General features: G+C 60.3%; 415 protein-coding genes, 1 tRNA gene, 1 rRNA gene and 15 pseudogenes (1 of these 432 cut by a window edge). 215 read left to right on the top strand and 217 right to left on the bottom strand.

Features of this window, described 5'->3' with window-relative positions; translation table 11 throughout:
* From N2A41_RS26595 to N2A41_RS26575, 5 genes are all read right to left on the bottom strand, one after another.
* Nucleotides 1-57, bottom strand: the 5' end (the start) of a protein-coding gene (locus tag N2A41_RS26595) for a substrate-binding domain-containing protein (protein WP_260111240.1). The gene continues 873 nt to the left of window position 1, outside the view; 57 of the gene's 930 nt are visible here — the first part of the coding sequence; it begins with the start codon at nucleotides 55-57; its stop codon lies beyond the left edge, outside the window.
* Nucleotides 58-256: 199 nt separating this feature from the next.
* Entirely contained in the window at nucleotides 257-1141 is an 885-nt protein-coding gene (locus N2A41_RS26590) for a carbohydrate ABC transporter permease (RefSeq protein WP_260111239.1), read from the bottom strand.
* Nucleotides 1131-2105: a carbohydrate ABC transporter permease gene (locus N2A41_RS26585; protein WP_260111445.1), complete on the bottom strand. Its 975-nt coding sequence runs from the start codon at nucleotides 2103-2105 to the stop codon at nucleotides 1131-1133. Before N2A41_RS26585 ends, N2A41_RS26590 begins: the two co-directional genes overlap by 11 nt.
* Before the next feature lie 81 nt (nucleotides 2106-2186).
* A complete protein-coding gene (locus N2A41_RS26580; protein WP_170279640.1) occupies nucleotides 2187-3410 on the bottom strand; it encodes an ABC transporter substrate-binding protein in 1224 nt (407 codons plus the stop codon).
* A gap of 51 nt (nucleotides 3411-3461) precedes the next feature.
* Nucleotides 3462-4784: an alpha-L-fucosidase gene (locus tag N2A41_RS26575; RefSeq protein ID WP_260059362.1), complete on the bottom strand. Its 1323-nt coding sequence runs from the start codon at nucleotides 4782-4784 to the stop codon at nucleotides 3462-3464.
* A 205-nt stretch (nucleotides 4785-4989) separates the two neighbouring features.
* Here N2A41_RS26575 and N2A41_RS26570 point away from each other — a divergent pair, with 205 nt between their 5' ends.
* From N2A41_RS26570 to N2A41_RS26550, 5 genes are all read left to right on the top strand, one after another.
* The gene (locus N2A41_RS26570; RefSeq protein WP_260111238.1) at nucleotides 4990-5997 is read left to right on the top strand and encodes a LacI family DNA-binding transcriptional regulator; all 1008 of its coding nucleotides are present in this window, start codon (nucleotides 4990-4992) and stop codon (nucleotides 5995-5997) included.
* Between the two features lie 411 nt (nucleotides 5998-6408).
* Nucleotides 6409-7137 carry a FadR/GntR family transcriptional regulator gene (locus N2A41_RS26565; protein ID WP_260111444.1) on the top strand — a complete coding sequence of 243 codons (729 nt, stop codon included), beginning with the start codon at nucleotides 6409-6411 and terminating at the stop codon, nucleotides 7135-7137.
* A gap of 352 nt (nucleotides 7138-7489) precedes the next feature.
* Nucleotides 7490-8509 (top strand): ABC transporter substrate-binding protein, encoded by a 1020-nt coding sequence (locus N2A41_RS26560; protein WP_017967479.1) that lies wholly within the window; start codon nucleotides 7490-7492, stop codon nucleotides 8507-8509.
* A 78-nt stretch (nucleotides 8510-8587) separates the two neighbouring features.
* Complete coding sequence (locus N2A41_RS26555; protein ID WP_170256585.1) at nucleotides 8588-9403, top strand: ABC transporter ATP-binding protein; 816 nt, start codon at nucleotides 8588-8590, stop codon at nucleotides 9401-9403.
* Between the two features lie 11 nt (nucleotides 9404-9414).
* On the top strand, nucleotides 9415-10296 hold the full coding sequence (locus N2A41_RS26550; RefSeq protein WP_162116313.1) for an ABC transporter permease: 882 nt from the start codon (nucleotides 9415-9417) through the stop codon (nucleotides 10294-10296).
* Between the two features lie 213 nt (nucleotides 10297-10509).
* Here the strand turns inward: N2A41_RS26550 and N2A41_RS26545 are convergent, their stop codons facing one another.
* Nucleotides 10510-11910, bottom strand: a complete 1401-nt coding sequence (locus N2A41_RS26545) for a sensor histidine kinase (protein ID WP_260111237.1) — start codon at nucleotides 11908-11910, stop codon at nucleotides 10510-10512.
* Entirely contained in the window at nucleotides 11900-12568 is a 669-nt protein-coding gene (locus tag N2A41_RS26540) for a response regulator (RefSeq protein WP_170256587.1), read from the bottom strand. Before N2A41_RS26540 ends, N2A41_RS26545 begins: the two co-directional genes overlap by 11 nt.
* A 157-nt stretch (nucleotides 12569-12725) precedes the next feature.
* Between N2A41_RS26540 and N2A41_RS26535 the strand changes: the two genes are divergently transcribed.
* Complete coding sequence (locus N2A41_RS26535; RefSeq protein ID WP_260111236.1) at nucleotides 12726-13304, top strand: isochorismatase family protein; 579 nt, start codon at nucleotides 12726-12728, stop codon at nucleotides 13302-13304.
* Complete coding sequence (locus N2A41_RS26530) at nucleotides 13301-14311, top strand: GlxA family transcriptional regulator (protein ID WP_260111235.1); 1011 nt, start codon at nucleotides 13301-13303, stop codon at nucleotides 14309-14311. Before N2A41_RS26535 ends, N2A41_RS26530 begins: the two co-directional genes overlap by 4 nt.
* On the opposite strand, the gene N2A41_RS26525 is transcribed toward N2A41_RS26530, so the two are convergent.
* Together N2A41_RS26525 and N2A41_RS26520 are read right to left on the bottom strand one after the other, a co-directional pair.
* Nucleotides 14306-15133, bottom strand: a complete 828-nt coding sequence (locus N2A41_RS26525; RefSeq protein ID WP_260111234.1) for a carbohydrate-binding protein — start codon at nucleotides 15131-15133, stop codon at nucleotides 14306-14308. The two genes, N2A41_RS26530 and N2A41_RS26525, sit on opposite strands and share 6 nt — an antisense overlap.
* A gap of 124 nt (nucleotides 15134-15257) precedes the next feature.
* The gene (locus tag N2A41_RS26520) at nucleotides 15258-17051 is read right to left on the bottom strand and encodes a heparinase II/III-family protein (protein ID WP_260111233.1); all 1794 of its coding nucleotides are present in this window, start codon (nucleotides 17049-17051) and stop codon (nucleotides 15258-15260) included.
* A 131-nt stretch (nucleotides 17052-17182) separates the two neighbouring features.
* Between N2A41_RS26520 and N2A41_RS26515 the strand changes: the two genes are divergently transcribed.
* The 7 genes from N2A41_RS26515 (at nucleotide 17183) to N2A41_RS26485 (ending at nucleotide 25291) form a co-directional block, all read left to right on the top strand.
* The gene (locus N2A41_RS26515; RefSeq protein WP_017967488.1) at nucleotides 17183-18169 is read left to right on the top strand and encodes a carbohydrate ABC transporter permease; all 987 of its coding nucleotides are present in this window, start codon (nucleotides 17183-17185) and stop codon (nucleotides 18167-18169) included.
* Entirely contained in the window at nucleotides 18166-19002 is an 837-nt protein-coding gene (locus N2A41_RS26510; RefSeq protein WP_260111232.1) for a carbohydrate ABC transporter permease, read from the top strand. Before N2A41_RS26515 ends, N2A41_RS26510 begins: the two co-directional genes overlap by 4 nt.
* Before the next feature lie 3 nt (nucleotides 19003-19005).
* Nucleotides 19006-20178 (top strand): glycoside hydrolase family 88 protein, encoded by a 1173-nt coding sequence (locus tag N2A41_RS26505; RefSeq protein ID WP_260111231.1) that lies wholly within the window; start codon nucleotides 19006-19008, stop codon nucleotides 20176-20178.
* Between the two features lie 15 nt (nucleotides 20179-20193).
* A complete protein-coding gene (locus N2A41_RS26500; protein ID WP_260111230.1) occupies nucleotides 20194-21303 on the top strand; it encodes an ABC transporter ATP-binding protein in 1110 nt (369 codons plus the stop codon).
* 20 nt (nucleotides 21304-21323) lie between these two features.
* Nucleotides 21324-22049, top strand: a complete 726-nt coding sequence (locus N2A41_RS26495; RefSeq protein ID WP_260111229.1) for a YesL family protein — start codon at nucleotides 21324-21326, stop codon at nucleotides 22047-22049.
* Between the two features lie 40 nt (nucleotides 22050-22089).
* Nucleotides 22090-23364: an ABC transporter substrate-binding protein gene (locus tag N2A41_RS26490; RefSeq protein WP_260111228.1), complete on the top strand. Its 1275-nt coding sequence runs from the start codon at nucleotides 22090-22092 to the stop codon at nucleotides 23362-23364.
* Between the two features lie 76 nt (nucleotides 23365-23440).
* Entirely contained in the window at nucleotides 23441-25291 is a 1851-nt protein-coding gene (locus N2A41_RS26485) for a DUF2264 domain-containing protein (RefSeq protein ID WP_260111227.1), read from the top strand.
* Nucleotides 25292-25338: 47 nt separating this feature from the next.
* Here N2A41_RS26485 and N2A41_RS26480 read toward each other — a convergent pair whose 3' ends face one another.
* A complete protein-coding gene (locus N2A41_RS26480; protein WP_260111226.1) occupies nucleotides 25339-25845 on the bottom strand; it encodes an HIT family protein in 507 nt (168 codons plus the stop codon).
* A gap of 248 nt (nucleotides 25846-26093) precedes the next feature.
* Between N2A41_RS26480 and N2A41_RS26475 the strand changes: the two genes are divergently transcribed.
* Nucleotides 26094-26357 carry a hypothetical protein gene (locus N2A41_RS26475; RefSeq protein WP_170259615.1) on the top strand — a complete coding sequence of 88 codons (264 nt, stop codon included), beginning with the start codon at nucleotides 26094-26096 and terminating at the stop codon, nucleotides 26355-26357.
* Nucleotides 26358-26401: 44 nt separating this feature from the next.
* Nucleotides 26402-26671, top strand: a complete 270-nt coding sequence (locus tag N2A41_RS26470; protein WP_260111225.1) for a cyclase — start codon at nucleotides 26402-26404, stop codon at nucleotides 26669-26671.
* A 116-nt stretch (nucleotides 26672-26787) separates the two neighbouring features.
* Here the strand turns inward: N2A41_RS26470 and N2A41_RS26465 are convergent, their stop codons facing one another.
* From N2A41_RS26465 to N2A41_RS26450, 4 genes are all read right to left on the bottom strand, one after another.
* Entirely contained in the window at nucleotides 26788-27207 is a 420-nt protein-coding gene (locus N2A41_RS26465) for an HD domain-containing protein (protein WP_170259734.1), read from the bottom strand.
* 5 nt (nucleotides 27208-27212) lie between these two features.
* Nucleotides 27213-27539 (bottom strand): DUF2934 domain-containing protein, encoded by a 327-nt coding sequence (locus N2A41_RS26460; protein ID WP_260111224.1) that lies wholly within the window; start codon nucleotides 27537-27539, stop codon nucleotides 27213-27215.
* Between the two features lie 46 nt (nucleotides 27540-27585).
* Nucleotides 27586-27942 (bottom strand): hypothetical protein, encoded by a 357-nt coding sequence (locus N2A41_RS26455; RefSeq protein WP_260111223.1) that lies wholly within the window; start codon nucleotides 27940-27942, stop codon nucleotides 27586-27588.
* A gap of 109 nt (nucleotides 27943-28051) precedes the next feature.
* Entirely contained in the window at nucleotides 28052-28342 is a 291-nt protein-coding gene (locus N2A41_RS26450) for a hypothetical protein (RefSeq protein ID WP_260111222.1), read from the bottom strand.
* A gap of 324 nt (nucleotides 28343-28666) precedes the next feature.
* Between N2A41_RS26450 and N2A41_RS26445 the strand changes: the two genes are divergently transcribed.
* The 3 genes from N2A41_RS26445 to N2A41_RS26435 all read left to right on the top strand — a co-directional run bounded on the left by N2A41_RS26445 (nucleotide 28667) and on the right by N2A41_RS26435 (nucleotide 31048).
* Nucleotides 28667-28981 (top strand): co-chaperone GroES, encoded by a 315-nt coding sequence (locus N2A41_RS26445; RefSeq protein WP_170259611.1) that lies wholly within the window; start codon nucleotides 28667-28669, stop codon nucleotides 28979-28981.
* A gap of 144 nt (nucleotides 28982-29125) precedes the next feature.
* Nucleotides 29126-30757, top strand: a complete 1632-nt coding sequence (gene groL / locus N2A41_RS26440; RefSeq protein WP_222280743.1) for a chaperonin GroEL — start codon at nucleotides 29126-29128, stop codon at nucleotides 30755-30757.
* A 54-nt stretch (nucleotides 30758-30811) separates the two neighbouring features.
* Nucleotides 30812-31048 carry a hypothetical protein gene (locus tag N2A41_RS26435; protein WP_162116296.1) on the top strand — a complete coding sequence of 79 codons (237 nt, stop codon included), beginning with the start codon at nucleotides 30812-30814 and terminating at the stop codon, nucleotides 31046-31048.
* Between the two features lie 56 nt (nucleotides 31049-31104).
* On the opposite strand, the gene N2A41_RS26430 is transcribed toward N2A41_RS26435, so the two are convergent.
* From N2A41_RS26430 to N2A41_RS26415, 4 genes are read right to left on the bottom strand one after another with little or no spacing between them, the layout of a single operon-like run.
* Nucleotides 31105-31383, bottom strand: coding sequence for a DUF6522 family protein (locus tag N2A41_RS26430; protein WP_260111221.1), 279 nt, complete (start codon nucleotides 31381-31383; stop codon nucleotides 31105-31107).
* A gap of 41 nt (nucleotides 31384-31424) precedes the next feature.
* Entirely contained in the window at nucleotides 31425-32555 is a 1131-nt protein-coding gene (locus N2A41_RS26425; RefSeq protein WP_170275982.1) for an HPP family protein, read from the bottom strand.
* A 56-nt stretch (nucleotides 32556-32611) separates the two neighbouring features.
* On the bottom strand, nucleotides 32612-33517 hold the full coding sequence (locus tag N2A41_RS26420) for a LysR family transcriptional regulator (RefSeq protein ID WP_260111220.1): 906 nt from the start codon (nucleotides 33515-33517) through the stop codon (nucleotides 32612-32614).
* Between the two features lie 56 nt (nucleotides 33518-33573).
* Nucleotides 33574-33840, bottom strand: a complete 267-nt coding sequence (locus tag N2A41_RS26415; RefSeq protein ID WP_222385530.1) for a hypothetical protein — start codon at nucleotides 33838-33840, stop codon at nucleotides 33574-33576.
* On the opposite strand from N2A41_RS26415, the gene N2A41_RS26410 reads away from it, so the two are divergent.
* Complete coding sequence (locus N2A41_RS26410) at nucleotides 33785-34096, top strand: hypothetical protein (RefSeq protein ID WP_260111219.1); 312 nt, start codon at nucleotides 33785-33787, stop codon at nucleotides 34094-34096. The two genes, N2A41_RS26415 and N2A41_RS26410, sit on opposite strands and share 56 nt — an antisense overlap.
* Here N2A41_RS26410 and N2A41_RS26405 read toward each other — a convergent pair.
* The gene (locus N2A41_RS26405) at nucleotides 34069-34347 is read right to left on the bottom strand and encodes a hypothetical protein (RefSeq protein WP_260111218.1); all 279 of its coding nucleotides are present in this window, start codon (nucleotides 34345-34347) and stop codon (nucleotides 34069-34071) included. The two genes, N2A41_RS26410 and N2A41_RS26405, sit on opposite strands and share 28 nt — an antisense overlap.
* A 256-nt stretch (nucleotides 34348-34603) precedes the next feature.
* Here N2A41_RS26405 and N2A41_RS26400 point away from each other — a divergent pair, with 256 nt between their 5' ends.
* Nucleotides 34604-35308 carry a 5-formyltetrahydrofolate cyclo-ligase gene (locus tag N2A41_RS26400; protein ID WP_222385474.1) on the top strand — a complete coding sequence of 235 codons (705 nt, stop codon included), beginning with the start codon at nucleotides 34604-34606 and terminating at the stop codon, nucleotides 35306-35308.
* 159 nt (nucleotides 35309-35467) lie between these two features.
* Here the strand turns inward: N2A41_RS26400 and N2A41_RS26395 are convergent, their stop codons facing one another.
* Complete coding sequence (locus N2A41_RS26395; RefSeq protein ID WP_222385526.1) at nucleotides 35468-36388, bottom strand: GNAT family N-acetyltransferase; 921 nt, start codon at nucleotides 36386-36388, stop codon at nucleotides 35468-35470.
* A gap of 262 nt (nucleotides 36389-36650) precedes the next feature.
* Here N2A41_RS26395 and argE point away from each other — a divergent pair, with 262 nt between their 5' ends.
* The 9 genes from argE (at nucleotide 36651) to N2A41_RS26350 (ending at nucleotide 45732) form a co-directional block, all read left to right on the top strand.
* Nucleotides 36651-37772, top strand: coding sequence for an acetylornithine deacetylase (gene argE, locus N2A41_RS26390; protein WP_222385475.1), 1122 nt, complete (start codon nucleotides 36651-36653; stop codon nucleotides 37770-37772).
* Nucleotides 37773-37796: 24 nt separating this feature from the next.
* On the top strand, nucleotides 37797-38720 hold the full coding sequence (locus N2A41_RS26385; RefSeq protein ID WP_222385476.1) for a 2-hydroxyacid dehydrogenase: 924 nt from the start codon (nucleotides 37797-37799) through the stop codon (nucleotides 38718-38720).
* A 25-nt stretch (nucleotides 38721-38745) separates the two neighbouring features.
* Complete coding sequence (locus N2A41_RS26380) at nucleotides 38746-39099, top strand: cupin domain-containing protein (protein WP_222280749.1); 354 nt, start codon at nucleotides 38746-38748, stop codon at nucleotides 39097-39099.
* Between the two features lie 123 nt (nucleotides 39100-39222).
* Nucleotides 39223-40686, top strand: a complete 1464-nt coding sequence (locus N2A41_RS26375) for an aldehyde dehydrogenase family protein (RefSeq protein ID WP_260111217.1) — start codon at nucleotides 39223-39225, stop codon at nucleotides 40684-40686.
* Between the two features lie 9 nt (nucleotides 40687-40695).
* Entirely contained in the window at nucleotides 40696-41739 is a 1044-nt protein-coding gene (locus tag N2A41_RS26370) for a tartrate dehydrogenase (protein WP_260111216.1), read from the top strand.
* A 15-nt stretch (nucleotides 41740-41754) separates the two neighbouring features.
* Complete coding sequence (locus N2A41_RS26365) at nucleotides 41755-43212, top strand: NAD-dependent succinate-semialdehyde dehydrogenase (protein WP_260111215.1); 1458 nt, start codon at nucleotides 41755-41757, stop codon at nucleotides 43210-43212.
* Between the two features lie 213 nt (nucleotides 43213-43425).
* Complete coding sequence (locus N2A41_RS26360) at nucleotides 43426-43812, top strand: hypothetical protein (protein WP_260111214.1); 387 nt, start codon at nucleotides 43426-43428, stop codon at nucleotides 43810-43812.
* A 16-nt stretch (nucleotides 43813-43828) separates the two neighbouring features.
* Nucleotides 43829-44593 carry a DUF6065 family protein gene (locus tag N2A41_RS26355; RefSeq protein WP_260111213.1) on the top strand — a complete coding sequence of 255 codons (765 nt, stop codon included), beginning with the start codon at nucleotides 43829-43831 and terminating at the stop codon, nucleotides 44591-44593.
* Complete coding sequence (locus tag N2A41_RS26350; RefSeq protein ID WP_260111212.1) at nucleotides 44590-45732, top strand: MFS transporter; 1143 nt, start codon at nucleotides 44590-44592, stop codon at nucleotides 45730-45732. Before N2A41_RS26355 ends, N2A41_RS26350 begins: the two co-directional genes overlap by 4 nt.
* A 151-nt stretch (nucleotides 45733-45883) precedes the next feature.
* On the opposite strand, the gene N2A41_RS26345 is transcribed toward N2A41_RS26350, so the two are convergent.
* From N2A41_RS26345 to N2A41_RS26330, 4 genes are all read right to left on the bottom strand, one after another.
* Entirely contained in the window at nucleotides 45884-47158 is a 1275-nt protein-coding gene (locus tag N2A41_RS26345) for an NAD(P)/FAD-dependent oxidoreductase (RefSeq protein WP_260111211.1), read from the bottom strand.
* A 13-nt stretch (nucleotides 47159-47171) separates the two neighbouring features.
* Nucleotides 47172-47840, bottom strand: coding sequence for a haloacid dehalogenase type II (locus tag N2A41_RS26340; protein ID WP_222385482.1), 669 nt, complete (start codon nucleotides 47838-47840; stop codon nucleotides 47172-47174).
* A gap of 163 nt (nucleotides 47841-48003) precedes the next feature.
* Nucleotides 48004-48678 carry a 3-oxo-tetronate 4-phosphate decarboxylase gene (gene otnC / locus N2A41_RS26335; protein ID WP_222385483.1) on the bottom strand — a complete coding sequence of 225 codons (675 nt, stop codon included), beginning with the start codon at nucleotides 48676-48678 and terminating at the stop codon, nucleotides 48004-48006.
* A gap of 16 nt (nucleotides 48679-48694) precedes the next feature.
* Entirely contained in the window at nucleotides 48695-49693 is a 999-nt protein-coding gene (locus tag N2A41_RS26330; protein ID WP_017967521.1) for a LacI family DNA-binding transcriptional regulator, read from the bottom strand.
* Nucleotides 49694-49931: 238 nt separating this feature from the next.
* Between N2A41_RS26330 and N2A41_RS26325 the strand changes: the two genes are divergently transcribed.
* The 11 genes from N2A41_RS26325 (at nucleotide 49932) to N2A41_RS26275 (ending at nucleotide 62882) form a co-directional block, all read left to right on the top strand.
* Complete coding sequence (locus N2A41_RS26325) at nucleotides 49932-51248, top strand: MFS transporter (RefSeq protein ID WP_260111210.1); 1317 nt, start codon at nucleotides 49932-49934, stop codon at nucleotides 51246-51248.
* A 68-nt stretch (nucleotides 51249-51316) separates the two neighbouring features.
* Nucleotides 51317-52261: an L-threonate dehydrogenase gene (gene ltnD, locus N2A41_RS26320; protein WP_170259593.1), complete on the top strand. Its 945-nt coding sequence runs from the start codon at nucleotides 51317-51319 to the stop codon at nucleotides 52259-52261.
* Nucleotides 52262-52275: 14 nt separating this feature from the next.
* Nucleotides 52276-53052: a 2-oxo-tetronate isomerase gene (otnI, locus tag N2A41_RS26315; RefSeq protein ID WP_222350874.1), complete on the top strand. Its 777-nt coding sequence runs from the start codon at nucleotides 52276-52278 to the stop codon at nucleotides 53050-53052.
* Nucleotides 53053-53055: 3 nt separating this feature from the next.
* Entirely contained in the window at nucleotides 53056-54336 is a 1281-nt protein-coding gene (otnK, locus tag N2A41_RS26310; protein ID WP_222385486.1) for a 3-oxo-tetronate kinase, read from the top strand.
* Between the two features lie 155 nt (nucleotides 54337-54491).
* The gene (locus tag N2A41_RS26305; protein ID WP_222385487.1) at nucleotides 54492-55328 is read left to right on the top strand and encodes a GNAT family N-acetyltransferase; all 837 of its coding nucleotides are present in this window, start codon (nucleotides 54492-54494) and stop codon (nucleotides 55326-55328) included.
* Between the two features lie 13 nt (nucleotides 55329-55341).
* Nucleotides 55342-56718 (top strand): aspartate aminotransferase family protein, encoded by a 1377-nt coding sequence (locus N2A41_RS26300; RefSeq protein ID WP_222350871.1) that lies wholly within the window; start codon nucleotides 55342-55344, stop codon nucleotides 56716-56718.
* 221 nt (nucleotides 56719-56939) lie between these two features.
* Nucleotides 56940-57653, top strand: a complete 714-nt coding sequence (locus N2A41_RS26295; protein ID WP_222350870.1) for an HAD-IA family hydrolase — start codon at nucleotides 56940-56942, stop codon at nucleotides 57651-57653.
* A 63-nt stretch (nucleotides 57654-57716) separates the two neighbouring features.
* Complete coding sequence (locus N2A41_RS26290; RefSeq protein ID WP_260111209.1) at nucleotides 57717-59327, top strand: ABC transporter substrate-binding protein; 1611 nt, start codon at nucleotides 57717-57719, stop codon at nucleotides 59325-59327.
* 89 nt (nucleotides 59328-59416) lie between these two features.
* Nucleotides 59417-60367, top strand: coding sequence for an ABC transporter permease (locus N2A41_RS26285; protein ID WP_222350868.1), 951 nt, complete (start codon nucleotides 59417-59419; stop codon nucleotides 60365-60367).
* Nucleotides 60364-61230: an ABC transporter permease gene (locus N2A41_RS26280; protein WP_222350867.1), complete on the top strand. Its 867-nt coding sequence runs from the start codon at nucleotides 60364-60366 to the stop codon at nucleotides 61228-61230. Before N2A41_RS26285 ends, N2A41_RS26280 begins: the two co-directional genes overlap by 4 nt.
* Entirely contained in the window at nucleotides 61227-62882 is a 1656-nt protein-coding gene (locus tag N2A41_RS26275; RefSeq protein WP_260111208.1) for an ABC transporter ATP-binding protein, read from the top strand. Before N2A41_RS26280 ends, N2A41_RS26275 begins: the two co-directional genes overlap by 4 nt.
* A 272-nt stretch (nucleotides 62883-63154) precedes the next feature.
* On the opposite strand, the gene N2A41_RS26270 is transcribed toward N2A41_RS26275, so the two are convergent.
* The gene (locus N2A41_RS26270) at nucleotides 63155-63631 is read right to left on the bottom strand and encodes an Lrp/AsnC family transcriptional regulator (RefSeq protein ID WP_003562931.1); all 477 of its coding nucleotides are present in this window, start codon (nucleotides 63629-63631) and stop codon (nucleotides 63155-63157) included.
* Nucleotides 63632-63864: 233 nt separating this feature from the next.
* On the opposite strand from N2A41_RS26270, the gene N2A41_RS26265 reads away from it, so the two are divergent.
* The gene (locus N2A41_RS26265; RefSeq protein WP_260111207.1) at nucleotides 63865-65190 is read left to right on the top strand and encodes an NAD(P)/FAD-dependent oxidoreductase; all 1326 of its coding nucleotides are present in this window, start codon (nucleotides 63865-63867) and stop codon (nucleotides 65188-65190) included.
* A gap of 256 nt (nucleotides 65191-65446) precedes the next feature.
* Here N2A41_RS26265 and N2A41_RS26260 read toward each other — a convergent pair.
* Nucleotides 65447-65791 (bottom strand): annotated as a pseudogene (locus N2A41_RS26260) (methyl-accepting chemotaxis protein); the annotation flags it as partial.
* A 242-nt stretch (nucleotides 65792-66033) separates the two neighbouring features.
* Here N2A41_RS26260 and zwf point away from each other — a divergent pair.
* Nucleotides 66034-67500, top strand: a complete 1467-nt coding sequence (gene zwf, locus N2A41_RS26255; RefSeq protein ID WP_170256617.1) for a glucose-6-phosphate dehydrogenase — start codon at nucleotides 66034-66036, stop codon at nucleotides 67498-67500.
* A gap of 186 nt (nucleotides 67501-67686) precedes the next feature.
* Here the strand turns inward: zwf and N2A41_RS33505 are convergent.
* Both N2A41_RS33505 and N2A41_RS26250 read right to left on the bottom strand, forming a co-directional pair.
* Nucleotides 67687-67801, bottom strand: a pseudogene (locus tag N2A41_RS33505) (IS5/IS1182 family transposase); the annotation flags it as partial.
* Nucleotides 67802-67986: 185 nt separating this feature from the next.
* Nucleotides 67987-68233, bottom strand: a pseudogene (locus N2A41_RS26250) (hypothetical protein).
* Between the two features lie 60 nt (nucleotides 68234-68293).
* On the opposite strand from N2A41_RS26250, the gene N2A41_RS26245 reads away from it, so the two are divergent.
* From N2A41_RS26245 to N2A41_RS26235, 3 genes are all read left to right on the top strand, one after another.
* The gene (locus tag N2A41_RS26245; protein ID WP_260111206.1) at nucleotides 68294-69238 is read left to right on the top strand and encodes an IS481 family transposase; all 945 of its coding nucleotides are present in this window, start codon (nucleotides 68294-68296) and stop codon (nucleotides 69236-69238) included.
* Between the two features lie 350 nt (nucleotides 69239-69588).
* Entirely contained in the window at nucleotides 69589-70989 is a 1401-nt protein-coding gene (locus N2A41_RS26240; RefSeq protein WP_017967538.1) for a selenium-binding protein SBP56-related protein, read from the top strand.
* A 24-nt stretch (nucleotides 70990-71013) separates the two neighbouring features.
* The gene (locus N2A41_RS26235; RefSeq protein ID WP_222385490.1) at nucleotides 71014-71682 is read left to right on the top strand and encodes a hypothetical protein; all 669 of its coding nucleotides are present in this window, start codon (nucleotides 71014-71016) and stop codon (nucleotides 71680-71682) included.
* Nucleotides 71683-72179: 497 nt separating this feature from the next.
* On the opposite strand, the gene N2A41_RS26230 is transcribed toward N2A41_RS26235, so the two are convergent.
* The 13 genes from N2A41_RS26230 to N2A41_RS26170 form a co-directional block, all read right to left on the bottom strand.
* Nucleotides 72180-73886, bottom strand: a complete 1707-nt coding sequence (locus N2A41_RS26230; protein ID WP_260111205.1) for an adenylate/guanylate cyclase domain-containing protein — start codon at nucleotides 73884-73886, stop codon at nucleotides 72180-72182.
* A 401-nt stretch (nucleotides 73887-74287) separates the two neighbouring features.
* Complete coding sequence (locus N2A41_RS26225; protein ID WP_260111204.1) at nucleotides 74288-75334, bottom strand: ABC transporter ATP-binding protein; 1047 nt, start codon at nucleotides 75332-75334, stop codon at nucleotides 74288-74290.
* A gap of 13 nt (nucleotides 75335-75347) precedes the next feature.
* Complete coding sequence (locus N2A41_RS26220; protein WP_017967542.1) at nucleotides 75348-77048, bottom strand: beta-fructofuranosidase; 1701 nt, start codon at nucleotides 77046-77048, stop codon at nucleotides 75348-75350.
* 2 nt (nucleotides 77049-77050) lie between these two features.
* Nucleotides 77051-77944, bottom strand: a complete 894-nt coding sequence (locus N2A41_RS26215; RefSeq protein ID WP_260111203.1) for a carbohydrate ABC transporter permease — start codon at nucleotides 77942-77944, stop codon at nucleotides 77051-77053.
* Nucleotides 77937-78869 carry a carbohydrate ABC transporter permease gene (locus tag N2A41_RS26210; protein ID WP_017967544.1) on the bottom strand — a complete coding sequence of 311 codons (933 nt, stop codon included), beginning with the start codon at nucleotides 78867-78869 and terminating at the stop codon, nucleotides 77937-77939. The genes N2A41_RS26215 and N2A41_RS26210 overlap by 8 nt, the downstream gene beginning before the upstream one ends.
* Nucleotides 78870-78941: 72 nt before the next feature.
* Nucleotides 78942-80234, bottom strand: a complete 1293-nt coding sequence (locus tag N2A41_RS26205; RefSeq protein ID WP_017967545.1) for an ABC transporter substrate-binding protein — start codon at nucleotides 80232-80234, stop codon at nucleotides 78942-78944.
* 44 nt (nucleotides 80235-80278) lie between these two features.
* Nucleotides 80279-81289, bottom strand: coding sequence for a LacI family DNA-binding transcriptional regulator (locus tag N2A41_RS26200; RefSeq protein WP_260111202.1), 1011 nt, complete (start codon nucleotides 81287-81289; stop codon nucleotides 80279-80281).
* 182 nt (nucleotides 81290-81471) lie between these two features.
* Entirely contained in the window at nucleotides 81472-82221 is a 750-nt protein-coding gene (locus tag N2A41_RS26195) for a ribonuclease activity regulator RraA (RefSeq protein ID WP_260111201.1), read from the bottom strand.
* A gap of 20 nt (nucleotides 82222-82241) precedes the next feature.
* A complete protein-coding gene (locus tag N2A41_RS26190) occupies nucleotides 82242-83405 on the bottom strand; it encodes a mandelate racemase/muconate lactonizing enzyme family protein (RefSeq protein ID WP_260111443.1) in 1164 nt (387 codons plus the stop codon).
* A gap of 33 nt (nucleotides 83406-83438) precedes the next feature.
* Nucleotides 83439-84536, bottom strand: coding sequence for an ABC transporter ATP-binding protein (locus N2A41_RS26185; protein ID WP_260111200.1), 1098 nt, complete (start codon nucleotides 84534-84536; stop codon nucleotides 83439-83441).
* A gap of 11 nt (nucleotides 84537-84547) precedes the next feature.
* The gene (locus N2A41_RS26180) at nucleotides 84548-85438 is read right to left on the bottom strand and encodes a carbohydrate ABC transporter permease (protein WP_260111199.1); all 891 of its coding nucleotides are present in this window, start codon (nucleotides 85436-85438) and stop codon (nucleotides 84548-84550) included.
* A complete protein-coding gene (locus N2A41_RS26175; protein ID WP_260111198.1) occupies nucleotides 85435-86394 on the bottom strand; it encodes a carbohydrate ABC transporter permease in 960 nt (319 codons plus the stop codon). The genes N2A41_RS26180 and N2A41_RS26175 overlap by 4 nt, the downstream gene beginning before the upstream one ends.
* Nucleotides 86395-86467: 73 nt before the next feature.
* Complete coding sequence (locus tag N2A41_RS26170) at nucleotides 86468-87946, bottom strand: ABC transporter substrate-binding protein (RefSeq protein ID WP_260111197.1); 1479 nt, start codon at nucleotides 87944-87946, stop codon at nucleotides 86468-86470.
* A 207-nt stretch (nucleotides 87947-88153) separates the two neighbouring features.
* Here N2A41_RS26170 and N2A41_RS26165 point away from each other — a divergent pair, with 207 nt between their 5' ends.
* The 4 genes from N2A41_RS26165 to N2A41_RS26150 all read left to right on the top strand — a co-directional run bounded on the left by N2A41_RS26165 (nucleotide 88154) and on the right by N2A41_RS26150 (nucleotide 92731).
* Nucleotides 88154-88864, top strand: coding sequence for a GntR family transcriptional regulator (locus N2A41_RS26165; protein WP_260111196.1), 711 nt, complete (start codon nucleotides 88154-88156; stop codon nucleotides 88862-88864).
* Between the two features lie 53 nt (nucleotides 88865-88917).
* Entirely contained in the window at nucleotides 88918-90084 is a 1167-nt protein-coding gene (locus N2A41_RS26160; protein WP_260111195.1) for a mandelate racemase/muconate lactonizing enzyme family protein, read from the top strand.
* A gap of 69 nt (nucleotides 90085-90153) precedes the next feature.
* On the top strand, nucleotides 90154-91515 hold the full coding sequence (locus tag N2A41_RS26155; protein ID WP_260111194.1) for a mandelate racemase/muconate lactonizing enzyme family protein: 1362 nt from the start codon (nucleotides 90154-90156) through the stop codon (nucleotides 91513-91515).
* A 16-nt stretch (nucleotides 91516-91531) separates the two neighbouring features.
* A complete protein-coding gene (locus tag N2A41_RS26150) occupies nucleotides 91532-92731 on the top strand; it encodes a mandelate racemase/muconate lactonizing enzyme family protein (RefSeq protein WP_260111193.1) in 1200 nt (399 codons plus the stop codon).
* A gap of 154 nt (nucleotides 92732-92885) precedes the next feature.
* Here N2A41_RS26150 and putA read toward each other — a convergent pair whose 3' ends face one another.
* Both putA and N2A41_RS26140 read right to left on the bottom strand, forming a co-directional pair.
* A complete protein-coding gene (putA, locus tag N2A41_RS26145) occupies nucleotides 92886-96593 on the bottom strand; it encodes a trifunctional transcriptional regulator/proline dehydrogenase/L-glutamate gamma-semialdehyde dehydrogenase (RefSeq protein WP_260111192.1) in 3708 nt (1235 codons plus the stop codon).
* 27 nt (nucleotides 96594-96620) lie between these two features.
* Nucleotides 96621-96827, bottom strand: coding sequence for a hypothetical protein (locus N2A41_RS26140; protein WP_260111191.1), 207 nt, complete (start codon nucleotides 96825-96827; stop codon nucleotides 96621-96623).
* Nucleotides 96828-97000: 173 nt separating this feature from the next.
* On the opposite strand from N2A41_RS26140, the gene N2A41_RS26135 reads away from it, so the two are divergent.
* A complete protein-coding gene (locus N2A41_RS26135; RefSeq protein WP_260111190.1) occupies nucleotides 97001-97495 on the top strand; it encodes an Lrp/AsnC family transcriptional regulator in 495 nt (164 codons plus the stop codon).
* A gap of 150 nt (nucleotides 97496-97645) precedes the next feature.
* Here N2A41_RS26135 and N2A41_RS33500 read toward each other — a convergent pair.
* Both N2A41_RS33500 and N2A41_RS26130 read right to left on the bottom strand, forming a co-directional pair.
* Nucleotides 97646-97741, bottom strand: a pseudogene (locus N2A41_RS33500) (winged helix-turn-helix transcriptional regulator); the annotation flags it as partial.
* Nucleotides 97742-98638 (bottom strand): LysR family transcriptional regulator, encoded by an 897-nt coding sequence (locus tag N2A41_RS26130; RefSeq protein ID WP_260111189.1) that lies wholly within the window; start codon nucleotides 98636-98638, stop codon nucleotides 97742-97744.
* A 94-nt stretch (nucleotides 98639-98732) separates the two neighbouring features.
* Here N2A41_RS26130 and N2A41_RS26125 point away from each other — a divergent pair, with 94 nt between their 5' ends.
* From N2A41_RS26125 to N2A41_RS26115, 3 genes are read left to right on the top strand one after another with little or no spacing between them, the layout of a single operon-like run.
* Nucleotides 98733-99920, top strand: a complete 1188-nt coding sequence (locus N2A41_RS26125; RefSeq protein WP_260111188.1) for an MFS transporter — start codon at nucleotides 98733-98735, stop codon at nucleotides 99918-99920.
* Nucleotides 99921-99951: 31 nt separating this feature from the next.
* Nucleotides 99952-100698 (top strand): SDR family oxidoreductase, encoded by a 747-nt coding sequence (locus N2A41_RS26120; RefSeq protein WP_260111187.1) that lies wholly within the window; start codon nucleotides 99952-99954, stop codon nucleotides 100696-100698.
* Between the two features lie 13 nt (nucleotides 100699-100711).
* The gene (locus N2A41_RS26115; RefSeq protein WP_260111186.1) at nucleotides 100712-101182 is read left to right on the top strand and encodes a cyclophilin-like fold protein; all 471 of its coding nucleotides are present in this window, start codon (nucleotides 100712-100714) and stop codon (nucleotides 101180-101182) included.
* A gap of 41 nt (nucleotides 101183-101223) precedes the next feature.
* Here the strand turns inward: N2A41_RS26115 and N2A41_RS26110 are convergent, their stop codons facing one another.
* Nucleotides 101224-102261, bottom strand: coding sequence for a class I SAM-dependent methyltransferase (locus tag N2A41_RS26110; protein ID WP_260111185.1), 1038 nt, complete (start codon nucleotides 102259-102261; stop codon nucleotides 101224-101226).
* A gap of 174 nt (nucleotides 102262-102435) precedes the next feature.
* On the opposite strand from N2A41_RS26110, the gene N2A41_RS26105 reads away from it, so the two are divergent.
* Nucleotides 102436-104433: a putative bifunctional diguanylate cyclase/phosphodiesterase gene (locus N2A41_RS26105; RefSeq protein ID WP_260111184.1), complete on the top strand. Its 1998-nt coding sequence runs from the start codon at nucleotides 102436-102438 to the stop codon at nucleotides 104431-104433.
* A 329-nt stretch (nucleotides 104434-104762) separates the two neighbouring features.
* Nucleotides 104763-106415: an acyltransferase gene (locus N2A41_RS26100; protein WP_260111183.1), complete on the top strand. Its 1653-nt coding sequence runs from the start codon at nucleotides 104763-104765 to the stop codon at nucleotides 106413-106415.
* 11 nt (nucleotides 106416-106426) lie between these two features.
* Here the strand turns inward: N2A41_RS26100 and N2A41_RS26095 are convergent, their stop codons facing one another.
* Complete coding sequence (locus N2A41_RS26095; RefSeq protein ID WP_222281754.1) at nucleotides 106427-107314, bottom strand: LysR substrate-binding domain-containing protein; 888 nt, start codon at nucleotides 107312-107314, stop codon at nucleotides 106427-106429.
* Between the two features lie 110 nt (nucleotides 107315-107424).
* On the opposite strand from N2A41_RS26095, the gene N2A41_RS26090 reads away from it, so the two are divergent.
* Together N2A41_RS26090 and N2A41_RS26085 are read left to right on the top strand one after the other, a co-directional pair.
* Complete coding sequence (locus N2A41_RS26090; protein WP_222385510.1) at nucleotides 107425-108678, top strand: aromatic ring-hydroxylating oxygenase subunit alpha; 1254 nt, start codon at nucleotides 107425-107427, stop codon at nucleotides 108676-108678.
* A 10-nt stretch (nucleotides 108679-108688) separates the two neighbouring features.
* Nucleotides 108689-109759, top strand: coding sequence for an FAD-binding oxidoreductase (locus N2A41_RS26085; protein WP_170279579.1), 1071 nt, complete (start codon nucleotides 108689-108691; stop codon nucleotides 109757-109759).
* A 47-nt stretch (nucleotides 109760-109806) separates the two neighbouring features.
* Here N2A41_RS26085 and N2A41_RS26080 read toward each other — a convergent pair whose 3' ends face one another.
* The 10 genes and pseudogenes from N2A41_RS26080 to N2A41_RS26035 form a co-directional block, all read right to left on the bottom strand.
* Nucleotides 109807-110820, bottom strand: a complete 1014-nt coding sequence (locus N2A41_RS26080; RefSeq protein ID WP_260111182.1) for a GlxA family transcriptional regulator — start codon at nucleotides 110818-110820, stop codon at nucleotides 109807-109809.
* Nucleotides 110821-110830: 10 nt separating this feature from the next.
* Nucleotides 110831-110989: pseudogene (locus N2A41_RS26075) on the bottom strand (proline racemase family protein); the annotation flags it as partial.
* Between the two features lie 93 nt (nucleotides 110990-111082).
* Nucleotides 111083-111655 carry an S-(hydroxymethyl)glutathione synthase gene (gfa, locus tag N2A41_RS26070; protein WP_222350848.1) on the bottom strand — a complete coding sequence of 191 codons (573 nt, stop codon included), beginning with the start codon at nucleotides 111653-111655 and terminating at the stop codon, nucleotides 111083-111085.
* Between the two features lie 54 nt (nucleotides 111656-111709).
* Complete coding sequence (fghA, locus tag N2A41_RS26065) at nucleotides 111710-112546, bottom strand: S-formylglutathione hydrolase (RefSeq protein WP_260111181.1); 837 nt, start codon at nucleotides 112544-112546, stop codon at nucleotides 111710-111712.
* A 3-nt stretch (nucleotides 112547-112549) separates the two neighbouring features.
* The gene (locus tag N2A41_RS26060) at nucleotides 112550-113677 is read right to left on the bottom strand and encodes an S-(hydroxymethyl)glutathione dehydrogenase/class III alcohol dehydrogenase (RefSeq protein WP_222350846.1); all 1128 of its coding nucleotides are present in this window, start codon (nucleotides 113675-113677) and stop codon (nucleotides 112550-112552) included.
* A gap of 148 nt (nucleotides 113678-113825) precedes the next feature.
* Nucleotides 113826-114521: a dimethylsulfoniopropionate lyase gene (locus N2A41_RS26055; RefSeq protein ID WP_260111180.1), complete on the bottom strand. Its 696-nt coding sequence runs from the start codon at nucleotides 114519-114521 to the stop codon at nucleotides 113826-113828.
* 15 nt (nucleotides 114522-114536) lie between these two features.
* On the bottom strand, nucleotides 114537-115478 hold the full coding sequence (locus tag N2A41_RS26050; RefSeq protein ID WP_260111179.1) for an electron transfer flavoprotein subunit alpha/FixB family protein: 942 nt from the start codon (nucleotides 115476-115478) through the stop codon (nucleotides 114537-114539).
* A 25-nt stretch (nucleotides 115479-115503) separates the two neighbouring features.
* Nucleotides 115504-116253, bottom strand: coding sequence for an electron transfer flavoprotein subunit beta/FixA family protein (locus N2A41_RS26045; protein WP_260111178.1), 750 nt, complete (start codon nucleotides 116251-116253; stop codon nucleotides 115504-115506).
* A gap of 34 nt (nucleotides 116254-116287) precedes the next feature.
* Nucleotides 116288-116890: a dimethylsulfoniopropionate lyase gene (locus N2A41_RS26040; RefSeq protein ID WP_260111177.1), complete on the bottom strand. Its 603-nt coding sequence runs from the start codon at nucleotides 116888-116890 to the stop codon at nucleotides 116288-116290.
* A gap of 48 nt (nucleotides 116891-116938) precedes the next feature.
* On the bottom strand, nucleotides 116939-118975 hold the full coding sequence (locus N2A41_RS26035) for an NADH:flavin oxidoreductase (RefSeq protein WP_222281721.1): 2037 nt from the start codon (nucleotides 118973-118975) through the stop codon (nucleotides 116939-116941).
* Nucleotides 118976-119121: 146 nt separating this feature from the next.
* On the opposite strand from N2A41_RS26035, the gene N2A41_RS26030 reads away from it, so the two are divergent.
* The 6 genes from N2A41_RS26030 (at nucleotide 119122) to N2A41_RS26005 (ending at nucleotide 125905) form a co-directional block, all read left to right on the top strand.
* The gene (locus tag N2A41_RS26030; protein ID WP_011649280.1) at nucleotides 119122-119751 is read left to right on the top strand and encodes a TetR/AcrR family transcriptional regulator; all 630 of its coding nucleotides are present in this window, start codon (nucleotides 119122-119124) and stop codon (nucleotides 119749-119751) included.
* 11 nt (nucleotides 119752-119762) lie between these two features.
* Nucleotides 119763-120557, top strand: coding sequence for a pyrroline-5-carboxylate reductase family protein (locus N2A41_RS26025; protein ID WP_170276055.1), 795 nt, complete (start codon nucleotides 119763-119765; stop codon nucleotides 120555-120557).
* Between the two features lie 67 nt (nucleotides 120558-120624).
* Entirely contained in the window at nucleotides 120625-121626 is a 1002-nt protein-coding gene (locus N2A41_RS26020; RefSeq protein WP_260111176.1) for an ABC transporter substrate-binding protein, read from the top strand.
* 207 nt (nucleotides 121627-121833) lie between these two features.
* Nucleotides 121834-122721 carry an ABC transporter permease gene (locus tag N2A41_RS26015; protein WP_170256650.1) on the top strand — a complete coding sequence of 296 codons (888 nt, stop codon included), beginning with the start codon at nucleotides 121834-121836 and terminating at the stop codon, nucleotides 122719-122721.
* The gene (locus N2A41_RS26010) at nucleotides 122714-123793 is read left to right on the top strand and encodes a quaternary amine ABC transporter ATP-binding protein (RefSeq protein WP_170279565.1); all 1080 of its coding nucleotides are present in this window, start codon (nucleotides 122714-122716) and stop codon (nucleotides 123791-123793) included. The genes N2A41_RS26015 and N2A41_RS26010 overlap by 8 nt, the downstream gene beginning before the upstream one ends.
* A 1110-nt stretch (nucleotides 123794-124903) precedes the next feature.
* Nucleotides 124904-125905, top strand: coding sequence for an AraC family transcriptional regulator (locus N2A41_RS26005; protein WP_260111175.1), 1002 nt, complete (start codon nucleotides 124904-124906; stop codon nucleotides 125903-125905).
* A 51-nt stretch (nucleotides 125906-125956) separates the two neighbouring features.
* On the opposite strand, the gene N2A41_RS26000 is transcribed toward N2A41_RS26005, so the two are convergent.
* The 7 genes and pseudogenes from N2A41_RS26000 to N2A41_RS25970 form a co-directional block, all read right to left on the bottom strand.
* The gene (locus tag N2A41_RS26000) at nucleotides 125957-126241 is read right to left on the bottom strand and encodes a hypothetical protein (RefSeq protein WP_170279563.1); all 285 of its coding nucleotides are present in this window, start codon (nucleotides 126239-126241) and stop codon (nucleotides 125957-125959) included.
* Nucleotides 126238-128532: an FdhF/YdeP family oxidoreductase gene (locus tag N2A41_RS25995; protein ID WP_222350839.1), complete on the bottom strand. Its 2295-nt coding sequence runs from the start codon at nucleotides 128530-128532 to the stop codon at nucleotides 126238-126240. Before N2A41_RS25995 ends, N2A41_RS26000 begins: the two co-directional genes overlap by 4 nt.
* 80 nt (nucleotides 128533-128612) lie before the next feature.
* On the bottom strand, nucleotides 128613-130541 hold the full coding sequence (locus N2A41_RS25990) for a diguanylate cyclase (protein WP_260111174.1): 1929 nt from the start codon (nucleotides 130539-130541) through the stop codon (nucleotides 128613-128615).
* 237 nt (nucleotides 130542-130778) lie between these two features.
* Nucleotides 130779-132218 (bottom strand): coniferyl aldehyde dehydrogenase, encoded by a 1440-nt coding sequence (locus tag N2A41_RS25985; protein WP_260111173.1) that lies wholly within the window; start codon nucleotides 132216-132218, stop codon nucleotides 130779-130781.
* A gap of 21 nt (nucleotides 132219-132239) precedes the next feature.
* Nucleotides 132240-133345: pseudogene (locus N2A41_RS25980) on the bottom strand (NAD(P)-dependent alcohol dehydrogenase).
* A 56-nt stretch (nucleotides 133346-133401) separates the two neighbouring features.
* Nucleotides 133402-134226, bottom strand: a complete 825-nt coding sequence (locus tag N2A41_RS25975; protein WP_260111442.1) for a p-hydroxycinnamoyl CoA hydratase/lyase — start codon at nucleotides 134224-134226, stop codon at nucleotides 133402-133404.
* A gap of 56 nt (nucleotides 134227-134282) precedes the next feature.
* Nucleotides 134283-135869, bottom strand: a complete 1587-nt coding sequence (locus tag N2A41_RS25970; RefSeq protein ID WP_260111172.1) for an AMP-binding protein — start codon at nucleotides 135867-135869, stop codon at nucleotides 134283-134285.
* 200 nt (nucleotides 135870-136069) lie between these two features.
* Here N2A41_RS25970 and N2A41_RS25965 point away from each other — a divergent pair, with 200 nt between their 5' ends.
* Both N2A41_RS25965 and N2A41_RS25960 read left to right on the top strand, forming a co-directional pair.
* A complete protein-coding gene (locus N2A41_RS25965) occupies nucleotides 136070-136555 on the top strand; it encodes a MarR family winged helix-turn-helix transcriptional regulator (protein WP_260111171.1) in 486 nt (161 codons plus the stop codon).
* 123 nt (nucleotides 136556-136678) lie between these two features.
* Entirely contained in the window at nucleotides 136679-138085 is a 1407-nt protein-coding gene (locus N2A41_RS25960; RefSeq protein WP_222387470.1) for an adenylate/guanylate cyclase domain-containing protein, read from the top strand.
* A gap of 390 nt (nucleotides 138086-138475) precedes the next feature.
* On the opposite strand, the pseudogene N2A41_RS25955 reads toward N2A41_RS25960, so the two are convergent.
* The 4 genes and pseudogenes from N2A41_RS25955 to N2A41_RS25940 form a co-directional block, all read right to left on the bottom strand.
* A pseudogene (locus N2A41_RS25955) lies at nucleotides 138476-139292 on the bottom strand (GNAT family N-acetyltransferase).
* A 51-nt stretch (nucleotides 139293-139343) separates the two neighbouring features.
* A complete protein-coding gene (locus N2A41_RS33495) occupies nucleotides 139344-139571 on the bottom strand; it encodes a DUF1348 family protein (protein ID WP_441005723.1) in 228 nt (75 codons plus the stop codon).
* A gap of 34 nt (nucleotides 139572-139605) precedes the next feature.
* Entirely contained in the window at nucleotides 139606-140232 is a 627-nt protein-coding gene (locus N2A41_RS25945; RefSeq protein WP_260111170.1) for a pyridoxamine 5'-phosphate oxidase family protein, read from the bottom strand.
* A 98-nt stretch (nucleotides 140233-140330) separates the two neighbouring features.
* Nucleotides 140331-141305 carry an alpha/beta fold hydrolase gene (locus N2A41_RS25940; RefSeq protein ID WP_260111169.1) on the bottom strand — a complete coding sequence of 325 codons (975 nt, stop codon included), beginning with the start codon at nucleotides 141303-141305 and terminating at the stop codon, nucleotides 140331-140333.
* A 444-nt stretch (nucleotides 141306-141749) separates the two neighbouring features.
* On the opposite strand from N2A41_RS25940, the gene N2A41_RS25935 reads away from it, so the two are divergent.
* Both N2A41_RS25935 and N2A41_RS25930 read left to right on the top strand, forming a co-directional pair.
* Nucleotides 141750-143657, top strand: a complete 1908-nt coding sequence (locus N2A41_RS25935; protein WP_018486468.1) for a PAS domain-containing sensor histidine kinase — start codon at nucleotides 141750-141752, stop codon at nucleotides 143655-143657.
* Nucleotides 143647-144270, top strand: a complete 624-nt coding sequence (locus tag N2A41_RS25930) for a response regulator transcription factor (RefSeq protein WP_018486467.1) — start codon at nucleotides 143647-143649, stop codon at nucleotides 144268-144270. The genes N2A41_RS25935 and N2A41_RS25930 overlap by 11 nt, the downstream gene beginning before the upstream one ends.
* Nucleotides 144271-144591: 321 nt before the next feature.
* On the opposite strand, the gene N2A41_RS25925 is transcribed toward N2A41_RS25930, so the two are convergent.
* Nucleotides 144592-145491, bottom strand: coding sequence for a helix-turn-helix transcriptional regulator (locus N2A41_RS25925; RefSeq protein ID WP_260111168.1), 900 nt, complete (start codon nucleotides 145489-145491; stop codon nucleotides 144592-144594).
* A 262-nt stretch (nucleotides 145492-145753) separates the two neighbouring features.
* Between N2A41_RS25925 and N2A41_RS25920 the strand changes: the two genes are divergently transcribed.
* The 10 genes from N2A41_RS25920 to N2A41_RS25875 all read left to right on the top strand — a co-directional run bounded on the left by N2A41_RS25920 (nucleotide 145754) and on the right by N2A41_RS25875 (nucleotide 156182).
* Nucleotides 145754-147217, top strand: a complete 1464-nt coding sequence (locus N2A41_RS25920; protein ID WP_260111441.1) for an aldehyde dehydrogenase — start codon at nucleotides 145754-145756, stop codon at nucleotides 147215-147217.
* Nucleotides 147218-147285: 68 nt separating this feature from the next.
* Nucleotides 147286-148605, top strand: a complete 1320-nt coding sequence (locus N2A41_RS25915; protein ID WP_260111167.1) for an ABC transporter substrate-binding protein — start codon at nucleotides 147286-147288, stop codon at nucleotides 148603-148605.
* A gap of 6 nt (nucleotides 148606-148611) precedes the next feature.
* Nucleotides 148612-149367 carry an ABC transporter ATP-binding protein gene (locus N2A41_RS25910; RefSeq protein WP_260111166.1) on the top strand — a complete coding sequence of 252 codons (756 nt, stop codon included), beginning with the start codon at nucleotides 148612-148614 and terminating at the stop codon, nucleotides 149365-149367.
* A complete protein-coding gene (locus tag N2A41_RS25905) occupies nucleotides 149364-150092 on the top strand; it encodes an ABC transporter ATP-binding protein (protein ID WP_260111165.1) in 729 nt (242 codons plus the stop codon). Before N2A41_RS25910 ends, N2A41_RS25905 begins: the two co-directional genes overlap by 4 nt.
* The gene (locus tag N2A41_RS25900; RefSeq protein ID WP_260111164.1) at nucleotides 150089-151003 is read left to right on the top strand and encodes a branched-chain amino acid ABC transporter permease; all 915 of its coding nucleotides are present in this window, start codon (nucleotides 150089-150091) and stop codon (nucleotides 151001-151003) included. Before N2A41_RS25905 ends, N2A41_RS25900 begins: the two co-directional genes overlap by 4 nt.
* Entirely contained in the window at nucleotides 151000-152037 is a 1038-nt protein-coding gene (locus N2A41_RS25895; protein ID WP_260111163.1) for a branched-chain amino acid ABC transporter permease, read from the top strand. The genes N2A41_RS25900 and N2A41_RS25895 overlap by 4 nt, the downstream gene beginning before the upstream one ends.
* Before the next feature lie 40 nt (nucleotides 152038-152077).
* Nucleotides 152078-152863 (top strand): coniferyl-alcohol dehydrogenase, encoded by a 786-nt coding sequence (locus N2A41_RS25890; RefSeq protein WP_260111162.1) that lies wholly within the window; start codon nucleotides 152078-152080, stop codon nucleotides 152861-152863.
* 23 nt (nucleotides 152864-152886) lie between these two features.
* Nucleotides 152887-154332 carry an aldehyde dehydrogenase gene (locus N2A41_RS25885; protein ID WP_260111161.1) on the top strand — a complete coding sequence of 482 codons (1446 nt, stop codon included), beginning with the start codon at nucleotides 152887-152889 and terminating at the stop codon, nucleotides 154330-154332.
* Nucleotides 154333-154582: 250 nt separating this feature from the next.
* On the top strand, nucleotides 154583-154930 hold the full coding sequence (locus tag N2A41_RS25880; RefSeq protein WP_260111440.1) for a DUF488 domain-containing protein: 348 nt from the start codon (nucleotides 154583-154585) through the stop codon (nucleotides 154928-154930).
* 298 nt (nucleotides 154931-155228) lie between these two features.
* Nucleotides 155229-156182: a sulfonate ABC transporter substrate-binding protein gene (locus N2A41_RS25875; protein ID WP_017967611.1), complete on the top strand. Its 954-nt coding sequence runs from the start codon at nucleotides 155229-155231 to the stop codon at nucleotides 156180-156182.
* A 63-nt stretch (nucleotides 156183-156245) separates the two neighbouring features.
* On the opposite strand, the gene N2A41_RS25870 is transcribed toward N2A41_RS25875, so the two are convergent.
* The 6 genes and pseudogenes from N2A41_RS25870 to N2A41_RS25845 form a co-directional block, all read right to left on the bottom strand.
* Nucleotides 156246-156569, bottom strand: coding sequence for a YciI family protein (locus N2A41_RS25870; protein ID WP_222296191.1), 324 nt, complete (start codon nucleotides 156567-156569; stop codon nucleotides 156246-156248).
* Nucleotides 156566-157413 (bottom strand): annotated as a pseudogene (locus N2A41_RS25865) (dioxygenase family protein). Before N2A41_RS25865 ends, N2A41_RS25870 begins: the two are co-directional and overlap by 4 nt.
* A 19-nt stretch (nucleotides 157414-157432) precedes the next feature.
* Entirely contained in the window at nucleotides 157433-158491 is a 1059-nt protein-coding gene (locus N2A41_RS25860) for a maleylacetate reductase (protein ID WP_260111160.1), read from the bottom strand.
* Nucleotide 158492: 1 nt separating this feature from the next.
* Entirely contained in the window at nucleotides 158493-159473 is a 981-nt protein-coding gene (gene tsdA, locus N2A41_RS25855; protein ID WP_260111159.1) for a gamma-resorcylate decarboxylase, read from the bottom strand.
* Nucleotides 159474-159520: 47 nt separating this feature from the next.
* Nucleotides 159521-160753, bottom strand: a complete 1233-nt coding sequence (locus N2A41_RS25850; RefSeq protein WP_260111158.1) for a flavin-dependent monooxygenase — start codon at nucleotides 160751-160753, stop codon at nucleotides 159521-159523.
* A gap of 10 nt (nucleotides 160754-160763) precedes the next feature.
* On the bottom strand, nucleotides 160764-161303 hold the full coding sequence (locus tag N2A41_RS25845; RefSeq protein ID WP_017967617.1) for a flavin reductase family protein: 540 nt from the start codon (nucleotides 161301-161303) through the stop codon (nucleotides 160764-160766).
* A 200-nt stretch (nucleotides 161304-161503) separates the two neighbouring features.
* On the opposite strand from N2A41_RS25845, the gene N2A41_RS25840 reads away from it, so the two are divergent.
* Together N2A41_RS25840 and N2A41_RS25835 are read left to right on the top strand one after the other, a co-directional pair.
* Nucleotides 161504-161956 carry a MarR family winged helix-turn-helix transcriptional regulator gene (locus N2A41_RS25840; RefSeq protein ID WP_017967618.1) on the top strand — a complete coding sequence of 151 codons (453 nt, stop codon included), beginning with the start codon at nucleotides 161504-161506 and terminating at the stop codon, nucleotides 161954-161956.
* Between the two features lie 182 nt (nucleotides 161957-162138).
* A complete protein-coding gene (locus tag N2A41_RS25835) occupies nucleotides 162139-163440 on the top strand; it encodes an MFS transporter (RefSeq protein WP_260111157.1) in 1302 nt (433 codons plus the stop codon).
* A 192-nt stretch (nucleotides 163441-163632) separates the two neighbouring features.
* Here N2A41_RS25835 and N2A41_RS25830 read toward each other — a convergent pair whose 3' ends face one another.
* The 8 genes and pseudogenes from N2A41_RS25830 to N2A41_RS25795 all read right to left on the bottom strand — a co-directional run bounded on the left by N2A41_RS25830 (nucleotide 163633) and on the right by N2A41_RS25795 (nucleotide 173178).
* Nucleotides 163633-164532 (bottom strand): carbohydrate ABC transporter permease, encoded by a 900-nt coding sequence (locus tag N2A41_RS25830; RefSeq protein WP_020397497.1) that lies wholly within the window; start codon nucleotides 164530-164532, stop codon nucleotides 163633-163635.
* Nucleotides 164533-164543: 11 nt separating this feature from the next.
* A complete protein-coding gene (locus N2A41_RS25825; protein ID WP_260111156.1) occupies nucleotides 164544-165476 on the bottom strand; it encodes a carbohydrate ABC transporter permease in 933 nt (310 codons plus the stop codon).
* An 85-nt stretch (nucleotides 165477-165561) separates the two neighbouring features.
* Nucleotides 165562-166866 (bottom strand): ABC transporter substrate-binding protein, encoded by a 1305-nt coding sequence (locus N2A41_RS25820; protein ID WP_260111155.1) that lies wholly within the window; start codon nucleotides 166864-166866, stop codon nucleotides 165562-165564.
* A gap of 148 nt (nucleotides 166867-167014) precedes the next feature.
* Nucleotides 167015-168082, bottom strand: coding sequence for an ABC transporter ATP-binding protein (locus N2A41_RS25815; RefSeq protein ID WP_260111154.1), 1068 nt, complete (start codon nucleotides 168080-168082; stop codon nucleotides 167015-167017).
* A 166-nt stretch (nucleotides 168083-168248) separates the two neighbouring features.
* On the bottom strand, nucleotides 168249-169235 hold the full coding sequence (gene denD / locus N2A41_RS25810; protein WP_162115763.1) for a D-erythronate dehydrogenase: 987 nt from the start codon (nucleotides 169233-169235) through the stop codon (nucleotides 168249-168251).
* A gap of 21 nt (nucleotides 169236-169256) precedes the next feature.
* Nucleotides 169257-169985 (bottom strand): FadR/GntR family transcriptional regulator, encoded by a 729-nt coding sequence (locus N2A41_RS25805; RefSeq protein ID WP_162115904.1) that lies wholly within the window; start codon nucleotides 169983-169985, stop codon nucleotides 169257-169259.
* Nucleotides 169986-170107: 122 nt separating this feature from the next.
* A complete protein-coding gene (ligD, locus tag N2A41_RS25800; RefSeq protein ID WP_260111153.1) occupies nucleotides 170108-172753 on the bottom strand; it encodes a DNA ligase D in 2646 nt (881 codons plus the stop codon).
* Between the two features lie 114 nt (nucleotides 172754-172867).
* Nucleotides 172868-173178, bottom strand: a pseudogene (locus N2A41_RS25795) (DUF982 domain-containing protein).
* 258 nt (nucleotides 173179-173436) lie between these two features.
* Here N2A41_RS25795 and N2A41_RS25790 point away from each other — a divergent pair.
* Nucleotides 173437-175202, top strand: a pseudogene (locus tag N2A41_RS25790) (SLC13 family permease).
* Nucleotides 175203-175262: 60 nt separating this feature from the next.
* Here N2A41_RS25790 and N2A41_RS25785 read toward each other — a convergent pair.
* From N2A41_RS25785 to araD, 7 genes are all read right to left on the bottom strand, one after another.
* Entirely contained in the window at nucleotides 175263-176324 is a 1062-nt protein-coding gene (locus N2A41_RS25785; protein ID WP_260111152.1) for an Ldh family oxidoreductase, read from the bottom strand.
* A gap of 70 nt (nucleotides 176325-176394) precedes the next feature.
* On the bottom strand, nucleotides 176395-177915 hold the full coding sequence (locus N2A41_RS25780; RefSeq protein WP_260111151.1) for an ABC transporter substrate-binding protein: 1521 nt from the start codon (nucleotides 177913-177915) through the stop codon (nucleotides 176395-176397).
* A gap of 184 nt (nucleotides 177916-178099) precedes the next feature.
* Nucleotides 178100-179005 (bottom strand): 5-dehydro-4-deoxyglucarate dehydratase, encoded by a 906-nt coding sequence (locus N2A41_RS25775; protein WP_260111150.1) that lies wholly within the window; start codon nucleotides 179003-179005, stop codon nucleotides 178100-178102.
* Between the two features lie 16 nt (nucleotides 179006-179021).
* Entirely contained in the window at nucleotides 179022-180539 is a 1518-nt protein-coding gene (locus tag N2A41_RS25770) for an aldehyde dehydrogenase (NADP(+)) (RefSeq protein WP_260111149.1), read from the bottom strand.
* Nucleotides 180540-180603: 64 nt separating this feature from the next.
* On the bottom strand, nucleotides 180604-181314 hold the full coding sequence (locus N2A41_RS25765) for a ribonuclease activity regulator RraA (protein WP_260111148.1): 711 nt from the start codon (nucleotides 181312-181314) through the stop codon (nucleotides 180604-180606).
* A 22-nt stretch (nucleotides 181315-181336) separates the two neighbouring features.
* Complete coding sequence (locus N2A41_RS25760) at nucleotides 181337-182527, bottom strand: L-talarate/galactarate dehydratase (protein WP_222385931.1); 1191 nt, start codon at nucleotides 182525-182527, stop codon at nucleotides 181337-181339.
* A gap of 9 nt (nucleotides 182528-182536) precedes the next feature.
* Nucleotides 182537-184273: an L-arabinonate dehydratase gene (gene araD, locus N2A41_RS25755; RefSeq protein ID WP_260111147.1), complete on the bottom strand. Its 1737-nt coding sequence runs from the start codon at nucleotides 184271-184273 to the stop codon at nucleotides 182537-182539.
* A 143-nt stretch (nucleotides 184274-184416) separates the two neighbouring features.
* Between araD and N2A41_RS25750 the strand changes: the two genes are divergently transcribed.
* Nucleotides 184417-185136 (top strand): GntR family transcriptional regulator, encoded by a 720-nt coding sequence (locus tag N2A41_RS25750; protein WP_222385929.1) that lies wholly within the window; start codon nucleotides 184417-184419, stop codon nucleotides 185134-185136.
* Nucleotides 185137-185160: 24 nt separating this feature from the next.
* On the opposite strand, the gene N2A41_RS25745 is transcribed toward N2A41_RS25750, so the two are convergent.
* The 5 genes from N2A41_RS25745 to N2A41_RS25725 form a co-directional block, all read right to left on the bottom strand.
* Nucleotides 185161-186108 (bottom strand): 2-hydroxyacid dehydrogenase, encoded by a 948-nt coding sequence (locus N2A41_RS25745; RefSeq protein WP_260111146.1) that lies wholly within the window; start codon nucleotides 186106-186108, stop codon nucleotides 185161-185163.
* Nucleotides 186105-187739, bottom strand: a complete 1635-nt coding sequence (locus tag N2A41_RS25740; protein WP_260111145.1) for an ABC transporter ATP-binding protein — start codon at nucleotides 187737-187739, stop codon at nucleotides 186105-186107. The genes N2A41_RS25745 and N2A41_RS25740 overlap by 4 nt, the downstream gene beginning before the upstream one ends.
* Entirely contained in the window at nucleotides 187732-188658 is a 927-nt protein-coding gene (locus N2A41_RS25735; protein WP_260111144.1) for an ABC transporter permease, read from the bottom strand. Before N2A41_RS25735 ends, N2A41_RS25740 begins: the two co-directional genes overlap by 8 nt.
* Nucleotides 188659-188662: 4 nt before the next feature.
* The gene (locus N2A41_RS25730) at nucleotides 188663-189577 is read right to left on the bottom strand and encodes an ABC transporter permease (RefSeq protein ID WP_222385925.1); all 915 of its coding nucleotides are present in this window, start codon (nucleotides 189575-189577) and stop codon (nucleotides 188663-188665) included.
* Nucleotides 189578-189733: 156 nt separating this feature from the next.
* Nucleotides 189734-190600: a DMT family transporter gene (locus N2A41_RS25725; protein WP_222385969.1), complete on the bottom strand. Its 867-nt coding sequence runs from the start codon at nucleotides 190598-190600 to the stop codon at nucleotides 189734-189736.
* Nucleotides 190601-190678: 78 nt separating this feature from the next.
* Between N2A41_RS25725 and N2A41_RS25720 the strand changes: the two genes are divergently transcribed.
* Entirely contained in the window at nucleotides 190679-190942 is a 264-nt protein-coding gene (locus N2A41_RS25720) for a hypothetical protein (RefSeq protein WP_222385971.1), read from the top strand.
* 13 nt (nucleotides 190943-190955) lie between these two features.
* On the opposite strand, the gene N2A41_RS25715 is transcribed toward N2A41_RS25720, so the two are convergent.
* The 3 genes from N2A41_RS25715 to N2A41_RS25705 all read right to left on the bottom strand — a co-directional run bounded on the left by N2A41_RS25715 (nucleotide 190956) and on the right by N2A41_RS25705 (nucleotide 192080).
* Complete coding sequence (locus N2A41_RS25715) at nucleotides 190956-191237, bottom strand: hypothetical protein (RefSeq protein ID WP_222385924.1); 282 nt, start codon at nucleotides 191235-191237, stop codon at nucleotides 190956-190958.
* A gap of 168 nt (nucleotides 191238-191405) precedes the next feature.
* Complete coding sequence (locus N2A41_RS25710) at nucleotides 191406-191870, bottom strand: NUDIX domain-containing protein (RefSeq protein ID WP_260111143.1); 465 nt, start codon at nucleotides 191868-191870, stop codon at nucleotides 191406-191408.
* A 24-nt stretch (nucleotides 191871-191894) separates the two neighbouring features.
* Nucleotides 191895-192080 carry a hypothetical protein gene (locus N2A41_RS25705; RefSeq protein WP_222296209.1) on the bottom strand — a complete coding sequence of 62 codons (186 nt, stop codon included), beginning with the start codon at nucleotides 192078-192080 and terminating at the stop codon, nucleotides 191895-191897.
* Between the two features lie 192 nt (nucleotides 192081-192272).
* Here N2A41_RS25705 and N2A41_RS25700 point away from each other — a divergent pair, with 192 nt between their 5' ends.
* Complete coding sequence (locus N2A41_RS25700; protein WP_222385922.1) at nucleotides 192273-192953, top strand: redoxin domain-containing protein; 681 nt, start codon at nucleotides 192273-192275, stop codon at nucleotides 192951-192953.
* A gap of 323 nt (nucleotides 192954-193276) precedes the next feature.
* Nucleotides 193277-194223 (top strand): IS630 family transposase gene (locus N2A41_RS25695; RefSeq protein ID WP_222282285.1). Its coding sequence is split into 2 segments (ribosomal slippage): nucleotides 193277-193615 and nucleotides 193618-194223, totalling 945 coding nucleotides; the frame shifts between segments, so codons are not numbered across the junction.
* A 12-nt stretch (nucleotides 194224-194235) separates the two neighbouring features.
* Here the strand turns inward: N2A41_RS25695 and N2A41_RS25690 are convergent.
* Together N2A41_RS25690 and N2A41_RS25685 are read right to left on the bottom strand one after the other, a co-directional pair.
* Nucleotides 194236-195195, bottom strand: a complete 960-nt coding sequence (locus N2A41_RS25690; RefSeq protein ID WP_222385968.1) for an HD-GYP domain-containing protein — start codon at nucleotides 195193-195195, stop codon at nucleotides 194236-194238.
* A gap of 85 nt (nucleotides 195196-195280) precedes the next feature.
* Nucleotides 195281-197095, bottom strand: coding sequence for a putative bifunctional diguanylate cyclase/phosphodiesterase (locus N2A41_RS25685; RefSeq protein ID WP_260111142.1), 1815 nt, complete (start codon nucleotides 197093-197095; stop codon nucleotides 195281-195283).
* A 359-nt stretch (nucleotides 197096-197454) separates the two neighbouring features.
* Here N2A41_RS25685 and N2A41_RS25680 point away from each other — a divergent pair, with 359 nt between their 5' ends.
* From N2A41_RS25680 to N2A41_RS25635, 10 genes are all read left to right on the top strand, one after another.
* Nucleotides 197455-198990 carry a sensor histidine kinase gene (locus N2A41_RS25680; RefSeq protein ID WP_260111141.1) on the top strand — a complete coding sequence of 512 codons (1536 nt, stop codon included), beginning with the start codon at nucleotides 197455-197457 and terminating at the stop codon, nucleotides 198988-198990.
* Between the two features lie 150 nt (nucleotides 198991-199140).
* The gene (locus tag N2A41_RS25675) at nucleotides 199141-199464 is read left to right on the top strand and encodes an antibiotic biosynthesis monooxygenase family protein (RefSeq protein WP_170259509.1); all 324 of its coding nucleotides are present in this window, start codon (nucleotides 199141-199143) and stop codon (nucleotides 199462-199464) included.
* Nucleotides 199465-199610: 146 nt separating this feature from the next.
* Nucleotides 199611-200621 (top strand): LacI family DNA-binding transcriptional regulator, encoded by a 1011-nt coding sequence (locus tag N2A41_RS25670; protein WP_260111433.1) that lies wholly within the window; start codon nucleotides 199611-199613, stop codon nucleotides 200619-200621.
* Nucleotides 200622-200663: 42 nt separating this feature from the next.
* Entirely contained in the window at nucleotides 200664-201938 is a 1275-nt protein-coding gene (locus N2A41_RS25665; RefSeq protein ID WP_260111432.1) for an ABC transporter substrate-binding protein, read from the top strand.
* Nucleotides 201939-202007: 69 nt separating this feature from the next.
* Nucleotides 202008-202859 carry a carbohydrate ABC transporter permease gene (locus N2A41_RS25660; protein WP_260111431.1) on the top strand — a complete coding sequence of 284 codons (852 nt, stop codon included), beginning with the start codon at nucleotides 202008-202010 and terminating at the stop codon, nucleotides 202857-202859.
* Nucleotides 202856-203713: a carbohydrate ABC transporter permease gene (locus N2A41_RS25655; RefSeq protein WP_260111430.1), complete on the top strand. Its 858-nt coding sequence runs from the start codon at nucleotides 202856-202858 to the stop codon at nucleotides 203711-203713. The genes N2A41_RS25660 and N2A41_RS25655 overlap by 4 nt, the downstream gene beginning before the upstream one ends.
* 13 nt (nucleotides 203714-203726) lie before the next feature.
* Nucleotides 203727-204785, top strand: coding sequence for an ABC transporter ATP-binding protein (locus N2A41_RS25650; RefSeq protein WP_260111429.1), 1059 nt, complete (start codon nucleotides 203727-203729; stop codon nucleotides 204783-204785).
* A gap of 19 nt (nucleotides 204786-204804) precedes the next feature.
* Complete coding sequence (locus N2A41_RS25645) at nucleotides 204805-206076, top strand: MGH1-like glycoside hydrolase domain-containing protein (protein ID WP_260111428.1); 1272 nt, start codon at nucleotides 204805-204807, stop codon at nucleotides 206074-206076.
* 125 nt (nucleotides 206077-206201) lie between these two features.
* Complete coding sequence (locus tag N2A41_RS25640) at nucleotides 206202-206477, top strand: ribbon-helix-helix domain-containing protein (protein WP_260111427.1); 276 nt, start codon at nucleotides 206202-206204, stop codon at nucleotides 206475-206477.
* 122 nt (nucleotides 206478-206599) lie between these two features.
* Nucleotides 206600-206782, top strand: coding sequence for a type II toxin-antitoxin system RelE/ParE family toxin (locus N2A41_RS25635; RefSeq protein WP_260111426.1), 183 nt, complete (start codon nucleotides 206600-206602; stop codon nucleotides 206780-206782).
* A gap of 89 nt (nucleotides 206783-206871) precedes the next feature.
* Here N2A41_RS25635 and N2A41_RS25630 read toward each other — a convergent pair whose 3' ends face one another.
* The 5 genes from N2A41_RS25630 to N2A41_RS25610 all read right to left on the bottom strand — a co-directional run bounded on the left by N2A41_RS25630 (nucleotide 206872) and on the right by N2A41_RS25610 (nucleotide 214978).
* Nucleotides 206872-209499 (bottom strand): AAA family ATPase, encoded by a 2628-nt coding sequence (locus tag N2A41_RS25630; protein ID WP_260111425.1) that lies wholly within the window; start codon nucleotides 209497-209499, stop codon nucleotides 206872-206874.
* Nucleotides 209496-210620, bottom strand: coding sequence for a metallophosphoesterase family protein (locus N2A41_RS25625; protein ID WP_260111424.1), 1125 nt, complete (start codon nucleotides 210618-210620; stop codon nucleotides 209496-209498). The genes N2A41_RS25630 and N2A41_RS25625 overlap by 4 nt, the downstream gene beginning before the upstream one ends.
* A 308-nt stretch (nucleotides 210621-210928) precedes the next feature.
* Complete coding sequence (locus N2A41_RS25620; RefSeq protein WP_260111423.1) at nucleotides 210929-212320, bottom strand: aldehyde dehydrogenase family protein; 1392 nt, start codon at nucleotides 212318-212320, stop codon at nucleotides 210929-210931.
* A gap of 1 nt (nucleotide 212321) precedes the next feature.
* On the bottom strand, nucleotides 212322-213968 hold the full coding sequence (locus N2A41_RS25615) for an acetolactate synthase large subunit (protein ID WP_260111422.1): 1647 nt from the start codon (nucleotides 213966-213968) through the stop codon (nucleotides 212322-212324).
* 491 nt (nucleotides 213969-214459) lie between these two features.
* Complete coding sequence (locus tag N2A41_RS25610) at nucleotides 214460-214978, bottom strand: prepilin peptidase (protein WP_260111421.1); 519 nt, start codon at nucleotides 214976-214978, stop codon at nucleotides 214460-214462.
* Nucleotides 214979-215236: 258 nt separating this feature from the next.
* Here N2A41_RS25610 and N2A41_RS25605 point away from each other — a divergent pair, with 258 nt between their 5' ends.
* The 14 genes from N2A41_RS25605 to N2A41_RS25540 all read left to right on the top strand — a co-directional run bounded on the left by N2A41_RS25605 (nucleotide 215237) and on the right by N2A41_RS25540 (nucleotide 228121).
* The gene (locus N2A41_RS25605) at nucleotides 215237-215431 is read left to right on the top strand and encodes a Flp family type IVb pilin (RefSeq protein WP_260111420.1); all 195 of its coding nucleotides are present in this window, start codon (nucleotides 215237-215239) and stop codon (nucleotides 215429-215431) included.
* 99 nt (nucleotides 215432-215530) lie between these two features.
* Nucleotides 215531-216448: a Flp pilus assembly protein CpaB gene (gene cpaB / locus N2A41_RS25600; protein WP_222281332.1), complete on the top strand. Its 918-nt coding sequence runs from the start codon at nucleotides 215531-215533 to the stop codon at nucleotides 216446-216448.
* 55 nt (nucleotides 216449-216503) lie between these two features.
* The gene (locus tag N2A41_RS25595; protein WP_260111419.1) at nucleotides 216504-217991 is read left to right on the top strand and encodes a type II and III secretion system protein family protein; all 1488 of its coding nucleotides are present in this window, start codon (nucleotides 216504-216506) and stop codon (nucleotides 217989-217991) included.
* The gene (locus tag N2A41_RS25590) at nucleotides 217975-218280 is read left to right on the top strand and encodes a hypothetical protein (protein ID WP_260111418.1); all 306 of its coding nucleotides are present in this window, start codon (nucleotides 217975-217977) and stop codon (nucleotides 218278-218280) included. The genes N2A41_RS25595 and N2A41_RS25590 overlap by 17 nt, the downstream gene beginning before the upstream one ends.
* A gap of 90 nt (nucleotides 218281-218370) precedes the next feature.
* Nucleotides 218371-219972: a TadE/TadG family type IV pilus assembly protein gene (locus N2A41_RS25585; RefSeq protein ID WP_260111417.1), complete on the top strand. Its 1602-nt coding sequence runs from the start codon at nucleotides 218371-218373 to the stop codon at nucleotides 219970-219972.
* Nucleotides 219969-220448 carry a TadE/TadG family type IV pilus assembly protein gene (locus N2A41_RS25580; RefSeq protein WP_260111416.1) on the top strand — a complete coding sequence of 160 codons (480 nt, stop codon included), beginning with the start codon at nucleotides 219969-219971 and terminating at the stop codon, nucleotides 220446-220448. The genes N2A41_RS25585 and N2A41_RS25580 overlap by 4 nt, the downstream gene beginning before the upstream one ends.
* On the top strand, nucleotides 220442-221065 hold the full coding sequence (locus N2A41_RS25575; protein ID WP_260111415.1) for a TadE/TadG family type IV pilus assembly protein: 624 nt from the start codon (nucleotides 220442-220444) through the stop codon (nucleotides 221063-221065). Before N2A41_RS25580 ends, N2A41_RS25575 begins: the two co-directional genes overlap by 7 nt.
* A 29-nt stretch (nucleotides 221066-221094) precedes the next feature.
* Nucleotides 221095-222237, top strand: a complete 1143-nt coding sequence (locus N2A41_RS25570; protein WP_260111414.1) for a pilus assembly protein — start codon at nucleotides 221095-221097, stop codon at nucleotides 222235-222237.
* Nucleotides 222234-222794: a L,D-transpeptidase gene (locus N2A41_RS25565; RefSeq protein ID WP_260111413.1), complete on the top strand. Its 561-nt coding sequence runs from the start codon at nucleotides 222234-222236 to the stop codon at nucleotides 222792-222794. The genes N2A41_RS25570 and N2A41_RS25565 overlap by 4 nt, the downstream gene beginning before the upstream one ends.
* A 19-nt stretch (nucleotides 222795-222813) precedes the next feature.
* Complete coding sequence (locus N2A41_RS25560; protein ID WP_260111412.1) at nucleotides 222814-224259, top strand: CpaF family protein; 1446 nt, start codon at nucleotides 222814-222816, stop codon at nucleotides 224257-224259.
* Nucleotides 224256-225209 (top strand): type II secretion system F family protein, encoded by a 954-nt coding sequence (locus N2A41_RS25555; RefSeq protein ID WP_260111411.1) that lies wholly within the window; start codon nucleotides 224256-224258, stop codon nucleotides 225207-225209. The genes N2A41_RS25560 and N2A41_RS25555 overlap by 4 nt, the downstream gene beginning before the upstream one ends.
* A 7-nt stretch (nucleotides 225210-225216) precedes the next feature.
* Complete coding sequence (locus tag N2A41_RS25550; RefSeq protein WP_260111410.1) at nucleotides 225217-226161, top strand: type II secretion system F family protein; 945 nt, start codon at nucleotides 225217-225219, stop codon at nucleotides 226159-226161.
* 15 nt (nucleotides 226162-226176) lie between these two features.
* Nucleotides 226177-227481: an AAA family ATPase gene (locus tag N2A41_RS25545; protein ID WP_260111409.1), complete on the top strand. Its 1305-nt coding sequence runs from the start codon at nucleotides 226177-226179 to the stop codon at nucleotides 227479-227481.
* A 79-nt stretch (nucleotides 227482-227560) separates the two neighbouring features.
* On the top strand, nucleotides 227561-228121 hold the full coding sequence (locus N2A41_RS25540) for a hypothetical protein (protein ID WP_260111408.1): 561 nt from the start codon (nucleotides 227561-227563) through the stop codon (nucleotides 228119-228121).
* A gap of 114 nt (nucleotides 228122-228235) precedes the next feature.
* Here the strand turns inward: N2A41_RS25540 and N2A41_RS25535 are convergent, their stop codons facing one another.
* Complete coding sequence (locus tag N2A41_RS25535) at nucleotides 228236-228757, bottom strand: tetratricopeptide repeat protein (protein WP_026154513.1); 522 nt, start codon at nucleotides 228755-228757, stop codon at nucleotides 228236-228238.
* 258 nt (nucleotides 228758-229015) lie between these two features.
* Here N2A41_RS25535 and N2A41_RS33360 point away from each other — a divergent pair.
* Nucleotides 229016-229517 (top strand): annotated as a pseudogene (locus N2A41_RS33360) (hypothetical protein).
* 117 nt (nucleotides 229518-229634) lie between these two features.
* Here the strand turns inward: N2A41_RS33360 and N2A41_RS25530 are convergent.
* From N2A41_RS25530 to N2A41_RS25510, 5 genes are all read right to left on the bottom strand, one after another.
* Complete coding sequence (locus tag N2A41_RS25530; RefSeq protein WP_222385899.1) at nucleotides 229635-230162, bottom strand: GNAT family N-acetyltransferase; 528 nt, start codon at nucleotides 230160-230162, stop codon at nucleotides 229635-229637.
* Nucleotides 230159-230437, bottom strand: coding sequence for a type II toxin-antitoxin system TacA family antitoxin (locus N2A41_RS25525; protein ID WP_164577378.1), 279 nt, complete (start codon nucleotides 230435-230437; stop codon nucleotides 230159-230161). Before N2A41_RS25525 ends, N2A41_RS25530 begins: the two co-directional genes overlap by 4 nt.
* A 199-nt stretch (nucleotides 230438-230636) precedes the next feature.
* Nucleotides 230637-231467: a DUF6030 family protein gene (locus tag N2A41_RS25520; RefSeq protein ID WP_260111439.1), complete on the bottom strand. Its 831-nt coding sequence runs from the start codon at nucleotides 231465-231467 to the stop codon at nucleotides 230637-230639.
* A gap of 426 nt (nucleotides 231468-231893) precedes the next feature.
* Complete coding sequence (locus N2A41_RS25515; RefSeq protein WP_017967670.1) at nucleotides 231894-232616, bottom strand: ribonuclease activity regulator RraA; 723 nt, start codon at nucleotides 232614-232616, stop codon at nucleotides 231894-231896.
* Nucleotides 232617-232686: 70 nt separating this feature from the next.
* Nucleotides 232687-233472 carry an IclR family transcriptional regulator gene (locus N2A41_RS25510; protein ID WP_222385897.1) on the bottom strand — a complete coding sequence of 262 codons (786 nt, stop codon included), beginning with the start codon at nucleotides 233470-233472 and terminating at the stop codon, nucleotides 232687-232689.
* 213 nt (nucleotides 233473-233685) lie between these two features.
* Between N2A41_RS25510 and N2A41_RS25505 the strand changes: the two genes are divergently transcribed.
* Genes N2A41_RS25505 through N2A41_RS25485 form a run of 5 tightly spaced genes read left to right on the top strand, consistent with a single transcriptional unit; the run spans nucleotide 233686 to nucleotide 239007 of the window.
* Entirely contained in the window at nucleotides 233686-235206 is a 1521-nt protein-coding gene (locus N2A41_RS25505) for an ABC transporter substrate-binding protein (protein ID WP_170259487.1), read from the top strand.
* Nucleotides 235207-235242: 36 nt separating this feature from the next.
* Nucleotides 235243-236163: an ABC transporter permease gene (locus N2A41_RS25500; RefSeq protein ID WP_260111407.1), complete on the top strand. Its 921-nt coding sequence runs from the start codon at nucleotides 235243-235245 to the stop codon at nucleotides 236161-236163.
* The gene (locus tag N2A41_RS25495) at nucleotides 236160-237077 is read left to right on the top strand and encodes an ABC transporter permease (RefSeq protein ID WP_260111406.1); all 918 of its coding nucleotides are present in this window, start codon (nucleotides 236160-236162) and stop codon (nucleotides 237075-237077) included. The genes N2A41_RS25500 and N2A41_RS25495 overlap by 4 nt, the downstream gene beginning before the upstream one ends.
* On the top strand, nucleotides 237077-238048 hold the full coding sequence (locus tag N2A41_RS25490; RefSeq protein WP_222385895.1) for an ABC transporter ATP-binding protein: 972 nt from the start codon (nucleotides 237077-237079) through the stop codon (nucleotides 238046-238048). Before N2A41_RS25495 ends, N2A41_RS25490 begins: the two co-directional genes overlap by 1 nt.
* The gene (locus N2A41_RS25485; protein ID WP_222385894.1) at nucleotides 238045-239007 is read left to right on the top strand and encodes an ABC transporter ATP-binding protein; all 963 of its coding nucleotides are present in this window, start codon (nucleotides 238045-238047) and stop codon (nucleotides 239005-239007) included. Before N2A41_RS25490 ends, N2A41_RS25485 begins: the two co-directional genes overlap by 4 nt.
* Nucleotides 239008-239112: 105 nt before the next feature.
* On the opposite strand, the gene N2A41_RS25480 is transcribed toward N2A41_RS25485, so the two are convergent.
* The 7 genes from N2A41_RS25480 to N2A41_RS25450 all read right to left on the bottom strand — a co-directional run bounded on the left by N2A41_RS25480 (nucleotide 239113) and on the right by N2A41_RS25450 (nucleotide 246860).
* Nucleotides 239113-241227 carry a carboxy terminal-processing peptidase gene (locus tag N2A41_RS25480; RefSeq protein WP_222385893.1) on the bottom strand — a complete coding sequence of 705 codons (2115 nt, stop codon included), beginning with the start codon at nucleotides 241225-241227 and terminating at the stop codon, nucleotides 239113-239115.
* A 149-nt stretch (nucleotides 241228-241376) separates the two neighbouring features.
* Entirely contained in the window at nucleotides 241377-241856 is a 480-nt protein-coding gene (locus tag N2A41_RS25475) for an MEKHLA domain-containing protein (protein ID WP_260111405.1), read from the bottom strand.
* 116 nt (nucleotides 241857-241972) lie between these two features.
* Nucleotides 241973-243163 carry a M20 aminoacylase family protein gene (locus N2A41_RS25470; RefSeq protein WP_222385891.1) on the bottom strand — a complete coding sequence of 397 codons (1191 nt, stop codon included), beginning with the start codon at nucleotides 243161-243163 and terminating at the stop codon, nucleotides 241973-241975.
* Nucleotides 243164-243233: 70 nt separating this feature from the next.
* Complete coding sequence (locus N2A41_RS25465) at nucleotides 243234-244013, bottom strand: amino acid ABC transporter ATP-binding protein (RefSeq protein WP_222385890.1); 780 nt, start codon at nucleotides 244011-244013, stop codon at nucleotides 243234-243236.
* Nucleotides 244010-244939 (bottom strand): amino acid ABC transporter permease, encoded by a 930-nt coding sequence (locus tag N2A41_RS25460; RefSeq protein ID WP_222385889.1) that lies wholly within the window; start codon nucleotides 244937-244939, stop codon nucleotides 244010-244012. Before N2A41_RS25460 ends, N2A41_RS25465 begins: the two co-directional genes overlap by 4 nt.
* Nucleotides 244936-245826 carry an ABC transporter substrate-binding protein gene (locus tag N2A41_RS25455; RefSeq protein ID WP_222385888.1) on the bottom strand — a complete coding sequence of 297 codons (891 nt, stop codon included), beginning with the start codon at nucleotides 245824-245826 and terminating at the stop codon, nucleotides 244936-244938. Before N2A41_RS25455 ends, N2A41_RS25460 begins: the two co-directional genes overlap by 4 nt.
* A 71-nt stretch (nucleotides 245827-245897) precedes the next feature.
* Entirely contained in the window at nucleotides 245898-246860 is a 963-nt protein-coding gene (locus N2A41_RS25450; protein ID WP_222385887.1) for a nitrate ABC transporter substrate-binding protein, read from the bottom strand.
* A 102-nt stretch (nucleotides 246861-246962) separates the two neighbouring features.
* Between N2A41_RS25450 and N2A41_RS25445 the strand changes: the two genes are divergently transcribed.
* The gene (locus N2A41_RS25445; RefSeq protein ID WP_260111404.1) at nucleotides 246963-248288 is read left to right on the top strand and encodes an aminotransferase-like domain-containing protein; all 1326 of its coding nucleotides are present in this window, start codon (nucleotides 246963-246965) and stop codon (nucleotides 248286-248288) included.
* Nucleotides 248289-248345: 57 nt separating this feature from the next.
* Here N2A41_RS25445 and N2A41_RS25440 read toward each other — a convergent pair whose 3' ends face one another.
* Complete coding sequence (locus N2A41_RS25440) at nucleotides 248346-249068, bottom strand: response regulator transcription factor (RefSeq protein WP_260111438.1); 723 nt, start codon at nucleotides 249066-249068, stop codon at nucleotides 248346-248348.
* Nucleotides 249069-249081: 13 nt separating this feature from the next.
* The gene (locus tag N2A41_RS25435) at nucleotides 249082-250320 is read right to left on the bottom strand and encodes a GAF domain-containing sensor histidine kinase (protein ID WP_260111403.1); all 1239 of its coding nucleotides are present in this window, start codon (nucleotides 250318-250320) and stop codon (nucleotides 249082-249084) included.
* Between the two features lie 281 nt (nucleotides 250321-250601).
* Here N2A41_RS25435 and N2A41_RS25430 point away from each other — a divergent pair, with 281 nt between their 5' ends.
* The 5 genes from N2A41_RS25430 to N2A41_RS25410 all read left to right on the top strand — a co-directional run bounded on the left by N2A41_RS25430 (nucleotide 250602) and on the right by N2A41_RS25410 (nucleotide 255958).
* Entirely contained in the window at nucleotides 250602-251618 is a 1017-nt protein-coding gene (locus tag N2A41_RS25430) for an ABC transporter substrate-binding protein (RefSeq protein ID WP_260111402.1), read from the top strand.
* Nucleotides 251619-251689: 71 nt separating this feature from the next.
* Nucleotides 251690-253138 (top strand): sugar ABC transporter ATP-binding protein, encoded by a 1449-nt coding sequence (locus N2A41_RS25425; protein WP_260111401.1) that lies wholly within the window; start codon nucleotides 251690-251692, stop codon nucleotides 253136-253138.
* Complete coding sequence (locus tag N2A41_RS25420) at nucleotides 253135-254082, top strand: ABC transporter permease (protein WP_222281307.1); 948 nt, start codon at nucleotides 253135-253137, stop codon at nucleotides 254080-254082. Before N2A41_RS25425 ends, N2A41_RS25420 begins: the two co-directional genes overlap by 4 nt.
* Nucleotides 254079-255029 carry an ABC transporter permease gene (locus N2A41_RS25415; RefSeq protein ID WP_260111400.1) on the top strand — a complete coding sequence of 317 codons (951 nt, stop codon included), beginning with the start codon at nucleotides 254079-254081 and terminating at the stop codon, nucleotides 255027-255029. The genes N2A41_RS25420 and N2A41_RS25415 overlap by 4 nt, the downstream gene beginning before the upstream one ends.
* 14 nt (nucleotides 255030-255043) lie before the next feature.
* Entirely contained in the window at nucleotides 255044-255958 is a 915-nt protein-coding gene (locus N2A41_RS25410; protein WP_222313345.1) for an SMP-30/gluconolactonase/LRE family protein, read from the top strand.
* Between the two features lie 52 nt (nucleotides 255959-256010).
* Here the strand turns inward: N2A41_RS25410 and N2A41_RS25405 are convergent, their stop codons facing one another.
* The gene (locus tag N2A41_RS25405; RefSeq protein WP_260111399.1) at nucleotides 256011-257177 is read right to left on the bottom strand and encodes a helix-turn-helix transcriptional regulator; all 1167 of its coding nucleotides are present in this window, start codon (nucleotides 257175-257177) and stop codon (nucleotides 256011-256013) included.
* 293 nt (nucleotides 257178-257470) lie between these two features.
* Between N2A41_RS25405 and N2A41_RS25400 the strand changes: the two genes are divergently transcribed.
* Both N2A41_RS25400 and N2A41_RS25395 read left to right on the top strand, forming a co-directional pair.
* The gene (locus tag N2A41_RS25400) at nucleotides 257471-258319 is read left to right on the top strand and encodes an ADYC domain-containing protein (protein ID WP_260111398.1); all 849 of its coding nucleotides are present in this window, start codon (nucleotides 257471-257473) and stop codon (nucleotides 258317-258319) included.
* A gap of 88 nt (nucleotides 258320-258407) precedes the next feature.
* A complete protein-coding gene (locus tag N2A41_RS25395; RefSeq protein ID WP_260111397.1) occupies nucleotides 258408-258701 on the top strand; it encodes a hypothetical protein in 294 nt (97 codons plus the stop codon).
* 233 nt (nucleotides 258702-258934) lie between these two features.
* Here the strand turns inward: N2A41_RS25395 and N2A41_RS25390 are convergent, their stop codons facing one another.
* On the bottom strand, nucleotides 258935-260161 hold the full coding sequence (locus tag N2A41_RS25390) for an MFS transporter (RefSeq protein ID WP_260111396.1): 1227 nt from the start codon (nucleotides 260159-260161) through the stop codon (nucleotides 258935-258937).
* Between the two features lie 120 nt (nucleotides 260162-260281).
* Between N2A41_RS25390 and N2A41_RS25385 the strand changes: the two genes are divergently transcribed.
* From N2A41_RS25385 to N2A41_RS25370, 3 genes are all read left to right on the top strand, one after another.
* Nucleotides 260282-260881, top strand: coding sequence for a TetR/AcrR family transcriptional regulator (locus N2A41_RS25385; protein ID WP_162115825.1), 600 nt, complete (start codon nucleotides 260282-260284; stop codon nucleotides 260879-260881).
* Nucleotides 260882-261061: 180 nt separating this feature from the next.
* Complete coding sequence (locus N2A41_RS25380) at nucleotides 261062-262399, top strand: epoxide hydrolase family protein (protein ID WP_260111395.1); 1338 nt, start codon at nucleotides 261062-261064, stop codon at nucleotides 262397-262399.
* A 222-nt stretch (nucleotides 262400-262621) separates the two neighbouring features.
* Nucleotides 262622-263203 carry a nucleoside 2-deoxyribosyltransferase gene (locus tag N2A41_RS25370; protein WP_017967695.1) on the top strand — a complete coding sequence of 194 codons (582 nt, stop codon included), beginning with the start codon at nucleotides 262622-262624 and terminating at the stop codon, nucleotides 263201-263203.
* A 100-nt stretch (nucleotides 263204-263303) separates the two neighbouring features.
* Here N2A41_RS25370 and N2A41_RS25365 read toward each other — a convergent pair whose 3' ends face one another.
* The 6 genes from N2A41_RS25365 to paoA all read right to left on the bottom strand — a co-directional run bounded on the left by N2A41_RS25365 (nucleotide 263304) and on the right by paoA (nucleotide 269547).
* Nucleotides 263304-263789: a GFA family protein gene (locus tag N2A41_RS25365; protein WP_260111394.1), complete on the bottom strand. Its 486-nt coding sequence runs from the start codon at nucleotides 263787-263789 to the stop codon at nucleotides 263304-263306.
* Between the two features lie 372 nt (nucleotides 263790-264161).
* A complete protein-coding gene (locus N2A41_RS25360; RefSeq protein ID WP_260059674.1) occupies nucleotides 264162-264776 on the bottom strand; it encodes a nucleotidyltransferase family protein in 615 nt (204 codons plus the stop codon).
* Entirely contained in the window at nucleotides 264769-265695 is a 927-nt protein-coding gene (locus N2A41_RS25355; protein WP_260059673.1) for an XdhC family protein, read from the bottom strand. Before N2A41_RS25355 ends, N2A41_RS25360 begins: the two co-directional genes overlap by 8 nt.
* A 55-nt stretch (nucleotides 265696-265750) precedes the next feature.
* Entirely contained in the window at nucleotides 265751-267949 is a 2199-nt protein-coding gene (gene paoC / locus N2A41_RS25350) for an aldehyde oxidoreductase molybdenum-binding subunit PaoC (protein ID WP_260059672.1), read from the bottom strand.
* A gap of 3 nt (nucleotides 267950-267952) precedes the next feature.
* Entirely contained in the window at nucleotides 267953-268903 is a 951-nt protein-coding gene (locus N2A41_RS25345; RefSeq protein WP_260059670.1) for an FAD binding domain-containing protein, read from the bottom strand.
* Nucleotides 268900-269547, bottom strand: coding sequence for an aldehyde dehydrogenase iron-sulfur subunit PaoA (gene paoA / locus N2A41_RS25340; protein ID WP_260059669.1), 648 nt, complete (start codon nucleotides 269545-269547; stop codon nucleotides 268900-268902). Before paoA ends, N2A41_RS25345 begins: the two co-directional genes overlap by 4 nt.
* Before the next feature lie 234 nt (nucleotides 269548-269781).
* Between paoA and N2A41_RS25335 the strand changes: the two genes are divergently transcribed.
* A complete protein-coding gene (locus tag N2A41_RS25335; RefSeq protein ID WP_170259460.1) occupies nucleotides 269782-270648 on the top strand; it encodes a creatininase family protein in 867 nt (288 codons plus the stop codon).
* Here N2A41_RS25335 and N2A41_RS25330 read toward each other — a convergent pair.
* A complete protein-coding gene (locus N2A41_RS25330; RefSeq protein ID WP_260111393.1) occupies nucleotides 270611-271600 on the bottom strand; it encodes a LysR family transcriptional regulator in 990 nt (329 codons plus the stop codon). The two genes, N2A41_RS25335 and N2A41_RS25330, sit on opposite strands and share 38 nt — an antisense overlap.
* Nucleotides 271601-271783: 183 nt before the next feature.
* Here N2A41_RS25330 and N2A41_RS25325 point away from each other — a divergent pair, with 183 nt between their 5' ends.
* The 6 genes from N2A41_RS25325 (at nucleotide 271784) to N2A41_RS25300 (ending at nucleotide 277842) form a co-directional block, all read left to right on the top strand.
* On the top strand, nucleotides 271784-272800 hold the full coding sequence (locus N2A41_RS25325; RefSeq protein WP_260111392.1) for an ABC transporter substrate-binding protein: 1017 nt from the start codon (nucleotides 271784-271786) through the stop codon (nucleotides 272798-272800).
* A 73-nt stretch (nucleotides 272801-272873) separates the two neighbouring features.
* Entirely contained in the window at nucleotides 272874-273698 is an 825-nt protein-coding gene (locus tag N2A41_RS25320) for an ABC transporter ATP-binding protein (RefSeq protein WP_260111391.1), read from the top strand.
* A complete protein-coding gene (locus N2A41_RS25315; RefSeq protein ID WP_130818229.1) occupies nucleotides 273698-274540 on the top strand; it encodes an ABC transporter permease in 843 nt (280 codons plus the stop codon). Before N2A41_RS25320 ends, N2A41_RS25315 begins: the two co-directional genes overlap by 1 nt.
* A complete protein-coding gene (locus N2A41_RS25310) occupies nucleotides 274540-275853 on the top strand; it encodes a cytosine deaminase (protein ID WP_260111390.1) in 1314 nt (437 codons plus the stop codon). The genes N2A41_RS25315 and N2A41_RS25310 overlap by 1 nt, the downstream gene beginning before the upstream one ends.
* Nucleotide 275854: 1 nt before the next feature.
* Complete coding sequence (locus N2A41_RS25305) at nucleotides 275855-277264, top strand: FAD-binding oxidoreductase (protein ID WP_260111389.1); 1410 nt, start codon at nucleotides 275855-275857, stop codon at nucleotides 277262-277264.
* Complete coding sequence (locus N2A41_RS25300) at nucleotides 277261-277842, top strand: NAD(P)H-dependent oxidoreductase (protein WP_260111388.1); 582 nt, start codon at nucleotides 277261-277263, stop codon at nucleotides 277840-277842. Before N2A41_RS25305 ends, N2A41_RS25300 begins: the two co-directional genes overlap by 4 nt.
* Here N2A41_RS25300 and N2A41_RS25295 read toward each other — a convergent pair.
* From N2A41_RS25295 to N2A41_RS25230, 14 genes are all read right to left on the bottom strand, one after another.
* On the bottom strand, nucleotides 277839-278228 hold the full coding sequence (locus N2A41_RS25295) for a RidA family protein (protein WP_260111387.1): 390 nt from the start codon (nucleotides 278226-278228) through the stop codon (nucleotides 277839-277841). The genes N2A41_RS25300 and N2A41_RS25295 overlap by 4 nt on opposite strands.
* Nucleotides 278229-278812: 584 nt before the next feature.
* A complete protein-coding gene (locus tag N2A41_RS25290; RefSeq protein ID WP_260111386.1) occupies nucleotides 278813-279697 on the bottom strand; it encodes a sugar phosphate isomerase/epimerase family protein in 885 nt (294 codons plus the stop codon).
* A gap of 128 nt (nucleotides 279698-279825) precedes the next feature.
* Nucleotides 279826-280623 carry an SDR family NAD(P)-dependent oxidoreductase gene (locus N2A41_RS25285; RefSeq protein ID WP_260111385.1) on the bottom strand — a complete coding sequence of 266 codons (798 nt, stop codon included), beginning with the start codon at nucleotides 280621-280623 and terminating at the stop codon, nucleotides 279826-279828.
* Between the two features lie 40 nt (nucleotides 280624-280663).
* The gene (locus N2A41_RS25280) at nucleotides 280664-281455 is read right to left on the bottom strand and encodes an SDR family NAD(P)-dependent oxidoreductase (protein ID WP_260111384.1); all 792 of its coding nucleotides are present in this window, start codon (nucleotides 281453-281455) and stop codon (nucleotides 280664-280666) included.
* 2 nt (nucleotides 281456-281457) lie between these two features.
* Entirely contained in the window at nucleotides 281458-282372 is a 915-nt protein-coding gene (locus N2A41_RS25275; RefSeq protein ID WP_260111437.1) for an intradiol ring-cleavage dioxygenase, read from the bottom strand.
* Between the two features lie 41 nt (nucleotides 282373-282413).
* On the bottom strand, nucleotides 282414-283475 hold the full coding sequence (locus N2A41_RS25270) for a maleylacetate reductase (protein WP_260111383.1): 1062 nt from the start codon (nucleotides 283473-283475) through the stop codon (nucleotides 282414-282416).
* Nucleotides 283476-283524: 49 nt separating this feature from the next.
* Entirely contained in the window at nucleotides 283525-283824 is a 300-nt protein-coding gene (locus tag N2A41_RS25265) for a YciI family protein (RefSeq protein ID WP_261322773.1), read from the bottom strand.
* Between the two features lie 66 nt (nucleotides 283825-283890).
* The gene (locus tag N2A41_RS25260; protein ID WP_222281284.1) at nucleotides 283891-284052 is read right to left on the bottom strand and encodes a hypothetical protein; all 162 of its coding nucleotides are present in this window, start codon (nucleotides 284050-284052) and stop codon (nucleotides 283891-283893) included.
* 21 nt (nucleotides 284053-284073) lie between these two features.
* Nucleotides 284074-284406, bottom strand: a complete 333-nt coding sequence (locus tag N2A41_RS25255; protein WP_260111382.1) for a Dabb family protein — start codon at nucleotides 284404-284406, stop codon at nucleotides 284074-284076.
* Nucleotides 284407-285387: 981 nt separating this feature from the next.
* Nucleotides 285388-286479, bottom strand: coding sequence for a Gfo/Idh/MocA family protein (locus N2A41_RS25250; protein WP_260111381.1), 1092 nt, complete (start codon nucleotides 286477-286479; stop codon nucleotides 285388-285390).
* A 121-nt stretch (nucleotides 286480-286600) separates the two neighbouring features.
* A complete protein-coding gene (locus N2A41_RS25245) occupies nucleotides 286601-287380 on the bottom strand; it encodes an ATP-binding cassette domain-containing protein (protein WP_027664439.1) in 780 nt (259 codons plus the stop codon).
* Entirely contained in the window at nucleotides 287380-288492 is a 1113-nt protein-coding gene (locus tag N2A41_RS25240) for an ABC transporter permease (RefSeq protein WP_260111380.1), read from the bottom strand. The genes N2A41_RS25245 and N2A41_RS25240 overlap by 1 nt, the downstream gene beginning before the upstream one ends.
* A 73-nt stretch (nucleotides 288493-288565) precedes the next feature.
* On the bottom strand, nucleotides 288566-289519 hold the full coding sequence (locus N2A41_RS25235; protein ID WP_260111379.1) for a sugar ABC transporter substrate-binding protein: 954 nt from the start codon (nucleotides 289517-289519) through the stop codon (nucleotides 288566-288568).
* Between the two features lie 550 nt (nucleotides 289520-290069).
* The gene (locus N2A41_RS25230; RefSeq protein ID WP_222281279.1) at nucleotides 290070-290984 is read right to left on the bottom strand and encodes a LysR family transcriptional regulator; all 915 of its coding nucleotides are present in this window, start codon (nucleotides 290982-290984) and stop codon (nucleotides 290070-290072) included.
* Nucleotides 290985-291118: 134 nt separating this feature from the next.
* Here N2A41_RS25230 and N2A41_RS25225 point away from each other — a divergent pair, with 134 nt between their 5' ends.
* The 5 genes from N2A41_RS25225 (at nucleotide 291119) to N2A41_RS25205 (ending at nucleotide 296419) form a co-directional block, all read left to right on the top strand.
* Nucleotides 291119-292027, top strand: a complete 909-nt coding sequence (locus N2A41_RS25225) for a LysR family transcriptional regulator (protein WP_222281278.1) — start codon at nucleotides 291119-291121, stop codon at nucleotides 292025-292027.
* Between the two features lie 562 nt (nucleotides 292028-292589).
* The gene (locus tag N2A41_RS25220; protein WP_260111378.1) at nucleotides 292590-293663 is read left to right on the top strand and encodes a zinc-binding dehydrogenase; all 1074 of its coding nucleotides are present in this window, start codon (nucleotides 292590-292592) and stop codon (nucleotides 293661-293663) included.
* 166 nt (nucleotides 293664-293829) lie between these two features.
* The gene (locus N2A41_RS25215; RefSeq protein WP_260111377.1) at nucleotides 293830-294255 is read left to right on the top strand and encodes an RrF2 family transcriptional regulator; all 426 of its coding nucleotides are present in this window, start codon (nucleotides 293830-293832) and stop codon (nucleotides 294253-294255) included.
* A gap of 75 nt (nucleotides 294256-294330) precedes the next feature.
* A complete protein-coding gene (locus N2A41_RS25210; RefSeq protein ID WP_260111376.1) occupies nucleotides 294331-295200 on the top strand; it encodes an SDR family NAD(P)-dependent oxidoreductase in 870 nt (289 codons plus the stop codon).
* Between the two features lie 97 nt (nucleotides 295201-295297).
* Nucleotides 295298-296419: a metallophosphoesterase gene (locus N2A41_RS25205; protein ID WP_260111375.1), complete on the top strand. Its 1122-nt coding sequence runs from the start codon at nucleotides 295298-295300 to the stop codon at nucleotides 296417-296419.
* 221 nt (nucleotides 296420-296640) lie between these two features.
* Here N2A41_RS25205 and N2A41_RS25200 read toward each other — a convergent pair.
* Nucleotides 296641-296879, bottom strand: a pseudogene (locus N2A41_RS25200) (ATP-binding protein); the annotation flags it as partial.
* A gap of 472 nt (nucleotides 296880-297351) precedes the next feature.
* Nucleotides 297352-299226, bottom strand: a complete 1875-nt coding sequence (locus N2A41_RS25190) for a HAMP domain-containing methyl-accepting chemotaxis protein (RefSeq protein ID WP_260111436.1) — start codon at nucleotides 299224-299226, stop codon at nucleotides 297352-297354.
* A 414-nt stretch (nucleotides 299227-299640) separates the two neighbouring features.
* Between N2A41_RS25190 and N2A41_RS25185 the strand changes: the two are divergent.
* The 10 genes and pseudogenes from N2A41_RS25185 to N2A41_RS25140 all read left to right on the top strand — a co-directional run.
* Nucleotides 299641-299978, top strand: a pseudogene (locus N2A41_RS25185) (4'-phosphopantetheinyl transferase family protein); the annotation flags it as partial.
* A gap of 448 nt (nucleotides 299979-300426) precedes the next feature.
* Entirely contained in the window at nucleotides 300427-301713 is a 1287-nt protein-coding gene (locus tag N2A41_RS25180) for a GGDEF domain-containing protein (RefSeq protein WP_260111374.1), read from the top strand.
* A gap of 161 nt (nucleotides 301714-301874) precedes the next feature.
* Nucleotides 301875-302618 carry a FadR/GntR family transcriptional regulator gene (locus N2A41_RS25175; protein WP_260111373.1) on the top strand — a complete coding sequence of 248 codons (744 nt, stop codon included), beginning with the start codon at nucleotides 301875-301877 and terminating at the stop codon, nucleotides 302616-302618.
* Nucleotides 302602-304200, top strand: coding sequence for an ABC transporter substrate-binding protein (locus tag N2A41_RS25170; protein ID WP_260111372.1), 1599 nt, complete (start codon nucleotides 302602-302604; stop codon nucleotides 304198-304200). The genes N2A41_RS25175 and N2A41_RS25170 overlap by 17 nt, the downstream gene beginning before the upstream one ends.
* A gap of 69 nt (nucleotides 304201-304269) precedes the next feature.
* Nucleotides 304270-305229, top strand: a complete 960-nt coding sequence (locus tag N2A41_RS25165) for an ABC transporter permease (RefSeq protein ID WP_162115844.1) — start codon at nucleotides 304270-304272, stop codon at nucleotides 305227-305229.
* 2 nt (nucleotides 305230-305231) lie between these two features.
* On the top strand, nucleotides 305232-306110 hold the full coding sequence (locus N2A41_RS25160) for an ABC transporter permease (protein WP_222295206.1): 879 nt from the start codon (nucleotides 305232-305234) through the stop codon (nucleotides 306108-306110).
* Nucleotides 306111-306128: 18 nt separating this feature from the next.
* Nucleotides 306129-307046, top strand: coding sequence for a dihydrodipicolinate synthase family protein (locus tag N2A41_RS25155; RefSeq protein WP_222295205.1), 918 nt, complete (start codon nucleotides 306129-306131; stop codon nucleotides 307044-307046).
* Between the two features lie 8 nt (nucleotides 307047-307054).
* Nucleotides 307055-308071: an ABC transporter ATP-binding protein gene (locus tag N2A41_RS25150; protein ID WP_260111371.1), complete on the top strand. Its 1017-nt coding sequence runs from the start codon at nucleotides 307055-307057 to the stop codon at nucleotides 308069-308071.
* Nucleotides 308072-309025 carry an ABC transporter ATP-binding protein gene (locus tag N2A41_RS25145; RefSeq protein WP_222295204.1) on the top strand — a complete coding sequence of 318 codons (954 nt, stop codon included), beginning with the start codon at nucleotides 308072-308074 and terminating at the stop codon, nucleotides 309023-309025.
* Nucleotides 309026-309051: 26 nt separating this feature from the next.
* Nucleotides 309052-309987, top strand: a complete 936-nt coding sequence (locus N2A41_RS25140; protein WP_222295203.1) for a dihydrodipicolinate synthase family protein — start codon at nucleotides 309052-309054, stop codon at nucleotides 309985-309987.
* A gap of 47 nt (nucleotides 309988-310034) precedes the next feature.
* Here N2A41_RS25140 and N2A41_RS25135 read toward each other — a convergent pair whose 3' ends face one another.
* Nucleotides 310035-310799 (bottom strand): IclR family transcriptional regulator, encoded by a 765-nt coding sequence (locus N2A41_RS25135; protein ID WP_020047487.1) that lies wholly within the window; start codon nucleotides 310797-310799, stop codon nucleotides 310035-310037.
* A 193-nt stretch (nucleotides 310800-310992) separates the two neighbouring features.
* Here N2A41_RS25135 and N2A41_RS25130 point away from each other — a divergent pair, with 193 nt between their 5' ends.
* From N2A41_RS25130 to N2A41_RS25100, 7 genes are all read left to right on the top strand, one after another.
* Nucleotides 310993-312567 carry an ABC transporter substrate-binding protein gene (locus tag N2A41_RS25130; protein WP_260111370.1) on the top strand — a complete coding sequence of 525 codons (1575 nt, stop codon included), beginning with the start codon at nucleotides 310993-310995 and terminating at the stop codon, nucleotides 312565-312567.
* Between the two features lie 157 nt (nucleotides 312568-312724).
* The gene (locus tag N2A41_RS25125) at nucleotides 312725-313579 is read left to right on the top strand and encodes an alpha/beta hydrolase (RefSeq protein WP_260111369.1); all 855 of its coding nucleotides are present in this window, start codon (nucleotides 312725-312727) and stop codon (nucleotides 313577-313579) included.
* Nucleotides 313576-315186: a gamma-glutamyltransferase gene (gene ggt / locus N2A41_RS25120; protein WP_260111368.1), complete on the top strand. Its 1611-nt coding sequence runs from the start codon at nucleotides 313576-313578 to the stop codon at nucleotides 315184-315186. The genes N2A41_RS25125 and ggt overlap by 4 nt, the downstream gene beginning before the upstream one ends.
* A 64-nt stretch (nucleotides 315187-315250) precedes the next feature.
* Nucleotides 315251-316225, top strand: a complete 975-nt coding sequence (locus tag N2A41_RS25115) for an ABC transporter permease (protein ID WP_260111367.1) — start codon at nucleotides 315251-315253, stop codon at nucleotides 316223-316225.
* Nucleotides 316226-316229: 4 nt separating this feature from the next.
* The gene (locus N2A41_RS25110) at nucleotides 316230-317144 is read left to right on the top strand and encodes an ABC transporter permease (protein WP_138390398.1); all 915 of its coding nucleotides are present in this window, start codon (nucleotides 316230-316232) and stop codon (nucleotides 317142-317144) included.
* Entirely contained in the window at nucleotides 317141-318118 is a 978-nt protein-coding gene (locus N2A41_RS25105; RefSeq protein WP_260111366.1) for an ABC transporter ATP-binding protein, read from the top strand. Before N2A41_RS25110 ends, N2A41_RS25105 begins: the two co-directional genes overlap by 4 nt.
* Entirely contained in the window at nucleotides 318118-319122 is a 1005-nt protein-coding gene (locus N2A41_RS25100) for an ABC transporter ATP-binding protein (protein ID WP_162115906.1), read from the top strand. The genes N2A41_RS25105 and N2A41_RS25100 overlap by 1 nt, the downstream gene beginning before the upstream one ends.
* A gap of 39 nt (nucleotides 319123-319161) precedes the next feature.
* On the opposite strand, the gene N2A41_RS25095 is transcribed toward N2A41_RS25100, so the two are convergent.
* From N2A41_RS25095 to N2A41_RS25085, 3 genes are all read right to left on the bottom strand, one after another.
* Nucleotides 319162-319587: a CBS domain-containing protein gene (locus tag N2A41_RS25095; protein ID WP_162115857.1), complete on the bottom strand. Its 426-nt coding sequence runs from the start codon at nucleotides 319585-319587 to the stop codon at nucleotides 319162-319164.
* Between the two features lie 101 nt (nucleotides 319588-319688).
* Nucleotides 319689-320129 (bottom strand): DUF2267 domain-containing protein, encoded by a 441-nt coding sequence (locus N2A41_RS25090; RefSeq protein WP_064250491.1) that lies wholly within the window; start codon nucleotides 320127-320129, stop codon nucleotides 319689-319691.
* 92 nt (nucleotides 320130-320221) lie between these two features.
* Complete coding sequence (locus tag N2A41_RS25085; RefSeq protein ID WP_260111365.1) at nucleotides 320222-321271, bottom strand: AI-2E family transporter; 1050 nt, start codon at nucleotides 321269-321271, stop codon at nucleotides 320222-320224.
* 158 nt (nucleotides 321272-321429) lie between these two features.
* Here N2A41_RS25085 and N2A41_RS25080 point away from each other — a divergent pair, with 158 nt between their 5' ends.
* The 3 genes from N2A41_RS25080 (at nucleotide 321430) to N2A41_RS25070 (ending at nucleotide 323762) form a co-directional block, all read left to right on the top strand.
* Nucleotides 321430-322356, top strand: coding sequence for an alpha/beta fold hydrolase (locus N2A41_RS25080; protein ID WP_260111364.1), 927 nt, complete (start codon nucleotides 321430-321432; stop codon nucleotides 322354-322356).
* A 180-nt stretch (nucleotides 322357-322536) separates the two neighbouring features.
* The gene (locus N2A41_RS25075; protein WP_260111435.1) at nucleotides 322537-323211 is read left to right on the top strand and encodes a L,D-transpeptidase; all 675 of its coding nucleotides are present in this window, start codon (nucleotides 322537-322539) and stop codon (nucleotides 323209-323211) included.
* A gap of 14 nt (nucleotides 323212-323225) precedes the next feature.
* Nucleotides 323226-323762 carry an OmpA family protein gene (locus N2A41_RS25070; protein ID WP_260111434.1) on the top strand — a complete coding sequence of 179 codons (537 nt, stop codon included), beginning with the start codon at nucleotides 323226-323228 and terminating at the stop codon, nucleotides 323760-323762.
* A gap of 309 nt (nucleotides 323763-324071) precedes the next feature.
* Here the strand turns inward: N2A41_RS25070 and N2A41_RS25065 are convergent, their stop codons facing one another.
* Nucleotides 324072-324542, bottom strand: a complete 471-nt coding sequence (locus N2A41_RS25065) for an Hsp20 family protein (RefSeq protein ID WP_162115860.1) — start codon at nucleotides 324540-324542, stop codon at nucleotides 324072-324074.
* A 696-nt stretch (nucleotides 324543-325238) separates the two neighbouring features.
* The gene (locus tag N2A41_RS25060) at nucleotides 325239-327701 is read right to left on the bottom strand and encodes a beta-glucosidase (protein WP_260111363.1); all 2463 of its coding nucleotides are present in this window, start codon (nucleotides 327699-327701) and stop codon (nucleotides 325239-325241) included.
* Between the two features lie 202 nt (nucleotides 327702-327903).
* On the opposite strand from N2A41_RS25060, the gene N2A41_RS25055 reads away from it, so the two are divergent.
* Nucleotides 327904-328542 (top strand): TetR/AcrR family transcriptional regulator, encoded by a 639-nt coding sequence (locus N2A41_RS25055; protein WP_026154525.1) that lies wholly within the window; start codon nucleotides 327904-327906, stop codon nucleotides 328540-328542.
* Between the two features lie 62 nt (nucleotides 328543-328604).
* Here the strand turns inward: N2A41_RS25055 and N2A41_RS25050 are convergent, their stop codons facing one another.
* On the bottom strand, nucleotides 328605-329441 hold the full coding sequence (locus tag N2A41_RS25050; RefSeq protein WP_260111362.1) for an alpha/beta hydrolase: 837 nt from the start codon (nucleotides 329439-329441) through the stop codon (nucleotides 328605-328607).
* Nucleotides 329442-329565: 124 nt separating this feature from the next.
* Here N2A41_RS25050 and N2A41_RS25045 point away from each other — a divergent pair, with 124 nt between their 5' ends.
* Entirely contained in the window at nucleotides 329566-330507 is a 942-nt protein-coding gene (locus N2A41_RS25045) for a LysR family transcriptional regulator (RefSeq protein ID WP_170259436.1), read from the top strand.
* Between the two features lie 95 nt (nucleotides 330508-330602).
* Here N2A41_RS25045 and N2A41_RS25040 read toward each other — a convergent pair whose 3' ends face one another.
* Both N2A41_RS25040 and N2A41_RS25035 read right to left on the bottom strand, forming a co-directional pair.
* The gene (locus N2A41_RS25040) at nucleotides 330603-333629 is read right to left on the bottom strand and encodes an alpha-mannosidase (RefSeq protein ID WP_260111361.1); all 3027 of its coding nucleotides are present in this window, start codon (nucleotides 333627-333629) and stop codon (nucleotides 330603-330605) included.
* 275 nt (nucleotides 333630-333904) lie between these two features.
* Nucleotides 333905-334924, bottom strand: a complete 1020-nt coding sequence (locus tag N2A41_RS25035) for a LacI family DNA-binding transcriptional regulator (RefSeq protein ID WP_260111360.1) — start codon at nucleotides 334922-334924, stop codon at nucleotides 333905-333907.
* Between the two features lie 170 nt (nucleotides 334925-335094).
* Between N2A41_RS25035 and N2A41_RS25030 the strand changes: the two genes are divergently transcribed.
* The 7 genes from N2A41_RS25030 (at nucleotide 335095) to N2A41_RS25000 (ending at nucleotide 342908) form a co-directional block, all read left to right on the top strand.
* Nucleotides 335095-336354, top strand: a complete 1260-nt coding sequence (locus tag N2A41_RS25030) for an ABC transporter substrate-binding protein (protein WP_170255540.1) — start codon at nucleotides 335095-335097, stop codon at nucleotides 336352-336354.
* A gap of 63 nt (nucleotides 336355-336417) precedes the next feature.
* Nucleotides 336418-337299 carry a carbohydrate ABC transporter permease gene (locus N2A41_RS25025; protein ID WP_260111359.1) on the top strand — a complete coding sequence of 294 codons (882 nt, stop codon included), beginning with the start codon at nucleotides 336418-336420 and terminating at the stop codon, nucleotides 337297-337299.
* Nucleotides 337292-338128, top strand: coding sequence for a carbohydrate ABC transporter permease (locus tag N2A41_RS25020; protein WP_260111358.1), 837 nt, complete (start codon nucleotides 337292-337294; stop codon nucleotides 338126-338128). The genes N2A41_RS25025 and N2A41_RS25020 overlap by 8 nt, the downstream gene beginning before the upstream one ends.
* Before the next feature lie 13 nt (nucleotides 338129-338141).
* Nucleotides 338142-339284: an ABC transporter ATP-binding protein gene (locus tag N2A41_RS25015; RefSeq protein WP_260111357.1), complete on the top strand. Its 1143-nt coding sequence runs from the start codon at nucleotides 338142-338144 to the stop codon at nucleotides 339282-339284.
* Nucleotides 339285-339425: 141 nt separating this feature from the next.
* Nucleotides 339426-340811: a NosD domain-containing protein gene (locus tag N2A41_RS25010; protein ID WP_260111356.1), complete on the top strand. Its 1386-nt coding sequence runs from the start codon at nucleotides 339426-339428 to the stop codon at nucleotides 340809-340811.
* A 42-nt stretch (nucleotides 340812-340853) separates the two neighbouring features.
* Nucleotides 340854-342563: a glycoside hydrolase family 32 protein gene (locus N2A41_RS25005; protein ID WP_260111355.1), complete on the top strand. Its 1710-nt coding sequence runs from the start codon at nucleotides 340854-340856 to the stop codon at nucleotides 342561-342563.
* 162 nt (nucleotides 342564-342725) lie between these two features.
* Nucleotides 342726-342908, top strand: a complete 183-nt coding sequence (locus N2A41_RS25000) for a hypothetical protein (protein WP_246725894.1) — start codon at nucleotides 342726-342728, stop codon at nucleotides 342906-342908.
* 65 nt (nucleotides 342909-342973) lie between these two features.
* Here the strand turns inward: N2A41_RS25000 and N2A41_RS24995 are convergent, their stop codons facing one another.
* Nucleotides 342974-343516, bottom strand: coding sequence for a hypothetical protein (locus tag N2A41_RS24995; RefSeq protein WP_260111354.1), 543 nt, complete (start codon nucleotides 343514-343516; stop codon nucleotides 342974-342976).
* 145 nt (nucleotides 343517-343661) lie between these two features.
* On the opposite strand from N2A41_RS24995, the gene N2A41_RS24990 reads away from it, so the two are divergent.
* Complete coding sequence (locus N2A41_RS24990) at nucleotides 343662-344801, top strand: ROK family transcriptional regulator (protein ID WP_170255534.1); 1140 nt, start codon at nucleotides 343662-343664, stop codon at nucleotides 344799-344801.
* Between the two features lie 8 nt (nucleotides 344802-344809).
* On the opposite strand, the gene N2A41_RS24985 is transcribed toward N2A41_RS24990, so the two are convergent.
* The gene (locus tag N2A41_RS24985; protein WP_170255533.1) at nucleotides 344810-345856 is read right to left on the bottom strand and encodes a Gfo/Idh/MocA family protein; all 1047 of its coding nucleotides are present in this window, start codon (nucleotides 345854-345856) and stop codon (nucleotides 344810-344812) included.
* 366 nt (nucleotides 345857-346222) lie between these two features.
* Between N2A41_RS24985 and N2A41_RS24980 the strand changes: the two genes are divergently transcribed.
* From N2A41_RS24980 to N2A41_RS24955, 6 genes are all read left to right on the top strand, one after another.
* Entirely contained in the window at nucleotides 346223-347521 is a 1299-nt protein-coding gene (locus N2A41_RS24980; RefSeq protein WP_162115876.1) for an ABC transporter substrate-binding protein, read from the top strand.
* Nucleotides 347522-347691: 170 nt separating this feature from the next.
* Nucleotides 347692-348621: a carbohydrate ABC transporter permease gene (locus tag N2A41_RS24975; RefSeq protein ID WP_162115877.1), complete on the top strand. Its 930-nt coding sequence runs from the start codon at nucleotides 347692-347694 to the stop codon at nucleotides 348619-348621.
* Entirely contained in the window at nucleotides 348618-349460 is an 843-nt protein-coding gene (locus N2A41_RS24970) for a carbohydrate ABC transporter permease (protein ID WP_012755199.1), read from the top strand. The genes N2A41_RS24975 and N2A41_RS24970 overlap by 4 nt, the downstream gene beginning before the upstream one ends.
* 38 nt (nucleotides 349461-349498) lie before the next feature.
* Nucleotides 349499-350737 (top strand): ROK family transcriptional regulator, encoded by a 1239-nt coding sequence (locus N2A41_RS24965; RefSeq protein ID WP_026154528.1) that lies wholly within the window; start codon nucleotides 349499-349501, stop codon nucleotides 350735-350737.
* Between the two features lie 65 nt (nucleotides 350738-350802).
* Entirely contained in the window at nucleotides 350803-351657 is an 855-nt protein-coding gene (locus tag N2A41_RS24960) for a sugar phosphate isomerase/epimerase family protein (protein WP_260111353.1), read from the top strand.
* Nucleotides 351658-351679: 22 nt separating this feature from the next.
* On the top strand, nucleotides 351680-352741 hold the full coding sequence (locus N2A41_RS24955; protein ID WP_017967753.1) for an ABC transporter ATP-binding protein: 1062 nt from the start codon (nucleotides 351680-351682) through the stop codon (nucleotides 352739-352741).
* Between the two features lie 171 nt (nucleotides 352742-352912).
* On the opposite strand, the gene N2A41_RS24950 is transcribed toward N2A41_RS24955, so the two are convergent.
* From N2A41_RS24950 to N2A41_RS24930, 5 genes are all read right to left on the bottom strand, one after another.
* A complete protein-coding gene (locus tag N2A41_RS24950) occupies nucleotides 352913-353386 on the bottom strand; it encodes a ProQ/FinO family protein (protein ID WP_260111352.1) in 474 nt (157 codons plus the stop codon).
* A 276-nt stretch (nucleotides 353387-353662) separates the two neighbouring features.
* On the bottom strand, nucleotides 353663-354196 hold the full coding sequence (locus tag N2A41_RS24945; protein ID WP_260059629.1) for a TetR/AcrR family transcriptional regulator: 534 nt from the start codon (nucleotides 354194-354196) through the stop codon (nucleotides 353663-353665).
* 184 nt (nucleotides 354197-354380) lie between these two features.
* Nucleotides 354381-355325, bottom strand: coding sequence for an aldo/keto reductase (locus N2A41_RS24940; protein ID WP_260111351.1), 945 nt, complete (start codon nucleotides 355323-355325; stop codon nucleotides 354381-354383).
* A 194-nt stretch (nucleotides 355326-355519) separates the two neighbouring features.
* The gene (locus N2A41_RS24935; protein ID WP_260111350.1) at nucleotides 355520-357049 is read right to left on the bottom strand and encodes an MFS transporter; all 1530 of its coding nucleotides are present in this window, start codon (nucleotides 357047-357049) and stop codon (nucleotides 355520-355522) included.
* Nucleotides 357042-358190: an HlyD family secretion protein gene (locus N2A41_RS24930; RefSeq protein ID WP_260111349.1), complete on the bottom strand. Its 1149-nt coding sequence runs from the start codon at nucleotides 358188-358190 to the stop codon at nucleotides 357042-357044. Before N2A41_RS24930 ends, N2A41_RS24935 begins: the two co-directional genes overlap by 8 nt.
* A 506-nt stretch (nucleotides 358191-358696) precedes the next feature.
* Between N2A41_RS24930 and panC the strand changes: the two are divergent.
* Nucleotides 358697-359607: pseudogene (gene panC, locus N2A41_RS24925) on the top strand (pantoate--beta-alanine ligase).
* Nucleotides 359604-360425, top strand: coding sequence for a 3-methyl-2-oxobutanoate hydroxymethyltransferase (panB, locus tag N2A41_RS24920; RefSeq protein WP_260111348.1), 822 nt, complete (start codon nucleotides 359604-359606; stop codon nucleotides 360423-360425). The pseudogene panC and the gene panB overlap by 4 nt, the downstream one beginning before the upstream one ends.
* Nucleotides 360426-360446: 21 nt before the next feature.
* Here panB and N2A41_RS24915 read toward each other — a convergent pair whose 3' ends face one another.
* Nucleotides 360447-361361 carry a hydrogen peroxide-inducible genes activator gene (locus N2A41_RS24915; RefSeq protein ID WP_260111347.1) on the bottom strand — a complete coding sequence of 305 codons (915 nt, stop codon included), beginning with the start codon at nucleotides 361359-361361 and terminating at the stop codon, nucleotides 360447-360449.
* Between the two features lie 143 nt (nucleotides 361362-361504).
* On the opposite strand from N2A41_RS24915, the gene katG reads away from it, so the two are divergent.
* Nucleotides 361505-363685, top strand: coding sequence for a catalase/peroxidase HPI (gene katG, locus N2A41_RS24910; RefSeq protein WP_260111346.1), 2181 nt, complete (start codon nucleotides 361505-361507; stop codon nucleotides 363683-363685).
* Nucleotides 363686-363747: 62 nt separating this feature from the next.
* Here the strand turns inward: katG and N2A41_RS24905 are convergent, their stop codons facing one another.
* Both N2A41_RS24905 and N2A41_RS24900 read right to left on the bottom strand, forming a co-directional pair.
* Nucleotides 363748-364158, bottom strand: coding sequence for a type II toxin-antitoxin system VapC family toxin (locus tag N2A41_RS24905; RefSeq protein WP_260111345.1), 411 nt, complete (start codon nucleotides 364156-364158; stop codon nucleotides 363748-363750).
* 165 nt (nucleotides 364159-364323) lie between these two features.
* Entirely contained in the window at nucleotides 364324-365298 is a 975-nt protein-coding gene (locus tag N2A41_RS24900; protein WP_260111344.1) for a zinc-dependent alcohol dehydrogenase family protein, read from the bottom strand.
* Between the two features lie 50 nt (nucleotides 365299-365348).
* Between N2A41_RS24900 and N2A41_RS24895 the strand changes: the two genes are divergently transcribed.
* Genes N2A41_RS24895 through N2A41_RS24885 form a run of 3 tightly spaced genes read left to right on the top strand, consistent with a single transcriptional unit; the run spans nucleotide 365349 to nucleotide 368507 of the window.
* Nucleotides 365349-365765 (top strand): acyl-CoA thioesterase, encoded by a 417-nt coding sequence (locus tag N2A41_RS24895; protein WP_260111343.1) that lies wholly within the window; start codon nucleotides 365349-365351, stop codon nucleotides 365763-365765.
* 29 nt (nucleotides 365766-365794) lie between these two features.
* Entirely contained in the window at nucleotides 365795-367324 is a 1530-nt protein-coding gene (locus N2A41_RS24890) for a class I adenylate-forming enzyme family protein (RefSeq protein WP_260111342.1), read from the top strand.
* Complete coding sequence (locus tag N2A41_RS24885) at nucleotides 367302-368507, top strand: thiolase family protein (RefSeq protein WP_260111341.1); 1206 nt, start codon at nucleotides 367302-367304, stop codon at nucleotides 368505-368507. The genes N2A41_RS24890 and N2A41_RS24885 overlap by 23 nt, the downstream gene beginning before the upstream one ends.
* 20 nt (nucleotides 368508-368527) lie before the next feature.
* Here the strand turns inward: N2A41_RS24885 and N2A41_RS24880 are convergent, their stop codons facing one another.
* Nucleotides 368528-368986: a carboxymuconolactone decarboxylase family protein gene (locus N2A41_RS24880; RefSeq protein WP_170281015.1), complete on the bottom strand. Its 459-nt coding sequence runs from the start codon at nucleotides 368984-368986 to the stop codon at nucleotides 368528-368530.
* Between the two features lie 398 nt (nucleotides 368987-369384).
* On the opposite strand from N2A41_RS24880, the gene N2A41_RS24875 reads away from it, so the two are divergent.
* Nucleotides 369385-370149, top strand: coding sequence for an SDR family oxidoreductase (locus tag N2A41_RS24875; RefSeq protein ID WP_260111340.1), 765 nt, complete (start codon nucleotides 369385-369387; stop codon nucleotides 370147-370149).
* Nucleotides 370150-370192: 43 nt separating this feature from the next.
* Nucleotides 370193-370606 (top strand): cupin domain-containing protein, encoded by a 414-nt coding sequence (locus tag N2A41_RS24870; RefSeq protein ID WP_017967765.1) that lies wholly within the window; start codon nucleotides 370193-370195, stop codon nucleotides 370604-370606.
* A 65-nt stretch (nucleotides 370607-370671) separates the two neighbouring features.
* Here the strand turns inward: N2A41_RS24870 and N2A41_RS24865 are convergent, their stop codons facing one another.
* From N2A41_RS24865 to N2A41_RS24855, 3 genes and pseudogenes are all read right to left on the bottom strand, one after another.
* Nucleotides 370672-371955, bottom strand: a complete 1284-nt coding sequence (locus N2A41_RS24865) for a cystathionine gamma-synthase family protein (RefSeq protein ID WP_260059619.1) — start codon at nucleotides 371953-371955, stop codon at nucleotides 370672-370674.
* Nucleotides 371956-372027: 72 nt separating this feature from the next.
* Nucleotides 372028-373107: a YihY/virulence factor BrkB family protein gene (locus tag N2A41_RS24860; protein ID WP_260111339.1), complete on the bottom strand. Its 1080-nt coding sequence runs from the start codon at nucleotides 373105-373107 to the stop codon at nucleotides 372028-372030.
* Nucleotides 373108-376273: 3166 nt separating this feature from the next.
* A pseudogene (locus N2A41_RS24855) lies at nucleotides 376274-377038 on the bottom strand (protein-L-isoaspartate O-methyltransferase family protein).
* A gap of 483 nt (nucleotides 377039-377521) precedes the next feature.
* Between N2A41_RS24855 and N2A41_RS33490 the strand changes: the two are divergent.
* From N2A41_RS33490 to N2A41_RS24825, 7 genes are all read left to right on the top strand, one after another.
* Entirely contained in the window at nucleotides 377522-377641 is a 120-nt protein-coding gene (locus tag N2A41_RS33490; protein ID WP_407768558.1) for a DUF2934 domain-containing protein, read from the top strand.
* Nucleotides 377642-378010: 369 nt separating this feature from the next.
* On the top strand, nucleotides 378011-378943 hold the full coding sequence (locus tag N2A41_RS24850; protein ID WP_260111338.1) for an L-lactate dehydrogenase: 933 nt from the start codon (nucleotides 378011-378013) through the stop codon (nucleotides 378941-378943).
* The gene (locus N2A41_RS24845) at nucleotides 378885-380168 is read left to right on the top strand and encodes a glucoamylase family protein (protein WP_260111337.1); all 1284 of its coding nucleotides are present in this window, start codon (nucleotides 378885-378887) and stop codon (nucleotides 380166-380168) included. The genes N2A41_RS24850 and N2A41_RS24845 overlap by 59 nt, the downstream gene beginning before the upstream one ends.
* A gap of 636 nt (nucleotides 380169-380804) precedes the next feature.
* Nucleotides 380805-382061 carry a DUF2092 domain-containing protein gene (locus N2A41_RS24840; RefSeq protein WP_260111336.1) on the top strand — a complete coding sequence of 419 codons (1257 nt, stop codon included), beginning with the start codon at nucleotides 380805-380807 and terminating at the stop codon, nucleotides 382059-382061.
* Nucleotides 382058-382267: a hypothetical protein gene (locus N2A41_RS24835; RefSeq protein WP_260111335.1), complete on the top strand. Its 210-nt coding sequence runs from the start codon at nucleotides 382058-382060 to the stop codon at nucleotides 382265-382267. Before N2A41_RS24840 ends, N2A41_RS24835 begins: the two co-directional genes overlap by 4 nt.
* Nucleotides 382268-382371: 104 nt before the next feature.
* Complete coding sequence (locus tag N2A41_RS24830) at nucleotides 382372-385128, top strand: MGH1-like glycoside hydrolase domain-containing protein (RefSeq protein WP_260111334.1); 2757 nt, start codon at nucleotides 382372-382374, stop codon at nucleotides 385126-385128.
* Complete coding sequence (locus tag N2A41_RS24825) at nucleotides 385125-386615, top strand: alpha-amylase family glycosyl hydrolase (protein ID WP_260111333.1); 1491 nt, start codon at nucleotides 385125-385127, stop codon at nucleotides 386613-386615. The genes N2A41_RS24830 and N2A41_RS24825 overlap by 4 nt, the downstream gene beginning before the upstream one ends.
* A gap of 171 nt (nucleotides 386616-386786) precedes the next feature.
* On the opposite strand, the gene N2A41_RS24820 is transcribed toward N2A41_RS24825, so the two are convergent.
* The 14 genes from N2A41_RS24820 to oiaX form a co-directional block, all read right to left on the bottom strand.
* Nucleotides 386787-386862 (bottom strand) — tRNA-Leu (locus tag N2A41_RS24820).
* A 189-nt stretch (nucleotides 386863-387051) separates the two neighbouring features.
* Nucleotides 387052-387166: ribosomal RNA gene (rrf, locus tag N2A41_RS24815) — 5S ribosomal RNA — on the bottom strand.
* Between the two features lie 363 nt (nucleotides 387167-387529).
* Complete coding sequence (locus N2A41_RS24810; RefSeq protein WP_260111332.1) at nucleotides 387530-388039, bottom strand: GNAT family N-acetyltransferase; 510 nt, start codon at nucleotides 388037-388039, stop codon at nucleotides 387530-387532.
* A gap of 64 nt (nucleotides 388040-388103) precedes the next feature.
* Complete coding sequence (dhaL, locus tag N2A41_RS24805) at nucleotides 388104-388745, bottom strand: dihydroxyacetone kinase subunit DhaL (protein ID WP_260111331.1); 642 nt, start codon at nucleotides 388743-388745, stop codon at nucleotides 388104-388106.
* Nucleotides 388746-388748: 3 nt separating this feature from the next.
* Nucleotides 388749-389753, bottom strand: a complete 1005-nt coding sequence (locus tag N2A41_RS24800; RefSeq protein WP_222295826.1) for a dihydroxyacetone kinase subunit DhaK — start codon at nucleotides 389751-389753, stop codon at nucleotides 388749-388751.
* Nucleotides 389754-389808: 55 nt separating this feature from the next.
* Nucleotides 389809-391671 carry a D-apionate lactonase gene (gene apnL, locus N2A41_RS24795; RefSeq protein ID WP_222351008.1) on the bottom strand — a complete coding sequence of 621 codons (1863 nt, stop codon included), beginning with the start codon at nucleotides 391669-391671 and terminating at the stop codon, nucleotides 389809-389811.
* Nucleotides 391668-392702, bottom strand: coding sequence for a Gfo/Idh/MocA family protein (locus tag N2A41_RS24790; RefSeq protein WP_260111330.1), 1035 nt, complete (start codon nucleotides 392700-392702; stop codon nucleotides 391668-391670). Before N2A41_RS24790 ends, apnL begins: the two co-directional genes overlap by 4 nt.
* 1 nt (nucleotide 392703) lies before the next feature.
* Nucleotides 392704-393768: an ABC transporter permease gene (locus N2A41_RS24785; RefSeq protein ID WP_017957302.1), complete on the bottom strand. Its 1065-nt coding sequence runs from the start codon at nucleotides 393766-393768 to the stop codon at nucleotides 392704-392706.
* Nucleotides 393765-395315 (bottom strand): sugar ABC transporter ATP-binding protein, encoded by a 1551-nt coding sequence (locus N2A41_RS24780; protein WP_260111329.1) that lies wholly within the window; start codon nucleotides 395313-395315, stop codon nucleotides 393765-393767. Before N2A41_RS24780 ends, N2A41_RS24785 begins: the two co-directional genes overlap by 4 nt.
* Nucleotides 395312-395956, bottom strand: coding sequence for a DUF2291 family protein (locus N2A41_RS24775; protein WP_222387217.1), 645 nt, complete (start codon nucleotides 395954-395956; stop codon nucleotides 395312-395314). The genes N2A41_RS24780 and N2A41_RS24775 overlap by 4 nt, the downstream gene beginning before the upstream one ends.
* A 72-nt stretch (nucleotides 395957-396028) precedes the next feature.
* Entirely contained in the window at nucleotides 396029-396970 is a 942-nt protein-coding gene (locus N2A41_RS24770) for a D-ribose ABC transporter substrate-binding protein (protein ID WP_170255515.1), read from the bottom strand.
* A gap of 75 nt (nucleotides 396971-397045) precedes the next feature.
* Nucleotides 397046-397873, bottom strand: a complete 828-nt coding sequence (locus N2A41_RS24765; RefSeq protein WP_260111328.1) for a phosphogluconate dehydrogenase C-terminal domain-containing protein — start codon at nucleotides 397871-397873, stop codon at nucleotides 397046-397048.
* A 110-nt stretch (nucleotides 397874-397983) separates the two neighbouring features.
* A complete protein-coding gene (locus N2A41_RS24760; RefSeq protein WP_222295876.1) occupies nucleotides 397984-399321 on the bottom strand; it encodes a four-carbon acid sugar kinase family protein in 1338 nt (445 codons plus the stop codon).
* Between the two features lie 5 nt (nucleotides 399322-399326).
* On the bottom strand, nucleotides 399327-400622 hold the full coding sequence (gene oiaX, locus N2A41_RS24755) for a 3-oxo-isoapionate-4-phosphate decarboxylase OiaX (RefSeq protein ID WP_246709907.1): 1296 nt from the start codon (nucleotides 400620-400622) through the stop codon (nucleotides 399327-399329).
* A gap of 138 nt (nucleotides 400623-400760) precedes the next feature.
* Here oiaX and N2A41_RS24750 point away from each other — a divergent pair, with 138 nt between their 5' ends.
* Nucleotides 400761-401465 (top strand): transcriptional regulator NanR, encoded by a 705-nt coding sequence (locus tag N2A41_RS24750; RefSeq protein ID WP_260111327.1) that lies wholly within the window; start codon nucleotides 400761-400763, stop codon nucleotides 401463-401465.
* Nucleotides 401466-401672: 207 nt separating this feature from the next.
* Here N2A41_RS24750 and N2A41_RS24745 read toward each other — a convergent pair whose 3' ends face one another.
* From N2A41_RS24745 to N2A41_RS33480, 4 genes are all read right to left on the bottom strand, one after another.
* The gene (locus N2A41_RS24745) at nucleotides 401673-402104 is read right to left on the bottom strand and encodes a type II toxin-antitoxin system MqsA family antitoxin (protein ID WP_222387214.1); all 432 of its coding nucleotides are present in this window, start codon (nucleotides 402102-402104) and stop codon (nucleotides 401673-401675) included.
* Nucleotide 402105: 1 nt separating this feature from the next.
* Nucleotides 402106-402324 (bottom strand): type II toxin-antitoxin system MqsR family toxin, encoded by a 219-nt coding sequence (locus tag N2A41_RS24740; RefSeq protein WP_260111326.1) that lies wholly within the window; start codon nucleotides 402322-402324, stop codon nucleotides 402106-402108.
* Between the two features lie 111 nt (nucleotides 402325-402435).
* Nucleotides 402436-402600, bottom strand: coding sequence for a poly-gamma-glutamate hydrolase family protein (locus N2A41_RS33485; RefSeq protein ID WP_441005724.1), 165 nt, complete (start codon nucleotides 402598-402600; stop codon nucleotides 402436-402438).
* A 13-nt stretch (nucleotides 402601-402613) separates the two neighbouring features.
* Nucleotides 402614-402724, bottom strand: a complete 111-nt coding sequence (locus N2A41_RS33480; protein WP_441005725.1) for a hypothetical protein — start codon at nucleotides 402722-402724, stop codon at nucleotides 402614-402616.
* A gap of 225 nt (nucleotides 402725-402949) precedes the next feature.
* Between N2A41_RS33480 and N2A41_RS24735 the strand changes: the two genes are divergently transcribed.
* Nucleotides 402950-403270 (top strand): hypothetical protein, encoded by a 321-nt coding sequence (locus N2A41_RS24735; RefSeq protein WP_017967783.1) that lies wholly within the window; start codon nucleotides 402950-402952, stop codon nucleotides 403268-403270.
* Between the two features lie 275 nt (nucleotides 403271-403545).
* The gene (locus tag N2A41_RS24730; RefSeq protein ID WP_017967784.1) at nucleotides 403546-404073 is read left to right on the top strand and encodes a sigma-70 family RNA polymerase sigma factor; all 528 of its coding nucleotides are present in this window, start codon (nucleotides 403546-403548) and stop codon (nucleotides 404071-404073) included.
* A 710-nt stretch (nucleotides 404074-404783) separates the two neighbouring features.
* On the opposite strand, the gene N2A41_RS24725 is transcribed toward N2A41_RS24730, so the two are convergent.
* Nucleotides 404784-406169: a sensor histidine kinase gene (locus tag N2A41_RS24725; protein ID WP_260111325.1), complete on the bottom strand. Its 1386-nt coding sequence runs from the start codon at nucleotides 406167-406169 to the stop codon at nucleotides 404784-404786.
* Between the two features lie 655 nt (nucleotides 406170-406824).
* Complete coding sequence (locus N2A41_RS24720) at nucleotides 406825-407337, bottom strand: ferritin-like domain-containing protein (RefSeq protein ID WP_162118918.1); 513 nt, start codon at nucleotides 407335-407337, stop codon at nucleotides 406825-406827.
* A 195-nt stretch (nucleotides 407338-407532) separates the two neighbouring features.
* On the opposite strand from N2A41_RS24720, the gene N2A41_RS24715 reads away from it, so the two are divergent.
* The 8 genes from N2A41_RS24715 to N2A41_RS24680 all read left to right on the top strand — a co-directional run bounded on the left by N2A41_RS24715 (nucleotide 407533) and on the right by N2A41_RS24680 (nucleotide 415244).
* On the top strand, nucleotides 407533-408357 hold the full coding sequence (locus N2A41_RS24715) for a manganese catalase family protein (protein ID WP_017967789.1): 825 nt from the start codon (nucleotides 407533-407535) through the stop codon (nucleotides 408355-408357).
* A 64-nt stretch (nucleotides 408358-408421) separates the two neighbouring features.
* Nucleotides 408422-408919: a DUF4142 domain-containing protein gene (locus N2A41_RS24710; RefSeq protein WP_017967790.1), complete on the top strand. Its 498-nt coding sequence runs from the start codon at nucleotides 408422-408424 to the stop codon at nucleotides 408917-408919.
* Between the two features lie 74 nt (nucleotides 408920-408993).
* Complete coding sequence (locus N2A41_RS24705) at nucleotides 408994-409914, top strand: alpha/beta hydrolase (protein WP_050561859.1); 921 nt, start codon at nucleotides 408994-408996, stop codon at nucleotides 409912-409914.
* 272 nt (nucleotides 409915-410186) lie between these two features.
* A complete protein-coding gene (locus tag N2A41_RS24700) occupies nucleotides 410187-410945 on the top strand; it encodes a FadR/GntR family transcriptional regulator (protein WP_017967792.1) in 759 nt (252 codons plus the stop codon).
* A gap of 23 nt (nucleotides 410946-410968) precedes the next feature.
* Entirely contained in the window at nucleotides 410969-411943 is a 975-nt protein-coding gene (locus N2A41_RS24695) for a sialic acid TRAP transporter substrate-binding protein SiaP (RefSeq protein WP_017967793.1), read from the top strand.
* A gap of 272 nt (nucleotides 411944-412215) precedes the next feature.
* A complete protein-coding gene (locus N2A41_RS24690) occupies nucleotides 412216-412788 on the top strand; it encodes a TRAP transporter small permease (RefSeq protein WP_017967794.1) in 573 nt (190 codons plus the stop codon).
* Between the two features lie 4 nt (nucleotides 412789-412792).
* Nucleotides 412793-414199, top strand: coding sequence for a TRAP transporter large permease (locus tag N2A41_RS24685; protein WP_017967795.1), 1407 nt, complete (start codon nucleotides 412793-412795; stop codon nucleotides 414197-414199).
* 10 nt (nucleotides 414200-414209) lie between these two features.
* Entirely contained in the window at nucleotides 414210-415244 is a 1035-nt protein-coding gene (locus N2A41_RS24680) for an L-idonate 5-dehydrogenase (RefSeq protein ID WP_026154530.1), read from the top strand.
* 87 nt (nucleotides 415245-415331) lie between these two features.
* On the opposite strand, the gene N2A41_RS24675 is transcribed toward N2A41_RS24680, so the two are convergent.
* Complete coding sequence (locus N2A41_RS24675; RefSeq protein WP_170255508.1) at nucleotides 415332-415796, bottom strand: Lrp/AsnC family transcriptional regulator; 465 nt, start codon at nucleotides 415794-415796, stop codon at nucleotides 415332-415334.
* A 126-nt stretch (nucleotides 415797-415922) separates the two neighbouring features.
* Here N2A41_RS24675 and alr point away from each other — a divergent pair, with 126 nt between their 5' ends.
* The 3 genes from alr to N2A41_RS24660 all read left to right on the top strand — a co-directional run bounded on the left by alr (nucleotide 415923) and on the right by N2A41_RS24660 (nucleotide 419434).
* Nucleotides 415923-417056: an alanine racemase gene (gene alr / locus N2A41_RS24670; protein ID WP_017967798.1), complete on the top strand. Its 1134-nt coding sequence runs from the start codon at nucleotides 415923-415925 to the stop codon at nucleotides 417054-417056.
* Nucleotides 417057-417085: 29 nt separating this feature from the next.
* Nucleotides 417086-418336 carry a D-amino acid dehydrogenase gene (locus N2A41_RS24665; protein ID WP_017967799.1) on the top strand — a complete coding sequence of 417 codons (1251 nt, stop codon included), beginning with the start codon at nucleotides 417086-417088 and terminating at the stop codon, nucleotides 418334-418336.
* 75 nt (nucleotides 418337-418411) lie between these two features.
* Nucleotides 418412-419434, top strand: a complete 1023-nt coding sequence (locus tag N2A41_RS24660) for a helix-turn-helix transcriptional regulator (RefSeq protein ID WP_017967800.1) — start codon at nucleotides 418412-418414, stop codon at nucleotides 419432-419434.
* Nucleotides 419435-419512: 78 nt separating this feature from the next.
* On the opposite strand, the gene N2A41_RS24655 is transcribed toward N2A41_RS24660, so the two are convergent.
* Nucleotides 419513-420847, bottom strand: a complete 1335-nt coding sequence (locus N2A41_RS24655) for an aspartate aminotransferase family protein (RefSeq protein ID WP_017967801.1) — start codon at nucleotides 420845-420847, stop codon at nucleotides 419513-419515.
* A gap of 142 nt (nucleotides 420848-420989) precedes the next feature.
* Between N2A41_RS24655 and N2A41_RS24650 the strand changes: the two genes are divergently transcribed.
* Nucleotides 420990-421538 carry a cupin domain-containing protein gene (locus tag N2A41_RS24650; protein ID WP_017967802.1) on the top strand — a complete coding sequence of 183 codons (549 nt, stop codon included), beginning with the start codon at nucleotides 420990-420992 and terminating at the stop codon, nucleotides 421536-421538.
* Here N2A41_RS24650 and N2A41_RS24645 read toward each other — a convergent pair.
* The 19 genes from N2A41_RS24645 to N2A41_RS24555 form a co-directional block, all read right to left on the bottom strand.
* The gene (locus tag N2A41_RS24645) at nucleotides 421535-422317 is read right to left on the bottom strand and encodes a pyrroline-5-carboxylate reductase (protein ID WP_260111324.1); all 783 of its coding nucleotides are present in this window, start codon (nucleotides 422315-422317) and stop codon (nucleotides 421535-421537) included. The two genes, N2A41_RS24650 and N2A41_RS24645, sit on opposite strands and share 4 nt — an antisense overlap.
* A gap of 336 nt (nucleotides 422318-422653) precedes the next feature.
* Nucleotides 422654-423235: a TadE/TadG family type IV pilus assembly protein gene (locus N2A41_RS24640; RefSeq protein ID WP_017967804.1), complete on the bottom strand. Its 582-nt coding sequence runs from the start codon at nucleotides 423233-423235 to the stop codon at nucleotides 422654-422656.
* Nucleotide 423236: 1 nt separating this feature from the next.
* Nucleotides 423237-423767 carry a TadE/TadG family type IV pilus assembly protein gene (locus N2A41_RS24635; protein WP_017967805.1) on the bottom strand — a complete coding sequence of 177 codons (531 nt, stop codon included), beginning with the start codon at nucleotides 423765-423767 and terminating at the stop codon, nucleotides 423237-423239.
* Complete coding sequence (locus tag N2A41_RS24630) at nucleotides 423764-425125, bottom strand: TadE/TadG family type IV pilus assembly protein (RefSeq protein ID WP_017967806.1); 1362 nt, start codon at nucleotides 425123-425125, stop codon at nucleotides 423764-423766. The genes N2A41_RS24635 and N2A41_RS24630 overlap by 4 nt, the downstream gene beginning before the upstream one ends.
* A 399-nt stretch (nucleotides 425126-425524) precedes the next feature.
* Nucleotides 425525-426238 carry an RNA polymerase sigma factor gene (locus N2A41_RS24625; RefSeq protein ID WP_017967808.1) on the bottom strand — a complete coding sequence of 238 codons (714 nt, stop codon included), beginning with the start codon at nucleotides 426236-426238 and terminating at the stop codon, nucleotides 425525-425527.
* 41 nt (nucleotides 426239-426279) lie between these two features.
* Nucleotides 426280-426600 carry a cupredoxin domain-containing protein gene (locus N2A41_RS24620; protein WP_017967809.1) on the bottom strand — a complete coding sequence of 107 codons (321 nt, stop codon included), beginning with the start codon at nucleotides 426598-426600 and terminating at the stop codon, nucleotides 426280-426282.
* An 8-nt stretch (nucleotides 426601-426608) separates the two neighbouring features.
* Nucleotides 426609-427130, bottom strand: coding sequence for a DUF4142 domain-containing protein (locus N2A41_RS24615; protein ID WP_026154531.1), 522 nt, complete (start codon nucleotides 427128-427130; stop codon nucleotides 426609-426611).
* Nucleotides 427131-427282: 152 nt separating this feature from the next.
* Nucleotides 427283-427645, bottom strand: coding sequence for a hypothetical protein (locus N2A41_RS24610; protein ID WP_245268437.1), 363 nt, complete (start codon nucleotides 427643-427645; stop codon nucleotides 427283-427285).
* A gap of 39 nt (nucleotides 427646-427684) precedes the next feature.
* The gene (locus N2A41_RS24605; RefSeq protein ID WP_017967811.1) at nucleotides 427685-427918 is read right to left on the bottom strand and encodes a BrnA antitoxin family protein; all 234 of its coding nucleotides are present in this window, start codon (nucleotides 427916-427918) and stop codon (nucleotides 427685-427687) included.
* 232 nt (nucleotides 427919-428150) lie between these two features.
* Entirely contained in the window at nucleotides 428151-429209 is a 1059-nt protein-coding gene (gene ligD, locus N2A41_RS24600) for a non-homologous end-joining DNA ligase (protein ID WP_017967812.1), read from the bottom strand.
* An 8-nt stretch (nucleotides 429210-429217) separates the two neighbouring features.
* A complete protein-coding gene (gene ku, locus N2A41_RS24595) occupies nucleotides 429218-430036 on the bottom strand; it encodes a non-homologous end joining protein Ku (RefSeq protein WP_260111323.1) in 819 nt (272 codons plus the stop codon).
* Nucleotides 430037-430048: 12 nt separating this feature from the next.
* Nucleotides 430049-430948 (bottom strand): non-homologous end joining protein Ku, encoded by a 900-nt coding sequence (gene ku / locus N2A41_RS24590; RefSeq protein ID WP_017967814.1) that lies wholly within the window; start codon nucleotides 430946-430948, stop codon nucleotides 430049-430051.
* A 216-nt stretch (nucleotides 430949-431164) separates the two neighbouring features.
* Nucleotides 431165-431620 carry a D-erythrulose-4-phosphate isomerase gene (gene derI / locus N2A41_RS24585; protein WP_003562478.1) on the bottom strand — a complete coding sequence of 152 codons (456 nt, stop codon included), beginning with the start codon at nucleotides 431618-431620 and terminating at the stop codon, nucleotides 431165-431167.
* 11 nt (nucleotides 431621-431631) lie between these two features.
* On the bottom strand, nucleotides 431632-432402 hold the full coding sequence (locus N2A41_RS24580; RefSeq protein WP_222295865.1) for a triose-phosphate isomerase: 771 nt from the start codon (nucleotides 432400-432402) through the stop codon (nucleotides 431632-431634).
* On the bottom strand, nucleotides 432399-433175 hold the full coding sequence (locus N2A41_RS24575) for a DeoR/GlpR family DNA-binding transcription regulator (protein ID WP_260111322.1): 777 nt from the start codon (nucleotides 433173-433175) through the stop codon (nucleotides 432399-432401). Before N2A41_RS24575 ends, N2A41_RS24580 begins: the two co-directional genes overlap by 4 nt.
* 95 nt (nucleotides 433176-433270) lie before the next feature.
* On the bottom strand, nucleotides 433271-434206 hold the full coding sequence (locus N2A41_RS24570; protein ID WP_260111321.1) for a sugar-binding transcriptional regulator: 936 nt from the start codon (nucleotides 434204-434206) through the stop codon (nucleotides 433271-433273).
* A 70-nt stretch (nucleotides 434207-434276) separates the two neighbouring features.
* Nucleotides 434277-435209, bottom strand: a complete 933-nt coding sequence (locus N2A41_RS24565; RefSeq protein ID WP_260111320.1) for a sugar phosphate isomerase/epimerase family protein — start codon at nucleotides 435207-435209, stop codon at nucleotides 434277-434279.
* Between the two features lie 11 nt (nucleotides 435210-435220).
* On the bottom strand, nucleotides 435221-436732 hold the full coding sequence (locus N2A41_RS24560; RefSeq protein ID WP_260111319.1) for a glycerol-3-phosphate dehydrogenase: 1512 nt from the start codon (nucleotides 436730-436732) through the stop codon (nucleotides 435221-435223).
* 32 nt (nucleotides 436733-436764) lie between these two features.
* Entirely contained in the window at nucleotides 436765-438339 is a 1575-nt protein-coding gene (locus N2A41_RS24555; protein WP_260111318.1) for an FGGY-family carbohydrate kinase, read from the bottom strand.
* A 791-nt stretch (nucleotides 438340-439130) separates the two neighbouring features.
* Here N2A41_RS24555 and N2A41_RS24550 point away from each other — a divergent pair.
* From N2A41_RS24550 to N2A41_RS24520, 7 genes are all read left to right on the top strand, one after another.
* Nucleotides 439131-439787, top strand: coding sequence for a DUF2291 domain-containing protein (locus N2A41_RS24550; RefSeq protein WP_260111317.1), 657 nt, complete (start codon nucleotides 439131-439133; stop codon nucleotides 439785-439787).
* The gene (locus tag N2A41_RS24545; RefSeq protein ID WP_260111316.1) at nucleotides 439784-441328 is read left to right on the top strand and encodes a sugar ABC transporter ATP-binding protein; all 1545 of its coding nucleotides are present in this window, start codon (nucleotides 439784-439786) and stop codon (nucleotides 441326-441328) included. The genes N2A41_RS24550 and N2A41_RS24545 overlap by 4 nt, the downstream gene beginning before the upstream one ends.
* Before the next feature lie 21 nt (nucleotides 441329-441349).
* Complete coding sequence (locus N2A41_RS24540; RefSeq protein ID WP_003550838.1) at nucleotides 441350-442402, top strand: ABC transporter permease; 1053 nt, start codon at nucleotides 441350-441352, stop codon at nucleotides 442400-442402.
* A 111-nt stretch (nucleotides 442403-442513) separates the two neighbouring features.
* On the top strand, nucleotides 442514-443461 hold the full coding sequence (locus N2A41_RS24535; RefSeq protein ID WP_003550839.1) for a D-ribose ABC transporter substrate-binding protein: 948 nt from the start codon (nucleotides 442514-442516) through the stop codon (nucleotides 443459-443461).
* 150 nt (nucleotides 443462-443611) lie between these two features.
* Entirely contained in the window at nucleotides 443612-444454 is an 843-nt protein-coding gene (locus N2A41_RS24530) for a DeoR/GlpR family DNA-binding transcription regulator (protein ID WP_260111315.1), read from the top strand.
* Between the two features lie 36 nt (nucleotides 444455-444490).
* A complete protein-coding gene (locus tag N2A41_RS24525) occupies nucleotides 444491-446020 on the top strand; it encodes an FGGY-family carbohydrate kinase (protein ID WP_260111314.1) in 1530 nt (509 codons plus the stop codon).
* 37 nt (nucleotides 446021-446057) lie between these two features.
* Entirely contained in the window at nucleotides 446058-447809 is a 1752-nt protein-coding gene (locus tag N2A41_RS24520; protein WP_260111313.1) for a glycerol-3-phosphate dehydrogenase/oxidase, read from the top strand.
* Between the two features lie 120 nt (nucleotides 447810-447929).
* Here N2A41_RS24520 and fba read toward each other — a convergent pair whose 3' ends face one another.
* The 6 genes from fba to N2A41_RS24490 form a co-directional block, all read right to left on the bottom strand.
* The gene (fba, locus tag N2A41_RS24515) at nucleotides 447930-448994 is read right to left on the bottom strand and encodes a class II fructose-bisphosphate aldolase (RefSeq protein ID WP_003550843.1); all 1065 of its coding nucleotides are present in this window, start codon (nucleotides 448992-448994) and stop codon (nucleotides 447930-447932) included.
* A gap of 371 nt (nucleotides 448995-449365) precedes the next feature.
* Complete coding sequence (locus N2A41_RS24510; protein ID WP_260111312.1) at nucleotides 449366-450214, bottom strand: sugar phosphate isomerase/epimerase family protein; 849 nt, start codon at nucleotides 450212-450214, stop codon at nucleotides 449366-449368.
* A gap of 11 nt (nucleotides 450215-450225) precedes the next feature.
* Complete coding sequence (locus N2A41_RS24505; protein WP_003550846.1) at nucleotides 450226-451212, bottom strand: ABC transporter permease; 987 nt, start codon at nucleotides 451210-451212, stop codon at nucleotides 450226-450228.
* Nucleotides 451212-452240, bottom strand: a complete 1029-nt coding sequence (locus N2A41_RS24500; RefSeq protein ID WP_260111311.1) for an ABC transporter permease — start codon at nucleotides 452238-452240, stop codon at nucleotides 451212-451214. Before N2A41_RS24500 ends, N2A41_RS24505 begins: the two co-directional genes overlap by 1 nt.
* Nucleotides 452233-453747, bottom strand: coding sequence for a sugar ABC transporter ATP-binding protein (locus tag N2A41_RS24495; protein ID WP_260111310.1), 1515 nt, complete (start codon nucleotides 453745-453747; stop codon nucleotides 452233-452235). Before N2A41_RS24495 ends, N2A41_RS24500 begins: the two co-directional genes overlap by 8 nt.
* A 126-nt stretch (nucleotides 453748-453873) precedes the next feature.
* On the bottom strand, nucleotides 453874-454857 hold the full coding sequence (locus N2A41_RS24490) for an autoinducer 2 ABC transporter substrate-binding protein (protein ID WP_260111309.1): 984 nt from the start codon (nucleotides 454855-454857) through the stop codon (nucleotides 453874-453876).
* Between the two features lie 246 nt (nucleotides 454858-455103).
* On the opposite strand from N2A41_RS24490, the gene N2A41_RS24485 reads away from it, so the two are divergent.
* Entirely contained in the window at nucleotides 455104-456162 is a 1059-nt protein-coding gene (locus N2A41_RS24485; protein ID WP_260111308.1) for a LacI family DNA-binding transcriptional regulator, read from the top strand.
* 90 nt (nucleotides 456163-456252) lie between these two features.
* Here the strand turns inward: N2A41_RS24485 and N2A41_RS24480 are convergent, their stop codons facing one another.
* The gene (locus N2A41_RS24480) at nucleotides 456253-457794 is read right to left on the bottom strand and encodes a cation:proton antiporter (RefSeq protein WP_260111307.1); all 1542 of its coding nucleotides are present in this window, start codon (nucleotides 457792-457794) and stop codon (nucleotides 456253-456255) included.
* A gap of 88 nt (nucleotides 457795-457882) precedes the next feature.
* Between N2A41_RS24480 and N2A41_RS24475 the strand changes: the two genes are divergently transcribed.
* Both N2A41_RS24475 and N2A41_RS24470 read left to right on the top strand, forming a co-directional pair.
* Nucleotides 457883-459112, top strand: a complete 1230-nt coding sequence (locus N2A41_RS24475) for a flavin monoamine oxidase family protein (RefSeq protein WP_260111306.1) — start codon at nucleotides 457883-457885, stop codon at nucleotides 459110-459112.
* A gap of 135 nt (nucleotides 459113-459247) precedes the next feature.
* On the top strand, nucleotides 459248-459592 hold the full coding sequence (locus N2A41_RS24470; protein WP_017967187.1) for a YkgJ family cysteine cluster protein: 345 nt from the start codon (nucleotides 459248-459250) through the stop codon (nucleotides 459590-459592).
* A gap of 219 nt (nucleotides 459593-459811) precedes the next feature.
* Here the strand turns inward: N2A41_RS24470 and N2A41_RS24465 are convergent, their stop codons facing one another.
* Nucleotides 459812-460318: a cupin domain-containing protein gene (locus N2A41_RS24465; protein ID WP_311202888.1), complete on the bottom strand. Its 507-nt coding sequence runs from the start codon at nucleotides 460316-460318 to the stop codon at nucleotides 459812-459814.
* Nucleotides 460319-460368: 50 nt separating this feature from the next.
* Between N2A41_RS24465 and N2A41_RS24460 the strand changes: the two genes are divergently transcribed.
* Nucleotides 460369-461328 carry a LysR family transcriptional regulator gene (locus tag N2A41_RS24460; protein ID WP_017967189.1) on the top strand — a complete coding sequence of 320 codons (960 nt, stop codon included), beginning with the start codon at nucleotides 460369-460371 and terminating at the stop codon, nucleotides 461326-461328.
* Nucleotides 461329-461373 lie beyond the last annotated feature (45 nt).

The raw sequence follows: 461373 nt of genomic DNA, 5'->3' as shown, positions 1-461373 counted from the left end.
ATGGGCAGCAGAGATCGATATCGCCAAGGCGATGGATGCAAGCGTGGCGGTTTTCATGAATTCCCCTGCACAATTCGGATATGAATGCGTTATTTCAAATTTTGGTTAAATTTTACTTTTCTCCGAAAGGAAAAGTTAAGCCCGAAGATATGATCTCGAGGCGGCAGGAGCGCCGTCTTCGGTGGCGATCGACCGTACTTGAAGCGCATCACACCAAACTTGATGCGATGCGCTCAGATCTTTGTTCTTATGAAGATTAGCGTCCACCGAATCCGGAGCTGACGGTGATACCCTTGTAGATCACCCTCTGCAGCACGATGGCCAGGACGACACCCGGCAGCATGGAGATGGTCGCACCGGCCATGATGTAGTTCCAGGCGGTGCCCTGCTGTGTCTGGAACAGGGTGAGGCCGAGCGGCAGCGTGGCCTTTTCGACGCCGCTGGTGGCGATCAGTGGCCAGAGGAAGCTCTTCCACTGTGCAATGAAGGTGAACAGCGACAAGAGGCCGATGGCTGGCATGGCAAGTGGAACGATGACCGTGACCAGGATGCGCAGGCGGGAAGCCCCGTCCATCATCGCCGCCTCGTCGAGATCCTTGGGAATGCCGAGGATGAACTGCCGCAGCAGAAAGGTGCCGAAGGAGCTGAAGGCGACCGGCAGGATCATGCCATGATAGGTGTTGATCCAGCCGAGCTTGCTGACGATGAGGAAGAGCGGGATGACCAGCATCACCTGAGGGATCATCAGCGTGCTGAGATAAGTAAGCAGCAGCCCTTCCCGGCCGGGAAACTTCAGCCGGGCGAAGGCGTAGGCGGAAAGGCAGGATACCGCAATCACGATCGCCGTCACGCCGCAGGCGACCACGAAGGAATTCAACAGGAAGGTTCCGAACGGCAGGGAAACCAAGGCTTCGACGAATGTTCCCCAATGATACTCCTCGGGGAAGATGCGGACCGGCACGGCCATCACCTCGGCATTGGAGCGCACCGCGTTCGACACCATCCAGAAGAAGGGGAAGAGGAAAAGCAGCGCGATCAGCGAAAGTCCCGCGTAGCTGACGAAGGTGCCGACACGCCGCAATATACGGTGACGATGCTGAGACACGGAATGCGGATGCCGTGAGGCCGGGTCAATCGTCATAATGCACCCATTTGCGCTGCATGTGGAATTGCAGGATGGTGAGCGCCATGATCATGACGAACATCACCCAGGCGAGAGCTGAGGCATAGCCCATCTGGAAGTTGGTGAAGCCCTTCTGGTAGATCGCAAAACCGAGCGTCGCCGTTGCCGAGCCCGGGCCGCCGCGCGTCATCGCGAATATCTCGTCGAAGACCTGCAGCGAGGTAATCGCCGTCATCACGGTGCCAAAGAAGATGGTCGGCGAGATGAGCGGCAGGCGGATGCGCCAGAAGCGCTGCCAGGCATTGGCGCCGTCGATCGTCGCTGCCTCGAGATAGTGCTTCGGCACGAGGTCGAGAGCGGCGTTGAACATCACGACGTTGTAGCCGACATTCGCCCACAGCGTGACGAGCACGACAGCCTGCATGGCCCAAGTCGAGCTCAGCAGGAAATTCGGCAGGCCGAGGCCGAGCGCTCGGATGATGGTGTCGGCCAGCCCGTCCGGCGTGAAGATCAGCAGCCAGACCACCGACGCCGCAATGGTCGGTGTGAAGGTCGGCAGGAAGAAGATCACCCGGAAGATCGCCTTGCCGCGCTTCAGGCTCGATATCCAGACCGCCAGCGTCAGCGAGACGATGATATTCAGCGCCAGATACTCGATGGCGAAGAACAGCGTGTTGCGGAGTACGGTGTAGAAGGCCGGATCGACAGTGAAGAGCCTGATATAATTCTGAAAGCCGACGAAGGATGGCGTCGAGATCAGCTGCCAGTTGGTAAAGCTGAGCGCCAGCGATGCCAGGATCGGCACGGCCATGAAGACCATGAAGCCGAGAAAGCTCGGCAGCAGGAACAGCATGGCTGTCTGGGTCTCCGGCTTCAGGAAGCGCCGTGGCTGAGCGGGCTGCAAGGCAACTTCGGCAACAGCGCTTTGCGACATGTCTTCCTCCATGCGCGGCAGGTCCTGCCGCAGCGAGAGCTGGCGCATGACCCGAAAATCGGAATCCATTTTCCGAAAGGATCATGCGCAGATTTCAGGCGACGGCGCGTCCTGTCGGACGCGCTGGCTCTATTGCTGCGCAAGGCTCTGGATGGACTCCATCGTTTGCTTGGCATCGGCGCTGCCGGCAAAAGCCGGCGGGAAATACTGGTTGAAGAGGTTTTCCACCGCTGCCCAGTTGTTGGTGATCACGTAGGGTACGGAGTGCGCCAGGGAATAGTCGATGGCCTCGCCGCCATTGGTGATGTCCTTGGCCGCCACCTTGTACCAGGCCGATTGCGACGCCGTGCGCGCCGGCAAGGCACGGCCCTGTTCGGCGAGATAGGACAAGGCTTCCGAGCTGGTCAGCACCTGGATCGCCTTCCAGGCCGCGTCCTTGTTCTTGCTCGTCGTGGAAATGCCGAAACCGGAGCCTGCGGTGACGGCCGAAAGTTCGCCCTCATCGCGCGGCAGGGTGGTGAGGCCGATCTTGAACTTCGCCTGGTCCTTCATGCCGATGATCGACCAGGGGCCGTCGATATACATGGCGACGTTGCCCGAATTGAACCGGCCCTGGACGACATCACCGGGATCCGCGCCACCCGAGGGGACCAGCGGCGCGACCTTATCCTTGGCGGCAAAGCCGATCAGCCTGTCGGCGGCGGCAACTGCGCTTGCACTGGTCAAGTCAAGCGCACCGGCGTCGTTGACGTATTTATCGCCCCAGGCCGCGGCCAGGACCGAGTAGTTCGTCGGTGTAATGCCGAAGCCGTACTTGCCGTCCTTCGTCAGCTTCTTGGCGGCATCGGTGAACTCGGCAAGCGTCCAGCCCGGCTTCGGCAGCGGAACGCCGGCGGCTTCGAGCGCGTCCTGGTTATAATAGATGACCCACGGCCCAACGTCGTAAGGCAGACCGTAGAGCTGCTTGTCGACCGACATGCCGCCGATAATCGAGGGTGTGAAGGCGCCGACGTCGAATTTGTCGGCCTCGATCCGGTCATTCAGAGGCTCGAGCAGCGAATAGAAGTTCGGCATGCGCAGCGACTGCATGGAAACGATGTCGGCGAGCTGTCCCGATGCCGCCAGCACCGGCAGCCGCGTCCAGTAGTCGACCCAGCCCGTCGTCGTCAGCGTCACCTTGATATCGGGATACTTGGCGGTCACCATCTCGGCTAGGTGCTGCCAGCTCTTGGTGTCGGTTTCGGAGCCGGTCCACATCTGCCAGGTCAAGTTGACCTGCTCGGCCGATGCGGCGGTGGCATAGAGGCTGCTGCCGACCGCGGCGAGCAAAAGCGCTTTCTTCAAAACCTTCATGGGTTTCTCCTCCCTCCATGAACGCAAAGGACACGCGGGGTGCGACCGAGATCACGCCTCGAGTACGATCTCGATCACCGGCACGGTAACATCCGGGCGCCGGACCGGCAGTTCGAGCGTGATCATGCCTTCCGGCACCATCACGCCGACATTGGAATCCACATCCCTGGTCTGGGCGAGCCAGCGGACCTCGCTGGCGTCGTGCAGGAACTGCGCATAGGCGATCCTGTCGGCGACGCCCTCGATGTGGATGTGGCGGTAAGGCCAGTTGTAAACATGCAGATAGAGGCGGTTGTCGCGCTGCGTATAGCGGCAGCCAGCCGGCGCCGGATAATCGGACGGTCCTGCCCCGTAGATGGAGCGCGCATTCACGGCCATCCAATTTTGGTAGACCTCGAGCGCGGCGATGGCGCGCGCGTCGAGCGTGCCCCGGCCGGTCGGGCCGACATTCATCAGAAGGTTGCCGCCGAGCGCGACGGAATCGATGAGCAGCTGGATGATCTGTTCCGGGCTCTTCCAGGTATCCTCGTCACGATGATAGCCCCAGGAGCCGCTGAAGGTATGGCAGGCTTCCCAGCGCACCCCCTGGCTGGCGATAGCGGGTGCCACGCGCGGCGTATATTGCTCCGGTGTCGTCACGTCCGGCAGGTTGCCGGGCGGCAGATCGAGGCGGTTGTTGACGATGATGCCGGGCTGCAGCTCGCGCACCAGCTCGACCAGGAGCTCGCTTTCCCAGTCGGCGCGCCCTTTGCCGGGCAGGCCGCGATATTCGCGCCGCGGGTAGCTGAAATCGAACCAGATGATGTCGATGCGGCCGAAGCCGGTCAGAAGCTCGCGCACCTGTTCGCGCATATAGGCAGCGTAGTTGGCGATGTTACGGCCGGCATTCAGCGCCTTGGCGTCGGGATGGTTGCGTAGCGGATGGTGAACGTCGATCGGGAAATCGGGATGGTGCCAGTCAAGCAGCGAATAGTAGAAGCCGATCTTCAGCCCTTCGGCGCGGAAAGCTTCGACCAGCGGCGTGAGCAGATCTTTGCGGCAGGGCGTGTTCGGCGCCTTGTAGTCCGTCACCTTGCTGTCCCAGAGGCAGAAGCCCTCATGATGCTTGGTCGTCACCACGACATATTTCATGCCGGCAAGACGTGCCCGCCGCGCCCACTCCTTGGGATCATAGAGATCGGGATCGAAATTGTCGAAATAGCGCTGGTAATGGTCGTCGGTCAGCTCTTCCCGGTTCTTCAACCATTCGTGCCGGGCTCCTAGGGCATAGAGGCCCCAATGGATGAACATGCCCAGGCGATCCTGGCTGAACCAGGCGTGTTTCTCCGCCCCTCCAGATGCCGGATTTTCCGGCTGGCGTTCCGAACTCGTCACAGGTTTCTCCTCCCTGTTTTCCGGCTCAACATCATATCGAACCGGTTCGGTAAACGATCATCTCGCCTGATCCGATGTCTGTCAAGCCGAAATTCGCGATCACAAGTTCAGAAAGGAAGCGGTGCAAACACGTGTTTTGCAGCACGAACGTTGCGCAGACCAATAATATCGGACATAACAAGACATTAGAACCGGTTCGATAACCATGACCACCATACGAGATGTCGCGCGCCTTGCGGGGGTTTCAATCTCGACCGTCTCGCTCGCGCTCAACAGCCCGAAGCGGGTCGGCGCCGAGACGCTCGACCGCATCCAGCAGGCGATAAAATCGACCGGTTATCGCATCGACCCGGTGGCCCAGACGCTGGCGCGCGGACGCAGCTCGCTGATCGGTTTCGTCTCGGCCAATCTCGGCAACATGTTCTTCGGCGACATCCGCCGCGAGATCGAGCACCAGGCGCTCGATCACGGATATTTTGTCCTGATCGCCGACTCCTCGGGCAAGGCCGATCTCGAACGGGCGCTACTCGAGCGGCTGGAGGCGCAGAAGATTGCCGGCATTGCGCTGGCGGCAAACGGGCGCGGCGACGAGTACGCCACCTTCCTGCGCGACTTCAAAACCCCGATCGTGATGTTTGACCAGAAGGTGGAGGGCGCCGAGCGCGATTTTGTCGGTTCCGACAATCCGCTGACCACCACCATCCTGACGGAACATTTGTTGCAACTCGGCCATAGGCGCATAGGCTTCATTTCCGGGCCGAGCGGCCTGCACACTGCCGACGAGCGCCTGAAGGGCTTCATGGATACGATGGCCGGCGCCGGCGTGGACCTTGATCCTTCGCTGGTGGTCGAAGGCGGCTACACCAGAACCGGCGGCCATGCGCAGGCAATGCGCCTGCTCACCCGCCGCGATCGGCCGACCGCCATCATCGGCGCCAACAACATGACGGGTCTCGCAGCGCTTCAGGTCATGCAGGAGATGGGTTTCCGCTGCCCTGACGACGTGTCGCTGGCGATGGTCGACGACGTGCCCTGGAGCAACGTCATCACGCCACGCATCACCATGGTGGTTCAGGATGCGCAGAAGCTCGGCGAGCTGACGGCACAACGTCTGCTGGCAAGAATAGCAAGCCCGGAGGGCGCCGCAGCACCGCCGCAGGATTTTATCCTGACGCCGAGATTCGTGCGCGGGGAGTCGACCAGGCGGTTGTGAGTGCTTGCCTGAATTCCATCACGAGGCAAAGGAAGAGGCGCGCGGAAGGATGCCACGATAAAGCTCAAGAGAGCCTCATCCTTGCTGAGGTGCCCCGCAAGGGGCCTCGAAGGGCGAGGCGGGCACGCCGGCGGTGCTGAATGCAAGGAGCAAAGTTGCGGCATGTCCTTCGAGGCTTCGCCCTATGGGCTACGCACCTCGGGATGAGGCACCTGGGAGGCTGCCGCGCCAAGACCCAACAGATCATCTGCAACGTACCGCCGTTGTTGACGAAACCGGCAAGCGACAAGCGCGGTTCATCCATTGAAAGACCACCAAATTTGTCATACATGTGTGATGAATCGTGAATTTCGGGTGCCGCGCGTTTGAATGGCATTCGGATCAAAGCCGATGCGGGGGTCAGGCGTGGCTATGCAGATGAAGGATCGCAGCAAAGGCTCGGGGTCGCTGGTCACACAGGTCGGCGAAAGCCTCCGGCAAGCCATATTGAGCGGCCAATATTCCGCCGGCGACAAGCTTCCGAGTGAACATGAGTTGACCGAAACACACGGCGTCAGCCGGACCGTCGTGCGTGAGGCGGTGGCAGCACTTCGCTCCGACGGGCTTGTCGAGGTGCGCCAGGGAGCGGGTATCTTCGTACTCGGTGCCGATCCGGCGCTCTCCGCGCGGAAAGTCGACAAGGCCCGCGTTGCCTCCGATCTTGAGGTACTCGAGATCAGAACACCTGTCGAAATCGAGGCAGCGGGCCTTGCAGCCCTACGCCGCTCGCCGGCACAGGAGGAAGCGATATTCGAATGCCACCGGAAAATCCTCCGGTGCATCGAGAGTGATCAATCCATTCGCGATGCGGATCTCGAGCTCCATGCCGCGATCGCGGAAGCGACGAACAATCCGCTGTTCAGGCAGTTCCTGGAGTCCCAGGGTTCGGCGATCATCCCGCAGTCGAGGCTCGTCCCGGAAACGAGGACGGCCGAACAGACCGCCTATCGAAAGCTGATCCATAGGGAGCACGAGGCGATCGTCGTCGCCATCTCGGACAGGGATGATCAAGCTGCCCGCAACGCCATGCGCGACCATCTGGTCGGCAGCCAGGCGAGGTACCGCAATCTGCTGAGGGATCTGCGAAGCTTTACAAGCTGACATCTGATCCCAAGAGATCACACGTTCCAGCCGGTCGTCAGGTGACCATGACGGCCGCGGACAAGTCGTCTCACGATTTTCATGTTGAAGCGGTTACCGCGAGCACTGAACGCTGCCGATGCGCTCGGAAAAGGATATGTCTGCGATACATGCTGTGGAACGGGCGGCGTATCCGGCTTAGAAAATGCTGGCGCTGTCATTGATGCATGGACGGGATTGGACGGACTGCCTGCCCGTCTGCGGCTGAAAGCTAGTTGAAAGCTTCGACGTCATAGAAAGGGGCGGCATCGTGGAGGAGACACGGTCAAGGTGGCGAGACGACGATGCACGCAACCACAAGGAGGAGATTTCTATGCGTTATTCACGCAGCCTTTTTCACACCGTCGCTTTTTCCACGCTTCTCGCCGCATCATCTTTCGCGACCAGCGCCGCACATGCGGCCGATAAGATCACCATCATGGTCGGCGGTTATGAGAAGCAGATCTATCTGCCCGCCAAGCTTGCCGAATCGCTCGGTTACTTCAAGGATGAGGGTCTTGACGTCGAACTCCTGAACGAACCTGCCGGTGTCGACGCCGAAAACCAGCTTCTGGCTGGCGCCGTTCAGGGCGTTGTCGGCTTCTACGATCATTGTGTGGATCTGCAGGCGAAGGGCAAGTTCGTCGAATCCATCGTGCAGTTCAGCCAAGCGCCGGGCGAAGTCGAACTGGTGTCGTCGAAGCATCCCGAGATCAAGTCGGTCGCTGACTTCAAGGGACACAGCGCTGGCGTAACCGGCCTGGGCTCTTCTACCAATTTCCTCACCCAATACATGGTCGCAAAGGCCGGTCTGAAGGGCGGGGATGTCACATCGGTCCCGGTCGGTGCCGGAACGACCTTCATCGCCGCCCTGCAGCAGGACGCCATCCAGGTTGGCATGACGACCGAACCAACTGTTTCACGCCTGCTGAAGACCAAGGAAGCTTCGGTACTGGTGGACATGCGCACCATCGAAGGATCGCGCAAGGCGCTCGGCGGAACCTATCCGGCAGCCTCACTCTACATGGAAACGGCGTGGACAGAGGCACACAAGGAAGAGACTCAGAAGCTCGCCAACGCTTTCGTCAAGACGCTGCATTTCATCAATACGCATACCGGCGCTGAAATTGCCGAAAAGATGCCGAAGGATTTCTACGTCGGCGACAAGGAGGGCTACATCAAGGCCCTCGATGCCGGCAAGGGCATGTTTACCGCTGATGGCATCATGCCAGAAGATGGCCCGAAGACTGTTCTGGCCGTGTTGTCCGCGTTCTCCAAGAATATGCAGGGCAAGCAGATCGATTTGTCGAAGACTTATACGACGGAATACGTGAAGCACGCCCAGGCAATGTAAGCGCTGGACCCGTCACCCGCTGCCGTGGGTGACGGGTTACGGGCCTGTACGCCTGTTTCTACCCTTTGAGGAAAAAACATGTCCAATCATAGTCAGGGGGCCGCCATCGAGCTCCTCAATGTCAGCCGGCGTTTCGTCTCGCCGACCGGCAAGTCGCTGACGGCGCTACGCGATTTCACCATGTCGGTGGAAAAGGGCGAATTCGTCGCGGTCGTCGGCCCGACCGGCTGCGGAAAATCCACCACACTCAACCTCGTGACAGGTCTCGCCCGGCCAAGCGCGGGCGAAGTCCGGCTGATGGGCGGTCCGGTCAACGGCATCGACCCACGCGTCGGTTTTGTTTTTCAGACGGATGCCCTTTTCCCGTGGAAAAACGTCATCGACAACGTGATGGCGGGGCCGCTGTTTCGCGGCGCAGCCAGGGCCCAGGCGGAAGCCAGCGCCAAGAATTGGCTTGCCCGGGTCGGACTGTCGAAATTCCTGCATCACTATCCGCATCAGCTCTCGGGCGGCATGCGCAAGCGCGTCTCGCTGGCACAGACCTTCATCAACGAGCCCGAAATTCTGCTGATGGACGAGCCGTTCTCCGCGCTCGACGTTCAGACCCGCACCGTCATGCATGAGGAATTGCTGCGGCTATGGGCGGAACGCAAGGCATCGGTGGTCTTCGTCACCCATGATCTCGAGGAGGCCGTTGCGCTGGCCGACAAGGTCTATGTGCTGACAGCGGGACCGGCGACCGTCAGGTCGGTCTACAAGATCGATCTGCCACGGCCCCGCGTCGTGTCGGAAATCCGCTATGAACCGCAATTCATCGATTACTGCCGAACCATCTGGGAGGATCTTCGCCAGGAGGTGGATGCCGGATACCGGCGTTCCACCGAGGCAGCGTAAGGAGAATAACGATGGCCGATACACTTACCGACACCACGATGGCCCCGCTTTTCCGCCCCGGAACCTCCGATGCGGAAATCGAAGCCGTTGCCACTCGCGCGATCAAGAGACGCAAACAGCATGTGCTGTGCCTGCAGGTCGGCATTCTGGTTGCCGTGCTGGCACTTTGGGAAATTACGTCCAACCTGATGTGGATCGACGCATTCTTCTATTCCAGCCCGAGCGAGATCGTTTATCGGCTCTACGATTGGGCTGTCAACGGGACCAGTGAAGGCTCGCTCTGGTACAATCTCTGGGTCACGATGGAAGAGGCGCTGATCGGCTTTTTCGCGGGGTCCTTTACCGGCGTGATCGTCGGCATCAGCCTCGGCCGGAACCTGTTTCTCGCCGACGTCTTCTCTGTCTACATCAAGGCGATCAATTCCATTCCGCGCGTCGTCCTTGCGCCTATCTTCATCATGATCATGGGCCTCGGCCTTGCCTCGAAGGTCGCGCTCGCTTTTATCATGGTGTTCTTCGTCGTGTTCGCGAATGCCTTTCAGGGCGTGCGCGAGGCCGACCGCAACATGATCGCCAATGCACGCATCCTCGGTGCGTCCAACTGGCAGGTGACGCGCACAGTCGTCATCCCCTCCGCCATGAGCTGGATCTTCGCCAGCCTCCATGTCTCCTTCGGCTTTGCCATCATCGGGGCCATCGTCGGCGAGTTCGTCGGCGCCCGTTTCGGCATCGGCCAGTTGATCTCTATCGCCAAGGGCACGTTCGACGCGGCCGGAATGTACGCCGCCATCGTTCTCGTCATGATCGTCACCCTGATTGCCGAGTTCATCATGACGCAGATCGAGAAGCGTCTCGCAAAATGGCGTCCGCAACAGCACCTTGATACCCAGTGATCAAATCGACCTCCTCCACCTGCATAATTCCTTCAATCGGAATCGATTTATGGATAGAATTGTCCAGCAATTCAAAGTGTTACAGCGTCCTTTGCGCGTCTCAAAAGACGCACGGCGCTGTAAGGCAGATCGACGGAAGGTCGGGCATCATGCCCGGCCTTCTTTCATTTGATGCGGATCAATCTTGAAACGAGGATTTCTTCAAGCTCAGGTTCACGTCAGCGGAAGCCGTACGGTAACGACGAGACCACCGCCTTCTGCATCGTCGAGCGAGACCGAACCTCCCGCACCTTCGACGACCTCCCGAACGATCGAGAGCCCGAGACCGCTCCCCTCGGCTTCGGTTCCCATGACCCGGTAGAATCGTTCGAAAACCTGTTCGCGCTCCGCATCGGGGATACCCGGACCATCGTCCTCGACGGTTACGACGGCGTTGCCGTCCGCCTGCCCGACGGCGACGGTCACCCGTCCATTCGGGCGGGTATAGCGGATCGCGTTGTCTATGAGGTTGACCAACATTTCGCGCAACATCGTCGCGTCGCCTTCGACAATGACCGGGCGGACCGCTTCCAGGCCGACGTCGATGTTGCGCCTGAGCGCCTCTTCGGCATGCGCTTCGAGGATCTCGCGGGCAGCCTTGCTAAGGTCGGCCGCATCGCTACGCGGGCGCCGGCTTCCGGGCTCGGCCCGCGACAAGGTCAGGAGCTGGCTGGCAAGACGCGAAATCTGCTTCGTGCTGGTGCGAAGAGCGACAAGCGCCTCGTCGCGGCGAGCCGCATCGGCTTCGCGGGCCGCCACGCTCGCCTGGGTCGAAATCAACGCCAGCGGTGTTCGGAGCTGATGCGCGGCATTGGATACGAACCGTCGCTGCGCAGCCATCTGGTTCTGGACGCGCTCCATATGGTCGTTCAGGGTATGGACGAGCGGCTGCAGCTCGCTCTGCACCATCTCGGGCGGCAGCGGATCAAGACGATTGCGGCCGCGCTGGCGCACGGCGTCCCGCAGTCTCAGCGCAGGCGCCAAGCCCCGTTGGAGCCCAAGGATCGTCACCAGGCTGGCGACGAAGACGAGCACGAACTGCTTCGAAAAGTCTGAGAGCCACAATTGCCTTCGCATCGCATACTGGCTGTTATGCGTCACGGCGACTGTGACGGAGATCGCGCTGTCATCGGGAAGGCCGACGACAGGATGGTCGAGCATCATGACACGCACATCGGCACCATGGAACGCGCGATCCTCCGCTGCCCGTTGAACGGCCGGCAACGGCAGGTCGGGAAGACCACTCACCAGACTGCCCCACGCGGTGATCACCTGGTAAAATACCCGGTCGCCGAAGCCTGTATCAAACATCTCCAGCGCGGAAGGCGGCACATCCACCTGAACATTGCCGTCCTCATCGACGCGGACGGCCTCGGCAATGACGCGAGCCGAGGCCAGAAGTGTTCGATCCGTCACCAGCTTTGCCGTCGCGTCGGCCATCCAGAAGCTGTCGTAGAGATTGAAGCCGATCGCGCCGAACAGGGTCAGCAGCACCCAGCAGAGCAACTGCACCCTCAGGCTCTGGCTGAGTCGCGCGATCGTCGCGCCTACCTTGGTGATGAGGCTACTGGACATGTCTGAGGAGATAGCCGAGCCCGCGCAACGTCGCAATCTGAACCGAACTGCTCTCGAGCTTCTTTCGCAGCCTGTGGACGTAGATTTCGATGGCGCTCGGATCCGCCTCGTCGTCAAAGCCGAACACGCTTTCAGAAAGGGCGGCTTTCGAGACTGTGTTGCCAAGCTTCATGACGAGTTGCTCAAGCACGGCATATTCGCGCGGCGTCAGTTGCAGCGGCTCGCCTGCGACGAAAAACTGCCGCGTCCCACCGGAGAAGCGCAGGTTGCCGACGGTGATTTCCGACGATGCCCGGTCCTGGCCACGGCGGACCACCGCACGGATCCTCGCTTCGAGTTCGGCGATTTCGAAGGGCTTGGCGAGATAGTCGTCGGCACCGCTGTCAAGCCCTGCAACACGGCCGTCCAGGCTCGCATTCGCGGTCAAGATGATGACCGGCAGCTTGTTTCCGGACTGTCGCAGTCGCTTCAAGAGCGTCAATCCGTCAAGCTTCGGCAGTGCCAGGTCAAGGATCATCGCGGAATACTCCGCCACCTTGAGCATATGCTCCGCGTCCTCGCCGTCGTGGGCAATGTCGATCGCATATTGCGCCTGTCGCAGGGCTTTACCCAGCCAGGCCGCCAGATCCTTGTTGTCCTCCACCACAAGCAGTCGCATCCGACTTCCTTAGCATGTGCGGACCGTCTAGTGGAAGCGTGACACGGCTTCCACCGCCGATGTCTGCCATCGATGGCGCGAATTGTCCGTTATTTGTCCGGCGCGCGCATTTTCCTCTGTCTTCAAATCGCCGAATATGACTTCATGATCAACCTGGATGGAGCAAAAAATGTCCGGCCATGAAACTATCCTTCTCGTTATCGACGCTCAAGAGTCCTTCCGACACCGCGATTATTGGGATGAAAACCTCGCCTCCGCTTATATCGATCGCCAGCAGGCTCTGATCGACGGCGCGGAAGCCGATGGAATACCCATTATCCAGATCTTCCATGTTGATAAAACCGGGCCGTTTTCGGAAGAATCCGGGTTTGTCAGCACACTCGCCCCGCTCAGGATCGTGCCCAGGGCGACGTTCATGAAGAGGCGGCATAGCGCCCTGGTCGGTTCCGGTCTCGACGTGTGGCTGACCGAAAATGGCGTCCGTCGTATCCTCGTCTCCGGCATTCGCACCGAACAGTGCTGCGAGACGACCACCCGCCACGCCTCCGATCTCGGCTATCAAGTCGACTATGTCGGCGAGGCGACCCTGACCTTCCCGATGACCGACGCCGCGGGACGCACCTGGAGCGCGAGGGAAATTCGGGACCGGACCGAACTGGTCCTGTCAGGCCGTTTCGCTCGGATCGCGACCGTAGACCAGGCCCTGGCAGGGCGTGGAAAGTCACTCGCCGCATGACGGACGCCACGCAGCCCTTCGATATCCCGGTCTTTGTCGTCGTGCCGCCGCGCGTGCTGCTGCTCGACGTCGCCGGCCCGATCGAAGTGCTGCGCAAGGCGAACCTCGAACAGTGCACGGTGCGCTTTACCGTCACCTATATCGGTCCATCGGCGACGGTCGGCAGCTCGATCGGCCTTGCCGTTACGGGCGTCGCCGCATTGCCGGAACGCTTGCCCGATACCGCGCTTGTCATCATCGCCGGCAGCGCCGATGCCCCGATGGAAAACAGCGCCCCAGGGAACGAACAGGAGCGCGCCGACCAGGCTGCCATTGTCGCATGGCTGAAGCGCACCATTCTTCCGGGAATTCGTCTGGTCTCGATCTGCTCGGGCGCATTGCTCGCTGCCGAAGCAGGCATGCTCGACGGCCGCGATTGCACCACCCATCATGGCTGCATAGAGGATCTTGTAATGCTCGCGCCCACCGCGCGCGTCCGGGACAACCGGCTCTATGTCGAGGATGGAGATCGCCTCACCAGTGCCGGCATCACCGCCGGCATAGACCTCATGTTGCATATCGTTGCCGAAGCGGCGGGACATGCCTGTGCGCTTGCGGTGGCGCGATATCTTGTCGTCTATCTCAGGCGCGGCGGCTCGGATCCGCAGCTTTCGCCCTGGCTCGAAGGTCGCAACCATATCCACCCGGTCATTCACCGTGCACAGGATGCAGTGGCCGCCAGCCCGTCTGAGGATTGGTCGGTGGCGTCGCTTGCCCGCCTCAGCGGCGCCAGCCCGCGCAACCTTTCACGGCTGTTCAACGAGCAGACGGGCATGAGCGTTACGGATTTCGTCAACCGCATGCGCGTGGCTCTTGCCCGCGAGATGCTCGCCGGTTCGCGGCTGGACATGGAGGCCGTCGCCATGCGCGCCGGCTTCGGCTCGGCACGGCAGCTACGCCGCGCCTGGAACCGCCTGAATGACGGCCCGCCGAGCGCGGCGCGGTCGAGGCTGCCTACAGGCTCATAGCGCGAGAGGAAGGGCGGACGGGTTGAGCCCGGCTTCCTGTACCTCGGTTCCCCAGATTTCGATCTGGGTCAGCGCCGGATAGGGCGAGGCGTCCTCGGCCTTGATCAGGCCGTGCAGTTCCACCCACTCGACGACACAGGGCTCTATCGGAAAGGCCTGGGCGACGCCCGATTTCACCAGCGGAAAACAGCACGTCTTGCCGTTGGAGAAGGTGACGCTGGCCTTTTCCCACCAGGAATCATGCGGGAAGTCAGCCCGAAGATAAAAAACGATCTCGTCGATCCTGACCGGCCTGCCGAATTCCACCGTCAGGGCCGCCTGCGGATCGCGATTGATGCCCCAGCTCGTATAGGGCCAGAAGCCGTGATCATCGTTGGCCTTTTCGCCATCGATCGCGTTACGCGCGGCAAAGACCGCTTCGCCGCGGGTCTCGACATTGGCGCGCGCATGCGGAAACAGAGCCCGGTTGGCGTGATCGTCCCATGGGTTGAGGGCGAGATTGCGCCGGTGAGCGATCTCGTCCGGCCGCGTGCTTCGCGCTGAAAGCCGATGGATATCGCCCCTGAAGGCATTCGGCGAATAGGGCTTGCGCTTGTCGCCGAAGGGTACGGCCAGCGAGTAGGCGCATTCCTTCATATAGACCAGGCCGGGTTGGATCGCGCCATCCAGGGAGAGGTAGGTGTGCCCAGGCTCGGACACCTCCACGACGACGCGATCGCCTTCAAGATAGTTCTGGCGATAGACCAGAAACGTCTCGTCCCGGCCTGTGGAACTCGCCAGCACCGCCCCATCGGCATCCACGATCTTCAGTGTCAATTCCATGCTCGCCCTCCCCAGAGCATGATGCCGAAAACTGTGAGCGATTTTCGGACGGCATCATGCTCTAACTCTTTAATTTAGAACAGGATTCAGACTTTGGGCCGACCCGGCCTAAAGCCATCCCGTTCTAGACGATCCGCAATCTCAGGAGCCTGTCGGCAAACCTCACACGCAGCCGGTAGATTTTCTCGGGCCAAGCAGATCTCAGCCGGGCGTCATCCACGACGATCTCGTCGATTTCGATCTCGCCGGCGCCCTCAACGAACATGCTGCCGAGGTCGGCTAGGTCGATCCTGGCCGGGCCGACGGTAGGCGGCAGGCATGTCATCAGCGACAGGACCGCCGGCTTGCCGCCGTCATAGGTGTCGACGATCTCGACATGGCGTCCGCGCAGCAGCGAAACGACGCGCCGATAGCTGTGCAGTTGCGCTTCGGACGGATAGGCGCCTGAAATATCGAGCGATATGCGCGCGCTCCCCTCGTCAAACCCGACCTCGACATCGCGCGCGCCAAAAGCTTCGCCGGCCGACTGCATGACGCCCGCAAATGTCGGCAGGTTGTGGAACGCCGACTGCATCGTCCATATCTCGTAGCGCCGCGCCGAAAAGGTCTTTGCGGTATAGGTCTCGACGCCGACGTCGATCAGCAACGGACGTCCATTCTTGTAAAGCGTCACGCTCCCGACATCGTTATGATTGTGGCCCTCGCCATTGTTGCCGCCCTTGACGGCAAGCGAAAACTGCTCGTCTCGGGCGATGAACAAGCCGATGCCGGGATAGAAGATATCGCGCTGGGATGCGGGATGAGGTTTGGCGGCAGCGGGAAGCGTCGGGCCGACCAGCAGTTCCTGCACGCGATACCAGAGGTTCCATTCCCCGGGCAGGTGCGGATTGTCGGCCCCAGCCCTGTCGGCTGCAGCGAACTCAGCCAGCATCTCAGAGCCGACCGCCTGTCCGAACAGGTATTCCCGCGCGCTGCAGGGTTCGACCACAGCGGAAGAATCCGCGAAGTTGAAATAGTAGCGGCCGGCCACATGCATATGAGCGATATATTCGGCCATGTTGCGGATCTTCGGCTGCTGCCAGAGCCCGGCGAACAGGCCGGGCGCCACGGCGTCCAGGACGGTCAACGCACCATGTAGGCAGAGCGCGGCGTGGCGGTAATAAAGCACGCCCTCCTCGCAGGCGCCGTCCTCGGCATAGTCCTTCAGGAAGGCGTCGAGGCTGCCGAGCGCCTTTTTGGCGACGGCGCGGCGCGTGGGCTGGCCCGTTTTCAGGGAGAAGACCGTCAACAGGATGTTCTGGGTTATCCATGCCGTCCAGTTGTTCATCCGCTCCTCACCGCGGCCCATCCACCAGAAATGCCTGCCGAGATAGGGCGAGAGGATGCGGATCTCGATCTCGCGCTCGACGCGTGCCGTAATCTCGGGGCTGATGGCGTCGAGCTCGTTGCGAAACAATGCGACGATGGTGGCAAGCAGGGCGGCCGTTTCGGCGGCGAAGAGGTCGACGACAGGCTGCGAATTGTCGGGAAGCGGCAAGCGTGCGCCGCTTCGTTCATAGGCGTTATGCGCCGGAAGCTGCCAACCGCTCTCCTCCGCGATCAGGAAAATGCCGTCGACGATCTTCGGCAGGAAGCGCGCGCCGGCTTCGACGAGTTCGCCGAGCACCAGATTGTCGAGCATCCGGCGCCGTCTGAAATAAAGCTCCTCGAAGCGCGCGCGGTTGCCGGTTTCGGTGTACTCCCGGTAGTCCGACGCCGTAATCAGCGGAAAGGCGCGCGCAAGCGTCTCTTCGGCTTCGCCAACGACCAGTTCCCGTACCGCCTGCGGCACCGCGCTCCATCTGAGGCGATCGGCGCAGACCCCGGGCGTAAAATCGCCCAGCACATCGGGCAGATCCTCTGAAATCTCGCTGAACATGTCTCTCCCCGTGCCGGAAAAGCATCGATGGGCGTTTGGTCTGCATGCTCACCTATCATATGTCTTTTGCGCTTTCCACGAAATTCGTATGATCTATTCAGAACTTGTTTGACCAATACCGGATATGTGCTATGTGGTTGCAGGAGGAAGAGGAGGCATCGGTGTCCATATCCAATTCAGTCATCGCGACGGATGGCGCTCCGGCAACTTCTCGCCGGAAGGCTGCGGTCTTGTCCAAGCGCCAGCGCAGGATACGCAGCGCGCTCGTCGCCTATTCCTTCATTGCCCCGAATTTCATCGGCTTTGCCGTCTTCACGCTCGGCCCGATCCTGTTCGCCTTCGTGCTCGCCTTCATGCATTGGGACGGCTCGAATGCGATCACATTCGCCGGGCTGGATAATTTCTGGCGGCTCTTCGAGGACAAGGCCTTTATCGCGGCGTTCTGGAACACAGTGATCTATACGGTCGCCTCCGTGCCGGCGACGCTCATCTGCGCGCTCGGCCTCGCCGTTCTCCTCAACCAGAAGATCGCAGGGCGCGACTTCTTCCGCACGGCGATGTTCTTCCCCTATGTCGCCTCGCTGGTGGCCGTCGCCGTCGTCTGGAACATGATCTTTAATCCCGAGATGGGACCGGTGAACATGATCCTCTATACGCTCGGCCTCGATCCCAAGAACATGCCGGGATGGGCGGCCGATCGCCACTGGGCGATGGTGACGGTGATCCTCTTCGGCATCTGGAAGAACATGGGCTATTACATGGTCATCTATCTGGCCGGCCTGCAGGGCATCAATTCCGAACTCTATGAGGCCGCCGATCTCGATGGCGCCAATTCCTGGCAGAAGTTCATCCATGTCACCGTGCCGCAGCTCGGGCCGACGACCTTCTTCGTCACCGTGATGCTGACGATCCAGTCCTTCAAGGTGTTCGACCAGATCTACATGATCACCCAGGGCGGGCCTGGCACCTCGACACTCGTCCTCGTCTACCACATCTACAACGAGGCCTTCATTTCCTGGGATCTCGGCTATTCCAGCATGGTTTCGCTGGTGTTGTTCTTCCTCGTGCTTGCCGTCACCGTCTTCCAGTTCCGGCGCCAGAGGGAGGACGAGGCATGAGGATCGCCGGACGCAAGGTAACCGTCAGATCGGTCGCGATCTACGCCATCGTCATCGCCGTCACGCTCATCATGCTGATGCCCTTTGCCTGGATGCTTTCGGCATCCTTGAAGCTCAGCCGCGACGTGTTCGCTTTCCCGATCGAATGGATACCGTCCGAGCCGCAATGGCATAACTACGTCGATATCTGGACGAAGATCCCGCTCGCCTTGTTCATCTACAACACGTCGAAGCTGACGATCATCGTCACGCTGCTGCAGCTTTTGACCTCCAGCTTTGCCGCCTACGCCTTCGCCAAGCTGAATTTCCCCTACAGGAACACCCTGTTCCTCGGCTACATCGCCACCATCGCCATGCCCTGGCAGGTCTATATGGTGCCGCAATTCCTGCTGATGCGTGAATTCGGGCTCAACAACACCCATCTGGCGCTGATCTGCCTGCAGGCCTTCACCGCCTTCGGCGTCTTCCTGATGCGGCAGTTCTACATGTCGATCCCGACCGAGCTCTGCGAGGCGGCTCGCATCGACGGCATGAACGAGTACCAGATCTGGGCGCGCATCATGCTGCCGCTGTCGAAACCCGCGCTCTCGACGCTGACGATCTTCACCTTCGTCACCACCTGGAACGATTTTCTCGGGCCGATGATCTATCTCACAAAGACCGAGCTGAAGACCGTCCAGATCGGCCTGCGCATGTTCATCTCGCAATATTCGGCCGAATACGGGCTCATCATGGCGGCCTCCGTCGTCGCCCTCATTCCGGTCCTCGTCGTCTTCCTTGTTCTCCAGCGCTTCTTTGTCGAGGGCATCGCCTCGACTGGATTGAAGGGTTAAGCCGTGAACGCCGTTTCATCCGTCGCCCCGCAGCCGATTACCGATGAGGAAGTGAAGGCCGCGCTCGATATCGCCGTCGAGCAGGTCAGGCGCAACCTTCCAGAATTCACCCACGCCGCGCAGAACCATTCGAGCATCAAGAATTTCTATCCCCCCGTGGCGAACGATCAGTGGACCGCCGGCTTCTGGCCCGGCGAGCTGTGGCTCGCATTCGAACACAGCGGCGACGCGGCTTTCCGGGATGCGGCACAAATTCAGGTCCAATCGTTCCTGCATCGGATCGTCAATCGCATTGAGACCGATCATCACGATATGGGCTTTCTCTATTCGCCCTCCTGCATCGCCGCCTGGAAACTTGTCGGCGACGAGGATGGCCGCAGAGCCGCGATCCTTGCCGCCGACCAGCTGATCGAGCGTTTCCAGCCGATCGGCCAGTTCATCCAGGCCTGGGGCCGCAAAGGGGTGGCGGAAGAATACCGCTACATCATCGACTGCCTCTTGAACCTGCCGCTGCTCTACTGGGCAAGCCGCGAGACTGGCGATCCGAAATACCGCGAGATCGCGCTCATTCACGCCCGCACCACGCTTGCCAACTCGGTGCGGCCGGATGATTCCACCTATCACACCTTCTATATGGACCCGGTCACCGGCGCGCCGGTGCGCGGCGCCACCAAACAGGGTTACAAAGACGACAGCGCCTGGGCGCGCGGACAGGCCTGGGCAATCGCTGGAATGGCCCTCTCCTATCGCTATGAGCGGGTCGAGGAATATCGCCAAACCTTCGACCGGCTGCTCGCCTTCTATCTCAACCGGCTGCCGGGCGACATGGTGCCCTATTGGGACCTCGTCTTTTCGGACGGCGACAGCGAGCCGCGCGACAGTTCGTCGGCCTCGATCACCGCCTGCGGCCTTCTGGAAATGGCCGATCTCGTCGAGCCGGAACCGGCAGCACACTATCGCGCGCTGGCGCGGCGCATGATGAAGAGCCTTGCGGATCACTATGCGGTCAAGGATCCCAAGGCCTCCAACGGCCTGGTGCTGCACGCCACCTATTCGAAGAAATCGCCGTTCAACACCTGCCGCGGCGAGGGTGTCGATGAATGCGTCTCCTGGGGAGATTATTATTACATGGAAGCTTTGACGCGCCTTTCGCGCAGCTGGTCTTCCTATTGGTGAATTCAGGAGAACCCGATGGCCAGCATTTCGCTTAAAGAGTTGAACAAGAGCTACGGTGCGCTCACCGTCGTCCACGACATCGACCTCGAGATCGCCGACAAGGAATTCATCATTCTGGTCGGCCCCTCCGGCTGCGGCAAATCGACGACGCTGCGGATGATCGCCGGCCTCGAAGAAATATCGGGAGGAGAGCTCAAGATCGGCGGCGACGTCATGAACGACGTCCCTTCCAAAGATCGGGATATCGCCATGGTCTTCCAGAATTACGCGCTCTACCCGCATATGACCGTCTACAAGAACATGGCGTTCGGCCTGCAGCTCAGGAAGGTGTCGCGCGACTTCATCGATGCCCAGGTGCAGGACGCCGCCAGGATCCTCGACATCTCTCATCTCCTGAATCGCAAGCCGAAGGCGCTTTCAGGCGGCCAGCGCCAGCGCGTCGCGCTCGGCCGCGCCATGGTGCGCAATCCGGCGGTCTTCCTTCTCGACGAGCCGCTTTCCAACCTCGACGCCAAGCTGCGCGGCACGATGCGTTCGGAAATCACCAAGCTGCACAAGCGCCTCAACGCCACCTTCATCTACGTCACCCATGACCAGGTCGAGGCCATGACCATGGCGGACCGGATCGTCGTCATGAAGGACGGGCACATCCAGCAGGTGGATACGCCGCAGAACCTCTATGACCGCCCCGTCAATATGTTCGTCGCCGGCTTCATCGGCGCACCGCAGATGAACATGCTGCCCTCGACCATTACCCGCCGGAGCGACGGCTACGTCGCTGTCTTCGACGGCCGGGAACTGCCGCTTCCCGCCCATTTCGACAAGCGCAGGATCGCCCCTTACGAGGGTCGCGAGTTGATGCTCGGCATCCGTCCCGAGAATTTCCACGAGCTGCCGCCGGCCGACATCGCGCCCGAGAACCTGGCGCCCCTCAAGGCGATCGTCGAACTTGCCGAACCGATGGGCTCGGAAGTGCACCTGAACATGGTGGCAGGCGGTCGCAATCTCATCGCCCGCGTCTCGCCGCGCTACCGGCCCGAGATCGGCGAGGAGGCGGCGCTGGTCGCCGATATGACCAATGCGCAGCTGTTCGACACGGAAACGGAACGCTCGATTCTATACTGAGGCGCCTGCGGGAGACGGCTATGGATTGGTTGCGGGACATGTGGACGAGGGAGGGACCGGGCATTCCGAAGGATGCTCCGAGGAGGACCGGCCTTGCGCTGTTCGCCGAGATCCTCGTCCGCGAATGGTGGGAGATGGTCAAGCTGAACATGTTGTTCATCCTGGCCGGCCTCTTCGTCGTAACGCTGCCGGCAGCCCTCGCCGCCATGGCCCGGGTCTCGGTGGCCCTCGTGGAAGACCGCAACTCCTATCTGCTGCGGGACTTCACGGAAGCCTTTCTGCGCTACTTCTGGCGCGCCACAGCCTGGGGCCTGGCGCTGGCGGGCGCTCTCGCAGTCTGCCTCTATGCGATAGCAACCTATGCCGCCGGCGCACGCCACAATCTGTTGCTAAGCGCACCGCTGACGATCGCGCTCGTCGCCACCGCCTTCGTCGCGGTCCTCGCCTGCCATCTCTTCGTTTTGATGGTGATGCGCGATCTGCCTGCTCTCATGCTGCTGCGCCTCGCCGCCCTCGCCTCCATTGTCCGTCCTTTCCCGGCGCTTGCAGCCCTCGCCTTTACCGCCAGCCTTTGGCTGGCGCACATCCTCTTCTATCCGGTTTCGGTGTTCATGCCGGCAATCTTCAATTTTTCACTCGGAATGTTCGCCGTCGCATTCGGCGTCCATCGGGCGGCGGTGACGGTTCTACACCTGCCAAACGCAAGACAGCCGCACCGCGAACCGCATAGAAGAGACGCTTCATAAAATAACTGATCCAGAGATGATCCAGGGAAGGAGAACGGGAATGTATTTGGAAAAATTCGGGGGGACGGTGAAACTTGCCGTGGCGGGTTTCACCTTGGCGGCGATGACGGCCGGCGCAGCGCTTGCTCAGGACGCCGTGACGCTCAAATGGGCTTTGTGGGACTGGGACAAGACCGCCTACTACAAGCCGCTGATCGAGGCCTATCAGGCCAAGCACCCCAACGTGAAGTTCGAGCCGATGGACCTCGGCTCGCAAGACTACCAGCAGATGATCTCGACGCAACTGACCGGCGGCTCCAAGGACATCGACATCGTCACCGTCAAGGATGTGCCGGGCTACACCAACCTGGTGCGCGCCGGTAACATCGCCGATCTCAGCGGCTTCGTGAAGGATCAGAAGATCGACCCGGCTCCCTTTGGCGGCCTGATCGAAGAGCTGACCATCGACGGCAAGATCTATTCGCTGCCGTTCCGCTCCGACTTCTGGATCGTCTATTACAACAAAGACATCTTCGACAAAGCCGGCGTCCCCTACCCCACCAATGACATGACCTGGGCGCAGTTCGACGCGACCGCCGAGAAGCTTACGGGCGGCATGGGCACCAACAAGACCTATGGCGCGCTGCTGCACACCTGGCGTTCGACCGTCCAGCTGCCCGGCATCCTTGACGGAAAACACACGCTCGTCGATGGCGACTACGCCTTCCTGAAGCCCTGGTACGAGCGGGCGCTGACCCTGCAGAAGGACGGCGCCATTCCCTCCTACGCCTTCCTCAAGACGTCGAACACGCATTATTCGGCGCTCTTCTTCAACGGCACGATCGGCATGCTGCCGATGGGCACTTGGTTCGTCGGCACCCAGATCGCCAAGGTGAAATCGGGTGAATCGAAGAGCAAGAACTGGGGCATCGTGAAGTTCCCGCATCCGGACGGCGTTGCAGCCGGCACGACGGCTGCACAGATTTCGGGTCTGGCGGTCAACACCAATTCCGGGCACAAGGATGCAGCCCTCGACTTTATCAAGTTCGTCACCGGTCCTGAGGGCGCTGCCGTCATCGCATCGACGGGCACCTTCCCAGCGCTCAAGACCGCCGATGTCAGCGCAAAGATCGCGGCAACACCCGGCTTTCCTGAGGACGCAGCCAGCAAGGAGGCGCTGATACCGTCGAAAGCCTATCTGGAAATGGCAGTCAATCCGAACGCCGCCAAGATCGAGGTCGTGCTCAATCGCGTGCATGACGCGATGATGACCGACAATACCTCCATCGACGACGGATTGAAGGAAATGACCGAAGGCGTGAAGGCCATCAAGTAAGCCTCGCAAGATTGCCCTGGCCGCGGACCGGCATCTGGCCCGCGGCCGATTTGGTTTGAGGAATTTCGAGCTGACGATGATCTATGATCCCGCAAGGGCCAATCCGCTTTTCGGCAATCCCCTGAGGACACGCGACGACCTGGCCAAGGCCGTCACCGATCTCTTCGAGCCGCTGCTGCCGTATTTTTCCGAAGGCGGCGCCCGTGTGCGCCTCGGCGCAGCCGGCGCGACCTTCGATCGGGCGGCGGCGGATCTGGAGGGATTTGCACGGCCGCTCTGGGGGATCGTTCCGCTCGTTGCCGGCGGAGGCACGTTTCCGCATTGGGATCTCTATCGCCGCGGCCTGGCAAACGGCACCAATCCTGCTCACCCCGAATATTGGGGCGATCTTGCCGACCGCAATCAGCGGCTGGTCGAGCTCGCCGCCGTCGGCTTCGCCCTGTCGCTCGTTCCCGAGCACATCTGGGAACCGCTTGACGACAGCGAGAAGAAAACGGTCTCTGCCTATCTTCTCAGGGCGCGCGAGTTGGAATTCATCGATAACAACTGGAAATTTTTCCGTGTGCTCATCGATCTCGGGCTGGAACGCGTGAGCGTGGCGTTCGATCACCGGAAAACCCTCGCCTATCTCGACGAACTGGAGGCCTTCGACCTCGGGTACGGCTGGTATCGCGACGGGCCGGTTCGGCGGGTCGATCATTACATTCCCTTCGCCATGCATTTCTACGGCCTGATCTATGCCGTGCTGGCCAAGGGCGACGAGGCGCGCAAGGATCGGTTCCGGGGTCGCGCCGAGATCTTCGCCAGGGATATTCGCCACTGGTTCGGCCCGGATGGCGCAGCCCTTGCCTTCGGCCGCAGCCAGACCTACCGCTTTGCGGCGGGCGGCTTTTGGGGCGCGCTTGCCTTTGCCGGCGTCGAGGCGCTGCCCTGGGCTGAGATCAAGGGCTATTACATGCGCCATATCCGCTGGTGGTCCGCCATGCCGATTGCCGATCGCGACGGCGTTCTTTCGGTCGGCTACGGCTATCCGAACCTCTTCATGAGCGAGAGCTACAACTCTCCCGGTTCACCCTATTGGGCGCTGAAATTCTTCCTGCCGCTCGCTCTTCCGCAGGGTCATCCGTTCTGGACCGCCGAAGAGGCACCGCAGCCGGAATTTCCGGAACCGGTTGCGTTGACGCCAGCGGGAATGGTCGCCATGCACACGCCGGGAAACGTGGTCGTACTCTCCTCAGGGCAGCAGCACGACAAGATGCTTGGCGCAAACGAGAAATATTCGAAATTCGTCTATTCCACACGCTACGCCTTCAACATCGAAGCCAACGACCGGAATTTCTCCGCCGCAAGCTTTGACGGCATGCTCGGCCTCTCCGATGACGGCGTCCATTTCCGCATGCGGGAAACCCTCGAAGAGGCGTTGATGACAGGTGACCTGCTCTATTCGCGCTGGCGCCCCTGGAGCGATGTCACCATCGAGACCTGGCTGCTTCCCGAAAACCCGTGGCACATTCGCATCCACCGCATCGCCACGCCGCGCATCCTGCTGACCATCGAGGGCGGCTTTGCGATCGAACGCGCGGATTTCAATGCCGATCGCTCCGATGCAAGCGATGGCCGGGCCGTCTGGTACGGACGGACCGACGTCAGCGCCATCGTCGATCTATCGCCCAATCCGAGGGTCGGCCATGCGATGAGCCCGATCCCGAACACCAATCTCATCCACGCCAAGACCCTGCTGCCGCAGCTGCGCGGCGAAAGCGGCCCAGGCACCACCGTGCTGGTGACCGCCGCGATGGCCCTGCCCAGCCGTGAAAACTGGGCAAAGGCGCTCGATAATCCGCCGGCCTGTCCCCGCCTCGACGAGGTGGAACGGCTCTTTCGCGAAAAAGGCACCCCGGTGCCGGCATTCGCCCTCGGGACGTAGCTTGGGGGCATTGGCTTCCGGGGTTCAACCGGGAGCCAGGAGATTGATTATCGTGCGATCAGCTCGGAACGGTATGCTTCAGAGATGCGCTGCGCCAACTGTGCCATTTGATCGTCAGGTATCTGCAAAACCCCGTATTCCGCCATCAGTGCATGGTATTGCTGCTCTTCAAGAGGTACACCTGAAGGCAAGGGAACGACATGAAAATGCAGGTGGCTATTGGCTTGTTGGCTGCCGAGCGAAAGCACATAAATTCGCTCGGCGTCGAACACGCTCTTGAGGGCGCGCGCCAAGACATGCACCTTCTCCTGTAATCGAAGATATTCATCCGTCGACATGTCCCGCGCGAGATCCTCACGGTGCTCCCTCGGACAGACGATGCAATAACCCGATAGAGTGGGATATTTGCTCAGGAAAATGATCGTCTCGTCGTCTTCAAAAACGCGATGGTGAAAGAAGTCAGGGTCGTTCCTGACCAAGCCGCAGATAAAGCATGGCCTTGTTCCGATGTCGTGCCCATAAGCCTTGAGATCAAATGGTTGGCGTTCGGCCATTCTGAGCCTCTGTCGTCTCACGCGCGGCGGTCCCGGACGCCGGAACTATTGCAAAAGCCATTGTCGCGAAAATAACACGCGCCAAGACCGGCTGCCAACCGTAATATTTTCGGATTACTCCAAGTAATTATATTTATATCTTCGATAAAATAGCAAAATATCCGTTCATCGTAATATTGTTGAACTACAGCTGGGCAAAGCGTAGGGATGTACTGGCCTTTCATTTTTCAAGGCCAGAGGAGGATGCAATGCCAACCATAATGGTCCATCACAATGTCAAGGACACGAAACACTGGCTCGCTTCACCGATGCGCAAACAGATATTCGAACCGATCGGCGTCACGAACATTCGCACGTTTACGGATCCTCAGACGTCCAACCATGTCGGCCTGGTCATGGACGTTGCTGATATGGATAAGTTGATGGCCTTCATGCAGACCAAGGCGGCGGCCGATGCGATGGCGAGTGACGGCGTCTTGCCCGAGACCATGACGTTCCTCGTGCAATCGTAACACGCGTCTGAACCGAACTTGAAAACGCAACGCGGGAGGATGATATGACGACATTATTCGTGAGGCACGAGGTTTCCGACTACGCCACTTGGCGCAAGACATATGATGCGTTTCATCAGGTGCAGAAGGCCAACGGGGTGACGGCGCAAGCCGTTTATCGCGCCATCGACAATCCGAACGATATTACCGTCACCCACGAGTTTACCACGTTTGAAGCGGCGCAGGCATTCAGCAAGCTGGACGAACTGAAGACGGCGATGCGTACGGCAGGTGTGCTCGGCGCGCCGACGGTGTGGTTTGCCAACAAAGCATGAAATGCCAAAACGGCCTCCGCCGCCGTGCCATGGCGGCCGCCGGCTCTCGATGCATGACATGAGGCGGGTAGTGGACGCTTGCCCGATTGCCGACAATGCCGGCGAACTGCGTAAAATTATGATCCGCTCGTTATGTCGCGCAGGAGATCCAGTCCGCGCTGGTATTTTTCCGTTTTCTTGCCGGCCTGTTCGGCCTGCCGGAGATTGTCTTCCAGATCGGCGCGTTTGACGGGCAAGGATAGCGGGTTTGATGCCGCACGCCTGACGAAGTCGTCGTCCGGCTCGTCCGGCCGCCGTGTCAGAGCATTTACCGCGGAGATGATCGCCGGCGGAAAGCCTTCCTCCCTCAGCCTGTCGAGCGTCCAGCCGTTTCCCTTCTCGACGACGTCATGAAGGTAGGCAACCGTTCGTGGCTCGTCGCCGGAAACGAGAAGGGCTACCCGCTGGCAGTGCTCGAAGAACGGCTGGCCGGTCTTGTCTGACTGACCTTCATGGGCCGTAAGTGCGATCTGGATGGCATGGTCGAGATGCTGCATGACGATCACGGCCCTTCGGTCTTCCTGATCTTCCGCGTGGAAGGTCTTTCGCCCGTCGTCATCTCGATGTCAGGCACCGGAGCCTTGGCGGCCTCAACAGGCCTCGTTCTTGGCCGATCGAAATCGGCGCTTTCACCGGCGCCCTGAAGCAGGGCCGCATCATCCCTGTCGTCTTCATCGAGCAGGTCCTGCAGCGTCTCGTGCTCATCCTCACCGGCCAGTTCGTCGCAGGCTTGCAGCCAATGGCGCTTGTCGGCGCCCTCCGGGCGGCCCTCGGCCTCCCAGATTTCGTAGGCGCGCTGGCGAATCTGCTCGTGCTTGTCTATAGCCATGGCCTTCTCCAAGCGCATTGGGATGAGCCGTCCGAAGAGCGACTCTTCAAGGCGTGTTGATGGTTGGAAGGAAATCCTCCACCTGTTTGCGTTGATCCTTTGGAAGCGTTTCCACCTGTTCCTTCCAGAACCGTTCCGCCTCCGGCGGATCCTCATCCCATTGGCGAACGTCGGTGATATTGTCGTCGATCATGGATCGGCGGTGGCCACCGAGGCTAAGATAGTCCATTGCAAGCTTCAGGCTTGGGGTTACGGTGCCGCTATCGCGATCTGATGCCGACCTCGCGTTGCGCAGGGCGTTTGCCAATGCCCTTTGGCGATCGATCTCGGCCCGTTCGGTATCGGCGGACCGGGCATCGTCCGTGCCGCTCTCTGGCGGCACGTTGGATCTAGAAGTCGTCATGGATCACCTTTCGATGTTGTGATCCAATAACCTCTGCAAACGAGGAGAGTTCCGCGCGCGTGTAGAGAATGATTTGGGCGGGTGGCGAGCCGCATCGCCCGGGGCGCGATCAATGCACGGCCATGCTCACCATCCGATAGGGGTGCACGGCTTCGAATTGTGAGATCATCGCCGTTGCCTGCTGCAATACCAGCTCGGCATTTTCCGGATCGTCACGGGCGAGTTCGTCGGCGTTGACGCGGATCGCTTCGGCCATGTTGTTGGAAAGTGCCGCAAAATGCATATTGCCTTCGACAAGGGCCTCACGCGCCGTGTCCTCCAGCGTACGAGCGATATCGACGAAGATTTCCTCGCGTTCCTCGATACTGAGGTCTTTGATCAGTTTGGTGTTCTCTTCCATGTCACTCACTCCTAAAGACGTGGGACGGTGGCCGAGCTCATCAAGCCTCGGCCACCACAGAACTAGGAATGGCGAAATCCGGATTCAAGCCTCAATGCCATTCGCCTTTTTATTCGAACGCAGGAGCGGATTGTCTGTTCCCTGTCGGGCGTTAGCAGTCTCCGGCGGAGAGTGCTAATTTTTCTTTCGTCGCCTCTTGAAATTGCTGAACCCTCGAACCAGATCATTCGCGCAAGGCGCGCGCGCGAACCTGCACCCGCCCGGATCGGTTATCCGGTCCGGCCGCGGGAACAACGTCATCATTGTTTGTCGATGGAGGAAGATATGTCGTTCCGACCGCTTCATGACCGCATTCTCGTCCGCCGGGTCGATTCACAAGAAAAGACAAAGGGCGGCATCATCATTCCAGACACCGCCAAGGAGAAGCCGCAGGAAGGCGAGGTCATCGCCGTCGGCCCCGGCGCGCGCAACGAAGCCGGCCAGATCCAGTCGCTCGACGTTAAGGTCGGCGATCGCATCCTGTTCGGCAAATGGTCCGGCACCGAGATCAAAATCAATGGCGAAGACCTGCTGATCATGAAGGAAAGCGACGTGATGGGCATCATCGAGGCCCAAGGCGAAAAGAAGCAGGCCGCCTGAGGTCCCTGCTGACATCGGTCGATGCTGGAGCGCTTCAGCTTTTCATGGAAACGCAGAACCGTTCCAAGCTTTTATTTTACGCAATTCCGAGCGAAAACGCACTTTTCCTGGAATTGCTCTGGCTGGCTATGAAGGAGTGAGGACATGGCTGCTAAAGAAATCAAATTCAGCACCGAAGCCCGCGAGAAGATGCTGCGTGGCGTCGACATCCTGGCCAACGCCGTGAAGGCGACCCTCGGCCCGAAGGGCCGCAACGTCGTGATCGACAGGTCGTTCGGCGCGCCGCGCATCACAAAGGACGGCGTTTCGGTCGCCAAGGAAATCGAACTCGAAGACAAGTTCGAAAACATGGGCGCCCAGATGGTCCGCGAAGTTGCTTCGAAGACCAGCGACATCGCCGGCGACGGCACCACGACCGCAACGGTGCTGGCCCAGGCAATCGTCAAGGAAGGCGCCAAGGCCGTTACGTCGGGCATGAACCCGATGGACCTGAAGCGCGGCATCGATCTAGCGGTCACCGCCATCGTCGCGGAACTGAAGGCCAACGCCCGCAAGATCTCCAACAATTCCGAAATCGCCCAGGTCGGCACAATCTCCGCCAATGGCGATGCCGAAATCGGCCGCTTTTTGGCCGATGCCATGGAAAGGGTCGGCAATGATGGCGTCATCACCGTCGAAGAAGCCAAGACCGCCGAAACCGAACTCGAGGTCGTCGAAGGCATGCAGTTCGACCGCGGCTACCTCAGCCCCTATTTCGTGACAAATGCGGACAAGATGCGGGTCGAGTTCGAAGACCCCTATATTCTCATCCACGAGAAGAAGCTGTCGAACCTGCAGTCGATGCTGCCGGTTCTCGAGGCCGTCGTCCAATCCAGCAAGCCGCTGCTGATCATCGCTGAAGACGTCGAAGGCGAAGCGCTTGCTACCCTCGTCGTCAACAAGCTGCGCGGCGGCCTCAAGATCGCTGCCGTCAAGGCACCTGGCTTCGGCGACCGCCGCAAGGCCATGCTCGAAGACATCGCCATCCTGACCGCCGGCACCGTCATCTCCGAAGATCTCGGCATCAAGCTCGAATCCGTCACGCTCGACATGCTCGGCCGTGCCAAGAAGGTTTCGATCGAGAAGGAAAACACCACAATCGTCGATGGGGCAGGCGCCAAGACCGACATCGAAGGCCGTGTTGCCCAGATCAAGGCCCAGATCGAGGAAACCACCTCCGACTACGACCGCGAGAAGCTGCAAGAACGCCTTGCCAAGCTCGCCGGCGGCGTTGCCGTTATCCGCGTCGGCGGCTCGACCGAAGTCGAGGTGAAGGAGAAAAAGGATCGCGTCGACGACGCGCTTCATGCAACCCGTGCCGCCGTCGAAGAGGGCATTTTGCCCGGTGGCGGCGTAGCGTTGTTGCGCGCCGTCAAGGCGCTCGATAATCTCAATACGGCCAACCAGGACCAGCGCGTTGGTGTGGAGATCGTCCGCCGCGCGGTCGAGGCGCCGGCTCGCCAGATCGCCGAAAACGCCGGTGCAGAAGGCTCGATCGTGGTCGGCAAGCTGCGGGAGAAAAGCGAGTTCTCCTATGGCTGGAACGCTCAGACCGGCGAATATGGCGACCTCTATGCCCAGGGCGTCATCGATCCGGCGAAAGTGGTGCGCACCGCGCTGCAGGATGCGTCCTCCATCGCCGGTCTGCTCGTCACGACGGAGGCCATGATCGCCGAGAAACCCAAGAAGGACGCGCCGCCGCCTATGCCTCCAGGCGCCGCCGGCATGGATTTCTAAAAAGGCTGCCGGCCCGCCCGCACCCCCAGGCGGGCCATGTCTAAGGGAATAGAGATGGTTCAAACGATCAAAAGCCGATCGCAGGTACCGCTGGACTCCCGCGATCTCGACATCTGCCAGCAGGTCTTCGACAAGCTCAGATCCGAATACCAGGTGGCAAAGGACAGCGACGAAGCCGAACGAATGGCGAGTATCGTCATCGAACTCTACCGCCAGGGTGTGCGCGACCCCAATCACCTGCGGTCGATGGTCGAGGCGGCCCGCGGCCTCTTCGAAACGAGCGATCGGTAGGAAATGCCGTGCCTGCAGGTCACAAGCACCGCGCGATATCACACATAACGATGATGTCAGCGTGGATGCCATCCGGAGGATTTACCCCGAAGAACGGTCATCTGCTCCTGCTGCACTTCATTTTCATCGTTCAAAACGGCTTGCCAAAGCCTGTTGCCGAGCCGAAGCGAGACCCGTTTCGTCCCCTCGTGTTCAGCTGTCCCGACTTCCACGGAGCTGACGACGGAACCATGGCGCATGTGGCGGCGAAGATCGGCCAGCGATAATCCGAACCGCTCCGCCAGTTCCGATGATTCCAGGATAAAATCGCCATTTGAATCGCGCTCGATCAGCACCGACTTTTTCTCCAGCTCCAGCTACGCTCCACGTCCAGCCCTCAGGCCACCGCTGCAATCGCATTGTCCTCCTTTGGCAGCAGCCGCGCCACTGCGCTCAGGAGATCCGTCTGCGATATCAGGCCAAGAATGCGGTGATCGTCATCGACAATGATAACGGCATGTGTGCGCCCGTCCGTCAGAACGGGCAATAGCGACAGAGCAGGATCCAACGGTCTGGCCACCGCCGGCCTCGAGATCGCATGGGCGATGGTCTCGGTGCTCATCGACAACTCCCGCAAACCGACAGCGCCGACGAGACGGCCTTCTGGATCCTTCACCGGCAGTGTACGGATATTATGCTTGAGCAGAAGGTGCCGAGCGGCATCCGGTTCCGAAGCCTCCCCAATGGCGATCACGTCGCGCGACATGATATCGGCACAGTTGATCTTGCCGTTTGAGCGGATGGCCGCTTGCAGCTCGACCTGCTGCAGCAGCCGGCCGAGGTCTGCCCGGTCGATATCGAAAGTCTCGTCAAGTGCTTCGAGGGCCGCATCGACATCCTCCTCACGAAACCCCACCCGCACCGAGGATGGCGGGTCGATCGTCTGATGGGTGTTCTCCGCCGGCTTTGGAACGACGTGCGGATAATTCCGCTTGGACAGCCTGTGGAACAGCAGGCCAAGACCGACGAGAATGCAGGAGTTCAAAGCGACGGGCACGAAGGGAAAGAGGAACCCCCAGCCGGCAACGACAGGGCCGCCGAGCACGGCGGTCAGTGCGGCGGCACCTCCTGGCGGATGAAGGCAACGCGTGAAGGACATCGCGCCGATGGCAAGCGAAACGCCGACGCCGGTCGCGATGATCGGATCACGAATGAAATAGGCGGCAATGATTCCCATCAGAGCCGAAATCGTATTGCCGCCGATGATCGACCATGGCTGCGCCAGCGGGCTTGCCGGCACCGCGAAAAGAAGCACCGCGGACGCCCCCATCGGCGCGACGATCAAGGGAAGATGCGGTCCCTGTCCGAACAGATAGCCGCTGATGACGCCGGTGAAACCGATGGCCAGCAAAGCGCCGAGACATGCAATCAATCGCTCTCGTAAGGTCGCACCGGCCAGAATAGGTGAGAACAAACGGAAGCGGCGGAAGCGGCTCGGTCCCACCTTTGGGGAAACGGGATACTGCATGACAAGACCAATTTTAAGCGAGGATTATCTGGCGGCGAAGGAGAAAGGTGTGCGGACTAGTTTGTTGTCAACCGGGGACCTCTGCCTTTGGTCGCGCTGAGGACTTCGTGGAATGCGTTGAACGCGCTGGGGCGATCATTCCTGCGATAGACGAGCAGCGTCTCAACGAGCCCCAATTGATGGGTCTGGACAGGCGTCGGCCAGTGCATGAGGTCAAGGACGGATCGCGGCATGACACCCGCCGTATTCCCGGTCGCAACGCTCGCCAGGATCGCGTGGTAGGAACCGAGCTCGCTCGTCGGCAGCGCGCTCGATTTGCGCGCCCAGTTTTCGGCGATCCTGCGATAGGTGCAGCCGGGCTCTAGAGCGGCGAGTGATCCGACACGCAGGTCTGCGGCGGATTTGATGGAGGGATGCCCGGATGGCAACACAATCAGCAGCTCTTCGACGAAGATCGGCTTCATCTCCAGCGCCTTGAGTTCGGCATCGAAACCTGAATCCTCCTCGCGCATCGTCTTGGGTGGGCGGGCAATCAGCGCGCAATCCAGCACATCGGAGAGAACGTCGCGGGCAAGATCGCGGGAGGCTCCCATCGTCAGATGAAGTGACACATCAGGCCACATCTGATTGAATTGCGTCAGCGCCGACGGCAGTCTGCTTGCCGCCGTGCTCTCCATGGTGCCGACCCGCAATATTCCCGATGGGGCGAGAGGCCGCACGGCCTGGCGCGCTTCGAGCGCAAGCGCCATAAGCCGGTTGGCATAGGCAAGAAACGTCTCGCCCTCCCGTGTCAACGTCATCTTCTTGCCGTCACGGCTGAAGAGGGAAACGCCGAGGTCCTCCTCCAATTGCTGGATGCGCGTCGTCACATTCGACGGCACCCGCCCTACGGCCTTGGCAGCCTTGGTCACGCTTCGGTCGCTGGCAACCGCGAGGAATATCTCGATCGACGAAAGGTCCAATGAAAAGATCTCGTTTTCGAAATTAAGACAATAGATAATTCTCTATATAAAAATCATCATGCCAACTCAAGCCGGTTTCGGCGTTGAACGAAAAACGCCATCCGCGGACCGGGACAGGCAAGCGACTGCCGAAAAAAGGATCGCGACGCCGAGGAAATAGCCATGCAGGCGGCGACATTGTCTACTTCGGATGAGGATTTGCGGGTTTGAGGCTGGCATGCGGTTTGCATCTGCTGGACGATCTGCAGATCGATCGGCGACGACCACATGTTGCACCTTGTCTTGACCTGTCTTCTTCTGAGCGTCGCTTCAGGCTTGAGCATGCGCCGTTTTCTGCTGCCGTATTTCTCAGGTGGCGATCTCGCCGAGAAATCCGCCCCGGTGACGATCGTCGCAAGCGCCGTCTTTCTGGCAGCAATCGCTTTCACCGTCTCCGATCAGAATCTCTGGGCAAAATCCGCCATCCTGATGCTCGGCCTTTCGCTGGCGGTCATGTTCGACGATGCGAGACCCAGGATGACGATTGCCCTCTCCGTCGTTAGTTTGGCAGTCTATCTTGGGCTTCGTTCGATTAGCTGAGCCATCCCACTTCCAGGGGATAGTGCAGTCTTGTTGGCGGTGCCAAAGCCCTTATCGAGACGCTGCATCCAGAGACGAAAGTCATGCGTCAGCAACGCCACATCGTACAGCCATTCCGCGAGCAAAAGCTCCCAACGACTTGCTTCCCCATTCTTGAGCAAGACGTGAACTCTTTTCTGCAGCTCTTCGAACGGCTCATCACGAGGGAAGGGCGCGGGGCGGCGCAATTCGGGATGCAATCGGTTTTCCATGAAGCAAGCTCCTCAACAATCGGTGCATGTTGATAATATATCGTATTACGATATAATTTCAAGATGGCTTGAGTGGAAGCCGAACGTTTGGCGCGGGGAAAGCAATCATCTTGGATTTCGGCGCCTGAAGCCCTTCCCACTGACAAAAGAGATTTCAGGTCACGCGGACGCCAATCTCTATTGAAGAATGGTATCGCGCTGTTATTCTCTATTATTGAACATGAAATGAGGGCGCCGAACAGAAATGAAACGCTCCATGAGTGACGATGTCAGGAAAAACAGTGCCGATGGCTACGCCTCACCGGCCTGCTTCATGCACGAGGTCGATCCGGTCTACATGGGCCTCAAACCGGAGCCCGAAGCCGTCCGGGAGTGGCGGAAGGAAGAACGCCGTCGTCTGATAGACCGCCGGACGTTGCTCGCAGCGAATGAGCGCGAGCAACGAACATCTCTGATCCGCCATCATCTGGATCGGCTTCTGCCGAAGATCGCCGGCCGCAACGTCAGCCTGTATTGGCCGTTTCTGGGGGAGCCGGACCTTCGCGGCTGGATGCAGTCGGCGGCAGCTTGCGGCGCCACCTGTCTATTGCCAGTGGTGACGGAAAAAAGGACGCCCCTCAGCTTCCGCTCTTGGAGCGTCGGCGAGGAACTGACACGCGGCATCCTGAACATCCCGGTTCCGCTTCGCGGCGAAGAGCGCCTGCCCGATATCATCGTCGCGCCGGTCGTCGGATTCGATGCGCAATGTTACCGGCTCGGTTTCGGAGGCGGTTATTTCGATCGAACGCTGGCCTCTCTCAATCCCCGGCCTTTCGCGATCGGCGTCGGTTTCGACTTCCAGGAGATCGACACGATCCGACCTCAGGACCATGACATCCCCATGGATGCGATCGTAACCGATATCGAAATCCGGTTTCGCCAAGGCATTGGCTCCTTTGCCGCAAGGATGTTCGAGGGTTAGCCGATGATGAGGAGACGAGGGAAAGCCCGGTAGGGTTCTGAGAATACCACTCGCTCCGGCCCGAATTCGAACGTCAGCAGGTTTTGACCTGCCTCCACGTCTGTCCCTGCGCTTGATGCATGGCGAATGTCGGTTGCGTCGGCGCCTATCCGGCCTGCGTCAACCGAGTGCCTGGCTGACCAGCGCATAGGTCCTCGGCTCGTGCGCCGCCTGATGTCCCGGAACCGGGAGCCAAGGGCCACCGAACGACATGGTCGTGACGATGTCGTAGACAGGAAGCCCGCAGCGGGAGAGGAAATCGGAAAAACTTCCGCCCTGCTCGCGTGTGTCGAGGCGCAGGAACGCCCCTGCATGCTCGGCCGCATGCGGGCGGACGACGGCGATCGCGTCCGCGTCACTGCACGCAACAATGGGACCGATGACATGGCCACGCCCGAACCGCCGGCAAAGCGAGAAAGCCTCGATCCAGCCGGCGCGGGTCAATACGATGCCTTTGGAGTTTGCCATCAGCCTGGCCAAGAGCAGCTTACGATCGGTGCCGAAGGCCACGCAATCCAGTTCGGCGATCGCTTCCAGATCGCTGGCCTCAACTGCCCGTATTGCGGCACCGGGCGGCAGCTCCACACCCGGCGGCGATATCGCTTCTCCCTGGCATTGAAAGACGAGCGCCTCGCGAACAAAGTTCAGGGAACGATAGAGACGTCGCGCTGCGCGCGTCGCATTCAGCCCAAGGTTCCGCCCGGCGACCTGCTCCAGCGCGTGGCCCATGAGCCATTGCCCGGCGCCATTGGTTTGAAGACGCGGCGAGGTGATGACCATACCGATCGTGGCAAATTGGGCATCGTAGGGAAACCACATCGCAGAGCCCAGGATGCGGCCGATTTCATCGATCGCCACGATGCCCTGGCCGAATTCGCGCAAGAACTGCCAGTCTTCGCCACGATGGGGCCAGGCGACGGTCATCGACAGTGCATGCAACTTGTCGAGGGCAACGCTGTCGATCCCGGCGATATGCGTCTCGAAACTATCGACGAACCTGGATTCGGATGTCAGTTCACTCACTCCCACCCCCTGCCGCATTTTTCCGGCCAAGCCGGCGTCTGGAAACTTCTCTGCCAAGACTAGAACAGATCGTTCGATACAATTCACTGGTGAGGCCGGCGCAAACACAACAATCGACCAAATCCGCTGCACTTTCGGCAAATAAAGCCTGGAGCGTCCTCTAAAGTCATTGACTAGGCCAATCGGCCGCTGTCGCCGTTCACCTTAAGAGCCCGGAAATGCCGTCTCCCGTCAGCCCAATTGCAGGCACCTCGAAGATCCCCGCACTGTGAGGAATCCCATGCAGGCAATTGAAATTCTCGAAAGGCTCGTTGGTTTCCCCTCCGTCGTCGGCACGCCGAACGGCGAGATCGTGGCGTGGATCCGGCACTATCTGCAAAGCCACGGCGCTGTCGTCACGGAGCTCCCCGGCCCGGAGGGCGATCGGTCGAACCTCTTCGCGACGATCGGTCCGAAGGAAACACCGGGCTATATCCTCTCCGGTCATATGGACGTAGTCCCGGCCATGGAAGGTGGCTGGACCAGCGACCCTTTCCGCCTGCGGGCCGAAGCAGATCGCCTCTACGGTCGCGGCGCCACGGATATGAAGGGCTTCCTGGCTGCGGCTCTTGCGGCCGTTCCGGCGCTGGCGGCCTCACCGCTTCGCCGGCCCGTCCACCTTGCCTTTTCCTATGACGAGGAGGCCGGCTGCCGCGGCGTGCCGCATATGATCGCCCGCCTGCCGGAGCTCTGTGCAGCCCCGCTTGGCGCGATCATCGGCGAACCGAGCGGCATGCGGGCAATCCGCGCCCACAAGGGCAAGGCCGCCGCCCGGCTGACCGTCAGGGGCCGGTCCGGCCACTCTTCGCGCCCGGACCAAGGACTGAACGCGATCCATGCCATCACCGACGTCCTAGCCTGCGCTCGCGCCGAAGCCGAACGGCTCACGCGCGGCCCGTATGAGCCTGTCTTCGAACCGCCCTACTCCTCCCTTCAGGTCGGCACGCTGAAAGGCGGCCAGGCAGTCAACATCATTCCCGACAGTTGCGAGGCCGAGTTCGAAGCGCGGGCCATTTCCGGCGTCGATCCCGCCACGTTGCTGGCCCCACTGCGAGCGTCGGCCGAGGGACTATCGCAGCTTGGCTTTCAGGTGGAATGGCGTGAACTCAGCGCCTATCCGGCGCTTTCGCTGGCCGCCGATGCGCCGCTTGCAACTCTGCTTAACGAACTGACCGGCGCCGAGCCGCTCGCCGCCGTCAGCTACGGCACGGAGGCTGGGCTTTTTCAGCGCGCCGGCGTCGATGCGATCATCTGCGGACCGGGCGACATCGGCCGCGCCCACAAGCCGGACGAATTCATCCTCGCCAGTGAACTTTCGGCCTGCCAGGCGATGATCGAGGCACTCGGCCGCCGTTGCGCCTGATGACATGATCGAGGATCGGATCCAATGACCTTTCTCTTCAATGCCGATGCGAAGCGCGGCGCCATATTTGCCGAAGCCTTCGCGCGGGAACTGCCCGACGTTGCCTTCTCCATGGATCCCCAGTCGGTCGAACCGGACGCCGTGCGCTACCTGATCACCTGGACCGTACCGGAGGACCTCGCGCGCTATCGCAATCTCGAAATCCTGTTTTCGATCGGCGCCGGCATCGACCAGTTCCGTATCGATACGGTGCCTGCATCGGTCAAGGTCGTGCGCATGGTCGAGGACGGCATCATCAGGATGATGCAGGAATATGTGACGCTGGCAGTCCTTGCGCTCCATCGCGACCTGCCGGCCTATCTCGACCAGCAGCGCCGCCGGACCTGGCAGACCATCGCTCCTAGGCAAGCCTCGGACCGCCGCATCGGCGTGCTCGGCCTCGGCATGCTTGGAAGCACAGTGCTCGAACGTCTGCAGCCCTTCGGCTTTCCGCTTTCGGGCTGGAACCGCAGCCCGCGCGAGATCGACGGCATCCGATGCCTGAGCGGTCGCGACGGTCTCGATACTCTGCTTGCAACCACCGACATTCTCGTCTGCCTGCTGCCGCTGACGGATGAGACGCGCGGCTTCCTGAATGCCACGCTCTTCGCCGGACTGCCGGCCGGCGCAGCACTCGTCCATGTCGGCCGAGGCGCCCAGCTCGACCACCAGGCGCTCGTCGACGCGCTCGACGCCGGACATCTCTCCGGCGCCGTCGTCGACGTCACAGAGCCGGAACCGCTGCCTGCGGACCACGCCTTCTGGAGCCATCCGAAGATCCTGCTGACGCCGCATATTGCGAGCGTCACCCAGCCTGAAACCGCCGCGGCGGCCGTGATCGGCAACATCAAGCGGCATCAGGCAGGCCTTGATCCGATCGGACTGGTCGATCGCAGCCGCGGCTACTGAGTTCTCAACCCAGGAAAGCAAAATCATGTCCCTCCTCAAGACGATCGACACCGACCCTACCTTCGCGCCGCGCGAGTCCGGCCCGCTCCCGGAACGGCTGATCTCGGGCGATCCGGCCTTCAAGACCTGGGCGCAGGACGTCGCCCGCGGCGAGACGGTTCATAGCGGCGTCTGGGAAGCCACACCCGGCGAGACGCGCTCGATCAAGGGCGAGACCTTCGAGTTCTGCCATATCCTTTCCGGCCTGGTCGAAATCACGCCGGAAGGCGGCGAACCGGTGGTCTACAAGGCCGGCGACAGCTTCGTCATGAAGCCAGGCTTCGTTGGCGTCTGGAAAACGATCGAGACTGTACGCAAGATCTATGTGACCGTGACGTGACGCCGTAGATTTGACTGCGGCGGCGGCGAAAACGCAATTTTTCGCCGCTGCGGCACCGCCGGTCGATGCATGCTGCTCGCCTTCCCCAGTTAGCCTTGTCTCAGCCCATCCCGAGGACATGCGATGACACTCAGCTTCGATCCGAACACCATATCCCTGCCCGTCGGACATTTCATCGGCGGCCGGCTGGTTCCGGCCGAAGCCGTCATCGACATGCATCGCCCATCCGACGGCAAGGCCTATGCCGGCTGCCCGCTGGCCGACCAGGCCCTTGTCGACCAGGCCGTCGAAACCGCCAGGACCGCATTGAAGACGAGCAACTGGGGCGGCGTACGGCCACGCGAGCGAACCGTGGCGCTGCACCGCTGGGCGGACATGATCGACGCCGAGGCGGAAACCCTCGCCAGGCTCGAAGCGCTCTCCTCGACACGGCCCATTAGTCATCTCGTCGCCGGCGACATCGCCGTCACCGCCGAGCAAATCCGCTTCTTTGCCGAGTTCGCCGACAAGGAAGGCGGCGACCTTGTGCCGACAGACGATGCCAATTTCGGCATGATCATGACCGAACCCTATGGCGTCGTCGGCGCCATCACGCCCTGGAATTTTCCCTTGTCCATGGCCGGCTGGAAGCTCGGCCCGGCGCTGGCGGCGGGCAATGCGGTGGTGCTGAAGCCGTCGGAAATGACGCCGTTTTCGACGCTCTATCTCGCCGAACTTTGGGTGCGAGCCGGCCTGCCGGCCGGTCTCGTCAACATCGTGCTCGGCGACGGCCCAACCACCGGAAATGCGATCACCGGACATCCGGGCATCGCCAAGGTCAGCTTCACGGGCTCGACTGCGGCCGGCGCGGCAATCATGACCAACATCGCCCGCACCGGCGTCAAGCCGATGACGCTGGAACTCGGCGGCAAAAGCCCGCAACTGGTCTTCGCCGATGCCGATCTCGAGCTTGCAGCCGGCGCAATCGCCGGCAGCATTCTCTCCAACGCCGGCCAGGCCTGCGTTTGCGGATCCCGCCTGATCGTCGAGGCGAAGGTGGCGGACGCGCTCGCAGCCGCACTTATCAAGAGGCTGGCGGCCATCCGCCCCGGCCCCACCTGGGATGAAGCAACCGATTATTCGCCCGTCATCTCCGAACGCCAGATTGCCCGCATGGACGGTATCATCCGCGCAGCCATCGACGACGGCGCCGAATGCCTCACCGGTGGCCGCCGGCTCGACCGCGAAGGTTATTTCTACGCACCGACCCTGATATCAGGCGTGACGGCAACATCGCCGGCGGTTCTTGAGGAAATCTTTGGACCGGTGCTAACCATTCAGACCTTTGAGGATGAGGAAGAGGCGCTGAGCCTCGCCGATCATCCGGCCTATGGGCTTGCCGGCGGCCTCTTCACTCGCGATCTCTCGCGTGCCATCCGCGTGACCCGCCGCCTGCAGGCCGGCACCGTCTGGGTCAACCGCTACGGCCGCTCACGCGACCATATCCTGCCGACCGGGGGCTACAAGCAGTCCGGCATCGGCAAGGATCTCGGCCGCGACGCCTATCTCGCCAACCGCAAGAGCAAGAGTGTGCTCATCAGCCTGTGAGGACCTGCGATGAAGACCTACAAGATCGCCCTTCTGCCCGGAGACGGCATCGGCCGTGACGTGACGGCAGCAGCTTGGGCCGTGCTCGAAAAGGCAGCTCGCCTGAACGGATTTTCTCTTGATGCAACCAGCTATCCCTGGTCCTGCGACTACTATCTGGAGAACGGCAGCATGATGCCCGCCGATGGCATCGAAACGCTCAGATCCTTCGATGCCATCCTGCTCGGCGCCGTCGGCTGGCCTCGCAAAGTGCCGGATTCAGTGTCGCTGCATGGGCTTCTGCTGCCGATCCGCAAGGCTTTCGTGCAATATGCCAATATTCGCCCGCACCGGCTGCTGCAGGGTGTGCAGGGGCCGTTAAGGGCTGGCGGCTTCGACATCCTCTGCATTCGTGAAAACACCGAGGGCGAATATTCCGGCGCCGGTGGCCGCGTCCACCAGGGCACCGACAATGAAGTGGCTGTGGAGACCTCGATTTTCACCCGCACGGGAGTCGAGCGCATCCTGCGCTTCGGCTTTGAGCAAGCACGGGCGCGACGCGGCAAGCTTGCCTCTGTGACGAAGTCCAACGCGCAGAAATATTCGATGGTCTTCTGGGACGAGATCACCCAGAGGCTTTCAGCCGAATATCCCGAGGTCGAGGTGACCAGCTACCATATCGACGCCATGGCCGCCCGCATGGTCATGGCGCCCGATAGTCTCGACGTCGTGGTCGCCTCCAACCTGTTCGGCGATATCCTGACCGACCTCGGCGCCGCTATCCAGGGCGGGCTTGGCTTTGCAGCCTCCGCCAATATCAATCCCGATCGCTCGGCGCCATCGATGTTCGAACCGGTCCACGGCTCGGCGCCCGATATCGCTGATCGCGGCATCGCCAATCCGATCGCCGCCATCTGGTCGGGCGCGATGATGCTGGAGCATTTGGGAGAAACGGCTGCCGCCGCAAGGGTGATGGCATCAATCGAGGCGACGACGGCAAACGGCATCGGCGCAATTCCCGGCAAGGACAAGACCGACGCGATCACGGCATCGGTGCTTTCGGCACTTGGCTGATCAATGGAGAACAGAATGAACGGACTAAGGGATAGCAGCCTGTTTCGTCAGCAAGGGCTGATCGACGGAGAATGGCGCGGGGCTGAAAACGGGCGCACGATCGAGGTGATCGATCCGGCGACCCAGCATATGCTGGGCACTGTGCCCGACATGGACGGAGCCGATACGAGGGCGGCAATCGCCGCCGCGGAAAAGGCCTTTGCTCCATGGCGCGCCAGGACCAATGCCGAGCGCGGCGCATTGCTGGAAGCCTGGCACGATCTGATGCTCGACAATATCGAGGATCTGGCGCTGATCCTCACCCGTGAGCAGGGCAAGCCGCTGACGGAAGCGCGCGGCGAAATCCGCTACGGCGCCTCGTTCATCAAATGGTTCTCCGAGGAGGCGCGCCGCATCGGCGGGACGACCATTCCCTCACCGACGGCGGATCGGCGGATCGTCGTTCTGAAGGAGCCCGTTGGCGTGTCGGCGATCATCACGCCGTGGAATTTTCCGAATGCGATGATCACCCGCAAGGTCGGGCCGGCGCTCGCCGCAGGCTGCACGGTCGTTATCAAGCCATCGGACCTCACCCCCTTTTCGGCACTGGCGCTCGGCGTCTTGGCGGAGCGCGCCGGCATCCCGAAGGGGGTGATCAACATCGTCACCGGCATGCCGGCCGGCATCGGCGACGAACTGATGGCGAACCAGACCGTCCGCAAGATCTCTTTCACCGGCTCGACCCGCGTCGGCTCGCTGCTGATGCGCGGCGCGGCCGACAGCGTCAAGCGGCTTAGCCTTGAACTCGGCGGCAACGCACCCTTCATCGTCTTCGACGATGCCGATCTCGATCTTGCCGTGGAAGGTGCTATCGCCTCGAAATTCCGCAATGGCGGGCAGACCTGCGTCTGCGCCAACCGGCTTCTCGTCCAGTCCGGCGTCTACGAGGCCTTTGCCGCCAAACTTTCCGCGCGCGTATCGGCCATGAAGGTCGGGGCCGGCACGGATGCCGGCACGGATATCGGGCCGATGATCAACAGAGCGGCGATCGAGAAGATCAAGCGTCATGTCGACGATGCGGTGGAAAAGGGAGCGAGGATCCTTGCCACCGCGGGTTCTGTGTCTGAAGGCGATCAATATGCGGTGCCGATGGTGCTTGGCGATGCGACGACCGAGATGCAGCTCGCCAGCGAAGAGACCTTCGGACCCGTTGCCCCGCTTTTCCGTTTCGACAACGAAGAGGAGGCGATCCGCATCGCCAACGCCACGCCCTTCGGCCTTGCGGCCTATTTCTACACCGAGAGCCTGAAACGCTCCTGGCGGGTCGCCGAAGCGCTCGAATTCGGGATGCTCGGCCTGAACACGGGGGCGATCTCAACTGAGGTGGCTCCCTTCGGCGGCGTCAAGCAATCCGGCCTCGGTCGTGAAGGCGCCCAATGCGGCATCGACGAATATCTGGAAATGAAGAGCTTCCACATCGGTGGGCTCGCCTAACTACAAGAAAACAAAAAAGCGCCGGGACATCATTCCGGCGCTGGATGATCGGAGCGACTGTCGATGCTCCTGCTGGAGCAACTCCGACACGTCATTTTGAGTACTCCGCAGCCTTGGCGGATGTCTGCAAAATTGCGGTGCCCAAACAACATTTCTTTGACGCTGCTTTGACGGCAGGATGCTACGGCCTGTTAAGATTTGGGGGATGCGCTGGTGAAAGCGCTTCGGCAAGAAGACGCCAGCAGAAGCAAATATCAGCCTCCCGCGCTGCTGAGCCAGGTTGAAATGCGCGGCTGTAATGCTAGCCTCGGTAGGCGACAGTCTCGTCGCTTTACTATAGGTGGTGATATGAAACATGATGATTCACTCGCCAAGCAGCGAGTTGCGTACAAAGCAGCTGACTTTGCCGACGCCGGCAACGTTCACATCGCCAACAAAAGCCCCATGTTTGCCATCGGCGATTTCATCGATGATGGCAAAGTGCATATTGCAAATAAAAGTCCTGCATTTGACATTGCCGATTTCGTTGATGACGGCCGAGTCCATATCGCGAACAAGAGCCCTGCTTTTGATGTCGCCCTGATGGACGAAGCAGCGTAAGGGTTGCAATCAGATCATGCGCAGCTTGGTTCAGCCGGAGTCCGACGGTGACGTCGGCATAACATTTTTGCGCATGATCCCGTCGGCTGTGAAGCCGATCCCTGCGGATTCCTCCGCCTCTGGTACGCTGCCTGTTCGAGCCTACAGATATTGCGAGCCGATCAGGCTGGCATCGCAGCTGGGGTGGTACGTATTTCCGCCCATAGACTTCCGCGTGGTATGGGATGGAAGGGTCATTCTATTCAAATGCGCGGGCATCGACAGCTGGATACAGGCGGACACTCTCCAGTTTCCAAAATTCAAGGCTCACTTCAATGCCTCCGCGCCTGCCGAGGTGCAAGGATATTCTCCGCCGTTCATATCCTCCGTGCCGGAGGGCGGTTCGTTCCAATTGTGGAGCGGGCTCGTCCTGAAAACGCCCCCCGGAGTTTTCGCTTATGTTCGCGCCCCCATCAATCACACTCCCAACAATCACACATTCAAGTACGAAGGCATCGTCGAGACGGACGCCTGGTTCGGCCCGCTCTTCACCAACATCAAAATCCTGAAGACCGACACCGAGATCATCTATCGGCGAAACCAGCCGATCCTGCAGGTTTTTCCGGTAAATTTCGATTTCCTGTCCCTTGGGACCGTCAGAGACTTCGGCTTCGTGGAATCCCTCGATGAGTTCGGGGAGGATGACTGGGCGGCGTACAAAAGCACGATTGTCGATCGCGTGGGGCCAAAGCGGGAAAAGGGCAGCTACGCCAAGCAATCACGAAAGTCCAAACGGACATGAGGGAGAGGCCGTCAGGCGGAAGGCTGCTCTTCCTGTCGGTGCTCTTGGCCGCATCTGCCTACACAGCCGATATCTCCATTTTCCCGATCATATTGGCAAGCTTGTCCAGGGGATACGAGATGAACGCCGCAGACAGCATTCTTCTCGCCTATTCCTATAATATCGCCTTGGTTGCGGGCATCGTTCCTTCGTATTTTGCCCGGACTCCGCATATCCTTCTGAGCCTGTTTCGATTGGGGCTTGTCCTGTTTTTGGCCGGGGCGGTTCTGCTGTTCGCTTCGGGCGCCTTTTACGGTCTCTTGTCAGCGCGGATTCTGATGGGCCTGGGAGCGGGGATTTTCTCACCGCTTATCCCTTCCATCATTTCGGTCATGTACAAGGAAAAGGCAAAGTATCTTTCCTACTGGGCGACGACGACAGGAGCCGTCTGCGTGATCGCGCCCCTGGCGTTGATCATGGCCGCGCAGATGTTCGCTCTTCGCAGTTCGGTTATTTTGATCGTTCTCTTATCGATTCTGGCTTTCTTTCTAGCTGGGAAATCCACGGCGGTGGTGTCTGAAAGGGCCTCCTCCACGGAGGTCACCGGATCGCCGTCGATGTCATGGAAGGGCCTGCTGTCAGTTCTTGTGACGGTTTTCGTCATCTACGGCCAAGTGACCTGGCTCATCTACTCCGTTCCGCTTAGGGCTGCTCATGGCGGGGCCACCGATACCTATTTGGCGCTCCTCGGAGCGTCGCCATGGGTTTCATTCACCATCGTCTGCTATATGATGAGCAGGATCAGCAGTGTCTATTTTCCGCAGTGTTTGATGGTCTCGGCAATCCTGGCTGGCGCGGGTTTGCTCATTTTCATGCACTTGTCAATAGATTCCGCAAGCGGCCTCTTCTTCGTCATGTTTGTCGCGGGCGCCGCGATGGCGATCGCCAACATTCCGTCAACGGCCCTCGCGTTCTCCTATGTCGATGCATCCAGATTGGGATTGATTTCGTGCCTGGATATCCTGGCGGCCCGGCTTGGCGGGGCTTTCTATCTCCATCAATTCGACTGGGCGTCGCCCGGTGTCGAAATCGTATGGTCAGGGATACCGCTGATGCTGTCGCTGGGTTTCATACTCATGCCGCAGCGTAAGCTTGAATAGCGTTGTCAGTCGGCTAGAACAGGATGATTTCAGGCCTGTTCGGCCCAAAATCTGAATCCTGTTCTAGTTAGAGCATGATGTCGTCCGCAAACCGCTCACACTTTTCGGCATCATGCTCTAGAACAGTGGCTGCAAGAACTGATCCGGCCTGTTACTGGAAGCGATCGAGGGTCTTGTAATAGAGCCCGACGAGCGGCAGAAACCAAGGCTTTCCGAAATGGCCGGGGACGGCGGGCCAGTCGAGACCCTTGATCGGGTTACGGTCGGCCTTGCCGAGGATGGCGTCGGCCATGATCATGCCGAGATGGGTGGAGAGCTGGGCGCCGTGGCCGGAATAGCCCATAGCATACCAGACACCATCGACATAGCCGGCGCGCGGATAGCGGTCCTTGGTCATATCGACCAGCCCGCCCCAGCAATAGTCGATCTCGACGCCGGCAAGCTGTGGGAAGATTTCAGCCAGGCTGGCGCGGAGAATGTCGCCGCTCCTTGCGTCCGAGCGCTGATCCGATGTGGCGGAAAAGCGGGCGCGGCCGCCGAAGATCAGCCGCTTGTCCGGCGACAGCCGGAAATAGTTGCCGATGTTCATCGACGTCACACAGGTCCGGTTGCCTGGCATCGTAGCGGCGATTTCGGCGTCGGTCAGCGGACGGGTTGCGATCAGAAAGCTGCCGACGGAAACGATCCGTCGGCGGAAATAGCTGAAGAGCGGCGGCGTATAGGCGCCCGTCGCGACCAGCACGTGATCTGCGGCGACGGTGCCGAGTGCCGTCATTAGGCTATGGCGACCGTTGCCCTGCCGGTGCGCGGTCACCGCCGCCTTTTCGAAGATGACGGCACCGTGACGGGCGGCCGCAGTGGCGAGCCCGCCGACATAGCGGCCCATATGCATCATCGCGCTCTTCTTCGAGAGCATGGCACCATGGAAGGGCGAGCCGACCTCGCTCTTCAAGTCACCCGCCGAAAGAAGCGCCGTCTGCGGATCGACCTCTTTATGCACCGCCTCGAAATTGCGGGCAATGGCGTCGAAATGCTGCGGCTTGGAAGCAAGCTTCAGCTTGCCGGCGCGGCGGAAATTGCAGTCGATCCCCTCTTCGGCAATGATCGCCTCGATCGTATCGATGGAATCGTCGAACGCTTTGTAGAGGGCGACGGCTCGCTCCACGCCGAGTGCTGATTTGGCGGACAGGAAGCTATGGGCGAGGCCGTTGTTGAGGTGGCCGCCATTGCGTCCCGATGCCCCCCAGCCGACCCGTTCGGCCTCCAGCACGACGACCTTGACGCCCGTTTTCGCAAGCTGGCGCGCCGCGGCAAGCCCGGTGAAGCCGGCGCCGATGACGGCGACGTCATAATGTCCTTCGACGGGGCCTTGAGCGCCGCCGGCAAAGACTGGTGCCGTGTCGTGCCAGTAGGATTCGAACTGCATCCGCGTGTCTCCGTCAGAGCCCGACGACGCCAGGCAGGCCCGAGATGTCAGGAATTTCGACATAACCGTAATAAGGATTGGCCGGCTCATGGCCGCGATTGACCCAGACCTTGTTCTTGATGCCGAGATCGTGGGCCGACATCAGGTCATAGCGGAAGGAGGACGAGCAATGCAGCACGTCTTCCGGCCCGCAGCCCAGCATATCGAGCATATATTCAAAGCCCCTGAAGCGTGGCTTGTAGGACTGCGCCTGCTCGGCGGTATAGACCGCACGGAAGGGCGCGCCCAGTTTTTCGACATTCGACATGATCTGCGAATTCATGGCGTTGGAGAGGATGACCAAAGGGATTTCCTTGGCGACCTTGGCGAGACCGGCCGGGACATCCGAATGCGGCCCCCAGGTCGGAACCCGCTCATAGATCATCCGGGCGGCTTCATCGCGAAATGTCACGCCGTTGCGTTTGCATGTCCGCTCGAGCGAATTGTGCACCACCTCGGCATAGGGTTTCCAGTCGCCCATGATCTCGTCGAGCCGATAGGCGGCGAAATTCTTGATGAACTCCGCCATGCGTCGCTCGTCGAGCTCTTCGCCGTAGAGGTCGCGCGCCGCTTCCGCCATCTGAAAGTTGGTCAGCGTGCCGTAGCAGTCGAAGGTGATGTATTTCGGACGGAACGTCGTCATTTGCGTATCCTTGAGCGATCGGAGCTGTCACAATCATAGGCACCGCTTCACCCGCAGCTCGCCTGAATTGGCGGCATCGAAAGCAGAATCTATCGTATCGAAAGCGGGGTTTGGCAGAAGGTTGCGCGCCTGCCCGCAGTCAACGGCCAGCGGAGTGACGCCTTCAATCGCCGTCGTGATCGTGATCGTGATGAGACGGAAGGTCGAGGCCGAAGGTGTAGACGAGATCGGCCACCTGCGCCGGGCTGAGGAAACGGGGGTTGAGGTTGCGCAACAGCAGATAGAGCTTCGCCGTTTCCTCCAGTTCCTCGGTCGCAAAGACCGCCGCCTCCAGGCTGTCGCCGGCGACAACAGGTCCGTGATTGGCCAGAAGCACCGACGAATACTTGCCCGCCAGCCCACGGATGGCATCAGCCACCGCCGGATCGCCGGGACGATAATAGGGCACCAACGCGGTTTCGCCGGCGCGCATTAGATAATATGGCGTCATCGGCGGCAGGGCCGCGCGCGGATCGATCTCCGGCAGCATGGTCAGTGCCACCGCGTGGGTGGAGTGAAGGTGGACGATGGCGCGGGCGCTGCCGCGCGTATCGTAAAGGGCGGTGTGCAGCGGGATCTCCTTGGTTGGCTTGTCGCCGGACAGGAGCCGGCCTTCGGCATCAAGCCTGGAGATCCGTGCCGGGTCGAGAAAGCCGAGCGAGGCATTGGTCGGCGTGATCAGCCAGCCGCCATCCTCCAGCCGCAACGATATGTTGCCCGACGAACCGGGCGTCAGCCCGCGCTCAAACAGCGAGCGGCCGTATCGGCAGATTTCCTCACGCAGGCGCGCGTCGGACATGACAGTTCCTCCAATGTTAGGCGGTTGCCCCTTCGATCAGTTCAAAGCCGAGATTGACGGACTGCGGCGGCGCATTAGTGACGACCAACTGCGCGGCTATCTCCCCGGTCGCCACGCGCGGCGTTCGGATGGTCGACAACGGCTGTGGGGTTGCCCGGCCGATATCGAGGCCGTTATAGCCGAAAATGGCGAGCTTCGAGGGGATCGCGATCCCTTCGGCCAGACAGTGAAAATAGCCGCCCAGCGCCATGTCGTCGTTGGAGAAATAAACCGCATCGAGATCGGTCGTCTGGGCAAGCAGCCGCTCCAGCCCCAACCTGCCGTTTTCCACGGACGAAGCGCCGGCGAGAATTTCGCGGGCGCTGAGCGGGGCGTCATGCGCATCGAGCGTTTCGCAAAAGCTGGAAAACCGCTTGCCGGCACGGGTATCGCGGTTCAGGTCGTGACCGACATAGCCGATCCGGCGATAACCCCGCTTGAGCAGGAAGGCAGCGCTCTCCCGCCCGGCGGCGCGGTTCGAGAAGCCGACCGCGATATCGAGAGCATCGCCGTCGAGATCGAGCAGCTCGACGACCCGGCACCCGCTGGCGCGCAGCATCTTCACCGTACCCTCGGTATGCTCGCATCCGGCCAGCATGACCGCCGCCGGCCGCCAGGCGAGCATCGCGGCGGCGAGCGCTTCCTCCTTGCCCGGATCATAATCGGTCACCGAGAAAACTGCCTGATACCGGTTTTCCTCCAGAACGGCACTGGCGCCGCGCAGCACATCGGGAAAAACGATGTTGGACAAAGAGGGAATGACGAAGGCGACAAGACGCGAACCGGTGGAGGCCAGCGTTCCCGCAATCCGGTTCGGCACATAGCCCAACCGCTCGACGGCGGCCATTACCCGCTCGCGCGTCTTGCCGGAAAACGAACCGTGGTTGCGCAGGACGCGCGACACCGTGCTCTCGCCGACACCGGCCGCTTCCGCGACCTCGGCAAGCGTCACCGTCGCCTGATGTTTGAATTCCATCGTTGCGTTTGAACCCGACTGTTGAGGTGGTTGCCTGGCCTTCCCGCCCGATGCCCACCGCGTTTGCTCCATTTTTCACCGCTCCAGCGAAGAAGCAAGATTTTTTTGGCAGCGCTACCAATTTCTTGTTGGCAGCGCTGCCAAAATGGCTTATTGAAAATGGCAGCGCTGCCAAAAGTGGCTCGGCGCGCCGCGGGAGGATCGACAGGAGACCGCGGAACAATCGGAGGAGTAAATCATGACGCTGCAGACGCAAGCGCCAGTCATTGGCGCACATCCCGTCCAGACGCTCGAAGACTGTGCCTATGGCAAGGTATTCTGGCGCATCGTACCGTTCTTAATGCTGTGCTATGTGGTGGCCTATCTCGACCGCGTCAATGTCGGTTTCGCCAAGCTGCAGATGTCGAGCGAGCTCGGCCTCTCGGAAGCCGCCTATGGCATCGGCGCCGGCATTTTCTTCATCGGCTATTTTCTGTTTGAAGTGCCGAGCAACATCATCATGAACAAGGTTGGCGCACGGGTGTGGATCGCCCGCATCATGCTCACCTGGGGCATCATTTCAGCCGCCTTCATGTTCACCTCGTCGGAAACCGTCTTCTATATCCTGCGTTTCCTGCTGGGCGTTGCCGAAGCCGGATTTTTCCCCGGCATTATTCTTTATCTGACCGCGTGGTATCCGGCCCACCGCCGCGCCAGGATCATCACTACCTTCATGTCGGCGATCCCTATATCCGCCATTTTCGGCAATCCGCTTTCGGGTCTCCTGATGGACAGTTTCCACGGCACGCACGGACTTTCCGGCTGGCAGTGGATGTTCCTGATCGAAGCCATTCCAGCCATTCTTTTCGGCGTTGCGACGTTCTTCTACCTTGATGATACGATCCAGGGCGCAAAATGGCTGAACGATGAGGAAAAGCGCGTGCTGACGGCCAATATCGAGGCGGAGAACCGGGCCAAGACGGCAAGCCCGCACAGCATCGCCGCAACACTGAGCGACCGTCGCGTCTGGCTGATGTGCCTGATCTATTTCTGCTTCGTGCTCGGGCAATATGGCCTAAATTTCTGGATGCCGACGATCGTCAAGGCCTCCGGCGTCAACGGAAACCTCAATATCGGCCTGATTTCGGCGATCCCCTATATCTGCACATTCGTCGTGATGCTGGCGCTCGGACGTTCCGCCGACAGGCTGCGCGAACGCCGCTGGCACCTCGTGGTCCCGGCACTCATCGCCGCCGGTGGCTTTGCCGCGGCGACGATGGCGACGAGCACGGCGGTCTCGATTGTCTGCCTCTCGCTGGCTGCTGCTGGCGCCATCAGTTGCGCGCCGCTGTTCTGGTCGCTTCCGACAGCGTTTCTCGCCGGCACGGGCGCTGCGGCCGGCATCGCCTGGATCAATTCGGTCGGCAATCTCGCCGGGTTTCTCGGGCCGTTTCTGGTAGGCTATCTCAAAGACTTCACCGGCACCAACAGCGCCGGCATGTATCTGCTGGCGGCTGCCTTGGTCGTTGGTTCGCTGGCCGTGTTGACGGTTCCGGCGAAAAGCGTCAATCGCTAAAACACAGCCCCTCCGGGATGGCACCCGGCGGGGCGCAGACCTTCCTCACAAGACTGGAGAACCTCCTCATGTCACCGCTTGCTGAAAACTCGGGCTCGGCCGTTGTCGCGGCCGTCATCGGTCTTGGTTCGATGGGGCTTGGAATGGCCCTGTCGATGAAGCGCGCAGGTCTCGACGTCGTTGGATATGATGTCACGCCGGCGGCAGTGGACCGCTTCATCGCCGACGGCGGACGGGGCGCGGCGACCCCAGCCGCTGCGGCAAAGGATGCCGACATCGTCGTCTCCGTAGTTGTCAACGGCGCGCAGACCGAGGCCGTGCTGTTCGGGCCTCACGGCGTCGCGAGCACAATGAAGCCCGGCGCCGTCTTCATTTCGTCGGCCACCATGGATCCAGCCGTCGCGCGCGATCTGGCCGGGCGGGTGGAAGCTCTCGGCCTGCATTACCTCGACGCGCCGATTTCGGGCGGCGCGGCCAAGGCGGCGCGTGGCGAACTGACGATCATGGCATCCGGCTCCAGACAGGCCTTCGATACGGCGCGCCCGGGTCTCGACGCCATGGCCGCCAAGGTCTATGAGCTCGGCGACGAGGCCGGAAAAGGTGCTGCCTTCAAGATGATCAACCAGCTTCTCGCCGGCGTGCACATCGCAGCCGCCTGTGAGGCCATAACCTTTGCCGCCAAGCAGGGCCTCGACCTCGACAAGGTCTACGAGGTGATCACCGCGTCGGCCGGCAATTCCTGGATGTTCGAAAACCGCGTGCCGCATGTGCTGGCCGGAGACTATACTCCGCTCAGCAGCATCGAGATTTTCGTCAAGGATCTCGGTATCGTCCAGGACATGGCCCGCTCCGAGCGCTATCCGGTACCGCTCGCGGCAGCGGCCCTGCAGATGTATCTGGCCGCCTCCGGGGCCGGCATGGGCCGTGACGACGATTCCTCGCTCGCGCGGCTCTATGCCAAACTTTCCGGCGCTGAATTGCCCAGCTCGACCAAAGAGCCGCAGAGCCTGTAAAAGGAACGCTAGACATGCCCGTTTTCGCCGCCAACCTGACGATGATGTTCAACGAATGGGCGTTCCTCGACCGCTTCGACGCCGCAGCCGAGGCCGGCTTTGCTGCGGTCGAATACCTCTTTCCCTATGAAGCCGCGCCGGAGGCGATCGCCGAACGGCTTGCCCGCAACAATCTGCAGCAGGCCCTGTTCAACCTGCCGCCGGGCGACTGGGCAGCAGGCGAGCGTGGTATCGCCGCGCTTCCCGGACGCTTCGATGCACTGAAAGCCGATGTCGAGCGGGCCCTGGACTATGCGGCGGCGACGGGCGTCAGACGGTTGCACCTGATGGCAGGCATCGCCGATCGTCATGACGAAGACGCCTCCTCCTGTTACCGGCGCGCCGTCACCTATGCTGCCGGGCGGCTTGCTGAAAAAGGCATCGATCTCCTGCTCGAGCCGATCAACGGGCGCAACATGCCTGGATATTTCCTCAACGACTTCGCCGCCGCCGAGCGGCTGATTGCCGAATGCGGCCTGCCGAACCTGAAGCTGCAGTTCGACATCTATCACCGCCAGATCATCCACGGCGACGTCACTATGGCCTTGCGACACCTCCTGCCGATTGCCGGCCATATCCAGATCGCCAGCGTGCCGTCACGCAACGAACCGGATGGGGAGGAACTGAACTACCCCTATCTGTTCGGCGAAATCGACCGACTTGGGTATGACGGTTTCATCGGCTGCGAATACATCCCGCGCGGCCACACACTGGACGGTCTTGGCTGGTTCAAACCTTTTGCACGGAGCTAGACGATGGCTATTTTGCTCGGATCAATCGCTGACGACTACACGGGCGCCTCCGACCTCGCCAACACGCTGACGAAGAACGGTCTGCGCACGGTGCAGACGGTCGGCATCCCCGATCCGTCGCTGGCACTACCGGATGTCGACGCCGTGGTGGTTTCCCTGAAGATCCGCTCTGTCCCTGCCTCGGACGCCGTGGCGGCGGCGGCGAGCGCCGAGCGATGGCTGCGCCGGCGGGGTGCCGGCCACGTGCTTTACAAGATCTGCTCGACGTTCGATTCCACCGATGCCGGCAATATCGGCCCGGTCACCGAAGCATTGAGCGACGCGGCCGGCGGCGGCTCCGTGCTGGTGACACCCGCCTTTCCGGAAACGGGACGCACCGTCTATCTCGGTCATCTCTTCGTCGGCGGCCAGCCGCTGAACGAGAGCCCGCTCAAGGACCACCCCCTCAATCCGATGCATGACGCCAGTCTCGTGCGGGTTCTCACCCGACAATCGCGCAATGCCGTCGGACTGATCGATCTCGCAGCCATCGCGGCCGGACCCGGCGCCGTCAAGGCGAGGCTCGATGCCCTGCGCACGGCAGGCGTCTCCACGGTTATCGCCGATGCGATTTTTGAACGCGATCTTGAAACGCTCGGCGAGGTCGCTCTCGAAACGCCGGTGTCCACCGGTGCGTCCGGCCTCGGCCTCGGCCTTGCCCGCGCGCTCGTCCGCTCCGGCCGGATATCCTCCGGCGGAGCAACGACGACGGACGCCATTCGCCCGGTGGGCGGGCTTTCCGCGATCGTTGCCGGCAGTTGCTCCAAGGCGACGCTCCACCAGCTCGACATCGCCGAACGGTCGATGCCCGTCCTGCGGCTCGACCCGGAGCGGCTGCTTGCCGGTCCCGATGAGATCGCCGCGGCGATTTCCTGGGCTGGAGACCGCATCTCCGCCGGTCCCGTCGTCGTCGCCGCGAGCGCTGCGCCTGAAACCGTATCCCGGCTGCAATCGCTCTATGGAAGAGAGGCCTCCGGCCACACGATCGAGACCGCGACGTCGATCATCGCCACAGAACTGGTGGAGAGAGGCGTGCGGCGCCTTGTGGTCGCAGGCGGCGAAACCTCAGGAGCGGCGGTCGACAGGCTCGCCATTCCGGCATTTCTGATCGGCCCGGAGATTGCGCCCGGTGTGCCGGTGCTGCGCACGGTCGGCAATGCGCAGGGCGATATGCTTCTGGCGTTGAAATCAGGCAACTTCGGAGGCGAGGATTTCTTTACCGCAGCGCTGGCAATGATGCGCTGACAGACCCGGGATCCGATGAATATCGATCGGTTCCGGCATAAGATGCGGCGGCCCATGACAGCAGCGCCATAAGATACTGCTTCAACCATGGCCTTCAGACGATCTGCCCGCCGGCGCTCCGGCAGACTGGCGGGCACGACATGAAGGACGCCCCCATGCAAGCAAGTCAGATCGAAATCGTCCCGTTCGGCCCCGATCATCTGGAAGCCGCCGTTGCGCTCTCAAGACAGGCGGGCTGGCCGCATCGGACGGAAGACTGGCAGCTGGCGCTCGCCTTGAGCGACGGGATGGTTGCGGTCGAGGATGGCAGGGTCGTCGGCACCGTCCTCGTCACGCCTTACAAGTGCGATTGTGCGACGATCAATATGGTCATCGTCGACGAGACGATGCGCGGCAGGGGTCTCGGCCGGAAACTCATGGACGCCGCATTGCTGGCCGCGGGAGACCGGCCGTTGAGGCTGGTGGCCACGACGGCAGGGCTGCCGCTCTACCAAAAGCTTGGCTTCCACGAGACGGGTACCGTGCTGCAGCACCAGGGCCTTGCCGGAGACATCGCCGCGCCGGCGGAAACGCAAGCCGCCACCGACGCCGACCTTCCTGCTATCGCGGCACTCGACCGCCTTGCCTTCGGCGCCGACCGCGAAGGGCTGCTCTCTTATTTCACCAAGATCGGCGAATTCGCCGTCATTCGCCGTGACGGCCGCATTTCCGGGTTCGCTTGCCTGCGTCCTTTCGGCCGCGGCGAAGTGATCGGCCCCGTGGTGGCTGCCGAGCTCGGCGAAGCCAGGAAACTCATCGAACATTTCATCGCCAGGCGGCCCGGACGGTTCCTCAGGGTCGACACCACTGATGAGACCGGGCTTTCCCCATGGCTCGCCGAACAGGGGCTCGCCCATGTCGGCGGCGGAATCACGATGACAAAGCCGTTGATTCGCGACGCCGCCGATCCGACCGCCACCACCTTTGCCCTCGCCAGCCAGGCACTCGGCTGATCCGGAGATTTCCATGTACAGTAATTCCCTCATCGAACTCGATCGCGCCCACCTCATCCATCCGGTCGCCTCCTATCGCGGCCATGAAAAGCTCGGCGTGCGTGTGCTGGCCTCTGCCAAGGGCGCGACGGTCACCGACGCCTCCGGCAAGCAGCTGATCGACGGCTTCGCCGGTCTCTGGTGCGTCAATGCCGGTTACGGCCACGAAAGCATCGTCGAGGCGGCGGCCCGGCAGATGCGCGAGCTTCCCTATGCTACCGCCTATTTCGGCCTCGGCTCGGAGCCCGCGATCCGGCTTGCCGGCGAACTCGCCGACCGCGCACCGGGCGATCTCAACCATGTCTATTTCACGCTCGGCGGCTCCGATGCGGTGGACAGCACGATCCGCTTCATCCGCTACTACTGGCATGCCCGAGGACAGCCTGAGCGCGATCAGTTCATCTCGGTCGAACAGGGCTATCATGGCTCATCGACGGTCGGCGCGGGCCTGACCGCGCTGCCTGCCTTCCATGCCGGCTTCGGTCTTCCCTTCGATTGGCAGCATAAGATTCCATCTCACTATGCCTATCGCAACCCGGTGGGCGACAATCCGCAAGCGATCATCGACGCCTCGCTTGCGGCGCTGAAAGGCAAGGTCGAAGCGATCGGGCCGGAACGCGTAGCCGCTTTCTACGTCGAACCGATCCAGGGCTCGGGCGGCGTTCTGGTGCCGCCGAAAGGCTGGATGAAAGCCATGCGCGAATTCTGCCGCGCGCACGACATCCTATTCGTCGCGGACGAAGTGATTACCGGCTTTGGCCGCACCGGCCCGCTTTTTGCCTGCACCGAGGATGAGATCGTCCCCGATTTCATGACGACCGCCAAGGGCCTCACCTCAGGCTACGTCCCCATGGGCGCCGTCTTGATGGCCGATCACGTCTATGAAACGATTGCCGAGGGCGCGGGTGCCGCCGCCGTCGGCCATGGCTATACCTATTCGGCCCATCCGGTCAGCGCCGCGGTCGGCCTCGAAGTCCTGAAGCTTTATGAAAACGGCCTTCTCGAAAACGGCGTCAGGGCGGGTGCGCGGCTGATGCAGGGCCTGGAGTCGCTAAGGGATCATCCGCTCGTGGGCGATGTCCGCGGCCGCGGCATGCTGGCCGCCGTCGAGCTGGTGGTCGACAAGGTGAACAAGACGCCATTGCCGGCATCCGCCGAACCCTCCCGCCGCATCTTCGATCGCGCCTGGGAGAACGGCCTCGTCATCCGCGCCTTCGGCAATGGTGTGCTTGGCTATGCTCCGCCACTCTGCTGCACCGAAACGGAGATCGATGCGATCGTCGAGCGCACCCGCGTCACGCTGGACGAGACCCTGGAGGACCCCGATGTGCGTCGGGCGCTGCAGGCCTGAGAATATCGCGAAACCGTCAGATTCGGTATTTTGTGCCGCCTCATGCCGCCTATTCGGAGAATTCGGCGCGGTGCAGGTGACACACTGAAGTCAACGAAAGGCCCGGATCCCGGCAAATGCGGGCCTTCCATACAAGAGCGGGACAATGACCCGTCAGCGGAACAGAATTTTATTCTTCGAGAAGCCGCGCTCCCATCGGAGCCGAACACTGGGGAATTCACGTGAGCAAAAGCCTTTCGGAATTCAAATATATGACCTTCGACGTCGTCGGCACGCTCATCGACTTCGAAGGCGGCCTCAAGACCTGCCTAGCCGAGATCGCGGCCGAGGCGGGGACTGAAGTCGACGGCGAGCAGGCTCTTAGCCTTTACCGCGCAGCCCGCTACTCCGAAGACGCCGATCTCTTTCCCGACGACCTCGTTCGCGTCTACCTCGCGATCGCGCCGAAGCTCCGCCTGCCCGCCGAGCAAAAATATGGCGAACAGCTGCGGGATTCGGCAAAGAGCTGGAAGGGTTTTGCCGACAGCGCCGCGGCGCTGGCTAGACTTTCAAAAGATTACCGCCTCGTTGCGATGACCAACGCCCGCCGCTGGGCATTCGATTTCTTCGAGAAGGAACTCGGAAATCCCTTTTATGCCGCCTTCACAGCGGATGATACGGGGACCGAGAAACCCGATCCCGCCTTCTTCGAGAAGGTGGTCGACTATGTCGCCTGGGAAGGACATTCGAAAGACGACATCCTGCATGTCGCCCAGAGCCAATACCACGACATCGGGATTTCCAGGAAACTCGGGCTGACCAATTGCTGGATCGAGCGGCGACATGCCGAGAAGGGTTACGGCGGCACGATCGAACCGGCCGAGTTCACCAAACCCGATTACCATTTCACCTCCATGGCCGGCCTTGCCGATGCCGTGGCCGCCGCGCGCGCCTGACTTTGAAAGCAGATCGGGCCTGCCCGCAACGAGCAGCCCGCCACAGAAGAAAAGGGGAATGAGATGAACGACAAGATCACCAATTGGACCAGATCCGACGAAGCCATGGTCGAAAGCGCCATCCGTCGTGGCGCCACTCGTCGCGAATTGCTGCATATGATGCTTGCAGGCGGCGTGGCCATATCATCCGGCGGGCTCGTGCTTGGCCGCGCCGGCAAGGCGCTCGCCGCCACGCCCGTTTCCGGCGGCACGCTCAAGGCGGCCGGCTGGTCGTCTTCCACAGCCGATACGCTGGACCCCGCAAAAGCGTCGCTCTCCACCGACTATGTCCGGTGCTGCTCCTTCTATAATCGCCTGACCTTCCTCGACAAATCAGGCACGCCGCAGATGGAGCTTGCCGACGCGATCGAGTCCAAGGATGCGAAGACCTGGACGGTCAAGCTGAAGACCGGCGTTACCTTCCATGACGGCAAGCCGCTGACCGCCGATGACGTGGTTTTCTCGCTGAAGCGCCATCTCGATCCGTCCGTCGGCTCGAAGGTCGCTAAGATCGCCGCACAGATGACCGGCTTCAATGCGGCCGACAAACAAACCGTCGAGATCACGCTCGCCAGCCCGAATGCCGACCTGCCGACCATCCTGTCGATGCATCACTTCATGATCGTCGCCGACGGCACGACCGATTTCACCAAGGCCAACGGCACCGGCGCTTTCGTCAAGGAAGTCTTCGAACCGGGTGTTCGCTCGGTCGGGATCAAGAACAAGAACTACTGGAAATCCGGCCCGAACGTCGATTCCTTCGAATACTTCGCTATCAGCGACGACAACGCCCGCGTCAACGCGCTGCTTGCGGGCGACATCCATCTCGCGGCCACGATCAATCCGCGCTCTATGCGCCTCGTCGAGGCCCAGGGCGACGGCTTCACTTTGTCTAAGACGACGTCCGGCAACTATACCAACCTCAACATGCGACTGGATATGGAGCCCGGCAACAAGCGGGATTTCATCGAGGGCATGAAGTATCTCGTCAACCGCGAACAGATCGTCAAATCGGCGCTGCGCGGTCTCGGCGAGGTCGGCAACGATCAACCCGTTTCACCGGCGAACTTCTATCATGACGCAGAGCTGAAAGCGCGGACCTTCGATCCCGACAAGGCGAAGTTCCATTTCGACAAGGCCGGCGTTCTCGGACAATCCATCCCGATCATCGCCTCCGATGCGGCGAGTTCCTCGATCGACATGGCCATGATCATCCAGGCCGCCGGCGCCGAAATCGGCATGAAGCTCGATATCCAGCGAGTGCCATCCGATGGTTACTGGGACAATTACTGGCTCAAGGCGCCGATCCACTTCGGCAATATCAACCCGCGCCCGACCCCTGACATCCTCTTCTCCCTGCTCTACACCTCGGACGCACCGTGGAACGAAAGCCACTACAAATCGGAGAAATTCGACAAGATGCTGATCGAGGCGCGTGGTTCTCTCGATCAAGAGAAGCGCAAGACGATCTACAACGAGATGCAGGGCATGGTCGCCCAGGAAGCTGGTACAATCATTCCGGCCTATATCTCGAACGTCGATGCCACGACCGCCAAGCTCAAGGGCCTGGAAGCCAACCCGCTAGGCGGCCAGATGGGATACGCTTTCGCGGAATATGTCTGGCTTGAAGCCTGATTAAGCAAAGCAGACTGGGGCTGCAGCCGCGCCCCAGTTCCTCTATCTGCATTGATGGAACTCAACTCGAACGCAAAGGGAAGACGCCCGTGAACCGCCAGGTCTTATCCCTTGTATTGAGCAGACTATTCGTCGCCGTGATCACCCTGGTGATCGTCTCCTTCGCCGTCTTCTTCGCGACAACGCTGTTGCCTGGAGATACGGCGACGATCCTGCTCGGCCAGGCCGCCACGCCGGAAGCCGTCGAAGGCCTGCGCAAGGCCATGCATCTCGACGAACCGGCGCTCTTTCGTTTCCTGCGCTGGTTAGTCGGGCTGTTGCAGGGTGATCTCGGCACGTCCTATGCCAACCAAATGCCCATCGCAGCTCTCATTGCCGGCCGCTTTGTCAACACGCTGAAACTTGCAGGCGTCACCGCGTTTTTCTCCGTACCGATCGCGCTGACGCTCGGGATCACTGCGGCGATGCTGCGCGGCACCCTTTACGACCGGATCGTCACAGTGATCACCATCGGCGTCATCTCCGTACCGGAGTTCATGGTTGCGACCTCCGCCGCGCTCATCTTCGCCGTCTATCTGAAATGGCTGCCGGCGCTGTCTTTCGCCAATGAGGTCCACAGTCTGGCCGACCTGTTGCGTGTCTATGCCATGCCGGTGATCACCCTCACCTTCGTCGTCTCGGCCCAGATGATCCGCATGACGCGCGCGGCTGTCATCGAGACGCTCAACACACCCTATGTCGAGATGGCATTGCTCAAGGGCGCCTCCCGGCCGCGCATCGTCTTTCGACACGCGCTGCCCAATGCGCTTGGCCCGATCGTCAATGCCGTTGCGCTGTCGCTGTCCTATCTGCTCGGAGGCGTCATCATCGTCGAGACCATTTTCAATTATCCCGGTATCGCCAAGCTGATGCTGGATGCCGTCGCCACCCGCGATCTGCCGCTAATCCAGAGTTGCGCGATGATCTTCTGCCTGGGCTACCTGCTGCTGATCACCATCGCGGATATCATCGCCATCCTTTCCAATCCGAGGCTCCGATGACCACGACAAGTTCCGAAACCACCTCCGGCCGGCTGTCCGGAACCCGGTTTGGCTATCGCTTCAACATCGTCGGCGCGATCGGCTTCACCGTCATCTCCTCATGGGCGCTCGTCGCGATCTTCGCGCCATGGATCATCCGCTACCCCGTCGGCGAGATTATCGATCTCGACTATTTCGGCCCGATGAGCCGGGAACTCTGGCTCGGCTCCGATTATCTCGGCCGCGACATGCTCTCGCGGATTCTGATGGGTGCACGCTACACGGTCGGTATCTCGCTGGCGGCGGTCACGATCGCCTGCTTCAGCGGCGTTGTGCTCGGCATGATCGCAGCGGTGGCCGGCGGCTGGCTGGACACCATCCTCAGCCGCTTCCTCGACGCGCTCAACTCCATCCCGAGCAAATTGTTCGGACTGGTGGTCGTCGCTGCCGTCGGCTCCTCGGTCCCGGTGCTGATCCTGACGCTGTCGGTGATCTACATCCCGGGCGCCTACCGCTTCGCCCGGGCGCTCGCCGTCAACATCAATGCGATGGATTTCATCACCGTCGCGCGTATCCGCGGAGAAAGCACCCTCTATCTCATTCGCTCGGAAATCCTACCGAACATCGTCGGGCCGGTGCTTGCCGATCTCGGCATCCGCTTCGTCTTCATCGTTCTGCTGCTCTCCGGGCTTTCCTTCCTCGGCCTTGGCGTCCAGCCGCCCTATGCCGATTGGGGTGCGCTCGTGCGCGAGAATATCGGCGGCCTGCCGTTTGGTGCGCCGGCGGTGATGTTTCCCTCGCTTGCCATCGCCAGCCTGACGATCAGCGTCAACCTGGTGATCGACAACCTGCCGCAGAAAATCCGCGACCGGAGCACGTCATGAGCAATTTCATCGAAATCCGTGACCTGAAGGTCGAGGCCACCACCGATTCCGGCCGACGCGTCGAAATCATCAAGGGTGTCAGCCTCGATGTTGCCGAGGGCGAGATCGTTGCGCTGATCGGCGAGAGCGGCTCGGGTAAGACAACCATCGCCCTGACCCTCATGGGCCACACCCGCGCGGGCTGTCGTATCTCCGGAGGCAGCGTTTCGGTTGGCAGCAAGGACATGGTCACGCTCAGCGAGAAGCAGCGCGCCAAGGTGCGTGGCACCGAAGTCGCCTATGTCCCGCAATCGGCAGCTGCCGCCTTCAACCCGGCCACATCGATCATGGACCAGGTGATCGAAGTCACGCGTATTCACCAGCTGATGTCGCCGGATGAGGCGCGTGCCCGGGCAGTCGAACTCTTCCGGGCGCTGTCCCTGCCGGAACCCGAGACGATCGGCAGCCGTTATCCGCACCAGGTTTCCGGCGGCCAATTGCAGCGTCTGGCTGCCGCCATGGCGCTGATCGGCGACCCGACCCTCGTTATCTTCGACGAGCCGACTACGGCGCTCGACGTCACAACCCAGATCGAGGTGCTGCGCGCTTTCAAGTCGGTCATGAAGAAGGGTGGTATCGCTGGCGTTTATGTCTCGCACGACCTTGCCGTCGTCGCCCAGATCGCCGACCGCATCGTGGTCTTGAAAGGCGGAGAGACCCAGGAAACCGGCACCACCGAGGAGATCCTCAACAATGCCAAGCACCCCTATACCAGGGAGCTGCTCGCTGCCTTTGAGCCAAAGCCGCGCGGCGCAGTAGGCCCCGCCGAACCCGCGACCGCTCCACTGCTGAGGATCGAAGATCTCGTCTCGGGTTATGGACAGCGCCAGGCTGACGGACTGCCGCTCATTCGCGCGGTCGAGCACGTGAGCCTGAAGGTGGAAAAAGGCCGCAATCTCGGCATCATCGGCGAATCCGGTTGCGGCAAGTCGACGCTCGCCCGGACCGTCGCCGGCATCCTGCCGGCGGCGGTCGGCAAGATCGTCTTCGACGGCACGGAACTGCATCGCAACGCGCGCGAGCGTTCGCGTGATGAGTTACGCGAGATGCAGATCGTCTTCCAATATGCCGATACCGCCCTCAACCCGGCCAAATCGGTGGAGGACATCCTCGACAGGCCGTTGGTCTTTTACCACCGTATGGATCGAAAGGCGCGGAACGCCAGGATCGATCAACTGCTCGACATGGTGCGCCTGCCCCGCAACCTGCGCCATCGCCGGCCGGGCGAACTCTCGGGCGGCCAGAAGCAGCGTGTCAACTTCGCCAGGGCGCTCGCCGCCGACCCGAAGCTGATCCTCTGCGACGAGATTACCTCGGCGCTCGACACGGTGGTCGCCGCCGCCGTCATCGACCTGCTCAAGGAATTGCAGCGCGAACTCGGTCTCTCCTACATCTTCATCAGCCACGACCTCTCGGTGGTGGAGGCGATCTGCGATGAGATCGTCGTGATGTATGGAGGCCGGAAGGTGGAGGAAATCACCTCCTCGACGGTGAAGGCGCCGCAACATCCCTATTCGCAACTGCTGTTCTCATCGGTGCCGACGCTCGATCCGGCTTGGCTCGACGGTCTCCAGCAGGATCCGGAACTGGTGCGGGCCTATTGCCGGCACTGAGCGCCGATCCCCTGCATGCTTGCCAGACACGGCGCGCACCGGCTCCGGTCGTGTTGAAACGCCTGGGATCCACGGCAGGAGATCTGCAAGTGGCAGCAACATTTGCTTTGGAAAGCAAGCCCGAAATTCTGTCGCAAGTCCTTCCAACCAGTATGAAGCTAACATTATAGGGAGAACAACCTGCGACAGAAAGAAACCGGCATCTGCGCAGGACCGACGGGTCGGGGAGATGCGGTTCAGAAGGAGGCCCCGGCCGCAGTCTTTCTCGCCGGCTAATGCGGAAACAAGGTGGTCAGCGGCATGTGGGCCTTGATGATCGGCGACTTCAGGACGACGAAACTGAAATATTTGTCGATGCCGACGTCCAGGTCGGTCAGCCGCTCCATGATCGTCTGGTATTCGTCGATGCCGGCGGTGACGAATTTCAGCATATAATCGTAGCCGCCGGAAACCAGATGGCATTCGATCACCTGGTCGACCTTCTCGATCGCCGCCAGGAAACGGGCGAAATCGATCTGCCGGTGGTTTTTCAGGGTGATCTCGGTGAACACGGTCAGCGTCTGCCCCAGTTTGCTGACGTTGATCTGGGCCGAATAGCCTTCGATATAGCCCTCCGACTGCAGCTTCTTCACTCGCATCAAGCAGGGGCTCGGCGAGAGATTGACCAGTTCGGCAAGTTCCACATTCGTCACGCGGCCATTCTTCTGCAGTTCGTAAAGGATTTTTACGTCGATCCGGTCGAGTTTCATCTCACACGCCCTCACTTGCTGGAGATCGCCAATGACGCAGCAGATTATGCTGCTTGTTCCCCAACACCAACCTTAGCACATGACGTCGGCCTGTCGATCGCGTTGCGAGATAGGCCGAAGCACAAACGGCTGCTGGCATCCCCCCAACGCGGAATCTTCTGCTGCCACGAACCGATCTCCGGCAAAGCCGTGGCGTCGGATCCGCTACACTGCCATTAAACGGAGACTCTCCCATGCCCGCACCGCTCAATCGCGTCGACACCACGCCTGAACTGCCTTCCACCGCTGATGCCGTGGTCATCGGCGGCGGCATCGTCGGCGTTTTTGCGGCCTATTATCTCACCAGGCGCGGATTGAAGGTCACCCTCGTGGAGAAGGGCCTGATCGGCGCCGAGCAATCGAGCCGCAACTGGGGCTGGTGCCGCCAGCAGAACCGCGACGCCCGCGAACTGCCGATGTCGACGAAGAGCCTCGATCTGTGGGAACGCTTCGCCACTGAGACCAGCGAGGACACCGGCTTTCGTCGTTGCGGCCTCTTCTATCTCAGCAATAGCGACGCGGAACTGTCCGGCTGGGCGCGCTGGCGCGATTTCGCCCACTCGGTTGGCGTCACGACACATATGCTGAGCAGCGCCGAGGCAACCGAACGCGGGCATGCCACCGGCACCTCTTGGAAAGGCGGGGTGTTTTCGCCGACCGACGGCACCGCCGACCCGGCGAGCGCTGCGCCGGCCGTCGCGCGTGCGATCCTCAAACTCGGCGGCACGGTACATCAATCCTGTGCGGCCCGCGGCCTCGACGTCGAAGGCGGCAGGCTCTCGGGCGTCGTCACCGAGCATGGCACAATCCGCACGAAAATCGCGATCCTGGCCGGTGGCGCCTGGGCCTCCTCCTTCTGTCGCCAGCTCGGCATTCGATTTCCGCAAGCCTCGATACGCTCCTCGATCCTCTCCGTATCTCCGGGCGCAGGTAGCCTTCCGGATGCGCTGCATACATCCGCCGTTTCGGTGACGCGACGCCGCGATGGCGGCCACACGCTGGCGATCAGCGGCCGCGCCCGCGTCGATCCGACGCCACAGCAGTTCCGCTTCGCGCGGCAGTTCCTGCCGATGTTCGCCCGGCGCTGGCGCAGTCTCGCACCCGGTGGGTTGGAAGGGTTTCGTTCGGGCCACGAATCTCTGGCCCGTTGGCGGCTCGACAGGCCGACGCCGATGGAGCACATGCGCATCCTCGACCCGACGGTCGACGAGGCCACCATTGCCCTCACCCATGCGCGGGCGCTCGAGCTTCTTCCCGCCTTGAAGAAGACCGCCATCAGCGCGACCTGGGCAGGCTATATCGACAGCACGCCCGACGGCGTGCCGGGGATCGGCGAGATCGCCACCCTGCCGGGCTTCATCCTCGCTGCCGGCTTCAGCGGCCACGGCTTCGGCATCGGGCCGGGCGCTGGTCATCTGATTGCCGATATCGTCACCGGCGATGAGCCGATCGTCGATCCCAGGCATTACCATCCTGACCGCTTCGGGACATCCGCCTGGGGCAAAGTGGCGGATTTTTAAGTGCGGCTAGGCCAGCCCCACTCGAACCTCGGGCTGCCGCAGATATGATCACTGTCCGGATCGCAGCATAGCCCCGTCATCCCGTGTTGTCGTGAACCAGCGGCCGAGCGCCTCCTCCAATCCGTCCGCGCTGCTCTCCTCACCAAGCCACACAGGCATCGGGGCGGATCAGCATCGAAGGACCTCTATCGATGGCGACTCAACTTATGGAGCCCCCAGGTTCCCTGGCACATCGGGGAGATTTCGAAGCATCCCTTCAGGAGACCAGGGACATCGGCGGGCGGGGGGCGGGCGATGCCTTGCGGATATCGGCGGTCTGAAAGTGGAAGATTCTTTCGTTCAACACTTCCACCTGATGCCGGAGCCGATGAATCTCCGCGGTGTTTTCCTGCACCATGGCGGCATTGTGCTGGGTGATGTGCTCGACATCGCGAACGGCGTTGTTGACCAAGTCGATCCCCTTATATTGCGTGGTCGTCGAAGACGAGATGACTTGCACCAGCCCATTGATCGAGGTGAACTGGTCCATGATGGATGACAGCGCCTGGCCGGTCTCCTCGACGAGTTGGACGCCGGTGCCGACCTGCAATGCGCTGGTGGAAAAATGAGGTGCTCAAGACCTTGGTATCGAGAAAGTCGGCAAACGAGCGACCGAAGTCGCTAAGACGCGGCACTTCGGGACGGTATCGCCGCCCCCCTTGCTCCGCTACGCAATCCATGCGTCTATTTAACCTTTGAGGGGTGAGCTTCAACGTCATGGCATCACGCACGAAGATAGCCGCTTCGCGGCAGCTCGGAGCTGGGGTCGACCTCCATCCCCAAGGGACAACGGAAGACTTGAGGATGAGTGTTTTGCGCAAGAATTCAACTCGGGTAGGCCCCGGCTATCCACAGGTCGTTGTGCTTGTCGGCGCGACAGGCGATCTCTCACGACGCAAGCTACTGACCGGGCTGTTTCACCTGACGAATGCGGGCTTCATTCCAGGCTGCCGCATTATCGGCGTCTCGCTCGACGACATTGACGCGGATGCCTTCCGCACTATCGCCCGTGACTCGCTGGACAAGTTCTTGACTCGCAAGTTCTCGCAGTCCGAATGGGAAGCGTTTGCCGCATCGCTCGACTACGTCCCGCTCGCTGCCGGCGCCGATGCTCTCAAGGAAGCGGTCGACAGGGCCGAGGCAGCACTGGGCGCCGAGACGCGGCGCGTGCACTATTTATCCGTGCCACCAAGTGCCGCCCTTCTGGCTGTGCAACTCCTCGCCCAGGCTGAGCTGACTGAACGCTCCCGAATCATTATGGAAAAGCCCTTCGGCACAGACCTTGCCAGTGCCGTTGCACTAAACAAGAAGCTGCACGAAGTGTTCGACGAGAAGCAGATCTTCCGCATCGACCATTTCCTCGGGAAGGAGCCGGCACAAAACATCCTGGCCTTCCGATTTGCCAATGGCCTGTTCGAACCAATCTGGAACCGGAACTTCATCGACCATGTGCAGATCGACGTCCCGGAGACGCTCGGCCTTTCCACCCGCGCCGCCTTTTACGAGACCACCGGCGCCTATCGTGACATGGTGGTGACCCACCTCTTCCAGATCCTCGGCTTCATGGCGATGGAGCCGCCCACTGCTCTTGAGCCTGCGCCAATCTCGGAAGAGAAGAACAAGGTGTTCCGCTCCATGTTGCCGATTGAGCCGCGCGACGTGGTGCGCGGTCAATACATTGGCTACCGTAATGAGCCTGGCGTCGATCCCGAAAGCGACACTGACACCTTCATCGCCCTAAAATGCGCCATCGACAACTGGCGCTGGGCCGGAGTGCCCTTTTACCTGCGTACAGGCAAGCGCATGGCCGAGGGGCAGCGCATTATTTCGATCGCGTTCCGCGAGCCCCCGAAATCGATGTTCCCGCCGGGATCTGGCGTGGGGGCACAGGGCCCTGACCACCTCACTTTCGACCTCGCTGATGCCTCCAAGGTCTCGCTTTCCTTCTATGGCAAGCGCCCTGGCCCGGGCTTCCGGCTCGACAAGCTCTCGCTGCAATTCGCCATGAGCGAAACAGGCCTGATTGGCGAAGTTCTGGAGGCCTACGAGCGTCTGATCCTCGACGCCATGCGCGGTGACCACACGCTCTTCACTACGGCCGAGGGTATTGAGCGTCTCTGGGAGGTTTCCCAACCTCTCCTCGATAACCCGCCGCCCGTACGCCTCTACGACCAGGGCGGCTGGGGGCCGAAGTCGATCCACCAACTCATTGCCCCGCACGCCTGGCGCCTGCCGTTCGAACGCGCCTGGAGGGATGCGGCAAAAGGATGATTGACGGTCAAAAGTTGGATCGATGTCGGCGGTCGGAATGGCGCCGACCAATTGCGAACAATCCCAATAAAATGACGTTGGCAGAGATGTGCAGGAAACCGAATTTCGACCGCTAATGCTCAGTTCCGGAGTGGCATTGGTGCGCGGACCTGCATTTGTGCAGATTTCGGTCTTTTGATACATCGTTTATTTCGTCGCCGCCGTCGGTACCTTGCAGCGAGCGGATTTCGGGCGTCCGCAGGCGGGTGTTCGGTTCAGTATTGCAGCCGATCACAGCCTCTGTTTGCTGAGCGGCGAACGAGCTATGCAACCCGCTGCAACGTCGTCCTGGCAAGTGCTCGCTCCAGAGCTTCGATCCAAGCCGGATCGTGCGAATGCCCACCCGTCCCGTAGGATCGCTATTGCCTTGCTGATTGGCATGGCAACTTGATACCGCCCGTCGGCCGCCTGGGTAAATTGGCTGGGCTGTGGTAATCGCGTCAGGATTCAATGATTGGGATTGCGGTCACGAAGAAGACCCTGCAAGCGGCCGCTCCCGCTTGTGAGGGATATGCCTTTGAACAACCGCGATATGAGGCGCGGCCGCAATCCTTGCCTCTCATCAATGAGGAGGAATGACATCCTCTTTATCTCGATCGTGATCACGCCTGCATTGTCATGGCGACGATAATTCCCCGAATCCATCGCATGGAAAATTTTCCACCGCCCAGGCGGCTATCATATCCGCGTTCATCTGGTGTTTAGTCCCGGCATTTGATGGTGCATTATTTTCCTTAGAATGGAGGGAGGTACTATGGGCCAGGTTCTACACGGGAGCGCCACAACGACAGAGGCAATCCGTCGAGCAATACAAAATAGTGAAGAGAGCCTGAGAGCGCTTTCAAAGCGGTATGGGGTCAATCAGAAGACGATAGCCAAATGGAAGAGACGGACATCATTGGCCGATCTTCCGACAGGCCCGAAGGACCCGCATTCGACAATCCTCTCCCTTGAAGAAGAAGCCGTCATCGTCGCCTTTCGCAGGCATACATTGCTGCCTCTTGATGACTGCCTCTATGCCCTTCAACCGACGATCCCGCATCTGACGCGTTCGTCCCTGCACAGGTGTCTGCAGCGCCACGGCATTTCACGCCTGCCGGAAGTGGAAGGCGACAAAGAACCGAAGAAAAAGTTCAAAAGCTACCCGATCGGCTACTTCCACGTCGATATTGCCGAGGTGCAGACGGCTGAGGGCAAGCTTTATCTCTTTGTAACAATTGACCGAACATCCAAGTTCGCCTTCGCTGAACTCTATGCCAAAGCCGGCAAGATGAATGCCGCCCAGTTCCTGCGCAACCTGACCGCGGCGGTGCCCTACACCATCCATACTATCCTGACCGATAACGGCATCCAGTTCACCAACCGGGCGTGTGACCAAAATGCTTTCCAGCACATCTTCGACCGGGTCTGCGAGGAGATCGACCATCGCCTGACAAAGGTTAAGCACCCATGGACCAATGGGCAGGTCGAGCGGATGAACCGAACGATCAAGGAAGCTACTGTCAAGCGCTTCCACTACGACGATCACGCACAACTGAAAAAGCATCTCGCCGACTTCATCGACGCGTACAATTTTGGGCGCAGGCTCAAGACACTAAAGGGACTCACCCCCTACGAGTTCCTCTGCAAAAGCTGGACTTCCGAGCCAGATCGATTCATCATCGATCCTATCCATCAAATGCCGGGACTAAACACCTAGCGGCCACCTCGATGATCTCGCCACCCTTGTGTGCGCATGTTGGCAATGCTGAATTCGCCGGCCGCTCAATGTTGGGATAACAGTATCACTCGTAACGATGGCTTCGCATGGCCGCCGGGCATCGATTTTTTGAAGCCAACCAAGCTCCTCGTAGAATCTGTAGTCCATGTCACTGATTCCTCTTCCGGTGCAAACGAGATTGTAGTTCTCTAGAATCCGTGAGATTCTCCAAAGTCGGATGAAAATAGCGTGCGAACAACAAAGCGTCTCGACGTTTTCGGCGGGCGTCCAAACGCAGGTCGTGCCCTGATTGTCTGACGGGCTGCTTAACCCGCCAAGGGAGGACGACGATGACTGTACGGCCAGACCGGACTTTCCACGCGACTGCCAAGCTCGCAATGCAGGCGCCAGTCGAAAATTTTGCGTACACTTTGATGTTGAGTCCCGACTTCTCTCGGCCTGATGGATTAGCAATAGTTGACGTAGACCCGAAGTCAAAGGACTACGGCAAGGTCGTCCATAGCGTGATAATGCCAAACAAGGGCGACGAGTTTCACCACTTCGGCTGGAACGCGTGCTCTTCGGCCCTTTCGCCGCTGAACGGTCACCCGTTTCTCGAGCGCCGGTTTCTGATCATTCCCGGTATTCGATCTTCGCGCATCTACGTAATAGACACCAAGGGCGGACCGACCAAAGCCAAAATCCACAAGGTCATCGAGCCAGAAGAAGTGTTTGCCAAGACGGGCTATTCTAGGCCTCATACGATTCACTGCGGTCCGGAAGGTATTTATGTCTCGACGCTTGGGGGCGGTGGCCCTGAGGGCACCGACGGACCTCCCGGCATCTTTGTCATGGATTGCGAGACGTTCGATGTCATCGGGCGCTATGAGATCGATCGTGGGCCACAGGACAAGCAGTATGATTTCTGGTGGAACCTGCCACGCGACTACATGGTATCGAGCGAGTGGGCACTTCCGCCGCAGTTCGAGAAGGGCATCGTCCCGGAAGATCTCCTGTCGAACAAATATGGACACCGGGTGCATTTCTGGGATTTGCGCGAACGCAGGAACGTGCAGACCATTGATCTGGGAGCCAATCACCAGATGGCACTGGAAGTCCGCCCCGCCCATGACCCGGTAAAAGAATACGGTTTCCTTGGAGTGGTCGTTGACACGACAAACCTTGAGGGATCGATCTGGACATGGTGGCGCGAGGACGGCAAATTTCATTGCGAAAAGACGGCGACTATCCCGCCCGAGGCAGCCGCGAAAGATGACCTTCCCCCGCTTTTGCAGGGCTTCGAGGCGGTCCCGCCGCTGGTAACCGACATAGACCTATCGCTCGATGACCGCTTCCTCTACGTATCCTGCTGGGGGACCGGTGAGATGCGCCAATATGACGTCACCGATCCTATGAAGCCTAAGCTTGCAGGGTCCGTCCATATTGGCGGCATCACGCGCAAGACCAAGCATCCCGGCGGCGGCGACTACAGGGGCGGACCGCAGATGGTCGAGATCAGCCGCGACGGCAAACGCGTTTACTGGACCAACTCCCTGTATTCGACCTGGGATGACCAATTCTATCCCGATGGCATCCCGGCAGCCATGGTCAAGGCCAGTGTCGGCGAGAACGGTGGGATCACCCTGGACAAGGACTTTTTTGTCAAGTTCCCCGAGGGGTATCGCTCGCACCAGATTCGTTTGGAAGGCGGCGATTGCTCAACGGATTCATTTTGCTATCCATCGGTGTAACGGACTGCTCGGATCAATGAAGCGATGAGCGAGTGGACGACTGCCGGGTCTCTCTGGTTGGCCGTCATCGCCAGCGGCATTTATCATGGCGTCAACCCCGGCATGGGCTGGCCGTTGGCCGTCTCGGCCGGACTGTTGGACAGACGTGCCAGCGAATTGTTCCGGGCGCTCGGCCTTTTGGCAATGGGCCACTTTGTGGCGATGATTGGCATCCTGCTGCCCTTCGGCGCGATGCTGACGCTGATTGTCTGGGAACGACAGATCCGCATCGCAGCCGGGTTGATCGTGATCGCAGCCGGAATCTATCTCTTGATCAACCGGCGCCACCCGCGTGTTCTTGCCCGTATCCCGCCGGCGCAACTGGCGTTGTGGTCCTTCGCGGCTGCCACCGCGCATGGCGCCGCGCTGATGCTGGTGCCGATTTATCTGGGCCTGTGCTTGGCCGGGGATCCGGATGTCGGACACCGAGCGGCTGCCACGCTCATGACTGGTAATCTGATCACCGCTACCGCCGTCTCCGTGGTCCACGCGGCCGCCATGATTGTAAGTGGCGGCGTTATCGCCATTGCCGTCTATCGATGGCTCGGACCCAAGTTCATCTCACAAAGCTGGTTCAATCTCGATATCGTGTGGGCCGCGAGCCTGATCCTGGTGGGGGGAATTGGGATCGCGAGTCTCGGATTCACTCAGTAGGCCGGAGGCCCTCGATGGTAACGACAAGCATTGCTCCGCTTTTGATCGCGGTGGTCCTCGCCTTAAAAGGCGCTGATGCCAGCCCTCGTTTTCTTGGCGGCAGCTGCAGGATTAATCGTTATTTCTCGCCAGACTTATGGGGGGGGGCGGACCTTCGTTGCGGTCGCGCTCCGTATGCTGATCAATCTAGGCGAGGTGGTCTTTTCAAATGGCCATTTGAAGATCACGATGATCACGGCAAAACGCAAAGCGTATGTTCAGCGGCTACTGGACAGAGGGCGGAGCAAACGTTTCACTGTTCGAGTTCTTTAGGCTCAGGACCTAATGATTAGCGGATGCAAGCGGTCCAGCAGAAAAGTCATGCGAGACTCGGGCTGGTTGACGCGTTTTGTGGAGCGTCTGACGAAGCTTGGCACTGCGATCCAGACCGCCGTTCTCGCGCGGCGCATATCCGTTGATAAAGTCCTCGAACGCGTCGCAATTGTCCCCACCCGCTGTCACATCTCCGGCAGGCCGGCCTTTCGAAAGCCGTCGACAAAGTGGTCTCGTACAGATGCATCGCGCAGCGGCTGGGAGCTGAGCCAATGGCCGATCGTGAAATGAGGGTGGGCGATCAGGAACAATTCTGCTTCTCGCCGCGCCTCCTCAAGGTGGCCCAACTGCGCAAGCGTAGCAGCGAGGAATTTGCGTGAGTTGGTACGATACGTGTCTTCCCTGCGGAGTGTCGCGGCTGCCGCCTCATAGTCACGCGCGGCGTACTGCGCCTGCCCAAGATGACAGAGATACCAGCAGGTTGGATGGGGATTGAGCCGCAGAGCTTTTTCGATTTGCGCTAGTCCGTCGGCAACCCTGCCGTCCAGCACGGACATGTCCGACATGGCGGCCCAGGTGTCGGCGTGGTTGGGGTCCAGCTCCAGGGCCTTGGCGAAGGCGGCCTCCGATTCCTCCCATCGCCGCTCATAAGCCAAAATGGTCCCCAGAACGTAACGGCAGCCGGCATCGTTGGGATCTAGGTCGACCGCCTTCTGCGCGAACGTCACCGCCATCCGACGGTTAGGATCTTCGGGCTCGCCGAAATGAGTCCAGGCAAGCCAACGGTTATAGGCGAGCAGACCGAGCGCCTCGGCATATGATGGTTCGAGCTTAACCGCGCGTTGGAGCAGCACATAGGCCTCACGCTCAGTTTGCGGCGACTCTTCCGTCAGGAGGCGAGCGCGCACACACAGATCGTACGCCTCAAGGTTCTTCGGCCGATTGCGCTGCTTCGGGATGGTCAGCCGGCCGACGAGGGCTTCAACAATCTTGGCGTTAACTTCATCCTGTAATTCGAAAACATCTTCCACCGTCCTGTCAAACCGGTCGGCCCACAAGTGCTGGCCGCCAAGCGCGTCGATCAATTGGGCATTGATGCGGACACGGCCCATTGCGCGTCTGGCGCTCCCCTCCAGGACGTAGCGGACGCCGAGTTCCTGGGCGACCAGCCGCACGTCGACCGGCTTGCCCTTGTAGCGATACACGGAATTGCGCGCGATGACGAACAGGCCAGCCGTACGGGAAAGGTCGGTGATCAGGTCTTCGGTCAAGCCGTCGACGAAAGGCGCGTCCGCTTCATCCCCACTCATATTCGTGAACGGCAATACAGCGATCGAGGGACATTCGGGCAGCGGCAATGTGCTCTGCAGCGCATCCGGCCAATGCCACACGCGGACCGGGCGAGTCAGGTTCTTGAGGTAACGTTCGCCTGCATCAAAGAACCGGTCGCCGATCTTGCCGACGATCTCGCCGTGAACTTTGGCTGAAATGCATATACCTCCCGGTGCGGCCTGCGTCTCGAGTCGCGCCGCGACATTGACGCCGTCGCCGAGGATGTCTGAACCGTCGTCAATGACATCTCCCAGATTAACGCCTATACGCAAAAGCAGGCGCCGGTCTCCGGAAGCCTCAACAGCAGTGGTGGCCCGTTGCATTTCCAATGCTGCTGCGACCGCGTCGACCGCGCTACCAAATTCGATTAGGAATCCGTCGCCCATGACCTTGACGATGCGACCCTTGTGGCGCTTTACAGCCGGCTCGATAACGCCAGAACGGAGTTCCCTGAGGTTCGCCAGCGTTGCGACTTCATCAGCCTCCATCAGGCGTGTATAACCCACCACATCGGCAACGACGATGGCGGCAAGGCGACGCTGAATAGATTGGTCCGTCATGTGAGGACAAGCCTAATGACCAAATTAGCAAGTTATTGTTCAACCGTAGGTAAGTCAACAAATCGTAAGAGGTAATATCCAGGCGATCTCCACCTCCATCGAGCCGTAATCCTTCTTTGTGACCGACGGCGTCGAGGTGGACGACACGGAAATGAGTATCCACGAAAAGCGGACGGTTCTTGAACGTCTGGTGATGGGCGGGACGTCCGGTCGCTGCTGCCTGCACCGCCCGCGGAGCACGTTTGGCAGGCGCGTGGCAACAGATCGCCGTGCAATTGGCTAATTCGATCAACTGAAGGGCCGAACACCCAAAACTAAGATGTCGCAAAGGCTGGATGTCACCGGCACCGAACCACGCCCGTCAAATGACGGACGCGGCTCAGCGGGAGGCGCCCGGGGGATCAGCCCAGCCGATTGCCTTCGGCGGAGAAGAGGTGGATTTTCTCGGATTTGGGCGCGAGGTGGATTTGCTGGTCAGGTTTTAAATCCACCCGTCGGTGCAGCACGATGGTTGCCGTCTGCGTGCCGACACGCACCGAAAGATGGGTCTCCGCACCGGTCGGCTCAACAGTCAGCACGGTGGCCGGAATGCCCGTCTCCGCAATGTCGAGGTCTTCCGGACGGATGCCGTAGGTGCGCGCCGCGCTTTGGCTCAATTGCGGCGGAAGCGGCAGGGAAACACCACCCTCGATACGGAAGCCGCCGTCGCTGACGCCGCCCTCGAAAAGGTTCATCGACGGCGAGCCGATGAAGGCGGCGACGAAGGTGTTATCTGGGCGGTCGTAGAGATCGAGCGGCTTGCCGACCTGCTCGATGCGGCCGGCGCGCATGACGACGATCTTGTCGGCCATGGTCATCGCCTCGATCTGGTCGTGAGTGACGTAAACGATGGTCGTGCCAAGGCGCTGATGCAGCTCCTTGATCTCGCTGCGCATGGTCACCCGCAGCTTGGCGTCGAGGTTGGACAGCGGCTCGTCAAAGAGGAACACTTTCGGATGGCGTACGATGGCGCGGCCCATGGCGACGCGCTGGCGCTGGCCGCCGGAAAGCTGTTTCGGCAGGCGCTCCAGCAGGGGTTCGAGTGCGAGAATGGCGGCGGCTTCGCTCACCAGCTTGTCGATTGTCGCCTTATCGCGCCCCTGCAGCTTCAGGGCAAAGCCCATATTTTCGCGCACCGTCATGTGCGGATAGAGCGCGTAGGACTGGAACACCATGGCGATATCGCGCTCCTTCGGCCCGACGTCGTTGACGACGCGGCCGTCGATGCGGATTTCACCGCCGCTGATATCCTCTAGCCCCGCCAGCATGCGCAGAAGCGTGGACTTGCCGCAGCCGGACGGCCCGACGAGTGTGACGAACTCACCGTCCGCGATATCCGCGGAAACCCCGTGGATAACGCTGGCCGCGCCGTATTGCTTCAGAACCCGGTCGATTGCCACCGATGCCATTGTCTGTCCTCCCTCACAGTTTCAATTGCCAGACGCCGGCCGCGGCGACGGCGCCGGTGAGCGTTGCCGAACGTGCGGCGGCAAAGCCCGGAATGCGTTTGGACCCGGTCCAGCGGCCGTTGTCAGCGAAGACCTCGATGGAGCCGGCATCGAGGAAGATGCGCAGGCTCGACGGTTTCGCCTCGGTGGCGACGTAACGTGGCGGCGTTTTACCGGTGCGAGCGTCGAAGACAATCGCCAGACCATCGGCATCGAGTTTCACGCCTAGATCGACATCCGGATGATCGAAGGTGAGATCGAAGGCGGCGCCCGGCTCGGTGAGATCAAGTACAATCTCGACGGCGCCGGTGCCGAGCGGCACGGTCTTGCCGGCGGCAAGCGCGGTGTCATCAAGCAACCGATGGCGCAGGCTTTCGACGGCTGCGACCGGTGGGGTCAGCACGGTGTCGCCATCGAGAAGCACGCGGCGCGGCAGGGTCATGGTCGTCGGGAAATCATCCTTCTTGGAAAAATCCGACCAGTTGGCGAGCCAGGCGATGCCGACCGGTTCGTCGCCATCAACGAAGGCCTGGAAGGCATAGGCATCCGAACCGAAATCCAACTCCTGCTCGAACTCCGCCGTGAAGGTGCGGCCATCGAAACCGCCGACGGTGACGGAGGTGAGGTTGCGGCGGCCCGTGGCCGGGTCGCGGCTGGTGAGCAGACCGAAGATCAGCGCCCAACGGGTTTCTGGGTTTTTGCCGGAAAGCGGTACCATGCAGGGGCATTCCGCCGCCGTCATGCCGAAACCATCCTCGCGATGGATGATGCCGAGGAAGGTCCAGCCATCGGCGCCTTGCGCGTCTGCGGTTTCATAGAGCAGTACGACGCCGCCCTGCCTGTCACGGCTGCCGAGCAGCATCTTCCAACGGCCGTCCGGGCCTTTGAAGACATAGGGGTCGCGGAAATCGGTGGTGAGGTTCAAGCCTGCCGGGCGCAGCGGCATCACGATTTCCGGCGGGTCGGCGACAATGCCGTCGCGGCTGACGGCGGAAAGCTGGATTTGCTCTTCCGGTTGCCGGTCACGCACATGCTCGGTGTAGAAGACGCGGATTTCCTCGCCTTCCGGGCCGGTACCGGGGATCGCCGAGCCGGAGAAGGCGCCGCCGCGGCCATCGTCCTTTTCCGATAGATGCGCCGCCGGGAAGAGGAACATGGGCAGATGCGTCCAGCGGACGAAATCCTTCGAGACGGCATGGCCCCAGTGCATAGTGTTCCAGCGCGGCTCATGGGGATAATGCTGGTAGAAGAGGTGAACGTTTCCGCCGAACCGTCCAAAACCGTTCGGATCGTTCATCCAGCCGAAGGGCGGGCGGAAGTGGTAGCTGTCGGGCACGTCGGCGGCGGCGGTGCGGGCATCGCTGTGCAGGACGCGGATGCCCTCCTTAATCACGGTTTCCGGCCGGAAGGCATAAGCGACGGAGAGCGCTGTGGTTGTCGCATCATAGGACAGCGTGGCACGACCGCCCTTCGCGAGCGTCACAGCGAAGAACTCAAATTCCCCCGTGCGGCGGGTCGAGGGCTCGCCGATGTCGTTGCCATTAACGGCTACGAAGAGCTTCGCCTCGCCGCCGGCGTGGCGCGCCTTCAGCCACAGATGCAGCACCGTGCCTTCGGGCAGCGCCGCTTCGATGGTTTCAGGTGCTGACGTTTCGGATTTTGCCTGCAGAGACATGATCAACCTTTCACGGCGGAGCCGACGAATGAACTGACGAACCAGCGCTGGAAAGCCAGATAGAGAATGAGGACGGGGATCATCATCAGCACCGAGGCGGCCATGGCGCGGTCCCAGTAGATGCTGTCCTGTCCGAAGAAGGTGGCGATGGCGACCGCAATCGGCCGAGCATAGTCGGTCTGGGTGACCAGCGTCGGCCAGAGATACTGGTTCCAGCTTTCGATGCCCATGAGGATCGAGACCGTGGCGAGCGCCGGCAGGCTGAGCGGCATGTAGATCGACCGGTAGATGCGGAAGGCAGATGCGCCATCCATTTCCGCCGCTTCATAGAGTTCCTTCGGCAGCTGCGCGAAGAACTGGTAGAACAGGAAAACATAGAGCGGGCTTGCCACCCAGGGCAGGATCTGCACCGCGAAGGTATCCGTCAGCCCCGCCCGCGACATCATGACGACGAGCGGCATGATGATGCTTTCCTGCGGAATGACATAGAGCGCGACGACCAGCGCCAGGAGCGTCGCCTTGCCGCGCAGCGAACCCCAGGCCAGAACGAAGCCCGCCATCGAATTGACGATCAGACCCGAGACGACGGTGGCGACGAGGATCACCAGCGAATTGAAGAGATATCGGCCATAGGCCAGCTCGCCGGAGAAATGGGCGATCTCCTTGTAGTTCGACAGCGTCGGGTCGCTGACCCAGAAGGCGCGGAAGCTGCCCATGTCGGCGAGGATGCGGAAGCGGTCGTCCTTCAGGCTGGCGAGCAGCAGCATGAACAGCGGCGAGATCATCACCAGCGCGATGACCAGGATGCAGAGGCTCTGCACGATGCGCAGGCTTCTCTTGCCGTTGCCCCTTGCGATTGCCAGCGGGACGGGCTGGGTCAAAGCGAGATCAGACATCGAAGCGCCTCAGGAGTTTGCGCTGCAGGAGCGCGATCAGAAGAACGATGACGAAGAGGATGACGGAAACGGCCGATGCGTAGCCGAGTTTCTGCTCCTCGAAGCCGGCGCGCACCATGTAGTGGACGACGGTTTCGGTGCTTTCGTTCGGGCCGCCCTGGGTGAGGATCGCCACCTGCGTATAGAGTTTGAAGGCCTGGATGGTCGTGATGACCAGCACGAAGACATGGGTCGGGCGAAGGCCGGGCATGGTGACGTGCCAGAAGCGGCGCAGCGCGCTTGCCCCGTCGATGCGGGCGGCATCGTATAGTTCTTCGGGAATGCCCTGCAGGCCGGCGAGATAGATGATCATCTGAAAGCCATAAGCTTGCCAGGCTGAAAGCAACACGATGGAAAACATCGCCCAGTTGGGGTCGCCGAGCCAGTCGATCGGCTGAATCGTACCGCCGGAAACGAAACCGACGATCTGGTTGAGCGGGCCGCTCGGATACTGGAACAGCGTGCCCCAGATGACGCAGACCACCACCATGGAGGTGATCGCCGGCAGGAAGAACAGGCCACGCAGCAGGTTTTGCATCGGCAGCTTCTGATGCAAGAGTAGCGCGGTCAGGAAGGCGAGGCCGCACTGCAGCGGCAGCACCCAGACGGTGAAGCGCGTGACGTTCCACAGCGAGGTCCAGAACAGCGGATCGGTGAAGACGCGCTCGAAATTCAGGAGGCCGACGAAGCGCACCGGCGTCGGGCGCGGCACGAGCGGCTGGTTGGTCATCGCCGTCCAGAAGGACAAGAGGAACGGCGTGATCAGGAATATCGCCATAAGCAGAAAGGCAGGCGCGATCATCGCCATTTCCTGCCAGAGCCGCTGCTTGTCGCGGCGTTTCGCCGGACGCCGCAAAGCGGGCGTGGAGGTCTGTTGCAAAGTCATTGTTTCCTCCTCATCGGTCATCCTCCCGAGATGGACAGGGCCGGCAGGACGAGCCGGCCCCGTTAAAACCCCTTACTGCTGCTCGTCGAAGGGCGGGTAACCGGCGTTGTCCTCGATATCCTCGTCGATCTTCTTGGCAGCGGCCGTCAGCGCTTCCTGCGCATCACCACTGTTGAAGATCTTGTCGACGGCCTGCATGAAGGCCGAAGTGATCGTCGGATAGGCCGGGTGCGGCGGACGCGCGATCGCGGTCTTGGAAGCCTGCTCAAAGGCGATGGCGAGCGGACCGCCTTCCGCATAGAGCGGCGATGCGGCGGCGAAGCTCTTCAGGCCCGGATAGGCGGACTGGGTCTTGGCGTACTCCCGGTACTCCTTGTCCTTCAGCAGGAAGCTCAGGAACTTGCCGGCGATCGCAGGGTTTTCCGAGGTCGCGGAAATGCCCCAGATCCAGGTTCCGTTCGGGCTCACGCCCTTGTCGCCGATCTTCGGCAGCGGCATGACGACGATATTGTCCTTCATCGCTGCCGATGCCTCCGCGTAGAACCAGTGGCCGCCCATGGCGAGCGCGGCCGGCTGTCCCTCGGCGTAGAACTGGTTGGTGCCCGACGAAGTCGGCACGACCCAGCCCTTCTTCACCCAGTCCTGCATCATCGTCAGCGCCTTGACGCAGGCCTCGCCATCGAGCGTGCCGCTGGCCTTCCAAGTCTTGCGGTCGATCAGGTCGCAGCCGGCGCTTTCGAGCAGGGGGCCGTAGGCATAGGTGATCCACTCGGTCTTGATGCCGTAACCCCGGAAGGTGTCGATCGGCCATTTCACGCCTTCAAGCTTGGAAAGCTTTTCGAGATAGCCTTCGAACTCCTCGCGGGTCCAGGCATCGTCGACCGATTTCGGAATGCGGGCGCCAATGGCTTCAAGATATTTCTTATTGCCGTAGAGCACGACCGAGGAGTCGGTGAGGCCGATCGCATAGAGGTCCTTGTCGATCGGATAGGTGCCCTGGGCAATATTCGAATCCGTCATGTCATCGAGCAGATCCTTGTCAATGAGCGGCTTGACGGCCTGCAGATAGCCGGACCAGACATAATTGGCGAGGAACGGAGCATCGAGCTCCATGATATCGGGCAGCTGCTTGGCCATGACGGCGGCGCTGAATTTTTCGTTATAGGCATCGTGCGGCGCGTAGATCATCTCGATGTCGACATCGGGATTGGCGGCCTCGAAGCGGGCGGCAACATCGCCATAGGCCTTCACCCAGCCGGGATCGCCCTGGTGCATGACGTGGATGACGGTCTTCGCCTCGGCGAAACCGGCGGTCGCGGCCAGCGCGGCGGACGCCAGGAATGCGTAAAGTAAACGATTACCCATTGAAGTGCTCATTGATATTCTCCTCCTGTTAGACACTCGATGTTTCAGACGGATGCCCGTTCGACCAGATGGAACGGCAATTTCCGCAGATGCGGCGGTTGGGGCTGCTCGGCCAGGAGGATCTCCATGGCAAGGCGGCCCATGGCGCGGTGCGGCAGGGCCATCGTCGTCAACGGCGGGTCCAGCCGCGAGGCAAGCTCGACCTGGTTGTCGAAGCTTGCCACCGCGATATCATCCGGAATGCGAAGGCCGGCGCGGGCAAGCGCCGCATAGACTTCCATCGCCACGCGGTCATTGCCGCACAGGATGGCGTCCGGCCGTTGACCGGATTTCAGAAGCGCCTCCACATGAGAGGCAACAAGGCTTGGGGCGCGGTCGCTGTAGACGCTGCGGCGCACCGCCGGCAACACGCCGACGGGGTCGATGCCCCCCTCCTCAAGCGCCGCACGAAACCCGATCTCGCGTAGCGTGCCGGCGAGAATGCCCGGCAGGTTGATGAAGGCGATGCGCCGGCGGCCGGCAACGAGCAGATAACGCACGATCTCCCGCGCGCCGCCCTCTTCGTCCGGCACCAGCGCGGTGACGCGGCCGGCAGCCTCGCGGCAGTTGATCATCACGCCGACGGCGCCCGCCAACCTCTCCGGCAGGGCGACATGCTTGTGGTACATGGCGGCATAAGCAACGGCGCGCGGCCGGAACTGCTGCACCTCGTCGAGCACCGAGCCGATAGACTGGCCGCTTCTGTGGTTGACCGCAAAGACCGCCATGCCGGCGCTGCGGGCCGCCCCGTCGAGGCCACGCACGATCTCGGTGGCGAAGGGCGAAGTGATGAGGCCGTCGGAGACGACGCCGACCAGCGGCAGCCAGCCCTGGCGCACGCCACGCGCCGCAAGGTTGGTGACGTAGCCGAATTCTTCCGCAATGGCCTTGATCTTCTGGCGCGTGTCGTCCGACATGCGGGCGGAGCCGCCGTGCAAGGCGCCGGAAACCGTCTTTACCGAGACGCCCGCACGTTGCGCGATGTCAGAAAGTGATACCGCCACGATCTTCACCATCCTCCTTGGGTTATCGATTACCCAATAGTGGCAGCAGACGCGTTTTGTCAAGCGGATTTTAGACGCACTGCACATGCCAATCAGGTTGCCGCTGGCATTTGATGGAGACCGCCAGCTACGCCTTTCTCAACTGTGCGCAAGTTGGCGCGGCAGGTCGCCGCCCGCCTAGGGTAATCGACAGGCTAGCTTCGGCTCCCCAAGTGGTTTGTTTTGCGCCACTCGTCGTACTCTCCGCGGGCATCGTCATGCAGCGGATAGTAGCGCTGCAACGACCCGCCCTCCATAAGCTTCACTCGCGAGAACTCCTCCCAATCGTGATGCTTTTGCGACTCTTCGATGACCTTCGAGGCCATTGCGACTGGAAGCACCACCACCCCGTCGTCGTCGGCGACGATGATATCGCCGGGGATGACCGTGACACCGCCGCAGGCAATCGGAACGTTGACGGCGTTCGGATAGATGCTGGTCTGCACATGGTAGTTGGGAGTCCAGCCACGCAGCCATAGGGGCAGATCCAGCTTCTCGACATTGGGCCGATCGCGCATGCACCCGTCGATTACGATGCCAGCGCCACCTCTGCCTTTGAAATAGGTCGACATCATATCGCCAAAGACGCCCGAGCTCATGTCGCCGCGCGCGTCAACCACGACCACATCGCCCTCCTGCGCGTGATAGAGCACGTGCCGGTGCAACTGCGTCTCCGGATCGGCATATTCTCCCTCGGTGAAGAGGTCCGGCCGCTGTGGCATGAACTGGAGCGTCAGCGCCGGCCCGACGATCGACTTCCCGCGGTTCTGCGGCACGGGACCGACCATGTGCGGATTGCGGAAGCCCATGTGGCCAAGCGTGCCGGCAACCGTCGCGGCGCCAATTTCCTTCAGCGCGTCGATCATATCTTTGGACGGCCGCGTAATGTCGGGAGTATTCGTCATTTTAGACTCCGTTGGATGAACTACCAGTTCGTAACAGAACCGTCGCGGCGCTTCAGGTGAGGCGCTTCCCAGAACCGAAAGCTCTCCGCCTTGACCGCCTCTTCGTTGACCTCGACGCCGAGCCCCGGCAGATCGTTGACCGGATAGTCGGGGCCGTCGAGCCGTGGTTGCACGGGGAAGAAGTCGGAATTATCAAAGCCCAGCTTTGCTTCGGGCGCCCTGGTCTCGAGCCAAGCGAAATTCGGTACCGCGGCGGCGAGATGGATGGTCGCGGCTGTGCAGACGGGGCCAAGGGGATTATGCGGCATCAGGTCCACATAGTGCGCCTCGCTCCAGCCAGCCACCTTCATCGCTTCGGTTAGCCCGCCAACATTGCAAACATCGAGCCGGTTGAACTGATGGATGCCGCGCTCGATGTAGGGCAGGAACTGCCACTTGCTGGCAAATTCCTCGCCGATGGCGAACGGGATGTCGGTCATCGTGCGCAGGGATTCGTAGGCCTCCGGTGTCTCGTCTCGTATCGGCTCCTCGAGGAAATCAAGCACGCCACGGCCGAGCTTGTTGCAGAAGCTCGCCGCCTCTGCGACCGACAGCCGATGGTGATAGTCGATGCCGAGGACGACGTCGTCGCCCAGCGCCTCGCGCGCCTTGTTCAGCATGCTTGCGGTAGCGCCGATCGATTCGCGCGGCTCAAAAATGTCCTTGCTGTTTTGCCCGATGGGAAAGAAGCGGATCGCTTGCCATCCTTGTGCGCGTAGTTCGCGGGCTCGTTCGATGGCAACATCGCCTTCGGCCTCGTCACCGGTCGAGGCGAAGGTAGGAATGCGGTCGCGCTGCTTGCCGCCCAGCAGGTCGTAGGCCGGCACCCCCAGCGCCTTGCCCTTGATGTCATGAAGGGCAATGTCGATAGCGGAAATCGCCGCCTGCAGAACGCGCCCGCCTTCGAAGTATTGGCTGCGATAAACTTCTTGCCAGATCCGACCAATCTGCATCGGGTCGCGGCCGATGAGAAATTCGCGATAGTGCTCGATCGCGCCGACCACGGCCTTCTCGCGACCGCTCAAGCCGCTCTCTCCCCATCCGAAGATGCCGTTGTCGGTCTCGACCTTGACCAGCATCTGGTTGCGGGTTCCTACCCATACCGGATAGGGCGTGATCGCGGTGATTTTAAGCTTCGTAGTCATCCACACCCTCGTTCCAGACACATCGGCTCTGTCTCAGTTGGCCTTGAGAGCCATTTCTGTTTCGCCGTCGAACAGATGCATCCGCTCCTGGTCGAACTCGAGCCAAATCGGCTCGTCGGGCGCAACGGCAATGGTCGGCGGCACGCTGACATTGACGATGGCGCCAGACAGGAACGCCTGTACGAAGGTGACGTCTCCGGTCGGCTCGACCGTGTAGGCCTTGGCAGGAAGGCTTCCTGGCACCGCACTCTTGTGCAGCTTGATCGTCGAGTGACGTGCGCCGAGCACGACTTTCCTGGTGGTTGCCCTCGCGACCTTCTGGGCATTGTGTGGCGAGAGCTCGAGGCGCCAGCCCTCCGCGCTGGTCAACACCGTATTGCCGCTTGCCGTTGATGCCTCCAGCGGGACAAGGCTCATCGCCGGGCTGCCGACGAAGCTGGCGACGAACATGTTCACCGGATGGGCAAAGACCTGCGCCGGTGAATCGTATTGCTGCAGGTAGCCGCCGTTCATCACCGCCATCCTGTCGGCCATGGTGACGGCTTCGAGCTGGTCGTGTGTCACGTAGATGATCGTTGCCTTGAGGTCCTGGTGGAAACGCTTGATCTCCGAGCGCATCTGCACGCGCAGCTTCGCGTCGAGATTGGAGAGTGGTTCATCCATCAGGAAAACCGCCGGATCGCGAACGAGGGCACGGCCGAGCGCCACGCGCTGCTGTTGCCCTCCCGAAAGTTCGCGCGGCTTGCGCTCGAGCAGCTGCGTCATGTCGAGCACGCGCGCTGCTTCCTTGACCTTCTTGTCGATCTCGTCACTTGGCAGTTTGCGCATCTGCAACGGGAACGCCAGATTTTTATAGACAGATTTTTGCGGATAGAGTGCGTAGTTCTGGAACACCATTGCGATGTCCCGGTCCTTGGGGTCGAGGTCGTTGACCATCCGGTCGCCAATGACGATGTCGCCCGATGTGATGGGGATCAGCCCCGCTACAAGATTGAGCGTGGTCGTCTTGCCGCAGCCTGAAGGGCCGACGAGCGCAACGAATTCGCCGTCATTGACCGTCAGCGAAACACTGTTGACAGCTTTGAAGCTGCCATAGGTCTTGACCAGATCTTTGAGGACCACGTGGGCCACCGGCAACTCCTCTAGTGCTTGACTGCGCCTTCCGTGAGGGCGCGGACGAAGTATCGTTGCAGGACGAGGAACAGGACCACGACAGGCACGCTCATCATAAAGCTGGCCGCCATCAGGCCCGGAAAGTCCGTCGTATTTTCCGAGAAGAAACGCTGGATGCCGACCGGCAGCGTCAACTGCTCGTTCTTGGAGAGGAATGTGTAGGCGTAGATGTACTCGTTCCACGCGCCGATGAAGGCATAGATCGCCGTGGCGATGATTCCTGGCGCCGAGAGCGGCATCACGATCAGAACAAAGGCCTGGAACCGCGTCGCTCCGTCGATGCGCGCCGCCTGCTCTAGCTGCACCGGGATGTTGTCGTAGAAGCCCTTGAGGAGCCAGATTGCCAGCGGCAGGCCGAATGTGAGGTAGGTGAGGATGAGCGATGCATGGGTGTTCACCAGCCCGATCGCGCGCATCAGGATGAAGAGCGGCACGAGAAAGATCACGGCCGGGAACATGTTGCGAAGCAAGACGGCGAAGAACAGAAAGTTTCGGCCCGGGAAGGTGAAGCGCGAAAACGCGTAGGCCGCAGGAACTGCCACGATGACCGAAAGGATGGTCGTGGCGGTGGAGACGAAAAGGCTGTTCCCGAAGAAGCGGAGGAAGTCCTGGCCGACGCTGTTTTGCGGATCGAGCAGCTTCTGGTAGCTGGCAAGAGTGGGTTGGTCAGGCCACCATTGCGGCGGGAATTGCATGGCCGCGAAGCCGGACTTGATCGAGGTGATCAGCATCCAGATCATCGGCAACGCGGTGTAAAGCAGCATGAACACGAGGAAGATGCGTCCGCCCCACCGCCATCCGTCGATGCGCATACGGCGACTGGCCTTGCCTCGAGAAACAGTCTCGGCAATCGTGCTCATGCGCTGCCATCCTTCCGCTCGTTGCCGCCTAGCGCACGGACGTAGAAGTAGCCGAGCGACATCAGGATCAGGAACAGCAGCACCGAATAGGCGGATGCCACCCCCCAGCGCTGGCGGCCGAAGGCGAGCTCATAAATGTGAGTGATCCAGATATGCGATGCGTTCGACGGCCCGCCGCCGGTCATGATCCAAGGGATGATGAATGAATTGAAGTTCGCCACTGCCAGCAGAAGGATCGTCACCGTCGAGACATTTCTCAAGTGCGGGAAGGTGACGTGCCAGAACCGCTGCCATGCGTTGGCTCCGTCGACTTTTGCGGCGCGCAGCAACTGGTCCGGGACTGTCTGCAGGCCAGCCATCATCATGATCATGGCAAACGGAAACTCCCGCCAGATATTGACGACGATCAGCGAGGGCAGCACTGTGCTGACACTGTCGATGAAATTCGGCGGCCTGTCGGCCAATCCGAGGCCGACCAGCACCGCGCCGATGATCCCGAAGTCCGAATGGTAGATCCACTTCCAGATATAGGACGCGGCGACCGCGCTGATGACCCAGGGAATGATCAGGACGGCGCGCAGGATGCCACGGCCGATAAAGTCTCGATGGAGCGCCAGCGCGCTGGCAAACCCCAGGACAAATGAGATGAAAGTCGATCCCAGCGTCCAGATAAGAGTGTTCGAGGTCACCTTCCAGAACACCGGACTTGTGAGGATGGCGGTGTAGTTGCCGAGGCCGATGAAAGTCTTGTCCCGGAGCTGCAGGCCCGGCGGCGTATTGAAGAACGACAGCTCGATCGTATAATAGATCGGATAGGCTATGACGACGAGCATCACGGCGATCGCAGGAAGCACGTACGCGTAGTCAGCGCGATGCTCCCAAATCTTTCGCAGCACACTGGACCCGTCGGGTTGCAGTCTTCGGCGAGCCTCGGCCTTGCCAGTCAAGATCGTCACTGTGCCCTGCCCTTGTTCTTGGGAACAAACCGGCTGCAATCGAGGCGCAGCCGGTCAGATCGTCAGGCTTGGACTAGAGTCCGCCGTCCATCAGGTCTTTCACCTTCTTGGCAGCGTCGTCCGCTGCTTGGTCGACGGTCATGGCTCCGGTCAGGGCATTCTGCAGCATGTCCGGGATGATGATGTTCATGATCTCGGGGGACTGTGGTAGCGCAGGGAACGGGATACCGTATGGCAGCATCGAAGTCGTGACATCAAGGAACTTGATGTTGTCCAGACGTTCCTTCATCCATTTGGTCTTGAAGCCGTTAAGGTTTCCCGGGTTCGAGCCGGCATAGGCCATCTTCAGCGACCATTCAGGGCTCGTCCACATGCAGATGATAGCCTTTGCGGCCGGCTCGTCTACCTTGCCGCCCTCGACATATTCGGGCTTCAGGATGTGAATGTTGGAGCCGCCAAACACGACGGCACGCTTGCCGTCGGGGCCGGTCGGGATCAGACCGTAGCGCATGTTGTCGATGACGGTCTGCGCCTTGTCCTTGTCGGTACCCGTCGCCTTCTTCTGCAGGTCGAGCATGACGTTGTAGTCGGACGGGTGCGAGATCATCATGCCGAGCTGACCAGCGAGGAAGAGGGGCTGGTTGTCGGCCTGCTGGTTGGTGAGCGCCGAAACCGGAACCGACTTGTCGCGAACATACATATCGTAGGAAGCTTGTAATGCCGCCTTGCTCTGCGGGCTATTGAGCTCGACCTGCTTATAGGTCGGGTTGGCGGTCGCTTCGTCGAAGACGCCGCCGCCATAGGCCCACAGCTGCGGCATGAAGCGGTACGGCGTATTGCCGGCATTCTTGCGAGCCACGAGGCCGTAACCGGCAATGCCGAGCTTGTTGTGGATCTGCTGGGAATCCTTGACGACGTCGTCCCAGGTTGCCGGAGCCTTGTCCGGATCGAGGCCTGCACGTTTGAAGATGTCGGCGTTCCAGATGAACGCCATCGTCTCATTGTTGGTGGGAATGCCGTAGGTCACCCCCTCCCAGGTTACAGCCTTCATTGCGCCGGGCCAGAAATCCTCGGTCGAATACCCTACATCCTCGGGTTTGAGCGGCTGCAAATAGCCCTTTGAGGCGAACTCGGTGCCGCCCAGGATTTGCAGGCGGACCGCCATGGGCGCTGCATTGCCAAGAAGCGCGGTCCGGAACTTGTCCAGCAGGTCGTTATAGGTGAGGGCTTGTTCCTCAAGCTGGATGTTTGGATAGGTTTTGCGGAAGGTCTCGAAGAAGTCCTTGTAATACTGGCGCAGGAGGTCGGGGTCGCCCTCGAAGACGCCCTGATACCAGAACGTCAGTCGCCCCTTGTAGTCGAGGGGCGTGACCTTGGCGCAATCGGCCGCCGTGTCAAAATCCTCTGTGCCGGCAATGGAGCGCACATATTGCGGCGACCACTTGCTCAAGTCGACCGGCGCACCCAGCGCCGATGCGGACATCAACGATACCATCAAAGCAGTGGAAACAGCGCCGCGCAGGACGGCACCGCCGAGTGAAATCCTCGTCATAAGATATCCTCCAGGTTCTCCCATGCCGCTCTGCTTCGAGGCGAGCGGTCTTTGATCCCCGGCCGCGGGACTTTCCATTCAATGTATCCCTTCGACCTAATCATACGTTTTCAGATTGAAGATTATCTGTCAATCAAAGAAATCGTACATTGTTTACAGAAGCCTTGCGTGATATCCGAGCAATATGTGTATTGATTGGGGACCGTCTTGGCCGGAACAAGCGATTTTAAAGCAAAGCCACCCGAAGGGATCGACGCAATCGGGGCCTCCAGCGAGGGCGCCTCGCTTTATCAACTGATCAGGGATGACATCATCGAAGGGCGGCTCGCTGCCAATGAGCGGCTTGTGGTCACCGATCTCGCCCGGCGCCACGGCACCTCAACCAACCCGGTGCGCGAGGCTCTGCAACTGTTGCGCGGAGAAGGCTTTGTCACCCTCGTTCCCAACCGCGGAGCACGCGTGCGGCCCATAGATCAGGATTTTGTTCGGGACATCTATGAGATCGGAGTCTTGATCGAGCCGGCACTGACGCGATGGTTCGTGAATATGGCCACCGTCGAGGACATTGCCGAACTCGAACGCATCCAAGGCCTGATTGAAGACAACAACTTCGCGGACACCTTCAGGCACAGTGAGCTGGACACCGCCTTTCACACCGTAATGTACCAAAAGCACTACAACCGCCATGCCGCCGAGCTTTGGTGGAAGCATCGCGAAGTGCTTCGAGCCGTGAGCCGGCGTTTCAACTTCACGCTCGCCCGGCGTGCCGCGATCCTTAACGAGCATCGCGAGCTCATCGCGCATGTAAAAGCGGGAAATGCGAACGAGGCAGCTGAACTCATTGCACGCCATGTTGAGGGCTCCGGCCGGCACATCCTCGAACACATGCGCGCGCGCAACGCCGCTCGGGCAGGATAGAATACATAGCCTGGAATATCGTTATCCCGACCATTTCAATAAAGGCAGTTGAGATGAAAATCACCAGCGTTCGGCCGTGGCTAATCAGATCCGATGCTTCTTATTGGGGAGAGTTTCTGTTCGTCGAAGTGACGACCGACGACGGGGTGAGCGGCTGGGGAGAGATCACCACCACGACGAGGCTCGCCAATCGCGCCCTCTGCACGATCCTGCGGCAGATCGGTGCCGCTTTGACAGGCGAGGACCCGGCGCGTATCGAGTATCTGTGGCACAAGATATTCCGCAGCTTCACCTACATGGGCAGTCGCGGCGCCGCAGTCGAATGTGTAAGCGCCATTGACATAGCTCTCTGGGACATTCGGGGCAAAGTCTTGGGCAAGCCAATTTACGAGCTGTTGGGCGGACCGGTCCGCGATGAAATTGCGCTCTACACCCATCCCAATCAGGCGAAATTTACCAGCAATGAGGCTGTTGTCCGCGAAATTCGAGACATCGTCGAGTCCGGCCACACGGCGCTCAAGTTCGATCCTTTCCCCTACCAAGGCCGCACCGCCGATGGACTGCCTCGCGAACAGCGGGACGGCTACCTCGATGGCAGCATGACCCGCAAGGATGAGCGCGAAGCCGCCGAACTCACGGCTCTGATCCGCGAAACCGTGGGCCCTGATGTCGACATCCTCATCGATGCGCATGGCCGCTTCGACGTTCCCACCGCAATTCGCCTCTGTCGGAGCCTCGAGGAAGCCGGTCAGATCAACTGGTTCGAGGAGCCTTGTCCACCGGAGAGCCTCAACGCTCTCAAACAGGTGCGTGAAAAGGTCAGCGCCGCTATCTCATGGGGCGAGCGCGGCCACACGAAGTGGGATTTCGTGCCGGTGCTCGAAAACAGGCTCGCTGATTACATCATGCCTGATGTCACCTGGACCGGCGGCATTACCGAACTCAAGAAAATTTCTGCCCTATGCGAAGCTTACTACATTCCCGTCTCGCCACATGACGCCGCTGGACCGATCAACGTGGTTGCGGGAGCGCAGGTGATGATGACCGTTCCCAACTTCTACAAACTCGAAACGTCGGAGTGGAACCTGGGCAAATACGATCACCTCATCGACAGACCACTCGATGTTTCGAACGGCAGCCTCAAGCTTACGCCCAAGCCTGGTCTCGGCGTTGAAATGAACCGCGACTACCTTCAAAGCCACGAGATAGAGCTGGACTAGCTAGCAACGCTCTACGCCGCCGCAGCCGTGCGCGGCGACGAGCCCCGCCGACCAGAACGAGGATAAATCATGCCAGAGGCAGATGGAGCCGACGAGGCGCTCAATCGGGTGAATACGCATTCCAAGCCGTCCGACCTTCGCATCACCGACATGCGGGTCGCCGAAATTGTCGGCGCGCCGTTCACCTCGGTGCTGCTCAAGATTTACACCAATCAGGGCATCGTCGGGCTTGGCGAGGTGCGCGACGGCGCCAGCGCCACCTACGCGCTGATGCTGAAGAGCCGGTTGCTTGGCGAGAACCCTTGCAACATCGACCGCCTGTTTCGCCGGATCAAGCAGTTCGGCGGGCACGGCCGGCAAGGCGGCGGCGTATCGGCAGTTGAAATCGCGTTGTGGGATCTTGCCGGCAAGGCCTATGGCGTTCCCATCTACCAGATGCTCGGCGGCCGGTTTCGGGAGAAAGTGCGCGTCTACTGCGATACTGATGCCACCGTGCCGAGCGGTACCGAGACCGGCAGGCGCCTCAAGCAGCGCATGGAGCTCGGATTCACCTTCCTCAAGATGGATCTGGGGCTGATGCAGATCGCGGACGTGCCCGGTGCGGTCGTGTTTCCTGCCGGCTCACTAGAAGGATACCGAAACGGTCCCAGTCGCGGGCCGCTGAAGACTATTGAAGAGCGGCGTGCCCGCAACGCTGTGTACGATCTGCATAACGTCCCGCACCCGTTTACCGGCCTCCACTTTTCCGACAAGGGTCTCGACTTCCTTGAACAATACATCGCCGAGGTTCGTGACGTCGTCGGCATGGATATTCCGCTCGCCATCGACCACATCGGCCACATCTCAGTTCAGAACGGCATTCGCCTTGCCAGGCGAATTGAAAAATACGTGCCGGCCTGGCTCGAGGATGTGATCCCATGGCAGTACACCGAGCAGTACCGACAACTGCAGGACGCCACAACGGTGCCGATCTGCACCGGCGAGGACATATACCTCAAGGAGGGCTTCGAGCCTCTGCTGAAGAGCGGTGGCCTCTCCATTATCCACCCGGACCTGCTCACCAGCGGCGGCATTCTCGAAACCAAAAAGATCGGCGATATGGCGCAGGACCATGGTGTCGCCATGGCCATCCACATGGCAGAAAGTCCAATCGCCGCCATGGCCGCGGCCCATGTCGCGACCGCGACTGAAAACTTCATGGCGCTCGAATACCACTCTGTCGATGTCGACTGGTGGGACGATATCGTCACCGGCCTTCCCAAGCCGTTGGTGAAGAACGGCTTTATCACTGTTCCGGACAAGCCGGGCCTGGGGATTGACGACGTCGTCGACGAGGTGATCTCGCAGCATCTGCAGCCGGGCGTCACCGGCATTTGGCAGCCTACGGATCGCTGGGACGATGAGTATTCCTGGGATCGCACCTGGAGCTGAGGCAGAAGAACCGAAGATGAAGATCACCGACCTCCGCTGTGCCGTTATCGGCCAACATCCGATCGTCCGCATCGTGACGGACGAGGGCCTCCATGGCCTGGGTGAAGTCGAATTCACCAAGTCCTACCTCAAGCCCTTTGTGCTGCATTTCCGCGAGGCGCTGATCGGCGAGGACCCGACCGACGTCGAGAGAGTGATGCTGAAGATCCGTCAACGCGGCTCTTTCAAGCCGTACGGCGCGGCGGTAAGCGCTATCGAGCATGCGCTGTGGGATATTGCCGGCAAGGCCGCGGGCGTGCCCGTCTATAAACTGCTCGGCGGCAAGGTGCGCGACAAGGTGCGCGTCTACAACGGCTCGATCCGCCAGAAACGCACGGGCGACCGGCCAGAGGATTACGCCGCCGACGTCAAATGGATGATGGAGCAGCCGCAGAACTTCTTCATGGTCAAGCAAGGAATCTCGTTTCACTCCAACATGAAGGACACCATCGAGGACTTCCACTACGGCCTGACGCAGAAGAAGGCCGGCTATCACGGTGCCATGGATCAGGGCGTGATCAGCGAGCGCGGTTTCAATCACATGCTCGACTGCGTGATCGCGATGAAGGAAGTGCTGGGCGACAAAGTCAGCCTGGCGCTCGACTGCGGCCCGGGCTGGATGCTGCCCGATGCGATCAGGTTCGCTCGCGCGGTCGAGAAGTACAATTTGATGTGGCTCGAGGACATGCTGACTGGCGACTATGTGCCGTGGGTCAATCCGCAAGCCTATCGGGAACTGACAACCTCCACCTCGACGCCAATCCACACCGGTGAGCAGATCTATCTGCGACACAATTTCAAGGAACTGATCGAGACGCAGGCGGTGCGCGTCATCGGCCCCGATCCAGCCGATATTGGCGGCATTGCCGAACTCAAATGGGTCGCCGAGCACGCCTACATGCACTCGATCCTGATGGCACCGCACGGCACCGCCAACGGCCTGCTGGGGCTCGGCGCGTTGATCAATGTCTGCGCCACTTTGCCGGCAAATTACATCGCGTTCGAATATCCGAGCGCCACCGACCCCTGGTGGGAGGATCTGGTCGTCGGCTTGCCGCCGCAGATCGTGAAGGACAGCATGGTGGACCTGCTGGACGCGCCCGGGCTGGGCCTCGATATCGACGCCGAAGCGGCCAGGAGATATCTCAGGGAAGAGGATGCGGGCTTCTTCGACTGAACCTCCCTCCACCTGCATGACGTGAATCGTCTACGAAAATAACTGGAATGACACGCTTCGCGTCATGCAGCGCTCAGAGCCCTCTTCTCGTCTGAGTTTGATCGGCGATATATGCCGACGATGACCATATTTTCAACGCCCCTCGCGTTGTTACTCAGCCGATGGCCATGAGGCTTGCATTGCCGCCGGCAGCCGCGGTGTTGATCGACGTCGACACCTCCTCCAGCAGCCAATTGAGGCAATAGGCTTCGGGATCGCTCGCCAATTCATCGCTCGTCGCGGCCTGGACCAACAGAAGCGGACCGGGCAGGTGAGCGATCTTCTGATTGACGGCGAGAACCCTGTCGCGATCCCCTTCGACGAGTGCGCCTGAGAACGGTCCGTCCTTTTCCCAATCCGATGTCCAGGAGATCCGGCCGGCGACTGCCGCCGGAAGATCCGCCAGGACGGATTTCGATAGGGAGCCCGCATCCACGACGATGTGGTTGCCGGTCGATAGGGCCGCGGCGATCTGACGATGAAGCCCGCCTTCCGTCTGCGGCACGAGGAGAATACGGCCGCGGGGATGCAGCGCGTAGAGATTGAGCTCGCCGACCGGACCGGTGAGTTCGCGTTCGAGCCCGAGCGCCGAGCGGCTCGCATATCCACGCGCCGCTTCCCCCTCGCCCGACAGGCCCTTCTTGTCGAGCCAGACGATATAGTCACGAAGGGCAAGGTCCGTATGAACGGAATCCTGCTGCGGCGGCACGGGCGCACGTTGCACCAGCCGGCCGATATAGAGCGGGCCGCCGGCCTTCGGACCCGTTCCCGACAAGCCACGGCCGCCAAACGGCTGCACGCCGACGACGGCGCCGATGATGTTCCGGTTGACATAGAGGTTTCCAGCCTTGATGCGGCTGGTCACATGCGCGATCGTTTCATCAAGCCGGGTGTGAAGCCCGAATGTCAGACCATAACCCGATGCGTTGATGTCGTCGATCAGGCGGTCGAGCCCGTTTCGCTTGAAGCGGATGACATGCAGAACCGGTCCGAAGACCTCCCTCGTCAGGTCCGACAGCGACTTGATTTCGATGATCGTCGGCGGAACGAACGTTCCCGCCGCAGCACTTTCGGGCAACGGCAGCTGATCCACCTTGCGGCCCAAGCCGCGCATATGCTCGATATGCTGGTCGATCTCCGTCTTTGCGCTGTCGTTGATGACTGGGCCGACATCGATGCTCAGCCGATCGGTACGGCCGATCGTCAGCTCGCGGAAGGCGCCCTTCAGCATTGCGAGGGTCCTGTCGGCGACATCGTCCTGAAGGCAGAGAACCCTGAGCGCCGAGCAGCGCTGACCGGCGCTGTCGAAGGCAGAGGCAATGACGTCGGCCACCACCTGCTCGGCCAATGCGGAGGAGTCGACGATCATGCCGTTCTGGCCGCCGGTTTCGGCGATCAGCGGAATCGGCTTGCCGCTCGCCGACAACCGTTCCGCCAGTTGCGCCTGGATCATGCGGGCAACTTCGGTCGACCCGGTAAACATGACGCCTGCCGTCTCCTCCGCCCCGACCATGCCGGCGCCGAGGCGGCCGCTGCCGGGCACGAACTGCAAGGCACCGACCGGCACGCCCGCCTCGTGAAGAATCTTCACACTCTCCGAAGCGATGATCGGCGTGACCCCGGCCGGTTTCGCAAGCACGGGATTGCCGGCCACCAAGGCTGCGGCGACCTGTCCGGTGAAAATCGCCAGCGGGAAATTCCACGGGCTGATGCAGACGATCGGGCCGAGAGGCGCATGCGAGGGGCCGAGCGTCTTGCGCGCCTGCTCGGCGTAATAGCGCAGGAAGTCGATGGCCTCACGCACTTCGCCGACGGCATTGGCCGCAGACTTTCCGGCCTCGCGCATGACGATGCCCATCAGCACCTTGATGCGGGCCTGCATGATGTCGGCGGCCCGTTCCAGGCAGGCCGCGCGCTCGGCCGGCGGTACGGCGGCCCATTGCGGCGCGTACTCCGCAGCCATGCAAACGATGCGCGTGGCGTCCTCGACCTTCACTTCGGTCACCGTGCCGACAACATCCCGGTGATCGGCAGGATTGAGAACATCGCGTGTTACCCCATCCGTAGAGCCATCCGCAAGAATGGGAAGCGCATGCCACGGCGCAGCAGCCGTAGAAGTGAGCGCCTCAGCCAAATCCAGAAGGGTGGCCTCGTTCGAGAGATCGAGGCCATCGGAATTTACCCGGGCGTTGCCGTAAAGAGCCTTCGGCGAGGCGATCTGGGCGTGGGGCGCGCCAACGACGGGCATGGCTGCGACGATTTCGGCGGGATCGGCGATCAGCGCCTCGACCGAGACATTCGGATCGGAGATGCGGTGCACGAAGGAGGAATTGGCGCCATTTTCCAGAAGGCGCCGAACCAGATAGGCGAGCAGCGTCTCATGTGTTCCCACAGGCGCATAAATGCGGCAGGGCCGGTCCAGTTTTTCCTTTCCGACGACCTCGTCGTAGAGCGGTTCGCCCATGCCGTGCAGGCATTGGAACTCGTATTTGCCGACGGTGAAATCAGGACCGGCCAGACGATAGATCGTAGCGAGCGTCTGCGCGTTATGGGTGGCAAATTGCGGGAAGACCGCATCGGGAGCATCGAGCAGCTTACGTGCGCAGGCGATGTAGGCGACGTCGGTGTAGATCTTGCGGGTATAGACCGGATAATCCTCGAGACCATCCAACTGGGCGCGCTTGATCTCGGCATCCCAGTAGGCGCCCTTGACGAGACGAACCATGATCCGGCGCGCGGAACGGCGCGCGAGATCGACGATGTAGTCGAGGACGAAGGGGCAGCGCTTGCCATAGGCCTGTACGACGAAGCCGAGCCCATTCCATCCGGCAAGCTCAGCGGCGAAGCAAAGCTCCTCGAGGAGATCGAGCGAAAGTTCCAGCCGATCGGCCTCCTCGGCGTCGATATTGAGGCCGATATCATAGGTCTTGGCGAGAGCGGCGAGCTTCTTCACCTTCGGCAGCAACTCGCTCATTACCCGTCCGGCTTGCGACCTTGCGTAACGCGGATGCAGGGCCGAAAGCTTGATCGATATGCCCGGGCCGTCATAGATGCCGCGCCCGTCCGACGCCTTGCCGATGGCGTGGATCGCCTTTTCGTAATCCCGGTAATAACGCCCGGCATCGGCGCCCGTCGTGGCGGCCTCGCCCAGCATGTCGTAGGAATAGCGGAAGCCGCGCGCTTCCAGCGGCCGGGCGCGTTTCAGCGCCTCCGCAATCGTTTCGCCGGTGACGAACTGCTCGCCCATCATGCGCATCGCCATATCGACGCCGCGGCGGATGACCGGCTCGCCGGCGCGCGCGATCAGCCGCGTCAGCGCTGCCGACAGGCTTCGGTCGTTGACCGTCGACGTCAGCTTGCCGGTAACGACGAGGCCCCAGGTTGCGGCGTTGACGAACATGGATTTTCCGCCGCCGATGTGGGAGGTCCAGTTGCCCTCGGCGATCTTGTCGCGGATCAGCGCATCCCGCGTTTCGGTATCGGGAATACGCAGCAGCGCTTCGGCGAGGCACATGAGCGCCACGCCTTCCTGGCTGGAGAGCGAGTATTCCTGCACCAGCCCTTCGACGCCGGTCCCCTTGTGCTTGGCGCGCAACGCCTCGATCAGGCTGCGGGCCGTACTGCGAATGTCATAACGTTTTGCCTCGGAGACACGCGCTGCGGCAACGAGCGGCGGCAGGCATTCGGTTTCCGGCCGGCGATAGGCTGCGGTGATGGCCTGGCGAAGTTCGGATTGCGGTCGGATCGGTGGCGCAAAGCCGGAAAACGGCGCGCCGTCGGCGGCGTCTTTGGATTGAGTAGTCTCGATCGCTGCGTTCAACATGAAGGTCCCTATCAGTCGATATCTAGTTTAACGGATAAATGAGACGCCGGGCTCATCGTCCCAGCCAGCATCGTCCGAGACGGCTGGGCCGGAATATTCCGTCTCGCGAAGCGGACGCGCATCCGGATTGTTGCGCTTGAGGGTGAGCGCCGCAGCAACCGCTCTTATCGCCACCGGTCGGTAGTGAGCGAGCAGGTCCGGCTTCTGATCATCATCCGGTTCTTCCTTGCGCATGCATGACCCCATTTTGCGGGCGGCGCTGATGCGATCCTGACGATCCGTCAAGCGCCTGCGCCTTCCATCCCATTGCCGATGCATAAAGTATCACATTTCGCGGATCGCGATCTCACTTGATTTTTGCAGATTTGAGCCTGTATGAACTTATTAAAGCACTCTTGAGAGTTCAAATGGCTAGCGAACCCGATATCTTTAGTGAATTGGACCAATTCGACAGAAAAATCCTCGCGGCTCTTGCCGAGGACGGCAGACTGTCGATCACCGATCTCGCGGCGCGTGTCGGCCTCTCGAAAACGCCGTGCCAGCTCCGCTTCAAAAGGCTGATCAGCGAAGGGTATATCGAAGGCTTCAAGGCCGTCCTCAATCCGTCTAAAATGCAGCTCGACCACATTGCTTTCGTCGAGGTGAAGCTCTCCGATACCCGCGAGCACGCGCTGAAAAGCTTCAACGATGCCATCAAGAAAATCAGCGAAGTCGAAGAATGCCATATGATCGCCGGCAGGTTCGACTATCTCCTGAAGATCCGCACCCGCGATATCGGCCGCTACCGCCGCGTCCTCGGCGAGCGCATCTCGACGCTGCCCCACGTCGCCAGCACATCGACGAACGTCGCGATGGAGACGGTCAAGGAAGGCTGGGACAGGTCCGGTTCGAGTTTTTCGTGAATGTTATCCTCGGGATGACCACCTGCCGGTGAGTTGCCGCAGAATCCAAAATCCGTCCAATTTGCTGCCGGACGAACTGCGATATCTTCATTGTCGTCGGTATTGCGCCAAAGCGGTTGCGGCAGGGGTAGCAATCGACCCCCAGGCAGTTCAGCCATCTCTCGCTTTCCGACCGCGTGCGTTTAGTTTCACCGGCACACTCTTGCCGTACTCATTCCACCATCCCGACAAGGCTTCCATCATTGGTTACCGATGCCGGTAGCGGAAGGTTTCGACGAAGGCGGAGAAAGCAGGGGATGGATGGCGTCGGCTGGGGTAGTAGAGATGATACCCTTGGAACGTTGGCGCCCAGTCCGCCAGCACTTCGTACAGTTGACCGCTGTCACAATATTGCCGGACAAGGTCCCCCGGCACATAAGACAGCCCCGCGCCATCAAGAGCGGCATTGATCGCCGGCCCTATGTTGCTCATCACGAGTTGGCCTTCCACACGAACGCTGAACTCGCGGCCATCCTTTTCAAACTCCCAGGCATAAAGAGCGCCTGACGTCGGCAGACGCAGGTTGACGCAATTGTGGTTCGTCAAGTCATGCGGGGTCGAAGGCACAGGACGGGCCGCAAAATATTCGGGTGATCCGACCACGGCGTAAGAAATATCGGGTCCAATGCGAACGGCCACCATGTCGCGGGCAATCGCTTCGCCGAGCCGCACGCCGGCATCGAATTGGCGCTCGACGATATTTGTGAAACCGTTGTCGACGATGAGTTCCACGGTGATATCGGGGTAATCCCGTAAAAATGCCGGCAGCCTCGAACGGAAGACCAGCTCCACGGCATCATCGGGACATACCAGGCGGACCTGGCCTGAGGGCTTGTCGCGCAACGCGCCGAGGGCACTGATCCCGACGGCGATGCTCTCGAAATGCGGTTGGATGCTTTCCACGAGACGCGCACCAGCCGCCGTGGGAGCCACGTCCCGCGTCGTGCGAGAGAGAAGCCGGACGCCGAGCCGGGCCTCGAGCGCGCTGATCGTATGGCTCAACGCCGAGCGCGTGACTCCCAATTTTGATGCAGCGCGCGTGAAACTCCGCTCCTGAGCCACCTCCAGAAACGCACGCATTTCCGTGAACTCGTCGCGCCGCATTGTTGAATCTCCTTCATCACGACATTCAGATTATAGCTTCTAGTCGCGCAAAACCAGTCCGGCTATCTATCTGGCAACGGACAGGAGAACATGCATGACCGTCGAGTTGACATTGGACGAGACCTCACTGACGGACGACACGGCGACCTCATGGTCTGCTGTGACCTGTCTCTCGCTTCTCACTTTCCTGCTGGTGGGGCTGGAATTTCTCCCTGTGAGCCTTCTGACTCCAGTCGCCAGGGATCTCTCGGTGTCAGAGGGGCAAGCCGGATTGGCGATCACCGTGTCGGGAGTCTTTGCGGTTATCACCAGTCTTTTCGGCAATGCATTCCTGGCGAGGATCGACCGCAAGTCTGTCGTCCTGCTCTATACGGCGGTTCTTGTTGTATCGAGTTTGGCGGTTGCCCTTGCACCCAACTTCCTAGTCTTTCTCGTCGGGCGGTCCCTGGTCGGCGTTTCGATCGGCGGCTTCTGGTCGCTGTCGACAGCTATTCTGGCACGCCTGACCTCCGACCGTGACCTGCCCAAGGCGATTGCGCTTCTTCAAGGTGGCACCGCATTCGCGCTCGTCCTTGCCGCACCGCTCGGCAGTTTTCTTGGCGGGTTGATCGGATGGCGCGGAACCTTCTTCATCACGGTGCCAATCGGAATTGCCGCGCTCGTCTGGCAACTGGTCGTCCTGCCGAGGATGCCGGCGACGTCAATCGTCTCGGTGGCCAGAATATTCGGGCTGCTGCGCAATCGCACATTCGCGATAGGAATGGCGGCGACCGCTCTCGCCTTCATCGGCCAGAACGCGCTGTCCATATATCTTCGTCCATTCCTCGAAGGCGTCACGGGCCTCGAATTGAATGTTCTGTCCATGGTGCTTCTCGGCCTTGGCGTCGGTGGACTGGCTGGAACCTCCGTCATTGGCTTCGTCGCCCGGCGGCACCTCCGCCTCGTTCTCGTAGGCCTGCCGGGTGCTCTTGCGCTCATTGCCCTGCTGCTGATCGCTCTCGGGCCGTTCGCCGCGGTTACGGCATCCCTGCTCGTCATGTGGGGATTTTTCTCAACCCCGATTCCGGTTGCCTGGAACACCTGGATGGCCGCCATCGTCCCCGGTGAGTTGCAAGCGGCAGGTGGGCTGCAGGTGGCGCTGATCCAACTTGCCATTGCCGGCGGCGCCTTCGCTGGCGGCATGCTGTTCGACACCGCGGGATGGTGGAGCACCTTCCTTCTGGCCGCCTGCCTTCTCGCCGGTTCGGCTGTCCTCGCCGCACTCGCCGGTCGCCGTTCCTGAACCTTCAGAAATCCCAATACAGGAGATCATCATGTCACAAGGAATCGAAAACAAAGTCATCGTCATCACCGGCGCAAGCAGCGGGCTTGGCGAAGCCACCGCGCGTCACCTTGCTGAGCGCGGCGCTTCGGTCGTCCTCGGCGCCCGGCGTAGCGACCGCATCGCTGCGCTGGCCGAGGAACTGGCCGCCAAAGGCTACAGGGCCAAGGCAGTCCAAACCGACGTCACGGATCAACATCAAGTCAAGACGCTCGTCGACACCGCCGTTAGCGCGTTCGGTCGAGTCGACGTGATGCTGAACAATGCCGGACTGATGCCGTTGGCGCCGCTCGAACGGCTCAAGGTCGATGAGTGGGATCGCATGATCGACGTGAATATCAAAGGGGTGCTTTACGGCATCGCCGCAGCGCTTCCGCACATGAAGGCGCAGAAGTCTGGACACATCATCAACGTTTCCTCCGTCTACGGTCATGTGGTCGATCCGGGTGCCACCGTCTATTGCGCGACGAAATTCGCCGTGCGCGCCCTCTCGGAAGGCCTGTGGAAGGAAGTGAAGCCATACAACATCCGCACCACGATCATTTCACCCGGCGCGGTGAGCACCGAACTGCTCGAGCACATCAGTGAGAAGGACATCCAGGCAGGCACCAAGGAGTTCGTCAGCAGGATCGCCATCAGCGCGGACACGTTCGCCCGAACGGTCGCCTTCGCGGTGAACGAACCAGATGATGTCGACATCAACGAAATCTTGTTCCGGCCCACGGCTCAACCTGTCTGACGCGAGGCGCGCTATGTCGATGACATCCACGTTCATGAGCCGTCGCGCGGTTTTGGGCGGAGCCTTGGCGGCCGCCGCCCTCCCTCTCGTGGCGCAAGGGCAGGACGGGCACAGCTCGACCACTCGCAAGGTGTCAGATGTCAGGATCAGGATTGACTTCAACAAGCTTCCCCTGACGGCGACACTCTTCGATAATCCGTCGGCGCGCGATCTTGCTTCCATGCTGCCCCTAAACCTCAAGATCGAGGACTACGGCAGGAACGAAAAAATCGTCTATCTGCCGCGCAAGCTGACCGAAGAAGGGAGTGGTGCTTTCGGAAACGAGCAGCCGGGCGACCTTTGCTACTTCAAACCGTGGGGTAACCTGGCCCTGTTCTACGCGGATTACCGCTGGGACGGGCTGATCCGGCTCGGCCGCTTCGACGATGGCTTCGAGCCGTTGCTGGTGCGCGGCGCGTATCCGGTCCGCATAGAACGCATCTGACACGGGCGTTTTGGGTGGAAATCTCAAATCGCTTTTGCGACCTAACGCGGTCTTTGAATTTCACAATAGACAATGCTCCGGTTTGAGCCGGACCAAACAGACACCTTCATATCATTGCCAGTCACGCTTTCGCTGGCGATCGAGCCCATCTCTCGTTCCGACCGCAACAGCAGGGCCCAGTTCATGAATGTCTCCATATAGCCATCGACATCCGTCTCCGGAGAGAAGTTGGCGAATAGGAATGTGCCGCCAGGCTTAAGCATGCTGATGCACTTCCTGGTCAGCTTTACGGCTACCGCGTCAGGCAAATAGTCATAGAGACCCGCGGCATAGACGAAATCGAACATTCCCGGCGCATACCTTCCACCGAGCAGGGATTTGACCGACCCGTTCACCGCCTCGACGGACGTCCCCGCGAAATCGCGGGCGACGGTTCCAACGCTGATCGGGTCTTGATCCAAAGCTACCCAGCGTCTAATCGCGCCGGCGCTCAGAGCGTGCGACAACGGCCCCTCGCGAAGATGCCCGGCGGCGATGGCAAGGATTTCGATGGCGCCAGGCCGGGTCGAAGCAATTTCGTCTACGCGGCGAGCCAGAATGTCTCGACGCTCCCGTACTGCGATGGATGACGAAGCATTTCGAGTGTAGCCGTAGATCGAACGTCCCAAGTCGCTCGCTGATGCGACGGCGTCCTCAATCTCAGGTCTGCCGTAGATGAAATCGAGAAGACGTGCGTCGCCAGAATAGCCGCGCGGCTTTTCAAACGACCAGCGGGTCAATGGATCTTGATGAAGATAGTGAGCAACGGGATGAGATTGCGCGATCGTAACGATGACGTCCCACACCTGCGGATGAAAGCGCCGCCGCATCTGATGCAAGGCTTCGGTAAGACGCTCGATGATCACATGAGGCTCGACGCCGGATTTGAACTGACGGATCGACACGTCAAGGCTGAGGGCAAGCTCGGCCTGGGCAACGATAAGATCGCCGGGATCTGGGGCAGCAACCCTCCTTGCCACCCGCCGAATTTCGCCGGGCACAACAAGACTTTCACCGTCGAATACCAGGCTTTGTTCCATTTCGAGATCCTCTTGACATAAGCATAATCAACCTCGAAATAGGATGCGACTAGAATCTACACGGGATAAGGGTAATTCTACTCTTGCGGGTCCGATGCTACCCCTCTAACAAAGCCAAGCAATAAGACAAACCGGTTGCAAGTTGCCGAATGCGATTTTGGAGGGCGCCGAAGTATGGCTTACTTTTCAACATACTTTAGATGGCTTTCGGGTCGGCGTCGTTGCATGATCGCGGCTTGCGATAATGTCCAGCGGGACGAACCAACCGCCGGCATTTCATTCGCCGAGGCCCTCAAGTCTCTGAAAATTGAAAATGATGCTGTCCGAAGGCAGAGCTCGCGGCACGGTCTTTGGATGGCGGTTGCCGTCTATGTGGCCTTCGCACTTCCCGACCGTTGGCTGATCCCCGACGTTGCGCCTGCGACGATCGCCGCCCGATTCGCCGTCGCGACGATCGCCCTGCTGGCGTTCGAAATCTTGCGGCTGGCAAATGCGAAAACCGCCTGGCTTGACATTACGTGCGCCACTGCACTGCTTGTGGGCTATGCAGGCTGGCTTTACCCGGCGATTGCCACCCACGACGTCACTGCTATGTCCTACTACATGATATTCGGCGCCATCTTCATGATGGGCGCCAACCTGTTTTTCAGTTTTCCGTTTCGGCTTTCGGTGATCACCTCCGGGCTCGTTCTCTGCGCGTTTTTCATTACGATCGAGGAACTTTTTCCTTCCAGCCAAACCTATAAGCTCGCTTTCGGGCTGTTCTACATTTCGTGCTTTGCTTTCACGTCTTTCGTCAATTGGCGATTGAATGTTGAGCGCCGAAACGTGTTGCTGAACGCGGCGGAGGCTCGCCACCAGCACTGGGAAGCGTCCGAACGAGGAAGGTCACTGCTCGAGCTTTCACATACCGACTACCTGACAGGCATAAGCAACAGACGCGCGCTGGATCGGCGGCTCGATGAATGCTGGGCCGCTTGGAAAGACGAACGCCGCGACTTCTCCGTGTTCCTGATCGACGTCGACTTTTTCAAACGCTTCAATGATCGCTACGGACATCAGGAAGGAGACCGATGCCTGACTGTCATCGCCAATGCGCTGAAGGCGGTTGTAGAGTCGTCCGATGGCATGATCGGCAGGTATGGTGGCGAGGAGTTTATCGTGGTCATGCCGGCGGCCCTTCCCAAGGTTGCGATGACTCTCGCCGAGAAGATCAGAATGGAAGTCGAGTCTCTTGCGATTGCTCACGACGAGCGACCAGACGATATATCGACCGTAACCGTCAGCATCGGCGTCGCCTTCACCCGCGAGAAAGTCGGAGAGAAAGTTGAACGAATAGTCCGTGAAGCCGACCTCGCTCTCTACAATGCCAAAGCAAGCGGCCGAAACTGCATTCGCAGTTTTGATCCGCTGCTGCCTCGCCCCGACGATTATGCCGGTAAACTCGTGCCCCTGCTCGCGGCAGCCATCGATCGCAAACTGGTCTCACTCGTGTACCAACCGATTTTCGACGTGACGAACGGGAAAGCAAGGGCTGTCGAGGCTTTGATGCGCCTCAGGATGCCTGATGGCACGGCGGTTTCGCCGAAGACATTCATCCCGGTTGCAGAACGAAGCGGCGCTATCCTCGAGCTGGGCAGGTGGGCGATCGAGACGGCATGCCGAGATATACTGATGACCGATCGCATGGCGACCGTCAGCGTCAACGTGTCGCCGATACAGCTGCGCTCCCCCGGCTTTGCCACTAGTGTCGCTGATATCCTTATTCGGTGCGGGGTCTGCGGGTCGCGATTAGCCTTGGAAGTCACCGAGGGCCTGGACATGGATATGCAGTCGGAGGTGCTCAAATGCATTGCCGATCTGCGCGCACTCGGCGTCGAAATCTGGCTTGACGACTTCGGCTCCGGCTTCGCGGGCCTCTCTTGGCTGAGGGCAATCGAGTTTCAGACGGTCAAGGTCGATAGAACCTTCCTGCATGACTGCTCGAACCCACGCGGTTTGACGATGCTTCAGGACATGATTGCTCTCATCCGCAATCGCGGGAATACGATCCTGGTAGAAGGCGTCGAAACGGCAGCACAGTTTTCCCTTCTCAAGGATCTTCGCATCGACCGCGCCCAGGGCTTTCATATGGGAATGCCGGTGAGCGCTGAACTTCTGAACGCGGCATAGCTCGACATCGAGGTTTCCAGATGGCTCAGCGCGCGGCCGATAATCGGTGCGCGTGCATCACGTCTCTGCAAATCGCGAATTCGGACAGGAGCCGCATCGACCGCCCGCATGGCAAACCGCTATGAGGGGCCATCCTACGGGCACTTGCGATCACATCGGTCGCCGGGAGGCCGGACCCGATCAAAGCAATTGGAGCCATTTCAACGAGGGCTGCGCCGCCATTGTCGGAAGTCTTGCTTTTGGACGAATCAGGCCGTCTTATGCAGCGAGGCAACGGATCGCCGAAGGCAGACGAATATTCGGCGGTTGACCTGAGAATGAGGATCGAGATGGATCACGCCAGCAGCCCGCAATCGTCAGTGAACGAAGAGAGGGAAGCGCGCAGGCTTCAATACCTGACCTGGGAACACATTGCGTCTGACCTTCGTCATCCCGCTCACCTCGCCCGCAGGGCGGAACTCCGGCGATCATGCGGTGCGGAGCTGGCCGAGACGTCCTACATCGCCGAGCAAGCCGCAATCTTCACCGAAAGCCTGACGATGGGCGAGCGGTCCTGGATCGCAGGGCACGCTCTCGTTCGTGGCCATGTGATTCTCGGCGACGATTGCACCATCAATCCCTATGCCTGTGTTTCCGGCACGGTAACGTGCGGCAATGGCGTTCGGATTGCTTCGCATGCCTCGCTCGTCGGCTTCAATCATGGCTTCGACGATCCGACTATTCCCATACACCGTCAAGGCGTCGTCAGCATCGGCATTTCGATCGGCGACGATGTCTGGATCGGCGCCAACTGCGTGATCCTCGATGGCGCCACGATTGGAAACGGTGCGGTGATCGCCGCCGGAGCGGTGGTCACGGGAGACATTCCCGCCATGGCGATTGCCGGTGGCGTGCCCGCCCGGGTGCTGCGGAGCCGAGGCTCGGCACCCCGGAAAACAGGCAATGGCGACGTCGAAGATCAGTTGGTCAGGCTCGGTCAGAAAGCGAAAGACCAGTGCCCGGACATTCTGGCACGCTGGAAAACGCAAGGGACCTATCAATCGCTGGAAGCAGACGGCGTCCGCAGACCGGCGATCCGGCATCTCTGCGACGCAATCGAGATCGCTGCCGGCTTCGGCCAGCTGCCGCCCGACCTCCATCCGGCGGAGACTGTCGAGCTTCTCCAAGGTCTGCAGGACCGAGAGACCGGCCTTTTCCCGGAAGAGCATTCGCGAATGCATGGCAAGCCCCTCAGGGATGATCCAAAGGCGCTCTATAACGTCCTTGCGGTTGGCTATGCGCTTGAACTGCTTGGTTCCGGTCCACGCCAACCTGTCCATGCGGTCGAGCTCGGCGCCGGGGAGCTGGATGAATGGCTGAGCGCCCTGCCCTGGTCGACCCGGGCATGGCACGCCGGAAGCGTGGTCGATGCGATCGGCACCGCCATGTACTTCAACGCGAGGTATTTTCGCATCAGGCATTCACGGCAGGCGCTCTTCGAGTGGCTGAGCCACAATGCCAACAGCGTTTCGGGGCTCTGGGGTGAACCGACCGCGGCGGAAGGATGGCTTCAACCGGTGAACGGCTTTTATCGCCTGACGCGCGGCACCTACGCCCAGTTCGGCGTGGCACTTCCGCATCCGCATGCCTCACTCGAAACGGTTCACCTCAACTATCGCAACCACAAGGGCTTCGTTGGTGCAAAATACAATGCGTGCAACCTGCTCGATACGATTCATCCACTGTTGCTGATTGCCCGGCAGACCGACTACAGGCGGGCCGACGGGGAGGCGATCGCCCGCAAGCTCATATCGAGGGCGTTGGATAGATGGCGGGATGGCGAGGGATTCCCGTTTGCCGACGGTGGTGAACCGAGCTTGCAGGGAACGGAAATGTGGCTTTCCGTCATTCACCTGGCGGACGACTTCCTAGGACTGGCAGATTGCTTCGCATTCGTCCCTAGAGGCGTTCACCGGACGGCAACGGTGGGGCTGGGCATGTGACCACGCTTCGATCAACCGTGCAGTGATGCCGTCAGCCAAGCAGCGGCAAGGTCGCGCGCATTGCTTCGCTTGGATTTGATAGGCACGATCACATTGTAACGATCCTCCGCCGCAAGCTCGCCGCCGCCGATCTGCATCAAGGTTCCATCCTCCAGAAAGGTGCCGACCAGCATACGCCATCCCAAGGCAATGCCTTGCCCCGCGCGCGCGGCAGCGATGGTTTCGGTATAGTGGTTGAACCGAAGCGACGGCTTTACATTGAGGTTGGCGCCGGTCAGCGAAAACCACTGGGCCCAGCTATACCAGGATCGATCAAGGACGTCAGTCTCGATGAATTCGTCACTGGAGCCGAGCGGACCATCTCCTCGTCGCCTGAGATAGTCGGGAGAGCAGACGGGGCAAATGACGTCGCCGCGCGAGGCGATGACGGTGCTATCGCTGAACGGAGGCACACCATATCGAATTGCCACATCGACTTCGCCGTCGTCGAGAGCGAGCGGGCTGTCCTGGGATATCACCCGCACCAGAATACCCGGGTTCGCCCGGCGGAATTCGGCCAGCCGCGGCAGCAGCCAGAAAGAGGAGAACGCAACGGTCGCCCCTATGGTCAACACGTCCTGGCTGCGCGACTGGAGCGCTTCCACGCCCTCGGCAATATCGGCAAAGCTCTTGGCCAGGGTGGCTCCGAGGTTGATGCATGCCGCCGTCGGCTCGATCGCTCGATGCTTGCGCACGAATAAGGGCTGGCCGAATTCCTCCTCCAGCAATGCAATCTGCCTGCTGACCGCCGCCTGGGTGACGCCCAATTCGGCCGCAGCGGTGGTGAAGCTCTTCTTTCTGAGCACCGCCTCCAGGGTCACCAGGGCCGTCAGCGACGGGATCCGTCTTCTAAAGTGCATCACAGAACCCTCATCGCATGATAAAAACTTATGCGAAGCTAATTTTTTATGCCGTTGAAACATCGGAACTGCAAGGGCAATCTGGGGAAACTCTCGCATAAGAGGTTCTGATGCTAAACAAGCTCCCATCGTCCATTTCGGCTCTTCTCGACGCTCGTGCCAACGGTCACTCTCTGCCGGCCGGCCTTTACGTCAGAGAAGACGTGTTCGAAGCAGACATCGACGTCTTCTTCCACAATCACTGGATCTGTGTCGGTCTCGATTGCGATGTTCCCGAACCCGGCGACGCCACGGTCATCGATATCGGCAAGACGAGCCTGATCCTTCTGCGCGACGACGACGGAGAAATTCGCGTCCTGCACAATGTCTGCCGCCATCGCGGCTCCCGCCTTCTCGATCCGGGCAAGACGATCGTCTCGAAACTCGTCTGTCCCTATCACACCTGGACATACGAACTGACCGGTGAGCTCAGCTACGCGCCTCACATGGGCAAGGACTTCGACAAGGAGTGTCGGAGCCTCAAGCCCGTCACTTTCAAGTCGATCGGCGGACTGATTTATGTCTGTCTTTCCGACAATCCGCCCGAGGATATTGCCATCCTCGAACAGGCCATGACCGAGCGCCTCGCCCCCTACGATATCCGGAACGCAAAGGTTGCCTTCCAAACGGATGTCATCGAGGACGGCAACTGGAAGCTGACGATGGAAAACAATCGTGAATGCTACCATTGCTCCGCGAACCACCCGGAGCTCTGCGTCTCCTTCGTCGATCTCGACTTCGGCTTCGACCCCGAGACGCTGAGCCCGGAGGATCGCGAACAGGCCGAGGAGCATTTCAGGCTGTATGAAGAGCGGACGAAGGCGTGGGAGTCCGACGGCTTTCCCTCGGCTGCCGTCGAGCAGCTCGCCGATTGCGCCACCAACTTCCGCACCCAGCGGCTGATCATCGCAGGCGCCGGCGAATCCCAGACCCACGACGCCACCGCCGCATCCTCCAAGCTTCTCGGTCACATGACCCGCAAGGATCTCGGCGACACGCATCTTTGGGGCCACAACAGCTGGAACCACTTCATGGGCGACCATGCCGTGGTGGCAACCGTCATTCCGCTCTCCGCCGGCAAGACGCTTGTGAGGACCAAGTGGCTGGTCCACAAGGACGCCGTCGAAGGCGTGGATTACGATCTCGACAAGCTGACGGATGTCTGGGTCGCGACGACGGACCAGGACGCCGATCTCGTCGCGCGCTCCCATGCCGGCACTCTCGACCCAGCATATCAGCCAGGCCCCTACTCCCGGTTTTCCGAGACGAACCTCGACAAGTTCGCCAGCTGGTACATCGATCGGATGCGCGCCCATGGATACTAGGAGCCCGCAGATGCCCGTAGCCAGGGCCGCCCTTCACGACGTCTGGAACCCGGAAGAAGACGACGCGCTCGTCTGCCTTGACGTCCAGCAGGAGACCCATGACGTCAAGACCTTCACCTTCGCTTCGCGCGACGGCAAGCGGTTCGCGTTCAAGGCCGGCCAGTATTTTCTGTTCGACCTGGAACACAATGGAGAGGCTGAAAACAGGTGCTACAGCATCTCCTCCTCGCCGCATCGGACGAACGCTTTCTCCGTGACGGTGAAGCGCGTGCCCGGCGGAAAGATCTCCAACTGGCTTCACGACACACTGGTTCCCGGGGCGACCGTCAAGGCGAACGGCCCACTTGGCCATTTCATCAGGCCCGAGCGGTCGCGACGTAAGCTTCTGCTGCTGTCGGGCGGCTCCGGCATCACCCCCGTCATGTCCATTCTGCGGGAACTCGCCGACAGTTGCGAACCTGCCGACGTCGTCTTCATGCATGCTGGACGGACGCCGCAGGACCTGATCTTTCGCGACGAACTGGCCTGCATCGCCCGCAGGCTGAAAGGCCTTCGCCTGCATTTCCTCCCGGAGACCGTGGCCGGCGAGCCGTCCTGGCCCGGTCTGACCGGTCGCATTTCGAAAGACTATATTAGGCTTGCGGTTCCCGATATCGCCGAGCGGATCGTGATGTGCTGCGGCCCCGCACCGTTCATGGCCGCCGCGCGCGGCATTGCAGCCGAACTCGGCGTGCCCGCCTCAAATTATCTGGAAGAAAGCTTCGACGCAGCGGTCATTGACGAACCCGAAATCCCTGCGGTTCAGGAGGCAGCCGCCAAAGTCTTTCAGGTCACCTTCTCGAAGCAGGCCCGCAGCATCGAGGTAACAGGCGACCAGAGCGTGCTTTCTTGTGCGAAGAAGTCAGGCGTCAGGATCCCGTCGTCCTGTGCGAATGGCGTCTGCGGCACCTGCAAGTCGAAGCTTACGTCAGGCACGGTCGACATGAACCACAATGGCGGAATCCGCCAGAGGGAAATCGACGCCGGCTTCTTCCTGCCCTGCTGCTCCAAGCCGCTGAGCGATCTGGTCATCGAGCGCTGAACGCCGGGTACCGCACCACCCGAGGAAGATGTTGCGGGATTGCGCGTTCAGTGCGTTCTCAAAGCTGCCGCGCGATGCTGCGAAGGCGTTTGCCCGAATGTGCGCTTGAACGTTCTCGTAAACTGCGAGGCGTTTTCGAAGCCAACATCAAGCGCGATCTCGATCAGAGGCGCCTTCGATTGGGCAAGGATCGACTTCGCCCGCTCCATACGAACACGACTATAGGCCTTGGCAGGAGACATGCCCGTCTTGTCGATGAAGATTCTCTCCAACTGCCGTCGCGAGAGTCCAACCGTGCCGGCAAGCTTCTCGATCGACATGCTGCCGTCGACGAACTGCTCCATCGTGATCATCGCCGCCTTGACGCGGGCATCGTCATAATCGTCGTAAAGCGGACGCCGGGGCTGGACGTCCGCAGGTGCGCGGGCTCTCTCGATCTGCAGCACCTCCAGCGCGTTTCGTTCGGCGTCGCGGCTGATGTATTTCCTGACCAACAGCGCGGCCATGTCGGCTGAACTGCTGCCGCCGGCGCAAGACCCACGCTGGCGGTCGAGATTGAAGAGCCGGTCGGAACGAACGCTGAGGTCAGGAAACCGCTCCCGGAACTCCTTGTAGTGCAGCCAACTCACACAGGAGTCATGCCGCTTCATCAGGCCGGCCGCAGCGAGAATGAACGAGCCCGTGCACACGCCGATCAGCGGCACCTTCTTGGCGTCCGCCTGCTTGAGAAAAGCGATGGTCGCCTGGTCGACAGGGTTCTCCACCGTCAGAAGACCGCCGACGACCACAATGTAATCGAAGCGTGACGGATCGACAAAATCGGACGTCGGAGCGACCTGGACGCCGCAGCTCGCGGTGATCAGATGCCGCGTGCTGCCGATCACCTGCCAGTCGGCAAGAACCCTTCCGGAACGATCCTGCTCGTCGCTGGCAAGCCGCAGTGTGTCCACGAAGAGCGCGAAGGCGGACAGCGTGAACGATCGCGCCAGAACGAACCCCACCTTGAGCCGGGCAGCGGGCTTCGCGGCGCCGTCTGCCTGCCGATGCTGTCCGGGTCGCATGGTCATCTCATCACCGTTTCTGAATGCATTCACGAATCTGAAAACCGTGCGCCAGCGGATCACGATCGTCAACGAAAATGGTGTTGTGGCCGATGACGCGCGCCCAGCCTCCGATGCTTGGAAGAATGCCGCTGTAGGGTCCAATGCGTGCTTCGGCTTGGACCCGGCCAACCTGGCCGTCGAAAAGCCGTGCGCAGCCATCCGGAATATCCCGATATCCGGATATCGCCGGGGAGCGCCGCTGCGGCGCTCCCCGATCTCGTCACGCGGCCAGGACGCCGCTCTTCTTCGCGGTCCAGGTTGCCATATAGTCCATAAGTCCCGGGTTCAGGCAGTCGTAGGGCTCGAGGCCCGATGCCTTCAGCTGCGCTCTGACGGCGTCCATCTTGGCGGGGTCGAAGCCGCTTTCGATGATCGACGACACAAAGGCCGCAAAGCCCGGCTTCGCCCAGCCGCTCTCCTGAAAGCGCTCCGGATGGACGAACGACAATCCCTGGAACGGATGTTCGCGCATGACCGGCCCATACATATGAACGCCGCATTCCTTGCAGGCGTGGCGCTGGATCAAGGCTGTGGAATCGACGACGGCGAGCTTATCGCCATTCTCCTGGACTTCGACGCTTTCGGTTGGCGCGACGGCCACGACCGAAAAGACGGCACCGTCGGGCTTCCAGCACTTCGTGCAGCCGCAGGCGTGATTGTGGGCGATATCACCTTTGATCCTGACCTTCACGGGATTGCTTGTGCACTTGCAGACGAGCGTCCCGCCTGCGAAAGCAGCGTCAGTCGCCCGAAAGCCTGAATCCACTGCCGGATGTATGGCTATGCTGGTCATGGGTTTCTCCTCCCCTTCTGGGCCGTTTGCGATATGCCCGGCCAAGCTCTGCAATCAGTCTCCCAATCTTCGCGCGTGCCAGCGCAGATGGTCTTCCATGAATGTCGAAATGAAGAAGTAGGAGTGGCCGTAGCCTTCCTGCATGCGAAGCCGCAGGCTGATGCCGGCCGTCTCACAGGCTTGCCTGAGCTCGTCGGGGCGCAATCCATCCTCCAGGAAGCTATCCGCCGTCCCTTGATGGACGAGGAATTCCGGGAACCGGTGCCCGTCTTCGATCAGCGAGCAGGCATCATACGCCCGCCAGCGCGCTTCATCCGCTCCGAGATATTTTCGGAATGCCGGCTTTGACCAGCCGGAGACCGTGGGATGGCTGATCGGCGCGAAGGCCGAGCAGCTGCCGAAACGTTCGGGGTTCTTGAGCGCGATCGTGATCGCGCCATGTCCCCCCATCGAGTGACCGAAGATTCCCTGTCGCGTCATGTCGACCGGAAACTCGGCTGCGATAAGCTTCGGCAATTCATCGACGATGTAGCTGTACATCCGATAGTTCTTAGCGAACGGCGGCTCGGTGGCGTCGACATAAAAGCCGGCACCTTTTCCGAACTGCCAATTGTCCGGTTCGTCCGGGACGGCGTCGCCCCGCGGGCTGGTGTCGGGGCAGACGATGATCATGCCGAGTTCCGCGGCAAGACGCCGATACTCGCCCTTGTCCATGACATTGGCGTGCGTGCACGTCAGGCCGGACAGGTACCATAGAACCGGCAGCTTCCGTGCTTTGGCCTGCGGCGGCAGGAATACCGCAAAGGTCATGTCGCAGTCGCAGACATCCGAGCGATTGACGTAAACGCCCTGGGTGCCGCCATGAGAATTTTCGGTCGAGATGGTCTTCATGGCTCAGTACACGACCACGCCACGGATGCTCTTGCCCTTGTGCATCAGCTCGAAGCCCTTGTTGATGTCTTCGAGCGGCATGGTGTGGGTGATCATCGGATCGATCTGGATCTTGCCTTGCATGTACCAGTCGACGATCTTCGGCACATCGGTGCGGCCGCGGGCGCCGCCGAAGGCGGTGCCCATCCAGTTGCGGCCGGTAACCAGCTGGAACGGACGGGTGGAGATTTCCTGGCCGGCGCCGGCAACACCAATGATAATCGACTTGCCCCAGCCGCGATGCGATGCTTCCAGCGCCTGACGCATCACCTTGGTGTTGCCGGTGCAGTCGAAGGTGTAGTCGGCGCCGCCGATCAGGTCGCCGTGGCGCTTCGTCAGGTTGACGAGACAGGGCACGATGTCGTCGCCGACCTCCTTCGGATTGACGAAGTGGGTCATGCCGAACTTTTCGCCCCAGGCCTTGCGGTCAGGGTTGATATCGACGCCGATGATCATGTCGGCGCCGGCAAGGCGCAGGCCCTGGAGCACGTTGAGACCGATACCGCCGAGTCCGAAGACGATCGCCGTGGCGCCGATCTCGACCTTGGCGGTGTTGATGACGGCGCCGATGCCGGTCGTCACGCCGCAGCCGATATAGCAGATCTTGTCGAACGGGGCGTCCGGATTGACCTTGGCAAGGGCGATCTCCGGCAGCACGGTGAAGTTCGAAAAGGTCGAGCACCCCATATAGTGGTGGATCTTGTCCTTGCCGATCGAAAAGCGGCTCGTTCCATCCGGCATCAGCCCCTGGCCCTGGGTTGATCGAATCGCGGTGCAGAGATTGGTCTTGCGGCTGAGGCAGGAATAGCACTCGCGGCATTCCGGGGTGTAGAGCGGAATAACGTGGTCGCCCTTCTTGACCGAAGTGACGCCGGGGCCGACATCGACGACGATGCCGGCGCCCTCATGGCCGAGAATGGCCGGGAAGAGGCCTTCGGGATCGGCGCCCGACAGGGTGAAATCGTCGGTGTGGCAGATGCCCGTCGCCTTGACCTCGACCAGCACTTCGCCGGCTCGCGGCCCCTCCAGCTGCACGGTCATCACTTCGAGCGGTTTTCCTGCCTGTGTGGCCACGGCGGCGCGAACGTCCATTTTGATATCCTTCCTCTTAATTTGAATTCTGATGCTGCATATTCGAAGGGGCCGGTTCTCGCCGATCTGCTGCTGCGTCACCGCGAGACTTCACGCTCTCGCGTTCGGCTTTTCGTTCATCTCAGGCTCGTTGTTGCCACGGCCCCCATCACCTCTCCCGCTCAACCTGGCACCAGACCGCCAGCAGCGGCCGGGCCGTGCATCTTATCGCGAAAGATTGGCCGGCGTCGTTCGCAAAGACCGTCCCGATAGCGGCAGAGAACCACTCGGAATCGCCAAGACGAATTTCACCCGGCGAAAGCAGAATGAAGGCGCGGGGCTGGGTCTGAACATGATCGGGAAATCTTGTATAGCGATCCATGTAGATCACGCCGACCCTGAGATCGGCGCGCTCCTCCATGCCGCCGGGACCGACCAAGACCGCATGGGAATGCGTATCGCCAAAATTCAGGCTTGCGAACGGACCGGAGCGGCCGCGTCTCCAGAGCAGCTTATCGGCGAGACTCTGGAACTGGCAGGCGATCGCCTCGTATTTCCGTCCCGATTTCGCAAGATGGTTGATGGCGTCATCAAGCCCCTCCGGCGCGCCGGGAAGAGACCCGCCCTCCGGGCGCACCTTGCCGGTCTTGAGCAGCCTCTGGAGAACCTTGCCCGCGACGAAGCTGGCGACGGCAGGAGCCTCCGCCGACAGCATCAGGCCGCCGATGTCATTTAGAAATTCCTGCAGCGGCCGAGAGCGCCTTTCTCTGCCGATGTCGTGCAGCCGTATATATGCCGGCTTCTCGTCATCGTTGAGAAGAAGGTCGGCACCAGGTTTGATTGGACGTCCCACGACGCGCGCCACGTTCGGTCTCCCCCGCTAGAGCGCCTTTTGCAATTCCGGCAGGACATCGAAGAGATCGGCGACCAATCCGTAGTCGGCGACCTGGAAGATCGGCGCCTCCTCGTCCTTGTTGATGGCGACGATCACCTTCGAATCCTTCATGCCGGCCAGATGCTGGATGGCGCCCGAAATGCCACATGCAATATAGAGCTGCGGCGCCACCACCTTGCCGGTCTGGCCGACCTGCCAGTCGTTCGGCGCATAACCGGCATCGACGGCGGCTCTGGATGCGCCGACGGCAGCACCGAGCTTGTCGGCGAGCGGCAGGATGACTTCCCTGAACTTTTCCGCCGAGCCGAGTGCCCGGCCGCCGGAGATGATGATCTTCGCCGAGGTCAGTTCCGGCCGGTCTGAGGCCGACAGCGCATCGGCGACGAAGGTGGAAAGACCCGGGTCGGAAACCGCCGGGATTGCGTCGATCGTTGCCGAGCCACCCTCCGGCGCGGAGGCAAAGGATGCGGTGCGCACGGTGATCACCTTCTTGGCGTCCGTTGCCTGCACCGTCTGGATGGCGTTGCCGGCATAGATCGGCCGCTTGAAGGTGTCGGACGAGATCACCTCGATGATTTCGGAGACCTGGGCGACGTCGAGAAGAGCGGCCACCCGCGGCAGAACATTCTTGCCGACCGAGGTGGCAGCCGAGATGATCGTGTCGTAGCTGGCGGAGAGCGAAACGATCAGGTCGCCGAGCGGTTCGGCCAGATTGTTGGCGAGTTCGTCGCTTTCGGCGAGCAGCACCTTGGAGACGCTGGCAAGCTTGGCGGCGGCATCGGCAGCGGGCTTGGCGCCTTTGCCGGCAACGAGAATATGAACATCGCTTGCCTGGTCCTTGGCGATCTTGGTTGCCGCCGTCAGCGCCTTGGCGGTCTGATCGGACAGGCTGGCATTGTCGTGGTCAGCCAGAAGAAGAATGGTCATGATATTGGCTCCTGTTCCAAGCTGATTACAGCACGCCGGCTTCGTTTTTGAGCTTGTCGATCAGTTCGGCGACCGACTTGACCTTGACGCCGGCCTTGCGGCCGGACGGCTCCTCGGTCTTCAACACCTTGAGGCGCGGCGTGGTGGAGACACCGAAGTCGCCGGGCGTCTTCTTGTCGAGCGGCTTCTTTTTCGCCTTCATGATATTCGGCAGCGAGGCATAACGCGGTTCGTTCAAGCGCAGATCGGTGGTGACGACCGCCGGCAGCTTGATCTCGATCGTCTGCAGGCCGCCATCGACTTCGCGGGTGACAGTTGCTTTGCCATCACCGATCTCGATCTTCGAGGCGAAGGTCGCTTGGGCGATTCCCATCAGTGCTGCCAGCATCTGGCCGGTCTGGTTCGAATCGTCGTCGATCGCCTGCTTGCCAACGATGATCAGCCCCGGCTGTTCGGCATCGGCCACAGCCTTCAAGATCTTGGCGACAGTGAGCGGCTCGATTTGATCGTCGGTCTCAACCAGGATCGCCCGATCGGCGCCCATCGCAAGGGCGGTCCTCAGCGTCTCCTCGGCCTTGGCCGGACCGATCGAGACGACCACCACTTGCTCGCACTTGCCGGCTTCCCTCAGCCGCAGCGCCTCTTCCACCGAGATCTCGTCGAACGGGTTCATCGACATCTTCACATTGGTTAGCTCGACACCCGTGTCATCCGGCTTCACCCGGATCTTCACGTTGTAGTCGACAACCCGTTTGACTGGGACGAGAATCTTCATGGGCAACTCCCCTTTATTTCTAAACTGCTGGCCGTCAGTTCGGCCGTTCGGCAAGCAATGCCCAGAAGGCGAAGAGCGGCGTGTCGAGCGACCTCATGGCATGTCGGATGTCAGGGACATTGTAGAACGACCCACCGATACCTGGCGAGAACCAGTCTCCCTCTCCTTGCTGGAACTCTCCATCGGAAAGCACGAGATAGACTTCCTCGGGCGCATGATCATGATCCGGATAGCGCACGTGAGGCGCCATCAACGTCACACCGATCCACAGATCGCTCCGCTCTTCCAATCCTCCCGGGCCGATAATCATGGCATTGGCATGCCCATCGACAAAATTGTCGCTGGCCGTGTGGTCATACTTGGTGCGCCGATGCCATTCAAGCATTGGCTCGACGCCTTTGAACCCCTCGATCAAACGTGTCAGCGAAGGATAGGACGTATCGAAGGAAAGCGCCACATCAAGCTGAGCACACACGGGCAATCGGCTTCCCGGCCCCGTACGCGCGATCCCTGGGCGCTCCAGCGCCGCAAAAATCTGACGGACCGAACGGCGGGCCTCTGGGGCCTTCGCGAACTGGTCGAAAGCCGCGAACGTCGCATCCAGGAAGATCTGGAGGCTTTCATTGCGTAACCTCATGTCATCACCTCCCGAGACGATCGACCGGCAAGCGGTCCACTGTAGCGATTAGATATCTTTCGCGATCCGCAGGCCGTCATAGACGGCGGCATGGGTGTTGCGTGCGGCGACCGCGTCGCCGATCCGGAACAGCTGAAACTTGCCATCAGGATTGCGGATCACGGACTGCGGCTCTCCGGAAAGAAGCTGGTCGTGCGACATTTCGCCGAGATTGCTCGAGCTGGGTTTCAGTTCGAAATAGAGCTCGTCGAGCGGAATGGTCCCATGATTGACGACGATCTGGTCGAAGCTCTGCTGCCTGGCAATCCCGCCGTAATCGCTGCCGACATGGGCGACGAGCTGGTTGCCGCTCTTCTCGACGGCCTCGAGACGATAGGTGACGGTGAAGGTCACGTCGTGCTTCTGGAGAGACCGCATATAGGGCACCAGGTTCATGGCCATGACCTCGGGCGCGAAGGAGCGGTCCGGCGTCATGATCTCGACCTTGGCGCCCGCCTTGGCGAGGAACTCAGCTGCCTGGAGGCCGGCATGGTCGCCGGCATCGTCGAAGATCAGCACGTTGGTTCCAGGCTTCACGTCGCCGGAGATGATGTCCCATGACGAGACCACCAGCTCGTTGCCGCTGGCGAGAACCTCGGTATGCGGCAAGCCGCCGGTCGCGATGATGACCACATCGGGATTCTCGGCTCCGATGGTGTCCGCTTCCGCCCATGTGTTGAAGTGGAAGGTGACGTCGTATTTCTCGCACTGGCTCATGCGCCAGTCGATGATGCTGCTCATCTCCCTGCGGCGCTCGCTTTGGGCGGTGAGCCGGATCTGACCGCCGGGATTGTTCGCCGCTTCGAAAACCACGACCTGGTGGCCGCGTTCTCCGGCGACGCGCGCCGCTTCCAGACCGGCCGGGCCGGCGCCGACGATGACGACCTTTTTCCTGGCGTCGGCCTTCGCCACGATATGCGGCATGGTCAGTTCGCGGCCGGTGGCGGCATTGTGGATACAGAAGGCGGCCCCGCCCTGGTAGATGCGATCGAGACAGTAATTGGCGCCGACGCAAGGACGAATATCGTCTTCGCGCTTTTCCATGATCTTGCGGACGATATGGGGGTCCGTCATGTGAGCGCGTGTCATGCCGATCATGTCGACCTTGCCGGAGGCGATCGCGTGGCGCGCGGTGGCGACGTCAGGGATTTTCGCCGCATGGAAGGTCGGGAAATCGGTTGCGGCGCGAATTTCGCCGGCGAAATCGAGATGCGGTGAATTCGCCATGCCCTGGATCGGGATCACGTCGGTCAGACCCGCATCGGTATCGATGTGACCGCGGATCACGTTGAGGTAATCGATCAGGCCACTTGCCTTCAGGCGCTTGGAAATTTCGATCCCGTCGCCCTTGCCGGTGCCGCCGGGAAGACATTCGTCGGCAGTATAGCGCACGCCGAGAATGAAGTCGTTCCCCACCCTTTGCCGGATCGCCTTGAAGACATCGAAGCAGAAGCGCAAACGGTTGTCGAGGGAGCCGCCATAGGGACCATCGAGCTCGTTGGTGAGCGGAGACGTGAACTGATCGATCAGGTGGCCGTAGGCTTCCAGTTCGACACCGTCCATGCCGCCTGCCTTCATGCGCTCCGCAGCGTCGGCGAAATCCTTGATGATGCGCTCGATGTCCCAATCTTCCATCTTCTTCGGGAAGGAGCGGTGGGACGCCTCGCGATGATGCGATGGCGCCACGACCGGCAGCCAGTCGCCCTTGTCCCAGCGCGTGCGCCGGCCGAGATGAGTGAGCTGGATCATGATCGCCGCACCCTCTTCATGCACGGCGTCGGTCATTTCCCTAACCCAGGGCACGATCTCGTCCTTATAGGCGAGCAGGTTGTTGAAGACCGGCGGGCTGTCCCTGGAAACCGCGGCCGAGCCAGCCGTCATCGTCAAGGCCACGCCGCCCTTTGCCCGCTCCACCGTATAGGCGCGATACCTCTCCTTTGGCATGCCGTCCTCCGGATAAGCCGGCTCGTGGGAGGTCACGATGATACGGTTGCGTAGCGTCAAATGCTTGAGCTGGTAAGGCTGAAGAAGGGGATCGTTCGACATGGGCGGCGGTTCCGGATTAAAACGTCAGAGGAGACGCTAAGCACAATGTACATATGTGTCAACATTGAAAACAGCTTGGTCGTCGATTTAGACACTGATGTACATTTTTCTTGTGCGTGGCTTGATAATCTGATAGGAGATCATCCATGGATCAGGCTTTGAATGATACAGGCTGGCGCGGATCACAGGAGGGATGGCTGGAAGCAGCATACCACTCGCTGCTGGATTCCGGCGTGGATTCGGTGAAAATTCTGCCGCTGGCGAAGAAGCTCAACCTCTCGCGCACGAGCTTCTACTGGTTCTTCAAGGACCGGGAGGAACTGCTGGCCGGGCTCGTGGCGCGGTGGCGCGACAAAAACACCGGCAACATCGTCAAACAGTCCGAAGCCTACGCGGAATCGCTCGCCGAGGCGATGCTCAACGTCTTCGATTGCTGGCTCAACAATGATCTGTTCGACGCCAGGTTCGAATTCGCCGTGCGCAGCTGGGCGCTGCAGTCCGACGAGATTCTTGCCGAGGTCCGGCAAGCCGATCAGCTCCGGCTCGATGCGCTCAAGCGGATGTTTATCCGGTTCGGGCTACCAGAAGCGACATCGGATGTCCGAGCGCGAACAACGTACCTCGTGCAGATCGGATACATCTCTATGCAAGCCAAGGAGGAACTCGCCGTCCGCATGAAACGGATTCCCGAATATATCGCGATCTACACCGGCGAAGTGCCGCAGCAGAGGGAGCTCGATCGCTTCTTCTCCCGGCATGGCTATAGGCCGGGTTAGGGAAGGCCGGGATGAGCGCTTTCTTGAGAATCGGGATCATTGGTGGCGGTGGCTGGCTTGGCGGAGCAATCGCCGGCTCGATCCTTGGTGCCGGCCTGGTCGAACCTCGAAACCTCTCCCTCTCTTATCGCAGCGAGCAGCCGCGCCGCTTCCCGAATTCTTTCCTGACCACCGACAATCAGGCGCTTGCCGACCGTTCGGACGTGATCCTTCTCTCCGTCCGTCCTGATGACTGGCATGCTCTTGATGTCGATGCCGGTGGCAAGCTGGTCATCTCGGTCATGGCGGGCATCCGCCTGGACGCACTTTCCGAGCGCCACAACACCGGTCGCGTCGTCCGCGCTTTGCCGAACGCCGCCGCCGAAGTCGCCAAATCCTATACGCCGTGGATTGGCGCGAGCGCTGTCACCGAAGACGACCGGGCGCTCGTCCACGCGATTTTTCAGGCATGCGGATCTGAGGACGAGGTCGCAAGGGAAAGCGACATCGATTACCTCACCGGCCTTTCCGGGTCCGGACCGGCATTCCCGGCGCTACTCGCCGCCGCCATGATGCGCGACGCCGTCGCAAACGGCCTGCCGGGGGAGATTGCGCGCCGCGCCGTCAACACGGTGATCACGGGCGCCGGCCGCCTGCTGGAGCGCCGCGACGAATGTCCCGATGACGTCGTTCAAACCTTTCTCGGCTATCGCGGCACCACTGCAGCGGCCATCGAAGCCATGCGCGCTGCCGGGTTCGACGCTTCGGTCGCGAAGGGACTATCGGCGGCATTCAAGAAATCGGTGAGTATGGGAGACGCTTCCTGACAACCGTTGGAGCGGGTCCTGCGGCGCCCCGCTTAGCAAAACCGGCCGCTAAACAGAGGGAACGAGAATGAAAAAACTACTCGCATCGACATGTCTGACGTTCGGCCTGATCGGCGGGGCGTCTTTCGCCAGCGCCGCCGAATGCGGCACTGTCACCATCGCCAGCATGAACTGGCAGAGTGCCGAGGTTCTCTCCAACCTCGACAAGTTCATCCTGAACGAAGGTTACGGCTGCCAAGCGGAAATCACCGTCGGCGATACCGTTCCGACGATCACCTCGATGGCTGAAAAGGGCCAGCCGGATATCGCGCCGGAAGCCTGGATCGACCTGCTGCCCGACGTCGTCAAGAAGGGAACGGAAGAAGGCCGGATCGTCCAGGTCGGCTCTCCGCTGCCCGATGGCGGCGTCCAAGGCTGGTGGATTCCCAAATATCTGGCCGACGCCCATCCCGACATCAAGACCATCGGCGACGTGCTGAAGCATCCAGAACTCTTCCCCGCTCCCGAGGACCCGAAGAAGGGCGCCATCTACAACGGACCGCAGGGCTGGGGCGGCACCGTGGTGACCACGCAGCTCTACAAGGCCTTCGAAGCCGACAAGGCCGGCTTCACCCTCGTCGATACCGGCTCGGCTGCCGGCCTTGATGGCTCGATCTCCAAGGCTTACGAACGCAAGGAAGGCTGGGCCGGCTACTACTGGGCGCCGACCGCGCTGCTCGGCAAGTATCAGATGGTCAAGCTGGAAGCCGGCGTGCCGAACGACCCCGCCGAATGGAAGCGCTGCAATACCGTCGCCGACTGCCCCGATCCGAAGCCGAACGCATGGCCGGTCGACAAGATCGTCACCCTCGTTGCAAAGCCTTTCTCGGAAAAGGCCGGGCCCGAGGTGATGGACTACCTGACCAAGCGCTCCTGGAGCAACGACACGGTCAACAAGCTGATGGCGTGGATGACCGAGAACCAGGCAACCGGCGAGGACGGTGCCAAGCACTTCCTCAAAGAAAACAAGGGCCTCTGGACCAAGTGGGTTTCGCCTGAGGCAGCCACGAAGATCGAAGCTGCGCTCTAGGACAGGATGATTTCAGGCCGGATCGGCCTAAAATCTGAATGCTGTTCTAAATTAAATAGTCAGAGCATGATGTCTGCGAAAGCCGCTCACAGTTTTCGGCATCATGCTCTAACGCCGACAACTGCGGTGCGCTTAATGCGCACCGCCTTTCGCTGCCGATAAAATCAAAAAGACTGCCACGGCTCTTTGAAGAAAAAGGGGAACCGAATGGAATGGTTTTATAAATTCCCGCATATGGATGACGATGCCCTTCGCAATCTGAAGAAGGCGATCGATGACGGCTTTCGCGCATTTACCCGCAGCTATGGCGACGCGATCGAAAACCTCTTCTCCCCGCTGCAGCATTTCCTGATCGCCGCCGACCGCTTCATGACGCAGACGCCGTGGCCGATCATTACGGCAATCATCCTTGTCATCGCATGGTTTGCGAGCCGCAGCCTGAAGATCGTCTTCGGCTGTCTCGTGACACTGCTGCTGATCGGCTATTTCGACATGTGGGACGATACGATGCGGACGGTGTCGATGATCTTCGTCTGTACCGTGCTCTCCATCGCCATCGGCATCCCGATGGGGATATTGATGGCGCGTTCCGACCGGCTGCAGCGCGTTATCAATCCGATCCTCGACGTTATGCAGACCATGCCGAGCTTCGTCTATCTCATCCCTGTGGTCATGCTGCTCGGCATCGGCAAGGTGCCGGGACTGATCGCCGTCGTCATCTACGCCATTCCGCCGATGATAAGGCTGACCGACCTCGGCATCCGCCTGGTCGACAAGGACGTGCTCGAGGCAGCCGATGCCTTCGGAACATCGAGCGCGCAGAAGCTGTTCAAGGTCCAATTGCCGCTGGCGCTTCCCACCATCATGGCCGGCATCAACCAGACCATCATGATGGCGCTCGCCATGGTGGTCGTTGCCTCGATGATCGGCGTCCAGGGCCTTGGCCAGCCGGTTCTGAAGGCCATCGCCAACCAGTACTTCACCCTGGGTATTTTCAACGGCCTTGCCATTGTCGGCATTGCCATCATCTTCGACCGGGTCAGCCAGGCGTATGGCAAACGGCTCCAGAAGCATCGGGAGATCGTCCATGGCTGATCAACGTTTCGGCGGCATCAAGATCCGCCACCTCTACAAGATCTTCGGTCCCAACCCTGCCGCTCATGTCGATGCCGTCCAAAAGGGATTGTCGAAGACCGAGCTCAACGAAAAGCACGGCCACGTGCTCGGCCTGAAAGATATCAATGTCGAGATACCCTCGGGCCGCATCCAGGTCATCATGGGCCTTTCGGGTTCGGGCAAGTCGACGCTCATCCGCCACATCAATCGCCTGATCGATCCAACCGCCGGAGAAGTGCTTGTCGACGGCGTCGATGTGGTGAAAATGAACGAGACCGAATTGCGCGCGTTTCGCCGGCACCAGACGGCAATGGTGTTTCAGAAGTTTGCGCTTCTGCCGCACCGCAATGTTCTCGACAATACCATCTTCGGCCTCGAAGTGCAGGGCATGGAGCGCTCGAAAGCCGCCGACGTCGCCATGGGCTGGCTGGAGCGGGTCGGCCTGAAGGGCTTCGAGAGCAAATATCCCAACCAGCTATCGGGCGGCATGCAGCAGCGCGTCGGGCTGGCACGAGCCCTCTCGAACGATGCGCCGGTTCTGCTGATGGACGAAGCCTATTCGGCACTCGACCCTTTGATCCGTACGGATATGCAGACAGTCCTTCTCGACATTCAGAAGGAGATCAAGAAGACCATCGTCTTCATCACCCACGATCTCGACGAAGCCCTTCGGCTGGGCGATCAGATTGCGATCCTGCGCGATGGCGAAGTCATCCAGCAGGGCACCAGCCAGGACATCGTTCTGCGTCCGGCCGACGCCTACATCGCCAACTTCGTCAAGGAGGTCAATCGCGGCCGGGTCATCCAGGTCGATGCCGTCATGACATCCTTGCATTCCGGTGCGGTGCCAGGCGGATTGACGATTGCATCAGGAACGACCGTCGAAGAGGCCGTCCGGATGTTGGCATCGGCGCAGGACAACGATGCGAGGGTGATTTCGCCATCCGGGGAAGCATTGGGCCTTGTCACCTTCCGCCAGCTCGCGGGTGCGATGGTGAACTCGCAGGAGGTGGCTCCCCAACGCGATAGCGCCCTCTCGATCGCGCTCTGAAGCTGCGCTTGCGGCTGTCTCTCCGTTTCGTTGGCGACACCGATATCTGGCAGGTCGCCATCTCCGGAACCTGGAGTCGGCCGTCTGATGATTGGGGCTGAACGAGGGCTGGCGCGGCTGCGCAACCGCCTGGAAGCTCGCTGAAGATGAGCAACTGATGACGATTCTCTCGCCCGATCCCTTCCGAGCGCGGCGGCCGGCAGGCCGCACCGCGGAAGATACGGCTTGAGGCGAGTGCTTGCGTATACATTTTGCGCAGGAGCAGTCCAGACTGCGTAGCGAAAAGCCGATCGGCCGACAATATCGGCGCCTGACAATTGCTCCATGGCTGGAGAATAATAAGATCAATCCTGACCAAGACCATGATGGTTTGCGGTCTCTAAGCCAAAAGGCCCGTCCATCCGTCGCCCCCAGAAGGATGGAAGGGATCATACATACGCACCCCATCCCGTGCGTATGCTTGCATGCCTGTCTGCCTGCCGAAGGCTCCTTAAACGGTCCACTATAAAACCTTCGGCAGGCGACTGCGCGGCTCTCGGATGGACATTCCTACAAACTTCAGATGATGAGCGTCTCGGCAAGGTCGCGGCAGTTGAACCTGTGGCATGGCAGCTGCAGCTGCAGCTGCAAGATCGCGTCTTCAGCGCAATCGATTTACCGGCGGACTGCCGTCATAACCGGTAGCGCAAATCTTGCCAATCGCCGCATGTTCTGTCAGTTCCTGCCGTCTCGCAAAAACATCTGAGCTCTGCCGGAACGATCGATGGTGCATGTAAAGGGTTGGTCTTTCTGACGCTTGCCACGCCCGAATTCGGGCTGGATCGGCTGCCGAAAGCCGCTGATCCGAGACCGACCATGCGGAAATCCACCTGCTCCGCGGCAAGCAGCTTCACTATAAGTTACAATCGTCTAATATACAGGCGAGCTCCGCCCATCCACACCGGCTGCTGGCCCTGATGAAGTCCCGCGACGGCGCATGCATGACGACCGGCAAGACTGGCAGAGGTAGGCGCGCCGATCCGGCGCCCGCGCGGATCGCGCATCACACTGGCATCTCAGAGCGGTCAAGAAGGGCATGTCGAAACAGCCACATCGAACAATGGGAGCAGCATGACAGAAAATAGCACTGCCCCATTCTCATTTCGATTTAGCGGTTCGTCCTTCGACAACATGGTCGAAACGCTGGGGGGTGCTTTTGGCGCGTTTGATGCCGAGCCTGTCGGCCGCGCCCAGGACTTCCATTGGGGACTGGATTTCTCCGTCTGTGACAAGGCCGTTCTGCTGACGGGTTATCATGAGGCGGAGTTTCAGTTCAATATCGAGCCGACCGTCGATACGTCGGAGTATCTGTCGATTGTAGTGCCGCGCAGCGGCGGCATGGGGGTAACCTATGGATCGTCCCGCATCGCCGAGGCCGGGCAAGGAAAATTGCTTCTCTATAACAATTTCGAACCCGACAGCGTCATCATGCATGGGCAATCAAACGTCATCGACGAGTTGCTGATCAACTGGCCTGTCATCCTCCAGACGATCGGCCAGACATTCGAGATGCCGTTCAGCGGCTCCCTCGACCTACTGCCGGAACTGGATCTGTCCAAGCCCGCCGGGCGGTTGATCGGCAACCTCACGGAAACGATTATCTTAGGCATGCGCGACGATGGCCCCTTGCTGCAGTCGCCGATCGCCATGGCGCATATGACGCAGGCGCTGGCCGATCTGGTCGTGCGCCTAGTGCCTCACCGGCTATCGCATTTCCTGGAGAATGGCCCGTCCCTGATCGCCCCCCGGCACGTCCGCAGGGCGATCGAATTCATGCACGCCAATATCGATCAGCCGATCACAATGCTGAAGGTGGCCGAAGCGGCCGGCGTATCCAGCCGGGCGCTCGAAACCGGTTTTCGTGCATTCAGAGGAACCTCTCCCGCCGCCTATCTGCTGACGCTTCGGCTGCGCGCCGCGCGCCAGGATCTCATCGATCCCGAGAGCAAGGAGACCATGAAGGCCATCTGCCTCAAATGGGGCTTCTTTCATTTCGGCCGGTTTTCGGCAGTCTATAAAGCCACATATGGAGAATACCCCTCCGACACCAGGAAACGCCTGATCGGTCGATAATGGCCTCAGCTTGCGGCGAGTACGCAGGTGGCCGGCGCTGACACAGTGTATTTATGTCTCGTCCCGCGGCGGCAACGTGTAGTGCACTCTCATGGTCCTCGGATCCCGCTTCACGATCTGCAGCAGGCCTTTGCGCTCCGCCAGGCCGTTGAGTTCCCTGAGCACGAGAGAATGCGCGATCCCCAGCTTGCGCGCAAAGGCGCGACTGTCACGGGCAATCCCGAGTTCCGCGGCGACAAGGAGACCGGCCTGTATGGATGTCAGCCTGATATCCCTGTCTTGCGCCGCAGCGACGAGGGCAAGAAAGCGATCGGCCTCTGACGCCTCCTCGCTCACGCAGCTTTTCGCCGGCGGAAGGAAACCATGATGGATTTCGAGGTCGGCGTATCGCTTTCCCTGCCGGAGCTGCCGAGCGGCACGAGCACGTTCAGTTCGGGATAATAACCCGCTATGCTTCCCCGCGGAATATCATAGGGCACAAAGCGGAAATTCTCAGCGATGCGCTCGATACCGTCCTCATGCTCGCCGACCACGTCGACCCGGTCACCGGCCTTGGCATTTATCGCCGTCAGGTCGGCCGGATGAATGAAGATGACCTGCCGCTCCCCGTAGACGCCGCGGTATCGGTCATCGAGACCATAGACGGTCGTATTGTATTGATCGTGTGACCGGAACGTCTGCAGGGCGAAACGCCCCTCGCCCTTTCGCGCCCGCTGATGCACCGTCTCGTCGGGAAGCGCCTCGGAAGAAAATGATGCCTTGCCTGTCGGCGTATCCCACTCCCGATGGGCGGCCGGGTTGCGCAGGTGGAAACCGCGCGGCTTGCGCAGGCGCCTATTGTAATTTTCGAAGCCTGGGATGGTCGCCTCGATATGATCGCGGATGCGGTCGTGGTCGTCGGCAAGCTCTGACCAGTCGACCACGGCGGAGCCGACCGTCGCTTGTGCAATGCCGGCAATGATGGCGACTTCCGAGAGGAGATGCGGCGAGGCCGGGCGATTGATGCCGGCGGAACCGTGCACCATGCTCATCGAATCCTCGACGCTTATGAGCTGTGAGTTGCCCGCCGCGTTCAGATCCATCTCGGTGCGTCCGAGGCACGGCAGGATGAAGGCCGTCTCGCCGGGCATGAGATGCGAATGATTGGGTTTGGTCGCGATGTGCACCGTCAGTTTCAGCCGCCGCAGCGCCTTTTCAACCAGGGCGCTGTCGGGCGTGGCGCGGGCGAAATTGCCGCCAAGCCCGATGAAGGCTTCCGCCGAGCCGTCGAGCATTGCGCCGATCGCGGCAAGGACATTGTGGCCTTGTTCGCGGGGAACGGTGAAGCGGAAGTGCTCCTCCAGCGCATCGAGGAAATCATCCGCCGGCCTTTCATTGATGCCGACGGTGCGGTCGCCCTGCACGTTGGAATGGCCGCGAACGGGGCAAAGGCCGGCACCGGGCTTGCCGATATTGCCGCGCAGGAACATGAAATTGGCGATCTCGCGGATCGTCGCGACGGAATGCAGGTGCTGGGTCACGCCCATCGCCCAGGTGCAGATGACCCGCTCGGCGTTGATATAGACATCGGCCGACCGTTCGATGTCCTGCCGGCTCAGTCCCGATTGGTCCTCAATGTCAGCCCAGCAAGTCGCCTCGACCGCTGCCCGGTATTCTGCAAAACCATCGCAATGTTCGGCGAGAAATGCGTGGTCGAGAACGGAAGGCAGGCCGGCGGCGACGGCTGCTTCTTCCGCGGCCAGAACGGCCTTTGCCATCCCGCGCACCGCGGCCATGTCGCCGCCGAGTTGCGGCTGCAGATAAAGGCTGGCGATATCGGTCGAACCGCCGCGCAGCATCTCGACCTTGTCCTGCGGGTCGGAGAAGCGCTCCAGCCCACGTTCGCGGATGGGATTGAAGACGACGACGCGCGCGCCGCGGATCGCCGCCCGGCGCAAGTCGCCGAGCATCCTCGGATGGTTGGTGCCCGGGTTCTGTCCGATCACGAAGATCGCGTCGGCCTCTTCGAAATCCTCCAGCAGCACGGTACCCTTGCCCGCACCGACCGCCTGGCGCATGGCGATGCCGCTTGCCTCGTGGCACATATTGGAGCAATCGGGAAAATTGTTGGTGCCGTAGACGCGCACGAACAGTTGGTAGAGGAAGGCGGCCTCGTTGCTCGCCCGGCCCGACGTGTAGAATTCCGCCCGGTTGGGATTATCGAGGCCTGTCAGAATACTGCCGATCTCGGCAAAGGCATCTTCCCACGCGACCGGCAGGTAACGGTCGCTCGCCGCATCGTAGCGCATCGGATGCGTGAGGCGGCCGTTGAGTTCCAGTTCATAGTCCGTCAGCTGGCGAAGCTGCGATACCGTATTCTCCGCGAAGAAGGCCGGAGTTGCCCGTTTCTCCGTTGCCTCCCAGGCGACGGCCTTTACGCCGTTCTCGCAGAACTCGAACGACGATCCGTGCTCCGGATCGCCCCAGGCGCAGCCCGGGCAATCGAATCCATCCGGCTGGTTCGCCTTCAGCATCGTCCGCGCCCCTGAAATGGGCATGCCGCTTTGCAGCAAACGCTTGCCGCAGCTCTTCAAAGCGCCCCAGCCACCGGCTGCCGCCGATTTCTTACCGATGAATTTTGTGTCCATGCGCCCTTATTGTCGAAGCGGGGGAAACATCAAGGTCGGATGATCGATGGTTCGATAGGAAAAACCTATCAAAGGTTTGGCTAACCGACGTCCTTCATGGCATGCCGTTCGTCGGGCGAATGTGCCAGGATGCGATTGCGGCCTTGCGTCTTGGCGTCGTAGAGCGCGGCATCGGCCTCGGTCAGGAGGCGGTTCGGGTTGATCCTCAAGGTGGCCCCCGTCGCGCAGGATATGCCGATGCTGGCGGTCACCCGGCCGAATTCGCTGCCGGAATGAACGATATTCTCCTGGCTGAGGAGACGCGCGAATTGCTCGGCAACGATCATTGCGCCTTTCGCACTGGTTGCGGGGAGCAGAACCACGAATTCTTCTCCGCCGTAGCGCGCGACGATATCTGCCGGGCGGCTGACCGACTGGCGCAGGCACCTGCTGACGACACGCAGGCATTGGTCTCCGGCGGGATGACCATAGGTATCGTTATAGGCCTTGAAGCGGTCGATATCGACCATCAGAAGGCTGAACGGCGTGTTTTTCCTGGCGCTGCCTGCGGTTTCGCGCGCGAAAGCTTCGTCGAAGGCCCGGCGATTGACCATGCCGGTGAGCCCATCTGTCTCAGCGAGGTTCTTCAGCTGTTCCGCCGACAGCCTGAGCGCGATTTCCGCCTGCTTGGTCGCTGTGATGTCTGAGACAACCGCCATCGCCGTGCCGTCTTCCGCTAGCCTTGTCCGGATGCTGCGCCAGTCGCCATTGTGAAGCTGAACCTCTTCGTCCTTGTTGCTGTGCAACGTAGCACTGACGGACCTGATCCACTCTTCGCGGTCATTATCCGGGATACCCGTGCGCTCGCCGGTTTCGGCAACGCGGCGAAGGATGTCGCTGATATGAGCGCCAACCACGCGGGCGTCTCCGGATAGCGGAAAGGCGGCGCGATACTGGTCGTTGCAAAAAACGAGAAAACCCTTGCTGTCGTACATGGCGATGCCATCGGACATGCCGGCCATCGCATGTGACAGCAGGTTCTTGCTCTTGCGCAATTCCCGCTCCAGAGCAGTCCGCTCCGTCACGTCACGCGTGACGCCGGCAAGGCCGATCACCCGTCCCTGCCTATCCTTCAGCGGCACCTTGGAGGCGAGCAGGTATCTGTCTTCGACACGCTCGACGGAGTCGATCAGGGGCACCCCGGTGTCCATGACCTGCTGTTCGAGATAATAAAATTCTTCGGCGCGCGGCCGCGACAGAAGATTGAAATCCGACAATCCGGTCATCTCCGCCGTGGTTTTGAAACGAAAAAGGCGGATCATATTTTCATTGACGGTGATGAACCGGCTGTTTCGGTCCTTCACGTAGAGATAGTCGGGCGACTGCGAAAACGCGGTCACCAATATGCTTCGCTCCAGCTCCCATTGCTGCGTCTTCAACAGAACGAAACCACACAGCGCCGTCGCCAGGCAATTCAATACCGTCATCGGCAGACCGATGATGGCCAATACGCGGGCATGCACCAGTGTGGGAAGCACCGCCATCAAGACGATCAGTGCGGCGCCGAGCGCGAGGCTCAGCATCGCAACGTCCATAAGCTCGGGGGATCTCTTCCGGATCCAGACATTGGCAGCCAGGCCGATCCCGGTCGCGACAGCAATTGCGATCAGGCCATCGATCATTGCCGTGCCGCCCACACAGAAGCGGAAAGCCAACGCCAGCGCCGCCGCAAAAGCCGCTGCGATCGGTCCGCCAAACATGCCTGCCAAAGCAAGCGGCGAGAAGCGCATATCGATATAGATGCCGGGATTGACTTCGACGGCCAGCAATATCGATCCGATGGAGGCGCAGCCGGCCACAATTCCGAAGGCGATTTTTTCCTGTGTGACCGAACGACGCTGAAATTGGATCGAGAAATGCGCCCAGAGCGAAATCGCCAGGCACACGAATGACAGGTTGCCACCGAATTGCGTCCAGATGCCATTCACTGCGTTGGATCCACCTTCCAATACGTCATCCGAACCCATCATAAGGCAATACTGGTTTGAGCTTCGTTAAGTCGCAGGCCTGCCAGCCTATATTCGTCAGTAGTTGCGTCTGCAGGCCGGTCGGCAGCAATACGGCGATAGGAAAGCGGCGTCCGCGGCGACGATGAGGTATGGCACGCAGGCCCTGCTGCCAAATTTGACGACAGCGGATCACTCGCAAGCAGCCACCCATGCCGTCAGCAGCCGAGGCTGCCGACGGCATCGTCCGCCACTTCTCTTCTATTTGCAGATCGCCGCCGCCAAGAAGCCGCGCATCGCCTCGCCATAAGGCGGCCGCATCATGTATTCCGCTTCCACCATCCTGCTCTGGTGATAGACGGCGCGCGGATGCGAGAAGGCGAGGAAGCCGAATTTGCCGTGATAGGCTCCCATGCTCGAATGGCCGACGCCGCCGAAGGGCAGGCCTTCCGCCGTGACGTGGCTCATGCAGTCGTTGACCGTCACCCCACCGGAGGTCGTATTGTCAAGGACGCGGGCCTCCTCCTGCCGGTCCTGGCTGAAGTAATAGAGAGCGAGCGGGCGCGGCCTGGCATTGATGCGATCGATGACGTCGGCGATCTCGCGATAGGCTATGACCGGCAGCACGGGTCCGAAGATTTCCTCCTGCAGCACGCGCATGTCTTCGGTGGGATCGAGGATCAGGGTCGGAGGCATGCGGTGCGCCGATTGCTGGGAGAAATTTTCTGCCGCCGGGTTCATCTCGACAATCCCAGCGCCCTTGGCCCTGGCATCGTCGATCAGGCCCTGGATACGGGCGTGATGGCGGGCATTGACGATCGAAGTGTAATCAGGATTTTCCTTCAGCGCCGGATACATCGCGCCGACCGCCGCGACCGCGTGCCCGGCAAAGGCCTCGACGCTTTCCTCGGGCACATAGACATGATCAGGCGCCAGGCAGATCTGGCCGGCGTTCAGCGTCTTGACGGTCATGACGCGGCGCGCCGCGTCTGCGAGGTCGGCCGAGCGGCCGACGATGACGGGCGATTTGCCGCCGAGTTCGAGCGTCAGCGGCGTCAGGTTTTCCGCTGCCGCGCGCATGACGTGATGGGCGATCGCGGTTCCGCCGGTGAAGATCAGATGGTCGAAGGCAAGTGATGTAAAGGCCGTGCCCGTCGCCGGTCCGCCCTGAACGACTGATATTTCCGTTTCGTCGAAAGCGCCGGCGATGAGTTCCGCCATCAAGGCGGCAGAGGCCGGCGTTACCTCCGACGGCTTGATCATGGCCCGGTTGCCGGCGGCGAGAATGCCGGCAAGCGGCGCAAGGGCGAGCTGATAAGGAAAATTCCACGGGCTCAGGATCCCGACAATCCCCTTCGGCTGATAGACCACTTCGGCCACCGCGTCCGGGAACAATGCCTCGTGCTGCTCGGGCTTCAGCCATTCGGCAAGATGGGCCTTGGCGTATTTGAGTGAACCGACGCAGGTGAAGACGTCGAGAAGTAGGCTCGCCTCGACGCTGCGGCTGCCGAAATCGTCCGAAAGGGCAGCGGCAATCGCATCCTTATGGTCGACGAGAAGGGCGATGACGCGGTCGATGCGATCGATGCGGGTCTCGATGCCTGGCGGCCCTTCCCTCAGGAAAGACGCCCTTTGCCGGCCAAGCAGCGCCTTCATGGCATCGGGACTGGTATCGGTCGCGATTGGGGTAACGGTGTTCATTGTTTCCTCCCTTGAACGGTGTCAGGCGGCCGGCTGACGCACGACCGGTTTCAGCGCGATGCCCTTTTCGGAATCCTCCACCGCTTGGTTGATATCGGCGAAATCATAGAAGGTGATCAGCTCGTCGAAGGGGAAGCGGCCCTGCCGATGGAGGTCGATCAACAACGGGATCAGCACATCGGGATTGGAATCGCCCTCGACGATGCCGCGGACCCGGCGCCCGCCGGACAGGATATGGGTGAGGTCGAGCGTCAGCGTCGCGCCATGCGGTGAGGCCCCGACGATACCGCAGGTGCCGCGCGGCGCCAGCACCCGCACGCACTGGTCGATGACGGCGGGCACGCCGGAGGCATCGATCGAATAATCGACGCCGGCGCCGGTCAGCGCCATGATCGCGGCAACCGCATCGGTCGCCTTGCCGTTGACGATGTCGGTCGCGCCGAGTTCCGCTGCAAGTTCCAGCCGCGCCTCGTTGACGTCGACGGCGATGATCCGTGACGCGCCGACGATCCGCGCCGCCATCACGGCGGCAAGACCGACGGAGCCCATGCCGAAAACCGCGAGCACTTTTCCCGGCTCAACCTTCAGCGCGTTCATGACTGCGCCAGCGCCGGTCTGGATGCCGCAGGCAAGCGGCCCGAGCAGTGCCAGATCCGCATGCTCGGGCACTTTCACGATATTGCGCTCATGGCACAGCGCGTGGCTGGCGAAGGAGGATTGTCCGAATATATTGCCGTGAACTCGCTCTCCCGCGTATGAGAGCCCGCTCGAACCATCGGCGCGCGCACCGAAGAAATTGCGCGGGAAGAATTCGTGGCAATAGGTCTCCTCATGATCGTTGCAGCTCGGGCAGTGACCGCAGGAATTGAAGGTCATGACCACGTGATCGCCGGGCCTGACCTTGGCAACGCCCGGCCCGACACGCTCGACGATGCCGGCGCCTTCATGGCCGAGCACGACCGGCTGCGGCACCGGCAGATGCTGGTCGCGCATGACGATATCGGTGTGGCAAACCCCTGTCGCCACGACACGAACCAGGATTTCACCCTCGCGCGGCTCCTCCAGATCGAGCCTTTCCAGCGAAACGGCGTATGGGGCGCACGCGCCACCGCGGCATGGATTTTCATTGCTTTCCTCCTCCCGATGATCGGCTCGCGAACGGCCCAGCGAACCGGGCTCGCCCTCAGCGGCCGCGCTTGTAGGCGCCGAGCCCCGGCTGATAAGTCTTGTCGTCGAGGAACTGCTTCAGCCCTTCGTCGCGCCCCTTGGTCTTGTCGAGAAACAGCATCTGTTCCAGCTTGGCGTAGATGTAATCGTCGGCAAGATCCCAGGGCAGGTCGCGCACGCGCTTGTAGGTGTCCTTGGCGGCCTTCAGCGTCACCGGGTTCTTTTCGAGCAGGTTGGCGCAAATCTTGCGGACCCGGGTTTCCAGCTCCGCCAGCGGCACGGCCTCGTTGACGAGACCCATTTCGGCGGCCTTGCGCCCGTCGAACAGTTCGCCGGTCATGATGTAATAGAGAGCATCGCGATGACGCATCACTTCGGCGACCGCGCGGGTGACGTTGCCGCCCGGCAGAATGCCCCAGTTGATCTCGGAGAGGCCGAAATTCGCCTCCTCGGCGGCGATGGCGAGATCGCAGGAAACGAGCGGCGTGAAGGCGCCGCCGAAGCACCAGCCGTTGACCATGGCGATCGTCGGCTTTTCGAAATACATCAGCCGGCTCCACCAGCCGCCGGACTGCCGCCGCGCCTTCAGCGTCGCGCTGCGCGGCTTGTCGTCATTGTCGCGGAAATATTCCTTCAGATCCATGCCGGCGGACCAGGATTCGCCGGCGCCGCGCAGGACGAGGACGCCGCAACGCTCGTCGCCCTCGAGCTCGTCGAGCACTTCGAGCATCCGGGCATTCAGGGCCGGGTTCATCGCATTGCGCTTTTCCGGACGGTTGAGGGTCACAAAGGCGATGCCGTTATCGAATTCGACCAGAACCGGCGATTGCCTGTCAGTCATGTTCTCTTCAGTCATGAGGTTACTCCATGGGTTTCGGCGTGAGTGCCCGGGCCGCTTCACAGGGCCTGTCGTTGAAGGGTTTCGTCGGAATGGAACTGGCGCAGGACATGTTTCTGCACCTTGCCGGAGGCGGTACGAGGAATGGCCTCGACGAAGAGGATGCGCGCCGGGCGCTTGAAGGCGGCGAGCCTTGCCGCGCAATGGCCGGCGATCTCAACGTCCGTTGCCACAGCCCCCGGCCGCAGCACGACATAGGCCACGCCGCATTCGCCCCATCGGATGTCGGGAATGCCGACGACCGCGGCGTCGAGGATATCGGGATGACTTGCGAGCGCTGCCTCGATCTCGGCGGGATAAACATTCTCGCCGCCGCTGATGTACATGTCCTTCAGCCGGTCGACGATGCGATAGAAGCCGTTCGCTTCGCGTCGGCCGAGATCGCCGGTGCGGTACCAGCCGTCCGTGAAGGCGGCAGCGGTTTCCTGAGGCTTGTTCCAGTAGCCCGGCGTCACCGCCGGCCCGCGCAGCCAGAGTTCGCCGATCTCGCCTTCGCCAACCTCCCGGCCATCCTCGTCGACGATGCGAATGTCGAGCAATGGCGCGGGAAGACCGACGCTGCCGGGATTGTCCTGCACGGCGCGCCGGTCGATCGGCACGTGCAGCACCGTTCCGGCCTCGCTCATGCCGTAACCGTTGACCAGCGCAACGCCGTCATCGAGATAGCTTTCGATCAGCGCCTGCGTCAGCGGCGCGCCGCCGACGAAGAGCGCATGCAGGCCGGCGAGCGCCGCGGCGCTATAGGCAGGATCGTCGCGCAAGGCGAGCGCGATCTGCGGCACGGCGAAATAATGGGTGACGGCACGCTGCCGGTTGGCAAGGGCGGCGAGTGTGCGCGCCGGCGTGAAGCGGTCGGAGACGACAAGCGTGCCGCCCAGCATCAACGTGGTGCGCGCCACCGCGATCAGCCCGATCGTATGGAAGAACGGCAGATCGCACAGGGCAACGGATTTTGGCCCGATCTCTCCGACGACGGAAAAATTGATGGCGGCAAAGAAGGCGTTGCGGCGGGTGATGACGACGCCTTTCGGCTGCCCCGTCGTGCCCGAGGTGTAGAGAAGGACGCAAGGTGCGTCGGCATCGCCGGCCACCGGAGCGGCCGGAAGGCTCGCTTCGATCCGCGCGGCGAGCCCGTCCGGACCGCCAGCCGTCGATATCACCGCCATCTCAGGATCGGCGCCCGCAAGGCTGGCGACGGTTGCCGCGAACTCCTCGTCGTGAACGAGCAGAGCCGGCGCGCAATCGGCAAGGATCGGCCGAAGCTCGGCGGCGTTGAGGCGCCAGTTGAGCGGCACGTAGATGGCGCCGGCACGCTGGCAGGCAAAGGCAAGCACGATCGAATCGATGGAGTTGCGCGCCAGCATGGCGACACGCGCCCCGTCGTGGCGCGCTTCGAGCAAATCGCTCAGTAAGCCGGCGCAGCGGGCGATCCGCGCATCGAGCTCGGCATAGGTGAGCTGCCGGCCGGTGGCGATCTCGAACAGAGCCGGACGGTCCGGTGCGACCCGGGCGCGGTAAAGGATCGGATCATCCGTCACCAGTCCGCAATCCGCCGACGAAGCCACCCCGGAAAAGGAATGCGCCATGTTCTCCTCCCATGCCCACCGCTCCCCGCGGCAGGCATCAAATTTGTATGTAACACATACTAATATCTTTTTCCCATGATGCAAGAGGCTGTTTAAGGCAAATTCGAATCGCTCGAATGGCGCGCGGAAATCCGCACGACGGATATTGACTAACCTGCTGATTTTGATGGTTATGATGATGGATGAGGCGAGAGCGAACGATGAGCACCAAACCACCGCAGGACGATTTCGAGGGCGACGATGCTCCCGCGACGCCGGGCCTCGACGTCGGCCGGCTTGGCGATCTGCTGGGATTTCAGCTGCGCATGGCGCATGTCGCAGTCTATCGCGACTTCGCCGAAACCATGGCGGCTCTGGCGCTGACGCAGAAGCAGCTGGCGGTGATGGAACTCGTCGCCGGCAATCCGGGCGCATCGCAGATCGATCTTGCCAATACGCTCGGCACCGACCGGGCGACGATGATGGCCCTCGTCAATCGGCTGGCCGCCCGCGACCTGATCGAGCGCCGGCCCTCCGCGGCCGACCGCCGCCGCCAGGAGCTTCATCTGACGACGGCGGGAGGCGCAATGCTCGCCCGGGCGCGTGAACTGATCGATAGGCATGAGCAGCGCTTCATCGAGCTGTTTTCGCGCGAGGAACTGGATGCGCTGCTGACGGCGCTGAAGCGGATATACAAGGGGAGCTGAAGCCCGCCTTCGCTTGGGAAGCGAGCAGCATCCGAGCCTGTAGATTTCTATTGGGACACTCCCGTGTTATGATCCCGGTCCTGGCGTTGTCCGCCGTGGGTTCTGCACACGGAGACTTGTCTCATGAGCGAAGTGGACGTCCTTTTTGCCTCCCTGCGACAGGCGGCTGACCCGCAGACGGTGGAGTGCATCGAAAATGTCGTCATGAATGGCTCGGATCGCGAGCTCAATCGCATCAATGCGCTCGCTTTCGCCGATACACACCATCTCGATGAAGAAAAAACCATCGCCGCGTTTCTCCATGCAGCCCGCATAGGCGCATTCGAGATGACCTGGAATGTCCTTTGCCCGGGATGCGGCGGCGTCCTCGACAGCGGCGCAACCCTCAAAACCGTCGTCCACGAGACGTACCATTGCGCGCTTTGCGCGGCCGGATACGAGCCGACCCTCGACGAGATGGTCGAGGTCACGTTTACGGTCAGTCCGCGCGTGCGCAGGATTGCCGCCCACGATCCCGATCGGTTGTCCCCGCTCGAGTACTACCGCCAGATCTTCTTCAGCTCCGGCGTCGACCTGCCTGACGATCTTGAAGCGAGGCTGGCGCGCATCCAGCTGGAGATGATCGAGCTGGATCCGGGCGAGAAGGCCTTCGTCTCGCTGCAACTGCCGGCGCAATTCGTCATCATCTTCGATGCGGTGACACACTCGGCGCAGTTCATCGACGTGCAAGGAGAGCCCACCGACGAACGTCAGAACCTCTCGATGATCATCAGCCGGACGCATGCGCTGAACGAAACGCTGACCCTGCGTCCTGGCTCACTGCGGCTGACCCTCGAGAACCACACCGATCGCAGGGTGGTGCCGAACGTCTGCATCGCAGGCGATGACCTGCACGACCTCTTGGGCCGCAGGCGGCCTTTCCTGACGGCCAAGCGCCTGCTGACGAACCAGAGCTTCCGGGACATCTATCGGACAGACACACTCGACGTCGACCAACGCCTCAAAATCACCAGCCTGACCTTCCTCTTCACCGACTTGAGGGGCTCGACCGCGCTTTACGAGCGCGTCGGAGATCTTGCCGCTTTCGATCTGGTGCGAGCGCATTTCCGAGTTCTTCACGAGATCGTCGCCACAGAGGCCGGAGCAGTCGTCAAGACCATAGGCGATGCCGTGATGGCGACCTTCCCGAGCCCGGACCGCGCGGTGGCGGCGGCACTCAGCATGCGCGAGGCGATGCTTCGCTTAAATGCCGAACACGGCAGCGACGATCTTCTGCTGAAGATCGGCATCCATGAGGGACCATGCCTCGCCGTCAACCTGAACGACCGGCAGGACTATTTCGGCCAAACCGTCAATATCGCCTCCCGCGTCCAGGGCCTTGCCGATCCGAATGTGATCATGACAACGGAAGCGATCGTTGGGGATGCCCAAGTTTCAGAGATCCTCCGCGACAGCGGCATCACCTCGGCTTCCCGAATGGCGGAGCTTCAGGGCATCGGGAGAGAGGTAAGGATTTTTGCGCTGTCGTGAGTTTGGTCTTCTCTTCGAGGTCAAGTCAACTTGAGCGGTTTCCACTGCCGGCCCGGAGCGGACTTTTTCGTTATCGAAGGATATGGCTGCTTTGCGCCCCATGGCGGCCGTAGAGCGCATCCTAGCCGCACCCCGAAAGCGGACATTCAGGGGATCGGCGAGAGCTGAGTGCCATAGTGCTTTCCACGGCCCACTTGATGTCGTCGGCGATGGATCGAAGACGAACCTCGTTCAACGCGCGTATTAATAGGTGGTGGAGGATGGAGTGGGTTTGCAGGCTGACACAGAAACAGATGACATTCTCTAAGAGTTTCAGGTACCGATCCGGCAAGCGCGACACTGGAAAGAACGCAACAGCTCGAGTCGCAGACCTAAGGTGTCTGGTGTCCCTTATGAATCGTCCGGAAACCGGTAATTCATTCTAGCATAAATCTGCTCGAATCCGGCCATGAGATTGGCGTGAGAGATATTTGGCTCCGCGGCAGAAGGCTGGGCCGTTTCGACGACGAATGTCTGAAACGCTCTGACTGATGCCTTGATTCAGACGCGCGGTGATGAGGGCCTTCTGTGCCCCTCGATTGCGAAACTCGGGAACCGTCGCGCCACCATCAAGCCACGCACGGCCGTCTGCCGCATACATTGCGCCGGTCGCAATCGGTCTGCCGTCCAATTCCGCGAAAAAGCAGGTCCAACCGTCCTTCCCGACGATCGATGACCAAAGCGGTGTCAGGTTTGCTGGAAAGTTAAATCCGGCGCACATCATCGCGCCGAAGATTTCGGCCTCGGTGACTTTGACCTGCCGGGTAGCGACCTCTCCAGAATGAATGAGTGGCGTAGAAGGCGCTGTTCGCCATAGCTTTGCCCAACCGTTACCTTGGGGAACAAGACCCCGTTTCCTTATCCAATCGTGTGTCTGTTGAGGAGCGCTGGCAGCGTTCATTTGCAAGTAGCGGCGGCCTGCCTTTTTGCTCATCCACTCAAAGGCCGGGTCAAGATCTTCAAGTGCTGCAATGCCGAGCACGCGATTGAGACCGATGGCGGGCGCGCTGGGCAGCGATATTGCGCAACCTGCAGCCAATTGCATGCAGCGAAACTCAGCCCTGTCGGCGAGCGTCTGGGGCGCGATCATGAACAGGCCGATAAATGCTTTCGCTTCGGTGATATCTTCTTCCGGCACCGCTTGGCGCGATGCTGACGGGCGATCCATGGCAGTGTCCTTAAGCTATCAACAAGCCAAACAGGCTTCACCGCAGCGAAGTCAGCAACGGTGGAAGCAGGCTGAGGTTGCGAGCGCGATTAAGTCAGGAAGTCGGCCATTGCGATGGCGATTTCCGCGTGAAAAAGCGATGATCGCCTCGCCGCCGTTTATGCACTCGGAACGGTTGCGCCACCGGCTGTCATGGCTATAGGCCAGCGCTACCTTTCGGGATTGCGGCTGTTCCAGCCATCCTTCGCAAGCCGAACCTTTTCTGTTGCGGAAGCCCATGAAAAGGGCGGCAATGGGGGTCTTGTGGCGTCCATTATTTTCCTCCCCAGGCTTCGAGCCGAGTACGCAATTCCGCATTCTCCGACTCCAGTTCGGCCAAGCGTTCACGCAACGGTGCTACCGCTTTCTCCACCTCGTGTTCGGTGTAACGCGGTGTAATATGCTGAGGGCAATTCCAATCGAAGGCTTCCAGCCGCAGCCGGAAAATCCGCTCAGCCTTTGCTCGGTAGCCGGCATCCAAAACAAGATCGGTCAGTGCCGGGTCGGCATCGAGTGCAAGCTTCTCGACATGCACGTAGATTTTGAGGCGGGCTCGCCGCGGGTAATCAACCAGAAAGAGACAGGCCCGATCGTTTGCGGCGAAGTTACCGGCACTGATGTATTGGCGGTTACCCCGGTAGTCGGCGAATGCCAGTGTCTTGTTGTCAACGATCTTGAGAAAGCCCTGCGGCCCGCCGCGATGCTGCACATAAGGCCAGTCGGTTTCCGACACAGACGCAACATAGAAGCTGTCCCGAGCAGCGATGAAGGCGCGCTCGCTGTCGGTTAAACTATCCGACTCTCGATGGTGATCGCCCAACCATATCTGATCGGCACCCATTTCAGTCTGGGCCAGCCGCACATTCGGAGTGATTGCAACTTCCAAAAAATGGTACGGCATGGGAGATCTCCAAAATCTGGAATTTAGTAACCGCCGTTCAGCGGCGTGACCTCGGTTTGCGGAACCTTGGTCACACCGCCGGTGACCATGTCTGATGGTCACTTCTTCGCGACGTGGCGATCCAGGAAGTCGTTGATTAGAGGAGCAGCGACGTCAAGTTTTTCTTCGAGCAGGAAATGACCCGAATTCAAGACATGAATTTCGGCATCTGGGAGGTCCTTGAGATAAGGATGAGCGCCGGCCTCAGGAAAAATATAGTCGTTCTTGCCCCAGACGATGAGCGTGGGAGGTTTACGCTCACGTAAGAAGTTTTGGAAGTCAGGGTAAAGCGGCACGTTGGTGCGATAGTCATACAACATGTCGAGCTGGATGTCTTTGTTCCCTGGTCGGTCCAGGAGAGCCTGGTCGTGAACCCAGTTGTCGGGGCTGATGCGCGACACGTCTTCCATCCCGTCGGTGTACTGAAACTTGGTCGTTTCGAGCGTGACCAGACCGGAGAGCGCCTCACGGCTCTTCTGCGATCCATCGGACCAGTAGGTCTTGATGGGATCCCAGAATTCCTTCAGCCCTTCATCATAGGCATTGCCATTCTGGATGATCAGCGCACTGACCCGCTCGGGATGTTTCAGCGCCAGGCGGTATCCCACCGGTGCACCATAATCCATGACGTACATGGTGTAGCTTTTGACGGCCAGATGATCCAGCAACTTGTCGACGATATTGGCGACCCCGCCAAACGTATAGGCAAATTTGCTATGATCGGGAGATGCGCTTTGCCCGTAACCCGGATAGTCCGGCGCGATGACGTGGTATCGATCTGCAAGCAGCGGGATCAGATTCCGGAACATGTGGGATGACGTCGGAAAACCATGAAGCAGCAGCACGACCGGAGCGTCGGCCGGCCCGGCTTCCCGGTAGAAGATATCGAGACCCTCGATCTTTGCGGTTCGGTAGTGGACGGGAACCGGAGCCTCGCGAACGTCCGTCGTGGCCTGCGCGGGAAGCGCTGACGCCACTGTTGCGGCAGTCATGCTGGCGGTCGCCAGCATCAAGCACATAATCAAGCTACGCATGATGGTCTCCCTAAAAGTTGAGATGAAAGGAATGATTTCGAATGAGGGCTGCTGTCGGTCGTTCGGACCGCGCAAGCGCCGTGGCGGTTAACAACCTCACCGGAGGCTGTTGCCTCAGGTCAGGAAATGGCAGCGATGTAGAAATTCGTTGCACGTGAATGGTCGATGTGAAGGCGACGAGGGATCCGTTAGGTCACCGTTCATCAAAGGCTTCGATGTTTAGGAGTAAGCCGGTTTATGGCCTCGCTCAATTGCGATCTAGGTCACGCGCAACTAGACGATGGCATTGCAACCATAGACCTTCGTATATCGATTTTCCCTTACCCAAGTCACAGAAATCCCGTAACTATTTCCGACGGACGATCGGCCATCTTTCGACATTTCCTGACATGGAGTCGGTACGTCTGGGCTCTGTAACGTCTCAAACACTGAACGGAGAGTGCGGTGGAACGAGAGCCGGAAACCGATCCCATTATCGATCTGATCCCCGCCATGGTGTGGTCCGCAACGTCGGAAGGCATGTTGGATTTTGCCAACCAGCATTTTCTCGAGTTTATCGGGGCGCCGCTTGAGGAAATCTCCGGAGTGGGATTCTACAAGCTATTTCATCCCGACGACATGTCACATCTCGCTTCGGAATGGCACGACATCATGGCGTCGAAACATGCCAGAGAGGTCGTGGGCAGGCTCAGGCGCGCAGATGGCCAATATCGTTGGTGCACGCTTCGGCAGAAGCCGCGGCTCGATACCGAAGGAAATGTCGTCAGGTGGTATGGTGTGGTCCTCGATATAGAAGACCGCAAACAGGCCGAAAATGCATTGAAGGAAACGAAGACTGCGCTTGCGGCCAGCGAGGAAAACCTCAGCCTTATCATCAATTCGCTGCCTGTTCTCGTATGGTCAGCGCGACCGGATGGCAGCGCCGATTTTGTCAATAAAAGCTGGTTGGACTATGCAGGTCGTCCTGCTGATCAAATCCTCGAGTGGGGCTTTCTGGACCTTTACCATCCTGACGACATTCCAGGCATGGTGGACATCTGGAAGAGAGACCTCGAGCATTCCGACCACACTGTTTTGAAAGGACGCATTCGCGGAGCAGACGGCAACTATCGTTGGTTTTACTTCTCAGGGCGAAAGCTGGTCGATGCCAACGGCGTCGTTCGTTGGTTCGGTGTTAACATCGATATCGAAGACCTGCAACGTGCGGAGAATGCTCTTCGGGAAAGCGAAGCTGCGCTCAGGGAAAGTGAACACAAGCTTAATCTTATCATCAACACGATACCCGCCATGGCCTGGTCCTGCACCTCGGATGGCCGGCTTGAATATTTCAATCGAAACTTGATCGACTATGTTGGTCTACCTTCTGAAGAGATCGTCGGCTTCGGTTTTTATCGTATGTTTCATCCTGATGATGTCGAGCCGATGCGTATGGCTTGGGACGATATCGTAGCCTCAAAAAAAAGTCGTCCTGTAGACGCCCGCATCAGACGCGCCGATGGCGAATATCGATGGTTCAACCTTCGACAAAGCCCCCTTCTGGATCCCGATGGAAATGTTGTGAGATGGTACGGCGTCGTCGTGGATATCGAGGATCGCAAACGGGCGGAAGAGTCCTTGCGGCAAAGCCAGAGTGACCTCGCGCATGTGACGCGGATGACGGCCACAGGTGAGCTTGCCGTTTCAATTGCCCATGAAGTCAACCAGCCGCTGATGGCAATCGTCACGAATGCCGGCACATGTCTGCGGTGGCTACAGCCGGGCCACACCGATCTGGAGCAGGCGCGCGTGGCCGCCGAAAGGATCGTCCGGGATGGGCATCGCGCCGGCGATATCATCACCAGTATCCGGGCGATGGCTCAGAAGCTACCTGCCAGGATTGAGCTAACTGACTTCAAACCTGCCGTCCGCGAGGTGCTGGATCTGTTGACGGGCGAACTTCAACGGCGTGGAATAGAGCTCAGTCTTGATATGGCAGCAACGCCTATCGAAGTCGTAGGAGACCGAACGCAACTGCAACAGGTTGTTCTCAACTTGGTTATGAACAGCGCCGAAGCGATGACAGCTTCTTCAACAGCAAAACACATCAACATCAGATGCGCTGTGGAGGAGCAGCTTGTCAGCGTGAGCGTTTCTGACACGGGTCGCGGGGTACCTATCCACGAATTGGAGCGCGTTTTCGAAGCATTCTACAGCACGAAGGCCGACGGTATCGGAATGGGCTTATCGATATGCCGTTCCATCGTCGAAGCCCATGGTGGCCGTATTTGGGCTTCATTGGGGGAGAACGGGGACGGGGCCCTGTTTACGTTCACGTTGCCAATGGCGGAGGGCGCTGTCGTCCATGATAGATGATCGCAAGAGAGGGCAGCCCACAGTTATTGTCATCGATGACGACGAAAGTGTCCGCGAAGCTTTGAGAGGATTGTTCCAGTCAGTCGGACTTGTCGCTGAAACCCATGGTTCGGTGGCAGAGTTTCTTGCCGCGGATGATCCTGATCGTGCCGGCTGTATTGTGCTTGATATTCGCTTGCCAGGTCAAAGCGGCCTGGAGTTTCAGGAGGCACTCGCGAAAAGCCGGCATCCAAGGTCGGTGGTGCTGATCAGTGCCCATGTCGATGTGGCGATGGCTGTCCGCGCCATGAAGGCAGGTGCTATCGATGTTCTTACCAAGCCTGTGCGCGAGCAGGACCTGCTCGAAGCGGTGAATCGGGCTTTGGCAAGTGATAGCGCTCGACGCGAAGAGGCACGTCAAACGGCGGCATTGCGCCTAATGTATTCCAAACTTACCGAGCGCGAGCGGCAGATTATGGCATTGGTTGTCGCCGGGAAGCTGAACAAACAAATTGCGGCTGAAGTTCAGCTCGCTGAGGCCACCGTGAAGCTTCACCGCGGTCACATGATGCGAAAAATGCAAGCATCGTCAGTTGCGGATTTGGTTAGGATTGCGGGCATTCTGAAGGGCTGAAAGCAGCGATTTGGAGGAAGCGTTCGATCCCTTGCAAGAGCTGAGGGTCCCACACCGGCCGATGGTGATTGAGCCTTTTGCCTGTGTGCCATAGTCCGGACCTGAAAACTTCGCGCTGCGATCTGACCGTCTTCTACAGAAGTGAAGGACACCGGGAGCTACCAGTCCGCTACCGGCCCCATGTCGGCCATTGCCGATTGCAGCGCGCAATGAAGGCTATTGGCGCATTGCAGTTCTCCGCCAGCTTGGGATTTCATGTCAGCATCATCGCGATCCAAGACCGGCAAATTCTAGCGTTGACCAACGAGCCCAGAGCCTAATCTAAGGCCAATCCGCATAACCCGAAGACAGCATGCTATTTTCCGAGCCGGCCGAAGCGCGGGCGATTTCGCGGTAGCCGGCGGGTGAAAGCCCGGTCTTGCGCTTGAAGAAATGGCTGAAATAGGTCGGGTCGCGAAAGCCGAGGCTGTCGGAGATTTCCTGGATATTGCGGGCCGATCGCTCCAATCTGAGCTTCGCCTCCTGCACCACGCGCTCGTGCAGGAGCTGGATCGGCGAGCGGCCGAGCGCTCTTTGGCAGGTGGAATGCAGCCTGTCGGCCGTGACGCCCAATTCCGCGGCATAATCGCTGATCGGCCGGTGCTGGCGGAAACCGGCCTCGACCAGTTGCCGGTATCGCTGCAGGATCGATCCCACTTCGCCCTGCCCGCGCTGCTCGCTTCTCTCGCCATCGGAGCCGCGCCACAGCGCCATCAAGATGAGCCTGATATAGGCGGATGCGACCATCCAGGAGGAGCGGGAGGGATCGCTGAGTTCCCGCACGAAGCCAGAAATCAGCGGGCTGATTTCGGCCACCGCCAAGGGATCCAATGCCTCGACCAGCTTGCGCTGCTCTGTGAAGATGCGCAACGAATAGGATTCCACCTTGTCGCCAATAGCATCGACCATGATCTGCGGCGAAGCGCCGACCAGATGAGCCGCGGTTCCGGCTGATATCGACAGGTCGCACCGCGCCTGCGGCGGCAGGAAGGCAAGCAGCGGTCCGTGCAGCGGCCGATGTTCGCCATTGTCGAAGTGAAGCTCCCCACTGCCCTCCCCGAGCAGAAGGAAGTGATGGAAATCGGTATACAGCCCTTTTTGAAGACGGATGCGCCGGTGCGACAGCGACGGAGCGTGCCATTCGCCCCTGGCATAATGATGAATCCCGCCGTTCGTCGCCAACGCTTCCCCTCCGCTCCCATGTCAAACAATGCCGCAATCGCCGGATAATTACAATATTAACCCAATAAATCGCATTCCATCTGCACCAGATCGGCGTAACCTTTTCTCCATCAGCCTTTGGGAGGAGGCACATCAACAGATGCAGGAACAGTCGGGCAGCCCTCGTGGCGCCGCGTCCGCTCGTCTTCTCCCATGGCAACAACGCAAACCGACATTCGGCGCCAACACCTGGCGCCAATGTGTGGCACCAACACATGGCGAATTGGGTGAAACAGTGTTTTCAGCACAGCTGATGATCAACAACGAGGCGATGAATGCCTCCGAAGGGGCCACCTTCGAACGCATCGATCCGTTGACCGGCGACGTCGCAACGATTGCCTCGGCAGGATCCGTTGCCGACATGACGCGGGCAGCCAACGCGGCAGCAGCAGCCTTTCCGGACTGGTCGCAGACCGGCCCGGGCGAACGGCGCAGGCTTCTGAATGCCGCAGCCGACATCCTGGAGGCCCGCACAGCCGAACTCGTTGCCGCCATGACTGGCGAAACCGGCGCCACGACACAATGGGCGGCGGTCAATTGCGGCCTTGGCGCGGATATTCTTCGCGAGGCGGCGGCGATGACCACGCAGATATCCGGCGAGATCATTCCTTCCGGCATTCCGGGAAGCCTCGCCATGGCGGTCCGCCAGCCGGCAGGCGTCTGCGTCGGCATTGCCCCCTGGAATGCGCCAATTATCCTCGGCACCCGCGCGGTCGCCATGCCGCTTGCCTGCGGCAACACCGTCGTCCTCAAGGCCTCCGAACTTTGCCCGAAGACCCATGGCCTGATCGGCGACATCCTGTGTGACGCCGGCTTTCCGCGCGGCGTCGTCAATGTCGTTTCCAATGCGCCGATCGATGCCGCCGCCGTCGTAGATGCGCTGATCGCCCATCCGGCCGTCCGCCGCATCAACTTCACCGGCTCCACCCGTGTCGGCCGGATCATTGCCGAATCCGCGGCAAGGCATCTCAAGCGCTGCCTGCTCGAACTCGGCGGCAAGGCGCCGTTCATCGTTCTTGCCGACGCCGATATCGATGAGGCCGTACGTGCTGCCGCCTTCGGCGCCTTCATGAACCAGGGTCAGATCTGCATGTCGACCGAACGGATCATCCTGATGGACGAGATCGCCGATGGCTTCGTCGGCAAGTTCCGGACGAAAGCCGCAACCCTCATTGCCGGCAATCCCAGGGACGGCAACACGCCGCTCGGCACGCTGATCAACACCGAAGCCATCAGGCGCGTCCGATCGCTCATCGACGATGCCCTGCAGAAGGGCGCAGTCCTCGTCTGCGGCGGCCAGGCCAACGGCACGCTGATGGACGCGACCGTCATCGATCACGTGACGCCTGCCATGCGGATCTACCGCGAGGAGAGCTTTGGACCGGTCGCGGCGATCGTCCGGGTCGGCAGCGTCGACGAGGCCGTCACGGTTGCCAACGACAACGAATACGGGCTGTCGGCCGCCGTTTTCAGCGCCGACGTCAATGCAGCACTTGCCGTTGCCATGCGGCTCGAATCCGGCATCTGCCACATCAACGAAGCGACAGTTTCCGACGAGCCGCAAATGCCGTTCGGCGGCGTCAAATCAAGCGGCTACGGCCGCTTCGGCGGCAAGGCCGCGATCGATGAATTCACCGAGCTCAGATGGATCACCATGGCCTCGGGAAAACGGCACTACCCGATCTGAATTGAGATCGGCCGAAATGAACACTGGGAACGGGCTGGGAGGCCCGATCAAGAGGGAGGAATGATTTCATGAACGGCATTTTCCGCAACGGCAAAATCAACGCGGCATCGCTGAGCCGCCGGTCTTTCATCGCATCGACTGTCGCGGGCGGTGCTGCGCTGGCGCTTTCCGGCCGCACGGCCTTCGCTCAAAGCAGCGATACGTTGAAGGTCGGCTTCATCAGCCCGCGCACCGGCCCTCTCGGCGGCTTCGGCGAGACGGACGGCTATGTGCTAGAACTGGCGCGCAAGGCGCTGGCAAACGGGCTGCAGGCGGGTGGCAAGACCTGGAAGGTGGAGATTCTCGACCAGGACACCCAGTCCGACCCCTCGCGCGCCGGCCAGTTGGCAAAGGACCTCATCAACAACCAGGCGATCGACCTGATGCTCGCCGTCTCGACACCGGAAACCATCAACCCGGTGGCCGATGCCTGCGAGGCAGCCGGAATTCCCTGCCTCTCGACGGTCATGCCTTGGGAAGCCTGGTATTTCGGCCGCGGCGCCAAGCCGGGCGCGCCCTCGCCGTTCAAATGGACCTATCATTTCGGCTTCGGCGTCGAAGAGTTCCACAAGGCCTATGTTTCGCAGTGGAACCTGATCGAGACCAACAAGAAGGTCGGCGTGATGTATCCCAACGACGCCGACGGCAATGCGATCCGCACCCATCTGGCGCCGGCGCTCGCCAAGGCCGGCTTCACCATCGTCGATCCCGGCGCCTATGAAACCGGAACCACCGACTTTACGGCGCAGATCGCTCTCTTCAGGCAGGAGGGCGTGGAGATCTTCAACTCGTTCCCGATACCGCCTGACTTCGCCGCCTTCTGGCGTCAGGCCGCGCAGCAAGGCCTTACCCAGCAGATCAAGATCTGCCAGATCGCCAAGACGGGCCTGTTTCCGTCCGACATCGAGGCGCTCGGCGATCTCGGCCTGAACATCGGCAGCGCTGCTTACTGGCACAAGGCCTTCCCCTATAAATCCACGCTCACCGGAGTTTCCGGAACCGAACTCGCCGACGGTTATGAGACGGCCAGCGGCAAGCAGTGGACGCAGCAGCTCGGCGCCAGCCTGGCGCTTCTCGACGCCGGCTTCGATGCGCTGAAGGTCAGTACCGACGTCAAGAGCAAGGAGGCCGTCGCCAAGGCGATCAGCACGCTGAAGACAACGACCATCGCCGGCAAGGTCGATTTCACCAGCGGCCCCGTCGCCAACGTCTCTCCCGGGCCGATCATCGGCACGCAATGGGTGAAAGCGCCGGAGGGGTCGAAATTCGCGCTCGACTACGTCGTTACCGAAAACGCCACCGACCCGAATGTCCCGGTCGGCGCCAAGCTCACCGCTTATAACGGATAACGTACAGTGCTGCAGCGGGAAGCTCAAAGACGGCCGGGGGAAGCCTTTCTCTCGGCCAACGGGATCCACAAGCGGTTCGGCGCGCTGGTGGTGCTGGAGAATCTGGATTTTTCCATGGGCGATGGCGAGGCGATCGGCATTGTCGGGCCGAACGGCGCTGGCAAGACGACCCTGCTCAGCGTGCTCGCCGGCGCCTTCCCGCCGAATGAGGGAAGCATCACCTTCGACGGCGTCGACGTCACGCGCCGGACGGCGGCGGAACGCTGCCGCTCCGGGCTTGTCCGGACCCACCAGATTCCCAAGCCCTTCGGCGGCATGACGACCTTCGAAAATGTCTTCGTCGCCGCATCGCACGGCAATGCCGCAAGCCGCGACGAGGCCTATGCGCGCGTGGTGGATTCGCTTTCGCTCTGCGGCATGCTTGGAGTCGCCAACCGCCCGGCCGACACGCTCGGCCTGCTGGACCGCAAACGGCTGGAGCTTGCCCGTGCGCTTGCCACGCAGCCGAGGCTGATGCTGCTCGACGAGATCGGCGGCGGCCTGACCGATGGCGAGGCGAGCGAGCTGGTGGAAACCATCCTCGAATTGCGCCGCCGCGGTGTCGGCATCGTCTGGATCGAGCATATCGTTCATATCCTGCTGCAGGTGGCGGAACGGCTGATCTGCATGGATGCCGGCAGGATCATCGCCGATGGCGAACCGAAAACGGTCATGAACGACGCGGAGGTGGTCAAGGCCTATCTCGGAGGGACACCCGCATGAGCCTTCTCTCCATCCGCGATCTCGACGTCCGCCACGGCCTGCTCCAGGCGGTGCGCGGCGTCAGTTTCGATCTTGCCAAGGGCGAGGTGTTGGCACTGGTCGGCGCAAATGGCGCGGGCAAGACGACGCTGCTCAGATCGATCGCCGGCGCCCATTTGCCATCCTCCGGCCGCGTCCTTCTCAACGACGAAGATCTGGCCGCCATCCCGTCCCACAAGCGGATCGCCAAGGGCATCGCGCTGGTGCCGGAAGGCCGGCGGCTGTTTTCGCAGATGACGGTGGAAGAGAACCTGCTTCTCGGAAAGACCTCCGGCCGAAAGGGCGAGTGGAACATCGACCGCATCCTCGACGCCTTTCCGAACCTGAAACCCCGCCGCCACGCCAAGACGGGACATCTCTCGGGCGGGGAACAGCAGGCGACCGCCATCGGCCGGGCGCTGATGAGCAATCCCGATATTCTTCTCCTCGACGAGGTCTCGCTCGGACTTTCGCCTCTGGTCGTCGATCGCGTCTATGCCCAGTTGCAGGCACTGCTCACCTCAGGAACGACCATCGTGCTCGTCGAGCAGGACCTCGCCCGCGCCATGAGCGTGGCAAGCCGTGTCATCTGCATGCTGGAAGGGCTTATCGTCCTCGACCGGCCGGCCGCCGACGTCACGCGCGAGCACGTCACCCAGGCCTATTTCGGATTGCACCGGGCCGCCGGCGAAAGGAGCGCATCGTGATCAACACCCTGCTCCAGGGCATTCTGCTCGGCGGTTACTACGCCGTTATCGCCTGTGGATTGTCCTTCATGTTCTCGGTCATGCGGATCATCAATCTCGCGCATGGCAGCCTGGCGGTTGCAGCTGCTTACGGGCTGTGGCTGCTCGCCGCCAAAGCCGGCATTCCGCCCTTCGCCGGCCTGCTGATCGTGCTGCCGGTCATGGCGGCCGTCGGCTGGCTGTTGCAGCGCTTCATTCTGGAGCGCAGCGCCCGCGGCGGCACGCTCCTGCCGATCCTGACGACCTTCGGCCTGTCGATCGTCATCGACAATCTGCTGTTTGAGCAGTTCGGCGCCGACACCCGTTCGCTCGCGCCGTTCATCGGCAACCTGTCCTATGCCTCCTGGCAACTGCCGGGCCACATCTTCGTCGGCAAGCTTGCCGTCATGATGATGGTGACAGCCGTCCTCATTCTCGGCGGGCTGCAGTTCTTCCTGAGCCGCTTTGCGCTCGGTCGCGCGATCCGCGCCACGGCGGAAGATCCCGATACGGCGGGGCTGGTCGGCATCGACGCCCGCAGGGTCAACGCCGTCGCCACCGCGATCACCATGGTAACGGTCGGGATCGCCGGTGCCTTTCTCGGGATGCGGGCAACCTTCAGCCCCTATGCCGGCGGCCCGCAGCTACTCTTCGCCTTCGAGGCGGCCGTTATCGGCGGAGCGGGATCGCTATGGGGCACGCTTGCCGGCGGCATCGTTCTCGGTCTTGCCCAATCGCTCGGCGCGCAATTGCATCCGCAAGGCTTCCTGATCGGCGGCCATGCCGTGTTCCTGCTGGTGCTTTTCGTCAGGCTGTCACGGTCCGTCATGCCGATCTTCGACAAACTCGGCGCACGTTTCAAACAGCGCACCCGCCTCCGGAGCCCGACATGAGCCCCAACACTACTCTTGCCTCCAACGGAATATCGATAGAACGCTGGACGAAGTCGTCGCGGGTGGCGCTTGGCTGCATGGCCGCGGTGCTCGCCCTGCTGATGTTTGCCCCCGCCGCGCTCGGCGCCGGCGCGATCGACCGGATGACGGCCCTGTTCATCTACGTGATCCTTGCCGCCATGTGGAATGCGCTTGCCGGTTTCGGCGGGCTGGTCTCGGTCGGCCAGCAGGTGTTCTTCGGCCTCGGCGCCTATTTCACCATTCGGCTTGCGGATGCAGGGCTCAATCCCTTCGTCGCGCTGTTTGCCGCCGCGATCGTGACCGGCGCGCTGTCGATCCCGCTTTCGCTGTTCATGCTGCGCCTGAAGGGCGGCGAGTTCGCGATCGGCATGTGGGTGATATCAGAGCTCGCCCATCTGCTGGTCAACCTCGACCGGCTGATCCAGGGGGAAACGGGCACCTCGCTGATCTCCCTCAACGTCTATGATAGCGGCACGCGGCGGGCGACGATCTACTGGCTCGCATTGACGGCCATGGCCGCCCTGCTCGGCGCGCTCTTCATGCTGATGCGAAGCCGTGCCGGCGCGGCCATGCAGGCGATCCGCGACAATGAGGAGGCGGCGACCTCGGTCGGCGTGAGGGTGATCGCAACCAAGAGGCTGCTCTTCGTGCTTGCCGCCTTCGGCGTCGCCGTCGCCGGAGGCCTGTGGCTGGCGACCGCCACGACCTTCCAGCCGAAGACCTATTTCAGCATTCAATGGACGGCCTACATGATCTTCATGGTGCTGGTCGGCGGGATCGGCAAATTCGAAGGCGCGATCCTCGGCGCCATCCTGTTCTTCGTGATCGAGACCGTCTTCGGCGCAGCCGGCGTCTGGTACCTGATCGGCCTCGGCGCCACCGCCTTGATTTTCTCGCTCTACCTGCCGCGCGGCCTTTGGGGCGAAATCGAGCGCCGCTTCGATTTTCAACTTCTGCCGGTCGGCTACCGGCTGAAATTGCCCGGTCCGACCAAGATCCAATGGAAAGAATGAGCCGGCTTGCTTCCGGGCTCTCTCGCGAAAGGTGACGTTCATGCTTTTTGGTAAAACGATCCTGGTGACCGGCGTGGCTTCCGGCATCGGCGCCCGCACGGCGGAGTTGGCCGGCCAGATGGGTGCCGAAGTCATCGGCGTCGATGTGCGCGAGCCTGCCAGTGGAAGTGCCGCCTTCATCAAGGGTGACCTCTCCACGGCATCAGGCGTTGCCGAGATCGCGGCACGGCTTCCAGCGCGCCTCGACGCGCTCGCCAATGTCGCCGGCCTCTCCGGCAGCACCGGCGTCGTCTCGACGCTTGCCGTCAATTTCTACGGCCTTCGTGCCCTGTCCGAAGCCGTGGCGCCCCGCCTGCGCGAAGGCGGGGCCATCGTCAATGTCGCCTCGATCGCCGGCTACGGTTGGCGCGCCAATCTCGAGCGGGCGAAGTCGCTGACATCAATCGAAGGCTTTCCCGAAGTGGCGGCAGTTGTCGCCGACCACGATCTCAAGAATGAGGAAGGTTACCCGCTCTCCAAGGAGCTGCTGCTGCTGTGGACGATGCGGGCGGCCCACCAGCCGTTATTCAAGAACCGCGGCATCCGGGTGAATGCTGTCAGCCCCGGGCCGGTGGAAACGCCGATCCTCAAGCAGTTCCGCGCCGTGCTCGGCGACGCCAGGGTCGATAGCGACATCACCCGCGTCGGCCGCGCCGGCACCTCCGCCGATATCGCGCCCGCCGTGCTCTTCCTCTGCTCGGATGGCGCACGCTGGATCAACGGCGCCAATCTTGCCGCCGACGGCGGTCTCGAAGCTTCCATCAACGCCGAAGTCCTCGGCTTCTAGTTCTTGTCCCAAGGAGACCTCCGATGAATATTTCCCTGCTTATCAACGGCGCAGACCGCGCGGCCTCCGGCGGCCGCACCTATGATCGCATCGATCCCTTCACCGAAAAGCTCGCAAGCCGCGCCGCCGCGGCAAGCCTGGAGGATGCTGCCGCGGCAGTCGATGCCGCCAGCGCCGCCTTCGGCGCCTGGTCGAAGACCGGTCCCGGCCAGCGCCGCGCGATCCTGCTGAAGGCCGCCGATATCATGGATTCCAAGGTGGGCGAGTTTACCCGGCTCATGATCGAGGAAACGGGCGCCACCGCGCCCTGGGCCGGCTTCAATGTCATGTTTGCCGCCAATATCCTGCGCGAGGCCGGCGCGATGACGACGCAGATATCAGGCGAAATCATCCCTTCCGACAAGCCGGGCACGCTCGCCATGGGCATTCGCCAGGCCGCGGGCGTCTTCTTGGCGATTGCTCCCTGGAATGCGCCGGTCATCCTCGCCACCCGCGCCATCGCCATGCCGATCGCCTGCGGCAACACCGTCGTCCTCAAAGCATCCGAACAATGCCCCGGCACGCACCGGCTGATTGCGACAGTGCTGACCGAAGCCGGCCTGCCGGCCGGCGTCATCAACGTCCTCACCAACGCGCCGGAGGATGCGCCTGAAATCGTCACCGCGTTGATTGCCCATCCGGCCGTCAAGCGCGTGAACTTCACCGGCTCGACCAAGGTCGGCAAGATCATCGCCGAGACCTGCGGCAAATATCTCAAGCCTGCCCTTCTCGAACTCGGCGGCAAGGCGCCGCTTGTTATCCTCGACGACGCCGATATCGACGGTGCCGTCAATGCCGCCACTTTCGGCGCCTTCATGCATCAGGGGCAGATCTGCATGTCGACGGAGCGGATCATCGTCGACGAGACGATCGCCGATCAGTTCGTCGCCAAACTGGCCGCCCGCGCCAGCCAGCTGCCGGCCGGCGACCCACGTGGCCATGTCGTTCTCGGCTCGCTGATCAGCCTCGACGCAGCGAAGAAAATGGAGGAGCTGATTGCCGATGCGACGGCCAAGGGGGCAAAGCTCGTGGCCGGCGGCAAGCGCTCGGGCACCGTGGTCGAGGCGACGCTGCTCGATCACGTGACGCCCGAGATGCGCGTCTATGCGGAAGAATCCTTCGGCCCGGTCAAGCCGATCATTCGCGTCTCCGGCGAGGAAGAAGCGATCCGCATCGCCAACGACACCGAATACGGCCTGTCCTCCGCCGTCTTCAGCCGGAATGTCCAACGGGCAATGGCGGTTGCGGCGCGGATCGAATCCGGCATCTGCCACATCAACGGCCCGACGGTGCACGACGAGGCGCAAATGCCCTTTGGCGGCGTCAAGGGCAGCGGCTACGGCCGCTTCGGCGGCAAGGCGGGGATCGCCGAATTCACCGACCTGCGCTGGATCACGGTCGAGGATTCCGCCCAGCACTATCCCTTCTGAGCCGGTTTGACGGGCTTCACCGTGCCACGACGCCATTGAGGTCGTGGCAGGGTCTATGCTCAGACCGCAAAAGGGATTTCGCACGGCCCTTAGAAAGGTGCTTCAGCGCTTCGATATGGCGTGGGCCGCGAAATAGCGCGGTGCCTATTTGAAAAGGTTCCAGGACCTGTTCTCGGGCTCCAGTCCGGAACCAAAACTTGTCACACGTATTCGTTCGAGAATGGCTTTCGACCTTATGGCGGGCGAGCAAATGGCTTTACACATCAAACGAATCTACGAGCCGAAAGACGATAAGGACGGGGCGCGAATCCTGGTCGACCGGCTATGGCCTCGCGGGTTGAGCAAGCAGGATGCAGCAGTCGATATCTGGTTGAAGGATATCGCGCCAAGCCCGGCGCTACGCCGTTGGTTCGGCCACGACCCCGCGAAATGGACAGAGTTCCAGCGCCGCTATCGAGACGAGCTGGAAAAGAATCCGTCCGCCGTCGAGGAACTGAAACGCCAGATTGGGCGATCGGACGCGACGCTTCTCTACGCTGCGAGAGACCTGCACCACAATCACGCTATCGTTCTTCAGCACTTCGTCGGCGAAGGCTGACACGGCGGTGTGGCCGCATGGATCTACGAAAAATTCGCTCGGCGGAGCGATACCTCCCGCGCATACCATGAATATCGCCGGACTGCAGCCGATGGTGGAAAGCTCTGTTCAATCCTCAATCTCCTGAAACCGCGGAAACGACGTGCGCGGGGAACTGAACCAGCAGGCGCAGTTCTTTTTGCTCGCTGCCGGGACAGAACAAAAAAGCGAATCCCGGAGAAGCGGGCTCAGGAGCACGTATAATCTAGTAAAAATGTAGAGACACTTTAATTTGGCGTGATCTTATTCGGAGGGTATGATGAAGATCACAAGACGAGCTTTCACTGCACTGGTCGCAGGTGCCATCGCGACACCTTTGACGCATGTCCGGCCGGCTGGCGCGGCTGACAAGGTCGTGCGTATCGGCTACCAGAAATATGGAACTCTGGTGCTTCTCAAGGGCAAAGGGTTGCTGGAGAAGAAACTCAAATCCATCGACTACACGGTTGAATGGACCGAATTTCCGGGCGGTCCGCAGCTCCTCGAGGCCCTGAACGCCGGTGCTGTCGATTTCGGATCGACCGGCGAAACGCCACCGATCTTCGCCCAGGCCGCGAACGCTCCGCTTGTCTATATCGCACATGAGCCGCCCGCCCCGCGCGGCGAAGCCATACTGGTCCCTAGGGATAGCCCGATAAAGTCGGTCGCGGAGCTGAAGGGCAAGAAGGTCGCCTTCAACAAGGGCTCGAACGTGCATTACCTGCTCGTTAAGGCGCTCGAAGAAGCCGGCTTGACCTATGAGGACGTGGAGCCATCCTTCCTCGCTCCAGCCGACGGCCGCGCAGCTTTCGAGAAGGGCGCGGTGGATGCATGGGTCATCTGGGATCCCTTCCAGGCAGCTGCGGAAGTGGCGATCGAAGCGAGAGAGCTCAGAAACGGCGAGGGCATCGTTCCCAATCACCAGTTCTATCTCGGCACGAGTACGCTGGTTGACGGCCACGCCCAGGCGATCGATGTCTTGATCGACGCCATTTCCGAGATCGACGAATGGACCAAGTCCGATACCGCGGCTGCCGCGGCAGAGCTATCACCGTCGGTCGGCATCCCCGAATCTGTCCTCGTCAAGGCGCTCGAACGTCAGTCCTATGGGATCAAGAGCCTGGATGACTCTGTCGTCGCGCAGCAGCAGAGCATCGCCGACACCTTTTTCAAACTCAAGCTCATTCCCAAGGAGGTGACGATTGCGGACGTTGTCCGCAAGGGCAAGGCGTAGTGCTCATCGACATGGAAGGCGCGATCTCTGCCTGTAGAGGAGGTAGCATGACGGTTCCACTGGTCAGCTTGAGCAATCTGTCGACCGAGGCATCCCCCTCGCCAGAAGAAGCCCCAAAGTGGGCCGCCATTCGAATACATCGATGCTGCAGTAAACACCGGAGCGGACGAAGGGATCTTCAGCACTGAACGCCTCGAACTCGGCGAGCGTTTCGACTTCCGCGATCACGACGGCGGTCGAACCCTTGCCCTCCGCCGGCGGTGCAGAAGGTCCGGAAAGCAAGATGCGGATCGCCGCGCCATTCAGATAGGCCTTGTGTTCCTCGAGCAATCGGGAACGCTCGCCAGCCTTGCCGGGGTCGGATAGCGCATAGCGAGCAACGATCATTGTCTATTCTCCCCTGGCGTCAGCACGAAATCGAAATCGGAGCGCCAGACCGTCGCACGATCGACACGCTCGAAAGGCGCGACCAGGCTGCTTTTCACACCAAACACCGTATCGGATTCCAGATAGGGATCGTCGCCGACAAAAGTGTGGGTTACGAGCTTCTGATAAGCTGAAGCCGTGATCAGGTAATGGGTATGGGCAGGACGGTAGGGATGGCGGCCGAGGCACGTCAACATCTGGCCGACCGGGCCGTCATCCGGGATCGGATAGGAAACCGGCTTTATGCCGACGAAACTATAGGTGCCATCTGCGCCGGTGACGAAGATGCCCCGGTTGTTCCACTTCGGCTGGATATCCGGCTGCTGGACGTCGTAGAACCCATCGGAATTATCCGACCATACATCGATCCGGGCTCCCTCGATCGGATTGCCGTCAAGATCCAGCACTCGGCCGACGAAGAGACAGCTCTCGCCTTTGCCATCGAGTGAGATGTTTTCGCCCATCTGCCGTACAGGCGCCCCTTCGACATGGAACGGACCGAACACTGTATTTTCGGTGGCGCCTGGCGGACGCCGGTTGTTGATCGCATCCACCAGCATCGAGAAACCCAGCGTGTCGCTCAGCAGGATGAACTCCTGTCGCTCGTCATGGCAGAGATGGCCGGTTCGGTCAGGAAGCCTATGGCCAACTCCCATTCCTCCGGGGTCAGGCTGATATCCTTGGCAAAGGCATGCAGGTGCTTGACAAGCGACGCCATGATTTCGGCCAGACGCGGATTAATGTCCTGCCCCATCCGCGAGTTGACAGCTTCCGCGGATCTCTCTTCGCTGAAATATTCAGGCACGTGGCCATCCTCCTAAGCGTTAACGCGGCCGCGCGCCCTCCCAGGCGCTCTGCAACAAGGCCCGGATCGCTTCCCGTTCGATGGGCCGCGGGTTCCAGTAAGGGTTCTGCTCGGCGAGTTCCGCCGCACGGTCCAGATCGGCTTCCTTCATGCCCAGATCTCGCAGCGCCATGGGGGCGCCGATCGAAGCAGCAAAATCATAAAGACCGCCGCCCAGCGAGCCGCCGAAAAGATAGGCAGCGGGCTCTAGCGCATCCATTGCGGCCTCCGCGTTGTAGGCAGCAGAATGGGGAAGAATGATCGCATGGGTTTCCGCATGCGGCAGATCGAAGCTACCGCCCAGCGTATGGCAAAGCTTGTGATGCAAGGCCATTCCAACCGCTCCGAGCACCGTGCCGCACAGCCAGGAGCCGTAAAGCGCTTCGCTTCGCGGCTCGATATCCCCAGGTGCATTGACGATTTGAGGTAAAGCCTGCTTCAGCGCGCGCAGCCCCTCGACCGCCATCATCGACGAAATGGGATTGCGATCCCGTGCGTAGAGACCTTCGACCGCATGCGCCATTGCATTCAGTCCGCTGCTGACACTCATGTTGACCGGCAATCCCAATGTCAATTCGGGGTCGTAGATCACCACTTCGGGCAGGATGCCGGCCCCGCGGACCGTGGTCTTCTGCCCGTTCTCGGTCTGGCCGAGGATCGGTGTAACCTCCGACCCCGCATAGGTCGTCGCTACCACGATTTGCAGAGCGTCGTTGCGATAGGCGATTGCCTTGCCGAGACCGATCGTCGATCCGCCGCCGATCGCGACGACGCAATCGGCACCGGCTGCGTTATATGTCGCCATCGCGCGCTCGGTCACATCGACCGGCGTATGCATCGTCGCATGGTGGAACAGTCCCGTCGCAAGCGGGCCGAGAGATGCAGCGATCCGTTCAGCCTCCGCTTTCTGGTGCGGGGTCGATAGGATCAGGGCGCGCTTGCGGCCCTGCCCAGTCATTGCATCGGCGAGACGGTTCAACGAGCCGCTCCCGAAGAAGATCTGGGCCGCGCTGCCCGTGTATTTGAAAGGTGCAACCATGCTATCGATCGAGTTTGAAGAGTGAAACCGCGTTGGTGCGACCAATCTTCAGGCGGTCGGCTTCGGAGATGGTCGTGCTGTCGAACCAGTTTGCAGCATGGTCGACGTTTTCGAATGGCCAGTCTGTCGAGAACAGAATTCGGTCCGCTCCGATTTCCAGCATTGCATCGATAAGCGATTGCGTGCGGAAGTTTCCCGACGTCGTGATATAGAAATTCTCGTTGAAATAATCGGCAATCGGGCGTTTGGCCGGATAGTTCTTCTCCACCTTGACCCACGCATTCCGGTTGTCGATGCGCCACATCATGTATGGCAGCCCCTCGCCCATGTGACCAACGATGATCCGCAAAGCCGGATGCTCGTCAAACAGGCCGGATCCCATCAAGCGCAGCGCATGAACGGCGGTCTCCTGGGCGAAGGCCCATGTCGGGCCCATCAGCCAGGAATGGTCAGCATAGATCCGGCTGTCCTCCGGCAGCGGGTTGCGCGGATGCAGATAGAAGGGAACGTTGAGCCTTTCGACTTCGGCCCAGAATGGACGATATTGCGGCAGGTCGTAATATAGCGGCGTCGTTCCGTCGCCTTCCTGGGAGAAGCCATTGACCAGCGCGCCGACGAAACCCATCGTCGTCACGCAGCGCTGCAATTCCTGCGCAGCTGCATCCGGATCCTGCAGGGGCAATGCTGCAAATCCCAGGAAACGGTTCGGGTTCTTGACGCATTGCTCCGCCAGAAAGTCATTGGCGCGTCGGGCAATATCCAGGGCCTTTGCCTTATCCGGGATTGCTTGGACAGCCGGAGCGTTCAGCGACAGGATCATCTTCTCGATGCCGTGGGCATCCATCAACCGCAGACGCTTGTCGTGGATATCCAGGAGACGGGCTGACAGTTCCGTCCAGTAGTCGCCCGGCACGAATCCTGCCGAATCCTGCAGCGTCTCGGGGATGGCGAAATGTTCTTCAAGCGCGATCTTGCCTTGCACGATATAATCTCTTTCCTGTCTTAAATCGAAATACTGCGGATGGCGGATCAGAATTGTCCCTTGGGCGGAAGGCCGAGCAGTTGCTGGCCGGCCATGGTGCCGACGGCATCCCAATTCATGGAAAAATGGCGTCCGACGGCATTTGCATCACGCCATGCCCGCTGGACGGGGTTGGACATCTGGAGGCCGAGGCCGCCTGTCGATGCATTGAGTGCCTCCACGGCCCGAAGGGCCAGGCTGACCGCAAAGGACTGGCTGCGGCGGGCGAGAATGCGATCTTCTTCGGTGATCTCGCCGGTGCCATCCTCGCGGGCCTGGGCCAGTTGCTGCGCCCGGGCAATATCCCGCAGAATGATTTCGCGGGCGGCATCCACGGATGCGGAGGCTTCCGCCACGCGAAGCTGGATCGTCGGAAATTCAGCAATCTTGTTGTTGCCGCCGGCCACTGCACCGCGTGTCACACGGGCCCCCATGTGGTCGATGTAGCTCTCCAGGGCGCCCTTCGCCGCACCGACGGCTGCGCTGCCGAGGCAGAACGGAACCCCCATGAGCAGCGGAATGTTGAAAAGGCCGATACCCTCGTAGCCACGTCCGCCCGGCGTCCTGCCGGAGGTCGCATCCGGAAAGCTCAGAATGCGGTATTCCGGAACGAAGACATCCTTGAGGATCAGGCTTTTTGAGCCGGTGCCCGCGAGGCCCACCACATCCCAAGTCTCGTCAATGGTATAATCGCTGGCAGGAACCAGAAGGAACGCCGGAAGAGGACGTTCCCCCTCGCGATTTGGCGGAATGATTGCCGCACAGAGCGCCCATTGCGCGTTTTCACATCCGCTCGCAAAGGCCCAATCGCCGGATAGCCGGAAACCACCCTCGACGCGTTCCGCCATGCGGACCGGCGCATAGGAACCGCAGAGCAGCGCATCCGGATCGCTGCCCCACACGTCCTGTTGAACCCTTTCATCGAACATGGCAAGCAACCATTGATGCGCGGAAAGAAGACCGGCAACCCAGCCGGTGGAGGCGCAGGCCGCCGACAGTTCGATATTTGCATCGACAAGCTCGGCAAAGGATCCTTGGTCGCCGCCAAAGCGGGCAGGCTTGACGATATCGAAATAGCCGGCGGAGCGCAGCAGATCGATGGAGCGCGCCGGCACACGGCCGGATTTTTCGGTATCGCGCGCGCCGGCCCGGATTTCGTCCAGCATCGGGGCGATGCGATCTGCAAGGCATGCGGTCTTGACCCGCGCCGAGGCGGGAAACAGGGCGGCTGTATGGTTCATGGAACTACCTTCAGTTCTGGGATGCAGGAAGCGCGTGCTGTGGCGCGCAATATTTCGAATTCTCGTACATCAGTGCGATTGTGTTTTCGGAATGGCGTGTATCCACCACCTGCCCGATGAAGATGGTGTGCGTTCCATAGGGAACTGCGCCCATGCGGCGGCAGACAACAGAGGCATGAGCGGAGCCCAGCACCATCATGCCGCGCTCATGGCGAACCCAATCGGCAGCGTCGAACCGACGCTCAGGCGCAATCTTGCCGCTGAAGCCTTCCGATACGGCTGCCTGCCTGTCGGTCAGAATGCTGACTGCGAATTCCGGCACTTCGAGCAGCATGTTATGCAGGTAGGTGCGATTGTTCAGGCAGATGATGAGAGATGGCGGATCCATCGAAAGTGATGTGACGGCGGTCGCCGTCATTCCATGATCCGCGCCGTTGCGACAAGCAGAAATGACCGTCACCGTCGCCGGGAAACGGCGCATGGTCGATCGAAACGCATCGCTGATCGGTGCGGGGGCCGGCGCTATGCCGAGGGCAGCAGTGGCAGACATGATTTCCTCCCGTGTCTCCTTGGCATCTAGATTATTGCATTTGCAACTGTTGTCAACGCAAATTTAAAAATCAGCTGGAAAATGCTTGATCTACCCAGCCCTTCTCGGCGACTGAAAGCCAATCGTGTTGTCAACCCGGTAATTTAGGTGCATGTCGGAGAGAGCCCCCAGCAAGCCGAATCCCGCCAGCAGACAGAGACATGTACAAACTTACCGATTCCGTTCCCTATCTTCTCAATCGCGCCGGCGTGCGGATAGCCGAGGTATTCGCGCAGAGAATCGCCGAAGACAATCTCAGCGTGGCGATGTACCGGGTTCTGGCCATGCTCAAGGAGCGCCGGGAAAGCACCCTGGGGGATCTCGCCGACGTCGTCTCTGTCGAGATTTCGACGCTTTCGCGCCTCGTCGGCACACTGGCCAAGCGCAAGCTGGTATCGCGAACACGGCCGGAAGATAACGGCCGCATCGTCATCGTGAAGCTGACCCCCCAGGGCGAGGCGCTGACGGAAAGGCTCATGCCGCTTGCCGTCGAGCTTGAACGCACTGCGGTCCAGGACATGTCGGACGAGGAGGTCGCAGCCCTGAAGAAGGCGCTGCGCCGCATGCACAGCAACCTGCCGGCAATGTCCGGAAAGGGAAAAGTTGCGAGCTGAAAAGTTTGCAGTTGCAAATATTTTATTCGCAAGTATTTAATAGCGTGTCATCGTTGTCTTGACATAGCCCGTTTGCGGGTGAGTCTGGCGCTGGGAGGAACCACGCCGGCAACGATCCAGGAGGATTTGTACACGGATCGACGCGGACCTGCCGCTGGCAGGAGCGTACTTCCTGTACGCAAATGTATGGGGAGGGAAAATTGGCCATACAAGATCTCGCTATTATCAATGAACGTGTTCGCAGCCCGAATATCATCATCGCCCTTTGCGGTCTGCTGATCCTGTTCGACGGCTATGACCTGATCGTTTACGGCGCAGTCGCGCCGGCGTTGCTCGGTGAAGCCAGTTGGGGCCTGACGCCGGGCATGGTCGGACGGGCTGCCTCCATCACCCTGTTCGGGATGCTGCTGGGCGCTCTCGTTGCCGGAACACTTGCTGACAGGATAGGTCGTCGCAAGGTCATCATCGGCAGTCTGTTGAGCTTTTCCGTGATGATGATCGGCAGCGGTCTTGCGCCGAACTTTCTCGTTTTCGAGGGAACACGCTTTCTCGCCGGCCTGGGTCTTGGCGCTCTTTTTCCAACCGTAACCGCTTTGATCATCGAGTTTTCTCCGCCGAAGCGGAAGGCAATGGCCTATTCGATTGCTCTTCTGGGTTACCTGGCCGGCGGCATCATCTCGGGCATGCTCGGAATGCTGTTGATTCAGAAATACGGATGGCGGCCACTGATGATTATCGGCGGCGCACCGATCCTGCTTCTGTCTTTCTTCATCCGGCTCATCCCCGAGTCCCCCGAATGGCTGGCAACGAAGAACCGCCAGACCGAAGCCAACCAAATTGCAAACCAGTACGGGCTGCCCAATGCCGTCGCCAGGCCTGCTGCGTCACGCCAGGTCGGCATCCGGTCGCTGTTTTCCGAAGGTCGCCTGCTGCCGACATTAAACGCATGGAGCATCCACTTCTGTTCGCTTCTGCTGACATTCGGCATGGTGAACTGGCTTCCGACCATCATGAACAAGATGGGCTATGACCTCGGTTCTGCTCTCCTCTTCTCCGTAACGCTCAATCTCGGAGCCGCCGTCGGCCTCCTGATCGGCGCAAGGATTGCTGACCGCGGAAATGTCAAAATTGTCGTGGCAGGTATGTTTCTTCTCGGAGCCTGCTCGATCTGGTTGCTGACGCAGGTGGATCAGGGCCTCCAGGTCTATGGTCTCGTCGCACTTGCCGGTACGGGAACGATCGGCACCCAGATCCTCGCCAACATTCTCGTTGGAAATCTCTATCCTGTCGAAATGCGCGGAACCGGCCTTGGCTTCTCGCTCGGCATCGGTCGTATCGGCGGCATGATAGGACCGGCTATCGGCGGTGCGGTTCTGGGTGCGGGCCTGGCTCCGCAGTGGAACTTCTACATCTTCGCATCGGTAGGAGCCTTGGGATGCGTGCTCGCACTCATGACGTTGCTATATCGCAAAAAGGCTGATTGACGGCCAGATTGTCGGCAGGTCTGGCATTCAGAACCTGCCGACAATGCAAACCTTGTGAAGCCAAATTCAGCTTGTTTCCAGTAAGCGAGGCTGCTGTACTGGAACGCCGGTCAACAAGCGGCGCGAGCAGACGGTATGGCCGTCCCCATACTGCGGGCAATGCGCCGACCGTCAACAAGATCCAGCCACGTGCTATTCCTTCACTGCACCGGTCATCGATGAGACGTAGTAGTCCACGAAGAACGAATAGAGGATGACCACCGGGAGCGAGCCGAACAGCGCGCCCGCCATCAGCGATCCCCATTCGAAGACGTCGCCGCGCACCAGTTCGGTCAGCACGCCGACCGGGATGGTTTTGTTTTCCGACGACTGAATGAAAGTCAGCGCGTAGATGAATTCGTTCCAGGACAGCGTGAAGGCGAAGATCCCGGCGGAAATCAGCCCGGGTACAGCGAGCGGCAGGATGATCTTGGTGAGAATCTGCCATCTGTTAGCGCCATCCACCAGTGCGCTTTCCTCCAACTCGAAGGGGATCGAGCGGAAATAGCCCATCAGCAGCCAGGTGCAGAAGGGAATGAGGAAGGTCGGATAGGTGAAGATCAGCGCCAGCCGCGAGTCGTAGATCCCGAGCTTGAAGACGATGAAGGCAAGCGGGATGAAGAGGATCGACGGCGGCACGAGATAGGCAAGGAAGATCACCAGACCGACCGAGCGGGAGCCGGTGAAGCGGACGCGCTCGATGGCATAGGCGCCGAAGACCGAGGCCACCAGCGAGAGAAAGGTGGAGCAGACCGCGACCAGCATCGTGTTCCACAGCCAGCCCGGATAGGATGTCTCGAGGAACAGGTATTTGATGTGCTCGAGTGTCGGTCCCACCACCCAGAAGGGACTGTAGTTGCTATAGTCGGTCAGCTGGTCGTTCGGTTTCACCGCGGTGATCGCCATCCAGTAGAACGGGAAGAGCAGCACGAAGACGAAGACGGCCATCGGCAGATAGAGCATCACGATCCGCCGCGGCAGGCGGTTCAGATAGCTCATTCCTTCGGCATTGTCGGTCACGACCTGATCGGCGGCATTTGAATTTATCGACATCGTTGTTCCCCCTAATCCTGACCGCCCTGTTGCCATTTGCGCCGCTGCAGGCCGAAGAAGCTGAACATGATCGCGCCGAGCAGGAAGGGCACCATGGCGACCGCGATGGCCGCACCCTCGCCGAGCTGGCCGCCGGGGATGCCGCGCTGGAAGGATAGCGTCGCCATCAAATGCGTCGCATTGACGGGTCCGCCCTTCGTCAGCACGTAGATGAGCTGGAAATCCGTAAAGGTGAAGAGCACAGAGAAGGTCATGACCACGGCGATGATCGGCGTCAGCATCGGCAGCGTCACATAGCGGAAACGCTGCCAGTTCGTGGCGCCGTCGAGCGAGGCGGCCTCCTGCAGCGATGCCGGAATTGTCTGCAAGCCCGCAAGCAGCGAAATCGCCACGAAGGGAATGCCGCGCCAGACATTAGCGACGATGACGGATATGCGCGCGTTTATCGGGTCGCCGAGGAAGTTGATCGGTCCGCTGATCAGCCCCAGCTGCATCAGCGACCAGGAGATGATTGAGAACTGGGAATCGTAGATCCACCAGAAGGCCAGCGCCGAAAGCACCGTCGGCACCACCCAGGGAAGCAGCACGATAGCCCGGAAGAAGGACTTGAACGGCAGGTGCTGATTGAGCAGCATTGCCAGCCAGAGGCCGAGCGCGAATTTCAGCACCGAGGCGACGGAGGTATAAAGAATGGTGTTGAAGACCGACACCCAAAAGACGCTGTCGTCCATCAGGAACTGGTAGTTCTCCAGCCCGATGAAGATGCCGTCGCGGCCGATCCTCGTATCGGTGAAGCCGAGCCAGACACCGAGCCCCAGCGGATAGGTGAGAAAGCAGACGAGGAAGACGGCCGCCGGCAGCATGAACAGGAAGCCGAGCACATTGTTGTTCTGCAGGAGCGAAGAGATCGGCCCGCGTCTATCCTCCGAATTCGCCATCGACATTGCCTATCTCCCAGATTGCACTTGAACTCCCAGATCATTTCGCGGCACGCCGAAGGCCGGCATGCCGCTTGCTTTAAAGCGCGGCTCAGACGCGATAGTAGCGGTTTGCCCGCCGTTCAGCTTCCTTCATCGCATCTTCGGGCGACATCTGGCCGGTGACGGCGGCCGCATACATGTCGACCAGGACGTAGTCGGCCATGGTCGCTGCCGAGGCATAGCCGAGGGGTCCGGCATAGCCGTTCGGACGCAGTTTTTCCGAGGCACGCGCGTAAGGCGCATGGACTGGATCGGATGTCCAGATTGGGTTGTTGGCGAAAGCCTTGAGCGGCTGGCAGCAATAGGCGCTGGAGCCCTGGATCCACGCATTCATCTGGTCGGCTTCCATCATGAACTTGATGTAGGCTTTCGCCGCTTCCGGATACTTGGTGTGCTTGAAGAGAAGCAGCGAGCTCGTCTGGAAAAGCTCGGCGCTCTGACCGACCGGACCGATCGGGAAATTCGTCGTGCGGATGTCCTTGGCGATCTCGGCAAGTTTTGGGTCGTTCTTGGCGGTGTAATAGACCGAGACGCCGTTGGCGATCAGCGACACCTGGCCTGCGAGGAAGGCGCGGTTGTTGTTGACGTCCTGCCAGCTTTCCGTGCCCGGAATGAAGGTGGCATAGAGCTCTTTGGCGTAATTGATCGAAGCCAGCGTTTCCGGGCTGTTGATCGTTACCTTGCTACCCTCGTCGACCATCTTGCCGCCATGGCTCCAGAGCAGCCAATGGGCGTAGTTGTTGCCGTCGCCGACGGCCTTGCCGTGTGGGAAGCCGGCCGGCGTGCCCTTGGCTTTCATCGCCTTGCAAAGCTCGAGGAAACCCGCCGTGTCCTTCGGGAATTCGCTGAAGCCGGCCGCCTTCACGTGAGTGTCGCGATAGACCACCGCATTGCCGATTGCCGTCAGCGGCATGGCGATGAAGGTGTCGCCGCGCGCGGCATAGCCCTTCAGGCCATCATACCAACCGCCATACTTGTTGCCGAGATAGTTGGCGAGCTCGGTCAGGTCGACCAGCTTGTCGGGATACTGGTGAGCGTCGTCGAACCAGCACATGATGAGGTCCGGGCCGGAGCCGACATTGGCCGCGACGGCGGCCTTCGGGCGGATATCTTCCCAGCTTTCCTTGTCGATGCGTACCTGGACACCGGTCGCGTCCATGAATTTCTTGGTGTTTGCAAGCCAGGCCTCCTCGTCGCCCTTGACGAAGGGTGTCCAGCGCAGCAGCCGCAGGCTGGCACCGCTTTCCGGCGTGTAGGTCGGTTCGGCCTGCGCGAAGGTCGGCCGGATGCCGATGCCGGCGGCGCCGGCGACGGCAGCCGAGGCGGCAAGAAAGTCACGTCTCTTAATCCTCATGATACTCCTCCTCTTCAAAACAGCGGGTGCGAACTCTCCGGCACTCACCTCCCGCTTGGTGAACGACGGTCCTTGCATCCCTGAACCGGGGTGCTGCCAACCTGCGGGTGACGGGGGTTCCTCCGCCCCGCGCCACCGCCGGACGGCGTCAGTCGGTCAATCTCCGGCCGCTCTCGGCATCGAAGAGATGAACATGAGCGGCGTCGATCGCAACGCGCAGGGTTTCGCCCGGCCGCGCGCTGACGCGCTCGCGGAAGACACAGCTGAGGTCGCTGCCGCCGAGCCTAAGGATAAGATGCGTCTCGTAGCCGGTCGGCTCGATCACCACGATCTCACCCGGCAGGCCATTGGCGTCGAGCAGAATGTATTCCGGGCGAAGCCCGTAAACGAGGTCGCGACCCAAGGCGTCGACAGGCGGGTTGGAAACCGGGAGCGCCGTGCCGTCCGGCGCCTTGAAACGTGTCGGGTTTTCGGGGTCGAGCCTGCCCTTGATCATGTTCATCGCCGGCGAACCGATGAAACCGCCAACGAAGAGATTGGCCGGCTTGTCGTAAAGGTCGAGCGGCGTGCCGATCTGCTCGACGACGCCGTCATGCATGACGACGATTTTGTCGGCCATGGTCATCGCCTCGATCTGGTCATGGGTGACGTAGACCGTCGTCGTTTTCAGCCGCTGGTGCAGTTCCTTGATTTCGGCGCGCATGGCGACGCGCAGCTTCGCATCGAGGTTGGAGAGCGGTTCGTCGAACAGGAAGACTTCCGGATCGCGGACGATCGCTCGCCCCATGGCGACACGCTGGCGCTGGCCGCCGGAAAGCTGGCGCGGATAACGGTCGAGCAATTTATCGAGACCGAGGATGCCTGCGGCGTATTTCACCCGCTTCTCGGCTTCCGCCTTCGGCGCCTTGTTCAGCATCAGCGAGAAACCCATGTTCTCCTGTACCGTCATATGCGGATAGAGCGCATAGTTCTGGAACACCATGGCGATGTCGCGGTCCTTGGGGGGCAGCGTGTTGACGACACGCCCGCCGATCTTGATCTCACCGCCGGAAATATTCTCAAGTCCCGCCAGCATCCGCAGAAGAGTAGATTTTCCACAACCAGACGGGCCAACCAGGATCACGAACTCCCCGTCGGCAATGTCGATATCGACGCCTTTGATCACCGGAAATGACCCGAATGATTTCCGCACATCCGTGAATTGAACGCCTGCCATACCCACTCCTCCCAGAAATCGAGCGCTACATGCTATGTCTTCGTATTTTCGTATATCTTGCCGGCGGCCTCATCTTCTCAAGGCCCTCAGCCGCTGCAGTCCCGCATATGCGGGTGTGCCTGGGCGGTACTCTCCTCCTATGGGGCGGTTTTAGCCCCGCTCAATCTCATCCGGACGCACCCGGAGCGTCTTCGGCGAGGTAGACCTCGATCAACTCGTCCACCGTGGTTTCGGCGACGAAACCCAGTTGCACCGCGCGTTCAGGCGTAAAGGACTTCGGCCATCCGGCGACGATCCCTTCAATGACCTCGTCGCGGCGGCGATCGATCAAGTCCGCCGCGTCGGGACCGGCAGCACGGCTTAAGGCGGCAATCTGGTCGGCAACGGTGGCGGCGACGCCCGGCATGGTGAGCGTGCGCCGGACACCCAGCGCCGCCGTGTCGAGCGTCGCAGCATGGATCAGGAACTTGATGGCGGAACGCGGGCTTGCCAGCCAATGCTTGACCGTTTCTTCGACCGGGAGAACAGCCCGCTGGCCTGCAAGCGGCTCCCGCAGGATTCCGGAAAAGAAGCCCGATGCGGCGGCATTCGGCGCACCAGGCCGGATCACGATGGTCGGCAACCGAATTCCGACGCCGTCGATAAAGCCGCGCCGCGAATAGTCGGCAAGCAGAAGCTCGGATATCGCCTTCTGGACTCCGTAGCTGGTGAGAGGTGCGAGCACGTAATCGTCGGGAATGGGATCGGGAAACGGCGAGCCATAGACCGCTATCGACGAGGAGAATACGAACCTCGGGACATACGCCTGACGGCTTCCTTCCCGGCGGATCGCTTCCAACAGCGATCGCGTGCCATCGAGATTGACCCGGTAGCCGAGTTCGAAATTGCGCTCGGCTTCGCCGGAAACAATCGCCGCGAGATGGAAGATCACGTCGGCCCGGCGAGACGCCAGGGCTTCCGCTGCGCCGCTTTCGGAAATATCGGCAGCCAGCGCTTCCACCGGCCCGACGACACCCGTGGGTATCGGTGGAGGCGCGATATCCACGAGCGTCATGCGCGTGATTGCGTCGCCGCCGAGGGAACCACCGCGCCCCAGCGTGGCGGCGAGCTTCCGGCCGATCATTCCTCCTGCCCCGACAATGAGAATATGCATCGTGTTTCGCCTCCCTGCGAACTACGAGAAGAGTAGCTTGGTCGTCGTATAAATACGGGTTTCGTGGGTCGCGAAGGCCGCGGATGCTGCGTCGGGATCGCGCGTCTCCAAGCCGGCGAGGATCATCCGGTGGTCGGCGATGCTCGCGGCGATAGTCCCCGGCTGCGAAACGACGCGCTTTCGGTGGCTCAGGAGATAGGAGTAAAGGTCGGCGGCTACATCAGCCAGCACCGCGTTGCCGCTGGAACGGTAGATGGCCGTGTGAAATTCGCGGTCGCAAATCAAAAAACGGACAGGATCGTCACACGCGGCCTCCTGTGCTGCGATCGAATTGCGAAGATAATCGAGAGTTGAAGGCTCGATCTTGACGGCTGCCGCCCTTGCTACTCGCGCTTCGATAAGAAGCCGCGCCTCATGAACATCATCGAGATTGTAGGCTGCAATGTCGCGATAACGCGCCGCTTGAACAGCCAGCTCGCCGACGTCCACGGATGCCACCACGGTTCGCATCCCTTGCGCGACGGAGAGGACGCCGTGGGTGGAAAGGATGAGGATCGCGCCACGCACGGTCTCGCGGCTGACCGAAAGCGCGGAAGCCAGTTCGCGTTCGCCTGGTAGCGGATCGCCCACCTTGAGAATACCGGTTGCAATGAATGTTGTGATCTTCTGGACGACGAAGTCTTTCATCGAGGTCTTCGGCGCCCCGCCGAGCGTCGCAACGTCGTCTTCGAGCATCGCTCGAACATCCATTGCTTTCCCCTCCTCGCCCATAGTTCTACTGGTCCGGTTAGTGGACCAGTAGAACCGAGCTTACGAAGGTTGTCAACGCTTCATGTCCGCAACCTCGTCAATCGATATCATCAGCGCCGAGTTCAAGCGGCTTTGGAGATTCTGCCGAGGCGCTTGATCGCCTGTTCCAGTGGACGCTTGCCATCGCCGTAATATTCCCAGGCAGAGGACTTCGACAGCAGGGCCGGAACGGTGCGGATGGTGAAGCGCTTCGGGTCCAGGTCCGATTTGACCTGGGTCCAGGTCAGTGGCATCGAGATGGTGGCACCCGGCCGGGCGCGCGGTGACAAAGGCGCCACCGCCGTCGCCATCCGGTCGTTGCGCAGATAGTCGAGGAAGATCCGGCCGTCCCTGAGGCTCTTCGTCATTTTGATCAGATAGAGATCGGGATTGTCGCGCGCCATCTGCTGGCACACATCATGGGCGAAACCCTTCGCTTCGGCCCACGAAAGCGGCTTGCGCTTGTTGACCGCAAGCGGAGTGACAACGTGCAGACCCTTGCCGCCGGTCGTCTTGCAAAAGCTGATCAGGCCCAGCGCGTCGAGACGGTCGCGCATTTCCCGGGCCGCTGAAACGACCGCGGAGAATGGCACGTCCGGACCTGGATCGAGGTCGAAGACGAGCCGGCCCGGCACCTCAGGCTGATGCGGTTCGCAATTCCAGGGATGCAGCTCGACGGCGCCGATCTGCGCGACGGCAGCCAAGCCTTCGACACGGTCGATCTGCAGATAGGGCTTTTTGTCGCCAAAGACCTTGACCAGTTCGAGAAGGTTCGAGGTGCCGGGCATCGCATGGCGCTGGAAAAATTGCTCGCCGCCGATCCCGTCGGGTGCGCGGATGACCGAACATGGGCGTCCCTTGATGTGCTCGATCAGCCAGGAACCGACGGTTTCGTAGTAGCGAGCCAGCTCTTCCTTGGTGACGGGTTCGCCGTCATTGGCATTCGGCCATAGCGGCTTGTCCGGGTTTGAAATCAGCACCCCCATGACCTCGGCCTTGGCGCTTTTTCGGCGGACGGGCCTAGCCTTCGCCTGCGCCGCCGGCTGCGGCACGTCAATTTGTGCGGGCTTCGCCGGCCGTTCGGCCTTGACCTCTCTCGCCGGCTTGTCTTCCCGCAGTCCCTTGAAGGCCGCCTGCCGGACAATGCCGTCGGCGGTCCAGCCTGCGAATTCGATTTCCGCCACGAGCTCGGGCTTCAGCCAGGTGACCTCGGCCTCCTTCTTCGGCGCGCCGATGCCGGTGAATGGCGATTTCGCCGTCTCGAGCGCTTTCAACTTCGGCAGCAGCATTTCCACTTTCTTTGCGCCATATCCGGTACCGACGCGGCCGACATAGACGAAGTGGTCGCCACGATAGACGCCGACCAGCAGGGAGCGGAATTTCCCGTTGGTCTTGGCATAGGCGCCGATTACCACCTCATGGCCGGCGCGGCATTTCGACTTCGCCCAGCTTTGGGTACGGCCGGATTGATAGGGTGCATCCCCTTGTTTGGAGATGATGCCTTCCAGCGAGAGCTTGCAGGCAGACCGGAGAACTGCATCGCCGCCAGTCTCGAAATGCTCGACGAAACGGATGCGCGGATCGCTGCCGGCGTCGGACAGAAGGCTTTGAAGCCGCGCCTTGCGCCCGACGAGCGGCAGAGATCGCAAATCCTCGCCTCCCTCATAGAGAAGATCGAAAGCGAAATAGACGAGTTCGCTTGTCTTGCCTTCCGAAAGGGCGGCCTGCAGTGCGGCAAAGTCGGGAGCGCCATGATCGTCGAGGGCGCAGATCTCGCCGTCGATGATCGCATCGGGCAGTGTCGATGCCGCCGCGGCGATCTCTGGGTATTTAGCTGTCCAGTCGAGCCCTTTCCTGGTCTTCAGCGTCACCTCACCATCAAGCACTCGCATCTGGATCCGGTAGCCGTCGAACTTGATCTCGTGAATCCAGCCGGTGCCTGCCGGAGGGCGCTCCAGGGTCTGGCAGAGCTGCGGCGCGATGAAATCCGGCAGATCGACCTGTGTCACCGTCTTGGAGGCTCCTCCAGTTCGGGCATCCTCTTTTCTTTCTTCGGCGGCAAGTCCCTGATTGCTGTCCCAGACCGCATCGGCCTGAACATCGCCACCCTCGACCATGAAAGGCTTGGGCTTGCGGCCTTTGCCGGCCGCAATCATCTCCATGGTACGGCCGGATGCGACCGATGTCTGGTTTTCTTCGAGGATAGTCGCGCCGTTCTCGTCGACAGAAAACTCGTCGTGGTGTTTGATCAGCAGCCAGTTGGTGCGCTTGCCACTATCGCGATCATTGCGCATCCGCACCAGCACGAAGCTGCCGTGCAGGCGTTTGCCTTCCAGCGTAAACTTGAAATCGCCTTTTGCCAGCGCCTGCTCCGGGCTCTTCTTTCCTTCCGGTTCCCAATAGCCCCGATCCCACAGCATCACCGTGCCGCCGCCATACTGGCCTTTCGGAATGGTGCCTTCGAAATCACCATAGTCCAGCGGGTGATCCTCCACCTCAACCGCCAGCCGCTTGTCGTGCGGATCGAGCGATGGCCCTTTCGTGACAGCCCAGGACTTGAAGACGCCGTCCAGCTCGAGCCTGAGATCGTAGTGCAGTCGGGTGGCGTCGTGTTTCTGGATGACGAAGCGACGGCGATTACTGCGCGAGAGACGTTTTTCACCGCTCGGCTCGGCCGTCTTTTGGAAATCGCGCTTCGATCGATAGGTCGATAGTTTGTCACTGGCCATGGTCGTTCCCAAAAGCAACCCTGCCAGCGAAATGCCGGCCGAGGGCTGTAAGTTCCATTACAGTCTTATTCCGGCGCTCATCGGGAAAACGCCCACTTCGTCATCATTGATACTCTAGATGGCCGCATGGCGCACTGGCCGGGGCGGATGCGTGGCAGGCTTCCTCTTCCAGGGGGCCAGAACGACCGCCATGCCGGCTTCGAAACAGGCGGCCACGAAAGCCTCGCGGGCAATGATGCCGGGAATAGCGGCATTGAGGGCACCGCGGCACGTCTTCACCGCTCGATCATGGCGCTCTCCATGACGCAGCGGCCACTCGTTCTCGAGAAAATCCAAGGCCTCGTCGACGCTGGTGAAGGTGCGCTCCAAACCGCACTGCAGCCGGATTATCACCGGCCGGTCCATGGAACATCGTTCAGCGGCATCTTTTCCTCCTTTCATGCCACCAATGGTCCTGATGAAAATGATATTGTGGGTGATGGCGGACCGTTCAAGAGCGGCCTGCCACTCCGTTGAAGATCATCGTACCGCTGCGCTCTTTCGCTTGACTGTCCTGCGTCACAGTCACATTCGGTTCTACTGTCTCCCGGGGAACCGTGGCGGACACCGGCGAGAAAAAAATCAACGTCTCGCTGCATCGTTATCTTGCTTCAAGCGTTATTTGCCACCACGGGGATGCAAAGATGCGCTGGGATCAATGGCTGTCCGTTCTCGTCATCACGCTGATGATGGCTGCGTTTCTATGGGGTCGCTATCGATATGATATCGTCGCCGTGAGCGCACTTCTCATCGCTATCGTTGTCGGGGTCGTCCCAGCCAAAAATGCCTTTAGCGGCTTTGCCGACGACATCGTCATCATTGTCGGCAGCGCGCTCATCGTCAGTGCTGCGATATCCAGGTCGGGGATCATGGACGTCGCATTGCGCAGATTTTCTCCCGAAAGACGCGGGCCAAGGATGCAGTTGATCATCTTGGTCGCAATTGTCGCAGCTCTGTCAGCCTTTATCAAAAACATCGGCGCGCTGGCGATCATGATACCGGTGGCTGTGCAAATGGCCCGCAAATCAAGCGTATCGCCGTCAATGTTCCTGATGCCTATGTCTTTCCCTCGCTGCTCGGAGGGCTTATGACGCAGATCGGCACCTCGCCGAACATCATCGTTTCCAGGGTGCGCGAGGAGATTACCGGCCAGCCGTTCACGATGTTCGACTACACACCCGTCGGCCTGGCGCTCGCAATCGCCGGCGTTGTCTTTCTGGCGCTCTTCTACAAGCTGCTGCCTGAAAGATCACGGGTGGAAACCTCGATGGACGAGGCGGTAGCGATCAAAAACTACACCACAGAAGCCAAGGTCGCCGCGCCGTCAGGAGCGATCGGGCAGTCAATCAGCTGGCTGCAGAAACCTGGTGGTGGCGACGCGATGGTCACCGCCATTATCGGTGGCGGCGGCCAAAAGCGCACGCCCCTTCCCGACACCGTTCTCAAGGATGGCGATCTTCTTATCATCGAGGGGGAGCAGAGCGCGCTCGACAAGATCGTCAGCGAAGCCAAGCTTCAACTGTCCGACCGCAAGCACGAGCCCGAGGTAGGCCGCGACATCAGTTCTGTCGAAGCCATTGTCGGCGAACATTCCCGTTTGATCGGCGTCAGCGCAAAAGATGTCTCGCTCTTCGACAATACCGGCCTCAACCTTCTCGCCGTCAGTCGCCGCGACAAGCGCTTCACCGAGCGCCTGGGGGAGATCAAGATCCGCAATGGCGACGTCGTGGTCCTGCAGGGCAACCTGCAGGCATTACCGGATCTTCTGCGGGAATGGGGATGCCTGCCGCTCGTCGAACGAAATCTCAAGCTCGGCAACGCCCGGAATGGCCTCGTCCCTGTCATCATCCTGATGGCAACGATGGCGGCCACAGCCTTCGGTGGGATTCCCGTTGCGGCGGCGTTTTTCGCCGCCGCTTTTTTTATGGTGGTCGCCGGGTCCATCCCCTTACGGGAAGTTTATCGCCAGCTGGATGCGCCCATTCTGATCATGCTGGCCGCTTTGATCCCGATCAGCGATTCGCTGAGGACCACCGGAACCACCGACATCATCGCCGATCTGCTCTCGCGAACCGCCGAAATGCTCCCGCCCTTCGGTGCCCTGGCTCTCATCCTGATTGCGGCCATGGCCGTAACGCCGTTTTTGAACAATGCAGCAACGGTTCTGGTCATGGCACCGATCGCCGCGACCTTTGCCGAGAAGCTGGGCTTCAGCCCCGACGCTTTTCTGATGGCGGTGGCAATCGGAGCAGGCTGTGACTTCCTCACGCCCATCGGACACCAGTGCAACACGCTGGTGATGGGACCGGGCGGATATCGATTTGGTGACTACGCCCGACTGGGCCTGCCGCTCTCGCTCATTGTGGTGCTCGTCAGTGTGCCGATCCTGTTGCTGGTCTGGCCGATCTGATCGCATCTGACACTGGGCGTTGCGCCGACCGATAGAAGTTTCTAAGCCGAGATGTTTTCCTCACGCGGCGACGTCAGGAATAGACAAGCGCAGAATCTGGGCATGTTTACAAAGCTTCTGCCAAGCTGCATCGCCGACCGGCACCCCCTCTTCCAACGCGGTGCGGCGCCTTCGTGCCGCGTTGTCGCCCGGCATGCGGACGGGGCCATTGTTCCAGGGTGCCGGAGGATTGCTGCGGCAGGAAGAGGCGAGAAAGTCGGACTGCGCCGTAAAGGCATCCAGCCCGGCGAAAAAGGCGGGGTCGATGACCTGAAGGAAAGCGCTTTGCGAAAACACACCGGACGGCGCGTTCGCCCGTCCCTTGCCGGAAAGCCCCTGTCCCAGCAATTCCACGATCAGCCCGAGCCCAAAGCCCTTGTGCCCCTTCAACTGGCCGCCGAGGGGCATCATCGTCCCGCCCCGTTCGGTCACCTCGCGCGGATCATCGGTCGGTTCGCCTGCGGCGGTGAAAGCCCAGGCCTCAGGAAATTTCTCCCCGGCCTTCGCCATGTTTTGCGTCATGGTCGTGGTGGTGATCGAGGCAGAGACGTCGATCAGGATCGGATCCTTGGACGTCGGGAAGCCGGCCGCCATCGGGTTGGGCGTCAGAAGCGGCTTTGTACCGCCATAGGGCGCGACTCTGCTAGCTGCGGGATGCGAGACCGACAGCTGTATGATCAGACCGCGGTCGGTGACCTGCCGCATGAAGGCTGAAAGAGCGCAGGTATGGTGGCAGTTACGGATCGCGGCAGTGACGACGCCATGATCGCCGACCCGTTCGCAGGCCTGCTCGATCGCCTTCGTCAGCAGCCATGCGCCCGGCAGGGATTTGCCGTCCCAAACAAAGGCTGCGCCGCGGTCGTTTACGACGTCATAGCTGCCGGACTTCGCAAGGGAACCGTCCTCCAACGCTTCGACATACCAGTTCAGAAGGCTGACGCCATGGGTTTCGTGGCCGATCATGTCGCCTTCCACCAGGACTGCGGCAGTCGTTTCGGCCTTGTCGGTCTCCATGCCCGCATGCGTTAAAATCTGCTCGGCGAATTGGGTCAGGACAATGCGGTCAATCAGGGGCATAGGCATTCCTCCCTCGCGTCATGGAAAGCACGGGCCGCTATTTGCGGCGGCCCGTGCTTAAGCGCGGCATACCGCCTTACTTAAAGCGGATCTGTGACAGCTGCAGTTCGGAATTCGTCGCGATCGTCGGCTTGAAGTCGAGACGCGGCGAGACGCGGGTGAAACCAACCATGTGAAACATCGGGATGTCTGCGATGATTTCGGTGTTCACCTTGGCGAACAGCTCCTTCCAGAGTTTTGTGCGCTCGTCGCCGGTGGCAGACGTCGCCTTGGCGATCAGCGCGTCGACGGCGGGATCCCGAACCATGGAGTGCGAGCCGTCGGTGGCGTATTTCACGAATGCGGTGAAGACGGGATCGCCGGTCGCATTATCGTGCTGCGACTGGGTCAGCGTCGGACCGGAATCGGCGACAAAGGGTGCAACGAAGTAGCCGTTCCACACGGAAACGTCATACATGTCGAGCTTTACGTTCAAGCCGACCTCCTGAAGCATCGCCATGATCGCTTCCATCGCTTCGGTGGCGTTGGGATATTGCCCGTTGCGACCGATGATGCGGATTTCGCGATCGACCGGAACGCCGTCAGCTTTCGCCGCCGCGACCAATTCCTTTGCTTTTTCGGGATCGTAGGGCCAAGCAGGAATATCGGCATTATAGCCGATCGTGGTGGGCACGACGAGCTGTGTTGCGATCTTCGCCTGTTCGGGGAACAGCGTTCCGAGCATTGCCTGACGATCGATGGCGAGGTTCATCGCTTCGCGGATGCGCCGATCATTAAGCGGTGCTGCACGCGTATCGATGCGCAGCGATGTCGTTTCGGAATTGGGATAGGCGAAATCGGTTTCCTTGTTGGTGGCATCCTGCACGGAGACGGCCGGAACGATATCGGCTTCGCCGGCATCGACCATCGCGGCAGCAACGGCACTGTCGGAGCGGAACAGATAAGTTGCCTGCTCCACCTGCGGCTTCTCCCCCCAATATTCCGGATTGCGTTTCAGCACGATCGACTGGCCGATTTCCCATTTGTCGAACGTATAAGGGCCAGTGCCAATCGGCTTGCGAGTGAATTCGTCTGCTGGTGTCGCCTCGGCCGATTCCACAGCCATCACCGTCATCAGAAGCGGAAGAATCGGCTGCGCCGGCTTTGTCGTAATCTGGATCGTGTTGGCATCCGGCGTCTCGAAGCTGAACTCCGTGCCGCCGAAATATTTGCCGCCGGTCTCACAGCTGAGCTTCTTGTTCTTATTGCGCTCGATGGTGAACTGAACATCTTTGGCGGTGAACGGCTTGCCATCGTGCCATTTGACATTTGGACGCAGCTTGAACTCCCAGGTGTCGTCATCGATCTTCGACCATTCCGTCGCGAGGCGGGGCTTTAGGCCGCCATTGACGTAGTCGAATTCCACCAGCATCTCGTTGACGTTTTCAGAAATGACCCGACCGACGTCCTGGCGGGCTGCCATACAGGGCTCGACGACGTCAACGGTTTCGGCAAGCACCACGGTGACGTTGCTCTTGGCATCCTGCGCCTGAGCCGAGCCTAAACTCAACGCGAGCACCGTGGTTGAAAAGCAGGCAGTTAACAAATGCAATTTCATTTCGTTTCTCCTCCCATGCGCCGCTGGCGCTCCTCACAGCAAATCTGCGTCCCGGTTCCGGTGATCCGACATCAATCTCCTCCTCGAAAACCTAATGCATAAGTGCACTAATATACTAGCTTACGGTGGCCTTCAACCTTGACGCTGCCTGGTATGAACTTCAACCCAGCTGGAGCCGCCAATTTTACCTGGCCGAAGCAATCAGTTCGCGCATCATCTCGACTTCCTCGCCGGTGAGATCGGTCAGGGGCGCCCGCACCGGCCCCGCCTCAAAGCCGCGCAAACGCACGCCTGCCTTGACGGCGGAAACCGCATAACCGGCCTTGCGATCGCGAATACGGGCAAAGGGATAGTAGAAATCCCTCAGCATCTGCTCACAGGCCGCGTCGTCACCGGCGAGGAATGCTTTGTGGAATTTCAGTGCCGTTTCAGGCACGAAATTAAAGACCGCCGAGGAATAGGTCGGCATGCCGGCTCCGCGGTAGGCTTGAGCAAATAGTTCGTGGGTCGGCATGCCGCCGATATAGGACAGGCGGTCGCCGAGCGCGATCGTGACACGGCGCACGGTATCGATGTCGCCGGTTCCATCCTTGAAGCCGATCAGATTTGGGCATTCGTCGGCAAGCTGAACAAGCTGCTCGGCCGACACCCGCGCCTGGCCACGATTATAAACGATGACGCCCATATTGGTGGCCTTGCAAACGGCCCGGACACGCGCGGCAATGCCATCTGCCGGCGCCTCGGTCAGGTAATGCGGCAACAGAAGAATGCCGTCGCCGCCCGCCGCCTCGATCTCGCGCGCCATGTCGCAGGCGATGCGCGTGCCGTAGCCGCATCCGACAATAACAGGCGCATCGCCGGATAGGGCGCGGGCGGCCTTTACCACCTCAACCACCTCACCCGGCGTCAGCGAGAACAGCTCACCGGTGCCGCCGGCAACGATCAGGCCGGCAACGGGGTAGGATGATAGCCATTCCAGATGCGCGGAAAACGGTTTGGCGGCAAACCGGTCCTCGGCATCGAAAGGGGTGACGGGGAAGGACAGCAGGCCGTTGCGAATGATCTCGCGAAGTTCCGTCGGGGCGATCATCTGGTACTCCTCGATTTCAGTTGCGCAGGTCTTGCGGCAGCAGGCCGGCAGGGAAATTCTGGTAGGCAACGGGGCGCAGAAATCTGCGGATCGACATGGTCCCGACGCTGGTCGCGCCGAAATTGGTCGAGGCCGGGTAGGGTCCGCCATGCACCATGGAATCGACAACCTCGACGCCGGTTGGGAAGCCGTTGACTAGCAATCTGCCCGCCTTCCTTTCGAGAATCGGCAGCAGATCGCGGGCAAGGCCAAGATCGGCGTCGTCCATATGGATCGTCGCGGTCAACTGTCCCTGAAAGCTTTCGGCAAAGGCGAGCATCTTTTCAGGCGAGCCGACGCGTACGACGAGGCCGAGAGGGCCGAACACCTCTTCTGCGAGCGAGTGGTCGGCAAGCCAGGCCGAACCGTTGGTTTCGAACAGGTTCGGCGCTGCGTCGCGACCGGCACTCTCTGCAGCGAGAACCGACGCGACGGCATTGCTTGCCCGCAGGCGGTCCACACCGTCGTGATAGGCCGCGGCGATGCCGTTGGTCAGCATCGTCTGCGTTGCCACCTTTTCAAGAGCCGCCTTGGCGGCACTGGTGAACTTGTCCGCCTCCGGCCCGTCGACGACGACGGCGATGCCGGGCTTGGTGCAGAACTGGCCGGCACCGAGGGTCAGTGAACCGGCCCAGCCTGAACCGATTGCCTCCGCCCGGGCAGCGGTAGCGGCCGGTAGCAGGAACATCGGATTGACGCTGCCCAATTCCCCGAAAAACGGAATTGGCTCAGGGCGCTGGGCGCAAAGGTCAAAGAGAGCACGCCCGCCGGCAAGAGAGCCGGTAAAGCCAACGGCTTTGATGGCCGGATGGGTCACCAGAGCCGTTCCGACATCACGGCGGCCGCCCTGGATCAGGCTGAAGACGCCGGCCGGCATTCCGGTGCGCGCGACAGCGGCTGCAATCGCCTCGGCAATGATCTCACCCGTGCCGGGATGGGCTGAATGTCCCTTCACCACGACCGGGCAGCCCGCTGCAAGCGCGGCTGCCGTATCGCCGCCCGCCGTCGAGAATGCCAGCGGAAAATTCGAAGCGCCGAAGACGGCGACGGGGCCGATCGGCCGTTGCACTAGGCGGATATCGGGGCGCGGCGCCGGTTGCCGGTCCGGTTGCGCCGCATCGATGCGCGCGTCGAGATGCGAGCCCTTGCGGATATGGTCGGCAAACAGCCCGAGTTGGCCGGTGGTCCGGGCACGTTCGCCGTTGAGACGGCCTTCCGGAAGTCCGGTTTCCTGCGTTCCGATGAGAGTGACGGCCTCGCCGCGCTTGTCGATCTCCTCGGCGATTGTCTCGAGGAAAATGGCGCGCTCCTCGCGTGTCGTTGCCGAAAAAGCTGAAAAAGCAGCTTCGGCAGCGCGGCAGGCACGGTCGACCAGTTCCGTTGTGCCGACAGCAAAGTCATGAGCCTGCCCATGCGCCGGCTCGGACCGAAATGTCGTCGTTTCGGCAATCCACTCGCCGGCGATGAAATGCCTGCCTGAAGGGGTCCAGTTCATTGTTATCTCCTCGGCGGAGCCTTGCTCCGTCCTGATCGGTGATCCGTTGTTCAAGATGCGCGCCTTAGCGCCCATTCACCTTCCGCCATTCGGCAAAGAGCGTCAGATTGCTTTCGTCGGTGGCCGGGTAGAGGCCAATGATCGTATGACCTTGCTTGACGCGTTCCGTCACGAAATGCTCGTAAGCGGTCATCTCCACCGCTTCATCGGCGATCTCGTCGGCGATTTCGGCAGGGATGACGATCACGCTATCGTCGTCGCCGACGATGATGTCGCCCGGGAAAACCGCCACATCGCCACAGCCTATCGGCACGTTGATGTCGATCGCCTCGTGCAGCGTCAGGTTCGTCGGGCTGGAGGGACGGTTGTGATAGGCGGGGATATCGAGACCACCGATCGTCATGGCGTCCCGGAAGCCGCCGTCGGTGACAACGCCGGCTCCGCCGCGCATCATCAGGCGGGTAATCAGGATGTCGCCGGCAGACGCTGCGCGCGGATCCTTGCGGCTGTCCATCACCAGAACAGCGCCTTGCGGGCACGTCTCGATGGCAAGCCGTTGCGGATGTTTCGGGTTCCGAAAGACGTTTATCGCGTTACGATCCTCGCGCGCCGGCATGTAGCGCAGCGTAAAGGCCGGTCCGACCATATTGCGGCCCTTCGGCTGCACCGGCCGAACATCCTGGATCGTCTGGTTTCTTAGACCGCGCTTGAACAGGGCCGAACAGAGCGTCGCGACGGAGACACCCATCAGTTTTTCACGGGTTGCGGGGTTCATATATCCTTCTCCTCGTTCTCATTCAGGCGCCGAAGCTGCGCGTTTCCACAGTCCAGTCACGAGCCTTGCCCGTCAGGCTGCAGCCGAGCCCCGGACGGGCCGGCACGATCATCCGGCCGTCCTTGATCTCGAGCTGCTCGTTGAACAGTGGCGCCAGCCAATCGAAATGCTCGACCCATGGCTCATGCGCATAGGCGGCGGCCAGGTGCAGATGGATTTCCATGGCGAAATGCGGCGCCAGGCGCACGCGTTTCGCCTCGGCGTGCGCGCAAATGCGCAGAAAGGGCGTGATGCCGCCAACACGCGGCGCATCCGGCTGAATGAAGTCGACCGCATCGGCCCGGATCAGCGCCATGTGCTCGTCGGCGCTGGCCAGCATTTCGCCGGTGGCGATCGGCGTGGCGAGTTCGCGTGCCAGTGCCGCATGGCCTTCGGCGTCATAGGCATCGAGCGGCTCTTCGATCCATCCGAGGTTGAGTGGTTCGACCAGCCGGCCGAAACGCAACGCTGTCGTGCGGTCCCATTGCTGGTTTGCATCGACCATCAGCGGAACACGGCCATCGATATGGCTGGTCACCGCATCGAGCCGGCGAAGGTCGATCATCGGGTCCGGCTGTCCGACTTTGATCTTGATGCCGCCGATGCCGGAGGCTATCGAGTGGTCGATGGCGTCGCGGATTTCCTCAACGCTCGATGACAGGAAGCCGCCGGAGGTGTTGTAGCAGGCGACACTGTCGCGATGGGCGCCAAGCAGTTTTGCAAGCGGCAGGCCGGCGCGTTTCGCCTTCAGGTCCCAGAGGCAGATGTCGATGGCGGCGATTGCCTGGGTCGCAATGCCGGAGCGGCCGACCGAGGCCCCGGCCCAGCAGAGCTTGTCCCAGATGCGCGTGGTATCGTTGGGATCTTCGCCAATCAGGTTGTCGGCAAGCTCGCAGGCATGGGCATAAAGGGCAGGTCCGCCAGCCCGCTTCGAATAACTGAAACCAAGCCCACTATGGCCGGCCTCGGAGACGATCTCGCAAAACAGAAAGGCCACCTGCGTCAGTGGCTTCTGCCGGCCCGTCAAAACCTTGGCATCGCTGATCGGCCGCTCCAACGGCAGGTAGACGAGCGACAGGGTGACCGATTGGATGGCGTCCAGCTTGGACGGACCGGCAGCGAAGCCAGCCTTGGGAGGCTGTTCCGGGATCGAGCGTCGACTGGGATCAAACATCGTCGTGCCTCAGTTGATAGCCGGTTCCGGCGTCTTGCCACCGAATTCCGTCGTCAGGAAATCAAAGTCGCAGCCTTTGTCAGCCTGCTCGATATGGCTGGAGAACATGAAGCCGTAACCGCGCTCGTAATGCCGCGTCGGCGCCACCCAGGCAGCCCGCCGCACTGAGATCTCCTCTTCGGAAACCAGCATATTGAGGCTACGTGCCGGAATATCAAGCTCGACCATGTCCCCGGTTCTCAGCAGCGCCAGAGGCCCGCCAACATAAGATTCCGGTGCGACATGCAGCACGCAGGCGCCGAAACTGGTTCCGGACATGCGGGCATCCGAGATGCGGACCATGTCGCGCAGGCCGAGCTTCAACAGCGCCTTCGGCATTGGGATCATGCCCCATTCCGGCATGCCCGGCCCGCCCTGGGGGCCGGCGTTGCGGAGCACGAGAACCGTCTCCGGCGTCAGCGGGTAGTCGGGATCATCGATGATCTTCTTCATCTCCGCATAGCTGTCGGCGACCAGCGCCGGGCCGCAATGGCGATGGAATTTCGGGTCGCAGGCCGCTGGTTTGATGACCGCGCCGTCGGGACACAGGTTCCCCTTGAGCACGGCCAGCGAACCTTCGTGATAGACCGGGTTCGACAATGGCCGGATAACGTCGTCATTATAGATCTTCACCTGGTCCAAACCATCCACCAAGGGTTTTCCCATAACGGTGATCGCGGTGGGATCCAGCTTGGCCCCGAGCTGCTTCATCAGGGCGCGCAGGCCACCCGCGTAAAAGAAGTCCTCCATCAGGTAGGTCGAACCGGAAGGCCGGATGTTGGCGAGAACCGGTGTCGTGCGACCGATGCGATCGAGATCATCAAGCTCCAGCGGGACGCCGGCGCGCCGCGCCATTGCGATCAGATGAATGATCGCATTGGTGGAACAGCCGGTCGCCATGGCGACCGTGACTGCGTTGTCGACGGCCGCCGGAGTGATGATCTGGTCCGGCGTCAGATCCTCCCACACCATATCGACGATGCGGCGGCCGCAGGCCGCCGACATGCGCTGGTGGTTGGCGTCGGCTGCGGGGATCGAGGATGCGCCCGGCAGCGTCAATCCCATAGCCTCGGCGATCGCCGTCATCGTCGACGCCGTGCCCATGGTCATGCAATGGCCATAACTGCGGGCGATTCCGCCTTCGATGCCCTGCCACTCCTCCTGGGTGATCGTGCCGGCGCGGCGCTCGTCCCAATATTTGAAGCCGTCGGTACCAGAGCCCAGCGTCTTGCCGGCATAGTTGCCGCGAAGCATCGGGCCGGCCGGCAGATAAATGAAGGGAATGCCCATGCTGACCGCTCCCATGACAAGGCCGGGCGTGGTCTTGTCGCAGCCACCCATCAGAACGGCGCCATCGACAGGATGGCTCCGAAGCAGTTCCTCTGTCTCCATCGCCAGCATATTGCGATAGAGCATCGTGGTCGGCTTGACGAAGTTTTCGGAAAGGGAAAGAGCGGGCAGTTCCATGGGGAACCCGCCCGACTGAAGAATTCCCCGCTTCACCCATTCGGCGCGTTCACGGAAATGTATGTGGCACGGCTGCGCATCGGACCAGGTGTTGATCACGGCAATGATCGGCTTTCCCTGCCAGTCCTCGGGCGCGTAACCCATCTGCATGGTCCGCGACCGGTGGCCGAACGAGCGCTGATCATCCGGCATCATCCATCGGGCGGACCGCAATTGCTCGTAGGTTTTCCTCGCGGTCACGGCTTTCTCCCACCTTTTCGCCTGCTAATCCCAGCGTTTGTACCAACTGATATTTTAGTTTGACATATATATCAATGGAAAGTTTGCGTTCTTGTGCATTAGGTCGTGCAAAGCTATGAATGGAGTCGAAAAGGACGCCTCACATGAATTCCCAGTTCGCCTCCACATTCGGCCTGACCGCTCCCGGCTTTCCGGTCGTTGCCGGCAGTACCGTCCAGCGGGTCTATGATGATCTGCGAAAGCGCATCATCACCATTCAGCTGCCGCCGGACACCACGCTCTCGCGTACCGAACTCACCGAGACTTATGAAGTCAGCCAGACTCCCATCCGTGACGCATTGCAGCTTCTCAAACAGGAGGGCCTGGTTCGCATTTATCCGCAGTCGCGCACTGTGGTGACCAGGATCGACGTCCTGCAGATTTACGAAGCACATTTCCTTCGCGTTGCACTGGAAACCGAAGTTTGCCGCCGCCTCGCAACCGATCCGGATCCGGATCCGAGCGTCATTACCCGCGCCCGGTCGATCATCAAGATGCAGTCGGCAGTCGCCGACGACGCCGATCAGATCGCGATCTTCCAGGAGCTCGACGAGCTCTTTCACCAGACGTTGTTCGCAGGCGCCAAGCGCAGCAGCCTCCACCAGTTGATACGTGAGCGGTCAGGCCATCTCGAGCGCATTCGTCGCCTGCATCTGCCCGAGAAGGGCAAGATCGTCAGCATTCTCGATGGGCACCACGCCATCATCGATGCGATTGCCGCTCGCAACGAACAGGGTGCGGTCGACGCGATCCGTGAACATCTCAGCCAAACCGTCGCAAAAGTGGAAGACCTGCGGAAGGAGTTCCCGAACTATTTCGTCTGATCTGCCGCGCGGGTTTTGCGGGAGTCAATTGACCGGAGTCAGCAGCGGCCTGCCTGCGAAGAAGGCGGCAAGGTTGTCGACCGTCAATTGCGCCATCCTGTCGCGCGTTTCCTCGGTACCGCTGGCGTGATGGGGATAGAGCACAATGTTGTCGAGTGCTGCGAAGCGCGGATCGGGATTAGGTTCGTTGAGGTAGACATCGATGCCGGCCCAGGCGATCCGCCTTTCCTGCAAGGCCTTGATCAAGGCCGGCTCGTCGACCACGGTGCCGCGGGCAATGTTGATGAAAGTGCCCGTCGGTCCGAGCGCATTCAGCACGTCCGTCGAAATCAAACCTTCGGTCGAAGCTCCACCAGGGGTCGCGACGATCAGGATATCGGCCCAGTTCGCCAGTTTTACCGGCGTGTCGAAATAGGCAAAATCGTTGCCAGCTTTCTTCATCCTCCCGTAATAGCCGACCGTCAGCCCGACAGCTTCGCATCGCTTGGCAATCGCCATCCCTATGCGGCCGAGGCCGACGATCCCGGCTTTCTTGCCCGACGTCGATGTCGTCAGCGGCATCATGCCCTTCTGCCCCCAGTCGCCGGAGCGCACATAGCGGTCGCCTTCCGGAAGGCGCCGGCGTGCCGCCAGCATCAGAAGCAATGCCATGTCGGCAACGTCGTCGCACAGCACCTCGGATGTGTTGGTGAGCTTGACGCCGCGCCGTGTCATCGCCTCGACATCCATCTGGTCGTAGCCAGCCGAAGAACAGGCGGCGAGTTTCAGTGCCGGCAATTTCGAAAGCAGGGCTTCGTCGATCGTCACATGGCCGTTGCAGACCAGCGCGGAAGAGACCGGGCCGGCTTTCCGCAGGAGAGCATCCTGCTCTTCGCCTTTGACGAGATCGAGCCGGTGCAGCGTGTAGGTCTCCTCCAGCATTGCCATCTGATGGGGCCGGAGCGGATAGGCGACGATGACATCGGGCTTCATGCGGAGACGAGTCCTTCCTGTAGCTGGCGGGCGGCGCGTCGGGTGGCCTGGATCTCCGGATCGGGATCGAGGCTCGCGGCAAGAAGTGCCTGCGTGTAGGGGTGGGAGGGTGCGTTGAAGATCTGTTCCACCGGACCCTCCTCGACAATTTCGCCGGCCTTCATTACTATGACGCGATCGGCGAAATCGCGAACCACCGGCAGGTCGTGTGCGATGAAGAGGTAAGACAGGCCGAATTCGCGGCGCAGGCCCTGAAGCAAAGCGATCACCTGCGCCTGGATCGATACGTCGAGTGCCGAAACCGCCTCGTCGCAGATGATCAGTTTCGGCTCCATCGCCAGCGCCCGGGCAATCGCAATGCGCTGGCGCTGGCCGCCGGAAAATTGATGTGGATACCGGTCGGCCATATCCGGTTTCAGGCCAACCTTGACCAGCAACTCGGCCACTCTCTCCTTCGATCTCGCTTTCGGCAGGATATCCGGGTGAATGACCCAGGCCTCGGAAATCAACCGGAACACGCTCATCCGCGGGTTCAGTGACTGGGTGGGGTCCTGAAAGACCATCTGCAAATCGCGACGCAGCCCGAATATTTCTCTGGGGGTCATCGCAAGCAGATCGTTGCCGCGGTAGAGAACCTGACCCTGCTGCGGATCATCGAGGCGAACGATTGCCCGGGCAAGGGTCGACTTGCCGGAACCGCTCTCGCCGACAACGGCAACGGTTTCACCGGGCATGATGACAAAATCCACGCCCTTCAGCGCCTGGAATGCGCCGAAACTCTTTTTCAAGCCGATGGCGCGCAGCAGCGGTTCGCCTCCCCGGTCACGCTCTTGCGCCATTGCACCCTTGCCCGGTGCTGCGGCTATCAGCTTCTTCGTATAAGCGTTCTGCGGGTTGCGATAGACTTCAGCCGCATTGCCGGTTTCGACGACGCAGCCGGAATTCATCACCACCACGCGGTCCGCGATCTCGGCAACGACGCCCAAATCGTGGGTGATCAGCAACAGGCCCATGCCGGTTTCCTGCTGCAACTCCTGCAGAAGTTCGAGCACCTGCGCCTGCACCGTCACATCAAGCGCGGTGGTGGGTTCATCCGCGATCAGGATATCGGGCTTGCAGGCGATCGCCATGGCGATCATCAGGCGCTGCCGCTGTCCGCCGGAAAACTGGAACGGGTACTTTCGCATCGCCGACTGAGGATCCATTATCCCGACGCGTCCGATCAATTCGAGCGCCCTCGCACCGGCGTGTTCCGCCGACTGGCCATGCGTCGTCATCATCTCGGTGATTTGCCAGCCGACCGGATAGACCGGATTGAGGTGGGCGAGCGGGTCCTGAAAGATCATGGCGATCTTGGCGCCGTTGATCGAGCGCCGCTCCTCGGACGGCATTTTCAGCATGTCGCGCCCGTTGAGGAGAATGGCGCCGCTGGTGATCTTTCCGGGCGGCATGTCGATCAGATTCATGACCGCCGAGGCCGACACGGATTTGCCTGAACCGCTTTCCCCAAGGATCGCCAACGTCTCACCGCGATCGAGATGCCAGCTGACATCCTGCACCGCCTTGACGGTCCCGCTGGCCGTGTGAAACTCGACCGAGAGGTCACGCACTTCCAAAAGATGTTCAGCCATTTTTCCTGCCCCTCATTTCAAGGCGCCAGCGTTGCGTCGGATCGAGCGCGATGCGCAGCCAATTCGACAGAAGGTTCAGCGACAGCGTCGTCAGGATGATTGCAAGGCCCGGCCAGAAGGAAAGCCACCAGGCATTGGTGAGATAGGGTCGTCCTTGAGCAACCATGAGACCCCAGGTGATCTCCGGCGCCTGAATGCCGATGCCCAGGAACGACAGGGAGGACTCCGCCAGCATGACGAAAGCGAAATCCAGCGTCGCGATGGTCACCAGCGTTGGGAGGATCACCGGCAGGATGTGATGGAGGACAATGCGCCAATACGATGCTCCCATGACCTTCGCCGCCTGCACGAACATCCGCTCGCGCACTTCCAGCACTTCGGCGCGCGTGGTGCGCAGATAGATGGGAATGCGGGTGATCGCCAGGACGAGGACGATATTGGTGACCGAGGGCTCGAGCATGTAGAGCACGATCACCGCCAGAAGCAGCGACGGAAAAGACATGATGACGTCGCCGAGGCGCATGATCCATTGAGCCGCGGAGGAGCGGCTGTAACCTGCCACCAGACCGAGCGCCGTGCCGACGACAGATGATGCGAGCACGGCTGCCGCGGCCACCAGGATGGTGTTTTGCGCCGCCACGATGATGCGGGCGAGAAGCGGCCTCCCCAGCGCATCAGCGCCGAGGACATAAAGCAATCCGCGGGTGATATCGAACGGCGGCGCGTTCCGGCCCCGCAGGTTCTGCTTAGTGGCGATGGCCTCCAGCAGGAACGGGCCAAACAGCGCGCAGAGCAGAACGATCAAGAGGAACAGCGCCGCGAAAAAAGCGAGCTTGTCCGCCCACAGCATCGTCAGCCAGCGCCCGATTGGGCCGCTTGGTTTTTTCTCGGCGAGGATTTTTGTGTCGGCCATCGTCATCGCTCTAATACCGGATGCGCGGATCGAGCAGCGCATAGGCGATGTCGATCAACAGGTTCATGACGAAGATCGCCAGTGCCGAGACCATGATGACGGCCAGCACGACGGCGAAATCGCGAAGCAAAATGGAATCGATCATCAGCTTGCCGATGCCCGGAAAGCCAAACACCGTCTCGACGACGACGGCACCGTTCAGGATGGCGGCCGCCTGGTCGCCGATGACTGTGATCACCGGCAGCATGGCGTTGCGCAGTCCGTGAATGAAGATGATTGAGTTCGAGCGGACCCCCTTGGCGCGAGCCGTCTTCACATAGGCGGAAGACAGAACGCTGATCATAGAGCCGCGGACCACCTGCAGTATCAGGCCGAAAGGTCGAATGAACAGCACGCTGACCGGCAGGATCCAGTGCCAGAAAGTTCCCGTTCCCGATGTCGGCAGAACATGCAGTTTGACGGCGAAAATGACGATCGCCACGATTGCCAGCCAGAAGTCCGGCGCCGCAGCGCCAATCAGCGAGAAGAAAGTGGCGAGACGGTCGAAGACGCCGCCGACGCGAAACGCCGCGAGCGAACCGATGACGATCGCGGCGACCGTGACCAGCGCCATGGTGATGACGGCCAGCCAGAAGGTCCACACGAAAGCCTCCAGCACGACATCCATGGCCGGACGGGCCTGTCGCAGTGAATGACCGAAATTGCCTTGGGCAAGATGCGAGACATAACGGCCGAACTGGATGATCAACGGATCGTTGAAACCGTTCATCTCTCGAAATTGCTGGCGCATTTCCGTGGTCGCATCGATCGGCAGATAGAGGTCGGTCGGATCGCCCGTCAGCCGAGACAGGAAGAACACGATGACGATAAGCACCACGAGCGATACGCCACTGGCGATCGCGCGTTTGCCGATGAAACTCTTCATGCACTCCTCCCGAGTGAACCCCATGGGGTCGTGATGTCCGTTCGTCCGGCTGCCTGTCATGCCCCTCCGGCACCAGGCACGGCTCGACGACCAGTCGCAGTAACTGAAATATTAGTTCATCTAACATTTTTGTGAAGCCCAAAAATACTCGGGGCTTTATCGCGGTGGTTTGCGTCGCCACGTCACGCTGCGCGTTCCAATAATGGCTGCGCCAATGATGACTGCCGCACCGATCCACATCTGTGCGGCAGGAACTTCCGAGAAAAATGAGAAGGCCATGAGGGCTACGACGGGCAGCCGGAGAAAGTCGAGCGGTGCCAGAACGCTTGCGGCCGCCATGCCGAAGGCACGCGTGATCAGCGTCATGTTGAGTGCGCCGAGTGCCCCTTGCAGGGCAAGCAGTGCGAGTTGGTTCCAGGTCGGCATCGACCATACCGGCAGCATGACGATCAAACCGAGCGGCACCGTCGCTATCAGATTCCATGCAACCAGCCGGTCGGCACTATCCTTCAACGCCATCCGACGCAGCATCAATTGGCTGGCCGCCGTCAAGACCGCTCCGGCCAGCGCAAAAAGCAGCCATTCGTCAAAACCGGACGCTCCAGGGCGAATGATAATCATGACGCCGATAAAACCTGCGACAATGCCGGCCACGCTGGAGATGCCCACATGTTCCTTGAGCACCAGCCAAGCACCGAGAACGAGAAAGATCGGCATGGTGAAATTGATCGCCGTCGCATCGGCGAGTGGCGCGTGCGCAAAGGCGACGAACAAAGCAACCAGTGAGGCAAGCTTCAGACCCGCACGTACGACATGCAGAACACGATAGGGAGAGGATTTCAGGTCGACCCGTGACACGATCCAGGGCGTGACGACAAGAAGCCCGAAAAACGAACGGAAAAAGCCGATCGTCAATGGATGCACCTCGCCGGCCAGCAAACGTACGATGACCGCGTCGAGACTATTTAAAAAAGCGGCTGCCACCATCAAGCCGACGGCGAGGCCTGTGCGACCAGGCTGCATCACGCTTCTCCTGACGGAACAGAGGTGAATCCTGCTATATCGGTCATTCGATACAGTTGCGCGTTGAACCGGCAATCCATGAAAAATGAAGCCTTCCTGGCGTGTCCGCTGATCTCCGGGCTCCCGCAGGTGTGCCGCGGTGCAACCGCCTCGTTTCCACCAGGGACCGGCAGCATCCACTATTCCGCAGCGCGGATTAACGGCTTTATCTCAATCCATCTGTCGCCGTCCACCCTCACAGAGCGCATTGCTAACGAGGCCGCCTTCGCCCACGGTTGGAGCATGATGCCGAAAAGTATGAGTTGTTTTCCGACGGCGTCATGCTCCAACTATTTGATTTAAATAGAATTCAGTTCTAGTGGACCACTCCGTTGGTCTTCGTCCTATTCGAGAACTGATGGACGAGCATGATGCCCTGCTCAAGCAGCAACTCGGCCGCCATCAGATCGCGCGGCGTGAGATCGCCGGATAGCCCGCGAATCGTATTGGCGACGCAGATGGAGTTGGCGACAAAGCGGGCGTCGCCCTCACCTTCCGCCTCCTCGGCCGTTGCTTCCAAAGCATCGGCGACGGTGTCGAGCAGGCTCGAGCGTTCGATAAGCGTCATGTCGTTCAGGGTTTTGGAAATGCCGTTCATGATTGTCTCCTCGCGCGCCCAGGGCGCGTCGCAGCGCCGATTTCTCCATTTCAGTCACATGGCGGTCACTGTCAGATAGGACGGCTGTCTTCAGAAGCAACTCATGGCTGCCGCGCACCTCATGCATGACAGTAGCGAGATGGAGACGGTTCACCGAACTTCGGCCGATCATTCCAGATGCTTCAGGAGACCGGCAAGTATTGGTCGCTGGCCTTTCAAGAGTTTTATCGCTGCGTCGGCTGGGGAAAACCACCCGGCGCGATCGACTTCCGGAAAGCGTTTTACCTGGCCGGACCGTGGCGGCCATTCCATTTGAAATTTGGAGGTCTGTATCACATTCACGTCTAGTACCGGATCGGCTTCGATCGACCACGCGACAACTATCTTTCCGCCAGGTTGCCGGTATTCGCCCAACGGTGTGAACCTGCCATCGACTACTGCACCCAGCTCTTCGGCAGTCTCTCTGATTGCCGCCGCGAGTTCATCCTCTCCTGGCTCGATCAGCCCCTTCGGGATCGACCACGCAGCCTCGTCTTTCCTAGCCCAGAAAGGACCACCCGGATGCACGAGAAGCACTTCGATGTCCTTGGAAATGCGCCGGTATATCAAAAGTCCGGCGCTGCGGATGACCATCGCGTTGTGCCTTTCTTGTGTCGATCACGAGGCCAGGCATTCCTCACAGATGCCGCAGCCGTCATCGTCCATCCACTGACGCCGGCGCTTGCAGCAAAGGCAAGCACGACTGTCGGGTTGTTCCTTTTTGTCTTCCGGTGGAATGATCTCGATCGTCGTGCCGATTAGAGTGTCGGCCACAACTAGAGTCTCGGCCACAAGTTCCGCCATCTCGTTGCTCCATTAGTCTATTCTAAATAAGATAGGAGCGGCAATCGCTACCGGCAAGCTCTCAGCGCCGGTCGGAGGGCCAAATGGCAACCACATTCGCGATCTCAACATGGAGCGCTGGGCCCTGTTGCGACAAGTGCTATAGTCAAAATTCGGTCGTCCACCTGGACGATGCGACAAAGGAACTATTCCATGGGAGACCAGAAACGCCCGCTGCAACCAGGAGAAACTGCCCCCGCCTTCGCACTCGCCACGGCCAACTTCGACGGAACGGTCTCTTTCGCCGACTTGAGCGGTCGCCCGTTCGTGATCGGGTTCTTTCGCGGCTTGCACTGCCCGTTCTGCCGACGCCAGTTAGAACAGCTTGCCGGCTTACAGCCGACCCTGCGCGCCGTCGGGGTGGAGACCGTCGCCGTTATCAACACGCCGGTGGAACGTGCCCGCCTGTATTTCCGCCACCGGCCGACGCCGATAACGCTTCTGTGTGACCCGGACTGCCGCACGCATCGGGCCTACGGCGTGCCGCATGGCGAGTTCCTGCCCGATGGGAGCTGCGAGCAGCCCGAATGGCCCTATGGCGCAACGATGGCGCAGTTCCAGGCGGCACGCATCAACCCCACGGGCGAGCTGCCGGAACCGCTGCACCCGATGGAAGCCAACACGGTGCTCAACGCCAAGGACGGCTTCGAACTTGACGAGGCCGATCATGCGATCTTCGCAAACCACGCTACCCAGCTCGTCGGCCACTTCCTGGTCGATGCGACGGGCACCATCTGCTGGGCACAAATCGAGTCGCTCGACGGACCGAACAACCTCTCCATCTTCCCGACCGCGGCGGAGATCATCGCCGCCGCCGGCAGCCTTGGGCGCTGACGTGCAGCGACCAGCGTTGCTGCACGATAGATCGTTCTTATGAACCGGCCCCTGCCGCCGAAATGACCGCCCATCCGGAGCGGTGTTGCAATTGACGTTTGGCCGGTACGACGCGCCGTGCATGATGCCGAAAAGTGTGAGCGGTTTTAGGACGACATCATGCTCCAGCTATATAACGTAGAACAGGGTTCAGATTTTAGGCCGATCCGGCCTAAAATCATCCGGTTCTAGAGCGGGATTGTTTTAGTCGGAATCGGAACAGGGATTCCCTTTCTGGTGCAAATCAGATTCACCATTCTGGCCGGTGCAGGAGGCCGGTCTGGATGGCGAAACCTTTTTCGGATGATCTTCGGGAACGCGTTGTTGGCGCAGTAACGCGCGAGGGCCTGTCGTGTCGAGCGGCGGCAAAGCGCTTCGGCATTGGCATCAGCACCGCGATCGACTGGGTCCGGCGCTTGCGTGAGACGGGCAGCGCGGCTCCCGGCCAGATGGGCGGGCACAAGCCACGGGCGATCTCAGGTAAACATCGGGTCTGGTTGATCGATCGCTGCCACATGCAGGCGTTCACCTTGCGCGGGTTGGTGGCGGAACTCGGAGAGCGCGGCCTGAAAGTGGATTACAGCGCCGTCCGGACCTTCGTGCATGAGGAAGGGCTGAGTTATAAAAAAAGACGTTGGTCGCCAGCGAGCGCGAGCGGCCCGATGTTGCCGCCCGGCGGGCGCGCTGGCTGAAGCATCGCCATCGCATCGATCCATCTCGCCTTGTCTTTATCGACGAAACCTGGACGAAGACGAATATGACGCCGCTCAGGGGCTGGGCGCCGCGCGGCGAACGGCTGTTGGGCCATGCGCCCTTCGGCCACTGGAATACCATGACTTTTGTCGCAGCCCTCAGGGCCGACCGCGTCAGCGCACCGTGGATCATCGACGGCCCGATCAATGGCGAACGCTTTCGCATCTATGTCGAGAGGGTGCTGGTACCGGAGCTCAAACCCGGCGACATCGTCGTCATGGATAATCTCGGCTCGCACAAGGCCGGCGCTATCCGTGCCGCCATCCGCAAGGCCGGCGCCAGATTGTTCTTCCTGCCGCAGTATTCCCCCGATCTCAATCCGATCGAAAAACTCTTCGCCAAGATCAAGCACGAGCTGCGCAAGGCGCAGGCTCGAACCCGACAGGCCATCGACGACGCGCTGGCAGCCACCCTTCAAACCGTCTCGCCGAAAGAGTGCCAAAACTACTTCAAGGAAGCCGGATATGAACGGACATAAAACAATCCCGCTCTAGTGGAGCGTGCCGCTGATCACCATTTTTGATACGAATGCGGAAAGAAGCTGGCTATCGAAATGGCCCGGCGAATTCATCATCATGTTGATCGCCTCCGCTTGCGAGAAGGCGCGCTTATACGGCCTGATGGTGGTCAGCGCTTCGTAAACGTCACAAATCGCCGCAAGCCGGGCGACGTAAGGGATCTTCTTTCCGGCGAGCCGACCAGGATAGCCCGAGCCATCGAACTTTTCGTGGTGGTAGCGACAAATGTCGAGCACCGGCTTCGGGACATGGGCGACACAAGACACCAGCTCATATCCCCGCTGAGGGTGCCCGCGGACAAGATCCATTTCCTCGGCCGTCAGCTTACCGGGTTTCGTCAAGATGTCGTCGGGGAGCGCCATTTTTCCAAGATCGTGAACCAGTCCGCCGAGTCCCAGGACCCGTACATCCTCTTCTCCATGACCGAGGCTGCGCCCCAGGGTGATCATCAATGCGCTGACAGCCAGCGAGTGGAGAAACGTCAGCTCATCCTTTTCCTTCAGTTTCGCGACTGCGATCAACGCGCCGGCGTTGTCGAAGGCTGCCGACATAATCCGCTCCACAGCTGCGCTTGCCGCATCACTGGCAAAAGACGCCTTGATCCTGGCGTGCGCAAGCATTTGGCGGATCTGCGGCCGTGTATCCTCGACGCATTCCCTCGCCTGCTTGATATCCTTTGCCGAAAACACGGCACGAAGCTGGGCGTCAAACGCAGTCCGGTCGATGTCCTGCGGCCCACCCGGATCGACATCGGCACCTTTTCCGACGTCGATCACGACAGTCATCAGGCGGCTTGCCATCAAACTATCGACCTGACCGGCGGCCGAGATCAGGAACGGCTTGAACCGACGCGTCCTGTCTTCTCCCTCGATTTCAACGTCTTCGACATACATTCCGACCCGCAATTGGCTGACATGTATCCGTTTTCGCATCTCTGATCCGTTCAAAATGATCTTGGTACTCAAGCGTTGTCTCAGGTATCCGGGGCTGGCCCGAGTGCGAAAAACTTCGCTCAAGCTATAGGGCTCCGGCGCGGGTCTTGTTTTGGTTGAGCCGTTGTCCATGCTGCTCTAAAATAGCCGCGGCAACCGTTCGATCGACTGCTTTCGAAAACAGATAGCCCTGTCCGAGCTTGCAGCCGAGCTGGCTCAATTGAACAGCTTGGGTTTCTGTTTCAATCCCTTCTGCGACGACCCGGATTCCGAGCTTGTGAGCTATTCCGATCAGACTCTCGACGATGACCGTCCCAGCATCGCCCGGCACCATGCGGTCGATGAAGGACTTGTCGATCTTGATGATGTCGACCGGCACCGTCAGCAGGTGGGTCAAAGACGCGTAGCCCGTGCCAAAGTCGTCGAGGGCAACCCGCAAGCCCTTGGACCGAAGAGCCTTTATCTCGTCAGCTACGACATGGTCCCGTTGCCCGAGATAAACCGATTCCGTCACTTCGAGGATGATGTGCTCGAGAGGAACCTCCGCTTCCCCGAAAATTCGGCACAGCCTGTCTTGCAGATTACCGCCGCGAAAATCTGCGGCGGACAGGTTGATGCCGACATGTTGGAGGGGAAGGCCCCGGGCGAGCCAGCTGCGGATGTCCCTCGCAACCCTCAGCAACATTCGTTGGGTCAGCTCAGCAGCAATATGCGCGTCTTTCGTCGCCTCATGGAAATGCGCTGCGGCGATGATTTCGCCGGAAGGCGTGGTCATTCGACACAAGGCTTCGAAACCGACGATTTCCCGCGTATCGAGGCGCAAGATCGGCTGGTAATGCGCGTCGATCCGATCGTCTTCTAGGGCGATGCCCACATCGCGAACCGCCCTGAAACGTCGGGTCAGGGCAGTGCCCAGGCCGGGATAGTGTTGCACGTACCGGCCGCGGTTGTGTTCTTTCGCATGATAGAGCGCCACATCGGCGTTCTGGCGGATCTGGTCAGGGTTTGTTTCGGTCTCTGCCAACGCGCCGCCAATCGTGGCGGCAGGAAAGACGACATGACCGTCGCACGTTGAAGGAGAAGACAGTGCTTTGAAGATGTCGGTCGCCCTCGCGTTGAGATCAAGGTCTTTGTCGTCCGACACAATCACAGCAAACTCATCGCCACCGAGCCTAAAGGTGTTCTTGGCGCCTGCTGTCTTGGCGACCCGGTCTGCAACCACTTGAATCAATGCGTCGCCGGCTGCGTGCCCGAACGTGTCGTTCACGAGTTTCAAGTTGTCGATGTCCACCAGCAAGATGCCCCAGGCGCGCCGGGATCGAGGCAGCTCTTCGGCTAGGAGCTGGTTGAAACGAGCGCGATTCGACAGCCCTGTTAAAGCGTCGCTGTATGTGAGCCGCTGGCGTTCCATCACCCGTTCTTCGCGATCGATGGCGATTGTGCAGAGATGGACACAAGCATCGACGAGATCCCGTTCGAGGGCCTTTGGACCGCGGTGGTCTCGATAGTAGAAGGCGAAGGTGCCGATCACCCGGTCGCCACGCTTGATGGGGCTGGACCAGCAAGCCTTCAACCCCAGCGGAAGGACCAGGGACTTGAAGTCCTGCCAACGAGGATCGATCTCGATATCGGTGGCAATGACCGCTTCTCCGAAATAGGCAGCAGCGCCACAGGAGCCCGCAAGAGGACCGGCTTCAAGATTGTCGACCGCCCCTGAATAGTGAGGCGGAAGGGAGGGGCCAGAAAGTGTGTGAAGACGGCTCCCGTCGAACGTCAGCACCGAAGCGATGATCCCAGGAATGGCGGCCTCAACCTTCAGGCAAAGTTGCTCGATCGTTGCTGCCAGCGGTTCCCCTTTGGCAATCATTTCCAGAATGGCATTCTGCAACTCAAGGATCATGACGTCACTTCCCGGAAGGAGACCCTCCGTACCAAACCGACTTTCAAATCAGGTTACGCCGTTGATTAGATTTTGATCGAATAGGCGCCGGATGATCATTTCAGTCGCGCCGACGTCGCGTGCGAAAGGGGTTTTCTCTACGTTCTGACCTCCTTTCGAACGGAGCGAGATTGACCGATGTCACGGTCATTCTCTAAAGACGATTATGAAATACAATCCGCAGTCGTGCTCTTGAGAGCCCCGAGTGAGTGGGCACGGCATAATTTTCGAGAGTCAGAAATCAGCTTATGGGATATGGTTCGGAATGCGTTGCAATGTCCCATATGGCCGTCGCCGCACAATGGAAATTGGCCTGAAAGATGATCGGTGGCGATAAATACGTTGGCTCCGTAGGCAAAGCATCGCTCGCGATCATCGCGCTGATGTTTCTGTCAGTGACCACCCTCTTGTCGCTCTGGCTCATATCCAGTTACGAGACAGCTGTTCGCCGGGGCGACGAGCGTGTCAGCGCCGCCTCCAAAATCGTTGCAGCGAACGCGAACTGGTTGAATTCCCTTGCTCGGGAGACCCTGCACCGAATTGATGATGCTCTGGGGCCGAGTACGTCATTGCCCGGCGCGGACCGCGTGCGCGATCTCGACGCTGCCGTCTACGACTTGCCTCCTCAGGCGACTGCCTATGTCATCGGGGCCGATGGAAAAACGCTCTATTCAAATGACCGAGATATCCGGCCGGTCGACGTTACGGACCGCGACTACTTCGTTCGGCTGAGAAACGGTGCTGACGAATATACATCCCCGCTGATCATCAGCCGCCTTTCCCACCGGCAGATATTCGTCTTCAGCCGCAGGCTCGAACGAAATGGCGTATTCGCCGGCGTCGCCGTAATTGCCTTCGACGCGAGCATCCTAAGACCAATATGGGACGCGGTCGCGATCGGCGAGAACTCGATTGTCAGCCTCATAAGACGCGACGGGCAACTTATCGCCCGATACCCGGAACCCGCCGGACCGGTCGATATGCGGAACCACAAGCTATTTACCGACTATATGAGGAAGGCGACATCAGGCACATATCGCTCCGTGTCGCCAGTCGACCATGAAGACCGCCTGGTCGGATACCGAATCCTCGAGCGCACCCCTTTTGTGGCCATTGCTTCGGCAGATATCCATGTAATCATGCAGCCCTTTTGGGAGGATGCCAAAATTGCGTCTTTGTTGGTCGCTTTCGCCCTGGTTGGTGCCTTAGCCGCTGCATTGTGGATTCAGAACCTCATCAAAGTGGACACATTGCACACCAGGCAGCTTGCGGATGCGTTGCGGTCGAATGAAACGCTCATGCGCGAGATACACCATCGCGTGAAGAACAACCTGCAGACGGTGATGGCCCTGCTGCGCTTGCAGGGTTTTGAACCGGAGGCCGTTCAAAAATTAAACGAGCGCATTTCTGCAATGTCCGCCGTCCACGAGCAGATGTACGGCTTCGATCAGTTTAGCGGAATATCTGCTCGAGAGTTCATCCCATCATTCGTCAGGACGATCGTCGACGTCCATGGTCGCGCCGTTTCCGTCGACTTTGAAATCGACGACATCGTGATTGCAGCAGACAAGGCAACGCCGTTTGCCCTCCTGCTCAACGAGTTGATTGCCAACAGCATGAAATACGCATTCGACGGCCGGGAATCCGGAAATATTCGCGTCATGCTGCACGCGACTGAAGGAGAGGAATCTCAACTTACCGTCGCGGATGACGGGATTGGTTTTGATGGCCGATCGGACAGCGCCGGGATGGGGACGCGGCTGATCAAAGCCTTCGTCAATCAACTGCATGGCGAGGCGAGATACAATCGCCTGGAGGGGACGCAGTTTACGGCAACACTCAAACTTACCGATTGAGCGAGAAAAGCCACCTCCCTGCCTAAATCAAACCTTCGCATCGGCACTTTTCGTTGGACTTGGGGCGACATATTTTCCAGATGCCCTGGCGCCCGTGCGGGATTTCCTCGCCGTCGGCTTGCTTTGTTCAGATGTCACTAGGAGCACAACATGACGAAAGTTCCAACCATAGCCCGTATCTGGCGTGGTCGCACGAAGCCGGAACTCGCCGATGAATATGAAGCTTACAACCGCGCAGAGGGAATTCCGCCACTGTTAAAGACAGCACTCGGCGTCCAGTTGCTGCGCGAAGACCGTGAGGATGAAACATGGTTCACGACGATCTCCTACTGGGCGGACATGGAATCGATGACGGCATTTACCAAGGGTGATCCTGAGCAGGTTCACCATCTGGAGCGTGATGCAGAACTGCTGTGCGAACTTCCCGAGCGTATCCAGATACACAAGATAGTGGTCCCTCCGCATCTGCGTTGAGAGTCCCGGCCGCTTTCACAGGTCTCGCGCCTCCCGCCAGTCTCAAGATAATCACACGGTCCGGCGCCTTTCATCGAACCAAAACGTTTTGGCTTGACTCCCAAAACGTTTTGGAGAATCGTTACCCTTACTTCGGGAGGAAGATCTTGGCCAATCTCAAACAGCTCGCGCAATCGCTGGGACTGTCGATCACCACGGTGTCGCGTGCGCTCGACGGTTACGCCGATGTGTCGGCCGCCACGCGCGAACGGGTTCGTCAGGCTGCCGACAAGGTCGGCTACCGGCCGAATGCTTCGGCCCGCCGTCTGCGCAGGCAGCGCGCCGAGCTCGTGGCCGTCACGCTGCCGAGCGATCCCGGCCATATCGGTCCTCCGCATTTCCTCGAAATGCTGTCCGGCTGTGCCGAACATCTTGCCGCTGCCGGTCTCAATCTGGTGATTGCGCCGGTGCCGCGTGGCGAGAGCGAGCTCGACATCTGCCGCCGCTTCGTCGATGGCCGCCGCGTCGACGCCATGCTTCTCGTCCGCACCAAGCGGAAGGACGAGCGCGTCGAATTCCTGCAGTCGCGCGGCATTCCCTTCGTCACCAACGGCCGCACCGAAAGCCTGCTGCCCCATCCCTTTATCGATGGCGACGGCTTTGCCGGTTTCCGTGCCGCAACGCTGCGCTTCCATGCCGCCGGCCACCACCGCATCGGCCATATCGCCGGCCCGCAGGAATATTACTTTGCTCATGACCGCTGCCGCGGCTGGCGGGCGGCGATGGAGGAATGCGGTCTCGCGACCGATCTCTGCGCCGAGGGCGCGCCGCTGGAACAGGGCGGTTATCTCGCAGCACTCGAACTTCTGCGCCAACCCTCGCGCCCGACCGCACTCGTCTGCGCCACCGACGAAATGGCAATCGGAGCGCTCCGGGCGCTACGCGAAGTCGATGGTGGCAACCAGATCAGCATTATCGGCCATGACGACCTGCCGATGGGCGCCTTCACCAGCCCGCCGCTCTCGACCATGCGCATGACCGGCGAAAACCTCGGCGCGAGCTTCGCTTCGCTGCTGCTGCGCGCCATTGCCGGCGAACCCGCCGAAGAACTCCAGGAGCTTCACGCGATCGAATTTGTCGATCGCGACAGCCATCGCCGTCCCGCCAAAGCGGCATAGACAGAAGTGCATGTCAAACAAAGAACAATGAAGGAGGAGAAGATGAAACATATCATGTCATTTGGAATTCTCGCTTCCACTGTGCTGGCCTTCGCCTCGCCGGTGCTTGCCCAGACGGTTTTCGTGTCCACCCAGCTTCGTCCGATCGAGGAGGCGACCGTCGTCCGCGAGGAGCTGCTGAAGGACGTCGGCCCGGTTGATTACGTGGTCGAGGAGCCGCCGCAGTTTGCCGTCCGCATGGAGGCCGAACGCCAGGCCGGTAAACACACCGTCAGCCTCGTCGGTGCGCTGCATGGTGAACTCTCGCCGCTTGCGGACAAGGATTCGCTCGAACCGCTAGATGACCTTGCCAAGAAGCTGGCAGCGAGCGGCATGCCGCAGTCGCTGCTCGACCTCGGCAAGCTCGGCAAATCGACCCAGCAGTACATCCCGTGGATGCAGGCGACCTATGTGATGGCCGCCAAGAAGGAAGCGCTGCAATACCTGCCCGCCGGCGCCGACGTGAACGCGCTGAACTACGACCAGTTGATCGCGTGGGGCAAGAATATGCAGGACGCAACCGGCCAGCCGCAGATCGGGTTCCCGGCGGGCCCGAAGGGGCTGATGGCGCGTTACTTCCAGGGCTATTTCTATCCCTCCTTCACCGGCGGCGTCGTGCGTACTTTCCAGAGTGCCGATGCGGCCGCCGGCTGGGAGAGGCTGAAGGCCCTTTGGGCCTATGTGACGCCGAACTCGACCAGCTACGACTTCATGCAGGAGCCGCTCTCTGCCGGCGAAGTCATGGTCGCCTGGGACCATATCGCCCGCCTGAAGAATGCCATTTCCGCAGCACCTGACGATTATGTCGTCTTTCCGGCGCCTGCGGGCCCGAAGGGCCGTGGCTATATGCCGGTCGTTGCCGGTCTCGCCATTCCGAAGGGTGCACCTGACAAGGCCGGCGCAGAAAAGATCATCGAACACCTTTCCATGCCGGAGACGCAGCTCCTGACCGCCTCCAAGGTCGGCTTCTTCCCGACCCTGAATGTCAAGCTGCCGCCGGATCTCGATGCCGGCGTCGCCCTGCTCGCCGCTGCGGTCACCGCCACCCAGGCCTCCAAGGACGCGGTGATCTCGCTGCTGCCGGTTGGCCTCGGCGACAAGGGCGGTGAGTTCAACAAGGTCTACATGGACAGTTTCCAGCGCATCGTGCTGCAGAATGAGCCGGTCGCAGACGTGCTGAAGGCTCAAGGCGCGACGATAGCCAAGCTGATGGCCGATACGAAGGCTGCGTGCTGGGCGCCCGATGCCAAGAGCGACGGCCCCTGCCCGGTAGAATAAATCCGCCCGAGACGCGTCCGGGCGAATTGCCCGGGCGCTTTCAACCCTCTGCTCGTCAGGCCGGAGCCGATGACCAATAGCCGACCCTGGATCCCCTATCTGCTGATCCTGCCATCCGTCGCCTTCCTGGCACTGCTGTTCGTCGTGCCACTGGTGCAGACGATCTGGCTGGCGGTTTCGGATAATGGCGCGCCATCGCTCGCCAATGCCGAGCGCATGGTAACCGACATCAATTTCACCCGCTCGGTTAAGAACACCTTCCTGCTGACGATCGCGGTCGTGCCGGTGCAGATCGCCTTGGCGCTGGCCATGGGCACGATGGTCGCCAAAGTCGGCCGCGGGCGCGAGACGATCCTGTGGATCTGGACAATCCCGCTCGGCATTTCCGATCTCGCCGCCGGTCTCGTCTGGTTGTCGATCCTGCAAAATACCGGCTATCTGAATTCGCTGCTCTTCGGCCTCGGCATCATCGGCAGACAGGCAAGCTGGCTCTCCTACCAGACGCCGGTCGCGCTCTTCCTCGCGATTGCCGTTGCCGAAATCTGGCGCGGCACGGCCATCGTCATGGTCATCATCGTCGCCGGTCTGAACCAGGTGCCGAAGGAGTTCAAAGAAGCCGCCGAAATCTTCGGCGCTGGTCCGTGGACGCGCTTCTGGCGTATCACCTTGCCGCTGATCCGCCCGGCCCTGCAATCGGCACTGATCCTGCGCACCGTGCTCGCCTTCGAAGTCTTCGCGGTAGTCTATGCGCTCGGCGGGCGCAATTTTCCGGTCCTCGTCGGCGAGGCCTACAACTGGCAGAACCAGAACCAGAATTACAGCGTCGCCGCCGCCTACGCGGTGCTGATCATGATCATCTCGCTTGCCGCCACGCTCATCTATCTCAAGGCCTTGAAGGTCAATCCGGAGCGCCTGCCATGACCACGGATACCATCAGCATGACCGCGGACACCCCCGACGCCACCGGCTTCGTCTCATCGCGCCGTTGGCTGCTCTGGAGCGGCATCGCCGCCCTCTGCGCCTGGGTGCTGGTCCCGATCTATCTGGTCGCGCTCGGCGCCCTCGGCGGACGTCAGGGCGTCTATATCTGGCCGAAGACCGGCCTTCCCACCGGCATTTCACTGGGGCCCTTTTTTCTCTTCCTGAAGACCGAGGGCGTCGTCCAATCTTTTCTCAATTCGCTGGGGGCAGCCGGCATCACGGTGGCGCTTTCGATCATGCTCGGCGCGCCGGCCGGTTACGCGCTCGCCCGCTATGATTTCCGCGGCAAGGACGGCTACCGCCTCCTGGTGTTGCTGACCCGCGCCTTCCCGCTGGCGATCCTGGCATTGCCGCTGACGGTCTCCTTCATACGGCTCGGCCTCTACGATACGATCCTCGGCGTCGGCCTCATCCATACGGTGCTGGCGCTGCCTTTCGCCGCACTCGTCACCCAGGGCATTTTCCTCGGCGTGCCCAAGGAGTTGGAGGAAGCCGCCTGGGTGTTCGGCTGCACCCGCATCCAGGCCTTCTTCAAGGTGGTGGCACCCTTGGCGCTTCCCGGCATCGTCGCAACTGCGGTCTTTGCCTTCGTCATCTCGTGGAACGAGGTCTTTGCCGCCTCGGTGCTGACGGTGCGCAACCGCACGCTGACCGCCTACCTGCTGACCGTGCTTTCGGAAAGCCCGATGCATTACCGCTTTGCGGGGGGGCTGATGCTCATCCTTCCCTCGGTTGTCTTCATCTTCGCGGTCAGGCGCTACCTCTTCGCGATCTGGGGCATTTCCTCCAAGTAACGGGACCAGAGATATGGCCAATATTGTCATCGACCGCATCCGCAAGAGCTTCGGAGCCTTCGAGGCGCTGAAAGAGGTCTCGCTGACGATCAACGACGGCGAATTCGTCTCGCTGCTCGGTCCATCCGGCTGCGGCAAGACCACGCTGCTACGCATCATCGCCGGCCTCGAGACGGCCACATCGGGAGATGTCCGCATCGGCGACAAGTCGGTGATCGGCCTGGCGCCTCGGGATCGCGGCCTTGCGATGGTCTTCCAGAACTACGCCGTCTTTCCGCATATGACCGTCTACGAAAACGTCGCCTTCGGGCTGCGGATGCAGAAAGCCAACGACGCACGCGTGAAGGCGCAGGTCGAGAAGGCCGCCGGCCTCCTGCATATCGAGCAATATCTCGACCGATACCCGAACAAGCTCTCCGGCGGCCAGCGCCAGCGCGTCGCGGTCGCTCGTGCCCTTGCCGTCGAACCGAAGGTGCTGCTGATGGACGAGCCGCTTTCGAACCTCGACGCGCTGCTCCGCTTGGAAATGCGCACCGAACTCAAGACCGTGCTGCAATCGGCCGGCACCACGACGATCTACGTCACCCACGATCAGACGGAAGCGATGGGCCTTTCCGACCGCATCGCCGTCATGCATGGCGGCGTGGTCGAGCAGGTTGGCCATCCGGTCGAGATCTACAATCACCCGGCAACACGTTTCGTCGGCGGCTTCATCGGCAACCCGCCGATGAACTTCATCAAGGTGCCGGTGACGAACAGCCAGGTGGCGGCAGGCGCCGAACGGCTTGCAGCGCCGCAGGAGTCCGGCGATGAAGTGATCCTCGGCCTGCGCGGCGAAGCCGTCGAACTCGCGCCGCTGCCGCAGGGTCTCGAAATGCGGGTGCGCGTTGCCGAACCTATGGGCTCGCACCTGCTTCTGACCGGCTCGATCCACGACCAGCCGGTGCGCGTCATCCTGCCGGCTTCGGAGACCGTAAAGAGCGGCGATACGATCGGCCTGAAGCTCGACCAGAAGCGCATCACCTGGCTTTCGCCCGAAAGCGGCAAATCCTTTCCGTCCGTCCTGGCCTAAGAATACCGGAGTACCCGACATGAACATGCATATCGACCAGGCGAAGCGCATCCTCGCTGCCAACGATCGCGGCGGCTATACCGTGCCGACCGACAGGCTCTACCCCTTCCAGTGGAACTGGGATTCCGCCTTCGTCGCCATGGGCTTCGCGCTCTACGATATCGATCGTGCCTATCGCGAGCTGGAGCGGCTGGTCGAAGGCCAATGGGTGGACGGGATGATCCCGCATATCGTCTTCCATGCGCCGAGCGAAACCTATTTCCCAGGACCGACCGTCTGGCGCACGCAGCACAAGATCCCGACCTCCGGCATAACCCAGCCGCCGGTCTTCGCAATCGCACTGCGCAAGCTGCACGAAACCGCCGGCAAGGAGGGCGAAGCGCGCACCCTGCCCCTCTACGAGGCGGCGCTGAAATGGCATCGCTGGTGGTATTCCGCCCGCGACCCTGAATGTACCGGGCTCGTCGCACTCCTGCATCCATGGGAAAGCGGCAGCGACAATTCTCCGGCCTGGGACATCGCGCTCGCTCGTGTACCCACCACCACCACCGACACGCCGGTGGTGCGCAAGGATACCGGCCATGTCGATGCCGACATGCGCCCGCGCGACGAGGATTACCGCCGCTTCATTCATCTGGTCGATACCTATGCTGCCTGCGGGTGGGATCCGGCCAAACAATGGGAAAAGGCGCCGTTCAAGGTCGCCGAGATCCAGACGACCGCCATCCTGCTCAAGGCCGGCGAAGACCTCGAACACCTCGCCCGCCTCCTCGGCCGGACGGAGGACGCAATCGAGATCGCCGCCCTCAACGACCGCAGCCGCAAGGCGATGATGGTCCAATGGCGGCCGGACCTTGCCCGCTTTGTCTCGCGAGACCTGATCTCCGGCGAAGATGTCGAGGCCGCCACGCAAGCCGGCTTCATCCCCCTCCTCTCGCTGGATCTCGGCAGGCAGGTTGCCGACGCGCTGGTTTCGGAAATGAAGGCCTGGTCCGAGGGCCTCAAGGTCGCCTTTCCCACCACCAAGCCGGGTATCGCTAGCTGGGAGCCGAAGCGTTACTGGCGCGGCCCCGCCTGGGCGATCATCAACTGGCTGCTGATCGACGGCCTCAAGCGCAATGGCTACGCGGGTGTCGCCGAAGAGCTGCGGCAATCCACCATCGCAGCGATCGAGACGGAAGGTTTCGCCGAATATTTCGACCCGGTCACTGGTCAAGGTTGCGGCGGCCTCGGCTTTTCCTGGACGGCTGCCGCGTACCTGTGGCTTGAACGAAGCGCATTCCCTGCTTGAGTGTGGAGCAGGGCGTTACCAAGCCATTTTCTGCGGTTGGATTAACCGCTCCAAGGTCGCCTATATGTAAAGCGCATGATTTAATCATACGCTTTGTTATAAGGAGATAACGAAGGACACACACTATGCGCACAACCCAACCCCTCACCATTACCCTCCCGCTGGAAATGGCGCAAATGGTGAAGGCCAAAGTCAGCTCCGGCGAATATGCGACCGAGAGCGAAGTCGTCCGCGACGGCCTGCGCACCTTGGCCGCCCGCGACGCCGCTATTGAGAAATGGCTTCGCGACGAGGTGGTGCCCACCTATGACGCGATGAAAGCTCACCCTGAGCGCGCCCTCTCCGCCGAGGAAGTCAGCCGGCGGCTCAATGCCCGTATGGCCGCTCACGCCAAGAAATAACGCGGGGCATGAACTACACCGTTATTTTCGCGCCTCAGGCGAGCGATGACCTCGAAAACCTGCTGGTGTATCTGATAGACGAGGCCGGGCGGGAGACGGCTTGCAGCTAAGTCGATAAGATTGTGGATTACTGCCTCAGTTTTGAAACGTTTCCCGAGCGTGGCGCCTTGCGTGACGATCTGCGGCTGGGGCTACGCGTCGTTGGATATCGCGGCAAGGCAAGCATCGCGTTTGTGGTGGAAGAGAATATTGTATCTATCCTGCGTGTTTTCCATCGCGGCCAAGATGTCAGCTTCGACGATTAGCAAAGCCATCATGATCGGCAGCTGGCTGCCAGAAAATGGGTCGCTCAGCCCCAGAAAATGGCTGACCAACTCTAAAGGGGGCTCTATGGTTAATCCGGCTGCCATGGCTGCATGGTGAGCACATTGCCGCCCAGCTTGGAGAAGGCGCGTTGCCGACAGGAGAAGACGAGGATCTGCTGGTCGCGCGATTGGCGGTGCAGCGCATCGAACATTCGCTCGATCCGGTCGTCGTCGGAATAAACAAGCGCATCGTCAAGGATGACAGGCGCCGGCCGGCCGTCGCGGGCAAGCAGCCGTGCGAATGCAAGGCGGGTCAGCACCGAGAGCTGCTCCCGCATGCCGCCGCTCAGCCGGTCGACATCCTCGTCCAGGCCGTTGCGGCGCACGATTTGCGGCAGCAACGTGTCGCCGTCGAAGGTGATCGAGATGTCGTCGAACAGCAGGCCGAGCAGCGGGGCGAGTTCGTTCATGACCGGCTTGAGATAAAGATCACGCGCCGCCGCGCGCGTCGCCGTCAGCGCCTTGCGCAAGCGATCGAGCACGCCGACCTCCGTTTCGAAACGCTTCACCTGCTCGCGCGCGGCTGCCAGAAAATCCCGCGTTTCCGCCCAGATTTCTTCCAGAGCACTGTCCGAGCGGGTGCGGATCTGACCGCCGAGATCAGCAAGCTCCTCGCGAAGCCTGGCAATTTCGCGGCCCGCGGCGTCGGCGACCGAGCGCGCCCTGGCAAGGGCAGCCTCCGCGCCTGCGAGGTCCCGCCCTGTCCTGCGCAAAGGCGCGGCCCTGAGTTCGATCGTATCGACCTGCTCTTTGGCGCTGGAGAGTTTTTCGGCGAGGTTCTGTTGCAATTCATTTCGGCCCGCCTCAGGGCCGATGACCGCCTCAATGGCCTCGCGTTCCTGGCCAAGCCTGGCGTGCTCGGTCTGCGCGCGCAATATGGCCTCGCCGGCTTCCGTGCGCATCACTGACGCCTCCCGCGCCCGGTTGCGCGCCAGTTCGATGCGCCGTGTCGCATCCGCGAGACGGGCACGCACCTCTTCCGGGTTGGCGTCAAGTTCGACCGGACCTTGGCTGAGTTCGGCAAAGCGTGCGGCGTCGAGGTGAAGCTCGTCAATGCCATTCGGAGCGAGTTCGGCGAGCCGCTGGCGCGCCCTCACCAGTTCCTCCCGCTTGTTTCGCGCAGCAATATCGCGCTGCCGCGCCGTCCGCAGACTGTCGACACCGAGCTTGGCAAGCAATGTTTGGCGCGTGGCTTCCGCGGTCTCCAGCGCCCCATTGTGGTCGGCCTGCCGGCTGGGATGGATGGTCAGGGTGCCTATGCCTGTTATGTCAAGCCTCGCCATTCCGGCAAAGCTCTTATCCTCGCCCCCATGCAGAGGCTGGCGGTCCATGCTCACCAATCCGGAAACGTCCTTCAGGTAATCGATCCTGAGTGAGGGAAGGCCGACCTCGGCGGCTGCGCGCAAGCCGACGATCTTGATGTCGAGTGCTTCAAGCCGTTCGATGGCATCGGCTGGAATGGCGAGCAATGCATGCGCCGCCTCCCCATCCTCGATCTGCTGGCGCGCCGCTTCCGCCTGTTCGAGACGCAGACGGACCTCGGCCAGACGCTCGGCGGCGTGGCGTGAACGTAGCGCTGCCTCCAGCCGCCCAAGCAGTTCGCGGTTCAACCGCTCCTCCTCTTCGGCCGCCTGCACCTCCGCCGTTGCAGCCTCGCTTTCAACAAGCGATGCCGCGCGTCGCTCGGCTGCATTTGAAAGCTCTTTCTCCGCCAAGGCGAAACGCCGCGCGAGTTCGCCGCTGCGGTTCAATGCTGCGTGGAAGCGGTCGAATGCCTGCTGCGCCTGATCGCGGCGGCTGGCGGCCAAGGCACCCTCTGCGTCGAGCGCTTTGAGTTCCCTGTCATGCAGTTTAGCGGCTTCGAGCACCGACTCGGCGTTGGCAATCGCGGTTTTCCGGCCGGCTTCCTCATCAGGGTTTTCCAGTTCGCCGAGTCTCGCCTGCACCGAGCGGCGGCGGTCGAGTGCGCCGTGCAGCATCTCCACCTCCTTGGCCAGTCGCGCCTCCTCCTCCTGCAGCCCGTCACGCTCCTCGAGCGCGGCGGCAAAGCGGCCTCCTGCCTTCGGCCGCAGCGTTGCGGTGACCAAGCGATTGAGTTCTTCCTCGCAGGCTTCGAGCACCGCCGACATGCGCCGTCCGCCCGTCAGCGCCTCCACCTCGCCCTGCACCGAAGACAGCAGGCTTTCGCGCACTCGCTTGTCGTTTTCTTCCTCGCTCTTGCTGCGATTTTCGATGCCGGTGACGCCCTGGCGAACCCAGAGCAGGCCTGCCGGGCCGGAGGTTCCGCCGGAAATGAGATCGCCGATGAAAGCCTCGGCTTCGTCAGCCTGGGCGACGATCCGGCCGCTGCCGAGATCGGTGACGCTGGCGCGCCGTCCGCTATGGAACTGCTTGGTCAGGCGGTAGCGGCCGGCTTCGATCGTGATATCGGCCTCGACGATCGGATTGCCGCCGCTATAGGGGCGTAGCATCTGCACGCTCTTTGGGTTGCCGCTGTGCGGCTGGAAGAACAGGGCATGCAGCGCCTCGAAACAGGTTGATTTTCCATGTTCGTTGGCGGCGCTCAGCACATTGACGCCGTCGGCGATTCCTTCGACGGATATTCCGCGGCCGGCGAAGCGTTTGACATTGTGGAGGCGAAGGGCGGTGAGTTTCATCGATCGATCGCCTCGCAATAGGAAAACAGGCGGATCAACGCTTGGCGCGCCACGCCCCTGTCATCGCCGGAACGGGCCTCGTCGAGGCTTTCGGCAAGAAGCAATTCCGCAGCATCGCGCAGCGCACCGGCTCGGTCGATGGTCTCCAGATCATCGCTCTCGCAGTCGGTCCCCAGAAGGTCGGCATCGATCTCCAGATGCGCAAATTCCGGCGCGACCTGCTCCAGCAGGCTGATCATCGCCGTTCGCCCGTTCAACCGGGCACGGCCGGACAGCGCCACGCGCAACAGGGTTTGTCGCCGCGCGAACGGTTCCGGCAGCGCGGCCTTGAGCACTTCAACGCCGTCTTCCGACGCCAGCAGCGGAAGCTGCAATGTCTGCCAGGAAAAGCTGGCGGTCGTCACCGCCGTCGTCGTTGGCATCGCCCCCTGCCCGGCAATGGAGACGACCATCGCCTGCCCCGGCCGGTCATGCTTGAAACGGTCCGGCTCGGGCGCGCCGCTGTAATATGTTCTGGCGTCCACCGCCACCGATCCGTGCCAATCGCCGAGCGCCATGTAGTCGAGGCCGGCGAGCGCCGCGCGGTTCGGCGCAATCACGTTGGCGGCCGTGGCATCCTCCGAAAATTCCTGGATGGGGCCATGGGCGAGGCCGATGCGGATAGCGCCGTCCGCTGTGGCGGCACCCGTCATCCATTCGGTCAGGTCGCGGCCCGGCCTCCTGGTCGTGCAAGGCGCCGGCAGCAGGATGACATCAGGCCCAAGTGGAAGAGGCACCGCTTCCGTCGCCAGGATGACATTGTCGGGCACCACGCCGCGCGCAGCACTCCAGAGCTGATCGGCCAGCAGCGAATCGTGGTTGCCGGGAAGCAAGACCCAGCGCAGCGGCGTATTCCGGGCCATCTCGCCAAGCGCTTGCCGAAGCACGGCAGGCGTCGGCGTCTCGGTGTCGAAGGTGTCGCCGGCGAGCAGGATGAAACCAGCCCCATGCTCTCGTGCTGCAGCGGCAAGCCTGGCGATGACACCATGCCGTGCCTCGCGCAGGCGTCCTCTCAAATCCTCCGGAAGATTGCCAAATCGTTTGCCAATATGCAGGTCCGAACTGTGCAGGAAGGAAAACATTGATCAGCCATGTTTGCGATGCGCTGCGAGCCTTCGAGCATGGCCAAAGACCTCTCGTCCGCAGTTTTGTGATTCCGTTGTTCCGAGGCAGACCATGACTCCCGGCTATGGGCGAGGCAAGTCCATCCTGGCCGAGCAAGCGGTTATCCAATGTTTGTCTGATTTTGAGCGGTGCACGACATCCATCCCGTCGCCGTACAGGAATTATGCAGACGCGGTGACCGACCACGTCGGCGAAGGCATCGTCTATTATCCAAGGGTTTTACCTGCCGATGGAAATCGAACAGTTGATCCCATCATCGCTGCGCCTAAGTCACCTGGTTGAACACCACCATCTTGTCGTCGGCCATCTCTTCCATCGTCCAGGGAATGCCACCGACCCCGTATCCTGACTGCCTGCGTCCGGAAAAAGGCATCCAATCGGTACGGAACGCGGTGTGGTCGTTGACGAGAACGGCCGATGCATCCAGATGTTTTGCCGCCCTGAGAGCAACCACTATGTCGGCGGAAAAGACGCTCGCCTGGAAGGCATAAGGCAGCGAGTTGGCAATGCGGATCGCTTGGTCGAGGTCGCGGTAGCCGTAGACGCAGGTCAGTGGTCCAAAGACCTCGAGCATGGACACTTTCGCCTCAGTAGGCGGGTTCAGCAGAACCGAAGGCAGAAGTGTCGTCTCGGACATCCGCCCACCGCCGATCTGCCTGGCTCCGGCGTCCGTCGCCTCCTTGATCCAGGCCGTGACGCGGTCTGCCTCGCGTGGCAGAATGAGCGGCCCTACCTCGGTTTGCATAAGCGTGGGATCGCCGACATGCAGGGCTGCCACCCTGGCAGCGAGAGCTTCGGTGAAGGAAGCGACAATATCTTCATGCACGAAGAGACGCTGGGCCGACACGCAGACCTGCCCGGCGTGATAATAGCCGCCTTTGACGATGGTGCCGACGATCGCATCGACCTTTGCGCTGCGGTCGACGATGACGGGTGCTGCTCCACCGTGCTCAAGCGCGCATCGGGTGCCCGGCGGCAGCTTGCTCTTGAGGGACCAGCCGACCTTCGCCGAGCCGATGAAGCTCAGAAACGCGACACGACGATCGATTGCCAAGGCTTCGGCAAGCACATTGTCCTCGGTGATGAGGGTCTGGCACCAGCGTTCGTCGAGACCGGCCTCCCAGAACAGCTTGACGATCTCGATACAGGAAACCGGGGTCGTTGCTGCCGGCTTGATGATCACCGGGCAACCGACTGCAATCGCCGGCGCGATCTGGTGGATGATGAGATTGAGCGGATGGTTGAAGGCCGAGATCGCCGCCACGACGCCGATCGGCTCCTTGGTGGTGAAAGCCCATCGGTTCGCGCTGGCCGCAGTCAGCCCCATAGGGATTTCCTTGCCGCCGAAATTGCGCAGCTCGTCCGCCGCATTGAGGAGGCCGTCGATCCCGCGCGTCACCTCGATGATTGCGTCGGTCAGCGGCTTGCCGCCTTCACGAGCGATCATCATCGCAAAACGATCGCGGTTCACCTGAAGAAGTGCCGACGCCTTCCTGAGGATTGCCATCCTCTGATGCGCGGGCAGCCAGCCATCGCGATCGGCGAAGGCTTTGGCGGCGAGCTGAAGCTTGCGCTCGAGCGCGGCCGCGTCGTCTGCCGGCAGCTCTGTTATCGGTTCGCGGTCGAACGCCTGGTAGACCTTCATGGCAAGCGGCATCTCAGACCTCCAATATCGCGGGGAGCCGTTCGCGAAGCTCCTTCACCAGCACGCATTCATTTTCAGAGTAGTCCACCGGCACATTCACCAGATGCACGCCACCGCCGGAGAACGCCTCTTCGAGGACCTGTTTGAACCGGCCGATATCATCGACCCTGGTTCCTTTGGCGCCGTAGGATTCGGCATATTTCACGAAGTCGGGATTGCCGAAGGTCATCCCGAAATCCGGGAACTCATCCACCGCCTGCTTCCAGCGGATCATGCCGTAGGCATTGTCCTCGATCACGAGGACAACGAGGTTGAGTTTGAGCCGGACGGCGGTTTCGAGTTCCTGGGAATTCATCATGAAGCCGCCGTCACCTGAGATGGCCATGACCCGTCGCTCGGGATAGAGCATCGAGGCAACCATCGCCGACGGCAGTCCGGCTCCCATCGTTGCAAGAGCGTTGTCGAGCAACAGCGTGTTCGCCATCCGCGTCCGGTAGTTCCGCGCGAACCAGATCTTGTACATGCCGTTGTCGAGCGCCAGGATGCCGTCATGCGGCATTACTTCTCTTATATCGTGGACCAGCCGCTGTGGGGTGAAACGATCCTCCGTCGCCCGCGCGGCGATGCGCTCGAGAATGCGCTCGCGCAGATGGAGAAGCGCCTGCGCATTCGGCAGCTTGCCCTCGAGGCGGTCGGCCAGCGCCTTCAGAGAGGGGCCGATGTCGCCGATGACCTCGGATTGCGGGAAATAGACCTGCTCGACGGTCGCCGGCTGATATCCGATATGGACGACCTTCGGGCCGCCCTTGCCCATGATGAACGGCGGCTTCTCGATCGTGTCATGGCCGATCGTGATGATGAGGTCGGCCTGTTCGATGGCCTCGTGGACATAATCCCGCTCCGATAGCGCCGCGGTGCCCATGTAAAGTTCGGTTCCACCTGGAACCGTTCCCTTCCCCATCTGGGTCGTGAAGAACGGGATGCGCGTGCGGATCACGAATTGGGCGATGTCAGAGGTCGAGCGGGGACGGGAGGCGGCGGCCCCGAACATCAGAAGCGGACGTTTGGCTGCGGCAATGAGTGCGGCGGCGCGGTCAAGCGCCGCGTCGCTTGCCGTCGGCAGTTCGAGCTGATGCGGCGCAATCAGCGCCACCTCCTGGCATTCTTCGGCCGCGATATCTTCCGGAAGCTCAAGATGCACCGGCCCCGGCCTTTCCTCCTGGGCGATGCGGAACGCCTCCCTGACCGTCGTCGGGATCATCTGCGGCGACACGATCTGCCTTGCGAGCTTGGTCAGCGGCTTCATCGACGCGACGACGTCGACCACCTGGAAGCGCGCCTGGCGGGACGAGAGGATGCCTTTCTGACCGGTGATCATCACCATCGGCATCGCCCCGAGCAGGGCGTATGCGGCACCCGTAGAGAGGTTCAGGGCGCCGGGCCCGAGAGTCGTCAGGCAGACGCCCGGCTTGCCTGTCAGGCGGCCATAGGTCGCCGCCATGAAAGCCGCCGCCTGCTCGTGTCGGGTGAGCACGAGCTCAATCGACGACTTGCGGATGGATTCGACAACGTCGAGATTCTCTTCGCCTGGGATGCCGAAAATGCGATCGACACCTTCGTTTTCAAGCGCTGCCACTAGAAGATCGGAGCCTTTGGTCATGGATGTGTGCCCGCTGTTTGGTTAGAGGCTTCAAGAAAGGAAGGACCCCTCGAACATATGTTCTTTTTCGCGCTCGTCCATGCGTTCGACGGCATTGGCGGTTGCCCTCAATCCTGGTGACCGGGAATTTGCAGATAAGATTTGCCGCGGGAATAAAAAAGCTGTCCGCAGTTCTGCCGGCAGACAGCTCTGACTGATGATGTGAGATGTTGCCGTTCAGGCCGGCATCTCACGCGGTTGCCGGCAAAAGATCAGGTGCCTCGCTGTGAATTGCAAGCACCGCCTATAGCTGAAACGACCACTCTCGCGACCCGTCGCATTCTCGCTGATACCGAAACGCCCCAAGTCCGTTCGCGCCGCATCGACTGTGGGCGCGATAGGCCTGTCTTCTGTGCGAGCTGATAAAACAGATTTTGCTGAAAACGATCGTGAATGCGAAGGGGCTCTTGCGAGGAAGTTCTGTCGACGCCGGGTCACCGTAGCCGCAGTTGCTATCGGATAATGGGCAAGGCCAAGGTGAGGAGCGCGGCGAATACCATGACGACGCCATAAGGTATCTTCCGGCTCGCCCGAATTTCCTCGATGCGCATGAAAAAGGCGAGGTGTGCGACGGGCAATGGCACCGGCAGCCGCAGGGCCAGCAGTGTGACGATGCCAAGGACGAGGAGGAAAAACGAAAACGGCAGCATTCCATGCCATCCGACAAAAAGGCCGATCGGCAGAAAAAGCTTGGCATCCCCTGCACCAAACAGCCGGAACGCCCAGAGCGCCACTCCGAGCATAAACATCAGCAGACCGGCCCCGACGTCGCCGCCAATTCCGCTCGACGCAAAGAGAGCAGCGCCGACGTCCTCGGAGCCGAGCATCACGGCCACCGCGCGCAGTGCATAAAGTGTCACGAGCGCAAGCACGATCGCGTTGGGGATCTTCCATGTGCGGAAATCGGTCCAGGCGGCGTAGAGAAAAAGTAATACTGAAATCGAACTAATAACATCGAACATTTTCAGCATAGTATCCAACCTTTCGGGCTATTATGCGCTGATTTAAAGTTGAGTTCCAATAAAATCCGATGACGTATTCGGTTTTTACGAATTGACCCTGGACTTTCGTCTTAACCATAAAAGTATAGATGCCGATCGCCCGCGTATAAAACAATTGACTAAATTAGACTTAACAGATTATTAATACAACCAGTCGAAGGGGCGGTCTCGACGACAGAGCGGCCGGGGGAAATTACGGCGCACAACTTACCTGGGAGGTAATTCTCGATGAAAGCACTTGTAAACTGCGTACGCGCTTTCGCGCGGGAAGAAGACGGCGTCGCACTCACTGAATACCTCATTCTGCTTGCCTTGCTGGTCGGCGGCGTGATTACGGCGGTGACATTGGCCGGCACCAATCTGGCTGCCGTTTGGACGGGATGGGCAGGGTGGTTCACCACCAATCTGGCTGTCCCAGCCTGATATTGGCGTTCTAAGAAGGGAGGGGTTTTTGTTAACCCCTCTCCTCTAAATTAGCAAAAATGAATGGATGCACTCCGTCCAGTGTAGCGAGTAACCGCGATGCGTTCTTCAACGATCTTAAGTCTCGTTATTGCGTTTGTACTTGCCGCCGCAGCAGTTTTCGGCATGCGCGAGTATCTCTCCGATCAGAAGGCCCGGCTGCTGGCGATGAACGGCGTGAAGGCCGAGGAACGGACACTCGTTGTCGCCGCCAAACCGATGCGCTTCGGCGACCGGATCCGGCCCGAAAATCTCAGAGCCATCCCATGGCCCTCCAATGAAACACCCGCAGGCTCGTTCGTCAGCGTCGAGCTGGTCGTTGGCAGCGATGCCCAGCCGCGCTATGCCATGGCGGCGATCGACCCCGGCGAGCCGGTGCTATCCTCGAAAATCACCGGTACCGGCGAACGCGCCACGCTGTCGGCGGCCCTCGACCAGGGCATGAAGGCCGTTTCCATCCGCGTCAACGACGTGCTCGGCGTTGCCGGCTTCGTCAGGCCTTCCGATCGCGTCGACGTGCTTCTGACGCGGGTCGTACGCGGGCCGACCGGCAACGACCAGACCTTCGTCGACGTGCTGCTGCAGGGCGTCAAGGTGCTGGCGGTGGACCAGACGGCCGACGAGCGCAAGGACGAACCATCCGTCGTGAAAACCGTGACTTTTGAAGTCACGACCGATGAGGCGCAGCGCCTTACCCTCGGCTCCAGCATCGGCACGCTCTCGCTGGCGCTTCGCAATATTGCCTCTGCCTCCATCGAGCAAACCCGGCCGATCACCGTTGCCGACCTTGGTGGCGGGGCGATGGCGACCGAACTCGGCAATGATCTGGAAAAGAATAAGTTGCCAGAACCTGAAAAACAAGTGCAGATTGTGGAGCCAAAGGTCGAACCGGTATTGCCGGTCGAGCCGAAGTGGGTGACGGTGGGGGTCTGGAACACGACGAAGCGCGAGGAGCACAGAGTCGGCCTGGTCCAGTGATGTTTAGGCGGCATGCCGCAGATGCGGCCAGCCGAATGAGGGGGCAACAGCAGGCATGGCGGATGGCAAGAGAAGAATCGCAAGTACGAAAAGCCTTGCGGCACTGGCGGCAGTGTTTTCGGCCTGTGTGTGTTTAGGTCCCGGATTTGCCGGCTGCGCCAACGCACAGGAAAAGTCGGTCACCTTAGGCAAATCGGTCCAGCGTGTGACGTTGCCTCCGAACGCGACGCTGACGCTCAACACCGGCCAGCCCTTCGGCGATCTCGTCATCGGCAGCGCCGATATGATTGACGTGGTGCCGCTTTCCGACAAGTCGCTGTTCATCCGCGGTAAGAAGGTCGGCGCCACCAATATCTCTGTCTATGGCGACGACAAGTCGCTTCTCGGCGTCATCGATGTCCGCGTTGCCAGCGATTTCAGCGAAGTCGCCGCCGCCATTCGCTCTGCCGCGCCCTCGGCCCGGGTTATCGTGGCCAATTCCAACGACCGCATTCGCCTGACGGGTATGGTTCGTGACGGCGTCGAATTGCAGCGGGTGATCGAAATTGCCCAGTCCTATTCCGATCAACCAGTGCTGAACCAGTTGCGCGTCAGTGACAGCCAGCAGGTGATGCTGGAGGTCCGTGTCATCGAAGCCTCGCGTCAGACGGGTCGTGACCTCGGGATCGGTTGGTCCGGGCGTGGCAACAATGGCATCGGCAAGGCAACGACCAGCCAGGGTATCGGTGTGAACGATGACGGCAGCCTGGCCCGTACCCTCGTTGACCCCAAGGGCGCGGCAACCGGCATGCTGCCCTTCGGCCAGTTGATCGCCAAGGTGCTGGAAATTTCGGGCGGCCGCATCGACGTGGTCATCAACGCGCTCGAGCAGAAGGGATTGGTGCGTCGTCTGGCTCAGCCGAACCTCATCGCCATGAGCGGCTCGACCGCCAGCTTCCATGCCGGCGGTGAAGTGCCGATCCTGAAGACGACCAACAACGGCACGACAGTCGCCACCGAGACGGACTATCGCCCCTTCGGTGTGCGGCTGACCTTCAAACCGGTGGTGCTTGACGACGGCGTCATCAATCTGGAAATCGAGCCTGAGGTTTCCGAGCTTGATCCGTCGATCAACGTCAACGGCAATCCGGGTTTCATCTCGCGCGCGGCCAGCACCACGGTCGCACTTCGCGACGGCCAGAGCTTTGCCATGGCAGGCCTGCTGCAGTCGATCAATGCCAAGGACATCCAGCAATTGCCGGGCCTGGGGAAGATACCGATCCTCGGCGCGCTGTTCCGCTCGACGAGTTTTCAGAAGAAGGAATCCGACCTCGTGATCGTTGTCACGCCGCACATCGTGCGGCCCGCCCGCCCGGGTGAGGACCTCTATAGTCCACTCGATCAGACGCGGTCGTCCAACGACGTCGAGCTTTTCGCGCTCGGGGTCCTGGAAGTCGACAAGGACATGCTCCGGCGCTTTCGCAACGGCGAAGGTGTGACCGGGCCTTATGGCCATCGTCTCGACCTGAACCAGGGAGCCCAAGTTGTTGCTACAAAACGCTAAGCGCGTCCTTCTCGTCCTTGCGGCCACCGGCCTGGTTTCCGGCTGCGCCGACTACATGAACCATCGAGACTCGATCACCTTCGGGCTCGGGAACGCCATGGAAGCAAACAAGGCCATCCATACAGAGGACCCGTTCCCGCCAGAAGCCCAGCGAACCCGTATCGCAAGCGACGGCAAGGTGATCCGCAGGGTGATGACCGAGTACCAGAACGGTGGGGTGGGGGTCATTCAGCCGTCGCCCGCTATGGAGGCCAACGGTGCGTCCAATGGGGCCACCATCAGCCAGTAGCGGTTCGAAAGCATGAACGGCGGTAGCGCGCCGGAAGGGAAATGCACGAAACAGGGTCGTCACGACGAAAGCCGTGATGGGGGTAGGCCAATGCTGAGCAGGGTTGTCAGACGGTTCTGGAACGATCATCGTGGCTATGTTATCGCCTTGACGCTCATCGCCATGCCTATGCTTCTCGGCTTTTCGCTGCTGGTCATCGATGTCGGCCGCAGTAGCAACCTGCACACCGATCTCCAGAACGCGGTCGATGCAATGGCGCTCGCCGGAGCCCGCGAACTCGATGGCCGCGACGATGCCATTTCGAGGGCGCAGACGTCGATCGAGAAAATCGCCAATAGCGCGGCTTTTTCCGGCGGCGGGGCCGGCATGTCGCTCGGCTCGCACATCAGCATGACCTATAACGCCGGAAACGACGCCGGCAGCACGGTCACCGTGTTTTTTCTGAAGAACATCCCGGCCAGTGACGATACATCAATCCCGGCTTCGATGAAAACGACGGTGGCGAGCGAAGCGTCCTATGCCTGGGTCATCGCCAAGCCGCAAGCGATGCAGACCATCTTTCCGGTTCCGGTTGGGTTCACCCGCAGTACGATCAATATCGCTGCCGATGCCGTGGCCGTATACCATGCCAGCGCCTGCGACGTGACGCCGATCTTTATCTGCAATCCGTTCGAGCCCGCAGGGAACACGAGTGAAAGCGCCAGCGAAACTGCAGCAACGGCCCTACACACCAATTTTGCCGCCGGCAATCTCTACGGGCGACAGATCGAGCTTCACAGCACCTCGGTGTCCAATCCCGGTCCCGGCAATTTCGGGTTCCTGCGCACCCCGTTGGGCAATGGTGCGTCCGTGCTGGCGGAGGCTCTTGCCACCGGCAATCCCGGCGCCTGCTATACACAGGACAATCTCGATACGGAGACCGGCGGAATGGCGGGGCCGATCGAGGACGGGGTGAATACGCGCTTCGGCTATTACTCCTCCTCCTTCAACAAGTCGAAGGGAGATTATCGATACCGTCCTGCCCAAAACGTACGCTCCGCTCGGGCAATCACCAAGGGAAAGGCGGGCTGCGACACCTATGATCCCGTCAAGGTTGGAGAGGTTGTCGGCGATGCGACCAAGGCTTTGCCGCTCGGCTACGGAGCGGCCATGGCCTCGCTTTCCGGCGGCAAGATCAGCAGCAGCAACAATTGGGATTACACGACCTATTGGAACGTCGCGCAGGGCACGGCTGCGCCATCGGTGAGCACGGTCCTCAGCAACTACTCCAGTTATCCCCCGCAGGCGACTGGAACACCAAGCCGACCCTCCGCATACGATGTTTATCGTTACGAGCTTGCCAACGCATCTCTGATCAACCATGCCTCGGCGAATGGCGAGACCGGCAAACCGGTAATGGGCGGCCAGTGCTATACCGGCCCGGACCTTTCGAGCTATACGGCGGCCGAATATGGTGATCGCCGCGAAATCTTCTCAGCCATTGTCAATTGTGGCTATGAAGCCTCGGTCGGCCATTTAAACGGTCACAAGGCCACACGCGCCGTGGCCTTCGCGCGCATGTTCCTGACCAAGCCGGCGATAAAGGATTCCAGCGAACGATACCTTTCCCTGGAGATGATCGACATCACCGGCAAGGGTGGTCGCGGTACGGCAGACGAATTGCTGCGGGAAGAAGCGGAGCTGGTCAGATGATGGCGCTCCGCAATTTTATACGGGATCGGCTTTGCCTCGGCTTCTTGCGGCGTGAGGAAGGCGCAGTGCTTGCCGAAGCGCTGCTCGCCATCCCCTTTGTGACGATCTTTGCGGCTGGTATACTCGAGTTTGGCAGCATCTTCTGGCAGCGTATGCAGATCGACGCAGGCTTGCGCGATGCGGGGCGTTACCTCTCGCGATGCCGGCCGGTGTCGGGAACCTATGTGCCGACATGCAATCAGGCGACTGCGAAGACGATCGCCTTTTACGGAACGCAAACACCCGCGGCAGGCGCCATACCCCGCGTCCCCGGCTGGAATAACCCTGCCGACATCACCATCACTGCGCCGAATGCGGACGGGGACATCACCATTTCCACCGCTCATCTCTACCAGACCTCGCCGGTGTTCGGCTTTCTGGGAATCGGCGCCATCACCATCAGTTCCTTCCATGAAGAGAGATACATCGGATGGTGAGCTCTAGGGCAATCAAGGCATTCTGGCAGGATAGCAGCGGTGTCAGCCTTGTCGAAGCATTGCTGACCTTTCCGATCGTCATGCTGGTGTTCGCCGCCTTCATCGAGTTCGGCTACGCGATGTCGCAGTGGAATCAGACGGTCAAGGCACTGCAATATGGCGCCCGTTTGGCGGCAGTATCCGATCCGCTGACCACGAATTTCAATGCCGTTTTCCCAACAGATGCCGCCGATCCACTCAACAACGGCAAAGCGGCGCCGAACGATGCAACAATATCCTCGACCTGCGGACCGGCTCTTGCAAACTGCACGGCGGCATTGAACCGGATTGTCCGGGGAAGCGACGGCGTTTGCAACGCGGGTATTGATCCTCGCCCCGGCATTTGCGACCTAAATTGGCGCATCACGCCGGATAAGCTGATGGTCACCTATCAGCGATCGGGGCTCGGCTATTGGGGCCGGCCGGACGGGCCTGTGCTGACGATGCGGCTGGAGGTGCGCAACATCACCTTCGATCTGCCGGTTCTCGGCGGCCTGTTGGGACTGAACGACGTCACCATCCCCGCCCATCCGGTGACGATCACGACGGAAGATCTGAAGACGTGCTCCACCTGCTGACTCCTTAATTTACGCGTAGGAAAGCGAAAATGACAGCGCACATGAACATTGCCGCATCTACCAAGATCCTGGTCCTCTCCGACGACGCGGCTGCAGCGAGCTTCATGCTCGATACGTTCGGGTCGCTTTCGCGGTACGATGTCCGCCATCTCGCGCTGAAGGCGCTCGCGGAAAAGGGCCGGTTCGATCCGGCGCAGTTCGATCTGATCGTTCTCGACGTCGACAATGGGACATTGCTGCAGCAGCCGGAGCTTTTCACGTTTCGCACCAGCTATCGGGACATTCCGCTCGTCGTGGTTTCCGAAGACCTGCCTGATGACATGCTGCGGCTGCTCTTCCGCCTGAACGGCAATGACTGGCTGAAGAAGCCACTCGAGCGCCGGGCACTGATCGACATGATTTCGACCCATGCGCCGGGCACCGGAGCGAGCGACAGCCGGGTGCATGCAGTGGTCTCGGCCGTCGGCGGCGCCGGCGCCAGCGTGATCGCTTCGTCGCTTGCTCATGTACTGGCCCAGCCGACCAAGAATTCCACACCGCGGATTGACCTGTTCGACACGGATTTTTGCTCCGGGGCGCTTGGCTATTATCTCAACCTTGTGAACGACTACGACTTGAAACCGGTCATCGCCAATCCCTCCCGGGTCGATCTGGAATTCATCGATCTGGTCCGAAAGCGGCATTCGGGGGGCTTTTCACTGCTGTCTTTCAAGCAGCCATCCGTCCTTCTGGCGCCGAAGGGCCGTGAACTCGTGCTGCGTATGCTCGACGTCGCCGCCTTCGAGAGCGATCACACGATCATCGACGTTCCCTATTATGACACGCCGTGGAAATACGAGGTGCTCACTTCGGTCAACAGCGTCTGCATCGTCACCGAAATGACGGTGCCTGCGCTTTCTCAAGCCAAGGATCTGTTTGCCAATCTGGTACGGCTGCGGGGCAGTGCGGACCAGATATTCATCGTCATCAACAAATACCGCGCCAAGCTTTTCGGCCTCGGCCTGCGCCGGCAACAGACGGAGAAGATATTCAAGGATATCCCGACGCATGTCATTGCGGATGACTGGGAGACTTTGAGCGAGGCGGTCAACCGCGGCGTGCTGCCATTTCAAGTGAATTCCCGGGCGCGCTTCTGCGGCGCGGTCGGCAAGCTTGGAGCACTGGTGCGATGAAGGCGATCATAAGGTCCTGCGCAGCCGGTGCCGGCCTTGCCGTTTTGGCAATTCTGGCCGCTGTCGGAGATGCAGCGGCAAGCGGGCTTGTGCCACGCAGCCTCGGGCCGACGACAAGCGCCGTGGTGCCGATCGAAAAAAAATACGCGGCAGGGACAATCGTCATCGTCAGCGGCAACCGTACGCTGGATCTCGTCATCTCCGAAGGGCGCGCGATCCGCTACAAGATCGGCGTCGGGCGAGACGGGTTTCGCTGGAGCGGTACCGTCAAGATCGGACGCAAGGCAGAATGGCCCGACTGGCGCCCACCTGCCGAGATGAAGGCACGCGCAGCCGGGCTTCCGGACCTGGTGCCTGCCGGGCCGCTCAATCCTTTGGGTGCTCGCGGGATCTATCTCTACAAGGGTGGGGCCGACACGCTCTACCGCATTCATGGAACAAACGAGCAGTCGACGGTCGGCGGTTTTGCGTCATCGGGCTGTTTTCGCATGAGCAATGCCGACGTCATCGATCTCTATGAGAGGGTGAAGGTCGGTTCCACGGTCATTGTAAAATAAGAGTTCAGGAGTGGGGCGCATGGCGAGCGGTATCATGGGGCGTTTCTACAGGCAGGAGCCGGAAAAGCGGGAACATCCGGAGACGGCCGAACTGTCTTTGCTCGGCGCGGCTCAGGCCATGCCTGCCCAACCGGCCTCCGACAGCGCCGCGACGAGTGACGAAGAGGCTTCGCTCGGGCCGGATATGGTCTCCGAGCGGGTCAATCTCCACCGCTACCTGCTCGATCGCATCAATCTCGGGATCCTCGATACACTCGACAACGAGGAGATCGCCACCGAGATCCGGCCATTGGTCAAGGACTATATCCGGACCAACAATTTTCCGCTGAATGCCAAGGAAATCAATGATCTGATCCGCGATATCACCGACGAGATGCTCGGGCTCGGACCGATCGAGCCGCTGCTGGCCGACGACACGATCGCAGATATTCTCATCAACGGCTACAACAGCGTCTATGTCGAGCGCAGCGGCAAGCTCGAGAGCACCGCCGTCCGTTTCAAGGATGAGGATCATCTCCTTCGGGTGATTAACAAGATCGTCTCGGCGGTTGGCCGCCGTGTCGACGAGTCGACGCCGATGGTCGACGCTCGCCTCAAGGATGGCTCGCGCGTCAACGTCGCCATCAGGCCGATCTCGGTCGATGGACCGCTCGTTTCCATTCGCAAATTCACCCGCAAGCCGCTGACAATGGAGCGCCTCGTGCAATATGGCGCTATGGCCGATGCGATGCGCATCCTTCTCAGCGCCGCGGTCAAGGGCAAGGTGTCCATGGTCATTTCAGGCGGCACCGGTTCTGGCAAGACCACCTTGCTCAACGCTCTCTCGTCGCAGATTTCTCCAAGGGAGCGCCTGATCACCATCGAGGATGCGGCCGAGCTTCAACTCCAGCAGCCGCATGTCGGACGTTTGGAAACCCGCCCGCCGACGCTCGACGGACGCAACGAGATCCGTCAACGCGAACTTTTGAAAAACGCCCTGCGCATGCGTCCCGATCGTATCATCGTCGGCGAAGTTCGCGGCGACGAAGCGTTCGACATGCTGCAGGCGATGAATACCGGTCACGAGGGATCGATGACGACCATTCACGCCAATACGCCGCGCGATGCCGTCGGTCGGCTTGAGCAGATGGTCGGCATGGCCGGGATGCCGATGTCGCAGATGAGCATTCGCTCGCAGATCTCCTCCGCCATCACCATGATCGTGCAGGTCCAGCGCCTGAGCGACGGTACCCGCAAAGTCGTCTCGATTTCCGAGATCACCGGCATGGAGGGCGAAGTCGTGCAGATGCAGGAGATTATGAAATTCAAGAAACTCGGCACCGATGAAGGCGGACGAATCCATGGAGAATTCCGCGCCACCGGCATTCGGCCGCGGTTCGTCGAGGAATTTGCCGAACTCGGGATCGAGATCCCTGTGACGATTTTTGATCCCGGTAAACCGCTGCAGACGGGACCTGTCCAATGATCCTGCTTCTCCTTTACGCGGCCGTTTTCACCGCCGCCCTTGTTGCTGTCGAAGCGGTCATGCGCGGCTACTTCAAGACATCCGAACGCCACCGCGCGGTGAACCATCGGCTGAGCTTGCTCGAGGTCAGCGATGATCATCGCAAGACCTATAGTGATATGCTCAAGGAGCGCGGGGCCGGCGGCAGTTGGCGGCAGACCCCCTTGATGCAGCGGCTGCTGCAGTTCTACGCCCAGTCGGGAATCAAGTTCGATGCCAAGCGATTTGCTCTCTTCGCCATCGCGGGCGCTCTTTTGACGTGGCTGGTCGTTCAAATCCTCCTGCCGAACACTCTGTTCAGAGTGCCAGCCTTTCTGCTGATCTGCCTTCTCATCCCCGCACTCGTCGTCTGGCGCGCCCGGGTGCGCCGCATGAGGAAATTCGAACAGAAGCTTCCTGAAGCGCTCGATGTCGCCAATCGCAGCTTGGCCGCCGGCCACCCGCTGCCGGCGGCGATTTCGTTGGTGGCACGCGAGATGCCCGATCCGATCGGCACCGAGTTCGGCCTGCTCTCGGATGAACTCACCTACGGCGTGACGCTAGACGACGCCCTTGTGAACTTGGCCGACCGGGTCGGCGTCGAGGATCTGAACCTGCTTGCGATATCGCTGAGCGTACAGGCGGGAACCGGCGGCAACCTCGTGGAGATCTTGCAGAACCTTTCGAAGACGCTGCGAGACCGCATGCTACTGAAGGCAAAGGTCAGGGCGATTTCCTCGGAAGGACGCATTACGGCGATCGTCATGTCAATGTATCCGTTTCTGCTCTACGCGATGATCAAGGCGTTGTCGCCGACCTACTTCGATCCCGTCTGGGAGAGCGGCCACGGAGCCATCGTCGTGACCGTGCTGCTGGCCGTCATGGCGATCGGGAATGTCATTCTCTACAAGATGGTCAACTTCGAGTACTGAGGCGGTCATGTCGAGTGAGTATGGAATTTACCTGATCGTCTTCTTTGCAGTGCTGATATTCTCTGCAACAGCGTCGGAATTGTATTTTCGACGGCGCGAGGTCTCGGTTCGGGTCTCAAAGAGCTCGGCGGCAACAGGCGAGGAGTTCCACCTTGGCGATACGACGATTGCCGATCTCGGCGAGGCGGAAAACCGCCTGATCCGTCGCTATTTCGAGATTACGCGACGTGACACCAATGCGAACTCCACCCAGAACCGGCTGATCAGGGCAGGCTATTTCGCCGCCGGCGCCGTGACCACCTTCCAGGTGGTTCGCGCAGTGGTCTGTATCGGCGTGCTGGTCGCGGCGGTCTGGGCTCTCAATTGGGTCGTGCCGGACATGTCTCGGGTGGTTACGCTGGTTGTTGCCATGTTTGCTGCGGGCGTAACCTTCATTCTGGTCAACATCTATATCGACCGGCGTGGCGCCGCCAAAGAGAGGGAGTACCGCCGCCTTTTTCCCGATTTTATGGATATGCTGATCGTCTGCCTCGATGCGGGCATGAGCATCGAGGCAGCGGCGAACCGAGTTGCCCGGGAATTCGTCGACAAGCGGCAGGACTTCGGCCTGCACCTCTCGATCATGATGCTGGAAGTGCGAGGAGGCCGGCGCTTACGCGAGGCGCTTGCGAACCTTGCCGTCCGCCTGAGGATTGACGAAGCCCGGGCGCTATCCGTTCTGTTCCGCCAATCGGAGGAACTGGGGACGAGCGTAACGCAGACGTTGCGGGTCTACTGCAAGGAAATGCGCGACCTCCGTATTATTCGCGCGGAGGAAAAGGCGAACGCCTTGCCGGTCAAGATGCTGCTGCCGCTCGGCGCGTTCCTTTTTCCGGTAAGTCTCATCATCGTTCTCGTTCCCGTTGTTATCCGCGTCATCAGTCTTCTTCTCAGCATGAGCCCCAGCGGTTGAGCCAAGCGAGGTCATATGCAGTATTCGCTCGAACATGATCGTAACGATGCCACCATTCCTCTCGACCCGCGCATGCCGATGGCACCGACAAGCCTGGAACAAGCCGGACTGGATCCGTCGTTCCTCCTCCGGCTGGCGTCAAAATGTGCAGCCGAGCAGGATACAACCACGGCATCTCATCTGGCTGAGCGGATGAAATTGCCGAAAGTGATCGTCAATATCCTGATCAAGGAACTCGTGAAACTCGCATGCCTCGAGGCGCGCGGCCTGGCTGGCGAGGATGTCAGATCCGATATTCGATATGCGCTTTCAATGAAGGGGTTCGAATATGCCCACGCGGCGTCGCGTCAAAGCCAATATGTCGGGCCGGCGCCGGTGTCGCTGGACGCGTTCTGCCGGCAAATAGGCTTGCAGTCCATCCATGACGAGCGCGTAACGCCAGAGCGGCTGACCGAAAGCCTTGACGGGCTGGTGCTCTCAGACGCCTTGGTCGAAAAGCTGGGCCCGGCCATCAACTCCGGTCGCTCGATCCTGCTCTACGGACCACCCGGAAACGGAAAGACGAGTATTGCCGAGCGGACGTCGCAACTGTTTCGTCAAACAATCTGGGTGCCCTATGCCATCGAGGTCGGCGGCCATGTCATCAGTTTCTATGACGAAGCCGTGCATCATCCTGTATCGGAGGCTGACACACAATCCCATCCGAAAGCGGATCAACGATGGATCGAATGCCGCCGTCCGGTGATCAAGACGGGCGGGGAATTGACCCTCGATCAGCTCGATCTCACCTTCAACGCGGGACCGAATGTCTATGAAGCGCCCATCCACTTGAAGGCATCAGGCGGCGTTTTCATCATCGACGACTTCGGGCGTCAACAAGTGGCGCCGCAGGCGCTTATCAATCGCTGGATTGTGCCGCTCGAGCGCGGATATGATTTCCTGACGCTGCACACCGGCAAGAAGTTCAAGGTTCCCTTTGACGAGCTGGTGGTATTTTCGACGAATATCGCACCGAAGGATCTTTCTGATGAGGCGGGCTTGCGGCGCCTCAAATACAAGATCTTTGTGAACACTCCGTCGCGCGACGAATATATCAGAATCTTCAAATCCTATGCCAGCGGCACGGGATTGGTTGTCTGTGATCCAGACCTGAATCTTTTCTACGATCGCAAGTATAATGGCGATGTGCTAGCGTCTTGCTATCATCCAAAATATCTTCTGGATTTCGTCAGTTCTTACTGCGAGTTCAAGGGCATAGCTGGGATCGCGTCGCTCGGTATGCTCGAACGGGCGTGGGAAGGTGTATTTACGTCGGAATGATTGCGGGCTTGTCGCTGACACGGGGTGTTCCTGGACAACCTGTCCAACGCAGATTTGATGACTTATGGGGGGTAAACGAATGACCAGCATTCCGGGTATTGAGGTCGACGCAGACCGCGCAGAACCAAGCAATTTGCGAGCGATAGAGCAGCGGGGCTCAAAAAGCCCGCTATTCGTCGGTTTGCTGCTGATGCTCCTGCCCGTGAATGCTGGCGTTCTCATCTATACCGCCAAAAACTCGGCGGATGTTCGCGAGAGCCGCGAGACCATCGCCGCGCTTAAGAGGTCCATCGATGGCCTGAGGGGACAAATGGAAAAGCAGTCGCGCAACATCGCGGATAATGCCAAGGCTGACGAAGTCGCACTTATCCGCCAGGGGATGGATGGGCTGCAAAAGACTATGATGAACGAACGGCGAAACGACACAAGCGGTCTTCGCATGGGTTCAGCTTTGGTCCTTCGCGCACCCGGCAAGGAACCGGCACAATTTTTCGCACCCCGTGCCGCCCCAGCGGAAACTCTAACTCCGGATAGCAGTCTTGGGTCGATGGCGGCCGGGGGCATTGCAGTCAACGACCTGCCGCGTTACGAACGAACCCTTTCGCCGGAGGGCCAGCTCATCCTTCGGAAGGCACGGTAAAACAACGACTTCACCTCCAAAAAAGCAGTCGCTGGACGCAGCCAGAGGCGCCGCGCCGATGCTCGCAACGCGGCAAGGGCACTCTCGTCTCGATGCAGATCGCTGAAAGCCCCATCACCGCTGAGCGTAGTTCACGCTGTTCTTCATCAATTCGAGGTTACGGGCAGTGACTTCGTTTCCGGGATCAAGCTCATAGGCTTTCAGGAAATACCGTCTGGCAGTGCGCAAGTCACCGCGCAGCAGGTGAGAATATCCGATATTGTTGTAGTAGACTGGGGTGTTGCCGATCATGCGCGAGAGTTGCTGGTAGGCGCGGTCGGAGGTGTCGAAGCGGGCAACCATGTCGGCGGAGGCTGCCAAGCCTAGCCAGGCGGCCGGATCTTCCGGAAAAACGTCAACCGCTCGCTTGTAAATGGCGTAGGATTTTCCGTAGTTCTTTTCCTGAAACTGCAGTTTGCCGGTCGTTATCAACTCGTCGTTCTTATAGAAGGCGACGGCTGAGTCATCCTCGAGGGTCTTTGCACTGTCGCCATAAGCAGCCAGACCATCAACGCTAGACGACTGGCAACCAGCTAAGATCACGCCAGTCGCTATCAAAAACGCAATGCATTTAGTCCCAGCTCTGATTTGCAACATTGACAACTTGATCCCCCCATCAGACATTCTTACCCAAGACTCGGATGTGTTCACCGGAAATCATCATAAAAAAAAGCTAACAACTCAAGAATTTAAGCAAGTAGTCGCAAAAAAGCGACAGATACCGTCTTCGCGCGGAACGCGCCAAGGTGATAAATGCCAACCATTCAAAGTTGGTATCCTGTGCTCAGTGATTCTCAGCGTAGAAAATTAATCAGCGTCGCCTACCTGCTCGCCAGGTCAAAGAGGGAACGCCGCATGCGGATCGCTATTTTCACGCTGATGCGACTTGCCCCATCATTGGCTTACGCGGTAGCATCGATCTTCGTTCTCAGCATACCACTCTTGGAAAGCCACCCATCAAGTGCGTCCGCCTGATGGCTGCATATGACGGTACTTCCGGTCATGCGCGAGCCCATCTATCTGCTCTTGGCGGTACCCGGCGTTGGAATTTGGAGCGCCACGATCCTGTTGATGCTTGCATCGATTTTCGGGATTCGAGTGGCTCTGCAGCCGCAAAGACACACCGGTCTGGATTCATCCATGCGCATATCGCGCTGATCGCGACCGGTCTAACGATGGGCGGGCAGCAGTTGCGCAAGCCGGCTTTTCCGACTTGGCGATGCCTCAGTTTCAGCGAGGCGACTGGTCGTTCCTGCCGCTATCCCACTCCCCGCTTGGGACCTTCCTTTTCATATCCGTATTGTCGGCTTGCATTTGCTGCCATTTAACAATCATCAATCGTATAAAATCGGCATGATAGAAAAGGGGCGAACCGCCCCCGCTCAGTAACAATCGGCAGTCTCGAGGTCCTTCCGTGAGTATTGCCTGAGCAGCGTGCTGAAGGGACGAAACCAATCGCTTGGCGGCAAAGCGGCTACAAAAGCCCCTTGGCCTTGAAGTCGGCGGCGAAGGTGGCAAGCGGCATAACGAGGGTGAGCGGTTTCCCTTGCAGCGGTTCGGCGCCGTAGCCGGCATACCAATGGGCGGCGCGTTCGTTCTTGGTATCGATGATAAGCAGGATCCCGCCGCCCTCGCTGGCGAGCCGCAGGCAACGGAGCGCCGCAGCGGCGATGAACTGGCCGCCTAAACCTTTTCCCGCCACCTTTATGTCGGTTGCCAAGCGCGCGAGCTTGAAGCCTGCGACTTCATGGCGCGCGAGGCCTCTCGTCATCTTCGGAGGCACGGCCTCATGCGTAACGGCCGAAGGCGCGACTGTGTAGAATCCGAGGATGCAATCAGGTTGGGCCTTGTCGATAGCGCAGAAGGTCTTCGCCGCATTCTGCTCATGGCTCTGCCGAGCTAAGCGCCGAATGAACTCGTTCATTGCCGCATCACCACAATCGAATGCGGCCCGATCGTGCGACTTAGCGATCGGCTCTTCATGCCAGACGGGGAGGGTCACAAGGCATCCGGTAGAGCAGAGATCGCGGCTCGTAGTTTCGCGTTCGGTTTGGGCGGGTGTTCAAGCAGATCGAGGATGCGGATGAAATCGCGGCTCGAAACGGTCTCAACTTCCGCAGCCTGGATGACGGCTTCGGCTTCAGGTACGATCTTATCGAGAATGAAATCGGCCATATCCTTGTTCGAGAGGGCAGCCGCGCGCGCGATCATTGCCTTCTGCTTTGGCGGGATGCGCAGCTGGTAGCGTTCGGTTTTACTGTCCGCGGTTCTCGGCATGATTATCTCCTTGGTCTCAATGTACACATTGTATGTGTACACGAAGTTTCCTGGTTGATCGCAGCATTCAGGGCCGAAATCACACGGCGGTCTCACGTCTCATGCTCAAAGGTGGTGACGCTCATCGCTCGAAACATTGAAATCGTCAACGTTCAGACAAGCTCCAGCCTGATCCTGGATGTGACTGGCACTTGCTACGTCATTGAGCGCAATTGGCAGATTTCGACGCGCCCAAGCGGTCCGTGAGGATGAGGTTTGCGGGAACATTGCGCGAATTTGTTGCGGCTAGCCAGCGCTCAGTCGAAAAATAGGTCTTCGTCCTCACCTGCGGACCTGACGTCGCCTTAAGACCAAGCACAAAATTGAAGTTATTTCCGGCTTCGCGCGTGAAGCTGAGATAGGAGCCAAATCGTTCGTATTCGACGTTTCGAAGGTCTTGGATCGACGCAAGAGTATCCTCGAAATCATGCCAGCACGCCTGCTTCACAATGATCTCGAATATGCGCAGGACCGCCGGGGCGAGACGTCCCTGGGCGTCGGTCGACGGCCCAATGATCTTGGCGCGGATCTCAAGAATATTGCCCATTTCATCTCCACGAACCTTAAGGAAGGTTGAACTGGTGGGACGCACCTCGTCCCGTTCGTAGATGCGCTGAAAATAACATTCATAGCTGCGATTGCGCATCGATGCGGCTTTCCACTCGCTCATCTCGATGCCGGCCTCTCGAAGAGCGCCGCACATATTCCGCCCCGAGACCCGCCACACCCGCATAAACTGACTTGCCAGCTCCAGCTTCGGGACTTCGATCAGCTGCAGCGATATCGTCGTCGACAGGAGGGGAGAAGGAACCGCAGGATCCGGGCGAGCGGCTGTGTGAGATGATCGTGCAGCCTTATCGCGAGCGGCATTTTCAACGAGCCCGACATCTTCTAGGTGGTGGATTTCATCGTAAAAAACAACGATGCCCGCAAGAAGCAAAATTGAGATCAAAAGCCCTGGCCAAAGGAGGGACCGGCGGTTCCTCGGCATTGGGAAAATCCGCTGCCAACGGGAACTTTCGCGACGAGGATCGACTGCTGATGGCACTTTATCCACGGCGCGACCTCACAAGCAAATAGGAGCGGCTGCGAGTTCGAACTCAATCAATCTCGATCCCATTTGCGATCAACCGGTGTCGGTCGGGGCACGGACCAAGCAACCCTGCTGACGCCTCCCTCTGAGATGAGCAACGGATGCGAAAAACGGTACAGTCTGTCCGACTCACCTTCGACCCAGTAATTGTGAAGTGGCGTGTATGGAGCGTCAAGCAGCAACGCTAGTTGATGGCGCTCATTCCCTAATATCCCGCGGCGGCTTTGCAATGTCGGCAGCACCGGAGCGCGTTTCAAAAGAACGAACGCACGGGTTAATCTGTGAGCAGACGACAGCCTTAGACAATGCTTTGAAGCAATGCTGTCATGCCGTCATTTGACGCGCTTGGCGCCAGGCCTCATAACGCTCTAGGGTCTGCTGGTTTGGCGGGTATACGCCTAAGGTCGATTTGCCTGACTCGATTTCCAGCTTGAGAAACTCTTCCTGCTCCTCCATCGCGACAGCTTCTTCGGCAATGTCATCGACATATTCCCGCGGAATAACGATCACCGCTTCGCTGTCGCCAAAGATGATGTCATCGGGATAAACGGCGACGCCGCCGCAGGCGATTGGCTGATTCATGTCTGAGGCATGGTGGGCAACCAGGTTCGCCGGCGCAGCCGGTCCCATGCAGTAAGTCGGGAGCCCCAGCTGCGCGACATCGGCCGTATCGCGGACGCCGCCGTCGAGCACGAGACCGGCGGCGCCACGATAGACGAGACGACGGGCGAGCATGGCGCCGATGCCGGCGACTTCCGCCAAGGAGCGGCAATCGAAGACGAGGACATGGCCGTCGGGGATCGTGTCGATGGCCTTGCGTTGTTGATTGGATGGATCCGAACTATAAGTCGAACCGTCGATATCTTCCCGTGCGGGGATATAGCGTACAGTGACCGCTGGGCCGATCATCGGCCTGCCGGCGTTCGCCAGCGGCCGCACGCCGCGAACCGCGGTATTCTTCAGGCCACGCTTCAGCAACAGAGTGCTGAGACTTGCAGAATTCGTCCGCAAAAGCTTTGCGTAAACTGATGGGTCCAAAGCCGTCATGAGAACCTCCATTGTCCGGTTGAAGCTCTAGCATAACGAGAAGATAGTTCAATAACGAATTTTATATTTCTTATTTGGACAAAGGCTGCTTGCCATCGATCGCCTTTGTCAAGATGGCGGCACCCTCCACAACCTCGCGCTTGATTGCGCGCGCCCTGTCCGGCGTCGCTTCACCAATGAACGGGACGCTGATCGTCGCGACGAGTCGACCTTCGGAATCGAAGACGGGGGCGGCAAAGGCCCGGAGGCCAAGGTTGGATTCCTGATTGTCCTCGGCGCAGCCATTGCGCCGAATTTCAACGAGTGCCTCCTTCAGCGCCTCCGGATCGGTGATCGTGTATGGCGTCTTCGACTCCAGCCCGCCGCTGCAATAGGCCTCGATGTCACCGTAGTCCGAATAGGCAAGGGCGAGCTTGCCGGCGGCGCCGACATGTTTACGCGAGCGGCTGCCGACCTTGATGAAAAGCGAATAATCGCCGGGACTGCAGGCTGCAAATATCGTCGTCATCTCGTTGCCTTCGGGGGCGGCCAGCCGGAAGGATTCGAAAATGCGGTCAGCCGCAGCCGTCAGGATCGGCCTTGCCGCCTCGATTACCGTTGCCCTGTCGGCGCCGGGCGAGATGCGCCGCGCAAGCTCGACGAATTTTGGCCCCAGTTCATAGGACGCTCCACCATTCACCCGCGCTACAAGCCCATGCGCTGCCAATGAATTGAGGATCCGATAGACGGTCGAACGCGGAACTCCAAGCTGATCAACCAGCGCGGCCAGGGAAATTCCCGTCTTCGCATCGGCAACGGCCTCAAGCAGGTGGGCGGTCTTTTCGACGACGGGTGATCCATGTTTGGGTTCAATCATGAACTTTGAATTCCAAATGAGAATGTGATATTGACTTCGCCGGACCGAGCGGGCATGCTCAGTGGCGTGAGTGTCACATTTGACACTACGCGCTTGGCGGAGGAAGTAAAGCCATTGGATGCCCGCTCAGGCGGTGCGCAACCGCATGGTTTTCACACAGACGGCACCGCGATGGACGGGATGCCGCTCGTTTGGATCTGGAGGAGGGATTTCATGAAGAAGATGAAGGGTATTGGCGCGCTGAGCATGGGGTTGGCATTTCTGCTGGCTCCGGCCAGCGCAATTCGCGCCGACGCTGCCTCGGATAAGCTGACGGTGGTGGTGACCGACGAACCGAAATCGCTCGATCCCTGTGATACCGACCTTTCGGGCAATTCTCGCATTCTGCACAACAACATCACCGAAGCGCTCGTCAACCTGAGTCCGGCCGACGGATCGGTCGTCCCGAGCCTTGCCACCAGCTGGCGGCAAGTGGACGAACTGACCTGGGAATTCAAGCTTCGCGACGACGTCACCTTCCACGACGGCAAGGCCTTCGATGCCAATGCCGTCGTTGCCGCTCTCAAGCGGGCGCAGGATCCGGCACTGGCCTGCGAAGTCGGACTTGCGACGTTGAAGGGCGTCAAGTTCAATGCAGAAGCGGTGAGCCCGACCACCCTCCTCATCAAAACGGATATCGTCGAGCCGATCCTGCCGAACAAGATGTCCGCCGTGGACATCGGTTCGCCGGCGACCCCGAACGACGGCAAGTCGCGCTCCCCGGCCGGAACCGGACCTTACAAGCTTGCAGCGTGGACGCCCGGGCAATCGGTCGACCTCGTGGCCTATGACGCCTATTGGGGCGACAAGCCGGCGATCAAGAACGCAACCATCATCTGGCGCGCCGAATCCGCTGTTCGCGCGGCGATGGTCGCCACTGGGGAAGCGCAGATCGCCTATGAAATAGCGCCCCAGGACGGCACGACGGAACGGGATCATGCCTTCCCCAACGCCGAAACCTCGCTGCTGAGGATCGACGCGGAAATTCCGCCGCTCAACGACCAACGCGTGCGTGAAGCCCTTAATCTTGCGATCGACCGGGACGGCCTTGTCGGCACCATCTTCCACCAGGATGCCCAAAAGGCGATGCAGGCGGTGCCGCCGTCCGTCTTCGGCTTCAATCCCGACATCCCCGTCTGGACGTATGATCCCGAAAAAGCGAAGTCCCTGCTCGCCGCGGCGAAAGCCGATGGCGTGCCGGTCGACAAGGAAATCGTCATCTACGGCCGCATCGGCATCTATCCCAATTCGTCCGAAAGCCTGGAAGCCATTCAGGCGATGCTCGCGGATGCCGGCTTCAATGCCCGGCTCGAAATGCTTGAAACGAGCCCGTGGCTGAAGAAGCTGCTGAAACCTTGGGACAAGGAACGTCAGCCGTCGATCCTGCAGACGCAGATCGACAACACCGAAGGCGATGCCGTATTTACACTGCCGAACCGTTTTACCACCGACGGCAACCAGTCGACCATCGCCGATGCCAAACTCGACGCGATGATTGCCAACGCGTCGAAGGCAACCGGCGACGAACGCGAGAAACTGTTCGAGGACGCGTTCAGCTACATCGCCGTCGATGCGATCAATATCGTCCCGCTCTTCCACATGGTCACGATTGCCCGCGTCGCCGAGAACGTCACCTATACGCCCGATGTGCAGGCCGGCAACGAGATCAAGCTTAAATCGATCAGCTATCGCTGACCGCCCGGACTGGTCGCCGAACCTTGAGGAGAGCGGATGTCCTTCACCTACTTCCTGAGACGTGCGGCCTTTGCGGCACTCGCGCTTGCAGCATTGATGACATCCGCCTTCTTCCTGGTGCGGTTGACGGGCGATCCCGTCAATCTCTACCTGCCCGTCGATGCCTCGGATGCGGCCCGCGAAGCCATGCGCGTCCGTCTCGGCCTCGATCGTTCCCTCCCGTGGCTATTCCTCGATTGGGCCGGGGACATGCTGAGCCTCGATTTCGGCACGTCGCTTTGGCACAACCGCCCGGCCATGGATGTTGTCCTTGAGGCGTTGCCGAATACACTGGCGCTCGGCGCCATTGCCTTGACCCTGGCCTTTATCGCTGCCGTCATCATTGGATCGATTGCCGCTGTGAACGCCGGCGGCTGGATCGACCGGGCTATTAACGTGCTGTCGCAGGCAGCGGCCAGCGTGCCGGATTTCTGGCTCGGGCTGATGGGCGTCCTGCTGTTTGCCGTCACCTTGCGCATTCTGCCGACATCGGGTTTCGGCGGTCCGATCTATTGGATCCTGCCGGTTGCCTGTCTTTTTGCCAGACCGTTCGGGACGCTGGTGCAGATCGTCCGCGGCTCGATGATCGAAGCACTGAACGCGACATTTGTCCGGACTGCGCGGGCCAAGGGCGCGCGCGGCGGCCGGGTGACCTTCGTGCATGCGTTGCGCAATGCCCTCCTGCCCGCGGTGACGGTGACCGGAGACCTCGCCGCCCAGTTCGCCGGTGGCGGTGGCGTCGTCGAGGTTGTTTTCGGGTTTCCCGGCATCGGCAAGCTGCTGATCGACGGCATCCTGAAGCGCGATTTCGCGATCGTCCAGGCATCGATCTTCGCGGTCGCCGTCGTCATCTTCTTCATCAACATTCTGGTCGACATGCTCTATGCATCGATCGATCCGCGCGTGAGGGTCGAATGACCAGCACGTCCGTCGACGTCCTCCCTGCCGGCGAGCGCCGAAGCCGTCGCATCTTGTGGTTCGTGCGCGCGCTCGCGGGTGACCCGATGGCGATCGCTGCGATAATCTGGCTGCTGATCGTCGTCCTTGCCATCCTTGCGGATGCATCGTCGCTGCTAGGCGGAAACCGCATTTCGCTGAAGGCGCGCAACCTGCCGCCCTTCGATTTCGGCCAGTCCTGGACGTTGTGGCTGGGCGCCGACGCCCTTGGGCGCCCGCTCCTCGTTCGCCTCATGCAGGCGGCATCGACGACCATCGGCATAGCGCTTGTGACCGTTCTGACGAGCCTGATCGGCGGAACGCTGCTCGGCGTGATCGCGGGTTACTTCGGTGGCATCATCGGCAACCTTGTTATGCGGATATGCGACATCATCCTGGGTTTCCCCACGCTGCTGGTGGCGCTCTTCGGGCTCTACCTGTTCGGTCCGAGCGTCGGCAACCTGATCATCGTGCTCGCCGTTACCCGCACGCCTGCCTATATCCGCGTCGCAAGAGCCGAAACTCTGGAAGTCCGGGAGAGGCTTTTCGTTGATGCGGCGCGCGTCTTCGGCGGCGGGCCTGTCTGGATATTGCGCAATCACATTCTCCCAAGCGTCGCTCCCACGATGCTGACGCTCGCCTCGGTCAATCTCGCCGTGGTCATGCTGTTCGAATCCGGGCTGAGCTATCTCGGTCTCGGCATCCAGCCGCCTGCCGTGAGCTGGGGTCTGATGGTGGCGCAAGGCCAGGGATATCTGTCATCCGCCTGGTGGCTGGGCTTTTTCCCCGGTCTGGCTGTGATGCTCACGACCATGTCCTTCAATCTCCTCGCCAACTGGTTCCGGATCGTCAATGACCCGTCGCAGCACTGGCGTCTTGTCAGCCGGAGGCGCTGATGGCTCTTCTCGAAGTCAAGGACTTGCAGGTCAGTTTCGATACGGCCGCGGGCCGCATTCTGGCGCTCAACGGCGTTTCCTTTTCGCTCGAGCGTGGAGAGGTCCTGGCGCTTCTCGGCGAGAGCGGCTCCGGCAAGTCGGTGACCGCATCGGCCATCATGGATCTCGTTCCCAACCCGCCGGGCGAAATCAATCAAGGATCGATTCGATTCGACGGTGTCGAGCTGTTGCAGCTCTCGCGAAACGAGCGGCGCGATCTCTGCGGCGATCGGATCGCCCTGATCTTTCAGGATGCGCTCGCAGCGCTCAACCCGGTCTACTCCGTGGGCTGGCAGATCGCAGAAATGTTCCGCATCCACGGCCGCACTCCGAAAGGTGGTGTCGAAAAAGCCGTGATCGACCTTCTGACGGCCATCGGCATTCCCGACCCTGAAAGCCGTGCCAGGCAATATCCGCATGAGTTTTCGGGCGGCATGCGCCAACGCATCATGATCGCCATGGCCGTGGCACTGGAACCGGATGTCATCATCGCAGACGAGCCGACGACGGCGCTCGACGTCACGATCCAGGCGCAGGTGGTCGATCTTTTGGAGACGATCCGCAAACGCAGCGATGCCGGCATGATCTTCATCACCCATGATCTCGGCGTCGTCGCCGAACTCGCCGATCGCGTCGCCGTCATGTATGCCGGCCGCGTCGTGGAGACCGCAAGCGTCTTCGAACTGTTCGAAGATGCCCGCCATCCTTACAGCGTTGGATTGCTTGCCTCGCAGCCGCGCATGGACACGGATGAAGACGAATTGGTGCCGATCCCCGGCTCCGCACCCAATCCTGTCGCCCTGCCTTCCGGCTGCGCATTCAGAACGCGCTGTCCACGCGCCGAAGGGCTCTGTGCCGAGGTCGTCCCCTCTCTTGAAACCGTAGGGTCGGGCCGCCAGGCCGCCTGCCACTTCCCGGTATCACCAGTATGATCGAACCTCTGCTCAAGGTCCAAAACCTCTCCCGGCACTTCGGCAGCGCCTCGGCGCCGGTGCGTGCCGTCGACGATGTCAGCTTCGAGATTGCCAAGGGAGAGACGCTCGGCCTCGTCGGCGAAAGTGGTTGCGGCAAAACCTCGCTGGTTCGGACGCTCTTGAAGCTTGGACCGGCGACAAGCGGCAGCGCTTTGCTTGACGGTGTGGACATTACGACAGCCAGTGGCCGGCGGCTGCATGAATTGCGCCGCAAGATGCAGGTCGTTTTCCAGGACCCCTACCAGTCGCTCAATCCCCGCATGCGGGTCGATCGGCTGATTTCCGAACCCTGGGCGTTGCAGCCGGGGGTCGTGCCCAAGAGCAACTGGCGTGAAGAGACGGTCAAGCTGCTCGAATCCGTCGGGCTGCGCGCCGAGCATGCGGACCGTTATCCCTCTGAATTTTCAGGCGGCCAGCGGCAGCGCCTTGGCATTGCCCGCGCTCTCGCGCTTAATCCGACACTTCTTGTCTGCGACGAGCCTGTCTCGGCCCTCGACGTCTCGGTCCAGGCGCAGGTGATCAACCTGCTGGCCGGATTGAGGCGCGAGCGCAATCTGGCGATGCTGTTCGTCGCGCATGATCTCGCCGTCGTGCGGCATGTCTCGGATCGTGTGATGGTCATGTATCTCGGCAAGATCATCGAAACGGGGCCGAAGCAATCGATCTTCAGCGCGGCGGCTCATCCCTACACGCAGGCCCTGATGTCGGCGGTCCCGACACCCGATCCGAGGCGTCGCGCGCAGCGCAAGCGCATCGTTCTGCAGGGCGATCTGCCGAGCCCCGCCAATCCGCCCAGCGGATGCCGTTTTCGAACGCGTTGCTGGAAAGCGACGTCGATCTGCGCAGAACAGGAACCTGCCCTGACCGCGCGAACGGCGGCCCCTGGTCTTCTGACCGCCTGTCATCACCCCGCCTGATTCGGACACTGCATGAGTTCCCTCGCCTTGAAGGGAGCTGAACCCAGGCCCATTATGCCAAGGTGATCGCAAAGCTGCGCGCACCGTTGCGCCGGTCAACGACGATTATTTTCCGTTCGTGTTTCCCGGTTCTTTCGTGGCTGCCCTTAGCACGCCTTCCTGCAGACCCGCCTCGTCGGCAAGAATGGCGACGGTCTCGTCCAGCAAGACGTCTTTTGCATTCTTGCGAGCATTTTCAATGGCAATATCAGCACTTAGGCTGCGCTCGCCAGCCTCCAGGCCATCATCTCCAAGATCCTCGCCATCCCCTGCTTCCGCTCGATCCTTAAACCGTTTCTCGCGAGCAGCCGCTTCTTTGCGGCGTTCGGCCTCATTGAGGGAAACAATTCCTTTCTCGCGCTGCGCCTTGAGGTCGGCAATGTCTTTTAGCAGGCGTTGGAAGTCCGGATTGCTCTCAACCCGCGCATCATGGCGGCTTTTCAATGTCGGCAGCAACGTCGTGATTGTATCGGCGGGCGTGTAGTTCGCGGGCTTGATCTCAGCCCACGGCAGGGCATTGTCATAGCTGGTCTCGCCGAAACTTGTCGGATCGGAAAGTCCTGGCAGACTGATATCTGGCGTCACGCCGTGCAACTGCGTCGTACCACCGTTGACCCGGAAAAACTGGGCAATTGTCACTTTCAGCTCCCCGAACTCGGGTTTGCTGTTGCGAACAATCTGGTCAAGATCGACGACCGTTTGAACGGTGCCTTTCCCGAAACTGGGTTCGCCGACGATCACGCCGCGACCATAATCCTGGATTGCCGCGGCAAAAATCTCCGAAGCCGAGGCCGAGCCGCGATTGATCAGGACACCCATCGGGCCCGTCCAGACAGGCGCTGCAAACTCAGCGCTTTTGACCTCGATCTTGCCATTGCTGCCACGTTGCTGAACGACCGGGCCACTGCCGATGAACAGACCGGTCAAATCAATCGCCTCGTCCAATGAACCGCCGCCATTGTTACGCAGGTCGATGAGCACGCTGTCGACCTTTTCTTGCTTCAGTTCGTCGAGAAGCTTGGCGACATCGCGGCTTGCACTTTTGTAATCCTGGTCCCCTTTGCCCTTGGCGTCGAAGTCCTCATAAAATACCGGCAGAGTGATGATCCCGATTTTACGCGTCGCGTCGCCCGCCTTAACGGACAGCACAGTCTTCCTGGCGGCCTGCTTGTCGAGACTGATTTTATCGCGGACCAGGCTGATGACCCGATGCGTGCCATCTGCTCCGGCATCTGCCGGCAGGATGTCCAGCCGCACGACGGAGTCTTTTTTCCCTCGTATCATCTGCACGACTTCATCAAGGCGCGTGCCCACCACTTCTTTGATCGCCCCATCCTTGCCTTGACCAACGCCGGTAATGCGGTCTCCGACCGCGAGCTTGCCGGACAGTTGCGCCGGCCCGCCAGGCACGAGTTCACGGATCGTCGTGTAGTCGTCGCGTTCCTGCAGTACAGCACCGATACCAAACAGCGAAAGCTTCATCGAGACATTGAAGTCGGCTGAAGCGGCCGCGCCGAAATAGTCGGTGTGCGGATCGATCGAGTTTGAATAGGCGTCCATGAACGACTGGAAAACGTCGTCGCTTTTAAACTTGTAAGCGCGCTCGAGCGTGTTTTCATAACGTTTGTCGAGCGTTTCGCGAATAGCCGCATCGGTTTTGCCGCCCAGCTTCAGCCGCAACCAGTCGCTCTTGACACGCTTGCGCCAGAGCTCATTGCTCTCGGCTTCCGACTGTGGCCACGGCGCTTTATCGCGCAGCACCGAATAATTTTCCTGCGCACTGAAATCGAAGCCCTGCTTGAGCAGGCCGCGCGCGTAGTTCATGCGGTCGACAACGCGCTGTTCATAGGCGTTGAAAATCCTAAATGGGATCTTCAAGTCCTTCCGTTCTATCGCATCGTCGATCTCGCTGCGGTCAGCCATGAACCTGTCGATATCAGTCTGCAGGAATAGCATGCGGTCCGGATCAAGTGACTTGATGAACGCATCCATGATCCTGGCCGACAGGGCGTCGTCAAGTGGAACGGGCTTGTAGCTATACCGCGAAAGAAATTGTGCGCTCAACTCTGCGGCTTGTGCCTGTCGCTTCAGCGGCGCCAAAACAGGCGGTGATGCGACTTCAGCATATGCGGACTGTGCAATTGCGAGAAATGCACCAAGGAAAACGTAGGCTATGCGCATTCAGCGTTGATCCAATTCTTAATGCCGAGTGTCGATATGCGATCTATGTGACGCAATCATGGTTTTTTGGCAACCAAGTGGCAAACGACATAGTTTGCAAAGCCGCGGAAACATACCCAGCGCGTGATCGGCGTCTCCGGAGCCGGCGCTCAATCAGCCTGGACTTCCCGCCAGGAATCGAATGTCGCAGCTTGACCGCGACGGCATCCGTTGCGGTCGACGAGATTCCAGACGACGGCTTTCTCGATGTAGAAACGCCGCCCTGACTTGGCGATGCGAAGTCCGCGATAGTCGGCGATAAAGCCATTCGTTGTTACGGCGTTCAACAAGCTCTCACGTTCGGCGCGATCGGGCGCCTCCGCCGACAGACGGGATGGCAAAGTGATGAACTCGTCCCATGAATATTCAAAACAGGCCTGGGCCGCGCGGTTTGCGTAGATAAAGCGCGGATCGGCGTCTGTGTTGTGGGCAAGGACAACTGCCGGCGACTGGTCGTAGAGCCATTCAGCACCCTCGCCTTCCGGCGCCAGACGGCGTCCCACACTTCGTTCGAAGCTTTCCGCCATCAGTGCGTAAAATTCGAGATCGTAAGACAAGTCGAGTCCGGCGTCGTTATAATCGGCAATCATCCTGCGCATCCTGGATTGCGGCGAGAGATCCTCACTTCAAGGGCCTACAAAATCCTTTTGCGCTGCAGAAAATGCAAGCTTCAAATGCGACGCTGTAAAGCAGGGCGACCAAGACTTCAGTCGTCGTCCTGGAGGTAGCGTTCCGTAAGCCTTGCCCACATGGCCGCGCCAACCGTCAGGCTGGCATCGGCGAAGTCATATTTGGGGCTATGCAGGATGGCGGAATTCATACCGTTGCCGAGACGCAGGAAACTGCCCGGCTTGTGCTCGAGAAAGTGTGCGAAATCCTCGCTGCCGGGGATGAGCGGGCAAGTCGCGACCTTGTCTTCGCCGACCAGTTCCGCCGCCACGATCCGGGCGAAATCCGTCTCGGCACGCGAGTTGACGACCACAGGATTGCCGCGATCGTAGTCGATCTCGATCACAGCATCGTGACCCTCGGCCACAGAGCGGGCGAGCTTGGTGATGCGCTCCTGCAGGAGATCGCGAATGCGGGGCTCGAAGGAGCGCACGCTCAATGCGAGCTTGGCATATTCCGGAATGACGTTGACGGCATCGCCGGCATGGATGGTGCCGACGGTGATGACCGCCGTCTGGGTCGGATCGAGGTTGCGCGAGATGATCGTCTGTAGCGAGACGACCAGGTTGCAGGCCACGACCACGGGATCGATGGTCAGGTGCGGCCGTGAGGCATGACCGCCTTTGCCCTTGATAGTCATCTCGACGGTATCCGATGCCGCCATCATCGGGCCGGATCGCAGCAGGATGGTGCCTTCGGGAGCGCCGGGGTGGTTGTGGAGGCCAAAGATTGCGTCGAACGGAAACCGCTCGAACAGTCCGTCGGCGATCATCGCCTGGGCGCCGCTATTCTTGCCCGCCTCTTCCGCCGGCTGGAAGATCAGCGTCACCGTGCCGCTGAAGCGACGGGTGCGGGCGAGATACTCGGCCGCGCCGAGCAGCACGGTCGTGTGGCCGTCATGGCCGCAGGCATGCATCTTGCCGGGAGTGCTGCTGGCATAGGGTAGTCCGGTTTCCTCGATGATCGGCAGTGCATCCATATCGGCGCGGATGGCGATGCCTTTGCCACCCCTGCCGGCGCTGAGCCGGGCGACAACGCCGTGACCGCCGACATTGCGGGTCACTTGATAACCCCATCCTTCCAGCTTTTCGGCGACGTAACGCGCCGTCTCCGCCTCTTCGAAAGAGAGTTCCGGATGGGCATGCAGGTAGTGACGGGTCGCCCTCAGCTCCGCCTCCGTGGCTTCGAAATCGGAGAGGCGGGCATAGGCATTGTCGAGCGTGGGCATGAAAACATCCAGTCTTGATCGAAAAGAACCATTGCTCCGGCCCGGGGGTCGAAGCAGAAGCTGACACCAGTCAGAGAAAACGGGCGAGAAACGCCTGAGTTCGGGGATGTTGCGGATCGCCGATGACATCCTCGGGCTTGCCCATTTCGACGACATTGCCGCCATCCATGAACACCACACGATCGGCCGCTTCGCGGGCGAAGCCGATCTCGTGGGTCACGACGATCATGGTCAGGCCCTGCTTGGCCAGATCACGCATGGTGGAAAGAACTTCGCCGACGAGTTCAGGGTCGAGCGCCGAGGTCGGCTCATCGAACAGCATCAGCTTGGGCTTGATCGCCAAGGCACGGGCGATGGCGACGCGCTGCTGCTGACCTCCGGAGAGCTGGCGGGGATAACTGCCCGCCTTTTCCGACAGCCCCACCCGTTCCAGAAGCCGCATGGCGTTCTCGGTCGCGGCCTTGCGGCTTTCTCCGTGAACGCCGACCGGGGCCTCGATAATGTTCTGCAGCACCGTCATATGCGGATAGAGGTTGAACTGTTGGAACACCATGCCGATCTTGCGCCGCTGGTGGGCGATCCCATTGCTCGACAGCTTTTCCAGCCGGTCCTTGCGGAGGCGATAACCGATCTGTTCGCCATCGACTTCGATGAACCCCTTATTGATCGCTTCGAGGTGGTTGATGCAGCGCAGGAAGGTAGACTTTCCCGACCCGGACGGGCCGAGCACCACGACGACTTCACCCGGCATGACGTCAAGGTCGATCCCCTTCAGCACTTCGAGCTGGTCGAAGGATTTGTGGACGTTGCGGGCTCTGACGAGAGGTTTTGCGGTCTCGGCGGCGATCAATGGTTTGCCTCCTGGACAACGGCCTCGGGCTTTGCGGCAGCGACACTATTGCGCCGTTCGCTGCGGCCGTAATAGGCCTCGATATAGCTCTGGCCGAGATTGAGGATCGAGGTGATAAGCAAGTACCAGAGGACTGCGACAAGCAGCATCGGTACGATCTCGAAGGTGCGATTGTAGATCGACTGAACGGAATAGAGCAGATCGGCCATGGCGATGACGCTGACGAGCGACGTTGCCTTGATCATGCTGATCAGCTGGTTGCCGGTCGGCGGTACGATCGAGCGCATCGCCTGTGGAATGATGATCCGCCACAGCGCCCTCGCCTTGGTCATGCCGAAGGCTTCCGCCGTCTCGAACTGGCCGCGATCGACCGAGAGCAGGCCGCCGCGAATGATTTCGGCCATGTAGGCCGCTTCGTTCAAGGCCAGGCCGACGATTGCCGCTGTCATCGGCGTGATCACCGAATTGGTCTCCCAACTTGCGAGCGTCGGACCGAACGGAATGGCGATCGAAAGTTCGGGGAAAAGGGTCGAGAGATTGTACCAGAAGATCAACTGCACCAGGAGCGGCGTGCCGCGGAAAAACCAGATGAACAGCGATGCCAGCGAACGTGCGAGCCGGTCATTCGACAGCCGGGCGATTGCCAGTCCGAGGCCGAGCACGATGCCGATGGCCATCGCAACCATCGTCAGGCCCAGGCTGACGTAAAGGCCACTGATGACAGTCGGATCGAAGAAATAGGCCGCGACAACAGGCCAGCCGAAATTCTCATTATGGGCGACGATCCACAGGAAGTTTGCGGCAATCAGGAGCACGATCACCCACAGGAGGAGCCGGACCGTTTGAAAGGGCTTGTGGGCGTGGGCAACATCCCGGAAGTCCGCACCGCCATGCGGCGGTGCGGCAGTCGTGCGGTTATTGTTCATTTCGGCAGGGCTCCACCAAGATTGAGGCCGGGCTGCTTGATCATGTTGTTCTCAAGACCCCACTTCTTCATGATGGCGGCGTAGGCGCCGTTATCCATCAACGCCTTGATCGAGTCGAGCAGAACGGGGCCGAGCGGCGAGCCTTTCGGCACGACGGCGCCCTGATAGAGATCGTCGAAGCCATTCTTCTGGCCGACGCCGCTCAGTTCCAGCTGGCCGTTTGCCTGAGACACGAAATAGGTCAACGGTGCCTGCGAGGAGAAGAAGGCATCGGCGCGTTTGGAGCGGACCGCCAGGATCGAGCTCGGCTGGTCGGTGTAGGATTGCACTTCGGGCGCAGGCTTGCCGTTTGCCTTGCACTTTTCGACTTGGGCCTGGATCACTTTTTCGGCGGAGCCGCCAGCCATGACGGCGATGCGGTTGCCGCAGGCGCTGTCGAGCGAGCCGATGGCCTTCGGATTGCCTTTCTGAACGGAGAAGACCACGAACTCCTGAACCCAATCGACGAAATCATTAGCCTCCTCACGGGTCTTGAAGTCACCGATCGGACCGAAGGCGAACTGGTAACGGCCGGAATTGATGCCGGCGAGCAATGCGGTCAGTCCGCTGACGGTTTCATGCTCGATCTCGACGCCGAGCATCTGGCCGATCGCATCAGTCAGGTCGGCGCTGGCACCGCTCAATTTCGTGCCGGTGACGATCTCATAGGGAGGAAAGGAACCATTGTTGACGGAAATCATCTTGCCGTCGGTGCGGATCTTCTCCGGCAGGCGGGCCCGAAGCGCGTCATTGACGATCTGCTTTGGTACGGCGGTTTCCTCAGCGAAGACCAACGTCGTCATCATCAGACCCAGCAGGGTGGCGGAAGCGATCAGTTTCGAATGCATGTCATTCCCCTTTTTTGGTTTACGAAATGGTGATTCAACGATGAGACCTGAAGAGCTTCACCGGGCATGGTTCACTGGGCCTTGGCGTGCCACGGAAACAGCTCGGCGGGCGTCAAAAGGCGCGGCATGACCTTCTGTTCGTAAAGTTCCTCGGCAAAATCGGCGATCATTGCCTCGTTCGCTGCAAGCCCGCTGACGTTCCAGCTTGGCGGCAGGTCGGCCGCGCAGCGGCGCAGTTCGTCGATCATCCAGGGCGTGGTGTCGGCATATTTCTCGCGCTTTTCCAGCCACAGACGCTGTGACTCGTCGATCAACTCGCTGAGTTCATCCATGATCCAAGGATGCTCCTTGACGATATCAGCCTTGAAGCCGATCAGATGCATGCCCGGGATATAACCAACCTCATTGAGGTAAGCGACTTCGGCGGCGCGGAAATCATCCAGCAGCTGACGCAGAGGCGATTCCTGGTCGAAGAAACCCTTCGGCATGAAAGGCGTGAACACGGCATCGAGCCCGCCATCCAGCAAGAGATCGACCATGGGACGTTCGCCGGGGGCAGCCTCGATGCGGCCGGGCCGTCCGAAACCATCGAGCCGATCCACGATCGGATGAGCCTCGGTCAGGCGTCCGGCATACCACATCGCATCCTCGACGCCGACGCCCTCCCGGCGCAACGCAGCGCGGGTCCAGGTATTTCCGGAATCGCGCCAGCCGGTCACGCCGATGTTCTTGCCGGCCAGATCGGACAGCGTACGGAGCGGACTGCCCTTGGCGGTGATGATGCAGCGATGACGGAAGCCGCGCATGATGAAGTTCGGCATGCCCAGAACCCGATCATCGCCATCATGACGCATCTGCGAATAGCGGCTGAAGGACATTTCCGCGGCGTCATGCGCCTCATCATCAGCGAGGCTGGACACCAGCGTGCCCACCCGATCCACTTTGATATCGAGACGGGACGAACTGACGTCACCGAGCACGAGCGGTGTCATGTAATCCCAATCTCTCAGGGCGATGCGAAGCGGCAGAGGCATGCAAAAAAACTCGCTGAAATGGCTCGACGAGGGGCAAATTAAATGTTCAAAGTAGAGAGTACAAATGTTATTACGTTATTGAACATTTAAAGTGAGAGAAAAATGGACGACACGGTCGAGGCCTCCTGGTTTGCCGAAAAAATAGCCGACCGCAGCATCCGGGGGATCGCTCTCGAAACGAGCGCGCTGATCCGTGCCGGTGTCCTGCCCATTGGGACGCGCCTGCCGGCAATCCGCGATATCGCTTACGAATTGCATGTCAGTCCGGCAACGATCTCCGAAGCCTGGAGCGAATTGCGGCGGCAGAAGATCATCAGCGGCCGGGGGCGCAACGGCACCTGGGTCAGCGGCGACCGCTTTGTCGCCAAGCCGGAACGCCTCGCCAGCTCGGGAAACTATAGGGCAGGTGTGCTCGACCTTACCTTAGCCGGGCCTGATGCAGCACTTCTTCCGCGCCTCGCCGACGCAATGGCCTATGGCGCGTCTGTCGATGATCTCAACAGCTATGAGCGCAGCCGGATCGTCCCTGAGTTGAAGGATGCCATTTCCAAGCGATGGCCCTATGGGGCTGAAGCCTTTCTCGCCACCAATGGCGGTTACAACGCTGTCTATACGATATTGCATGCGCTGGTCTCCCCGGGCTCGTCGGTCGCGATCGAACATCCCACAGCCATGCGACTGCTCGATATTCTCGAAGATCTCGGCGTGAAAATCATCCCTGTCGCGTGCGACGGCGAAGGCCCCCTGCCGGATTCGCTGCGCGACGCATTGCGGCAACGTCCGGCGGCTTTCCTGTTCCAGCCGCGGCTGCACTCGGTGACCGGCGTTGCGGTCAGTTCATCCCGCCTCGATCAGCTAGGAGATGTGCTGGAAGACAGCGATACGCTTATCATCGAGGATGACGGCGTCGGCGACGTGTCGGCGGCAAATCCGCAGTCGCTCGGTGGCCGATTTGCGGAGCGGACGATCCATATCCTCTCCCTCTCGAAAAGCCTCGGCCCGGATCTGCGTCTCGCGGTTCTGTCGAGTTCCGCGCCGATCGTCGACGAGATCCAGTCTTACCGTTCCTTCAGCGCCGGCTGGACCAGCCGTATCCTGCAAGGTGCCGCCGCCTGGCTGCTACGCGATCCGGCAACTTGGCAGCTTATCGGCGAGGCGCGCGAGATCTATCAGCAGAGGCGGGACGCCCTTGCCGATGCGCTCAGCGAACGGGGAATACCGATACCGGCGGGCCAGGGCCTGTGCCTCTGGGTGCCCGTCGTCTCCGAACCATTCGCGATGGTGACGCTTGCTGCGCGCAATATCGCCGTCAACCCGGGCAGCAAATTCTCCGTCTTGCCAAGCAGTCATATTCGAGTGGCGACCAGCACGCTCAGCCATCGCTATCAGGAAGCCGCCGATGCGATCGCGCTGGCTCATACGCCTTGAAAAGCAGGGGCCGCAGCCCAAGTCTCTGGTCCCCAGCCATTCCACCCAAGTCCAGAGCTACTTTCCCTCAAGCCACTCCTGCAGCTCTGCCTCAGCCCGCTCCAGAGCGCTGTAATTCAGGAGTTTGCGCAGGAAAGCGACCGTGACGGCGCGGGCGCGGAGATTGAAGCGGCCATCCTCGTGGTCGTCGCCGGCGCTCTGGTAGACGTCGAGCTTGTCGTAGAGCTGCTGCAGTCGGTTCTGAACGCTGCGCAGCGACAGGCCCCGACGTTTGGCGATGGCCCGGTCGGTGAGGCCGAGAGCGATATCGACGAGGATCTCGTATTCGGAATCGGTGAAGCCGTTCGTCTGGCCGAGGCTCTTCTGCTGCAGGCCCCGCACCTCGCGATCGATGACGCACTGGCTCTCGATGAAGATCGAGCGCAGCGCAAGCTTCAGCCGCTCGTCGGAGGCGGATTTCAGCACATAGCCATAGGCGGCGCCGTCCGGCACGATGCGGGAAACGCCGCGCACATAGGCCTCGTCCGAATAATTCGACCAGAACAGAATGCGAGTCTCCGGCCGCTCCTTCCAGATGGTGCGCGCCGCTTCGATGCCGTTGCGGCTCGCCATCTGCAGGTCCATGACGATATGCGCCGACTTGTGGTCGCGGGCGAGCTTCTCGCCGACGGTTCCGTTCTCCGCCTCGATCACCGTGTCGCATTCCGGCAGAGCCGCGTTGACCGCCTCGTGCAGATAGGATCGGTGCAGCGGGTCATCCTCGACGATCAGAACCTTCATCATGCCCTTGTCCTCAGTTTGCCCCGATTGCCGGGTCGTGCGGGACAAGCGGTAGCACGACGCGCACCGCAGTCCCGTGATTGTTGTGACCGGGCCCGGTCGTGAACCGCGCCGAAATCAGCCGCGCACGGGTCTTCATATTGTCGATGCCGCCGCCGATCCGTCCCCGCGCCTTAGCAAGCCCGGTTCCGTCGTCGGAGATTTCGATCGAAAGCCGTTCCTCGTCGGCCTCGAGCCGTACCGTGACGGCGAGCGGCGCGGCATGGCGCACCGCATTGTTGATCGCCTCCTGGGCGATCCGGAACAGCGCAACGCTGACGGTTGGTTCCAGTCGCTCCAGCGCGCCGTGCGTCTCGTCGACAAGGCCCCATTCGATGCCCGATCCGCTGTCGCGGGTCGATCGGTCCAGATGATGCTCGATCGCCTGGGCGAGGCCGAAGAGCTGCAGCACGGAGGGTTTTGCCTGTTCGATGATCTGCCGCAGATCCTGCATGCAATGCTGCAGCGAACGGGAGATCGGCTCCAGCGTCTCGGGCGCCACCTCGCCGTTGCGCGACAGCCGATCGATCCGGCGGGCGAGCCGCGTCAGGTCGGCGAGTGTCTGGTCGTGCAAATCCATGCCGATCCGCTGGCGTTCCTGCTCCAGCGCTTCGGTAAGCTTCAGCGCACCTTGCCGCAGGCCCTCCTCGCGAGCGCGGGCCTCTGCCTCGACAATGGCCGAGCGTTGCGCCTGCTCGGCCGCCTGCAGCGCGAAGAAATAGGGCGTCAGCAAATCGGCAATGATGCGGGCGCGTTCGATATCCTCCATCGTATAGACGCCCGCCTTGTGCGACGAACAGGAGAGTGCTGCGATGATCGTGCCCTGCACCTTCATCGGCACATGCAAGCGGCTCCTCAGCGACTGTTCGACGATCGGCCGCTTGAAGGCGCCCTCGAAGTGGAAACGCGGGTCGGTCATGGCGTCGTCCGCCAGCAGAAAATCCACCTCGCCCCAGAGCAGCGAGCGGATGGGGCTGTTGACAACAGGCGCGCCGGCAAGCCCGCCCCAGGCGGTCTCGATGCCCGTCTCGTAGGCCGTGTGATAGTTGCCGCCCTCAAGCAGCACGCAGACATCGAGATGGTCGTGCGGGATGATATGGGCGACCTCGGCCGCGACGGAACGGATAGCCGAGCGGAAGTCGAGCTGGCCCGCGAGCAGCCGGGAAATGCCGAGATAATGGTCGAACATGGCTGCCGGTACGAGATGCAGCATCGTCAGTTCCTCCCCGAGACGGCGGCAGGCTCCTCAACCTGCAGCGCCCCCTTCCCAGTAAGCGCCTGCGGAAGCGCCTCCGTCTTGCGTAAACCCGCAGCTTGTTGCGCAAATCCCGCAAACGGATTGCCGCCTTGCCCCTGTACAGGCCGATCGATCTCCCGCATCCTGCCCTTACTGAGAGGAGGAAGCTCAGTGCAAGAACAATTTTCACTCGGACCCAATTGGGCCGGCAGGAGTGAATCGATCCGCCGACCAGCGCGATCATCAGGGAGGAAGACATGACAATCCGTAAGATGCTTCTGGCATCGGCCGCTATTGCTTGCGCCGCGATGCCCGTTTCCGCCTTTGCCGATACTGCGGCCAAGAAAATCGCCCTTTCCAATAACTATGCCGGCAATTCGTGGCGCCAGGCCATGCTGACGAGTTGGGGCAAGGTGACGGGCGAAGCCGTAAAGGCCGGCACCGTTGCCGCAGCCGACCCTTTCACCACCGCCGAGAACCAGGCGACGGAACAGGCCGCGCAGATCCAGAACATGATCCTGCAAGGCTATGACGCCATCGTGCTCAATGCCGCCTCGCCGACGGCGTTGAACGGCGCGGTCAAGGAGGCCTGCGACGCCGGCATCACCGTCGTGTCCTTCGACGGCATCGTCACCGAACCCTGCGCCTGGCGCATCGCCGTCAACTTCAAGGAAATGGGCCGCAGCGAGGTCGAGTACCTGTCGAAGAAACTGCCGGAAGGCGGTAACCTGCTCGAGATCCGCGGCCTTGCCGGTGTCTTCGTCGATGACGAGATCTCGGCCGGCATTCACGACGGCGTCAAACAGTACCCGCAGTTCAAGATTGTCGGCTCCGTTCATGGAGACTGGGCCCAGGACGTGGCGCAGAAGGCTGTTGCCGGCATCCTGCCGAGCCTGCCCGACCTTGCCGGCGTGGTAACGCAGGGCGGCGACGGCTATGGCGCCGCACAGGCGATTGCTGCGACCGACCGGAAGATGCCGATCATTATCATGGGCAACCGCGAAGACGAACTGAAGTGGTGGAAGGAGCAGAAGGACGCGAAGGGCTACGAGACCATGTCCGTGTCGATCGCGCCAGGTGTCTCCACGCTCGCCTTCTGGGTGGCGCAGCAGATCCTTGATGGCAAGCAAGTCAAGAAAGACCTCGTCGTGCCCTTCCTGCGCATCGACCAGGACAATCTCGAAACCAACCTCGCCAATACCCAGGCCGGCGGCGTCGCCAACGTGGAATACACGCAGGCAGACGCAATCAAGGTCATCGAGTCGGCAAAGTAAATCTCCCGGCGACTGCCGCGCGGCCACAGATGCCGCGCGGCATTTTTTTGCAAGCAGGCATGGCGGGCAGCATGGATGACGTTGTGAAGGCGGTGATCGCCATCGATGGCGCCAAGGTGAGCTTCGGCGCGGTCAGAGCGCTCGATGGCGTGACCCTCCGCGTTATGCCGGGCGAATGCGTCGGGCTTGTCGGACACAATGGCGCCGGCAAGTCGACCATCGTCAGCGTCATCAACGGCGGCCTCATGCCACACGAAGGAAGTGTGGCGAGCGACGGCGAGCGACTGGAGCGCTATGGCATCAACGCGGCGCGGGCCCGCGGCGTGCGCTGCGTCTTCCAGGAGCTTTCGCTCTGCCCCAACCTTTCGATCGTCGAGAACACGCGCATCATGCATCGCCATCTCGGAGGCTTCGGCTGGCGGAGGCGCGCCGCAAAAATTATCGAGAAGAGCCTCGACGCCGTCTTTCCCGGCCACGGCATCGACAGCAGCCGGGCCGTGGGGGATCTTTCGATCGCCGAGCGGCAGATGGTCGAGATATCAATGGCCTTTTCCGACGCCGGCATTGCGCCGCGTCTGGTGATCCTCGATGAACCCACTTCGTCGCTCGATGCAAGCCTTGCCCGCCAGATGCTCGGCCATGTCCGCCGCTTCATCGCCACGGGCGGGTCCGTCATCTTCATCTCACATATCCTGCACGAGATCCTCGAAACCTCCGATCGCATCGTCGTCATGAAGGACGGCCGCGTCGTCGCCGAACGTCCGGCTCATGGCTTCGACCATCATGGCCTCGTCGAAGCCATGGGCACTGTTGCGAAGGAGGAAACCAAGCGCTCGGCCCGCCAACAATCCACCGCTCCGCTTATTCTGTCCCATCAGGCGAAGGGCCTTTCCTTTGCGGCCCGCAAGGGCGAGATCATCGGACTGGCGGGCCTGGCGGGCCATGGGCAGACCGAGCTGCTGCTTGCCCTGCATACCGCCCAGTCCGGCAACTGGCTGCCCGAGCGCGATCCGCTCGTCACCTTTGTCGCCGGCGACCGCCGCCTCAACGGCGTCTTCGAGTTGTGGAGCATCCTGCGCAACTTCTCCATCGCCTCGCTTGGCGACCTGTCCCGGCGCGGCCTCATCCTTGAAAGTGAAGAGGAGACAAAGGGCGCCGACTGGAAGCGGCGGATAGAGATCCGCACGCCCGATATGGGCAACCGCATCCTCTCGCTTTCCGGCGGCAACCAGCAAAAGGTGCTCTTTGCTCGCGCGCTGGCGACGCGCGCGCCAATCGTGCTGATGGACGATCCGATGCGCGGCGTCGACGTCGGGACCAAGCAGGAGGTCTACGCGATTATCCGCGAGGAAGCGGCGCGCGGCCGCACCTTCATCTGGTACTCGACCGAGATGGACGAGGTCCGCCTCTGCGACCGCGTCTACGTGTTCCGCGAAGGCCGCATCACCACTGAACTCGCCGGTGATGCCGTCAACGAGAAGAACATCATCGCCGCCTCCTTCGAAGGGGTCGCCGCATGACGTTCCGGCTGTCGTCCGACGCCCTGCGTCTTGCCATTCCCGCCCTGTCGCTGACCCTGCTGCTCGCCGCCGTCTTCTGGCTGCAGCCGCGCGCCATGAGCTATGTCGGGCTCAACCTGCTGTTCAACCTGGCTGTGCCGATCGCGCTTGCGACGATCGCCCAGATGATCGTGATGGCGGTCAACGATCTCGATCTCTCGATGGGCGCCTTCGTCAGCTTCGTCGCCTGCGTCACCGCGACTTTTCTGCGGGATGCCCCGATGAGCGGCGTCCTGATCCTTACCGGCGCGATCGCAGCCTATGCGGGCCTCGGCGTCGTCATCTATCTACGCAACCTGCCGTCCATCGTCGTGACCCTCGGCATGAGCTTCGTCTGGGGTGGCCTTGCCGTCCTGCTGCTACCGGCACCGGGCGGGCAGGCGCCGGACTGGGTGCGCTGGCTGATGACCGTCAAGCCGCCGTTGGCGCCGATGGCGATCGTTGCCAGCATCGTCATCGCCTTGGTCGCCCATCTTCTCGTCATGCGATCGTCGCTCGGCGTGCTGATGCGTGGCATCGGCGGTAACCAACGCTCGGTCGAGCGCGCCGGCTGGTCGATTGTCGGCGCGCGCGCTGCCGCCTATGGTCTTGCGGGCCTCTTTGCCGTGCTTGCCGGCATCGCCCTCGTCGGGCTGACCACCTCGGCCGATGCCAATATAGCGCTGCGCTACACGCTGCTGTCGATCGCCGGCGTGATCCTCGGCGGTGGCGAGTTCATCGGCGGCCGCGTCTCCCCGATCGGCGCCGTCATCGGCGCGCTGACGCTGACGCTCGCCGGCTCGTTCCTGTCCTTCCTGCGCATCTCGCCGGACTGGCAGATCGGGGCTCAGGGCGCGATCCTGATCATCGTGCTGGCACTTCGGCTGATGCTGAATCGCCTGGAGAAGCGGGAGAAACGTCGATGACCGCCCTCCTTCGCCTTTTCGGCAAACCCTGGATCTGGTCTTGGCTTGCCGCCTTTGTCGTCTGGTTCCTGACGATCATGGTCACACTCGGCGCCAGCACGCTCGGTCTGTCGCAAGCAGCCCTCACCTTCGCCGCCTTTTCGGTCATCGTCGGCATTGGCCAGATGTTCGTGATCACGCTCGGCCCCGGCAATATCGATCTCTCGGTTCCCGCCACCATGACGCTTGCCGGCACGGTGGCACTGAAGCTGATGAATGTCGAAAACGGCATGATCCTGCCGGGCCTTCTTGTCGCCATTGTCATCGGCCTTGTTGTCGGCCTCGGCAATTATGCGCTCATCAAGGCGCTGCGCATTCCGCCGATCATCGCCACACTGTCCATGAGCTTCATCGTCCAATCCGCGGCGATCTGGACGAACCGGGGCTTGCGCATCAAACCTCCGAGCGTGCTGGCGGAATTCACGACGTCGAACACGCTCGGCATGCCGAACGCGGCGATCGTGGCATTCCTCATCTCGCTCATTGCCTGGTTCCTGCTCGAGAAAACGATCTACGGGCGCTGGATCTCGGCGATCGGCCAGAGCATGCCGGCCGCGCGCATGGCCGGCATACCCGTCGACGGCACGCGTTTCGTCACCTACCTCTTCTGTGCCGTGCTCGCCTCGGTCGCCGGCTATCTGCTTGCCTGCTTCTCCGGCGGCGCAGCGCTCAACATGGGCTCGGAATATCTGCTGATGTCGATCGCCGTCGTGGTGATCGGCGGCACGGCGGTTGCCGGCGGCGATTCCAATGTGCCGGGGATCTGGGGCGCATCGCTCTTCATGTTCCTGGTCGTCTCCATGCTCAACACTTACGGATTCGGCGCGGGCATCCGCCTGATCTTGACCGGCCTCATCATCATCAGCGTCATCATGCTCGCCGGCGGTCGCCGGGCCGGCATGCGATAAACGGGAAGACCGCCATGGCCGAGGCCAGCATTTACGAAATCCACGACGCGCGCTTCCGGCAGATGATCGTGACCAGCGCCGGTCTCGACGAACTCTATTCCGGCTGCCGCTGGGCGGAGGGTCCCGTCTGGTTCAACGATGCGAACCAGCTGCTGTGGAGCGACATTCCCAACCAGCGCATGCTGCGATGGACGCCCGAGAGCGGCGTCTCCGTCTATCGCCAACCCTCCAACTTCACCAACGGCCATACGCGCGACAGGCAGGGGCGGCTGATCTCCTGCGAACATGGGACGCGCTGCGTCACGCGCACAGAGGTCGACGGCTCGATCACCGTGCTCGCGGATCGTTTTGACGGCGCCAGGCTCAATTCGCCGAACGACGTGGTGGTGAAATCAGACGGCACGATCTGGTTCACCGACCCGACCTACGGCATCATGTCGGACTACGAAGGCTTTCGCGCCGAGCCGGAGCAACCGACGCGCAACGTCTATCGGCTCGATCCGACGAGCGGCGCGCTTGCGGCTGTCGTCACGGATTTTATCCAGCCGAACGGCCTCGCCTTCTCGCCCGACGAGACAATCCTCTATGTGGCGGATTCGGCCGCAAGCCACGACGAAAGCCTGCCGCGCCACATCCGCGCTTTCGACGTGGTCGACGGCAACAGTCTGGCAAACGGCCGCGTCTTCTGCCTCATCGATAGCGGCATCCCGGACGGCATCCGCACCGACGCCAGCGGGAACCTCTGGTCGAGTGCGGCCGATGGCGTGCATTGCTTCGACCCGACGGGCAAACTGATCGGCAAGATCCGCGTCCCGCAAACCGTCGCCAACCTCACCTTCGGCGGGCCTAAACGCAACCGGCTTTTTATTGCAGCGACGCATTCGGTTTATTCGGTCTATGTCGCGGTGAGTGGGGCGCAGGTGCCGTGAGGTCTTGACTGTCGCCATGGGTGAGATCGAGCTATCGACCCTGCAATCCGTATCACGTGGTGTTAGCCGATGTCGCCAGCGACATCCCGTGCATGATTGGTGATGAGATCGTCGAAACGAGGGCGACGAGATCGGCCTGACGTGCGGTGGAGGTCTTTGCATAGACCCGGCCAAGATGGGTCTTCAGCGTATTCTCGCTGATTGCCAGAGTTGCAGCACATTGCGCAGCGCTCAATCCTCTGCCGATCTGCAGGACGACCCGCGCCTCGGCCGGGGTCAGGTCGTAAAGCGTGATCAACACCTCTTCTGGCGGAGGCGAAGCCGAAATGGTGGTTGATATGAACACGGCAGCGCATGCAGGCCTAAAAGCTGCTCGAGCCGTCCCTTCGCTCAACGGCAGAATATAGGCGACCGCCGGAGACTGGCCCGGAGTGGAAATCGGAAGGCCGATACCGCGCGACCCCAACAGGGCGTCCGCATGGGCTGCGGCGCCGATTGCTTCCAGCAAAGCCCGTGAAACCATGGGTGTCTGGGCCTGAAGAACGCCGTTTCGCGAGCGCAGAAGTATACGCTCGTCAAGCAATTTTGCCGCATGGGCGTTGGCGTGAAGAACTGCCCCATCTGCCCCAGTGAGAATGACGGGAACTGCGAGGCTGTCGAGGACACCGCGATACATGCCGGTGGTGACGCGCGTCTGATCCAAAAGGTCGCCAATCAGGGAAGCTCGCCGCAGGTGGGGTGAAAGCAAGGCCAGAAAGCGCTGTTCTTCGGCGCTGATGGGCGGCCGGTTCGCCCACGTCGTCGTACTGAATAGTCCAATCCGGTCGGCAGTATCGACGAACTTCGTCGTACACGCCTCGCGTAGGCCTTGAGGCTTTGCCCATTCTTGGAAGAATGCGGATTGCTCCAGTTCCCCTTCGCTGACGAGAGACAATGTCCGCTGCGGCAGATCAATGTCGCCAATGACCGCGGCCCTCAGGCCCGGTATCGCGTCGAGCTCATAGTCCTGTAGCGCTCTCAACTGCTCGGCGTCCCAGGGAGACTGAGCCGCAAACCTACCTCGGCTATCCGTGACGCTAGTGAGTGCAATCGTCGTATAGGCGGCGTCGATGGTGCTGGTAATGCGGGTCATGACACCCGTCCAGCCTTCCGGGCTCAAAGCGCAATCATAGATATCGCCGATTATCGAAGACAGTATTTCGTCACCCAGCCTACTCATGCGGTCCCCTGCGCAATCGCTTCTTCCACCTCTGCCAGCCAGACACTGGCAGGAATACTGGGAGATATGCAATCGAAAGCTTTCGTGGCGCAAGCTCTGCGGGAGACAATGCTTAAGACATCATACTTGCGGGTGACGACGGCGCCGGGAGGGTTCTTTAGACGTCGTTGCTCAAGGCGCGCCGCGCTCTTTCATAGAACTTCGATCTCGAGACCTTCCATGGATATCCGCCACTATCAACTGCGCCAACGCGCAAGAGCCGTTGCGGTATTTATTGTGATCGTGTGGCCATAATGATCGCAACATTTATCAAACTGGCTGTTGGCGCTCTGCTCTTTTGCGCGGCGTTCGCGAGCTCTTCGCTTCCGGCTGCGGCCGCAGCGTCGCCGCCGGAGCGGATCGAGAAAACCGAGGTGGTCGGAACTGCGTTCCGATTTACCTTCTCGAGCGGCAAAGTTCTTCAGGGCGAGGAACTCGTTGGCGCAACCCTGTCCCTACGCTTGTCCGGCGATGCTGTTGCCCACCGTGTCCGCATTGATGACATCGTGACCGACAGCCGTGATCCCGACGGCGAGGTGCTCCTGCACAAAGTCACCGTTGTCGACGGCCGAACACCGGTCGAACTATGCGACCCTGATCCTGATGGAAATCGCTGGATGTTTCCGCTCAAGGGGCAATGGAATTCGGAGGGAAAGATGATTTCGCAGTCCGGTTTTACCCTTACATGTTCAGCCGGAGCACAGGGGAAGTGCGTCCGCTTCGGTTACAAGCCCTGGAAAACCCTGTCCGACGGGACGGATCTGGCGGAGTATCACCGCGCCTGCGTCAATATGGTCCGTGTCGACTATTGCGGCGATCGCGCCACGACCCGAACGGGCATGAAGATCGACATTTACGACGATCGCGGCATCCAACGCGAGGCGGAGAGTTCCGGGAGCGATGAGCTGAGTTTCGAAGCGGGATGGAGTACCGCGGGTGCTGTCTGCGTGGCTCATACCCGTGTCCCGGACAGGATGACACTCGACGGTCTACAGCGCTCCTGTCCCCGCCTCGCCAACCGCCTCGGCTCGGTGCTTTGCACGGCACAGAACGCCAAAACCGGACTGTTCGGCAAGGCGTTGATTTTCAACCGCTCCCATTAGCGGCAACACCGTTTCCTGTCTTCAAATCCTTGAAGCGCAGGAATTTCAAAACCGCTGGATTGTCCTCGGTTCTCTTCAGCCAAAGGAAATGATCATGAAAATCCGCCAACTCGTCGCCGCCGCACTTCTCACTGCGTCAGCGGTTCCGGCATCTGCGGAAACCGTCAGCAATGCCATCACTGCAAACGCGATTACGGCCAATGCCATCACTGCGAATGCCATTACCGCGAACGCCATCACCGCGAATGCGATTACCTCCAATGCCCTCAACACGAACGCTCTTTCAGCCGCAACTGTCGCACCCGTCGGAGAGATAGGCGCCGGTAGTGTCGATGACGTCATTGGCGTGGAACTGCCGAGCGGCAAGACCATCACGAAATGAGCCAGGGAGGGGCGAGCGCTGTTCGCCCCTGCTCTCCAGGCGAAGGCGATGTTTTGACTCGGTTGGATTGCATTCCTCGATGCAGACGGCGATGGCGTCGATCAGCGCTCCAGATCGATCTGCTTCAGCCTGGTTCCGGGCAACAGAACGCCCGCCAGAATATCCTGCAGGACAAGGTCCGTGACATCGTGCGTTTCGGAAGTCTCCTGCGCCGTTCCCTTCGATCGCCCACCCTACTGCGCCGGCTCCAGCATCGCGCAATCTTCTCCGTCGGTGCACTCGCCCGAAAGTGTACGCTGACCGAGCGCAATGATAAGGACGGTGGCGGCCCCGGCCGCCGCAGACACCCAGAACCCGCTCTGGGGGCCGTAGGCATCGACGACCCAGCCCGAGACGAAGGCGCCGAGCGCCATACCGATGCCGATGCCCGTCATCACCCAGGTGACACCTTCCGTCAGCACCGATTCCGGCACGCGACGCTCAATCAGTCCGAAGGCCGTTATAAAGGTCGGCGAGATCGCGATGCCGCTGACGAAGACGGCGGTAGCAAGCAGGGTTACCGAGCTGCCGGCGACGAGCAGCGGCAGCGAGGTCAGTGCGAGGATCGCAACAGCGATCAGCAGCTGACGCTGCAAGGGGATGCGCAGATTAAGCGCGCCGAGGGTCAAACCCACTAGGAAGGAACCGAGGGCATAGACACCGATGACCAGGCTTGCCGCATTCGGCTGACCAAGCTCCTTGGTGATGGCGACAACACTCACTTCAGCGGTTGCGAAGATCGCGCCGACGAAGATCAGCGCGAGTGTGATGATCTGCACGGGACGCTGGCGGATCGCGGAGCCAACCGAAGCCGCGCCGGCGACATGACGCACCTTCGGCTCGGTGCCGCGCTGCACGATGAAGGCGGCCGTCCCGAGCGCCAGAAAAGCCGTGCTCACCATCATGCCGGCTTCCGGGAATAGCGCCACGGCCAGCCCGACCGACAGCGAGGCGCCGGTGATATAGACCAGTTCGTCCGCGGCACTTTCGAACGCGAAGGCCGTGTTGAGCTCGGGCCGGTTGCGAAAGAGTTCCGTCCAGCGGGCCCGCATCAGCGCCGGAATGCTTGGCATGGCCGCCGCGAGGAAGGCTGAGGCAAAGAGCGTCCACACCGGCCAGTTCTGGTTGGCCGCGGCGATCAGCGCGATGAACGCCAGCACCGATACGATGGTTGTGGGAACGACCACTGCCGTCTGGCCCAGCCGGTCGACCGCTCGCGAAATCTGCGGCGAGACCACCGCATTGGTGAGTGCATAGGTCGCCGACACGGCGCCTGCCAGCCAATATTCGCCATGTGCCTGGGAGAGCATAGCAACGATGCCAATCGGCGCCATGGCGATGGGAAGGCGTGCGAAAAAGCCGGCTGCGGAGAAGCCCTTGGCTCCAGGTGCCGCGAATATTTGCCTATACGGATTTGACATGGGACGATCCTTCCAGCTATCGGATAGAACACTTATATACGGAGCGTATGTGTTCAGAAATAATGCATACGCTCCGTATGTCAATGAAAAAGATACGCGGCGTATGCCAATGGAGAAGCCATGCGCAAACCGCGCCGGGAGATGATCGCAGAGACCCGCGGCAAACTTATCGCAGCCGGGCGGCGTGCCTTTGGCACGATCGGCTACGCGGAAGCCTCGATGGACGATTTCACCGGCGAAGCGGGGCTGACGCGCGGGGCCCTTTATCACCACTTCGGTGATAAGAAGGGTCTGCTGCAGGCTGTCATCGTGGAGATCGATGCTGAGATGACGGAGCGGTTGAACGAGGTCTCGGCCGCCGCTCCGACACGCTGGCAGGGCTTTGTCGACGAATGCTCCGCCTATATTGAAATGGCGCTTGAACCGGAAATCCGCCGTATCATGTTTCGCGATGGCCCGGCTGTCCTCGGCGACATCTCGCAATGGCAGAACACCCCCGGCTGTATCGCCGCCCTCTCCCGCAGCCTCGACCGACTCAAGGCCGATGGCGAGATCATCGACATCGACACCGAAACCGCCGCCCGCCTCATCAATGGCGCCAGCAGCCATATGGCGCTTTGGATCGCCAATGCCGAGAATCCGGAGGGGGTTTCGAAGCGGGCGGTCACGGGATTCAAGGCTATGCTGGAGAGCCTCCGCAGGCAGCAAAGAGGTGTTTGATTTCCTATTCAGGCGCCGTGGGCACCAGGTCGTTCCATGACGATCGTGTTCCCGCCTCTGTGTGCCGCCACACTCCGATACTTTTTTGGCATTTCTTGAAACATGCCAGATACGCAGACCCGTCAGACATCACTCCGTCACGAAATGTCGCCTCTGGGCGACAACAACATGGAGTGCCTCATGAAGAAGATAGACAATATTCTCGCCTGGCGCCGCCTTGCCCGCGGAGCAATGGTGATGGCGGTTGGACCAATGTTGCTGTTTTCAGCCGGCTACCTTGTGCCAGCGAGTGCCGCCGACCTCACATCGGACGGGGCGGCGACGCCGATCGGGGCCGACGAAACGATCCGCCCGTTCCAGATCCACGTTCCGCAGTCACAGCTTGACGACCTGCGCAAGCGCATTGCCGAAACGCGTTGGCCAGACAAGGAGACGGTGAGCGACGCCTCGCAAGGCATTCAGCTTTCGCGCGTCCAGGATCTGGTGCGTTACTGGGGCACTGATTACGACTGGCGCAAAGCCGAGGCTGAGCTCAATGCACTTCCGGAATTCATCACGACGATCGACGGGGTCGATATCCAGTTCATTCATGTACGATCGCGTCATCCCAACGCCCTTCCGGTCATTCTGACCCATGGCTGGCCGGGCTCGACCTTTGAGTTCATCAAGGCGATCGGCCCTCTTACAGATCCGACTGATTATGGCGGTAAAGCGGAGGACGCATTTGATGTCGTCATCCCTTCCATCCCCGGCTACGGCTTTTCGGGTAAGCCCACGGAGCTTGGCTGGGGGCCTGACCGCGTTGCCCGAGCATGGGACATGCTGATGAAGCGGCTCGGCTACGCGCACTACGTTTCCCAGGGTGGCGACCACGGCTCCGTTATCTCCGACGCGCTGGCGCGCCAGGCACCCAAGGGCTTGCTTGGTATCCATCTCAACATGCCGGCGACCGTTCCGGGCAATCTCACGAAGGCGATCAACAGCGGAGACCCGGCTCCTGCGGAACTGTCGGCGCCCGAGCGGAATGCCTATGAATCGTTGAGCACCTTCTTCGGCCGGAATGCCGCCTATGGGGCCGTGATGGTGACGCGTCCGCAGACGATCGGCTACTCGCTTTCCGACTCGCCGTCCGGCCTGGCTGCATGGATCTACGAAAAATTTGCGCAGTGGAGCGACAGTGAGGGCATTCCTGAACGCGTTTTTTCGAAGGACGAAATGCTGAATGACATCACGCTGTACTGGCTGACCAACACTGGGGCATCCTCGTCGCGGTTCTATTGGGAAAACAACAACAACAATTTCAGCGCAGACGCCCAGAAGACCAAAGAGATCAAGATCCCGGTGGCCATCAGCGTATTCCCAAAGGAGATCTACCAGGCGCCGGAGAGTTGGAGCAAGCAGGCCTATCCCACGCTGCATTATTACCACCGTGTCGATATGGGCGGTCACTTCGCCGCCTGGGAACAGCCCAAACTCTTCGCTGAGGAATTGCGAGAGGCGTTCCGGTCGGTGCGTTGATACACCGGCGGTAATACCCGTCCGGCGTGTCGACGTCGAGCGGGGCCGCGTCGCCAATCTCGACATCGAGCACGAGCAGGCCCGATGTGGCGATGGCGTTGCGCTGCCGACGCAGCCCTTACAATCCAGTGGGCGGTTTCGTCCACTGGATTGTGATCCTACTTCGCTGTAGAGCGAGGAAGGTATTTTGATGCCGAACCCATCCCTTTAAGGTGCGATTTTATGACAAAAAAAGTTTATCTCGCCGGTCCGGAGGTCTTCCTTCCCAATGCCCGTGAAATGCTCGACCGCAAGGCGGCACTTGCCCGTGAGGCGGGACTTATCCCGCTGTCGCCCGGCGATCTGGAAATCCCGCACACAAACTCGAAGCGCGAGCGGGCGGCTGCGATAAACGCGGTGGACGAGAAGATGATGATTGAGGCTGACGCTATCATCGCCAACCTGACGCCCTTTCGCGGCATTGCGGCCGATACAGGGACAGCCTTCGAACTCGGCTTTATGTGCGCAAGCGGTAAGCCTGTATTCGCTTACACGAATGTGGCTCGCGATCACAGCGGACGAGTGAGCGATCTTTATGGCGGGGCCATCGCCTATGATGGCGACGGTCGATTGCGAGACCCGAATGGAATTGCGGTCGAGGATTTCGGCCTGGCCGACAATCTGATGCTGCACGCCGGGATCGAGCGGCGCGGTGGCGTCCTCATCGTCGGAGACGCGGCGCGGGATGCGCTCTATACGGACCTTGCCGCGTTCAAGGCCTGTCTTGCCGCCGCCGTTGAAAAACTGCGCTCAGGCGCTCAATAATCAGCAGTCCCTCGGTCGACCGCTTGCAGCCCGCTTCACGCCGCCCGAGGGATCGCCGCTCAGTCGCGCATTGTGTGGGTGGACAAGTTTGAGAGTTAGACTAGCCGGACGGCGGCCAAGGGTCGGTATCATGGTCAGGATGCTGATGATTGGTGCTGCTGATCCGGTGCAACATCTGGGGATCGTCGGCGTAGGTCGGTCGCTCGCCCGGCACTTGGGCCAGGTTGGCGTACCAGGATACCCGGCTCTCGTTGCCGTATTGGTTTTCGGGCGGCGCCCGATCGGGCTCATCGAGGGTACCGACCAAAACTCCGATGTCGTCACCATCGGGATAATCGAAGATGAGTGGGGTGCCACAGTCACGGCAAAAACCACGTCGGCCGACGTCCGAGCTGCGAAAATAGCTGATTGCGCCACGCGTCAGGCGAAAAGCGGGCTTCATCACCGGGCAGATGATCGCGAACGGACCGCCCACAGCCTTCTGGCACATCCGGCAGTGGCAGATATGGACGTTTTGCGGCGGCTCCTCCAGCGCGTACCGCACGGCGCCACATTGGCAGCCACCCGTCAGAACGACGGTCTGCATGCGGACAAACCATGGAAAGATCGCGCTGGCTCGCGTTGTATTGGCGGAGTACGTATCACCTGGGGGCGAAATGGTTGAAACGGTGCCCCCGTTTGGTAAGGGTGTGTGTCCAGGGCGGAGGCGCCTTGCCAGCACCCAAAAGTAGCGTCTTCAGTGAGCATAGAGCCGGTCCTCACTTCTCCATTGCAGCACGTTTTCACACCTGCAACCGCGTCCTCAATAACAATTATTTCGCGGGATCGAAAGCCGTCTGTGACGACCTGTTCTGACGGACGTCAACGTCACCTGTGAATAAACATATCTCGACCCACCTTTAGCCGTGGTGGTTCCAGACCGAATGCAACCGGACCATCTCGCTGCCTTGTCCGCGAACTAGTTCTTCATTGCGCCACCGGCGGCCACGATATCGTCCGGCGTATCGACGTCGAGGCAAGCCGCATCGCCGACATCGACATCGAGCACGGGCAGCCCTGACGTCGCAATGATATCGCGCGCGCCGACGTCGCCCTCAAGTCTCAGCACTGCCTGTTTGAGAGCACGCGGCAGAATAACGGGATTGCCGGGCTTGCCGCGTGAGACGGCGCGCACGGCAGCCTCGCCGCCCGCATTGCGAAATGCGAAAATCAAGGCATCGAGATGTGCGGTGGAAAGGCCGGGCATATCGGCCAGCATGACGAGAATGCCGTCGGCGCCGTCGGCCCACTTTGATGAGACACCTGCCATCAGCGAACTCGCCATGCCGCTGGCGTAGTCGGGATTATCGATGAAAGTCAGATCGAGCCCATCGAGCGCGGCCTCGATCTCGCTCCTGCGATGGCCGGTGACGACAATGACGGATCCGGCATCCGCACCGAGCGCGATCAATGCCGACCGCCTCACGAGCGGCACGCCGTCGAATTCGGCCAGCAACTTGTGTTTCCCGCCCTCACCCATCCGGCTTGCCTTGCCGGCAGCGAGAACGACGATCGCGACCGACGCCTTAGGCATAAGCCACCAGTCTTGCCGCGGCGATATCAGCCAGAACCGACAGGGCGAGCGACGTTGCATCCCGTGTCGGGCCGAACATCCCGATAGGCGCCTTGATGCGAGCGATGTCGTCCCGTCTGAAAGGCATGGCTCTCAGCCGCTCGACACGTCGACGATGCGTCCGGGTGCTGCCGAGCGCGCCGATGTAGAACCCAGGCGAGGCAAGTGCGGTCTCGAGAATGGCAGCTTCGGCGTCAAGCTCATGATGCAGGAGCACGATGGCCGTGAAGGGATCGATGATGTCGGCAACCGGCCGGACGCCGCCCGGCGGCACGGCAATCACGTCGTAGCCGGAAGCCTCGGCCAGTCGTACGACGGCTTGCGCTTCGATCGTCTGCCCGGAAATGAGGACGCGGGTACGGGGACGGTAGACGGTCAGGAAATCTCGTTCGAGCCAGCACGTCCGTGGCAGCGGTTCTACCGGTTCGAGCGCCTGGCGCTCTGGCGAATATGCAAGGCCGGCTGCCTGCCTGCGTTCGAGACGCTCCAGCACATGCCGCAAAGCTGCGACATCTTTCAGGACATGGATTGCGACAGAGATTCCTCCACCACAGGGAAGGACGATGTCGAAGAAGGGCGAGCCGTCGCCGAACTTGACCATGCGGTCGCGCCCTTGCGCCATTGCCAGAAGCGCTTCGGAAGCGACGGCGGCTTCGACACATCCGCCGGAGACATAGCCGCAGAACCGCCCGTCTGCGGCGACCACCATATGAGCGCCGAGCGCGCGTGCAGCCCCGCCCCGGATGTCGACGAGGGTGGCAAGTGCCGCCGCGCCAAGACCATGGGCGTCTATCGCGAAGCGAAGCAGTTCCGCAGGGTCGTCGGTGGACGAGGCTCTGACGGGAATTGGCGCCGTGACGGGTGCAAGTGTCTGATCCATGGGAAATCCTACAGGAATTAACGACGGTCCGGCTTTCGCACCGCCGTCGACATAATCACGCCACGTCCGGCAGGCCGCCGATCAGCTTGTCAAGCCTCAGCGGGTAGTGCCGAACCCTGACGCCGGTCGCATTGTAAACGGCGTTGGCGATCGCTGCCGCAACGCCGCAAAGGCCGAGTTCGCCGACGCCCTTGGCCTTCATCGGCGAGGACATCGGATCGGTCTCGTCCATGAAGATCACCTCCTGGTGCGGAATGTCGGCATGCACCGCGACTTCGTAGCTGGCGAGGTCGTGATTGACGAAGAAGCCGCGGCGGGTATCGACCGCCAATTCCTCCGACAGCGCTGCGCCGGCCCCCATCGTCATCGCGCCGATGACCTGGCCGCGGGCGGTGATCGGGTTGAGGATGCGGCCCGCCGCGCAGACTGCGAGCATCTTGCGGATGCGGCTCTCACCGGTGGCAATGTCGACGCCAACCTCCACGAAGTGCGCTCCGAACGTCGATTGCTGATGGGTCTCGGTGAGCTCACCCCACTTGATCGTGTCCTCGCCGACAAGGCCATCCGGACCGGCAGCCTCGGCAAGGGGCACCGAACGATTGCCCGAGCGGACCTCTCCGTTCTCGAAGACGACGTCTTCGGAATTGAAGCCGAGCTTCTTGGCAATGGCTTCACGCAGCTTGACGCAGGCTGCATAGACGCCAGACGTGGAAGAGTTCGCACCGAACTGTCCGCCGGAGCCTGCCGAAACAGGAAAACGCGAGTCGCCGAGCTGGACGGCAACCTTGTCGATCGTGACACCCATCATTTCGGCGGCCGTCTGGGCGATGATGGTGTAGCTGCCGGTGCCGATATCGGTCATGTCGGTTTCAACCGTCACGACGCCTTCTTGGTCGAGCTTCACCCTTGCTCCGGAAGGAAGCACGAGGTTGTTGCGGAAGGCAGCGGCTACGCCCATGCCGACCAGCCAGTTTCCCTCCCGTTTGGAACCTGGTCTTCCCCGTTGACCCCAGCCAAACCGCTCTGCACCGAGCGTGAGGCAGCCGATGAGATTGCGCTGGGAAAAAGGCCGCTCCGGCTTCTCCGGATCGACCTGCGTGTCGTTGACGATCCGAAACTGCACGGGATCGATCTCAACTTTTTCGGCAATCTCGTCGATGGCGATTTCGAGCGCCATCAGTCCGGGGGCTTCGCCCGGAGCGCGCATGGCGTTGCCCTCTGGAAGGTGAAGTGTTGCCAGCCGCATCGCGGTCATGCGGTTCGCCCCGGCATAGAGAAGACGGGTCTGATTGACGGCGGTCTCAAGCTGACCGCCGGGTTGGTCGCCGGACCAACTTTCGTGCGCAATGGCGGTTATCTTGCCGTCACGCTCGGTTCCAATACGGATCCGCTGGATTGTCGCCGGCCGATGAGTTGTGTTGTTCGGCATGAGCGGTCGTGGAAGAGCGACTTTGACCGGCCGCCCGACCGCCTTTGCTCCGAACGCGGCAAGCACGGCGTCGGCTCGCAGGAAGAGCTTGCCGCCGAACCCGCCGCCGATGAACGGCGACATCAGATGGACCTTTTCCTTGTCGATACCGAGTGTGGTCGCCAGATCCGTGCGCCACCAGTCGATCATCTGACTTGACGTCCACACCGTCAGTTCATCGCCGCTCCAGGCAGCGATGGAAGCATGCGGCTCCATCATGGAATGGGATTGGTCGGGCGTCGTGTAGGTCGCGTCCAGAGTGACGGGCGCTGACCTGAAGGCAGCCTCGAAATCGCCGACTGCGGTATCGGGCTGCTGCGATTGGTCCGGCTTGACGGCTTTATCCTTTGCCTGGCCGAGATCGTACACACCCTTTTCTTCGGCGTAGTCGACCTTGACCAGAGCGGCTGCGGCACGCGCCTGCTCGAAGCTCTCGGCAACGACGACGGCGACTGTCTGGTGATAGTGCTGAACCTCGTCGCCGCCGAAGAGCTTGGCGGTGTTGAACTTGCCCTTCTTCCGTTCGCCGACGTCGAGTGTCGTCACGACGGCAAGCACACCCGGAGCCGTCTTGGCGGCGGAAACGTCCATGGAGGTGATGCGGCCCTTGGCGATGGCCGCGCCAACCGGATAACCATAGGCGTAGCGCATATTCGGATCGTGCCACTCATAAGCATACATTGCCCGCCCGGTCGTCTTGAGCTGACCGTCGATCCGGTGGATCGGCTGTCCGACGACCTTCAGATTGTCGATCGGGTTGGTTGTCGCTGGCGTATCGAACTGCATGGCTCAACCCCTTGCTTCGGCAATGACGGCGCCGAGCGTGCGCTCGACCAGATCGACCTTGAAACGGTTCTGTTCGGTCGGATGGGCATCGGCAAGAAGAACGCCTGCCGCCGCCCGCGCGCCTTTCGGCAGCTCGGCTTCGGCTGCCTCGATGCGCCATGGCTTGTGGGCGACGCCGCCGACGGCGATCCGTCCTGTGCCGTCCGATTGGATTACGGCTCCGACCGAGACGAGTGCGAAGGCATAGGAGGCGCGGTCTCGGACTTTACGATAGATGTGCTTGCCGCCGATCGGGGGCGGCAGCAGGACCGCCGTGATGAACTCGCCGCGCTCGAGAACGGTCTCCAAATGGGGCGTGTCGCCGGGCAACCGGTGAAGGTCGGCAATCGCAATCGCGCGGCGACTGCCGTCGGCCTTGACGGTTTCCACAACAGCATCGAGCGCCCGCATGGCGATGGCCATGTCACTCGGATGCGTGGCGATGCAGGATTCGCTGGTGCCGACGACGGCATGCTGGCGGCTGAAGCCGCCGATGGCGGAACAGCCGCTGCCGGGCTGCCGCTTGTTGCACGGCTGGTTCGTGTCATAGAAATAGGGACAGCGCGTGCGCTGCAGAAGGTTGCCGGCCGTGGTTGCCTTGTTGCGCAATTGCCCGGAGGCGCCGGCGACCAGGGCCCTGGAGAGCAGGCCGTAGTCACGGCGAACGGTCTCATGGGCGGCAAGATCGGTGTTGCGGACCAAGGCGCCGATGCGCAGCCCGCCCTCCGGCGTGGGTTCGATCTTGTCGAGGCCGACACCGTTGACGTCGATCAGATGCGTCGGCGTCTCGATCTCGAGCTTCATCAGGTCGAGGAGATTGGTGCCGCCGGCGATGAACTTGGTCTCAGGATTTAAGGCGGCCGCCTTGGCCGCGGCCTCGACGGACGAGGCGCGTTCATAGGTAAAGGCTCTCATGCTCTTATCCCCGCGACTTCCGAAATGGCATCGAGAATGTTGGAATAGGCGCCGCATCGACAGATGTTACCGCTCATGCGTTCGCGGATCTCGGCCGCAGTGACAGCCGCCTGAGCCGTAAGGTCGCCGGTGACGTGGCTCGGTATGTTCGCCTTGATCTCCTCGAGCACGGCCACGGAGGAACAGATCTGTCCCGGCGTGCAGTAGCCGCACTGGAAGCCGTCATGCTTGACGAAGGCCGCCTGCATCGGATGAAGGTTTTCAGGCTGGCCGAGGCCTTCGATCGTGGTGATTTGATCGCCTTCGTGCATCACCGCCAGCGTCAGGCAGGCGTTGATGCGGTGGCCGTCGACCATCACGGTGCATGCACCGCATTGGCCGTGGTCGCATCCCTTTTTCGTGCCTGTGAGATGCAGGTGCTCGCGCAGCGCGTCGAGCAGCGACGTTCTGTTGTCGACCTCGAGATCACGGTTCTCGCCGTTGACCGCGAAAGAAACTTTCGATGTATAGGCCATTTCATTTCCTGGGGACTGTGCCGCTGCGGGCGCGACGGCTCCGGTGACCGCAATCGCTGCGGCCGACGAGATAAGTAGATCTCGACGGGAAAGTTCCAGTTGTGTCTGGCTTGGCATGAAGTGTTCCACCTTGCTCGTTGGACATAGGCGCGCGTCGACGCCGTCTGCTGAGGTAGTGCAACTCCGCCGTCTGATTAGTCCCTTTCCGTTGCATACGGTTATCGATCTAGCTCATGAATTCCCCGAGCCGCGCTCGTATGATGCTGCGAGCCACATATTCAGTAAAGTCGGATTGGATGCTGAAGCGCCCGCGGAGTAACGGCCGCCGATGCGCGCGAAAAAAAGCAGCGCCATGCGCAAAAAATGATGCTTTTCCGGCTTATCTTTATTCCCTACTCCCTATCGAAGCAGGTGACGAAAAGGGATGACCGCATGCCCACGCCGTTTTACTGGAACGAGCTCAACACATATGATTTTGCCGGCCTCTCCCCCGAGACCACGATTGCTATCCTGCCTATCGCCTCGACCGAACAGCACGGCCCGCATCTGCCGGTCGCAACGGATGTCGCGATCGCGACCGGCATGCTGGCGGAGTTGAAGCGGCAGCAGCCGGAGGATCTGGATATCCTGGTTCTTCCGACACAGGAGATCGGCAAGGCCAACGAACACATCTACGGCCCCGGCACTCTGTCGCTCAGTGCCGAACTACTCATCCCCGTCTGGACGGCGATTGGCGCAAAGGTTGCCGAAGCCGGGCTGCGGAAGATGGTGATCGTCAACTCCCACGGCGGCAATGTCGACATCATGAGCATCGTCGCGCGCGAACTGCGCGTGCGCCATCAAATGGCGGTGGTCTCCACCCAATGGGGCCGTTTCGGTCATCCGGAAGGCATGGTCAGCGATCACGAGAGCAAATACGGCATCCACGGCGGTGATGTCGAGACGTCGTTGATGCTCAACTTCCGCCCCGAACTGGTGCGCATGGACAAGGCCCAAAACTTTGCCTCGAAGGCCGAAGGGATGCGAGAGCAATCGAAATTTCTTCAGCCTCTGCCGCCGCATTCGCTGGCCTGGATCGCGCATGACCTCAATCCCTTCGGCGTGGTCGGCGATGCCTCGATCGCCACAGCCGAAAAGGGCGAGGCGATCTGCCGCCATCAGGTCAAGGGGTTTGTCGAGCTGCTCCAGGATCTCAAGGCCTATCCGCTTTCGAATCTCTATGTGAAATAGGCTCAGCCGCGGGTTTCACATCCGGTGGGATATGACCCTTGGCCTGCAATTCCTGCACCAGGCCGAGCAGTTCGGCGAGCAGATATTCGACGAAAAGGCTGGTGGCCGCGTCGAGGGGCGCGCGGGCACGCGCAAACAGCTTCATCTGCTGGTAACGCGCATGCGGCTCGGCGATCGGCCGGAAGACAAGTTCACCGCGCCGGCATTCGGTGATGACGTCGAGCGGATTGAGCAGCGTCAGCCCTGTGCCGCATTTGACAAGCTGTTTCAGCATCTCCGATGCATTGGTTTCCAGCACCGGCTCGACCGAGATGGGCAGGCGCGCAAAAGCAAGGTTGATCACCTCGCGCAGGCTGGTGCCCGGCTGCGCCAGAACCAGTTTTTCCTGGGTGACATCGGCAAGGTTGATCGGCCCGGGGCCGATCAGCTGATGCCCCGGCGGCAGCACGACACCGATCGGGATATCGAAATTTCCGAGGGTGCGGATGCCGGGCATGGCGGGGATGTTGAAGCCGAGACCGATATCCACCTCGCCTGATACAACAGGGCTGGCCGTCGTGCCGCCGGTATCGTTGCGCAGCTGGACGAAGACGCGCGGATGCTCTGAAAGAAAGCGCGCGATGATTTCGGGCAGCGGCCCGGCGGCAAGCCCAACGGTCGTCACCATGCGCACCTTGCCTGCCTGCTGCATCTTGAGGCTGCGGATGCGCCCCTCCAGGCGCTCATAATTCTTCAGCACGTCCCGAATATGCTCGATGCAGAGTTCGCCGGCAGCCGTGAGCCGCAGGCCACGCGGCAGCCGCTCGAAAAGCGGCGCCCCGATCTCATCCTCCAGCGCCAAAATCTGCCTGTTGACCGCCGACGACGCCACGTTGAGGCGCGCGGCCGCCTTGCGGATCGAACCGCAACGGGCGATCTCATTGATGTAAAGAAGGCGTCTGGAGTGCAACATGATCTCTCCAATGCATAAATTTTGCGCATGGCGCACAAATTATCTTCAGCTTTCCCAGAGATGCCGAAAAGGCATCAATGCGCACGAATTTTGATGCTTTTCAAAGCGCATGGCAATGGCTCAAATTCCCTCAAAAGGGGGCTGAGCAAGGCTTCCCTCGGCTCAAAAAGGGAACTGCCAACCATGTTGAAAGCACAGACGAAGATGCAATTCCTGCGCTGCCTCGGCCTCGCCTCGGTACTTGCCGCCGCCTCGCCGGCGCTCGCCCTCGACAAGGTGAGCTACGGGACGAACTGGCTTGCCCAGGCGGAACATGGCGGCTTCTACCAAGCCGTCGCCGACGGCACCTATGCAAAATATGGCCTCGACGTCACCATCGTGCAGGGCGGCCCGAATGCTGCAAACAGCGCGCTGCTGATCTCCGGCAAGCTCGATTTCTACATGGGCGGTCCGCAGGGAGAGGTATCCGCCGTCGAACAGGGCATTCCGCTGGTCGATGTCGCAGCAATCTTCCAAAAGGATCCCCAGGTGCTGATCGCCCATCCGGATAACGGCATCGACAAGTTCGAGGATCTCGCCAAGCTGAAAACGTTGTTCCTCAGCAAGGACGGCTACCTCACCTATTTCGAATGGATGAAGGCCAACTTCAAAGGCTTCAAGGACGAGCAGTACAAGCCCTATAACTTCAGTCCCGCGCCCTTCCTTGCAGACAAGGACTCAGCTCAGCAGGGGTACCTGACCTCCGAACCCTACGAGATCCAGAAGCAGGCAGGCTTCGAGCCGAAGGTCTTCCTGCTCGCCGACAACGGCTACTCGCCCTATTCGACGATGATCACGACGACGCAGACAATGATCGACGGCAAACCCGACGTCGTGCAGCGCTTCGTCGATGCCTCGATCGAAGGCTGGTACAACTACCTCTACGGCGACAACGCCAAGGCGAACGAACTGATCAAGAAGGATAATCCTGAAATGACGGATGGCCAGCTCGCCTACTCCATCGCCAAGATGAAGGAATACGGGATCATCGAATCCGGTGATAGCCTCGACAAGGGCATCGGCTGCATCACCGATGCGCACTACAAGACGTTCTTCAACGAGATGGTGGCGATCAAGGTCTTCAAGCCGGAGACGGACTACACCAAAGCCTTTACGACGAAGTTCGTCTGCAAGAGCACCGGCGTGGCACTGAAGAAGTAGGCCGACTGACGGCTCTCCTGGTCCGCCATCGAGGATGTGGCGGGCCGTATCCTCCCGCATGAACGAGACAGCAATGCTCCCAGCAAACGCCCAGGCGGTATCCCCGAAAGAGACGCGCAAGCAGCCGCTTGTTGTCATGCAGTCGGTCTCGAAGGTCTTTTCCAGCGGCACTGCCGCGCTTTCGAACATGTCGCTCACGGTCGAAAGCGGCGAGTTCGTCAGCCTGCTCGGCCCTTCCGGATGCGGCAAGTCGACGGCGCTGCGCATCATAGCCGGTCTCGGCGATGTCACCTCGGGAACGATCGACTGGCCGAGTTCTCGCATCAATTCCAGAGGTCTGCCGGAGGGCGATATCGGCTTTGTCTTCCAGGAGCCGACGTTGATGCCCTGGAAGAACGTGTTCGACAATGTCCATCTGCCGCTGAGGTTGAGGGGCGTTTCGAAGGCAGCCGCGCATGATCAAATCATGGAAGTGCTGACCACCGTCGGCCTTCAGGATTTTGCCAAGGGCTATCCGCGCGAACTTTCCGGCGGCATGAAGATGCGCGTCTCGATCGCCCGTGCGCTGGTGACGAAGCCGAAGCTGCTGCTGATGGATGAGCCTTTCGCCGCGCTCGATGAGATCACCCGCCAGAAGCTCAACGACGACGTGCTGCGGCTATGGAAAGCGACCGGCATTACGGTGATTTTCGTGACGCATTCGGTCTTCGAGTCCGCCTATCTCTCGAACCGCATCGTCGTGATGAAGGCAAGGCCCGGGCGCGTGCATGCCGACGTCCCGCTGATCACCAGCCTCGAACGCGACGCGCACTACCGCACCTCGGAGGAATACCGCAAGGCCTGCGAAACGGTGTCGCATTCGCTGATCGGGGCGATCAATTCGGCAGGGGATCATTGATGAGCGACGAAACAGACACATCGCCGCTGCTCGTTAAGGGTACCGCAAGCGCAAGGCGCCGCGATCTTGCGCTGCGCATCGCCATCCCCTTCCTCGTCATCGCCCTGATGATCCTCGTCTGGTACGCCTATGTGAAACTGTCGGGCGTGCCGCCTTATATCCTGCCAGGACCGGCCGCTGTGGCAAACGCCTTCGTGACGGATTGGGGTACGCTTGCCCCTGCCCTCTGGGTCACCACCAAGATCACCTTCATCTCACTGATGCTGGCGCTTGCCGGCGGCGTCGGCTTTGCGATCTTTCTCGTGCAGTCGCGCTGGGTCGAGCTTGCCTTCTATCCCCTTGCCGTCATCCTGCAGGTAACGCCAATCGTCGCCATCTCGCCGCTGATCCTGATCTACGCGCCCTCCACGCAGGTTGCGCTGCTGATCTGCGCCTTCCTCGTCGCCTTTTTCCCGATCCTGTCGAATATGGTCCAGGGCCTGAAGAGCGTCGACCACAATCTGATCAACCTCTTTGAGCTCTACGGCGCCTCGCGCTGGCAGACGCTGCTCTTTCTCAAACTGCCTGCCGCACAACCCTATTTCATGACCGGTCTTCGCATCGGCGGCGGCCTGGCGCTGATCGCCGCCGTCGTCGCCGAATTTGCCGCGGGCTCTGCCGGTGCCGGCTCCGGTCTCGCCTTCCGCCTGCTGGAAGCACAGTACCGGATGAACATACCGCGGCTCTTTGCGGCGCTGTTGATGCTCTCCATGCTTGGGGTGGCGATCTTCGGCCTCACCACCTTCATCGCCTGGTTGAGCCTTCATCGCTGGCATGAAAGCAGCATCAAACGGGAAAACTGATGACCTATTCCTTCATATCCCCGCCGAATGCGGCCCGCTTCGTGCTGAGCAATGCGACGGTGCCCGCCATCACCGTCGAGCATCTCGACGTGCCGGTCAAGGAAGGGCTGGCCACGGTCGATATCGTCATCAGCGACGGCATGATTGCCGCCATCCGGCCGGCCGGCGCTGCACCCGCCGATTATGCCAGGACCGATCTTAAGGACGGCATGGTCTGGCCGTGCTTTGCCGATATCCATACCCATCTTGACAAAGGCCATATCTGGCCGCGCCAGGCCAATCCCGACGGCAGCTTCATGGGTGCGCTCGATGCCGTCAGGGCCGACCGGGAAGCCAACTGGTCAGCCGCAGACGTCAAACGGCGCATGGAATTCTCGCTCCGCTCCGCCTATGCCCATGGCACCAGCCTGATCCGCACGCACCTGGATTCGCTTGCGCCCCAGCATCGCATCTCCTTCGAGGTTTTTGCCGAAATCCGGGATGTCTGGAAGGACAGAATTGCGCTGCAGGCGGTCGCCCTCTTCCCGCTGGATGCCATGGCAGACAGCGCCTTCTTTGCCGATCTCGTCACAACAATCCGACAGAACGGCGGCCTGCTTGGCGGCGTCACCCGGATGGGGCCGGAGCTTGTCTGGCAGCTCGACACGCTCTTCAGGACTGCCGCAGAGCAGGGCCTGGATGTCGATCTGCATGTCGACGAGACGGATGATCGCGGCGCGGAAACACTGAAGGCAATCGCCGAGGCCGTGCTGCGCAACGGGTTCGAGGGCAAGGTGACCGCCGGTCATTGCTGCTCGCTCGCCCGCCAGGACGAAGACACCGCCGCGCGCACCGTCGAGTTGGTCGCCAAGGCGGGTATCGCGGTCATCTCACTGCCGATGTGCAACATGTATCTGCAGGATCGCTATCCCGGCCGCACCCCGCGCTGGCGCGGCGTCACGCTGTTCAAGGAACTGGCCGCCGCCGGTGTCGCGACCGCGGTCGCATCCGACAATACCCGCGACCCCTTCTATGCCTATGGCGACCTCGATCCGGTGGAGGTCTTCCGCGAGGCCGTGCGGATTCTGCATCTCGATCACCCGCTCGATACCGCCGCCCGTGTCGTCACCACCTCGCCCGCCGCCATCGTCGGACGGCCGGACAAGGGCCGCATCGCCGCCGGCGATCCGGCCGATCTCGTGCTCTTCAGCGCGCGGCGCTGGAGTGAATTCCTGTCCCGTCCGCAGTCTGACCGCGTCGTGCTTCGCCGCGGCAAGGTGATCGACCGCAGCCTGCCGGATTACCGTGAACTCGATAACGTCGTTGGAGCCTGACATGGCCGATTATCAGAAGATCAAAAAGGAACTCGAAGGCATCGCCGTTGAGGATAATCCGGCGCTGGTTCGCCAGAAGAGCCGGGATTTCTACTGGTATTCGCCTGTACTCAAAGCCCAGCTCGACAATGTGACGGCCGATCTCGTCGTCACGCCGAAGACCGAGGAAGAGGTCATCCGGACGCTGAAGGTCGCCTATGCCCATGGCGTTCCGGTGACGCCGCGTGGCGCCGGCACCGGCAATTACGGCCAGGCAATGCCGCTTTCCGGCGGCATCGTGCTGAACCTTGCCGCCATGGACAAGATCAAGGAGATCCATCCCGGCCGCGTCATCTGTGAACCCGGCATCGTGCTTGCCCAGCTCGACAAGCAGACCAAGGCCCATTCCGGCCAAGAGCTGCGTTTCCATCCCTCCACCGCGCAGACGGCGACGGTCGGCGGCTTCATCGCCGGCGGCTCGGGCGGCGTCGGCTCGATCACCTGGGGCGGCTTGCGCGACCTCGGCAACATCCTGCGCCTGCGCGTCGTCACCATGGAAGCCGAACCGCGTGTCCTCGATCTCACCGGCTGGGATCTCCAGAAGGTGAGCCACGCCTACGGCACAAACGGCATCATCACGGAGATCGAGATGCCGCTTGCACCTGCCTATGACTGGGTCGATGTGCTCGTCGGTTACGACGACTTCATGGAAGCGGTGCGCTTCTCAGACGCACTGGCGAAATGCAACGGCATCCTCGTCAAGGAGATCGCACCGATTGCCGCTCCCATTCCTTGCGACTATTTCACCCGCCACAAGCCCTACATCCGTCAGGGCCAGTCGATCGCCGTGCTGATGATCGCGCCGCACTCCATGGATGCTTTTCTTGCCTTCACAGCGGCGCAGAAGGGCGAGATCATGTTCCGCTCCGACAAGGTGGAAAGCATGCGCGGGATCCCGCATGCCTATGAGCTTGCCTGGAACCACACGACATTGCGTGCGCTGAAGGTCGACCCGAGCTTCACCTATCTGCAGGTGCAATATCCGGGGCCGGATCATGTCGCCAAGGTTCGGAAGATGGTCGAAATCTTCGGTGACGAAGTTCCGGGTCATCTCGAATTCATCAAATTCGACGGACAGATCCAGTGCTCCGGGCTGCCGCTGGTGCGCTATACCACCGAGGAGCGGCTGGAGGAGATCATCAAGATCCACCAGGACAATGGATGCCCGATTTTCAATCCGCACCGCTATACGCTGGAAGAAGGCGGCATGAAGCGCACCGACGCGGTGCAGCTCGCCTTCAAGCAGGAAACCGATCCGAAGGGCCTGCTCAATCCCGGCAAGATGATCGCATGGGATAATCCCGATTTCGATTTCAACGCCGGCAAGAACTATCTCTTCCCCGGCCTGGCGGCCCTGATGGAGGCCTCATGAGGGTTCTCGTCCTCCACTCTCACCCGGTCGAGGAAAGTTACGGCAAGGCGCTTTACCGGCAAACCATCGAGAGCCTTGAGAAGGCCGGGCATGTTGTGGATGGCTGCGACCTCTATGAAGAGCGGTTCGATCCAGTGCTCTCGCGCCACGACCGGCTCGTCTATCACGACTATCCGGAAAATCTGAAGCTAGTGGAATCGCATGTCGAAAGGTTGAAGGCGGCCGAGGCGCTGGTGATCTGCACCCCGATCTGGAACTTCGGCTTTCCGGCAATCCTGAAGGGATATTTCGACCGCGTCTGGCTGCCGGGCGTTTCCTTCGAGCTGGTCGACGGCAAGGTGGAATCGCGGCTACGCCACATCCGCAAGCTCGCAGCCGTCCTGACTTATGGCGCAACGCCCTTTCGGGCTTTCGTCGCCGGCAACCCGCCGAAGAAAATCGTCAAGCGCGTGCTGAGGGCGCAGATCAATCCGCTGAGGCCGGTGACGTTCCTAGCCCATTACGACATGAACAATTGCACGCCGGAGACGCGCGCAAAATTCCTCGACCGCGTCGGAGACGCGATGAAGCGCTTTTAGAAGATTTTCGCAGCCGTCACCTCGACCTCGACGAGAAACTCAGGGCGGGTAAAGCCGCCGATGACGAGCAAGGTGGAAACCGGCTTCGGATCGAGCGTATAGCGATCCCGTACAGCCATATAGGCTGGGAAATCCTCGCGGCGGGTGACGAAGCCTGAAATGCGGATGACGTCGGCAAAACTCATTTCCGCCTCCTGCAAGATCGCCTTGATCGCCTCGAAGCAGAGTTCCGCCTGAGCAGTGATGTCGCTCGGAACAGTATCGTCGAGACCAATACCAAGCTGGCCCGACGTGACGAGCAGCGCGGCGCCGGGCGGCACCAGCAGGCCGTGATTGTAATTTCCGAAAGGCCGGCGCACCGAGACCGGATTGAAAGTTTTTTTCATCGATCTGAAATTTTCCGAGGGCTGCAGACATCGAGCCTACAGGATGCGGCGGGATATGAGAATATCGCTGCGTCCATAATGTTTTGCGACAGAAAGCAGGACGACCGCCTTGAACGGAATCGAATCATCGGCCTCGGAGTGCATCGCGTGGAATTTTAGTACGTTAGACGCGTCAAGGCACGCTCGCTGTCCCCGCCCCTTCGTTAGACGACCAAAAAAGCACCAGTCTGGTATTGGTGCAGCGTACTCCAAGCCGGGAGACGTATGCGCATCTGTTTCGCGCTGAGCCGTTCAAGAGCCGCTCAGTGGAACTCTTTCTGCTATAACGTCTGAGGCCATCGCGAACCCAGCTCGTCAGTGGATCAAGGTAGCTCAGTCGGACGCCGTTATTGGAGGCGATCCAACGGACGTCCATATTCGACAAGCCCCTCGCGTGTTCTTGTAGTTAATTAGAGAGGTGCTGAGCCAGCCGAAGGTGTTCTTGGGGGCGAGTTCGACGCGCTTTCGATAGGGCATGCTGCTGACCTGGGAGAGCCACAACGTCCGCTTTTCGGTGGGGTGTTTCATCGTGTTTTCCTCGGACATCACTTGAACTGGGCCATCGTGGTTTCGAACGAGCGCTTCGCCTGTTCGGCGAGCGGAAGTTTGCGATAGGTCTCGCTGATGATCTCGACACCCCAAGGACCTTCGTAGCCGGCGTTCTGGACGGCCTTGATGAATTCTTTCGGCTTGAGCACGCCTTCGCCCGGCAAGCGGCGATGATAGATAGTGTCTTCCCACAGGAGGCCCTTCACGTCGGCGTCCGCGTCGTCCAGCTCGATCGAGCCGATGAATCGGGACGGAATCTTCTCGATGTCCTTGTAGGGGATGCCGCCGCGGGCCATGTGCCAAATGTCGATGAGCAAGCCGCCATTGGGCTGATCGGCACCTTCCACGATCGCACGCGCCAGTTCCAGCGTCCGGACGTTGGAGAAGGGCATGATCTCCATGACCACCCTGACGCCGTACTCGGCGGCGTCACGGCAGACTCCGGCGAACGCCTCGCGCATGCGGTCGACGTCAGGCGTCATTTCCGCCTCGGTCGGTGCATACAGATCGCTTCCGAGGCCGGGAGCTATCTTGAGATTGCGGACGCCGAGACCCTGGGCCACCTCGAGCATCTCCGTTCGCATGACGTCCGACTTCGCCCGGCGCTCTCCGTCCAAATACCAGCCGGAGAGAAATTCGTACTCGAGGTATTTGATGTCGTTGTCATCGATGATCCGCTTCATTTCCTTCAGGCCCATCTGAGCGGCCGTGGCTTGGACATCGGCGTGGATAAGGCCCATGCCCCTGTAGCCGACCTTGGCGGCCGCCTCGACGCGATCCTTGAAGGGGATCGGGCTGATTTCGGTCGGACCGAACGGATAGACGTCGCCTCCGAGTGTGAAGAACGCCGCCAGCAACTCGATGCCGTTTTTTCCAGTCATTTCCATTACTCTCCTGACGACATCGCGCCGCCTGCGTTTTAGATGACCCTTTGTACACTGAAGCGCTGGCGCGATAAATCACGCGCCATTGATCAACATTGTAGCCTACAGATATGCAATGGGTGGGTTTAGATAGATCGGATGCTGCCGCCGTCCACGCCCCAAACCGACGACGTGACAAAGCTGGCGAGGTCGGACGCAAGGAAGACCACCACGTTGGCGACCTCTTCGGGCGTCCCGAGACGTTCGAGGGGAAGCTGCCGCAGCTTCATCTCATGTTCGACAGCCGCCTGGGGCTCCATCTTGTGGAACGCGCCCATCGTCTCGGCGAAGCCACCAGGCTTCGTCCAGAACGGCGTCCAAATCGGACCCGGCGCGACGGCGTTGACCCGCACATTCTTGCCTTCGGCGCGCGCGAGACCCTTTGTGAGGGCAAGAACTGCAGCTTTCGACGTCGAATAATCGATCGGTACCGGTTCAGGCTGACGGGCGAGATCGGAACCGTTGTTAACGATGACGCCCTTTCGCTCGCGGAGGATCGGAAGCAGCTTCCGGGTCGCGCGAACGTAGCTCATGAAATTGAGGGAGAAGGTCTTCTCCCATTCTTCGTCGGTCAGTTGGTCAAAGGTACGGATCGCGCCTGAGCCGACATTGTTCACCAGCACGTCCACCGCGCCGCCCGTCGCCTTGAGCAACTCGTCGAGGCCCGCCGATACGCCGGCCCCCGTGGACAGGTCCGCTTTCGCGGTGTGGGCCATGCCGCCCGCTGCGGCGACTTCGACCTTGACCTCGGCCAAGGCCTGCTCGTCGATGTCTACGAGGCCCAACGTTGCGCCTTCCCGTGCGAACGCCACCGCGGTCGCACGACCGATGCCGTTGGCGGCACCCGTGATGAAAACAATTTTACCCTTCAGTCCGGTGTCCATTTCTCTCTCCCATAGGATCGTTTCAAATATGGCGGGCGCGTCAGATCGAAGCGCCCTCCTCCCCAGTTCGGAAATCAAAGCTCGTGGTCAGTCCCCCGTCGGCGACGAGGTCAGCGCCTAGAACCGCCGTCGAGCCACTCGACAAAAGGAACATCGCGGCCTGGGCGACTTCGCGCGCCTCCAGGATGCGGCCGCCGGGCTGGCGCGCTGATCGCGTCGCCAGGAACCTGTCGCTGTCGGTGGCGGATTCAAGGTGACGCTTGAAGAGGCCGGCCAACATGGGTCCGGGGCTGAGAACATTGACGCGGACGCCACTTCGGGAGTGGTCGACCGCGACCGTGCGGGCCAACTGCCGCACCGCTGCTTTCGTGGCGTTGTAGATGCCGAGCTGCTGCTCTGCCAAAATGGCGTTGACGCTGGCCACAGCCACGATCGCCCCATCATGGGCCTCGATCATCAGCGGCAGCAGGGATTTGATCGCCAGGGCAGTGCCCACGACGTTCACGTTGAGCGCCCGGGAGATGATCGCAGGCGTGGCGTCCAAGATCGTGCCGACGTCTAGGATGGCTGCAGACGTCACGAGACCGATGCGTTTCGCGTCCGAAGACCTCAGACGGGCGACGATCTTGTCCCAGGTCGCCTCGCCGGCGACATCTCCCGGGACATGGTGATATCCCGCAAGAGCGGCGAGATCGTCCTGAGCAGCCGAGAGATCGACCCCGACGGTCGCCACACCCGCTTCGACGAGCAGACTGCAAAGTTCATGCCCGAGGCCGGACGACGCTCCCGTCACCACTACGGTGTCAGGAAGTTCGAAGGTGAGTTGCGGCATCGTCATTTCTCCTTGGCGGTGTCTTTTTTCGTGGCGAGCACGAAGTCCCAGCTGACAGACCAGAAGGGGCCATCGAAGCCGAGCTCGTATGCCCGTGCGGGATCGGTCACCTTCTCGAAGTCCGCTATTAGCGAGTCCTTCACGCCGAAGACCGAGTCCTCGGCCAAGTATTGGCAATCGGGTGTGAAGATGTGGGTGATGACGGGATCGTAACCTGGCGCGCTCACGATGAAATGAATGTGCGCGGCCCGATTGGGATGCCTGCCCAGATGCCCAAGCAGCTTGCCGACCGGACCGTCATCGGGGATGGGGTAGTAGCGGGGTTTCACGGCTCGGTACCAATACGAGCCGTCGCGCTCAGAGGTGAAGACGCCGCGAAGATTCCAGTCGGGCTGAACGTCCTTTTGCTGCACGTCATAGAACCCGTCGTCGTTTGTTTGCCAGACGTCGACGAGCGCGCCGGCGATCGGCTTGCCATCGGTGTCGACGACATGTCCGCACACGACCATCGGCTCTCCCTTGCCGTCCAGGCAAATGTTAGTCCCGTTGGCGTAGCGCGGAGCGGCTGGCACATAGAACGGTCCGAGGATCGTGTTCTCCGTCGCACCGTTGGGGCGACGGTGGTTGATGGAATCGACCAACATCGAGACGCCGAGAGTATCTGAGAGCAAGATGAACTCCTGACGCCAATCCGAACACATCTGCCCGACCTCGGTGAGAAACTTGATGCCCTGAAGCCATTCCTCGTGCGAGGGCTCGATTTCCTTGATGGCGGCGTGGAGGTGCTTCACCAGGACGGACATAACCTCGCGCAGGCGCGGATCGACGTCCGGCCCCATTCTTGCGTTCACGACGTCGACCGAAGTCTCCTCCTCGAAGTACGGATATTTTGGCTTCGACCCTTCGGCTTTGCTCATCTCAGACATTCTCTATCCTCCTCGGCCCGAATTGCTCGCCATCAAATGGCCGAAGCGTCGCCCGCATAGGCGCGGGCGATCAGCGCGCGGATGCCGTCGCGCTCCAATGGTTGGGGGTTCCAGTACGGGTTGGCCAGGGCGCGTTCGGTCGCCACGTCGATACCGTGTTCCGGCATGCCGATCTCTCGCAGGGACCTCGGCGCTCCGATCCGGCCCGCGAGTTCGAAAAGCGCCGCAGCAGGGTCCGGACGACCAAGCACGTCCCGGAGTTTTTCGATCACTTCGGGGATGGCGGGCGCGTTGTAAGCGAGCGCGTGCGGCAGGACCACCGTGTGGGTTTCCGCATGTGGCAAATCGAACGAGCCGCCCAGCGTGTGGCAGAGCTTGTGATGAAGGGCCATGCCGACCGAACCCAGGCAGATGCCGCAGAGCCACGCGCCGTAGAGAGCGTCGCTGCGCGCGGCGCGATCGGACGGGTCGTCATGTATCAGCGGCAGCGAACGCGCCAGGGCCCGGATCGCCTCCAGCGCCATCAGGGAGACGACGGGGTTCCGTTCCTTGGCGTAAAGCGCCTCGATCGCATGGGCGATGGCGTTCATGCCGCTGGTGCCAGACATGCCGACCGGGAGCGTGAGCGTGAGGTCCACGTCGTAGATGACCACCTCAGGAAGAATCTTCGGGCTGCTCTGCGTGACCTTCTGCCCGTCCTTGGTCTCGCCCAGGATCGGCGTCATTTCCGATCCCGCGTATGTAGTCGGGGCGACGATCTGAGGCAGGTCGGTCCGCAGCGCGATCGCCTTGGCCAACCCTGTGGTCGATCCGCCACCGACTGCGATGAGGCCGTCGACCTTCTTGTCGGCCACGACCCTCATCGCGTCCTCGGTCACATCGACGGGCGTGTGCATCGTGGCGCGAGAATAGACCCCGACTGAGCTCGCCCCAAGAAGCGCGGACAGCTTCTCCGCATCCCCGGCCTGTGGCGGCGTCGCCAGGACCAGAACACGCTTCAGCCCAAGGCGGTCGACTTCCGCAGGAAGCAGGGCCAGCGTTCCCGACCCGAAAATCACTCTGGCCGGCTGGCCGTTATAGACGAAAGACTGCATGTCGGTTCCTCGAATTCCCAGCCTCGATTGGACCGGACGTCCTGCGTTCTTAGCGATTGTCGACGCGCTTCAAGAACGGGTTGATGTCCACTTGGCGCCAGACGTTGGCATGGGCGAACGGGTCGTTTTTGTTGAACGCGATCACATCGCCGATCTGGTCGGCCTCAAAAACGAACAGCGACCCGATCATGGTCTCGCCGTCGGCGGCGACAAGCGGTCCCGAAATTACAGTCTTTACCGTGCCTGCGGAGAGGTACGCTTTATGGGCGTCGTAGTTCGCCTGGCGGCGCGGCAGGCCATCCGCGTGGTCGAGGCAATGAACCGCAAAGAGCATGAACTTTCCTTTCATCGTTCTCCCTCGAAGATCAGCTCGGAGGAGTGGTGGCGGGTCGAAAGCTGGCCGGGTATCAATCCTTCACGTTGTCCTGAGGGCGATACAACCGACTGTGATTTCGCCCGACATCAGGTCGAAGTCGACGCTCTTTGAAGCGCGGCCGGCGTATGTCTTCCGAAGCCCCGGCACATTCAGGGTCGGCGTCGGCTTGAGGTCTTGGGACTGGGTGATCGTCGTGGTCATCGGTTCCTCCACCTTCACACCTCACTCGGCGTTTGCACGCACGCCGGCGCATTTGAGCGGGGAATAGTCGACCTGGTGTCGGGCGATCCGGACGTCCTTTAGGGAATCCCTGATCCGCAGATGCGCGGGATGGGAGGCGTACCCCTCCAGGGAAGCTTCGTCCTTGAATTCGGAATAGAGCACGACATCGCAGGCATAATCCACACGCGAAAAATCGATGCCGACCTCAAGGAAAAGGAGGCCGGGGATTTCCCCACGGAGGCTCTCGAACTTTTTCTTGAGGTCGAAAGCGGCGGCCTGCTTCTCCTCGGTGCTGTCTCCACGGACGTCCCACATGACGATATGCTTGATCATCGATCTTCTTCTTGAGTTTGGAGTTACGGACTGCCGGAAAGAGCGGCTCGGTTGATGTCTTTGGAAATCCCGTTTCCATTTACGGGGCGCTGAACGCTCGCTTAGGCGGGCCCTTCGCGGCAGATCCGGCAAACCCAATTGAAGCTCATGGAATTCCTCCCAACGGCCGTTCCTCCGCCGCAGATCGAAATTAGCTTCCCCAACTTTGGGAAAAAGGCCGTGAGCAGGGAAACACTTTCTCACGCTGCGCAAAAAGCAAAACCGACTTTGCAGGCCGGCGCCTGTCGGAGAACCTGAAATGCCTGTTGGGGGGCAACTCATGGATTTGGCGCTTAAGGACGACCTCAGACGCGAAGCCAATGCCCCGTTAGGGAACCCGAATGGTCAGGTGCGCGTACCTACTGCATCCGGCGCGCGGGGATCTTCCCACCGAGGCGCATTGGAAAGTTACGGCTCACGGTAGTGACGGTCGGCTCTATCCGTGCGACAGTTCTGAGCTAGATGGTAGACGTACTTTCACGGGTGGGCGCACGGGCGTTACGATTGACGTCGTGTGCTGAAAGCGGGAGCTACACCCTTCGGCGTGCTCGATATGGCGGCGATTACCACTTTGACCGCAAGGCGACGCAACTGACGGTCAGCTTTCGACCGGACGCTGAGCCGGATGTAGATCCCGAATCCGTGGATTGGACCAACATCTACGGGCCGGTTGGCTGAGCTGCCGGCCTGAGCAACACGCTGAGCCAAAAAGAATGCGAGGCAGCACGCCCGTCGTAGGGGTGCTGCCTCGCTAAAGCGCCTGGGAGGACGCGAACTAGAGAGGTCTCAAGACGAAGTCGAAGTTGGTTTCCCATTTCATCGTCCCGCCGGAGATCGGCATGAAATCGACTTGAGAAGGCAACGCCGATCAGGGCGCTACGCACCATGCCTTGGCGCCACACAAACCCGAGATCGGGGACCCCGGGTTCGCATTAGTTGGACTCAGACGGCGACGTCCACTTCGGCGCCGGAAAGAGAGGACGACTTGAACAGGGCCTCGAGCAGCTGGTTCACATTGTGGGCCTGCATCGCCGAAACGACTGAGGCCGAGCCAGACCTGAGCGACCCGACGAAAGCTGCCGCCTCCCGATCGAAGTAGATCGGGTTGCCGATCTCGGCGATCTCCGGCGAGTACACGGTCTTTTTGGTGGCCCAGATTTCCGGAAAGCTCGTCTCGCACCATTCTGTCCAGCCCTGCTGGAACCCGTTCTTGCCACTGTCATATATCTTGCAGGACGAGGGTAGCGGACAAGAGTGCATGATACCCTCCGTTCCGTAGGCCGAAAGATCCCAGCTTTCGGTCCAGGACAGAGGATCCCACGACATGAAGTCGACGGTCACGAGCTTGTCACAGTAGTTCAGAATCGCGCCGGCGGCGTCCTCGCGGGAGTCGCTCCCGAATGCCGACTCGAATTTCGTGATCCGCGCATTCACGCTTTGGGGCACTCCGAAGTGAAGCAGAATGCGATCGATCAGGTGGCAGGCAATAACGAACATTGCGCCGCCAATATCCCCGGGCTGGTTCATGTGCGGCGTGGCGGCTTCATTGTGCGAGCAGCCCGCATGCGCCCTCACCTGCAGCACCTTGCCGAGTCGGCCGCTCGAAAGAACCTCCTGCATCTTGTCCACCGAAGGAGCAAAACGCCAGCAGTAACCAACCTGGAACAGTCCGCCCTTGCGCTCAACGGCCTCGACGATCCGGGCCGTATCTGCAGATCCCCGGCCCGCCGGCTTCTCGCACAACACGGCCTTGCCGGCCTCAAGCGCCTCGATGGCCAGGTTGGCCATGCTGTGGCTCTTTGAATGCACCAGCACCGCGTGGACGTTGGGATCGGAGAGGATCGCTTCCTTTGTTCTGGCTTCCAGCCCGAGAGCGTCGACGAAGGGGGCGAGCAACGGACTGTCGTCGTACGCTCCCATCAACCGAGCACCGGGCATGCGCTGAAATGCCTTCACGCGTCCTGAGGTGTGCGGGTGCGTAATACCCAGGCAAGCGATACCAAATTCGACGTTTTCGCCGATCGCGTAGGTCATTTCATTCTCCCAAACCTTGTTGAACCACGCTCGACGAGTGACGAGCGATGTCATCAAACTCGTCAGCATTGTCTCGACCGCATGGTGTTTTCCCTACGGCCGAGCCATTCGATCGGGAACGCTACACCGTCTTTCCGAGCGAGGCTTCGAGCTCGGCGAGCTCCTGCCCGCCTGCCATCAGGCTTTGAAGCTCCTCGGAGGAAATATGGCCGCGATCGGCCGTGCCGAGGGTCTTGCCGCGATTGAGGACGGTAAAGCGATCACCGACAGCAAGGGCATGTCGGACGTTGTGGGTGATGAACACCACCCCTACCCCCTTCTTCCGCACACGGTCGATGGTCGACAGGACATTGGCCGTCTGACGCACGCCCAGGGCGGATGTCGGTTCATCCAATATGAGAACCTTGGCGCCGAAATAGACCGCGCGAGCGATTGCCACCGTCTGGCGCTCGCCGCCCGAGAGCGTCCCGACGGATTGTCCGGGCTCACGCAGGTTGATGCCCATTTCGCGCATCTGTTCGAACGTGATTGCATCGGCCTTCTTGAAGTCGATCCGCTTGAACGGGCCAAAGCCGGTTTCGGGTTCACGGCCAAGCCAAAAGTTGCGGCTCACGCTCATCAGCGGGATCATTGCCAAGTCCTGGTAGACTGTTGCGATTCCCGCCGCCAGCGCCGCCCGGGGGCTTGTGAAGTGGACCGGCTCGCCTTGGATTTTCATCTCGCCGTGCGTGGGAGCATGTACACCGGACATCGTCTTAATGAATGTCGACTTGCCCGCGCCATTGTCGCCGAGCAGGCAGTGACACTCGCCTGCCTTGACATCGAAGGACACGCCCGAGAGGGCAATAATGTGACCGAAGTGCTTCTGGATATCGGTCATTTCAAGAATTGGTGCGGACATCATCGCTCTCCGGTGATCGCGCGGCGGATGTAAGTGTTGGCGATAACGGCGGCGAGGAGGATCGATCCGAGGAATACCCGGAACAGGGAACTCTCGACATTGGTGAAGAACAGACCCTGCTGCACGACGCCGAAGATGACGGCTCCTAGCGCGGCGCCAACGACGGAGCCATACCCGCCCGTCAACAAGGCGCCCCCAATGACCACACAAATGATTGCCTCGAACTCCTTCATCATGCCCCGGTCGGAGGCAGCCGAGCCGAACTCCACCGCCTGGGAAATTCCCAAGAGCGTGGCGCACAACGCCGCAACGATGAACATCGCCACCTTCACGCGGGCGACAGGTACGCCGATATAACGTGCAGCCTGCGGGTCGCCGCCGGCCGCGTAGATCCAGTTGCCGAACCTGGTCCTTGTGAGCACCCACTGACCGACGATCACCATGACGATAGCCCAGATGATCAACATCGGGATGCCGTCAACGATCGGCTGTCCCATTCGGGTGCCGCGGGTATAGGTCGCAATCCACCCCTGCTGGCCGAGCCATGAGAACAGCCCTCCAAGCGCCTTGCCGCCAAAGAGCCAGGCGATGGGATCGCCAACGGCGATATCGGCAATTCCCGACACCACCGGCTGCCTATTGAAGGTGATAGCGCTCCAGATCGTCATACCGCGCAAGATGAACATAAAGGCAAGCGTGACGATGAATGATGGCAGGCCGGTGCGGATGACCAGCAGGCCATTGATCGCCCCAATCAGACCGCAAGCAAGTACCGTGACGCCGATGGCCGCCCAAGCAGGCAAGCCGACGTAGATAACCAGCAGACCGAAGACCATACCGGAGAAGCCGACCATCGAACCGAGCGAGAGATCGAACTCGCCGGTAATCATCAGCAGCGAGACACCGACAGCGAGGACGACGAATTGCGCCGAAACGGTGCTCCAGTTCATGATCCCGTCCATGGCAAACATTTGCGTGTTGCCCGCAAGGATGAGGAAGAATGCGAACACCGCAACGGTGCCGCCCATGGCCCCGAGTTCCGGGCGGACGAGCGCCCGTCGGAGAGTTGACGTCTGTTTAACGCGCTCGTCAGCGCTGATTGTCGTGCTCATTGCGATCACCTGAAACTGTCGTAAGGGCCAAACGGAAGCGGCGATCGCCGCTTCCGTCCGGGAGGTCGTCCGCTTACCGGTACTTGCCGGCAAGCGACTGGACGAGAGCCAGATTGTCCTTCGTCACGAAGCCGGGTCCGGACAACACCGAGTTCGCCTGCAGGACGCCGTAGCGAAGGTCGTTGGTGAGGGTGATCACCGGCAGATAGCCCTGAAGGAACGGCTGCTGGTCGATGGCGAAGTTGATGACGCCATCCTTGATCGCCTGCGAGATCTCCGGCGTGAGATCGAATGTCGCGAAGAAGATCGTGCCGGCCAAACCGGTATCCTTGAGCGCCTTGATGGTAGGCAGGGCAGTCATCGGCCCAAGGGTCAGAACGGCGCCCGTATCCGCATGATTGGAAAGATACGCCTTTACACGGTTGGCGATTTCGGTCGCGTCGGTGCCCGAGTCGATCATCTGTCCGCCGAGTGGCACACCCAGGCCGGCCGCAAAGCCCTCGCAACGCTGCTGCCCTGCGACGTTGGGGAAGAGACTGTTGACGCAGAGGAACGACGTGGTGCCCGCAGCCTTCGCGCGCTCACCGGCTCCCTTGCCGGCGTCGAATTCGGGCTGTCCGACATGAAGCAGGGCGCCGAGCTTCTTGGATTCTTCTGCCGTACCGGTGTTCATCGTGACAACAGGGATGCCCTTGGCAACCGCGTCTTCGATGGCGCCACCGACCGTCTCGACATCGGGAATAGTGACGATGATCCCGTCAGGCTTCTCGGCGGTGGTCTGCTGGATGATGCGCACCATGTCGGCCAGGTCGCCGGTCGGCGGGTTGCGGAAGGTCACGGTCGCGCCGACTTCTTTTGCTGCCAGGCTGGCTCCGTTCTTCACGGTGTTCCAGAACGTCTCGCTGTCGGGCGAATGATGGATGAGAACGTATTTCTCCCCATCCGCCAGGGCAGTTCCGACAAAGCCCAGAGTGGCCAAGACAGCCAAACCGGCAAGCAACGCCGCCTTTAATACACGATTGTTCATATTTTCCTCCTCATGGTGACCAAGAGCGGTCTGCTTGGCAGCTGGCCGGGTGCGGCTGCACCACCGTCTTCTCTCTCCAACTCCGAGCCAATGTTATGCATTTTTGTCTACTCGGGATGAACCAGGGGCAGAACAAAACAGTATTGCAGTAGCTGCAAAAATCTTTCGGTGATTGTACCGGCGGCCGTGACATTGGCGGGACCTTCGAGGCGACTGGATCGCGCCCTAACGCATGTCGCCAGTTCACCAACGGCATCGTAAAGTTAACAAACCCCGGCCAAGGATGGGAAAGGTTTGCGGGAGTTAAGCGGCTTGAAGGCGCATAATGTCGCGCCAAATCTGCATAGCCACGTCTCGTAGCTCTCGATGGTGAACTGAAGCGATATCCTAGCAGCGAATGCGGAAAAGGTTGGCGATCGGATCATGGACCGGACGAAACGCTAAAGCTGTCGCGGTGACCTGAAGCGCTTCAAACGGCGACGGGTCTACAGCACGGCAATTGCCAAGCTGTTATCGTCCCAAGGATGGCGAGCTTATTCATCCGACGAACCTAAGCCGTCCATTTGGCCTCGTAGTCGCTGTTCTTAAACTCCCTGACCAAAAAGTCGATGAATAGGCGGGTCTTGGCAGGAAGGTGGTGACGGGTCGGATAGGCGATATTCATGGTCAGCCGCGGCAGATCCCAGTCGTCCATCACTCGCACCAGCCTACCCGACTCTAAATCATCATTTATGATGTAGGTCGGCTGAGCCAGAATCCCGAGGCCGTCCAAAGCGGCCTTACGTATGATCTGGCCTTCGTTCGAGTTGAGTACGCCGTTGACCGGCTTTGTGATGGTTTCGCCATTCTTCTTGAAGGTGAGATGGTTCCAATTGTCGGCCAACGTGTAGAGGAGCAAGTCGTGCTCGGCGAGCTGATCGGGATTGAGTGGCGCGCCACGCTTTGCCAAGTACTCGGGCGACGCTGCAAGCAGTCGCCTGGTTTCAGCGAGGCGGCGGATGGTGACCGACGAATCTGCCTCCACGCGACGCGTACGAATCGCCAGGTCGACCCCGTTTTCGATCAAATCATAATATCGATTGGAAACCAGTACCTCGACCCTCACCTTAGGATAGGCTCGAGTGAACGCTGGAATGAGCGGGCTGAGGTGCAATAGGCAGAACGACATCGAAGCGCTTATCCGCAGCAACCCGCTTGGACTCAACGCGCCTTCGCTGACGCTCGCTTCCGCATCGAGCATCCCCGCCACCAGCTCCTTGCCGCGTTGATAGTACAGTTCCCCTTCGCTGGTCAGACTTAGATGTCGAGTGGTCCGTTGCACCAGCCGAGCGTTGAGACGCTCCTCGAGAGATTGCAGGCTTCTGCTCGCGGCCGAGACTGACATGTCCAACGCGTCCGCGGCCCTAGTGATACTGCCACACTCCGCGATCTGTATGAAGACTTCGATCTCTGTGAGACGATCCATGGCCCGACATTCTTGCGTTGAGCGCGAAGACCATTGCGATGTTCGACTTTTCTTGCGCGTGCGCTATAGCTTAATGTAACCTTGCTGGAACAGAAGGGTTTGAATTTCTCCAGTATGTGGAGTGAAAGTTTACAATGACCCAGATCGACCAGTTGAATGGAGTTATTGCATTTCTGCACTCCGCAGAAACTCTCAGCTTCACGGCGGCGGCCGCCAAATTGGGTATTACGAAGTCTGCGGTCGGCAAAAGCGTGACGAAGCTTGAAGAGCGCTTGGGTATCAAACTGCTGCACCGGAGCACACGGCGGTTGAGTCTAACTCCCGATGGTGAAGCCTATTATGCGAGCGTGCGACATGCGCTTGGGGAAATAGCAGCGGCGGAGACAACGCTGCTCTCAAAAAGCCAGGTGATTTCAGGACGATTGCGGATCGACGCTCCCGCAGCGTTCGGACGGCAGATTCTCATGCCTTTGCTGCTGGATTTTTCCAGAGCCTACACGGGTCTGACGCTGTCCCTCTCGTTTAACGACAAGATCGTCGATCCCGTCGAAGAGGGTGTCGACCTCACAATCCGGTTCGGTGAAACTCGCGACTGCACCGGGCTAATATCCAAGAAACTTACTGAGCAACCTTCCGTCGTTGTAGCGTCGTCCTCATACTTAGCAGCACGGGGAACACCTCAAAGCGTCGCCGATCTTCAACAACACGATTGCATTTGCGGCTTCGGAGGCAATTCAGCAAGCTGGCGCATCAAGGGTTCAGACGGCGCTGCGGTTCGATATTTGCCCCCTGTCAGTCACCAGTTCGGTGACGGAGAGGCGATCGTGCAGGCGGCGTTGGCTGGTCTGGGGCTCTGCCAAATGCCCCGTTCGCTCGTGCGGGCGCATTTGGAGAAGGGAACTTTGACGTCAGTTCTGCAGCAGATCGCAGATGTTCCAGTGTCCGTCTACGCCGTCTGGCCGGTGACGCGCCATCTGCTGCCGCGGGTTCGAACCGTCGTGGATTTCCTGGCGGAGAAAGGGCGACAAGGAGCCCTTGACTGAACAGGGCCTTGGGAAATGAGCCTCTGGACATCGCGCAGCGTTCGACCAGCGCTGGTGCTCCTTCAACGCCAATCTCGACGACCTTGTTTGGGAATTTGCCTCAGCATGTTCATGTCACGGCTTATCAACTCCAATGCGGCCGGCCATACCCCTGCTTGATCCCGTCAGCACCGTGATCATGAACGCCAACAGTGGCAACGTAGACGCAGGGATGGTCGCGGGCGTATTTGTAAAACGCGATGGGCCGCTTGTTGCACATTGACATCAAGTTGCTGAGTGCGAGGTTGGAAGCTTCTGATAAGCGCCTACCCGCGGCTTTCAGCCAGATTCGCACCGCGCAATCTCCCGCCTGAATCTTTTGCATGCGCCGGGAAAGTGTTTTCCGGTTTGGGCTCTTATTTGCTGGTTTAGCGTTTGTATTATCCAAACACCGGGATGGAGGGCGGAGCGCATTAGCGGTCTCGACATCTGTCAACCGAAAGTTTCCAGGCGGTTCTGAAGGCACTTGCCAACGCGCGCAAAAGTCTGGCCCGAAGACCCAGAAAGTCGAGAGGATTTGGCGGTGAAGGCTATACGCTACTACGGGAAACATGATGTCCGAGTGGAGGAGGCTGCCGAGCCCGCGTCACCCCAGTTTGGCCAGGTCATCGTAGAGCCGACCTTTTGTGGCATCTGCGGGACCGATCTGCACGAGTTCGAATCCGGTCCGATCTTCACTCCCAAGTCGCCCAACGGCTATAGCGGGGCCATCCTCCCTCAAATCCTGGGCCATGAATTCGCGGCGCGAGTCGTCTCCATCGGCCCTGGTGTGGAGACGCTGAAGCCTGGAGACCGCGTGTCAATCCAGCCGCAGATCGGCCCAAGACTCGACTATTTCGGGACCCGCAACCTGTCGTTCCTGGGGCCTCAGGCTTCCGTCGTCGGACTGAGCTGGCCTTGGGGCGGCATGGCGAAGCGCGCCATCGTCCACGAATACAACGCGATCCGCATGCCTGACGACGTGACGGACCAGCAAGGCGCGCTCGTCGAGCCGGCGGCGGTAGCCGTCCATGCCATTGACCGATCAGGGCTGACGCCTGGGGGTACCCTTCTTATAACGGGCGCGGGTCCGATCGGCGCGCTGGTGGTCCTCGCGGCTGTCGCCGCAGGTGTGACGCGGATTTTCGTCAGCGAGCCGAATGCCAACCGTCGTGCGCGCATCGCGGCGCTTTCGAACGACGTCACGGTGCTCGATCCTAGTTCCCCGGACTTCATGTCCACGATCAGGGACGGGACGGAGGAGGGCGTCGGAGTAGACGCGGCGATTGAGTGCGCGGGCCATCCCCGCGCCTTGCAGACTTGCCTTCAGGCCGTCCGCGCCCAGGGCACCGTCGTTCAGGTCGGGCTAATGGGCGGCCCCGCCGAGATCAGTCCGTTCGAACTGACGATGCGGGACATCACTCTACGGGGATCGCTGAATTACCCGCTGACCATCTGGCCCCGAATTTTCGAGATGATGAGGACCGGCCTCTATCCAGCCGAGAAGATCGTCGATGACGAAATCGCCATGGATGACGTCGTCGACAAGGGCTTCCGAGAACTCCTGGACCCGAACGGGGGCAAAATGAAGATACTCGTGTCGATGCAGTCCGCCTGAGGCAGCGGACTTCTTTCCAAAGGAAAGATCGAAATTCCGCGATGAGGGAATCCTCGCGTGGATGTCGGCTGCCCATAGTTTCGAAAGTGCTACATAAGCTCGCATGGAAAAGCCTTGCCGTCGCGCAGCTCTTGCATCCATACGGATACTAATATAGTATCTGAAAATGGCTTCAGTAAACACTCAATTTTCGATTGCCGTCCACGTCATGGCGGCAATCGCACATCACGAAGGAGTTTTCGCGTCGGAGGTTCTCGCACGCAGCGTGAATGCGAACCCGGTTTTCGTTAAAAGAATCCTCGTTAAACTCTCGAAGGCGAAGCTCGCGAAGACGACTGTTGGCAAGTCGGGAGGTTATGGCTTGGCACGAAGCTCCAATAAGATTTCGCTCCTAGACATCTACCTGGCGGTAAACCCTCCAGATGCTTTTGCCATCCATGCTTATCCCGTGAGCAAGGAGTGTATTATCAGCTCTAACATCAAGGAAGTCATGGGCGGCGTGCTGGTTGGCACTGAGGAGGCCGTCCATGGCCATCTCAGACAGACGACGTTGGCGGATGTGGTATCGAAAATCAGAGCCAAGGCCAGTTAGCTTTTTGCCCTGATTTTTTTGCCCATAATAGATACGTTCATAGTAACCAATACCGATCAAAAAAAGGACCACGAAATGACGCAACTGAACGAAAAATCTCCTGTGATTACCGGTGGCGCTACCGGAACTGGGCCAGCCGCTACAAAGCAGGGCAAGGATGCGCCCACCGCCGTTCTCATCGGTGTGACCGGAGGACTTGGTCACGCGCTGGCTAAGCTCCTGGCGGCCGAGGGCTTCCGGTTGGTGCTCGCGGCTCGGAGCGAGAACGACGCCGCTAAGTTGACCGGCCGGAACGATGGTTCGGCGATTTACCAGCGCGCGGACGTCACCGATCCGGCGAGCATGGGGAAGCTGGCGGCAGTGGCCTTCGAGCACCTCGGCCGGGTCGATGCGGTGGTGAACCTTGCGGGCATCTCGCCGCGCAAAGCTATTGAGGAATACACTTTGGCCGATATCGACGATCTGTTCGCGATCAACGTCAAGGGGCCTATGTTCGTGACGCGGGCCTTCCTGCCTGGACTGCGCAAGCAAGCCGGTAACGCAGTGGTTGTCCACGTCGGCGGTGCCATGGACGGCCGGGTGGCGCTGCCGTTTATGAGTTCCTATGCCGCGAGCCGCGGCGCGCTGGCGAGCTATGTGCAAAGCGCCAACCGCGAACTTGCCGGGACCAACGTAATGCTTTCCTTCTTTGGGCCTGTTCCCTCCAACACCGAGGCCGAGTCGCCTTTCTTCGACATGTGGAGCAAGCTGGGCGTCGACCTATGCGAACCCGACCAGGTCGCGCGCGAGATCCTCGCCACCATCCGCGAACGTCGTAAAGTCCACGTCATGGGCGGCGGGACGCTCAAAATGCTTACGCTCGCGAACGCCATATCGCCGTCCATTGCCGACGCAATGGGCCTACGAAAATTTGGCAAGCTCATGCAGCAGTATCGTCCACGCTGATCGGGCCTGAACATGCGACGAACGCGTCGCCTGCCACCCCTAGGGCTGACAGTACCTTACAAGCTGTGGTGACAGCCCACCCAGATGAAAGCATCTGATGTTCCACCTCGTTTTCGGAATTCCCTGGCTGGTCGTCATGGTACGATTCATTCAGCCACTGCCATGGATTTGGTCGGCAAAGGCATCCCTCGCGATCCTCTTGTTGGTAGCCTCGCAATTTCATCTGGTTAGTCGCCTCTCTTCCGGCTCGGTCTTCGACCCAGAGTTTCCCCGCCCTTTGGCCATTGCTTTCAATGTCCTTTTCGGCGCGATCGTGTTGCTAGCAGTGTTTCAGATTGCGCTAGATGTGGTCTCACTCGCGATCATCCCATTCAAGGGAGGCTTCCCCTCTGCCCCGGCAGGTCTGCGATATGCCATCGGAGTTTTGGCCCTTGGCCTGTCAGCGTACGGTGTCAACCAGGCAATCAGAGTGCCACCGCTAAACGACATAGAAATTGCCATCGCTGGATTGTCTCCCGAATTTGATGGCTATCGGCTGATTCAGTTGACTGACCTTCACATCAGCCGTCTGTTCCCAGCCGCATGGACTAAAGAGGTCGTATCGAGGACCAATGCGCTCAATGCGGACCTGATCGTCATCACCGGGGACTTCATCGACGGTGACGTGGCTCACCGCAAAGACGATGTCGCACCGCTTTGGGGTTTGAGGGCACGTGACGGTGTCTACGCAATTCCGGGGAACCACGAATATTTCTTCGATTACCAAGAATGGATGCGCCACCTCGAGATGTTGGACATGCGGATGCTGTCTAACAGCCACGTAGTCCTCAGGAGAGGCAATGCCGAGATCGTACTGGCGGGTGTGACCGACTTGTCGGCCCGCGGGCACAGCGCTCCACCGCCGGACCTCGCGGCGGCAATCAAGGGAGCTCCTGCGAACACCCCCATCCTATTGCTCGATCACCAGCCGATGATGGCCGAAAAAGCGGCCGCCTCTGGTGTGGCGATTCAGCTGTCGGGGCATACACATGGTGGCATGGTTCTCGGCCTCGACCGGTTGATCGCGCGCGCCAATGGAGGCTTTGTTTCGGGTCGATACCAAATCGGAGCCATGACGTTGTACGTAAACAACGGAACAGGCCTGTGGCCCGGATTCGCATTAAGGCTCGGCGCTCCATCGGAACTAACCAGAATCACCCTCCGGGCGATAACCAAGTGATCAGCAAGCATACCTGTCTGTAACATCGTTTATACGGAAAACGACCCGGACCGTGTGGAAACACAAAACCAAACTCGCTGCATAGAATGCAATTTCATAGAATTCTGACTTTCAATGATCTGGCCGCCTTGAAGGGAATCGAACCTGCGGCCCATTTTCATCGACACCGTCGGAATTTCAGGAATGCTCGAGTCTGGAGACTGAAGCGAAACTCCCAGGCGCTAATGCCACAACGCCGAAATTGGCACGGCAGATAGGCGTTCGCCGAATGGAATCACCTTGTTATGATCGTACAAGACAATGCCCGAAACAAATTGTTCTCCACATGCTTCGGCCAAAATTCGCAATCCGGAAAAATCGAAACTCGAGACGGATGCTGCCGCTTTTATCTCGATACCGACAACTCTCCTCTTCTATCTTCGATAACGATATCGACTTCGTTCTGCTGCTTGTCACGAAAACGCAGGCGCTGCTGAAGCTGTCGCGGCGGTCACCGGAACTGACCTGGCTGATCCTCAACGGAGGGGTACCTGATCAGGAGAGAAGCGAAAGCAAATTTATGTATATTTCCATCGCACCGCCAAGCCGACCGGGGTGCGCATCCTCCGCGACTATCTCGTGATTCATGGCTTCCTGACCAAGGAGGGCGAACAGTATCGAATGACGCCTCGATTGGGCCGCAGTGTTGGAGCTGTCGAGGCAGAATGCGGAAAAAGCCGGCGTGGCTGACCGGTATCGGACGATAGCCGGCAGTGCTTTCGATGTCGCGACTACCAGGACAAAACAGACCCAGGGCCACATACTGGATCAACGCGGTAATCAGAAACCAACCCGTCGGCATCGAAATCGCTCTGGCCAGTGCTCAAGGAACGAACGCGACTGGAACCGCCGGCAGGGTTGTCTCATGTCCCTGATCTGAAGTCGGTTACGCCTTATCTTTGCGTCACGCGCCGCGAAGCGACCAAGTGGATAGGCCCGTTGCCTTCAAAGGTCCGTCCGCTGCGCTGCCCGTCCGCGCTTTTGTCGCCGTCCAATTGAAACTGGTTGACCAGATCCCGCAGGCGGCCTGCCTCGGAGGACAATGAGGCAGCGGCAGCCGTCGACTGCTCAACCATCGCCGCATTTTGCTGGGTCGCTTGGTCCATCTGATTGACGGCCGTGTTGATCTCAGCAAGTCCCGTCGACTGCTCACGCGCCGATGTGGCAATCGCATCCATGAGTTGGTTGATCTGCACGACATACTCACCGATCGACTTGAGCGACGTTCCCGTTTCGAGAACCAGTTTTACGCCATTTTCCACATCAGTTGATGACTTTTGAATAAAGCCTTTGATTTCCTTGGCCGCTTGAGCTGCGCGCTGGGCAAGCTCACGGACTTCCTGTGCGACCACTGCAAAACCTTTGCCCGCCTCACCCGCACGGGCAGCTTCAACGCCGGCATTCAATGCCAGGAGGTTCGTCTGGAAGGCGATTTCATCGATTGCACTAATGATGTTCGAAATCTGCTGTGAACTGTCTTCGATGCGTCGCATGGCCTGTTCCGCCTGCGAGACGACAGTTGCCGACCGCTGAGCGCTGATATCGGCTTCCTTGGCGACGTTGCGCGCCTCGTCGGTGCGTTTGGTCGACATCGTCACATTCGACGTGATCTCATCCAGGGCTGCGGCCGTCTCCTCCAGAGAGGCTGCCTGTTGTTCGGTACGCTTGGACAGATCCTGCGCGGCAGATGCAATTTCACCGGTACCATTATCGATGCTGTGCACCGTCTCGAGCACGGCGCCGATCGTCGCACCCAGTTGCCGGAGCGAGGCGTTGAAGTCTTCGCGCAACGCTTCATACTCGGCCGAAAATTGCTCTGAAAGCTGGAAGGATATGTCGCCTGCTGCAAGCCGCCGGAGACCTTCGCCCAATGTCGTGGTCGCGAAGCGCAATTGTTCCGCCTCGCGTTCAACGCGCTGCTGGGCTGCGGCGCGCGTTGCCTCGCTCTCTCTGCGGGATTCGGCCGCTTCCTTCTCGAGCCTGACGACATTGAGGGCATTCTGGCGGAAGATTTCAACCGCACCGGCCATTTCGCCGACTTCATCGGCGCGACCGGCATAGGGAATATCACTGTCAAGATCGCCACCCGACAAGCGCCTCATGGCGGAGGCAATGTCTCGGATTGGGTTGGCGATGCCTGATATCGCAAAGAAGATGCCGGCTATGGCAAGAAGCACGGCCAGCCCTGCGATCGCGGCTGTCAGCAGGAAGGCGGATTGCGCGGAATCACCGCTCGCGGTCACAAAGCCTTCGGCCTGTTTGAGAATGAAAGCGACTAGATCCGCCACTGCCTTGTTCACCAGCTCGGCTTGCGGCTCCATATTTTCCTTAAAGAGGCGGATAGCTTCAGGCGTCTTCGCGTCATTCTCAAACGCGATCATTTGCTCTGCCAACGCACGATATTTGGCGAGTTCCGGCTTGATCTGATTGATCAGTTCGCGCCCACGCTCCGTGCGGACACCCTTTTCGTATTCGGCGACAACCGTGTCCAGCTCAACGCCAGCCGCATCGATCTCTTGCTGGCCGGCCTTTTTTTGCTCCGCCGTGTCCACGAGAAGGTATTGTCCATAGACCAATTTCAGGTCGAGGAAGTTATCCTTGATCTCGCGAGCCGTCACCAGCCGCTGCATCCAGAAGGTCCCGATCTGCTCGGTATTGGCACGAAGCGTCGAAATCGTGGTCAGCGAGATATAGGACAGGCCCACCATGAACAGACTGATGACCGATAGCTTTAAGATCAGGGCTTGCTTGATACTCGGGCGTTTCATGCGGGTCTCCTCCAAGGTACTACGACGACCGGCGTGCCGGCTGATGTAAAATTTCGCACCGGATTCAATAATTTAGTATTAACTAAACAATGGTCCCGCTTTATTTCCTCAGATCTGCCAAGCAGATCCATACTTACGCGATCAAATAAGCGCACCGCGACTTTAAGTTCCTTGAATCTGAGGAACATGACACGTGTCGCGAGCGGAAATAACCCCGGTCTTAGTCTCGATAACAGGAATGAATCGGTCGACATCGACCAGAATCGGCACCCCCGGTCATTTCGCCATTGAGAAGCGTTGGAATGCCAATCGCCACAGCAAATGCCGATCAGCTCACGCAGCTGTCCTGCCAAGTGCGAGCTCAGCAAGCAGCTGCATGCTTGCAATTCGATCTACCGAACACATACCGGGTCGATGCAGCAACCAGAAGATCAACCTGCCGAGATTGAAATCGCGCTCTGGCAGTATTCCGGAACGAAGGCGACTGGGACCGACGGATGCAGCCGCTTTCATCGGATGAACGGGAGCGCGCATCGACCTACCGATTTGATCGGGATGGGGCTCCCTTCATCGCCGGCCGGTATCTCCTGCGGCGGCTGTTGAGCATGCATCCTCGGATATCGCCGAGCGGGCTGCTGTTGCCCCGGACAACCACGGCAGGCTGAGGCTTAAGGGACGTGAGAGGCTACAGTTCAGCCTCACCAGTGCCGATGGGCTCCGTAGCGGTCGCTGTGGCTTTTGGATGTGATCACTCGGTTGCCCCTGCGCGCGGTGGCGGGTGCGCTGGTTTCGCCAACGCGCCAAGCAGAAAGCGTCTCGGCAAACAGCAGTCCGGTATCTGCCTTAATGGCGCCCGTGCAACTAAGATGAGTGTGTTAGTACCTTTTAATCGATAAAATGAATGCGTTCGACATTCTTGAAAAGGTTGCACCTAGCATCGACGCCTTCTGCGCCAGGTGAATTGCTCAACAGGCCGTTCTGTCCGGGGAGGAAGGGACCGAGACGATCGTCAATCTGCCGGTCTTGAAAGGAATCGAGCCGTGAATTCGGCCTGTCACGTGTGTGAGACTTTGGCCCAATATGGCACGCTAACTGCACACTGTCGTCTCCTGGTACAAAATCATTAGGGCACATATCGTCTTTTGGGGCGGAATTCGCGGCTCGTCTTGCCTCCGGTCGTCTGCTCCCTAGATCCGACACATGGATACCGAGCGAACCACAGCTCATATCAAATCGGTAAGGGCGTCTTCGCGGAAACCTCTCCAGAGGTTGAGCCCGGCCATTGTAGAGCAGGTAGAGCACCTGCTTGGTGGACGTACGCGTGATATCCGCCTCAATGGGGAGCTAGCTCAGCTTTTTGGCGAACGCTCCTGGACGCGGACCGCCAAGATCATCCGCTCGTGGATGGTCTGGGTTATCGTGCTCGACGTGCTGACGTTGGGCCTTAACGCGATCTTGCTTCCGACAGAAACCGTCATATCCATGCTTTGGCCGGCGTCTATCCTTCCCCCCGCGGCTCTTGTTGCCGCAATTGCCTTCCTGCGGCCGCATGCTTTGTGGGCGCAGGGAGTTTTCCTCCTCTCGGCTGTTTTTTTCATCCTCCTGTCGGTCGCCTTGGTGGGCGTTAACACCGGTGGCGAGTTTTACGAGCGGCATTTGACCATCATGCTTTTTGTGGCCGTCACGGCCATTATCATTTTTCCCATTCCACTCGGTTGGGCGATGGCGATCGGTGCTTCTGCCCTCAGTATCTATCTTGTGTTTCAACTGCGAAATCCGGGCATCGAAGCTGGGAGTGCTCTGGCCGGCACGCTGTTTTTCGCAAGCGGTATGGCTGCAACCGTCGTTGCCCGACGCACCGCAACGGTCTTCGCTCAGAAGACCTTCTTGCTGGAGTTACGAGATCGGACTCGCCTGGCGGAGCTTACTGACGCCAACTCGCAGCTGGAATTGCTGGCACGGACCGACCCGCTGACGGGTGTCGCCAACCGGCGTTCGATGATGGAAACGTTAAATCATTTCTGGAACGAGGACCTGAAACGAACGGGCGGCGCGGCGATGCTGATGTGCGATGTCGACGACTTCAAGCATCTAAACGATAATCTCGGACATGCCGAAGGCGACCGCTGCCTGGTGAAAATTGCCGGCATCATTCAGAGCAGCATGAGAGACGAGCGGGACAAGGTCGCCCGCTACGGAGGCGAAGAGTTTCTCGTCTTTCTCCCAGGCTCCGATGAACAAGAGGCCGGGTTGGTCGCCGAAAGAATTCGCAGCCGAGTAGAAGCTGCGTCTCTTCCAAATCCTACCTCCCGCGTCGGTCCCTGGGTCACTGTCAGCATCGGACTAGCGATATCGATGCAAAACGGTGAACTCGTGTCAGCTGAGCACATGCAGCGCCAAGCGGATGCGGCCCTCTACCTTGCCAAAAAGACGGGCCGCAACCGCGTGGTGGTCCACTCTCGTGAGATAGATCAAAGCCTCCAATGAAGTAATTCCAGCAAGAGTACGCTGCTCCTGTTGTCATTCTGGCGCTCAAACGGCTTCGAGCCGGCTCGGTGTCAGTCGTCCAGGCTGCCCATTTGACAGGATATCCTACAAGTCTATATGTAACATGCGTTCTTATCGGCGATGCGGGAAAGTGAGCGGGCATGACATTGAAATCGATGAAGCCGCTGACGCGCGCGCCGCTGTTGCATGTCTCCGTGCAGGAAAGTCTGCGCGTCTATATCGACGATAACGGCTTAGCGCCCGGAACCTTGCTTCCGGCGGAAGGAGAGCTTGCCACCCAACTCGGTGTCAGCCGCAATTCGCTGAGGGAAGGCATCAAGGCGTTGGAATCGCTCGGCGTGCTGGAGACGCGGCGCGGCGTCGGCATCTTCGTGAAGGCCTTTTCCTTCGAGCCGCTTCTCGACAACCTCGCTTACGGCCTCGGCGGCGCCCTGCGGCAGATCGAGGAGGTCCTCGAAATCCGGCGCACGCTGGAAGTGGGATTGATCGGCAAAACCATCGACGTGATCGGCGAGGAGGACATCGCCGAGCTGCGCGCCACCGTCAATCGGATGTGCGCCCATGCCGAGAGGGGCGAAACCTTTGCGGAAGATGACCAGCTGTTCCACCGACTGCTGTTTCGCTGCCAGGACAATGAAACGCTAGTGCGGTTGATCGATGTCTTCTGGCTCGCCTTCTACAAGGCGTCGGATTTCGTCAACCTTGAAAATGCCGATCCGATGGCGACGTGGCGCGACCATGCCGCCATCGTCGATGCGATCGAGGCAAAAGATCTGGAGGAGGCGCGCAGACGCCTGGATCGTCACTACGAGGGCATTGCCCGGGTGATTGCCAACAACAAGACGAGTTCAAACGTGGGAGGAACACATGAAAAGACTGTCTAGATTATCGGCTATTGCGCTTGGCGCCCTGCTGTCGACGGCTGCCGTTCCGGCTCTTGTCGTTTCCGGCGTTGTAACAGAGGCTCAGGCGGCCACTCTGTCCGGCGGCTTCGATGTCGGCCCCGGAGGCTTCCAGGGCAACTTCAATCCGCTCGCCGCGACCGCCGGCTTCACCTGGCTCAGCATCTACTACGAACCGCTGATCACCTATGACGACAAGCTGCAGAAGGTCGTCGGCGCGCTGGCAAGCTCCTACGAGGTCAGCTCCGACCAGATGACCTACACGTTCAAGCTGGCGGACGCCAAATGGCATGACGGCAAACCGTTCACCGCCAAGGACGCAAAGTTCACCATGGGCCTTGCGATGGATGCGAAAACCGGCTCGGTGCTCGCTGCCCGGCTGAAGGGCATATCGTCGGTCGAGACGCCGGACGATCACACTGTCGTTATCAAGCTCAGCGCGCCGAGCAGCAGTTTTCCCGACACGATGACCAAGGTGATGATGCTGCCCGAGCATGCGCTCTCCTCGATCCCGGCCGACCAGCTGGCGAAGAACACGTGGTGGTCCACAGCTCCGATCGGCACCGGTCCGTTCAAATTCACCAAATACGTCTCGGATCAATATGTCGAACTTGCCGCAAATACCGATTATCGCGGTGGCAAACCCGCACTGGAACGCGTCATCAATCGCTATTTCGCCAACCCGGCCGCAGCGATCGCGGCGCTGAGAGCCGGTGAAATCCAGTTCACCTATGTCGATTCCAACGATGTGCCGACCTTCAAGGACAACAAGGATTTCAAGGTCATCGAAGGCAACTCTTTCGTCGTCAACTATCTCGGCTTCAACCACGATTCCCCGCTCTGGAAAGACGTGCGCGTCCGCCAGGCGGTGATGTACGCGATCAATCGCGACGCCATCATCCAGAGCCTCTATGGCGGTGCGGCCAAGCCAGCCAATTGCGCCTATGTCGCCGACCAACTGATACCCAAGGGCATCGACACCTATGCCTACGATCCTGAGAAGGCCAAGCAACTGCTGACCGAAGCCGGCTGGGACCAGATCAATGGCGCCAAGCCGATCACCCTTCTGACCTATTACACCACGCCGCTGGCGACCAATGTGCTTGCCGCAGTCCAGGCGATGCTTGCCCAGGTCGGCATCAACATCGTCCCGCGCGCCGTCGATGCGCCAACCTATAATAGCATCGTGCTCAATGCGACGCCGGACATTGCCCAGTTCCAGATGGTTTATGCCGGACTGCAGAATGGGCCGGATGCCGGAAGCATCAATGTCGGCCTCAACGAGAAGCAGATCCCTCCGGCCGGACCGAATGTCGCCAGGGTTCGCATGCCTGACCTCACCAAGGCGCTCGATAGTGCCTTGGCCGAGCCTGACAGCACCAAGCGGGATGCCGCCTACCAGGACGTCTGCAAGGTGATGAACGCGAACCTGCCCTGGGCGACGCTCTGGGTGGCAAACCGCTACGGCATCGTCTCGACCAAGGTGAAGGATTTCGTCTGGACGCCGGCGCCGGGCGGCGGCCCCTACCAGGCCAACCCACAGAAATGGTCGATTGCCGAATAGGCGTATTCCACAAAGCCGTCAGGGTGGCTTCGGCCACCCTGACAAGACGGCCCGACAGACGGATTGCCGATGCTCCAATACAGTCTCAGACGCCTGATCATAGGAATAGGCATGCTCGTCGCCCTGAGCATGCTGATCTTCCTGCTGCTGCGCCTGACGCCCGGCGATCCGATCGATGCCTATATCGATCCGAACCTGCCGATGTCGCCGTCCGATCTTGCCGATCTGCGCAAAAGCCTCGGGCTCGATCAGCCCTTGCCGGTGCAGTATCTCGGCTGGTTGCAGCAGGCGCTGACCGGCAATCTCGGCTATTCGATCAAGCGTCTCGATCAGCCGGTTCTAGGCTTAGTGCTGTCACGGATCGGCCCGACAGTGCTGTTGATGGGCACCGCACTTGCCTTTGCCATCGTCGCAGGCATCACCTTCGGGGTGATCGGCGCCGTCCGCCGCAATTCGCTGGCCGATGTCTCGCTGTCGGTGGTTGCGCTTGCGGGGATTTCCAGCCCTGCCTTCCTCAGCGCGCTGATCGGCCTTTATATCTTCTCCGTGCGCCTGCACTGGATGCCATCCGGCGGCATGCTGACGCCGGGCGAGGAATTCTCGGTGGGCGATCTTCTCCACCATCTGATCCTGCCGGCGGCACTTCTGTCTGTTGCGCAGGCCGCATTGATCATGCGCTACATGCGCGCTTCGCTGCTCGAAGTCCTGAACCAGGATTACGTGCGCACCGCCCGCGCCAAAGGCGTTCGCGAGTTCTGGGTCATCAGCAAGCATGCCTTGCGCAATGCGCTTCTTCCGATTGTGACGCTGATCGGCTCCACCATCGGGCTTGCCATCGGCGGCGCCATCTTCATCGAGAGCGTCTTCAACTGGCCGGGCATGGGGCTTTTGCTCGTCGATGCCGTGCAGACCCGCGACTACCCCGTCATCATGGGGGCGACGCTCGTCATCGGCGCCTGCGTTATCGCCGTCAATCTTCTGACCGACATTACCTATGCGGTCGTCGACCCGCGCATCAAGGTGGGCTGACCATGCTGGCACGCTCTTCCGAACGCCGGAGCCCCGGACCACTGGCCCGCGCCTTCAGTCGGTTTCTGCTCAACCGCGCAGCCGTTGCCGGCGTCTTCATTGCCATTCCGATGCTGCTGCTGATCCTCTCCTATCCGCTATGGTGGGCCTACCGGCCGAACGACATCGATCTTCTGGCGATGAATAGCGGCCCGACGGCAACGCACTGGTTCGGAGCCGACGGCGTTGGCCGCGACGTCTTCGCGCGCGTGCTCGAGGGCGGCAGGATTTCGCTGCTGGTCGCGGTCGCGTCGACCGCGCTTTCGGCGGTCATCGGGTTTCTTTTTGGAGCAATCTCGGCGCTTGCAGGACGCTGGACGGACGCCGTCTCGATGCGCTTCGTCGATCTGGTGATGACCCTGCCGCCCGTCATCTTCCTGCTTGTGCTCGCCTCGATCGCCGGCACCGGCATCTGGCCGACCGTGCTCGTCATCTCGTTGCTCTCCTGGCCGCTGCTGGCGCGCATGATCCGTTCGCGGTTGCTGGAACTGCGCGAACGCGACTTCGTCATGGCCGCCCGCGGCATGGGCGCCGGCATCGGACATCTGCTGTTTCGCCACGGCCTGCCGAACTCGATCGATATCCTCGTGGTCTATGCAACGCTGCAGATTGCCAATGCCATCCTGCTCGAGGCGGGGCTGTCCTTCCTCGGTCTCGGCATCGCCCCGCCGGCGGCAAGCTGGGGTAACATGCTGAACGCGGCCCGCTCGACCGCCGTGCTCGAACAATATCCGTGGCAATGGCTCTTCCCCGGCGCCGCGCTGATCCTTGCCGTCCTGGCAATCAACTTCATTGGCGATGGCCTCAGAGATGCCTTCGACCCGCGTGCCGAACTGAACTGACAATCGAAAGAAACGAAAATGACCAAATTCAAGGGTGTCGTCCCTCCCGTCGTAACACCGCTCAATCCGGATCTCACCGTCGACTACCCATCCTATACGCGCGTGCTCGAGCATCTGATCGATGCCGGTTGCCATGGCGTATTCGTGCTCGGCTCGACGAGCGAGGTGATCTTCCACGATGACAAGACCCGGCGGGACATCATCGAACATTCGGCCAAGGTGGTGAATGGCCGGGTGCCGCTGATCGTGGGGGTCATCGATCCGACCACGGATCGCGTCATCGCCCATGCGAAGGTCGCAAAGGCCGCCGGCGCCGATGCGGTCGTGGTGACGGCGCCATTCTATACCGTCACCAGCCAGTCCGAGATCCTCGACCACTTCCGTTATATCCGCGACGCAGTGGATGTTCCGCTGGTCGCCTACGACATTCCTGTCTGCGTTCATATCAAGCTGCAGCGCCAGACGGTCGTCACGCTTGCCAGGGAAGGCGCCATTATCGGCCTGAAGGATTCCAGCGGCGACGACGGCAACTTCCGCTACGCGCTCCTCGATCTTGCCGAGCACAAGGACGTCTTCCTGATGACCGGCTCCGAGATAGTCGTCGATGCCGCGCTGCTGATGGGCGCCCATGGCGTTGTCCCCGGTATCGCCAATGTCGATCCGCGCGGCTATGTCCGCCTTTGGGATGCTGCCCAGCGCGGCGACTGGATCGCCGCGAAGAAAGAACAGGAGCGCCTCTGCCGCCTGTTTGAGATCGTCTGGGTCGCGCAGGGCCGCGTCAGTGGCGGCGCAGCAGGCATCGGCGCGTTCAAGACCGCCATGCGCAGTCTCGGCATCATCGATTCCGCCGTCATGCCGCGGCCGCGTGCCTCCCTTAACGATACCGAAACGGCGCGGATCGAAGAGATCCTGCGTGCAACCGGCCTGCTGAACTGAGCCGGCTGATGGAACAGACCGCCGAACCCGTGCTCGACATCAGGGGATTGCGAACGATCTTCCGCATCCGCGGCGGCGAGATCACGGCGGTCAACAATATCGACCTGACCGTTGCAGCCGGCGAGACACTTGCGCTCGTCGGCGAATCCGGCTCCGGCAAGTCGGTCACCAGCCTATCCATCATGCGGCTGCTCACCCGCAACATCGGTATGATCGCCGCGGGCAGCATCCGCCTTGCGACGAGCGACGGTGTGGTCCGCGATCTCGTCTCCCTCGACGACGAGAGCATGCGCAGGATCAGGGGCGACGACATCGGCATGATCTTTCAGGAGCCGATGTCGAGCCTCAATCCCGTCTTTACCATCGGCGACCAGATCGCCGAGCCGATCCGTATACATCGCGGTAGCGATCGCAAGGCGGCGATGAACGCAGCCGTCGCGCTGCTTGAAAGCGTCGGCATACCGGACGCTCAACGCCGCGCCGGCCAATATCCGCACGAACTCTCGGGCGGCATGCGGCAGCGCGCCACAATCGCCATGGCGCTCGCCTGCGATCCGGCGCTGCTGATTGCCGACGAGCCGACCACGGCGCTCGACGTGACGATCCAGGCGCAGATTCTCGACCTGCTCCTCAAACTGCAGCGCGAGCGCGGCATGGCCATGCTCTTCGTCACCCACAATCTCGGCGTCGTCGCCGAAATCGCCCATCGCGTGGCGGTGATGTATGCCGGCCGGATCGTCGAAGAAGGGCCGGTCGGCGAGGTTTTCCGCAATCCCAAGCATCCCTACACGATGGGCCTTCTCGCCTCCATGCCGCGCCTTGGCGATGCCGCGCGGATGAAACAGGCCGGCGAAAAGCTCGCCGCCATTCCCGGAATGGTCCCGAGCCTGATGAACATGCCGAGCGGCTGCGCCTTTTCTCCGCGCTGCAAATTCGCGATCGAAGCCTGTCGCGCTGCCGTTCCCGCGCTCGAACAGGTCAGTCCGCAGCATCGCAGCCGCTGCATCAGATGGCAGGAGATCTAGGTGAGCGCACCGCTGCTTTCCGTCCGCGACCTTTCGAAACACTATACTTCCCGTGGCACGCGACTGAACATTCTTGAGGGTATCTCCTTCGATATCGGCAAGGGTGAAGTCGTCGGGCTTGTCGGCGAATCCGGCAGCGGAAAGACCACGATCGGGCGTTCCGTCCTTCGCCTCGTCGAGCCGTCGTCCGGCAGCGTCCGTTTCGACGGCACAGAACTCACGGCACTTTCCGCCTCCGCGCTCAGACGGCAACGGCCGCGCATGCAGTATATTTTCCAGGACCCCTTCGCCAGCCTGTCGCCGCGTATGACGATCGGCGAGATCCTGACGGAAGGCTTGAAGATCCAGGGGATCGGCACCGCCCGTGACCGGCTCGAACGGGCGCAGTCGGCCTTGGCAAAGGTCGACCTGCCCGCCGATGCGATCAATCGGTACGCGCATGAATTTTCCGGTGGCCAGCGCCAGCGCATCGGCATTGCCCGGGCGTTGACCTTGTCGCCGGAATTCATCGTCGCCGACGAGCCGGTCTCGGCGCTCGACGTATCGATCCAGGCGCAGGTGATCAACCTGCTGCGCGACCTCCAGCAGCAACTTGGCCTGACCATGCTGTTCATCTCACATGACCTTGCCGTCGTCGAATATATCTGCGACCGGGTGATCGTGCTTTATCTCGGCCGCATTATGGAAGTCGCACCAAGTGCCGATCTTTATGCGAGACCGCAGCATCCCTATACGCGCGCGCTGCTCTCGGCGATTCCGTCGCCCGATCCGGATGCCCGCCGTAACAGGCAGATCCTGAAAGGCGATATTCCAAGTCCGGCCAATCCGCCGAGCGGATGTGTTTTTCGCACGCGCTGTCCGAGCGCGCTCGAGGCCTGCGCCGGCACCGTTCCGCAATTGCGGGAAATCGCACCTGGCCATTTCAAGACCTGCATCCGCGACGACCTCAACTGATCCGTCATCCATCGGAGAAACAAGAGATGAATGCAAAGACGCCGCGTCCCGCCATCGGCGGAAATTGGGCGAGCCTGCTTTTGCCGATCGCAGCCGATGACAGCATCGAATTCGACAAGCTCGGTGAAGAGATCGATATCCTCATCGATGCCGGCGTCGATGGTATTTACTCAAATGGCACTGCCGGCGAATTCCACAATCAGACGGAAGCGGAGTTCGACAGGATGCAGGCAATGCTGGCCGAGCGCTGCAAGGCATCTTCAACCCCATTCGTCATCGGCGCCTGCCAGCCCGACCCGCTGATCATGCTCAATCGCGTCCGCCGCGCCGCCGCACTCGATCCCCACGCCATTCAGGTCATATTGCCGGACTGGTGGCCGCTTACCGATGCCGAAGCGATCGATTTCCTGAAACGAGCGGCTGAGGCTGCCGACGGTATTCGGCTCATCCTCTACAATCCACCGCACGCAAAACGGGTACTGGCGCCAAAGGAGTTGGGCGCGGTCTGTGCGGCGGTGCCTGAGGTGATCGGCATCAAGCTCGCCGACGGCGACGGCTCCTGGTATGCCGAGGCACGCCTGTATCTCTCGGGGCTTTCGCTCTTCGTCCCCGGCCATCATCTCGCAACCGGCACGAGGGAAGGTGTGGCAGCAGGCTCTTTTTCCAACGTGGCCTGCCTTAGTCCCCGCGGCGCTCAGATCTGGACGGTCTCGATGCGAAACGATATCGACGCCGCACTCGATTTGGAGCGACGCATCCGCACGTTTATGGACGCGCATATCGTCCCGTTTCGGCAGGATTTCGGTTATTCGAACGCCGCTCTCGACAAGCTCCTGAGTGCGATCGGCAATTGGGGACCCGTGGGAACCCGCTTGCGGTTTCCCTATCGCTCGATAGACATCGCAGAAGCGGTCAGGTTGCGACGCATCGCACGTTCCGAACTCCCCGATCTTTTCCCCTGAGTTTGCCTAAAGAAGGGGCTTTCCGATATGGCGCGCAACGAAAACTTCTACCATCCCAGCCGGGCCGATATCTTGCTGGAGGCCTCCTTCAGCAGAACGATGAAGCGGTCGACATCGCTTTTTTGCGTGCGGAAGGCCGGGGCGCCGACATTCACCGCGGCGATCACGGATCCGTCGAATGCCAGAACCGGCACCGAGACGGAGACGAGTTGATCGCTGACTTCACCGTAACTCACACAAAATCCCTGGCGGCGGATTTTATCCAATTCAGCAACCAGCTTGCCACGATCCGTGATCGTGCGCTTGGTCAGCCGCGGTAAAGTCTCGGGGATCATTTGCAACTGCACCTGGGGGTGGAGATAGGCGAGAAGCACCTTGTACGAGCCGGCCGTGAGCGGCCGTCTTCGACCGATCATCGCCTGCACCCGCAAGTCGCGCATCGGTTCGAACTTCGCAATACACAGGGATTCCCCATTGTCGATGATCCTGAGCTGGGTCGTTTCGTTCGCCTTCTGGCCGACTTCTTCAAGAATAGGATTGGCTATGCGCACCAGATCAACCTGTGTCGAGGCAGCGGTCCCGAGAATGATCGCAGTCGTCCCAAGCCGGTAAGTGCCCGTATCACTCTTCCGCACCAGGCCGCGCCGTTCCAGTGTGCGTAACATGCGCAAAATTCTCGGCTTGGTTTCCCCGAGGTTCTGCGCCACCTCAGTCAGCCTGATATCCGGGTTTTTGGCGACATTTAGCAATACCTCGATGCAGACATCAACAGACTGCACGATATCGCTTTTTGACGGATTTCTTTTGTCCATGGGGCCAGAATTTTCTCCGCGACCAAGGCTGAAGGAGTGGCATAATTTCAAGTTACGCCTATCGTAACGCGCTTGTTTTCCGTTTGACAGCCCCCTTGCGGCCCCCTTACCAATTTGTGTCAAGAGTGGATGGGAACCTGCTCGCACCGACCAAGCAAGGTCGGCCCAAAAACGCTAAACCGGGATTGAAGAAATGGCCGCAAAAACATTGACGCGGGCAGCGATCGGGCTGCTTGGTACGATTGCTATTCCTGCAATGGTCGCCGCACAGGAAACCCCGCTGACGATCGGGATGTCGACGACGCCGACGACGCTAGATCCTCATGAAGATAGTTCGGCGCCAAACAATGCGACCTCACGCCATATCTGGGACAGCCTCATAAACCTCACGGGAACGTCGGCAAATGCGCCGGAACTCGCCACCGAATGGAAGGTCATCGACCCGACCCATTGGGAATTCAAGCTGCGGAAGGGCGTGAAATTCCATGACGGCAGCGAGTTCAATGCCGATGACGTCATTGCTTCGCTTCTGCGTGCTCGCGACAAGCCAAGCCAGAGCTTTGCTTCCTACACCCGCAATATTGTCAATGTCACGGCCACGGATCCCTATACCATCGTCGTCGAGACAAAGGTTCCTGATCCGATTCTGCTGAATTCCGTCAGCCGAATTCGCATTATCAGCGCCGATTGCAAGGAGGCGCCGGTCCAGGATTTCGACAACGGCAAGTGTGCAATCGGAACCGGGGCCTATTCCTTCGTCTCCTATTCGCCAGGCAGTAACCTGACCTTAAAGCGCAATGACAGCTATTTCGCAGGCCCCTCGCACTGGTCGAACGTCACGCTGCGCTTCCTGCCCGATGACGGCGCCCGTCTGGCATCGCTTCTCTCCAACGAGATCGACATTGTCGAAACCCTTCCTGCCGATGGAATGGCACGCGTGGAAGCGAGCGATAATCTGCAAGTCATCAACGGCCTGTCTTCCCGCTTCGTTTATCTTGGCCTCGATGTCAGCCGCGATGTTTCGCCTTTCGTGAAGGCTGCGGATGGTTCCGATCTCGACAAGAACCCGCTCAAGGATGAACGGGTGCGTCGGGCAATGCTGATGTCGATCAACCGGCCGGCAATCGTCGACCGCGTCATGCAGAAGAACGGCACGGTGGCCGACCAATTCGTCACCCAAGGCTATGCGGGCTATTCCGAAAAAGTCGAGAAGGTGGGTTATGATCCCGCCGCCGCCAAGGCGCTTCTGGCCGAGGCCGGTTATCCCGATGGCTTCAGCCTGACCCTGCACGGTCCCTCTGGCCGTTACGTCAAGGATGCCGAAGTTCTGCAGGCGGTCGGCCAGATGTTCACACGCATCGGCATCAAATCGAAAGTCGAGGTCCTGCCTTGGTCGATGTATTCGGAAGCCTATTCAAAGGGCACCTACAGCACCTATTTCGGCTCCTGGGGTGTGAACACCGGCGAAACCACCAATCCGACTGTCGCGCTAGTAGCCACGCGCGACGAGAAAAAGGGGACCGGCAGATATAACGGCGGCGGCGTGTCCGATCCGAAGATCGACGGGGTGCTGGCCAAGGCGAGTTCGACGCTCGATGAAGCCGCACGCGCGCCCCTTCTCGAGGAGCTGTCGACCGAGACCTTCAACAACCTCTGGCTCCTCCCAATGCATTACGAAAACGTCGTGCTGGGTGCAAAGAAGACCGTGTCCTACACCCCGCGCGGCGACAAATATACGCTCGCTTACGACGTGAAACCGGCGGACTGATGCTTGTCGTCCAAAAGCGTGCAGCGGTTTTGGGCGACACGCATCCAATAAAGACTTGAAGTGCGTCGCATGGATCCATTCGATGCGACGCGGTTTAAGAACAGCAGCATGGGGCCGCCCCGAGGACGCCCCTTTCTTCATCTCCCAGGAGACATTCATGCAGGAACTTGGAACGGGCGAAGCCGTCGCCCGGGCGAAGGCCATCTATGACTATGGCCAGACGGCCATCTTCGCCTCTCAGGCCGATCCCCGCCTCCATATGGTGCTTTATGTGCCGCCGACGGCGGCAGACGGCCGCAAGCTCGACCTCCTGGTCGCGGTCCACGGCACCGGGCGCACGTCGGCCATCGACTTCCGCGACGGTTTTGCCGAATTCGGACTCTACAACGACTGTGCCATCCTTTGCCCGATCTTCCCGGTTGGCGTTCTCGGCGATGGTGCGCGTTCCGGCTACAAGTTTCTTGAGGAAGGCGACATCCGCTACGATCAGGTCGTCCTTGCCATGGTCGCGGAAATGGCCGACAAATACCGCCAGGACTGGTCCAAATTCGCCATGTTCGGCTTCTCCGGCGGCGGGCATTTCGTGCACCGTTTCACCATCCTGCATCCGGAAAAGCTCTGGGCGGCATCGATCGGCGCACCTGGTTCCGTCACCCTTGTGGATCCGACGCGTGACTGGTGGGTCGGCATTCGGGATCTGGAGGCGCGCTTCGGCAAGGCCTTCCGGCCCGAAGATCTCGCCAAGGTGCCGGTGCATATGATCGTCGGCGATGCCGATCTGGAGACCTGGGAAATCACCCACAAGCCGGGTGGCAAATATTATATGGATGGCGCAAACGACGCCGGCAAAACGCGGCCCGAACGCCTTGCCGCCCTGGCGAGCTCATTCCGCGAAGCGGGTGTCGACGTGACGTTCGATCGTGTTCCGGGCGTCTCTCACGACCGGATGAAGGTTCTGGGCAACGTCAAAGCCTTCCTGGCAAAGGTGCTGGAGGGCCGTCGCGCGAAATGAGAAATGCAACGATCGTGGCGCCTCAGCCGGAGGCAGTCGAAGCCGGCGCGGAAGTTCTCGAACGCGGCGGCAATGCCATCGACGCAGCACTTGCCTGTGCTTTCGTCCAGGGCGTGGTCGACCCGCAGATGGCCGGCATCGGCGGCTTCGGCTCCATGCATGTCTATATGCCGAAAAAGGGCGTGCACGAGATCCTCGAATTTTATGCGCGCGCGCCGTTGAAGGCTGCGCCGGACATGTGGCTCGACAAGATCAAGCAACAGAGCCGCGACGGCTTCGGCTACGTGCTTGAGGGCAATATTTCCGATATCGGCTACCTTGCCGTCTGTACCCCCGGCTCGCTAAAAGGCTATGAGACCGCGCTACGCGATTACGGCACCTTCGATTGGGCCGATCTCATCAAGCCGGCCATCCGCCTTGCCCGTAGCGGTTTCATGATCCGAAACCACATGCACTGGTATTGGGCCAAGGACCAGTCGAATGACGGTTTTGCCAACACGCTCGACAAGCTGCGCTTTTCTGAAACGGGCCGGAAAGTCTATTTCCACGACGACGGCACGCTCAAGAATGTCGGCGACCTGCTCGTCAACAAGGATATGGCCGAGACCCTCGAACGCATCGCGCGAAGCGGCGGCTCGGACATCTTCTATCACGGCGAACTGGCCGAACAGATCGCCGACGATTTCAAGGCACATGGCGGCTTGATCGATCGGGAGGATCTGGCGCGTTACAAATTGTCGAAGGTGGAGCCGGTTTGGGGCGACTACCGCGACAACCGCATCGCCACCTCGCCTCCACCAGGCTCGGGCTTTCCGATGCTGGAACTCCTGCATATCATGGAGCAGTTCGATGTCGGCTCGCTGCAGCATGGCAGCGCCGAACATGTCCGCATCCTGTTCGAATCCATGAAGCGGATGACGATCGACAAGGACGCGCATATGGGCGATCCCGCCTATGTCGACGTGCCCTATGAAAAGCTGCTGTCGAAACAGCATGCAAAGGCGCATGCCGGCGCGATCAAGGCGGGCGAGATCGCCAGCGTATCGCGGCTTGATCGATCGCAGCGCGACACCACCCACATCTCGGTGATCGACAAGGACGGCAATGCCGTCGCGATGACCCACACCCTAGGCAGTCCCTCGGGCGCGATCACCGATAGCCTCGGCTTCATGTACAATGGCACGATGAGCCGCTTTAATCCGCTTCCGGGTAAGCCCGGCTCCATCGCGCCCGGCAAGCGGCGTCCCAGCTCGGCGGCACCGACGATCGTCTTCAAGGGCGACGAGCCCAGCATCGTCATCGGAGCGCCAGGCGGCAGCTATATCGCGCCGGCCGTTGCGCAATGCCTGATGAACATGATCGATTTCGACATGTCCGTGATCGAGGCCGTCTCGGCGCCAAGGATCGTGGGGGTGTCAAACACGATCGACATCTGCAATCGCATTCGACACTCTGTCGAAGACGAGCTGCGGGCGCAGGGCTACCAGGTGGCACGGTCGCCGCAGACATATGCGTTCGCCGCAGTCCACGCGATCAAGATTGACGGCGGCATCTCGAAAGGCGCGGCCGATCCGCAGCGCGACGGGATGGCGATCTCCGTCGGCTAGATTCAAAATTACAGCGTCCTTTGCGGCTCTCGAAAAGACGCGCGGCGCTGTAGGGAGAGGTTCAATGGTCACATCCATCATCAGGCGGTTGATACAGGCGCTGTTCGTCGTTGTCGCGATGACGATCATTGTCTTCATCGGCGTCAATGTGATCGGCAACCCGGTCGACATCCTCATCAACCCGGACGCCAATCAGGCGGAGCGGGCACTCGTCATCGCCCATTACGGCCTGGATCAGCCGCTGTGGAAACAGTACCTGCTGTTTCTCCAAGGACTTCTGCACGGGGACTTCGGCAACAGCTTCGTTTATGGGCGCCCGGCGCTGGGTCTGATTCTCGAACGTCTCCCGGCGACGCTCGAACTGGCGATCACGGCTCTCGGCATCGCGCTGCTGTTCGGCTTGCCGCTTGGGCTGTATGCAGGGCTCTACCCCAATCGGATTTCCTCCAAGCTGATCATGAGCGGCTCAATTCTGGGCTTCTCGCTTCCGACCTTCTGGGTCGGCCTCATGCTGATCATGGTATTTTCCGTCGAGCTCGGCTGGTTGCCGACGAATGGCCGCGGCCCGACGCGGGAACTGCTTGGCGCACAATGGTCGTTTCTGACCGGGGACGGCATCAGGCATCTTCTATTGCCCGCGTTCAACCTGGCTCTGTTCAAGACGTCGCTCATTCTTCGGCTGACCCGCGCCGGCGTGCAGGAGGTCCTTCCTCAGGACTATGTGAAGTTCGCCCGCGCCAAGGGATTGCGAGAGCGGCGGATCATTTCCGTGCACGTTCTCAAGAACCTGATGATCCCGGTGTTAACGATCATCGGCCTTGAGTTCGGGTCACTGATCGCCTTTTCGGTCGTCACCGAAAGCATCTTTGCGTGGCCGGGCATGGGCAAGCTCATCATCGACTCGATCAACCTTCTCGATCGCCCCGTCATCGTCGCCTACCTGATGATGATGGTGCTGCTCTTCGTCGTCCTCAACTTCATCATCGATATCTGTTATACCCTTCTGGATCCGCGGGTCCGGCTGGAAGGAAAGGCTTGACCCCATGGCCGAACCACAAACGCAAGACACTAGTGCTCCAACGCCCGAACCCAGTCGTCTGTCGAAAGGGATCGCGGATTTCTTCAGCTCTCCGGCAGCCGCGATCGCCTTCCTCACGCTGGTGATCATCTGTTGCCTGGCGCTGTTCGCGCCATGGATCTCTCCGCAAAATCCCTATGATTTGATGCAGCTCGACATCATGGATGGACGACTGCCGCCGGGGTCCGAATCCATGACCGGGCTTGTCTATCACCTCGGTACCGACAGCCAGGGCCGTGATATCCTGTCCGGCATCCTTTATGGCCTGCGTACCTCATTGCTGGTGGGCGTTCTGTCGGCCTTCGCTGCTGCCATCATCGGAACCTCAGCCGGACTGTTCGCCGCTTACATGGGAGGGCGCACGGAAACCGCGATGATGCGGCTCGTCGACCTGCAGCTGTCGTTTCCCACCATCTTGATGGCACTCATGATGCTCGCCGTGCTCGGCAAGGGCGTGCCCAATGTCGTGATCGCACTGATCATCGCCGAGTGGGCGACCTATGCCCGAACGGTCCGCGGCACCGCTCTGGTCGAGCGCGAGAAGGAATATATCGAGGCGGCCCGGATGCTGCGCCTGCCTGGATGGCGCATCCTCTTCAGGCACCTGCTGCCGAACTGTCTTGCGCCGGTCATCGTCATCGCCACCATGCAGATCGCCCGGGCAATTGGCCTCGAAGCAACCTTGTCCTTCCTCGGCCTCGGCGCATCGGTGACCGAACCCTCGCTCGGCATGCTGATCTCGACGGGCTACCAGTATCTTCTGACGGGCCTCTACTGGATCAGCTTCTTTCCCGGCATTGCCCTTCTGGTCACGATCGCGGCGATCAATCTCGTCGGCGACCGGCTGCGCGATGTCCTCAACCCGAGGAACATGTCATGACCCCATTGCTGCAAGTGAGCAATCTCGTCACCGAATTCGGCGGCGGCAGGGGACGGCCCCGCGTTTGCGCCGTCAATGATGTGTCATTCACGGTGGAGCGCGGCAAGGTCCTTGGTCTTGTGGGAGAATCCGGATCCGGAAAGTCGGTGACCGGCTTCTCGATCATGCGGCTCCTCGATAAGCCCGGCCGGATTGTCGGCGGCAGCGTCATCTTCGACGGCGCCGACATCGCGAAATATTCCGACGAAGAGATGCGGCAACTACGCGGCAAACGGATCGCCATGGTATTCCAGGATCCGATGATGACGCTCAACCCGGTCCTGACCGTCGGGACGCAGATGGTTGAAGCCGTCCAGGCACACGAGCGAGTCTCGAAGGATGCCGCCCGGCAGCGGGCGCGGGATGCTTTGGCGCTGGTCGGAATACCAAGCCCTGATGAAAGGCTTGCCGCCTACCCGCATCAGTTTTCCGGCGGAATGCGCCAGCGTGTGGCGATCGCCATCGCGCTTCTTCACAAGCCGGACCTCATCATCGCCGATGAACCGACGACGGCGCTGGATGTGACGATCCAGAGCCAGATCATTTCCGAATTCCAGAAACTCACCGAAGAGGGAAATACGGCGGTGATCTGGATCACCCACGATCTGGCGATCGTTTCAAGATTGGCCGACGAGATCGCCGTCATGTATGCCGGCCGCCTCGTCGAGACCGGACCGGTGGGCAAGGTTCTGACCGATCCTCACCATCCCTATACCGCCGGTCTGATCGCGTCGGTGCCTTCGCAAAACAGACGCAGAGAGCCCCTTCACCAGATCCGCGGTATGACACCGGCCATTAGCCGTCTCCCACAGGGATGCAGTTTTCGTACGCGCTGTGATTGGGCAACCGACGGCTGTCTGGTCATGCCGGCGCTTATGCCGGACGGCGATCGCTCCTTCCGCTGCATTCATCCCGTAACGAAAGAGGTAGCATGATGACGGCGACCGCCGCGCCCCTGATCGAAGCGAGAAACGTGTCGCAGCGCTTCGGAGCCAAGCCCGACCTGGCCGCCAAGATCGCGCTCAAGCTCAAGCTGGCCAAGCCGGCGCCTATCGTTCACGCGCTTGATAATGTCAGCCTCAGCATCCGGCCCGGAGAGGTTGTCGGCCTTGTCGGCGAAAGCGGCTGCGGGAAGTCGACGCTTGGCCGCGCCATTGCAGGGATTACGTCACCGAGCCAGGGCCAAATCCTCTGGAAGGGGATGGACCGAAGCGCCATGTCGAAAGGCGAGCAGCATCAGTTCGGTCTCGCCAGCCAGATGATCTTCCAGAATCCGTTGGCGGCTCTCAATCCGCGCATGACCGTCGAAGAGCTTATCTGGGAGGCGCCTCGGACGCATGGGCTTGCCCGCTCCACGGAACGCGACGCCTATGTCGACAGATATTTGATGCTGGCCGGTTTCGACCCGGCCATGAAAAGGCGATACCCGCACCAGTTTTCCGGTGGCCAGCGGCAACGCGTCAATATTGCGCGTGCGCTTGCCGTGCAGCCGAAATTCCTCGTCTGTGACGAAAGCGTCGCAGCACTCGACGTTTCCATCCAGGCTCAGGTGATCAACCTGTTCATGGAACTTCGTGACAAGCTCGACCTGACCTATTTGTTCGTCAGCCATGATCTCGGCGTCGTGGAACATATTTCCGACCGCGTTGCGATCATGTATCTCGGTCGCATCGTCGAAGAGGCGCCCGTCGAGGAGGTTTTCAGGCGGCCCAATCATCCTTACACGAAAGCGCTCTTGGCCGAGGTGCCGCGCATCGAACCCGGCAAGCGACAATTCAAGCCCGTCGATGGCGAACTCCCCAGCCCAATAAACCCGCCGAAAGGCTGTCACTTCCATCCGAGATGCCCGATTGCGATGGACCGCTGTCATATGGAAGTGCCGGTGAAAAGGGAAATTGCACCGGGGCACCTGTCGGCTTGCCACCTCAATGATGAATAATCTCGAACAACAGACCGCTGATGGCTTCAGGTCATCCTGCTAATGTGCATGAGCCCCGCCCGGACGGGAGACTTTTTTCAACCCGGCTCCCGCGGCGGCGGTGTTCGCCAGGGAGGCGTCGCCGAGCGAAATGACGCCGGTTAGGCGCTTGTCACGATTGACGACGGGAAGGCGGCGAACCTGGACCTGCCCCATGTTGCGCGTCACGTCGTCGACATCATCGTCTTCGAAGCAATATTTGACATCGCGGGTCATGACTTCGCGCACCTTTGCATCGCCCCCTAATCCGTCGGCAAGCCCGCGCACGACGAGATCGCGGTCGGTGATGGTTCCGACGAGCCGGTCATTGTCGCCGACCGGCAGGAAGCCGATCTGCCTGTCGGCCATGCATCTCGCGATTTCGGCTATCGTCTGGTTAGGGTTGGCGATTTCTACATCGCGCGACATGATCTCTGACACTTTCATGGTCTTTCCTCCTGCCTTTTGCGGTTAATGGACGTCGAATGTTCCGGTGAGAGTCGTTTCCGAAACGATGTGGTTGCGGCTCCTGCCAGTCTCTCGAGGCCCTAATGGCGCATATCCGGATCCGGCCAGAGCGCCTGGACTTCTGCCGGCAGCCCGTGGCGCACTTTCCGCACCTCGCCCGGATCGATATAGTGGGAAAGCACCCGGAAAACCGACCGCACGGCCTCCTTCGCGTCTACCGGACGCGTCGATGAAAGCTCGTCGTTCACCTGCTCCAGGAACTCATCCAGGGAACGTGAACGGACGGGTTGTTTGGAAGGATCGTAGCGGTCGTAATAGGCGCCGCGCACGAGGAGCGGCAGCTGTGCCGACAGATGCGCAGCCAGATCGATCGGCAGACGATCTCTCAACGTATGAAGAACCGCGCCAAGCACATGCCAAGCAAGCTGCCGATCAGGTCCCTGGTCGGCCATCAGATCGTCGAGCCATATATTTGTGGTTTGCAGCGTCTTATCGAAGACGGCGACACCCGAAGCGCTCATGGCTTCACCTCCATGATGATGGTTCGAATCTGTTGAACCACTCAGGGAGATGAAAGTTCCGGAAGGCATCGTTAAATGCACCGGCCGCTTCGTCAAGAATCCGACGTGCCCTCCTCCTCCACGAAAATTCCCCAAGCGGCGATGAAGAGAGCGGCTATCAACGGCCCGATCACGAAACCATTGATGCCTACGAGAGAAATGCCGCCAATGGTGGAAATGAGGACAACATAGTCCGGAAGCTTGGTCTCCCTGCCGACCAAGGACGGCCTCAGAAGATTATCGACAAGACCTATGACGAGGGCGCCGACCGCAACCAGCACAAGCGCCTTCACCCAAAAACCGGCCAGGGCCAGGTAAACGGCCGTGGGCACCCAGATCAATGCGGCGCCGACCGCAGGCAGCAGCGACAGGAAGCTCATCAGCACGCCCCACAGCAGGGCTGGCTCGACGCCGAGGGCCCAGAAGGCGATCCCGCCGATCGAACCTTGGATGATAGCGATGATAATATTTCCTCGCACGGTCGCGTGAATGACCGAAGTGAATTTGGAGGTGAAGCGAAGTGTATGAGCATCGCTGAGAGGCAGCGCTCTTCTGATGGCGCGGGCAACGGCGCGCCCGTCCCGGAACATGAAGAACAGGAGATAGAGCATGACGCCGAAGGTGACGAAGAACCGCAGGGTGTTCTGGCCGAGGCTCAAGGCACGCCCGGCAAAGAAGCCGCCGCCCTGCATCAATGCCGAGGAAACGCGTTCCTGAAACGTATCGACGCCATTCAGCTCGATCCTCCGGAGCCAGTCGCGGAGGAAAAGGGGCAACGCTTCTTGCAGTTTCTGGACAAAGCTTCGGACATCGATCTCGCCGCTGTCCATGCGTTGGTAGAGAAGGTTGCCCTGCTGGACGAGTGAACTGAGAACGATCAACCCCGGAATGATCACGACGCAAAGGCAGACCAGCACGGACAGCGCTGCAGCAAGGTTTCCGCGCCCACCCAGCTGCGCCTCCATACGGGCGTGAAGCGGGAAGAAGATGATGGCGAGGACGACTGCCCAGAATATCGCCGAATAGAACGGTAGCACGATGGCGACGAAGGCAATGGTCACGAGGACCAGAAGCACATAGAAACTGACACGCTGAAGGAGCATTCGATCTTTCCGCTTCGAGACCGCGATGATGATGATAGCACAGATGCGGCAGCAGTGCTGGACCTCCCTTCCATCCTGTCTTGATGGCTCGATCCGCACGCGCCTCTCGCAACCGACAGGAACTTCTTCTTCCGATTTTTGTTATTCGGCTCATGTTAATGAACCAATCAGTCCAGCCGAGGCTCGGAACAACAATTCATATCGAAGATCAGGATGTTCACATCCTTGACGGAGGCAACCCACATGGCCTTCCAGTCGTCCTCCTGCATGGCTGCGGCAGTCTTGCGCAGGAAATTTTGCTCGCCTTCGACAACAGCGATTTCCGGATCATTGCACCCGACCGGCCTGGCTATGGACTGAGCACGCCGCCTGCACCGGCTGAGCGTGGACCTGAGGGACAGTCCTTCTGGCTTGAGCGCCTTCTCGCGTCTCTCGAGCTGCCGGAGGTGAGGATCGTCGCGCACTCGATCGGCAGCGCAGCGGCCTTACACCTTGCTGCAAGAAGACCAGACCTCGTCAGGGGACTTTTTCTCATTTCCCCATGTTGCGCGCCTGTGCCATCGAAGCCGTTGATTGTGCTTAGATCGGCGGTCGCTCCGGTGGTCGGGCCGTTGATCCGCCAGCACGTCATCGGCCGGTGGCCCGCATTCTTTCTCGATCGAGGTCTGAGGTCGTCCTCCTTTCCCAATCCCCTGCCTTCTCATCTCGCGGACCTGCCGGCCTCTCACGTGGTCAATCCGATTAGCATCCGCACGATGGCCGACGAGTTGCGCGCCTTCAACCGAGACATGGAACGCCTTCCGGATCTGCCTGGCGATCTTCCCCTGCACGTTCTCTTCGGGATGGCGGACCGAGTGATTTCACCGAACTGGCATATTGATTGGCTTTGCAGGAAGCATCCAGGGCCGGTCGTCAGATTGCTGGAAGGTGTCGGGCATTTACCCCATCATGTGGTCCCTGGCGTGGCGCGAGAGATGCTTTGTGATGTTGTGGAGGCATCGGCACAAGATACGAAACTCCCGCGCGTGAGGAGCATCGGCTCGCAGGCGGTTGCAGAAGCGAGTGCCGGTCTCAAGAGTAGATGAATCCCCGGCCCTCCAATTCGAGGCGCCGCGGTATTCCAGAGTAACGATGGGGCAATACCACACCAGAAGGCCGCAAGCCGATCTCTGCCTTTAGCAGTGGAGATTATTTTTCTGTTGTCGCAAATGAAAAATCTGATTTACTGACGCTTCGCTGCTTGGCTTTAAGGGGGGATATTGCCGATGCCGTGGACTCGCAGAAATATTGTGCTGGGTGGTTTGGCGTTACTTGGCGTCGGTGCAGTCCGGAAACCGGCATTTGCCGCGGCATCATCCTATTTCGACGGCACTACCGTCGACAATGGCGTGACGTTCCGAAGCACCAACTTTGCCAAGATCGACAGACAGTGGCACCGCCAGGTTGTCAAATATTTTAGCAGCGAGCCAATCGGCACCGTCGTCGTCGACACGAGGCACCATTTTCTCTACGTGATCATGGAGAACAAGACAGCCATCCGCTATGGCGTCGGCGTCGGTCGCGAGGGCTTCAAATGGTTTGGCCGCGCGACGATCGACGATAAATCGCTGTGGCCGCGCTGGACGCCGCCGCCGGAGATGCGCAAGCGCCATCCGGAACTGCCCGAATTCGTGGCGGGAGGCTCACCGAAAAATCCACTCGGTCCCCGCGCCATGTACCTGCATCGCGACGGCGTCGATACCGGCTATCGCTTCCACGGCACGCTGGAGCCGTGGAGCATCGGCAAAGATGCCTCCAGCGGCTGTATCCGCATGTTCAACGAAGACGCCATCGATCTTTACCAGCGTTGCCCCATCGGCACTGCGGTGCAGGTTCTGCCGCATATTGCAGACCAGGCTGAAAGCGCCACCCAGGTCAGCCAGACAACCCCGGCCGAATAAGGAATATCACCTTGATCTCAATTGCGACCGGATTTACCAGGCGCCTTGTTGCCGCGACAATGTTCTTGGCGCTTGCCGCCTGCTCCACCACCGAACTCGCCTCGCTGGAAGAACCTGCGGCCGCCCCTATGACCGGCCAGACGAACGATCCGGCGCCTGGTTTCGAAAACGTGGCGGCTGGAAGCGAGGAGGATTTTATCCTCAATGTCGGCCGACGGATTTATTTTACCCAGGACTCTGCCAAGCTCGATTCCGTCGCCATGGCGACCCTGGACAACCAAGCCAACTGGCTCAACAACAACCCGACCTGGATGCTCAAGCTACAGGGATTCTCCGACGATTCAGGGTCCGCGTCCAAAATGGAGACGCTGTCGCAGAAGCGCGCCGATGCCGCGATGGCTTATCTTGTCTCGAAGGGCGTTGACGCAAAGCGCATGTGGGCCAAGGGTTACGGGAACGAACGCGAAGTCCGCGACTGCACGGAGCGCTCCTGCAAAGTGCAGAACCGGCGCGTCGTCTCCAATCTCCGCAAGCAGCCCGACGCCGTCTGAACTCTTCGCGAATGCCCATCGTGCAAAAGGGAATGAAGCCACGTACTTCGCGACAAGACGACGTCGCGTAGGTGCATTTGGGGGGATGCGGCGAAGCCAGTATGGTGGTCCGCAAAGGGCCGGCCACCAAGCCGGCCCTCTTGGATCCAACTCAATTCAGGATCGCGCTACCGGAACCGAGGCTCCGGAGCGGAGCCTGTCAAGAAGCTTCGAGAGCACACGCCTTCCGGCGTCTTTTGCGCTTGCTCCGCGGCGTTTCCTGATTTCGACCGTGAACGGCTTTTCCGGGACTTCATCGAGAGGCCCTCCTTAAGCCACTTCGCGCTCGGCTTCGATCTGGAGAGGCGCCTGCTGAAAGGAGCCGTCTCCAATCGCGATTTTGCGCGGCTTCATGGCTTCCGGCACCTCACGCTTCAGCGCGATCGCGAGAATACCGTTCGTCAAGGACGCATTCTCGACCCTGACGTGGTCCGCGAGTTCGAAGCGACGTTCAAACGCGCGCCCGGCAATGCCGCGATGCAGATATTCGCCATCCTTCCCTTCGCCCTTCTGGCCTTTCACCACGAGCACGTTCCGCTCCTGGGTGATCTCGAGATCGGCCTCGGCGAAACCGGCCACTGCCATCTGGATACGATAGTCGTCTTCGCTCGTCTTGACGATATCATAGGGCGGCCAGGTCTCGATCGCCTGCAGCCGCTGCGCATTGTTCAAGAGGTTGAAGACCCGGTCGAAGCCGATGCTGGACCGATAAAGGGGTGCGAAGTCAAGTTCGTTTCTCATAGCCATATCCTCCGTAAAGCAACATGGAATGGAGACGCGTCGAAAACGCGTCCCCTGTCTGGTCGGCCCGCGTTTGCGCTGTCGACGAAAATGATCTGGTTTCGAGCGTTTTTCGATTCAAGAGGATATCCAAAAAAATTTTGGTCGAGGCTTGAGGCGGACTGTAAGCCTCTGTTTTCCTTCGCGCAAATCCAAGGGTGCCTGAAGATGTTCTTCGCTTGTGTGGAGAAGTTCATGACCGGCAAAAGCATCAGCACGACACCTCCGGATGGTGTTATCGAGGCGTTCTCCGCCTCGGACATTCTTCATTGCGTCTCCATTTCCATTTCACCTCTCCGAACGAAGTTCTCGCCGCCGAGATCGCTGCGCAGGAGAAGAGAGCGATCCTGCCGTCGTGGGATTCGGAACTCTATGCGGTAGAGGCCGTTCCGGCTCTGCCGCGGCGCCTGGCGTGCCATCCCGGGTGCGTTATGCCGATATCATCATCGCTCAAAGCTCCGGATAGCGGAGGTGGTACGGCAGGCCATGTCGGAAAAGGGTTCCGACGCTGTCGTCCTTGAATGACGAACCATATCCGAGCTCGCTGAACTCTGGTGAAGCGATAGCCCCGCTCTATCGCCTTATCGAACGCGCGCCTTGTCGATCGAAGACGCCCGCGACGATGACATGACCGCCGATCCGGTATGCGACCACGGCCTACTGCGAAGGCGGCAGCAAATATGCGCGTGGTGACGGCAGATCGATGACGAACCTGATATCCGCGGCATTGGCCGCCACGACCAGTTGGTAGTCGCCGGGCTCAGCGTGGAAGGCACCGGCCTCGACGTCGAAATAAGCGAGATCACGCGGCAGGATGTTCATCACGGCTGTCCCTGTTTCACCGGGTAGCAGCGAAAGCTTTGCGAAGGCGCGCAGTTCCTTGTCCGGCCGCTCCACCTTGGATTTTGGCGGGCGCACATAGAGTTGGACCAGTTCCGAACCGGCCCGGTCGCCGATATTGGTCAGATCGACGCTGACAGTCACGCCGTCCCCACCCATTTCGCTGGCTGAGAGCCGCGGCTCTCCCCAGCTGAAGCGCGTATAGCCAAGGCCGAAACCGAAGGGGAAGAGGGGCTCGACAGCGCGTGTATCGTGGTGACGGTAGCCAACAAACACGCCTTCGGCGTAACGCACGTGCCCATCCTCACCCGGATAGACGGCTGGATCGCCTGTTATTGCGGAATTGTCGGCAAGCGCCTTCGGGAATGTCTGCGGCAAGCGTCCGCCGGGCTCGACGTCGCCGAAGAGGACATCAGCGACGGCATTGCCCAGCTCCTGTCCGGGATACCAGATCTGCAGCACGGCGCGAACCTTGCCGAGCCAGGGCATTTCCACCGGACCGCCGGTCTGCAGCACGACCACGGTGTTGACGTTGACGGCCGCAACACGCTCGATCAGTTCCTCCTGCCGGCCGGGAAGCCGCATGTCGGGCAGGTCCAAGCCCTCAGTATCCCATTCGCCGTCGCGGCCGACGAAGAGAAGCGCCACTTCGGCATTCAGCGCCGTCTCGACGGCTTCCTGCATATCGGCCTCGCCCAAGGGCTTTTCGACGCCGAAGCGAATGGCCGTGAGGTTGATCCCCTCCTCGGTCGCCACGGGCGTGTCGTACTCTACGGTGATGGTATGGCCCCTGCCCGCATCGAGCGCCACCGTGCCGCGCTGTTCGTCATTGGCGGTGCCGAAATAGTTTTCGCCACGTGTCCAGCCACCATGGCCGTCGACCGTGAGCCTGCCATCGACGAAGAGCCGCGCCAGCCCGGCATTGGTCATGCCGAAGACATGATCGCCGCTCTCCTCCGGCACGAATTGCATCGTCATCCGCGCCGAGAAATCGGTGGGGTCGAGTTCGCCTGATGGCAGCTCGAACCAGAAGAACTCGCCCTTGTCGACGGTCTCGACATGAAGCGGATTGCCCCGACAGCCACGCCCCTTGAAATATTCGACGATGATCTTTCCCTTGGCCACCTCGATCAGACGGTTGTGGCGGCAGCCGACCGCGTGGCTGACGCTGTTGGCATTGGAAAGGGCGGCTCGAATCCCTTCGAGCGGGCTGATTGTATAATGCGCCGCGATCTGCGCGCTGCCGCCGCCCATGACGCGCGCGCTCGCGGCATTGGGTCCAATGACGGCGATCCGGTCGAGCGATGTCTTTGCAAGCGGCAGGATGCCCTCGTTCTTCAAAAGGACCGCGCCTTCCGCGCCGAGGCGCCGGATCAGCGCCCGGTCTTCCGGCAGGTCGACTGCCTGCTCCGTGAGGTCGGGCCTCTTCTCGAACGCGCCGACCCGCTCGAGCAGCAGCAGGATCCGCCGCGCCGCCGCCCGGACGGTCGCCGCCTCGACCCTGCCTTCGCGCACTGCCGCAACCAGCTTCTCGCCGCGATCGCGCGCCGGGCCGGGCATTTCAAGATCGAGACCAGCATTGATCGTCTCGGCGGTCGAATGCGAACCGAACCAGTCGGACATGACGATCCCGTCGAATCCCCATTCCTTGCGCAGCACCTTGGTCAGCAGCCACTGATGCTCGCTGGTGTAGGTGCCGTTGAGGCGGTTATAGGAAGACATGACGGCCATAACGCCGGCGCGGCGAACCGCCTGTTCGAAGGGTGGAAAATAGATTTCACGCAGCGTCCGTTCGTCGATATCGGAAGACATGGTCTGCCGCTCGATCTCGGATTCGTTGCCGGCGAAGTGTTTGATGGTTGCGGCGATCCCCTGGCTCTGCACGCCCTTGATATAGGCAACGGCCAGTTCCGCGGTCAGCATCGGATCCTCGGAATAACATTCGAAATTTCGCCCGTTGAGACCGGAACGATGGATATTCACCGTGGGAGCGAGGAGCACGGCGGCACCCTTGCTCTTCGCCTGGTGGGCAAGCGCCACGCCCATGCGCTCGACGAGATCGGGATTCCAGGTGGCGCCGAGCGCGATGGCAACAGGAAAGCAGGTCGCCTTGACGCCGCCGACCAGCGAACCCGCGCCGCGAGCCCCATTCGGCCCATCCGTCACCTTGATTTTCGGCACCCCAAGACGCTCGACGGGAACGGTCGTCCAGAAATCAGCGCCTGACAGCAGCGAGACCTGCTCCTCGAGCGTCATCTTGTCGAGAATGGAATCGATCATGCAAACCTCCCCTTCGATGGAATTCGGGCATTGCGAAGTGCTGGCCGAGCATGCCAGGTGCCAATTCATCCGGCGGCGACGCCAACTTCTACACGCGCCACGCAGTTCTTAAACCTACCGATTACTCGGTATTTTTAAGATGTCAACTGCCGAACCGTGATGTATGGATGGAGGGCGGGAGAAAGAGCATATGGAAGAGACGATGGTAGAAGTTTCCGAATCGCATGCCGGACAGGACGAAAAACGATGGCGCCGATCTCGCAAGGGCGAAGCGCGCCGCGCGGAGATCCTGTCGGCTGCGATGCGACGTTTTGCCGAAGACGGCTACCAGAATGCCGCCATCGGCGATGTGGCTCGCGACGTCGGCCTGTCGCTGCCGGGCCTGCTGCACCATTTCCCAACCAAAGTCGATCTCCTGCTGGCCATTCTGGACAAGCGCGATCTCGAATGTGAAAGCTACATTGGGCCCCACCGTTCCGATCTCCGCGGCCTGCTCAAGGGCATGGTCCAGGTCTTTCGCCGCAACGCCGAAATGATCGAGGTCGTTAGGACCTTCGCCATCCTGAACGCCGAGAGCCTTATGAAGGATCACCCGGCCAAGGCATGGTTTCTCGATCGTGCCACCCAGCTGCAGAACGACATCGCCGCCACCTTCGACCAAGCCGTCGCCGATGGATCGATCGACGGCACGATTGACGGCAGGGCGATGGCGGCCGAGCTGATCGCCGTGATGGACGGACTTCAGATGCTCTGGCTGCGCGATCCCACCCGCTTCGATATGGTCGGCGGGTTGGAAGCCTATGTCGGCCGCTTGCTGGTGAGCCTTGGTTTGGAGGATTGAGTTTTGGCTTGCGACTCTGCGCTGGGGAGCCGGTCGCAGATGACGCTCTATCGGAAGATCTATCATCTATCAAAGCGTGCCAACCAGGCCATAATGCGGCTTACGGCTTCGTAATACTTCTGCCCGACAAGCAGACCTGTGTGTGTCGTACCCCGGAGACCTAGATACTCGCCGCCGATGTGACGTGCTGTCGCTCGGCCTCGATGTTCATCGGATTCGTCGCTGATCGCGCAAATGACGAGGCTGGGACAGGCGATCTTCTCGCCTCTGATGGAAATCCCCTCCGCCCCGAAATGAAAGGAAAATGCGCTGAACGCCTTTGCAGATTCCATGGACAGGTACTTCCGCTGGAATTCGATATCCTCGAATGTTTCATCGACACTGATTTGCTCGTCGCGCACGGGAGCAGGCACGACGAGGCCGGGCATTCGCAACGCGAGATCGCGATAGGGCGCCTCCGCATGCACTTCCTTGCAAAGGCTGGAATCGATTAGGACCAGCCCGGCAATCTTCACACTTTCCGCCAGTTTCTGGCTCAGGATTCCGCCCATGCTGAATCCGATCACGATGGGCGGGGTTCCACATTCTTTGGTGATTTCGGTGATCACCAGCCGGATGTCTTCCAGGTAATCTTCAAACAGGATTTTTGTGAAATCCACCGACCTGCTTTTGTAGTGACCCCGCAGGTTGATGCAATAAGAGTTCCATCCAGTCGATATGAAATGAGGAATATATTTGCTCCACATCCAGCTCCCGGTAAAGGCGCCGTGGACGAAGAGCAAAGGCGGCCGAACGGACTGCCTCGAAGCGCTGTGCGCATCAAATATTTCGAGAAATAGGTCATTCTCTCCGACGTATTTTCCCGTGTGCTCGGGTCTTTCTTTTGCATAGTCCCGCATACCGCTCACTCCTTTGATATTGGCTGGTCGCGCATCGAGACAGAGGATATTTCCTATGCAATATTGATCAATGGCACCTCGTGGCCGTACATAAAGGATAAAATATCTTCAATCAGGTGCTCATGTGGACAGTCTTGCGAGCGTTGTCGCCTTCGTTCACGCCGTCGAACAGCAGAGCTACGTCGCAGCTGCCAGGGTTGCCGGAGTTTCGCCGTCCGCGATCGGAAAGGCGGTGGCGCGTCTCGAAAGCCGGCTGGGCGTGCGGCTCTTCAACCGGACAACGCGCAGTATCAGCCTGACTGAAGAAGGAGCGGTCCTCTACGAGCGCTACAAACGCATCATCGACGACATGGATGATGCAGAAGCCACAATCTCACGAAGCCGGGAACGTCCAAGGGGACGCCTTCGCGTCAGCGTACCGCATATCGTCGGGCATCACCTTCTCATGCCGGTTCTACCCACTTTTGCCGAGCAATTTCCGGAGATCGAACTGGACATCGATTTCGAAGACAAGGTGATAGACCTGGTGGCGGAGGGCCTGGATGTCGTCGTGCGGAGTGGCGAGCTCGCCGATGCTCGATTGATTGCCCGCCATCTTGGCAACCAGCATTTCGTCGTTTGCGGAAGTCCCGATTATTTCAAGCGCCATGGACAACCGGAGACGCCGGATGACCTCTCCCAACATGCCTGCATTCACTTCAAATACCCATCCAACGGCCGGCTCGCACCATGGACATTCCGCTCGCCATACGATCGGGTAATTTTCCCAAGAAGCCTTACATTCAACAATACGGACGCAGGGCTGCGGGCAGCGCGGGACGGTTTGGGGATCGCGCACCTGCCTGTCTACGTCGCAGAGCCCCATATGCGAACCGGAAGTTTGGTCCCTGTCCTGACCTCCTTCATGGTGCCGTACGGCTCGCTCTCGCTCGTCTGGCCGTCCAATCGTCAGCTTTCACCAAAAGTCCGCGCTTTCGTGGATTTTGTAGTTGCGAATTTGGCCGCCCGACCCGACGCTTTTCGCCCGCTGGATGCGGCTGGCGTCTCATCCAATTCTGGGGGATAGCGGCCGCTTTCAGAAGCGCCCGCCAGTCCTTGAAATCACCGTGCTACATGCTCGCCATAGGCCATTTTATTCCCGGCACGTATGGCGGTCAGGCGTCAGCCATTCTGCAGCTTCCAGGTCCGGATTTCGAACGGCATGATGTCGGCAGGTCCCTTCCGCTCCATCGGCTCTTCGAGAATGTTCAGCGGCTGCGATGCTGCCCATCCGGAAGGCAGCTCGAGGGCGAGGCTGCCGCGCCGGCCGGCCGGTTCGTAGAGGCGCAGGATAAGCCCCTCGCCGTCCTCCGCCGGCTTCAGGCCTGAGAATGCGACGGGGATGCCGGTGACCGCAAGCGGCGCAAAACTGCCGGCGGAGAGGCCGCTGGATTCAGCCGAGACGAGCGGTTGGTTGAGATCGATCGCCTCGTCGAGAACGCCGCCTTCATGCCAGGCGCCTTCATGCGGCATCAGCGCATAGGTGAAGCTCTGCTCGCCTTCGTCGGCCAGCGGATCCGGATAGATCGGCCCGCGCACGAGGCTCATGCCGATCACGTTGCCGCGGGCGCTATGGCCGTATTTGGCATTGTTGAGCAGCGCCACCCCGAAATCCGGCTCGCTGATATCCACGAAGCGGTGCGCCACGGCCTCAAACATCGCCTGCTCCCAGGACGTATTCGTGTGCGTTGCCCGCTCGACGATGCCGAAGGCACATTCGAAGGTCGCCTTGCGGGCCTGAGCGGCGACAGGGTTCAGGGTGCGCAGCAGCGTGCGGCGATCATGCCAGTCGATCGTCGTTTCGATGTCAAGCCGCCTGGCGTTGGCCGTCAGCATATAGGTCTGCGTGACGCTCGAATTCCGGTAGCGGTAAACGACGCGGATCGCCGCGCGGTGCGGGCCGTCTTCCACGAGGGTGATACCATCAGGCGCATCGAGGCGGACGGCCTTTTCGGCATAATCCGCGTCGATATCCCAAGCGTCCCAGTTGCGCGGCTTGTCGGCCGGGTAGACCCAGAGCTGGTTTGCGGAACCATCGACGGCTTCGCGGCCGGTCGCCTTGTGGATAAGGCTCGCAACCGCTCCATCCTTGCCAATGACGACCGCGAGGTGGTCGTTTTCGAGACGGTCGGGGCTAGCCTTCAGCCCGCCCGCCGGCTTGAGCGAGCCCTTGTCGAAGACCGCGACGGATAAGGGCGCGATGAGATCGGCTGCCGAGACGACCGTACCGTCAGAAAGCGTTGCGCTGAGCGGCCTTGGAGCCAGAGACGGATTGACGACGATGAGGGCATCGCCAACCCCGCCCTTCGGCAGCTTGGCCGACAGCGCTTGCAATGCCATCGCCTGTTCGGCCTTGGCATGTTCGATGACGCCCCCCAGTTCCTGCTCTGCATCCTGATAGACTTCACGGATGCTCGAGCCCGGCAGAATGTCGTGGAACTCGTTTTTCAGAACCACGCGCCAATCCGCCTCCAGGCTTCGGGGCCTGTCTGCTCCGAGCATATGCGCCAGCGAAGCAATGGTTTCAGCGGTGATCAGCGCACGTTCTGCCTGGCGATGCTTGCGCTTGACGCCGCTTTGCGACGTCAGTGTGGCGCGGTGCAGTTCGAGATAGATTTCACCGTCCCACACGGGAAGGTTCTTTTCGCCTGCGGTGCGGTGCGCCTGCTCGTAAAAGCTTTTGACGGTGCCCCAGCGCGCCTGCGGAATTGCCGGGAAATCGCGCAGCTGCACTTCGCGCTCGACCATCTCCGGCGTGACGCCGCCGCCGCCGTCGCCATAGCCCACGGCCAGCAGCGAAGTATGGTGCTGCGTCTTGCCGCGGAAATTCTTCCATGTCGGCACGTAGCAATCGGGTTGCACGAAGCCGTTATAACCCTGCATCGGATTGTCGAACGTGTGGGTCAGCACCCGGCTGCCGTCGAGACCCTTCCACCAGAAGAGATCGGAGGGAATATGGTTGGTCTCGCTCCAGTTGACCTTGATCGTGAAGAAGCTGTCGATGCCGCCCTGTCTCAGGATTTGCGGCAGCGCACCTGAAAAGCCGAAGCAATCGGGCAGCCAGCAGACCGTGTGGCGGGTGCCGAAGGTCTTTTCAAAATAACGCTGGCCATAGAGGACCTGACGGGCGAGGCTTTCGCCGGTCGGCATGTTGGTGTCGGGCTCCACCCACATGCCGCCGACGGTTTCCCACTTTCCTTCCGCGACCTTCTGCTTGATGCGCTCGAGAAGTTCCGGGTCTTCCTCTTCCATCTGCGCGTAATAATGAGCGGTCGATTGATTGAAACGAAAATCGTCGGAGCGCTCCATCAGCGACAGAGCCGTGTTGAAGGTGCGCCGCATTTTCCGGCGCGTCTCGCGATAAGGCCAAAGCCAGGCGAGATCGATATGCGCATGGCCCGTCAGCAGCAGTTCTCCATTCGGCGGGAAGGGTTTCTGCAGCTCCTTCAACCGCGCCGTCAGAGCCTCGAAGGCCGTGGTTGCCGAAGCGCTCTGCTCATCCGTGAGGCCTGCCGGATTAACCTCAAGCTCCGGCAGTTCCCAGATCTTCTGCTGCATGACGGCGCCTGACGTGCGGGAGATATAAGCCGCCGTATCCGACGGCCAGTCGAGGCTGCGCAACGCATGCTCGGCGGCATCCATCAGGTGCGGCACAACTTCATGCTCGCCGAGCGCATCGATTGCCTCGGCAACCTGCTTCAACAGAAGATGCAGGCGGTGAGCGGGACCATCGAGCCAGATAAACCGGGCCTTGTTGAGTTTGGGCGCTGGATTGGGCTCGCCGAACGGAAAGCGGGCGACGGTTTCCGTTGCGATGGAGAAGCGCCGGCCCTTCACCGGGAATTCCTGGTGATAGGGATCAAGACCGAATGTTTCCGTCTCGCCGTCGGGATAGCTCAGCGTAATCAGGCTCTCGCCGCCGAGATCGAGCTGCAGGCGAATATCTGCCAGAGGCCACGCCTCCGGCGCTTCAGCGGTCGCGGCAAAATGCACCACTGCCTGGCGGTGCGGCCAATCCTGGTGATGGCCGATCGGCTCGCCCTCGAAAGTCCAGCCGTCGATCGCAGCACTTTGTCGATCCCGCCAATGCGCCAACTCGGCAATGCGAACTTTCAGACGATCGAGGCGCTGGGCAATGGTCAGAGGCATGGCTTATCCTGTTGAAAATCGACGGCTGACAATCTTGTCGTCATGCTTTTGAGGTCGTGGTCATGGTTTTGGGGGAGATGAAGATGGCGCGACCGACATCGCGATTGCCCGGCCCCTCCTCCAAGCGGGCTTGCAGAGTCTTAGATTAAGTAACTTTGATTTGGCGTCAAGCCCAGAAGAAGTGAACCGCTCCGGGTTTACGGGATGTCACCGTCACGCCATGTTCTTACGAAAGCTTGCTTGCTCGACCAGACACTCTCGCGCATGAGGTCAGATTACAAGGAGGACGCCGAAAGTCGCTCCACCAAATTGCAGGACATAACTCGACTGCTCGGGCAAACTTCGCTTCCCGCCACCACGCTATTCAACAATTCAGCCCCTTGCAGACCAAGACCGTAATATGGCAAGGCGGCAGTGGTCAGCTCCGGCCTCAGCGCCAGGGAAACTGTCCGGAAATCGTCAAAACCGACAATACTGACATCCTCGGGAATCCGAAGACCCAAGGCCATCGCCGCGATATAGATTTGGATCGCCATTTCGTCGTTGCCGCTCATGATTGCGGTCGGTCGATCCTTTTGTTGAAGCATCTCGGTGGCGGCAGCAAAAACGTAGTTCTTCTCTGCTCCGACGGGTCCTTCCATTCCAAGGCGGATCGTGAGGTCACTGTCCGCAAGGCCAAAGCCTCCAGCGGTCTTGCGGAAAGCATCGAGGCGCAGTTCCGCACCAAGCAAAATCGGATTGAGCCGGATGTAGCCGATCTTTCGATGACCCCGCTCAAGCAGATAGCGGGTCAGATCTCGCGCACCCTGATAGTCATCGGGTTCGATCGACGGCAACAATTCGCTCGTTTTTGGTCGGCAGTTGATCATGACTGTGGGGATAGCGACGTCGCCGACTTCGGGGTCAACGATGCGATGGTACATCGTTACATAGAGAACACCGTCAATGCGGTGCGATTGGAACATTTTCCAAATTTTAATTTCCTGTTCGGACGCGCCGCCGGTATTTGCCATCAGAATGGTCTTGCCGTTAGCATTAGCCCAATCCTGGATCCCGCGAACGATATCCACTGAATAAGGCGTCGTCGACACGTAGTCAGCGATGATACCAAATGTGTTGGAGCGACTTGAGCGTATCTGGCGCGCCGCCATATTCGGCACATATCCGAGGTCTCGAATTGCCCTTTCGACCCTCTCCCTTGTTTCCTCGGTCACATAGGGTTCGCCGTTAATGACGCGAGACACAGTTTTGTTGGAAACCCCCGCCACTTTCGCGACGCTGACTATGCTCACCATGGACGCCAATCTCCTTGTCGGGATTCGTTTTAATCCAGACAAATGACAACGTCGACATATTTTTATGACAACGTCGTCATTTCATATTGACAACGTCGTCATACGAGGACTACCTTCGCATCAAGAAGGAGGGCTCAGTGCAAGTGCAGCGAGCCAAATGGGAGGAATCAATGAAGAAATTGCTTGGTGCCAGCGCACTCGCGCTTGTTTTCATGGCCGCCACTGCCAATGCCGAAACCATCAATATCTTGGTCGAAGGTGGTGGCGAAATGTTGCAGAAGGCGGTCGCCGAGAAGTTTACTGCCGAAACAGGCATCAAGGTGAACTTCACGACCGTTCCCTATCAGGGTGTATTCGACAAGTTCTCAGCCGAAATCGCCTCAGGTTCTTCCGCGTTCGATGTCGTGACGATCGACGTCGTGTGGAATGCGAAATTCGCGAGCCACGTCGAGGATCTTTCGGCTCTTTTCACCGATGCGGTTCGTGCGGATCTGCCGCCTTCCTTGCTTGCCGATGCGAAGGTCGGTGACAAACTGATCGGCATGCCTGCCTGGGCCAATGCCGAGATCGTGTTCTATCGCAAGGACCTGTTTGATAAGGCGGAGGAAAAGGAGGCTTTTCAGGCGAAGTATGGCTATCCTCTCGCGCCGCCCAAAACCTGGCAGCAGTGGCGCGACATCGCGAAATTCTTCACGCGTGACACTGACGGCGATGGAAAGACCGACTTCTGGGGCACCGACACCATCGGCACGTTTTCAGAGGAATGGATGGCGCATGTGCTGCAGGCTGGTTCGCCAGGGGTGATCCTCGATAAGGACGGGCAGGTCATTATCGACAATGAGGCGCACAAGAAGGCACTTGAATTCTATATCGCGCCGCACTGCATTGATCATTCCGTTCCTGAAAACGTGAACGAAATCGGCTGGGGCGAGGCGCAGAACCTGTTCTACCAGGGCAAAACAGCCATGATGAAGTTCTGGGCGCACGCCTACAAGATGACGCCTCCGGATTCAAAAGTCAGCGGCAAGGTCGGTGTGGTGCCGATGCTGGCCGGCGACGCCGGGATCGCAGCTGTTCCCGGCCCTTGGTACAACGTCGTTCCCTCGACATCCGAGCACAAGGACGCTGCAAAAAAATTCATCTCGTTTGCCATTGCCAATAATGCATTGGGCATCGAAGCTCCGCTCGGCCTTGCCGCGACGAATTCCGCCTATCGCAGCTATTCAGGCAAGGCCGGCTATGAGCACTTCCCCCCACTTCTTGAGACGCTGAGCGCGCCTGCCACCCAGGGCCGGCCGATCAACGAAAAATATCAGGAAATCGTCGACGAAGCCGTGCTGCCCGCTATCCAGAAGGCACTCACCTGCAAGGCGGATACCGGGGAGGTTCTGACGGAAGCCAAGGAAACGATCGAGGACATTCTCAACTAGCCTCGTACATTCCTCCACGTCGTGGGGCAGAATATGCCCCACCCTTAGCTTTCGGAGACGGACATGTCGGGTGAAGACCGATTTGTACTTTGCATGCTCGCGCCTGCTGTCGCCATCCTCGGCGTGCTGGTCGCTTACCCGGTGGGGCTCCTGGTCTTCGATTCCTTTTTCAAGGTCGATACGATCACGCCCCATATTCGCGAATGGGTCGGGCTGCAGAACTACGTCGATGCCTTGACGTCGAAACGTGTCATCGAAAGCGCTCTGCGGACCGTTCAGTATTCGCTCTTCGCTCTGTTTTTCGAGTTCACGTTCGGCTTCTGTGCGGCGCTGCTTTTTTCGGCGCTTGCCGGTCAATCGCGGTGGCATCGCACGATTTTCGCTCTGCCGTTGATGGTTCCACCCATCGTCGCGGGTCTACTCTGGCGCTTTCTGCTCGTCGGCAATATCGGCATTCTGAACTATGGGCTCGTTCGTTTGGGTCTGATAAGCGATCCGGAAGCGATCGCATGGCTGTCCAGCGAAGATATTGTCATCTATTCCGTTTCCTTTGCCGACATCTGGCTGACGACTTCCTTTGTCGCCCTTGTGTCCTATGCCGGGCTGACGAACATCCCGAAAGACCTGCTGGAGGCAGCGCGGATCGACGGGGCGAATGCGCTCAAGCGCTTTTGGCATGTCACCCTTCCCCTTATGCGGCCGGTGATTGCCGTCGTGGTGATCGTGCGGGGCGTGGATGCTGCAAAGACATTCGACCTGATCTGGATACAGACGCAGGGTGGTCCCAATCACGCTTCTGAAGTGTTCTCGATGAACATCTACCAGCGCATGGTTCGGTTCGGCGATCTTGGCGAGGCTTCCGCGTCCGGCACATTGTTTCTCATCGTCATGATGCTCTTGGCGGCGGTCGCCTACTGGAAGATATGGAGGCCGGTCCATGCGTAGAGCTCCTAGCCTCAATCTCAGGGGAATCCTGATCAACGCGGCAGCCCTCGTATTGGTGCTATCCTACGCACTGCCTTACATTTATCTCCTCATGACCTCCATCAAGCCCGCAGCTGATGTCCAGCAGATCCCGCCAAGCTTCTTTCCCGCCGTTGTCTCGTTCGAGAATTTCCGCGAAGTGCTGCGATCCTCCATTTTGCCGAGAGCCTTCGTCAATTCCCTCACCGTCGCAGTGTTGACGACGGTTCTCTCACTTTCGGTGGCCGTGCCTGCCGCTTACGTTGCCACGCAATACCGGCGCCGGGTCACCACCATTTTCCTGCTCTTCGCCCTGGTGACGCGCATGGTGCCGTCCGTGGCGCTCGGAGTGCCGCTGTTCCAGCTTTTGAAGTCGCTGGGTCTGCTCGATACCATTCCAGGCCTGGTGCTCGCTCACACGTCGGCCGCGGTACCACTGGCACTGTTGCTCATGTCCGCATTCTTCGAGGGCATACCGAAGGAGCTCGAAGAAGCGGCGCGCATGGATGGCTGCACACGATTCCAGGCGTTTCGAAAGATCGTGCTTCCGGTCATGACGGGCGGGATAGCGGTCACCGCGCTCTTTACCTTCATCACAAGCTGGAACGAGTTCCTCTACGCGCTGCTGCTGACGTCGGAGGCGACCAAAACGGCGCCGATCGTCATCGCTGAATACAATTCGGTATATGGGCTTGCCTGGGGGGCGATGACCGCCGCAGCTGTCCTCTACTCGCTGCCGGTCATCATCGTAACGCTCGCATTGCAAAAACAGATCGTCGGCGGCCTGACTTTCGGCGCTGTAAAGGGATGAGGGAGGCAAAGGCATGGCCGGCATAGAGTTGCGCAATATCAACAAGGTCTACGGAAACAGGTTTCACGCTCTGCACGATCTGAGCTTCGACATCAGGGATGGCGAGTTCATGGTGTTTGTCGGTCCGTCAGGATGCGGAAAGTCGACGGCGCTCAGGATGATCGCTGGCCTGGAGAGCATTACGAGCGGTGAACTCAGGATCGGTGACAGACTAATCAACGATGTCGATCCCAAGGATCGCGACATCGCCATGGTCTTTCAGTCCTATGCGCTCTATCCGCACAAGACGGTGCGGGAGAACATTGCCTTTCCCTTGCTGATGGCAGGCCTGCCGAAGACCGAGATTGCCAGCCGCGTAGTCGAAGCCGCCCGCATCCTCGAACTGACGACTTTGCTCGACCGCAGGCCGGCACTCCTTTCAGGAGGTCAGCGTCAGCGTGTCGCCATGGGACGGGCGATTGTCCGCAAACCAGCAGCCTTCCTGATGGATGAACCGTTGTCGAACCTCGATGCCAAGCTGCGCGTGCAGATGCGCGCCGAGATCGCCAGCCTCCAGAGGAAACTGAATGTCACGACGATTTACGTGACCCACGACCAGGTCGAGGCGATGACGATGGGCGACCGCGTCGCTGTCATGAAGGGCGGCGTGCTGCAGCAAGTCGACACACCGCAAAACCTCTACAATCGTCCTGACAATGTCTTTGTCGCCGCCTTCATCGGATCGCCCTCGATGAATTTGTACGAGGCCGTTCTGAATGGGAGGACGCTGACCCTGGGCAGCAACAGCCTGGAAATCCCCGACCGGGTTTTCGAAGACCGCCCCTCGCTCAACGGTGCGTCCAACCGTCAGGTCATTGTCGGTATCCGGCCCGAGCATATGAACGACGCCGCAATCCGGCCCTCTTCGGCCGAGATCTCGGCCCCGGTTACTCTTGTCGAGGCGCTAGGTTCTGAATCCATGGTGCATCTGAATATCGACGCCAGCCGGGTGGATGCCGGCGACCCGGACGCCGTCGTCGACATCGGCAACGAAAAGGCTGCTGTAGCTCGTTTTTCTCCGAAGAGCGCAGTCCGCGCTGGCGACATTGCGCGCATCGCTGTCGATGCCGACGAGCTCCACTTCTTTGAACCGGACACCCGCACCAGCATCTGGTGACGGTGCGCAGGATCTTGCTCCAAACTCGAACAAGAGAGCCGGTTGAACGCATTTTCCCAGGCGGCTTGGGCACGACAAGCCAATCAAGAACATCGGTCTACTCTCGCTGCAGAGTAGGAAATGGCCGAGGAGACATGAACCATGGCAAGTGACAATTTTTACGACGTTACACGATATCCCGTAGGCAACCCCTATGAGGATATTGGCGCGGTCATCAATAGCATCATTGCGGATATTAAAAGCAGGCAAGCGGTTCCCGACCATAATGACGGCGGAAAGCCTGGAGCAGTGATCTATATACCGCCAGGCGATTATCGTCTTGTGACCCAGGTGGTGATAGACGTGAGCTATCTGAAGATTGTCGGCTCGGGACATGGCTTTACGTCGTCGAGCATCCGTTTCAACACACCTGCGGACGAACTGGCACAGTGGCGCGAATTGTGGCCGGGCGGAAGTCGCATATGTGTGGACATGTCTTCGGACGCCGCCGACGGCGGGGCTGCCGGAGCCGCGTTTTGTGTCAAGCGCACCGGCAATCCTCGCATAAGCTCTGTGGAGTTTGCTGATTTTTGCATCGATGGCCTGCACTTCATGGACGACGGTTCGGGGCAGAATGATGCGGAAAATACCTACAGGAATGGCAAAACAGGAATCTATGTCGGCAGCGCCAATGACTCATTCCGAATAACGGGGATGGGCCTTATCTATCTGGAACATGGCGTGACTGTTCATGACGCGGATGCCCTGGCGATAGACAATAATTTCATTGCAGAGTGCGGCAACTGTATCGAATTGAAAGGTATGGGGCAGGCCTCGAGGATAGCGAATAATTTTGTCGGAGCCGGATATAGAGGACATTCCGTCTACGCTGAAAATTACGGAGGCATCCTGGTCTCTTCAAACAACGTCTTCCCCCGAGGCGCGAGCAGCGTCTATTTTTCCGGCGTCGTGCGTTCCTCGATCACAGGAAACAGATTCCATTCCTTCTATCCCGGAATGTTGGTTTTTGCTGCGAACTGCTGCGAAAACCTGGTGTCCTCAAATCATTTCTTGCGTGATCGCGAGCCGTGGGCGCCGATGCAGAAGTACGATAACGGCCTGGATGACCTGTTCGGACTTTTGCACATTGATGGCAGCAACAATTCTGTCATCGCCAACCACATTTCAGAGACGATCGATACTCAATATATCAAGCCTCTCGCCGCAAAGCCTGTGATCATCAATGTTGTTTCCGGCAGCGGCAACTACATCGCCAATAATCACATCGTGGCCACAACCGAAATGTCGCAAATCAACGATGCACCAAACAGTGCCTGTTTTTCCACGCAAGTGGGCGCGTTGCTTTCAACGGACAATTTGAAGGCGCTCGAGGTAACGGCAGTACGGGTGCAACGGGGTTCGGTGCGGAATACCGTTCTGGATTCAGGCAATGTCGAACAGGTCGAGATGGACAGAGCGGTGAATGCTTTCAGGGGCACTCCAGTTCTTGGGCAATCGTCGGCAGAGTTTCCACTAGACCGAGCATAGCCAGGTCGTCGGTCAAAAATACAGTGATTCGGAGTTGTGTTCATGGCAAACCAAATGGACCGGGAAGATGACCCGTTGACGCAGCAAAACCTGTTCCTACCCTCTGGGTACCGCTTGGAATTTTGGGCCGCGGGCGACGGCTTTTTTCGTATCGACATTGACGGGAAAACGGTTTGGCAGGTTCGGTCATTTGCCATCGATCCGGAGTTTTTCAAATATCACCACAGGGAAGCTTGCGAGGTCACCATTGTCACCAATGCGCCGGACGCTGTTCTGTGGGCCTATGGATATCAGCCTCAAACCGTGAACGAGACCGGCATAACGGTGTTTGAATTCTCGCAAAAAGGGATCCTTCAGCACACCGGCGCGGAAATTGAAGATTGGCTTCGGTCCGATCCGGATCGTCCTGTGCTTCATTTCTCGCCAATCCGGCATTGGATGAACGACCCGGTCGGTCTCTGCAAGATCGACGAGCTATGGCACCTTTTTTATCAATTCCATCCCGGCGGCAATGATTGGGGACCGATGCACTGGGGACATGCGACCAGCCGCGATCTGGTCAATTGGCTTCATATGCCGGTATTTCTGCATCCGGAACAGAACCTGTGGCGTCTCGGCGCCACAGGAGGCGCATTCTCCGGCAATGCCTTTCGGGATCGAGATGGAAGTTTGATGTTCTTTTACACCGAGCGCCTGCCCGCCTATGACCTTTTCAAGGGCTATCGGGAAATTCAGAAAATAGCGCGCCCAGATCGGCGGATGATCAAGGCGGAAGGCATTGTGACGGTGTTGGAAGAGCGTCCCGACGGGGTCGAGCACGATTTCCGCGATCCAAAGGTTTGGTGGGACGACGCAGCCAATGCCTATCGCATGATACTCGGCGCATCGATTGAAGGCGATCCCGCGGTGTTGTTGTTCGGCTCCGGCGATGGCCTCGATTGGCAATATCTCAGGCCGCTCTACCGTGCGCCGGTTAAATTCCGCCAGGAGGGCGCGCGTGCGGTGGAATGCCCGGATTTCTTTCGGCTGGAGGAAAAGTGGGTTCTGGTGATGGGTTTTGTTGGCCATGTCGAGCCACGAACACGGCGCCACAATCTCCTTTATGCCCTGATCGGCGAGTTTATTGACGACTGCTTCGTGCCAGACATCCCGGAACTGCAATTGCTGGATTTCGGCACCGATTACTACGCGATGCAGAGTTTCGAAGCGGGAGGGCGCCAGATCGCCTTTGCCTGGCTGTTCAACTGGGAATACCGCAAGCTTGAGGGTTCGTCCTATTCAGGGGAGCTGTCCCTGCCCCGTGTTCTGAGATTGAGCGAAGATAGGAAGAGGCTGCGCATGCTGCCGGCGATCGAAGTCGACGATCACTTTGCCGCTGACCCTATCGTCGAGGAACAAAGCGGCAAATTCTCGCTACCGATGGCGCCCATTGAAATCCGCCTTTCCGGCGCCCTGGAAGGTAGCAAGGTCGTTGCGACGCAGGGCGGCGAACTTGCATTCGAGGTGGGCGTCGCAGGCGGTATCCTCTCGATCCGGCTCGCCCAGGACGACGGCTCGATCCGTTACGTGGCGGAGCTTGGCGACGGAAAGGAGCTTCGTCTGTTTCATGACCGTGGAATCGTCGAGATCTTCGCCGATGACGGAACTGTCTGTGGAACCCGTCGCGGCTACGCGAACATCAACCCAGATTATCTGGAAATCTCATCGTCCGCTTCAACGCGGGTGCTGGAAAGATATGCGAAACGCCATTGAGCTGCCGCGAGATGAGTTATTGAATGAAACGCTCGCCACTGGTTCATGCTCGTCGAGCGCTTCAAACTGGCGTATGGATCATAGACTGATCACTGTGTCGGCCCTATGTGACCGAGAATTGCAGTGATATCGCAAATTTCAGGCAGCGCTGGGGAGGGTGGGATGCTTCAAGTCCGCAAATTATTGACAGCCGCGACAGCCGTCATCGTGGTTGCCTTATCGTCCTGCACGACGAGCTCGAATGACTCGATGCAAACCGGCTCGGTTGGATATACCGGCGCCGACTATTCGCTCAGGCCTGCCTGCCGCGATGGATTCGGCAACGATCATCCTTGCAGCTATTAGAGGCAATGGCTGCTCGACGAGCGACATCAGCGGATGAGCCGTCGGAAGCAAATATTCATTCCGCTTCAGCTTTGTCGTGAACGTTCAAAGTAGCGATTCACGATGTCCTTGACTTCGCTTGAACTGAATCCCGGAACCCATCTGTGCGGTATCGCGACGGTCCTTTCAAGAGGCTGACGCTTGCGCAACTGTTCAAGTATCTCCGGATCGGCATCTTTGCGCACAGTCAGGTAGATAAATCCCGCCTGCCCGGCTTGAGGGATATCAACGCGTTCGATCATTGACCAAGGGATGAGCTTCGGCAGCTTTTGACCAGTGATACCGTCGGGTCCGACCACCATTGTGGGCTTTCTGAAGTCCACCTGCCGAGCCTTTACCGCAACATAAACGATGACGACGAGGAGCAGGATCGCGAACAGGCCCTCTCCGACACCGCTCGTAGCTCTGCTCATTTCGATCTGCCCAAGGGCGATAAGTGAGAGGTAAACGAAAAGGAGCGCCATGACGCCAAGGAACATGAAGGGGTATCTAACGATCCCTCGCAGTACGATAATTGGCTGGGTGGCGTTTGGGTCGCGGTCGGCGGCGGTAGAAGGTTCATCAGTCATCGGTTGAATTCAACTCTCCACGGAAGTAATTCCGAGCACACCTTATGTAGAGCCGCGGCCCTTCGTTACGAGCATCTACTGGAAAATCGTTACGAACACCTGCAAGCGTGATACACAACCGAATAGTGCTCTAGGAAAGACGGTCATGCGGTATCTTCGGTCAGGGCCGCGTCGGCTTCACACCCAGGAGATGGGCGGTCCGCGCGCCAAAACGGTGGGTCTGAGGTCGGGCGAGATCGCCGACCGGAATATTCGCGTCATCCTGGAAGCCATCCGCCGCCATGGCCCGCTGACGCGGATGGAGCTTGGCCGGCATTGCGGCCTGACCGGGCCTGGCATCACCAATATTCTGCGGCGGCTGGCGGAAGAAAAACTCGTCACGTCAAACCGCCGCAATGGGATTGGAAGTGGCGCAACCGCCACGGAATTCGCGCTTCGACCGGAAGGTGCTTTCTCGATCGGCGTCAAGCTTCGCCAAAGGCGTGGCGAGGCCGTGCTCATCGATCTGAGTGGCCAGGTGCACGACCGGGTCTACTTCGGCCTGGACCTCGCTGATAGAGTCGGCCTGCTGCATGCGGCGGTCAGGGATATGGTCGATCGCCACGCCGCACTGCCGATCATCGGGCTCGGCATCGCCGCCAACGACTGGACAGACGATCAAAGCGAGCAGATCGCCGCGATCTCGACGATCGCGCGTCCCTATGTCGAGAACGAGTGCACGGCGAGCCTTCTCGCGGAGCGCACGATCGGCAGCTCCGGCAGGGAAGGCGGACTGGCGATGATCATCATCGACGACGACGTTCAGGCCGGCTTTCTCATTCGCGGTATTCCCTATTCCGGCGTGCATGGCCGGGCAGGCAGCATCGGCGAAATGCTGACAGGTCCAGACAATGTCCAGCTGAACACCGTGGTCGGTTTCGAGTCGCTGCGATCACGGATCGGCGACCAGGCATTCACCCGCCTACTGCAAGGGGAGGAATTCTCCTCGCTGTCGCTGTCGCAATGGATACGGGAAGCCGCCGGCCACCTGCTCGACCCGATCATCGCCATGGCCGGTTTTCTCGCCCCGAGCGTTGTCATGATCGGCAGCGACCTGCCGCAGAGCGTGATCGAAGCGCTGATCCATCAGCTTTCGATCGAGCGGCGCGACACCTCGACGAGACCATTGCTGACCCCCTGGATTTCGCCGATGAAACCCGCGAGCTTCAGCGGCGGCGGCGTTGCGCTCGGTGCAGCACTCCTGCCCTTCCTCAACACTTTGCTGCTGCCGCCGGCTTCGGCCTGATGGCCGGGTCAGGCGAGCGCTTCATCGGCGTGGCTGAGATCGGAGGCCAGCGCCCGGTCCAGGACTTTCTGGATATTGGCCGCCCGCCGGAACGAGGGTTCCTGGGTCCTGCCCGCCCGCACGGCCTGGACGAAACGCTGATAGTTCGTCTCGACCGGATCGAAGGGGACGTCGCGCCAGGTCGCCGTGTGCACGTCCTCTCCAAGACAGGCGCGTAGCGTCGATTTTCCGGTATCGTAGATCATCTCGATCGAGCCGGTTTCGCCATAGACTCTGAGGCGCAGCTGATCCATCTGTCCGGCCGCCGTCCGCGTCGCCTGGATCGTCCCAATTGCGCCATTGGCGAAATCGACATTCATCGTGAAACTGTCGTTGGCGTCGAGATCATATTCGCCGATCCTATGGTCCGGTGCCTTGTCGAAGGTCTTCAGCCGGGCGAAGACATGGGCGATGTCGAGCCCTGAACCATAGGATGCGAAATCGACGATGTGGATGCCGATGTCGCCGAGCGCGCCATTCGATCCATGTTTTTTGCTCAGCCGCCAAAGCCATTTGCTCTCGCTCTTCCAGTCGCCCCAGTGGCGACCGACCAGCCAGCTTTGAAGGTGAGACGCCTCGACGTGCCTGATCTCGCCGATTTCGCCGGCGAGCACCATCTGCCGGCCCTTCTGAAGGGCGGGCGAGTTGCGGTAGGTGAAATTGACCATGCCGACCTTGCCCGATCGCTCGATTGCCTCGGTCATCTCCATGGCCTTGATGGCATCGGTGGCGAGCGGCTTTTCGCAGAAGACGTGCTTGCCGGCTGCAATCGCCTGCAGCGTCGTCGGGTAATGAATGCGGTCCGGCGTGACGTTCGCCACTGCGTCGAACTCGCCCCAGGCGAGAGCATCCTCGAGGGTCATGAAATGATTGGCGATGCCATGTTCGGTGCAAAAGGCAGCGAGCCTTTCCGGGACGACATCGACGCCGCCCACGACACTGACGCCTTCGATCGCCTTGAAGTTGGCAGCATGCTGGTTGGCCATTCCGCCGGTACCAAGAATGAGTAAACGCATCTTATCCTCCATGGAATTAACTTCCGCCGCGGCTCCGCCGGGCAAAACCACACTCACGCCATCGCAGCCATCCGCGATTGCCTCGTGCTCTTCTTCAGGAAAATTGCGGTGGATGCGCCGCGCGTCCCGCGGGACGCTCCATCACCTTCACGACGCAGATCATTTCCGAAAATCGATCTCGATTTTCCGGAACTCTGCGCTAGCTGCTGTTGATTGTCGCCAGCATCTCAACCTCCCAGGTTCTGGCTCCCAAGCTGTGGCTTGACATCAAATCAAAGTAACTTAATCTAATTAATGCAGCACGGAAATGAGGAGAGGTCAACTGACCGCCAGGCTGTATCCGTTCAAATGGGGAGGAGACCCATCATGAAGAGCGCCACCGTCAGCGCATTTGCGCTGAGCACTATGTTGTTTTCAGCATCCGTTTCATTTGCCCAGGAACTTGCCACGAAAGACAGGATCGGCCTTGCCGATGCGCCAAAATCCCTCGTCGTCCGTCTGACGAACGACAGTCCCAACAATTCGGATCCGGCGATCGCCGAGGGCTACCAGAAGCTCTTCGTCGATTTCATCAAGAAGCATCCGGACTGGAAATTGCAGATGCAATTCATGTCCTCGGACATCGGCACCGAACAGGCCAAGATGCTGGAGCAGGCCAAGGCCGGCAACGCGCCTGACTGCGCTGCAGTCGACTCCTTCGTCCTCTCGCAGTTCATGGTCAATCATGTGCTTGCGGACTTCACGCCGTATTTTTCGAAGGAGGAAGTGGACGACCTGTTTCCCTTCATTCGCAGCGGCATCACCGATAAGGACCAGACCGTCCGCGCCTGGTGGTGGGATACGGACCTTCGTGTGCTCTACCGCAACAAGTCGATCGTTGCCGATGCGCCGCAGACCTGGGACGACCTGAAAAAGGCCGCGCTCGCCTCCACCAAGGAAGGCATGGAAGGTGTTCTCTTCAATGGCGGGCGCTGGGAAGGGACGACGTTCGACTGGCTCGCGAATTATTGGGCGCTGGGCGGCAAGCTCGTCGACGACTCGGGCAAGCCAGTCTTCGGCGAAGGCGAAAACAAGGAGAAATTCCTGAAGGCGCTGAACTATTTCAAGGATCTCGTCGATTCGGGTGCCGCGCCCAAACGCGTCAGCACGATCGCGAACTACGACGATATGAATGCTGCGGCCGCAGCGGCGACGACGGCGCTCTTCATCGGCGGCAACTGGCAATATGCGCAGCTGAAGGCCACGCTCGACGAGGACGAGTTCAACAAATGGACCTTCTCGCCGATTCCCGGCCCTACCGCCGATCAGCGTTCGACCGGCACCGGCGGCTGGACGATCGCCTCCTTCAGCAAGGACAAGGACAAGGTCGAGATGTGCGCCAACCTCGCACGCGAGGTCTATATGGGGCCGGCAAACGCGCTGCAGCAGCAGTTGCCGACCAGGAAATCACTGTTCGACAAATATGAGGTCTTCTCCACCGAAGCCAACAAGACCTTCGCCAAGGCTCTGGTTGACGGACAGGCGCGCCCGGGTGTGCCGATCTATCCTGAAATCTCCAACCAGATCCAGATCATGATGGGCGACGTTCTCTCCGGGACCAAAAAGCCGGAAGACGCCTTGAATGCCGCCTTTAACGCGGCGCTGGAGGCTTACAAGCGTCTCTAGTGTTTCCGACTGTGACGGCGCCTGCCCGCTAGGCGCCGTCGACCTACAGCGTCGCGCGCCTTTTCACGCGCAAAAGGACGCTGGAACACGTTGAATCTACGCATCGTGCTTTCCGAAAATCGATTCCGATTTCGGGCCGATGCGCGAGCCAACCCGGACAGAGAAGCTTAATGAGCCCCATTGCCATCGAGGTTGACAGCCCGCCTCAAAGCAGATCGTTCATGCGCCGTTTCGCCGGTGCGCCGCTGCCCTGGATCATGCCCGTGATCATCGTCATCGGCATCTTCTACCTTTACCCCGTCATCGACGTTTTCAGGCTTTCATTCACCAATGCCACGCTGATCGGCGACAATCAGGATTATACGCTGGGGTCGATCACTAATGCGTTGAGCTCGCCGCAGCTGCCAGACATATTATGGGCAACCTTGATCTTTGTCGGCGGCAGCGTCATCGGTCAGCAGATTTTAGGCCTTGCAGTCGCCGTCGTGGTTATCCGCGGTGAGAAGCGTGGGCTGTTCGGCACCACCATTTTGAGGACAACGGCGCTAGTTGCGTGGGTGGTCCCCGGAATCGCCGGCGGTATCATCTGGCAGATGCTCTTTTCCGAAGCGCCTTATGGTGCGTTGAACAGCATTCTAAGATTGATGCACATGCCGACGGTCGCCTGGCTCTCGGACCCTGCTATTGCGCCGTGGTCGACCCTCATCTCCAACATATGGCGCGGCACGGCATTTTCGATGGTCGTCATGTATGCGGCGCTGAAGTCGATCGATCCCTCACTCTATGAAGCCGCCGAGGTCGACGGCGCGACGGCATCGCAGCAGTTTTTCTTCGTCACGCTTCCGCAGCTGCGCGCGGCAATCCTCGTCAACATGATCCTCATTACGATCCAGACGGTGAATACCTTCGATGCGATCATCACGCTGACGGGCGGCGGTCCGGGGCGCGCGACCGAGGTCATCTCACTCTACGTCTTCAATATCGTCTTTAGAAACTACGACCTGTCCGGCGGCAGCGTGCTCTCCGTTCTCATGCTGATCATCAGCCTCGGGCTGGCCTTCATCTATGCGTCGTTCCTGCCGAAGGAGGAAGAGCAATGAACGGACGGACCGGAACGCGGCTCGGCGATGCCATGAGCTATCTTTTCATGCTGGTAATGTTCGTGTTCTTCGCCGGCCCCCTCACCTATCTCCTGTCGATGGCAATGCGTGACAAGCGCGAGATCTATCGCGGCGCGGCGCGATATATTCCGAACAATCCGACCATCGACAATTTCATCACCGTTTTGAACAACAGCTACTTTCCGATCTATCTCTGGAACGGCCTCAAGCTTGCCGCCCTTAGCGGGCTGGGCGTCCTGATCGTCGCTCTGCCCGCCGCATACGCTTTTTCCCGCTTTCAATTCCGGGGCAAGGGCCTGTCGATGATGGGGCTGCTGCTTTTCCAGATGATCTCGCCACTTGTGATCATGGTGCCGCTTTACCGCTACATGAACCGTCTGGGGCTACTGGATACGCATTTTGCCGTCGTCATGGTGTATATCGCGCTTGGCGTTCCGCTGGCGACCTGGCTTCTGAAGAGTTCGGTCGACGGCATCCCGCGCAGCCTCGACGAAGCGGCCATGATCGACGGCTGCAATCGATTTTCGGTCTTCTGGCGCATCATTCTGCCATTATCGGCGCCGGGCATAGCCTCCGTCTTCATCATCACGGTGATTGCCGGCTGGTCGCAATTTCTGGTGCCTTTTCTGTTGCTCACGAAAAATGATCTGATGCCGATCGGCGTCGGGATCTTTAACTTCCGCGGCATGCAAACCGACTCCTCCATCCAACTGCTTGCCGCCGCCTGCCTGATCGCGGTCGTTCCGGCGATCGTCGCCTTCCTGTCGCTCCAACGGCTGATCCTCGGTGCGATGACCAGCGGCGCGGTCAAGGGATGACGAGCGGTTTAGGCTATGCGCAAGGAAGGATTTCGAGCATGAACCAGACACTCGGCGCCAGGCTGTCCCCGGATCTGACCGGCGCCAATGTCGAAGATGCAGGTGAGCACAACAGGGCCGTCGTGCTGCGCTGCATTCATCGCCAGGCGCCGATTTCGCGCGCCGAAATCGCCAGGCGGACGGGTTTTACCAAACCGGCAATCGCCCGGATCGTCGATCGACTGCTGGACGAGGGGCTGATCATGGAAGCCCGCCGGCGGCACGGGTTGAGAGGCCAGCCGGCGATCGAACTCGAAATCAATCCGGATGCCTGCTTTGCCATCGGCATCAACATCGATCGCGACCATCTGACGATCCTGGCCGTCGATGCCGTCGGCAATGTCCGCGCCCGTGTTCATCATGAGAAACGTTTCATCCTGCCGGCGGAATTCCTGCAGCTCACAGCCGACGCGATTTCGCATTTCCAGCGCAGCCGGCTCATCGACGACGCGCGCCTTGCCGGTATCGGTCTGGCGATGCCGGATTGGCTTGGCGAGATTTCGCTCCTCGGCAAGCCCGAGGCCTATCAGGAATGGACGGCATTCGATGTGCGCGCCGCATTGGAGAACCTGACGCCGCATCCTGTCTTCATCGAGAACGAAGCCAATGCCGCAGCCCTTGCCGAACTCGATTACGGACTGGGTGCTGAAAGTAGCAGCTTCTTCTACATCGCCATCAATCCATGCCCCGGCGGCGGCCTCGTGCTCGACGGCAACGGTCATCGTGGCGCCATGGGCCTCAGCGGCGAAATTGGCTGGCTGCCGATTGCCGACGGCGGTGACGGGAAGGCCCATAAGGTCCAGCTTCTCGGCGAGATATTCTCGCTGTTCTTCCTCTATGATTTCCTCGCGAAACACGGCGTCGAAGTGAGTGTTCCCCACGATCTCCTGACGCTGGATGCGCATGGCAGGCGCCTCGTGTCGCAGTGGCTGAAGGAAATGAGCGCGCATCTGGCAGTCGCCGTCAAGCATATCGGCATGGTCGTCGACCCCGACGCCGTCCTTGTCGGCGGCCGATTGCCGATCCGCATCGTCGACGAGTTGCTGCGCTATGTGCACGAGCATCTCGATGCCGAGGACCCCAACCTTCCCTCGCTTCATCGCGCCTCGCTCGGAGAGGATGCCTCTGCCATGGGGGCGGCGGTCATGCCGATGGCAGCGGCCTTGATGCTCGCATCGGCAGACCCTGCGCAACGCACACGTTCGCCACTGAAGAACATGGATCGTCTGAACAGTTGAGAACGGGCGGCAAGGCCCGCGGATTTTGGTGAAGAACGGATTTTGGTGAAGATGGGAGGATTTTGGTGAAGATCGGCTTTTACACATCGACATTCAACGATCGCCCGCTGGAGGAGGTGGTGGATTTCGCCGCGTCGGCCGGGTTCGACGCCATCGAAATCGACGTCGGCGGCCATATCAAGACGCCCGATCGGGTGGAGGCCGCCGTAGCACTGGCGCGCAGCCGCAACCTCTTCGTGTCGTCGATTACCTATTTCGGCAATCAGCTCGATGCTGACCGGGGAAAACGAACGGCACTTCGCGAGACGACCGCCGAATTTGCGAGCGCGATCGGGCAAGCGGGCGTCCCGATCTTCGTGATCTTCCCGGGCCGGGACGACACCGCCAGCGACGAAGCCAATTATGATGACTTCGCCGATTTCGCCAACGGCCTGATCGCGAAGACACAACCGTATGGCCTCACCTTCGCAATCGAGAACTGGCCGGGTCCGAAGGACAATTTCATCGGAACGACACCCAAAGGATGGCAGGAGCTTTTTCAGCGGATCAGGGATCCTCGTTTCGGGCTGGAATTCGATCCCTCCCACCTCATTCGCATCGGCGTCGATCCCTATCAGGCGATGGAGGCGGTGAAAGATCGCATCGCCATCCTTCATGCCAAGGACACGGCAATCGATCCGGAGAGGCTGCAGGCAATCGGCTATCACGACAAGGGCTGGTGGCAATACAAGCTGCCCGGGCTCGGCCTCATCGATTGGCCGAGGTTTCTGCGCCAGGCCAGCAGGGCTGGCTTCGACGGCACGCTGTCGATCGAACATGAGGATGCCGCCTATGGCTGGCCGGGCAAGGACTTAGCCGCGCGGAAAGACGGCGAGCGCCTCGGCCTTGATTATTTGAGAAATGTCCTGAGCGGACTTTGATGGCAATTTCGGGAGGACGGTAATGGCCCATGTTTCGGTCAACAATGCTCGCAAGGATTACGGCGCGTTCAAAGCCATAAAAGGCGTCTCGGTCGATATCGGCGACGGCGAGTTCGTCGTTCTGGTCGGTCCCTCGGGCTGCGGTAAATCCACGCTTTTGAGAATGATCGCGGGCCTCGAGGGCATCACCTCGGGGCAGATCCAGATCGGCAAGCATATCGTCAACGAGCTTGCGCCCAAGGACCGGGATATCGCCATGGTGTTCCAGAATTATGCGCTCTACCCGCATATGACCGTTGCCAAGAACATGGGCTTTTCGCTGCGGCTGAAACGGATGCCGAGGACGGAGATCGATCAGCGGGTCGGCAACGCCGCGAAGATCCTCGGCCTCGAAAGTCTCCTGGAGAGATACCCCAAGCAACTGTCGGGCGGCCAGAGGCAGCGTGTGGCGATGGGGCGGGCGATCGTGCGCGACCCGGCCGTCTTCCTGTTCGACGAGCCCCTGTCTAACCTCGATGCCAAGCTCAGGGTGCAGATGCGCTCGGAGATCAAGGAATTGCATCAACGGCTGCAGACGACGACCATCTATGTCACCCACGACCAGATCGAAGCCATGACCATGGCCGACAAGATCGTCGTTATGAAGGACGGCCTGATCGAGCAGTCGGGCTCTCCGCTTGAACTGTACGATCGTCCGAACAACCTTTTCGTCGCCGGCTTCATCGGCTCCCCGGCGATGAATTTCATCAATGGCAACATGAGGGAAGAGGGGTTTCGAACCGCCGACGGCCTGCTCCTGCCGAGTGAGCGGCGTGCGCCTGAAGCCGTGACCTACGGCATTCGCCCCGAACATATCCGGTTGGACCCAGGCGGCATCGAGGTCACGACGGTGGTCGTCGAGCCGACGGGTTCGGAAACGCTCGTCATCGTCCGGCTAGGAACGCAGACGCTGACCTGCGTCTTCAGGGAACGGATCAGGGCCGCCCCCGGCGAGGTGCTGAGGATTGCGCCAATCCATGATGCGGTTCACCTGTTTGCCGGAAACGAGCAACGGATCACATCAGGCGAAGCGCCGTTGAACTGACCCGGCCGATTGCCCCTCCCCTTCGGTCGGCGCCAGCCGGGGGCGCGTTTTCCGCGCCCCCGATGCGGCCAAGCTCAGAGAGCAACTACGTCGCCCTTGTGAATAACGGTCGCATGACCCAGAACCCGCAATGACGGCAAGCCGGATATGAGACGCTGATGTCATCCTGCTCTAGCTGGCGGCGTTCCTTTTGCCGAGGAGGGCTGCGCGGATCTGTTCGCTTTTGCTCAACAGGGGAGCGGGAACCGGTGCTGTCTGCTCAGGCGCGTCTGTCTTACCGGCGGCCTGCTTGAGGCTCAGGAAGCGCTTTTGCGCAACCAGCCGGTCTTCGGACGACAGCGGTTCGACGGGTTCGCCGTCAAGACTATGGCGCATGGAATCGGGCTGGGCGCTGGCGAAATAATAGCGCCGGCAGTGGACATAGGCCGCGGTCGCTCGCCTGAGCGTGGTGACACCGGCATCGGGCTTCAGGAGCGGGCGGAGTTCGTTGAAAAGGCCGACGGCAAAAGGAAGGACCGGATCTCCCGCCTTGGCCGGAAGGACGCCGACCGGCCGGATCAACAGCACATTGATCGCGTTTGCCTTCTCCACGTCGAGCTCGGTTGCCGCAATCGGTCCGCGGCTGATCTTCCAGGGCTTGTCCATGCGTCCTCCATATAACGTCCATAACGGCCGACTGTGATGGTTTCTTGACGGCAGGGCGAGCAACGGAAGTCGCACATCGTCGTTTCCACTGCAAGCCGGTGGGATGCGACATGAGAGCCTATAGGAATTCAACCCCCAAACGACTCCTCGCGAGGAACCGAATGCAGCAAACCAATCTCTGCTGGGATCAGTCCTTGACCTGAAAAAACGGACAATTTCACCGTGTTCGGCCATAAATCTCGGCCAGGCCGGACAAGGCTGGCGGTGGCACGACGCTCAGGACTGAACGTGTCGTGGGACACCCGAGATCTGCATCATGACAGGCCCAATTGCGTCTTCGTCATGAAGTTCGCCGATCAAAAGTTTAAACCAGCTAAACCCCACCCAAAGCGAGACCTTGTCATCGACCTCCTCGAGGCATATTTCGCCGCGGGCCGCGCCACTGGTCAATATATGCCTCACGTCGGCAGTGCGGTCCGGAAGGAACTTGTCGCGCAGTGCTCCCAACGCCTCTTCGGTGCCTTGTGCCTCCGCGATCAATCCCTTCAATGCAGCTCCGGCCGGGTGGGAGGACCAGAAACGCCACAGACTCGTCGTGTACTGCACCAGCTCTTCGACCAAGTTCCCGACGTCGGGCACCGTCACAAAAGTCGATCGTTCCATCGTATAGATCGCGATAAAGAGATCTGCCTTCGTGGGGTACCATCTGTAAATGGTGGTCTTTCCCGCTCCAGCTCTTCGCGCGACTTCTTCGACAGAAAATCCCGCGTAACCCTTCTCAGAGATGAGTTCCCTCGCGGCTGCCAGCACTGCGGCCTCCGCCTCCGGATTGCGACGCGATCCGATAGAGGTTCGTTTTCTTGCCGAGACAGCATTTGGGGTCGTGATCATTATTCAGGCGTAGCCCAAGTCGATGTCACCGATCAACAGGCAATGCGGAAGAACCTATGGCGGACGCCTCAGGAGCGTTTCGGAAATCTCGCCAAACTCCCGCTCACTGACTGCCTTGAGTTGGACCGGCCCGAGGAATGAAACCCGGGACTCCAGTTTCGACGACTCCGTTGAAGCGGATGTTCGTCTTTATGCCATCTCGGATCTGCTGCATCGCGTCTTCCGGCAATGCGGAAAGGTCAAAATTCTCCCTGGTCCGGCTGGATGTGACCGAGGTGGTGAGGAAGGCAGTGCCGCGCTGCACTGCCCAGGCCAGCGCAACCTGCGCCGGCGTCTTATTGACGCGATGAGCTATTGCCTTAATGACCGGATCTTCGAGCAGATTGGGCTCCATGCCATGCCCGAGAGCCGCAAAGGCCAGCAGGACGATCCCGTGCTCTCGACAAAAGTCAAGCAACTCCCATTCCGGCAGGTACGGATGCGACTCCACTTGCACCACGGCCGGCTTGATCCGCGCAACCGCGACAATGTCCTTCAACTTTTCCAGCGTAACATCCGACAGGCCGATGGACCTGCACCTGCCACTGTCCACAAGCGCCTCAAGTGCGCGCCAGGTGTCGATTAGACTCACTCCTGAATCGTAAATGACCTCGCCGTGTTCGTCCCTTGGATCATTCTCGTCGCCGGGTTGAAACGCGAAAGGGGTGTGGATGAGATAACAGTCGACATAATCGACCTGAAGACGTCGGAGGCTCGCCTGAAATGCAGCAAGCACCCGCTCTGGACGGTGATTGGTATTCCAGAGCTTGGTCGTGACAAATACATCTTCGCGCCGGACAGTGCCAGCGGCGAGGGCGTCGCGCATCGCCTCTCCGACTGCGTCTTCATTGCCATATCGTTCCGCGCAATCGAGATGCCGGAACCCAGCTTCAAGCGCTGCGGCAACGGCACGTTTGGTGGCGGCAGGATCGGGAATCAGCGTACCGAAACCCAATGCCGGAATCGAGGTCGCGCCGTCGGAGAGGGGAATTCTTTTGTAGCGGAGCATATGAGCGGGTTCCATGTTAAGTCCCTTGATTTAGAGTGGATGATGATTGAGCGCGAACGCTTCCTGGCGTCTGAATGCCGAACGACGGCTGCACATGCGCCGCCTTCTTCGTGAAGAAAGCAACCGACTGGTCGTCGACGACACTTCCCTAATGCACGGACAATCGCGACCCCAATACGGCGGCGCGGGATCGTTTATCGTGTCGTCAGCGGATGAGAGGGGGATGGCGCCATAAGCGAGACGACAACCAGCCCCGCAATCGCGGCCGCAAAGGTGATCCAAAAACCATCAATGTAGGCTTGGGCGCTCGCCTCCCTTTGCACCAAGCCCGCCAGCACGCCGACACCCCGCCCCGCCGAACCTGAACCAAGTTGCGTCAATGTCGTATTCCACCCGGGCGTCGCACCCGTGACATGCGAGCCGATAAGATATGAGTGCAGTTGCTCCCGCTGCCGTATCCAGGTGTTCATCGTCGTCGTGACAGTTTCCGAGCAGATTAATCGCATGACCTGTACATATGCGGTGAGCGATATCGCCCTCGCTGGATTTACATTGCTGAACAACGTCGCGACCGCGGCCAGAAATACGGTTTCTTCACCGAACGTCTGAAGGATGACGATCAGCCGGAACTCCGGCAGCGACCACAAGCTGGTCAACTGCGTGCCAAGCCACGCCGATAGAGCGAAGCAGATGAACCCGATCATCAACGTGGCACGCTGCTTGACCGTCTGGACAAGGGCGACCGCAGCGATAGTTGCGCCGGCCAGAAGGAGAATTGCATAAGGTGCGGCAAAGTCACCAATTTGTTCCGGTCGCAAATGTGCCACCGCAATCAAGAAGCTCGGCTCCAACAGAGAACTTCCGAGACTCGCCGTCATAAAGCAGCCAATAGCGGCGAAACCCAGAGCGATGTTTCTTGCGAACAGGATCGAGATGTGCGCCCAGGGATACTGTACGCGAGCCTCGTGCCACAGGAAGATGCACGCGAGAAACGCCGTGGCGAGAAGCAGCGAGATGATGAAGCCGGATTGAAACCAGTCCAATCGATTGCCTTGGTCCAAAGCAACGTAGAGGGTCGTAAGAGCCACGCCAAAAATAGCCATTCCACCCCAGTCGGCTCGATTGAGGAGCACACGGTCGACCGGCGTCGGCTTGCCGCCGTACCAGAAGAGGATGCCAATCAGGGGGCCGACAACTGCGCCCTGCCAGTACAGCCACTGCCACCCTATCGTCTGCGTATAGCTTCCGGCCGCATACAAGCCGAGATTTTGCGCGAATGGGATTCTCAAAACGTAAAATGCCAGTGCGAAAATCCAGAATTTTCGGTCGATGTTTCGAAAAGCCGTCATGAGCGTCGCGCCGACGAACAGGCCGAGCAAAACCGCTCTTAAGGCGTGCAGTGCGGCCAGCATTTCGAAGTTGCTGGAGAATGGTATGAGTAACGAAATTGCGGAATAAAAGATGGTCGGCGCGATCATTACTCTTTTAACCCCAAAGACCGCGATCAACCATCCGACGCTCGGAGCAGCCAGAATCTGTGGAGCGGTGGCGAAGGTGCCAAGCCACGCCCCCTCGTCAAAGGTCAAGCCAAAAGCGCCTCGCAGGTCCGGCAAACCAGTGCCTACTGAACGTATGTCAAAGGCAGTTAATATGGACGCCATGAGCAAAGCGACCGCGACGAATCCTTGGCGTTGCAGGTCGTTCGGATGATTCATCCTAGACATGATGGTCGGCCTTCGTGGAGATATGGGTTATAACCGACATACCAGGGCGGAGGCGGTCAAAGTTCGGCTGGTTCGGGTCGAGTTCGATCCGAACCGTCAGGCGTTGAGCGACCTTCGTGAAGTTGCCGGTCGCGTTGTCGGATGGCAGCAGCGCGAATGTCGATCCGCTTGCGGGCGAAATTCTCGAAACCGTCCCATGCAGCTTTGCCCCGGGCAATAGATCGACCGATATGTCGACCGCTTGTCCTTCCCGGACCATTCCCAATTGGTTTTCCTTATAATTCGCAAGGATATACACCTGAGGGAGCGGAACGATTGAGATCAGGCTTGTGCCGGCGCTGACATAATTTCCACGTTGCGCGTTTCGTTTGGCGACCACGCCATCGACGGGTGCGCGCACATTCGCGTAGCTCAACTCAAGCTCACGCGCGGCGACATCCGCAGCAGCAGTGTCGACATTGGCCTCAAGGACCTCACGCTGCTTCGACAGCACGTCAAGCTTGACTTGTTGGGCAACGACTGTGGCTCGCGCCGTTTTCGAACTCGCCAATGCACGCCCGCGCGCCGCAGTGGCCTTTTCGAGGGTCTGGATCGAGCTTGCCCTGCCGTCGATACCAAGACGTGTCTGTCGTTCTAGTTCCTTGCTCGCCTGGATCTCATCCGCCTTCGCGGCCTCCTGCTGTGCAAGTGCGACATCGATCTGGGTAAGCTGGAACGAGCGCTGGGTGTCGTTGTCCCCAAGCTGCGCCTGAGCTGCATCCAGCTTCGCCTTCGAGGCGCGGAGAGCAACTTCGTACGGCCTGGGATCAATCGAGAACAGGAGGTCTCCAGCCTTGACATGGGAATAGTCATCGATCGAGACCAAGTCGATGGTGCCGCTGACGCGAGCGCTGATTGAGGATATGTCCGCGTAAACTGCAGCGTCCTCGGTGGACTGCACCGCACGTCTTGCAACCCACCAATCCCAATTTGCCCCGGCCGCAACGACGGCTGCAAGGGCTATGACGATTGCCGACACTGGGACAATGAGTGACCCCGCAGATGCCAAGACTGGCGGCGCAAAGGAGTGTCCAGGCGCGACGACCTCTACCTGAGGCGCGGCCACTAGGGCAGTGACATTGATTCCAGATCTTTCATCCATTTTGTTCTTCTTTCGCGACCACGACATCTTTTCATCCGCTCGCAGGACGGTCCGTTTTTTAACAACCGGCTTTCTCCGCCGACAGCTACCAAGCCATCCTGCCGCTCGGGCTTCACGGCCCACAGGTGACTCGATCTGATAGTTGACTGCCCCATCGCCATTCCTTCGCTTGGGACCGCGTGTCACTTCGAGCGAGAAACCTGGCTTCATATAAACGCTACGTATCGTTTTATCAAGCCCGTGAACAGTCAACCCGTCTTGCGCCGGTGTTAATGAGAAAATGAACCGTGTCACTCGACCTTGCGTCCATTTGGGACGCTAGCCCCGCGAGAGCGGAGCGGAAATTGTACTTAGGTGTCGTGCTGGAGGGCAGCCTCGTTCTATTCCGCAAAAAGGTCAGCCGCCGATGCGTCTAATCGTTTTTATCGAGAAATATGCATTGACCTGCCGCATCGATTACACTTCATATCCGCGCCCAAGATGGAGTGACCAGCCGGGGAGGATATATGCGGGTTTTCTCGAGCATTGACGAGCTGCGCCACACGCTCGACGCGCTGAGGCGGCAGGGGCGAACCGTCGGCCTTGTTCCGACCATGGGCTATCTCCATGCCGGTCATATGGAGCTGGTCGCGCGCGCTCGCGCCGAAAACGACATCGTCGTCGTGTCAATTTTCGTCAATCCGCTGCAGTTCGGTCCGACGGAAGATCTCAGCAAATATCCGCGCGACCTGGAACGCGATGCCGCCATGCTGAGACAGGCCGGCGTCAATTTCCTTTTTTCACCTGGCGTCGAGGACATGTATCCGCACCCGATGCTTGCTGTCGTCGACGTTCCCGATCTCGGGCGCGAACTCGAAGGAGCGGTCCGGCCTGGGCATTTTGGCGGCGTTACCACGGTCGTCTGCAAGCTGTTCAACATCGTGCAGCCGCAGACCGCCTATTTCGGAGAGAAGGATTACCAGCAGGTCGTTATCATCAAGCGCATGGTAGAGGATCTCGCCGTGCCGGTGCGCGTGATATCCGTGCCAACGGTCAGGGATAGCGATGGCCTCGCATTGTCCTCGCGCAACGTCTATCTCAGCGAGGTCGAGCGGCGTGCCGCGGCGATCGTCCCCCAGACCCTCGACGAGGCCGAGCGTCTGGTGGCCGGCGGCCTTGCCGATCCGGTGGAACTCGAGGCAAAGCTCACGGCGTTTCTTAGTCGCGAGCCTCTGGCAAAGCCCGAGGTCGTCGCCGTCAGGGATGCCTCAACGCTGCAGAAGGTCACGTCGATCACAGACCCTGTCGTCGTGGCGCTCTTCGTTCGGGTCGGCTCGACGAGGCTTCTCGACAACAGGGTCGTTGGTGACAACCGATGATCGGGAACAACAGGGTTGTCGGCGGGCGAGGCCTGCCGGGAAAGGGAGTGACCAGATGAGCGCGGCAGGAATTCAGAAGCGCCTTACGCCAGCGCGCATTTCAGCCATGAAGGGCGGCAAGCCGATCGTCTGCCTGACCGCCTATACGACGCCCATGGCGCGGCTGCTCGATGAGCATTGCGACCTTCTGCTGGTCGGGGATTCGCTCGGCATGGTGCTCTATGGGATGGAAAGCACCATCGGCGTCACACTCGACATGATGATCGCGCACGGCAAGGCGGTGATGCGCGGCGTCGGCAAGGCCTGCATCGTCGTCGACATGCCGTTCGGAAGTTATCAAGAATCCAAGGAGATCGCCTTCCGCAACGCTGTCCGCGTCCTGCAGGAAACCGGCTGCGATGCCGTCAAGCTGGAGGGCGGCGAGGAGATGGCCGAGACCATCGCCTTTCTGACCAAGCGGGGGATTCCGGTTATGGGCCATATCGGCCTTATGCCACAGCAGGTCCAAACCGCAGGCGGTTATCGGTCCGTCGGCCATTCCGAACACGAGACGTCGAAGATCCGCCGCGATGCGCACGCGATTGGCGGCTCAGGAGCCTTTGCCGTCGTAATCGAGGGCACGGTGGAGCCGCTCGCCCGCGAGGTGACGGCCGCCATGCACGTTCCGACCATCGGTATCGGCGCTTCTTCCGCCTGCGACGGTCAGATTCTGGTTTCCGACGACATTCTGGGTCTTTTCAACGATTTCACCCCGCGCTTCGTCAAGCGCTACGACGAACTCGGCAAAAGGATCTCGGCCGCCGCCGCGGCTTATGCCGAAGAGGTCCGATCGCGACAGTTTCCGGCAGCGGAGCACACCTTCAAGCGGCGATCCTGACGCGAGACGATGAAAGCTCCATCACCGCACGATATACTGCTCGCGCATGGTTTCGGCCGAGCGGCGGACCGCCTCGGAAACCTGCTGGAGCTGTTTGGCCATAGGCGTCGAATTGCGCCAGATCATGCCGATCGTTCGCGACGGCTGCGGAGACTGAAAACGGGAGATCGAGACATGCGCCGAGCGCGTTTCGAGGGGAACGGCCATCTCGGGAATTAAGGTGATGCCGATACCGGCGCTGACCATCTGGACCAGGGTGGACAAAGAGCTGCCTTCCATGACTTCCCGGGGACGGGCCTGCCCTACCTTGCAGAACGACAAGGCCTGATCGCGAAAGCAGTGGCCTTCCTCGAGCAGCAGCAACCGCATTTCGCGAAGCGCCTCGCGTTCGGGCACCGGCTTACCCTCGTCTTCGGGCCGCCGGACCAGCACGAACTCTTCCTTGAAGAGCTCGAGTTCTGCCAGGGAGGGTTCCGACACGGGCAAAGCAACGATTGCCGTGTCCAACTGGCCTTGCGCCAGCTCCTGAACCAGCTTCGACGTCTGCGTTTCGCGCACTTCGATCTGGATTCCCGCAAAGCTCTTGTTCAGGTCATTGATGATGGCCGGCAACAGATAGGGCGCAATCGTCGGTATGATGCCGATGCGCAGCCGCGTCAGGAAGAGATCACGCGCCGCCCGCGCCAGCTCCGCAAGCTCGTCCACGCCACGCAGGATATCGCGGATCCTGAGAGCCACGGTCTGACCGAAGGCGGTCAGCTTCACCTCACGCGCGTTGCGCTCAAAAAGCTCACCGCCCAATTCTTGCTCAAGTTCTTTGATCTGCATTGACAATGCCGGCTGGGAGATCGCACAGGCGTCGGCAGCGCGCCGGAAGCGGCCATCTCTTGCCAGTGCTTCAAAATAACGTAGCTGTTTCAGGGTAAGGTTCTTCATAACTTCATCTTATCGCGACGATCAGTAAATCCAACTTAAATTTATGAAGCGCTTCCGATATGAAGACTTCAGGGAGAGAGTGGGGCGCCAGCTCGGCTCATCTTTTTGGACCGAAGACAGATCAAGCAATGAAGGAGACGATCATGGACAACCCCACTGACAGCGCAGGCAAATGTCCTGTTGCACATGGCAATACGCCTCGCGGTAGATCCAACCGCGACTGGTGGCCCAATCAGCTGAACGTGCAGATTCTTCACCACAATTCCGGCCGCGCCGATCCCATGGGTGAGGCGTTCGACTATGCCGAGGAGTTCAAGAAGCTCGATCTCGACGGCCTGAAGAAGGATCTTCACGCGCTGATGACGGATTCGCAGGATTGGTGGCCGGCCGATTTCGGCCATTACGGCGGCCTGTTCATCCGCATGGCCTGGCATAGCGCCGGCACCTACCGCATCACCGACGGCCGCGGCGGCGCCGGTCAGGGCCAGCAGCGTTTTGCGCCGCTGAACAGCTGGCCCGACAACGTGAACCTCGACAAGGCCCGCCGCCTGCTGTGGCCAATCAAGCAGAAATACGGCAACAGGATCTCTTGGGCAGACCTTCTGATCCTTACCGGCAATGTCGCGCTCGAATCCATGGGCTTCAAGACCTTCGGCTTTGCCGGCGGCCGCGCCGACGTCTGGGAGCCGGAAGAACTCTACTGGGGTCCTGAGGGTACCTGGCTGGGTGACGAGCGCTACAGCGGCGAACGCGAACTGGCAGAGCCGCTTGGCGCCGTGCAGATGGGCCTCATCTATGTCAACCCGGAAGGCCCTAACGGCACTCCGGATCCGCTGGCGTCTGCCCGCGACATCCGTGAAACCTTCGCTCGTATGGCGATGAACGACGAAGAAACCGTGGCACTGATCGCCGGCGGGCATACCTTCGGCAAGACCCATGGCGCTGGCGATCCCTCGTTTGTCGGTGTCGACCCGGAAGGCGGCGAGCTCGAAGCTCAGGGCCTGGGCTGGATCAGCAAGTTCAATACCGGCGTCGGTCGCGATGCCATCGGTAGCGGCCTCGAAGTGACCTGGACCCAGACGCCGACCCAGTGGAGCAACTACTTCTTCGAAAACCTGTTCGCTTTCGAATGGGAGCTGACCAAGAGCCCGGGCGGCGCGCATCAGTGGCAGGCCAAGAACGCCGACGCCTCCATTCCGGATGCCTATGATGCATCGAAGAAGCATCTGCCGACCATGCTGACCAGCGACCTGGCGCTGCGTTTCGATCCCGTCTACGAAAAGATCTCGCGCCGCTTCCTGGAAAATCCTGCCGAATTCGCCGACGCCTTTGCCCGCGCCTGGTTCAAGCTGACCCACCGCGACATGGGACCGAAGGTGCGTTATCTCGGCCCGGAGGTTCCGGCCGAAGACCTGATCTGGCAGGACGTGATCCCGGCCGTCGATCATCCGCTTGTCGACGATAAGGATATCGCCGACCTCAAGGCAAAGGTGCTAGCAACCGGCCTCACCGTGCAGGAACTGGTCTCGACCGCCTGGGCGTCCGCCTCGACCTTCCGCGGCTCCGACAAGCGCGGCGGCGCCAATGGCGCGCGCATCCGTTTTGCCCCGCAGAAGGACTGGGAGGTCAACCAGCCGGCGCAGCTCGCCAAGGTGCTCGGCGTTCTCGAAGGCATCCAGAAAGACTTCAACGCCGCCCAGGCCGGGGCGAAGAAGATCTCGTTGGCCGACCTGATCGTTCTGGGCGGTGCAGCCGGTGTGGAAAAGGCGGCAGCGGCCGGCGGTCATGCGGTCAGCGTGCCGTTCACGCCAGGCCGTATGGACGCCTCCGAGGCGCAGACCGACGCGCACTCCTTCGCGGCGCTCAAGCCCCGCGCCGACGGTTTCCGCAACTATATCGGTGGCCGGCAGTTCATGAAGCCGGAAGAGGCCCTGGTGGACCGTGCGCAGCTGCTGACGCTGACCGGACCTGAAATGACCGTTCTTGTCGGCGGCCTGCGTGTGCTGAAGGCCGGGGCTCCCGAGCATGGCGTCTTCACCTCCCGCCCGGAAACGCTGACCAACGACTTCTTCGTCAACCTGCTCGACATGGGCACGCAGTGGTCCCCCGCTGCCGGCAAGGAAGGGATTTACGAAGGGCGTGATCGCAAGACCAACGACGTCAAGTGGACCGGCACCCGGGTAGACCTGATCTTCGGCTCGCACGCGCAACTGCGCGCCTTTGCCGAAGTCTACGCCCAGTCCGACGCCAAGAAGAAGTTCGTCAAGGACTTCGTCGCGGCCTGGACCAAGGTCATGAACGCCGATCGTTTCGACCTCGTCTGATCGGCAGCATTTTGCCCGGGCGCCGTTTCGGCTGCGCCCGGGCATTTTTTTGGAGACCGGACCTACCGCCCGACCGTCCAGTCCTCGACACGCAGACCATTGACGCGGCGGAATTCCCCGACATTGTTGGTGACGAGAACCAGATCCCGGGTCCTGGCCTGAGCGGCGATCAGAACATCATAGGGACCGATCGGCGTTCCCTTTGCCGCCAATGCGGCACGGATCTCCCCAGCGGCCAACGCATCCTCCTGCTCGAAACCGACAACTGAGAAATCCGCCACGAACAGGCGCAGGGTTTCGAGCTTGTAGGAAATTTTCGCGCTTTTATAGGCGCCATAATAGAGCTCGTGCATCACCACGGTCGACAGCCCAATCGATCCCTCATCGCTGTCGATCACGCTCTTCAGCAGTGTTTCGGATTTCCCGCCGATCAGGGCGATCACCGCATTGGTGTCGATAAGATGCGTGATCACTTGAACAGGTCCTGAAGACCCGGTCTCTCCTGCTCCTCCGGCTGCTCTCGCCCTTCCGCCATGAAATCGTCGCTGAGGCCGCGCTCCAAGACGCTATGCAACGATGCCCACCGCATGCTGCGATCGGCCAGCCGTCAAAACGTTGTCGCGGCCTGCTCATGTTCGTTAGGCCAGCAGCACTTTGCCGCCCGTCCGGAACGGAACGGCGGATCCCAGTGCTTCACTGACCTTTTCCAGAGGAAACACCTCCCGCACCTCGGTGGCGATGACCTTCGAGGCGATCTGCGCGGCGAGCTCAGAATAGGCCCGCTGGACGTTGCTCATCGCTTCGGAATGAACCCATTCCCGGAGGTGACAATAGGAAAAGGCAATATTGGGATGTGACATCCAGAAAGAAGCCGGTATGCCCTGCCCCGAAAGCAGACCGTAATGCACGAAGTGTCCGCCGGGTTTAAGCGCATCCGCGAGGATTGAGGCGTGCGCGCCTCCGACGCAATCAAGCACCGCGTCGAGCCCATGCCGGCCGGCGAGCCCGGCGACCAGATCGCTTTCGCTTTCCTCCCTGTCGACGATGACAGCCTCGATCCGGCCGCGCAGGCGCTCAAGCGATCCTTCGTTGCGGATGATGGCGATCGGCTCCACGCCCGCGCTATTGGCGAGACCGATCAATATCGCTCCGATCGAAGAGGCGGCGGCATTGATGGCGATGCGCATTCCCGGCCTCAGCCCGATCTTGGCATGCAGCATCAACCAGGCCGTCATCGGATTGACGTAACTCGTCGCAGCTTCGAAATCGGTGAGCTCGTCTGGAACACGCAGGCACCAGCCTGGATCAGTGTCCTTAAATTGCTGCCAGCCGCCGGCGCTGCGCACGGGCAGCACGCGTGTTCCGAGGGGAAGCCCATGAACCTCCTCGCCGCACTGTTCGACCACGCCGAAAGCTTCGAAGCCGGGAATGAAGGGCAATGTCGTGCGTCCGCTATAGGCTCCCGATATGGTGATGATATCGGACGGATTGATCGCCCGCGCCAGCAGGCGCACCCTCACCTGGTCGCGCCGCAGCGGCGGCAGCGCCGCCTCCCCGAGTTCGACGACATCCTGAGCCCGGCCGAATTTGCGCACGACTGCCTGATATTGCATTGCATCCCCCACACACTGCGATTAGATCACTCCGTCGAATTGGTGATCGAATGAGCGTTGACGACAGGCCTTTAGCATTGTTCCGGGTCTCGATGCGAGACATCGACATCTATGGTCACGTCCACAATTCCCGTTATCTCGATTATTGCGAGGATGCGGTCGTCGAATTCCTGCGGCAAGGGCATATTCTCAGCCATTTCCGTCACACCTCCTCCGGCGTTGCCTATCACGTGAAGAAGGCGGAGATCATCTTTCACAGCCCGATCGACCTCGATGATGTCGTCGAGGCAAAGGTGGACGTAGAAAAAATCGGGCGCACGAGCCTGTCCTTTGCCATAGGACTCTTTCGCCAGCGCGATGGCGCCCATTGCGCATCGGCACATTTCGTCTGGGTCTGCGTCGGCCTCTCCGACAGCCGCCCGACGCCGATCCCCGAAGCGACCAGAGCGGCTCTGTCTCCCGGCTGATTGCCGATCATTCAAACCAGCGGGTGTCCATGCCGATCCATGCGCAGCTTCTTCGACATGCAAGGGAGACACCGGACAAACCGGCGCTGGTGATCGACGGGCACTCGCTCAGCTACGGCGAGCTCTATTTGCGCGCCAAGGCAATCTATCGGTTTCTCCAAGATCTCCCTCGCTCGAACCGCCGCATGCTCGATCTGCCCGGTGTGGAGAAGCTTGCCGCTCTCAGCCTTGGCAATCACAGCGGCTTTGCCCAGTATTTTGCGGCGGCCACCGCGTTGCCGAATGCCTGTGCGGTCATCGACCCGATGATGCCGGTGGAAAGGATCGAACGCATCATCGAGCGCCTGGCGCCTGACGTTCTGATCGTCGACGACAATACTGGGCCGAGCGCCGAAATTGCCCGAAGACTCGGCATTCCCGTTGTCGCTGCCGGAGCGGAGGCCTTCGACCTTGCCTCGACGGAAGGTAATGCCGAGCTGCCGGTCGATGCCGACAAGACCTTTCTGATCGGCTTCACGTCAGGGACCACCGCCGAGCCGAAGGCCTATTATCGCTCGCGCGAACAGTGGCGCCGGAGCCTCGATCGGGGACGCGGCGTTTTCGAACTCGAAGACGCGCCGTCGACAATGTGCCCGGGAGTCCTCGCGCATGGCCTGGCGCTTTATGCACTGGTCGAAGCTCTTGATGCCGGGGCAACCTTCCATTCAGTCCGGGAATGGGACCCCCTCGCGGTCGCAAGCACGCTCTCCTCCTGGCACATCGAGCGGCTGGTCGCCGTGCCGACACATATAGCCGGCATTGCAAGGGCGTGGGCAGGCGAACCCGCTCTGACGTCCCTGCGCGACGTTCTGACCGCCGGCGCAAAGCTTGACAGGAACGGGGTCGAATCCATGCGTCGCCTGTTTCCGAAGGCCCGTATCCGGGAATATTACGGCGCATCCGAGCTCGGTTTCATGACCGTCTCGACCCTTGTCGGCGGCGAGATCGATTTTCCGATCGAGCGGGTGGGGCAAGCCTATCCCGGCGTCAAAATTTCCATTCGTGACCCCGATGAAAACGACGTCGGGACCGATGTGGCCGGAACCATATTCGTCGACAGCGACCTGATCGCGGATGGATATCTTTGGGGCGACGACGGTCAGGCGTTCCGGGTCACGGAAGCGGGAGCGACGGTCGGAGATCTCGGCGAACTTGATGCCAATGGCATACTGCGGGTGATCGGCAGGGCGGGCGGCATGATGATATCAGGCGGCAACAACGTTTATCCCGCCGAAGTCGAGAGCGCGCTCAAAGCCTGCCCCGGCGTAGAAGATGCCGTTGTCTTCGGGCTGCCGGACGCCTATTTCGGTCAACGGATCGTCGCTGTCGTCTCGGGAGAGATGACGGACCCGAAAATCCTGGCCGATCATTGCGCGCGGATGCTCGCCAGGTACAAGATCCCCAAGCGATTTTACCATATAAGGTCCTGGCCGATGACAAGCAGCGGCAAGATCTCGAGGGGACAAGTGGAGCGGGCCGTGGTTTCGGGAGGCGATTTTGTCGTACGCCTATCAGCCTGACGGGGATTGGCAGCCGGTCGTGGTTGCCGCCTATCGGTCGCCGATCGGCCGGGCGTTCGGATCGCTGTCGACCGTCGCAGCAGAAGACCTGCTGGCGCCGATCATCCGCCGGATCGTGTCCGAAACGGGAGTTGCACCCAACACCATAGACGACGTGCTGGTGGGCAATGCGGCGGGCGGCGGCGGAAACATCGCGCGGCTGGCAGCGCTCACCGCAGGTCTGCCCATGACGGTTCCGGGAGTGACCATCGATCGGCAATGCGGCTCGGGCCTGGAAGCGATCATCATGGCAGCCCGACTGATCCAGGCGAAAGCCGGCGCATGTTTTCTCGCCGGCGGCGTCGAGAGTGTCAGCACCGCGCCATGGCGCGTCGAAAGACCAAAGCCGAATGGGGCGCTGCCCCGCTTTTACGGGCGCGCCCGGTTTTCGCCCGACGCGATCGGTGACCCGGAAATGGGAATTGCCGCCGAAAACGTCGCCAGGCAGTTCGGCATATCGCGTCAGAGACAGGATGAATTCGCCTTTCGCAGCCACCGGCTCGCCGTAACGGCGGCCGAGGCGGGCATCTTTCGGCCCGAGATCGTCGACATTTCCGCCAGCCACGGTTTGATCGAACGGGACGAGTGCCCACGTGCGGCTACATCCCTCCAGGCGCTCGCAAACCTCCGGCCGGTCTTCCTGGCCGATGGTTCGGTAACAGCCGGCAATGCCTGCCCGCTGAACGACGGCGCCTGCCTGGTGCTCGTTATGAGCCGCGGCATGGCGAGAAGCATGGGCATCGAAAAGGGCCTTGCCTTCATCGACAGCGCCGCTGCCGGCGTTGACCCCAACCTGCTCGGCATCGGCCCGGTCGCCTCGACCAGGAAGCTGCTGCAGCGTCAGCCCGGGCTCTCGCTCTCCGCCATCGATGCCATCGAATTCAACGAGGCCTTCGCGGCCCAGGTTCTGGCATCGCTGGATCAGCTCGATATTCCTGCCGACACGATCAACAGGAACGGTGGAGCCATTGCCTTGGGCCATCCTTTCGGGGCCTCCGGCGCAATCCTCGTTACCCGCCTGTACAGCCAGCTGATCCGCAACACCGGGGATGGCTGGGCGCCCGGTGCGACTGCCCTGGCGATGATCGGCATCGGCGGAGGCATCGGGCTGACAGCCATGTTCGAGGCTACCCAGCTTTCCTGATCCGCCGAAGGCGCAGACCGTCAGGCGGCGGCGCGCTTGTGATCGGCCGGATGCTGTAGCCGAAAGCCAATCGCCAGCCTGTTCCAGGCGTTGATCATCGCGATGCCGATCGAAAGCGCCACCAACTCGTCATCCGAGAAGTTGGCGTGCGCTTCTTCATAGACATCATCCGGCGCATGGCCTTTCGCAATCTCAGTGAGAGCCTCGGCCCAGGCGAGTGCGGCCCGCTCCCGGGCGGTGAAGAGCTGCGACTCCCGCCACGCGTTCAGAAGCAGCAGCCGGTCATCCGTTTCGCCGAGCTTCAGTGCGTCCTGGCGGTGCATGTGCAGGCAATGCGCACATCCATTCATCTGGGAAACGCGCACTTTGACGAGTTCGAGCAACTTCGGATCGAAGCTTTTGGCAATCCAGCCTTCAACGGCCACGAGGCCGTCGATGCCGCTGTTCTTATGGGCCATGAAGTTCAGACGCTTGATCATTCTTATCTCCATCGTGAGAGGATTGATGACGCAAGCCTCGGCTTGCAGGCCAGTGGATACGCCTTGCCTTCCGGGTCGGCCATCTGCCCCGACGGTACATCTGGCCAATACCTGTCGATGTGATGTTCCGCCAATTCGGCCGACTGCCTCGACCGCAGAGCCAGCTGGCCTACTACGTTCGCATAGGCTGACAGCGACCGAGGAAGAATAGTTTGGGGCCGCGATCTGGCGCATCCTCCTGCCCATCGGTTTACATCGGTCGCACCGGCGACGGTCCCGATGAAGTCGCTTCGCTCTCGAGGAGGCGGGGGCATGCCGAGCAGTTGCCTCCTCGCTTTCAAGTCAACAAAGGCAAGTCAACAGAGGAAACACCTCGTAAAGGACAAAGGAGACTACCCGTGAAAATCGTCGTTATCGGTGGCACTGGCCTCATCGGCTCAAAGACCGTGGAAAGATTGCGCAAAAAGGGGCACGAGGTATTGGCGGCTTCGCCGAACTCGGGTGTGGACACGATCACTGGCAAGGGCGTGGCGGATGCGCTCGCCGGGGCGCAGGTGGTCCTCGATCTCGCGAACTCTCCCTCGTTCGAGGACAAGGCCGTTCTGGAATTCTTCCAGACGTCGGGCCGCAATCTGCTCAAGGCGGGGGCTGCCGCCGGCGTCAAGCATCACATCGCGCTGTCGATCGTCGGCATGGAGCGGCTGCAGGGCAGCGGCTACATGCGCGCCAAGATGGCCCAGGAGGAGCTGATCAAGAGCTCCGGGATACCCTATACCATCGTGCGCTCCACCCAGTTCCATGAATTCATGGCTGGCATCGCCCAGTCGGGTACCGTTGGCCAGACCGTACATCTGTCGCCGGCCTATGTGCAGCCGATCGCCTCGGACGACGTCGCCGACGTCATGGCCGAGGTGGCGCTCGGCACGCCTGTGAACGGCACGATCGAGATCGGCGGGCCGGAGAAAGTCCGCCTCACCGAAATCGTGACGCGTCTCTTCAAGGCGACGAACGATCCGCGGCAGGTGATGGCGGATCCGCACGCCCGCTACTTCGGCGTGGAGCTCGAGGATAATTCGCTCGTGACCGGCGCTAAGGCGCGGCTCGGCAAGATCCGCTTCGACGATTGGCTGAGCCGGCAGCCGCCTCAGAAGAAGAGCGCCTGATATCGGGCGCCCGACCCATTCCCATCAACGCAGGAGACCAGACATGCTCAGAAAAATGATCTCGGCGGCGGCGCTCGCCATTGTCCTTGCCGCCGGCACTCAGGCTCACGCCGCAGGCGGCGACGCGAAGGTAAGCGTCGTTTTCGACCAGAAGCTTCCGAATGTTCCCGGCAAGAGCATGCGGGGGGTGCTCGTCGAATACGCGCCGGGCGGTTCCTCGCCCGGCCATACGCACCCGGCTTCGGCCTTCATCTATGCCACCGTTCTCGAAGGTGCGATCACCAGCAAGGTGAATGACGGGCCAGAGAAGGTTTACAAGGCCGGCGAAAGCTTTCCCGAATTTCCCGGCGATCATCACAGCGTCAGCAAAAACGCCAGCAAGACAAAGCCGGCGCGCCTTCTTGCTGTCTTCGTACTGAATACTGACGAGACGGAACTGACGACCGACGACAAATGAGGTCATGAACGCACCGATGCCCGGGTCGCCGGGCATCGATATCAATGACAGCGCTGCGATCGGCGTCAGGCCGCCTGCAGCGCCAGCTCCAGGTCGGCGATCAGATCGTCCGGATGCTCGATGCCGATCGAAAGACGGATCGTCGATTCCAGAACGCCGATGCGCTGGCGGACGTCGGCGGGCACGCCGGAATGCGTCATGGTGGCCGGATGGCTCGCAAGCGATTCCGTGCCGCCGAGACTGACCGCGAGCTTGAAGATCTGCAGCGCGTTCAGGAATTTGAACGAGGCTGGCTGACCACCGCGGATGTCGAAAGAGAAGGTCGAACCGGCGCCGGTGCATTGAGCGATGAAGGTCCGCCCGGCCGGCGATTCCGGATCGTGGTAGGACAGGTAGTGAACCTTCTCGACCTTCGGGTGATCACGCAGAAAATCTGCGACGGCCCGCGCGTTGCTGTTTGCCCGTTCCATGCGCAGCTGCAGCGTTTCCAGCGAACGGCCGAGCATCCAGCAGGAATGCGGATCAAGCTGGGTGCCGATCGCGCCGCGCAGGGCCTTGATCTGCTTGATGACCGCCTTGCGACCAAGGACGGCGCCGGCGATCAGGTCGGAATGACCGCCGACATATTTCGTCAGCGAATAGAGCGATATATCGGCGCCGTGCTCGATCGGCCGCTGGAAGACCGGTCCGAGTAGGGTATTGTCGCAGACGATGATCGGCATATGGCCCTGTCTTGCACCGATCATGTCGGCCACGCGCCGGATCATCGCGACATCGACCAAACTGTTGGTCGGATTGGCAGGCGTCTCGATCAGGATGACGGAGACGCGGCCCTTGGCCATCGCCTCTTCTGCCGCCTTTTGCACCGATCCTTCGCTGACGCCGTCGGCAAACCCGACCGCGGCGGCGCCGAGGTTCAGGAAGGTCTTCGCCAGCAATGTTTCCGTTCCCCCGTAGAGCGGCTGAGAATGCAGGATCGCATCGCCGGGCCGGACGAAGGCGAGTAGAGTGGTGGTGATCGCCGCCATGCCGGATGAAAACAGCACGCCGCTTTCCGTCCGCTCGTACACGGCGAGCCTGTCTTCGACGATCTCGCTGTTTGGATGGTTGAAGCGCGAATAGACGAGGCCGGCCCCCTTCCCCTCGGGAGGCTCGCGACGGCCCGACACATAATCGAAGAAATCGCGGCCATCCTCGGCCGTCTTGAACACGAAGGTGGAGGTGAGGAACACCGGCGGCTTGACCGCTCCTTCCGAGAGTTCCGGATCGTAGCCATAATTCAGCATCTGTGTTTCGGGATGCAGGGCATGATTGCCGATATGGGTTTTGGAAGGATGCGGGGCGGTCATCATCATCTCCTGTGTCGGACTGGCGAAATATCAGAATACATCAAAACTGTAGGAGAGGAGCAATCTTCGCGGTCAGTTCCTGGTCTCGCCCAAAGTGTCCGCGACATAGGCGCCTCGCGCTCCCATTGGCAGCGGTGTCCCCGTCGTCGTGTCCCTGGCGGTCTGATGTTCGAGTTCGCTGTTCAGCTCTGCCCCAATGATGAGAATGACAACGGACAACCACATCCACATGAGGAAGCCGATCAGCGCTCCAAGGGTGCCGTATGTCGCGTTGTAATTGGCGAAATGATTCAGATAGAAGGAAAAGCCGAGCGACATGAGGGCCCAGCCAACAGTAGTCAAAGCCGCGCCCCACGTCATCCACCGGGCTTTTGCAGGCTCCCGGCTTGGACCAAAGCGGTAGACCCGTGTGACGGCCACCGCAACCACGAGCAGGAGCAGCGGCCACCTAAGAAGAAGAGCCAGGTGCTCCTTGAATTGATCGAGCCAAAGATAGGAGAGCACGACTGGCATTACGCCAACGAGGGCCACCATGACGACCGCAAAAGCCATTGAACATAGGGTGAAGCAGAGACCCGTCAGATTCAGTCGCACGAGGCTTCGTTTCTCCTTTTCCTCATAGGCCACGTTCATGGCGTCGAATATCGCCAGCGTTCCATTATGCGTGCTCCATAGCGCGATCGCGAGGCCTACGAAAAAGGCGATGCCGAGTGTGCTGTCGCGCCGTTCCACGAGCGCCTTGATCTGATCGGCAAGAAGATCGAATGCGCCAGGTGGCATGAGGACGGCCAGTTCGCGAAGGTGTTCGGATATGGTAGCGGGATCGGCAACCAGCCCATAAAGAGAGACCAGGGCCGCGAGGGCAGGAAATATCGCCAGCAAGAGATAGAAGGTCACGCCCGCCGCGATGAGAGTGACCCTGTCATCTAGAATTTCATGGAAAACGCGCCAGAATACGTCGCGAAGGCCGCTGAAAGGGATAGCCTCGGGCGTGCTGGCGCTGCGGCCATGATCGTCAACTGCGTGGCCAGGTTTCGCAGACGGGTCGGTCGACCTGCGCTCGATTGCCTGCATGTAGACAAGCGCGCCAACCGCTGCGGCCATCATTGCAGCCGCGGCGGAGAATCTCCTACGTTGAAGCACATCACGCATGTGGATGGTCTCCGATCTAGTGCGGAGATAACGCGGCGTGCCGCTAAAGGATGCAGGCCCATTGCTTTCCTGCGGACATTTGATGCGGCAGCGTAGCCCCGACTCTGCGCTGAGTAGCGCCTAGAGGAGGCGAGGTGAAGTAGTTTCGAAGATAGCAAACCATTGATTTCACATACAGTATTTCAATCTGCGGAAGCAAACACCGGCTTCAGTTCCCTTACTGCCTTGCCAGCGCTCTTTTGCAAAATCTGCCGGATATGACAGTTTTGGCCCCGCGAGACGGAACTCGGTGCGCAGTCAATATCCGAAGCGCCGCTTGGATCTGAATTCCCTTTGCTGCCATCCGATATTCCGGTGCCTATCGGCGACCGGCATCTGCAGCGATGCTCTCTGCATCGGTCCGCAAAACAATAGCGCCGGTGACAACGGCGTGCAATACCCGCTTACGGTATCATCGCGCAAAGACCGATCCGTGGATGCGGGCCGACGGTTTTCGCTTCGTGTCCACCGTGGCAGGCGTCGGAGACACTCAAAGAATGCTCGCCTGCAGCGCGATCTCGATGGCTTCTGTGGTTGCTTGATATTGTCTCCGTAGTAAGCGGCGCGCTCTGCATTGATCAAGTGGCCAAGTGTCGGCGAGCTGAGCGCGAAGAGTCGGAGGTGAGCGCGCCGAGGCGAACGCAGGTCAGTTCGTGGCGTTGCGCTACTTTGCGGTGACGGCCCCTCCCCGACCGTCACTGCAAGCGCTTCTCCGGCATCGCATTTGCTGAAACAGCTTCTGGCAACTCGCCCTGCGTCGAACGCAGTTGAAGTGGCTGACAGCGAGGTCCGCACGCCATCAAGCAACTACATCGAAGGGGGATGCCGCCCATCAGGCAGGACGTCTTGGCGCTGAGGTCGCGACAGAGAAGACGTGACGCTGTCGTCCCCGCATATGCTTGGCATGCTGCCGCAAGCATGTCGATGATAGTCGGTGCACGCTGATCGACTTAGTCTATGTCGGCGGCTGCCCATCCGCGATCGGCTGGTGGGTCCGACGGACTCAAGCAGCCGATTTTGCCGCGATCGATGGTGCCCCTCTCCTTCCGCGAGATTCCTCCGCTCAGCCGTATAAGGGTCCGGATGGCGGCGAGGCGGCCACAACGCGGCCGACGAATCCGCAGGCGCCGGCTTGATGGCAGGTGGAGCCCTTCACGCTTCCGCGGCGAATCGACGAACCGAAAGCCGAGCGTCCTGACGATCCGGTTGTCCGCGGACAACCGGATGCCAACTTGGCAGCACTCGGTCGTTGGTGCATGGACTGGGTTTCGCAGCAATTGGTTTGCAGGGTCATGGCCTTCGCACGAACGGCTCCGTCTGACGTCATCGAAAGTCGCTTTACACCGCACGCCGAGCAGGCGTCGCGTTTCCGGCTCCAAGAGCAACGACTGGTGCTCGGTGCCGAAGGCTGCTCGGAGATTGAGGAGGAGCGGAGTGCCTAACAGTTGAAGAATTACCGTGATGTAGGCGCCATCGCTTTAATGGTCAAAGAAATATGCGCTCGGCCCCAGCGTCACCGTCCTTGCCGTTCTTGCAGGCCCTCGGCCGGCAATCGAAGGTCGCGCCGCTCGACGAAAGGCTCCTTGACTAAGGGCGACGCGCCGCTTCGACAAATCTGGTGGCTCTGCTGGTCTGGCCGACTGGGTTGGTCGGGAGCCGGTGGCCACCCGTGCAGGGCGCCTCGGCAGAGGGTAGAGAGGCGGCACGTCACGGCACCGCATCCGTCAACCCGCCAGTTTCGCCGCTTCCACAGATAAGCCCCCCCACCTGGGTCGTATGGCCCGTCCCCATGAGGTTTGCGGCCGGCCAAGGCTGGAACCTGGATGATGCAGCGGAGGGTGGAGCGCTGGCCGCAGCAGCCGCATGTCTTCGGAAGGATGATTCTCGTTGTCGCCGTCGCTGGCAAGTTCGGCCAGTTGGCGATCGCCTTTGTACGATACCTCTTCCAGCGTGAAAGCCATTCGGGTGGAGATAAACGAGCCGGATGGATGCGGAGCCCGGGTTCCAAGGTGTACCCCCGATATCAATTGCCGTAACCCGCTTTCTTGTTCAGCTCTTGGCGCTCCCGCAGCAGGCTTCCTATCGCGCACATAAATGACACCGTTGTGGGCAGATCCGCCATTCGGGACATCGTTCGCGAGTTGTCCGCGGACAACCCAGCGGTCGGCCTCAATCCTGTGCGGGAGAGGGCTTCATCTGCATGGGTGCTCGTCTGCGATATCCAGGCCGCCCCCAGGCTTGGATTTGCCGCATTGCGGTACGACCTCGTGACACACCGAAGCCTTATCACCTCCAAGCCGCTTCGGCCCGACGGACAGCACTCCTCCTCCCAGGCTGTCGGTCACTATCGAAGCGCGGCGCACCTCTCCCGCGCCGGGCTTTTGTCATTCTGGCAAGGCCCCGGACGGGCGGAGAAGCCTCATTTCCTGTGCGCGCCAATCAGCTCCCGGTAAGAAGTCCAGGCATCTGGCGTCCGGGGTGGGGCAGGTTGTCTGTATCGCCGATTTGTGCCGCGGCCGCAGCTTCAGCAGCAAGGCAGTGAGGCATGTTCCATGGGTCGCTGGCGAGCCTTGGCTAAGGCACTCCCCGGAGTGGCCGCGGCGGCTTGCTGATCTTTGGCACAGATCTGAATGGCCTCATCGAGGAGGGGCGTCAAATGCGTCGGTCAGCTCGCGTCAGTGTCTCGGAACCATCAGATCTGCTGCTGGCGCACCGTATCCCACGCATGCAGACCAAAATGTGAGCCAGCCGTAGGTGATCAATGCCGTCTCAACCTCCTCCGGCGTCGCCGTCACTCGAATCCTGGCGCTTGGTCCGATCATCAAAGATGAAGGCCGACAATCCCAGCTGTAGGTTCCTCGGCGCCGGAGAAGGCAGGGAGCTGAGGGCGAGCTTGCGCGGAGCCTGAAATTGGTTCGGTTCCGAGCCGGCTTCGGGCGCGCTACCGTGTGTTCTCCCGCATCAAATGCTTGATATGGTAATGGTACCGTCGGTCAGAAGCGAGGCGAGATGACCGCGTCGATCGAAGGGCATTGCTGCGTCGACAACCTCGAGCTCTTTGGTGAGCTGCATCCACATCACTCTTGTTCCTCGCGGAGATCAGGCCGCCGAGTTCCGCCCAGATGGTTCATACGTCGTCATAACAGAACCCCCATTGGTCGCCGATATACCAGCTGCGCTCTACCTGCGGCTCCGTCTTCCAGAGCAGACTTTTGACGAACTCGATGCCGCCGCGCCTGAATGCGGCTGTCGGTGCCTCCATCTCATTGTCGTCGACTGAGAACCCACCATTGGCGCAGACGAAACAGGCCGCACCGATCCAACGCGCCGCAAATCCACCCCAGCGGCGCTCGATGCAAAGTGCAGCACCATGGAAGGCATGCCGGCCACCTCTTGACGGTCGGTCCTAGGGCGGTACGCCGAGCGGTAGCACGAGGCGCTCCCCGGCCGCAGTCTTTCGATCCAAGATTCCGCGGGCCGCGCGACGGCGAAATTCACATAGTCGCATCCACCTCTTGTTGCGGCCATGGCTGCCGTTGGCGTTAATGACGCTGACATTGGCCCGATCGGCAAGTGCTGTTTGAGCGTGGGCAGCGAGATCGGGATCCAGCTCGATGGCATGGACATGACCGGAAGCTCCGGCAAGTTCAGAAAGAATTGCGCTGTAATAGCCGGTGGAGCCGGTGCCCACCGATATGGGCGATATGATCGCCGGTTTATGTCTGGCGCTGTCAGTAGTCGGGCATGCAGCGAGGGGCTGCCATTGTTGACACCCTTATCGGATTGCAGGGCGAACAACACGTCCTGATAATCCAGAACCAAGTCGGAGGAGGGGAGGGGCGATATCCGCCGCCGCTTCGATCCGCGGGTTGTTGGTTGCGGCGGTTGCCATCACCTAATGGGCGTAAGCGCGGCGGATCACCGCCAGTTCGTCGGCCGTCAACATCGCAGTCGGCATGGGCAAATCTCCAAGCATCGCTTTGACCTGTTCCTCTTTTGCATTTTGCGGTTCCAAATCATCTCTATCCCGATGTTTGTTCAATGGAGGATGGGAAGTCGTGACGGAAGGTAAGCGGCAAATAGCTTCCGTTATGGGAAAATACGCCGTTTCCTCATCAGGTTAATATGCAACGGGCTGCCAAAATTTGACGTCGCCCCCGTGTCGCCGCGCATCAAAAAAGTGTTTGCGGCTTTCAGCTTCAGATTTCAATCAAACCGTTAAGCTAAAAATTCAGCGCCCAATTTTCACCTAAGGGCTTCACGGTGGGAGTTGCCTTAAGCCACCTGGTTCAGCATGCGATCTGTGCGATGACGGAGTGGTATCGACGCGACCGCAATTGCCTCTACATCTTCCTGAGACAAACTCATCTGTGCTTTGGAGGAAAGCGTTATAGCGGATAACAAGTACGACCAGATCCGAAGGCGAGCTCACGAAATATGCGAGAGCGAGGGGCACCCGGAGGGAGCGGATCTGCGACATTGGCAACGAGCCTGAGATGAATTGGCCGGCGACAACGACGGTGAGACGTCGCAGGAGCAATGGGACGAAATCGATCGCAAAAACTCCGACGTAGTATCCGAGCCACAAGCTTGCCTACTACAAAAATAGCTCTGTAACAATGCTTAGACAATTGGGCAGTCGTTCGAGCACGCAGGCGGAGTATTGCTGCCAAAGCATGTCGAGGCAGGTGACTCTCGCGGTAGCGATGTTGAAATTCCGCCCGCGAACGGCCATCGCCGCGTCGTGTCGGAATTGGAGCGGAGCCCCGCAAGCTTGGGTTAGACGCCCGCTATAAATGGCTGGGGTCAGAGCGATGGATCAGCTAAAATAGGCGTTTGATCTCGATCAAGCGTGGGATGCAGGATGAAAGTCGGTATTGTCGGAACCGGAATGGTGGGTAGTGCGGCCGCGTACGCTCTCGGCTTGCGAGGCGTGGCGAGCGAGGTTGTGCTGGTTGATCTTCATTCAGCTCTCGCCGAGGCACACGCCCTTGATATCGCGCACGCGATGCCATTTGCCTCCGGAACCTCGATCGTCCATGGAGACTATGACCGCCTGCAAGATGCCGGCGTAGTCATCATCGCCGCAGGAGTCGCGCAGCGATCCGGCGAGACACGGACCGACCTGCTGAACCGCAACGCTGCTGTCTTCCGGACTGTCGTCGGCGAGATCATGCGCGTCTGCCCCAATTCAATTCTGCTCATCGCGTCCAACCCGGTCGACATAATGACCCAGATCGCCTCGGTTTATTCGGGATTGCCCGCCCACCGGGTGATCGGCTCGGGTACAATCCTTGACACTGCGCGGTTTCGCAGCCTGCTCGGGGCTCACCTGCGCGTGTCGCCGCGCTCCATTCACGCCTACGTGCTCGGCGAGCACGGCGATAGTCAGGTGCTGGCCTGGTCCGGCGCCAGGGTCGGCACGGTTTCGATTGCGCTTTTCGGCGAACAGGTAGGCGCGCCCATCACCGAAACAGTACGGGCTACAATTGACAGCGAGACCCGCAACGCTGCCTACACAATCATCAAGGGCAAGGGTTCTACCTACTACGGTATTGGAGCAGGTCTCGCGCGGATCGTCGGGGCGATAAGACAGGATGAGCGGGCCGTGTTTTCGGTTTCGAGCGTCACCGCGCTTGTCGAGGGCGTGCGAGATGTCGCCTTGTCAGTCCCGCGTGTCGTGAGCCGCGAAGGCATTGCCGCCGAGCTGCTCCCTGAGCTCGACACGCAGGAACGCAGTGCACTTCAACGAAGCGCTTCTCTGCTTAGGGGGTTGTTCGAGGCGACGACGCTCTGAAATCGAAGGATGGGCCGGAAGGACTGGTTGTCCATCTCTCGGAACAGGTTTAGGGCCTGGTTGCACTGAGACTTGCACAACGCCGTGGTTCATGACGATTGCCATAGGGAACTTGCGCGTCCTCATCCGCGAATTTGCGGCAAAGATCACCCGCAGCCGCCTGAGATACCTGATGGCATGCCCGCAGGGACCTGAGCCGGATTCATCAGGTTACAAGGGCTTCTTCTATCATTTTCTGGATATCGAAACGGGCCGCCGAGTTTGGCAATGCGAGCTGTCGACAATCGACTCCGCTTTCCTGTTTGCGGGCGCCTTGACCGTTGCCACCTACTTTGATCGGGATACGGCCGATGAGGCGGAAATCCGCGGGCTCGCAACGGCGCTTTACGAGCGGGCCGATTGGAATTGGGCCCGCGACGGCGGCGCAACCTTGACGCATGGCTGGCGTCCGGAGAGCGGCTTCATCCCCTATCGATGGCGCGGCTATGATGAAGGCCTGCTTCTCTACATCATTGGTCTCGGATCCCCAACTCACCCGCTGCCGCCCGAATCTTACGCCGCCTACACCGAGAGCTACGAATGGAGGAATATCTACGGCCGGGAACTGCTATATTCGGGACCGCTCTTCACCCACCAGCTGTCACATATGTGGATAGATTTTCGAGGCATACGCGATGCGTTCATGCGCGAGCATGACACCGATTATTTCGAAAACAGCCGGCATGCGACATATGTCCAGCAGGAATATGCAATCCGCAACCCGATGAACTTTGCAGGGTATGGCGAACATTGTTGGGGGTTTACAGCGTGCGACGGGCCTGGCTGGGGCAAGCGGACGACAGAAGGGGTCGATCGGGAGTACTTCGACTATATCGCCCGCGGGGCTCCCTTCGGGCCTGACGACGGCACGATCGCACCATGGGTCGCCGTCGCCTCGCTGCCGTTCGCGCCGGAAATCGTTGTGCCGACGGTGGGCAATTTTGCGCGAATGAACCTCGGCATGACGCGGCTTTACGGTTTCAAGCCGTCGTTCAATCAAACATATGTCGTGGAAAATAGCCCGACCGGCTGGTGGGTAAGCCCGCATCACTTCGGCATTGATCAAGGACCCGTCGTCCTGATGATCGAAAATTATCGGACCGGATTGCTCTGGAGCATCATGCGCCGTTGCAGGCCCATTGTAACCGGATTACGACGCGCAGGATTCTCTTCAGGCTGGCTTTAAGTGACCGCTCGTCATCCCATCACCGTCGCCTCGTTGCAGGGGAGGCCACAACTCCGATGCATCATTTTGCCTCAGAACGCAACCGCCGACAAAATGATTGCCGCTGGCGACCGCTGGGCGCCACCGCGGCATGCGGGAACCTGCAGCTGGCGGTCTCGATCTCCGTGCCCTGAACGCACCTGGCCGACTCTGGCTCTGTCGTCTCGGTCCCAATGTAAGTTGCATTTAACCAAATTCTAATGTATTCTCTGGTTGCTGCATTAGGGTTATGGATCGGGACGGTGCGGAAGGTGGGTGTCCCGGCCGAGCGGACTATTGCATGGGCGCAGAATGCTACCTGATCCTATCCCAAATTCGTCGAATCTCCCGTTTTTCTAAACGCATGCATTCAATTCACGCGACCGGCTTTGGTCGTCTTTGTCTCATTAAACTTAGTCTACGCGCAGGAACGGCGATATGACGGGAGCCGCCCAGACCGTGCGCGGCTCAACCCATGCGGGCACAGGCTTGAAAGTCTGATCCATAGATTCGGCCGCACGCCAGCGGCAACTTTACTTTGCTTGTTCTGCACGTGTGGAATTGAGGCACACAGTATTCGGTAATCATATTCACAAACCAGTGAGAAGGATTTATCCGATGTTTAGCACACATATTAAGATGCTCGATCGCAGAGAATACAATAAGGCCCGACGGAAACTTAGCGAAAATACCCCGGGGCATGGGGGAATTGCTCGACAAATTTTCCTGACAGTTGCCTTCGTAGTCGCTGCAAACACCACATCCTGGTCCCAGGAAGACGAGGCCAAGCACTACAGTAAAGAAGCCATGCAGCAGGCGCTGCAGACCAGGGATCAGTACGATGTCTATGGCCTGCGTTTCGGCGTTGGCAAGTCAACACTGCAACCTGGTGCTGAAACGCTTCTCGATGACATAGCGACTGCACTTAAGAACTTCCCTGATTGGAGCCTGAGAATCGTCGGCCATACCGACGCAAGCGGCAATGCAGAAACCAATGAACGTCTTTCACTTGAGCGGGCCAACGCCATCAAGGCGGCGCTGGTTGAACGGGGGGTCAATACTGACAGGTTACTAGCGGCAGGCGCGGGGCAGACGCGGCCAATCGCCAGCAATGAGACAGCCGAAGGAAAGGCTCTCAACCGCCGAGTTGAGCTCGTGAGGCTCACCGACTCGGCTGAAGCCAAGAAGCTGCTCAAGGGCATGTCCGACTATCTGGCAGCCCAGAAGACCATATCCTTCGCATACGATGCCAATCTCCAGGTTGTCACCAACAGTGAGCAAAAACTTGGGCTGGCAAGTTCAGGGACTGTGATCCTCAGCCGGCCTGACAAGGTGCACACCACACGTTCCGGTGGTTTTGTCGAGACCGAGGCGCTGTTCGACGGAAAAACGCTCACCCTTTTGGGAAAGAACCTCAACAAGTATACGCAAGTCGATATTCCTGGCACGGTCGACCATCTGATAGACGAGCTAAAGGACAAGTATGGATTGCCGTTGCCTGCCGCCGACTTGTTGATGACCAATTCATATGACGAGCTGATGCAGGGTGTCTACGATTCGAAAGATCTGGGAAGCGGCGTCATTAATGGTGCTGAGTGCGATTCTCTCGCCTTTCGCAAGGACGAGGTAGATTTCCAGATCTGGGTCGCCCAAGGAGCTCAACCTTACCCGTGCCGCTTGGTCATTAGTTCGACGACGGTCAAGGGTGGACCGGAATACAGCGTCCAAGTCCGGGATTGGAAGTCGGGGGATGAGCTCATGCCGGGTGATTTTGGCTTCAAGAACCCGACAAACGCCGAAAAAGTCAACATCAAGGACATCCAGAGTAATGTGGGTGATTTGCCGGGGAACTTCGTAAGAGGAGATAAAAAATGACCCTTTTGAGACGCATGGGAATCATCTGTCTCGCTTCGGCGGCTTTGCTGGTCGGTGATTTGGTGGGGGATCAGTCAATTGTTCCGATGCCCCGCTTCGTTTCTGATGCCGTCGCCGTAGTCGGTCGACCGCTGACGCCGGTCAGCGTGGCGGGCGTCGCCCGACGAACGACTCGGCGCTGTGCCGCTGGTGCCTATAATTGCTAGCCAGGGCCCATGAATTGGCCCGCCCTGCAGAATGCCGCGTTCGCTGCGGGACCTAAGCGGCGGCGCGACTCGTCGGTGCGCTGTCATGAAGATGGAGGGGTCAGTTGGATAAGAAGCTAGCATCTGCTCGAACCGGCGCTGAAACGAAGCGCCTCGCTGAGGCGCGGGATCGCGGCATAAACTGGAAGAAATGGGGTCCCTATCTCAGCGAGCGACAATGGGGCACCGTCCGCGAGGATTATAGCGAGACAGGGGATGCCTGGAATTTCACTCACGATCACGCCCGTTCGCGTGCGTACCGTTGGGGGGAGGATGGCATCGCCGGCATATCGAACGACAAACAGAACCTGTGCTTTGCGCTGGCTCTCTGGAACGGAAAAGACCCAATCCTCAAGGAGCGGCTCTTTGGGTTGACCAATAACGAGGGCAACCACGGCGAAGATGTGAAAGAGTATTACTTCTACATCGACAGCACACCGACGCATTCGTATATGAAGTACCTGTACAAATACCCGCAGGCGATTTTCCCGTATGCAGATCTCGTGGAGACAAATGGACGGCGCTCTCGAAACGAATTCGAGTACGAACTGCTTGATACCGGTGTATTTGATGATGATCGTTACTTCGACGTCTTCGTGGAATATGCCAAAGCTGCTCCGGAAGACATTCTTGTAAAGATTACTGCTTTCAATCGTGGACCGGACGCGGCCGAACTACATCTCTTGCCAACGCTGTGGTTTCGGAACGATTGGGCGAGCTGGATTGCCGAAACGAGCAGAGCCGCCCGGAAACCAAACCTGCGGCAGATTGAGGCGGCGGCGGGTCAGAGCACGGTAGCCGCAACCGATTCGGTGGGAGGTGCGTTCCTTCTATCTTGCGAAGGCGACGTGCCGCTGCTCTTCACTGAAAATGAGACAAACGCCGAGAGGCTTTTTCCTGGTCAAAGGAACGAGAGCCTTTATGTCAAGGACGGCATCAACAATTTCGTGGTCCAGGGCGATCTGAACGCAGTAAACCCTGAAAGACAGGGTACTAAAGTCGCGGCGCACTATCGCATGACGATAGCTCCCGGCCAATCGGCGACCGTGCGGCTGCGTCTGAGCGCTGCAAAGACTGCGCAAGCCAGGACTGCCCTATATGGCTTTGGCAAGGAGTTTGACCAGACTCTGGCCGAGAGGCTGCAGGAGGCGGACGAATTCTATAGCTCGCTGACCCCGTCATCCGTCTCTCCGGACGCGGCTAACGTGATGCGTCAGGCCATTGCCGGCATGCTGTGGAGCAAGCAGTTCTATTTCTTCGACGGTGACAACTGGCTGGACGAGCACCATTCCAATCCGCTGCATGCCGGATATCGCCACACTCGCAACTCGGATTGGTTCCACATGCTCAATGAAGACGTCATCTCGATGCCCGACAAATGGGAGTATCCTTGGTATGCGGCTTGGGATTTGGCCTTCCACACGCTCCCGATCGCAATCGTCGATCCCGATTTCGCCAAGGACCAGTTGAAACTGATGCTACGCGGCGTTTACTTGCACCCGAACGGCCAGATGCCCGCGTATGAATGGAACTTCGGCGACGTGAACCCCCCGGTCCACGCTTTTGCGACATTGTTCCTGCACCGCACCGAGCAAGCTCTGCGCGGTGAGACGGACGTCCAGTTCCTCAGAGAGGCATTCAGCAAGCTCGTGCTGAACTTCACCTGGTGGGTCAACCGCAAGGATCGGTTTGGAAAGAATGTCTTCGAGGGCGGCTTCCTCGGTCTGGACAACATCGGCATCTTCGACCGCAGCGCTCCGTTGCCTACTGGCGGCCATCTCGAGCAGGCCGACGGCACGGCCTGGATGGCTCTTTTCAGTCAGAATATGATGGAGCTGGCGGTGGAGCTCGCGGTCCACGACCCCACCTATGAGGATATGGTCGTGAAGTTTGCGGAACACTTCTACTATATCGCAGGGGCGATGAACCAGCCGGATAAGGGCGGCATGTGGGACGAAGAGGACGGCTTCTACTACGACCTTTTGCGGCTCCCTGATGGCAGCGGCACGCGGCTCAAAGTGCGCTCGATGGTAGGGCTATTGCCCCTGTGTGCGGCGACGGTCATGGAGCCGTGGCAGCGCGAGCGCATTCCGCGGGCGATGGAACAGTTGGCTCAACGCATGCGCCGCATGCCCGAGTTGCAGCAAAACATTCATGTGACAGGACCTAGTCATTATGGCGTGTCTGACCGAGGGATGTTTGCACTGGTCAACTCGGAGCGGCTTCGCCGAATTCTCTCGAGAATGCTTGACGAAAACGAGTTCCTGAGCAGCTACGGCATCCGCTCGCTCTCCAAGGTCCATGAGCGGGATCCGTATGTCTTCCAAGTGCAAGGTCAGGAATATCGAGTGGACTATCTGCCAAGTGAATCGAACACCGGGATGTTCGGCGGCAATTCGAACTGGCGCGGGCCGGTGTGGATGCCGGTGAATGTGCTCATCATTCGGGCATTGCAAAATTTCTACCTATACTATGGCGATAACTTCAAGATCGAATGTCCCACGGGATCAGGAAAGTTGATGAACCTCTTCGAGGTGTCCAAGGAAATCGCCGATCGGCTCAGCCGCATCTTTTTGCGCGACGAGCATGGCAGGCGCGCTGTTTATGGAGGCACCGAAAAGTTCCAGACCGACCCACACTGGCGCGATCTCGTTCTGTTCTACGAGTACTTCCACGGAGACAACGGTGCAGGGCTTGGCGCGAGCCACCAGACCGGCTGGACCGGACTCATCGCAAAGACCATTCAGCTCTACGGTCTTCTGGATCCGCAAAAGGCGTTGGAAGTTGGCAAGCAGGCAGCGTTCACTCAAAATTCGAAATGACGGAAACGATGAGCACATGGCCCAAACACCCTGTCATTTACGAGATAAATACCTGGGTCTGGCTTGGCGAAGTGAGCCGGAAATACCAGAGGCTCGTGAACCTTTCTTCGGTGCCGGCCGACGAGTGGGATCGGATCGCATCCTTTGGCCTTGACGCCGTTTGGCTGATGGGCGTCTGGGAGCGCAGTCCCGCTGGGATCGAAATCTCCATGCAAAACGAAGGGCTTCTTGAAGACTTCAGGAGTGTCCTGCCTGACTTTACGCCGGAGGATAACGTCGGCTCCCCGTACTGCGTGCGCCGCTATGTCGTTGATGACCACCTCGGTGGGCCGCAGGGACTCGCCGTCGCCCGATCCATGCTTCATCAGCGCGGGCTGCGCCTGATCCTCGATTTCGTGCCAAACCACGTGGCGCCGGACCATCCATGGGTCCGCGTTCAGCCTGGATATTTCGTACAGGGAAGCGATGACGACGCGAGAAACGATCCGGCCTCCTTTGTCACGGAGGGAAGCAAGGTGTTCGCCCGCGGCCGGGATCCGTTTTTTCCGGCTTGGCCCGATGTTCTTCAGCTCAACACCTTTTCACCAGCGTTGCGGGAGACCGTAATTGAAACAATCGCGGAGATCGCAGGGCAGTGCGAGGGTGTCCGCTGCGACATGGCGATGCTCGTGTTAAACACCATCTTCGAACGCACGTGGGGTGACCGCGCCGGAGCAAAGCCGGGCGACGATTACTGGTCGACGATTATACCAACGATCAAATCAAGGTACCCTGAGTTCAAGTTCATCGCCGAGGCCTACTGGGACCTGGAGTGGGAACTGCAGCAACAGGGCTTTGACTATTGCTACGACAAGAAACTCTACGACCGCATGGAACATGGAGATGCCGAGAGCGTGCGCCAGCACCTTCTGGCGGATTCCGCCTACCAGGAAAAAATGGTCAGGTTCATAGAGAACCACGATGAACCCAGAGCCGCCGCCGCTTTTCCTCTTGAAAAGGCGCGCGCTGCGGCGGTCGCAATGCTCACGCTCACTGGGGCGAAACTGCTGCACGAGGGACAGTTCGAGGGGGCAACCACGAGACTTCCGGTCTTCCTTGGCCGCCGCCCAGTGGCGTCGGTCGATTGCGATCTCTCGGCCTTCTATGCACGCCTCTTGACGACGATCCATGGCGATGTCTTCAAGGATGGGGAATGGCGCCTGTGCGAGCGGAGCGGCTGGTCGGACAACCAGAGCTGCAGGAACATTCTCTCCTGGTGTTGGGCCAAGAGCGACGAACGCTGCCTGATCGTCATCAACTTCAGTGAAACGGCCTCCCAGGCGCTTGTCCATCTGCCGTGGGACGAACTCCGAGGAAAAGAGTGGCGCCTCAACGACCTACTATCGGAAGACTGCTACGACCGAAACGGGAGCGAGATAAGGGACGTTGGATTGCATGTTGATCTGCGGCCGTGGAAATCTAGTTTATTCGAGCTACGTGCACGATAACCCCACCCCACTCGAGCCTCGCTGAGTATCTCGCTGAAGTACAGAACGATTTCGAAGAGAGGCTGGCTGGCGGCTGGCGAGTTTGACACGGAGGCAAGACGCAAAGAGCTCCTCGACCGCTATGGTGAGGAGCTCAAGGGCCAATACATCAATGGGCAAATTTCCGAGATTTGGTTGCGGGGGCAGGATTTGAACCTGCGGCCTTCAGGTTCTGAGCCTGACGGGCTACCAGGCTGCTCCACCCGCACTATTTGATTTTGCCTATGGCAAATATGGTATTTCTTGTCTGCCTATTCAATGCAGAAAGGCCGCTTGTGAGCGGCCCTTTGTCTCGGCTTTTGGCCGTAGTTTGTTCTGAGAAGATTGTCTTTGATTTCGCATGCAGCTTTCCGAAGCCTTACTGCTCCGGCCGCATGCGATAAGTTGCTTTTTGCAGACCTGGCGGCGACCTACTCTCCCGCGTCTTAAGACGAAGTACCATGGGCGCAGAGGCGTTTCACGGACGTGTTCGGAAAGGGAACGGGTGCAGCCACCCCGCCATAACCACCCGATCGGCAAAGCGCAAATTTGTTGTCTTGAGAAGCTAGGTTTGTTTGGAGCGAATAGGGAATAGCGAGTAGCGAATAGATTTTTGCAGCTGTCCTTTTCGCTCGTTTTGAACACGTCTTTGGAACCATTCCACCTGCAGATGCTTGTGGCAGCCATACAGGCCAGAAGCCGTCTGCGCATGGTAGCGCGGGCCGTCCGCAGCGCCATTGGCGCGTCAGGACAAAAGTCTGGCATCATCGATGCGCCAGATCCGAACCGCGCTGTATCGGCCTATCGGCGTCTCCGACAACCGTTGACGCTGCGGACGGCTGAAACCGATCTGGCCCTTGGAGCCCAAGCACTCCCACAGCGCCATCGAACACGTTTCAGGCGTCGGATATGGTGTGGTGCTTGCCGTGCACTCTGAAACGTTTCTTGATCCTGTCGACCGGCGTGCCGTCCTGAAGCGGAACCTGGATTAGCCGATCATAGGTCTCGAAGCCCATCTTTGTGTAATAGCCAAGGCCACTGACATTGTCGGCGCGAATGGTGGCATTGATGAATTCGAGCCCGAATTCTTCCGCTGCCGCTCGGGTTGCGGGGAAGAGAGCGCTGCCGACGCCTGCGGTCCTTGGGTGCATACGGGCAAAAGTCGCGATGTCGGCGAAGCCTTTCGGCGGATCGCCGTATAAGCTCAGGGACTGAAAACCGACGAGCGACTGATCGTGCTCTGCAACATGGCAGGTCAGAGGAAACTCTCCATCGATGAACCAGTCCGCAAACTCGGCAGCCGAAAGCGGCGTCTCGAGTGCGGTTGTTCCGCCGGCAAGGATGATCTCGTTTAAAAGACTGCTCAGCTCCTCCGCGTCAGCAGAGACGGCCCTTCGAATATGCATGTCTTGACATCCTTGTTTCGGCTCGAGAGGCCCTGCTTCACTATCGTTTAGACGTGCCCTTCTATTAATCGACGGAACGAGTAAATTTTGTCATTGCCGCGATGATGATAGCGGCAGACGCAGCGCCGGGATCGATGTGTCCGATCACGCGGTCCCCCAATCGCGAAGCCCGTCCCTTGGCCGCCGTCATGTTGCTGGTCGCGTCACAGCCTGACCGCGCCGCGCGCTCCGCTGCCTCCAAGCATTGGGCGAGGGGCTTTCCCGACTGCCACGCTTCGAGTGCCGCGTCGGCAGCGGGCCTCCACGCGTCGACCATCGTCTTTTCACCGGGTTCGGCCTTTCCGCGTTCCTGGATTCCCTTTGCCATTGCCGCAAAGACGCGCAGGAAGTCATCATCGCTCAATGTCTGCTTGTCTTTGGCGGCGGCTCCGGCGCGCATGAAGGCCGTGGCATAAAGCGGGCCGGACGAAGCGCCAACTGCATTCAGGAATGCCTTTGCCGCGGCGTTGAATGCGGCTGTCGGCGCGATCCCGGCGTCAAGCTCTCCGATCGCTTTCGCCGCGGCCTGGCAGCCGGCATCCATGGCAAGGCCGTGATCCCCATCGCCAATGGCACCGTCCAGTTCGCAAAGGTGATCTCGTTCCGCCGCGATATCCTCGGCAATCCCGGCAAACAAACGCTGCAGATCTTCGGTCGTAAATGTCATCGACTACCTCGTAAACATCGCGCAATCGCAGGGGTGGTCGATCAATCGCTGAAGCTCGTCGTCGAGGTGCATGATCGTGATCGACGCGCCGGCCATTTCGAGCGAGGTGCAGTAATTCCCGACGAGCGACGTATGGAGGATAAGGCCCGCGTCGTCCAGCCGGGACTTCACGCGCCGCATCATGATGTACAGTTCCATCATCGGGGTCGAGCCCAGCGAATTGACGAGCACGGCGACACGATCGCCGCGGTCCGCCTTCATCTCCCGAAGAATGCTGTCCATGAGTTCGTCGGTCACCACGTCGGCCGATTTCAGCGGCTCACGCGCCACGCCGGGCTCGCCATGAATGCCCATGCCGATCTCCATCTCGTCGTCGCCGATCAGGAAGTTCGGTTTCAAAGTCTGAGGCAGCGAACAGGGCGAGAGCGCCACACCCATCGTATAGGTCCGCGCGTTGGCGTGGCGGGCAGCGCGCTCGACGTCATCGAAAGAGTAGAGGAGATCGCATGCCGCACCGGCGGCCTTGAAGATGAAGACGTTTCCCGCGACGCCGCGTCGTCTGTCCCGCTGATCGGCAGGGGCCGACGCCACGTCATCTGTGGTGAGGACGGTGCGCACTTCGATCTCGTCAAGCGCAAGCATCTCGGTGGCCATGTCGAAGTTCATCACGTCGCCGGCATAATTGCCATACATGAATAGCACGCCGGCGCCGCCGTCGACCGCCATCGCGCAGGCGACGATCGGATCGGGCGGCGGCGACGCGAAGACGTTGCCGATTGCGGCCGCGTCCGCCAGCCCCTTGCCGACAAACCCCAGAAATGTCGGTTCGTGCCCCGATCCGCCGCCGATGACCAGGCCGACCTTGCCCTTGCGGGGCCCGTTTCTGGCAATGATCGCGCGGGGCATGTTCTCCACGGCGTACAGATGGCGCGGATGCGCCGCCAGAACGCCTTGCAGCATCTCATCGACGGCATCTGCGCCGGCATTGATAAGCTTCTTCGTCTTCATGCCGATCCTCCCAGTGCGAGCTCCGCCTGTATAAATGCGGTTGCGCCGCCGAAGGTCAATCCGCCAGCGGGAGGGCTGCGGTCGCAAACGGCGCGAGCAGCAACTCTTTGCCCGCATCTGCCGGCCGGCATGCGCCGCAATCGACCTTTCGTTCTTCGCCCGTCAGATTGACGACGTGAAGCCTGGCGCCTGCGGCATTCCGCGCAACGAAAGACAGGACCTCGGAGGGCGAGGAGGAGACGCATTCCTGCCAGGATGAGCCAGCCAATCGGGATAATCTGTGCACGGCGTTGAATAGCGGCCGCCGACCGCCTTGCTCCACCGGTTCATCAGGACCGGCGATCAAACCGAACGGGCCTGACACGGCCGAGAGCGTCAGGCATTCCAGATCGGCATCGAGCACCCGTATCGCGTAACCGAACGCGAAGGCCTCCGCGAAACGCCCATTGTGGCGTGGGTCGCGATTGGCCATAGGGATACGCGCGCCCGCCGAATTGTCCATCGTGCGGCTGCCATAGGGGTTCTGCCGCATCGGGATCGTCGATGGACCAATCCGGTAGGGCTTGTCGCCATAGATCGCTCGCACCGACCGCGTGATGAAGGGCAGCGCTTCCAATGTCTGCATGATGCTGAGGTCGTCGGCCGCGTGCACGATCGGATTGGTACAGTGGCTGACGAAGTCGAGCTGTCCGTCGGGTACGCGCTTCCGGTTGAGTTCAGTGAAATAGCTCAGCATGCCGCCGCCGATGCGAATACCGGGAAAGGCGGCGTGGGCTGCAGCATAGACCTCATCCAGGGGCGGGCAATCCGGCCATTTGCTGCCGGGCGGCGTCGACTGCCGGTCGACGGAAGGCGAGACCATGATCGCATCCGGCCGGAATTTCGCCAGTTGCATCTGGCGGGCAATCTCGGCCGCCTCGCTTGAGGGGGACGACCTGCAGGGAAGGGCGATCTCCAGCGTCGAGCGGCCGCGATGGGCCGCGGCGAGTACGGCGAACTGCGCGAGCGCGTCGACGCCGTGCCCGGCACTGGGGTCGAAATGGAAGAGGAGTTCCTGGGGAGCGATCTCCGACAGCAAGGACTTTGCCGAGAGAGTTGCATCTGCCTCTTCGGGTGTGATGATCACTCCGATATCAGGCATGGTGCCGGTGCAGGCCCCGAGCTCGAGTTTTATGGCGCCACCTAACGCCGCAGTGGGAGGATGCCGCGTGGCATCGCCTGCATCTTTGAAGATCAGCGACGTCTTTTGCCGAACGGGTTGATTAGCGGCAATCCGGTAGGGCCAGGGGAGGGCGAGCGGCCTGACATATGTCTTATACGATGCGTCCGACCAGTTCCGTTGATCCTCCATCTCAAAGGTGTCGCCCTCCATCCGGCATTCGGCCTGAACGCCAGGCATGACCGCGTGGGTGATGGCCCGCATGTCCTTGAACGGTTGCCAGGGCTCGATGACATCGGGAAACCGTGTTGCCACGGTCCGTCCGTCGACATGCTCGACCGTCGCCGGTGAACCTGCCACGCCGACGATCGGATGCAGGATGCAGAAACCGCAGCGGTTGGTCTCGAAGCCGGTGGGGGCGATGGCTTCGGCCTCGAAGTCAAGCCGATCCAGACTTCCGGTGATGCGAACATCGATGATGAGCTTTGTATCCTCCGATCCCTCGCAGCGGGCGAGATAGGCGACCTCGAAACGATCGTCACTCTGCTCGATCCTGAGATCAGCGATTTCGGGGCTGTAAGTGCCCCAATCCCGGTCGCGAACAAGATAGGAAATCGCCCGCAGCACCTCGGTTCCATCGTAGCGGATGGTGCGGAGGTTACCGTTGGCGAGATCAGCTTCCAATTTTCCGGCTCTCAGGCGAACCGAAGGCGGATCGACGAGATTAGTGCCGTAGAGCTGGAACGCATCGATCGTCATCGCAGCATCGCTCCGACATCGATCGTCTGTCCCCTGGCCGCACTGTCATAGGCGGCCTCAACGAGCGCAAAAGTTTTCAGATTGTCGGCCCCCGACGTCGAATGTTCCGCGCCGCGCTCCAGCTGATCGACCCAATGCTGCTGGATCGCGTAGACGCTCTCCTGGATGTTGTGCCAGGGCCGCGAGGCCCATGACAGCAGCTTCGGCGACACGTCACTGATGGTGGTGCCCTTGGCGTTGGTGACTTCAAGGCCGTAACCCTGGGTGAGGCGGATCGTGCCCTCCGGACCGTCGAGCTCGATCAAGGTCTCGGGGAACGGTTCCTTCGAGAGCTTGGTGGCGTAGCTGACGTCGACCACCGAGGTGGCGCCGTTTTCATGATCGAGCAGGATGGTCGCGACATCCTCGCCCTTGATATTGGGATTGACCCGTTTGGTCCGGGCGGTGAGCGATCGAACGTTGCCAAGGATATAGCGGGCGATATCGAGCGTATGGATGCCGAGGTCTTCGATGATGAACCGTTCGCTTTCGGCGAGATAGGGCTGGCCGGAAAAGACGTCGTAGGCCGAACGGAAGGAGAAGCGGCCCCAGAAGGGCGTGCCGATGACATCGGCCGCCAGCGCCTTGCGCACCGCCTGGATCGGCGTCTGCCAGCGAAAGTTCTCGTGCACCATCAGCGGTATGCCGGCATTGCGACACGCCTCGACCATCGCCTTCGCGTCCGACAAGGTCTTGGCGAATGGCTTCTGGCAGATGGTCGGCACCTTGTTCCGCGCCGCCATTTCGACGAGAAAGCGATGGCTTTGGACTGTTGTGGCAATGTCGACGAAATCAAACCCGCCATCGGCAAACATAGCCTCGGCATCGCCGTAGCGACGATTGACGCCGAACTGATCGCCGACGATTTTCAGCCGCTCGGGATCGCGATCGCAAATTACGACGATGCCGGCGCCCCGAACGTCGTTCCAGGCATGCATCTGGTTGATCGCAAAGAAACCGCAACCGATCAAAGCCCCTTTCAATTCCGTCATATCAACCTGCCTTTGCCATCTGCATGAGGGTAACGCGCTGCTGCAGGCGGCGCTGCGCCTGGTCAACGACGACGGCAATGATGATGACGAGGCCCTTGATGACCATCTGCCAGAACGAGGAGACGCCCATCATCACCAATCCGTCGGAGAGGATGCCTATGACGAAGGCGCCGATGATCGTACCGCCGATCGTGCCGCGGCCGCCCGACATCGAGGTGCCGCCGAGCACGGCTGCGGCAATTGCATTGAGTTCGAAGCTTTCGCCGGTCGCCGGATGGGCTGCCATCAGTTCGGAGGAGATGACGACGCCGACGATGGCCGCGCAAAGTCCGGAGAACATGTAGACGAAGATTTTCACGACATCGACCCGGATACCGGACATGCGCGCGGCCCGCTCATTGCCGCCGACGGCGAAGATATGACGGCCGATCGGCGTCGAACGGGCGACATAGGCGGCCAGCAGCGCCAGCACGATCAGAATCCAGATCGACACCGGCAGACCAAGAATGCGTCCCGCGCCGAAGAAATCGAAGCCGGTCGTGGCATATTCCGGCCGGCCGACAAGGTTCGGAAAGGTCTGCCCGTCCGACGACAGCAAAGCGAGACCGCGGGCGATGTAGAGTGTGCCGAGCGTGGCGATGAAGGGCGCGACGTTGAGCTTGGTGATCAAGAGACCGTTGATCAACCCGATGAGCAGGCCGATCGACAAGGTGATCAGCACGATCTCGAAGAGGTTGAAAAAGATCGTGTAACCGATCGGCAGTTCGATGCCGTAAAGGATCAGACCGCCGGCGACCATGCCGCAAAGCCCGACGATCGATCCGACCGAGAGATCGATCCCGCCTGTAATGATGACGAAGGTCATGCCCATCGCCAGGAAGGCGTTTAGCGCCACATGCTTCGACATCAGGATCATGTTCGCCGTCGAGGTGAAGTTCGGGGCGAAGATCGCAAAGAAGATGATAACTGCAAACAACGCGATGAACGTCCTGAGCTTCATCAGTGTCAGAAGCGCCGAGCCGTTGGCACCCTTCGGCGCAAGAGTGGTTGATGTTGCCGCCATCATGACGCGATTTTCCCTTGATGTCCGTGTCCCTTGGCCGAAGCCGCGATGATGGCTTCTTCCGTCGCCTCGTTGCGGTCGAAGACGGCCACCAGCTGGCCGTTGCTCAAGACCGCGATGCGATCGGAAAGCGCCATGACCTCTTCGAGGTCGGAAGTCGAAAACAAAATGGCGAGCCCGTTTGCCGCCAGCCGCCGCATGGTTCGGAACACATCGGCCTTGGCGCCGACATCGATGCCGCGGCTCGGCTCGTCCATCAGCAGCACCTTTGGATTGGTCATCAACGCCTTACCGATGACGACCTTCTGCTGATTGCCGCCGGACATTGAGGTCACCTCGAAATCCGGGTTCGGCGCCTTGATCGAAAGATCGCGGATTGCATCGCGAACGGCACTCTTCTCCGCACCCCTGTCGATATGAAAGAGCCGGGTGAAGCGGCCAAGGCTCGCCAGCGTCAGATTAGAGGCGATCGAGAGCACCTGGACCAGACCTTCGCGTTGCCGGTCTTCCGGAATGAGCGCAAGGCCGCGGCGGATGCGCCGCGTGGTGTCGCGGGCACGAACCTGCTTGCCGTCGATGAAGATCTTGCCGGTCGAGTGTGTGTGGCGACCGATCACGCATTCGAAGAATTCGCTGCGGCCTGCACCCATCAGACCGTAGATGCCGAGGATTTCGCCTGCCTTGACGGACAGCGAGACATCGTTGACCGAAAGACCGCCTGTCGGCCGCGGCAGGCTGATATTTTCGGCGCGAAACATCTCGGCTCCGACGACGTGGTCCACGGATTTTGCAAAATCCTTGGCATCCGAGCCGATCATCGAGCGCACGATCCAGCGCGTGTCGATGTCGCGGACCATTGCTTCACCGGTGACGTGACCGTCACGCAGCACGGTGATGTAGTCGCCGATGCGCATCAGCTCTTCGAGCCGGTGGGAGATATAGACGATTGCGACACCCTGTGCCTTCAGTTCGGCGATCACCTTGAACAGGATCTCGACTTCGGCTGCCGAAAGCGCCGACGTCGGCTCGTCCATGATCAGGATCCGGGCATTCAATGACATCGCCTTGGCGATCTCGACGAGTTGCTGCTGGCCGATCGGCAAATCCTCGACCATCGTATCCGCCTCGATCCCGGCATCCAGACGGTTCAAGAACGCATTGGCCTTTTGAACCTGTGCCTTGTGATCGATCCCGAGGATGCCGCGGGTGATCTCACGCCTGGCGAAAATATTCTCGGCGACCGACATGTTGGCAAAGAGATTGAGCTCCTGGAAGATCATGCCGATGCCGTGCGCCTGCGCATCGGCCGGGCTGTCGAAGGAGACAGGCTTGCCATCCAGAATGATGCGGCCGAGCGTCGGACGCTCGACACCGGCGATGATCTTCATCAGGGTAGACTTGCCTGCACCGTTTTCGCCGACAAGGACATTCACTGCGCCGCGGCGCAGCTCAAGATTGGCGCGCTTGACGGCGACGATGCCAGAATAGACCTTCGACACATCGTCGAGCCGCAGGATGATGTCGTCTTTTTGTGCCTCTCCTGTGGTCATGGGCCGACCTTCAGTTCCGAAGGCGTTATGAGCGGCAGCTCGCCGCTCTTCGGCAGCGGAAAGGCGCCGATTGTGGTCACCGTCTTGCCGACCAGACCTTCGCGCGGGATCGCGAAGAGAAAAGCCGTATTGGCCTTCTCGTTGAAGGCCTTGCCGAATTGCGCCCACTCAATCTGGTTCTTGAATTCGTTGAAATTGACGAACTCCAGCGTGTCGCGCAGCGCCGTGCCGCGCAGCGCCGGCCCGATCTGGACCTTGGCGTCGGCCTTGCCGTCGCCATCGGCGTCGACATCGAGCGTTGCCGCGCGCGACGCCGTATCAGCTGCGACAACCTTGCCGGTGATCTTCACCGCATAGGTCCATGGCGAGCTGCTCTGCTTGCGGGGATTGCCGTATTTCTCGCCGGCGGCGTCGGGACTGGAAGCGGAAAGCTGCATGACGTCTTTCAGGTCGCCGGCACGCTTCTCGAAATAGGGCACTGCCTCGGACTGCCAGATCGCCTCGACCTTTGCATTCGGATCGAAGGCGGTCTTGGCCGCTGCTGCCGCCTTTTCCTCAGCCGTCGGCGTCTTGATGATCTTGCAACCGGGCAAGGCCGCCGCCACGATGGCAGCAAGCAGGGCGCCCTTCACTTTCAACATGCTTAAACCTCGACGTCTTGCAAAATGCATTGCGGAGGGCGCAGCGCTGCGCCCTCCGCAAGTCGCTGCTGATCAGTTCTTCAGGGCGAAGGTTTCGAGCTTGCCGGCATTGTCGGCATTGATGAGAACGCAATCCATCAACTGCTTCTCTTCCTTTGGCGTCGTCTTGTTCTTGATGTAGGCGTCGGCCTGTTCCACCGCCAACTGAGCCTGCGCATAAGCAGGCTGCAGGACCGTTGCCTTGATGCCGCCCGACTTGATGGAGTCGCGCACGTCGTTGGAACCGTCGAAGCCGACGACGATCACGTCCTTGCGGCCAGCCGCCTGCAGCGCAGCGATCGCACCCATGGCCATGGTGTCATTCCCTGAAATGACGCCCTTGATGTCGGGATTTGCCTGGAGGATGGTTTCCATCTTCGAATAGGCTTCCGTCTGGCTCCAGTTGGCCGACTGCTTGGCGACGGACTTCAGGTCCGGATAGTCGTCGATGACGTCGTGGTAGCCTTGCGAGCGGATGCCGGCATTGGTGTCGGACTCTTTGCCGACCAGCTCGACGTAATTGCCCTTCTCGCCCATCAGCTTGACGAATTCCTGCGCCCCGAGCTGGGCGCCCTGATAGTTGTTCGAGACGATCTGGGCGACGGCAACGCCGGTCGCGTTAATTTCGCGGTCGATCAGGAAGGAGGGGATTCCTGCATCCTTTGCCTTCTTGACGGCCGCGACGGAGGCGTCAGCTCCGGCATTGTCGAGAATGATCGCCTTGGCGCCGCGCCCGATCGCCGTGTCGATCATTTCGGACTGCTTGTTGGCGTCGTCGTCATGCGTCATGAGCAGCGTTTCGTAGCCGAGCTCCTTAGCCTTGGCTTCGGCGCCGACCGCTTCGGCCTTGAAGAAGGGATTGTCATGCGCCGGCGTGATGATGGCGATGAGATCGGCCGAAAAGGCCGGAAGAGCCGTTCCGAGCGCCAATGCGCCGGCAAAAGCTGCAAGTGTCAGTCTGCGCGTCAGTTTCATATTTTCCTCCCTGTTGTGAATGAAGCCCCTTCTCCCTGGGGCGGTTGAGGGGAGGGCTTGCCTCCCCAAGCCGGTTCAGGTGATGCGCCGGATGCTTTCGGCGATCTCCTGCGGTTCGAATACCTTTTTCCAGTCGTCGCGCATCAGCGCCGGGATCCCGAACTCGATCGCCTTGTTGCAGGCATCTGAAAACACGCCGTCGACTTCCTTGAAAATGACCGCGCCGAGCACGTTCATATGGCCGAGCAGGAAGTCGCGGGCGGCCTGTTCAGGGACGCCGCGTGCCACGCATTCGTCCATGGCCTCTCGCATGACGACCAGCAGCGATGCGCAGACGGTTTCCGACAAGCCTGGTTCGAGCATCGCAAGCTGGTCGACCGTGACCCGGTGCGAGCGCATGACTGGGGCCCAGATCAGCTTGGCGATCTCCTCACCAAGCGCGTAGGCGCTTTCGGGACCCTGCATTAGTGCCGAGACGATATGCTGCTTGGCGAAGAGGCCGCCGAAGTGGTCCTTTTTCGCCTGCATGTCCGTCTCGTCGTTGAAGATCGGCGGATGGCAGGGATGGGTGACGAAGTAGGTAAGATCATCGCGCTTCGGCAGGTGGCCGGCAAAGGGAGCCGCAGCGTCAAGCGCGATCACCATGGTGCCTGATGCGAGCTTGTCGACGATGCCTGCCGCGACTTTTCCGATCGCCGTGTCCGGCACGGCAAGGATCACCACCTCGGCGCCGTCGAGCCCGACATCGACGGATACGCAATCGACACCGAGATCATTCTTCAAACGAGCCTTGCCTGCGTCGCTTACCTCGACATGGCGGACCTCGAAACGCGAGCCTTTGAGATTTTTGGCGAGCCGGTATCCCATTTTCCCGCCTGCGCCGAAGAGGGCAATCTTAGTCATGTTTCCTCACCTTTTCCGTTTCTGGATAGGATCACATACTGGTATGATGAGTCAATCACCATATCACTTGATCCGACCTTTTTTCTGCGCCAAACCGGATCGTGAAACCATCAGTGTTTCCTTCCATCGCGGATCTGCGTGAAATAGCCGTCAGTCCCGACCTGACCGCCTTTGAGGGCGATCTGCAGGCCGTTGGTCGGCTGATAGTCGCCATGCGCAAGGCAAAGCGGAGAACCAGGCGTCTGAGGCAGCGGCAGAAGCGTCGTCAGCGCGTCGATCTTCAACTGCCTGAGTGCGTGACTTGATGTGTCGCCGCCTGCGACGACCGCACGTGAAAGCCCTTCGTTCTCGATCAGGCGGCGCAAGATCGCGCCGAGCGCGCCGCCGAGCCGGTGACGAGCCCCCGGAATTCTGTCGATGTCGGCGCCGCGATCCGCGGACGGTCCAAGCGCCGTGTGCAGGATGATGCTCTTGCCCTGTCTAAGCTGCTGGGTTCCAGCCTCCACGGCAGCATTTACCGCGTCGTCGCCATGCTCCGAGACCAGTGCAAGTGGATCGAGCGCGATGCTCTCGAAGCCGTTCTCGACAGCCGACCGGATCTGGCGCTCGGTCGTCGGCGATACGCTGCCCGATACGACGGCGAGGCGGTCGACAGGGCCGATATCAGGAAACTCGGCGCTGCTTTCGCCGATGAAGCCGCTCCGCCGCCATGCGCTGAGCAGGGCATATTCGATCCCCGAGGAGCCGGCGACGAAGCTTCCCGAACGGCCGGCGGCACGAAGCAACTGCCGGCCCGCGGCCTCCTGCGTCGCCTCGGAATCGACGTCGATGAGCAGTATCCCCTCTGAACCCGACGTCAGCCCGTCGATACGCGCATCGGCATCCTTCGCCGCGATGGCGACGAGATCGGCGAGCATGACGGGAAGGCGGGTCTGCTTCGACAGGTGCACCGCAAGGTCCGCCTCGTCCATCGGTGTGACTGGATGGCGGCTCATGACGGGATGGCGGTCGATGCGAAAGATCCGGCCCTGGTAAGCGGCAAAGAGGTTGCCGAATGCCGTATAGCGCTTCAGTTGCGGAGCGCCGACGATGACGGGCACGACGGATTGGCCGAAGACCGATCGGCCGATTTCGATCGCCTTGCCGATATTGCCGATTTCGGGGCTGGAATCGAAGGTCGAGCAGACCTTGTAGTGGCAGATGTCAGCGCCGAGCGAATTCAGCCACTCGAAAGCGCGCGCAAGGTGCTCTTGCATCCATAAGGGGGTCTCACTGCGGCTTGTCCCGGCAATGCCGATTGCACGGCAATCTCCAAAACGCGCGAGCAGTTCCGGCGTCGGAATGTCGAGGAAGAGCACGGTCGACACGCCGTTCGAGGCCAGGGCCTCCATCACGTCGGTGGAGCCGGTAAAGTCGTCCCCGTAATAGCTGACGAGAGGTCCATGCATCGCGGTCACGCGCCCTTGCCGTCGCTGAATTTTGCAATCGAGGCAGCGAGCTCCGGATGATCTTTTGCATAGACCTCCAACGGGATATCTGCGACTGCTGCCTGCCAGGCCTGTTGCACGGCCCGAACGCCGGCGGCCGGTCCGTCGGGGTGGCTGACGATGCCGCCGCCGCAGAGATAGAGAAGATCGACGGTGCGACCGGTCCGTTGATAGGTCTCCGGCGCCTGTCCACCCCACTGGCCTGAACCGGCAACCGGAAGCGGGCAATCGGAGGCGTCAAAGAGCGGCGTGCTGACGGCCTTGAAGGACGAGACGAAACTGTCGTCCGGTTCCCAATACTTGACCCTGATGCCGTTGATCTGGAACTGGTCGACGCCCAGCAGCCGCCAGAATTGCTGGTAGACCTTGAAATCCATGCCGGCGCCCGGATCGCGCGTCAGCACATCCCAACCGTTTCGATGCGCGTGCAGCACCAGGTTGGAGCGCTTGCGCAGAAAGCTCATGCCGCCGAACCCGATCGAGTTGATGTTGACGACGGCGCAGTTGCCGCCGGCAGTGGCGACGATGTCGTGGTTGCGCATCATCTCGTCAGGGTCTGTATGCGAGATGCCGAAGGCATACATCACCTTCTTGCCGGTCTTCTGCTCGTGATCGAGTATGCGCGGCATGATCGCCTGAACGCGGTCCTTGAGCGGCGAATAGGCCGGGCTCATTAGTTTTTCGTCATCTTTGATGAAGTCGACGCCGGATGAGATCAGCTCGCCGACGAGTTCTGCCGTCTCATGTGGTCTGAGGCCAAGCGCCGGTTTGACGATCGTTCCGATGATGGGGCGACCTTCGACGCCGGTGAGCCGACGGCTCCCAGGGATACCGAACTGCGGTCCGGGATGCGCACTTTTGAACGCGTCGGGCAGCGTCATGTCGACGATGCGGATGCCGGTCATGCCCTTGATAGAATAGACGCCGCCGATCGCAATGGTCATCAATGCCGAAAGGTCGGTGCCGATCGCGTCCAGCGGAAAGGCGATGTCGACATCGGCACGACGAAGCAGCGTGCCCGGGACGACCTCGGGCCAGGTCGGATGACGCGTATCTTCGAGGGGGCGGATCGCCAGCACGCGGGCGGCGACGCGCGACTTCAGCTCTTCTGTTTCACCGGGAACGGGCACGAAGGTGCCGGTCGACTGGTCGCTCGCGATCTTTTCCGCCATCGCCTCGACGCTGCCGGGCGTTTCGATACGGTAGGTCAGGGTAATCATCATGAAACGGACGGTTGCTCCTCTCGCCCTGGAGATTGCCATGGCGTCAACTCATGATCTGGTATAATGAGTATTCCAAGTGATGAAAAGTGGAATCTTCGGATCCGCAATTTTCGCCGACAGCTTTGTTCTCGACCCGGAAAACTGTTAGGAGGAGACATTTTGAGCCAGCGAGATGTGATGACCCAGCCCCTCGAACAAATCGTCCGCCGGAAACTCTCTGACGAAGTGTTTGATCGACTTGAGCGAATGATCACCTCGGGCGAGCTTCAGCCCGGCGACGAAATGCCCTCCGAGCGTGTGCTGATGGAACGCTTCGGTGTCGGTCGGCCGGCAATCAGGGAGGCCATGCAGTCCCTTGCCAACAAAGGTCTTGTCAGCATTTCGCATGGCGAGCGGGCGAAGGTCCTCAGGCTGACGGCAAGATCGATATTCCGCCAGGTCGATCTCACTGCCAAGATCATGCTGTCGCAATCGTCGGACTCGTTGGAATATCTGAAGACTGCGCGCATCTTCTTTGAGCGGGGCATGGCGCGCGAGGCCGCGCAGCGCGCCTCGGCAAGTGATGTCGCCGATCTCAGGAACGTTATCGAACGCCAGCGAATGTCGCTTGGGCGGGCTGAAGAGTTCATCGACGCGGACATGGAATTCCACACCCGCATCGCGCAGATATCGGGCAACCCGATCTACGTTGCCGTCAGCGAAGCAATGCTTGCCTGGCTGAAGGAATATCATACCGAGATGCTGATCTGGACCGGCAAGGAAAAATTCACGCTCGCCGAACACGACGAAATCGTCGACCGCCTTGAAGCAAACGACGTGGATGGCTCGGAAACGGCACTCCTCAAGCATCTCGAGCGGTCGCGAGCGCTTTACGCGAAGTAGTCGCTATTCCCTTGACCCCCGTCGGAACCATCCCTGGCGTCATGGGGCCCTTGGACATGAGAGACTCCATTCATGCGGTCGTGGTAAAGCCGACGAAGACGGCTTCGCGCTGGACGCCGATCGAAGGTCTCGATGACGCCGGCGCGAAAGCAGCCTGATTGACAGTATGCAACAGGCTGACCGCTTCGAATGGCGCGGCGGCCGTTTTCATGTCGCCGGCTGGCGCAGTTCCTCGATCATCTCGGGGTGGCGATCGAGGAGACGCAGCAACTGGCTCGTCGGGCCACTCGGCTCCATCAGTCCCCGTTCATATTTGTCGAAGGCGTTTTCGCCGACTTTGAGCAGACCGCCGGCTTCGCGCTGGGAGAGTTTCAGCTTCCGCCGGATCCTCTGGATCGTCGATGGCGATGGAACGCCGTCGATCTCTTCCTTCAGCGCCCGGAGTGCAAGATCGGTCACGGCCATGTCGTTACCGACATGAACTCCCTCGTCGCCGCTCTCCCGATAGTAGCCCGGCAGCTCGACCGTGATGCTTTTGCCCTTGTAGGTCACGATGAACGGCCGGACGTCGCGATGCAGTGTCTCCCCAGTTTCGGGAGAGACCATCGTCTCCGGATATATCCTTTCCGCAACTGCCATCTCATTTCTCCTTGAACGAGATGAGCGTGAACTCTGTCACCACGTCCGCCTGAAACTTCATGTAAAGCACCATTCCCTGTGCCGAGACATGATAGACGTCCTGACAGACTCGATGATCGGCGAAGGTCGTCATCGACTTGTAGAACATCCGCCTGTTCATCCCATGGATGGCATCGGCAATGCCATTGCGGTAGAAGCCCAGTGCTACTGCATCGGGCAAATTTGGAGCTGGGCGCCTTTGCGGCTCTTGCAGCGGTTGCAGAAATTGTTGCGGGCGCCGCCCGCCAGACTCTGCCGGGTCGCCCGGCCACGGCGGCGAATCCGGCACCGATCAGCGCGGCGATGATCCGGTCACGTGTTGCAAATTGAGGCCACCGAACCAGGCGTCATCGGCGTCGGCGTCATCTGCTCGCCCATGCACGCCCAACACAGTTTTGCAGGCCTCGACCAGCGCGAGCGCCCGCGGTTCGTCGAACCGATCCGAGATGACGTGCAACTCGCGATGATGTTCAGCCGGACTCAGCCTTCGAATGAATAAAAGCGAAAAATCCTCGCCGTCGATGGCTGACGGCGATTTCAGACGTGTGCGGTTCTATATGGCTGCCGTGCGGAGCGACGATGGCAACGGAAGTACGGTACGATCCGAAAGTCGACGCCCTCCTGTTCGGAGGCGGATAGCGCCTCGAGGCTTTCGTACCGATCCTTGTCCGTCAGTTTCTCATGCACCCCCGCGCGCGATGGCTGTGGGCACGGTAGTGCATTTTGTCGGCTGCAGCCGGAACAATGATCTAAGAACGTGGTTCTGAGTGGGTCAAGCATGCAAGGATCCCAAGGAGGACATTACAATGCGTATGAAACTCGTAGCAGCGTCACTATTGGCTCTCGGCATGGCCACATCCGCCTTCGCCCAATCGAATCCGGCCCCCGCAGGTGCCACCATCGACAAGAACCAAGCCGACCAGGGTGGCGGCGCAGCCAGCGACACGAAGACCAAGAAGCCGATGGCAACGGATACCACCACAACGGGTTCCACGACCAGCGGCACAATGAAGATGGACAAGACCAAGTGCCCCAATCCGGTCAACAACTCTGCTAAGCTTCAAACACAGGGCGGTACGAGCAACGCCACCCCGATGGATGAAGCCTGCGCGGCTCACAACAATTGATCGGCTCCTTCACGAAAACTCCGCCTCGTGAACCTGACCCCCGAAAGTTGGCAACCCAACCTCGGGGGTTTTGCATGGGCAAACTTCAGTAAGCGGTCCAATCGGGCAGGACCGCTGGCGGCGCGACGGCTTGAGGCCGCTTGCTCTCCTTTTGCGATGACGTGATTCACCAACGCGAAACGGGGCGACCGGGTCAAATGACGTGTTTGTCTGATATCGTACGGCAACGATTAGGACGTCCAGAACTTTTCCCTCTCATCCGGAGAGAGAGAAAAATGGCGTCAGTATCTTCCATACATTCTGCGTCGGACGACAAAAACAAGTCCGCAATCGAGCTAGAAATCGTTGCACTGACGCCGGCATTGCGCGTCTTTGCCCGAAGGTTCCTGCGCAGCAACGACGATATCGACGATCTTGTGCAGGAAACCTTGTTGAAGGCATTGAACTCGCTTCATCTCTACCGCCCCGGCACCTCCTTGAAATCCTGGCTTTTCACCATCCTTCGAAACACGTTCTGCACCAATTATCGCAAACAGAAACGCGAACCGACGGGAATTGACGTGATGGTAGAACGGATTGCGAGCGCGCCGACCCAGGAATGGGCGCTGCGGGAACACGAACTGCAGCAGGCACTCACACTTCTTTCCGACGACAGGCGCCGCGCCCTGACACTGGTGGCTGCCGGTAACAGCTACGAGGAAGCCGCGAGAATGTGTGGGTGCCGGATCGGCACGCTGAAAAGCCGCGTCAGCCGCGCCCGCGAGTCCCTGCAGTTGATGCTCGGAAACCATCTTCGCGACTGATCATCGGCCTGTTCTTTTGATCGTGCTGTTCTTGGAGACGATCAGAAGCTCCGGCTATAACAGGATGATTTTAGGCCGGTTCGGCTTAGTCTGAATCCTCTTCGACATTGTGTAGTTCGAGCATGATGTCGTCCGAAAAACGCTCACACTTTTCGGGATCATGCTCTAGTGGAACGCCGGATCGCCAGTCCGATCAAACGCCCCCGGGTTCCCGTTCCGGAATGACGTAGCTCCCAGTAGCGATCTCCTCCAGCCTTTCTCGGTCGAGAATCCTGACGTTGGCGCGGGTCGACCTAATCGCTCTCATTCCTTCGATGACATGCAGTCCTGCCATGCCCTCATATCCGGCATGTCCGACCTCGCTTCGTCTTCGACGTTCGTCGCCACCATCGATACCAGACCGCTTTCGACCAATCAGGCATGCTCGTTCGGCTGGTCGGACTCGACCAGCACATGTCTCAATGGCAGCTCGACGGTCTGGCATCGGCGGCCGGCGGTTCAAAGGCCTCGGTGGGCAAACCTTCAATAGCAAGTTATGAACAATACCCTGATCCGGTGCGGCAAGGCCACTTTCCAGCGGGAGGGAGCCTGCGCTCATACCGGCATCTTTGTGATCTCGGTAATAACAGCTTGCGCCTTAAGACAGCAGCCATATCCATATTTGGCCTTTGAGCAGTTTTGGCAAAGCTTTCGGGCTGCCGGGAACCCTGTCACGGATTTCGGGGTACACGGATCACAAAACTCGCGCCGGGCCGCCGATTCTCGATGTGAAGCTCGGCCCTCAGCTGCTGCGCCAGAACGCGCACGAGTTTCATGCCCAAGCTCTTGCCACCATTTTCGCAGACGGAAAATCCATCCGGGAATCCTTTTCCATCATCGGCGATTTCAAGGCAGATTTCGTCGGTGGTGGCGCGCGCACGGACGGTGACGGTGCCTGAAATATCGGCATAAGCGTGCTTAAAGGCATTCGTCACCAGTTCGTTGACGAGAAGGGCAAGCTGGATTGCCCGGTCTGCATCGATAACGCACGCATCCGCGTCGACCGAAACCGTGTGCTTTGACGCCGCCTGCTGCAGGCGCTGACACAGGCTCGACAGAAAATCCGCCAGTTCCACCGTTTCGATGTTCGGTTGGCGCCACAATTGGTCGTGAACCTGGGCAATGGTGCCGACACGCGCTTCAGCATCGCGCAAGGCCGCTGCCACTTCCTGATGTTCGGCCGAGCGGGCCTGCATCGCGAGCATCGCAGCGACAAGTGCGAGGCTGTTTTTGACGCGATGACTCATCTCGCGCATCATGATTTGCTGGTGCTCATCTGCAAAGTGACGCGCGGTGTCATCTCGCAGTACCTTGAGATACCCGGCTTTTTGATGATGGGCGCGCAGCGGCATGGTCAATCCGCTGCCCCAGAAGGTCGATCCGTCCTTACGCAAGTGAAATCGTTCGTTTTCAGCACGACCGCGCTCACGCGCCGTCTCCATCTCGCGATCAAGCGCCCCGTCGCCCTCGGTACGGTCTTCCGGTACGAAGAGAATGCGTGCATCGTGACCGAGAATCTCATCTTCCTGATAGCCAAAAATACGGCAAGCCCCGGTGTTCCAGCTGATGATCCGCCCATCTTGATCAAAGGCGAAGATCGCATAATCGATTGCACTTTTGAGAATAAGCTGGAGGCGTTCCTCGCTGGCGCGCAACGCTTCGTCCTGCTGAAGCGTCAGGGTCCGGTCCCGGACGATTTTGATCAAGCCGTAAATCCCGCCCACGTCGTTGCGAAGCGGCATCATCAACCCTGACGCCCAGAACATGCTGCCGTCTTTTCTGACGTGCCACCGATTGTCGTCGGCGCGACCGTTAGCTAGCGCAAGCCGCCTCTCTTTGAGCGGTGCTCCGGCGAGCTGATCCTCGAACGAAAAGACGATGATCCCATTTTGCCCGATCATCTCGGATGCCGAATAGCCGAAGAGTTGTTCCGCACCAGCACTCCAGGTCGCCACAGTGCCATCGAGATCCATGGCAAAGATTGCGTAGTCCAGCGCGCTCTCGACAATGTGGCGATAGATTTCAGCTTCGTCGCTCGGGAAGGAATATTGATCCATACCAGTGCCCCCCAGCCGGATTACCTTAGGTGAAACTTTAGCACCTGCTAAAGGAATTTCTCGACGCGTCCGATTGCGTACCAAACCCGGTCGGCGACCCTCGTGCTGAAGAGGCGCCGTAGGTCAAATGTATCGCAATTGGCCATCCTTCGGGGTTCGTCATCGCCCAGCAGACTTCATGGCGCTCGCGGCTGGGAGACCGCGTGCTCTTGCCAAACAAGGCGGGCAGAGCGATGCAACCTTTCAAAAGCGAAAATCTCATCCTATTGCGGTTGGCGGATCCGGAACTTCCGGTTCTAGAGAGCATTCTCGAGTCAGTCTCTCTCCCGCGCGATTTTGGCCTTGTCGGTTTCAGGAAGCCGGTAAGCCACTATTTCCTGGGCAGCGGTATCTGTTCCATGGTCGCGACGAGCCATGAGGGCAGAAAGGCGGGGATCGAGGTCGTTCTCGGCCCGCGAGTAAACTCTCCTTTTTCAGTTTGTGCGGCGGATTGACCTACAACCAAGCGATGTTACCTGTGGCTCAATTGGTCAGGCAGTTGACGAGCTTGCGGCTTGAGAGAAGCTGGCTAGCGAGGCCACGATGTTTTCGCGCCGATTTCCTCGTCGGGGCAAGGTCGGTCTCGGACAGGGGAAGTTGATTGGTCATGCCGAACCTAGACCTTCGCCGTCTCGCCCACCTGTCGCAGCGAGAGAAACTTTTCCGTGACAGCGACCAGATTGTCATTGAGCCATTCAGCCATTGCCAACTCCTCGTTCAGATTTGCCCGAAGCCCAGTCATGGCGGCGCCATATCCACCTGACTCGGCAACCACCAGCAGCGACTTGTAAGCTGCCGCTTCGTAATTTTCGAAGGCGAAATTGGCGAACGAATTCTTCAGGATTTCGTCGCCTGCAACCGTATGGCCGAGGGCTGCCATGGACCCTGTGAAGGATAGCGCCATATCTTTCAGCGTCGACTTGTCCTCGTTCAGACTGTCAAGGATCTCCTCCAGACGGACGATCTGCCCGTCGGTTTCCCGGATATGCGCGTCGAGCCGTTGGGCAACCTCCGGGTAATTCTCTATGCGTTTGAGCTGCGGTTTCATGATGCTGAGCGCCTGGTTTTCCATGGCGTGGGCATTTTTCAAACCGGCGATGAAGACTTCCCTAATCTCGGTTCCTGGCATTTTAGTCCTCCTTGTTGGTTGACGCCTAACCACGATCAACCGCCCTGGTTCCGCACCTCGGCCCGAAACACGGTATCCAATTCCCGGATATTTCCGAACGGCGGGAACTGCCTCTCAGATTTGTTGTTGGGGCAGCTTCTGAATGTCAGGTCCACTCGTCGGATGTGGCGAGCGCCCCTCAAGAAGGAGAGTTGAATGTTTTACACTGATGGAAAGCTGCAGTTCCCGGTGCGGGTCGAGACGCCCGATCCCCATTTCGCCCGCGCGCTGCAACAGGCGATCGGCGGGGTCGAGGGCGAGATCAGGGTTGCCATGCAATATTTCTTTCAAGCGTGCGGCGCCCGCGGCAACCCGAAGTTTCGGGACCTGTTGATGAACACGGCGGCGGAAGAACTCGGGCATATCGAGATGCTGGCGACCGCGGTGGCGCTGAACCTCGAAGGCGCGCCTGTCTCGGTTAAGGAAGAAGTTGCGGCAGACCCCGTGGCAAGCGCGGTTCTCGGTGGACTGAACATGAAAAGCCTTCTTTCGGCCGGTCTTTCGGCCATGCCCGTCGATTCGGACGGCGTCCCGTTCGACATGTCGCACATCTATGCCAGCGGCAATATCGCAGCCGATATGACCGCGAATGTCGCTGCGGAATCCACCGGTCGTGTGTTGGCGACGCGACTGTTCAACCTCACCAATGATCGCGGGATGAAGGAGATGCTCTCCTACCTCATCGCCCGCGATACCATGCACCAAAACCAATGGATGGCGGCACTCGAGGAGCTGGGCGGGCCATCGAAGGTCTTCCCGATCCCCAACAGCTTCCCTCAGGAGAAAGAGCTGCAGGAGTTCAGCTACGCCTATCTTGGATTTCAGCAGGATGGCAGCGAGCCGGTACCGGGACGATGGTCCAACGGCAAGTCGATCGACGGCAAGGGAAGCTTCAAGACAATGGTGCCGCAGCCCATGGGACAGAAGCCCGTTCTTGGCCCCGCAAAGCCTGATAGCGGCGCACAAGCCGAGCAGAGTTGAGCCGGAAAGTGGGCGGGCGATTGGTCCTTCGCCCGTCTTCGCCCTGCGCACTTGGAGAATAACGATGAAGCTCAAATTCAATCTTTGCTTTGTTTTGCTGATCGCAACGCCCGCCTTGGCTGCCGATGACGCTGCCCGTCAAAAGGCAGTGGATTTCGCCACCCGCGCCGCGATGTCAAACATGTTCGAACTCAAAACCGCCGAGATTGAAGTCGCCAGGGGCGCGGCCGAAGATGCAAAGCAGTTCGCCGGCGATATGTTGAAAGATCATGGGCGAGCCGGCCCTATTCTGGCGGACGCCGCCAACGAAGATGGAGTCCAACCGCCAGCTGCCCTCGACGATGAGCACAAGAAGAAGCTCGAAGCGCTGCAGCAAAGCGACCGGGAAAACCTGGACCAAGCCTATCTTTCGACGCAGGTGACTGCGCATCAGGAGGCCGTGGGGCTCTTTTCAGATTATTCGAAAAATGGCCCGGATGGGGCATTGAAGCGGGCCTCGCAGAAGATTCTGCCCGATCTGAGAATGCACCTGACGAGAATAGAAGGGCTGACCTCGAAGTGAGAGGAGCGACGATCGGGGACGAAGCAGGTGAGGGGACACTGTCCTTCACCACGCAAGAACTTAGCCGCGCCCGAATGTTTAATGCCGTCCTCGGAATTCTTCCCCGTTATCACGTTGATCGGCGCTGGAACGCTAAATGCGTTCAAGCGATGACCAAGGCGGTGCAGTCGCTGGTGCCCGATCGAGCGATCCGCCACGGCGAAGCGGTCAGCCGCTTCGCTGCCGCCAACGGCAGGAAAATCGGCTTAAGGCTGATCGTGCCGAAGGGGGCCCCTCATGGCCTCTATGTCCATTTCCATGGTGGTGCCTGGGTGATGGGTAATGCCCGTCTCGACGACGGCATTACCCGCCCGATCGCAGGGCGCTGCCAGACTCTGGTGGCCGCCGTCGATTTTCATAACGCCGTCGATGATCGGCTCGACGACACTGTGCACGACTGCAGGACGGCAGTCGATTGGCTCGTCGAGCATCTCGCCGAGCTTCAGGTCGAGCGCATCATCCTCGGTGGAGAGTCGTCCGGCGCGCATCTTGCGGCCGAAGCGCTGCTTCATCTGCGCCAACGCGGCAAGGCGGAAGCCGTTGCTGGATTCATTTCCATGTGCGGCGGCTTTGATCTGACGGGCTCGGAAAGTCTGCGACGGTCAACGGGAAGAAGCCTTGTCATCGACGGGCCATCGGCGCTTCGAAACCTTCAGCGTTTGACGCCGAGCCTTTCCGGACGTGAGGCTCGCGGCCCCCGGTTCGCCGATCTGTCCAAGCTTCCACACGCATTGTTCATCGCTGGGGCACTTGATCCGATCATTGATGACAGCCTGTCAATGAGCCACCAGTGGCAACAGCAAAACGGTAACGCCGACTGCGTCGTTTTCCCGGAGGCGCCGCATGGTTTTAATCGATTTCCCACGAAGTTGGCGGCAAAGGCAAATGGCCTTGTCAGGGAGTGGATATCGCGCCGCCTTGACAATGGTCAGGCTAAATCTCCCCGAGGGGGTTAGGCATCAATCCCCGTGGCGCCGGTCTTTCGAGGTCGGGCTCCTGCATCAAACCGTATTCGTCCGCGGGGAAGAGTTAGCCGCCGCTTCGTCTCTGCCGCCTTCAGCGGCATGGTTTCTCCGCCGAGCGCACCGGACGTGGCCATGACTCGTCCCAAGGAGCATTTTTGCGCGGCGCATTGACGCACCCCTCGGTGAATGATACCGGTAGATCAATTGGTCAGGCCAGTTGACCAGCTGCGGGATTTGAGGAAAAGTCCGCTGGGGAGGCTATCATGTTTTCGCCTGTTGAATCACGCCGCCTTTACCGGCAGGTCGCAGATCAGATCCGGTTGATGATCGCGAGCGGCGAACTTGCTGTCGGTCAACGGCTGCCGGCCGAGCGCGACCTGGCCGAGCAACTCTCGGTTTCACGTCCCACCGTCCGCGAGGCATTGATCGTCCTGGAGGTCGAAGGTCTTGTCAACATCCGCATGGGATCCGGGATCTATGTGATACGCCAGAATGCCGCAATCGTCGCAGGCGCCGAACGTGAGCCTGTAGAGGGACCTTTCGAGCTGCTGCAGGCGCGCGCCCTCATCGAATGCGCCATCGCCGAAGAAGCTGCAGGCCGCGCCAAACCGGATGACATCGCTCTGCTCGATGAAGCTCTGACGCGTATGAGTGGCGTGGTCAACGATGCAATCGCGGTGCTCGATGCCGATCGCGCTTTCCACACCGGAATTGCTGCCATCGTGGGAAACGCGACATTGATCCGGGTGACGGGCGAGATGTTCGACATGCGCATGACCCCCTATTTCGCAAGGCTTGCCAGCCACTTCGAGGGGCCGACGACCTGGCGCAGGGCATTGGACGAGCATCGGGCCATTCGCGACGCGATCGCGGCCGGGGATGCAGCCGGCGCCAAGGCGGCCATGCGCGCCCATCTCACCATGTCGCAGAAGAGGTTTTCCGAGAGCTTCGGGGAGGAGTTCTCGGAGGAAGAGGAGAGCGGACGCAACAAGCGGCCGCCGAAAGGAACTGCCAAGACTTAACCCAAGCTCGGGAGGAGAGAGCAATGAAAAGCAGACTGGCAACGATACTTTGCACTGCAGCCGCGATCATGGCGAGCAGCGCGATCGCCCATGCCCAGACAGTGCTGAAATGGGCGCATGTCTATGAAACGTCAGAGCCCTTCCACACGGATTCCGTCTGGGCCGCGGAAGAGATCAACAAGCGCACCGACGGGCGCTACAAGATCGAGGTCTATCCGGCCTCGCAGCTCGGCAAGGAAGCCGACATCAACCAAGGCCTCAAGCTCGGGACGGTCGACATCATCATCTCGGGATCGAGCTTTGCGGCACGCGACTACAAGCCGATCGGTGTGACTTACTTCCCTTATATCTTCCGCGGTCCCGATCACCTGATCGCCTACACAAAGAGCGATGTCTTCAAGCGTCTTGCCAAAGGCTATGAAGACAAGACCGGCAACCACATCGCTGCCGTCAGCTATTACGGCACGCGCCATACGACATCGAACAAGCCGATTGCCAAATGCGCCGATATGCAGGGCCTGAAGATCCGGGTGCCTGACGTTCCGGCCTATCTCGCCATGCCGCGCGCCTGCGGTGCCAACACAACGCCGATCGCCTTTGCCGAAGTCTATCTCGCTTTGCAGAACGGTACGGTCGAGGCGCAGGAAAACCCGCTGACGACAATCGAGGCGAAGAAGTTCTACGAAGTCCAGAAGAACATCATCCTCACCGGCCACATCGTCGACCACCTCAATACCGTGATCTCGAAGACGCGGTGGGCGAGCCTTTCCGACGAGGACAAGAAGATATTCGGCGAGGTCATGCAGGAGGCCGCCGAGCGCACGAGCAAGACGATCGCCGGCAAGGAAAACAGCCTGATTGCGACCTTCAAGGAAAAGGGCCTGAATGTCACTGAAGTCGACAAAGCCGATTTCGAAAAGACCGTAATGGAAAAGGTCAAATTCGAGGATTTCGGCTACGAGAAGGCCGATTGGGAAGCAATTCGCGCGATCCAGTAAAGCCCGTAAGCCACCTTTTCGTGATGCCCTCACCCTAACCCTCTCGCCGTTTAGACGGGGAGAGGGGACGTGCCAAATGTCAGCGCTGAGGCTTGAAGACCGGCGCGGCATGTCCCTTCTCCCCGCTGGCGGGGAGAAGGTTGCGGCAGCCGGATGAGGGCAGGAATGGCGCTCACCGAGCCGAGGTCACGCCGAGCAAAGGACGATGTTTGTCGACAACTGAAGGGCGCGGCCACGCGCGCTCCTTCTTCCCCAACCGGAACAGGCCGATCATGTCGCAAGAAATTCATACGCAAATCACGGCCGAAGAAATCGGTCACGAGTTCGAAGGGCAGGCGCCGACCGCAAACGTCTCGGATTACGCCATCGAGGACTGGATCACGCTGCTGGTCTTCTGGCTGATGGCCGGCTGCGTCTTCCTGCAGTTCTTTACGCGCTATGTGCTGAACGACAGCTACGCATGGACCGAGGAGATCGCGATCAACTGCCTGATCGGTGTCGTCTTTCTCGGTTCCGTCATGTGCGTACGCACGTCGCGGCATATCCAGGTGGATGTATTCTATCACTATATGCCGGCAGGTCTGGCGCGCGTGCTCGCCACTTTCGTCGATATCGTCCGCATCGGCTTCTTCGCCTATGGCTGCCACCTGATGTGGCGTTACGTCGACATCGTCGCGGACGAGCAGATGGTCACCGTCGACCTGCCGCGCAACATCGTTTTCTACAGCGTTCTCGTCGCTTTCGTGTTGATGCTGATCCGTGCGGTCATCGTCTTCATCGCCAACATGCGCCGTGGCTACTCCGTCCTGGAGCGCCCCGAAGAATTCCAGACGATCGAGGGTTGAACCGATGCTGCTGCTTCTTGGCTCGTTTCTAGTTCTGATGCTGATCGGGGTGCCCGTCGCCATTTCGATGGCTGTCGCATCGGTGCTCTACATCGTCCTTTACGGCGTTGCCCCCGACATCATCGTTGCCCAGCGGATGATTGCCGGCGTCGAAAGCTTCCCGCTGCTCGCTGTGCCGTTCTTTATCCTCGCTGGCAATCTGATGAACTCGGCCGGTGTCACCGGCCGCATCTATTCCTTTGCGGTGGCTCTCGTAGGCTGGATGAAGGGTGGTCTCGCGCAAGTCAACATCATCGGTTCGGTCATCTTCTCCGGCATGTCAGGCACTGCGCTCGCCGATGCAGCCGGTATCGGCACGATCGAGATCAAGGCGATGAAGGACCACGGCTATCCGGTTGAGGCGGCGGTCGGCGTAACGGCGGCGTCTGCCACGCTCGGCCCGATCTTCCCGCCGTCGCTGCCTTTCGTGATCTACGGCATGATGGCGAACGTCTCGATCGGCGCTCTCTTCATGGCGGGCATCTTGCCCGGCATCGTCATGACGCTGCTAATGATGATCACCGTCGCCGCCTTTGCTTATAAGAAGCGCTGGGGCTCGGACGCGCCGTTTAATGTTAGAGAACTCCTGTCGGCGGGAATGGAAATCGTCGTCGTCCTGGCGGTGCCGCTTGCCATCTATCTGCTGATGCAGGCGGGCGTATCGATGAATGTTGCGGCGGGCATTGCCCTTGTCCTGCTTCTTGCCCTCGACTGGTATTTCCGCTTTTCCGCGGTCATGGCGCTGATGACGCCCGTCATCCTGATCGGCGGCATGACGATGGGCTGGTTCACGCCGACGGAGGCCGCCGTCGCTGCCGTCCTCTGGTCCCTGTTCCTCGGTCTGGTGCGTTACCGTACGATGACGCCCTCGACGCTCGCCAAGGCAAGCTTCGATACGATCGAGACGACGGCATCCGTTCTCTTCATCGTCACTGCGGCTTCGGTCTTCGCATGGTTGCTCACGGTGAGCCAGGCGGCACAGCTGCTGTCCGATGCGATCCTGTCGATCACCGACAACAAATGGGTTTTCCTGATCCTCGTGAACCTCTTGATGCTCTTCGTCGGCTGCTTCCTGGATACGATCGCGGCCATCACCATCCTCGTGCCGATCCTTCTGCCGATCGTCCTGAAATTCGGGATCGATCCCGTCCAGTTCGGTCTCATCATGACGTTGAACCTGATGATCGGCCTGTTGCACCCGCCGCTCGGCATGGTGCTTTTCGTGTTGTCGAGGGTTGCGAAACTCTCCGTCGAACGCACCACGATGGCGATCTTGCCCTGGCTGGTGCCGCTCTTCCTGGCGCTGATCCTGATCACCTTCGTGCCCGCGGTATCGCTGTGGCTGCCGCAGCAGCTTGGACTGTTGAGATAGGATGGACACGATGCGGACACGTCTGGCACGGCTTTACCAAAAGGGCGATCTCAGGATCGAGACCGAAACGGTTGCGGCCCCTGGTCCCGGCGAGGTGCTTCTTAAAATGGCCGCGGCAGGAATTTGCGGCTCCGACCTGCATTATTATCAGGATGGCGGCTTCGGGCCGGTCAGGGTTCGCGAGCCGATCATACCCGGCCACGAGGCATCGGGAACCGTGAGCCAGACGGGCGAGCGGGTCGACCTGAAGGCCGGGACGCTGGTGGCGGTCAATCCCAGCCAACCCTGCGGACATTGCGAATATTGTGAGAAAAACATGCCGATCCACTGCCTGGAAATGCGCTTCATGGGCAGCGCGATGCGCCTGCCGCATGAGCAGGGGATGTTCCGGGAATGGCTTGTGGTGCCGGCCAAGCAGTGCTTTGCCGTCGGAGTTGCGACAACTGCAGCGGAAGCGGCCTGCAGCGAGCCGCTATCCGTCTGCCTGCACGCGGTATCGCGGGCTGGAGATATCACAGGCAAACGGGTGCTGGTCACCGGCGCCGGCCCGATCGGCGCCCTAATGGTTGCCGCCGCCTCCTATCATGGCGCCAGCGAGATCATGGTGACCGATCTCGCTGATGCGGCGCTGGACCGGGCAAAAGCGATGGGCGCCACCCGCACGATCAATGTTTCCAAGGATGCCCCCGCGTTTGCGGAATTCGAGGCGGGAAAGGGCTATTTCGATCTCGTCTTCGAATGCTCGGCCGCCGCCCCGGCCATCCGCGGCGCGATTGCCGCCATCAGGCCGCGCGGAACCATCGTGCAGGTCGGCGTCACAGGAGACGTGCCGATCCCTCTCAACGCGATCGTCGGCAAGGAGCTTCAACTCCACGGAACGCAGCGCTTCCACGAGGAGTTCGGCACTGCCGTCGAGCTGATCTCCAGCCGCAAGATCGACGTGCGGCCGATCATCAGCCACAGCCTGCCGCTCGAGGAAGCCACCGCAGCCTTCACTCTCGCTGGGGACCGTACGGCCGCCTGCAAGGTGCAGCTGACGTTTTAGAGCGCCGTACCGGGCCGGTCCGTCGGCGGAGCGGAACAGAAGATCGGCTCTTATTGGCAGGCGGTTGGGCCGCTTGGTGATCGCGGTTCAGCGCCTGCCCCTCGTGCGCGTCGCCAGAACATTGCGGATCGAGAAGCTGGAATGAATCCTGAGGACACCGGGCAAGGTCGACAGAATCTCTTTGTGGATCCGCTCGAACTCGCCGGCACTGGCGACCTCCACGCGCAGCAGGTAGTCCGAACCGCCCGTCATCAGAAAACATTCCCGGATCTCGGGATGCCGGCGAACCGCCGCCTCGAGCCGGTCGAGATAGTCCTCCGTTTGCCGTTCGAGAGTGATGTTGATGATCACGGCGATCATCTCATCCGCATTGCCGGTGTCTACCAGCACCGTATAGCCGCGGATCACGCCTGATTTTTCCATGATCTTGATGCGCCTGAGACAGGCCGATGGAGAGAGACCGATCTCTGCGGCGAGCTTGGCATTGCTCATGCGAGCGTCGAGGCGCAGCAGTCTCAGGATATTGCGATCGATCGCGTCGAGAGCGGGCATGAGAGATCGTTCCAAATGTTCATCGATTATGCGGGAAATAGGCAAATCACACAATAATCGACTGCTGAATGATCGGCAATTTCGCTCATTATTTCATAAATTCCTTGAAATCAAAAAGAGGTGGACATGGATAGCGATATTTTGGCTTCCCGCACACGCACCGCGACGACCGCGCAGGGAGCCACGGGCTATCTGACGATCGATCTTGCCGCCCTCGGCCGTAACTATCGCAAGCTCGTATCGATGCTGGCACCGGTCCGCGCTGGGGCCGTCGTCAAGGCCGATGCCTATGGTCTCGGCGCCGAACGGGTCGGAAGAACGCTTTACAGTGAAGGTTGCAGGCATTTCTTCGTCGCCCAGTTTGTCGAGGCCGTGAGGCTCCGGCCGACCCTTGCGCGCGATGCCCAGATTTTCGTGCTGAACGGCTTGCAGCCGGGCAACGAGATCGCCTGCGCCGAGATGGGCATCGTCCCGGTTCTCAACTCGCTGGCGCAGTGGCGGCAGTGGTCAGCGGCTGCGCGCATTCTGAAGCGCTGCCGGCCGGCCGTCCTGCAATTCGACACCGGGATGTCGCGGCTCGGTTTTCCAAAGGAAGAACGAGCTGAGTTGGCGGAAGCCCTTCGCGATGGCAGCAATGTCGAAATCCTGTTCATCATGAGCCATCTCGCTTCGGCCGATGACGTGGACAGCGAGCAGAACGGCGAGCAGTTTGCCGAGATGTCCCGCATCGCCGCTGAGTTTCCCGGCTTCGATATTTCCTTGGCGAATTCCGGCGGCGTTTTTTTAGGCGAGGCCTATCACGGCGTGCTTGCCCGCCCGGGCATCGCGCTTTATGGCGGCGCTCCGAATGCCGGCGAGAAGAACCCGATGGAGCCGGTCGTCAGCCTTGATGTCGCCGTCGTGCAGACGCGCACCGTGCTGGCGGCGACGAAAGTCGGTTATGGCGGCGCGCATGTCACGCAACGGGAAACGCGTCTCGCCACCATTGCCGCAGGCTATGCCGATGGCCTGCCGCGGAGCCTCAGCGACCGTGGCGCCATCTATTTCAAGGGCATTCGCCTGCCGATCGTCGGCCGCGTGTCGATGGACAGCGCGACCGTCGACATATCAGCACTGCCCGAAGGGGCGCTGACCTTCGGCAGTCTCGTCGAAGTGCTTGGCCGCCATCAGACGCTCGAAGACATTGCGCGCGACGCCGGCACCATTTCATACGAAATCCTAACCGGCCTGGGCGATCGTTACGACAGGCAATATCGCTAAGAGCCGGCGGCTCCATCATTGGGAACACCATGAAGGTCATCGTTCTAGGAGCCGGCATCGTCGGCGTCACATCCGCTTATCAGCTGGCCAAATCAGGCCATGAGGTCACGGTCGTCGACCGGCAGCCGGGTCCGGCGCTGGAGACGAGCTTTGCCAATGCCGGCGAAGTCTCCTTCGGCTATTGCTCGCCATGGGCCGCGCCCGGCATTCCCATGAAGGCCATGAAATGGCTGTTCATGAAGCACGCGCCGCTCATCCTGCGCCCGAAACTCGACATGGCCATGCTCTCCTGGATGGCCAGGATGCTGTCGAACTGCACGTCCGAGCGCTACGCGATCAACAAGAGCCGCATGCTGCGCCTTGCCGATTACAGCCGCATCGCGCTGGCCGATCTTCGCGCCGAGACCGGCATTGCCTATGACGAACGCATGCAGGGAACCCTGCAGCTGTTCCGCACTGAGCAGCAACTCGATGCCTCGGCAAAGGATGTCAAGGCGCTGGCTGCTGACGGCATTCCCTATGAGGTGCTGGACCGGGACGGCTGCATCCGCTTCGAACCGGCGCTCAAGCACGTGCGCGACAAGATTGTCGGCGGCCTGTTGACGCCGAAGGACGAAACCGGCGATTGCTTCAAGTTCACCAATGCGCTGGCGGCCAAAGCCGAGGCACTCGGCGTCTATTTCGCTTACGGGACGACGATCAAGGCGCTTGATGTCGAGGCCGGCCGCGTGAGTGGGATCATCACCGATCGTGAGCGGATGAACGCGGAGGCGGTGGTGGTCGCGCTCGGCAGTTATTCGCCGCTGCTGCTCAAGCCGCTCGGCATTCGGCTGCCGGTCTATCCCGTTAAGGGCTATTCGCTCACCATCCCGATCACCGATGCATCACGCGCGCCGGAATCGACCGTCATGGACGAGACCTACAAGATCGCGATCACCCGGCTCGGCGACCGCATCCGTGTCGGCGGCATGGCTGAAATATCAGGCTATACAAATGATCTTGGCCTCGCCCGCCGCAGCACGCTGGAACATTCGGTCACCGATCTCTTCCCCGGCGGCGATATTTCCAAGGCCTCCTTCTGGTCCGGCCTGCGTCCGATGACGCCCGATGGCACGCCGGTCATCGGCGCGACCAAGATTGCCGGCCTTTATCTCAATACCGGTCACGGCACGCTCGGCTGGACCATGAGCACCGGTTCGGCGCGCCTCATCGGCGATCTCGTCAGCGGGGGACGGCCGGAAATCGATGCGAAGGACCTCGCGATCAGCCGCTACGGCTGAAAGCGGCCTGGCAACGCAAACAAGACGAGCATGATTGCGCAAAACCGCTATCATTGTGTACATCGGAGGTCCCGAATGTCGGTCAATTCTCGTATCCGGAACAACGGCGGCCTCACCCGACAGCTGGCGGAGCAGGGCATGTTAATTCGGGAGACGGCACACAGCGGAACAGACCCGGACGAGCTCTCGGAAATATTGTCGACGCCGAACTCCCCGATCAAGGTTGCCGCCGAAGGCAATATGCCGATTGCTTACCGCTGCAATTTTGTCTCCGTCGGTGAAGAGGTAACCGTAGCCGACTGCACCTACGAAGGCACAATCCTGATCAGGAGGGAGGCGCCCAGCGACAGGATGATCGTTTTTCTGCCGGTGGAAGGAACCGCATCTTTCGAGGGCATGCGGGAGCAAATCTATTCGGTTCCAGCCCGTGGTACCATTCTGGAGGCAGGTCGCGCCGCCGGTGCCCGCCTGTTTGGGCCGCGCCGTCATTTCGGCCTGTTCGTCGATCAGGCGAAGATCGTCAGTCACCTCACGCATATGTTTGAGAGAACGATCAGCGGCGACATCGACTTTCATCCGCACATCGATCTGACGAGCGGCCCGGGGCTTGTATTGCAGCAAATTGTTTCGAGCTTGCATCGTGGTCTCAGCGGCAACGGACCGTTGCAACGGGCGCCGTTGGCCGCCAGCTTACTCTGCGACGCGGCGATCTATCTGCTTCTGGAATCCTGCCCCAATCGTTATTCCAACGAGCTTGCGCTTCCTGCTCCTGGGCCGGCTCCGCGCCATGTGAAATGGGCGATCGACTTCATGCAGGAACACATCGCCGAGCCGATTTCGCTCAACGATATCGCGATAGCGGCCAAAGTCAGCGTCCGGACCTTGCAACAGGGTTTCCGGCAGTTCAGGAAGACGACCCCGATGTCCTATCTGCAGGACCTTCGGATGGCCGCCGCCCATCGCGATTTGCTCGAATCCGATGAGAGGCAGGCCATCGCCGACGTCGCGCTGAGATGGGGCTTTACGCATCCGGGGCGATTTGCGGCCGAATACAGGAAGCGCTTCGGCCAGCTGCCGTCACAGACCTTGAAGCGCTGAGCTCTATCTCGGTGTGCCGGATGGTTCCGTCAGGCGATCGACCAGACATCCGATCGCCGACGGAAGCTGCACTCGGATCTATGCCGCGCGCTTCAAAGCATCGCCGAGGATCGAAACGATCGTGTCGATCTGGGTTTTCTCGATAATGAGCGGCGGGGAGAGGGCGATAATGTCACCGGTCACCCGGATCAGCAGGCCCTTGTTGAAGCAGTCAACGAAGATTTCGTAGGCGCGGGCCCCCGGCGCGCCGTCACGAGGAGCCAGTTCGACAGCGCCAACCAGTCCGAGATTGCGGATGTCGACGACATGAGGCAGGCCTTTCAGCGAATGGAGCGCCTCCTGCCAATACTCGGCCAAATCGGCTGCGCGGGTCAACAGGCCTTCCTCCTCGTAGATCTCCAGAGTAGCGAGCCCGGCAGCGCAGGCTACCGGATGGCCGGAATAGGTGTAGCCATGGAAGAGTTCGATCGCGTTATCAGGTCCGACCATCAGGCCGTCATAGACCTTGCGGTTGGCAAAGACCGCGCCCATCGGGATCGTGCCGTTGGTGATGCCCTTTGCCGTAGTGATCAGATCAGGCACGACGCCGAAATAGTCGGTCGCAAAAGGAGTACCGAGACGCCCGAAGCCGGTGATGACCTCGTCGAAGATCAGCAGAATGCCGTGCTTGTCGGCGGTTGCCCGCAGCTTCTCCAGATAGCCTTTCGCCGGCAAAACCACGCCCGCCGATCCCGACATCGGCTCGACGATAACAGCCGCGATGGTTTCGGCGCCGTGCAGTTGCACCAGGCGCTCGAGATCGTCCGCCAGTTCGACGCCGTGTTGGGGAAGGCCCTTTGAAAACGCATTGCGCTCGACGTCGAGCGTGTGGCGCATGTGGTCGGCCGGTATTTGCGGGAAGACCCGCCGGTTGTTGACGAGACCGCCGACGGAAATGCCGCCGAACCCGACGCCATGATAGCCCTTCTCGCGCCCGATGATCCGCGTGCGGGTGCCTTGGCCGATCGCCCGCTGATAGGCGATGGCGATCTTGAGCGCCGTATCGACCGATTCCGAGCCCGAGCCGGTGAAGAAGATCCTGTCGAGCTTGGCGTCAGGACCGCCCGGCGCGTTCGCAGCCAATTTCGAGGCGAAGTCGAAGGCGATCGGATGCCCCATCTGAAAGGTCGGCGCATAGTCCAGCGTTGCAAGCTGTCGCTCGACGGCATGGGCGATCTTCTTGCGGCCGTGGCCGGCATTGCAGCACCAGAGCCCGGCCGTGCCATCAAGCACCTGATTTCCATCGATGTCGGTGTAGTACATGCCCTCCGCGGCTGCCAGAAGGCGCGGCGTGGCCTTGAATTGCCGGTTCGCAGTGAACGGCATCCAGAAATTTTCAAGTACGGGCGCGTTTGTTGTGCTGAGCTGGTCCATCCTGGCCTCCTTTGGGAATGCGCCGAGAATGGCAATTTCTCCCTTTCAAACAAGTCCTTTTCTTTGTCTCTGCAAGTTATTGAATCCAACAAATGGAAAGGTATAGTTTTGGCTATTCTGGACAACGCAAACGAACCGTATCATGTCAGTCGACATCGGCAGCCGCCTTCGCCATCTCCGCTTCGCCCATAAGCTTTCCCAGCGTGAGCTCGCCAAGCGCACCGGCGTGCCCAATTCGACGATCTCGCTAATTGAATCGAACGCCTCCAACCCGTCGGTCGGGGCCTTGAAGCGAATCCTGGACGGCATCCCCATCGGTCTGGCGGAGTTCTTCGCCTTCGAGCCCGAGCGTCCCAGGAAGGCCTTCTATGCGGCCGAGGAGCTGGTGGAGATCGGCAAGGGCGCCATCTCCTACAGGCAGGTCGGGGAAAACCTGTTCGGGCGCAGCCTGCAAATTCTCAAGGAATGCTATCAGCCGGGCGCCGACACCGGAAAGGTTCCCCTTGTTCACGAGGGGGAGGAGGGCGGGATCGTGCTCTCGGGAAGGCTCGAGGTGACGGTCGATGACGAGCGGCGTATCCTTGGAGCGGGCGATGCCTACTATTTCGAAAGCCGGCGCCCGCACCGCTTCCGCTGCGTCGGACCGGTGCCCTGCGAGGTCATCAGCGCCTGCACGCCGCCGACTTTCTAGTTCCTGCCCTCGATGCGGGCAAGCACGCCATCGAGTGCGGCGGTCAGCGCGACAAGGCCGCCCTTCTTCTCGAAGTCTGAGAAAACCTGCTCGTTCAGTCCGCCCTTGGTGGCAAATTCCCGGCTCAGCGCGCTGAATGGTTCGTTGCCGGGGCTGTTTGCTTTCTGCGCGAGGCTTGCAAAGAGCGGGGCAATGTAGGCTTGTCCCTTCGCCTTTTCGAGGCCGCTTCTTTCCAGCCAGAGCGCAACCTGCTCCATGATGCCGAAATAGGTCGACATCATTGCGCTTGCAGCGGCGAGAAGATCATATTCGTTCCTCGATTGGCATTGGACAGCCGTTCCGAGCGCATCGAACAGCGCTGCGACAGTGGTATCAGGCGGATAGACGGCGGTGACGCCTTGCCGGTCTGCGACGAAGGGCAGGGGGATCGCCTGCACCAGATGCACGTCGGAGCCGATCCATTCGGAGAGCGCCCGGCGCTCCGTCGCCGCAACGAGGCTGACGACCATTTGGCCATCCCTGAACGATAGTGCGCGCACGACCTCCTCGGCGACCTGCGGCCGTATTGCCAGGAACACCACGTCGCTGTGCTCGACGACGTCCTGATTGTCCTTGGCAATTCTGACAGTGGCGAATTCGTCGGCCAGCGTCGCGGCGATGTGAGCGCTTCGGGGCGACACGTGAATTTCGGAGGCATAGGCCGGCTCAGTGAGAAGCCCGCGAACCATGGCCTCGGTAATTGCGCCGGTTCCGACGAAGCCGATACTATCGATTTTCATTTCATTACTCCGCAGTCCGCAGCGGGCCTTGCGCGACAGCCCAGCGCCGAGCCAAATCGCCTATAAGACGACATAGGGCGGGGTTGCCGCTTGCAACCAGAACCTCGCCAGCGACTATGCACCCGACAGCCTCCGGGTCAATGCGGTCTGTCCCAAAGCCGGGTATAAGCGGCGGTCAGACGATCCCGATCTCGATAAACTCGCGGAAGCCGTGGTTGGAAAGGGGACGTTGAGCTCGCTGGCTGCATGCCGGACTGACGGAACGGTCGATCCGCAAAGGCGATAGTGATCATCGCAGCTGCGCGGGCCTCCAGCTCATTCGACAGTTCCTGGAGCTTACTTGTAAGTGATCTTGTCGCCGACCCTCGGGCGATTGAAGTAATGGCGATCGAAGCTGTAGCCATTCTGCCCGGTGAAGTTTGAAAAGAATGCCGAGACCGGCGTCGTCAATGTGTATTGCACCCTGGTCAACACGACCTGTACGCCGTCATCCTGGATCTCCGAAGGGACCTCGATCGTGCTCGCCGAGCCGGTGTTAAGGGCGGAGGTGTTGAGCGCTGCGGACCAGTTGACCGTCGCGCTGCCGCTCGTGGCGATATCGTCCACGGCCAGCGTGATCGTCAGCCCAGTCGTCTCATAGGGCTGCAGGATGAAGCTGGCGCCAGAGAGAAGCTTGGCGACGTCGGACTTCGTCCAGGAGCCCTGCTGCGAAATCATGTCGCCGGTTGAAGAGGCAATCTCATCTATCTTCCGGCTGACCGTCAGTGCATGGCCAAGATCAACTGTGCCGAACAGGAGCATCACCAGGATCGGCAACACGAGCGCGAATTCCACGCCCGAGGCCGCCGAGCGGTTGCGCATGAGATCACCGGCGCGGGATCGGGCGAAGCGGAAGAAGGACAGGCTCCGTTTCATCATGTCAGAAAGGCTCGTTGCGGAACAGAACGGAAGATCCAAGCAGGTAGCGGCCGTCCGAAAGCTTGGCGCTCGAAAGGCTGAAAAAATTGACGACGGCCGTCCATGGCAGGAACGTCTGAACCAGGATGTAATCGCTGCCCTTGCCGATATCGTAGGTCTCGGTGACCGTGAGATTGCCGCTGTCGTCAATGGGATCGCCGCTGGCGGCGGACGAGAGGTCGGAGAGCACGTTCACGTTGACCAGGAGATCGCTGGAACAGCTGAACGACAGAAGCATGTCGTTGCAAATCCTGGCCTTGAAATCGGCCAGCGTGAGCTTGGAGGACGCAACCTCGCCGGTGCGGATCATTCGCGAGATCTTGTGCACCGAAGCGTCGAGCGCCGAGTTGACGAAGAACATCAGCGACACTTCGATAATGCCGAAGATCATGATGAAGAGCGGCAAAGCCAGGATCGCAAATTCGATCGCTGCGACCCCTTTGCGATCGCCAATCAGGCGGTGCAACGGTGTAAAGCGTTTCCCTCGCCTCATTGGGTCAGCCTGACGGATGCGAGGTATTGGGTGAAAAGCGCCGACAGGCCTGCGGTGATCTCGGCTGACGACGATGCTGATATGAACAGGCTCTTGGACGATGCGCAATCCGAAAGCGCATAGGGAATGTAGTCGCGTCTCGTGATGCTGGTCGACACGGCACTTTGCATGGTGCCACCATAGGTGCCCTTCCAGTTGGCGCTGGCCATGGTCGACCCGACGGTTGCGTTGTAGCCCCAATCAGACGTGAGCGGCAGGTATTCGGTATAGAGAACCGCCATGGTGGCGGACTGGTCTTTAAGGTAAGCGCACCAAGCTGGATTGAGAGGCGCCACCTTGTTCCAGTATGCCCCGGAAATTGCCTTGTTGTTCGACCATGTGACCTTGTCGGTCACCCATTCGCGCTGCGACTGGACGCCATCCGTCAGCAGGAGAACCAGCTTGAGCGGCGAGTTCGAGGAGGTTCCGTCGCCGCCGGTGCCGACTTTCTGCTTGAGCGTCGCGAGGGAGACGTCAAAATAGGTGGCTGCCTTCGAGGTCGCGCTGGTGAGACCGTAGCTTGCGTCTGCAAGGCGATTGCGCGCCGTGTCGGTGCTGAGCGTCGGGGTCAGAACTTCCGTGAGGGTATCGCCAAGGCTATACATTCCGACCTTGATGCGTTGGTGATTGCTGTCGGACGTATCGATCAAGGCGAGCACGTCCTTGACGGCGTCGCCGGCGACATCGGCGCGCAGCTTTATGTTCTTGGCCGCGCTGTATTCGTAATTGTTGGAATATTTCGTCTTGCCGACAGTGTGCGCATCGCCCGTGTGGCAGGCGAATTGGCATCCGATGCCGGAATACATGGTCGACTGGCCGGCCGTTGTTGCCGCCAGAAGCATCGACGGGGAAGTGTCGATGACAATATAGACATTGAGATAGGAGGTTGCCGGCCCCTTGACGGCGCTTGCCACACTCACGGGAACGGTATCGATGTTGGCGATCTTCATCAGCGTCGTCGGAACCGTGCCGCTCGCCGTCGCCGTGATCTTATGGTTTGATGTATCGATGTCGATGTCGCCAAGCGCATAGCTGTTTTCCACCTGCGCATGGAACCAGTCGGAAACCTTTTGCTTGAGAGCGACGGTGTCGTCGGTATCGATCTCTTTGACTGCAGCGATCAGCGCCGTGTCTAGGTCGCTCTGCATCCTCTGCCGGACATTGTAGGTCCTGATGTAGTCAAAACTCGCGCCGACTGCGACGATCATCGGCACCAGGGTGAGCGCAACGACGATCGCAACATTGCCGCCTCTGTCTCTTCCGAGACCGCGAAGAGCTTTGAAGATCCGAGCAAGTGAATGTGAAAGACCCGAGCGCAAGAAACCACCGTCACATAAGTCATACTAACGTGCGAGAAGTATCCGAATTGCTTAAGTCTCTGTTAATTTTTGCATTTTCCGGCAGAACGCGGACTGTCGACGCATTGTTTCGTGCGCATATTGTATATGTCTGCGAATTATGGATAGTCGCGGCGTGACACATCATCTCTTTCATTCGACGGGGATCCGGATGTGTGAGTAAGCCGCAAGCGGGGATACGCCCGCGCCCATGCGCTTCCTCTCCAGCGGTTTCATTCGAAAGCCTGAGCTATCCAAGCAGATCAGCGTGCTGGCAGCAGGTTTTCTCTTTCTACTACTATCGCACGAAAGACAGGCCGACGAGGCCGGCGATCCAGACGCTTGAGGCCAGAGCATTTCTCCCGTCGATACTGCGAGTCATCATCGGGTGTCGTCGTGCAGGGCGGCAATGACGCGATCGGCCATGTAGGCGCAACGGGCGCCATCGAACGGGAACAGCGCCGAGAATGCTCCGGAAAGCTTCCTTTCGATCGACTGTCGCATCATCTTGCGCGCCCGGTGCAGTCGGGTCTTGGCCGTTTCGGGCCTTATGCCGAGATAAGATGCGGCCTCCTCCGTGCTCATGCCCTCGACATCCCGCAGCACGAAGACGGCGCGAAAATCATCGGGGAGTTCGTCGACCGCGTTTTCGAGGAGATGCCGCGCCTGGCTTCTGGACAGCTCGGTTTCCGGGTCGGTTGCAGACAGAGAGGACGGAAACTGTAACACTTCGCCACCCGGCGCCGTCGTCTGCATGTCGATTTCCTCGAGCCCAGTGGTGTTCTTTCGGGCCCGCACACGGCCGAGCGCCTCGTTGAGCGTAATGCGGGTCAGCCACGTCGAGAGTTGCGCCTCGCCGCGGAATGCCGCGAGATTGGTGAAAGCCTTGGTGTAGGCCGCCTGGACGACATCTTCAGCTTCCCAATCATTGCGGATGACGGCGCGCGCGGTGCGGAACAGACGCTGATTGTGCCGCTGCACGATGGTTCGGACGGCGGACTCGTCGCCCATTTTCGCCAGCGGCACCAGATCGGCGTCGGACAGTGTCGACGTCTGCTGCCGATGTTGCCCCGCCGGAGCTGGAATGGCTGCCATGGAAATTCTCCACCTGCTTACCTGTTCGATTGAAGCCCGGCCTACGGCCGAACCTCCAGTTTGCCCGTCATCGCGGGATGAAAACGACAATAGAAATCGATCGCTCCCGCTTCGCCGATCGTCATCCGGCCTTCCGATTTCGGCGGCAGGTCGACATCGAAGCTCTTGTCGCGAGCGGTTGCCGAGTGCCGGAATATATCATCGTTTTTCCAGACGATCACATCGCCGACATGCAGCTCGGCAGGCGGCGAGCCGAATTTCATGCCCGCGATGGTGATCTGATACTCCGTCGCCGATGCAACCCCGTTGCCCGCCCAAAGCAGCACAGACAGCAGCGGAAGCGATTTCATGAGCGAGCCCATTCCTAAGCCTATTTGATCATCGAAGCCAGATGCTCGGCATGCACCTGATGTTCCTTGAACAGGGTCAGGCCCGTTTCCAGCAGCGATTTGAGCTCTTTATTCTGCGCCGAAGGGATCAAGGTGTTGGCAAGCGCGTCGTTGACCGACTTGTGATAGGCAACTTCGTTTTCGACATAAGCCTTGTCGAATGCTGCGCCTTTGAGTGTCTCCAGCGTCTTCAGTTCCTTATTCGCCTGTGTCGACAGGGACTGGCTGACCGGGTTGTCTTCGGGTGTCACTTTCAGCTTCTTGACGAGGGCGAGCGCCTGGTCGTTGACGGCCTTGTGGTCGCGCTCCATGGTTTTGGCGAAAGCGATGACTTCGGCATTCTTGCTTTTCTTCAGCGCCTGCTCTGCTGCCGTGACATCGATCTGCCCTGCCGTATAGGCGACGTGGGCGATCTGAGGATCGGTCGGCTTGGCGTCGGCGGCGATCGAAGCCGTGCCGAGCGATGCCGCCATCAGGGTGGCGCCGAGAATTCGTTTCAACATGATCTGTCTCCCTTGTGTCGTGACCGAATGCCTTCCGGCGGCAACGGTGATGCGCCTTCGGAAGCGAACGTTGGATGCAGGTTTGTCGAAAAGGTTCCCGGAAATTTCGGACACGGAAAGGGCGCTTGTCATCAATGTCGGTCGCCGACGCGTCAGCCTTTGCCGAGAAAGCGCTGAAGCACGATGGCGTGGTTATGATGCAGATCTTTCGCCCCGTAGAGAAGCGTCGCGTCAGCTTGCCGGATCTGGCGTTTGCTGGCTGAGCCGATACAGGCAATGAGAGGCGGCGCCCAAAATCGCATGGATCCGACGAAGCGCTTTGAAAGCCAGTCGATGACGGATTTCGGGAAAAGCGTCAGGCAGGCGGATATCGTACCCTGCACAAGGCCGGCATAGAGTGGCAATGGCATGGCGTGCGCGCGGTTGGCAAAAACCGCCCAGCTGCCCATTGCCAAAAAGGCGAAGAGAACATGTACGACGCTGCCGCGGAGTAGCCGGTGCAGTGCATTCGGCATCACAGCGACCACCCGTGGCGTACCAGATGGTGCAACAGGTCAGAGACCGTTCTTCATCGCAGCGCGCAACGTATCGTTGATACGATCCTGCCAGCCAGCGCCATTTTCCTGGAAAAAGGCAAGCACATCACTGTCGATCTTGAGCGAAACAAGCTCCTTGACATTTGGCAATGCTGGCCGCTCAACAGCTTGTTCCGCCTTCTTCTTCGCGGGTTTGAACAATGCTTCGGCAGCATCCATTGGATTGACAGGTCGGCGAGGCGGGTTTGCCATGGTTGTCACTTTCTATTGTCTATCGGAGCGACGTGTGAGCGGCATACGTGATGTCGGCCGCTTCGTCGACTATATATCTTGTTTTACGAGAGGGCGATTTAGCCGACCTGCTCGGTCGCCGGCGTGCCGGGCGACAGGTCGTCGTATGGAGCGATGTCTGGTCCTGGCTCCCCCGTCAGCATCGTGAAGGCCTGGCGGCGACGTATCAAAGGGGAAGGCTGATAACCGTCCCTCAATCGCCCATCAAGCCAGTCATATCGAAGACAGCGGCGTTGTCTTGAACCTCGCGCAGCCCCTTGTAGGACGCATGGCGGAGATTGCCGTCATCGGTCCAGCCGCGAAACTCGATCTCGGCAATCAGCGTCGGCTGGACGAAGACGAGGCGCTTGCCCTTCAAGGGAACGACCGGCCGGCTCGTCTTCAGCCGGTCCAGCGTCTTTTTCAGGTGTTCAGCATCCCTGGCAGTGAAACCAGTCCCCACCGACCCCACGTAAACCCAGTCGAAGCCTTGTCTGCCGGCCACAAGCAGGCTGCCGATGCCGCCGCGGGCGGATGCTGACTGCTCATAACCGACGATCATGAAGCTCTCGCTCTGGACGCACTTGATCTTCAGCCAGTCGCCCGTGCGGCCACTGCGGTAGGGCCGGTCGCGATGTTTGGCAATGATGCCTTCCAGATGACGATGGCAGGCGTGCTCGAGGAGGTCTTCGGCCGGCAGGTCTACTTCTTCGGAGATGCGGATCGTCTGATCATCGCCGTCAGGTATCAGGTCTTCAAGCAGGTGCCGGCGTACGTCAAGCTCGGTGCCTGTCAGATCGTGTCCATCGAGATAGAGAAGGTCGAAGGCAACGAGGATTGACTCGGTCGACGCCCGCTTGCCGCCCCGCCCGCCGAGCGAACGTTGCAGGGCGCCAAAATCCGATCGACCGTGATCGTCGAGTACGACGGCCTCGCCATCGAGAATGGCGGTCGTTGCCCCCAGCTCTTTTGCCGCCGCGGCAATGGTGGGGAAGCGATGGGTCCAGTTATGTCCGCCGCGGGTGATGACCCGCACGCCCTTCGGCTCAATATGGATTGCCAATCGATAGCCATCCAACTTCACCTCATAGAGCCAATCCGGCCCCACGGGCACGGTCGGCTTCAGCAGTGCGAGGCAAGGCTCGATGCGCGACGGCATTGGATCGAAGGGCAGGCTAGGCTGGTCGGGATCGCGCTTGCGGATCGGACGAGACTGCAGCGTTGGGTGAGATTCGTCGAGCAAGGGCAGAATTGGGCGGCGCGGGCGCGTCATGATCAGGCCTAGCGCCTTCCGGGGCGGTTTTCCGCTTCGACCGACTTGCGCAGGGCATCCATGATGTTGATGACATTGCTTGGTGCCGGCTCTTGCTTTTCCTTGGACTTGGACGTTGTCCTGCTCGGCTTTTTCATCTGCTTCTTCTTCGCGTCGATGATATCGAGGAGCTTGTCCTGAACCGGATCGGAAACCATCTTCGGGCTCCAGTGCTGCGTCTGCTTTTTGATCAGCTGCTGGACAAGCGGCATCATTTCGCTGTCGGCAGGCTGGTCATCGACTTTCTCGAAATAGATCTCGGCATCTCGCACCTCATCCCCATAACGCAGCGTCCAAAGTACGATGCCCTTGCCGCGTGGCTCCAGCATGACGGCGCGTTCCCGCCTTGAGATTACAAGTCTTGATATGCCGACCATATTCTCGGCGGCCATGGCATCGCGGATGACCGAAAATGCCTCCTGGCCGACCGGATCGTCCGGAGAAAGATAGTAGGGCGTATCGAGCCAGATCCAGTCGACGCCGTCGCGCGGTGCGAAAACTTCGATGTCGATCGTCTTGGTACTGTCGAGTGCAACGTTTTCGAGTTCCTCGTCTTCCAGAATGACATACTCGTTCTCGCCGCGTTGATAGCCCTTCACCTCGTCCTCGTCCCTCACCTCCTTGCCGGTGACGGAATCGACATAATGGCTGACGACGCGGTTCTGCGTCTCTCTGTTCAAAGTGTGGAAGCGGACCTTCTCATTTTCCGACGTCGCCGGCATCATCTGCACTGGGCAGGTGACGAGCGAGAGCTTGAGGTAGCCTTTCCAGTGGGGACGAAGGGCCATCGAATCCTCCAATCAGCTGGCGCGGCGGTGTTGAGCGGCGCCGGTGCCACGCGACTTCGCCGATGTCGCACGCGCTGATTTCTGGCGACCTTTTCCGGCATTGGCGTTAGCTGCAGTGCGCTTGCTCTTGGCGGGCGCGGACATTCCGGCACTTTCACGCAGCGCCTGAAGCAGGTCGCTGGGCTTGGATGCCGGGGGCGTCCTCTTCTTCGGCAGCGTCCGGCCCTCAATCTTAGCTTTCACCAGCTCTGCCACCGCCGCCTCATAGCGGTCGTCGAACTGCTTGGGATCAAATTGGCCTTTTTTCGTGTTGATGATGTGTTTGGCGAGCTCCAGCATCTCACCTTCGATCTTCAGGTCCGGCATTTCCTCGAAAGCCTTTTGCGACGAGCGGACTTCATAGTCATAGTTCAAGGTGGAGCCGACCAAGCCGTTGCCGTGCGGCCGAATGAGAACGGTGCGCAGACGCCGGAACAACACCGTGCGAGCAATTGCAGCAACCCTGGCCTTTTTCATGCCGTCGCGCAGCAGCTTGTAGGCGTCGCCGCCCAACTTGTCGGGAGCAAGGTAATAGGGCTTGTCGAAATAGACATCGTCGACTTCATCGCAGGGAATGAACGCCTCGACCGTAAGTGTCTTGTCGCTGTTCGGAATTGCGGACGCGACTTCGTCGGGTTCAAGCACGACATATCGCCCGTCCTCGATCTCGAAACCTTTGACCTGATCCTCGCGCTCGACGGGATCGCCGGTTTCACTGTCGACGAATTCGCGCCGAACACGATTGCCGGTTTTTCGGTTCAGAGTGTTGAAGGCGATCCGCTCGGAGGAGGATGCCGCAGTGTAGAGCGCGACAGGAAACGCGACTTCTCCAAACTTGATGTAACCTTTCCAATTCGCCCGCGGGGCAACCATCTGCGCGACTCCCTCACACAACCAACGCGATTCAACTGAATCACGTGGCAAATTGTTCCGAGTCGAAACGAATCCAAATTCAATGACTTAACGAGTGGAGATCTCCCGTATTCCGAGTCTGGAGATGTTATTGTTTCGATGACTCTTTTTGTCGCGACGTGCGTTTGAACGAGGCGGCAACCACCAGGATATATCCGGCTTCACCGCCAGCATTGCTCAACGGGCGCTGTACTTCGCGTCGAGATCATCCATGGCCTTGACGTTACCGGCAGAACGGCCGTTCTCGTCGAAGGTCTGGGCAAGAAACGCATCAGCGATAGACTTTGCAAGCTCCGTTCCGATGACGCGGGCTCCCATGGTGATGATCTGCGCATTGTTGGAGAGAGCGGCACGCTCGGCGGAATAGGTGTCGTGCGTCAGGGCGGCGCGGATGCCAGGTACCTTGTTGGCCGAGATGCAGACGCCGATGCCGGTGCCGCAAACGAGGATCGCCTTGTCGTAGGTGCCGTCGATGACGCCTGAGGCGACGCGATCCGAGAGGTTGGCATAGAAAGGATCGGCACCGGCGCTGGTGCGCGAGACCTCGTAGACGTCAAAGCGGTCCTTCAGATGGTCGGCCAGAACCTTGGCGAGGCCTTCGCCGGCGCTGTCTCCTGCAATGGCAAGCTTCATTTTCCTTCTCCTCAGAGTTTGGCGGCGCATTTGGCCAGAATGTCGAGGTAACCTTCGACATTCCAGGCCGAACGGCCGATGAAGAGCCCGTCGATATGCGGGCTCGAGATCAATTCTTCGCAGTTCTGCGGGTTGACCGACCCGCCATAAAGGCAGGGGATCTTCCGGCCTAGCACAGCTTCGGCAACGGCGATGATTTCAGACTGGCGGGCATCCGCATAATCCGCAGTCGCCGGGATGCCCTTCTCGCCGATCGCCCAGACCGGCTCGTAGGCCAGCAGGATTTCGGCGCCTTTCTGGTCGCCAGAAAGTTTCGAAAGCGCGCCGCGCACCTGGGTCGCGAGGATGTCGGCGGCCTTTCCGCTTTCGCGGTCGGAAAGCGTCTCGCCAATGCAGATCAGCGGAATGAGACCGTGGCGAACCGCTGCTTCGGTCTTCAGCCCCACTGTCTCGTCGGTCTCTCCAAAATGTTCGCGCCGCTCGGAATGGCCGAGTTCGACGAGATCGAGATTGCAGTCCTTCAGCATTACGGGCGAGACTTCGCCGGTCCAGGCGCCCTGGTCGGCCCAATGCATGGTCTGCGCGCCGACCTTCACCGAGGTCTTGGCAAGCATCGCCTTGATCTCGCGCACGGCCGTGAAAGACGGAATGACGAAGCGCTGGATACGCGGATCGCGTGCGGCATCGGCAGCTTCGAGACCGCGGGCGAAATGCTCGGCTTCAGCAAGCGTCTTGTTCATCTTCCAACTGGTGCCAATCCAGAAGCGCGGCTTTTCGGTCATGTCGGATCCTGCGTTGATGCGATGGTGAGCGTAATGCCCGCCTGCTCGAATTCCTCCAGGACAGCAGCATCGGGTGCGCTGTCGGTGATAACGGCGTCGAAGTCGGCCAGATCCGCCATGAGATGCAGGGCGGTGTGGCCGATGCGCTGATGATTGACCAGAAGGCAGGTCCTGGTCGACGACGCGATCATTGCCCGCTTGGCGCGCACGACATTATCGTCCATGTGATAGGCCCGCGCGCCGCTGACGGCCGGCGTCGAAATGAAGGCGATGTCGGCCCTCAGCCGCGACAATGCCTCCTCGGTGACGACGCCGAGATAGGCGTTGAATTTCGCCGAGTAGATGCCGCCAAGCGCGATCAAGGTGATGCCGGTTTCGCCTTTCAGCCGCTCCATGATCGCCGCATTGTTGGTGATCAACGTCAGCGGCCGCTTCTGCAGCAGCATTTCCCCGAGCACGGCCGCCATCGAGCCGTCGTTCACCATCACCGTCATCCCCGGCTCGACCAGTTCCAGCGCGGTCTCAGCCATAGCCAGCTTGGCCTCGTTGCCCTGGCGCTCGCGAATGCGGAAATCGCTTTCGAACTGCGTTCCGGCATCAATGGTCGCGCCGCCGCGAACCTTGCGCAGGACGCCGGCCTGCTCGAGATCGTCGAGATCGCGATGGATCGTCATCTTTGACACGGTGAAGCGATCGGCAAGGTCGTCGAGATCGACGGTCTTGTTTTCGACGAGCAGGGTGACGATCAACTGCTGCCGCTCTTCCCGCCTCATCCCGCTCTCCCACCCTCGTTGATGTTAAGATAACGAAGTATGCGTGATAATCAACATTTATTATGTTATTTTGCGATAAAATGTTGTTGTTTTCCCTACTCCAGCAGCGCCTGCGCAGTTCGCTCGTCGGTGATCAGCCCGAAAAGGCGGCGGCTATTCAGAATTGCCCGGACGGCCGCCACTTTCGACTGTCCGCCCGCCAGCGCCACAAGCCGCTCTTTCTTGGTCTTGGGGAAAGACGCAGAGAGCGTGCGCGCCGTCAGCGCAGTGTCGAGGATATGGCCGTCGGCGTCGAAAAAATGTCCGAGGATTTCGCCGACGCCGCCTGCGGCGGCGATGTCGTCAATTTCACCGGGTTCGACCATGCCGGACAAAACCAGTTGCGCCTCGGCATCGACAGTTCCCAGGCCGACGAGCTTCAGATCGGCATTATTGGCAAGATCGAAGACCTCCTTGACGGCACGCTGCGCCTTCAGCACTTCGCGGTCCTCGCCGGTATTGGCGAAAAAGGGAACCGGCATGACATAGGCATGGGCGCCGGTCTTTTCGGCGATGCGATGCATCACATCATAGGGATTGGCGCCATAGTTTCGTGTCAGCCCCCCAAGCAACGAGACGAAGCGCAGGTTCTTCGCGCTCACCCTCGGCATATATTGGACGGCAGCGGAAAGCGTGCGGCCATGACCAAGGCCGATGACCGGGTTGTCGCCGCGCTCGATCTCGCGCTTGAGATAGCCGGCGCCGGCATGGCCGAGTGCGCGCAGCGGCAAGCCTTCTTCGCCGAGATCGGGTGCGACCTCGCAATATTGAAGTCCGAACCGTTCCGAAAGCCGCATCTCCAGCTCGACGCATTCGACGATATCCCCGTCGATGGTGACTTTGACGACGCCATCGGCGACCGCTCTGGCGATCAGACGATGGGCCTTTACCGACGGTACGCCAAGACGGCGAGCGACGTCGGACTGCGTCAGGCCACCGGCATAGTGAAGCCAGGCAGCACGCACGGCAAGCGTATCATCGGCGTCCGTCATCACGGCTCCTTTTCGAAGGTCATGCGGCGATTCCGCCGTATCGCAGTGCTGCCTTTTAAAGATCTCCGCCTCAGATGTTCAAGTCGGCGACGCCGGTGTCGATATGCGGCGCCCAGAAGGCGACGCTTTCGGCGATCTGCGGGATGACCCGGCGATCGTTCGGCTCGCGTTCCTTGAAGGAGAGTTCCAGGCAGATTTCATTGTCTTTTGCTCCACCTTCGGCCAGCGCCTGGAGCAGCGGTGCCGGCTGGATGCGGCCCTTGGCGTTGAATTCGGCGGTGAAGGGCCGGTGCCCGCCCTTGTCCATCAAGCTCTGTTTGATGTGAATGATCGGCGATACCGGCGGGACGGCGCGTGCCCAGGCATAGGGGTCGTAGTCATCGGGATCGGCGGAGGTGATGTCGCCATGATCGATATCCGCCATCATCCACATCGGGATGGCCATTGCGGCTGATGTCAGCCGCTCCTGCAGCGACAGGCAGGCGCCGATCGTCTCGCCGAACTCGCGGCCGATGCTCATCGGTTCCCAGAACATGTAGGAGAGACCTGCGGCACGCGCGTGCTCGGCGACATCGGCCCAACAATCGATGGCGATCTTGATCATTTCCTCGCGTCTGGCCGGATCGTCGAAGTCCTTATAGGTGAAGATCGCAAATTGCGTGCCGACCGAGTGGCCGCCGAGATCGGCGGTAATGTCGGCAAAGGTCTTGAACCAATCGACGTAGTAGCGACGCACATCGGCATCCGGATGTCCAAAATGGTTGAGGCGGCCATAGGGGCCGGTCATACCCGAGGTGACCCGCACGCCGGTGCGCTTCAGGGCAGCAATCATCGTGCGCGTCAGGCGACTAACCACTGGCGCCTGCCAGCTCGGATTGATGAATTCGTGGGTCAGTTGGAGGTCGCGGATCCGCAAATCACGCGCGACCGTATCGATCAGATCGTCTGGGTCGGCAAAGCGGTTCACCAGCGGATTGGTGTTGAGCGAAAGGGTCAGCGGCATGGCGGCATCCTTCAGGCGGCGGCAAGGCGGGTTGAAGCAAACCACTCGCCAAACGCCGCGCGCTCCGCTTCGTTCAGATGGAGGTAGTGTTTGGTGCGGCGAAAGAGGATGTCGTCTGCCGTTTCGGCCCACTCCGTGGCGACGAGATAGCGGGCCTCAGCCTCATAGAACTGTCCGCCGAAATGCCGCCCGAGCCCTTCTATGCCAGTCGCGCCGGCAACCACATTCCTGGCGCGGGCGCCATAGAGACGGCCATAGTGATGCACGAGCTTGCGCGGCATCCAGGGATAGATATCGCGCAGGCTGTTGGCGAAGCTCTCGTAGTCGGCATTCGGAATTTCGCCGCCCGGTAGCGGCGCTTTCTCCGTCCAGTCGCCTCCCATGTTCGGGAAGATGTGCTTCAGGCGCTGCATGCCGCGTTCGGCGAGTTCGCGGAATGTGGTGATCTTGCCGCCGAAGACGTTGAGCAGCGGAGCGCCGCCGGTCTCGTCGAGATCGAAGACATAGTCGCGGGTAACGGCCGACGGGTTGCCCTTGCCATCGTCAAACAGCGGGCGCACGCCGGAGAAGCTGTGCAGCACGTCGTGGCGACGCAGCTTTTCCTTGAAGTAGCGATTGACCGCCTGGAGCAGATACTCGATTTCCGTCTCGTCGGCGGCAACATCCTCGGCCCGGCCTTCGTACGCGATATCGGTCGTCCCGATCAGCGCCTTGTCGCCCTCGTAGGGATTGATGAAAATGACGCGTTTGTCGTGGTTCTGCACCAGATAGGCATTGGCGCCCGCCCAGAACTTCGGCACGATGATGTGGCTGCCCTTGACGAGGCGGACGTTGCGGCCGGAATTCGAACCGGCGACGCGATTGATGATGTCCATTACCCAGGGGCCCGCGCAGTTCACCAGACATTTGGCACGGAAGGTTCGCGTCTCTCCCGTGGCGTTGCTTTTGGTGACGACAGTCCAACCGCCATTCTCGCGGCGGGCCGACACGGCGGGCGAGCGGGTCAACACCAAGGCGCCGTTTTCCGCTGCGCTCAGCGCATTCAAGGTCACGAGGCGGGCGTCGTCGACCCAGCAATCGGAATATTCAAAGCCGCGTGTGTATTGATCGAGGATCGGCGTGCCTTCCGGGTCGCGGAGCAGGTTGAGCGTGCGGGTCCCGGGCAGCTTCTTGCGGCCGCCGAGATGATCATAGAGAAAGAGGCCGAGCCGCACGAGCCATGCTGGTCGATCCTCAGGGCTGTGCGGCAGGACGAAGCGCATCGGCCAGATGATGTGCGGCGCGGCGTTGAGCAGCACTTCACGCTCGATCAGCGCCTCGCGCACCAGGCGGAATTCGTGATATTCGAGGTAACGCAAACCGCCATGCACCAGCTTGCCCGAACGCGACGAGGTTCCCTGTGCCAGATCGTCCTTTTCGCACAGCACGACCTTCAGGCCGCGGCCGGCAGCATCGCGTGCTATCCCCGCGCCGTTGATGCCTCCGCCGATGACGAAGAGATCCAGGAGTTCGGGTTCGGTCATGTCATGCTCCTTCGATGCCTGCTGCATCAGATTTAGGCGCCCACCGGCGACGTCGCTGCGGCTTCGGCAAGCTTGTCCCAAGCAGGCGCCATTGCTTGGCGCACATCGGCATAGGCAGAAAAGAGCCGGTCGAACCGGTGAGCCTCGCTGGCATCCGGCGTCTCCGGATCGCCGAGCAGCGGCGTCACCCAGTCGGCAATGCAATCGTCCATGCTGGAATAGACGCCGACAGCCACCGCGGCCATCATCGCCACGCCGGCCGCCCCCGTCTCCTCGCGGCGCGACTGGCGGATCGGTGCGTTAACGGCGGCCGAGAGTGAGCGGCGAAGGGCGACGGAGCGTGTTGCCCCGCCCGTGACCCGCAGCTCTTCGGGCATCGCGCCCATCGCCGCGTAGCAGTCTCGGGTGGCAAGCCCCAACCCTTCGACCACGCCGCGCAGCAGATCGGGGAAGCTGTGACGCATCGAAAGCCCGGTGAAGCCCGCGCGCGCATTGGCGTTGACGAAAGGCCCACGTTCGCCCGCTTCGGAAATGTAGGGATGGTAGAGCACCGCTCCCGGTCGGCTTTCTGCAAACCAGCCGTCGATACGCGCAATGAGGTCTGCATGCGAAGCAGGCTTGCCTGCCTCGGCCATCAGATAGGCGGCAACGCCGAGGATCCAGTCTATGTTGATCGTGGCGCCCATATTCGTCTGGACCTGGGTGACGATGCCGGGGATGGGCAGGGCGATCACATAGCCGGTGCCCTCACTATTGAGCTGAACGTCGGCAACGGACTTGGCGCGCAAGTGCACGCCGGTGGAGCCGATCGTCGAGCAGGCGGCGTTGCGAGCGCCGCTGCGCACGCCTGCGCCAAGCGCCGTCATCACCATGTCGACATAACCGAGGCAGACCGGCGTTCCGGCAAGAAGCCCGCAGGCCTCCGCCGCCTCTGGTGTCAGCTTGTGGCTGATCTCGCTGCCGTCGATGATTTCGGGCAGGAGCCCGCGTCTATGGTCAAGACCGAGCGCGTCGATCACGACGGCATCATACTGGCGCGTTCTGAAATTGCCGAAGGTGAAACTTGCCTCCGATGGATCGGTTGCCCGCACGCCTGTAAGGTTGAGATAGAGCCAGTCCTTGCAGTGCAGCGCCGCCTCTGCCCGATCGAGAAGATCCGGCGTGAAGCGGTCCATATGGGCAAGTTGCGCGCCCTGCTGGCAAGTGTTGAGACCGGTGCCCGTCGCCTCGAAGCGGGCACGGTTCTGCGTTCCGCCGGTAAGCGACGTGACTGTCGGCGCGGCACGCGCGTCGAGCCACAGCCAGGCATCGGCAACCGGCCTATTGCCGCGGCCGACGAGCCAGGTGCCATCGCCCTGTCCGGTGACGGCGATGGCTGCGGTGCGGGATGCAAGATCAGGGACTTTTTCGCCAAGGCCACGCAACGCGCTGGCGCAATCGAGCCAGGTCTGATCGAGCGACTGCGTCGCCGAGCCATCGTCTCCGGTGGCGTATCGGTTGCGAACGGAGGCCGTGGCAATCTGGCGTCCGGACGGATCGAAGGCGACGGCCTTGATGACCGAGGTGCCGGCATCTATGCCAATGATGATCTTCCGGGTCGATGTCATCGCAGGCCTATCTCGCCACCATTGCAAGCGCCGCGGCGGACAATACGCGCATCAAATTCATCTGAAGTCCTCCCGATCCCTAAACTCATCTGGGATGATGCATCCGACTGCCAACTTCGGCCCTTCCACGGGTAACGGCAAGCGCGCCGCCTTTGACAAGTTCCAGATCTGGCACGCAGCCGAAACCTCGCTGAGCTCGTTCGAAAACATAACATAACGATACCACAATTCCAGTAAGATTTTTCTAGCGATGTAATTTTTTTCATTTAAAATGGAGGAGCAAGGAGTTTACTGCCGCGCTGTCGAGCTATCGGCGTGGGGCATCGAAAACGATAGTGCGCGCAATGATCGATCTGTGAATTTTTGAACGGAAATCAGATAGATGATTGCATCGCTCGACCGAATGACAAGTGTAAAGGCGACTGCATTTTCTGCCACTTTTTGCTGCGCCGCAGCGTGATGAACAAGATGTGAGTCCGTGCCTTTTGGTCAAGTTGCTGCGATAGTGCCGTTGACAGTTCGTAAAATTTATAACATCATTTCTGGCATAAGTAACATATTTCTATCACGGAAGTGGGTTCCTGATGGAGAATTTGCAGAGCCAGGCGGTTGGAGGAGACAGTCGCCGGTCTTGTTGAGGAGGCTTCCAATGCGAATTTTCGTCCAAAGTTGCGCTCTTGCGGGTGGCCCGCCGGCTTCTGTTCCGGTGCGGCGCAATGCTTCAGCCCGCCTGCGATCATCGTCGCGCTAACCCTCTCCATCTCGCCATTCCAAGCCAAGGCCGTCCGGACATGAGTACATCGCCCGATTATCCAGCATCAAAGCCGAGCAGCGGCAATCGCGGGCTCCTTGTCAGCGCGGCGTTGGCGGTCATCGTCGTTGCAGCGATCGCGTTCGATACGGCGGTCGTCAGGATCGGTTCCGAAAACGATGCCCGCCAGCAGGCATTCTCTCCGGAAACCTTCGGCGCCGAGCAGTTCCCGAAGATCAAGGCAAATGTCGAGGAACGGGCGATTGCAGCCGCCGATCTCGCGGCCGCCATTGCCGCCGACAAGAAGGCGGCGGCCGAGAAATACGGCACTGCGACGAGCACTGGACCGGTCATTCCCGTCACGCTGACCGGCGTTTTCGGCGCCCGCAAGTCGAACACCAACGAAATGAAGATCGATGGGTTGCCTCCCGAGACGGCGGTCCGTGTCCAGACCGGCCCTGCGGTCAACGGCACGGACCTCCGCGATGCAACCGGCACCATCGAATTCGGCCAGTTTACCAACCAGATCCAGTATCAGGATGCCGGCTCGGCCATCAATAACGAGATGAAGAAATCGGTTTTCGCGGGCCTGGATGCTGACGCGCTGGACGGAAAACAGGCGACCGTGGTCGGCGTCTTCAAGCTCATCAACCCGAAGAACTGGCTCGTCACGCCGGTGAAGGTCGAGCTCAAATGAGCCAGCCGCAACGCAGCAACGGCGCGAAAGGCGAGGTCGTCCTCGCTGCCCGCAATATCGCAAAATCCTACGGCAACGTTCACGCCCTCAAGGGAGTGAACTTCGACATCCATCGCGGCCAGGTCACAACGCTGTTCGGGGAGAACGGCGCGGGCAAGTCGACCTTGATGAAGATCCTTTCGGGTGTCGCGCAGCCAAGCTCCGGCGAGATCATTCTCGACGGCTCGCCGATCAGCTTTACTTCGTCCACCCATGCGCGCGAGTGCGGGATCTCCATCATTCACCAGGAACTCAGCCTGGCCCCCAATCTCAGTGTTCGCGACAATATTTTCATGGGCCGGGAGATCATCAAAGGCGGTGTCGTCGACTTCGCTGAAGAGGCGCGTCAGACCCGCGCGCTGATGGAAGAGCTCGAGGAAGACATCGATCCGCTGACGCGCGTCGAGGATCTTCGCCTCGGCCAGCAGCAGATTGTCGAGATTGCCCGGGCGCTCTCCGTCAACTCGCGCATCCTGATCATGGACGAGCCGACCTCGGCGCTGAGCGCGACCGAGGTGGAAGTGCTCTTCAAGGTCATCCACGACCTGACGAGCCGAGGCGTGTCGATCGTCTACATCTCGCATCATCTGGAAGAGGCGCTGCAGATCACCAATCACGCCGTCGTTCTGCGCGACGGAAACATGACGGCCTATGCCGAGCGCAAGGATATCGATCTCGAATGGATCGTCCGCAACATGGTCGGCGAGAATTTCGACCTCGGCAGCCCGCCGGAAGGCCACCCGTTCGGAAACGTCTCGCTTTCCATCGAAAATCTCAGTGTCCCCGGCCCCTCCGGCGCTGCCTATAATGCAGTCGATCGTCTGTCTCTTAAGGTGCGTGCCGGCGAAATCGTCTGCATCTACGGGCTAATGGGCGCCGGGCGCACGGAACTGCTCGAGTGTATTGCCGGACGTCTGCGCGCAAGTGGCGGACAGGTTCTGCTCGAAGGACAGGACGTCAGTGGGCTCAGCATCGCCGGGCGCATTGCCAGCGGTCTCGTGCTCGTGCCCGAAGATCGCCAGCGCGACGGCCTCGTCCAGACGATGACGGTCGGCTCCAATCTGTCGCTTGCTAGTATCCGCGCCTTCACCAAAGGGATTTTCACCTCCGGCCATCGGGAGCGCGATCTCGTCAATGACGCGATCCGGCGGGTGCATGTGAAAACCGATGGCGGTGCAGCTTCGATCGGCTCGCTCTCCGGCGGCAACCAGCAGAAGGTCGTCATCGGCAAGATGCTGGCAACCCAGCCGAAGGTCATCCTGCTCGATGAGCCAAGCCGCGGCATCGATATCGGCGCCAAGGCGGAAGTTTTCAAGTTGCTCGCGGAGCGCGCCAAGCAGGGATTGGCGGTCATCTATTCGACGTCCGAAGTCAATGAATGCCTGAGCATCGCGCACCGCATCATCGTCATGCATCGCGGCAGGATATCGGCCGAGTTCGGCTCGGATGTCACCAAGGAAAAGATCATGGCCGCCTCCGGCGAAGCCGTGGTCGCGCACTAGCCTGAGTATGGAGCACTGATTATGTCAGTCACGAACGTCACCGAAAAGAAATCAGTTTCCAGCGGGCCGAAGCGCAATACCAATATCGTGCGTCTCATCCTGGAGGGACGGGCCTTCTTCGCGCTGATCGTCATCATCGCGGTCTTCTCGTTCCTGTCGCCCTATTACTTCACGCTGAACAACTTCCTGATCATGGCGTCGCACGTCGCGATCTTCGGCATTCTGGCGATCGGCATGCTGCTCGTCATCCTGAACGGCGGCATCGACCTTTCGGTCGGTTCGACGCTTGGGCTTGCAGGCTGCATCGCCGGTTTCCTGATGCAGGGCGTCACGCTCACCTATTTCGGCGTCATTCTCTATCCGCCGGTTTGGGCCGTCGTCGTCATCACATGTGCGCTCGGTGCGCTGGTCGGTGCGGTCAACGGCGTGCTGATCGCCTATCTCAAGGTGCCGGCCTTCGTCGCCTCGCTCGGCGTGCTCTACGTGGCCCGCGGTATCGCGCTTTTGATGACCAACGGCCTGACCTACAACAATCTCGGCGGCCGTCCGGAACTCGGCAATACCGGCTTCGACTGGCTCGGCTTCAACCGGCTCGCAGGCATTCCGATCGGGGTCATCGTGCTTGCGGTTCTCGCGATCGTTTGCGGCATCGTGCTGAGCCGCACCGCCTTCGGCCGCTGGCTCTACGCCTCAGGTGGTAACGAGCGTGCCGCCGACCTCTCCGGTGTCCCGGTCAAGCGCGTGAAGATCATCGTCTATGTGCTTTCGGGCGTCTGTGCTGCGATTGCCGGCCTGGTCCTCTCCTCGCAGCTGACCTCAGCCGGTCCGACGGCAGGCACAACCTACGAACTGACGGCGATCGCAGCCGTGGTCATCGGCGGCGCGGCGCTGACCGGCGGCCGCGGTACGGTCCGCGGCACCATGCTCGGCGCCTTCGTCATCGGCTTCCTTTCGGACGGCCTCGTGATCATCGGCGTCTCGGCCTACTGGCAGACCGTATTTACCGGCGCCGTGATCGTTCTCGCCGTCCTCATGAACAGCATCCAATACGGCCGCCGGGTCAAATCGTCCTGACGGCTGAGACCGAAACTTATCCACGACGGCAGGCTGGAGTCCAGAAAGCCGATTGGGGAAAGCAACGCCGGATCACCGGCAATAACTGAGCTCACGAATGGGAGAGAGACTATGTTTAAGAAAGGCATGCGCATACTTCTGGCCGCCGCGGCCGTAGCACCGCTTCTGGCAAGCTCGGCTTGGGCAGCGGGTATGATGACGATCATCGTCAACGATCCGTCGAATCCCTATTGGCTGACGGAAGGCAATGTCGCCAAGGCAACCGCCGAAAAGCTGGGCTACACGGCCTCGGTCAACGCCCACAAGGGTGACACCAATACCGAAAGCAACCTGATCGATACGGCGATCACCAACAAATCGGTGGCGATCATCCTCGACCCGGCAAACGCCGACGGTTCCGTCGGTGCGGTCAAGAAGGCCGTTGCTGCCGGCATCCCGGTCATCCTCGTCAACGCCGAAATCAACCAGGAAGGCCTGGCGAAGGCGCAGCTTGTTTCCAACAACGCACAAGGTGCCGCCCTCGGCGCGCAGCAATGGGTCGAAGCAATCGGCGACAAGGGCAACTATGCCGAACTCTTCGGCGCACCGTCAGACAACAACGCGGCAACGCGGTCGAATGGCTACGAAACTGTCCTTTCGCAGTATCCGGATCTGAAGAAGGTCGCCAAGGAAGTTGCCAACTGGGACCGCACCCAGGGCCACAACAAGATGCAGTCCATGCTGCAGGCCAACCCGGATATCGTCGGCGTCATCTCGGGCAATGACGAAATGGCGCTCGGTGCGATCGCCGCACTCAAGGAAGCCGGCAAGCTCGCCAATGTGAAGGTCGGCGGCTTCGACGGTTCGCCGGATGCCGTTGCCGCCATCAAGGCGGGCGAACTCCAATACACCGTCCTCCAACCGGTTGCCGTCTTCTCCGAAGAAGCCGTCAAGCAGGCAGACAATCTGATCAAGACGGGTAACACGGGTGCCAAGAGCGAAAAACAGCTCTTCGATTGCCTGTTGATCACCAAGGACAACATCGACAAGTACACTGGCCCGTTCGTTCTGGCGCAGTAAACGGTAAAGGGGCGCTCGTTAGAGCGCCCTCATTTTCATGCTGGAAGCGATGGCCCACGATCCAACCGCCGGTTGCGCTTCGCCTTTTTGCCTTGGCGCGGCAATCACTGTACGAAGCTGGGATCCATAATTCAGCGACAGGGGTGACCCGTGACACAGAAGACCAGCCGGGACGACGATCTGTTGGACCAGCTCACCAGCGACAGCCGGCAGACGCGCCAGATCGCGCGCCGCCGCATGATTGCAGAGGCCGTGATGGGTGAAGGCTCGATGCGGATTGAAGACCTGACCGACCGCTTTGGGATCAGCCTGATGACGGCTCATCGCGATGTCGATGAACTCGTCAGCCGCGGCCTCTTCAGGAAGACGCGCGGTATCGTCACGGCGGCGGCGACCAATCTCATCGAATCCAGCGACGTCTATCGCTCGCACCGTCAGTCGGCCGAAAAGAAGCTGATCGCCGAGGCGGCAATGCAGTTCGTCGAACCGGGGCAGGCGATCTTTTTCGATGACTCGACCACGGTTCTTCAGATGGCGGCGCATCTGCCTTCGAAGGCGCCGGTCACGGCAATTACCAATTCCCTGACTCTGATGAATGCGCTGACGGGCCTGCACGACGTGACGCTGCTCGCCCTCGGCGGCCAGTATTACAATTGGTGCAATGCCTTCATGGGTCGCATGACCATCAACGAGATCAAGGCTCTCAGGGCAGATGTCGCGTTCATCTCGATGTCGGCGATCAGCGATGGCACGGTGCTGCACCAGTCTCCTGAAACAGTCGATACCAAGCGCGCCATGTTCGACTGTTCCGTAAAACGCATCCTGCTTGCCGATCATACCAAGTTCGAACGGCGCGCACTCCACAGTTTCGCAGCACTGGATGAGTTCGACGTCGTTATCGTCGACGACAAGACCCAGCCGGTGCACATAGACCGCATGCGGTCCAGAGATATCAACGTGGTCATCGCCAGGGGCGCCGGAGGGCGCTCCTGACGGCGCCGGCCGTTGCCCCTCATGAGGTAAATTTAAATGCCGACACTGCTCGGGATCGATAGTGGTTTGACAGTCACCAAGGCGGTCATCTTCGATATCGACGGCACGCCGCTTGCAGCCGCGCGTCGCCGTGTCACGCAGTTCATTCCGAAGGCCCACCATATCGAGCGCGACATGGATGAATTATGGAGCGCGACGGCCGATGCCATCCGCGAAGCGATTTCGCTCAGCGGGCGGCCAGCAAGCGACATAGAGGGCATTGCCGCTACCGCGCACGGAGACGGTATCTACCTGCTCGATCACGCCCAACAGCCGCTCGGCCGGGCAATTCTCTCGCTGGACAGCCGGGCAGGGGCGATCATCGACCGGTGGACGCAGAGCGATGTCGCCGACCTGGCGATCGAGCTGACGGGACAGATCCCGCATGTCTCCGCTCCATCGGCATTGCTGGCCTGGATCCGCGAAATGGAGCCTGAGCGCTACAAGCGCATTGGCCATTTCTGCAGCTGCAAGGACTGGCTGCGGTTCTGCCTGACCGGGGTCATCGGTACGGACCGCACCGAAGCCAGCACTTCCTTCACCAATGTCAAAACGCAGAACTACAGTGAGGACGCCCTTCGTCTGTTTGGATTGCAGGATCTCGTCCACGCCCTGCCGCCAGCCTCGCGCTCCGACCAGATCGTCGGACGCGTGACCCGTGATGCCGCGCAGCTGACGGGCCTTGCCGAAGGAACGCCTGTCGTTGCCGGTCTGCACGACGTCACGGCCTCGGCGCTCGGGGCAGGGGGTTATGCCAAGGGCGTTGTCGCAGTCATTGCCGGGACCTATTCGATCAACGAGACGCTTTCGTCGGAACCGCGTGTCGACCGGCGCTGGTTCTGCCGCAACGGGATTGCGCCCGGCATCTGGAACAGCATGTCGATCTCCCCTGCATCGACAGCCAATTACGACTGGTTTCTGGACACGCTCTGCGCTGCCGAGCGAACGAATGGCGAGCTGCAAGGCAACTCGATCCACGCCCTGCTGGCGCCCGAGATCGATGCCGCCTTCGAGCGCCCCTCGACGGCGCTCTTCCATCCCTATCTGTTCGGCTCGCCTTATGGCGCGGCGGCGAGCGCCGGCTTCTTCGGGCTCGGTGGATGGCACGACCGCGGCGACATGCTGCGCGCCGTGCTTGAAGGCATCGCCTTCAATCATCGTATCCATGTCGACGCGCTTCGCGACGGCTTTGCCTTCGATCAGGCGCGGCTCGCCGGTGGCGTCTCGCGCAATCCTGCCGTCGTGCAGATGTTTGCCGATGTGCTTGGCATGCCGGTCACGGTAACCGAGACGGATGAGGCAGCCGCCTGGGGTGCTGCGCTTTGTGCCGGCTCCGGCGCCGGTATCTTTGCCGATCCGCAGAGCGATCCGCGCGACACCGCCTCCATCGCGAAGACTTGCCGCCCGGATGCGGCTCGCAGCGCGGATTATGAAAAGCGTTACCAGGTGTTCCGCGACATTGCCGACGCGATGATCCCCCTTTGGCCTAGGATTGCCGCGCTTGCACCGGAGCAATCGGCAAACTGAAAAGACAAATGCCTGCTGCGGCGGGCGATTTAGGACGATGAGCATGACCCCCGATTTGCAGCAGCGCTTCTCGAACCTCGGCGAGAACGATATCGACGTTTTGATCATCGGGGCGGGCATCAACGGCGCCGGCCTGTTCCGTGACCTCTCGCTACAGGGTGTCAATTGCCTGATCGTCGACAAGGCCGACTTTGGCTCCGGCACGAGCGCCGCACCATCGCGGCTCATTCACGGCGGCCTGAAATATCTGGAAACGGGTGAGTTCGGACTGGTTGCGCAGTCGACGCTTGAGCGCAACCTCCTGCTCAAGAACGCGCCGCATTGCGTCGAACCGCTGCCGACCTTCATTCCGGTCTTTTCCTGGACCCGCGGCATCTGGGCAGCGATCAGGACACTCTTCGGGTCGAAGACGGCGCCACGCAGCCGTGGTGCGGTTCTCATCAAGATCGGGCTTCGGCTCTACGACTTCTTCGGTTCGCGCGACCAAGTCATGCCGCGTCACCGGCTGATCCTGAAGAAACAGGCGCGCAGAGAGATGCCGCATATTACCCCCGCCATCGTCGCCGGCGGCATCTATTACGATGCCAAGATCAGCAGGCCGGAGCGGCTCGTCTATGAGCTCGTGCGTGATGGTCTCGATGCGAATGCGAGGAGCCTCGCGGCAAATTTCGCGACACTGGCTGCCGTTTCAGAAGGGCGTTTGACCTTCCGGCAGCCCGATGGTCGCGAGTTCAGCGTCGCTCCCAAACTGGTCGTCAATGCGGCAGGTCCTTGGATCGATCAGGTCAACGCTTTGCTCGGCGCTCCATCGCGGCTGATCGGCGGCACGAAGGGTTCCCATATCCTGCTTGACCATCCCGAATTGGTGCGAAGCCTCAACGGCCATATGATCTATTTCGAGGCCGACGACGGCCGCATCTGCCTGGTCTACGACTATCTCGGGCTGGCGCTGGTCGGGTCAACCGACATTCCGGCAGGTGATCCGGACAATGTCTCGTGCGAGGAGCCCGAAACGGAGTATTTCCTCGAAAGCATCCGCTCGCTGCTGCCGACGCTCCGCTTCGATCGCGACCAGATCGTTTACAGCTATAGCGGCATCCGCCCGCTGCCGGCATCGGATGCGACCGCACCGGGGCTGATCAGTCGCGACCACTCCGCGCCGGTGAAGGAACCCGAGGACGGCAGACCGTTTCCGGTCATTTCGCTGGTCGGAGGCAAGTGGACGACGTTCCGCGGTTTTGCGGAAGAGGTCGCCGACACCGTTCTCTCCCGGCTGCAGCGCCGCCGCAGCCAGTCGACACGCTATCTGGCGATCGGCGGCGGCAAGGTCTTTCCGGTTGATGCTGAGCAGCGTAACGCCTGGATCAGCGATACCGCGGCGCGCAGCGGCGTTGCTGCCGAGCGTGCCGACGAACTGCTCCGCCGCTACGGCACGACGGCCGCGGCCCTGCTTTCTTCTCCTTCGGCCTATTCCGACGAGCAGCGCCTGACGGGTGCGCCGCATTACAGCCTCCGCGAGATCGACTGGATCGTCCGGAACGAAATCGCCGTCCATCTGTCGGACATCGTGATGCGCCGCACGACGCTTGCGATCGAGGGTCGGTTGACGCTGGAAGGCTTGCGGGAAATCGCCGGCGTTGCCGGGGCAGCGCTCGATTGGAATGCCGAACGGACGGCCAGCGAAATCCAGGACGTTGTCAGCCAGCTGAGCCGCTTCCACGGCCAAACGCTGACGGGCAAGCCTGCCGCCGCCGGGCCGGAAAAGGCCGCACGCCCGGCCGCAGGCTAGAACAGGATGATTTAGGCCGGGTCGGCCTAAAATCTGAATCCTGTTCTACATTATATAGTTAGAGCATGATGTCGTCCGAAAACCGCTTCACACTTTTCGGCATCATGCTCTAGCCCAGTTTCAGGAGAAAGCCGGATCGAGGGAACCGGATTTATAACGCTTCGCCATTTCCGAAACGGGAAGGGGCGTGATGCGGCCAGCCATGCCGGCAGTGCCGAACTGTTCGAACCGCTCCTTGCAGAGCTTGGTCAGCGCCGTCATTGCCGGCTTCAGATATTTGCGCGGGTCGAACTCGCTTGGGTCCTCCTGCAGCACGCGGCGGATCTGACCGGTCATCGCCATTCTGCCATCGGTGTCGATATTGACCTTACGCACGCCGTTCTTGATGCCGCGCTGGATTTCCTCGACCGGGACTCCCCATGTCGGCTTCATCTGGCCGCCATACTTGTTGATGATCTCCTGCAGCTCGATCGGGACCGAGGACGAGCCATGCATGACGAGATGCGTGTTCGGGAGCTTGCGGTGAATTTCTTCGATGACGTTCATCGCCAGCACCGAACCGTCCGGCTTGCGGGTGAACTTGTAGGCGCCATGCGATGTGCCCATCGCTATAGCGAGCGCATCGACCTTGGTTTCGCGCACGAACTTCACGGCTTCGTCCGGATCGGTCAGTAGCTGGTCATGCGAAAGCTTGCCCTCGGCGCCGTGGCCGTCCTCGGCCTCGCCCATGCCAGTCTCCAGGGAACCGAGAACGCCGAGTTCGCCTTCAACCGAGATGCCGCCGAAATGCGCCATATCGGTCACCATTTTGGTGACGCCGACATTATAGGCCCAGTCGGCAGGCGTCTTGGCGTCCGCCTTCAGCGAACCATCCATCATCACCGAAGTGAAACCCGCCTGGATCGCCGTCATGCAGTTGGAGGGATCGTTGCCGTGATCGAGATGCACGCAGACCGGAATATGCGGATAGATTTCAACGACGGCATCCATCATATGCTTCAGCATGATGTCATGGGCGTAGGCGCGGGCTCCGCGCGACGCCTGCATGATAACCGGCGCCTGACACGCGTCCGCGGCTTCCATGATGGCGAGCGCCTGCTCCATGTTGTTGATGTTGAAAGCAGGAACGCCGTAGCCTTCCTCCGCAGCATGGTCGAGCAGTTGCCTCAGCGTAATGCGTGCCATCCAAGATTCCCCCATATCGATGGTCGATCGAAACGCCGCCATCTCTTCGAAACTAGAGCCCGGGCGCGAGCCGTTCAAGCATCTTATTTTAATTGGCAAAATGGCATAGGAGGAGGAATGTAACAAGCAATAATAACAATATCACAACGAGCATGATATTTCTCAGCAGTCATTTCATATCCACGCGCCGAATGAAATTCCAGACATGTGCTGAAGAGATGGGGCGCATGGTCTTGCCGGCGATGACGAGAGCTCTTCAGCCAGACACCTCGCGCGGCCGCTGCGGTTATGGCTTGTGGCCAATCGCAGACGGCCAACATGGGCGTCGGTTTAACGCCTTTGCAGGAATGCGGAATACCCGGCAAGCCGGGTCAAATGAGACCGTATTGTTCCGCCTTGTTGCGCAGGAACGGCAGGCCCTTGTCCATGACCTCTTCCATATCGCGCGCAACGGGGCGCCAGACGGCCAGGCCATAGGCCACCTCAGGCGGCATGTTGATGAAGCTTTCCATCGCAAGCCCGCCCTTGAAGCCGATTGCGGCAAGCGCGGCATAGATCGCATCCCACGGAATGTTGCCATAGCCCGGCGTACCGCGGTCGCTTTCGGAAAGATGGATGTATTTCAGGTGATCGCGGGCGATCAGGATGCCGTTTGCCGCACCCTTTTCCTCGATATTCATGTGGTAGGTATCGAGATGGACAAAGATATTATCCGCGCCGACACGCTCCACCATGTCAATGGCCTGCTGCGCCGAGTTGATCAGGTGGTTCTCATAGCGGTTCACCGCCTCGACGCCGAGTTGGATGCCATACTTCCTAGCATGCTTTGCCGCGACGTCGAGCACCTTGGCGATGTTGTCGTATTCGCCCTGCGTCGGTGGCAGGCCGGTGCGCTCGCCGATGCCGCCGAAGATGACGCCGGAGAGCGCCTCGGCGTTCATTTCTGCGGTCTTTTCGATCGCAACCTTCAGGTGCTCGATCGCTGCATCGGGGCGGACGGAAGCCCAGGCATGTTCCGGCAGGCCGAGCGAGCAGACGGCGCGCAGCTTGTTCTTTTCAAGCAGGTCGCGGGTGTGTATGGCATCGACGGCAGGCGCATTGAGCAGCGCGATCTCGATGAAATCCATCTGGTAGTGCACGGCTCCGGCAATCGCCTTCTCGGCGCCTGCGCGATCCCAGTTCATGGTCCACATGCTGGTGTGAACGCCGAAACCTTCCATGGTCGTATCTCCTATTTCACGATTCTGATGAACTTGGCCGAGAGCCACCGCAGCACCATCACGACGATGAGCAGGATGCCCCAGACGGCAGTGGTGAGATGCTGGTTGGCGCCGAGTAGATTGAGCCCCGAAGAGAGAAGCTGCAGCACGATGAGCGCCACAAAGACGGGCAGGACGCGGCCGAAGCCGCCAAAGGGATTGATGCCGCCGAGGAAGCAAGCGAGCACGGTGATCAGCAGATAGGACTCGCCGTGGCCGACGCGCACCGAATTGAAGCGCGCAAGCATGATGATGCCGGCAACCGCAGCCATCACGCCGGAGAGCATATAGACCAGCACCAGGACTTTGCGGGTGTTGATGCCGGAATAGCGGGCAGACTCGATATTGGAGCCGATCATATAGGTGGAAAAGCCGAGCTTTGAGCGCGAGAGCAGGATATGGCTGGCGATCACGCAGGCGATCAGGATCAGCAACGGGACGGGGATGCCAAGGATGCTGCCGTGGCCGATCGGAGCGATGAAGGTGGGGAAGCCCGAGATATCGCCGCCGCGTGTCAGGAACTCGCCGAGGCCGCGCAGGAAGATCATCATCGACAGCGAAACGAGAATCGGATGGGCGCGGGTAAAGGCGATGACGAGGCCCATGACCAGGCCGCTTGCCGCGCCGACGGCAAGCGCCAGAGCCGAGCCGAGCAGGAAGGCGCTCGGACCGGCTTCGATGCCGCCATTGGCCTGCAGCGTCCAGGCGAGGGTCAGGCCGGCGATGTTGGCGGTGAAGGTGATCGCGAGGTTGAGGCCGCCGGTGAGGATCGGCATCAGCATGGCAAGCGTCAGGACGCCAAGCTCGGGAAGCTGAAAGGCAACCGATCCGAAGGTCGCGCCCGTCAGGAAATGCGGCGAGGCGAAACCGAAGACGATGAGCACGACCGCCAGCGCGGCGAGGGGACCGGCCATGTCGGCCCCGAAGATGGCGTTGAAGCGGGCGGCGAGCGCGTTCATCAGCTCTCTCCCCTGTCTGCAGGCCTGTCGCCGGTCGATTTACGGGTCGCAAACACCGGCACCAGATTGCCGATGCGGGCGCTCGACAAGGTGATCGCAACGAGGATGATCGCGCCGACGATCATCTTGAAGGCGAAGGGCGAGACGCCCATCAGGTTGAGGCCGTTCTGGGTGATCGAGACAAGCAGCACACCCAGCACGCAACCGAGCACCGAGCCCTTGCCGCCGCCCAGCCGCGCGCCGCCGAGCACCACGGCAGCCAGGACATCGAGCTCGCGGCCATAAAGTGCGTTCGGCACGACCTCCTGCGCATAATGCGCCTGCATGAGCCCGGCGATGCCTGCCATCAACCCAAGCCAGCCGAAGGCGATGAACTGCATGGCGCCGATATTGATGCCGAAGCGGCGCGCGCCTTCCGGATTGTCGCCGAAGGCATAGAGCTGCCGGCCGGTCGTCGTGCGAGTAATGAAGAGCCAGGTGGCGAGCGTGCAGACGACCATGACGACAACCGGCAAGGTGATCTCGGCCCAGCTCCCATCGGCCATTTCGCGCTCGTAGATGATGACGCGGGTCGTTAGCCAGTCGGGCAGATCGTAGATCGACACACCCTTGGTGAAGAACATCAGCAGGCCGAAATAGACGTTGAAGGTCGCGATCGTCGCGACGATCGAGATGATGCGGAAGCGGTGGATCAGGAAGGCGTTGATCATGCCGAGCACGATGCCGATGCCGGCCGAAATCAGAAAGCCGGATACCCATCCGCCCCCGCCGATCCGCTCGAGCGCAAGTGCAGTGACATATTGCACGATCGAGGCTGCGACGGCGAAGGAGATGTCGATCCCGCCTGATATCAGCACCACGAGCAGGCCGACGGCAAAGATGATGTTGACCGCGCTGATATTGAGCAGGTCGAAGGCGTTGCCGAGCGTGAAGAAACGGTCGGTCGTAAAAGCGAGGACGATACTCATCGCGATGATGACGGCAAACAGCACGAATTCAGTCGTATAGGCCAGGAACAGCTTACGCATAGACCGCCGCCTCCAGGTCCTTCAGTGTGGTCGTGCGCGGATCATGCCAGCCGGCGATCCGGCCCTTCTCCATATGGATGATCCGATCGGCGTTGAAATAGACCTCCGGCACCTCATCTGAAATCAGGATGATCGCAAGCCCCGCCTCGGCGAGGCGGGCAACGATTTCGAAGATGCCGGCGCGCGCGCCAACATCGACGCCGACCGTAGGCGCATCGAGGATCAACACCTTGGGATCGGTGGCGAGCCATTTGGCGATCGCGACGCGCTGCTGGTTGCCGCCCGAAAGCGTCGAGATCGCATCGTCCTGCTTGCCAATCCTGATGCCGAGATCGGCGATCCAGCGCGCGACCAGCGAGCGCTTCTTTTCCGGCGAAATGAGTCGGCCAGCCAGGATGCGGTTGAGCGAGGCCATGACCAGATTGTCGGCGATGGATTGCGGCTGATTGAGACCGAGCGAAAGGCGGTCTTCGGAGAGATAGGCGACGCCTGATGTGATCGCCTCGCGGTTGGAGGCAAAGCGCATCGCTCTCCCCTCCAGCAAGATCGTGCCGGCGGCGGGCCGACGCATGCCGAACAGCGTCAGCGCAAGTTCGGTGCGCCCGGAGCCGAGCAGGCCGGTGATCCCGAGCGTCTCGCCACGGCGCAGATCGAAGGAAATATCCTCGAACTCGCCGGGCCGGGAAAGCTTGCTGACGGAGAGCAGGACCGGGTTCTGCGATACATTGCGGGCGCGAACGTTCTGGTCGAAGGTGCGTCCGGTCATCAGCTCGGTGATGTCAGACTGGGTCATGCCCTCCACCGGATAGACCCCGACCAGCGCGCCATCGCGCAGCACGGTGATGCGAGAGGAGATTTCCAGCACTTCCGCAAGACGATGGCTGACGAAGACCACGGCAACGCCCGAGGTCGACAGCGTGCGCACGATCGCCAGCAGATGATCGGTCTCCGATTGGGTGAGGGAGGCCGTCGGCTCGTCCATGAAGACGATCCGGGCCTCTCCGACCAGCGCGCGCGCAATGGCGACGATCTGGCGCTGAGCGATGGCGAAATCCTTGAGGGGTCTGTCGACGTCGAGGGTGACGCCGAGCCGGACGAGTGCTTCCTCGGCTATTGCGCGGATCGCGGCATAATTGACGAAGCTCGGGCGCGAACCGGAAAGGGTCTGGAAGGCGATATTCTCAGCCACGCTCATCTCCGGAAAGAGCGCGAGGTCCTGCCAGATGATCTGGATGCCGCGGGACTGGGCCATGCCTGGCGTCATGTGAGATATCGTCTCACCGTCGAAGACGATCTCGGCGCCGTCTGCGGGCCGATAGACGCCTGATATCACCTTGATCAACGTGCTCTTGCCGGATCCATTCTCGCCGGCCAGACAGTGCACTTCGCCAGGCAAGACTTCGAAGGAAACGTTTTTCAGCGCCTTGACACCACCGAATGTCATGTTGACGCCGCGAAGCGAAAGAAGCGCCTGCGCCTTCACACCATCATCCGTTGCCGTGCTCATGCCGGTTGCCTGTCCCGTCGAATGCCATGAAAGATCAATGGTCCTGCCATGGCCGGATACCGCTCTCTTTCCCGAACGCCGGGCCGGTCGACATGGACCAGCCCGACACCCGGGGAGGGGGCCTCTTCAGAGGCCCATAGCGGCCAGGTCGTCGACCGTATCCTTGTTGATCGGCAGCAGTTGATCGACGATGATGTTATTGCCGACCGGCTTGATCACGCCGAGACCCGGGATATCATCACCTTCCTTGATGCTTTCGCCCTTGATCAGGCGATCGGCGAGCGTGACGAAGACTTCGCCGGCCTGCTTCGGATTCCACATAAAGCCGCCCGATATCGCGCCTGATTTGATCAACTTCTGGCCCTGGCCTGGCGAGAACGGGCCGAGCACGAAGATTTTGCCCGTCTTGCGGCGTTCCTCGATGGCGCGCCCAGCGCCGATCGGACCCTGGCTGCCGAAGGCGAGGAAGCCGGTCAGATCCGGATGCGCAGCGATGAGATCGAGCGCCGTCGAGCGGCTCTTGTCGACGTCTTCCGCCACACCGTAGCGCTCGCCGACGAGCTTCATGTCCGGGTAATTCGCCTTGATATAGGCGATTGCGGCATCCGCCCAGGCGTTGTGGAGCGGCACGGTCAGCGAACCGACGAAGACGGCATATTCGCCCTTGCCGCCCATTTTCTCGGCGAGCAGCTTGCCATGCGCTTCACCGAAGCCGGTGGCCGATGCGAGTTCGAAATTCCAGTCGGCGCCCTTCTGCGAAGGCGATTCATGGGTAATGACCTTGATGCCGGCGGCTTGCGCCTTCGTCAGCACGGGCTCGAGCACCTTGGCATCGTTCGGCACCACGCCGATAACCTTGACGCCCTGGGCGATCAGATCCTCGATGGCGCGCACCTGCAGCGCCGGGTCGGCGCTGGTCGGGCCGATCATGAAGGCATCGACGCCTAATTTCTGGCCCTGTTCCTTGATGCCGGCTTCCATCGCGTTGAACCATGGAATGCCGCCGATCTTGACGACAACGCCGACCTTCGGCGCGTCCTGCGCAAACGCGACCACCGCCCCGGCAAGCGACAGCGATGCGGCAAATGCCGCTACGATAAGGCTCCTCATCCTCACTCCTCCTCAAAGGTCGCTCATACGAACGACGACCACCGGCCGGTTTGCGGCAGGTTGTTCCTGGTTGCTTCTTGGCGAGGGAATACCCTTGCCTCCCATCCCGCCTCCTCCGGCGAACCATCTTTTGCACAATCGATCTTTCTTTTTTGCACAATCGATGGTGCAATGACTATCGATCAAGGTAGGGCTTTCGTCAAGAGGGGTTTGTTTCTAAGGGAAGCGACAAAGGAAAGGCGAGATATGACCGACATCGGCAAGAAGAAGGCGACGATCTACGATCTCTCGATGCTATCGGGTGCGTCGCCTTCCACCGTGAGCGCCGTGCTGAACGGAAGCTGGCGGAAGCGGCGTATCAAGGAGGCGACGGCGCAGCTCATTCAGAAGCTGGCAAACGAGCACGGCTATACGGCAAACCTGCAGGCTCGTGGCCTGCGTTCGTCCCGCTCCGGTCTCGTCGGTCTTCTGCTGCCAGTGCACGACAACCGCTATTTCTCCTCGATGGCCCAGTCTTTCGAGGCGCAGGTCAGAAGCCGCGGCCAGTGCCCTCTCGTCGTCAGTGCCTGTCGCGACCCGGAGGAGGAGCGCCAGGTCGTCGAGACACTGATCTCCTATTCGATCGATGAGCTTTTCATCGCCGGCGCAACCGATCCGGATGGCGTGCACAAGGTCTGCGAAAAAGCAGGGCTGAAACACGTCAACATCGATCTGCCCGGCACGCTGGCGCCGTCGATCATCAGCGACAATTATGGAGGTGCGCGCATGCTGACACAGGCGATCATCGAGCGCGCGCAGGAGGATGGACCGCCTTCACCTGACGATCTGTACCTGTTCGGCGGCCGCAACGACCATGCCAGCCATGAGCGAATTCGCGGTTTCCGCGACGTAAAGCGCGCATTGCTGGGCGCAGATCCCGACGTCTGCATCCAGCCGACCGGCTATTCACCCGCCATGACGGCCCGCGCCTTCGAAGCCTTCTACGAAGGCCACGGAAAGCTGCCGCGCGCATTCTTCGTTAATTCCTCGATCAATCTCGAAGGGCTGATGCGCTTCCTCGCCCTGCACCCGCACGAGACCTTCGCCGATATCATCGTCGGTTGCTACGACTACGATCCCTTCGGCTCTTTCCTGCCTTTCCCCGTCTTCATGATCCGGCAGGACAGCGAAACGATGATCACCAAGGGGTTTGCGATCCTCGATGCGGACCGCCGTCCGCCAATCACGCATCTGGTGCGGCCGACACTCGTGCCACCCCGCACGGCACTGACCGGCCCGCTCGACGCGCTGAAGGATATCGAGTAATGCGTCCTGCCGCGTTGGCGAGGCTGGGCTGACGCAGCAACGGACACCTTGATGCCGATTGCGTTGGCATCAATAACTGCCTTATCGGATCTAGCTTTCTGTGATGCGGCGATCTTCATCGGAGCCGACGGAAAGCTGCTTCCAGTCCAGGTCTTCCTGCAGCTCGAGATATTGCGTCGCGCCGATCTGATCTGTGTCGCGCAATTCCTCGAGCCGCTGGCGCTGGGCAAGAACGGCGGCGATCGTCAGGTGACGGCGGCGATCGAGCGGCGAGGTCTCGTTTGCATCGGTTGATGCAGTCCAATGATCCTTGCAGATCGTCCGGATCGCTTCGGCCTCGGTGCCGCCTTCCTTCTCAAGCCGCTGAAAGGCAGCTTCGGCGAGCGATCTCCGGGCCGCCTTGAGCTCATCGCGGACTTCTGCCTGCCGACCGAGTTTCAGGAAATGGATCATCGGAGCCAGGGTCGCCCCCTGAATGACCAGGGTTGCGAGCACCACCGTGAAGGCCGTGAGCACGACCAGGTCTCGCTCGGGAAAGTCGGCGGGAAGCGCGAAGGCCGTCGCCAGCGTAACGAGGCCGCGCATACCGGCCCAACCCACCAGCAAGGTTTCCCCGGATGTGAAAGGCGCCAATTCATGGCCGCTTCGGTGGCGAGACGCGACGACGGCGTGAAGCAGGAACGCCATCACCATGCGCGAAAGGATGACGCCGACCACTACGATGGCGGCAAATCCCATCGCCCGCTGAAGCTCTTCGGCCGACATCGCTTCAAGGATGCGGCGCGCCTGCAGGCCCATCAGCAGGAAAGCCACCACGTTCAGCAGGAAGACGACCGTCGTCCAGACGGCGAAGGAATGCACCCGCATCCGTGGTGAATCCTTGACCGAAGAGAGAGTGGCGAGCGTCATTGCGCTCGCCACGGTGGCAAGGACAGCCGACAGGTGCAGATGTTCGGCGATCAGCCAGGTCGAAAAAGCGTAGACGAATTGAAGCAGGGTCCCGCCGACCGTGTTTTCGGTTATCGGCCGAAGCCGCGAGACAAAAAAGCCGAAGGCGATGCCGAACAGGATTCCTCCGGGTGCGGCGAACCCCACCTGAAGTGCCGTCCCGGCATCCAGCCCACCCCGCGCCTGGACAGTCAGCGCGGCCCCGAAAAGCAGCAGAGCGGTCGCGTCGTTGAACAGGCTTTCTCCCTTGAGCAAAGCATCCACACGGCGGGCGACCGGCAAATTGGAAAGGACTGCCGTGGCGGCTGCGGCATCGGGCGGCGAAACAATTGCGCCAAGTGTGACCGCAACCGCAATCGGAAGCCCGACCGTCAGCATGCTGATCGACACGACCACGCCTGTCGTAACAAGAACAGCGACGACGGCATAGAAGAACAACGGCAGCAGCATGCGCCGCGCCGCGCCCACCGGGAAGTCATAGGCCGAATCGACAAGAACGGGCGCGATGAACAGAGCGAGCGCCGTCGGCGGATCGATGGGGATCGTGGGCGCGCCGGGCAACATCGCCACGGCGACGCCGGCGGCAGCCAGAATGCCGGGGTAGGGCAGGCGCATACGACGCGTGACCTGCAGCAGCAGGATGGCAACCGCCAGCAATGCAACAAGTGTTTCGAAGAACGTCATTTCAGCATACTAGCAGGCTTTCGAGCACATTGAAGCGGGTGCCGCCCCGATGTAAAGCTTGTGTCGTATCAAGCTGATGAGGGCGACGATGGACTACGAGGTTGCGATTGTCGGCGCTGGCGCAGCCGGCATTGCAGCAGCAAAAGGGCTGGCCGATGCCGGGCGCTTGGTCATCATCCTGGAAGCCAGCAACCGCGTGGGTGGACGGGCCTGGACAATCGAGCTGGCCGGAATGCCGCTGGATATGGGTTGCGGCTGGCTGCATTCCGCCGAGCGCAATCCTCTCGTCGCCATTGGCCGTGGGGCCGGGTTCAATATCGAGCGCGGGCCGACGGCGTGGCAAAGCCAGTGGCGCGATCTCGGCTTTACGCAGGATGAGCGCGCCGCGGCGGCGGCGGCATGGACCGCTCTTGAGGAGCGGATGCGGACCAATCCTCCCGCCAGCGACAGGGCGTCGGACGCGCTGGAGCCGGGCGGCAAATGGAACGCCTACTGCCAGTCCCTCAGCGGATATATGAACGGCGCGCCGCTCGATCGGCTGTCGATCGCCGACTTTCTTGCCTATGACAATGCAGCGACCGACGCCAATTGGCGGGTGCAGGAAGGCTATGGAAGTCTGATCAGCGCGACCGTTCCAAACGTGGCCTTGCGCCTTTCGACGCCCGTTCGACGTGTGACATTGACCGCGAACGGCGTCCAGCTGGAGACCGACCGCGGTCCTGTCACGTCAGGTGCCGCGATCATCACGGCATCGACCACGGTTCTGGCCCGCGGAACCATTATCTTCGCCCCGGAGGCCGACGATCACCTCCATGCCGCAAGTCAGCTGCCGCTTGGCCTCGCAGACAAGCTGTTTTTGGAACTCCATGGCAATCATGGTCTCGAGCCGGAGACCCATCTGCTCGGCGACCCGCAAAATGCCAAGACCGGCAGCTATTATATCCGGCCGCTCGGCCGGCCAATCATCGAAGGCTTCTTCGGCGGAAACGGCGCTGTCGTCATCGAACGCGCGGGTTTGCTGGACGCATTTGCCTTCGCACTCGACCAGCTGTCATCGCTGCTCGGCAACAACATTCGCCGCCACTTGCGGCCCCTGGCAGCCTCTTCCTGGTGTCGTACCGATTGGATAGGCGGCTCCTACAGCCATGCACTGCCCGGCCATGCGAGCGCACGCGCAGTCCTGGCGCGACCGGTCGGTGACCGGCTGTTTTTCGCCGGCGAGGCGACGCACCAGTCCGACTTTTCGACCGCGCATGGCGCATGGGAAAGCGGGTTGCGGGCCGCCGACCAGGCTGCGGCCGTTCTAACACGCTCGTGATATCCCGGCCACTGACCCCTTAAGGTCGAATTTCACCGCCTAACGTCAGGACGAGGTGAAATGGATGCCCTCGCTCCAAGGGAAGCGGTCAGCCTGCAGCTTTATCATTGGCAGCTTGTGTGGTAGGAGCGGGTCATGACATCACTGATCGATTTCGATTGCCGAAGCTGCGGAGCCTGCTGCTCCTATTCGCCGAGCTGGCCCAGATTTTCCACCGAAACGGAAGCTGCTCTCGATTTGCTGCCGGCGCACCTCGTAGCCGCAAACGAGCAGGGAATGCGTTGCGACGGTGCGCGTTGCTCCGCTCTGGTCGGTCGCGTCGGTTCAGAGACATCCTGTCAGGTATACGATCTTCGGCCTGACGTCTGCCGCGCCTGCGTCCCAGGCGATGGCGCTTGCTTGACCGCCCGCGAGTTCTTCGGGATCGGTCAGTCAAGTTTGTCGCCCGGCCACTTCGATGCGCGTTTGCCAGTCAACTGAGATGTCACCTCGACTCCGCGGGTTGGACACGGCGGCGCCGAGACAGGATGAGCGAGCTAAAAAGAGTCCGCCACCTCCAGTTCCATAGGGTTCTGCTCCTAGGCGCGAAAACGCCTGTGATCAGCGACATACGGGAACTGTGGATTCTCCAAACCTCAAGGCTAACGCGCTGAGTGTCGCCGGGTGTTTGCAGGCGATCGAACCATCTGGTTATAATGGCTAGTCGTTGCCAAGCGGCGGCCCAGTGAAACGAAGGTGGTGCCTGCGGGCGGATTCTGCGATGCGATCCATGTCCTGCGGAATCTGGAACTTGCCTGCCGCCATGTCGGCAAAAAAATCTTCGAATCCCCCCGGCGTCAGGATCACCAGATGGCGCGAAGGCATGCCGCCGATAACCCTGAAGGTGTGCTCCATTCCGCGTGGCACGAAGACAGTTTCGCCGGCCTTCTTCGTGAACCTCTCGCCTTCCACCCAGAACTCGCACAAGCCGGAGAGAAGGACGAAGGTCTCGTCCTCTCTTTCATGGATGTGTCGCGGCGGCCCGCTTCCGACGGGAGACAGGCTGTCGACGATGGACATCGCTCCGCCAGTTGCTGCATTCGTCAGAATAGGTCGGTAAGAAACACCGAGCCATTCAATGGTATCTGGACATTCCAGTAGATCAACCATCGTTTCCTCCTCGGTTGGGATGAAACGAAAGCGCTTTCGTGTTGTAGTTTTTACCATCCGATCCATTATTAAGAAAATCGTTTGATCATATAGAAACTATCGGTGAAATGAATTTCGCGACCTTTGATCTCAATCTTGTACGTGTGCTCGACGCCTTGTTGCGGGAAGGGTCGACTGTGAAGGCCGGTGAGAAACTGGGAATGTCTCAGTCAGCGGTTTCCGGCGCACTTTCAAGACTGCGTCATGCGCTCGATGATCAGCTGTTCGTCCGTCATGGCCAAGGTTTGCGCCCGACGGATTATGCAAGAGGTTTAGCCATGCCTCTTCGTGAGACGCTCGACAGGATGGAGGCGCTGTTCAGTGGCACCTCTTTTGATCCCGGTAGCGCCAGCCTCACTTTCAAGCTTGCAGGAAGCGATTTCTTTGCGGAGATGCTGATGCCGCGGCTGGCGCGTGAGATTCACCAACGTGCTCCGGGTATTCGGGTGCAATTGGTCGACCTCGTCCCAAACAGCTACATCGACTCTCTTGAGCGGTATGAAGCCGACATGGCTCTCATTCCTGATGCAGAATTTCCAGACTGGATCGACCGACATGCGCAATTCCGGTCGTCCTTCATAACTATCGCCCGAAAAGGAAACGCAGCAATCGAAGCAGCCGGAATAAAATCTGGCGCAACCTTGCCGATCGATCTTTTTTGCGATCTCGGGCACATCCTCTTCTCGCCTGAAGGAAAAACAAAAGCCATGGGTGATGCGGCACTGGCCAAGATCGGACGAACTCGGAAGGTGGTCATGACGGTTCCTGTTTTCTTCGGCGTCTGCCGAGCTGTGAGCGAGAGTGATCATATTGCACTCGTCCCTCGACAATTGGCAGAGCGCTTGGCGGATCTTTTCGGGCTCTCCCTCTATAACGCTCCCATGCCGCTTCCGCCGGCCCTCATCGTCGGCGTGTGGCACAAGCGCGCGACAGGCAACCCCGCCCATCGTTGGATTCGGAACCTGATCGCCGAGATATTGCTGCCACTTAATGTCGGCGAGCAGTCCCTGCCAAATGAAGCGCGCTGACGGTGCTTTCCCGCGTCGATCGGCAAAGAACGTGCCCATGCTCCA

It is taken from the genome of Rhizobium sp. SRDI969 (genome assembly GCF_025152725.1).
Taxonomy (GTDB): Bacteria; Pseudomonadota; Alphaproteobacteria; order Rhizobiales; family Rhizobiaceae; genus Rhizobium; species Rhizobium leguminosarum_I.
Note: the sequence above shows the minus strand (reverse complement) of the source record. Positions and strands in the feature narration are given on the sequence as shown.

Coding starts and splice junctions, on each gene's coding strand:
- N2A41_RS24470 (WP_017967187.1), top strand. CDS start 459,248: ATGACATCACTGATCGATTTCGATTGCCGAAGCTGCGGAGCCTGCTGC.
- N2A41_RS25355 (WP_260059673.1), bottom strand. CDS start 265,695: ATGGATCAGACACTTGCACCCGTCACGGCGCCAATTCCCGTCAGAGCC.
- N2A41_RS24465 (WP_311202888.1), bottom strand. CDS start 460,318: ATGGTAAAAACTACAACACGAAAGCGCTTTCGTTTCATCCCAACCGAG.
- N2A41_RS24510 (WP_260111312.1), bottom strand. CDS start 450,214: ATGGAAGGTTTCGGCGTTCACACCAGCATGTGGACCATGAACTGGGAT.
- N2A41_RS24655 (WP_017967801.1), bottom strand. CDS start 420,847: ATGGACCAGCTCAGCACAACAAACGCGCCCGTACTTGAAAATTTCTGG.
- N2A41_RS24485 (WP_260111308.1), top strand. CDS start 455,104: ATGACCGACATCGGCAAGAAGAAGGCGACGATCTACGATCTCTCGATG.
- N2A41_RS25660 (WP_260111431.1), top strand. CDS start 202,008: ATGACCAATAGCCGACCCTGGATCCCCTATCTGCTGATCCTGCCATCC.
- N2A41_RS25440 (WP_260111438.1), bottom strand. CDS start 249,068: ATGAAGGTTCTGATCGTCGAGGATGACCCGCTGCACCGATCCTATCTG.
- N2A41_RS25255 (WP_260111382.1), bottom strand. CDS start 284,406: ATGATCAAGCATATCGTCATGTGGGACGTCCGTGGAGACAGCACCGAG.
- N2A41_RS26010 (WP_170279565.1), top strand. CDS start 122,714: ATGGCTGATCAACGTTTCGGCGGCATCAAGATCCGCCACCTCTACAAG.
- N2A41_RS25325 (WP_260111392.1), top strand. CDS start 271,784: ATGTTGAAAGCACAGACGAAGATGCAATTCCTGCGCTGCCTCGGCCTC.
- N2A41_RS25595 (WP_260111419.1), top strand. CDS start 216,504: ATGGCGGATGGCAAGAGAAGAATCGCAAGTACGAAAAGCCTTGCGGCA.
- N2A41_RS25710 (WP_260111143.1), bottom strand. CDS start 191,870: ATGGTCATCCGCAGCGCCGGACTTTTGATATACCGGCGCATTTCCAAG.
- N2A41_RS26410 (WP_260111219.1), top strand. CDS start 33,785: ATGTTGCACCTTGTCTTGACCTGTCTTCTTCTGAGCGTCGCTTCAGGC.
- N2A41_RS26205 (WP_017967545.1), bottom strand. CDS start 80,234: ATGGGTAATCGTTTACTTTACGCATTCCTGGCGTCCGCCGCGCTGGCC.
- N2A41_RS26520 (WP_260111233.1), bottom strand. CDS start 17,051: ATGTTCAGCGAGATTTCAGAGGATCTGCCCGATGTGCTGGGCGATTTT.
- N2A41_RS25535 (WP_026154513.1), bottom strand. CDS start 228,757: ATGTTGCAAATCAGAGCTGGGACTAAATGCATTGCGTTTTTGATAGCG.
- N2A41_RS26140 (WP_260111191.1), bottom strand. CDS start 96,827: ATGCGCAAGGAAGAACCGGATGATGATCAGAAGCCGGACCTGCTCGCT.
- dhaL (WP_260111331.1), bottom strand. CDS start 388,745: ATGACATTTACGACCGAAGATCTGCAGCGTTTGTTTGCCGGGATTGCC.
- N2A41_RS26130 (WP_260111189.1), bottom strand. CDS start 98,638: ATGCGGCGCGACGAGTTCACGGAAATGCGTGCGTTTCTGGAGGTGGCT.
- N2A41_RS25080 (WP_260111364.1), top strand. CDS start 321,430: ATGAACCAATCAGTCCAGCCGAGGCTCGGAACAACAATTCATATCGAA.
- N2A41_RS24720 (WP_162118918.1), bottom strand. CDS start 407,337: ATGCCAGGAACCGAGATTAGGGAAGTCTTCATCGCCGGTTTGAAAAAT.
- N2A41_RS25100 (WP_162115906.1), top strand. CDS start 318,118: ATGACGGCGACCGCCGCGCCCCTGATCGAAGCGAGAAACGTGTCGCAG.
- N2A41_RS25485 (WP_222385894.1), top strand. CDS start 238,045: ATGATCGAACCTCTGCTCAAGGTCCAAAACCTCTCCCGGCACTTCGGC.
- otnI (WP_222350874.1), top strand. CDS start 52,276: ATGCCCGTTTTCGCCGCCAACCTGACGATGATGTTCAACGAATGGGCG.
- N2A41_RS24635 (WP_017967805.1), bottom strand. CDS start 423,767: ATGAGGCGAGGGAAACGCTTTACACCGTTGCACCGCCTGATTGGCGAT.
- N2A41_RS24785 (WP_017957302.1), bottom strand. CDS start 393,768: ATGATGGCGGCAACATCAACCACTCTTGCGCCGAAGGGTGCCAACGGC.
- N2A41_RS25875 (WP_017967611.1), top strand. CDS start 155,229: ATGAAGATCACAAGACGAGCTTTCACTGCACTGGTCGCAGGTGCCATC.
- N2A41_RS25520 (WP_260111439.1), bottom strand. CDS start 231,467: ATGCCGAGGAACCGCCGGTCCCTCCTTTGGCCAGGGCTTTTGATCTCA.
- N2A41_RS25390 (WP_260111396.1), bottom strand. CDS start 260,161: ATGTCAAATCCGTATAGGCAAATATTCGCGGCACCTGGAGCCAAGGGC.
- otnC (WP_222385483.1), bottom strand. CDS start 48,678: ATGTCCGACGCGCGCCTGCGTGAGGAAATCTGCCGATACGGCCGCTCG.
- N2A41_RS26555 (WP_170256585.1), top strand. CDS start 8,588: ATGTCCAATCATAGTCAGGGGGCCGCCATCGAGCTCCTCAATGTCAGC.
- N2A41_RS26110 (WP_260111185.1), bottom strand. CDS start 102,261: ATGGAACAAAGCCTGGTATTCGACGGTGAAAGTCTTGTTGTGCCCGGC.
- N2A41_RS26365 (WP_260111215.1), top strand. CDS start 41,755: ATGAACGGACTAAGGGATAGCAGCCTGTTTCGTCAGCAAGGGCTGATC.
- N2A41_RS25880 (WP_260111440.1), top strand. CDS start 154,583: ATGGCTTTACACATCAAACGAATCTACGAGCCGAAAGACGATAAGGAC.
- N2A41_RS25125 (WP_260111369.1), top strand. CDS start 312,725: ATGCAGGAACTTGGAACGGGCGAAGCCGTCGCCCGGGCGAAGGCCATC.
- N2A41_RS25890 (WP_260111162.1), top strand. CDS start 152,078: ATGCTTTTTGGTAAAACGATCCTGGTGACCGGCGTGGCTTCCGGCATC.
- N2A41_RS24965 (WP_026154528.1), top strand. CDS start 349,499: ATGAACCAGACACTCGGCGCCAGGCTGTCCCCGGATCTGACCGGCGCC.
- N2A41_RS24660 (WP_017967800.1), top strand. CDS start 418,412: ATGTCGGTCAATTCTCGTATCCGGAACAACGGCGGCCTCACCCGACAG.
- N2A41_RS25760 (WP_222385931.1), bottom strand. CDS start 182,527: ATGTTTGATCCCAGTCGACGCTCGATCCCGGAACAGCCTCCCAAGGCT.
- N2A41_RS26160 (WP_260111195.1), top strand. CDS start 88,918: ATGAAAATCACCAGCGTTCGGCCGTGGCTAATCAGATCCGATGCTTCT.
- N2A41_RS24480 (WP_260111307.1), bottom strand. CDS start 457,794: ATGACGTTCTTCGAAACACTTGTTGCATTGCTGGCGGTTGCCATCCTG.
- N2A41_RS26545 (WP_260111237.1), bottom strand. CDS start 11,910: ATGTCCAGTAGCCTCATCACCAAGGTAGGCGCGACGATCGCGCGACTC.
- N2A41_RS24800 (WP_222295826.1), bottom strand. CDS start 389,753: ATGAAGACGAAGAAGCTTATCAATGCCGGCGCAGATGCCGTCGATGAG.
- N2A41_RS26105 (WP_260111184.1), top strand. CDS start 102,436: ATGGCTTACTTTTCAACATACTTTAGATGGCTTTCGGGTCGGCGTCGT.
- N2A41_RS24760 (WP_222295876.1), bottom strand. CDS start 399,321: ATGCATGGACCTCTCGTCAGCTATTACGGGGACGACTTTACCGGCTCC.
- N2A41_RS25990 (WP_260111174.1), bottom strand. CDS start 130,541: ATGATGGGTTCGGATGACGTATTGGAAGGTGGATCCAACGCAGTGAAT.
- N2A41_RS24825 (WP_260111333.1), top strand. CDS start 385,125: ATGACGGAAACGATGAGCACATGGCCCAAACACCCTGTCATTTACGAG.
- N2A41_RS24915 (WP_260111347.1), bottom strand. CDS start 361,361: ATGAAGAACCTTACCCTGAAACAGCTACGTTATTTTGAAGCACTGGCA.
- N2A41_RS24525 (WP_260111314.1), top strand. CDS start 444,491: ATGCCGACACTGCTCGGGATCGATAGTGGTTTGACAGTCACCAAGGCG.
- N2A41_RS24980 (WP_162115876.1), top strand. CDS start 346,223: ATGAAGAGCGCCACCGTCAGCGCATTTGCGCTGAGCACTATGTTGTTT.
- ligD (WP_260111153.1), bottom strand. CDS start 172,753: ATGGCCAGTGACAAACTATCGACCTATCGATCGAAGCGCGATTTCCAA.
- N2A41_RS24850 (WP_260111338.1), top strand. CDS start 378,011: ATGAAAGTCGGTATTGTCGGAACCGGAATGGTGGGTAGTGCGGCCGCG.
- N2A41_RS25115 (WP_260111367.1), top strand. CDS start 315,251: ATGGTCACATCCATCATCAGGCGGTTGATACAGGCGCTGTTCGTCGTT.
- alr (WP_017967798.1), top strand. CDS start 415,923: ATGGATAGCGATATTTTGGCTTCCCGCACACGCACCGCGACGACCGCG.
- N2A41_RS25305 (WP_260111389.1), top strand. CDS start 275,855: ATGGCCGATTATCAGAAGATCAAAAAGGAACTCGAAGGCATCGCCGTT.
- N2A41_RS26445 (WP_170259611.1), top strand. CDS start 28,667: ATGTCGTTCCGACCGCTTCATGACCGCATTCTCGTCCGCCGGGTCGAT.
- N2A41_RS25630 (WP_260111425.1), bottom strand. CDS start 209,499: ATGAAACTCACCGCCCTTCGCCTCCACAATGTCAAACGCTTCGCCGGC.
- N2A41_RS25640 (WP_260111427.1), top strand. CDS start 206,202: ATGCGCACAACCCAACCCCTCACCATTACCCTCCCGCTGGAAATGGCG.
- N2A41_RS24750 (WP_260111327.1), top strand. CDS start 400,761: ATGACCCAGCCCCTCGAACAAATCGTCCGCCGGAAACTCTCTGACGAA.
- N2A41_RS25105 (WP_260111366.1), top strand. CDS start 317,141: ATGACCCCATTGCTGCAAGTGAGCAATCTCGTCACCGAATTCGGCGGC.
- N2A41_RS25015 (WP_260111357.1), top strand. CDS start 338,142: ATGGCCGGCATAGAGTTGCGCAATATCAACAAGGTCTACGGAAACAGG.
- N2A41_RS25525 (WP_164577378.1), bottom strand. CDS start 230,437: ATGCCGAGAACCGCGGACAGTAAAACCGAACGCTACCAGCTGCGCATC.
- N2A41_RS26095 (WP_222281754.1), bottom strand. CDS start 107,314: ATGCACTTTAGAAGACGGATCCCGTCGCTGACGGCCCTGGTGACCCTG.
- N2A41_RS24620 (WP_017967809.1), bottom strand. CDS start 426,600: ATGGGCTCGCTCATGAAATCGCTTCCGCTGCTGTCTGTGCTGCTTTGG.
- N2A41_RS25370 (WP_017967695.1), top strand. CDS start 262,622: ATGACAAAAAAAGTTTATCTCGCCGGTCCGGAGGTCTTCCTTCCCAAT.
- N2A41_RS25850 (WP_260111158.1), bottom strand. CDS start 160,753: ATGAACCATACAGCCGCCCTGTTTCCCGCCTCGGCGCGGGTCAAGACC.
- N2A41_RS24565 (WP_260111320.1), bottom strand. CDS start 435,209: ATGCCGCTGACCCTTTCGCTCAACACCAATCCGCTGGTGAACCGCTTT.
- N2A41_RS26085 (WP_170279579.1), top strand. CDS start 108,689: ATGCCCGTAGCCAGGGCCGCCCTTCACGACGTCTGGAACCCGGAAGAA.
- N2A41_RS25245 (WP_027664439.1), bottom strand. CDS start 287,380: ATGTCCGCACCAATTCTTGAAATGACCGATATCCAGAAGCACTTCGGT.
- N2A41_RS24975 (WP_162115877.1), top strand. CDS start 347,692: ATGAGCCCCATTGCCATCGAGGTTGACAGCCCGCCTCAAAGCAGATCG.
- N2A41_RS26100 (WP_260111183.1), top strand. CDS start 104,763: ATGGATCACGCCAGCAGCCCGCAATCGTCAGTGAACGAAGAGAGGGAA.
- N2A41_RS25395 (WP_260111397.1), top strand. CDS start 258,408: ATGATCATGAAAATCCGCCAACTCGTCGCCGCCGCACTTCTCACTGCG.
- N2A41_RS25260 (WP_222281284.1), bottom strand. CDS start 284,052: ATGACCACGACGATCACCCAGTCCCAAGACCTCAAGCCGACGCCGACC.
- N2A41_RS25225 (WP_222281278.1), top strand. CDS start 291,119: ATGACCCAGATCGACCAGTTGAATGGAGTTATTGCATTTCTGCACTCC.
- N2A41_RS25215 (WP_260111377.1), top strand. CDS start 293,830: ATGGCTTCAGTAAACACTCAATTTTCGATTGCCGTCCACGTCATGGCG.
- N2A41_RS26060 (WP_222350846.1), bottom strand. CDS start 113,677: ATGGACGTTCGCGCCGCCGTGGCCACACAGGCAGGAAAACCGCTCGAA.
- N2A41_RS25605 (WP_260111420.1), top strand. CDS start 215,237: ATGAAAGCACTTGTAAACTGCGTACGCGCTTTCGCGCGGGAAGAAGAC.
- N2A41_RS26030 (WP_011649280.1), top strand. CDS start 119,122: ATGGATCAGGCTTTGAATGATACAGGCTGGCGCGGATCACAGGAGGGA.
- ltnD (WP_170259593.1), top strand. CDS start 51,317: ATGTCACCGCTTGCTGAAAACTCGGGCTCGGCCGTTGTCGCGGCCGTC.
- N2A41_RS24860 (WP_260111339.1), bottom strand. CDS start 373,107: ATGCGTGATGTGCTTCAACGTAGGAGATTCTCCGCCGCGGCTGCAATG.
- N2A41_RS26585 (WP_260111445.1), bottom strand. CDS start 2,105: ATGCGCCAGCTCTCGCTGCGGCAGGACCTGCCGCGCATGGAGGAAGAC.
- N2A41_RS24625 (WP_017967808.1), bottom strand. CDS start 426,238: ATGGCAGCCATTCCAGCTCCGGCGGGGCAACATCGGCAGCAGACGTCG.
- N2A41_RS26040 (WP_260111177.1), bottom strand. CDS start 116,890: ATGAGGTTACGCAATGAAAGCCTCCAGATCTTCCTGGATGCGACGTTC.
- N2A41_RS25720 (WP_222385971.1), top strand. CDS start 190,679: ATGAAAAATGAAGCCTTCCTGGCGTGTCCGCTGATCTCCGGGCTCCCG.
- N2A41_RS26240 (WP_017967538.1), top strand. CDS start 69,589: ATGACTGTACGGCCAGACCGGACTTTCCACGCGACTGCCAAGCTCGCA.
- N2A41_RS26115 (WP_260111186.1), top strand. CDS start 100,712: ATGTCGATGACATCCACGTTCATGAGCCGTCGCGCGGTTTTGGGCGGA.
- N2A41_RS33495 (WP_441005723.1), bottom strand. CDS start 139,571: ATGGGCTTCCGCAACAGAAAAGGTTCGGCTTGCGAAGGATGGCTGGAA.
- N2A41_RS25570 (WP_260111414.1), top strand. CDS start 221,095: ATGACAGCGCACATGAACATTGCCGCATCTACCAAGATCCTGGTCCTC.
- N2A41_RS25010 (WP_260111356.1), top strand. CDS start 339,426: ATGGCAAGTGACAATTTTTACGACGTTACACGATATCCCGTAGGCAAC.
- N2A41_RS26495 (WP_260111229.1), top strand. CDS start 21,324: ATGGATTGGTTGCGGGACATGTGGACGAGGGAGGGACCGGGCATTCCG.
- N2A41_RS26415 (WP_222385530.1), bottom strand. CDS start 33,840: ATGCTCAAGCCTGAAGCGACGCTCAGAAGAAGACAGGTCAAGACAAGG.
- N2A41_RS26150 (WP_260111193.1), top strand. CDS start 91,532: ATGAAGATCACCGACCTCCGCTGTGCCGTTATCGGCCAACATCCGATC.
- N2A41_RS25905 (WP_260111165.1), top strand. CDS start 149,364: ATGAGCCTTCTCTCCATCCGCGATCTCGACGTCCGCCACGGCCTGCTC.
- N2A41_RS25290 (WP_260111386.1), bottom strand. CDS start 279,697: ATGACTGGAAAAAACGGCATCGAGTTGCTGGCGGCGTTCTTCACACTC.
- N2A41_RS26500 (WP_260111230.1), top strand. CDS start 20,194: ATGGCCAGCATTTCGCTTAAAGAGTTGAACAAGAGCTACGGTGCGCTC.
- N2A41_RS25300 (WP_260111388.1), top strand. CDS start 277,261: ATGAGGGTTCTCGTCCTCCACTCTCACCCGGTCGAGGAAAGTTACGGC.
- N2A41_RS24935 (WP_260111350.1), bottom strand. CDS start 357,049: ATGTCTAGGATGAATCATCCGAACGACCTGCAACGCCAAGGATTCGTC.
- N2A41_RS25320 (WP_260111391.1), top strand. CDS start 272,874: ATGCTCCCAGCAAACGCCCAGGCGGTATCCCCGAAAGAGACGCGCAAG.
- N2A41_RS25250 (WP_260111381.1), bottom strand. CDS start 286,479: ATGACCTACGCGATCGGCGAAAACGTCGAATTTGGTATCGCTTGCCTG.
- N2A41_RS25725 (WP_222385969.1), bottom strand. CDS start 190,600: ATGCAGCCTGGTCGCACAGGCCTCGCCGTCGGCTTGATGGTGGCAGCC.
- N2A41_RS25575 (WP_260111415.1), top strand. CDS start 220,442: ATGGTGAGCTCTAGGGCAATCAAGGCATTCTGGCAGGATAGCAGCGGT.
- otnK (WP_222385486.1), top strand. CDS start 53,056: ATGGCTATTTTGCTCGGATCAATCGCTGACGACTACACGGGCGCCTCC.
- N2A41_RS25345 (WP_260059670.1), bottom strand. CDS start 268,903: ATGAGAGCCTTTACCTATGAACGCGCCTCGTCCGTCGAGGCCGCGGCC.
- N2A41_RS25860 (WP_260111160.1), bottom strand. CDS start 158,491: ATGGTTGCACCTTTCAAATACACGGGCAGCGCGGCCCAGATCTTCTTC.
- N2A41_RS26200 (WP_260111202.1), bottom strand. CDS start 81,289: ATGGTGAAGATCGTGGCGGTATCACTTTCTGACATCGCGCAACGTGCG.
- N2A41_RS24540 (WP_003550838.1), top strand. CDS start 441,350: ATGTCAGTCACGAACGTCACCGAAAAGAAATCAGTTTCCAGCGGGCCG.
- N2A41_RS24990 (WP_170255534.1), top strand. CDS start 343,662: ATGCGGTATCTTCGGTCAGGGCCGCGTCGGCTTCACACCCAGGAGATG.
- N2A41_RS25840 (WP_017967618.1), top strand. CDS start 161,504: ATGTACAAACTTACCGATTCCGTTCCCTATCTTCTCAATCGCGCCGGC.
- paoC (WP_260059672.1), bottom strand. CDS start 267,949: ATGCAGTTCGATACGCCAGCGACAACCAACCCGATCGACAATCTGAAG.
- N2A41_RS25055 (WP_026154525.1), top strand. CDS start 327,904: ATGGTAGAAGTTTCCGAATCGCATGCCGGACAGGACGAAAAACGATGG.
- N2A41_RS25315 (WP_130818229.1), top strand. CDS start 273,698: ATGAGCGACGAAACAGACACATCGCCGCTGCTCGTTAAGGGTACCGCA.
- N2A41_RS24745 (WP_222387214.1), bottom strand. CDS start 402,104: ATGGCAGTTGCGGAAAGGATATATCCGGAGACGATGGTCTCTCCCGAA.
- N2A41_RS26455 (WP_260111223.1), bottom strand. CDS start 27,942: ATGACGACTTCTAGATCCAACGTGCCGCCAGAGAGCGGCACGGACGAT.
- N2A41_RS26560 (WP_017967479.1), top strand. CDS start 7,490: ATGCGTTATTCACGCAGCCTTTTTCACACCGTCGCTTTTTCCACGCTT.
- N2A41_RS24710 (WP_017967790.1), top strand. CDS start 408,422: ATGAAGCTCAAATTCAATCTTTGCTTTGTTTTGCTGATCGCAACGCCC.
- N2A41_RS24970 (WP_012755199.1), top strand. CDS start 348,618: ATGAACGGACGGACCGGAACGCGGCTCGGCGATGCCATGAGCTATCTT.
- N2A41_RS24650 (WP_017967802.1), top strand. CDS start 420,990: ATGTCAGTCGACATCGGCAGCCGCCTTCGCCATCTCCGCTTCGCCCAT.
- N2A41_RS24715 (WP_017967789.1), top strand. CDS start 407,533: ATGTTTTACACTGATGGAAAGCTGCAGTTCCCGGTGCGGGTCGAGACG.
- N2A41_RS25690 (WP_222385968.1), bottom strand. CDS start 195,195: ATGCGAAAACGGATACATGTCAGCCAATTGCGGGTCGGAATGTATGTC.
- N2A41_RS24475 (WP_260111306.1), top strand. CDS start 457,883: ATGGACTACGAGGTTGCGATTGTCGGCGCTGGCGCAGCCGGCATTGCA.
- N2A41_RS25620 (WP_260111423.1), bottom strand. CDS start 212,320: ATGCCGCTTGCCATGAAGGTCTACCAGGCGTTCGACCGCGAACCGATA.
- N2A41_RS25140 (WP_222295203.1), top strand. CDS start 309,052: ATGAATGCAAAGACGCCGCGTCCCGCCATCGGCGGAAATTGGGCGAGC.
- N2A41_RS25750 (WP_222385929.1), top strand. CDS start 184,417: ATGAATTCCCAGTTCGCCTCCACATTCGGCCTGACCGCTCCCGGCTTT.
- N2A41_RS25515 (WP_017967670.1), bottom strand. CDS start 232,616: ATGACGGCTTTGGACCCATCAGTTTACGCAAAGCTTTTGCGGACGAAT.
- N2A41_RS26425 (WP_170275982.1), bottom strand. CDS start 32,555: ATGCAGTATCCCGTTTCCCCAAAGGTGGGACCGAGCCGCTTCCGCCGC.
- ku (WP_260111323.1), bottom strand. CDS start 430,036: ATGGCCCTTCGTCCCCACTGGAAAGGCTACCTCAAGCTCTCGCTCGTC.
- N2A41_RS25565 (WP_260111413.1), top strand. CDS start 222,234: ATGAAGGCGATCATAAGGTCCTGCGCAGCCGGTGCCGGCCTTGCCGTT.
- N2A41_RS26550 (WP_162116313.1), top strand. CDS start 9,415: ATGGCCGATACACTTACCGACACCACGATGGCCCCGCTTTTCCGCCCC.
- N2A41_RS25090 (WP_064250491.1), bottom strand. CDS start 320,129: ATGAGCGCTTCGGGTGTCGCCGTCTTCGATAAGACGCTGCAAACCACA.
- N2A41_RS25540 (WP_260111408.1), top strand. CDS start 227,561: ATGACCAGCATTCCGGGTATTGAGGTCGACGCAGACCGCGCAGAACCA.
- N2A41_RS24765 (WP_260111328.1), bottom strand. CDS start 397,873: ATGACTAAGATTGCCCTCTTCGGCGCAGGCGGGAAAATGGGATACCGG.
- N2A41_RS25470 (WP_222385891.1), bottom strand. CDS start 243,163: ATGCCCACGCTCGACAATGCCTATGCCCGCCTCTCCGATTTCGAAGCC.
- N2A41_RS26370 (WP_260111216.1), top strand. CDS start 40,696: ATGAAGACCTACAAGATCGCCCTTCTGCCCGGAGACGGCATCGGCCGT.
- N2A41_RS25155 (WP_222295205.1), top strand. CDS start 306,129: ATGACCAAATTCAAGGGTGTCGTCCCTCCCGTCGTAACACCGCTCAAT.
- N2A41_RS26405 (WP_260111218.1), bottom strand. CDS start 34,347: ATGGAAAACCGATTGCATCCCGAATTGCGCCGCCCCGCGCCCTTCCCT.
- N2A41_RS26400 (WP_222385474.1), top strand. CDS start 34,604: ATGAGTGACGATGTCAGGAAAAACAGTGCCGATGGCTACGCCTCACCG.
- apnL (WP_222351008.1), bottom strand. CDS start 391,671: ATGACGATCGATGCGTTCCAGCTCTACGGCACTAATCTCGTCGATCCG.
- N2A41_RS26190 (WP_260111443.1), bottom strand. CDS start 83,405: ATGACTACGAAGCTTAAAATCACCGCGATCACGCCCTATCCGGTATGG.
- gfa (WP_222350848.1), bottom strand. CDS start 111,655: ATGACCAGCATAGCCATACATCCGGCAGTGGATTCAGGCTTTCGGGCG.
- N2A41_RS26080 (WP_260111182.1), bottom strand. CDS start 110,820: ATGCGACCCGGACAGCATCGGCAGGCAGACGGCGCCGCGAAGCCCGCT.
- N2A41_RS25365 (WP_260111394.1), bottom strand. CDS start 263,789: ATGCAGACCGTCGTTCTGACGGGTGGCTGCCAATGTGGCGCCGTGCGG.
- N2A41_RS25580 (WP_260111416.1), top strand. CDS start 219,969: ATGATGGCGCTCCGCAATTTTATACGGGATCGGCTTTGCCTCGGCTTC.
- N2A41_RS24545 (WP_260111316.1), top strand. CDS start 439,784: ATGAGCCAGCCGCAACGCAGCAACGGCGCGAAAGGCGAGGTCGTCCTC.
- N2A41_RS24535 (WP_003550839.1), top strand. CDS start 442,514: ATGTTTAAGAAAGGCATGCGCATACTTCTGGCCGCCGCGGCCGTAGCA.
- N2A41_RS25705 (WP_222296209.1), bottom strand. CDS start 192,080: ATGGCGGAACTTGTGGCCGAGACTCTAGTTGTGGCCGACACTCTAATC.
- N2A41_RS24790 (WP_260111330.1), bottom strand. CDS start 392,702: ATGACGGAATTGAAAGGGGCTTTGATCGGTTGCGGTTTCTTTGCGATC.
- N2A41_RS25560 (WP_260111412.1), top strand. CDS start 222,814: ATGGCGAGCGGTATCATGGGGCGTTTCTACAGGCAGGAGCCGGAAAAG.
- N2A41_RS24560 (WP_260111319.1), bottom strand. CDS start 436,732: ATGACCGAACCCGAACTCCTGGATCTCTTCGTCATCGGCGGAGGCATC.
- N2A41_RS24770 (WP_170255515.1), bottom strand. CDS start 396,970: ATGAAACTGACGCGCAGACTGACACTTGCAGCTTTTGCCGGCGCATTG.
- N2A41_RS25770 (WP_260111149.1), bottom strand. CDS start 180,539: ATGAACTGGACCCCTTCAGGCAGGCATTTCATCGCCGGCGAGTGGATT.
- N2A41_RS24495 (WP_260111310.1), bottom strand. CDS start 453,747: ATGAGCACGGCAACGGATGATGGTGTGAAGGCGCAGGCGCTTCTTTCG.
- N2A41_RS24695 (WP_017967793.1), top strand. CDS start 410,969: ATGAAAAGCAGACTGGCAACGATACTTTGCACTGCAGCCGCGATCATG.
- N2A41_RS25000 (WP_246725894.1), top strand. CDS start 342,726: ATGCTTCAAGTCCGCAAATTATTGACAGCCGCGACAGCCGTCATCGTG.
- N2A41_RS25700 (WP_222385922.1), top strand. CDS start 192,273: ATGGGAGACCAGAAACGCCCGCTGCAACCAGGAGAAACTGCCCCCGCC.
- N2A41_RS24520 (WP_260111313.1), top strand. CDS start 446,058: ATGAGCATGACCCCCGATTTGCAGCAGCGCTTCTCGAACCTCGGCGAG.
- N2A41_RS26465 (WP_170259734.1), bottom strand. CDS start 27,207: ATGCAGCATCTCGACCATGCCATCCAGATCGCACTTACGGCCCATGAA.
- N2A41_RS26530 (WP_260111235.1), top strand. CDS start 13,301: ATGACGGACGCCACGCAGCCCTTCGATATCCCGGTCTTTGTCGTCGTG.
- N2A41_RS25835 (WP_260111157.1), top strand. CDS start 162,139: ATGTATGGGGAGGGAAAATTGGCCATACAAGATCTCGCTATTATCAAT.
- N2A41_RS26490 (WP_260111228.1), top strand. CDS start 22,090: ATGTATTTGGAAAAATTCGGGGGGACGGTGAAACTTGCCGTGGCGGGT.
- N2A41_RS25110 (WP_138390398.1), top strand. CDS start 316,230: ATGGCCGAACCACAAACGCAAGACACTAGTGCTCCAACGCCCGAACCC.
- katG (WP_260111346.1), top strand. CDS start 361,505: ATGGACAACCCCACTGACAGCGCAGGCAAATGTCCTGTTGCACATGGC.
- N2A41_RS26470 (WP_260111225.1), top strand. CDS start 26,402: ATGACGACATTATTCGTGAGGCACGAGGTTTCCGACTACGCCACTTGG.
- N2A41_RS25075 (WP_260111435.1), top strand. CDS start 322,537: ATGCCGTGGACTCGCAGAAATATTGTGCTGGGTGGTTTGGCGTTACTT.
- cpaB (WP_222281332.1), top strand. CDS start 215,531: ATGCGTTCTTCAACGATCTTAAGTCTCGTTATTGCGTTTGTACTTGCC.
- N2A41_RS24640 (WP_017967804.1), bottom strand. CDS start 423,235: ATGATGAAACGGAGCCTGTCCTTCTTCCGCTTCGCCCGATCCCGCGCC.
- N2A41_RS24895 (WP_260111343.1), top strand. CDS start 365,349: ATGAGCGTTGACGACAGGCCTTTAGCATTGTTCCGGGTCTCGATGCGA.
- N2A41_RS25285 (WP_260111385.1), bottom strand. CDS start 280,623: ATGGACACCGGACTGAAGGGTAAAATTGTTTTCATCACGGGTGCCGCC.
- N2A41_RS26275 (WP_260111208.1), top strand. CDS start 61,227: ATGAGCAATTTCATCGAAATCCGTGACCTGAAGGTCGAGGCCACCACC.
- N2A41_RS24675 (WP_170255508.1), bottom strand. CDS start 415,796: ATGCCCGCTCTCGACGCGATCGATCGCAATATCCTGAGACTGCTGCGC.
- N2A41_RS25025 (WP_260111359.1), top strand. CDS start 336,418: ATGTCGGGTGAAGACCGATTTGTACTTTGCATGCTCGCGCCTGCTGTC.
- N2A41_RS24550 (WP_260111317.1), top strand. CDS start 439,131: ATGAGTACATCGCCCGATTATCCAGCATCAAAGCCGAGCAGCGGCAAT.
- N2A41_RS25205 (WP_260111375.1), top strand. CDS start 295,298: ATGTTCCACCTCGTTTTCGGAATTCCCTGGCTGGTCGTCATGGTACGA.
- N2A41_RS26025 (WP_170276055.1), top strand. CDS start 119,763: ATGAGCGCTTTCTTGAGAATCGGGATCATTGGTGGCGGTGGCTGGCTT.
- N2A41_RS25335 (WP_170259460.1), top strand. CDS start 269,782: ATGATGCTTTTCCGGCTTATCTTTATTCCCTACTCCCTATCGAAGCAG.
- N2A41_RS25230 (WP_222281279.1), bottom strand. CDS start 290,984: ATGGATCGTCTCACAGAGATCGAAGTCTTCATACAGATCGCGGAGTGT.
- N2A41_RS26340 (WP_222385482.1), bottom strand. CDS start 47,840: ATGACGACGTTCCGTCCGAAATACATCACCTTCGACTGCTACGGCACG.
- N2A41_RS25310 (WP_260111390.1), top strand. CDS start 274,540: ATGACCTATTCCTTCATATCCCCGCCGAATGCGGCCCGCTTCGTGCTG.
- N2A41_RS25665 (WP_260111432.1), top strand. CDS start 200,664: ATGAAACATATCATGTCATTTGGAATTCTCGCTTCCACTGTGCTGGCC.
- N2A41_RS25895 (WP_260111163.1), top strand. CDS start 151,000: ATGAGCCCCAACACTACTCTTGCCTCCAACGGAATATCGATAGAACGC.
- N2A41_RS25730 (WP_222385925.1), bottom strand. CDS start 189,577: ATGAAGAGTTTCATCGGCAAACGCGCGATCGCCAGTGGCGTATCGCTC.
- fghA (WP_260111181.1), bottom strand. CDS start 112,546: ATGAAGACCATCTCGACCGAAAATTCTCATGGCGGCACCCAGGGCGTT.
- N2A41_RS25675 (WP_170259509.1), top strand. CDS start 199,141: ATGACGAAAGTTCCAACCATAGCCCGTATCTGGCGTGGTCGCACGAAG.
- N2A41_RS24665 (WP_017967799.1), top strand. CDS start 417,086: ATGAAGGTCATCGTTCTAGGAGCCGGCATCGTCGGCGTCACATCCGCT.
- N2A41_RS24870 (WP_017967765.1), top strand. CDS start 370,193: ATGCTCAGAAAAATGATCTCGGCGGCGGCGCTCGCCATTGTCCTTGCC.
- N2A41_RS26460 (WP_260111224.1), bottom strand. CDS start 27,539: ATGGCTATAGACAAGCACGAGCAGATTCGCCAGCGCGCCTACGAAATC.
- N2A41_RS24690 (WP_017967794.1), top strand. CDS start 412,216: ATGTCGCAAGAAATTCATACGCAAATCACGGCCGAAGAAATCGGTCAC.
- N2A41_RS25815 (WP_260111154.1), bottom strand. CDS start 168,082: ATGGCAGGCGTTCAATTCACGGATGTGCGGAAATCATTCGGGTCATTT.
- N2A41_RS25210 (WP_260111376.1), top strand. CDS start 294,331: ATGACGCAACTGAACGAAAAATCTCCTGTGATTACCGGTGGCGCTACC.
- N2A41_RS25060 (WP_260111363.1), bottom strand. CDS start 327,701: ATGATCGATTCCATTCTCGACAAGATGACGCTCGAGGAGCAGGTCTCG.
- N2A41_RS24680 (WP_026154530.1), top strand. CDS start 414,210: ATGCGGACACGTCTGGCACGGCTTTACCAAAAGGGCGATCTCAGGATC.
- N2A41_RS24835 (WP_260111335.1), top strand. CDS start 382,058: ATGACCCTTTTGAGACGCATGGGAATCATCTGTCTCGCTTCGGCGGCT.
- N2A41_RS26265 (WP_260111207.1), top strand. CDS start 63,865: ATGCCCGCACCGCTCAATCGCGTCGACACCACGCCTGAACTGCCTTCC.
- N2A41_RS24940 (WP_260111351.1), bottom strand. CDS start 355,325: ATGCTCCGCTACAAAAGAATTCCCCTCTCCGACGGCGCGACCTCGATT.
- denD (WP_162115763.1), bottom strand. CDS start 169,235: ATGCATATTCTCATTGTCGGGGCAGGAGGAATGATCGGCCGGAAGCTC.
- N2A41_RS24810 (WP_260111332.1), bottom strand. CDS start 388,039: ATGCATATTCGAAGGGCCGTCTCTGCTGACGCGGAGGAGCTGAGCAGT.
- N2A41_RS26230 (WP_260111205.1), bottom strand. CDS start 73,886: ATGACGGACCAATCTATTCAGCGTCGCCTTGCCGCCATCGTCGTTGCC.
- N2A41_RS25135 (WP_020047487.1), bottom strand. CDS start 310,799: ATGGACAAAAGAAATCCGTCAAAAAGCGATATCGTGCAGTCTGTTGAT.
- N2A41_RS26300 (WP_222350871.1), top strand. CDS start 55,342: ATGTACAGTAATTCCCTCATCGAACTCGATCGCGCCCACCTCATCCAT.
- N2A41_RS25945 (WP_260111170.1), bottom strand. CDS start 140,232: ATGCCGTACCATTTTTTGGAAGTTGCAATCACTCCGAATGTGCGGCTG.
- putA (WP_260111192.1), bottom strand. CDS start 96,593: ATGTTGAACGCAGCGATCGAGACTACTCAATCCAAAGACGCCGCCGAC.
- N2A41_RS25435 (WP_260111403.1), bottom strand. CDS start 250,320: ATGCTGCATCTCGTACCGGCAGCCATGTTCGACCATTATCTCGGCATT.
- N2A41_RS25490 (WP_222385895.1), top strand. CDS start 237,077: ATGGCTCTTCTCGAAGTCAAGGACTTGCAGGTCAGTTTCGATACGGCC.
- N2A41_RS24880 (WP_170281015.1), bottom strand. CDS start 368,986: ATGATCAAGCGTCTGAACTTCATGGCCCATAAGAACAGCGGCATCGAC.
- N2A41_RS25845 (WP_017967617.1), bottom strand. CDS start 161,303: ATGTCTGCCACTGCTGCCCTCGGCATAGCGCCGGCCCCCGCACCGATC.
- N2A41_RS26045 (WP_260111178.1), bottom strand. CDS start 116,253: ATGAAGATTCTCGTCCCAGTCAAACGGGTTGTCGACTACAACGTGAAG.
- N2A41_RS25450 (WP_222385887.1), bottom strand. CDS start 246,860: ATGCCTCTGCCGCTTCGCATCGCCCTGAGAGATTGGGATTACATGACA.
- N2A41_RS26245 (WP_260111206.1), top strand. CDS start 68,294: ATGGGCCAGGTTCTACACGGGAGCGCCACAACGACAGAGGCAATCCGT.
- ggt (WP_260111368.1), top strand. CDS start 313,576: ATGAGAAATGCAACGATCGTGGCGCCTCAGCCGGAGGCAGTCGAAGCC.
- N2A41_RS24700 (WP_017967792.1), top strand. CDS start 410,187: ATGTTTTCGCCTGTTGAATCACGCCGCCTTTACCGGCAGGTCGCAGAT.
- N2A41_RS25975 (WP_260111442.1), bottom strand. CDS start 134,226: ATGACTGACAGGCAATCGCCGGTTCTGGTCGAATTCGATAACGGCATC.
- N2A41_RS25170 (WP_260111372.1), top strand. CDS start 302,602: ATGAAAAGACTGTCTAGATTATCGGCTATTGCGCTTGGCGCCCTGCTG.
- N2A41_RS25035 (WP_260111360.1), bottom strand. CDS start 334,924: ATGGTGAGCATAGTCAGCGTCGCGAAAGTGGCGGGGGTTTCCAACAAA.
- N2A41_RS25995 (WP_222350839.1), bottom strand. CDS start 128,532: ATGGACACAAAATTCATCGGTAAGAAATCGGCGGCAGCCGGTGGCTGG.
- N2A41_RS26090 (WP_222385510.1), top strand. CDS start 107,425: ATGCTAAACAAGCTCCCATCGTCCATTTCGGCTCTTCTCGACGCTCGT.
- N2A41_RS26305 (WP_222385487.1), top strand. CDS start 54,492: ATGCAAGCAAGTCAGATCGAAATCGTCCCGTTCGGCCCCGATCATCTG.
- N2A41_RS24570 (WP_260111321.1), bottom strand. CDS start 434,206: ATGACGGACGCCGATGATACGCTTGCCGTGCGTGCTGCCTGGCTTCAC.
- N2A41_RS25825 (WP_260111156.1), bottom strand. CDS start 165,476: ATGTCGATGGCGAATTCGGAGGATAGACGCGGGCCGATCTCTTCGCTC.
- N2A41_RS25965 (WP_260111171.1), top strand. CDS start 136,070: ATGAGCACCAAACCACCGCAGGACGATTTCGAGGGCGACGATGCTCCC.
- argE (WP_222385475.1), top strand. CDS start 36,651: ATGCAGGCAATTGAAATTCTCGAAAGGCTCGTTGGTTTCCCCTCCGTC.
- N2A41_RS25500 (WP_260111407.1), top strand. CDS start 235,243: ATGTCCTTCACCTACTTCCTGAGACGTGCGGCCTTTGCGGCACTCGCG.
- N2A41_RS25985 (WP_260111173.1), bottom strand. CDS start 132,218: ATGAACACCGTTACCCCAATCGCGACCGATACCAGTCCCGATGCCATG.
- N2A41_RS25930 (WP_018486467.1), top strand. CDS start 143,647: ATGATAGATGATCGCAAGAGAGGGCAGCCCACAGTTATTGTCATCGAT.
- N2A41_RS24725 (WP_260111325.1), bottom strand. CDS start 406,169: ATGGATCAATATTCCTTCCCGAGCGACGAAGCTGAAATCTATCGCCAC.
- N2A41_RS25240 (WP_260111380.1), bottom strand. CDS start 288,492: ATGAGCACGACAATCAGCGCTGACGAGCGCGTTAAACAGACGTCAACT.
- N2A41_RS26570 (WP_260111238.1), top strand. CDS start 4,990: ATGACCACCATACGAGATGTCGCGCGCCTTGCGGGGGTTTCAATCTCG.
- N2A41_RS25425 (WP_260111401.1), top strand. CDS start 251,690: ATGGATGACGTTGTGAAGGCGGTGATCGCCATCGATGGCGCCAAGGTG.
- N2A41_RS24610 (WP_245268437.1), bottom strand. CDS start 427,645: ATGCCGAATGCACTGCACCGGCTACTCCGCGGCAGCGTCGTACATGTT.
- N2A41_RS26215 (WP_260111203.1), bottom strand. CDS start 77,944: ATGTCTGATCTCGCTTTGACCCAGCCCGTCCCGCTGGCAATCGCAAGG.
- N2A41_RS24840 (WP_260111336.1), top strand. CDS start 380,805: ATGTTTAGCACACATATTAAGATGCTCGATCGCAGAGAATACAATAAG.
- N2A41_RS25005 (WP_260111355.1), top strand. CDS start 340,854: ATGGCAAACCAAATGGACCGGGAAGATGACCCGTTGACGCAGCAAAAC.
- N2A41_RS26535 (WP_260111236.1), top strand. CDS start 12,726: ATGGAGCAAAAAATGTCCGGCCATGAAACTATCCTTCTCGTTATCGAC.
- N2A41_RS24890 (WP_260111342.1), top strand. CDS start 365,795: ATGCCGATCCATGCGCAGCTTCTTCGACATGCAAGGGAGACACCGGAC.
- N2A41_RS24705 (WP_050561859.1), top strand. CDS start 408,994: ATGTTTAATGCCGTCCTCGGAATTCTTCCCCGTTATCACGTTGATCGG.
- N2A41_RS25030 (WP_170255540.1), top strand. CDS start 335,095: ATGAAGAAATTGCTTGGTGCCAGCGCACTCGCGCTTGTTTTCATGGCC.
- N2A41_RS26125 (WP_260111188.1), top strand. CDS start 98,733: ATGACCGTCGAGTTGACATTGGACGAGACCTCACTGACGGACGACACG.
- N2A41_RS26280 (WP_222350867.1), top strand. CDS start 60,364: ATGACCACGACAAGTTCCGAAACCACCTCCGGCCGGCTGTCCGGAACC.
- N2A41_RS25685 (WP_260111142.1), bottom strand. CDS start 197,095: ATGATCCTTGAGTTGCAGAATGCCATTCTGGAAATGATTGCCAAAGGG.
- N2A41_RS25505 (WP_170259487.1), top strand. CDS start 233,686: ATGAAGAAGATGAAGGGTATTGGCGCGCTGAGCATGGGGTTGGCATTT.
- N2A41_RS26590 (WP_260111239.1), bottom strand. CDS start 1,141: ATGACGATTGACCCGGCCTCACGGCATCCGCATTCCGTGTCTCAGCAT.
- N2A41_RS25405 (WP_260111399.1), bottom strand. CDS start 257,177: ATGAGTAGGCTGGGTGACGAAATACTGTCTTCGATAATCGGCGATATC.
- N2A41_RS25650 (WP_260111429.1), top strand. CDS start 203,727: ATGGCCAATATTGTCATCGACCGCATCCGCAAGAGCTTCGGAGCCTTC.
- N2A41_RS26050 (WP_260111179.1), bottom strand. CDS start 115,478: ATGACCATTCTTCTTCTGGCTGACCACGACAATGCCAGCCTGTCCGAT.
- N2A41_RS25940 (WP_260111169.1), bottom strand. CDS start 141,305: ATGCGTAGCTTGATTATGTGCTTGATGCTGGCGACCGCCAGCATGACT.
- N2A41_RS25270 (WP_260111383.1), bottom strand. CDS start 283,475: ATGCAGTCTTTCGTCTATAACGGCCAGCCGGCCAGAGTGATTTTCGGG.
- N2A41_RS26385 (WP_222385476.1), top strand. CDS start 37,797: ATGACCTTTCTCTTCAATGCCGATGCGAAGCGCGGCGCCATATTTGCC.
- N2A41_RS24685 (WP_017967795.1), top strand. CDS start 412,793: ATGCTGCTGCTTCTTGGCTCGTTTCTAGTTCTGATGCTGATCGGGGTG.
- N2A41_RS25380 (WP_260111395.1), top strand. CDS start 261,062: ATGAAGAAGATAGACAATATTCTCGCCTGGCGCCGCCTTGCCCGCGGA.
- N2A41_RS25050 (WP_260111362.1), bottom strand. CDS start 329,441: ATGCGGGACTATGCAAAAGAAAGACCCGAGCACACGGGAAAATACGTC.
- N2A41_RS25735 (WP_260111144.1), bottom strand. CDS start 188,658: ATGACGATGGCCGACACAAAAATCCTCGCCGAGAAAAAACCAAGCGGC.
- N2A41_RS24575 (WP_260111322.1), bottom strand. CDS start 433,175: ATGAGGCGGGAAGAGCGGCAGCAGTTGATCGTCACCCTGCTCGTCGAA.
- N2A41_RS24580 (WP_222295865.1), bottom strand. CDS start 432,402: ATGACCGAAAAGCCGCGCTTCTGGATTGGCACCAGTTGGAAGATGAAC.
- N2A41_RS26485 (WP_260111227.1), top strand. CDS start 23,441: ATGATCTATGATCCCGCAAGGGCCAATCCGCTTTTCGGCAATCCCCTG.
- N2A41_RS26515 (WP_017967488.1), top strand. CDS start 17,183: ATGTGGTTGCAGGAGGAAGAGGAGGCATCGGTGTCCATATCCAATTCA.
- N2A41_RS25020 (WP_260111358.1), top strand. CDS start 337,292: ATGCGTAGAGCTCCTAGCCTCAATCTCAGGGGAATCCTGATCAACGCG.
- N2A41_RS26180 (WP_260111199.1), bottom strand. CDS start 85,438: ATGAGCACGATTGCCGAGACTGTTTCTCGAGGCAAGGCCAGTCGCCGT.
- N2A41_RS25475 (WP_260111405.1), bottom strand. CDS start 241,856: ATGATTGCCGATTATAACGACGCCGGACTCGACTTGTCTTACGATCTC.
- N2A41_RS25780 (WP_260111151.1), bottom strand. CDS start 177,915: ATGAAATTGCATTTGTTAACTGCCTGCTTTTCAACCACGGTGCTCGCG.
- N2A41_RS26290 (WP_260111209.1), top strand. CDS start 57,717: ATGAACGACAAGATCACCAATTGGACCAGATCCGACGAAGCCATGGTC.
- N2A41_RS26155 (WP_260111194.1), top strand. CDS start 90,154: ATGCCAGAGGCAGATGGAGCCGACGAGGCGCTCAATCGGGTGAATACG.
- N2A41_RS26350 (WP_260111212.1), top strand. CDS start 44,590: ATGAGGGAGAGGCCGTCAGGCGGAAGGCTGCTCTTCCTGTCGGTGCTC.
- N2A41_RS26170 (WP_260111197.1), bottom strand. CDS start 87,946: ATGACGAGGATTTCACTCGGCGGTGCCGTCCTGCGCGGCGCTGTTTCC.
- N2A41_RS24735 (WP_017967783.1), top strand. CDS start 402,950: ATGCGTATGAAACTCGTAGCAGCGTCACTATTGGCTCTCGGCATGGCC.
- N2A41_RS26330 (WP_017967521.1), bottom strand. CDS start 49,693: ATGGAATTCAAACATCAGGCGACGGTGACGCTTGCCGAGGTCGCGGAA.
- oiaX (WP_246709907.1), bottom strand. CDS start 400,622: ATGGCAATCTCCAGGGCGAGAGGAGCAACCGTCCGTTTCATGATGATT.
- panB (WP_260111348.1), top strand. CDS start 359,604: ATGAGCGCGGCAGGAATTCAGAAGCGCCTTACGCCAGCGCGCATTTCA.
- N2A41_RS24505 (WP_003550846.1), bottom strand. CDS start 451,212: ATGAACGCGCTCGCCGCCCGCTTCAACGCCATCTTCGGGGCCGACATG.
- N2A41_RS25915 (WP_260111167.1), top strand. CDS start 147,286: ATGAACGGCATTTTCCGCAACGGCAAAATCAACGCGGCATCGCTGAGC.
- N2A41_RS25765 (WP_260111148.1), bottom strand. CDS start 181,314: ATGAACCCCGCAACCCGTGAAAAACTGATGGGTGTCTCCGTCGCGACG.
- N2A41_RS25960 (WP_222387470.1), top strand. CDS start 136,679: ATGAGCGAAGTGGACGTCCTTTTTGCCTCCCTGCGACAGGCGGCTGAC.
- N2A41_RS26325 (WP_260111210.1), top strand. CDS start 49,932: ATGACGCTGCAGACGCAAGCGCCAGTCATTGGCGCACATCCCGTCCAG.
- N2A41_RS26380 (WP_222280749.1), top strand. CDS start 38,746: ATGTCCCTCCTCAAGACGATCGACACCGACCCTACCTTCGCGCCGCGC.
- N2A41_RS26015 (WP_170256650.1), top strand. CDS start 121,834: ATGGAATGGTTTTATAAATTCCCGCATATGGATGACGATGCCCTTCGC.
- N2A41_RS25400 (WP_260111398.1), top strand. CDS start 257,471: ATGATCGCAACATTTATCAAACTGGCTGTTGGCGCTCTGCTCTTTTGC.
- N2A41_RS25235 (WP_260111379.1), bottom strand. CDS start 289,519: ATGAACAATCGTGTATTAAAGGCGGCGTTGCTTGCCGGTTTGGCTGTC.
- N2A41_RS26195 (WP_260111201.1), bottom strand. CDS start 82,221: ATGACGAATACTCCCGACATTACGCGGCCGTCCAAAGATATGATCGAC.
- N2A41_RS25175 (WP_260111373.1), top strand. CDS start 301,875: ATGACATTGAAATCGATGAAGCCGCTGACGCGCGCGCCGCTGTTGCAT.
- N2A41_RS25680 (WP_260111141.1), top strand. CDS start 197,455: ATGATCGGTGGCGATAAATACGTTGGCTCCGTAGGCAAAGCATCGCTC.
- N2A41_RS25160 (WP_222295206.1), top strand. CDS start 305,232: ATGCTGGCACGCTCTTCCGAACGCCGGAGCCCCGGACCACTGGCCCGC.
- N2A41_RS25295 (WP_260111387.1), bottom strand. CDS start 278,228: ATGAAAAAAACTTTCAATCCGGTCTCGGTGCGCCGGCCTTTCGGAAAT.
- N2A41_RS25745 (WP_260111146.1), bottom strand. CDS start 186,108: ATGAAGCCCGATGTCATCGTCGCCTATCCGCTCCGGCCCCATCAGATG.
- N2A41_RS25550 (WP_260111410.1), top strand. CDS start 225,217: ATGTCGAGTGAGTATGGAATTTACCTGATCGTCTTCTTTGCAGTGCTG.
- N2A41_RS26475 (WP_170259615.1), top strand. CDS start 26,094: ATGCCAACCATAATGGTCCATCACAATGTCAAGGACACGAAACACTGG.
- N2A41_RS25280 (WP_260111384.1), bottom strand. CDS start 281,455: ATGCCGCAACTCACCTTCGAACTTCCTGACACCGTAGTGGTGACGGGA.
- N2A41_RS25645 (WP_260111428.1), top strand. CDS start 204,805: ATGAACATGCATATCGACCAGGCGAAGCGCATCCTCGCTGCCAACGAT.
- N2A41_RS26395 (WP_222385526.1), bottom strand. CDS start 36,388: ATGCGGCAGGGGGTGGGAGTGAGTGAACTGACATCCGAATCCAGGTTC.
- N2A41_RS25885 (WP_260111161.1), top strand. CDS start 152,887: ATGAATATTTCCCTGCTTATCAACGGCGCAGACCGCGCGGCCTCCGGC.
- N2A41_RS25085 (WP_260111365.1), bottom strand. CDS start 321,271: ATGCTCCTTCAGCGTGTCAGTTTCTATGTGCTTCTGGTCCTCGTGACC.
- N2A41_RS26355 (WP_260111213.1), top strand. CDS start 43,829: ATGCGCAGCTTGGTTCAGCCGGAGTCCGACGGTGACGTCGGCATAACA.
- derI (WP_003562478.1), bottom strand. CDS start 431,620: ATGAAGCTTGCCATTGCAGGAGACAGCGCCGGCGAAGGCCTCGCCAAG.
- N2A41_RS25545 (WP_260111409.1), top strand. CDS start 226,177: ATGCAGTATTCGCTCGAACATGATCGTAACGATGCCACCATTCCTCTC.
- N2A41_RS25445 (WP_260111404.1), top strand. CDS start 246,963: ATGGACGACACGGTCGAGGCCTCCTGGTTTGCCGAAAAAATAGCCGAC.
- ligD (WP_017967812.1), bottom strand. CDS start 429,209: ATGACGCGCCCGCGCCGCCCAATTCTGCCCTTGCTCGACGAATCTCAC.
- N2A41_RS24730 (WP_017967784.1), top strand. CDS start 403,546: ATGGCGTCAGTATCTTCCATACATTCTGCGTCGGACGACAAAAACAAG.
- N2A41_RS25805 (WP_162115904.1), bottom strand. CDS start 169,985: ATGGATGTTCGAGCGATGCTCGAAGACGACGTTGCGACGCTCGGCGGG.
- N2A41_RS25775 (WP_260111150.1), bottom strand. CDS start 179,005: ATGATCGCCCCGACGGAACTTCGCGAGATCATTCGCAACGGCCTGCTG.
- N2A41_RS24995 (WP_260111354.1), bottom strand. CDS start 343,516: ATGACTGATGAACCTTCTACCGCCGCCGACCGCGACCCAAACGCCACC.
- N2A41_RS26005 (WP_260111175.1), top strand. CDS start 124,904: ATGACAGAAAATAGCACTGCCCCATTCTCATTTCGATTTAGCGGTTCG.
- N2A41_RS25130 (WP_260111370.1), top strand. CDS start 310,993: ATGGCCGCAAAAACATTGACGCGGGCAGCGATCGGGCTGCTTGGTACG.
- N2A41_RS25610 (WP_260111421.1), bottom strand. CDS start 214,978: ATGCTGAAAATGTTCGATGTTATTAGTTCGATTTCAGTATTACTTTTT.
- N2A41_RS26375 (WP_260111217.1), top strand. CDS start 39,223: ATGACACTCAGCTTCGATCCGAACACCATATCCCTGCCCGTCGGACAT.
- N2A41_RS25040 (WP_260111361.1), bottom strand. CDS start 333,629: ATGCCTCTGACCATTGCCCAGCGCCTCGATCGTCTGAAAGTTCGCATT.
- N2A41_RS24930 (WP_260111349.1), bottom strand. CDS start 358,190: ATGGATGAAAGATCTGGAATCAATGTCACTGCCCTAGTGGCCGCGCCT.
- N2A41_RS25555 (WP_260111411.1), top strand. CDS start 224,256: ATGATCCTGCTTCTCCTTTACGCGGCCGTTTTCACCGCCGCCCTTGTT.
- N2A41_RS26020 (WP_260111176.1), top strand. CDS start 120,625: ATGAAAAAACTACTCGCATCGACATGTCTGACGTTCGGCCTGATCGGC.
- N2A41_RS24900 (WP_260111344.1), bottom strand. CDS start 365,298: ATGCAATATCAGGCAGTCGTGCGCAAATTCGGCCGGGCTCAGGATGTC.
- N2A41_RS25330 (WP_260111393.1), bottom strand. CDS start 271,600: ATGTTGCACTCCAGACGCCTTCTTTACATCAATGAGATCGCCCGTTGC.
- N2A41_RS26220 (WP_017967542.1), bottom strand. CDS start 77,048: ATGTCTCTGCAGGCAAAATCCGAAACGTCAGCACCTGAAACCATCGAA.
- N2A41_RS25740 (WP_260111145.1), bottom strand. CDS start 187,739: ATGGCTGAACATCTTTTGGAAGTGCGTGACCTCTCGGTCGAGTTTCAC.
- N2A41_RS25460 (WP_222385889.1), bottom strand. CDS start 244,939: ATGAACAATAACCGCACGACTGCCGCACCGCCGCATGGCGGTGCGGAC.
- N2A41_RS26510 (WP_260111232.1), top strand. CDS start 18,166: ATGAGGATCGCCGGACGCAAGGTAACCGTCAGATCGGTCGCGATCTAC.
- N2A41_RS25265 (WP_261322773.1), bottom strand. CDS start 283,824: ATGAAAGGAAAGTTCATGCTCTTTGCGGTTCATTGCCTCGACCACGCG.
- N2A41_RS25420 (WP_222281307.1), top strand. CDS start 253,135: ATGACGTTCCGGCTGTCGTCCGACGCCCTGCGTCTTGCCATTCCCGCC.
- groL (WP_222280743.1), top strand. CDS start 29,126: ATGGCTGCTAAAGAAATCAAATTCAGCACCGAAGCCCGCGAGAAGATG.
- N2A41_RS25870 (WP_222296191.1), bottom strand. CDS start 156,569: ATGATCGTTGCTCGCTATGCGCTATCCGACCCCGGCAAGGCTGGCGAG.
- N2A41_RS25625 (WP_260111424.1), bottom strand. CDS start 210,620: ATGTTTTCCTTCCTGCACAGTTCGGACCTGCATATTGGCAAACGATTT.
- N2A41_RS26435 (WP_162116296.1), top strand. CDS start 30,812: ATGGTTCAAACGATCAAAAGCCGATCGCAGGTACCGCTGGACTCCCGC.
- N2A41_RS25510 (WP_222385897.1), bottom strand. CDS start 233,472: ATGATTGAACCCAAACATGGATCACCCGTCGTCGAAAAGACCGCCCAC.
- N2A41_RS24490 (WP_260111309.1), bottom strand. CDS start 454,857: ATGAGGAGCCTTATCGTAGCGGCATTTGCCGCATCGCTGTCGCTTGCC.
- N2A41_RS24985 (WP_170255533.1), bottom strand. CDS start 345,856: ATGCGTTTACTCATTCTTGGTACCGGCGGAATGGCCAACCAGCATGCT.
- zwf (WP_170256617.1), top strand. CDS start 66,034: ATGAGTGTTTTGCGCAAGAATTCAACTCGGGTAGGCCCCGGCTATCCA.
- N2A41_RS24615 (WP_026154531.1), bottom strand. CDS start 427,130: ATGTTGAAACGAATTCTCGGCGCCACCCTGATGGCGGCATCGCTCGGC.
- N2A41_RS26235 (WP_222385490.1), top strand. CDS start 71,014: ATGAGCGAGTGGACGACTGCCGGGTCTCTCTGGTTGGCCGTCATCGCC.
- N2A41_RS24775 (WP_222387217.1), bottom strand. CDS start 395,956: ATGTTGAAAGTGAAGGGCGCCCTGCTTGCTGCCATCGTGGCGGCGGCC.
- N2A41_RS25095 (WP_162115857.1), bottom strand. CDS start 319,587: ATGAAAGTGTCAGAGATCATGTCGCGCGATGTAGAAATCGCCAACCCT.
- ku (WP_017967814.1), bottom strand. CDS start 430,948: ATGGTTGCCCCGCGGGCGAATTGGAAAGGTTACATCAAGTTTGGAGAA.
- N2A41_RS26565 (WP_260111444.1), top strand. CDS start 6,409: ATGCAGATGAAGGATCGCAGCAAAGGCTCGGGGTCGCTGGTCACACAG.
- N2A41_RS25655 (WP_260111430.1), top strand. CDS start 202,856: ATGACCACGGATACCATCAGCATGACCGCGGACACCCCCGACGCCACC.
- N2A41_RS25585 (WP_260111417.1), top strand. CDS start 218,371: ATGCTGAGCAGGGTTGTCAGACGGTTCTGGAACGATCATCGTGGCTAT.
- N2A41_RS26135 (WP_260111190.1), top strand. CDS start 97,001: ATGGCTAGCGAACCCGATATCTTTAGTGAATTGGACCAATTCGACAGA.
- N2A41_RS26210 (WP_017967544.1), bottom strand. CDS start 78,869: ATGACTTTGCAACAGACCTCCACGCCCGCTTTGCGGCGTCCGGCGAAA.
- N2A41_RS25820 (WP_260111155.1), bottom strand. CDS start 166,866: ATGAGGATTAAGAGACGTGACTTTCTTGCCGCCTCGGCTGCCGTCGCC.
- N2A41_RS25785 (WP_260111152.1), bottom strand. CDS start 176,324: ATGCCTATGCCCCTGATTGACCGCATTGTCCTGACCCAATTCGCCGAG.
- fba (WP_003550843.1), bottom strand. CDS start 448,994: ATGGCACGCATTACGCTGAGGCAACTGCTCGACCATGCTGCGGAGGAA.
- N2A41_RS26225 (WP_260111204.1), bottom strand. CDS start 75,334: ATGGCATCGGTGGCAATCGACCGGGTTCTGAAGCAATACGGCGCGGCC.
- N2A41_RS25150 (WP_260111371.1), top strand. CDS start 307,055: ATGGAACAGACCGCCGAACCCGTGCTCGACATCAGGGGATTGCGAACG.
- N2A41_RS25415 (WP_260111400.1), top strand. CDS start 254,079: ATGACCGCCCTCCTTCGCCTTTTCGGCAAACCCTGGATCTGGTCTTGG.
- N2A41_RS25615 (WP_260111422.1), bottom strand. CDS start 213,968: ATGACCAAAGGCTCCGATCTTCTAGTGGCAGCGCTTGAAAACGAAGGT.
- N2A41_RS26035 (WP_222281721.1), bottom strand. CDS start 118,975: ATGTCGAACGATCCCCTTCTTCAGCCTTACCAGCTCAAGCATTTGACG.
- N2A41_RS25360 (WP_260059674.1), bottom strand. CDS start 264,776: ATGCCTAAGGCGTCGGTCGCGATCGTCGTTCTCGCTGCCGGCAAGGCA.
- N2A41_RS25830 (WP_020397497.1), bottom strand. CDS start 164,532: ATGTCGATAAATTCAAATGCCGCCGATCAGGTCGTGACCGACAATGCC.
- N2A41_RS26480 (WP_260111226.1), bottom strand. CDS start 25,845: ATGGCCGAACGCCAACCATTTGATCTCAAGGCTTATGGGCACGACATC.
- N2A41_RS26450 (WP_260111222.1), bottom strand. CDS start 28,342: ATGGAAGAGAACACCAAACTGATCAAAGACCTCAGTATCGAGGAACGC.
- N2A41_RS24780 (WP_260111329.1), bottom strand. CDS start 395,315: ATGACCACAGGAGAGGCACAAAAAGACGACATCATCCTGCGGCTCGAC.
- N2A41_RS24645 (WP_260111324.1), bottom strand. CDS start 422,317: ATGAAAATCGATAGTATCGGCTTCGTCGGAACCGGCGCAATTACCGAG.
- N2A41_RS25970 (WP_260111172.1), bottom strand. CDS start 135,869: ATGGCGCATTCCTTTTCCGGGGTGGCTTCGTCGGCGGATTGCGGACTG.
- N2A41_RS26580 (WP_170279640.1), bottom strand. CDS start 3,410: ATGAAGGTTTTGAAGAAAGCGCTTTTGCTCGCCGCGGTCGGCAGCAGC.
- N2A41_RS24950 (WP_260111352.1), bottom strand. CDS start 353,386: ATGGACAAGCCCTGGAAGATCAGCCGCGGACCGATTGCGGCAACCGAG.
- N2A41_RS26525 (WP_260111234.1), bottom strand. CDS start 15,133: ATGGAATTGACACTGAAGATCGTGGATGCCGATGGGGCGGTGCTGGCG.
- N2A41_RS25480 (WP_222385893.1), bottom strand. CDS start 241,227: ATGCGCATAGCCTACGTTTTCCTTGGTGCATTTCTCGCAATTGCACAG.
- N2A41_RS26540 (WP_170256587.1), bottom strand. CDS start 12,568: ATGCGACTGCTTGTGGTGGAGGACAACAAGGATCTGGCGGCCTGGCTG.
- N2A41_RS25275 (WP_260111437.1), bottom strand. CDS start 282,372: ATGAGCAAAGCCGAAGGGTCGAAGCCAAAATATCCGTACTTCGAGGAG.
- N2A41_RS26345 (WP_260111211.1), bottom strand. CDS start 47,158: ATGCAGTTCGAATCCTACTGGCACGACACGGCACCAGTCTTTGCCGGC.
- N2A41_RS24605 (WP_017967811.1), bottom strand. CDS start 427,918: ATGGCAAACCCGCCTCGCCGACCTGTCAATCCAATGGATGCTGCCGAA.
- N2A41_RS24460 (WP_017967189.1), top strand. CDS start 460,369: ATGAATTTCGCGACCTTTGATCTCAATCTTGTACGTGTGCTCGACGCC.
- N2A41_RS26120 (WP_260111187.1), top strand. CDS start 99,952: ATGTCACAAGGAATCGAAAACAAAGTCATCGTCATCACCGGCGCAAGC.
- N2A41_RS24500 (WP_260111311.1), bottom strand. CDS start 452,240: ATGCGTAAGCTGTTCCTGGCCTATACGACTGAATTCGTGCTGTTTGCC.
- N2A41_RS26270 (WP_003562931.1), bottom strand. CDS start 63,631: ATGAAACTCGACCGGATCGACGTAAAAATCCTTTACGAACTGCAGAAG.
- N2A41_RS25715 (WP_222385924.1), bottom strand. CDS start 191,237: ATGAACGGCATTTCCAAAACCCTGAACGACATGACGCTTATCGAACGC.
- N2A41_RS25410 (WP_222313345.1), top strand. CDS start 255,044: ATGGCCGAGGCCAGCATTTACGAAATCCACGACGCGCGCTTCCGGCAG.
- N2A41_RS24865 (WP_260059619.1), bottom strand. CDS start 371,955: ATGACCGCCCCGCATCCTTCCAAAACCCATATCGGCAATCATGCCCTG.
- N2A41_RS25495 (WP_260111406.1), top strand. CDS start 236,160: ATGACCAGCACGTCCGTCGACGTCCTCCCTGCCGGCGAGCGCCGAAGC.
- N2A41_RS25190 (WP_260111436.1), bottom strand. CDS start 299,226: ATGAAACGCCCGAGTATCAAGCAAGCCCTGATCTTAAAGCTATCGGTC.
- N2A41_RS25165 (WP_162115844.1), top strand. CDS start 304,270: ATGCTCCAATACAGTCTCAGACGCCTGATCATAGGAATAGGCATGCTC.
- N2A41_RS24955 (WP_017967753.1), top strand. CDS start 351,680: ATGGCCCATGTTTCGGTCAACAATGCTCGCAAGGATTACGGCGCGTTC.
- N2A41_RS25180 (WP_260111374.1), top strand. CDS start 300,427: ATGGATACCGAGCGAACCACAGCTCATATCAAATCGGTAAGGGCGTCT.
- N2A41_RS25430 (WP_260111402.1), top strand. CDS start 250,602: ATGACAATCCGTAAGATGCTTCTGGCATCGGCCGCTATTGCTTGCGCC.
- N2A41_RS25065 (WP_162115860.1), bottom strand. CDS start 324,542: ATGAGAAACGAACTTGACTTCGCACCCCTTTATCGGTCCAGCATCGGC.
- N2A41_RS24555 (WP_260111318.1), bottom strand. CDS start 438,339: ATGACATCGACCCGGAAGATCATCATTGGCATAGATGCCGGCACCTCG.
- N2A41_RS25455 (WP_222385888.1), bottom strand. CDS start 245,826: ATGCATTCGAAACTGATCGCTTCCGCCACCCTGCTGGGTCTGATGATG.
- N2A41_RS25385 (WP_162115825.1), top strand. CDS start 260,282: ATGCGCAAACCGCGCCGGGAGATGATCGCAGAGACCCGCGGCAAACTT.